Origin of the sequence: Stieleria neptunia (assembly GCF_007754155.1) — a bacterium.
Taxonomy (GTDB): domain Bacteria; phylum Planctomycetota; class Planctomycetia; order Pirellulales; family Pirellulaceae; genus Stieleria; species Stieleria neptunia.
The window spans coordinates 2,652,298-3,113,670 of the sequence record NZ_CP037423.1 but is presented as its reverse complement, the minus strand read 5'-3'; the positions used below and the strand labels follow the sequence as shown (position 1 = coordinate 3,113,670).

Here is a 461,373-nt window from a genome sequence, read left to right as displayed (position 1 = left end):
GTCGATTCCGTGCGCGATGCAGTGGCTGTAGGCGAGCAGCAGTGACGGGCCATCGTAGGATTCCGCTTCTTGGACGGCACGAAGCGTTTGGGCGGGGTTGGCGCCCATCGCGATCTGAGCCACATAGACGCTGCCGTAGGCGACGGCCATCGCGCCCAAGTCTTTGCGGTGCACGTTACGGCCCTCGGCGGCAAATTTGGCCGTCGCGGCCCGCGGCGTCGCCTTGGACGCCTGGCCGCCGGTGTTGGAATAGACACCGGTATCGAGCACGATGATGTTGACGTTGCGCCCGGTGGCGAGCACGTGGTCCAGCCCGCCATAGCCGATGTCGTAGGCCCAACCATCCCCCCCGACGATCCACACACTTCGCTCGACCAGGGAATCGGCGATCGCCGACAATTCCAACGCGGGTGCAGAACCGAGTGATTCCAGACGCTGTTTCAGTTGCTCGATGCGATCGCGTTGATCCTGGATCTCCGCTTCGCCGCGTTGTTTGGACTCCAGGATGGCGTTGGCCAGCCCGCCATCGACTTGGTCACTCAGTTGGCTGAGCAGGGCGCGGGCGCGTTCACGTTTACCGTCCAGCCCCAACCGCATCCCCAATCCGAATTCGGCGTTGTCTTCGAAGAGAGAATTGGACCATGCGGGGCCGCGTCCCTGGGCATTGGTCGACCAAGGCGTGGTGGGCAGGTTGCCGCCGTAAATGGACGAGCACCCGGTCGCGTTGGCGACGACCATCCGGTCGCCGAACAGCTGCGACAACAATTTCAAGTACGGGGTCTCGCCGCATCCACCGCAGGCACCGGAGTACTCGAACAGGGGCAACATCAGCTGAGCGTCCTTGACCTTGGTCGTATTCAATGTCGTCCGATCGGGATCGGGAAGCTGGTCAAAGAACCCGAATCGCTCGCGTTCTCGATCCAGATGTTCGCTCTTGGGCAGCATGTCGATCGCCTTGTGTTTGACGACCTCCTTGCTCTTGGCCGGGCAGACATCGACGCAGACGCCGCAACCGGTGCAGTCCTCGGGAGCCACCTGGATCGTCAGCGCCGCCAAACCGTTGCCGCCGGCCGCGATCCGCACGGGAAACGCATCCGGTGCCTGGTCGAGCAGGGCTTCGTCGAAACGTTTGGTGCGAATCGCAGCGTGTGGGCAAACCATCGCGCAGAGGCCGCATTCGATGCACAGATCGGCATCCCAAATCGGGATCTGGTCGGCAATGTTTCGCTTTTCGTACTGTGCGGTTCCGGTCGGGAAGGTGCCGTCGACGGGCAGGGCGCTGACCGGCAACAGATCTCCCTTGCCGGCGATCATCATGCCGGTAACACGCTGGACGAAATCGGGCGAGTCGAGCGGAACCGGCGGTAGCAAGTGCACCGTGCTGGACGACGTGTCGGGCACCGTGACTTTTTGGATCGATGCGGTCGAGGCGGCGATCGCGGCGAGGTTTCGATCGACGACGACCGGACCACGTTTGCCGTACGTCTTGCGCACCGCTTCTTGCATGTGTTTCATCGCCTCGTCCATCGGCAGCACGCCCGAGAGGGCAAAGAAGCACGTCTGCATGACGGTGTTGATCCGACCGCCCAGCTCGTTTTCTCGGGCGATCGTGCCGGCATCGATGACGTAAAACTGCAGGTTCTTGGCGATGATCTGGCGTTGGATTTCGTCCGGCAGATGATCCCACACAGCGTCGGCATCGTAGGGACAATTCAACAGGAACGTCGCGCCGGGTGCCGCGATTTCTAACAGGTCGCGTTGCTGCAAGAAATTGAATTGATGGCAGGCGACAAAGTTGGCTTGACGAATCAAGTACGTCGACTCGATCGGCTCGGGGCTGAAACGCAAATGCGAAACCGTCACCGCACCGGCCTTTTTGGAATCGTAGACGAAGTAGCCTTGCGTGTGCAGCGGTGTGTTTTCGCCGAGGATCTTGACGGTGTTTTTATTCGCGCCCACGGTGCCGTCGCTGCCGAGTCCGTAGAACACGGCGCGGGTGACGTGATCGGGTTCGTCGTAATCCGCTTCGTCCCACGCCAGACTTTGTAACGTCACATCGTCGTGAATTCCGATCGTGAAGTGTTGCTTCGGCGCGTCGGCGTTCAATTCTCTCACGACCGCCATGGCCATCGCGGGAGTGAACTCTTTGCTGGACAGCCCGTAGCGTCCGCCGATGACTCGGGGGATCGGCACCGACCGACTCCACCACGTCTGGGTGACCGCCGTGACGACATCTTGATAAAGGGGTTCGCCGACGGCCCCGGGTTCCTTGGTGCGATCGAGCACCGCGATCTGCTTGACCGAATCCGGCAACGCGTCGATGAACCGATTCACATCGAAGGGCCGGAACGCTCGGACTTTCAGCAGACCGACTTTTTCGCCGTCGCGGTTGAGCGCGTTGACCGCTTCTTCGGCCGCACCGCATCCCGAACCCATCATCACCAAAACCCGCTCGGCGTCGGAAGCACCGACATAGTCGAACAGCTTGTAGTGTCGGCCGGTCAGCTCGGCGAATCGGTCCATTTCCTCCTGCAGGATGCCCGGCATGGCGTCATAGAACGAATTGACGGCTTCGCGAGCCTGGAAAAAGACGTCGGGGTTTTGTGCCGTTCCGCGGAGCACGGGCCGGTCGGGATCCAGGCTCCGCTCGCGGTGCTGCAGCACCAGATCGATATCGATCATTTGCTCGATCGTGGCCGGATCGATCAACTGGATCTTGTTGATTTCGTGCGAGGTTCGAAAACCGTCAAAGAAGTGCAGTAGCGGAACGCGGGCGCGCAGCGTGGCCGCTTGGGCGACCAGCGCCAGGTCGTGTGCTTCCTGGACCGAAGAGGAGGCCAACAATCCGTATCCGGTGGTGCGTGCGGCCATCACGTCGCTGTGATCGCCAAAGATCGACAAGGCGTGGGTGGCAAGACTGCGGGCGGCGACATGGATCACCGATGGTGTCAACTCGCCGGCGATCTTGAACATGTTGGGCAGCATCAACAACAGACCTTGCGATGCCGTGAAGGTGGTCGTCAGCGCGCCGGCTTGGAGTGAACCGTGCAGGGCACCGGCGGCACCGCCCTCGCTTTGCATTTCAACGACTTGTGGGATCGTGGACCACGCATTGGGGAGACCGGCTGCCGACCAGCCGTCGGCGAATTCTCCCATCGGCGTCGCCGGCGTGATGGGATAGATGGCGATGACTTCGTTGGTTGCGTAGGCGACTCTTGCAACCGCTTCGTTACCGTCCAGGGTGGCGAACTTGTCTTGCACGTCGGAAGCTCCTGCTGATGCTTAAAAATGGACAAGAGCCCAAAGAGCAAATGTTGGGCCGCGAGAAAGGCGCGCGGCTGGGCACACTTGTGACGGACCCGATCAATCGTCCAACCTGGAGAACAATGGGGTCCCCCCGCATCGACGCGACGCAAGGGTTTCTGAAGGAGTGGGCCTTGGTGGCACACATGAGGGCATGACGGCACGGAACTGACGACCAAACCGTACGCCCGGACGCTGGCGGGAACCGGCTGATGGCGACGGGTGATCGCTGGCCTGACCCCGTCACGGGGGCGATGGAATTTTGGGGACGTGCGCCCCGGAGGTGGCGCTACGCTGACCTCCGGAGACTCGCTGAAATCCCTCCGGGAGACTCGGTCGCTGACGCTCTCCGTTGACACCTACGTCTCAGACCGTCGAGGACGTGGGGCCTTCCTGGCGAACCAATTCGCCGATCTCTTCGAATTCCTCGCTGAGCAGACTGAGCACGTCGTCCAGCGTGACCAACCCGATCAACTGGCCGGCGTCGTCGACCACGGGAAGCCGACGGTGGGCGCCGCGACGCATGATCCCGATCGCCGCCTCGATCGGCGTGTTTTCGGTGACGCTCTCGGGCAACTTGCTCATCACCATCTCCAACTCCGTCATCGTCGGATCGAGTCCCTTGGCGACGACGCACATCGTCAAGTCGCGATCGGTCACGATTCCGATCGGACATTGATTTTGGTCGAGAACGATCAGCGTTCCGACGTTGCGTGTTTTCATCCGAATCGCGGCGGCTTGTGCGCTTTCATCCGGCGCCGCAACATCCACCGTGCGTGTGCAAATACGTCCCACTGACATAGCGATTCCCCTGTGCGTGGCAGCTTCAGCCGAATCGAACTTCAAGTGCGTTCCGCTTGCGAGACAAGTCGAACAGGGCCGGCGACGAAGTGGCCGAATCGACTCCGCGCCGGCGTGACCGGTGGGTGCAAGTTGGGTGCCAATCGATGTGGGGTGGTCATCGTGATTGCCGAAGGGCAATCGGGGGGAGCGCAAGCTGGAAGCTTACGCCACCTACTCGTTTCCAGGCTCATGCCTGGGAACGCACTTCTCGCGAGGCTCCCGCCTCGCATGCTCGGAGGCGAAGCCTCCGGGCCATCCCGTTGACGAGCCTGCGGCTCGGGGAGCGCAAGCTGGAAGCTTACGCCACTTGGGGGCTGATGCCACTTGTTAGTCGACGAAGCCGATGAGTTCCAGGTTGGACTGGCCTTCGCTCAGTTTCTTCAGCGCACGACTCTCGATTTGACGGACCCGTTCTCGCGAGACGTTGAACACTTGGGAGACTTCGGTGAGCGTGTATTCGTGCCCATCGCCCAGACCGAACCGCATCTTCAGGATCTCGCGTTCTCGCCAACTGAGGCGTTCCTCCAAAATCCGATGCAGCCGTTGGTGCAGCATCCGCAGGTCCGTGTTCCGATCCGGCCGATCCACGCTACTGGCTTCGACCAGATCACCGAGTTCGCCGTTTTCATCCGAACCGATCGGTTGCTGCAGACTGGCCAGATTCTGGCTGGCCCGCAGGATCGCTTCGGCCTGCTCGGACGAGGTTTCGGCCGCGGCGGCGATTTCGTCCCCCGACGGCACCCGGCCGAGTTCATGACGCAAATCGTTGTCGATCCGTTTCATGCGTGTGATTTCGGGGTTCACGTGGGCGGGCACCCGAATCGTTCGCCCCTGGTCACAGATCGCGCGGGTGATCGCCTGACGAATCCACCAGGTCGCGTAGGTGCAAAACTTGAACCCGCGCTGATGCTCAAATTTTTCGACCGCGCGAATCAACCCCGCATTGCCTTCTTGGATCAAATCCAGGAACGCCAGACCGCGATTGCGATACTTTTTGGCGATCGAAACGACGAGCCGCAGATTCGATTCGCACAATTCGTTTTTGGCGGCATTGAATTGACTCTGGGCGCTGCGAACCCTGGCCACCTGGCGCGACAATCCCTCCGGCGTCTGTTGGACACTTGCAAGGATCTCCGCCAACTCCGCCCGCGACTGGCCATCACCACGATCGGCCAATTGCTTCACGCGACGCTCCAAGGCGAACAGTTTTCCGGTCTGGCTGCTCAGAAACTCGATCCGCAACCCCAGCTCTTCGACCAGTTGGATCGCGCGTCGACGACGGTTGCCGATCTTGCCCCACAACGCATCGCGGCGGCGGCGACTGGACGTGCGGATCGCCTGTTCGTAGTCGTGCCGATTGAGTCGCAGCAGGGCTTCGAGCGTGCGCAGATTGTGGGGCATCCGACCTTCGATTTGATCTTTCTCCAGGCGAGTGCTGACTGCGACCTGGATGAAACGATCGAACCGAAGCTCGCCCCGGTGGACTTGGCCCAACACGTCGATGGCATCGCGGAGTACGAAGTCCGCCTCGAGCAACTGGCTGCGCAGCCGTTTACGGTGGTGATCGATTTTGATCGCCACCTCGGCCTCCTGCTCCCTGGACAGCAATCCGACCCGTTGAATTCGCGCCAGATACGACTCCACCGCATCGTCCAGTGATTTCGCGGAGTCGTCCCCCTTGGCGGCCCCCCGCGACCGCTCGGTCGGTGCGGGGCTTCCCCGACGAGTCGTCCCAGCGGCATGCGACGGTGACGAATCTTGGCGAAAAACGGCGGTGGTTTGCGGACGTGCAAACGCATCAGACGGCGTTTCGGAAAACGCACCGAACGTTGCACGACGGTTGTCCATTGACATCGTGCGGATAGCTGCCGACGGGGAAATCGGATGGGTGGGCATTGCCGCAACACGGTCGCATTGCGGCGATGGATCAGAAGAGAACCACCGGGACCCCGAAGCGGGGCGTGGCCGAATGAATAGTAGCGCCCGACCCTGGTCGGGCAAGTCTGCCCCGATCGCAAACTCCGCGCGCCAGCACTTGATCTCGGCTCACAGGCTTGCGCCCCATGCCACCGGAGGGCTCGCGCCCTGTTGCTAAATCGAAAAGCGACTTACCTCAAAATGGCTCCCCTCTCCCCCGAACAAGCCACTTCGTTGATTCTGATTGATCGTGGGCGTCACATGATTTTAAAATGCCAATACGTTGCGACGACGAGAGGCTTGTTTGGGGGTGAGGGGGAATCCGCATGACGAAACGACGATGCAATCCCAAGATCACCGGGTTTGTTCGTGATCAGCGCGGCGGATCGAATGAATTCGAAAACTCGGTTTAGCAGATGATGCGCAAATCGTGGTTGCACCGGAGAAAAGTTTCGACGTGAGTGTCCGATGGGGCGATACACCGTTGATTTCTGCTCTGTCTCCAGATCCAACCGGGGTTCGAGAGTGTGTCGTTGCCACAATCCAGCAACGGCGCACAGTATAAATCCCCCTCACCCCCAGCCCCTCTCCCCCGATTCCTGACTCGCTTAGGCTCGCCAGGAATCGGGGGAGAGGGGAGCCAGGGTGATTCATGTTCCCTTCTCGATTTAGCGGTATTGGGCTCGCGCCCTGTTGCTAACAAAAAACACCCCGTTTGGTGTCGATTTCGCTGACAACGGGCTAGAAATTTTCGCCACCGGAGAGGGCTTCGAAACCGCTGACGACGTCCAGCAATTCTTCGGTGATCGCCGTCTGTCGAATCTGGTTGAACGCGCGGGTCAAATCGTCCAGCCGATCCTGGATACTCCTTTCCGCCACTTGCATGGCCGCGATGCGACTGGCATTCTCGCTGGAGAGGGATTCGGCACACGACCGGTAGAGCGAAACGAACAGGTACTGGCGGACGATGCAGGAAAGCAACCGGCGGCGATCGATCGTAAAGGTCGGCAAGGAGGACGATTGCCAACGCTGCTGACTCCAGCGCCGATATCGCTCGGCACCGATCGGCAACAACACCAACTGGTTCGGCAGACTCGCCGCCCCCACCGACCGGCGGTTGTAGAAGACCAGCAGACGAGAGATCTCCGATTGCTCGCGCCAATGCTGGACCGCCAACAGAAGGTCTTGGACCAGCGGCGTGATCTCGGAAACGGACGCCGGAATGCTGAGGGTTCGCTCTGGAGCAAGCCCGATCTCCTTCAAATGCCCTTCCACCCGCGTGCCGACCGCCAACACTTTCCACGCCCCGGAACCTTGTCCGGAATGCGACCGCGACCGATTTTCATCGGCGACGGATCGTTCGTGGGCGGCCAACACGGTTGTCGCAATGCGTTCATTGAATTGACCGCACATGCCCTGATCGGTTCCAAACACAATCGCGCCGGTTCGAGTCGCTCGGTGGGCATCGGCGGCGAATAACAGATCGCCGTGCCCGGTGTCTCGCAAGACGATCTGAAACCCCATTTCGACGGTTTGGTTGTATTGCGCCAGCGCGTCGGCGGCTCGCTCGTATTGACGAATACTGACGGCCGCCAGCGTCTTCATCGTCTTGACCACCGATTGCATGTCGGTTGCCGTTTCGATCTTCGCGCGCAAATGCTCCAGCGTGTTCATGGGCCAACCTGGACGGCTTCAGCAATCGCCCGATGCACGAACCGTTTGAGCCGCTGGAAATCTTGATCATCCAGCTTGTTCCCGGCCAGGATTCGCTCGCACACCGCGGGGCATTCCTGTTGCAGGGTGCTGTGGATCCACTGTTCCGCTTGGCGGATCTGATCGACCGGCAACGAATCAAACGCACCGGATGTCAGTGCCACCATCGATCCGATTTGCTGGGGAACGGACAGCAATTCGTGTCGTGCTTGCTTGAGGACTTCGCGGACACGCAATCCACGGTCCAGTGTGGCGCGGGTGTCTTCATCAAGTTGGCTGCTAAAGCGGGCGAATTTCTCCAACTCCTCGAATTGCGAATAGGCCAGTCGCAGGTCGCCGGCCACGCGCCGATAGGCCGGAAATTGTGTCTTTCCGCCGACTCGCGAGACCGATCGTCCCACATCGACCGCGGGCAGGACGCCGAGGTGAAACAGTTTCGGAGACAGATAAAGTTGTCCGTCGGTGATCGAAATCAGATTGGTCGGGATGTACCCGGACACGTTCTGCGCCTCGGTCTCGATGATCGGCAACGCCGTCAACGATCCGCCGCCGAATTTTTCTCGCAGGTGTGTCGATCGTTCCAGCAGCCGCGAGTGCACAAAAAAGATGTCACCGGGAAACGCCTCACGCCCCGGGGGACGACGCAGCAGCAACGAGACATGACGATAGGCCCTGGCGTGCGAAGTCAGATCATCATAAACGATCAGCACATCTCGGCCCTGGTGCATGAAGAATTCGCCGATCGTCGTGGCGGCATACGGGGCGATAAACTGAACACCCGGCGGCGCGTCATCGGCACCGATCACCACAATCGAATGTTCCATCGCGTCATGGGCGCGCAGGGTCGCGATGACCCGCGCGACGTTCGTGCTGCGTTGCCCGATGCTGCAATAGACACAGATCACGCCGCTGTTGCGTTGGTTGATGATGGTGTCGACCGCAATCGACGTCTTTCCCGTCTGACGGTCGCCCAAAACGAGTTGGCGTTGGCCACGACCGATCGGGATCAATCCGTCGACGACTTTCATTCCCGTCTGCAAGGGCACCGAAACGCCCGCACGACGCATGATTCCCGGGGCCGGGCGTTCGCACGGCATCCGCTTCAGCCCGGCCAGACGATGGCCGCCATCCAACGGTCTGCCGAGCGGATCGATCACTCGCCCGAGCAGCTCCGCGCCCACCGGCGTGTCCAGCACGCGGCCGGTCCGCTGGACCGTGGTCCCCGACTGCAACGACTCGCCTTCATCCAACAACACACATCCGACACGATGACGGTCCAGATTGAATGCGAAACCGTATCGATTGTCGGCAAACCGCAGCAATTCGTCGGATTGGACATTCGGCAATCCGTCCACGGTTGCGATCCCACGGCTGACTTCGACCACGGTTCCCGTTTCACACGCATCGACTCGCGCGTCACGCTCGGTGACCACTTGCTTGAACAACGTCGCCGTCTCGTGAATCAGATCACGAAACCCGGTCGTCGCGGCATCGGTGGGGGCGTGGTCGTTCATGGGTTACTCAGGTGTGTTGATCAATGTCTGGTTCTTAGGCGAGATTCACCGTTCGACCTCCCCTCGCTTCGCTCGACCCTCCTGCCAGGAGGGTGACTGCTGCGCAATCACGCATCATCTAGCCGTGCCTCCCCAAACGCGTGGCGAAATCTGCGTTGATGCCCCGTACGAAGTCGTCCACGTTCCACCGGATGCTGTAGCCTCCGGCGTCCAGTTGAATGCCACAAATCAAGTCAGCCGATCGCTGAAACGCAATCTCGCCTGGATAGCCGAGCGTCTCGCGGACGACCGCGCACAACCGATCGCGGACGTCGTCCGGCAATTCAAACGCGCTGCGGATGCGAACCTGCGTCGCATCGTCGGCCAGCAGCGTCGTGATCTCGTCGCGACGTGCGTCGTCCATCTGCTTGATCCGCTGGATAAACTTTTCGACGACGCGTGTCTCCAAGTCTGCATCGGCCAATTCCATCAACGTGTGACGCGCCGAATGCATCGCCATCTCCCCGAATGACTCACGCACCTCATCGGCCGACTCGGCTTGCTCGCGCGTCAATCCATCCAACCACTGGCTGCGTTTCTGTTCAACGTCGTCACGCGCTTCCCTGGTCAATCGCTCGCGGTGTTCGTTCGATTCCCGCCGCGCGTCTTGAAGCATGGCTTCGCGTTGCTGTTCGAACTCGGCCATCTGTTGCTGGTACGAGGCGACGGTCTCGTTCGCTTCGGCCAGTTTCTCATTGGCGTCATTCCAGCGCCGGGAAATCTTCGTTTCGCGCTGATTCATCGCCGCGATGATCGGCCCGTACAACAACCACCGCAACAACCCGACCAGAATCAGGAAGTTGATGATCTGTGCGATAAAGGTAAACCAATCGATGGTCATGACCGGCTACTGGGTGAAATGGTTCCAAAACGGGTTGGCGAACAACAGAATCATGGCGACGACAAAGCAATAGATCGCGGTGGATTCGATCATGGCCAAACCGACGAACAGGGTACGGGTGATCGTGTTGGACGAATCGGGTTGTTGAGCGATCGCGCTGAGGGCTTGGGCGACCGCTCGGCCTTCGCCGAACGCCGGTCCGATGGAACCGATGGCGATCGTCAGACCCGCGATGACGATCGACCCCAAGGCGATCAGCCCCAGGTTGTCGATGCCGCCCTGGCCTGTGCCGGCAGCGGCGGATTGGGCGGGTGACGCTGCATCACCAGCGAGTCCGATCGCTTGCTCGCCGCCGGCGTCGTCTTGCGCCCGGGCGGCGGGCTGGCTGACACCGGCGACCCCAACGATCAGGATCGCCGCCAACAAGAAAACGGGGACGCGATGACTATTCATGATGCTCTCCGGCAATTCGGTAACCTGGGGAATGTTCGTTCATTTCAGCGTCTGTCGCTTTCGACGTCGGCTCACGCTGGCGATAAACGGTCGTGGCCGAAGCGATGTAGACCATCGCCAAGACCGCAAAGATGTACGCTTGGATCAATCCCGTCAGCAGCCCCAGCACTTGCATCAAAATCGGGACAAACAACGGAACAAACCCGATCAAGATCGCGGCGATCACGGTCCCGCTCATCATGTTGCCGTACAGTCGAACGGCCAACGCGAGCGTTCGGGAAAATTCGCCGATGATGTTGAAGGGCAACATCAACGGGGTCGGGCGAAGGTAGTGTTGCAAGTAGGCGCGTGGTCCCTGAACCGCGATCCCATAGATCGGCACGGCGATGAACACACACGTCGCCAGCGCCGCGGTCGTCGACAACGATGCCGTCGGCGGTTGATACCCGGGCACGATACTGAGCAGATTGGCGACGCAGATGAACAGAAACAGCGTGCCGACAAAGGCCAGGTACTGGCCCGGATCGCGACCGCTGACCTCGCGAATCTGGTCTCGCATCCCACCGACGACCACTTCCAACACGTTTTGGAACTTGGGAACTGTCGTGTCGGTGGACAATCGACGCGTCACCCACCACGATCCGATCGCCAACAAAGCCATCACGCCCCACGTGAACGTGATCGTGGCGTTGATCTTGACCATCGGCCAGGCTTCGGATTGCCAAAGCACCCATTGGTCGACCGAAATCTGCACTCCGCTCATGGTCCGCTCCGTTGGGCCGCGGTCGCCAAGCTGGGTTCCCGCCCCAAAAATCGCAGCAGCGCGATCCGCGTGATCAGGAATCCTAAGAAACACGCCGCAAACGTCTGCCAAACGCCGTAGGCGGCAAAGCCGGTGAACACCAGCAGCGCGATCACCATCCGGGTCGTCAGGCTGGCAAAGTAGATCGCCAGCGGTCGCTGCGATGTCGACAGGCAACGGAGCGTCCACCAAAGGCCGCCGAAATAAAAGACCGCAAGCATGGCGCCCAAGCCGGCGGCCAAGATGATTTCGATGGATTCAAACATGATTGCCTCTCCCCCAATCCCTTGCTTTATTGCCTTGATTTATTGCCTTGATTCGTTTTGACTCTCGCGGGAAACCCAACGCCACGCGTTGAAACAACCCAACGCGACGCCCAACACCAGCAGCATCAACGTCCACGAGAACCGACTCGGAAACCGATGATCGATCCAAATCCCGGTCGCGATCCCGGCGAGCGCGGGCAGCGTGACCGACCAGCCGACCAAGCCGAACGTCCCCAAGCCGAACCAGATCGTTCGGTGGACCTCCTCCCGCGCCCTTAACTTTCGTTGTTCCCGCGTCGAAACGTCGCGTTCCAGATCACTGTGAAACTCTTCCGCTGTGTCGCTCGGCCGGTCGTGATCGGAATCGCTCATCGCACTTCTCCGCTCAGTTCCAAATAGCCGCGCAAGAAACTCGCTTCCAACTTGGCCACCGCCGCGTGTGTGGCCCGCTCGCGTTCATCGATCGATTCGAATTGTTCGCGAACGGTGCGTTGCAGTTTCCCCAAGTCCCCGCCTCGGACCGCTTGGCGAACGGAAACCATCACGGTTTGGCCTTTCTTGACCAACAACCCTTCGCCGACGGCGACAAAGTGCTCGTTGCCATCGCTGTCTTCGAACGCCAACAATCCGGGCACGAGCGCCGAAAAGAAATCGACGTGGCGGGGCAGCAAACAAAAACTTCCGTTCTCCGCCTCGGCGATGACCTTGACCACGGGCTCGTCCGTCAAGACTTCGTTGGGCGTTTGGATTTTCAGCTGCATCATGGTTCCGTGCCCCGGACTTGATCGATCGTCCCGATCATGTAGAGCGAACGCTCGGGGACGTCATGAAATTCATCATCCAAGATTCGCGTGCATCCTTCCAGCGTGTCTTGAATCGGAACCGTCTTGCCTTTGGCGCCGGTGAACTGCTCGGTGGTGATGAACGGCTGGGTCAGAAACCGTTCGATCCGCCGGGCGCGATTGACGGTGCGTCGGTCGTCTCGCGAAAGTTCCTCCATGCCCAGCATGGCGATGATGTCTTTCAGTTCCTCGTAGTTGGCCAGGGTTCGGCGGACATCGCTGGCGACTTGGTAGTGGTTCTCGCCGACGATTTGCGGCAGCAGCATTTCCGAGGTCGACTGCAGCGGATCGATCGCCGGATACAGCCCCTCGGAGGCGCGTTTACGGCTCAACACGACCGTCGCCGAAAGGTGCGAGAACGCGTGCACGGCCGACGGATCGGTAAAATCATCGGCCGGCACATACACCGCTTGCACCGACGTGATCGCCCCCGACGCGGTCGAACAAATCCGTTCCTCCAACTCCGCCAGATCGGTCGCCAGCGAGGGCTGGTACCCGACACGCGACGGCAGTTGGCCCATCAACCCAGAGACTTCCATGCCGGCTTGGATGAACCGGAAAATGTTGTCGATCAGCAGCAAGACGTCCTGCCGCGCGTCGTCGCGAAAATATTCCGCCAACGTCAAAGCGGCGTGACCGACGCGAAAGCGTGCCCCCGGTGGTTCGTTCATTTGACCGAACACCATGATCGTGTTGTCACGCACCCCGGCCTGGCCCATTTCCCGGTACAGTTCCTCGGCTTCGCGACAGCGTTCGCCGATGCCACAAAACAGACTGACGCCCGAATGCTTGGAGACCACGTTGTGGATCAACTCGGTGATCAACACGGTTTTGCCGACACCGGCACCGCCGAACAGCCCCGCCTTGCCGCCGCGTTCCAGCGGCGAGAGCAGGTCGATCGCCTTGATCCCGGTTTCGAAAACTTCGGATTGCGTCGCGCGTTGGGCGATCGCCGGCGGCGTCTGGTGAATGCTGCGACGCGGCAGCTCGTCCAACCGCTCGTCGTCATCGATGGGCTGACCAAACACATTGAGTGCCCGACCGAGCAACTTCTTTCCCACCGGCACGCCGAGTGGTCGTCCCAGATCACGGATGGCGGTGCCGCGCGCCAGCCCTTGCGTGGAATTGAGCGCGATGCCACGGACGGTGTGCGGATCAAGTTGCCCGGCGACTTCCACCACGACCTCGCCATCGGGCCCCGTCCGCAACTCATGATTGATCGCCGGCAGCACATCGTCAAAGTGTGCGTCTATGACACTGCCTCGCACAGAAACCACACGGCCCAGGTTGACCGGGCGATTCACTTTTCTGTCGTTCGATGCAGCCGTAAACATGATTCACCGCGAATGGGACAGCGCTTGCGGCCGTGGCGTTCTGGACGCAACGTCACCGCAACGTTGCTGGTGGCAAATACTGTGCCGCAGTGATCCACCGCAGTGAAACATCGCCGCGGCAGCTGTGCGTCATCGCGCGATCAACCGGTGACAATGAACCGGTGGTTCATGATCTTGTGGACGTCGACGGGGAACCGTTCTCGGTCACTGGAGCGATTCCATTTGTGGTAGAAATCGTCGAGTGCGTGAAGGATATCGCGGCGGCTGATGATCCCCAGCAGATGTTGATCCCCGTCGACCACGGGCAGATGGCGAAATTGGTGACTCATAAAAATCGACGTCAACGCAAACACGTCGGTGTCGGGGCCGACGCAGGTCGGATGTTTTTTCATGATCGTGGTGGCGGTCTGCGTCGGGCTGGGATTGCCGTAAAACATTTCGTTGGCGAGGAATTCCAGGCAATCGCCTTCGGAGATGAAGCCCAGCAGGTGCTTCACATTGCCGTCGTGTTTGACCACGGGGGCGTTCGAGATCTTGTGTTTCAACAAGAACGAAACAATCTCCCCCAACATCATCTCGGGCGGAACGCATTGGACGTGCGTGTTCATGATATCGCGGGCCGTCGGCGTCTTTTCGGTGTGCATCGGAGCTCTCACGGTGGATGAGTCGGTTGGGAAGACAGCGAGACAGTGGGGCAATCGCTGTGCCAAATCGGCCGTTGTGCGGTTGGAACAGACGCGGGGCGTCCGAACGCCGGCGTGAATCCAATGCCACCTCCTTTGACACTAGGAGGGGTGAATTTTGTTAGCGGCAGGGCGCGAGCCCTCCGGTCTTTCAATGCATTTTCAAGACGACACCGGACGGCTCGCGGGCTGTCGTTTTTGTGAGCCGCGCGCCGCGTAAGCGGCCGGGCACTGCGACGCTGCCCGAGGCCTTACGGCCAGCGGCTCACCATTGACTCAGCAGGTCCCGACTAAATCGACAGCCCGCTCGCGCCGTTCCGCTAACATCATCCGCTTTCGGTTAGCGGCAGGGCGCGAACAACCTGATCGTGTTGGCGCGCTGTTTGCTCAAGCTAAATATGCCGACCGACGAGCCAATTTGGCATCCTGTTTCCACTTGAACACGATTGATGAGCGAAGCAACGAAATCGAAACGTCCGTGGTTGGTCGCCGTGTGGCCCGGAATGGGGCACGTTGCAATCAGCGCGGGATATTATCTGATGGCCAAATTGGGCATGCAGTATTTGGGCGAATTCACGCCGAACGGTTTGTTTGATGTCGACTATGCGATCATCAAATCGGGGATCGTGCAAAAAACGCAGCGGCCGCGGAGCCGATTTTTCATCTGGAAAGCCCCGGACGACAAACGCGACATCATCGTCTTCATCGGCGAAGCCCAGCCGCCGCTCGGCAAATTTGAGTTCTGTGAAAAACTGATCGACTTTGCCCGCGACCAGGGTGTCGAACGCGTGTTTACGTTCGCCGCGATGGCGACCGACATGCATCCCGAACACGAATCACGCCTGTTCGGGGCGGCCACGGATCAAAAGACGCTGAAGGAACTCGATCGCCCCGAAGTGCGTTATTTGGAAGAAGGCCACGTCAGCGGGCTCAACGGCGTGCTGCTTGCCGCCGCCGTCGACAAGGGCATGGAAGGCGTTTGCCTGCTCGGCGAGATGCCACACCTGTTTGCCCAACTGCCGTTCCCCAAGGCTTCGCTTGCGGTGCTGGAAGTGTTTGCCGAGATGGCCGAAATTCCACTCGACTTCACCGAGTTAAAAGAACAAGCCCAGGCAATCGAACAGCAGCTCGGTGAGTTGCTGGCGAAGTTCAAGGAAAAGATGAAAAGCAACGAGTCCGGCGCGACCGAATCATTTGAGCACCCAAACGACAATGAGGAAGAACTTGCCGAAGCGGACCAGGCGAGAATCGAAACCCTGTTCGCCCAAGCCGCCGATGACCGCTCGAAGGCTTACGAACTGAAGAATGAACTCGATCGGCTGGGCGTGTTTGAGGAGTTCGAAGATCGGTTCCTGGACCTGTTTCAGCGTCCGGAGTAAGTGGAGTATCCAACTCGTTCCAAGGCTCCTGCCTTGGAACGCAATGTCGGTGTGGCTCCCGCCACACGCGGTTCACGGCCAGGAGGCGGGAGCCTCCATTACAGTGTGTTCCCAGGCGGGAGCCGAGGAACAAGAGGGGGGTATTGGCCTCGCTGCGTGGGAATGGCTTCCCACGCAGGCACACGATCGATCGGCTTAAGACGGTGGTGTGAACTTGGGCGCCGCCGGCTCGGAAGGTTCCTCATCATCGTCGGGTTCGACCTTCGACGATTCGTAAGGATTGAGCGCCTTGGTCGCTTCATACTCGGCGGCGCGGAACTCTCGCTGGACCTCGTTGAGGCGACTGCGGAATTCACGATAGATGCCGCCCGCTTTGCGAGCCACGTCGGGAAGATTGCCGCCGAACAAGACGACTGCGATCACCCCGATCACCATCATTTCAAAGGGACTGAGCCCGAACATTTCTATTCGTCCGATTTGTTGTCGGACAGTTCATCGTCGTCGGACGACTCGTTCATGCCACGCTTGAACTCGTTGGCGCTTTTGCCCAGGTTACGCATCAAACCGGGCAGTTTCGCTCCGCCGAACAACAACAGGGCCAAGAACAACACGATCAACATTTCCGGCATGCCGGGAAATCCGATCGCGAACAGTCCCATCGCGTACAGACCGCTTGCAACTCCACATACAGACATCGTTTCGCTCCAAAAGAGGCTTGAGAATCAAAAACCCTCACGCACAAGTGCGGCGAAAGCGGGTCGGTCGGTTGGGCTTGTCCGGGTCACAAAGCGGACTTTGCGAGGATTCCGGGGCCATCAACCACCTCCAGGACCGTCGTGTCGGGGGCGGGCGTGGGATTCACGGGGTCGAATCTCCACCGCCGCATTTTATTAAATCTCCGCCGCGAGTCAAAGCCCGGAACGGCCGGTCGCGGCAATTCCTGGACGGATAGTGTCGTCAGGCCCCCCGCAAAACGTGGATGATCGTTGGCGTCGCCGGCGTTCGAGCCGACGCGGCGATGCCGCAACACCGCAATTCACCGTTTGAGATCCCGCAACGGCGATCAGAAACCGCTCAGTCGGTACAATGCTTCCGTTGACGACATCTCCCCCTCTCTGCGGTACCCCCCATGCGATTTCAACTCCCGTTGCTCGTTCTGTTTTGCGTCGCTGCCCTGATCTCCAGTCCTGACGCAGGAGCTGCGGACAAGGGGCTGGAAGCACTGCAGGGAAATTGGACGGCCGAAGTCGAAACGGAGAACGGCAAGAAAAAGGCGACGCTGCGTGTCGACGGAAAGAAGATCCGGTTCGATGGTCCGGAGGGCAAAGAATGGTACGAGGGAACCTTTGAAATCGATGCCAACGCCAAACCGAAACGCATTTCGGTTCGCATCGAAGATTGCCCGATCGAGCAATTCAAAAAGCAGATTGCCGAAGGCATCTACACGCTCGACGAAGACACCTGGACGGTCTGCGCGACCGCACCCGGCGCCCCCGAAGGCCCATCGGGGTTCGACGACGAAAAGGCCAGGACGATCGAGTTTAAGAAGGAAAAGTAGAAAGTGTTCGTGCATGGCGCTGGTGTCTAGCCTTCAGAGACCGTCCAGCTTAAGGCTAGCGTGAAACGCGACAAATCGGAATGATCTGACCGAATGGGTGAGAGGTGGTCGGCGGAGGGGTGTACGACGTCCTTTCTAGGTCTTCGCGCAGAGCCCCACGGGCGACGGCCCGGAAGGGCCATCGTACATCCGAAAAGCGACCGTCCTAAGCTGGACGGTCCCTTCAGCCAATTCCCTGTTGCTGCTTCGCAGCGACACGTGGCGGCTAACGCCCAATACCAACGTGCGATTTTCGACCCCGCGTCGGTGTTGTTGCACCGATCGGGACAACGATCTTATTCCTGACGACTTTGGCGAAACCAATCCTGGAGCCTGGGGATATCGGGTCCGCTGGCGCGAAGCGGGTGGTGTCAGTCAACGATCAACGATTGTAATGCGATCCGTTCCCGCACCATCTGCTGGGCCGTTTCCACCACCGTTCGCAGTTTTTCGCTGGCCGGTCCCTGAGAATCCAAAGAGGACTCGAAGAATTGCAACGCCTTTGCTGCGTCCTCGACCGGATTAAATTCGTCAGCATAGAACGGGATCACCATGACATACCAATCAGACCTCGTCGACAAGTATCCCGGATGGTTGAGTGTTCGATGGATCTCATTGAGCAGTGATTTTGGGGCAGCTTTCTTGAAACGATCGAACGCATCGCGATAGCGGTCGGACATTGTCCAGTAAATCTTTTCGCGAACATCGGCCGGCATTGAAAAGTGAGTGGCCAGGAAATCCCAACACTCTGAAGTGCCGAAATCCTTGTCGTGTTGGGCTACCTGAATCGCCGCGACCAGCATCTGTTCCTTCAGTTTGGATTGGCCGAAGGTCGCCAAGGACTGACCTTCCAAGGTTGTCTTGTTCTCCATGGCAGAAGCAACCTGCACCACGACATACCGTCGCAATCGTTCGTTTTCGGCGATCGGGTCGTCCATCTCCATGCTCAGGTGCAAGGCGGAGTCCATTGCCAACTGGCGCACGTGCTGCTGCGTCGAAAAGGAAAGGTTTGCCGTGGGAGTGATCGGCGCGAGCGAATCGACAAAATTGAGAAGTTCGTCGGAAATCACGCGAACATACTCGCGCCCCTGCTCGGTGCTCGCTTGATCTTTGATCCACGTGTCCGACCGTTCGCCTGCGACCAGGGTACCGAAGCCTGCATCGGTCGACTGAAGATAGTTGTACAAGACCCACACTGCGGCCGTTTGGCTGTTGGTGTTCCCACCGGAGAGTTCACTGCGTATCGCATCAATTCCGGGATTGGGGCAATATCTCGGAAACGTCTCGAGAAAGGATGACATAAACGAATGCGATGGATTGGGATCACCTTTGCCACCGGCCACGATTCCGCCGAGCCGTCGAGCCACCGACAACGTCTTGTTTGCCGCTGCCAAACGGGTCTGTGTATCTGCTTCCCGCGACAACGTTTCGACCGCCCGCATGGCTTCCCCGAGTGATGCGACATCACGTTCTCGCTCCAAAGCCTCCATCCAACTGGCCAAGTCGCGGCCTTGAAAGAGCGTCTCGGGGGCAGAATCGGCCGATTCATCCTGCGCAGCACCGAGACTCTGCATCCCGTATCCTTCCATGGCGGCACCATCACTGTCAGTGGGATCACCCGCGTCGTTTGGAACAAACCCCTTTTCCCAATCGCTGCGTTCACTTTCCGGAATCGAGAGGATCACACGGGTCAATTCATCGTTGGCCTCCTGGGAGAGTCCCATTCCCAGACTTCCGGGCATAACGATCAAGACTTCACGCGTCCTCGTGGCCGCGCCCTTTTGTTGATCAACCGGCATTCCGGACCAGGCATCCGCCGTCGCCAGGCTGAGACAACATCGAATGAGCTTGTTGGTGGTAAACTTGGAAATCGTACCGTCCATTGCCGCGCCGGGATATCCGCCGCCGAATCCGCCCATGCCGCCACCGCCCATGCCGCCACCGTACATGCCACCTCCACCAGCTGAACGGACGCGGCGGTGCAAGCAGGTGATCACGGCGGCGCGACTGTTCACATTGCCTTCGATCAATTCTTGCACCGAGCTTTCATACCAAACGTCGAACGAAGGCTCGGCAAACACTTCGGTCAAGCACCACATGAAATGTTCCGACGGCGTGATGGCTTGATCGTTCATGCCGGGCAGCGGGGGCAATTTACGATTCAGCCCGCCGAACTCACGAGCGCGTTCCAGCAATGCTTTGACAACCACCTCGCTTTCCGACGCGTTCGACATGCTACGGCGCGACAAATCCTGCAACCCACCGATCGCCGCATAAATGGCTTCACCGAGTGGCTCCATCTCAGTTTCGGTTCGAATCTGTTCGATCCAATGCGAAAGCGATTTGCCGCCGAACGAGGCGAAGTCCATCGCCGAGCCGGCGGGTATTTCGACGGATCCGTTTGGTGCCGGGGAAACGCCAGGCCCTCGTACAGCATGCAGTGGAATGCCCGGGTCCAAATCTTCGGCTCGCACCGAATCGAGACTCGGCGTTGGGGCCTCCACCAGAGACTGGCCTCTCGGTTCGATTCGCTTGACGACATCAATCGACTGCCCTGTCCCGCGACCGATCGTGACGACGTCGTCGCTGAGCGCGAGCGCGTCACCGCCGCCGACGATCTCCACCTGATACGTGCCCTTGTGCAGCGTCTTTCGATTGTCCTTTCCCGATTCGATCGTCAGTTGATCGACGACCTCGTCCCCTTGCTTGACCAAAACGGTCAAATCGTCGTGCTCGGAGTGGATGACCAAATCTCCACGATCGGTCTGGATCTTGATCACGATCGTGGCGGCGATCAGACACAGCGCCGCCGCAGCCCCCATCAACCAACGTTTGATTCCCACGCGATCTTTGGAACCGCCGGAATTGACAATCGACGGCAGCAAGGTGCTGCGTGGCAGATCGTCGGCGGAGTGTTTCCGAACCGCGTCACGCAACAGACGTTTCAAATGACTGGGTTTCGTCATCGACTCCAATTGCCGAGCCACCTCCATCGCCGATGCCGGTCGCTTGGCCGGATCACGTGACAACATGCTGGCAACAAAACTGACGACATCACGATCGACGTCGTTGCGGATGGCGTCGAGCGGCTTGGCATCGCTGCTGGTGATCGCCAACACCTGCGCCGCCAACCCGCGCTCGGAGCGGTGCGGCGGATGGCCGGCGATCAAACGGTACAGGGTCGCGCCGAGCGAATACATGTCGGACTGGGGACGCACGTCACGACTGTCGGCCAATTGTTCTGGCGCCATGTACGGCATCGTCCCCATCACGTGTCCGACGGTGGTCAGGCGATCGTCTTTAGCGAGCGGGTCATCGCCGTCGAGCACCAGACCGAGATCCAATAGTTTGATGGTCCCAGATTGAGTCAGCATCAAATTGGACGGTTTGATATCGCGATGCACCAATCCGCTGTCGTGGATGTGGGCCAAGCCGAGCGCCGCTTGACGGACGATTTCGCAGGCGTCGGCAACGTCCAGCTGGCCAATGCGCCCCGCCACGCGACCGATGTCCAGCCCGTCCAGATACTCCATCACCAAGTAGTGCCAGCCCGCTTCGTGTCCGGCATCGGTGGCGCACACGATGTGGGGGTGTTCCAGCGACGCGATCGTCGTCATCTCGCGATCAAACCGGTCCAACCAGCCGGCTTGGGTGACGCGTTCGGGCGGCAACAACTTAATCGCGCAGCGCCGTTTCAGCCGTTGATGTTCGGCCAAGTAGACGGCCCCCATCCCGCCACTGCCGATCAATTCCAACAGCCGGTAAGGCCCGAGCATTTCAAACGGGGGCGGCGGAGCGGCGGTCGCGGGCAAGATCGCCGACGATTGCTGCAAGAGTTGCTGAAGCGCGACCTGGCACGCGGTTTCGTTCTGCACTCCGGCCCGAGCATCGTCCTCAGAGGACTTTGATTCGCCGACCGCTTGCAACCCGCCGTCGAACCGTTCCGCGGCCGTGCGACAGGTTTCACAGGTGTCCAGATGCGAGATCGCCGAATCAAACTGCTCCGGGGGCAATTCCCCTTCGAGCACTCGTCGCAATTCATCTGGTTCCAAACAGTTACGTCTCATGGCGATCATCGATGGGCTCCCGTCGTGTGTGCAATTCTCGGCGAGACTCACCCGCCGCTACACCCAGACAACGGAGCGATTGGACAGTGTTTTTCAAAATATTTTGTAGGAGGAGCGTTTGGGAAGAAATGGTCAAAATCTTCCTACCCACCTCATTCCAACCCCTTCATCTCCAGCTGCAGCCGCTGCAACACCCTGGCCCGAGCCTTATAAACCGCCCATTTCGAAACGCCCATCTCCTCAGCGACATCCAGCGGCGGACGTCCGATCACAGTGGTCTCCCAAAACATCTGCCACGTCCGCTGGTCAAAGCACTGGCGCAGCAGCTCGATCATCCGGCGACGGGCGTCGAGCGAATCGGCTTGAACCGTCGTCGGAGGATCATCGGCATCGATCGCCTGGGCGTCGGCAATCTGCAGCAAGGCCAGATTGGCCGCCGTGCCGCCGGCGGCCCGTTCATCGGCAGCGATCCGCGCCCGGTCGCGGATTTTGTTCCGTGAGATGGTCCACAGCCAGCCGCGAAAGGTTGCGCCGTCGCGTTCGCCGTCAAACCGAGACAGCGCCTTGGCGACCGACGCAAACGTGTCTTGCATCACATCGGCGGCGTCGGCCGCCTGGCAACCACATCGCCTGGCCCAACCGTAGACGATCGGGCCGTAGACCTGGGCGAGTTGTTTCCAACTTTCCGCATCACCCTCGCGTGCACGCGCGAGCATGGAAGCGGAGGTGGACGGTTCATCGCGAAAGTGGGTCGAATGCATACGCGCATTGTAGCTTGCGCGCACAGGCAGATGCGAAGGATCGAGGTCGCCCTTCGTTCACGCAACAAAAAAACCCTCCCAGGAAAACGTCGTGCAGTTTTCAAGTCGTTGATAGTTAGCGGGTTTCGTCACTCTCCCCCTGGGAGAGTCGAGCGCAGAGAGGAGAGGGTTTGCGTTGTTCTTTGGGGTCGCCCATCAAGAGTGAAGTGAACACCGCGATTCACCGATCGACCTCCCCTCGCTTCGCTCGACCCTCCTGCCAGGAGGGTGACTTTCAAACTGCACGACGTCCTCGAGTAAATGTTCGACGAAGTCGGCTCCAAACCGGCTACGGCAGCTCGATCGTTTGCAGTGCCAACGTCCCTTTGACGTCGACGATCGCAACGGCGTGGCTGGCGTCGAACTTGTCCATCTGCTTGACGCCGGAGAGCGACTCGATCGTTTCAAATTCCTGGCCTGCGGTTCCACCACCACGAACGGGTTCGGACAGACCTTGATTTTCCCCGATGCCTTCGGTGCTGATCTTCATCATCCCGCGAGCGGAGTTGTTCATCAGGATCGAAGTCTTGCCGCCCTTTTCGTAGACGACCATGTCCAAGGGTTGGTTTCGATTGCCGAGTTCCGCGACGGTGGTGCCGCGAACCTTGTCCGAACCGTCAAGTGCTTTGACGGGAAAGCGGACCAACGGGGTGCAGGTAAAACCGGCCAACAGACTCGGTTCACCGTCGACGACCATCGGCAAGAAGGTCTGGATCGTCGCATCTTCAACACGACCATGGGCGGCGTGGAAGATGTCGACGCTGGTCGTCACCGTGTTGTCCGCGAACGGGAACGGGAACTCGATCACCCGCGAAGGCGAATCGCCGGCCGACAAGCCCGTCACCATGACTTTTCCTTCAAAGAACGCGACGTCGGTGATCGACGAATTGCGGGCGTTACGGGTGCGTCCGCGCCGCGTCACGTCTTTGTCTTCCGGCGGATTGGGCAACGCCTTGGATGCGTGATGGATCTTGTCCAAGTTGACTTTCGTGATCTCGCTTTGATCGTCCACCTTTAACAAGTGAACCTGACCACCGGCGACGATGCTCAAGAACACGTTGCCCGTGTCCGGGTTCACCGCCAGCTCACCGATTTCCACATCGCCTTCCAATCCCAACGACGATTTGATTGCGGCTTGCAGATTCGCGATCGATGGGCCGCTGCTGCGGGTGCCGGCGTCTTCGGTGTCAAGCGCGTAGACCGTCGCGGCTTTGGGATCGCCGACCAACAATACGCCGGACGTGGCGAACGTCATCGGACCGACCGACTGCAACTCGACGGGCCCGAGTGTCATGCCGGTTGGGGCTGCGATGACAGCCGACGCGGCCAACAAAACCGCAAAACAGCAAGCGGACAACGCTCGTCCAAATGGTAGAACGGTGGGCATGTTAGAATCCTTGGTTGAAAAAAGGGGAGGGAGACTACACCGGTAGCACTCTTACCATAACGGATCCACCGAGACGAATACACAAAGAGGAATGACCAGATGGCAAAGACAGATCAAAATCGTTGCGTCCCCTTGGGACAGAACCGTACGGTCAGCCGCCGAGATGCCATCGCCGCCGGGCTGGCGACCACCGGAATCGCCTTCGCCACGTCGACAAATGCACAGGAGGCCGCGTCCCCACCGGCCGCTTCGGTCAAAGACGATCGAAAATCTTCGCCGAAACGCTATCGAGCCAAAAAATCGATCAACCAATGGGCGTTCCCCTATCCCGATCGGATGTCGCTTCGCGAATGCATGCAACTTGCCAAAGACGCCGGATTCGACGGGATCGAACTGAACTACGATCTCGACAATGACCTTTCCCCCAAAGCGTCGACCAAGGACCTGGTTGGGATTCGCAACCTGGCCGATGAAATTGGAATCGAAATCAGCGGTCTGTGTTCGTTTTTGTTTTGGCCCTATCCGTTGTCTAGCCTGGATGCCGCCAAGCGAAACCGCGGCATCGAGCTGGCCGGGCTGATGGCCGATGCGGCGGCAACGATGAAGGTCGAGAACTTGCTGGTCGTCCCCGGCGCCGTTCACATCCCTTGGCGCGACGACCACACGCCCGTGCCCAATGACAAATGTGAAACCCTGGCGCGGGAAGCCGTCGGTTCACTGGTCAAGGGAGCCGAAAAGAAAGGCGTGTCGCTGAACATGGAAAACATCTTTTTCAACGGCTTTTTGATGACGCCGATGGAGATGAATGACTTCGTCGATGGGTTCGGCAGCGAGAACGTGCAAGTCCATTTCGACACCGGCAACATCTCCATGTTCCAGCACGCCGAGCACTGGGTGCCGATCCTGGGCCGGCGGACCAAGAACATTCACTTCAAAGAGTTTACCAAGAAAGGAACCGACTACTCGTTGGAAACCTTCCGCCCGCTGCTGGACGGCACCACCAACTGGCCTGCGGTGATGGAAGAGCTGGAGAAGATTGATTATGAAGGTTACGTGACGTTTGAGTACTTTCATCCCTATCCGCACTACCCCGAAGCCCTGATCTACCAAACGTCTGATTCGCTCGATCGGATCTTGGGACGAATCTAGACGCGAACGCGACGAAGACCAGTGATCTGGTCGATTGAAGGTGATGCGGTCAGCGGAATGTTGTACGACGTCCTTTCTAGGTCGTCGGGGCGAGCCCGACCGACGACAGCCCGGAAGGGCCGTCGTACTCGAAAAACCGGTCGCCCTAAGCTGGACGGTCCCTGAAGCCTGCACACCAGCGTGCTAAAAGACCCCTTGGATCAACTCCCCTCCATCGGTCGCGGACGTCGGGCTTCCAAAGGTGGTCGTGTACTCTTGGTCCGCATCGACACCCATCAAATTCATCAACGTGTACATCAAGTCGGCCACACTGCTGGGCTGTTCACTGTGATCCAGCCCGTCGCTTCCCGTCGAACCGATCACGCGTCCGCCGATGCCTCGCCCGGCCAACGTCACCGGAATGGACCTCGGGTAGTGATCGCGTCCGTTCTGCCCATTGATGATCGGCGTGCGTCCGAATTCGCCCATCCATAGGATCAAGGTGTCGTCCCAAAGCCCATTGGACTTCAAATCGTCGATCAGCGCGATCCAAGCCGGCTCGAGTTGCTGACACAAACGCTTGACGGCGGGAACGTTGCCGACATGCGTGTCCCAACCCGGCATTTGGACTTCGACGTATCGCACTCCGGCCTCCAGCATCCGCCGCGCCGCTAGAACATTGCGTCCGAAATCGCTTTCGCCGTAGCGGCTGCGCGTTGCCGCATCTTCTGCCGAGACATCGAGCGCGTCGGCGAACGAAGACTTCAACAATCGGCGCACCGAATCAATTTGCTCCGTCCGTTGCCGAATCCGTGCAGTCGGTCTGCTCGTGTCAGACCGCTGATTCAACTCGGCAAGCAAGTCCAAACGATCGCTACGGCGATGAACACGTCGAATCGTCTCAATCGTTCGCCCCAGATCGCTCACGACAAAGGGCCCATGGCTGGTCCCCAGAAACGCGGGACCATAAACCTGACCGCCGAGGGTGACGAACCCGGGCACCTCTGTCGTCGGACGACTCGAGGACACAAATGATCCCAATGCCGGTCGCGGAAACGAATCGATGCGCTCATATCCGGTGTGCAACAGATGGGACGCGCGTTCGTGTTCGCCTTGTGCCGAACCGACCGATCGAATCACACACAGGTCATCGGCATACCGGGCAAGTCCCGAGAGTGTTTCACTGATCTGCATCCCGGGAACGTTGGTCGAGACAGCCCGCAACGGGCCGCCCGTCTCGGTTCCGGGTTTCGGGTCAAACGTCTCCATCTGGCTCGGTCCGCCTTGCATCCACAGCGTGATACAACGTTGAAACGGAGCAGGCTTTCCCGAATCCGTCTTGGCGTTGGCGGACCGTGCGACCCGATGCCCCAGCCACGTCGAAATCCCGGCGGCGGATCCGGCCCGCAGCCACTGACGACGATCGAAACGATTGGAATCCGACATGCTTCACCTTAAAATGGAGATTATCACCCTCGTTCCCAGGCTCCCGCCTGGGAACGCACTTCTCGCGAGGCTCCCGCCTCGTATGCTCGGAGGCGGAGCCTCCGGACCCTCCCGTTCCAAGGCGGAGCCTTGGGACGAGCCTGCGGCTCGGGGAACGCAAGCTGGAAGCTTACGCCCCTTTTATCAATGACTAAATACAAATTCGTTCCCGTGTAACAAGACATACAGGAGATCGCTGCCGGGCACGTCGGCCAGGCGTTGACGTTCCCATTCATCGGGGCGTCGCGACAGTGTCGCGCGAAAGATGGAATCCAGGTCACCGCTCGGCGTAGACGTCTCGGCGGCGAGTTCTTGAAGCAATCCTTGACTGGTTCGTTGTAACGCAAGCGGGTCGGTCGCTCCCGTCTCGACTTCCGATCGCCCCATGAACTCCACCGCCATCGTGTTCAGGCGTTCGGGCGACGGCAGATCACGATGCATCACCGTCGCATACGACGCGATCAACTGCTCGGGCAGCAATGGCCGGGGAATTCTCGCGGCAAACAACTCGACCGCCTCGTCCCGAACCGTTGCTTCGGCGCGCGGTGCGGTGCGGGCATAGGCGTCACTGGCGGCGATGGTGCGGATCAATCCACGCAAGTCAAACCCGTTGCCCCGCAACTGGTCGGCCAAGGCTTGATGAAGCTCGGGGACGCTCGGCGGGTGAGCCTGGCTGAGGCCATCGACGGGGTCCACGATGCCGCGACCGATCAGCAATTGCCAAACCCGATTGCCCATCGCTCTGGCAAAGGGCTGGCAGCGGACGGTCATCAAGGCCAGCTCTCGTCGCCATGCGGCCGTGCGTGGTCGCGATCCGGTCAGAAACCGAGGTCCGGCCTCCGCGGCACCGGCTCCGGAATCAACGACACGAATGCCTCCGGAAACCTCGCGCAGGGAGATGGTTTGAAAGAATCGCCGCATCGCCGTGTAGTCGTCTTGCGTCCAACGATCAAATGGATGGTCGTGACAGCGGGCACAGTCCAGCTGGACGCCCAGAAAGATCCGCGACACGGGCGTCACAGGGTCTTCGCGATTCCCCACCAGAAAGTTGACGTGGCCATCCAGCGTGGTCACCCCTTCGGCTGAAATCAGATCGAATGCGATTTGGTCGAGTGGCTTTTCCTGCTCCAATTGTGTTTGGAACCAGCGCCGCAGCGCTTCGCGATCGACTTGCCGCGCGTCGCCGCGTCCGATCAGAATCGTCGTCCAAAGTTGTGACCAGTATCGCGAGAATTCGTCCGAATGCAGCATCCGGTCGAGCGTCTTGCCGCGGTCTGGCAAAGCGTCGAAACGGGCCAGTTCGTCGGCAGTCGGAACGCGCCCGAGTAGATCCAGGCTGATCCGGCGCAAGTACGTGTGGTCGTCACAACGTTCGGTCGGCGTGATCCCTGCTTCGCGGTGGACGGTGGCCAAGATCGCATCGATCGGAGCTTCGGTCGCCAGTGACGTTGCCGCGCCGTGACTGGTCATCACGGCGACGGCGAGCAGTGTGGTGTGGATCGCTCGATGGAGTTTCATGGTGAGTTTCTCTGCAATTAGGTCTGGAAACAGACGAGCACCGATCGCCACACAACACGACTCTCGCACCCTCGGAGGCGGAGCCTCCGGAGTATCTCGTTCCAAGGCGGAGCCTTGGGACGAGCCTGCGGCTCGGGGAGCGCAAGCTGGAAGCTTAGGCCACTTCCCTCGTTCCCAGGCTCACGCCTGGGAACGCACTTCACGCGAGGCTCCCGCCTCGCCACCCTCGGAGGCGGAGCCTCCGGAGTATCTCGTTCCAAGGCAGAGCCTTGGGACGAGCCTGCGGCTCGGGGAGCGCAAGCTGGAAGCTTACGCCACTTACTCGTTCCCAGGCTCACGCCTGGGAACGCACTTCTCGCGAGGCTCCCGCCTCGCCACCCTCGGAGACGGAGCCTCCGGGCTATCTCGTTCCAAGGCGGAGCCTTGGGACGAGCCTGCGGCTCGGGGAGCCCAAGCTGGAAGCTTACGCCACTTACTCGTTCCCAGGCTCATGCCTGGGAACGCACTTCACGCGAGGCTCCCGCCTCGCCACCCTCGGAGGCGGAGCCTCCGGGCTATCTCGTTCCAAGGCGGAGCTTTGGGACGAGCCTGCGGCTCGGGGAGCCCAAGCTGGAAGCTTACGCCACTTCCCTCGTTCCCAGGCTCATGCCTGGGAACGCACTTCACGCGAGGCTCCCGCCTCGCCACCCTCGGAGGCGGAGCCTCCGGAGTATCTCGTTCCAAGGCGGAGCCTTGGAACGAGGTGGGGATCAGAAGTCGTCCTTCTTCAGCTCTTGTTCCAATTCCATCGCCCGGCCGGCCAATTGATCGACCACTTCGGCCCGCTCGGGATGCACGGTCAATTGATTCGTCGTTTCATCGAGCACGAAGAACTCTTTGGCCAGCAGCTCCATCGCGTCGAGTTGCGATTGTTCGGCCGAGCGACGGATCTCTGTCAGTAGCAACATCCGCCCCGGCCCATCGAGCGACTCGGCCAACTCGCGGTCGGCCATCCGATCGCGGACGTCATCGATCCTGCGCAAGTAACGCCGAATCGTGCGACAGGCGGCCAGCAACTCACCGGCGCGCTGATTGACCTGATCCGCCGCATCGTCACGAACACGCAATCGGTCCGCGCCGGCAGGCTCCATCACTTGCGAAACCATGCCTTCCACTTGCTTGCCCAAATCAAATTCCGCATACGGGACATCGACGGCGACCTGATAAGCGATCACGCCGGTTTTCATTTGTGCGGCGAAACGCTGGGTCATCGGATCGGAGGTATCCAGATCGGCGGCAGTCCTGACCAACCGGTCACGCACCGCGTCGATTCGCTTCCCCGCGCGGTCGGCAAACTCCAACAGTTCCTCCAAAGTCCCCCACGCTTCTTCATCGTCGATCACCAACCCCTTGGCGGTGTCCCGCGAGACGGTTTCCAACTTGGCAAACAAATCGTCCACCGCCGCCGTCGGTGAGGACATCGACTCTTTGCTGACGTGCAAGGCGACGATGGCTGCCATCGCAGGGTCCTTCAGCTTAGCGACGAAACGCTTGTGACGGTCGTCCGGCGTGTCGAACTCGGCGGCGAAGATTGGCAGTTCAACCTTCAGTTTGTCAAACACGTCGGTGGCCAATTCAAACCGTTCGATTTGTCGGCGTGCATCACCGGACAGGGTCGGAATGACGACCAACTTATCGCCACGACGGACCAAGATCTTTTCGAGTGCTTTGCCAAGAAACAACTCGATCGGGTCGCTGCGCCCATCAAACTCGTCCAACATGATCGCATAGCCCACGTGCTGGTCGGTCAGCATGCGGCGAGCCATCTGATTGACGTCGCCGGAATCCTCCAGACGATCGGCGACACCCTTCATCCGCCGATTCATCGAATCGAGTACCTCACCCAACTGCCGCGAGCGTTGCACCCAAGCATCCGCGGCCAGTCGACTGCTACCACGCAGGGCCAGTGTTCCATCGGGGGCGGCTTCAAAGTGTTTTTCAACAAACCGAGGGATCGCCTCGGCCCGAGCCGATTCGCGATACTTGCCTTTCAACAAATCGATCACGCCGGCAAACGCAACCTGGCCCGATTCGCTGGCGAGCAACTGTTTTAAATCCGACGACGCTTTGTCATCCGGGTTCAAACGCTGCCGCAACGTCTCGATCAGATCCTTGGAATCCGATGACACCACTTGCAACGTCGCCGACGCATCGGCGGAAATCGATTCGCCCTGACCACCGGCATCTGCTGCGACCAAGCGGAATTGCACCGCAGAAAGGGTCAACAGCCCGGCGGCGAGCAACATCAACACAAGACGTTTCATAGCAGACTCTCTAGAGGAGGAGGAAGAATGGAGAAGACGTGTGACGCGTTCGGTCAGCGGCGGCGCAGCCATCGACTGGACGCCTAAACCACTCGCGATCGGTGCCGGATTCGACGTGCCGCTTTCGAGGAATTCGACCAGTTGCACCAAACTGGCGGCCAGGCCCCGGGCGGCCGCCGGATCCGTGCGTGTCATGGTCTCGTCGCAAGCCCATTCGGCGGATTCTTCATAGCGACGCACGCACCACCACGCCGCCGGATTCCACCAATGCAACACCACGGCAATCCGGGCTACGGCTTGTCGCCAGACATCACGACGACACAAGTGAGCAAGCTCGTGCAACAGCACCCCACGCCGCTGGTCACCGGAAAGCGACCGCCAAAACCGGTCGGGAACCACCAGGGCGTAACCGCGGGGGCGACGCACCAGCATCGGGCCCGCCGAACCGGAAACCAACATCTCCGGTGCGCGAGAACCGCGGCGCGCACAAATCGTTTGCCACTCGGCTTGCCATGGCTCCGGCGCTCGATCGAGTTCATCGACCAAGCGACACAGCTTGGCATAGCGGAATAGACTGCGGGTCACGATGCAGACGATCCCCAGCATCCAAATCAGACACGCAGCCGACAGGGCAAGCTCCGTCCAAGACGTTGCCGCGGGATCGTGCTCCGTCCCCCCGATCGACTCCCATGCCGAAGACGAAACGGTGCTTTGCGACCGAGTGGATTCAGGCGACGTGGCGTCTCCGACGAACGCAGCACCGCCCGATGGAAGCGTGTCCGCAACGTCGCCGACGGCCCATTGCGCCGACCCGGCGGGCGAGCTTTCCAACCACGGCAGCTCGACGGGCACCCGAAACAGCATCAGCCCCTGCAGCAGCACGCAGAACAACAGACACTGCCGCAAACGCGGCGTCACGATCTGCAACCGACGCAGCAAGAACGCTGCCACACCGCATGCGATCGTTAACATGACCGATGCAGTCACCAGACAATGCACGAGCGTGATCATCACCGTTTACCTCCCGACCGCCCCTGGGATCCGCGTTTCGTCTCGGCCTTGCCGGAACCGGGATTCTGTTCGGCGTCGCGAATCAGACGTTTCAGTGCCTGCAATTCGTCGCGGCTGATTTGACGGTCCTGCATCAACTGGGCGACCAGGGGCACGACACTGCCGCCGGAGAGCTTTGAAATCAGCTGATCCAGATGACCGGCCTGGGCCTGCTCGCGCTCGATCGCCGCCGCATACTCCGCCGGCCGCCCCGACTTGGACGCCAAGCCCTTGTCCACCAAACGGTTCAACCGCGTTTGCATGGTCGTGTAACCGACGGTCTCGACGCCGAAACGCTCGTGGGCCTGGGCCAACGTGAGCGGCCCTTCGCGCCACAATAAATCCATCAAGTCCAGCTCGCCGCTGGACAGCCGCGTGGTCGATTTCATCCGCAGAACACCGAGCGAAAGAGAAAAGTCAGAATCGCGTTTACGACAACGGTCATATTGTTTATGACAGGCGTCGTAAAGTCAAGCTCGGTTTGAGAATTTCTCTAAGTGGGTAAGCATCCTGCTTGCCATGGGGTGCTGGGGATCGCAAGCTGGAAGCTCACCTCTCACCTCTCGTTCCCAGGCTCCCGCCTGGGAACGCATTTTCCGCGAGGCTCCCGCCTCGCAATCTCCGGAGGCGGAGCCTCCTTCCCATCCCGTTCCCAGGCGGGAGCCTGGGAACGAGGACTGGCAATCAGGCTCCGGTTTGCACGACCGGCTGGGTGTGTCGGTCGCTGCAGAGGACGACCAGCAGATTGGAAACCAATGCCGCCCGTTGGTCCGCATCGAGTTCGACGATGTTGTCTCGCTTGAGATGCTCCAGCGCCATCTCGACCATCCCGACAGCACCGTCGACGATTTTGGTTCGGGCGGCGACGACGGCCGATGCCTGTTGACGCTGCAACATTGCCGCGGCAATTTCCGGCGCGTAGGCCAGGTGACTGATGCGGGCTTCTAAAACCTGGACGCCGGCCTTGTCCAGTCGATCCTGGATGTCGTCGCGCAACCGATCACAGATCTCATCGGTACTGCCCCGCAACGACTGCTCCTCGTCGCGGCTGTCGTAGGGATAACGTGTCGCCAAACTGCGCAGCGCCGCTTCACTTTGGACTTCGACAAAGTTTTCGAAGTCATCCACTTCGAACAGAGCTTCCGCCGTATCGACGACTTTCCAAACGACGACCGCGGAAATCTCGATCGGATTTCCGTCCCGATCATTGACCTTGGACGGCTTTCCCGCTGACCGCGTCTTGGGCTGTGTGACGACGCCTTCTTTGTTCTTCGTTTCCGGCTTCGTCGACGAACCGGTTTCGAAGTTGCGAATCCGCAAACTGACTTTCTTCTTTGAATAAAACGGATTGACCCAAACGAACCCTGATCGTTTAACCGTGCCCTTGTATTGACCGAACAACAACAAGACCCGCGAGTTGTTCGGCGCGATCGCCATCAGCCCGAACATCGCGCCAATGCCAACGACCAGCATCAACACGCCGATTGCGATCAAGGTCGGCCCATTGGCACCGCTGCCCGCTCCGGTAACGATGCACAGCGGAGCCGACAACGTCAATAGAATGCAGATCCCCAGCGGCCCCCAGCCGGGAATCGCGTTGACGACTTTTTCATGGTGATGAACGCCGCCGGGCGATGTCGTCAGGGTCATACTCAATGCTCTTTTGTGTGTCGATCGGTTGGACGCATGGTTCCGTTGTAGCCCAGTACCATATCGCGCGGTGTGGGGGCGCAAAGAAATCCCGAAGCGGAGTTTTCGATGCAGATCGCCATTTCCAACCGCGCGAATCCATCTGCATTATGATGATGCACAGATCTGGCGCGAGTCATCTGGCCCGCCGGTCCACCCAACTTTTCTCCTCCAGCGGAAATCCGGAATGAGCCAATCGGCTGACGAGCCCCCCACCCCCAAAACACCGGCACCGGCAAATCCGGTTCCCGCCAATCCCACCCAGCCGAATCAAGTGTCCTCCGGTGCACAGCGGAAGGACACGATCGCACAATTCGTCACGACGATTCGCAATCCCGAAGCACAAGTCGGTCAGCACATCATCCAGGCGTTGCAGCACGATGACACGGTCGCCGTGCTGACCACCGTCGCGCTCGGAGCCGACGGCCAGCAACGGGTGATTTCGGTGGCGCTGAATCCGGAGCGGATGGCGGAGGTCCAGGAGATCCTGACGGCCGCCGAAAAGGAACGCGAAGACGAAGAGCCCTGCTTCGGATTTCATTGTCTGGTCAAGCCGAAGCGTTGACGCGGATCTCGTTCCCAGGATCTGGCCTACGCCGTGAACGATTTTTAGCGGCAGGGCGCGAGCCCTCCGGTCTGTTGGCAAAAATGCGCAAGCCGGAGAGTTCGCGGGCTGTCGATTGAGTGGGATTGGTCGAGGCAATGGTGAGCCGCTGGCCGTAAGGCCTCGGGCGGGCGCCTGGATGCCCGGCCGCTTACGCGTCGCGGCTCACTCACTCAACCGACAGCCCGCTTGCGCCCGCCTCGCATGCTCGGAGGCGGAGCCTCCGGCCCATCCCGTTCCAAGGCAGAGCCTTGGAACGAGCCTGCGGCTCGGGGAGCGCAAGCTGGAAGCTTACGCCACTTTGGGTCGGGGTCAGCGGCCTGGCCAGTTTTCCCACCAGGCTTGGAACAGACTCAATTGATCGAGGGCGTACCGTTCTTGGGACGGACTCAATCGATCCGACTCCAACGCCGGTCGGCGGTAGATCGGGTCAATCGTCTCCGCGGCGATCAGTCGGTAATAGAGCGTCAGATCGGGGCCTTCGTCATATCTTGATAACACCGCCAAGGCTTCGTCCAACTCTTTGGCGTACCGACGTGCTTCGCAATCGCCGGCCGCGGCGCGGCGGCACAGATCGACCAGATGAAGCACTTCGCTGGGCAAACAGTTCCCGATGCCGGTGATCGCCCCCTGGGCACCACATCGCAAGAAACCGAAATACACCTGCGTGTCGACGCCGACCAACAGCAAGCCGCCGTCATCGGACGACGTGATGTGCTCGGCCGCATAGCTGAGCGATTCGGCGCCACCAAATTCCTTGAACCCGACCAGGTTCGGGTACGACTGGCGCAGCTGGCCGTAGAGCCCCGCTTTGGTCTGATATCCGTAGTAGGGACTGTTGTAGATGACCGCCGGCAATTGGGGTGCGGCGGACAGGACGCGTCCGAAGTGGTCCGCCTGTGCGGCTTCGGAGATGCCGCGGGAGAGCAATCGCGGAATCACCATCAAACCGGCCGCGCCGACTTCGGCAGCGTGTGCGGCGTGCTCGGCGGCGATGATCGGACTCTGCGCCCCAGTCCCCACGACGACCTTCAATCCCGCAGCGACCAATCGGGCGACACCTTCGCGGCGTTGCTCGTCCGTCATCAGCGGCCAATCCCCCATCGATCCGCAATACACGACGCCGGTCATTCCGGCCGCGACCAGGTTTGTCGCGTGCAGCACCATGGCATCGAAATCGGGCCGACCGTCGTCGCCGATGGGCGTCATGATTGCCGGCAGACAACCGCGAAACACACTGTCGTCAATGGTGGCGGCCGCTGGAGTTTCTGTCGTCATTGATCTGCCTGGGTCCTTGAAAGGTCGTTGAGTGATCGAAATCGAAAGGGAAGACATTGGAGTGGGCAATTGGAACAGTATGCCCACGAAAGTGCGTTCTAGAAACGCCCCAGCCGATACGGGGTCGGATCAAGATGCGGCTCATTCCCGAGTACCAACTCGGCGGCCAACTGCCCCGTCGCGGGTCCGCTCGCCATGCCGATCATGCCGTTTCCGGCGGCGACAAACGCGTTGGCCGCGCGCGGTGATCGACCGATGCAGGGCAATCCGTCGGGCATCATCGGACGCCAACCCGCCCAAGCCAGCTCGGACGCCTTGGGCAATTCGACCCGCAGATGCTGTCTCGCCGAACGTTTGAGCAACTCGATGCGGGACGGAGGGATCGAACGATCCAATCCGGTCAACTGCATCGTCGAACCGATCCGAAAGGAATCGCCCAGCGGGGTGACGGCGACGTGATCGTCCTCGAAAATCAGCGGCGTTTTCGGCATGCCGGTCGCATCGGCGAAGGTGACCGAGTAGCCCTTGCCGGGAATCACGGGAATTCGACAACCGAGCGTGCGTCCCCACTTCGACGCTTCGGCACCGGTCGCCAACACAAACGCATCGGCCGACAAACGCTCTCCACCCGTCGTCTGAACCGACGTCAACGCCGCCCCGTCGACGTGCAACGATTCGATCGCCGTCTGCTCCCGAATCACACCACCGGACTCACCTATTTCGTGACGCAACTGCGCCAACAAGGCACTGGGGTCAAGATGCGCGTCGTCGGGGAAATGCCAACCACCGGCCAACGAATCACGCAGCGTCGGTTCCAGCTGCAAGACGGCGTCGCCGTCATAGCGATCAAGACGCAATCCGAACTCGCCTCGCAACTGCGATGCCGTTTGCTCGTAGGTTTCGAAATCACGGACCGATCGATAGACCATCAACAAACCGCGTTCTTGCCATTGCAGTTGCGACGCGTGGCGGGCGGCAAACGTTTGGTATTGCGATCGAGAGGATTTCAACAGCGCGTGACGGGCGCTCGATGCGTTTCGAAAATCAGCGGCGTTGCAATGTTTGGCGAACCGCAGCAACCACCCCCACAGCACCGGATCCCAGCGCGGCGTGATCGACAACGCCCCGCCGAACTTCGCCATCATCCGCAAACCATTGGTGACCGCTCCGGGAGCACACAGCGGGTGGACGTGACTGGGACAGATGAAACCGCAATTGCCCGAGGAAGCCCCGCTACCGATTTGATCCCGATCCAGCACCGTTACAGCGCAGCCCGCGCGTGCCAGATGCCAAGCCGTCCAGCAACCGATGACACCGCCGCCGATGACGATCACGTCCGATCGAGCACTCATCGGCCGGCGCCCCCGATCCCCAGACGCAACGCGTCCTCGGGATCAAAGATCTGACGTGTTTCCGCGATCACGTGGGCCCGCCCCCGGATCGTCACTTCAACGGCGTCACCTTGGTCTTGATAGGACGCGACGAAGCGGCTTCCCGTGACCGACTCCTGGATCCATTCGGCTCCGGGTTGCAACCAACCGCGCGCCGCCAGGCATGCCAGTTTTGCGGACGTCCCCGTGCCACAAGGCGAACGATCGTAGTGTCCGCCGGGGCACAAGACAAAGGTTCGACAACCGACTTCTTCGGCCGCCAACGGAATGTTGTCTGCGGTGGATTGGTCCGCGGTGGAAAGAGGGCCATAGAGTTCTACATGATCGATCAACGCGCCGTTTTCGCCGCGGACGCCTTGTCGGTCCAACGCGTCGCGAATCCGCTGACTTCGATCCATCAACTCGGAAATCGTCGCCGAGCGGACGGCTTCATCCGGCGTCAAAAAAAACCAATTCCCGCCGTACGCGATTTCTCCCTCGACTTGGTGTCCGTCCCGACACGTCACCGCGACATCCTGGCGGTAACATCGACTGGGGACTCCGGTAAAACAGACGCGTCGGTCTGCTTCGAGGGTGGCCTGGACCGTTCCCGCGGGCGTGGCAAACCGTGCCGTCCCCGGCCGCATCGATTCGCGATAGCGGAGTGCTTCGATGACTCCGATCAACCCGTGCCCGCACATCCCCAGGTAGCCGACGTTGTTGAAAAACACGATGCATCCGGGTCGCTTGAGATCCTCTTCCGGCGGCGTCACGACGGCACCGACGGCATACTCCGTCCCGCGCGGCTCGCTGGTCAACGTTTTGCGGATCCAATCCATCGGCCCCCGCAGTTGATCCAGCTGTTGATCCACCGATTGCCCCGCCAGCCCGATGTCGGCGGCGAACAGCACCCGCGTGATCTCACCGCCTGTGTGGGTGTCTAGAACAGAAAAGGAATCGGGCATAGGCTGAGTTTCTGCGGGACCAACGCGGCGGCTACTGAGGCTGAAAAACCATCTCCCGTCACAGGGGCGTTTCGATGGCGACCACTATAGCCCGTCGTCGGACCGTTAGATTGACATCACCAGTCTGCGAGAATGAAAATTGCGCACACCTGATCCAACACCGTCCAGCCTCATTCGTCTGGAACTGGCCGGCCGGCTCGCCGATCCGTTCTTGAGCGAGGCGCTTTTCGACCACTTAACGGACATCGTATACTTCGTCAAAGACCGCCGGGGACGTTATGTGGTCGTCAACGAAACGCTGGTTCAACGCAGTGGTGCGAAACAAAAAAGCGACCTGATCGGAAAAACGTCCGAAGAAATTTTTCGCGATCCGATCGGCAACCGCTTCTTGGCTCAAGACCTGTCCGTCGTCGAAACGGAACAACCGTTGGTGGACGAACTGGAACGTCACGCCTATCCGTCGGGCAACACGGGCTGGTGCCTGACCACCAAATTGGCGCTCAAGGGAATCGATGGAACCGTTGTCGGATTGGTCGGGATCTCACGCGACCTCCAGTCACCCGGCGAAGACGCGAGTGACCTGAGTCGGCTGGCGCGAATCGTGGAACAAATCAGGGGCAATTTGGGCACACCGTTGCGGACCTCGGAGCTGGCCGACCGGGAGAACATGTCGGCCTACCAGCTCGATCGACGATGCCGTCAGGTCTACGGAATCCCACCGTCTCAGCTGATCTTGCAGTTGCGAATGAGCGCCGCAGCGACCAAGCTACGGCAGACGGAAGACTCGATTGTTGCCATCGCGCTGACCGTCGGTTATTCCGACCAAAGCGCCTTCACACGACAATTCCGCCGCACCTTCGGTGTCTCGCCCGGCAAGTTTCGCGTCCAACAAGCAAACTGATGAAGTACTTAGTCATCGCCCTCACCGCCGCAGTGCTGCTGGCAGTTGATGCGCCATCCCTTCACGCGCAAGCCGACGACGCGGTTTCGCGTCCGTCAAATGAGACGCTTCGCGCGTTGATGGATCAGGTCTGGGAATTTGAACTCGACGAATACCCGCTGCTGGCCACCGACGTCGGCGACCCGCGCGGGCAAGACCGACTGGCCAGCAACACGCCCGCCGACTTTCAACGCCGTCAACTGGCACGGGCCGGGTTCCTCCAGACCCTCGACGCCATCGACCTCTCGTCGCTCGACGCCGAAGACCAAGTCGACGTGGACTTGTTGCGTCGCAAACTGGAAACCGAACAAACGGATTACCGGTTGGGACTGCACTTGATGCCGATCAACAACCGCGAAGGTTTCCACATCGGTTTGCCCGAGTTGCCGCGACAAATGAATCCCGATTCGCGGCAAGACATCGAAAACTACATCGCACGACTGAACCAGTTCCCACGCTACGTTGCCGAACAAATCGCGCTGTTGCGTCAAGGCATCGATGCCGGTTTGACCCAACCGGCCATCATCATGCGCGACAGCGTCCGGCAGGCCCAAGCCCATGTGGTGGACACCCCCGAAGAATCATTGTTCCTGACCAACCTGGCCGAAGAATCCATCGCCAAGCTCTCCGAGCAAGATTGGGACGAGCTGCGTCCCAAAGTGCTCGATGCGATCCGGCACAGTGTCATCCCCGCCTACCGTGACTTTGCGGATTTCCTGAAGACCACCTACGTCCCGGCGTGTCGAGGAAGCATCGCCGCTCGTTCGCTGCCCGGCGGCCAAGCGCTCTACCAGGCCCAGATTCGCAAGTTCACGACGTTGGAAATGACACCCGACGAGTTGCATCAAACCGGGACCCGTGAAAACGCCCGGATCCGATCGCAGATGGAAGCGGTCAAGGACCGGGTCAAATTCGACGGTGACCTGCAAGCGTTTCTAAAACATCTCCGCACCGATCCCAAGTTCTATCCCAAGACGAAAGAAGAACTGCTCAAGGAAGTCGCTTACATTTTAAAACAAGCCGACGGACGCCTTCCCAATCTGTTCGGCAAGCTTCCCCGCACACCCTACGGGATTCGCGAAGTCCCCGACTATGTCGCGCCACAGACGACGTCGGCGTACTATTGGCCGCCCGCGACCGACGGAACCCGTGGCGGATTTTATTACGTCAACACGTACAACCTGTCGGCGCGCCCGCTGTATCAACTCGAGGCCCTTTCGTTTCACGAAGCGGTCCCCGGTCACCATCTGCAACTGGCCCTTCAAGCGGAACTGGAGGGGCTGCATCCGATCCGCAAGCAGAGCAATTTCACCGCGTTTATCGAAGGCTGGGCGCTTTACAGCGAAAAGCTGGGCAGTGAACTCGGATTCTATAAAGACCCCTATCAGGAATTCGGCCGGCTGAGCATGGAAGCCTGGCGGGCGAGTCGATTGGTCGTCGACACCGGCATCCACGCCAAAGGCTGGACGCGGCAGCAGGCGATCGCGTACATGCAAGAAAACACGGCGCTGTCGGAGCACAACATCGTTGCCGAAGTCGATCGCTACATCGGCTGGCCGGGACAAGCGTTGGGCTATAAGGTCGGCGAACTGTTCATCACGGAGCTACGAGAACGTGCCGAAAAGCAGCTCGGCAATGCGTTCGACGTCCGCAAGTTCCACGATGAAGTCCTCCGTTCCGGATCGATCCCCTTGCCAGTCCTGGAACGCAAGATCGAGCGATTTATCGAACAGAGTTCCGAGTAGGATTTCCCGGGGCAATGCCCAGTGCCAGCTCCCTTGGCAATGACGAAGTTAGCGGAACGGCGCGAGCGGGCTGTCGATTGAGTCGGGATCTGCTGAGTCAATGGTGAGCCGCTGGCCGTAAGGCCTCGGGCAGCGTCGCAGTGCCCGGCCGCTTACGCGTCGCGGCTCACAAAAACGACAGCCCGCGAGCCGTCCGGTGAAGGTGAGACCGGAGGGCTCGCGCCCTGCCGCTAACAACCAGAAGGGAAACTGAATCACCCCTCAAAATGATCGGTGAATTAGCACGTCAATCGATGTGATGCGTCTCAATGCTGAGCCCCTCACCCCCAGCCCCTCTCCCCAAAACAGATCGCGGTCAACGTCTCTCTGCGAACAAAATGTCTTTCGCGCGATCTGTTTTGGGGAGAGGGGAGCCATTTTGGGGTGAGGGGCTTCTCGATTTAGTGGTATTGGGCTGGCGCCCTGCCGCTAACATCCACGGCGATGTTGAGCGTTCGCCCGAACTCGGTCGCCCACAATTCGATCGTGTCCTGCAAATAACCCACTGTCACTCGGCCCCACTGATTTTTCTCGCCATCGCTTTCCCCGCCGCGATCACCGGGGCGATCCCGACACCCCGCAGCGCGTTGCTGACCAGGTGCAGGTGCGGGATCTGGTCGACGGCCCGCCCGATTGATTCCACACGTTTGAGATGGCCGACATGATACTGGGGCATCGCGTTGTTCCAACGCACGACGCGGGCGAGCGTTTCCTTTCCCGTCATGCCGATCAACTCGGCCAGCTCACCGCGAACCATTTCCACCATCTCGTCGTCGGATTGCTCCAACAACTCCGACTGCAGCGCGCCGCCGACAAACACGCGAATGATCGTGTGATCGTCGGGGCAACGGATCGGATACTTGTGGCTGGCAAAGCTGACCGCCAAGATGTTTCGGTTTTCGATTTTGGGCACCACGAAACCGAACTGGTTGGGCAGTCGAGCGATCTGGGACGTCGGCACGCACAGGACGACGATCGCGGTCGATGCCGACTCGATCGTTGACAGCGCCTCGGCGGCGGTCTCGCAGGCCGTCTGAACGGCTTGCCCGGTCACCGTGCTCAGCAACCGCGCCGAGACAGCAGCGGGCGTGGCCAACACGACTTCGTCAAAGGAATCCGCGCCCTGATCGGAATGAATCTCCCAGGGACGCTCCTGATCGTCGCTCAAGTGCAAGGCGTTGATCGGCGCATCGGTCTGTATCGACTCCTCCCCAATCGCCACCGCAAGTGTGTCGATCAACTGCTTCATTCCGTCGGGAAAGCCACGGAATTTTTCGTACCGCGCACCGGCGCTGTTCCGTTCGGTCCGGTCCTGGTTTTCACGCCGCCGGGCGAGCGTCGCCTGGGCCAGTGAACCGTGTTGTTGGACCATCGCGACCATCGGCGCCATCGTCGCATTCATGCTCAATTTTTCGATGTCGGCGGTGTAGATCCCAGCGACCAGCGGCCCGACCAGCCGGTCGAGTACCTCCTCGCCCATCCGGTGGCGGACGAATTCCGCGACACTGATGTCGTCCGTCGCCTCGTTCGCGTGCGGCTGACGGTTGACGAACCGTTCGGCCAAAAAACGCAGCTTGCCGGGGACCGACAACAGTGGCGTGGTGACCATTTGCCAAAGCTTCGTCGCCCGCATCAAAACAAATCCATCGGGGATCGGCACCAGTTTGCCGCGGTGCACAATCATCGCGCCGGCACGCGTGGTGTCGGGAACGATCAACTGGTCCTCCACTCCCAGATCGCGACACAGCTCGATGGCGGCCGGCGGTTCGGTGGCAAACATGTCGGCCCCGTGATCGATGACGAAGCAGCCGTGCTCGGCCGTTTCGATCCGCTCGGTGTCGATCACCCCGCCGAGTCGCGACGACGACTCGTAAAGTTTGATGCTCGCGTCGGGCGAGAACCGCTTCAAATAGAACGCGGTCGCGAGTCCGGAGAGGCCACCGCCGACCACCGCAATCCGTTTAGAAATCGAGGGCGACGGCGGCTGAGACTTATCTTCCATCAACGTCTTGTTCCGTCATCGATGACTTAAAAACCTTCGCCCGGCATGTCCATCTCCATGTCCATGTCCATCTCCATTTCCATGTCCATTTCCATCTCCATGTCCATTTCCATCTCCATGTCCATGTCCATGTCCATGTCCATTTCCATGTCCATTTCCATGTCGTAATCGTTGTAGCCGCCTCCATAGGGGTTCATCCCGCGACGATTTCCGACGCCGAAGGATTGCATCTGAGCGACCAGGGGAGCGGCCATGGCGAACCAGCCATCCATCGCCGAATGGAACTCTCGCGCCGACTCGGCCGCCAGGGCCGGTTGCAGGATCGGGTCCAGGAACATCGGCACCATCTGCGCCGCCCCGCCGGCCAGCAGCGATCCGTCGGCGGTCCCCGCCAACGCGTCTTCCCACTTCTTCATCGCTTCGGCCCATTTCTCGGCTTCGGAATCGGCGGGCAGCCACATCCCATCGACGGTGATGAAGTTCACCGTCTGCTTGAGCTCACCGTTGGTGATCTCCACCGTTGCTTTCCCGTCCTTCTCCTCTTTGACCTCATACGAGGACGGCTCGATCCCCAACGTCTGCATCTGCTCGTTCATCGCGGCGATGTGCGGCGCCAGCCGCGTATCCAAGCCGATCAGCCAGGTCCGCAGGGGCGTGGTGGCGAGTTCGTCGAGCTTCAATTCGTCGGGATCCAGGCCGTCACGGATCAGCCCGCCGATCGACAACAACACCGATTTCAGCGTGTCCCGCGCATCGGCATCGATCGCCTGCAGTCGCGGGTGAGAGAAGAACCAGCGTTGGCGGGTGACCACCAAATCACCGACCGAGTGAACCGAACCGAGGATTTGACGCATGCCCTGCATGTCCAGCTTGGCCACGCTGGCGCGCATCAACCGCTCCACGTCGTTTTGATAATTCAGCGGCAGGGAGTCGAACGCGGCGATCAGCCCATGGCCGTTTTTATTCTGTTGGTCCAGCCACTCGAGTTGGGCGAGTAGGCCGCCGGAGGAATTGAGTCGCTGGTAGGGCGGCGGGGTCGGGGGGACGGGCAAAGGCGTCGGCGCCGGCGCGGCAGCCTCTTTGGCGTCGGCCAGAATTTGTTGGCGCAACTCCGCCCGACGGCGGCTCTGCTCTTCACCCATTCGACGCGCCTGGATGCGGCTATTGGCGATCAGGTTGTCGACGCTGACGGAAACACGCCGCGGGCCGGGCAATTCCAAGACGACGTTGTTGCCCCACAATCCGATGAATTCCGCCTCGACCGTGCTGGAACCGTCCAAGCTGGTCCAACGCTCGGCTGCCATGCCGGGACTGGTGGAGCCGAGCAATCCGCCGGTGATGGTGAAAAGGGCTGCGATTCCGGGCCCAACGATCACGCGTCGGAGCGCAACTTTGGCGTGGCGGCGAAAATCGATGCAGAGTGGCATTTTGAAAAGTCTCACGACTTTGGGGAGGCGAAACAAGAACGCTGGACGATGGGCGACGCACCGCCCAAGAGTTCAGTATATTGCGAGAGCGGTTTGAATACTGCCGCATTTTTTCAGGGTTTGCGAATTTGCAGCCCCTGCATCGTACCCCCGGAGAAACACGTGCCGGACTCGGGAAACCCATCAGAAACGGACTTCGACACTCTGCGAACGCGGCATTACAACGCCACCATCGTCGATCGAATCGATTGCCACGAAAATCTCGCTCGGTTTCGGATCCGCCCCGATGACGGCGTCCCGCGTTTTCAAGCCGGGCAATACGTCACGCTCGGGCTGGGCAACTGGGAACCGCGTCTGGAAGGCACGCAAGACGAAAACCTGCCGGAAAAAAAACTCACCCGTGTCGTCAAGCGCGCCTATTCCATCTCCTGCCCGCTGCTCGACGACGAAGCACAACTGGCACCGAACCATTCGGTCGACTACATGGAATTTTACGTCGTCCTGGTCCGGGCGGCGGACCGCCCCGACAAGGCCCCCCCGGCACTCACGCCGCGACTTTTCTGCCTGGGCAAGGGGGACCGGATCGCGATCGGAAAAAAGATCGTCGGCACGTACACACTCGGTGAGATTCAGCCCGATGCCACCGTGTTGATGCTGTCGACCGGAACGGGAGAGGCCCCGCACAACGCCATGACCGCGACGCTGCTGGATGCCGGACACCGCGGCCGCATCATCAATGCGTGCTGTGTCCGCTACCTGCGCGACTTGGCGTATCACCCACAACACCGCTCGCTGATGGAACAATTCCCGAATTATCGCTACCTGCCCTGCACCACGCGCGAAGACATCAACCTGGATCCCAGTTTGCCCGGCTATGTCGGCAAGCAATACATCCAAGATTTTTTCACCAGCGGTCAGCTCGCCGAAGCCGCCGACGACCCCATTTCGCCAACCAACACCCACGTCTTTTTGTGTGGCAACCCGGACATGATCGGTTACGTTCCGCCGGGAGCCCCCGCACCGGAAAAGCCGGGCATGTTGCCGTTGCTCGAAGCGGCGGGTTTTCGACACGAAATCCACGGCGAAGGTCCCGGCAGGATTCATTTCGAAAAATATTGGTAGCCGCTGGAACCTTTCCCGCGTCCGTCGCGTGCGTTAGAACGGTGGAACATTGATCTGCAGTCGAACCCCATCCCCCTTCCTATTCCCCAATCGTCATGACTTCTCACTCCGACTACCCGATGGACCTTTCCAAAAATACAATCGCACTGATTCTCGGCGGCGGTCGCGGAACGCGACTGTTCCCGCTGACCAAGATTCGTGCCAAACCCGCGGTCCCGCTGGCGGGTAAGTACCGGCTGATTGACATCCCGATTTCGAACTGCATCAACAGCGGATTGCGTCGTGTTTTCGTGTTGACGCAATTCCTTTCGGTCAGCCTGCACCGCCACCTCCGCCAAACCTATCGCTTCGATCAATTCACCGGCGGTTTTGTCGAGTTGCTCGCCGCACAGCAAACGGTCGATGCCGGGACCGACTGGTACCAGGGAACCGCCGACGCCGTCCGCAAAAATCTGCGCTACATCGACCAGCCCGAGATCGAACACATCCTGATCCTGTCCGGCGACCAACTGTATCGGATGGATTTTCGCGACATGATGAAGTCGCACATCGAATCCGGAGCCGATGCGACCATCGCCGGAATCCCGGTCGACCGCAAAGACGCCGCCGCACTGGGAATCATGCAGCTCGACGACGACGGCCGTGTGACCGGGTTCGTCGAGAAACCCCAAACCGAAGAAGAACTGGCGAAGGTTCGCATGGATCCGGCTTGGATCGACGCCCGTGGCATCCCGAGCAAAGGACGCGATTGCCTGGCCAGCATGGGCCTGTATATCTTCAAAAAAGATGTCATGGTGGACCTACTTCACGGCAACGACCACTCGGACTTTGGCAAAGAAGTCTTCCCCGCAGCGATCGACAACCGCAAAGTCCAAGTGCACCTGTTTGACGGCTACTGGGAAGACATCGGAACCATCCGCGCGTTCTACGAAGCCAACCTTTCACTGGCCAGCAAGTCTCCGCCGTTCCAACTCGGCAGCGTCACCGCCCCGATCTACAGCCGGCCGCGTTTTCTGCCGCCCACGGTCGTCGGTGACAACGTCACCATCCGCGGCAGCCTGATCGCCGACGGTTGCCACATCGGACACAACGTCACCATCGAGCACAGTGTGATCGGACTCCGCACCACCATCGGCGACAACGTCACGATCAAAAACAGCGTCGTCATGGGAGCCGATTACATCGAAGACCCCAAAACCTTGCCCCCGGGCCAAATCCCGGTCGGTATCGGCGACAACAGTGTCATCAGCGGCGCGATCCTGGACAAGAACTCGCGCGTCGGAACCGACGTCTCCATCACCAATGCCGAAAACGTCGATACACTCGGCGAGGACGAGCCCCTGCAAGTCCGCGATGGAATCTCGATCGTCATCAAGAACGGATCCGTTCTCAACGGAACCAAGTTCTAAACGGATCACAGCACCCTGACGGACTTTCCCTGCGATGCGGCTTGCAGTTCAAGCGAGCCGCGACGCGTCAGCGAAGCCCGCGTTTCGATGTCACCCTCCCTGGCAGGGAGGGTCGAGCGCAGCGAGGGGAGGGTCGATTGTTTGTGACGGAGTGATGTCGAGCCACAACGAACTCTCCCCGGCCGCTCGTCTATCGCGTCCGACCCTCCCTGAGGGACGTCAATCGTATAGGTGACGGATTTGATCGTAGCGGAAAACGCTAAGACTTTCGCAAGCCGCCGGCCCTCTCTGGCGTTTGCTTGCTGCGCAAACGCCGTCTCTCCCAGAGGGGGTTCTTCGTGGATTTTAGTGGCTAATCGCTCAGGACCCAGGTTTTTCGAGGCATTGCTGCGATGTCCGAATGGGGAGAGCGAGGACAAACGCTCGGTTCAAACGACCCTCCGCCGACACGGGGGCCGGCGGAGCGCTCGAAGCACCTTCGGCGCATCGCAGACCCGGTGATTCCTTGGCGGGTTGCTCCTCAGCCGCCGCAGGCCACAAGTGACCAAATGATTCCGAGGAACTGGGTGTGAGGATTATCATGTCGGATACGCGGCGGGTCGTGGAGGCCGTTCTCTACGTGGTGCTTCGTGCCCGCTTCTCAGCCTGGTCCCGGGAGTTTGCTTGAAAATGACATTGGTGGCTCGCCTCACGGCGTTGACCCCGTTTGAGAGAATAACAGAGCCCTACTCCCGCGCCTGCCGCGTTTTTCCGTTGAAGTCACCTTTCGGAGTTCCGCCATGGCCAAGAAGAAATCCTCTGGGAAACCTAAGCGTCGATCACGTGGTGGGTTTCCGATTGACAACGCACCCGTTCCACAATCACTTGACACAATCAACTTGAACGCTGCCGGCATCGATATTGGTTCGACCCAGCACTATGTTGCCGTGCCCTCCGATCGCGACTCATCACACGTTCGCTGCTTCGGCACCTTTACATCCGATCTGGCGTCGCTCGCAGATTGGTTGGAAGAGTTCGGCAATTTGTGTTCTGCGTTCTTACATGCGGCAACGAGCCATGCTCGTCGCCAACGCGAGCGAGCATATCCAACGGATGCAGAAGGCGATGATGGAAATGAATGTCCAGCTCCATCACGTCATTTCGGACATCACCGGCACCACTGGCCTTGCCATTTTGGATGCCATTGTTGCGGGCAGTCGAGACCCTCACCTACTCGCAAAACTTCGCGATCCAAGGTGCAAAAATGACGAGTCGACGATCGCGAAAGCTCTGGAAGGCAATTGGCGTGAAGAACATGTATTTGCGTTAAAACAGGCTCTGGAACTGTACCGTTTTTACGGTTCCAAACTGTCGGAAGTCGATTCCAAGCTTGAAGAACATTTGGGTACATTTTCCGACCGAAGTGACGGTGAGATTCTGCCGAAGCTGAAGGCTCCTAAAGCTGGAAGCAATAGCCCCCGGTTCGATATGCGCAATCAGCTCTACCGGGTGCTGGGCGTCGACATGACGACCATTGATGGGATTAGCGGTCAATCCGCAATCACACTGATTTCTGAAATCGGTACCGACATGAGTAGGTGGGCAACAGAGAAGCATTTCACTTCTTGGCTTTGCCTATGTCCGGGCAGTAAGAAGACAGGTGGGAAATTGCTCAGTGGTAAAACACGTACAAGTGCGAACCGAGCCGCCGCCGCACTTCGAACAGCCGCCGCGTCCCTGGCACGATCAAACTGCGCCTTAGGAGCGTTCTTTCGCAGGATCCGTTCCCGTCTTGGTTCACCCAAAGCGATCACGGCGACGGCCCACAAGCTCGCGAAAATAGTTTATGGGATGCTGAAGTACGGGAGGGAATATGTCGATGTCGGCAACGACTATTACGAACAGCAATACAAGAAGCGAGCAATGGAAAACCTGGCGAAACGGGCAGCTGCACTCAACCTGCGAGTGGTCCCCAATGAACTAGCTGGGTAGGAAGTTCCTTGAGAGCAGAGCCCGCCTCCGCTTCACGTGGCTTCGCCATCCTACCGAACGGAACCATCGGACATCGCTGTCATCCCTCAAAAAACCTTCCCCGAGTATTCGAGAGCACCCACTAAAATCCGCGAAGAACCCCCTCTGGGAGAGAGACTCAATCGGTTGCCAAAAACTGCAGCAAAAGAATCGACGTCCCCTACCGCACGCGACGCGGACCCCATCATTCCGACAGCCCTTACCTGATTTCCGCCACGGCAATCCACTGGTGCGTCTGCTCGTAGATCGTTTCGTAGAAAAACGGAACGATCCCCAGCACCACCATCAGCACGGTGGAAATGGCGAGCGCCGTGACGATCGACGCCGACGCACGAATCGGTGGATCGTCATCAAACCCCGGTTCGATGTACATCTGCCGCACGATCCGCAAGTAATAGTACAGCGAAACGGTCGAATTGACCGCGGCCACGGCGACCAACCAATGGAACCCCGCCTTGGATGCCACGCTGAATAAAAAGAACTTGCCGACAAACCCCGACAGCGGCGGGATCCCGGCCAAGCTGAACAGCCCCAGCATCATCACCAACGCGATCCAGGGATTCGTTCGCGCCAGCCCGCGATAGTCCTCGATTTCCTCGCGGCCGGTTTCGTTCAAATAAAACACCAACACACCAAACACGACCATGTTGGTGACCACGTAGACCAACATGTAATACACCATGCTCGGGGCGCCGCTGCGGGCCAGGAACCCCATGATCAGATAACCGGCCTGGGAAATCGCACTGAACGCCATAAAACGTTTGACGTTGGACTGCACCACGGCGACCAGATTCCCCAACGTCATCGTCACAGCCGCCAACACCGCGAGTGCCATCGAGACGTCTAACAGAACATTCCCCAACACGCGGTAAAACAACTGGAACATGAATGCCAGGCCGGCCGCCTTGGATGCCACCGACAAGTACGCCGCGACCGGAAGCGGCGCGCCGCGATACACATCGGCCGCCCACATGTGAAACGGCACCAGCGTCAGCTTGAATCCGACCCCGACCACCACCATCGCAATCGCCAACTTCGTTGCCGGCCCAAAACTCAGGTTGTCACCCATGGTCAGCAGGTCAACCGACCCGGAAAGCCCGTATAGCAGACCGAGTCCGAACAGCACCACGGCCGACGACGTCGCACCCAAAATGATGTACTTCAATCCCGCTTCGCACGACAGCGGATCGCTGCGTCGCCAGGCCACCAACGCGAACAGCGGAATCGTCGCCAGTTCCAAACAGACATACAGATTGATCAGATTCGTCGCCGAAATCAGAAACATCGATCCGACGAGGTTGAACAACACCACCGTGTAGAATTCGCCCCGGTGGATCAGCACACGGTCTTGCCCCTCCATGACCTTGAATCGACCGTTGAGCAGGTCGGCCGATAGCAACACCGTCAACAACCCCGCCAACAAGAACGAGACCTTGAACCATCCGGCCACACCGTCAAAGAGAAACTGGCCGTCCAGGAATTTGCCTTCGCCTTGAATCATCAGATAAACCACAGCGGCCAGCGCCGTGGCCAACCCCAACAAGCTCACCGGGGTTTGCAGGACTCGATGCCGCAGCGGTAGAAACATTTCCATGCCGAGCACCGCGAACGCTGTGACGACGACAATGATTTCCGGTTGGATATACATGGGATCAATTGGGGTTATGAGCGGAAAAGGGGTCAGGCACCAAAAACCAAATGGCCCAAAGGGTGCTTCGCATTTTTGGTGCCTGACCCCTTTTCCGCGGGACGCTAAGTTAAAAAGTCCACCAAGCACTAAAAACGATTCGCGATCGGAAGGATCGCATGCTCAATCAGATCGATCAGCACGGGCGGGTACATCCCAACGACAGCTAACGTCGCGACCAGAATTCCGGTGCACAGTTTTTCGGGGATCGTGGCGTCCCTCAACTGCTTAAACTCTGGCTTCGTCAACGGTCCTTGAAACACACGGCTCAGTCCGCGCAACACATAAACGGCCGTGACGACAATCGAAGACGTGGCGAGCAACGTGCAGACCCGCATCGTTGTCGCATCGACCCAACGGTTGCCAAAAAACCCTCCCAGGAAAACGGTCGACTCGGCGACAAAACCGGACAACCCCGGCAGCCCCAGCGAGGCCAACCCGGCGATGTAAAAACTGGTCGCCAACCAGGGGATTCGTTTGGAAAGCCCTCCCATCTTCGTCAAATCACGCGTCTTGGAACGGCCATAGACCATTCCGATCAGCCCGAAAAACAACCCCGTCATGATGCCGTGGCTAAACATCTGAATCACGGCGCCCTTGAATCCCATCAGATTCAACGAACACAGACCGAACAAGACGAAGCCGCAATGGCTGACCGACGAATAGGCCGTGAAATACTTCAAATCGGTTTGCCGGATCGCCGCGTACGCCCCATACACAATGTTGATCGTCGTCAGCACCAGAAAGAAGAGCGCCCACTGTTTCGCACCCTCGGGCATCAGGTACACGGCGACTCGCAACACGCCGTAACCGCCCAACTTCATCAGCACGCCGGCGTGTAACATCGAAACGGCGGTCGGCGCCGATGCGTGACCGTCTGGCGACCAGGTGTGAAACGGGAACAGGGCGCCCAACACGCCGAACCCCACAAACACACATGGAAACACCCACCGCTGCAAGTCACGCGGATAATCCACCATCGCCAACTTGTTCAAATCAAACGTCTGCGATCCGGCCGCGTGGTACAACGCCAGCATGCCTACCAAAACCAACGCCGAACCGACCATCAGCATCAACGTCAACTTCATCGCGGAATACTCTTTCCGCCCCGTCCCCCACACGCCGATCAACAGATACATCGGCAACACGGCGACTTCGTAAAACAGAAAGAACAGGAACAGATCGACGCTGATGAACACGCCAAAGACGCCCGTGACCAACACCAACAGAAACGCGTAAAACTCACGTGACCGATCCTTGACCTCCCAGCTCGCCAGCACCCCGGTGAAAATAATGATCGCTGTCAACACGATCATCGCCATCGCGATCCCGTCCACGCCGACGTGGTACTCGATCCCCATGCTCTTGAACCAGGGAATCGATTGCTCGAATTCCAGCTGGGAAATCGTCAACACCGATGGATCGCCGCCGCGATCCAGCACCGCCTGCATGTAGCTCACGCTCATCACCAGCGACAGCGCAAGGACCACGCCCGTTCCAAACAGCGCGATCCATCGCCGCGCATACCATTTGGTATCGGGCGTCGCCACGACGGCCAATGCCGTCGCAAACGGAATCAAGATCAGCAGACTTAACCAACTCATCCGAGCCTTCTTCCTTGCTCAACAGCGCTACCGTTGAACGAGCCACAAAAACAACACGACCAAAATCGTCCCGTTGATCATCCAAATCCCGTAGGTCTGAACTTGCCCGGTCTGCAGAACATTCAACCGAGCACCGCACCAGCGCACCACCGTCGCCGAAAAATTCATCGCGGCATCGACCACATGGCGATCGAACCAAGCCGCCGGCGCCGCGATGAATCGAAAAATCAACTTCGTCAAAAACAGATAGACTTCATCGATGTAGAACTTGTTTTGCACCAGCCGATAAATGCCCCCCATCGACTCAGCCATCCTCTTTGCCCGATTCGTCTGTCCGCCGTACAGCCAGAATGCGGCCCCGATCCCGACCACCGCGGCCGCCACCGATAACCCCATCACCAACAGATGGGCGTGGAGCTCCACACCGGGCAACACGAACTGCGAAACGGCAATCCAGCCGCCGCAAACCGACATCACACCGAGCACCACCAGCGGAATCGTCATGACCGGCGGGGATTCATGGGCCTTCGCCGCGCCGTCGGATTGGTGCCCCCCCAGGAACGTCAAAATGTACAGACGAAACATGTAAAACGCGGTCAACGCAGCCACGAACAGCCCGACTCCAAAAACCAGATGGTGCTCCCCATCCAACGCGGCACCCAAGATCTCGTCCTTGGAAAAGAACCCGGCCAGCGGCGGCACGCCGGCGATCGCGATCGTGGCAATCAAGAACGTCGCATGGGTCAACGGCATCTTCTTTCGCAGCCCGCCCATGTCCGCCACATCATTGCTGTGGACTGCGTGGATCACCGAACCGGCACCCAAAAACAACAGCGCCTTGAAGAACGCGTGCGTGAACAAGTGAAACATCGCGGCACCCAGCCCGGCCGGGTGCTCCGCCGACGCGACGCCCAACGCCAGCATCATGTACCCGATCTGGCTGAGGGTCGAAAACGCGAGCACCCGTTTGATATCCGTCTGCGTGCACGCGATCAAAGCGGCAAACAGGCACGTGAAGCAACCGACGGCGGCGACGACGTCCAACGCATCGCCCGAAGCCGCAAATCCGGGAAACAGCCTGGCCACCAGATAGACGCCGGCGACCACCATCGTCGCCGCATGAATCAGCGCCGAAACGGGCGTCGGTCCCGCCATCGCATCGGGCAACCAAACATGCAGCGGAAACATCGCGCTTTTCCCCGCCGCACCGATAAACACCAACAACATCGCGACGGTCAACAGATCCAGCCCGAAAACGCCCTCCTGATCCTTTAGATTTGCCAACACCGGCTGCGAATTGATCGTCGCGAAATCCAACGCCTGCGTCGCGGCAGTCGATTGGCCCGCGGTCCCCGTGACGCCGCCCCATGCCGGATCGACGACCAACTGATGGACGAAAAAACCGAGCACCAAAATTCCGGCCAGAAAAAACAGATCCGCAAACCGGGTGACGATAAACGCCTTCTTCGACGCCGCGATCGCTTCGGGCAACGTGTAATAAAACCCGATCAGCAAAAAGGAACTCACACCGACCAGTTCCCAGAACACATACATCTGCAACAGATTCGGCGCCAGCACCAAACCCAACATGCTGAACGTGAACAGACTGAGGAACACGAAGTACCGCGAATAACCTTCGTCGCCCGCCATGTAACCGATCGAATAAACGTGGACCAGCAAGCTGACGCTCGTCACGACGAACAGCAACAACAGCGAGATCGGATCGATCAGCGTCCCCATTGAGACGACCAAATGATCCTGGTACCGCAGCCACTCGATGCTCCACGTCACCGCCGTTGCGCCCGATTCGGCCGAACTCAGGTACGAGAGCCCCAGCCCGCACGTCAACAGGAACGCCGTGCCGATCGCGACCGATCCGATGATCCCGGCGGCACGAGCGTTTGAACCGGTGGCAAACAAACCGATCAACAGGATGGAAATCAACGGCAAGGCCGGGATCATCCACGCGTTTTCGAATAGAAATCCGGTCACGACGTACGGTTCCCCTGATCATAGATGTGGTTAGCCTGCGTCACGTCCAACGTATGCCGGTGTCGGTAGAACGACACAAAGATCGCTAACGCGACCACCGCCTCGGCCGCCGCGGCGGCAATGATGAACAACACCAACACCTGACCATCGACATCGTCCGAAGCGACAAATCGATTAAAAATCAGGATGTTCAGGATCGCCGAATTCAACGTCAATTCGATCGACAGCAACACACCGACGGCATTCCGCCGCGTGAAAATGCCATACAGACCGATCGAAAACAGCAGCGCCGAAAGCGTCAGCCAATGCGTGATCGTTGGTGTGGGAATCATGTTGAAAGTCCGACGACGGAGTGTTTCGGGCGGCAATCGCAGTTAGATGTCTTCCGGATCATGTTTACGAGCGATCACGATGCCGCCGATCAGTGCGGCCAACAGCAGCAACGAGATCACTTCAAACGGCACGATGTATCCGTCGCGTTCATTGCTCAATAACTTGCGACCGATGGCGTGGACATCTTCATGGGACACGGCCAGCCCCTCCTTCGAAACAAGCGGAAAGTCCGTGTTCCAATAGACCGACAGCGTGACCGCAAAAAAAGCCGTCGCCGCGATTCCGCCCACCACCCGTCGGGCGGCGCTCGGTCGTTGTTCAAACGTATGCCCTTCGCTGGTCATCATGATCGCAAACAACAGCAGCACGACGATGCCGCCGATAAAGACCAGCACTTGAATCCCGGCGATAAACTCAAACCCCAACACCAGGATCAACCCGGCGCTCGATCCCAGCACACCGATCAGGCAAACCGCCGATCGCAGCAGGCGCCGCCCGAGCACCACACCCAGCGCCAACGCAATCGACGATGCCGCAAAGAGGTAAAAGAAAAGGGTCGCGACTGTCCCGTCATACATCAGTTGATTTCTCTACGTCCAACTTGGGAATTCCGTCCATTTCGCCGCCGCACATCGGAATCGGCCCCTGATACTTTTTCATCGGCTTCATCTGCTCCTTGGCCAGTTCTTCGTCGTCAAGCTTATCAAGCTGACCGGCGGTCGGGCCGGCGTATTCGTTCAAGTTGAACACCAGCAGACGCCGATCGTACACCGATGACTCAAAGTCGCCGGTCATTTCCAGCGTGTCGAACGGACAAACGAGAACACAAATGTTGCAGAACGTGCACGTGTCCTGTCGCCAGATGAATTGATCCAGCGCCGGCTTGCCGGTCGCCTCGTTCTTCTTGTCCTTGGTGATGATGATCGACGCGTTCGGGCAAAGCCGTTCACAGATCTGGCACGCGGTGCAACCGTGCTCGCCTTCCTCGTTGTGGATCAACGACAGTCGACCACGATACCGCTCGAACATTTCCAGTGTCTCTCGGTTCTCGGGGTACTGTTGCGTGACCACCGTTGACGGTCGACGGAAATAGCTGAGCGTGGTCAGCAAGCCCCGCAAGATGCCTTTGAACGACAGCCACAAAATCGAGCGCAGACTGCGTTTCTGCCCCATGATCGACGGGCGCGGTGCGACACACTCTGATTTCAAATCGCCGAAATCCATCGGTGGGCATTCGGTTTCCGTCGGGACCGGTGTCGTCGTCGCCATGGCTATACGTCATTCATGTCGCGGAGGGGAAAAAATACAGTCCGGTCAGCACCACCGTTGCCGCCAAGATCAGATTGACAAAGCCGATCGGCAACAGCACCTTCCACTCCAAACGCATCAATTGATCCATTCGAAGTCGCGGAAAGGTCCAGCGAAACCACATCAAGACAAAAATCAGCAACGCGCATTTGCTGCCGAACCAGAACATCGGCGAGATCACCGGAGGCAACAGATCCATCACGGCGTTGAATCCTTCGTAGTTGCCGACATGGAACGGCAACCAACCGCCAAAGAAAAAGGTCACCGCCAGCGCCGAGAAAACGAACAGGTTGGCGAATTCGGCGAGAAAGAAAAACGAGAATCGCAATCCGCTGTACTCGGTGTGGTAGCCGCCGGTCAATTCGCTCTCGCCTTCGGGCAAATCGAAGGGCGTCCGATTGAGTTCCGCGGTGGACGCGATCACGTACAGGCAAAACGCGACGATCGCGACACCATGGCCCCTCCAAATCCACCATCCTTGTTGTTGGCTTTCAATGATTTCTGAAACCTTCAAGGTGCCCGAAAACAGGACCACCACCAACAGCGCAATGGTCAGCGAGACCTCGTAGGAAATCATCTGCGCGCCGGCTCGCATCGCCCCCAACAGCGACCACTTGTTGTTGCTGCTCCAGCCGCCCATCAAAATCCCCATCACGCCCAAACCGCTGACCGCCGCGATGTAGACCACCCCGACATTCATGTCGACGACCTGGATTCCGGGTGCCAGCGGAACGATCGCCAACAACAAGATCGTCGCCGTGATGCTGAAGATCGGTGCGCCGATGAAGATCACCTTGTCGCCCTGCCCCGGCTCAATGCCCTCCTTGAACAACAACTTGATGCCATCGGCCAACGACTGCAGCACGCCGTGCGGACCGACCCGCATCGGCCCCAATCGACACTGAAAGTGACCGGCGACCTTGCGTTCGATGTAGCTCATCACCAACCCCAACACCGAGACGCCGGTGAGCACGGCGACCAACCCGATCACGATGTACATCACCGCACCCCAAACGCCGGACTCTAGCGCCCGACTGGCACGGTCGGCCAACGACATCGCCGGCGCGGCAAACGCCTGGCTCGATGGAACCGACAGCGTCAGCGAAAGCTGATTCAACAAAGCGTCTGCCACGGCGATGGGATTCTCCTTATCGATCGATGTCCGGGATGACCAGATCCAGAGACGACATGGCCCCGATCAACGAGGCGATGTAGTCGCCCTTGATCATGGGTTCCAGGCACCACAGGTTATTGAAGTTCGGAGAACGATAGTGCATCCGATACGGTTCGTCCTTCTTGTCCGACGCGATGAACACGCCCAAAATCCCGCGTGCCGTTTCCAGTTGGCTATAGTAGCGTCCTTCCGGAATCTTGATCTTGGAATTCAGTTTCTTGACCAGAAAATCGCCCGGCGGAATGTTGTCGAGCAGCTGCTCGACGATGTTCAGCGACTGGCGCATCTCCTCGACCCGCACCCAGTACCGGTCCCAACTGTCGCCGACCGTGCCGACGGGGACCTCAAAGTCCGCCTGGTCGTAGACGCCGTAGGGGTGATCTTTTCGAAGGTCGAACGCGACGCCCGACCCGCGCAACACCGGCCCGGTGGCCCCGTACTGGACCGCCGTCTGCGCCGACAGGACACCGACGTTACGAAGGCGTTCTTGGATGATGACGTTGTTGGTCAACAGGTCATCGTATTCATCCAGCTTGGGACGAAAGTACTTGATAAATTCCTTGACGCGGTGGACAAAATTCGGATGGATGTCGGCCATCAACCCGCCGGGCAGCACATAGTTCATCGTCAGCCGGGCACCGACCGTCTCTTCCATCACGTCGTTGAGGACCTCACGATCGCGGATCCCGTACAGGAACGGCGTGAACGCCCCCAGATCCATCCCCAACACGCCCCACCACAATTGATGGCTCTGAATCCGTTCCAGCTCGGCGAAGATCGTGCGGATGTACTGGATGCGTGAATTGACCTCGATCCCCGCCGCTTCTTCCACCGCCTTGGACACCGCCCAGTTGTTCATGATCGACGACAGGTAATCCATCCGGTCGGTCAAATGGACACAATTCATGTAGTTCATGTGCTCGGAGATCTTCTCGATGCTGCGGTGGATGTAACCGAGCACGGGAATACATCGAAGCACCCTTTCGCCGTCCAACTTCAGCACCAGCCGCAACACGCCGTGGGTCGACGGGTGCTGGGGGCCCATGTTGACGAAATACTCTTGGGTATCCGGCGAACGGTCGTCGCCGCTGGCCTGCTCCACGAGTTCCTTCAGTGACGAAACTTCTATGGTCATCTTGGCCTATCGAGCATGAAGTCGTCTTGGTAGTCCTTGCGCAACGGAAATCCGATCCAATCGTCTTCCAGGAACAGCCTTCTGAGATCCGGATGATCCTCGTACAACACGCCGAACAGGTCGTAGACTTCCCGTTCCTGCCACTCCGCGACCGGGTGCACGCGACAGAGCGTCGGCACGCGGGGATCCTCTCGTGGGACCAACACGCTGACCGAAAGAAAATGTTTGTGCTTGAACGAGTACAACTGGTAAATCAGCTCGAACTGTCCGCGGTCGATCCAATCGACCGCCACGTGATCGAGTAATTGGGCGAAGGCAAATTCGGGCTCGTCACGGAGCCGGCGGATGATCGCGGGCAACGCACTCGCTTCGACGATGACCGCCGCACGGTCGGCGTTTTCATCCAACGGGCGGACGGCCGAGTCGAGTTCACAAACCGCCGCTTGCAGGGCCTCACGTTCCATCACCCGCCCCGCTTTCGTTCGCGTCGCTCTTGCCGGAACTGCGTTCGTTCAACCCGCTCGGCCACTTGAGTTTGTCGACGGCATGCTGAACGTCGACCACGTTCTCCTTGACGAGCAACTCCTTCATCTGACCCTGAATGTCTTCCAACGTGACCCCTTCGGGCAGCGCGCTGATGACCGGTTTGCGACGCACACCGGGCTCGCGAATCGTCTCGCCCTCTTTGATCATTTTCTGCAACGTCAACAAGCCATGGAACAATTGTTCGGGGCGCGGGGGACAACCTGGAACGTAAACATCGACGGGAATGATCTCGTCGGCGCCCCGCACGGTCGTGTAGGAATGATAGATGAACGGGCCACCGGAAATCGTGCAGGCTCCCGTCGCGATCACGTACCTCGGCTCCGCCATCTGTTCGTACAACGTCCGCAACCGCGGAGCCATTCGTTTGACGATGGTGCCCGCCAGAATCAACAAATCAGCTTGACGCGGCGACGGCCGCGCGACCTCGGCTCCGAATCGGGCCAAGTCGTGTCGCGGTCCCCCCGTGGCCATCAACATCTCGATCGCGCAGCAACTGGTGCCAAACGTCAACGGCCACAGGCTGTTGGCACGCGCCCAGTTGATGATCTCGTCAAACCGGGTCACCAAGACGTTGCCGCCGGGTACCTTCTCCAGTGCACCGGGCAGCTTGTCCGTTACGACTCCCATTCCAGAACCCCCTTCTTCCAGGCATACGCGAGACCGACGATCAGCACCAGCACAAACATCACGACCTCGAGCAGCCCGATCAGTCCGAGTTCGCGAAGCACCACGGCCCAGGGAAATAAAAACGCCGCTTCAACATCAAACACCAAAAACAGAATCGCAAACAAATAATACGCGACGTTGAAATTGATCGACGAGGACCCGATGGTTTCCTCGCCACATTCATACGGTGACTGTTTGACCTTCGTCGGGTTCCGCGGCGCCAACAAGTAGGACGCAAAGATACCGCCAAGTACCATCGCGATCCCCAACACCACGAACAGAAAGACAAATAGATAGTCCATGTTTGGTTAGTGCACTCGGCATCCGATCGTGGAACGACAACAAGACCGACAAAGTCCGCATCCAAGCCGCTGGACGGTTCTCAGTGAAGTGACGCCCGCCTTTATCTTACCCGTTCCCAACGAGACAATCTACAGACGTACCGGCATCGACGTGTGGCAGAGCCACACCGACCTTGCGTTCCCAGGCGGAGCCTTGGAACGAGTTGATGTTGTACGACGTCCTTTCCAGGTCGTCGTCGGGAATCCAACGGACAACGGCCCGGAAGGGCCATCGCACTCGAAAGACCGGTCTTATTCCCTTGTTCCCGGGCTCCGCCTGGGAACACAATGCTTACGGAGGCTCCCGCCTCCTACCGGCCATCGACGTGTGGCAGAGCCACACCGACCTTGCGTTCCAAGGCGGAGCCTTGGAACGAGTTGATGTTGCACGACGTCCTTTCCAGGTCGCCGCGAGTCCAACGGACAACGGCCCGGAAGGGCCATCGTACTCGCGGCGTGCCAAACGACTACCACTGTCCCGTTTCCAGGTACTCGTGCATCGACCGCGCCGCGACGCGACCGGCGCCCATGGCCAAAATGACCGTGGCGGCGCCGCTGACGATATCGCCGCCGGCAAACACGCCGCGTTTGTTGGTCCGCGACGTCTCCTCATCGGCAACGATGTAGCCCCATTTGTTGGTCGCCATGTCCGGTGTGGTCGATTGCACCAACGGATTGGCCCCGGTGCCGATGGCGACGACCGCCATGTCGATCGGCATCACAAATTCAGAACCTTCGATCGGCACCGGTCGCCGACGCCCCGATTCGTCCGCTTCGCCGAGCTCCATCTTGACCAGCTTGACGCCGGTCAAGTTGCCTTCCTCGTTGCCGACAAACTCCAGCGGGTTGTGCAGATTCATGAACTGCACGCCTTCGTCCTTGGCATGATGCACCTCCTCGCCGCGGGCCGGCATTTCTTCTTCGCTGCGGCGATAGATGATGTAGGCGTTCTTTGCGCCCAGCCGCAGCGCCGACCGAACGGAATCCATCGCGGTATTCCCGCCGCCGACGATCGCCACGTTGCGGCCGCGGCAATCGTAAATCGGTGAATCGTATTGATCGGGATCGTACGCCTTCATCAGGTTCACACGCGTCAGAAACTCATTCGCCGAGTAGACGCCGGCCAACTGCTCACCGGGGATGTTCATGAACTTTGGCAGCCCCGCCCCGGTGGCGATGAACACCGCATCGTAGCCTTCTTCGTTGAACAGTTCGTCGATGGTGACCGTTTTGCCGATCACGACGTTGGTTTGAAAATCGATGCCCATCGCCCGCATGTTCTCGACTTCCTGCCGAACGATTTCTTTGGGCAAGCGAAACTCCGGAATGCCATAAATCAACACGCCGCCGATTTCGTGAAGCGCCTCAAACACGGTCACCTCATGGCCCTTCAAGGACAGGTCGCCGGCGCAGCTCAAACCCGCCGGCCCGCTGCCGACGATCGCCACTTTCTTGCCCGTCAGCGGGGCCCGCTCGGGAAGCCCCACCTGTCCGGTCTTGCGTTCATAATCGGCGACGAATCGTTCGATGTGCCCGATCGCCAGCGAATTGAAACGCCGGGCCAACACGCATGCCCCTTCGCATTGGTTCTCCTGCGGACAAACGCGGCCCGTGACCGCCGGCAACACGTTGTCCTCACGCAGCTTGGCGGCTGCGGACAGGTACTCGCCCTCGCGAACCAAATCAACGACCTCACGGATCTGCACGCCCACCGGGCAACCATGCGTGCATTTGGGATCGGCACAGGTCAGACAGCGCTGCGACTCTCGCTGCGCGATCGCTTCGGTCAAACCCAAGTTGACTTCGTCAAAGTTATGGGCACGCTGGCAAGCCTCCTGTTCGGGCATTGCCTGACGAGGAATTTTGGTGCGTTGCTTGGGAGGAAGTTTATCAACCATGGATCAGAATCTGTATGGTGCGTGGATGAGGTCTGACGTGTGACCCTTGACTTTCAAACCGTCCGTGGACCGACTTCCGGAAACCGTTGCTCCATCTGACAATGGTGAGCTTCCTCCAGATCGTGCGTCGGATCGGCCTCGAATGCTTCCAACGACTCCTGTTCGCGATCGCGATACATTTTGTTGCGTTGGATCAGATTGGTGAAATCGACTTGATGCGCGTCGAATTCTGGACCGTCGACACACGCGAATTTGCACTCCTTGCCGACGTACACCCGACAGCCGCCGCACATGCCGGTGCCGTCGACCATGATCGGATTCAGACTGACGATGGTCGAAATCTGATGCGGGCGAGTGACTTCGGCGACCGCCCGCATCATCGGGATCGGACCGATTGCCAACACGTGATCGATCGTTCGCCCCTGGTCGATCAACGCTTGCAGCTTCTGTGTGACGAAGCCGTGTTCACCGTAGCTGCCGTCGTCGGTCATCAGGTAAAGTTCGTCGCTGGTCGCGCGAACCTCGTCCTCCAAAATCAACAACGACTGATTGCGGGCACCGACGATCGTGATCACGTGGTTGCCGGCTTGTTTCATCGCGACCGCCGTCGGGTAGGCGATGGCCGTTCCCACACCGCCGCCGATGACGACGACCGTGCCGAAATTTTTGATCTCCGACGGCTCGCCCAAGGGACCGACGACGTCCAAGATCGCGTCGCCGGCTTCGAGCTGATTGAGCAGCCGTGTCGTCTTGCCGACACCCTGCACGATGATCGTGATCGTCCCCTGCTCCACGTCCGAATCGGCAATCGTCAACGGGATGCGCTCGCCGTGCTCGTGGATGCGAACGATCACAAACTGCCCCGCCTGCCGCTTGCGGGCGATCCGCGGCGCTTCGACACGGAACAGTTTGACGTCACCAGAGAGAAAGCGAGATTCTTTGATGGGAAACATAGTGCAAACGATTTGAAAGACCTGGTCCGGCTATGGTGGAATCGACCGCGCTGCTTCCACCGCAAATCCCGTGCCCCCAACCGACGAAGCGTTTCGACGCATTCCGCATCGTCGCAATCACGCACCCGTTGAACTGAAACGCTTGATCGTCACCACACTCTCCAAAACGTGCCCGGCCCGCCGCACGACGGCAGCAATGGCGCCGCAATTAAAGCAGCCCCGACCGCTTCGGCCCCGGAAACCCAGCCAGACACCCTATGCCCCGACGCTGTGAAGCATTTTTTGAGCGGTAGGGCGCGAGCCCTCCGGTGTTTTGGCCATGAGGAAGAACCGGAGGGCTCGCGCCCTGCCGCTAAAACCTAAACAAACACAGGGAAAAAATGCTTCACAGCGTTACCTGTGCCCCCGCGGAACCGGCCTCGCCGTCAAACGTGCCTTTCCGCACACAGCTGACCGATCTGTGCGAACTGTGCGAACCTTGAAAAAGGCGGTCCCTGAGACCTCGGACCGAATGTGTCACCCGGTCGGCGATGAAGTGTTTAGCCGGGGGAGACGGATTCTTCGGCCGATTTTCAACACCGCCGACCGGGAGACACCACCATGGCCAAGTACTTCGTCCAATCAGGAACGCTTCGCACCACCGTCCAAGCCGAATCGTCTCGTAAAGCGGCACTGTGGGCGGTCCATCAAGCCATGCAGCAGGTCTTACCGGTCGACGACACCGACGGCAAATCGGCGGAATCAAAAACCGAGTCGGCGGCAACCGGCGGGATTCGCGTGATGGACGAGATCGTCCGCGTCAGCGAACTCGGTTTTGACCGCGAGGACGCGCCGGTGCTTTCCACGATGGACGTCGTCCGACAATGGAACGAGATGTTCGCGGCACTGGACCGCTTGCAACGGATGCTCCAGGAAGGTGCCGTGGCGGCGTGACCATGCCGTCAGTCATCCGCTGGGCACGCAGGGTGTTAGCGGAACGGCGCGAGCCGTCCGGTTCCACCGTGAAAGACCGGAGGGCTCGCGCCCTGCCGCTAACCAAAAACCACGCCGTCGGGCGTCAGCCGACTCGTTCGGCGATCACCCGCAGTTTTGCCGAAGCGTCCGCAAACGTTTCGTCTTGAGAGGTTCCTTCAAACGAGTCGTCGGCGTCGATCTCATCGAACTCAATGTAGACCTCGTCCTCGTCCTCGAAAACGTCTTGAATCGGGGCGCGTGCTGACGACGGCCAATGCGCGTCATCGCGGCGCATTTCGCCTCGCCCAAAGGTAGCCGCCGGGACGTACTGCGACTCCAGCGCCGCGCAGGCCAAAGACTCGCGTGTCTGGCGTCTCACGCGGTCGCGCCGCTCGGCGAGCGAGGCGTCGGGAAACAAGCCACGGCACGGTCGATTCACCAACGTTGCCACCAGCAGAGTCAGCGCAGCGACGATCCCAAGCAGCGGGAGTTCATAGGTCGCTCCGATGACCACCGTGATGGCCAACGCGAACGCGATAAGACCCTTGAGCAAATAGTCCGATGCCGATGCCGCCAGTGCGACACTCCAATGCGATCCCCTTCCCCGACTCGACGGGCCGCCGGTGTCAATGAATCGATGCAGCAGCTTGGCAACGAACCGGAGCAAGGCAAAGGCGACCACCAACATCGGCAGCGGAAATGTGGACGCGCCCGAGTGGTCCGGAAAATAGAGAAACAAGAACACCGCAGCGACACACAACACCGCGATCGTCCCGCGAATGACAAGCCGCAACTGATGCGATGCTTCGAACGCCGCGACCGCCACCGACATCTTGCGAGAACCCGACACCGCCAGCGGCGCGCCGTGAACCTCCGCAGAAACATCTCCCCTGACCGGTTGCCGGCCGGCTTCAGCGCCACGAGACCTGCCAAGGTCACTCGCTTGCTCGGTTTGACTATTCATGTCCATGATAGCCAAGCTCCAGTTTGTCGTAGTCTAAGCCTGGGCGGTTGATCACCTCGTCATGAAACTCCTTGCCATGGCAACCATTGGTCGCGGGCTGCTCCATGCACATCAACTTACAAGTGATCATCCGCTCATCGATTCGATCTGTTCTCCCTGCTGACGATGTCTGCACTTCCGTTATAGCCAGCTCGCACAGCCTGTCGAGCCAATTCAGCGGGGAACATCGATCAAATCATTGCCGCCATCGAATAAGCCATCAATCTGATGATGACAACCACACCATGGTGGTGGGGGTATGTAATGAAGCTGATGGCGCGCGGGCGATCGCTTACTCCTGATCCGCGGTCACCGCCGTCTTGCCGCCGGCCCGCCAACGCAAAAAGGCGTCCAAGAAGCCTTGCAGCTCGCTACCGTCGATGACGCTGTTGAAGTTGCCGACGTAGTGCCCGGTCCGGGCATCTTTGACACGCTGGTCGGGGTGCAGGAAGTAGTTGCGGATCTGGCTGCCAAATCCCGTCCGGGCCTGGGTGCCATACTTGGCCGCCGTTTCCGCTTCGCGACGCTCCTCTTCCAAGCGGGCCATTTTGGCGCGGAGCATCTTCCAGGCGTTGGCCTTGTTCTGATGCTGGCTGCGTTCGCTTTGGCACTGCACCACCGTGTTGGTGGGGACGTGGGTCAGGCGAATGGCGCTGTCGGTTTTGTTGACGTGCTGGCCGCCGGCACCGCTGGCGCGAAAAGTGTCGGTCCGAACATCCTTCTCTTCGATTTCTACCTCAATGGAATCATCGATTTCGGGCGCGACGCTGACGGCGGCAAAACTGGTTTGCCGCTTGCCTTCACTATTGAAGGGGCTGATGCGAACCAAACGGTGCATGCCCTCCTCGCCTTTCAGGTAGCCATAGGCCATCGGCCCACGGATGGCGATCGAGGCGCTGTTGATCCCCGCTTCTTCGTTTTCGTGTCGGTCCAGCAGTTGGATTTTGTAGTCTTGGTTGACCGCCCAAGCCGAGTACATCCGCAGCATGATGTCCGCCCAGTCATTGGCGTCGGTCCCGCCATCGCGCGCGTTGATGGTCAGAATCGCTCCGGCGCTGTCGTTGGGACCGCTGAGCAGGGCTTTCAGCTCCAAATCGTCCAGGATATTTTCCAGTCGCGAGAGCTCCTCGCCGACCTCGGCAGCGACCGATTCGTCCTCGTCGGCCATCTCCATCAAGACACTCAAGTCTTCGACGCTGCTGGACAATTCGTTCATCGGGCCGACAATGGCTTTCAGGGCCTTGAGTTCGCCGACCGTTTTTTGAGCCGATTCGTTGTCGTCCCAAAAGTCCGGTTGGCCCATCTTGGCTTCGATTTTTTTGATCTGCTCCGCCTTGCCGCGATGGTTCAAGGACTCGGCGAGCAGTTTCAGGCGTTTTTCGATTTTTTCACTGCGCTGAACCAATTCCGCGTCCATCAGTGATCACATCCTTTTCGCCGATCACGACGAATACTTGACATTGAAAAGACTTTCCAGAGAGGTTGAAAACTATACATGGCACGCGTGGTCCTGGCGATGAGTGGGGGAGTCGATTCGAGTGTGGCGGCACATCTGTTGCTCGAGGCCGGACACGAGGTGATCGGCGTCTTCATGCGGCACGGCGAGGAGTCCAGCGAAGTCTGCAAGGTGGAACCCGGCGCGGATCCGACCGCCCCGGCAGGCCACACTTCAGCCCCGTCGCTGCCCGTCCTGGGGGGCCTGGCGGCCGAGCGCGCCGACCACAAACAGGGCTGCTGCACCGCCACCGATGCCGCCGACGCCAAACGCGTCGCCGCTAAGTTCGGCATCCCCTTTTACGCCCTGGATCTGCAAGCCGACTTTCGACGCATCGTCGATTACTTTGTCGATGACTACCTGAATGGACGCACTCCGAATCCTTGCGTGAAATGCAATCATTGGATCAAGTTCGGCCGCCTGTTTGACTACGCCGCAGGTGTCGAAGCGGACTTTCTCGCCACCGGCCACTACGCCAGGATGATCGACGGCCAGCTGCACCGCGGATTGGACGGCCACAAAGATCAGTCTTACGCACTGTTCGGAATTGGCAAGAGCCGTTTACCGCGAATGTTGTTGCCGGTCGGCGATTACGAAAAAACCGAAATCCGCAAGATCGCCGAAAGCCTCCAGTTGGGCGTCGCCGGGAAACGCGACAGCCAAGAGATCTGCTTTGTAACCCAAGGCCATCACAGCGATTTTGTCAAAGCGCGTCGCCCTGAACTGGTCGGCACCACGGCCGGCGATTTTGTCACCACCGACGGCCGCGTCGTCGGCACGCACGACGGCTATGAAGCGTTTACCGTCGGCCAACGAAAAGGCCTCGGAATCGCCCTGGGCACCCCCCACTTTGTGATTCGGATCGACCCCAATACCAATCAAGTCGTGCTCGGCAAAAAGGAATCGCTGGCGTGCGAGCAACTTTCGGCCGCCGATGCCAACTGGTTGGTCTCGCCAGAATCACTCAGCCGCCTGGCCGCGTCCGAACCCGAAACCGGCGGGCTGTCGGTTCAAATCCGCTACAACGGATCCCCCGAACCGGCATCGGTCGCGTTCGACCCGGCGACGCCCGAACGATTCACCGTTCACTTTGACCACCCTGTCGATGCCGTCGCGCCCGGCCAAGCCGCCGTCGTCTACCACGGCCCCCGTGTCCTCGGAGGCGGCTGGATCGAGTGACCCCCAAAACGCGACGCATTGACGTCCCGGTTGCTGATTGAAACCTGAAGAACACGCTTTCTAAAGGTCACCCTCCCTGGCAGGGAGGGTCGAGCGAAGCGAGGGGAGGGTCCAGCGGTCAATCGTGGCGTCCATTTTGCATTGGGCCGCCCGCCCCACAGCTAATGAAATCAACACCTCGGCTAGCCGGCGGCTCATCCAGAGCGCGCCAGCGATCTACACAACTCGACAAACGCCGCCACATCGCGAGAATTGGCAAGACAGGCGGCACTCCACCGCCCCTCTCTCAACGACATCAGCACGGCGATCGGCGCAATCATGGCGAAAAAGAAATCGAGTGAATCGACCTCCTCCCAAAGCGAATCCGCACCCCAAGTGGATTTCGAATCGGCGCTGGCGGAAGTCGAAAACGTCGTCGAAATGCTCGAAGGCGGCGAGCTCGGACTGTCCGAATCGCTGGTCCAGTACGAACGGGGCATCGAAAAAATCAAGCTTTGCCACCAAGTCCTCCAGCAAGCGGAAAAACGCATCGCGGTGCTGACCCGCGTCGATGAAGACGGGACGGCGTCGGTCGAACCGGTGGACACCGGAGAGGGCACCACAACCCCCGCTAGCAGCGGGCGTTCCGCCTCCGGCCGAAAGTCGGCCAGAAAGACGCGTGGGCCGGTCAACGACGTGGACGAAAACGAGGGGCTTTTTTAAGCTGTACAGTGTGGGGATAATTACTGTTCACCCCTTTCCGCCCTAGTGTCAGCCTTGCCCGCCTCTCCGATCGAATCAACCAACGCAGAACAAACCGAGCCTGGAATCCAGCAAGCACTCGGTGACCTTCTGCCCTCCATCGAACAAGCACTTCAGGCGGCGTGCCAATTCGGCAGCGGTTGCCCGGATCGGCTGGCCGATGCAATCCGCTATGCCGTGCTGGCCCCCGGCAAACGACTCCGCCCGGCACTGGTCCTGATGGCCGCCGAAGCCTGTGGCGGGGCGATTGACGAGGCGATGCCCGGCGCGGTCGCCGTGGAAATGATCCACGCCTACTCGCTGATCCACGATGATTTGCCCGCGATGGACGACGACGACCTCCGCCGCGGACGGCCGACTGTCCACATCGCCTTTGACGAAGCCACCGCAATTTTGGCCGGCGACGCGTTGCAGCCCCTGGCGATCGCACACCTGTGCCGCAATGTGGCCGATCTGCAGCGGCGTGCCCTGGCCGTCGCGCTGCTGGCGAACGCCGCCGGCCCCGAACAACTCGTCGGTGGCCAAGCCGACGACCTGGCCGCCGAATCGGGCCAGCTGCCCGCCGACGTCGCCGCCGAACTGGAATCGGCCGGCCGACAGCCAGCTGCCGAGCAGCCCAATGAACCGAGCGGTATGCCCCCCCGTAGTCCAGACCAATGCCCCGGACTCGCGTTCCTGGAATCGATTCACCGCCGCAAAACGGGTGCCCTGTTTACCGCATCGCTTCAATTGGGAGCCGTCCTGTGCGGCGCCGGCGATCGACAATCCCAGGCCCTGACCGACTTTGCGGCCGATCTCGGATTAGCATTTCAGGTGGTCGACGACCTGCTGGACCACACCGCCGACGAATCAAGCCTGGGAAAACGCGTCGGAAAAGACAGCGATCGCGGAAAACTGACGTACCCCGGACTCATGGGGCTCCCCAACGCACAATCCTTCGCCGGCGACTTGATCCGATCCGCAAAATCGCACCTGACCGTTTTGGGCCCGCCGGCTTGGCGGTTAGAGTGTCTGGCGGATTACGTCCTCGCCCGCACCCACTGATCTCTCGCACCCACTGATTTCAAGCAATCACCTTGATGTGGTCAGCACGGATTGACCCGCTCGACCGACATCTCAAAAGGAAGCCAAATTGAACGACCCAAAACACCCCCTGCTGGCAAGCTTGAAAGACGCGACGGGACTGCGTGATTTTTCGCCCCAGCAATTGGAGTCGGCCGCCGACGAAATCCGGGACGTGCTCTGCAATCTGCTGGCAACCCGGACGGCGCATTTCGCGTCCAACCTGGGCGTCGTCGAACTCTGTCTGGCGCTGCACTGCGAATTCGACTTCCGCACCGATCGCCTGATCTGGGACACCGGCCACCAAATCTACCCGCACAAACTGGTCACCGGCCGCTACCACAGCTTCCCCTCGATTCGCACACAGGGCGGACTGATGGGATACCCGAACCCGCACGAAAGCGAGTACGACTTGTTCATGACCGGCCATGCCGGCTGCAGCGTCAGCACCGCGGTCGGATTACGCAGCGGTGATATAATGGTCGACCAACCCGACCGCCGCACGGTCGCGGTGATCGGCGACGGGGCCTTCCCCAGCGGCATCGTCTTCGAAGCCCTCAACAACGCCGGCCACCTGGAAGACGACCTGACGATCGTGCTCAACGACAACAAAATGTCGATTTGCCACCGCGTCGGTGCCGTCGCCGGGTACCTGGATCGTCTGCGAAGCAATCCGTACTACACCGGCCTGAAAAGCGAAGTCGGCAAACTGCTGGAACAGATCCCGATGTTCGGCGATCCGGCCGAGCGGTTTCTGGCCCAGTTGAAGGAAGGCGTCAAAGCCGGCTTGGTCGGCGGCATGCTGTTCGAAGAATTAAACATTCGCTACGTCGGGCCGATCGACGGACATGACATCGCGCTGGTCCGCAAGTACTTGGCGATGGCCCGCGAAATGAAAGGCCCGGTGCTGCTGCACGTGGTCACCGAAAAAGGCCATGGCTACAAACCCGCCGCCGCCGATCCGGTGTTCTTCCACACCCCGCCCGCGTTCGAAGACCGAGACGGCAAACCGGTGCCCCGGCACAGCGATGGCCTGCCCCCGTTCACCGTGCACGCCCGCGATGCGATCAGCCAAGCGATGGCCGCCGACGAAAAGGTCTCCGTGATCACCGCGGCGATGTGCCAGGGCAACAAACTGGAACCCGTTCGCGAAAAATTCCCCAAGCAATTCTTCGACGTCGGCATCTGTGAATCGCACGCGGTCGCCTTCGCCGCCGGTCAGTGCAAAGCCGGCGCGCGGCCGATCGTCGACATCTACAGCACATTTCTGCAACGCAGCTACGACCAGATTTTCCAAGAGGTCTCGCTGCAAGACCTGCCGGTCGTGTTCATGCTCGATCGAGCCGGATTGACCGGACCGGACGGACCGACCCACCACGGCGTCTATGACGTCGGCTACATGCGGCTGTTCCCCAACATCGTCGTGATGGCCCCCGGATACGCCGAAGAACTGGGCATGATGCTTCGCTTCGCGCTCGATCACAACCACCCCTGCAGCATCCGCTACCCCAAAGCATCGGCACTGCAACGCGACCAACCGGTCCCCGAAATCGAACTCGGCAAAAGCGAAATCATTCGCCCCGGCGAAGACGGAACGATCGTCGCCTTCGGCGCGATGCTGGAAAATGCACTCGCCGCGGCCGAGATGCTCGAAGGCGAGTTGGATATCTGCGTCGTCAACGCGCGGTTCGCCAAACCGATCGACGAAGAGATGGTCAGACAGTCGATCGAGACGGGAAAATTCGTCCTGACCGTCGAAGAAAACGCGGTCATGGGGGGATTCGGATCCGCATTCCTGGAATCCGCCGTCGCCCAACGACTGGACACACGCGGCGTCCAGACCCTGGGCCTCCCCGATTCGTTCGTCGAACACGGGGATCGAAACGAATTGCTGCACCAGTGCGGACTCAGCCCCGAAGCGATCGCCGAGCGATGCCGGCAAGCCACACCGGCGACGTCAACCTTCGCCTGAGCAAGCCGGTTGAAAGTGGCAGAGGCTTCCAGCCTGTCGATTCCGGGGCGCCAGTCTGAAAGCCTACGCCACCGGGACTCCGACCACTGCTATGCTAGGCAACCTATGACGCTCAACCCCGCAGAATCTCGCTCCAATCATCGAACTTGGCCCAGCGGCGCCCGGGCCGTCCCGCGCGTTGCGATGATCGGCGCGCCGGACCGCGAGCGAGTCCGCAGCGAAGCAATCCGCTTGCGTCCGCTGATCGCCCAACACGCCGAGATCGTTGCCGAAGACTTTCATTTCGAATACGGATTCGATGACCCCGACATCGATTTGGTGATCGTCCTCGGCGGCGATGGCTCCATCCTGCAAACCGCCCGTCAGCTCGCCGGAAAGAAGATCCCGGTGCTAGGGATCAACTGCGGAAACCTCGGCTTCCTCGCCGCGCTTTCGCCCGACGATTTCCTAGAGGTCTGGCCCCGCGTTTGTTGTGGCGCGTTCAAAGTCATCGACCACCTGATGCTCGAGGTCAGCCTGATTCGAGACGGCGAAACCATCTGCCAGCAACTCGTCTTGAACGAGGTCGCCGTACTCGGCGGACCGCCGTATCAGATTCTGGGAATCGATCTGTTCGCCGACGGAAACCTGGCGACACGCTACCGCTGCGATGGACTGATCCTGGCGACACCGGTCGGTTCGACCGCACACAACCTGTCCGCCGGCGGTCCGATCTTGCGCCGCAACTTGCAAGCCGTCGTGATTTCGCCGATCAGCCCCCACACACTGACGTACCGCCCGCTGGTCGATTCGGCAGACACCGTGTTCGAATTGACGGTCAGTGAGCCCAACGCATCGACCAGCGTCGTCGTCGACGGCCGCATCCTCAGCCAACTGCTGCCGGGCGACCGTGTCCAGGTCCAGCGTTCCGACAGCACCTTCGAAATGCTCTCCGTCCCCGGCCAAAACGACTACCGCACGCTCAGAGAAAAACTCGGCTGGGGCGGGTCACTGTAAAGCGGCCCGCGCGAGTCCCCGGTTCTGCCGCGCCGGCCGCCGCCAGCAAGATGCACGCCGGCCCAGAAGGACCGGCGTACGGTTGTTGTACGCCGGCCAGAAAGGACCGGCGTACGGTTGGTGTACGCCGGCCCTTCCGGGCGGGCGCCGCCCGGTTTACCGGGCGCGCGAGAGGGACGCTGGCCAGGGTGAATAGGACCCATGGGCCGCATACGACCAATGAGTCCTATCGGTCCCAGAGGTCCTATTGCAGCGCCGCCATCCCGGGGCACCGCCTGCACCGCTGGCGCCGGCCCAGAAGGGCCGGCGTACGGTTGTTGTACGCCGGCCCTTCCGGGCGGGCGCCGCCCGGTTTACCGGGCGCGCGCGAGGGACGCTGGCCACGGGAATAGGACCCATGGGACGCATACGACCTATGAGTCCTATCGGTCCCATCGGTCCTATTTCAGCACCGCCATCCCGGGGCACCGCCTGTGGCGGTGGCGCCGGCCCAGAAGGGCCGGCGTACGGTTGTTGTACGCCGGCCCTTCCGGGCGGGCGCCGCCCGGTTTACCGGGCGCGCGTAGGGCGCTGGCCACGGAAATAGGACCAATAGGACGCATACGACCTATGAGTCCTATCGGTCCCATGGGTCCTATTGCCAGCACCGCCATCCCGGGGCACCGCCTGCGGCGGTGGCGCCGGCCCAGAAGGACCGGCGTACGGTTGTTGTACGCCGGCCAGAAAGGACCGGCGTACGGTTGGTGTACGCCGGCCCTTCCGGGCGGGCGCCGCCCGGTTTACCGGGCGCGCGCGAGGGACGCTGGCCACGGGAATAGGACCCATGGGACGCATACGACCTATGAGTCCTATCGGTCCCATCGGTCCTATTTCAGCACCGCCATCCCGGGGCACCGCCTGTGGCGGTGGCGCCGGCCCAGAAGGGCCGGCGTACGGTCGGTGTACGCCGGCCCTTCCGGGCGGGCGCCGCCCGGTTTACCGGGCGCGCGCGAGGGACGCTGGCCACGGGAAAAGGACCAATAGGACGCATACGACCTATGAGTCCTATCGGTCCCATGGGTCCTATCGCCAGCACTGCCATCCCGGGGCACCGCCTGCGGCGGTGGCGCCGGCCCAGAAGGGCCGGCGTACGGTTGTTGTACGCCGGCCAGAAAGGACCGGCGTACGGTTGGTGTACGCCGGCCCTTCCGGGCGGGCGCCGCCCGGTTTACCGGGCGCGCGTAGGGCGCCGGCCACGGGAATAGGACCTATGGGACGCATACGACCTATGAGTCCTATCGGTCCTATTGCAGCGCCGCCATCCCGGGGCACCGCCTGCGGCGGTGGCGCCGGCCCAGAAGGGCCGGCGTACAATCAGCGCACAAAACAATCGGCGCACAAAAAAACCCTTCGACGGAATCCGTCGAAGGGTTTTTAAAATGAAAAAATGGCGAGACCTACTTTCACGCTGGTGGGCACTATCATCGGCTCGGAAAGCTTAACTGCTGTGTTCGGGATGGGAACAGGTGGGACCTTTCCGATATGGTCGCCAAAAGACCGTGTGAGGGATATTTCGCCCAGCACACGGCCGGTTGTTTGGTAAATTGACAGTTCGTTCGGCCTAATGCGTTATCCGGAAGCGACGCATGACAGAATCATGAGTGCGGGATATCGATGGCCAACCCTTCGTCCGTTAGTACCGGTTAGCTGAACACCTTACGGCGCTTACACATCCGGCCTATCAACCTGGTCGTCTTCCAGGGGACTTTCGACAGTTGTCTACGAAACCTAATCTTAGAGCGGGCTTCACGCTTAGATGCTTTCAGCGTTTATCCTTTCCGAAGTTAGCTATCCAGCCGTGCCGCTAGCGCGACAACTGGTACACCAGAGCTTCGTCCAACTAAATCCTCTCGTACTAAAGTTGAATCTCTTCAAGTTTCGAACGCCCACGGCAGATAGGGACCGACCTGTCTCACGACGGTCTGAACCCAGCTCACGTACCACTTTCATTGGCGAACAGCCAAACCCTTGGGAGCTTCTACACCCCCAGGATGTGATGAGCCGACATCGAGGTGCCAAACCGCATCGCCGCTGTGGACGCTCGGATGCGATAAGCCTGTTATCCCCGGAGTACCTTTTATCTGATGAGCGATAACCCTTCCATTCGGGATTACCGGATCACTAAGGCCAACTTTCGTTCCTGCTCGAGTGATGGCTCTCGCAGTCAAGCACACTTCTACCTTTACGCTCTACGCCTGATTGCCGACCAGGCTGAGTGTACCTTTGCACTCCTCCGTTACTCTTTGGGAGGAGACCGCCCCAGTCAAACTGCCCGACTGACATTGTCCTTTGCTCGGATTCACGAGATCAAAGTTAGAATTAAAATATGACCAGGCTGGTATTTCAACAACGGCTCCTTCGACACTGGCGTGCCGAGCTCAAAGCCTCCCAGCTATCCTACACAAGACATATCTCAACCCAATATCAGCCTACAGTAAAGGTTCACGGGGTCTTTCCGTCTAACCGCGGGTACGTGGCATCTTCACCACGACTACAATTTCACCGGGTCGGTGGTTGAGACAGTGCTGAAATCGTTACGCCTTTCATGCAGGTCGGAACTTACCCGACAAGGAACTTCGCTACCTTAGGACCCTCATAGTTAGGGCCGCCGTTTACTGGGGCTTCGGTCGCCTGCTTCGCTTACGCTAACAGTCTTCCTTAACCTACCAGCACCGGGCAGGCGTCAGTCTCTATACATCCACTTGCGTGTTAGCAGAGACCTGTGTTTTTGATAAACAGTCGTTACAGCCGATTTTCTGTGGCCTCCAACAGCGTGAACCATCGGAGGCGCCCCTTATCGCGAACTTACGGGGCCATTTTGCAGAGTTCCTTAACCACCGTTCTCCCGAGCGCCTTAGAATACTCATCTCGCCTACCTGTGTCAGTTTTAGTACGGTCAGTTGCTTAACCTAGCAGCTTTTCTTGGACGTCCTTCCAATGACTTCGAGAACTTAAGTGCTCTCGAGCTATGCCTTGTATTATGCGGGTCATTTAACCCCCGCCAACTCGGCCTTCGCTACGGACATTTCTATTCGTACCGCTCACTTTCTGGACGCCGTCCCTGCATCGAATACACAACCGGCGAAGGAATGTTGACCTTCTATCCATCGTCTACGCCTTTCGGCCTCGACTAAGGTACCGGCTAACCCTGGGCGGAATTGCCTTCCCCAGGAAACCTTAGGCTTTCGGCGAACAGGATTCTCACCTGTTTTATCGTTACTCATTCCGGCATAATCACTCGATGACCCCGACACCACTCGTTACCGTATGGCTCGTATCTGATCATCGACGCTCTCCTACCGCTCTAGTAAACTAGAGCCCGCTGCTTCGGTGTAATACTTACTCCCGTTCATTATCGGCGCAGAAATGCTCGACTGGTAAGCTGTTACGCACTTTTTAAATGGTGGCTGCTTCTAAGCCAACATCCCAGCTGTCACAGCACTTCAACTTCCTTAGTGACTAAGTATTACTTAGGGACCTTAGCAGGCGATCTGGGTTGTTTCCCTCTCGACCCTGGAGCTTATCCCCCAGGGACTGACTGCCGAGATAATTTTACCGGTATTCGGAGTTTGGTTCGGTGGGGTACCCCGGGAAGGGCCCCCATCCGATTCAGTCTCTCTACCCCCGGTAAATAGTGGCTCGACGCTATCCCTCAAGATATTTCGGAGAGAACGAGCTATCTGCTGGTTTGATTACACTTTCAGTCCTCCCCACAGGTCATCCCCTCAGTTTTCAACCTAAGTGGGTTCGGTCCTCCACGCAGTTTAACCCACGCTTCAACCTGCCCATGGGTAGATCACACAGCTTTCGCGTCTGCAGCATACGACAATTTCGCCCTATTCAGACTCGGTTTCCCTTGGGCTTCGTTCCGGAGGAACTTAACCAAGCCGCATACCACAACTCGCCGGATCATTATGCAAAAGGCACGCCGTCACCCGTTCAAATCGGGCTCCGACCGCTTGTAGGCACATGGTTTCAGGTTCACTGTCCTCCCCTTGCAGGGGTTCTTCTCACCATTCACTCACGCTACTGGTTAGCTATCGGTCATTAAGGAGTATTTAGCCTTGCGGGATGGTCCCCGCGGGTTCAGTCCAGGTTTCACGTGACTGGACCTACTCAGGTGCTCCTACGATGTGTGTTTATTTTCGTGTACGGGACTGTCACCCTCTGTGGCGGAACTTTCCTGAACCTTCCACTAACAACACACAATTCGATATTGGAGTCCTACAACCCCCAGAGGGAAACCCTCTGAGTTTGGGCTATTCCGATTTCGCTCGCCGCTACTGACGGAATCGATTTTTCTTTCTCTTCCTCTGGTTACTTAGATGTTTCAGTTCACCAGGTTGGATTGGGTATCCCGGGATCATCGCTTGTTTGTCAACTCCCCCAGGCATTTCGCAGACTTCCACGCCCACACTCTTAATGCCAAGGCATCCCCCATGTGCCCTTGGTAGATTGGCCAACGAAATCCCGAACTCAACACTCAAGTCAACCCGGCCGAAGCCAAATCAACCCAACGCCAAGAATCGCAATTCGCCGTTGATGCTAATCACCATAACGATATCACATGACTGGAATGATCCGTCACAACACCGCAGTGCGATGCCACAACAAATCAATTCAGTATTCGCACAGAATCCTGTCAGATTCGCTTCTATCGGCCAGCACCATTTTCACCAGGCTTAAGGAACCCGATGGACGACACTGGCCACGCTTATTCCGAAGAACTTTGTAGTCGCCGACCAATTCAAGGAACTGATCGGCAGATTACTGATGCCAATTACCAAACAACCAAATTGTCAAAAATCAGTTCTCCGATCCGCACCCCATCAGGGTGAAATCGAAGGACGCTGTGTTAGCAGCCGCCCGCCGCAGAACTCTGCGGCGGGCGGTCACTCACAAGCGAGGCGGGAAGATAGAGCCGTCAGGCTCGACCGTCAACCGTTCTTCACAAGAAAAATTGCGAAACCTCAAAGAGCCTCTCCAACCACCGCTCAAATCAGCGGAAAACCCGGGAAAAACGGCATAAATTACCGGAAAACCGGCCTAGCCGGGGACTCGCAATGCTCCAAAAGAACTGATCCCGGGTGATCACGGGTGCCAACACGGATCGCAGGACCTGGAGTCACCCTCCCGTGTGCGGGAGGGTTGCTTTGACAACGACTCACCAGGCACGGATCTCCGGCGGCTGGGACGGATCGTCTGGCGGTTCCTGGGGGGTGACCATGCCGTCCACGACACCGTCCTCCGCATCGATTCGATCCATCACCTCCTGGAACTGCTCCGGTTCGACGAGACGATTCTCACGCAGAACGGTCAGCAGGCTGCGGCAGAGCAGTGCGAGTTCACCGACATTCTGTTCCAGCTGATCGATTCGCTTGGCTTGCTGATCGACTTGCTGAATCTCGTGGGAGCGTGCGGCGACACGTCGGCGTGCCGCGCGTTTTAGCTTCTCAATGTCGGCACGTCGCTTGTAATCGCTATCGAATAGATGGTCCCAAAAATCCATGTCGTGCGTCCAACTCCGCTGATCCGGAAAAGGAGAGGGGCGAGTCGTTTCAGAACACCCAAGAGCGTATTGTATGCCATCCGCTCACTTACCGGGGAAAGCTCTGTTCGGAGCGTATTGGCTGGATCGATCCAGGATTCAGCGATCACCCCAGTCCGTGCCGTCGGCCATCACGCTGGCGTTGATGTCCAAGAGTTTCTGTTTCATCCGGGCAACAATTTCGGGCCGATCTTGGGACAAGTCATGCTGCTGTCGTGGATCGTTCTTCAGGTCAAACAGCTGAAAATCGCGGTAGCCGCCCGAGCGGATGTCTGCAATCCATGCCTCCTGGAACATGTTGTTCGTCGACAATTCGTAATCCGGCGCCGCGACCAGCGAGTAGTCGCCGTCTCGCATCGCCACGATCGGACGCGATTTCTGTAGGTGCCAGAACAGCGGTTGATGACGGTTGAATTTCTCCGGTTGGCCCGTCAACACCGCCGACAGGTCCGAGCCGTCCAGGTGACGTCCCGCCGGAGGATCGATTTGCAGCAGCCCGCAGAGCGTCGGTAAGACGTCGACCAGACCGGCGGGCTCCTCTGCGACGGCCCCCTCGGGAATCGTTCCCGGCCAAGAAAAGATTCCCGGCACCCGGATTCCGCCTTCCCAGTTGACGCCCTTGCGGCCCCGCAGCCCGCCGGTTCGTTCATCCAGGTAGCTGCCGTTGTCCGAAGCATAAACGAACAGCGTGTTTTCAAACTGTTTCATCTTCTTGAGTTTTGCAAACAGCCGACCGATCGCGCGATCGGTGTTGTCGATCGTCCCCGAATAAATGGCTCCACGCTCATTCAGCGTTCCGTATTGGGAAACCAGTTCATCCGGTGCCGCGATCTTTTGATGCGGTTCGTGAAACCAGACGTTTAGGAAAAACGGAGTGTCCGGTCGGCGATGCCGATCCAGCCAGTCGATCGCTTCATCCACAACAATCTGGCACGAATAGCCTTCCATCACGCCTACCGGCTCACCATTGCGAATGAAATTCTCTGGGTTGCGGTGGCTGGGCAATGCGTTGTTGTCGGTGGCGAACCAGTAATCGAATCCGTGATCCCGCGGCGTCGGCTTCTCGCGATCGGCTGTCGGCAAACCGAGGTGCCATTTGCCGAAGTGCGCCGTCGCATACCCCGCGCCGTGCAACTGCTCGGCCAACGTGACCTCTCGCTCCAGCAGATGCGATTTCTGGCTGTCGTTGTGAATCCAGCTATAAACGCCGGTGCGAATGTGATGCCGTCCGGTCATCAAGGTCGCTCGCGAGGGCGAACAGACGGCGCACCCGGAATAGAAATTCGTGAATCGCATGCCCCGATCAGCCAAGCCATCCAGTACGGGAGTCTTGACGGGGCCGCCGTAACAGCCGATGTCCTGATACCCCAGGTCGTCCGCGAGAAGGATGACGACATTTGGACGATCGGCTGCACCGCAACGCGTCGTGACAAGGGACAAAAACAAAAAGGCAAGACAGACAAAACGCATTTCGGTGGGATCTCGATTTGATTGGAAAGTTGCTAGGCGCGGACATTGCATCAGCCGCCGGCCGCAACCACCAAGCGTCAGCGGCGTCCGGCAACAGTACTTTACCATGATTGCCGGACGAATCGCGCTACTTGCACGACGACAAAAGGCGGTCATTCTGACACTTCTCGCTGAACGCCACCACATTTGATTCAATACGCCCGCTGGACGACGGGGAGTTGCCCATCGCATCGCGACGAGCGACGCCGATCGGTTGCAGGGACGCCTCAGGATCTGTCGCGCGGAACTGAATTTCCGCAATCGGTGTGAGTGGCGATTAGCGAGAAGTGTCGTCATTTTCCAGTTTTTATTTTTTTCAGAAACAGATGTCGATTTCCGTCTAGGAAATTCGACTGACTTCAAAAGGTCGACGAACCGATCAAAAATTCGTTGCAACATCAACAAGGAGACAACTCACATGAAAGTGATGGTCATTGTCAAAGCAACCCCAAGTTCCGAAGCGGGCGAATTGCCCAGCGAGGAATTACTGGCCGCGATGGGACAATTCAACGAAGAATTGGTCAAAGCCGGCATCATGAAAGCCGGAGAAGGACTGAGGCCGAGTTCTGACGCCAAACGCGTTCACTTCCACGGCGCGGATCGAACCGTGACGGACGGCCCCTTCGCCGAAACGAAAGAGCTGATCGCCGGTTTCTGGCTGTGGGAAGTCGCTTCGATGGAAGAGGCGGTCGAGTGGGTCAAACGCTGCCCGAATCCGATGAGCGAAGAATCCGACATCGACATCCGACCGCTGTACGAGATGCAAGACTTCGCCGAGAACGATCCGCAAGGCGAGATGAGCGACCATGAAGACAAACTGCGTCATCAAATCGCTACCCGCGACGGCATCGTTCAACCCTATCTGTTTTTCGGCGGGCGATGCGAAGAGGCTCTGGAATTCTACAAGCACGCCATCGGCGCCACGGTTTCCATGATGATGCGGTTCAGCGAGAGCCCCGATCCCGTCCCCGACAAGATGATTCCGGGAGGCGACACGGACAAGATCATGCATGCGTCGTTTGAAGTGGGGAAGACGATGATGATGGCCTCCGACGGCTGCGGCGAACATTCGTCGTTCGAATCATTTCGTCTCGCCCTTTCCGTGCCGACTACATCGGACGCTGATCTCGTCTTCAATGCACTGGCCGATGGCGGTACCGTCGACATGCCGCTGATGAAAACGTTCTGGTCACCACGCTACGGCATGGTCACCGACAAGTTCGGCGTCGGATGGATGGTGATGGTTCCCGGTGAACCGCAAACGCCCGACGTTTAATCGCATCGCTCGACCCCTTAGGCACCAAGTTAAGAAGTAACCCTCCCGTGTGGAGGTCGTGCAGTTTTTAAGCGTTGAAAACAAAGGGTTTCGTCACTCTCCCCCTGGGAGAGTCGAGCGTAGCGAGGAGAGGGTTCTCTTTGCTGCGTCGGATGCGGATCTGGCAGCTGAAGTAAAACTCGCGCTTTACCGTTCGACCTCCCCTCGCTGCGCTCGACCCTCCTGCCAGGAGGGTGACGTCCATCATCAACCAAGCCCCAATGGAACACAATCAAATGAAATACATGCTGCTGATCTATGGCGACGAGAACTGCTGGACCGACGACGAACGTCGCGAGTGCATGTTAGAATCGATGACGATCGCCGACGAACTTCAGCAGCAGGGCAAGCTGATCTCAGCCGACCCGCTGCATTCGGTGACGACCGCAACCAGCCTACGCATCCGCAACGGGCAAAAACAGATCACCGATGGCCCGTTCGCCGAAACGACCGAACAACTCGGGGGCTATTACCTGATCGACGTCGACGATCTCGATGAAGCGATTGGGATCGCCGCTCGGCTGCCGCCGGCAAAACTCGGAACGGTTGAGATCCGACCGCTGTTCCCCAAACCCGATGCCACCGCGGACGCCACCGCAACAAACAATCGGTCCAACGAAACCACTCCCCAATCCTAATTCCAATGCCGAGGCACCCAATGAGTCGAAATCCTGTCGGCTGGTTCGAAATCTATGTCGAAGACATTCAACGAGCGAAAACTTTTTATGAAGCGGTGTTAAACGTTGAATTGACACGCCTCGACACGCCCACCCCTGAACTTCAGATGCTTGCGTTCCCCGCCGATCTGAAAGCCGCCGGCGCCGCAGGTGCGATCGTGAAAGCGGAAGGATGCACCCCAAGTGGAAACGGCACCCTCGTCTACTTTTCCTGTCAAGACTGTGCCGACGAAGCCTCTCGGGTCGAAGCGGCAGGCGGTAAAATCCACAAACCCAAATTCTCCATCGGCCCTTACGGTTTCATCGTCTTGGCGGTCGACACCGAAGGCAACGTGATCGGGCTCCATTCACTCACCTAGAATCCGAAGATGTAATTCAAAGTTGCCATCTCGTTTCACCCGTGAAACGCAAGCTGGAAGCTTACGCCACTTTCTTGCTGACTCTAAATCTTAGGAATGAAGGCATCTGAAGTTGAATCGATTTACCGAACGGAGTCGCGAAAGGTCTTTGCGACGCTGGTTCGGCTGCTGCGAGATTTCGACGCGGCCGAAGAAGCGATGCATGATGCCTTTGCCGCGGCGATGCAACAGTGGCCCGAGCAAGGCGTCCCCGACAACCCGACCGCATGGCTGATTTCCACGGGACGATTCAAGGCGGTCGATGTGATTCGTCGCCGTCAGCGGCTCAGTGATCTGCAACCGGAAGTCGCACGCCGTCTGGCCGAAATCGAATCGGCAAACGATTCACTGGCGAAACACGAGATCCAAGACGACCAACTGCGATTGATCTTCACCTGCTGCCACCCCGCAATTGCCCCCAAAGTGCAGGTGCCCCTGACGCTGCGGGAAGTGTGCGGCATGACGACCGAAGAAATCGCCCACGCGTTCCTGGTGCCATCGCCGACGATGGCTCAGCGAATCGTTCGCGGCAAGGCGAAAATTCGCGATGCCGGAATCCCGTATGTCGTTCCCTCGCTGTCGGACATTTCCCAACGATTGGATTCCGTTCTGTCGGTGATCTACCTGGTGTTCAACGAAGGCTATTCCGCATCCCGCGGTGAAAGCTTGACCCGGGCCGACCTGTCCGACGAAGCGATTCGCCTGGCGCGTTTGCTGTTGGATTTGCTGCCCGATCCGGAAGTGATGGGATTACTGGCGCTGATGCTGCTTCACGAATCGCGTCGTGCCGCGCGGCAGAGCGCCCAGGGCGACATCATCGTGCTCGAAGATCAGGATCGTCGTCTTTGGGATCAAGGGCTGATCAACGAGGGCATTCGTCTGGTCGAACGATCCTTGCGATCGAAGCGTTTCGGTGCATACACGATTCAAGCCGCGATCTCGGCCGTCCACTCCGAAGCCGAGACCCCCGCCGCCACCGACTGGGCCCAGATCGTCGCCTTGTACGACGTCCTGATGCGAGCCGATCCCTCGCCCGTGGTGGAACTCAATCGCGCCGTGGCGATCGCGATGCGCGACGACATCCCTACCGGACTTGCGATCATCGATGACATCCTGGATCGCGGAGAGCTGCAACACTACTACCTGGCCCATTCGGCCCGCGGTGAGTTTTTGCGCCGACTCGGCAAACACCAGGACGCAAGATTCGCCTTTGAGCAAGCTCTTGCACTGACGACGCAAGAATCCGAAAGACGATTTCTGCGCGCAAAGTTGGACACGATCGGTGGAGCTACGAGCGGTCAATGACGGTTTAATGTGCCTACCCGCCGTCGCCCGACGGCCGCCTCGGCAAAACAACGAAAAGGCAGCAGGGACTCCGCAGATCTTGTTCCGTGTCTCCCCCTCCTGCCCCGTATGATTCTGCCACTTTCAATCGTTCCGTCATTCCGCCATCCAGCCCCCCTTTCTCAACGATCCAATCGGCTGCTCAGACCGTCGCTGATCTGCTAGCCGAAGCTTCCACCTCTGACTCTGCCGACTCGGCGTTATTCCGTTCGCTTTCACTTTTGTCGAGCATCTCGGCGAGCGAGTCGTCGTCGGTCTCGTCCTCGTCATCTAGCCCGTCGAGTACCAGCAGCGGATCGACGAAGCTCCAAGCCGGCAGGTGCGCCAATAGGCTGGTGGCCAACAGACCACCGCGGACCGTCCACACGACGTAACCCACTGAAAGAGCACTTGAGACGCCCGCGAAGGAGCCGGCAAAGACGTAGGGCGTGTTATAGCCGTCATTGATTTCGTCTTGCATGTCTTCCATGTCGCTCCACAGCAGTTGGCTATCGAATCGCTCAATCCCAAGCGCCGAGCCGTTCGATCGTATCGGGTCCGATCGACGCATTCGACCTGAGTTACCATTTTGCGTCGCGTCCGAACCACGGCTTTCGTCGTTCCGCTGCGCGGATTCGGTCAGCTCTGCCGGCCGCTGCGGCATCACACTGATGACAAAAATCTCGTCGGTGTTGGTTTGCACCACGCCTCGCCCCATGACGACCAACGGCGCGTCCGGGTTTGAACCACTTGTGGTCACTTGAGTGTACGTTTCTTCCACCGGCTCTGTTTCCTCGTCGCTTTCTTCTTCGGCCCGCGGTTCTTCGGGGACTTTCTCGGGCTCCGGTTCAGCGTTCGCACTGGCAAGGTCGGCCGGATTGATCGGCAACAGAACCTTGATCACCACCGTCGCGGGTGCGCTCGTCGCGGCCCCATCGGTGACGGCATACGAAAAGGTGACGAATCCGGAGAATGAGGCGACCGGAGTGAATTGAAAGGATCCGTCAGCCCCCAATGTTAACGTTCCTGACGAAGGCCCGCTGACGGGAACGACGCTGATCGCGTTTCCGTCGACGTCAAAATCGTTCGCCAACAATCCGCCAGCCCCGACGGTCAACTTGCTGTCCGGATTCATCGTGAATTGATCTTTCACCGCAACCGGCGCGTCGTTGACGCTCAGGATGTTGATGTTGACCGTCTCGGTGGTCGAAACGATCAAATCGCTCGCGTTGAGTGAAAGCGTGTCGACGCCGTTAACATTCGGGTTGCCCAGATACGTCAGCCCATTGGCTGCGGCCAGCGTTGTGTTCAACTGGGCGAGTGTCGCGGTGACGGTTACCGACGAACTGCCGTTGCCGACAATATCCGACGCGGTGACACCACTGGCGACGGTAGTGTCCAACGCCAAGGTTCCACGAGCGACATTCATCGAGAATTGCATCATCCCCGCACCGATGTCGGGATCGCTAATGCTGATCCCATTGATCGACCAGGGCGTGTCTTCTGAGGGCGTCTGCGTTCCCGGCACGTTGATCGTTGGGGCAGAGTTGATCGAGGTGACGCTGATCGTCGCGGTCGCCACGTTGCTGGCGGAAATCCCATCGTTGGCGACGATGTCGATCACGCGTGCCGTCGTGTTGGGTGCGACCGATGTGTTGAGGTAGCGAATCGATCGTAACACTTGCTGATAATTGGCGACCGAATCGGTTCCCGACAGCGTCAGAGTTCCACCAGCGTAGGAGGCGGTGATACTGGTTCCTGAAGTGTCGGCGGACAAGGATTCACTGCTCCCGTCCGACGGGTTGGTCAGGGTCGCCGTCAATGAAGTCAAACTCGCCGAGTCGGCGTCATTGAGGTTGGCGTCTGAGAAATCACTGATTCGCACGGCGCCGCCACCTTCGACGAAGGATGCCTGGAATCCTGTGCCGCTTGTGCCGCTCGAATCGTTGGCATCCAGATCCAGGGTGGGGGCGTTGTTGGTCGCGGTGATCGACACGCTGGCCGTCGCGATGTTACTGTTGGCCGCGCCGTCATTGGCGACGAATTGAATCACCCGCGTCGTCGTGTTGGGAACCAACGAGGCGTTGTGATACCGCACCGTCCGCAACACCTGTTGATAGTTCGCAACCGAATCGACTCCCGTCAGCGTCAGCGTTCCGGTCAGATAGGTCGCTGAGATCGAGGTCCCGCTCGTGTCGGCACTCAGCGATTCGGCGACGCCGCCGAGCAAATTGGTGATGGTGACGGTCAATGACGAGAGGTTGCCGCTGTCCAAGTCGCTCAGGTCTGCATCCAGGGAGTCAGCGATCAGCACGGCGCCGCCGCCTTCGATGAATGTCACGTTAAAGTCGGCGCCGGTCGCACCGCTGGAATCGTTGCCATCCAGGTCCAGAACAGGGGCCGTGTTGGTTGCACTGACGCCTACGATTGCGGTCCCTGTATTGCTATTGGCGGATCCATCGTTGGCGACGAACTGAATGACACGCGTGGACGGGTTGGGCGCTGCGGATACGTTGTTGTACCGAATGGTCCGAAGAACTTGTTGGTAATTGGCAACGCTGTCGGAACCTGAAAGCGACAGGACGCCCCCGGAGAAACTGGCCCCGATGCTGGTTCCCGTCGTGTCGGCGGTCAAGGATTCTGCAACCCCGTCAAGCACGTTGGTGATCGTGACGACGAGCGAGGTCAGATTGGTGGAGTCGACGTCCGTCAGGACAGCGTCGGCCGCATCGGCGATCAGGACCGCTCCGCCACCTTCGACGAAGGTTGCCCCAAAGTCCGCACCGCCTTGGCCGCTGGAATCATTTGCGTCCAAGTCCAACGCAGGGGCGTCATTGGTCGCCGTGACGGTGAGATTGGAGACGATTCCGGTATTCGCCGTTCCGTCGCCGACGGAAATACTTAGCACGCGAGTCGTCGTATTGGGAGTTTGGGACAGATTTTCGTAGCGAATCGTTCGCAAGACTTGTTGGTAGTTGGCGACCGAGTCGGAGTTGGTCAGCGACAGCACGCCGGCGGCGTAACTGCCGAGGATGCTGGTTCCGGTGGTGTCAAACGTCAGCACTTCATCGGCACCGTCTTGGAGGTTGGTGATGGTGACGGTTAACGACATCAGATTGGCGTTGTCGACATCATCGATGACGGCGTCAGCCAGGTCGGCGATCCGCACCGCCCCAGCCCCTTCGATGAACGCGGCGTTGTAGCCCGACCCGACGGCCCCGCTCGAGTCGTCGGCATCCAAATCGATGTCGGGGGCATCGTTTTGGGCCGTGACGTTCAGCTGAATCAGTCCGTCGGCGGGCCCGGCTGCGACGGCGTCTTCGATGTGAACGGTGATCTGCGAGTTGACGTCGTTGTCGGTGGCCGGGGTGAAGGCCACGGCTGCCAGGGCGGCGTTGACGTCGGTGACCGTTCCGCTGACCTGCCAGACGCCCGTTCCCGTGACGTAGGTGCTGGTCGATGATCCGAATGTCCCCGTCGTCAGCGTCCCCGTGGCGGGCAAGTTCAACGTCAAGGTGGCCGTGATCGTTTCCCCGCCGTCGGGATCGGACACCACAATGTCATCAATCGCGACGGTCGAATCGTCTTCGGTGTAGCCGATCGTCTGGCTCATGTTTGTCGCCAGCGGAGCGACATTGCTGGTCACAACGGTGACTTGGTGCGCCGGCGTGAACGTCAGTTTGTCGGTCAGCGTCAGTCCGTCGCTGCTGGAAACAATTGTATCGATGTAGATTCCCGCGCTGTCGTATCGAATCAGTTCCGCTTGGTCACTGCTGACGACATACAGATTGCCATCGGCCCCCCAACGGATTCCGCCGGGACCGTCAAGACCTCCCAGTCCGCTGGTGACAAAGGTTCCCAAGGACGCGCCGCTCGCCCCGTCATACTTCAGCACCGCGTTGCTATTGGCCGAGCCGATATACAGATGTCCGTCGGGGCCGAAATCGAATCCCCGCGGGCCATTAAGCCCTCCGGCGCCGGCGGTCACAAACGCGTCCATGAACGCGCCAGTCGTTCCGTTGTAGCGAAGAATGTTATCGGAAAAGTCACTTGCCACATACAGATTTCCGTCCGGACCGAACATCAAATCGCTCGGCCGATCCATGCCTCCCAGCCCCGCAGTGACAAACACATCGATGAACGCGCCTGTCGTACCGTCGTAGCGAAGGACCTGGTCGGTCGATCGGCTGGCGACATAGAGATTGCCGTCGGGACCAAAGGCTAGTCCCGTGGGATGGTTGAGCCCGCCGCTGCCCGAGGCGACGAATTCACTGACAAACGCCCCCGAGTCGGGATCATAGCGTCGGACGTTGTCGGAGAATTTCCCGACCACGTAGAGAAGCCCGTCGGGACCGATCTCAACCCCGCCGCCGCCCTGAAGCGCCGGCGAACTGCCGATCACGGTTTCGTATGCGCCGGTCGAAGCATCGTAGCGATAGACCGGGTTCGAATTGTTGGTCGTCAGAAACAGATCGCCGGACATCCAAGTCCCATCCTCGTCGGTCGCCGAGACCAGAATATTGTGCGTCAGCCCGGCAACGGTGAAGGTGTGCGTCACGCTGGTCGTCGAACCTGCATACACAATATTCGTACCATCACCCCAATCGACGCGCCATTGAGTCAGCGTGTCATCGCCGGGATCCGTCGCCGCCAGATTCAACGTGTACGTGGCGTTTTGAAGGACACTCGCATTGCCCGTCGCCGACAAGACCGGCGCGGTGTTTTGCACGGTGACGGTTGTGGTCTGGGTCACGATTCCGCCGCGGCCGTCATCGACACGTAGACCGATCGTGTGTGTACCATTGTCGTCGATTCCGAATCCGGCGAGCGTTGCCCAATTGACCACCGCAGTCGCGGTCAAGGGCTCGTTGGTTTCGCCAAAGACTCCGTCGTTGTCCAAATCCCAAGCGTAGGACAACGTGTCGCCGTCAGCGTCCGAGGAGTTGGAACCATCCAGTGAAAGCGAGTCGCCTTCGTTGATCGTGTACGGTGCACCGGCGGTCAAGTCAGCCACGGGAGGCGTGTTGGCTCCGGTCGTCCCGTATTGGCGAAGAAAAATGCCGGAGCCGTCTTCGTGCCCGACTTGGTCACCTTTGCCACTCCACGCAACCACGAAATTGTTAAGGTCGTGCATCGCCACCGATGCGTTTTCCTGCGTCTGGCCTCCCGTCACACTGGCCTGCAGCTCGCCAGAGATCGAGACATTGGAAGAATTGTAGGTTCTGTAAAAAACCCCCACGCCATTCTGGTCCGCCGCCGTGTAGCTAATGATGTAATTCCCGGCCTCATCCATACTGATCGAGGGCTCTACACTTTGAGTCGTCCAACTCACATCATCGGGGGTGGACATGACGTCGTCGTCTTGAATCAGACGCTGCCAAATCCCTTCGTCCCCCGCCTTGTTTTCGCGATACGCGATGACGTAGTTGTCACTGGGCATCACAGCGACCGCAACCTGGCTCCCGTTCGAGCCGGCAACATTCAGATCCAGTTTGCTCGCCACCGCAGTCCCCGAACCATATTCATACTTGCGACCGTAAAGGTCGGCGCCGTCCTTCCAAACAACCACAAATCGGCCACCATCATTGATGTCGATTGCGGCGTCCGTCGCGGTGGCAACCGTATCAACGGTCAGTAAGGTCGTTGCCAGTTGATCGCCGACCGGTGTGGATGTGAAATCAAAGTTCCGGGCGTAGATGCCTTCTGATGCTCCGTCACTTTCCCATGAGATCACAATCTGGTTCGAACGGTTGCTCGCAATCGAGGCGTTGGTTTGATTCCCCGATTCCTGTCCCGCGTTGACCAAGATGTCCGCGCTGTCGATCGCCGTTCCGGATGCATCAAACCGCCGGACATAAATGCCCGTTCCATCCGCGTCGGAGGAAACGAAGGCGATGGCAAAACGTCCGGTGCCATCGGCCGCGACAACCGGAAGTGTCTGATCACCGGGGGTATTGACGTTGACTTGAAACTCGACGCCCAGTTTTGTACCCGAGGGGTCGAATCGCTGGGCCATCACCACCGTACCGCTTCCGTCATAGGCGGCATCGACCCAGGCGACGATCGTATTGCCCAGACCATCGACTGCAACGGCTTGATGGGAGTTGTAAAGCGTTTGAACGCCCGTCGTTGTTGAGTTAACGAGCAGTTCGCTGGTTGGTGAAATCTCCGGCGTCGTCAATAATCCCATCCAACTGGATTCAGCAAAGTCACTCAGCAACACACTCGATTCGATGTTGCCTGCACGAAATTCCAGATCCCAGTCTCCGCCCAGCGATGCATGTCCGGTGTCGTCGGTGGACGCTGCCACATCCGCACCGGTTAATGCGGCGAGAGCTTCCAGCATCGCCACGCCCGAGTCCGTTTCTGCCAGCTCGCATCCGTACAACAGCAAATCCGCTTCGCCGCTCAGCGACGCCTGCCAATGGGCAAAGTCGCCGGCGTACCCGGCCAGATTTCCGCCGTCCAGCGTCGCGTTGCCCAGGCGCAGCTTGGCGTCGTTCCCGTGTGACAACAGATGCAGGGCGTCCACGTTCTCGTAGCCGCTCAAAATCTCGCTGATCTGATCGACGCCGTCGCGGGATCCGTCGAGTAAGTAGATTTCCAGATTTGCAAAATCATTGCTCGCGCGAAGGTCATCGATCAGCTGTTGGTGATCCCCGACCCCCGCGTCAACGAAGACCAACTCCAATCGAGATGTCCGTTGTCCGTCATTTGATTCTGATCCGCCGGATGTGGAGGCCGAAGTCGAGGGATTGACTTCGACCACCAACGGTTCCGCCTGCCCTGAGTCCACCTCCACCTCGTCGACAACCGGGGGCGCGATCGGAGTGGCACTAAACAGCAGCCGTTTCTCAAGAACCGCTGCATCGAGTAGGCATTTCCCTGCCCGTTGCGATGAGCGATCGGAATGCGAGGCGCGATGGAGCCAATTTGAAATCGACCAGGGCATGAATCTCGGCTCGACAGGATACGGAAATGCGGTGACCACGCTCTTGAAACGTAGGTCCGATTCACTCTGTCGCGGCGAAAAACAGGGGCCGTGGCTTCGTCAACCATACCGGTCAATCCGCTTGTCTTGGTTTTGGTTCATTTACCAAGGGGCAACCCACCCGCCCAAGGAGTGCGAGTGCCAAGTGGCAAACGAAAGAGGGTCAGGGGAAGATTTCGCGGGAGATGGCAGCATGATTCAGCCTCCGAAAGGATGTCGAATCGTTTTAGCCCGCATCGTATTGCCCCACGCGCCACCTGTTTTCATCGTTCAGCCCCGTATCATTCTGCCACCTTTTTCCTCCATCCGCTCACACGAGGCCGTAGGCCAGCGTCGCGTCGGTGACCTTTTGAAAGCCGGCGAGATTGGCGCCGCGGACATAGCAGGTGTAGCCGTCGACATCTTCATCGGAGGCGCACTTGTCGTGGATTTCAGGCATGATCGTTTTCGACCGACGATCAACCTCTTTGCGCCCCCACGACATTCGCACCGCGTTTTACTTTGCTCCAAACCGGAAACCGCGACGCCGCCGGCATTGGCAGCCTTGGCCGGGCCGAATAAAACGTGGGCATCGAAAGAGACGTGGACACCGGCCAACTCGGCCGGCATGTTCGCGCCTTCGGCAACGGCCTTCACCCCATCCACGATCCATGTCTTTGCTTCGTCGACATTCAATTCGTTCTGCGTCGCGCAAGGCAACGCCACGTCACAGCGAACACCCAAGTAGCGGATGATTGATTTCGAACAGATCACGGGTCCCTCTGGAGTGCCCATCTATTATCAGCGACTTCCGGTCAACACCGTCTCGTTGTCCTGGCTGGTGTTTGTCGGCAGCGCCGATGACGAACCTGCCGGAGGGCACGGGATCTATCATTGGTTCGAACACTTGCCCTCAAGAGGCACGAAGCAGTTTCCCGGCGGCTACCTCGATACCGAAGCGCGACTGGTGCGGCATGGCGGTGACAGCGATGCGGAAACCGGGTCGACCCACACGTGCTTTAGCGCCAACGTCCCGAAACGCGTTTGGCCCCAGGCGATGGAGATTCTCGCCGAGATGGTCGGCCGTCCTTTGCTACGGATCGAAGACGTCGAAGCCGAACGCGAAATCATCCTGCAGGAAATCAGCGAGTGGCACTCCGACCCGTACCACCATTCCCTCTGCCAACTGCCATCGGTGCTGTGGCCCGGTCATCCTCTCGGGCATGACCAGTTGGGCACGGCCGAGCAAATCAAATCGATGGATGCCGGCTTGCTGCAGCGGGCGCACACCGCGGGATACTCGCGCAATCGATCGGCACTGTTTATCGCCGGCGATATTGAACGGTCGCAGCTGATGGATGTGGCGGCACGCTGCCTGGAGCGGATGCCCGCGACGCCGTTGAGCCCCCGACAACGCCCGGCAGAATACGGCACGCTTCCCGTCTGGCAGGCCGGGACCACGACCACGATCGAAACGTCGCACGCCGACTCGGTGGTCTATCTGTTGTTTCCCATCCCGCCGCTGCGTGCCGGCATCGACAACTACCTGCAGTGGGATTTCCTGGACGAGATTTTTTCGGCGGGAGAACTCGGTTCACCGCTCAGCCGTCTGGTCCGCGAAGAAGAGCATCTCGCCTACTCGCCGGAGTTCATCAGCACCACCTACCCGGACGGGGGTTATGCAGGCTTGGTGACCCAAACCGGCGTCGATCCGGCACGCGTGTTGAAGGCGTTTTGGCGGCTGATCCGCAGCCCAGAAATTCGCTCCGATCAATGGCTCGATTATGTCCGCGACACGATTCGCGGGCGGATCGAAATGCACGACCCGAATGCAACCGAGTACACCGAAGAAGGGGCCGCGTCGCTGATTCACTACGGCCGCTGTCTGCCCGATGCCGAGTACTCGGCGAAAATGCTCAGCTACACCGATCGCCAGGTCAAACAGTGGCTCGAACAGCTTGTCCCGGAGGCCGCCCATGCGATCGTGTTTCAGGGCCAGGGCGACGACTGACCGGTAAAAAAACAGCCGGGACCGAAGCCCCGGCTGCGTCATTCCAGCCCGAATCATTGCCGTCCGTGTTGATCGGGGCGCGGAGGAATGGCTACTTCTTACCTTTCTTTCCCTTGCCTTTCTTGCCTTTACCCTTCTTGCCCTTTTTACCCTTCGACTTTTTGCCTTTGGACTTCTTACCCTTGGCTTTCTTGTCCTTCTTTCCTTTGCCCTTTTTACCTTTTCCGGCCACGGTACGATCTCCCAAAACGAGTTTGCCGCGAGCTCCTGCTCACGGACCTTGCCGTGCCGACGAGAACGTCCCGCCGACACCTCCATCCCACTGACCGATCAAATATCAACGCGTCACGTCTTTTTCGAGAGCTGCCGCTTGGCTTCGTGAACGAGCACCCGCCGCGCCCAATTGCTGAGCGAGCGATCGTCGTTTTCGCTCGCCAATTCGAGCAGCTCTAACTCCTTTTCCGTCACGCGCAGATTGATCCTCTCGGTGAGTTTCTTGGTCGGTTTCTGTTTGCTTTTTTGTTTCGCCATGCGGTTGCTCTGAGTTTCACTTCTAAACATACCCTGTATGACAACCGCAGTCAACGTCAGACGGCCGGTCGGCGTGTCGAACCATCAACGGCGATGCCGAATGGCTCGATCTTTTGCTAAGATTTTTCAACCGATGCCCGAGGCGCGGGCATGACCAACGATCCTCCCCACGATTCATCATGAAACACGTCACCATCCTCTGCCTGCTCGCCGTCGCAGGGCCGTGCGGAACATCACCCGCCGAAGTGCCTGCGATCTCTTTCCAGGACTCCGACGCCACCCAATCCTCTCCCGAAGCGCTCGCCGAAGTGCAGGGCAAGTGGGTCCGAACCGTCGAGGCCAAGGGGGGCACATACACGATTACCAAGGCACACAGCGGTCACGAGACGACGCTCACGATCACGGACGCCGATGACCGGGTCGTCGAGTCGAAGACATCGGAATTTCGTTTGGAAACCACCGGCAAGGTGCGAATCTTCACGTTCTTCAACAACACGTTCACTGCCGGGGCGAATCGGGGCCGCACGGTAAAGGCGCCGCAGTCCTACATCTATCGTGTGACCGACGACAGATTTATCGAAGTCCGGGGCATGCTGATCGCCGACGAGAGCAAGCCCGCGGTCGTCACGTGGAAACGCGTGAAGGAATGAGGTCTCAAACGGGTGCGTCCATGCGTCACGCTGGGGGTTTTCCTTACCGGTCGTCCGATTGACCGTTCAACGCGACGAGCTAGTGTTGCTTGCCGAGCATCGGTTTGGGTGCCCGGGTTTTCCCCCAGCCGCACCAACACGACAGCCATGAATCACCCGACGCCGACCGACTGCGATCCGACTCCCTACGCCACTCCCATGGCAGTCGACGTGGCGGCCAAACCGCGACGCAACTGGGTCCTGATCACCTTGACGGTCCTCTTTGTGGGCCCGATCGCACTGATGGTCGCAATCGTCTTCTTGCTGGCGTTCGTTGCGGCCCTCGGCGGACCGGTGGATCATGAGCAAGCGTCGATCCCGGCGGAAGCCACGCTGATGTCGTCGCAATCAACAGTTGTGGCTGCCGACGGTCTCGGGCATTCGGACATCCCGCCGAATGCGATTCGATTTAATGGACAGATTTTTACTCTGAAATTTGCGAACGCAGACGAATCAACGCAAACGCTGCATGAATACGTTCCCGAAGGTGAAACGCTGGATCGCTGGAGCAAGATGATCGCCTTTCTCGACCAACCGATCGATGCCGAGCCGATTGCGATGGCACGGGCCATGGCCGATTCACTGTTGGAGAACAACCCGCAGGCACCTTACTCGATCTGGGACTACGGGGATGGCTTGCGGTGCGGCATCGACTTCGCGACGTGGCAAGGCGACATCGCCGAATTCAATGTCTTCGTTCTCGCCCGATCGCCCAACGGCAAGCGGATCGTCAGCTCTCAGTACGCCGAGCGAGCCTACGGGGACCAGATGAAACCGTTTCTGGACGGTTTGCCCGAGCGTCGTCTCGACCTGATCCTGCAAGCTTCAACGATCCGGATTCCTGGATTTGCCGGGAACCGGTGAGGGCGGCAGCGAAAGTAGAGCCATCGTTTTGACGGCTTGATCCGTCAGATCGATCAGGGAAAGATTGGCAAAACGATGGTGGCAAAACGATCTCAGCCAGCCATCGTCTTGCCCCCATCGTCTTGCCCCCATCGTGCATCTGACACTCCAATCAAAGGCGTTCGGAGTCGTCGCCTTTTCATCGGACTAAGACAGCGGTTGAAAGGGACGTTTTCCAAGCCTCGTTGCTAACGGTTCGCTACTCCGCCCGGACGTCGTAGCAGAGCAACAGTCCTTGGTCGCGGATGTAGAGCTTGCCATTGGCGACAATCGGGTGCGCCCAGGCCTTCGCGCTGCTGCGGTCGGGTTGATCGAAGCGGCCACGTTCAACGAGTCCGTCGCGCGATGGCTCGATCAGCAGCATCTCTCCATCGTCTTCGCCGCGCAGGTAAAGCCGTCCGTCGGCCAGCAGCAAGGAACCCTTGGGGCCTTTGCGATCTCGCCATAGCAAGTCGCCGGTTTGAAAGTCCAGGCAGGACATGACCCCGCCCCCGTTTCCTCCGTTCGCTCCGTACAGACATCCATCCACCACGATCATTCCGCCATGGTGGTTTTGCATTCTGGTCGTGAAGTAGACTTCCTCGGCGGTGATCTCTCCGCCGGCGCCTTTCACCAACTTCACGGCACCGCCACCGGCCCCGTAGGCGGACGCCGCGAACAGCAAACCGTCATGATAGATCGGTGTGGAACAGTTGATGCCCATCGCGTTGGCTGGTGCATCGTATTGCCAAAGCACCGTACCATCGCTGGCCGAGACGCCGATGAGTGACTTGGCGGTCAGTTGAACGTATTGTCGTTGGCCTTCGAAATCGATGGCGATCGCCGACGAGTATGCCGCTCCCGAGCGAGCACCGCCGAAACCACCGAATCCGCCACGTCCACCGCGTCCACCGAAACCACCGCGTCCGCCACCCCCAGCCGGACGACCGCCTCCGAAACTGAATGATCCCGGGTTGGTTTGGCCATCGGCGAACCCTTGATCGGCCAACCAGGTTTGTCCCTTTGCATCCGTCCAGGGCGTCGACCGGCCGGCGTTGATCCGAATGGTCTCGATCGACTTCGCCCCGATACCCTGCGGAACGATCTCAATCGCCTTGATCGCAGGATTCTCGACCTGTCGCGTGAACGTGATGTTCAACTCACCGTCAGTCACCTCGACAGGAACCGACTCGATGTACGCCTTGCGAGGACCGCCGGCTTTCTCCCAGATGTCAAAGTCTTTGAACGCCTTTTCCTCGACATTGAAGGTGAAGACGCGTTGGCCGGCATCGGTGATGCCGTTGTACGTCTCGGCGAAGTAGAGCTTGGCGAGATAGTTTCCGCTGGGAACCTTGTAAGCAAAACCGGTCATCCCCCAATGCTCGCTCTGGAACAACTCCGCATGCTCCGATCCGGTGATTTCCGGAGCGGATCCGCGTTGGGGGGATGCCTCACGACTTGGGGGATCACTCTGTGCGTCTGCCTGTACGTCTGCGGATTCACCGGGCATCTGGCTCTTCCAAATCGTCTCTCCCGTCGTTTTGTTCAGTGCGACGATCATCGCATCGGAGGCACCCGGCGTGCAGATCACTTGGTCGCCGTCGACGAGTGGTGATTCGCGGTAACTCCACATCGGCAAGACACCGCCGAAATCGTCGACGAGACTTCGTTGCCAAAGGACACTTCCGTCTCGCGTCTTCACGCAAGCGACACGTCCGCTCATGCCGATCACGTACAACCGATCGCCGTCCACCGACGGAGTGCATCCCGGACCTTCTTTCGACTGGGGCACGCGCTGTTCAATCGCGTCACCCAACGACGTGAACCAGAGTTCCTGGCCGTCTTTTTCGGAGCGTGCCCAGACGATTTCTTTGCCGTCCCGATTGCTCATCCCGAAAAGTCGGCCGCCTGCGACCGCTGGCGCACTGTCACCGCCGCCGAGCCCGTCGACTCGCCAAGCCAACGCCGGCCCGCCGTCGGGCCATTGCTGCAACAATGCCTCTTCGTTCGAGATCGAATTTCGATCCGGCCCTTGCCACTGGGGCCAATCGGCGGCGAAACCGATGACACCGGAGCAAAGAAGGAGCAGACCGGCAAGGTACAGTTTGATCATGGTTTCAGTTTCCAGGGGAGGAGGTTTGGAGAAAGTCTCGTTCGGACCGAGCGGTTTGATCCGAGCACCGCGGAATCCAAGGCGATCCAGCGAAACCATTTGCAAGAATTCATCTTTCGTTTCATTTCTGGCATCCACCGACAGGTCTGCCGGCCGAGCCTCGCTGGGCGTGGTGTCTCCAATGGGGTGAAAGATCCAGTGCGGCTTCCGTTTCCGACTTCGTCGAAAGGTTCACAATGGATCAGGCTTCAAGCCTCTATCTAATGAATGCGTAAACCACGCTCACCCGGGGCCAGACAAAACGTTGCAGAAGTGTCGACGGCCGGGCGACGGCTTCAACCTGAAACGCGTTCATCGGCAAATCGCTCCATCTGCCGGAGTCGTGGGTCATTCGCCGGTGTATGCCCCTTCACGACGATACTCGCCTCGCGGTGATGGAGCAGAAACTCGATCCAATCAATCCATGGGATGGAGGGTACGCCCTTGGCTTGGCTGACACTTTCATCCAGCAGTCGGTCCAGCAGTGCCTGCGATTGCTCGAACGAGCGGACGGCCCCCTCGGCGTTGCCCGTTCGGTGGTGAGCAATCGCAAGCAGGGGATCGGCGATTCCACGTCCAAGCCAATTTGCCTGATTCGATTCCTCCAACCGCTGCAGAGCACGCTGATGATTTCCGGCTCGCAGATGCGCCCAGCCGGCGACGTATAGATTCACCCCGTAGAACATCTCGGCGTATTTGCGTCGCCTCCGATCCGATTCATGAGTTACATCGGAGTCGTCGGGTCTACGGATGGCCGCGAGCATCCGTTCGACACGATCAGCCAACTCAGCGGCCGCGGGTGCGGTCGTTTCACCGGCCAGCTGCCCGCGGACCATCACCGCCATCGGATCGTTCTTGCCAAAGCGTCGAAGTTCTTCGCACAATTTCTCGTAGGCAGCCGTTTCACCGGCGAAGAACAAGAGTTGTGGAACGCCCGACAGTTCAGCCTGTTCGATCGGGCAGCCGATTTCGACGGCTTGGGCGTAATCAGCCGCGGCAGCATTCCAGCGTCCCAGTTTCGCGTTCAATCCGCCTCGCTCCAGCCAGACCAGAAAGTACTTTGGCAAAACGTCCGTCGCTTTGGTGTACGCCTGATAGGCCTCGGGCCAACGTTGGGCGTCGGCGTTGGCTCGCCCCGACGCCAGCAGGACGGTGGTTGAATTGAGCCGATCGTTGAACCGTTCCAATTCAAGCCGAGCAGCGTTGGCCACTTGTTCGGCCGCACGTGCTTCTTCCAATGCAACTTCTTTCTCGTCGCGTTCCTGGATCGCCGCGTGCGCTTGCCAGACGCTGACCGCAGTTCCAAGCATCAAGGCGCAGGCGACGAGCGAAGCGGTCGAAATGACGACCTTGTTTCGCCGTGCAAATTTGGAAAACCGGTACAACGTCGACGGCGGACGAGCGTCGACAGGCTGGTCGCTGAGAAATCGCGAAACGTCCTCCGCCATCGCGCCGGCGGTCGAATAACGCCGGTTTCGATCCTTGTCCATCGCCTTCATCACGATCCAATCGAGATCGCGTTTCATCGCAGACGAAAGCGTCGCCGGGTCCAGCCGACGATTGACGGCGATGGTACTGGCCAATTCGTTGTTCAGTGTACTCAGACGCGTGCTGGGACGTGGCGGATCCTCTTCGCGAATGATCCGACGCAACTCATCAAACCCCGCACTTTGCAAACGGTCGGGGGCAAACGGCGTGGCCCCGGTCAGCACCTCATAGAGCAACACGCCGAGCGAATAAATGTCACTCCGCGTGTCAATGTCGTCGGTACTCATCGCCGCCTGCTCGGGACTCATGTACGCCGGCGTACCAACCATCGACGCAAACCGGGTGTAAATCGTTTTGACGGTCAAACTCTGGCCGATCGCTTTGGCAACGCCAAAATCGATGACCTTTGCCAACGGCCGTCCGTCCTGCAGCGTCACGAGAATGTTGGAAGGCTTCAAATCCCGGTGAATGATTCCTTTCTGGTGGGCATGCTGCACGGCATGGCAGATCGTCACGAACAGCTCCAGCCGCTCCGACATGTTCAGCTGGTGGTGGTCGCAAAACTCGATCAACGGGACGCCGCGCACCAGTTCCATGACGAAATAAGGTTGGGCCGTCTCGGTGACACCGGCCTCAAACACCCGGGCGATATTGGGATGATCCATCAATGCAATGGCCTGCCGCTCGGCTTCAAAGCGGGCGAGGACTTCACGGGACTCCATCCCCGGCTTGATGATCTTCAACGCAACGCGCCGCCGGACGGGTGCCTGCTGTTGAGCGACAAAGACCAACCCAAATCCGCCTTCGCCGATTCGCTCCATCAGCTTGTAAGGCCCCACCAGTGTTCCGGGGGCAAACCGTGTCGCGCCGGCGCGTCCGTCCCCAGCGGGCAACGCCGTCGGCATCATCGCCGCACCGACCGGGTTGTCGACGGGGTTCTCCTCGCGATCGTTCTCGCGAAGCAACGCGCGAACGGCCGTCAACAGTTGCACGTCGCCGCCACAGGCATGCTCGACGTACGCGGCCCGCTTAGCGGTTGATTCAAACTCCAGGGCATCAAAGAAGATCGATTTTTCGGATGCGACAGCCATGACGTTTCGATCAACGGTGGTGAATTCGGCGGAGGTAGTTGTGTGAAAGCCGACTCGCTGCCCCCCCGGTGAGATCGTGCAGTTTTCAAAGTCACTCTCCCTCTGGGGGTTCTTCGTGGATTTTAATGGCTAATCACTCAGGACCCAGGTTTTTTGAGGCATTGCTGCGATGTCCGAATGGGTGTTGGACGACAACCGCTCGGTTCAAACGCCCCTCCGGCGACGCGGGCCGGTGGAGGGCACGAAGCACCTTCGCCGCATCGCAGACCAGGCGATTCCTAGGCGGGTTGCTCCTCCGCAGAGCCCGTCTCCGCTACAGCTGGCTTCGCCATCAGACCGAACAGAACCATCGGACATCGCAGTCATCCCTCAAAAAACCTTCCCCGAGTATCCGAGAGCAGCCACCAAAATCCGTGAAGCGCCCCCTCTGGGAGGGTCGCGGAGGAGTGTGCGACGACGCGGGGAGGGTTGTTGCGACGCCAAAGTTGAAGGCAACGATGACGCATCAACGTCGGAAGCAATCCCCCTCGCTGCGCTCGTCCCTCCCGCACACGGGAGGGTGACTTTTTAAACGGTCACAACCTCATGCGCAGAGGGTCGGAACCCGACTCGCCCCGTAATGCAATGCGGATTCCGGCATCGTCAGGGGCCACACATTTCACGTTTCCGCGTCCAGATTCAATTCACGACCGAGCCAAGCCCTGGCAAATGCCCAATTTCGTTTGACCGTTCGCGGGGACATGCCGAGGGCATGCGCCGATTCTTCCACCGTCAGCCCGGCGAAGTATCGCAACTGCACCAGTTTGGCCAACTCCGGTTCACATTCGGCCAGCTTTGTCAGGGCTGCATCGAGATCGAGCAACTCGTCGACGTCGGCTGAATCGATGATCGCATCGACTTCCGCGATCTCCAACCGCTCGCGGTCGCCGCCCCGTTTGTGGCTTTGACGTCGGCGAGCGTTATCGATCAGAATTCGACGCATGGCCTCGGCGGCCGCCGCAAAGAAGTGGCCACGATTGTCCCACTGCCGAACATCCTCGTCCCCCACCAGACGCACGTACGCTTCATGGACGAGCGCCGTCGGCTGCAGTGTCTGACCCGCCGGCTCCTTCTCCATCTTGTGGCCCGCCAGCCTGCGCAGTTCGGCATACACCAGCGGCAACAATTCACCTGTCGCTGCGGCGTCTCCTGCTTCGATCTGATTGAGGATTCGGGTAACGTCTGACACGGGAGAAGTTCTTGAGTGGGGCATCTCGGTCGCTCGTCAACCTTTGACGTCCGCGATTGTACCGCCGGGCGATGACCCTGTCCTGCAAATCACCGAGAACCAGGCGAACGGTCCGCCCTCGCTGAACGGGGATTGCTGCGGATCGCGGCGGGTCTCGAATCGGACCTGCCGGATCGACTCGACATGCCAATCTGTGGCGAAGGCGGCGTGGATTTCGTCCCGCGTGATTCGCCGCGGCCCGTCGCCGGGTGGTTCCAGGTCGCTGAAACACATCAGGAACAGTCGGCCGCCCGGCTTCACGACGCTCTCCAGTGCGTCGACGTAGCGCGCGCGGTCCGGGTCGGAGAAGACGTGGAACAAGCCGCAGTCGATCGCCGAGTCAAAGTCTTCGCCCAACTCGTCCAACCGCAGCGCGTCCATCACCATGAAAGTCGCCGGCAGTCCACGCTCCCGTGCCTTTCGATTCGCTTCGGCAATGGGATGCTCGAGAAAGTCGATTCCGGTGGTCGGGTGCCCCCGAGCGGCAAAGAAGAGCGAGTTTTCTCCGGTTCCGCAGCCGACATCGAGTAGTCGGCCGGTGACCTGCTCGGCGGCCTCGACAAAGACCGGTTGCGGTTTGCCAATGTCCCACGGAGCCCTGCCATCGTAGGCTTGTTGAAAGTGCTCTCGTTGGGGAACGTTCTGTGACATCGGTCCTTTCATTCGAGTACGGTTCAGTCGAGTACGGTCCTTGCGTTGAGTCAGCCGTGACGCGTCAACGGCCGGGCATGCTGGCGTTGCCCATGGCCCGCGACCCCGCGGCTCACGGTTGCCCCCACAGATCCGGCTCCACTCGACAGACCGTCGGCGGCTTCCGAGACCACCCTAAGATTTATTTTGGACAAACAATTAGAATCACCTCCCAGTTACTATCGTAACGTCTCTCACACGTACAGCGTCTCGCCCGGGTCGAATGTGAACGAATCGAACCAACACCGCCTACCGATCGTCTGCCTCCGCTTGGGTGCGTTTCTGTGTTTTGCCGGCTGGACTTGGGTGCACTTTTATTGGGAAGGCCCGTATGGCGTGCTGCTCTGGCAGGACGCCACCTACGACCTCGCCACGCGACTGGGACTCTCTTGGGACGAATTTGTCGGCACGGGGGCCGACGACGGTTTCGTGCAGAAATGGATCGCCCGGATCTGGTGGCTGTACTTGGCATGCACGCTGTTGACGATCACGGTTCGCAAAACGTCCTGGGTGCAATTGTCCGGACTGGTACTCGGTAGCGGGCTACTGACCTTGCTCAGTTACGCCAGCTACGTCGCCGCGCAACGGCAACTGCCAATGTTCATCGAACACGGGGGCCAGATGTTGATTCCGACGGTGCTGGTGATGGCACTCGCCCTCGGGGCCAGCCACCGGGTCACGGTCATCACGGCGGTCATTGCATTGATCATGACCTTTGCCGGTCACGGCTGTTACGCGATCGGATTTTGGCCGACGCCGGGGAACTTTTATGCCATGACGACGTTGATCCTAGGCGCCGAATATTCCACCGCCCAGATGCTGTTGCGAACCGCCGGCGTGCTCGATTTTCTGGTCTGCATCGGAATCTGCATTCCCTACGTGCGTCGCGCCAGTGCCTTGTACGCATCGGTTTGGGGATTCCTGACCGCCATCGCACGCCCCGTCGCAGGCATGTCCTGGGGGCTCAACTATTGGGGGGCCGATCAATTCCTGCACGAAACCGCTCTCCGGGCGCCGCACTTCGCCATCCCCCTGTTTCTGTTTTTCTTGTGGCGAAAACCGGGCGAGAAGAATGTCTCCCCAAGGTCGGCAGAGGGTGACCGCTGAGTTACACTAGGCTCTCTCCCTAAAGTCCTGCGAGCGAAAGGGGGTCAGGAGTCAATAGTGCGAAGCACCCGTAGGGCCGCTTGCGGCTATTGACTCCTGACCCCGTTTTCGCGGTTCCCGATTGATAGGCAATTGAATGAATCGACAACGATACACACGAGCCGGGCTCTGTTGCCTGGCGTTGCTGCTGGCCGTGACTCCGGCACTCGCTCAACAGAACAACCAGCGCCGGCCACGCCGCGCGATCCTGGAGATCCCCGAAGTCGAACGCAGCGAGGTGATTTGTTTTGCGCTCTACACGGTTCACGACAACACGCTCAAGCTGACCGCCCAGCTCTATCCGCTCCAGTCGGGCGAGAGCCGAACCGTTCGGCTAGAAATCGAAAAAGACGGCGACTGGGTCGAAGTCGATCGAACCAACGTGATTGAACCCGGCTGGACGGCGCCCTTTCGAGTCGAAAACTGGGACGACACGCAAGCGTTCAAGTACCGGGTTTTGCATGGGCCCGCAGCGAACTACGAAGGCGTCATCCGCAAAAACCCCGTGGACAAGGACGAAATCGTCGTCGTCGGCTTTACCGGCAACTCGATTCAACCGGCCCATGGCGGCGACATCTCACGCCAAGACCTGATCGACAACGTTCAAAAAGTCGACGCCGACGTGCTGTTCTTCTCCGGCGACCAGGTTTACGACCACAACAAACATTTGGCCGCCTGGTTGAAGTTCGGACGTGACTTCGGGGCAATCATCAAGGATCGTCCGACGCTCTGCCTGCCCGATGACCATGACGTCGGCCAGCCCAACCTGTGGGGCGAAAGCGGAAAGATCTCCACGATCAGCGGCAACGCCGACGGCGGTTACCGCCAGCCCGGGATCTATGTCCAAGAAGTCGAACGCGCCCAAACCAGCCATTTCCCCGATCCGGTGGACCCGCTCAAAATCGGCCAGGGCATCGGCGTCTACTTCACCAATTTGAACTGGGGCAAGATCGACTTTGCCATTCTGGAAGACCGCAAATTCAAAACCGGTCCGGCCGGCCGAGTGCCCAAGCAGGGACCGCGTCCCGACCACATCCGCAATCCCGAGTACGATCCCGCCAGCGTCGACGTCGACGGTGCGATCCTGTTGGGTCAGCGACAATTGGATTTCCTGGATGACTGGGCCCAGGACTGGCAAGACGCGAACATGAAAGTCGCCCTGTCGCAAACCATCTTCTGCGGCGGTGCACACATCCACGGCAGCGCCAACGGTCGATTGCATGCCGACATGGATTCCAACGGCTGGCCGCAAACCGGACGAAACCGCGCCTTGAAATCACTTCGCAAAGCGTTCGCGTTCCACTACGCCGGCGATCAACACCTGGCCACGATCTTTCATCACGGCATCGACGAACATCGAGACGCCATCTGGTCGTTCTGTGTTCCCTCGATCGCCAATCTTTATCTGCGCTGGTGGGAACCGCTGGTACCGGGTCAGAACCGCGAACCGGGCAGCCCGGAATACACCGGAGACCATCTCGATGGCTTTGCCAACAAGGTCACCAACTACGCGGCGGCTAATCCTGAAAAAATGCCGGCAGGCAACGTGCTCAACACACGATCGGCCGGATTCGGCATCGTACGTCTGAACACGAAAACGCGTCAGATCACGATGGAATGTTGGCCGCGCAATGTCGACGTGACCGATCCGTCGGCGAAACAGTACCCCGGCTGGCCGCGGACGATCTCGCAATTCGACAACTACAATCCGCCGTCCTGGGGAACGCTCGGAGAATTGACCTTTGATGTCGATTCACCCGTCGTCCAGCTTGTCGATTCAGACAGCGACGAGATCCTGTATACGGTTCGCATTGCCGGAAAGACCTTTGTCCCGGCCGCTCCCCAGGGCAAATCGTTCATCATCAAGGCCGGCAAAGACGCACCTGAAACGATCGTCGCCAAAGACGCGAAAGTGGGCGGCGCCGCGCAGTCGGTCAGCTTGAAGTAGTCACGTGACCGTACGGAAGGAAAGCGCTGTGAAGCATTCTTTCCCCTGTGTTTGACGAGGTTTTAGCTTAAAAGGTGTTAGCGGAACGGCGGAAGCCCAATACCGCTAAATCGAGAAGCGAACATGAATCACCCTGGCTCCCCTCTCCCCCGATTCCTGACGAGCCTAAGCGAGTCAGGAATTGGGGGAGAGGGGTTGGGGGTGAGGGGGATTCTTCTGTGCGCCGTTGCCGGATTGCGGCAACGAGACGCTCTCGAACCCCGGTTGGATCTGGCGACACAGCAAAAATCAACGGTGTATCGCCCTATCGGATACTCATGTCGAAACTTTTCTGCGGCGCAACCACGATTTCGCATCTTCTGCTAGACCGAGTTTTCAGATTCATTCGACCGGCCGCGCTGTTCACGAACAAACTCGGTTGCCTTGTGATTGCTTCGTCGTTTCGTCATGCGGATTCCCCCTCACCCCCAGCCCCTCTCCCCCAAACAAGCCTCTCGTCGTCGCAACGTATTGGCATACAAAAATCACTTGACGCCCATGATCTATCTGAATCAACGAAGAGGCTTGTTCGGGGGAGAGGGGGGCCCTTTTGGAGTAAGTCACTTCTCGATTTAGCGGTATTGGGCTCGCGCCCTACCGCTAACGAAAAACTCCGCGTTTGGCGTCAAAGTAGGAGGCATTGAGCAGGCGCGCCGGACGCCCCAAGCTCCGCTTCATTTCTCACTCAGCGGCACGTCACGGAACTGCCGGTGACAGGCCTTGCAGTTGGCAGAGATCGCTGCCGCGTGGCGTTGCACGGACTCCGGCGGCGGCGCGTCGGCCGCAGGAGAAGTCGCCGCCCAGGCCCGCAAGGCAACTTCCAGTGCCTCGGCGGCTTGCTCGGAATCACGCAACGATTGCCGAAACGCGTCCGGTTCCCCCAGCACCTCCTCGCTGCGAAGCAATTCGGTGAAGTGCTCGCGCATCAACAACGCCTGATGAGCCGGATGTAGATCAGGATGATCCGGCGGCGACCGCCACCCCGCCTCCGCGATCAGTTTCAAATGGTCATGCGTGTGGCCCATCGCCACCATGGCTTCCGCCATCGGCGGGACCTCGACCGACTCGGGAAAGTCCACGCTCAGCTCGTCCAGCAAGGCGGATTCAAGTGGTGTCACGACGCTTGCCGATTCGTACAGTCCGCGATAATGATGACTGGTTCCGGCGAGTTTCAGAATCGCCACGCTCTCGGATGGCGGAATCAACCCCGCCGCCACACAGGCGACACTCGCCGCCGCGGGACTGCGATGCTTTCCGTGATGACAGTGGATGTAGATCGTTCCCTCGAACTCCCGGACGGCCTTTGCCAATTCCTTCACGCGCCCGTCCGGGACGCCATCGTACCCATGCGGCAGATGGACATAGCGCAAGCCGTACTTTTTAGCGGTCTCGACGTCGGGCTTCATGCCATCGACGCTGATCACGGTCTTCACCCCGAGCGACTGCAACTCTTTAAAGGCCTTCTCTCCATCGGGCAACCCGCCGGAAATCACCTTCGGATGCACCTGGATCGGATTCGGCAGATGCCGGGCATCGATTCTTCGTGGTGGAGTTTTCCGTTGGGCGTCCGGCGATGCGGTCGCGGTCCTACCCGGATCGTTGCCGCCAAACTCAACGCCCCGCTGCGAACAGCCTGGAAACAGGAACAGGCAAACCGAACACCAGCCAACTGCACAAAAGCTCACTGCGATCGAATACCGGGCAAACAAACCCGATGCAATGGTCCGGTGCATACTCAAACGTCTCGATTCAAGTTGATTGGGGCGGTACAGCACCGATTGTATCCGGGGATCCCACCTCGCGTCAGCCGGACAGGCATCTCATTTGCAGTTCCCACCTCTCGTCGCAAGGAACGGAAGAGGAGTGGGAGAGGCTTCCAGCCTGTCGACGCGAAGAGGAGTGTTTTTGTTAGCGGCAGGGCGCGAGCCCTCCGGTCGTTCACGGTGTCACGGCCCAACGACCTGCTGATCGACCATCCTGGTAGAAAAGAGTGCAACGATGACCGCTTCCAACATCACGCAGCAACTGATCAAGAGCCATTTGGTTTCCGGTTCGCTCGATCCGGGATCGGAGATCGGCTTGCGGATCGATCAAACACTGACACAGGACGCGACCGGGACGTTGGTGATGCTGGAACTTGAGGCGATGGAATTGGACCACGCCAAGACGGATTGCTCGGTTCAGTATGTCGATCACAACCTGCTGCAAGAAGACCACAAGAATCCCGACGACCATCTGTTTTTGGAAAGTGCCGCCAAGCGATTCGGATTGTGGTTCAGTCGTCCCGGCAACGGCGTCTCTCATCCGCTGCATCAAGAGCGTTTCGGCAAACCCGGTGCGACGCTATTGGGATCCGATTCGCATACCTGTGCGGCCGGCGCGATCGGCATGTTGGCCATGGGCGCAGGCGGATTAGAGGTCGCCATGGCGATCGCGGGTGAACCGTTCTACGTCAAGATGCCGCGAATCTGGAACGTGCGACTGGAAGGCGAGTTGCCAGACTGGGTGAGCGCCAAAGACGTCATTCTGGAAATGTTACGACGCCACGATGTCAAAGGAGGCGTGGGGTGGATCCTCGAGTACAGCGGCGACGGGCTGGGCGGGTTGTCGGCGATGGATCGACATGTGATCGCCAACATGGGAGCGGAGTTGGGCGCGACCGCAAGTGTCTTTCCGTCGGATCAGGTGACGCGAGAGTTTTTAAAATCACAAGGACGCCAGCAGGATTGGCAAGAATTGCGGGCTGACTCGGGCGCCAGCTACGACCGCGAGGAGACCATTGACCTGTCCAAGCTCGAGCCCTTGATCGCGCTACCGACCAGTCCCGGAAATGTGGTTCCGGTTTGCGAAGTCGCCGGCGAACCGATTTATCAGGCGTACGTTGGTTCCAGTGCCAACCCTGGCTACCGCGACTTCGCCGTCGTGGCCGAGATCGTCAAGGGACAACGGGTTGCCCAGGGCGTTTCACTGGACGTCAACCCGACCTCTCGTCAGATCCTTCAAAACTTGGCGCGCGATGGCCATGTCCTGACGTTGCTGCAGTCGGGGGCACGGCTGCACCAAGCCGGGTGCAACGGTTGCATCGGGATGGGCCAAGCACCGGCGACGGGACGCATCAGCTTGCGGACCGTCCCGCGCAACTTCGCCGGCCGCAGCGGCACACGAGAAGACGCGGTGCACCTGTGTAGCCCCGAAACCGCCGCCGTCTCGGCATTGGCGGGCAAGATCACCGACCCACGCGATGCGCATCGTCCCTATCCGAAGATCAAAGAACCCTCCGCGCCGATCATCGACACCGATCAAATCGCTCCGCCCCCATCACGTTCCAGCGCGACAAAGCCCGGCTTGGTCAAAGGCCCCAACATCAAATCGCTGCCAAACTCCCAACCGCTTCCCGACCGCCTGGCCGTGAAAGTGCTGCTCGCGGTCGGCGACAATATTTCGACTGACGAAATCATGCCCGCCGGTGCCCGCGTGTTGCCGTTCCGCAGCAACATCCCTCGCATCGCCGAATTTGTCTACATCGACGTTGATCCCACGTACGTCGGCCGAGCGAAAGAACACGACGGCCCACACGCAATCATCGGCGGTGCCAATTACGGGCAAGGTTCCAGCCGTGAACACGCCGCGATCGCTCCCCAGTTCCTTGGGCTGCGATTGGTGATCGCGGAAAGTTTCGCGCGGATTCACTGGCAAAACCTTGTCAATTTCGGCATCCTGCCGCTGACCGTTGAAAACACGCGTGAACACATTGCGGCCGACGACGATCTTGTCATCGAATCCCCCGCCGAACAACTTCGTTCGGGGCAGCAGATCACGATCGAAAACACGACTCGATCCACCCGCCTGATCGGCGACCACAGCCTGTCGTCGCGCCAATTGGAAGTCCTGATCGCCGGCGGTCTGATCCCCTGGATGCGATCACGTTGAATCATCGACGGACGGTTTGCCAACGGCTGGGCACACGATTTGCGGTCCAACCAGATGGAAACGACCGACGCACCGACGGGTAACGCTGTGAAAGACCGGAGGGCTCGCGCCCTCCCGCCCAACGGGGCTTCCTCGTCTGTGTCGCGGCCTCCTTGAATTGCCGATCGTCCTTGGAGACGAAACGTTTGTCGTCGGCAGCGCCGCAATGGCCGATTCCCTTGCAACTTGGTTCCAATTCAGCCAGCCACCATGACCTGCTTACTGATCGGCGACATTTCGCAATCGACGCTCGATCCGGCGGGGGTCGGGGCCGAGCGTATCGCCGAACTGTTCCATTGGATGGTCGGCGGCGGGGTGTTGATCTGGTTGATCGTCGTCGGCGTGGCGGTTTATTCGCTGATCGTGCCTGGAGGACACCGGCCACGATTGACCAAAACCCTGGTCATCGGCGGCGGTGCGGTTTTCCCCACGTTGGTGCTGACCTGCCTGTTGTGTTACGCGCTGGCGATGTTGCCCGAACTCCATCAACCGGCTCCGAAAGCGAGTTTGACGATCGACGTCAGCGGGGTGCGTTGGTGGTGGCGAATCGGCTACCGAACCGGCGAGAACGGGCGTGTCGAGACGGCCAACGAGATTCGCTTACCGGTCGATCAACCGGTCGAGTTTAAGTTGCGCAGCGAGGATGTGATTCATTCGTTCTGGATTCCGGCACTGGGGGGAAAAGTCGACATGATTCCCGGCCGAGAAACTCGCTTGAAACTGCACCCCAATCGCGTCGGCAGATTTCGGGGCGCGTGCGCCGAATACTGCGGCACCGCCCACGCGCAAATGGCATTCGATGTGATCGTGATGCCGCAGGCCGATTTCGATCAATGGCTGCGGGACCAACAACAAGACGCCCGTGAACCGGTGGGCGCGGCGGCCGTTCGGGGACGCCAACTGTTCCGCCGCAAGGGATGTGGTGCGTGCCACACCATCCGGGGCACCGAGGCGAGCGGTAGAGTCGGTCCCGATCTGACCCATTTCGCCGGTCGGGTCAGTCTAGGTGCGGGGATCAACCGCAATGACACCGACAACCTTCGCCGCTGGATTCGTCAGCCCCATGCTGTCAAACCAGGCGTGCAAATGCCCGCGTTCCAAGCGCTCAGCACATCCGAAGTGGATTCGATCGTCGCTTACTTGGAGCAATTGAATTGAACGCGGACGAATTCAGCGACGCATCCGGTGACGACCGACTCGATGCCAGTGCGAAACGCTTGCTGGACGCATGGCGTACGCCGACGCGTTGGCGGTATTGGTCGGCGGTCAACAACTCGGAAGTCGGCCTGTGGTACGTCGTCGCCTCGTTCACGTTCTTTCTGTTCGGCGGCATCCTGGCGCTGTTGATGCGGATCCAGTTGGCGATCCCCGACAACGATTTTTTGACCGCCGATCAGTACAACCAGATCTTCACGATGCACGGCAGCGTGATGATGTTTCTGTTCGCGGTGCCGATCCTGGAAGCGATTTCCATCTTGCTGTTACCCGAGATGCTGGGTGCACGCGATCTGCCCTTCCCTCGACTCTCCGCTTATGGTTTTTGGTGTTTCGTGATCGGTGGCGTCTTCGTCTGCGGCTCGATCTTCTTCGGCGTGGCGCCGGAGGGTGGCTGGTTCATGTACCCGCCGATGACCACCGAATACCAGACCGGTGTCGGCGTCGACATTTGGCTGCTGGGACTGTCGTTTATTGAAGTGGCGTCGATCGCGGCGGCTGTCGAGTTGATTGTCGGCGTTTTGAAATGTCGTCCACCGGGCATGCAGTTGAACCTGATTCCACTTTATGCGTGGTACATCCTGGTCGTCGCCGTGATGATCCTGTTTGCGTTTCCGCCGTTGATCGCGGGCGACTTGCTGATGGAACTGCAGCGGTCGCTCGATTGGCCGTTCTTCGACGCATCGCGTGGCGGCGACCCGATGTTGTGGCAACACCTGTTTTGGATTTTTGGTCACCCCGAAGTCTACATCGTATTTCTGCCGTCGATCGCGTTGATCGCCATGATCGTCCCCACGTTCGCTCGCACGCCGATGGTCGGCTACGGTTGGATCGTTTTGGCAGCGGTCGGAACGGGTTTTCTGTCCTTCGGCTTGTGGGTACACCACATGTTCACGACGGGATTGCCGGCGATTTCGATCGGCATTTTTTCGGCCGCCTCACAAGCGGTCGCGATTCCGACCGGGATTCAGCTGTTCTGTTTCATCGCCACACTGTTGATCGGGCGCGTCACCAAATCGGTCTGCTTGCTGTTCACGCTGGGCGGATTGGCGACCTTTATCATCGGCGGTTTGACAGGCGTGATGGTTGCGGTGGCTCCCTTCGATTACCAGGCACATGACACGTACTTCATCGTCGGACATCTGCACTACGTGCTGATCGGCGGCACGATCTTTCCGATCGTCGCCGGCGTCTATTACTACTATCCGGCGGTCACCGGCAAACAACTTTCCGAACGACTGGGGCGGTACGCATTCTGGTCGATGCTGATCGGATTCAACGTCAGCTTTTTCCCCATGCACCTGAGCGGTTTGCTGGGGATGCCGCGCCGCGTCTACACCTATCCGGCTGAACTGGAGGTGATGACGTTAAATTTAATTTCCACCGTTGGTGCCTTCGTGCTGGCGATCGGGTTTGTGATTTTCCTCTTTGATGTGCTGCGGTCCAAAAAGAACCAACCTCTCGCGCCGAGAAACGTCTGGAATGCGGGCACGCTGGAATGGTTGGCGGAAGTGCCCGACAAGCCTTGGGGGGTGCGGAGCATTCCGATCGTCACCAGCCGCTATCCGCTCTGGGATCAAGAGGGGTTTGTCGAAGATGTCGACGCGGGCCATTTTTACCTGCCCGATGCAGAAGAGGGACTGCGGGAGACGCTGGTGACATCGGTGGTCGATGCCGAGCCGATCCAATGTTTGCGGGTTCCGGGACCGACGTTCCTGACGCACTTCGCAGCAATCTTCACCGGCGGAGTGTTCATCCTGTCCACGTACCACTGGTATTCCGCCGCAGCGATCAGCGGTTTGTTTGCATTCATCACGATTCTCACTTGGCTGTGGACCGGCACGGCATGGATTCCGGAAAAGCAAGACAAGGACGTCGGGCGTGGTGTGACATTGCCGATCTACGTGTCGGGATCCAAGGCGGTCGGCTGGTGGGCGATGTTCATCACGATGCTGGGTGACATGACCGCGTTCATTTCGCTGGTGTTTGGATACTTTTTCTATTGGACGACCCACGATGATTTTCCGCCGGACGGATCAACCGGGCCGGGGTGGATCTGGCCCGCCGTCGCGTTGCTGATGATCGCCATTGGATACGTCGCCACATTGGCCGCGCGGAAATGGAATCGACAAAACCACGCCGCAGGGTTCTATGCCGCGATCGTTTGCGGCGTGGTGTGCAGTCTCGGCGGCGCCGCGGCCGTGTTGTACGGTCCGTTTACACACCACATGGATCCAACCGCCCACGTCTATCCGGCCATCGTGTGGGTCTTGACCGGCTGGACGGCGCTGCATGTTGTCCTGGGCGTCGTGATGCACGTCTACTGTGCCGCCAGACGAGCGGCCGGTCGGATGACGGCACGCTGCGACGCGGACATCGTCAACGTCACCCTGTATTGGCATTTCCTGTTGTTGACCACCGCGATCACCTGCCTGGTGATCGCCGGATTTCCAATGGTGGCGAGGTGAAGGTCATGACCGAGACGAGTGAACGCAGCGGCGTCTACAGCGGCGTCAATGGCAACGATCACGGCAGCGCGATCTGGTGGATCGTCGCGGCGCCCTCGGTCTGGGCCGCTCATTTCTTGGCGAGCTATCTGACCGCCGCGATCTTTTGCGCCAAGTTCGCGGACTCGGATCGCTCGGCCGGCGAGGTTCAGATGGCGGTGATGGCTTATACCGTGCTGGCGATGGTCATCCTTGCCGGCGTCGGTTGGGTCGGTTATCGCCGCCATCAAAGTGGCCATGATGGCGGCCCACACGACGGTGACACCCGTGCCGATCAACGTCGTCTCGTCGGACTGTCGACGTTTCTGTTGTCATGCTTGAGTGCGGTTGCGACCGTTTTCACCGCCCTGGTGCTGTACTTCGTGGGGACCTGTCACTGATGCGTTTGCTGATTTGGAATCTCGGGTGGGTCATTTTAACAGCAGCATGGATGGGTCCACTTCCCGACATGGCCCGCCACTCGTTTGCCGCACACATGACCTTGCACATGTTGGTCGTTGCGATCGTGGCTCCGATGCTTTCGCTCGCCGCCGCCGGACGTCGCTTTGATCCGGTCCGAGTGTGGCCGGCATTTTTTGCACCGGTTCCCGCATCGGTCGGGGAGTTGATCATCGTGTGGGCCTGGCACGGACCGGGGCTACACCATTGGGCCAGACACGACACGCTCGGATTCGTCGTGGAACAGTCGATGTTTTTGGCCGCCGGCACGTGGGTTTGGCTGTCGGCATTCGGGGGCACGCAACCACGTACCCACCAGCGCAGTGCCGCCGGAGTGGTCGGATTGCTGCTCACCTCGATGCACATGACCTTACTCGGCGCGCTGCTGGCCTTGTCGCCGCGTTTGCTGTTTCATCATCCACACGGCATGAGCGGTTTGACACCGTTGGAAGATCAACATCTCGGCGGCGCAGTGATGTTGGTCGTCGGCGGCATTGTTTACCTGGCGGGCGGTCTGGTGCTGACGGCAGATCTCTTGCGGAATCGTTCGGCGGCACTGACGTCCCGGCAGAATGAATCAACCACGCGCCCCTCGACGGTGGAGGCATCAGCATGAAGGACTTTTTGAAAAAGATTGCGCTGCTCGGCTTGGTTTTGGCAGTGATCGGTCTACTCGTGTTGGTTTCCGGCATCATGCCCGTCAAGGCCAGCAGCGGGCATTGGCCGATCACCCGTTGGATTCTCGGTTTTGCCAGCGATCGCTCCGTCGCCTTTCACAGCAACGGAACGGAGGTTCCTCCGCTGGACGAGCCCGGTATGCTGACGTTGGGCGCGGGCATCTACCAGTCCAATTGCAAATGGTGCCACGGTCGCCCCGGCTTGCCGTCGCCCCCGGTCCCAGCGGCGATGACTCCCGCGCCGCCGTACTTGCCCGACGTGCTGCACGAGTTGGAACCGTCCGAGATGTTTTACATCGTGAAACACGGAATCAAGTTTACCGGGATGCCCGCGTGGCCGACCCGCCAACGCGACGACGAGATCTGGCCATTGGTGGCGTTTCTGAAACAGTTCAGCAAGATGAGCGTCGCGGAATACCAGGACCTGGTCCACGTCACCGAGAACTCCGACGCGCCTGCAATCGTGACGGAAGCCTGCGCGGTTTGTCATGCAGCCGATGGGATGGGCCGCGACAATGCCCGCGTGCCGATCCTCGCCGGCCAAAACGAGGTCTACTTGCGGGAGTCACTGCAAGCGTTTGCCAAGGGTGATCGACATAGCGGAGTGATGGAGCCGATCGCCGCGCGGCTGAGTCAGCCGGAAATCGTCGCGGCGGCGAAGTGGTACGCCGGGCAACAGCCGACGATGCCGGATCGATCCGATTTGGACGCCGAAGAAATCCGAGCAGGACGTAAACTGATTTCGCAGCAAGACGACTCGCTGAAAGTCGCCGCCTGTTCGGAGTGCCACGGTGTGTGGAATGATCCGTCCTACCCGGTTTTGGCTGGGCAACCCGCCGAATTCTTGAGTCGTCAGCTGACGTTATTCCGGAAGCGATCACGAGGAGGCGCTGGCAGCGGCAATCTGATGCACAAAATCGCCGATGCCATCGATGAAGAACAATCACAACAGATCGCCAGCTATTTCGCGTCACTGACCCGCGACCCGACGGGAGAAGACGAATGATGTTCGTTCAACGCATGTCATCATGCGATTCGCTGTGTCAAACCATGCTCACCATGATTCGCACGATGACGAGTCGTGTGGGGGACGTCATCGCATTGCCATGCTGAATCTTTCGCTTTCCGTCGGCGGCAGCGTCACGATGTTTCTGGTCGCGGCGGTTGTCATTGGGTTCGCGGGCACGAAGATGCACGAGGCTCGTTCGACTGACATCACAAATGTACAGATCAACAAAACAACGGCCCGGGTCCAGAATCTGCCAGCTTGCTTAGCACCGCACGGAAAATAAGTGTCGGATCGGACAAGTGGGATAGGCTTCCAGCCTGTCATTCCAGAGCCGACAGGCTGGAAGCCTATCCCACTTATTTTCCGTTCGATCCTTAGCGTATCAGCCACCGTGTGACCGCATCGGCGATCATGGCCGCTGAGATCCCTTCGGCGTCGAGCAGCTCGTCCGGCGATCCGCTGAGCGGACGTTTGCGGACTGCGATGCAGTTCACCGGGGTGGAGTGATCGGACAAACTGGTCAACACCGCCTCGCCGAGTCCGCCCTCGGGAAAATGGTCTTCGACAGTGAAAACAACCTCGCTCTGGTCTGCGGCCTGCCGCACCGTCGCATGATCGAGCGGTTTGATCGAATAGAGATCGATCACGCGTGCCACAATCCCGCGGTCTTGCAACATTGCCTGTGCCGACAAACATTCATGCAATGTGATGCCCGCGGCAATCAATGTCACTTGGTCTGCGTCGCTCGTCCGCAGCACCTTGCTGCCTCCGATCTGGAATGTTTCCTCCGCATCGTAAATGACCGGAAGCTTGCCTCGCGTCGTTCTCAGGTAGGCGATCCCATCGTAATCGGCCATCAAATCGACGAGTGCTTCGGTCGACGTAGCATCGCTGGGGTACAGCACCAAACCGTTTTGGATCGTACGAAACATCGCGATGTCTTCGAGACCCATTTGCGACGGTCCGTCCTGGCCGATCGAGACGCCGCAGTGCGATCCGACAAATTTGATCGAAGCGTCTGAATACGGCGCCATACGAATCTGATCAAACGCACGGGTCAAGAACGCTGCAAACGTGGAAACGAATGGAGTTTTGCCACGCAGTGCCATCCCCGTCGCGGCGCCGACCATATTCTGTTCGGCAACAAACATCTCAAAAAAGCGATCCGGATACTGATCACGAAAGCGTTTGGATCGAGTCGAGTTGCAGACCTCGCCATCGAGCGACACCAATCGCGGGTACTTGTCAGCCAATCGAACCAAAGCGTTACCGAACGCATCGCGAGTCGCCACTTGGTCACCCAGCGAATAATCGACAGATGCGACTTCGCGGGAAGCTGCGGGATCCGGTTGATACACAACCGGCGGAGCGATTTCGCCACGGATTGACCGGTTCGGGTCGCCTAACTGCGACAGGACCTGATCAAGTGATTCCTGGTCAACCGGTTTGCCGTGATGCCCGTTTTCGTCTTCCAACGACGGAATCCCTTTCCCCTTGATCGTTCGGGCGATCAACATGGTCGGCTTGCCAGACCGCTCGCCCGCCTCGCCGAGCGCCGCATAGGCTCGTCGCACCTGATCGTAGTCATGTCCGTCTTCGATCAGCACGCATCGCCAACCGAACGACTCGATGCGATCACGGTAGGCGGTCAAATCGTGACCGTACATCGTCTCGCCACGTTGGCCCAAACGATTCACATCCAAGATCCCGATCAAATTGTCCAGTTGATAGTGAGCTGCCAACTGGATCGCTTCCCACTGTGAACCCTCCGCCATTTCGCTGTCGCCCAACAGGACGAACGTCCGACTGGGCGATCGGTCGAGAGACTTCGCTGTTAAAGCCATGCCCACCCCGATCGAAAGCCCTTGACCGAGCGATCCAGTTGCCGCTTCGGTCAAACGAAATCGTGACGTGGGGTGACCTTCCAGTCGGCTACCAAACGTTCGATAGCCCATCAAATCCTCGGGTTCAATCTCCCCCGCTGCGGCCCAAAGTGAATAGAACAGCGGCGAGGCGTGGCCTTTGGAAAAGATCAATCGGTCATTGGCGGGGTGATCGGGTTGCTGCAGATTGAACCGAAAGCAATCTCCGAATAACAGGCCCACCATCAATTCGACAGACGACAGGGAGGAGGTCGGATGCCCTGAGTCGGCCTGAGAGGTGCAGCGAATGATCCAGCGACGGATTTGTCGCGACAGTTCGTGCAGGTGTTCGGTTTGCGTTGCGGATGCAGTCGACATGTTGTTCTCCGTGCGTGTTCGAGATTCCTCTGACGAAGCCGGCGACGCCAGCCTTTGAAGCGGTTGCAAATCATGCGCCGACTGCCAACACGAATCCCCGTCGTCCAAGATCCATCTGCAATGGAACGGGACTTGCGGCCAATCCAATTTGCCTGATCGCCGCAGACGTGATGGATGTGAACCGCTCCATCTCGCGGCGATGGGATCGTCACCAGACTCGACATCCTTCAACCAAAGGACGGACCGATGAAGACCGTCACCATGTTTTTAAAAGAGCGCCAATCCGAGGACCTGATCCGGGTCAGCCGAATCGATCAACTCGCCAGTCCGCTGGAATCGGAAGTCGTCGCCAGACGGCAGGCGGGTGAAGAGGAGCAGGACGAAAGTGTGTTCGCCAAATCGGCCCTGGTGTTCCCCTCCGGCGAACCGCTGCCGCGATGCTGGACCGACCAGAAGTATCAGCTCCATTGACGGCCAAACGGGCAATCAACGACCGACGATTCCGGTCATGGGACTGAAACCTTTCCCCCGTCCACCGAGGTCGTGCAGTTTTAGAGTCACCCTCCTGGCAGGAGGGTCGAGCGAAGCGAGGGGACGTCGATCGGTGAATCGGCACGCTCACTTCACTCTCGATGGGTGCCCCAAGCAATAACTTAAAAACGGCACGACCTCCACAAGAGAGGGACTCCGGAACACAGGCTGCCCCGGAGTCTTGCTCGTGTCCTGAATCGATCTGTGGAGACGAGCGTCTGTGAATCCAGGATGCCTGGTTGGGGTGGTTGTTTGATCAGTCCCTGGCAAGTGCTGGACGAAACGCCTCCGGCGAGGGAAACGCAGTGTTTCTGGCGGAGTTTCTGGCGGACGATCGCCGCGAACGAAGCCGTTGGGGCTCGCGCCAAAGCGGCCCATCCCCTCAACCGGACGGTTGCGAGCCCCCAGGGGTACGGTAGGCTAGAGGAGCTACCCTTGGCGGTCGCCATGCCACCGTCCATAATCGGGGGTCACGTCTCTCTGCGCCGACTCAAGCGTTTCGGAATCTCACGTCCCGCGCCATCGGGCGTCCATCACGCGTCCAGACAGCCACCTTCTGCGAATCGAACGGCAGCCGGTCGAATGATCAACGAAGAATCGAAAGCTCCCCGATCCGCGTATCCCCGATCGCTGATCCTTTCGTTTGCGGCGCTGCTGCTGTTGGCGTCCACCTATTGTGTGTACTTGTTCGTGCGCGTCGACGCGGTGACCCGAACAAACAATCGTCGAGCGCCCTCGGTCGGTCGTTTGTTTGACCTTCGCAGCAGAACCAATGACGCCGTCCAAGAATGCTTTGCGTTCGTGATCTCGGGCGATGAGGCTGAAAAACGAGACTTCGAAACCTGGGCCGCGAACTACGAACAGTTCTCACGATCGTTCCTCCAGCAGGCGGCGTTGGACGCAGTCTCTCGCGAGCAATTCGATCGCGTGCTGGAGCAACAGCATCAGATCGCCGGCAGCGGCAGACAGATGATCACGACGTATGCCCAAACCGGGGTCGTCGATCGCGCAGACTTTGATGCCTTTGAACACGACGTGGACCAGTTCAGCCGGGCCATGGCTGTTTTGCAACGACAACTGGAAAGCGAATGGGCGACATCACAACAAAACACCGCGCTGGTGTGGCATCAAACCAGGACAGAGAGCCTCGTGCTGGGGGCGGTGTTCGCCGTCCTGTCTGCGACCCTGCTTTTTCTACTGCTACGCCGATTTCACGCCTACGATCAACTGCGTGAAAAGGCGATGACCAGCATCATGGAAAGCAACCGACGCTTCCGCTTGATCTTTGAGTCGGAGCCCCAGTGCGTCAAACTGGTCGACCGCGAAGGGCGTCTGGTCGACATCAACTCTGCCGGACTTCAGCTGCTCGAAGCCGAGCGGGAAGACGTCTTGGGGAAATGCATCTTCGATGTCATCGTCGAGGAAGATCGCGAGCGTTTCATCAAGGCGTCACAAGCGGTTCTGCGTGGGGAATCCAACCGTCTGGAATTCGAAATCGTCGGATTGAAGGGCCAGCATCGCACCATGACGACCCGCCAGGTTCCCATCCGATACGGAAGCGACGAGACGGCGCATGTGCTGAGTATTACCGAGGACATCACCGAGAAACGTCGCATCGAGCAACAACTCAAAGATCATCGCGATAAACTGGCACACGCCAGCCGCGTCAATCTGCTGGGCGAACTGGTTTCGTCGATCGCCCACGAACTGAATCAACCTCTTTCGGCGGCGACCAACTACGCCTTTGTCCTCGAGAAACTTGCTTCGGAGTCCCCCGTCCAGACCGCAGCCATCCGCGAACATGCCGGACGGGTTCGCGACCAGGCGCATCGCGCCGCCGAGATCGTCCGCGGCATCCGACGCCTCCTCAAGCCCAACCCGGCTGACAACCAGCCAACGGATATCCATCAGCTGATCGAAAGTTCGTTGGGCATCATGGGACCTGACCTTCGCGCCCGTGGCGTTGATCTCATCACTCAATTGCACGCCGAATCCCTGACGGTTGATGGCCATCAAGTGCAGCTCCAACAAGTGCTCATGAACCTGTTCCAAAACGCGATCCAGGCGATGGACCAGGTGGAACGCTCCCGGCGAACCCTGACCATTCACACCGTGTCGACAACCGAGCATATCGAGATCCGCGTCAAAGACACCGGAAACGGAATCGAGTCAGAAGACAAGCGAGATGTTTTTCGTACATTCTTCACGACGAAACCGGAAGGCATGGGCATGGGGCTGGCCGTTGCACGTTCCATCATTGAAGCCCACCAGGGATCACTCGTCGTTGAAGAATCCACCCCTCGCGGAACGGTCTTTCTCGTGGTGCTGCCACTCAGCGGAGAATTCGCCGATGAATGTTGCGAAAGCAAAAGTATGCATTGTTGATGATGACCCCGCGGTCCAAGACTCCGTCCGGGCGCTGCTCGCAGCCTTCGGATTTGACCCCCATTGCGTCTCAAGTGCCGAAGAATTCTTGCTCGGAGACTTGAACGGCTCCATCGACGGCATGGTGCTGGACCTGCGATTGCCCGAAATGAGCGGAATCGATCTGCTGACGCAACTCACCGACGAAGGCACCGCAGTTCCGACCGTTGTGATCAGCGGACATCGTGACGAAGACGTGCTGGCCCAACTGGCGAGCTTCCAGGCGGTGATCTTCCTGATGAAACCCTTTGCACCGGACCGGCTGGTCGATTTTCTCAGCGAGCACTGCACGGGCAAGCGAAACGGCCGCCCCGATGGTTCCAACCGCTGCTAGGCCAATGCCCGGAAAAAAAGTGGGATAGGCTTCCAGCCTGTCGACGCTGGAATGACAGGCTGGAAGCCTATCCCACTCGCTCGATCCGACACTTCGTTTCCGTTCGGTTCAAAGTCGAGGCCCGGCCTGCCCCCAAACGATGCCGTCGCGATGTGCGCGAATCACCGATGGGCGCGTGCGTTGGAACAAGAAGACGCGCCGCCGAGGGACTACGATGACGACTCAAGGCAGCCGGGAGACGAGCGAAACGCATCGAGGACGATGTTTCACGCGCTCGCCGAGGCCCCGCGTCACTTCACCGAATGGCCCCAACAGCGAGCGATTTTCCATGATGCCGAGACAAGGATTCCCGGTCACGCTTTTCTTCCTGATTGCAAACGCTGCGATCGGACTCGGCCCACTCCCCGCACAAACAGCCGAGGATTCGACGTGGGTCTCGCAAGCCGAACCACGGCTGAAAGCGATTTACGAACACGGCCAATTTCGGGCGAAGGACTTTCAGGGCAAATGGTTACCCGACAGCTCCGGATACACCGTTCGTCAACAGGATCCGAATTCCGACCAACCGCGGTTGCTGACGTATGACGTCCGGACGGGCGAACAGGTGGAAGTCGAATCGCCCGACACGTCGCAACCGGTCCGCCGAAAACTGATGTCGCCCGACGGCACGCACCGCCTGGAATTTCGCGACCAAGATCTGTTCGTCCGTCATCTGGAATCCGGCCGGCGAACCCGATTGACGCGGCGCCCGCCCGACCGAGACGTTTCCTATCGTGAGCCTCAATGGAGCCCCGACGGGACACGCGTGGTGTTCATTGAGTCGGATGCGACCGACGTCAGAATGCGCCCCATGCTGGTGCCAGACGATCCCTCGTATCCGAGCGTTCGACACCAGCGATTCGCTCGCGTCGGTGAAAAAATCAATGCCCTCCGCGTCGGCGTTGTCGAAATCGAAGGGGGCGAACTGCAATGGTTGCCGATGGAGTTCAGCCCGGACGGCGTCTATCTCGGGCAGGTCGAGTGGGCAGGAAACTCGGAGGAAGTGCTGGTCGAAAAGCTGAGTCGTTTTCGTGACGAACGCGTCTTCTCGCTCGTGAATGTCGACGGCGAAGTCAACGAGATCTTTCGCGAAACCAATTCCGCATGGGCGGTGGGCAGCCAGGGAAAGAACTCGGGGCTGACATGGGTTCGAGACGGCCAGGCGTTCATCGTGATCAGCGAAAAAGACGGCTGGCGTCACGCGTTCCTCTATTCGCGCGACGGCAAAGCAATGGCCCTGCTGACACCGGGCGACTACGACCTCATTGATCGGGCCGTCGTCGATGAACCGGGCGGTTGGTATTACTTCTACGCCGCGCCGGACGATGGACCGAGAAAGTACTTGTACCGAGTCCCCCTCGATGGATCGGGAACGCTCCAGCGGATCACGCCCAGCGATCAACCGGGGACGCACGACTACGATTTTTCGCCCGATGCCAAGTGGGCGTTTCACACCTATTCCACCATCGACCAGCCGCCGGTCGTCGACTTGGTCGAACTGGATGGACACAAGGTCGTACGCGTGCTGGAGGACAACCGCGAACTGCGCGATCGGGCCGCGACGCTCATGACCCCTCCGACTGAATTCATCCGGCTGGAAATCGATGGCGGTGTCTCGATGGATGCCTGGATGATCAAGCCGAAGGACTTTGATCCCTCCAAAAAGTATCCCGTCTTCATCTACGTTTACGGCGAGCCCTACGCACAGACGGTGCTGGACCAATGGGGAGCCGCCCAAAACCACTTTCATCGAGTCATCGCCGACCTCGGTTACCTCGTCGTCTCGATCGACAATCGCGGCACCCCCGCACCGAAAGGCGCCGCATGGCGGCGATCGATCTTCGGCAGCCTGGGACCACTTTCAACGGAAGATCAAGCCGCGGGGCTGAAAGAACTCGGCCGCACGCGACCGTATGTGGACCTGTCACGCGTCGGAATTTGGGGCTGGAGCGGCGGGGGATCCAACACCTTGAACGCCATGTTCCGCAAACCGGACGATTACCACGTCGGAATCGCCGTCGTCCCCAAACCGCAGCCCCATTTGTACAACGCGTGGTTCCAAGAAATCTACATGCGAACCCGAGAAGTCAACCCGGAGGGCTACGAACGATCGGCCCCCCTGAATTTTGCCGAAGGGCTCAAGGGCAACCTGCTGATCGTCACCGGGTCCGGCGAGACGAACACGCATATTCAGATCATCGAAGGCCTGGTGGATCGGTTGATCGAACTCGGCAAACGGTTCGACTACATGGTCTACCCCAATCGTGACCACGGCCTGCGCGAAGGCAAACGATCCGAACTGCACGTGAGAATGCTGATCGCCCGATACCTGGTCGAACACCTTCCGCGCGGCCCGCGGTAACGGTTTGACCAACGCAGAGCGAAAGAAACGCTGAGCGAAATACTGGCACTTAGCGTCTCAACCCACTCTCCAACCCAAGCTTCCCTTTCGAACGATGGAATTTGGGTGCTTCGCGAACCTGTCAGGCCGTTTGACAAATCGGATCCCGATTCAAGGGCAACTCTTGCAACCGATCCCGCCCACCGGTGTATACTCCGGGTGGGCATGCACCAACCATGCAGAGGCATACAAAACGGCGGCAAGAGAAGCAGAGACTAGCAGTGACCGAGAAGACGAATTCTGCTCGTATCGAGCAGACCAGCGCTGAGACCAGCGCTGAGACCGGCGGCGACGATCAGAGCACAACCGCGTCCCCCAGCACCGGCACACCTACCGCTTTGAAGCGTAGCGGCGGCGCCCGGCGGAACCCCCAAGCTCGATGGATCGCATCGGCAATCGTGATTTCGCTGCTGGTTACCGCCAACTGGCCGTTCCAGTATTCCGTCAGTTCTTCGACCACAGCGACCTGGTCCGAGTCGCCATTCGACTTCGGCTTTCGAACCGAAGGCGCGCTGCAACCGATTGACCCGGTCGAAGCAGGATGGCCGTTTCGCTACTACATTCGTCATCCATTTCCAAATGGCGTCGATCAAGCTCGATGGTACGGGCGCGCCGTGGTCTGGAATCTGGCGACCGCCATCGCGTTTGTGGCCATCATTTTTTTCTACTTGCGGCCAACAGTGAGGAAGTCCAATCGAGTTTCGCTCGCCGATTTGTTGTTTGTCGTCACACTGATCGCCTCGGCGATGGGCTATTGGAGATGGCAGATCCGTCAGTCCGAAGCCGACAAAGTCATTGCCGATCAACTCGCAGCGAGCGGGCAGGTCGTGCGGCAGTCGTACATGCCGGCGATTTTGACCGAATGGGTCCCCAAGTCGGCGCGACCGATGTGGCTGAGGACAACCGCTGTTGATCTCCAAGAGCCGTCAGACGAACAACTGCAATTAATGTGCAAGTTGCCTTACCTGAGAGCGCTGCGGATCGGTGGTGGCCAGTACGACCAGAAACCGTTGAGCCGCCTGCCCTCGATGCGTTATCTGCAAGACCTTCGTATCGCCGGTGCCGAACTGGATGCGGAAACCGTTTTGGCATTGTCTGAATGTTCGCTGCTTCGACAACTCAACATTTCGCACACCAATATTGCGGAGGATGCGCTTCCGCGTTTCGCGAAACTTCCGCGACTCTCACGGCTGATGGCCATGGAAACGATGATCCCGTTCCAGGCCTGGCAGGATTGTGAACTGAAGAACCAACTGGAAAGTCTGGTTCTCTCTCGGCCGAATACAGGAACCGGTGGTGAAATCCAGCTTGAATCTTGGCCACAATTGCGACGCCTCGCGTTTCAATCACTCGACGAACCGCTCAACCCGAACCTCTTTGGGATCTCATTGCACGACATGCCCGAGCTGGAGCAATTCGGATTCGATTCACTTCAATTGGTCGACCTCGATCTACAGCGTCTGCCAAAACTTACGAACGTCAAAGTGCAATACAACGACGCGCAGATGCGATTGGCTGCCAACGACCAGATGCCGTATGACGCGTGGGTTCGCAACTGTACGTTGAATGAGATCCCTCTGCTCGAGTCCTTCTCGTTTTACGTTGGCGACTTTGAATCCATCCAAATCGAAGGCTGCGACGCGATGGAGAAGTTGGCCGGAACCAGCACGATGATTCCTGGGGTCGGCGACCCACAGTATGTCTCAACGAGCAGCCCAGAGTGCGGCCAACGAGTGATCGACCAGTTTGGAAAGTTAAACGGGCCGCCGCTTTTAGCACTGCGAGGATGTGACCTTCGCAAGGTCGACCTTTCACCCCTGAAACAAAACTCCGCGATCGCAACACTGGACTTTCAATATTGCGCGCTGACGAAACAATCGGCCGACCAGATCGCAACGCTTTCGGCAACGGCCATCGACGTGCGAAACGCCGAGGTAGGCGCCGGGTTTGTTAACTCACTTTCTGCCCAACTCGCAGACCTTAAATCGCTGCTGATCAATTCGAACATCAACGCGATCAGGGTTGAAAATCAACCCAAACTTGAAACGATCGTTTTTGATCAGCACAAGAAATCACAGATCACGGCATTGCGGCTGATCAATGTACCGGAACTTCGATCTCCCCTGGTCCTCAGTCCGGTCGGAAATTACCTGCACGTGGAGGCCGCGCCTCAGCTTCCCGGTTTGGCGGTTTTGAGCCCGCTTTCGAAAATCCGAATCAGTGGTGTCGCCGGATTGCAGTGGTTTATCGGAGGGGGCGAGGGGATGAATGACGAAAACGTCTCGGAGGTGTTAAAAGCCCACGCGTTGACGGAGTTAACGATCGCTTATCCATCCGCTTCGTCGAAAGCGTTTAATGGCGTCATCAATCTTCGATCGCTCCAGCAGCTTGCCCTTCCAGGGGCGGATCTCGACAACGACTTGTTTCAACAGTGGGACATCCCCACGACACTTACCCAATTGGACCTCAGAGATTGTGGACTTTCGGCCGCAACGACATCTCGGATCATCGGCCGTGGACGCTGGACGCAACTGCTGCTTGGCGGAAACGAAATCGATGTGAGTTCATTGCCCGAACTCAGGAAGAGCCCGGGTCTCACTGCCGTCAGCCTCGGCGGCATCAACCTCAATCAATCGCTAGTTGATGCAATGGGACCGCTCGACTATCTGAGCCAAGTGGGGCTTGCCGGTGCGAACATTGAATCAGGCGGACTGACGGCAATCGTTGACAAATCCGATTACCTGAACGAAATCGATCTCACCGGCGCAACCGCAGACTGGTCGGAAATCATACCGGCGCTGCAAACCCACAAGTCGCTCATGTTTCGACTCTCGCCGGTCGACGCGACGGTTGCACTGATTACGAAACTGACCGCCGCGAAACGGCTGGTGATGGAACGTGATGCCTACGAAACATGGTTCCAGCCGCCACAACGGAGACTCCTGGGCTACGACCCGAGAGGGTTTCCGGTCTACGAAGATCCGGATCGCCAGGAGGGACCAAGCGAATTCGAGCGTCCCGACTGGTCTGCCGATTTTTTCCGTCCCGCCCCCGATCTAAATTCCCCAGCCGGGACCGTCGTTGCCCCCAACGCACCGGTCGGGCCGGGCGCCCGTTCCGTCATCGGTCAATTGCTCCGCTCCATCAACTCAGCGGGCGCATCCGTTGACAACATCGACAATTTAGAAGAGGTGGAAAAAGAATGAAGTGTCCATCGAAACTCTGCCTGTTGGCCATCACCTTGGTCTCATTGACAGGCTGCGATCCAGTGCCAACGGAGCAACACTTTTCAGTTCCGACGGGCGAAACGCTTGTCGCCGCGCCCGCTGCTGCGAACCACTACCGCTGGCCGGTGATTGAAGACGACTGGCAAGCCACGAAACCGACCGATTGCGCGTTCCTTCGCCAACTCGAGCCGGGAGCGATTGGCGAAATCGCCGATCAGATCTTCAAGAATAATCAGAAGCGGATTGAAGAAGCAAAGTCGAGTCAACAGCCGCCGCCGTGGATGGTCGCATCGAGTGGGCTCACCGGTGAAGCGTTGACAATGGCAAGACTTGCCCTCGATGAAGTTGACGGACAGCCGATGCTGCGCGAGAGCGTTGCAATGCCGCCCGACGCTTCCAACCCAACGGTCTGGCTGGACAAGACGGGACGGCACTTAGTCATCGGTGGCGACAACGGACTTTGGATTTCAAGATTGCCGTGGCGACCGTGGTGGGCGTTGCCCGGCACCCCGCCGACGGACCTCGACGAACCCGGTGATGCGAGCAAGTTTCAACATCTTTCGTTGCCAATGTCAGGTGAAAATGCAATCCACGTCGAATTTTTCGCAACGCAAGCGGACGGTTCGGACTCTCGAATGATCGTTGCTGCCGGACAACAACTTCATCTGGTCGATTGCACGACAGCCTCGGTTGCCGCAACACGATCATTGAACGAGAACATTCAACATCTCAGCGTGGCAGCGGAAACGGGGCATGCCGCGGTCGTTGACCAATCGGGCAATCTGTACCTGACCGACCCGAAATTAGCCACGGCGACAAAAATCGGCGAGGTCGACGTGAGCCTTCCGATGCCAGCCATTTCACCTGAAGCGGCCCGAATCGCGGCTTGGCACGACCAAAATACCGGCCGCGTGTTCAAACTCGACCGAGGGGCGTTGGACGACGATTTCGACGTCCCGCTCACTGATCCTGGCGAACCATTGATGGTCCGCTGTTCTCGTGCCTATGACCTGTGGATCGAGAAGAATGCGTGCCATAAACGCCCCAACTATCCGAACACTCCCGGTAATGACCGCCAGACTTGGCGGACATCGATCTACTGGGATATCGTGGACGTGCTCGACCTTCACAATGCCCCCACACCGTGCACACAACTCTGTCTCGCTGACCGCCCGCTGCCCGACGGCGGCACCGAGCGCGTGATGTACGACGCCATCCTTGGCGATCGAGGGTTTGGGCGACCGACCCCGACGAAACGTTTCGGCGATCGAAAACCTGTCGTCGCCGCTTCCGGTACCGTGGTCGCGCTGCATGACGGTCAGACCATTGACCTCTACACCCGCATCGCAAACATCCATCAAGGCGTGAACTACCTTGGCGGGCTCGTGGGATCTTGGGCATGGCAGAATCGTTTCGATGATTTAGAAGCATTACATTCCGTGATTCGAGCTCTCCCTGAACGACGATTCAATCGGACCAAAGAGCAGATCTACCAGGTGCTCGTTGAGGCGACTGCCATGCAGTGGATCTACCGCGAACAGTCACTCCAAAACGATCAAGCCACCGAAGCAGACCTCGAAGTGACAAAAGAACGTTTGGCGGGCTTCGCAGAGTGGGCCGATCGGCAGTCGCCACTCGCACTGACGACAAAAATCAAATACTGCATCATGAAAGCCTGGAATGCCAGGGGCAACGGCTGGTCCAGTTCCGTGTCTGAGAAAGATTGGCGGACGTTTGAATCGCAAAACAAGAAGGCGATGGAATCGTGGAAGAAGTTGCAACAGATCGACGATGTCCCCGCAGTCGCTTACGAATACTTCGCCAGCTTGGCTCGTGACACGTCACTCAGCTACGACGATTCCTATGACCAGATTCGTGAATTTCTTGAACGATTCCCGCACGACGACATGATGCATTTCCAAGTGATGATTTGGCGACTGGAACGCTGGGGTGGGACACGCGGATCCGCGGCCGCGTATGCTGCCGCCGTCGCCCGGGCCCTCGGACCACCGATGGGAGATTTCATTTATTCAAGATGTATCGAACGGATTGCGAACGTTTTTCCGCGCGCTTTCTTTGGGTATGCGCTTGTCGATGGAAATCGCGTGCTCGCCGGCGTCCGGCAAGGTCTGGACATGCGGTATTATCGAGAGCAGAGCACCCCAAATGCAATCATCTTGGTGGCAGGTTCACACAGCCTACCCGACACGCCGGGCCCCAACTCGACGTACACCAAGAATGCACTTCGACTTTGTGAGGACTTGGCCGAGTATTATCGCGCGAGGTACCCGATGCTGCCCAACGAGATCGTGAACCGTACGGGAAATCAAGGACTCGATCGCATGAAGACTTATCTTCCGGAGTGAAGCATTCGATACCGACCTCGGGATCGCGTTGTGCGCAATTCAGCGACCGGCGCGCGTACACGGACAAGAAACCGAATCGCCGGCGGTCTACGATGATGTCCATAGGCGGCCGAGACGGGCATTAAGTAGGGGAAAAACTCTGCTTCGCTCCCTCGCGGAAATTTGCTTCACACGAGAAGGTCCCAAACCGCGAGCGATATCACATGAAGCCGAGACAGGGATTCCCGGTCCCGCTTTTTTCACCGATTGCATCGACTGCAATCGGCGTCCGGATGATCATCCATGATGCATCCGATGTTCATCGGTGGCGACACCCACGGGTGAGGCAACCTGATCCCCCGTCGCCGTGTCGATCCACCTGAATCGGGTTGAGGATCATTGAGAGCCCCCCCGATTCATCATTCATGTTTATGAAGACGGATCGGTTCAGATCCACGACCGTCGTCCATGAATAGCCGGTTAATTCCACTGAGATTAATAACCCTATGGTTATCTAGCTCCACGCTAATTGCAACGTTAGGGTCGCACACGGTGAGCAACCTATCTCGCGGGATAGATTTAAAAGAATTGACCCTTGACGATGTGATCCCATTAGAAACTATTGATAAGTAATGATGCCGTCGTTTAAGCAACCGCTGACCGCTCCAGAAGTACTCTGAACACACCTACTGGTGCAGACCGCCTGCTGAGACTTGCCGCTCATCTTTTCAATTTCCCAGTCAGATCCTCGATACTTATTAACCAAGATCAAGGATTGTTCTGTTAAGTCTTGAAGTCACTTTCGCATTTCCAACTGAGATACTCTAAATGAAACGCCCCGCCCGGACGAACCACGGTTTCACGCTTGTGGAACTATTGGTTGTCATCGCCATCATCGGAATCCTTGTCGGTCTTTTGCTGCCTGCCGTGCAGGCAGCACGCGAGGCCGCTCGCCGGATGAGTTGCAGCAATAACTTCAAACAGCTGGGGCTCGCGATCCACAACTACCACAGTGCCTATCGACAACTCCCGATGCACGGGGTCGGCACGGCCAGCCCCGACGGGGGAGCCGCACCGTATGGTGTCACCTCGGCCACCACCGACTGGTGGACGAACTACGGCGACTCGAATGCTTGGCGCCTGAGCGCCCTGGTCGGGCTGACACCGTTTATGGAGCAGCAAGCGCTGTGGGACGAAATTTCAAACCCGAGCGTCATCGATGCCGTCAACCCGGGCACCCAGTTGACGGTGGCCTGGCCTCCGATGGGGCCGACCGTGGAGTTCATCCAGTACCGCCCTTGGGTCACCGAACTCCCGATGCTGCGATGCCCCAGCGATCCCGGTGTCGGCTTGCCGGCCCAAGGTCGGACCAACTACGCCGCCTGCCTGGGCGATTCGATCGATTGGTCGATCCGCGGCTCAAAACAGCATCACACCACCCGGGGTGAAATGGTCTCGACCAACACGTGGGTGCAACGCTCACTCGCTGCCAACCGGGGGACGTTCGTGCCACATAAAGAGTCCAAATTCCGTGACATCCTTGACGGACTGTCCAACACCGTCGCGTTTGCGGAAATCCTGACCGACCTCAGTGATCGCGATACTCGCGGCATTCAAAGTCTGAACGGCAATCCTCCCGACGAGATCCGATTGAATCCGAGCTATTGCATCGACAACAATCAAATCGATCCTGATAATCCGCGATTCTGGGCCCCGACAACGCCGATCGAAAACTCCAACAACGGGCGAGGCTTCAAGTGGGCCGACTTTCGCCCGAACTTCAGCGGTTGCCACACGATCCTTCCCCCCAACGCTCCGATCGGCGGGGGAAGCAGCGTCGGCGAAACCGGGATGTTCCCACCATCGAGTCGACACCAAGGCGGCGCCCATATCTTAATGGGCGATGGTGCGGTGGTCTTTATCACCGACTCGATCGAAGCCGGTGACTCGCACCACGAAATGGTTTGGCTGGCGCCGGCCGATATCACGTCGTCACCCGGTACGAAGAGCCCGTACGGACTGTGGGGCGCTCTCGGAACCCGGGCCTCACGCGAAACGATTCAGGAACAACTGAATCAATAACCCGAAACCGATCCGCAGCCGATTTCGGCATACCGGACGATCAATCAAAACTCTCGGCCCCGAAAAATGGCCGGGAGTTTTTTTTTGAAGAGCGCTCAACACGGACGCTCCGAATCCGCCCGCGTGCCGCGTGCCGGAGACAAGGAGACAAGGAGACAAGGAGACAAGGAGACAAGGAGACAAGGAGACAAGGAGACAAGGAGACAAGGAGACAAGGAGACAAGGAGACAAGGAGACAAGGAGACAAGGAGATTATGAGACGGGGAGGCAGGAGCACAGCGATAGATCAGAACAAAACCTGCGGAATCCCTTTTCCACCCCATCATTCTGCCACCCCATCATTCTGCCACCCCATCATTCTGCCACCCCATCATTCTGCCACCCCATCGTCTTGCCCCCATCGTCTTGCCCCCATCGTCTTGCCCCCATCGTCTTGCCCCCATCGTCTTGCCCCCATCGTCTTGCCCCCATCGTCTTGCCCCCATCGTCTTGCCCCCATCGTCTTGCCCCCATCGTCTTGCCTCCATCATCTTGCCCCTTCGCTGACTTGAACGGCGCAAGCGTGATCGTTCTATTATCCAAGTCGAATCCTCATCAATCGGTCGATTCGCCGAATCTTCCCGATGCGGAATCACTCCCTGAGAACCTGAATCGTCGACTGCCGACCATGGCGCATTGGGCGGATGGTGGTTCTTCACGGCGTACGACAAGCTCCCGATGGACGACCACCCCGCTGCCCACCACCCAACGATCAACACGTGCCCGACAACATCCTACCACTCAGCCACGCAGAGCTTCTGGAACTGAAACGCTGGAACACACCCACCATTTACAACGGCTGGGAACAGATCACGTCACGCGATGCCGGTCGAGACTGTTTCAACCTTGAAGAAACTCATGACTTCATGCCACAGATGGGCCCGATGGTTGGCTACGCCGTGACGGTCGTGATCGAACCGGGAAACCCCGTGCACAAGACAGCCAATGCCAACGCGTGGAGCGAATACCGACGGTACGTTGCGTCGGTGCCGGGCCCCAAGGTCGTCGTCGTACAGGATCTGGACAAACCCGCGACATTCGGCGCCTTCTGGGGTGAAGTGAATAGCAACATCCATCGAGCCCTGGGCTGTGTCGGCGCAATCGTCGATGGTTCCATTCGTGACGTCGATGAAATGACCAACGCAGGCTTCAAAGCGTTGGCCCGCAGATTGAGCGTCGGCCATGCCTACAGCACCCCGATCCGATGGGCCTGCGAGGTCGAGGCGTTCGGCACGCCGATCACACCAGGAACATTGATTCACGCGGACAAGCATGGGTTTCTTGCCGTGCCGGCGGAGGATACGCCTGGACTGCTGAACGCCGCCCGCAGGATGGATTCCTTCGAATGCCAAACCATGATCCAGACCGCTCGAAACGCAGCCGGCAAGTCAACCGAAGCACTCCTCAATGAAATCGATGATGCCTGCGCCCGCTTTGGCGATTTGGCTAAGAATGAGTTCTCTGGCAAGGCAGGTGAATGGGCATGAACCGAACACGCTTCCTATTGGTTGTCGCCTCGGCATTGGCTTCAATCGTTTCATCGTCCCAGGTCCGTGGCCAAGAAGACCGGTCGTCGGCGTTTGATGTTCATCGTGGCGGTGTCGTCATGACGTTCGACGATCGAAATTTCGACGATTGGGTCAACACGATTCCCCTGTTTGACGAATTCGGTGTCAAGGCAACGTTTTTCATCAGCGGCAAGATTGATGATCACGCGGTTGACGCAATCCGCCGGCTGAGAAAGCATGGTCACGCGATCGGTTCGCACAGCGTGCATCATTTGAAAGCCGTCGAATACTGCCAGGATCATTCACCCGAAGTCTTTCTTCGCAACGAAATCCGCCCGCAACTGGAAGCGTTTCAAGCTGCGGGAGTCGCCCCCACATCGTTCGCCTACCCGATGAGCCGCAACGACGCCGTCACGGACGAAACACTGCTCAAGGTCTTTCGACATCTGCGAACGGGAAAGAATGTGGCCGACGGCGAACGCATCTGCGATGCCGATGCCTTCTTTGTTCCTGCCGGCCGAATCAACCAGCAAGGTTGCCTGATTGCAAAGGGCATCGACTACGCCCCTGCTCGCCCCGATCGCACCTTCGAGCAGATCGACGCAGCGTTGACCCGGGCGGCAGAGAATCACGAAATCATCGTGTTCTATGCGCACCGCATCTGCGCGACGAAGCCGGATCGAGGCCACTTCGTGACCCCCGAAGCACTGGCTCAGATCTTCGGCAAAGCGAAGCAACTCAACCTGCCGTTCTACACGTTCGACCAACTGCCGTAACCGATCGACCATCGACGGTACCCATCGGTGCTGGTGTGCAGGCTTTAGCCCGGATATTGCATCCGCTGAGTGGTTGACTGTGATTTTGGACTGAGTTACGGCGGCGTTGCCTATTATGGCCGATTTTCGCTGCAATTGATTGGCTTTGGGCAGAGGCCCCCCACCCCCAGAGGACAAAATTGTCGCTGGGTGATGAATCGCGATGCGATGGGGGTAGCTAGTCGCTACGACAAAGACGCGTCAGCACCTGATTGAACAGCGGTTCCCAGGGGCAGTGGCTGCAGAGATGAAAGATCACACGACGGCAAGTCACACGCACGCGTGCTGCAATTTTCAATAGACGCAATCGAATTGTGTCCACGCGTAGACGACTATGTTTCGTTCCACTCAGGCCCAGGCGACGCACCCCATCGAGTAGAACGTAAGCAAATGATGAAAGCATCACGCGGAACTGATTGGCAATAAAACGGGTGCAACTGGTGCGATCAGCGAACAGGCAAAGCTGTTGTTCTTTGATCCGATTCTCCATCTCGCCACGCATGCAGTAGTGCTCTCGATAAAACTTCTCCGGGTCAAAGGCGACAGAACACCATGTTCCTGGAGTCTTAACTTGCAACGGTTGCCTTTTGCCGTTGACCATCGGTCGATGGTAGGTCGTGTCGACAATGCCATCACTTGAGAAACGGTTTGTTACGACGAAGCGAGGATTGGGGCCTTTGCCAGTGTACTCTGCTTTGCCGACCACCCAGCGATGGCGGTCCCAAGTCCTGCCGGTGCGATAGCGAAACCATTTGAAGCAGGCTTGTTTCCCACCCCGGTGTGATCGAAGGATTCTTGCCCGTGTCATTTCGCAAGCAATTTCCTTGACTAAAACCTTATTCTTGGGCAAACCAAAGATGTAGTGGACATCGTTTTTGTCGCACCAACGCATCAGGCGTTCGATCGCAAAGCCTCCGTCACCACGAAGGGTAATTTTGACCTGAGGCCATCGTTTGCGGATCCTTGCGACGAGTAATTTTGTGATCCCGCGTGCGTGGTGTGCATCACCGAGATTGGCCGCACGAAGATAAGAGACGAGAAGTTGGTCGCCGCAAAATACGTACAGCGGTTGGAAGCAGTAACTGTCGTAGTAGGCATTGAAAGCCCTTCTTTCTTGCTCGCCGTGTACCTTGTCGTCCGTTGCGTCTAGATCGAGCGTGATTTCACCAGGCGGGGTGTCGAAGCTGTCAAGGAAAATATCAACGAGGATCTTGCTGAGCTCGAAGAGTTCTTTTTTGCCGATTCGATTTTCAAATCGCGAATGCGTCGAGGGACTTGCCAGAGTGGGATCTTCATCGTCGTCCGCCCCGGCATTGATTCGAGGGGTCCGTCCGGCGGCGACTTGAAAGGCGGCATCGTTGCGAAGATGCTGTTGATCGTTTGCATCTTCGTATCCTGCAGCGATCGCAAAGATTCGACTGATGAGGATTTCCGCTTGCGAATGCTTGGTGTGAAACGGATCACGTGGGTCGTCGATGGCTTGGTCAATCCGCTCGATCAAATTGAGCTTTTTGTCGACTTCACGAAGCAGGACGAGGCCTCCGTCGGAGGTGAGCGATCCGCCGTTGAAATCCACCTCAACGGCCTGCCTGCGGAGGCGTTTCAATGCGGGACGTTTTCGATTACGCTTTGTCATTGCCGAAAGCCTTGGTTTCGTGTTCTGTGAAGTGTCGTAACTCCAATAGATACACGAACTAAGGCTTTCGCGCTATAGGGGGAATCGTATCAGCGGATGCAATATCCGGGTTAGAGACCGTCCAGCTTAGGGCTAGCGCGAAACGCGACAAATCTGAATGATCTGACCAAATGGGTGAGAGGTGGTCGTCGGAGGGGTGTACGACGTCCTTTCTAGGTCGTCGCGCAGAGCCCCACGGGCGACGGCCCGGAAGGGCCATCGTACATCAGAAAAGCGATCGCCTTAAGTCGGACGACTATTCGATGACGTCCACCGTACCGGTGTGCATGTTGTAGACTGCGCCAACAATGCGGACCTGTCCCATCCCGATGCTTTGGCGGACGTCGGCAATGCTGGAAAGTTTCTGGACGGCGTGGATGACGTTGGTCCGCACGGCGCCACTCATTCGCTCGGCGCCCTGGGCGTCCTCCGGGACGTTCTTCAACGCAGGTTCGATCCGCTTGATCAGTGCAACGACCTCCCTCGGCTGCTCACTCGGGTTGTCAAAGTGGTCCACGGTTGCCTTGACGGCCCCACAGCCGGTATGCCCCAGAATCAGCACCAGCGGTGTCTCCAGGTAGTGCACGGCATACTCGATGCTGGCCGTGACATCGGTGTCGACCACGTTGCCCGCGACCCGGATCACAAACAAATCTCCAAAACCTTGATCGAACAGCAATTCGGGAGGGACACGGGAATCGCTACAGCCGAGTACGACCGCGAACGGATGCTGCCCCTCTTCCAATTGGGATCGCCAGTTCCGTGTTTCATGCGGATGGATGGATTGACCGGAAACGAATCGCGCATTGCCTTCCTTCAAACGCTTGAGTGCCTCCGCGGCCGCCGCCAGCGTGTTGACGTCAGGTGTCCGCATGCCCAGCGCCACGTCACTGACGGCGGACACCGCTCGCAGTCGCTGACAATCCGAAGCGTCCGCTCGCATCTGTCTTGCCAGTCGAAGACGCAATTCGGCGTACTCCGGATCAGCCGACCGATTCCTTGTTTCGTGCGGGTCGATCTTGTAATCATACAATTCCCTGGCGGCGATCTTGTTGTACTTGTTGACCCATTCGGTGTAGCGGTATTGATCGGTGCGATAGGAGTACGCGATGGATCCGCGGTTCTTGAAAACCGTGATGGCACCGTCACGTACTTGATCGGCGGTACCATTGACCAGAGGCACCAGGCTTCGACCGCTGATGGTTTCTGGGCATTGAATCCCGGACAGTTCGCAAAGCGTCGGAAAGAGGTCGATGGATTCAACCGGCTCGGTCGTCGATGCGATGGCCGTGCCCGATGCAGGCCGAATGATCAGCGGCACGCGCGACGCTTGTTCGAGCGGACTGTTCACGCCCCACATCCCGTGATCACCAAGATGAAAGCCGTTGTCACCGCAAAGTACGATCGTGGTGTTGTCAGCCAGCCCCAGGGTTTCGAGTTCATCCACCAGCAATCCGATCTGCGCGTCAACATACGAGGCGCAGGCATAGTAGCCGTGAATGATTTCGCGTTGCAGCGGTTCGGAGAATTCTCCATCAGCAGGCACGCCTTCATAGCCGCGCATCATGCTGGTGCCGTGAACCGAAAATCCGCTCGCGTACTCGATCGGTCCGCGATGGGGCGACAACGAAAACTGATCTCGCTGATACAACTCCCAATACTTTTGGGGGGCAATCAACGGAGGATGCGGTTTCATGAAACCGACGGCCAAGAAAAACGGTGCATCAGACCGGCTCAACGTGCGCAACAACTCGATGCCGCTCGCGGCGATCTGGCCGTCGGGCAACTCATCGTCCCGGACATCGGCCATCAACGCAAATCGACTCGCATTCTTGAACTTCGTTTTGGCATACGCAAACTTTCTAAACGGCACCGACCAAGAAGGCTCGTCATGCGTTTCCCTGTCATCAACGCAGCGTGGGTCGTAGATCTTTCCGGTACCAGCGGTGGCGTAGCCGTTGTTTTTAAAATGCTGTGGCAGCGTCTGAAGTTTGGGGTCCTTGGCTCGCATGCTGGTCGCGACGTCCATCACACCGTGTGCTTCCGGGCGAAGCGACATCATCACGCTGGCACGCGCCGGCCCGGAATTTGGCCAGGGGCAGTGCGCGTTGAGGAACACCGTGCCGCCTGAGGAAATGCGATCCATCGCCGGCGTGATGGCCGTCGGGTCACCATAACAACCGAGGACGGGCTTCAAGTCGTCAACCACGATGAACAGCACATTGGGCCGAGGCTCGGCGGCAGAAGAGATGGCACAGAGGCAGACCGACACGACGAATGCAGAAAGTCTGGACATGGTGATTGTTCCGATCGAGAAAAGAAGCGGCACCGCCTTCAACGACGATTCTAACCCTGGCCAGCCGCGTTCGGGTGGACGCCATTCCAGGTTTCGCCATCGGGATCGATAGCGGATCGTTCTCATCCCTTGACCGGAAACCTGGGCGGCATGTCCGTTTTCAGAGGGCGCTGCCGTCGCCTTACCCCGAACCAGAAATGCGGCATCACCCCATCATTCTGCCACCCCATCATTCTGCCACCCCATCATTCTGCCACCCCATCATTCTGCCACCCCATCATTCTGCCACCCCATCATTCTGCCACCCCATCATTCTGCCACCCCATCATTCTGCCACCCCATCATTCTGCCACCTCATCGTTTTGCCCCCATCGTTTTGCCCCCATCATTCTGCCCCCATCATTCTGCCCCCATCATTCTGCCCCCATCATTCTGCCCCCATCATTCTGCCCCCATCATTCTGCCCCCATCATTCTGCCCCCATCATTCTGCCCCCATCATTCTGCCCCCATCATTCTGCCCCCATCATTCTGCCCCCATCATTCTGCCCCCATCATTCTGCCCCCATCGTTTTGCCAACTCACGACAAAAACGACAAAGGAGCAAATGTCACGGGCGAGCGTCCCCCGACCGCTGCGGTCAGTGTTTCTTCGAAAAACCGGCAAATTCTTTTGGGCGGCTACCAGACGGAATTCGCAGGTCGTTTTGGACACCCTTAACCCAAACCCAACTCGCTCACCATTCAAACATGACAATGATCCGCATAAAAACGCTCTCCCAATCACTCTCCGCACTCGCGTTCCTGGCACTGCTCGCCGTCGCAGTCCCGCTCTCAGCCAGCCCGCCAACCCCCGTCTCCTCGTCCATCGAAACGTCAGGTTCCCCGAGCCTCGCTGGCACTCAAGTCGACGCCCACGATTCGCTGTACCGACAGCTGTGTGACCTAAACGAGAATTGGGCGAATCGCACACCCGACTTCGAAATCCTCAACGAAGCAATCTCCATGGACAGTGACGTTTCGCTGATCCAAACCCATCTCCAATTGGTGATCAGCCAATTGCAATCTGCAGACGTTTCGCACCTCAGCGACTCGCAACTTGAACAACGCTCGGCACATCTCCGAACGTTGCAGACATACATGCAGGACGGAAGATTCCCACTGAACGTCCTCGCATCGGATCGCCGCCCGGTTTTCATCGATCCGTGGGGCACGCACTGCGCCGTCGGGCATCTGATCGCGACATCCGGCAACACGCCTCTGGCGGACACCATCAACCGCGAACACCAACTCGATTTCCTGCGTGACATCAAGACAGAGGGTCTCTCGCAATGGCAGCACGCATCCGGCTTGAGCCTGGATGAACTGGCTTTGATCCAACCCACCTATCGCAGCACCACCTTGAAGTACCCCAAAGAGATTGAAGCATTGATTCTTGGCGATTCCGCTGCGATCGTCTCCGGCATCGAAAGCGGAGAACTGAAGGTGGACGCACGCTGTGGTGGCAAAACGCTGTTGCATTTCGCAGCCGCCGCGGGCGATCTGGCACTGGTCAAGCTACTCGTCGACCGGGGCGCCGATCTTCACGCCGTCTCGAACCTCGGATGCGACACGACGGAACTCGCCAAAGGAGGACGTCAAACGGTCGTGACGGTGCGCTGGAATCAATCGACGGCGGTCACCAATCGAGGCGGGATGGGCATTGGAATCTACGGCACAGTCTATAGGACCGAACGAGGAAAATTGATCGCGTCCCTGTTCAACGACGTTCGTGGCGGCCGCGCCGGACTCGATGCACTCGACTATGCGACAGAAACTCCGAGCCACAACGGTTACAACCGCGTCCGATACATCCATCCGATTCGGCCCGGCTATGGATCCAAGGCCAAGGTAACGAGCTCAAGCTTCGACGGGTTACAGAAAGACCGCGCCGCGGTTGCGGCATGGCTTGAAGAACAAGGACTAAAAGCGGAGTAGAATGGTGGTTGCCAACGAGACCACGTGACTCGCGTCAGTCACGCTCGCCACCGCCCCCCCCCACCCGACCACTGATTGGGATCGATCACGAATGCTTGGGATTCACTTACCACGCTTCACGATTCCGCTCAGTGGTCATGCATGCAGAGTTGCTGGAGGATATCCTGGTGTGTTCACCAAAGTTCCTAATCACCCCAAAAGCTCCATGAGAACGCCGATTACTTGCCTACTCGCCGTCTTGCCGTTGGCAGCGAACGCCGCCAAACCGTGGCAGACCGTCAATGACGGTGAGACGTTCAAGGTCGATTGCGAAGGAACGTACCAACATCACCTTCAAGGCGTTTGCACGGACGAAACGTCGATCTACTGGTCGTTCACGACGACTCTGGTGAAAACGGACACAACGGGGAAGGTGCTGAAGAAGATCCCTGTCGCCAATCACCACGGCGACCTCTGCATTCACGACGGCAAACTCTTCGTCGCGGTGAACCTTGGCAAATTCAATGATCCGAAGGGGAATGCCGATTCATGGGTCTACGTCTACGACGCCGATTCGCTCCAGCAGCTTGCCCGGCACGAAACACAGGAAGTCTTCCACGGGGCAGGCGGGATCGGCGTTCGGGACGGACGCTTCTTCGTCGTCGGCGGCCTGCCGGGTGGAGTCGAGGAGAACTACGTCTACGAGTATGACGACGAGTTCAAGTTCCTGAAAAAACACGTCATCAAAAGCGGACACACGCTGTTGGGAATTCAGACAGCGACGTTCGCTCACGACCGCTGGTGGTTTGGCTGCTACGGCAATCCCAGAATCCTACTCGTCACCGACGCCGATTTCGAGATGACGGGTCGCTACGAGATCGACTGCTCACTCGGGATCGAGGGGATGACAGGCGGCCGCCTTCTGGTCGGCAGCGGTCGTTGCGAGAAAGACGAAGGCTGCAACGGCACCGCGATGATCGCTTTCCCTGACCCGAAGACCGGGTTCCGTTTCCAGAACGCTGCAGTGCAGTGACTTCGCCCCCCGCGATATTGCCCCCATCCTGTGTTCATTTCGTCACAAGTTGCCGACCGCCGGTTGGACAGGGCCGTCTGCAGAGAGGTCCGCCGCCTACCGTGATAGATGCCTTCCCCCGTTACTCGCATTAGCCCCCAACGTTTTGCCCGCCATGAGAACCTACCTTCGAAAGTCAATGCCTCGCCGCCAGTTCCTCGGCGCGCTCGCGGGAACGTCCGCATTGGCAATGTCCCGTCCAACGATCAGTGCTCAAGACTCTCTCACGCGTGATCCGGTTTCCGATTTGACCGCGCGACTCAATACGAAAATCCATGAATCGCGCGACGTTGCCCTTGGGATCTTGAAACCATCAACGGCGGAAATCGATCGGGGCATGAAATTGCACGCCGAGTCGATTGTGTTTGACGCCTATGGTTTCGGACCGCGAGCAGCGATCGATGGTGATGCACTCGCAGCTGCAATCGAATCCGGTGCTTCGGAGATCGAAATCAAGGATATGCGTGAAGACATGACGATGACGCGATTCGTTACCGATCCCGTCCAGGAACAAGAATTTCGCGATGCTTGGCGTGCGTCCGGCGTGACCTGTGTGTTTAACAACGCGGGTGAAGAAGGCCAAGACCCGCTACGGCTAATCAAGCGATTGGCTAGGCACACCTACACGACCGATCTGATGAGAGGATTCGTGTTCAAGGCTGCGGTCCCCAATGACGTTCGGACGGCCAAGAAACAGCATCGCCACTGTTACTATTTGACCGGAAACGGCGTTCCACTTGTCCAGCAATGGCTTTCGGTCGAAGACGAGCTCAGGTACGTGCGTGTTTTTGCGCAGCTCGGTATTCGGATGATGCACTTGACGTACCAGCGACGCAATATGATCGGGGATGGGTGCGGTGAAAAGAGTGACGCCGGCTTGAGCGATTTTGGTCGCAAGGCGATCGCCGAAATGAACCGGGTCGGAGTGATTCCAGACTGCGCGCACAGCGGATGGCAAACGAGCCTGGAAGCCGCGCAAGTTTCATCGCGCCCGGTCGTGGCCAGCCATTCGACCTGTGGTGCGATCTATCCACATTTCCGCAGCAAACCCGACAACGTGATCAAAGCGATCGTCGACTCAGGAGGCTACATCGGTATCTGCTGTATTCCGCGGTACTTACGCGGGGCAGGAGACATCAGCGAGCTTTTGAATCACATCGACTATGCGATCAAAAAGTTCGGCCCCGATGCGGTCGCGATCGGCACAGACGTTGCCTACACCTCGCAAGACTCAGCCAAAGAGCGAGCCAAGGTTCCCAAGCGAGCGAGACAACGTGAAGAGTTCCGGATGCTGTGGCCCGATGATGACTTCAAAACAACCTCGCAGATGAACCAAAGTCTGGCTTGGACGAATTGGCCGCTGTTCACCGTCGGGCTTGTGCAACGCGGCCACAGCGACGAGGTGATTCGCAAGGTCATCGGCGGGAATGTGATGCGAGTCATCGACGCGTCGCTGTCGTAGCCGAAACTCAGCAACGAGCGGAACTTCGTTCTGCCAGCTGTGGGAATTGTTAATCAGATTCGCTGCCCCCGCACTTCTCGGATCGATTGTCGTACGATGCTCGCGACAATCAACAATGTCGCAATCGCCAGCACGACGGCGATGGGGCGATTGAGTAACCCCAGTGGGTTGCCGCCGGATGCGGTCAGTGTTTGAATCAGTCGTTCCTCTAGTGGCCCGCCGAGCACCAATCCCAGCACCACCGGTCCGAGCGGAAATCCCCGGCGATTCATGACAAAACCGATCAGTCCCATCGCCAACATGATGGCGACGTCGAACAGGCTGGCGTTGAGTGAATACGAGCCGGTGACGCAAAACAACACGATGATCGGTAGCAGAATCTGCTTGGGAATCCGCACGAGACGAAGTCCCAAGCGGATGGCCAAGAAACCGACCGGCAACATCACGAGATTCGCAATCAGAAACACAAGGTAAATGCCGTAAACCAGTGACGGTTGACTCTCAAAGATTGCCGGCCCCGGCGTGACGTTCTTCATCAACAACACCCCGATCACGATCGCCGTGATCGAATCACCGGGGATGCCGAACACCAACGTCGGTATCCAGCCTCCCGCCAACGCAGCACTGTTGGCCGTCGTGGCGTCTCCGATCGCATCGACCAACTCGCCGTCCGCGTTCGATCCGCGACCGCGTTTGGCCGCGGCGAATGTGACCCACGAGGCAATATCGGCGCCGGCACCGGGCAACATGCCGATCAAGACGCCTATCAGACTCGACCGGACCGTGCCCGATCGGCGTTTAACCAACCGCGTCACCAATGCCGACCTGGCAGACTGAATGATCGTGCCGAAAGAAACGGACGTCGCAGCGGGACTCGCGATACTGTCGCCTCGCTTGGTCTGCGAAAGATTCGCAAACACCTCCGACAATCCGAACAGACCGATCATTGCCGGAATGAACGAGATCCCATGATACAACGCGACGGAGTGAAAGGTGAACCGCGGTTCGAGATGCACCGCGCTCAGGCCGACCGTTGACAACAGAATCCCCAGGATCAGACTCAACAGAGCCTTCCAGCGAGCTCCCGCCGGTGCCACCAACACACAACAATGGAGTCCGATCAGGTACAGCCAAAAATACTCGGTGACCGAAAACCAGCTCGCGATCGCTGCGAATTGGCTGCCCAGCACCATCAGCAGGACTGCCCCAATGATGCCGCCGATCACGCTACAGGTTAGCGAGACCGACAAGACGTGCTGTGCCAGCCCCTTTTCCGACAACCGATACGCTTCATCGGCATACGCAGCCGACGCCGGCGTCCCCGGTATTCGCAACAGCACCGTCGGAATGTCTCCGGCAAAGATCGCACAGGCGACCATGGTCACGATCGCACCGATCGCGGCCACCGGATCCAACCAATAGGCCACCGGGACAAACAATGCCACGGCCATCGTCGCCGTCAATCCCGGAATCGCCCCGACAAAGATTCCATAACACGCCGCGGCGACGATGATCAGCCAAACATCAACGCGGCCGAAAACTTCGCCGGCCGCTTGCAACAGTGCAGGATCCATGTCACCAACCCAACCAGCCCCAGGGTAGGGGCACGCCAAGGACGACCGCAAAAACGTGATACAAGCTCGGAATGGTTACCGCCGTCACAGTCACCGCAATGAGCAATCGGACTCGCAACATCAACAACATCGCGAGCGTCATCGTGCCGGCGGAAATCACGTAGCCGAGCGTTTCACACAGCACCATGAACAGACAAATAAACGCGGCGCAACCCAACAACGAGCGATATTCGATCGCATTGCATTGCGTCTGCGTCGATCTGGAAACGCCCCACCCAAACGCACCGATGGCGACTCCTAACGTGGCGAGGATGGATGGAAGAAAGTAGGCCCCGATCACGGACGTGTGCTGTTTCATCTGGGGCTGATTCAAGATCTCGCCAAAGTCCGCGTCCGTCTGTGCGAGAAACGCGTCAAATTGATCGCCGTCGGCCACCGCGAGCTGGAATCCGGACGTCGCCATGAACTGACGAAACTCGTTGCTGTTGGCGACGTTCAACACCGCCCGCCGCATCTGGCGGGCGCGATCCGCCGGAACGCCTTGGGGAAACAGCAACCCCCGCCAGGCCCCGATCGACCAATCGATGCCCTGCTCGGCAAACGTCGCAACCTCGGGCGCCGCCGGGCTTCGCTCCTTGCTCATCACCCCCAAGCATCGGATCTCTCCGGCATCGATCAACGCGCGAGCTTCGGGTATCGAACAGCACACGATCTCCAAACCGCCGGCCATCAGCTCCTGCAGCGAAGGCGCCGCTCCGTTGATCGAAACCCAGGTCACCGATTCGTTTGGTAGATCGCTGCGGTCCAACCAACCCAACAACGCGAGGTGCCAAATGCCACCGGCTGCCGTTCCCGACGCCCGCAGGGACTCGGTCGATTGACGCAGTTCAACCTCCAGATCCCGCACCGATTGCCAAGCGGAATCGGCGGACACGAAAATCGCCGCGGGATCTTGGTTGATCATCGCCAACGGCTCAAAGCTATCGGGCGTGATCGGACACAGGCTGCGCCAGTGCAACATGTTCAACTCGACCGTGGCCATGGTCAGTGTGTATCCGTCGGCCGTTGCGGTCGCGCCGCGCGTGTGTCCCGTCACGCCCCCGCCGCCGGTGGCGTTGACCACATTCACTGGCACACCGAGTTCGCTTTCAAGCTGCACCGCAAATTGCCGCGACACCCGATCCGTCCCTCCCCCGGCCGACCAGGGACAGATCAACGTGACCGGCCTGAAGGGCCATTGTTCGCGGCGGTTGCAGCCGACGGTCGCCAGGCATGCGACCAACCAAACGATTGGAAAAAATGTTTTCATTCCGTTCCCAGCGGACCCGATGCATCGCTGACGATCTGCCGTCGTTTGGCCGAATCGCTGACGATCTCTCCCGCCGCGACATCCTCTTCGCGAAACGTTGCCATCAGAATGTGACGTTCACCCGTACGACTGAAATCATAGATGATGCGGATCGTCCCGTCGGCGGCTTGTTGTCCGTCGGGATACGAGACCTGATTGCGTTCATCCAGCAACAATCCGCCGCTCCAGCTTTGACCATCATCGTCCGACAGGAATGCGGTCAGGTGGGATCGCCCGATCCGTTTGTCGACCGGGCCGTGTTTGACCAACAGCAGCTTGCCGGAATTCAATCGGCGGATGAAGAACCTGGCACTGGGGTGGGCGATGTCGGAAGGAACCAATTCTGGCCAGGTGCGTCCACCGTCGGTCGAAACACTTTCGCCGATTCCGTAGCGCGTGCGAGCCAACATCCACAACGTTCCGTCACGCCGCTCGATCATCATGTGTTCGTCAAAGGCACGGTCTTTTTCCGGGACGTTGCAACCGCCCCGCAACGTCCAGGTCGCCCCTTCGTCCGCGGACACGATCGCTCGGGCGCTGTGATCGGTCTTTCGCCACGTCGAAGCCGGAAGCACCCATTCGCCCGATGACAGGACAAGCGGTTTGCACATCATGACGCCGTCGGTGATCCGCTGGGGCGGCTCATAGGTTGGCCGGGCGTCATTTGGATTCGTGATGGCCAGAAACCAGACCCCCGCGATGGAGCCTTCGTGCCCGATGGCCTGAGCCCACGCCAGACGAAGCTTGCCGTCCGGGGCCATCCACAGTTCCGGGTCATAGGCGCGAACCGGACCGGCTTGGTCAGGATCGACAATCAATACTTCAGTCCACGTTTTCCCGTCGTCGCCACTTGTGCTTAGCACGACATAATTGTTCTGGTCTTCGCCGGGCGTGACGCCTGCGTACCAGGTCGCCCACAGCCGGCCGTTGGGCGCAACGGCTAGACTCGGAATCCCTTGAAACGCACGATTGTTCGTCGCGTGAAGGGCTTTGTCCGGTCGCAACACTGCCGGAGGTTTCAAGAACAGTGCGCCATCGTCGGCGACAACCGAGATCGTCGGCAAAACAAAAAACAAACTCATCGCGGCAACGCGAATCAAACGGCTCTGCATTGGGTGTCCTGTCGCAAATCAATGAAGTCCTACTCGTCTGTGCCCCATGGCACCATTTCGCAAACGCAACAGTCTAGCCAGATCCCCCGCCCACTGCACGCTCGCAATCCGGTCAGCAAACCAGCGAGAAAGCCTGGAGCGACAACCGACCATCTGGGAAACGATTGGAGGGCCAAGAAATCGCATGATCGAGGAGCCGAGTTCCAGCGAATGCAGCCCCCAGGAACCGTGAAAGGCAACGCTGTGAAGCATTTCTTAGCGGTTGGGCGCGAGCGGGCTGTCGTTTTTGTGAGCCGCGACGCGTAAGCGGCCGGGCACTGCGACGCTGCCCGAGGCCTTACGGCCAGCGGCTCACCATTGACTCAGCAGATCCAGACTAAATCGACAGCCCGCGAGCCCTCCGGTGTTGTGTCAGAGATGAAGAACCGGAGGGCTCGCGCCCCGCCGCTGACGAACCGCCCCCCCGCTCGGCGCCACGGGAGATGACGTTGGGCGCAAGCCCCCCCTTTCCTTGTCGTTGTCGCGACCGCTGCGGAGTCAAGTCGCAGGCAAGCGAAGTGGAGGCAAGCAGATCGCCCAAGAGTTCACAGCAACAAGCACGGAGTCGGCGTCTTAGGCGACTAAACACCCCCTTCCCCTGTTGGTCCGGGTAGCCTCTGATTTTCGCCCCATGACGTGTGAAGTAGACTCGTTGAAGCCTGTTTTCTTGGACAAGTCCTTCACCGAAAACTGAAAATGCGCACCGAACGGAAGCCCCACCCTGTGGCAGGAGCATGCGATCGTGACGTGACATCGATCGACGTGAAGGTGCTCTCGAAACTATTCGATTCGGCGCCCGACGCCGCGTTCTTTGTCAAAGACGCCGATGGCCGATACGTTGCCGTCAACGAATCGCTGGTCAAGCGACATGGATTTAGATCCAAATCGGATGTGATCGGTAAACAGCCCCGCGACATTTGCCAGGGGGAATTTGGCCAGGTTCCTTCGAAACAAGACGAGAAAGTGTTGCGGACCGGACGTCCACTCATTGAACATCTCGAGATGCAATGGGATCGACCATTGAACCCGGTCTGGTGTCTGACCACGAAGCTGCCGATTCACGATTCGGACGGCAACGTGGTCGGGCTGATCGGTTTCTCGCGTGATGTCCGCGTTTCCATTCCCACCGAGGAAATCCCAACGGCGTTCGCCATCGCCCTGGAAGAGTTTGAACGGACACTTGACGCCGCAGTCACGCCGGCATGGCTGGCCCAGCGATCCAGGCTGACCACCCAGAAACTTGCCCGATTCACACGCCGCATTTTCGACCTGACGCCCACGCAATTGATCGCCAAAATTCGCATCGCAGCCGCATCACGACTGTTGCGCAGTACAAATAAGCCAATCGTTGAAATCGCGTTGGCCTGTGGTTTTTGTGATCACAGCGCGTTCACCCGAGCCTTTCGGCGGGCGACCGGTGTCACCCCTTCGGTGTTCAGGAAACAACGCTGATTTCGGACGGCACCCCGATAAAGGTGCCATGCCTGCCTGTCACGTCCACGAGTGTTGGTGTGCAGGCTTTAGCCGCCCACTGTTGCTGCGTCGCAGCGACCGGGAATCGCCGAAAGGCTAAACACCAACGGTTGCTGAATCTCTTTTTACCGATGCCCGTGACCTGACTGTCTGACATGCATCCTTGTAACGTGCTGCAATCCCTTTCCAGGCGTCTACGGTAGCTTACGCGCCATTGAACGTTGAGTCACAATAAGTTACCGTGACGTCACGCCGCTTGATGAACGCGTGCATCAAGTCGAAGGGAGCGTATCAACGTTCCGCCATGACAGCCCTCTTCTCACCCGGCTGCAACTCAGGCAACCGCCAGCCGCGACCGCGTTCCTCGTCGCCAGGCTGATCGAAAACACCCGCACTGTGCGCAGAAACATCGCTGCATGGCGATCGAAGCATATTCTTAAGAGCGGGCACGGCTAACATTAATTTTCAGTGACTGCATCCTCATCACCTTGCACGCTGAGACGCTTCGAAAGCTTCGGCGCCGGTTATCCGAGTATGCATTTGTTTTGTTTTAGGACTGATCTTTTGGTTAGGGAACCTTGCTATGCGTAGCTGTTATCGGCGTCGGGGATTCACGCTTGTTGAACTTCTTGTCGTCATCGCGATCATCGGAATCTTGGTGGGATTGTTATTACCGGCCGTTCAGGCGGCCCGAGAAGCGGCTCGCCGAATGAGCTGCAGCAATAACTTCAAACAGATCGGCTTGGCGATTCACAATTACGAATCGGCCTATCGGCAACTGCCCACCCAAGGCGGCGGAACTGCCACCCAGAGATCTCGTCGGGAATTCGCTCCCGGCAGCAACAGTCTCGAATTGTCCGCATTGGTCGGGCTGGCGCCGTTCATTGAACAACAGGCACTTTGGGATCAAATCTCCAACCCCTACCAGGTCCCAGACGGGCTGCCAGGGGCAGGGAACATTTACGCCGCCATGGGCCCTTATCCAGGCCGCGTGTTCGGCCGTCTCGTTGCGGCAGCTGCTGGACCTTACGATCCCTTCGAATCAGACATTCCAACCTACCGATGCCCCAGCGACCCCGGTATCGGGCTTCCAGCGATGGGGCGCACCAACTATGGCGTCTGCATGGGCGACTCGATCGATGCGACCAACCTTGGTCAGGTTTATAACATTGATGGGACGGCGAGATCGACGGACGTCTTCCAGATGGCAAATGCCAGCAACCGAGGCTTTTTCAAGAGCCAGTTGAAAACCACCTTTCGTGATGTGCTCGATGGCTTGTCGAACACGATTGCGATGGGTGAGTTCATCACCGACCTTGGCGATAATGACAAACGTTCGAGGCACTTGAACGGTACGACCGGGGCAACGGGGCCGTTGAAGTCGACCGGCGGCGCAATCGCCTGCCTGACATTCATCGATCCGGAACGACCTCTGTTCTGGGATCCGACTGCTCCCTTCGCCTCCAATCCCCACATCGACAATCGCCGCGGTTTTCGCTGGGCCTGGGGATTGCACATTCACTCCGGGGTCTACACGATCCTGCCTCCTAACCGAGAGTTGTGTTTCACCCAACTCTGGTACCAGTCCGAGGGAGTGTGCCCACCGAGTAGCCGACACCAGGGCGGGGCTCACGTCTTGATGGGCGATGGAGCCGTCAAGTTCATCACGGACTCCATTGAGGCGGGAGATCCAGCTGGCCGAGCCATGGTTTCGCTCGACGCCCAGAACGACGACCCGTTGTCGATCCCCGGTTCACCCAGCCCCTACGGCCTCTGGGGCGCGCTTGGCACTCGCGCATCCAGGGAAGTGATCGGCGAAGAGCTCTGATCTCTCAATGCACCATGCAGGCACCATGCAGGCAGCGTGCCCGGTCACCGGGCACGCTGGTTAGCTGGTCACCGCCTCGTCCGTTTCCTCGTGCGTGAAGGCATCGAAACAAATCGCGATGCTTCATGGAATGACCTGTCCTATTGTTTCTCCTGGAATCTGAGTCCGCTATGAAAATTCTTGTGTATTGGTTTGCCTTGCTGTTGGCTGTCAGCTCCGTGGGTTGTGCGGAGAAGAAATCCGAAAAGACCTATGAACTTTCCGAAGTCGAGCAACTCCTGAAGGATCATCCGGAACTGAATGATCCACCGCCACCGGAATATCGCGTCGAATGAGTTTCGATTGGGGCCCACGACGGATCGCCATCCGCCATGACGCGGAGTTGACACTTCGCCCCGAACCAGGATGGGATCTGTCGCCTCCACTCTTTTTCTTGCGGTGTAAACGTCGCGCTGACGGGCGAGTTCACGGCAGGATCATTCGCCAACCGTACGTTTATCGACTCAAACCCAACATGGAATTTGACGATCGTCATGCATGCCCCCACAACAGCAAACGCCGAAACTGAGATGCAGGCTGAGGATGCCCCAGCGGGCGCCCCCAGCCCCGTCACAGCTGAGTGCCAATTCGAAACAATCGATTGTCGTGGTCTCCCCGGATTTGACGGGCACGAACTTGTGGTTTCTTGTACCGACGCGCGGGTCGGCCTGCGTGCCTTCATCGCGATTCACAACACGTCGCTTGGGCCAGCGTTGGGCGGCTGCCGGATGTGGCGGTACGCAAGCGACGAAGAAGCATTGACCGACGCGCTGCGTTTGAGCCAGGGGATGAGCTACAAGCACGCGGTGGCGGATACCCAGCAAGGGGGAGGCAAAGCGGTCATCATGGGTGACCCACGCCGCGACAAATCCGATGCCTTGTTCCAAGCCTTCGGACGCTTCGTCGATCGTCTGGGCGGTCAATACGTCACGGCCGAGGATGTCGGCGTGTCGGTCGATGACATGGTCTCGGTGCGCACGCAAACCAACCACGTCGCTGGCTTGCCGACCTCAATGGGCAGCAGTGGCGATCCGTCCCCCGTCACGGCGTATGGCGTCTACTGTGGAATCCAGGCCGCCGTCGCCTTCAAGCGAGGCCGCCCCTACAATCCTCGGGCCCGACTCGACGACATCACGGTCGCCGTCCAAGGTGTAGGAAACGTGGGGTATTCGTTGTGTCGCCATCTACACGACGCCGGCGCCAACCTTGTCGTCTCGGACGTTCATCAATCCAATGTCACGCGAGCATGTACCGAGCTTTCAGCGACATCGGTTGCCCCCGAAGCGATCGATGACGTTCACGCAGACGTCTTCGCCCCTTGCGCACTCGGAGGCAGCCTCAATCACCAATCCGCTGAAAGATTAAAATCAGCGATCGTCGCTGGTGCCGCAAACAATCAACTCGCCGAGCCTGCGGTGGCCAAGACGTTGACGGACCGCAAGATCATCTACGCCCCCGACTACGTGATCAACGCGGGAGGAATCATCAATATTTCCTACGAGAAACGCGACTACGATTTGAATCAAGCAATGCACCATACCGAGCGGATTGGCGAAACGCTGACGGAAATCTTTCATTGTGCAAACACGGAAGACATTCCAACTGCCGAAGTCGCCGACCGCATTGCGCAACAACGCCTCGCCGCGACCACGGCATGAGCGAACCAAAGATGAGACCATTCGAAAAAGATTCGGCAGCCGTTGGTGTATAGCCTTCAGGCAACTCCCAGTCGCTGCGACGCAGCGACCGTGGGTAGGACGATCGGTTTTTCGAGTACGATGGCCCTTCCGGGCCGTCGTCCGCTGGACTCCCGACGACGACCTAGAAAGGACGTCGTACATCGGTCCGCTGACCACATCACACTCAATCGACGAAATCATGAGGATTCGTCGCGTTTCGCATCGTTCCGATGCTGGACGATCCGTAGAGGCCTGCACGCCTACGCTCACGACCGTGCCGTTCCCTGATCAGTCAACCCACCCAGCCAACACGACGAACAACATGAACCGTCTTCTTCGCCTGCTCCCGATACTCCTGTGGGTCGCAGGCGCGACAACTGCCAATAGCAAGCCACCGAACGTCGTTTTGATCCTCTCCGATGACCAGGGTTACACCGACTATGGATTCATGGGGCATGGGAAAATCGAAACGCCAAACCTCGACAAGCTCGCCCGAGAGAGCGCGTTGTTTCGCCGGGGCTATGTTCCAACCGCATTGTGCCGCCCCTCGTTGATGACGTTGGTATCGGGACTCTATTCGCATCAGAACAAGACGACCGGAAACGACCCCGCCCGCACCCCGCAGAACAAAGCTCACGCCGAAAACACCGGCAAAGACGCTCGCGCTCTGCTGCTCGAACACATTGACCGCACCGGTGCCTTGCCTCAGTGGCTGGCCGAGAAGGGGTATGTCAGTTTCCAAAGTGGAAAATGGTGGGAAGGTTCTTTCCGGCGCGGCGGTTTCACCGAAGGAATGACCAAGGGGTATCCCAATCCAGGCGGACGACATGGTGATGCAGGACTGAAGATCGGACGCGAAACCATGGCACCTGTCACGGACTTTATCGATCGCAGCGTGGAAGCGGACAAGCCATTTTTTGTCTGGTACGCACCCGTCATGCCCCATACGCCACACAATCCACCGGCTCGACTTCTGGACAAATACATCAAAAAGGGAGTGCAGGAACGGATCGCCAAGTACTACGCGATGTGTGAATGGTTCGATGAAACCTGCGGCTCGTTGTTGGATCACATCGACAGCTCGGGAATTGCCGAAGAGACACTTGTCATCTATGTCACGGACAACGGCTGGATCCAAACGGAAGCCGGTCGCTACGGACCGCGATCCAAACGCAGTCCCTACGAGCTCGGGACACGGACGCCGATCATGTTCCGCTGGCCCGGAAAAATCCGTCCGGCGGATCGTCCCGAACTCTGCTCATCGATCGATTTCGTGCCCACCGTTCTGGCGGCTGCCGGCGCGACAGGCCCCCACGACTTCCCCGGACTCAATTTGCTGCCGCAGTTGACGTCCGGCCAAGCCATCGAGCGCGACACCCTCTATGGCGAAGCCTTTGCCCACGACATCGCCGACATCGAGAATCCCCAAGCATCGCTGCTGTATCGCTGGGTGATCAAGGGCCATGACAAGCTCCTGCTGACGTACGATGGGGCGCCAGGGTACATGAGGTATCCGCCCCAAGACGCTGCACCCCAGCTGTACGATCTGAAGGATGATCCCGGCGAAAACAAGAATCTCGCCAAGACGAATCCCAAAAAGGTCAGGGAACTCAGCGCCCTGTTGGACGCTTGGTATATTCCCACCCAGCGTCAATCCGGCAAGCTTGCCCCCGGCACTCCCTAACCACGCGGTTCCCCCGTAGCGGAACTCGCCAAGAGTTTCGACGAGACAGCGATGATAAAGAAGACAGCGATCAATTGTTTCATGGCTTCGTTGGTTGCCCTGAGCGTCCTTTCGGCGACTGCATCGGGCCAGGACTCTAAAAAGAAAGGCAAACCGCCAAACATCGTGTTGATCATGGCCGATGACCTCGGCTGGAAAGACCTTCATTGCTACGGAAACGAGAAACTTGATACGCCCAACCTGGATCGGCTGGCAGAGCAGGGTCTGCTGTTCACCGATGCCTACTCGGCCGCACCGGTTTGCACGCCGACACGTGCGGCGCTGATGACGGGAGAATCACCGGCTCGTCTGAACATCACCAATCACGCCGGAGGTCATCCACCGAATTTTCAGAAGCCCGGTACGGATTTGATCACACCGATTTGGTTGCGACACCTACCGCTGGAACGGGTGACCCTGGCCGAGCAACTCAAACAGGCGGGGTATGCGACAGGCTTTGTCGGAAAGTGGCACCTCTCCCACCGCAGTCGATCAAAGTCCAACCCCGACCAGGATCAACCGACCGAGCCGGAGTTGCGTCCTGAACATCAGGGATTCGACATCAATATTGGCGGTTGTCGATTCGGAGGACCACCGAGCTATTTCAGCCCCTACAAAATCCCCAACCTGACCGGGAAAACCGAGGGCGAATACTTGCCGGACCGATGTGCCGATGAATGCGTCCGCTTTATCAAGTCCGCCCAAGAGGATGGGAATCGCCCGTTCTTTCTATGCTGGTGGAATTACTCCGTCCACTACCCCTTTGAAGCCCCGGCCGATTTGATCGCCAAATACGAACAACGGAAAGGACCGGGCGTCGAGAATCCGACGTACGCTGCGATGATTGAGGGCATGGACCGGTCGATCGGCAAAGTCATCACGGCGATCGACCAGCAGGGTCTGGGCGAACAGACGCTGGTGATCTTTACGTCGGACAACGGCCCTTTCGCAGCCAACGTTCAACCGCTACGAGCGGAGAAAGGTTTCCTGTACGAAGGCGGCATTCGGGTCCCGATGATTGTACGCTGGACCGGCCGCGTCAGCCCATCGACGCAAACGTCGACGCCGGCCATCACCATGGACATTCATGCGACGATTCTTGACGCGGCGAACCTGAATGCCGATCCCTCCAACACACCTGACGGAATCTCTTTGGTGCCGCTGATCGAAAATGGCACCGAGCCCACACGCGACTCGATCTTCTTTCACTATCCCAACTACGCGTTTCACAAGCAGAATCGATTGGGAAGCGCCGTTCGCTCGGGCGACTACAAACTGATCCTGTACTACGACGATGACTCGATCGAACTCTACAACCTCAAAGATGACATCAGCGAATCTAACAATCTGGCTGACAAGCTGCCCGAAAAGGCTCAGCAGCTTCGATCCGAGTTGGAGGCGTGGCTGAAAGAGACCAACGCCAGCCGGCCACGGCGTGCAAATTGACATCGCCAGCGATCGCGACGACGACGTGTTGAACACAGAATGATGCAGTACGCATTGATGAGAACCAGACTCGTGAAGTACAGACTCCGATTGATAATGGCGTGCATCTTGGTGTTGCCCACGCTTGCGTCGGCATTCGGCCAGGAGCATCGCCCCAACGTGCTCTTCGTTTCCATCGATGACTTGAACGATTGGATTGAACCGCTCGGCGGGCATCCGCAGGCGATCACTCCCAACTTCACTCGATTTGCAAAGCGGTCGGTCTGCTTCACAAACGCCAATTGCCCGAGCCCCGGATGCAACCCATCCCGCACGGCAATCATGACCGGGCTGGCCCCCTACACGTCCGGCGTTTACTCCAACTACCAAGACTGGCGCGAAGCGATTCCAAACCGCCGAACGATCGGAGCCTATTTCCGACAGCACGGCTATTTCAGTTGCGGCGCGGGAAAGATCTTTCACTACCACATGGTCGATCCCGATTGTTGGGACGAGTACTGGCCGTCACAGCAGCAAAACATGCCCGACGAGGCATTCCCTGATTTCAGCAAGTCCGCGCTTACGACCGCGGACAACCCAACACCCAAAACGATGAACATGCCGGCATTCCATCAGATGTATGGCATGTTCGACTGGTCGGCTCTGGATGTCCCTGATGAACAGATGGGCGACTTCAAGAGCGTCGACTACGTGCTCAGCCAACTCAAAAAGCCACGCGACAAGCCGCTCTTTCTGGCTTGCGGCATCTATCGACCGCACCTGCCGTGGTATGTGCCGCGCAAGTATTTCGACCTGTTCCCACTCGATGACATCATCCTGCCCAAGCGATTGGAGAACGACCTTGATGATGTCGGTCCACGGGCAAAGGATATCGCCTTTCGCGGCGGGGGCTACCATCAGCACGTCATCGCAGCGGATCAGTGGAAACGAGGCGTCCAGGGGTATCTGGCGTCCATCGCGTTTGCCGATGCGATGTTCGGCCGCTTGCTCAACGGCCTGGACGAAAGTGGCCAACGGGAGAACACGGTCGTGGTGTTGTGGTCCGACCATGGCTGGCAACTTGGCGAGAAACAGCACTGGCGCAAATTCGCCCTCTGGGACAACGTCGTGCGTTCGGTGTTGATGATCCATGTTCCAAACGGTACGCCCGGACTGCGCGACGGTTCCGCAGATGGACAGCTGTGCCATCGCCCCGTTTCGTTGCAAGACATCTACCCGACACTCGTCGACGTTTGCGGACTGCCCGCCAACAACGCGATCGATGGCCATAGCCTGACCCCGCTTCTCAAGCAGCCTGATGCAGCATGGGACCATGTCGCCTTGACAACCTACGACTACGGCGAGTTCTCCGTCCGCAGCGAGCGGTATCGGTACATACGTTACATCGATGGCAGCGAAGAGCTCTACGACCACCACTCCGATCCCGAGGAATGGCACAACCTTGCGCAGGATCCGATGTATTCTCAGATCAAAAACAAGCTGGCCGCAAAGATTCCGGCATCACCCGCCCCGCTGGTGAAAACGTCCGAGAAATTGGAACCGCACCACATCCCACCGTTCCGCTCGCAAGCCGAATACGACGATTGGCTACAGCACGGCAAAGACAATCAATACCTGCTGAGAAAGTACTGGCAGCATTAAAGGGGACGGGGGTATTTTACGGGCACGCACTGCCCGTAACAGTTTAGTCCCTAAGTAACTGCTCTTGGTCGGAACTGTGGCAGGTGGGCAAATTGGCGGTTGGCTGACATCAACGATTGGGAGCGCCAGCATACCGCCCCGTCGGCGACAAACTTCATGCGCTGTTGCTATACCTAGATCACCAAAATGACCAGCTTTCCGCCAGGCTCTTCAATCGCACCGACGCGGACGATAGCCACCCAATCGATGGAACAAACGACCATCGCGATGACGGAGAACAAGTCAGCGTTCACTCAAGCACCGCCGGTTGTAAGTCGATCCCGTGCTGCGAAAGGTAGCGCGGACTATTTTCGCCGCGCGTGTGCCGCCAAACCTCACGATCTTGGTGACGGAGAACGAGAGTGGTGTAACTGTGACGCCCGGCCAGAAAAAACCACTTCAACCCAGAATCGGTTTCGCGGCTTTCAAGCAGCAGAATAATCTCCGGATCGGTCCCCATCACAAACGCAAACAGGGCTCCGTCCTTTTCCGCCTCATCGTGCAAGCCATAGCGGTAAAGTGGAGCGGCCATCAACCGCAACATCCGTTGCTCCTCTCCATCGGTGCCCCCGAGCTGTGCGGTAAATTGCCGCGCGAGAGAACGCATTTGAAAGAGACGTCGCGATGCCGAACTGGCAACATCGGGCGATCCCGGAACCATCTGCCACTCCTCCTTTTCCACCGCCGCGGCTTGCCAAAACGGTTGTTGATCTTCGCCGGCCACCAGGGGCGAATCGGCAAAAGAGTTGAACGCTCGCGCGACCCTCCGCTGATCATTTTCAATCGGATAAGAAAAAATCGACGCGACGGCGAGGGCTCTGCCATCGAGCGTCCACACAAAGCACTCCCCGTGGGTCGTCGATCGCAACGGATTTTGCCAACGCAACACCGGGGTGGGCACCAAGGTCAACGCTTCGTCGCCCGGATAAGCCAATCGCAGTTCATAGCTCTTGGCTTGCTGCAGATAGTAACTCGACCATTTGTCAATTTGTTCTTTTTCCAGTGCATCGTCTCCGTCCACCGACACGGGCATCAGCACGCACCCTAACACGATCAAAAACACACGGTAAAAACCAATCATTTCAACTCCTCTTCGGACACAAACTAGACGTGGTGTCGAATTCTATCAGAACGCGAATCTCCGCGTGCGTTTTTCCCCGGCCGCATCAAAGCGTTTCGGCCCGAATGCCCCGTGGTTGGCCTAAGTGGTTCATGCCGCTGACCTTCGGACGGAGCGGTCATTAGGTTGGGTGGCACCATTTAGGTAGGGGCGGGTGGCGGGTACGGTCACGCCTAGTATTCCGTGTCACCTTGGTTTTCAGGTAGATCATGCTGTGCATGACGTTCTTAGTGTCACGCACAGCGCGACCTACGCCAGTTTGCGCTACCGGAACCCTGAGCTGACACGGAATACTCTTGCGGGCGAATCGCTATGGTGGGAGGCGTCATTCGATCGCGGCCTGCATGAGCGCGAATAGACGATCGACTTCGGATCGGGTTTCTTCGTCAAGGGTCCACGCGACAGGTTGAATCTGATGCGCATTGCGGAATAGCCCCCGTTTACGCATCAAGTACTTTTCGATTGCCAAGAAACCGTCCAGGCCGGCTTGAATCTGCAACGCAACGATCGCGCCGATGGGTAGAGACAATGCGTACGTGCGTCTCTCGTCACCTGATTGAAGTGCGTCCCAAAGCGCGACGATTCCGTCAAGCAAATCGGTACCCGGCATGGTCCCGACAATGCCGCGGCGATGACAATCGACCAGGTTGATCCCGCCGGAACCTTCAAAGATCTTGGCTTGACCATCGGTTGCATCGCGAAGTTTCGAGAGATTGGGACCGAGCGGGCTGGCTTCGGGTTTGAAAAAGATCCGCTGATTGCCGAATCGGTTGAGCAGTTCGAGATACACGCCCAAGTCGATCGCAGCCCCCACGTATCCCGATGCATCCTGAACCACCAGCGGAATGGAAACACTGCTGGCAATCGCAGTAAAATACTCGCCTGTGGCCGTCGCTCCCAGCGTCGTTGCAACCGGTGGGATCGCCATCACGGCCGAAGCGCCCAAATTCTCCGCATGTCGGGCGAAATCAACCGCTCCGGCCGTGCTCTCGGCACCGACGCTGATGACGGTGAATCCGCGACCACCAACCGCTTGGCACACTTGCTCGACAAGCTCACGTCGACCGCGGTCACCGAGCCGGAGGATCTCGCTGACCATCGCAACAACGACCCCATCGGCGCCCGTCTCAAACGCCCAGTCGATTTCGCGCTGAAGCGATTCGTGATCCACCCCGCCTTGATCGGTCAGGGGCGTGTGCAGAACGGGTAGAACTCCATGCAAGGGCTCGCTCGTCGCTGGGGACGTCATGAATCGCTCCTGTCATTGCGTTAAGTGTCGTTTCCAAAAACTCCGCCAGCATAGGATGCTTGCCAAACGGATTCGACATCGGTGTCTTCTTTGAGAAGTCGTTCGCCGATAAAATTTCATTCAGGATCCATGGGAAACATCGGACGGCGACGATGCTTGTATGACAATCGGTGGAGGTCCGCGCAGGTGGCCCCCCGCGTGTTGACTCGGATGAAGGACGCACACACTTCGCGATAGGCTGCAATCGGCGCGTTGACGCCTTTGGCGACCAAAATTCGAAACCGCATCGGATCGACTCCACAACCCTTAAGCTGCTGGAGGCTGAACGGGACCATCCGCCGGGAAGTGAGCATGAGCGTCAATCCATGATCGGTTTCACAAACTGCCGTTCGCCCCTGATCAAAATCCGTGATGCCACCGTGTCGAGGCTTTGATTCACAAAACTTGCCCTCACAGAGTGAGATCACTGTGACGGTCACGTCGATCGGGTCGCCGTGTTGAGCGTCCGTTCTCCCGCCAACACGGAGCCGAATGGTCGATCCGACACCTGCTCGTTCACAGCAAGCGACTGAATCTGGATCATACAGACAACCAAAGGACGGTCCGATTTTCTGAGCATGAATCGCCCCCAGCAATTCCGTCCCATCAGCCGCTGATCCACCGCCAACGTTGTCTCCCATGTCCAGCAGACACACCCTGCTTTTTGATTGTTCGCATTGACGGAGCGCTTCGTCGACCGATGTGAATTCACTACGAAACTGCGTTCTCAACCGCCAAATCGACGAAGCCAGTTCGTCCGCCAGCTGACTGGCGAGCCGTCGGCGTCCGTCGGTCACGGCAATCGTGGCGGCCCCCATTTCTTTCACGTCGGCGTAGGGAAAGCCAAGCAAAAGACTGTTGGAAAGCACGCCCTCGATTTTCAATTGCTCGTTCGCGGTACGATACAGAGCATCCAGGGGTGGTTCTTCTGTGCATTGTTTTTCAATGCTGATCGCCAGCGGTGGATAGCAAGCCGACATGACCGGTGTTATCTCACCGCGCAGCGTTCGCAGGATCATGTTGGCGGCTTCCAGACCCCGTTCCCGTTGGTCCAAATGAGGATTCGTGCGGTAAGCGATCAATGCGGTGCAGCTCTCCACCATCAGCGGCGACAAATTTGCATGCGCGTCCAGCGTTCCGATGATCGGTATCTCTGGGCCAACCAGTTGACGCAACTCACTGAGCCAATGGCCGTCGGCGTCCGGATAGTTTTCGCTAACCGTTGCGCCGTGGGGAGCCACCAGGATTCCATCGAGCGGTTCGCTTTCGCGGACACAATCGAGCAGTTGGCTGACCCGCGAGTCAAACGCCTCAGCGCAGATCGTTCCCGATGGCAACGCTCGCGCGGCAAACAGCGGAACGGCTTCTGCTTCCCCCGTATTGGCACTCGCGTCGATACCGGCAAAGAAACCACCAACCTCGTGATGGGCATCGGCAAGAGCCGTGCGAATCGATTCGCCTGTCAGTAGCAGGTTTTGTTGAAACGATTCCAAGGTGGTTGGTTGAAACGAAAACGTGTTCGATTCGTGCAGTAGCGCGATAATGCCAATTCGCATCGGAAATCATAGATCAGGCAAGCCAAAGGTCGTCTCGGGTCGTTGGTTACGTTACCATCGACCGATTCTTCCCCTGCTCGTTGCCCAGACAAAAAACGCAAGAATGGCCACAGCACCCCATGAAATCTCGCTCTCGGACGTTCGCCAGCAAATGTTTTCTGCCGTCATTTGTGATGCGTTGGACTCGATAGGGTACACCAATCAGTCGCCACGCACGCCACTGCGTCAACTTACATCCGGCGAAATGATTGTGGGCCGATGTCGCACCACCCTTTGGGCAGACATGTTCCATGAAGATCCTCAGCCTTACGAATTGGAATTGAAAGCCGTTGACAGCTGCGGGCTCGATGATGTGTTGATTGCTGCTGCCGGAGGATCGATGCGATCAGGAATTTGGGGCGAGCTGCTAACCACCGCGGTGCTCAAGGGCGGCTGTGTGGGTGCCATCGTTGACGGCGCGATTCGTGACGTCGAAAAGATCCGACAGCTGGGTTTTCCTGTCATCGCTCGTGGCACGTGCTTGTACGACAGCAAGAATCGGCAACGCGTGGTTGATGTCGATGTTCCCGTGGAAATTGACTCCGTCGTGTTTTCTCCGGGCGACTTGGTGGTTGCTGATGAAGATGGAACGGTCGTCGTGCCGCGGAAAGTCGAAGCGAAAGTGCTGTCGCTCGCTTGGAACAAAGTGCACGATGAGAACAAAGTCAGGGCAGCGATGGCTGGCGGCATGAAGGCAACCGATGCCTTTCACAAGTACGGCGTGCTGTAAAGAAAGTGAACGAGGCTGCTTTTGATCACAACTGCGTCGACGTCTTGGTCAATTGCCGAACACCGTTGGAAGTGACGACGTAGTTTTCTTCGATCCGAATCCCCGCCCGCAACGATGCGTTGTAAAGTCCCGGCTCGACGGTGAACACATCGCCTTCGGCAAATCGATCGTCCCAACTGGGATTCAAGTGCGGGGCTTCGTGCGGGTACAAACCGACGCCATGTCCCAAGTGATGAAAGAATGCGTCGGGTTCGTATTCGTCCAGCAACGCTTTCGCCTGAACGAACAATTCTTGACAGGACTGCCCCGGCTGCACAAACGCTTTGACCAAATCAAATACGGTCATGATGACGTCTCTCGCCCGGAGTTGTTCCTCGGTTGGCCGGCCGTTGACGGCAAAGGTGCGGCAGTTGTCGGCATGGTAACCTCGATAGGCCGGCCCGAGGTCCAAAATCATTAACTCGCCTGAGCCGGCGGGACGAATCCGAGGCGGTCCGCCGGGTGAATTGCTCTGGTAATCGTTGCCAAGGGCTGTCAACGGTTCGCCGGCGGTTTGCACGGCGACGCTCTGAAGTTGACAAAAGACTTCCAGCTCGGTGATCCCCGGCCGAATGATCTCTCGAGCCTTTTGATACATTGCGTCCGTGCAGTCAATCGCATGCTGCATCATCCCAAGCTCATCGGGTTCCTTTTTTCGTCGCAGGTTCCAGAGAGTCGAGTCCAGATCGACTGGAACGGAGCCCAGACTCTGCCTGACGTGCTCCCCGCAGGATGAGAATTCGAGCGCCGTTCTCTTGTTTGATTTCTCTACCCGTTGCATCGCAGCATTCAATTGATCTTGCCGCAACGTGCATCGCCATTGCGCATCAAAAACTCGAATTTCGTCTGCCGCATGATGCGAAGGCTCTTTGCCGGGTGCAATCAGCATGCAACCTTCGTCAACATCGAGCACCGCCACCGCCCGCAACAACGGGTGGGGACGAAAACCCGTCAGCCATTGGACATTCTCGGGTGCAACGAGAATCGCCCGATCCGCTTTCAGGTCGGACAGCGATTGGCAAAGTCTCTGTTGGCGAACACGACAGGATTCGATCGACAATTGCGGCAATTCTTGCATTTCAGATTTCTCACCACGCGGTCCAGCCGCCATCGACGGTTAAATTCAGGCCGGTGATGTAGCTTCCCGCATCGCTGGCCAACAGCAGCAGGGCACCCTTGAGTTCGTGCGGTAACCCCATTCGCCCCATCGGCGATTTCGCTTTCAGTCGCTCGATTAATGCCTGCGAGACACCGGGTCCTGGGAACGGCCCCGGGCTCAAGCAGTTGACGCGAACCTTGTCTTTTGCCCAATAGACGGCGAGGTGTCGGGTCATGTGAATGACCCCGCCTTTGAGCGTGTGATACGAAACCGGACTTGCCGCGCAAATGCCCTCGTAGGCATCGGGATAGGAACCGACTTGACCGTACATCGAGCCAATGTTCACGATGCAGCCCGACGCATTGCGATGCACGACATGGCCATGGAACTGCCGCGACAGTAGAAACCAACCGGTCGCGTTGGCGAGAACTTGTTGAAATTGGTCGGCGGTCACATCGGTCAAATCATGGCCGTCCGCCGCGTGGCCGTTGTTGATCAGGATGTCGACCCTGCCCGCTTTCGTGACGGCATCCTCGAAACCACGACGGACGGACGCTTCGTCGAGCTGATCAAGTACAACGGCATGGTGTCGGCTGCCTTTGTAGGTGGGAAGCGTGGCCCGTGCCTCGTCTGCCTTGCGCTCGTCTCGACTGGCGACCACCACGTTGGCCCCCGCTTCCGCCAGCGCCGTCGCCATCGCGTTTCCGAGCCAACCAGAAGCTCCCGTGATCAGAGCCACCCGACCGGACAGATCAAACAGTTGTTGAATCGGTGTATCATCCATACGATTATTCCGGTGAGCGTTGGAGTGCAGGCTTTAGCCGTTCAGCATAGGAACGATCACATTTCCGGGTACGATGGCCCTTCCGGGCCGTCGTCCGTGGGACTCTGTGCGACGACCTAGAAAGGACGTCGTACAACGCGCCACGGACCGCATCCCACCCGTATCGCGAGATCGCAAGAATTCGTTGCGTTTCATGTGTTTCCCAAGCTGGACGGTCGCCTAAAGGCTAAACACCAACGGTAGCCAAAGCACTAGAAAACAGTCTCCCAAGCGTCTGACTGTCTCGATTTCAGGATCGCCAGCGTTGAGCGCAGCGTGGTGAATCCTTCATCGAAGGAGCATAACGGTTCTGCCTTTCCTTCAAGAAGTTCCATAAACGCATTGGCCTGGAGAATGTAGAAATCATCACGTTGATGGTCAAACGATTGCTGCAGCGTCCAATCGCCTCCGACTTCATCGGCTAAGAACCATCGATGTCCGTTGAGTTCCCATCGAGCAGCGCCGTGCTGGCACAAGACGGTCATGACGGATTCGTTCACAGGCTGATGTTGATTCGTCGTAAAGCTCGCCATGACATCTCCGTGCCGAGAAAGAACATTGACGGTGTCTTCCACTTCGACCCCGGAGAGGACCTGGTGTGCCGCATCGACGACAACCTTTGTGGCCGGTCCGGCAATCCACTCCACCGCGTTCAAAAAATGCGGCAACATGTCCTGGATCAGTCCGCCACCTTGCGCAGCCTCGGCGTAGTAGATATCGCGATAGGCTGGACGGTAAAACGGAAAGTGTTGTCCGGATTGAACTTGAATTTGCACGATCCGCCCCATCTTTCCAGAACGGACCAACGCACGCATCTGCTGCAGCGCCGGTAGCGAACGATAAACGAACCCGACCGAGACGCGAGTTTCATGACGCTTGATGGAATCCGACAACTGGGAGACGCCATCGGTGTTCAGGCTCAGGGGTTTCTCGATCAGCAGGTGAACTCCGCGATCGGTGAGGGCTTGGGCTGTCGGGATGTGCCAGGGCGCCGGAGACGCGATGACGGCCGCGGAAAAACGCTCCGCCGCCAACGCCTGCTCCCAAGACTCATATCCGTTGACAGCGTATCGCTCGGCCACTTCGTTGCGTCGCTCGCTCAACGGCTCGCAAAACGCCACGTGGCAGCGCCCGGTTGACTGGAAGCAACGCAAGTGCCGCTCGCCGATGGATCCGACGCCGATGATCAGAAGACGTGGTTGGTCTGTCATGACTGCAGATGTGTATCCTTTCTGTTCTTCACGCTAGGCAAGAACCACCGCGTGGCCGCCTTTTCCTATAGTGTACGATAATCCGACCACACCTGCGTCAAGACCTAACATGATCACAGACATTCACAGCCATGCCTGGCCGTTTCCCGATGCGTTCAGCGACGACTTCATTCACCAAGCGTCCGCTGCGAAGGCCGGGGAGACCGTCGACCTGACGATTCGATTGGACGACTACCGCAATGCTGCGCCCCCGGGGACTCGCACCGTCGTCTTTGGTGGGAAGGCGCGATTGAGTGGTTTGTGGGTCGATGACAAGTATATCGCGGACTACGTCGCACAAGATCCGGAGCGTCTTACCGGATACCTTTCCATCGATCCGACGCAAGCGGGATGGGAAGACGAAATGCGGCACGGTCACGAGCAACTGGGGCTTTGTGGTGTCAAGCTTCTGCCGATGTACGCGGGCTTCGGTGTCGACGATGATCGGCTGGAACCGCTCTGGAAATACGTCGAAGAAAAGCGGCTGCCGGTGTTGCTGCACACCGGAACCACGTTCGTCCGCCAAGCACCGTTGAAATACACGTTACCTCGATTGATCGATCCGGTTGCGACGCGACACCCCGAGATCCGGTTCGTCCTGGCGCACCTCAGTCATCCGTACGAGGGTGAGTGCGTGGCGACCATTCGAAAGCACCCCAATGTGTTTGCCGACATCAGTGCGTTGCATTACCGACCGTGGCAACTGTACAACAGCCTGATGCTGGTCCAGGAGTATGGCGTTTGGAACAAATTGTTGTTTGGCTCTGACTACCCGTTCACGACGGTCAATGAATCGATCACGGGATTGAGACAACTGAACGAGATGGTGGCGGGAACGAATCTGCCGCGATTGAATGAACAGGAAATTGAGAAGTTGATTTTCCGTGATGGATTCGAAATCCTCGGGATTTCCTAATTCGATTCTCAATCTTGAAAAAGAGATGACGGATCTCAAAATCAGCGCCGATGCTCCTGGAACGAATGCAAGGCGTCTGCCCTTCACCGAGCGAGAGGCAGTTCTCATCGGGAATCAAAGGGGAATGCCGATCCGCCCATCGCCGCACACTCATGATCGCTCTCCAGTTTCCACGACGACGGCCAACGAGTCGCCCTCATTGATTCTGGGGTACTCGCGCAGCACGACCACGATTCCGTCCTGTTCGGCGACGACCGTGTGCTTTTCACCTCCGAGCAGCGACTCGATCTCGGCAAGCAACTCGCCGCACGAGACTCTCTGGCCGAGCTTTACATGAAGCGTCAAGAAACCGCCGGTGGGCGCCGGATGACTGACTTGCATGTGCCCCGACCCGGAGCGCCAGTCTTCGGCCACTTGCTGGCCTTCGCATGCCTGGATCGCTCCCGGCAGCATCTCTAAGTGCCGCATCACGTTGAGACATCCAACGAGAAGCGGGTGATCGTGGTCCGTTGAAGGGAACGCACCGTTTGACAGTTCGGAAAGCTCGCGGTGAGCACCGAGATACTCGACGTAAATGGCGGGAATTCCGGCATCACGCGCCACCGAAAGGGAACGTCCTTGCAACTCCGCCGACGTGCCCCAGACGACTGGCAGGCCGAAGACGCACGCCATCTTTCGCTGCTGCTGCAGAATCGCTGCATTCGCGTGGAGCATGTAACCGGCCAGCGGCAAAACGCACAATTCCGTTCCTCCCGAATGCAAATCGATATAAAAATCCGCTTCGGCGATCTGACGACTTAACGCATCAGCGACTCGCTCGGTGACGGTTCCGTCTTGCCGTCCGGGACACGTGCGTGCAAGGTCGCGACCGTCATCGCCGACGCGGCGTCCGGCCCGGTACGCAGAGCGATTGACAACCGGAATCAATGTCAACGTGCCGCGCAACTCGCGCTTCAGTCTGTCATCGGAATCGAAGCTGCGAATCAGTTCGCCCACGGCAAGCATCGGCAAATACTCATCGCCGTGAACACCCGCAGTGATCAACAGATTTGGCCCGACACGATGCCCGCCAAAGCGACGAGATTCCAGCTGGATTGGTTCGTTCCTGCTCACAACGGATCCGCTTCCTGTGGCTCATCGTCGGCTCGCATGTCCTTGAACCGGAAACCGCCGTCGACCGGCAGCACGACTCCCGTGATGTAATCAGCGGCTTCGGAAACCAAAAATGCAGCGGCGCGACCGATGTCCGACGGCGTGCCGATGCGTCCCCAAGGCAGGGTGGGGCCTCGTGCTTCGATGACCTCCTTGGTGAATGTCATTCGCTCGGTAGGCGTGTCGATCCAGCCGGGCGCAATCGCATTGACGTTGATGCGATGCGGGAACAACTCCACCGCGATACTCCGAGTCAGCTGATTCAGAGCAGCCTTGGCCGATTCGTAGGGGCCATTGCGTTCAAACGGCATCTCGCCAACGACGCTGCTGATAAACAGAATCTTTCCCGAGATCTCACATTCCACCATGTGGCGTGCGACCGCTTGGCTAATGCGAAAGCCCGATTTGAACGTCGCATCGATCACCTTGTCGAATTCATCAGCGGGAAAATCCAGAAAGCCGCATCGTTTTCCGTAGGCGGGATTGCTGACCAGGATATCGATCGTGCCGGCAAGTTCGATCGCCTGACGAACCAGCGATTCACAACCGGCTGCGGAGAAAACATCGGCTTCAACAGTCCAACAATTCCTTCCCAACGCACGAATTTCTGCGGCGGTCTTCGCGAGTTCTTCGCTGCCAGGTCGGTCGTTGAGGATCAGGTCGGCACCGGCGTGAGCCAGTTCAAGTGCGCAGCCTTTTCCGATGCCGCAGCCTGCCCCGGTGACGAGCGCGCGATTTCCGTCCAGACGAATCAGATCAAGCAAGCTCATCGTATTTCCGAACTGGACTTTAGTTGACGGTCAAGGACAAGGAGGGCACCCGCTGCACGAATCCTCGCATCGAGGTTTTTGTCGTCAAGCTGGCGGATCAGAAATGGGGCGGCGCCTGTCATCCCCGACTCGCCCGCGAAGACGGCTGCATAGGTTCGAATCGCGGAATCGGTTGACTGTAGGTTTCGCATCAGGACTTTTTGACCTTGCAGATCCCCCTGTGCAGCCAGCGCGTGCTCCAGGAATGCATGGGTCAAAGCGTCGTTTTTCGCATCTTCGAGTCGGGAGCGGATCAGAACGCAGTCTTTCGGTTCGCCAATCCGGCCCAGAATCCACGCGGTGAGTCGAAAGAGGGCAGGGTCCTTTTCATCGCGAAGTGTTTGCCGCAGAAACCCGAACGACTCGTTGCGAACAGGCCCATGATCGTATTTTGCCAGAGCGGCCGCGGCCATGATGCGCACTCGAATGTCACTGCTGTTGGCAAACGCCTGTTGCAATTCAGTGCCATCGCCCGGCCAGCCGACTTTATACAGACTTTCGGCAGCGTGCACGTGACCGTGGGGATCATTCTTTCGCAGGATTTCCAACAGCAGCGTGCTTTTCTCTCGGTCTCCAGCGCGGGCCAATTCCCTGGCCAATCCACATCGCCGTTGATCGTCCGTTTCGGTCTCAAGTTTTGGCAAGAGGTCGCTGCGAACTTCCTGCGTCTGTCCGGCGAACGTCAACGATTCGGCTGCATGCATCGCGGGCCAAAACGCTTCGCCGGTCAAACCTTGGCGAAGCACCGCAACGCACTTTTGCCGTAACGTCGGGGCCAATTCCCATGCCTGATCGGCGCGCGCGGTCGCCGATGCAGCGACAGCCAGAAGGATGACGAGTAGTTTTCTTCGATTCATGCGGTCGTCTTGTTTGTGAACAACTTACTTCTCTGCGAACAACTTACAAGCGACAAGTCCGACCGTCACACCCACGACCAACGCGGCGGGCGAAATCCATTGAAAACTGACGGGGTCGGGGGCCGCCTCGGAAACCTTTCCGAAAATCACACCCGAGAACGCGATCAGAACTGCCACGCTGACGCTTGCGATGGTCGCAATCCAAACCCCTTTTGCGTTGGCAAAGGGAACAAACAAGGCAAAGAAAAACAGCAACGCAATCGGGACGGTCAGCAAGTTCACCGTTTTGTTTGTCACCGCCATGAAATTTCCGGGGATGTAACCAATGAACGAACTGAGCGAGACGACGACGCCACCGATGACGATCGCCAACACGCGAGCCATCCTCAATTGTTTTGCCTGCGTCTCGGGTTTGCGTCCAAATCGTTCTAGAAAATCAGTCATCACCACGGCCGTGATGGAGTTCACACCGGAGTCGATACTCGACATCGCAGCCGCAAAAAGTCCTGACACGACAAGACCGGTGACGACGGGCGGAAGGTGAGCGGCAATGAAATGTGGAAAAATGGTGTCCGCTTGTGCCTTCAACGTGCCTTCTTCGGGCAGCATCCCTGTGTTGGCGTGAAAGAAACCGAGCAACGCGATGCCGACCAGCCCCAGTGTTGCCCCGACGACAACGGAGACGATCAACTGCATCCCCATTGCAAAGCGAGCGGACTTTGCATCCTCGGTCGCCATAAAACGCTGCACGGAAACCTGGTCTCCCATCGAAGTGCAGACCATCCAGAGAAAGACGGAGACAATCGATCCGACCACCGTCACCCGAGTCGCCGGATCAAAACTGAAGATCGGTTGTTGATCCCAAATGTCGCTGGGCCATTGGGTAGGAAACCAGCTGAAACCGTCCATCTGCCAACTGACCGTTCCGATCGTCAACAACGCCCCCCCGTAAAGCAAAACGGTCTGCATCAGGTCCGTGATCACGACCGCACGCAACCCTCCCAATGAGGTGTAGGTGACCGCAAAGATGCCCGTCACCAAAACAATCCACGGCACCATTTCATCGCCAACACCGATCATGACCGCGATCGCCTTGGCCGTCAGAAACACCAGCAATGACATCCAAACCAATCGCAACGCCAGAAACAGGATTCCACCAAGTAGTCGAACGCTCAACCCAAGCCGGTCTTCCAATAACGCATACGCACTGGTGACGCGTTGCCGCATGTAGACCGGCAAGACGACGAATCCCAAGACCAGATAGACAAACGGGTAGGCGATGTAGTTGCTCAGGTAGATCGGCCCCTTGCCAAGGACCTCACCGGGAATCGCAAGGTAGCTGATCGTGCTCAACAACGTCGCAAACAACGACACGCCGATCAGAACGGGATTCATTTTTCCCGATCCGACGAAGTACTCGCTCGTGTCTTGCTGATTTCTGCTGAAGTACCATCCCAATCCGATCGTGGAAACGGCGTACAGAAACAGAATGATCCAGTCGATCAGGGTCATGGTGCAAAGGGCTGGTGCCTAGAAGTGCGCGCGGTGGGACCTTGGTGGGAAAGCACATCATAGGCCGTTCGCGAAGCGTCTGTGACCTTTCACGCGATCCGGACGCGGCTAAACTTCTCTTTTTCGCATCACCAACCATTGGAGCTGAGTCAACGAGGAGCGCACAAGAAAGAGCCGTCAAACTGGGAGTCTCTTTAGAACCCCAAGAGTCTGGCTATCTGAATCTCCGCGTCATCAAGCTACTTGGAATGGTCTATTCGGCGCCTGATTTCACCGACCAGCACCTGGTCAACAATCTCGGCATTTTTGAAGCGGTTGACTTTTTCGATCTGACCGATGAAGCATACGACTCTGCCGAAAAACGATTCATGGCAGACAATCGACCAACCAACTCACACGCGACACCATCGCCTCTCGTTGCCAGCGGTGTCCGCCACCGCGGCGCGCGAGGGATTCCGATAAAATGCGGCGGTTGGTCCAACCGAAGCGGTGAACGAACGTTCGAAACTGGCTTCGGGATCTGTTGGAGTACGAAATTGCGGTCTCCACTCCGTGGCCTGCCTACTATTCAGGCTCCCTTCTCCCCCTGCGATGAAAGCGAGTCGTGCTCGCTTTCATCGCAGGGGGAGAAGGGCTGGGGATGAGCGACGGTCTTAAATTGTGGCAAGAGGTCAGATCGAAAATCTTGGATTTTTCGATTCCGAGATCCAGTGTGGTCAGGGGCCAGCCCCCGAACCCCCGAGATTTTCTTAGGCATTGCGCCGGTGTTCAATGATTTTTGGAAATTTGGGTGACGCGATTGTTGCGCAGCAGTAAACTTGAGCCGCTGGGTGAAACGCAACAGGGCTCTGCAGAGATGCAACCGTGCCAGGGATAACTCAGTCGCCGGTGTGTCAATGACGCATCGAGCACGTATGGCGACTACGGTCCTAGTTTAGCGACGGTGCCGTAGTCGCCTTTTGCTCCTTCTTCGCATTGACCTGAGGGTTCTTCCATGATTCGCCACAGTGAATCATGTTGTTGAGAATCGTCAGGAGTTTGCGCATGCTCGCTACCAAAGCTAACTTTTTGATTTTACCTTTGGCGATAAGCCGATCGTAGAAACGTTTGATGACTGGGTTGTGTTTCGTTGCAACCAGTGTCGCCATGTAGAGCACGCTTCGGACTTGTGAACGTCCACCTCGGACCTTTCGTTTCTTGTCGCTCTTGCCTGTTTGGTTGGCCAACGGAGCAACACCGACAAGTTTGGCAATTTGACCTCGGTTGAGTTGTCCCAGTTCTGGCAGCTCGGCCAGGAGTGTCGCAGCGGTGACTGGACCAACTCCACTGACGCTGAACAAGATTTCTACTTTGGGATCGACTTTACTGAGGTCCTTGAGCATCTTTTCGATGCGTTTGTCGAGGCTTTTTAGCTGCTTTTTCAGGTGCGAAATCGTTTCCTTGATTTGTTGAGCGGCAAACTTGTCACGGGTTTGACTGAGTCGGTTTTGCTCCTGGGAGAGCAAATCTTTCACTTGGGTTCGACGCCGCACTGTTGAAAGAAATTCTTTCTCTTGCGCCGTGCGAGGAGGTGTCAGATGGATTTCCACATCTTCGCCAAAACGGCGGATCATGAATGCATCGATCACATCGGTCTTCTCCAAATAGCCATGCCCTTTGGCAAAGTCACGGACCTGCCTCGGGTTGGCCACGCAAATCGGTACACCAGCGTCGTGAGCAGCCTCCACAATCAGATATTCGTAGCCGCCAGTTGCTTCACAGACAACCAATGTATTTTCAGTGTCTTGGATTCTCTTGAACAGCTTTTTGCTGATCGCTGAAATCGTGTTGGGCAATTGTTTGGCAATCTTTCCTGCGGAGTCATTGACATCAATTTTGTCTGACGCGACGTCAATACCAATGACACGGTTGTACTTCTGTTTCATAGTTAAGTCCCATCCTAGTGAATACGATCTGACCACATGCGATAACGCGATTGGGTCGATCAAGCGACGGTTCGGGTTCAAAACGAACTGCTGTGCGACTCAAGCTCATCCACGGCGTTGAATACCACCTAGGGGAAATTACGATCTACACAGCAGTGTTGGGAAACCGCTGCAGGCAGCCACCCAACATCGACAGCCCAAACGATGATCAAATCGCCTGGAATTGCCAGTCAGGCGAGATACTAGGGGGCACGCAGACGGCACCAACGAATCTTAGGAGCATCATGAACCGAAGGTCTCGACGAGACAGAGAGGCGATTTCATTCGCCCGAGATCAACGGGCTCGCGCGAACGAGTTTGCTCAGGATGTTTGGCAGATGTTGCGCAATCGCCGTTGTCGAAATCAGAAGTTTTGGCGCGAATACCCGATTAAACCGTACACCGTTGACTTTCGTTGTGTGGACTTGAAGTTGATCATTGAGGTCGATGGTAGGCAACATCAGACGGATGAGGGCCGTCAGTATGATCAGCGCCGCGACCAGTATTTGGCCGAGCAAGGGTACCAAGTCGTGCGGATCCCGGGTTACGAGGCCTTGCGAAATCCAGTTGCGGTGCTGCACCAGATCGAACATGCAATTGATGCATCGACCAACAGGGTTTTCGCAATTCTCTCCCCCGCAGCGGTCAGATTCACCTCAGCGCCGAAAAGCCAAATTCAAATCTGCCTCGAGCTGGCGTGGGTGGCGAAGGTGTAGTTGTTTCTGATCGCTGCTGCCGGTTTGCGTCTGGGAAGGCGAGGCAGTCGACAACCGGAGGCTGAGTGGCGACCTGAGACACAGGGAAACCGGAAAGCGACGGTCAATTCGCAGTGTGCCCCGCCCCGATTCCGCGACGCTCTTCCGGAGACGTGCTGACCATGCGGTAGTAAGAGGCATCGGTTCGGTCTTGGGCTTGATCGTGCTCATCCGTACGTTTCTAAGCATGGCCCTGCAAGTCGAGCTGGAGGGACGTTGGCCTTGGCAGGGACCGGCAGCGAAAAACACAAGCAACACGGGACAGCAAACGCACTCGCCGTGACGTTGACCAACAGGACGACGTTAAAACCTGTATCGCTGTCCACGGCAGACCGCATCAACGAAAACTTTGTCGAAAGCGCATTAAGCTGATGGCGAAGACAGAGCCTCCGAGGATGGCGACGTAGAGAATCGAGTCCCAGACCATCGAAACGTCGGCGCCTTTGATCAGGATTGCAAAAACTGCGTTGAGGTAGTGGTGCAGCGGGGAAAGGTACATGATCGGCAACAGCGTGTCGGGCATCATCTCCGGCGGTGTGTCGCTGCCAGATAGCATGAACAGAATCGGCATCAGAGTGATGCTTACGATGCCGACTTGCCCCATGTTTCGAGTCACGCTGGCGATCAAGATCCCCAAGCCGGCTGCCGATCCTGAAAACAGCGCGGTCACCCCCAGGAACAATCCAATGCTGCCGCGTACGTTCAAGGCCAACGCGCCCTCGATGATGAAGAACAACGTCACGACGCTGGCCAACAGGATGATGCCGACCATCGGCAAGACCTTTCCCAACATGATTTGCAATGGGCTCAGCGGCGACACCAACAGCTGCTCCACCGTGCCACGTTCCTTTTCCCTTGCCAACGCGGAAGCCGGCAACAAGATCGAAAACAGAAAAATGTTTTGGGCCAAATCTTGGATCGCCATGAACAACGTCTGTTCATGGTTGGGGCTAAACCAAACACGTTCGTCGTTTTCGACGATCGGCAGCGGTTGATCCGCGAATTGTTTTCGCCCGACGTCGGCGGAAAATTGCCGCACAATGTTTTCGGCATAGTTTGCCGCCAAATAGGCTCGCATGGAATCGGCTCCGTCGATCTGCAACTGCAGACGCGTCGGTCGCCCCCTCAAGAGGTCCCGGTCAAAATTGTGAGGAATGTCCAAAACCATCGACGCATCGCCGTCGTCCAATCGCTTGACTCCGTCGCGACTGTTTTCCAGCAGTTCAACGAATTGAAATTGAGGCTCGTGGAAACGATAGACCAGTTCGCGAGACGCTTTGCTTCGATCATGATCGATGACGACCAGTCCCGCGTTCTTGAGTTCTTGACTGATCGCGGTCGCATTGTGATAGGCCATCATTGTGAATGCATAGACCATGAACAGGGCGAGAATCCAGTTGCGACGGAACTGCACAACTTCTTTGCGGCAAACCACCACCAGCCGCCAACACCAGACAATCGTCGGTGAATCGTGTTCCGCCTGTGTCATGATTTTGGTCTCTTGCTAAACTTCAAACAGCACAGCGTGTAAAGCACGAGCGAGTAAACCAGCAGCGCTGCGATCGACCCTTGCACTCCCGCGAAATCGGTCCCCTTCAAAAATGACGCTTGGATCGCTTCGAAAAAGTAGCTGGCCGGTAACAGGCGTGCTTGGATTTGCCCCGTTTCAGATAGCGAAGAAAGCGGAACGATCATCCCGGAATATTGAAGCGTCGGAATCAGCGTCACCAGGACGGCCAAAATGACAGCGGCGATCTGCGAACGAACAAAGAACGAAATGATCATGCCCATCATCGTTGTACAGGTGACATACAAAATCCCCGTCACCGAAAACGCGATCGGAGATCCGCGAAACGGAACTTGAAAGACCAGTAGCGAAGTCGCGAACAAGACAAAAAAGCTGATCGAAGAGATCAAGACATACGGGATCAACTTGCCCAGAACAAACTCCGGCCGCGTCAGAGTCGATGAATAGACGTTGTCGATCGAACCGTTTTCCTTTTCACGCACCACGCCGACCGAAGCAAGGATCGGTGGAATGAATGCCAGCACGGTCATGATGCAACCGGGACCGATTGCCCAGAGACTGGTCATTTCTTCGTTGTACAGAAAACGAGTGTGCAGCAAGATCGGGTTGACCAAGGCGGATGCGGCCGACGGTGTGATCCCATGAGTCTGCGCAACATGCGCGGTCACTCGTTGGCTGCTGAACGACGCGATCACCGACGAAACATAGCCACCGACCGTTTCGGCCCGGGTTGGGATCGCGCCATCGATGATCGTTTGGACTTTGGCAGGCTGACCGGACCGCAAACGCTCGTCGAAGCGTTGCGGAATCACAATCGCCGCGCGAGCTTTGTTATCGGTAATCAATCGCTGGATCTCGCGTTCGTGATCGACGTAACCTTTGAAATCGAAATACTGCGAGTCCATGAACTTGTGCGAGAGATCGCGACTGGATTGCGTTCGGTCAAAGTCCAAAATGACGATCGGGATATCACGAACGTCGGTGTTCACACCGAACCCGATCACCACCATCATCAACGGAGGCAACAGAAAGGCGAGCGAAAACAGCAATCGGTCACGCGTGATCTCGCGGATTTCTTTGACGGCCAAGGCGGCGACGCGGCGCAGATTCATCGCATTTCCTGCTCTTGGGAAAGAATCGAATCGACGAAAACGTCTTCCATCGTCACCTCGTCTCGCTGCCAATCGGAAACGTCAATGTTCTCGGCTTGGAACAATCCGCTCAGTCGTCGTTTGTCACGCTCGATGTCACCGCTCAGCATGCGAAGGTTTCGCCCAAACGTCGCGGCACGCTGAAATCCATTCTCACGTGCCACTCGCAGTGCATGGGTTGGCGACGATGTCGCGAAGCTCAGCGGCGTGCCGGCGTTTTGCTGCAAATTGATGCGCAAGGTTTCCGGCGTTCCCGCTGCGACAACCTGACCGGCGTACATCAATGCCAAGTCGTCGCAATGTTCGGCTTCGACCATGTAGTGTGTCGTCACCAAAATCGCAACGCCTTCGTCACGCGCCAAACGCACCAGGATTTCCCAAAACTGACGGCGTCCCAGAACATCAACGCCCGATGTCGGTTCGTCCAAGAAGATCACGCGCGGGCGATGGACCAATGCGCAGCCGAGCGCGAGTCGTTGCCTGATCCCCATCGGCAAATCGGCCGTCAGACGACGCTCGTATCCATGCAAACCAACCTTTTGAATCAACTCCGGAATGCGTTTGCGGCGTTGTTTGGGAAACAAACCATACACGCCCGCATAAAATTCCAAGTTTTCCAACGCCGTCAGATCCAAGTACAGCGAAAAGGATTGCGACATGTAACCAATCCGTTCGCGAATCGCTTGGCTGGCTTTGCCGATTGGGGCTCCCGCGACACTGCCCGCGCCCGACGTGGGAGGCAACAGGCCGGTCAGCATCTTGATGACCGTGGTTTTGCCGGCTCCATTGGACCCCAGCAGACCGAAGATTCTACCCGCGGCGACCTCAAGACACACGTGATCGACCGCGCGAAACTTGCCGAAGTCGCGGACGAGTTGTTCGGCGTGGATCAGCGCGGGTCGATCCGGGTGGAGGGGCGATCGGCGGGCTGCATCGGTCTCATCGAGCTGATTCGATTCAGTCGCCGAGGACGATTCGGCGGCCTCGTCGGTCAAAAGACTGGCGACCACGTCGTCTAGTTCGGGCGGCGTCGCGGTGAAGGCACCGTGATTTGGCGACGCAATCTGAGAAATGCTTTGGCACGCCGCCTCAGGTTCTTCGTCACGTACGAAGACACGCACCATGTCGCCCAATGCCTGAACCTGTGGATATTTTGCCTGGACGCGTTGGGTCTCGAGATGTGCGGTTTCGCTTTTGTAGGAAACGATGGTTCCCGGCGCGAGTGCCAGGAGTGAGTCTTCGCTACCTTGCGAAATGATTTTTCCGTCCATGAAAAGCGCCAACCGATCCATGTAGGCGGCTTCATCCATGTAGGCGGTCGAAATGATTGCCGTCATACCAGATTCGTGGACCAGATCCGTCAGAATAGACCAGAAATCACGACGCGAAACGGGATCGACGCCCGTCGTCGGCTCGTCCAGCAGAACAAGCTCGGGCTGATGAATCAGCGTGCAAACTAAACCCAGTTTCTGTTTCATGCCGCCGGAGAGCTGTTTCATCGGTCGACGACGAAACGGTTTCAGTCGCGTCATCTCAAGCAACCGATCCTTGCGCTCGCCCTGAGTCTCTTTTGCGACCAGACGCAAGCCGGCGAAGTAGTCGATGTTCTCCTCGATCGACAATTCGGGATACAGATGATTGCCCAGCCCTTGCGGCATCAAACCGATTCGGCTTTTGACACGTTCGGCTGAGCGCTCCGAATCGACCCGAGATCCAAAAACGGTGATGATGCCTGCGTCGTATTGCTGCACGCCCGCGATGGCTCGAATCAAACTACTCTTTCCTGAACCGTCCGGACCGATCAATCCGAACACTTCGCCGTGTTGCACATTCAGATGAATGTCACGCAGCGCGGCGGTGCGTTTGTAATTCTTGTTAACTCCACGGACATCAATGACGCTGTGTGTTTCGTCTTTTGCGAGGGGAGAAACTGGAATTCGATCTACCAGCGCGGCGGTGTCCATGGCGTCTCCTCGATCCAGCGAATGATGGCGTCAGCGGGCAACCCGGGAGTGAGCCGATGTTCGGGGTTTTCGTTGAAATAGAGTCGCACGGCGTAGACCAGTTTGACGCGTTCGTCCTTCGTTTGGACTTGTTTGGGCGTGAACTCGGCCTCCGATGCGATGTACCGCACCGTCGCGTTGAAGGGCTGATCGGGGTAGGCGTCGGTGTAAACTTTCGCCGACAGTCCGAGTCGAATGCGCCCGATCAGTGGCTCGGGCACGTAGACCTGTAAGTACAGTCGGTCAAGATCGACCAGATCCAAGAGAGGCGTTCCGGCGTTGACGACTTCGCCTTGATCAACGAAACGCGACAGAATGGTTCCGGTTGCGGGCGCCGTGATCGTCAAGTCATCGAGATTGCTTTGTGCTTCGGCGACTCCGGCTTCGGCTTCGGCTTGCCGCGCCTCGCACTCTTTGATCTGAGCGAGCGATTTGGCATGCATCGCCTCAAGTGCAGCCACGGCATCTTCGCGTTCTTTGATTCGGTCGGCCCCCAGTTTTGATTCAGCAAGCCGTTTTTCGGCCGTGATTCTGGCAGCCGTTGCGGTTGTGAGTTCGTTTTGAGCCAGCGTCCAAGCCAGTTCTTTTCGGTCCGCTTCTTCCACAGAAATGGCCTTCGAATTCAAAAGTTTTTGGGCGCGTTGGGACTCGCTACGTTTGTATCCTTCGTTGGAGTCGGCCGTCGCGCCGGCCGCGAGAGCTTGCTGCAATTCCGCTTCAGCGGTTTCGATGGCCAAGGGAACTTGTTTCTTGAGCAAAGCCAGTGATGTCTTTGCCGCACGCACTTCCGCGGCCACGGCGTTGGCGTTGGCTCTCGCGCCCTGCAAAATGGCGTCCGCGACTGCCACCCCGTGCGTCGCTTGATTCAGCTTGGCTTGCAGTTGTTGATCATCGATTTGAATGAGCGTCGCGGCGGCGGCGACGTTGTCACCTTCGCGAGCAAGAACCTCTGACACACGTCCGGCAAACTTGCTGGCAATCGCGATGTGATCACCCTCCGTTCGACCGTTGGCCTGAATCAGTCCCGCCGGGAGTTGCTGCTTCTGCAGCCAAGCTTGCCGACTCGCCAATCCGATCGCCACCGTTGCACTCAGAACCAGCGCTGCAATTAACGTTCGCATTGCGTTGTGCTCCCCCGACTAAGCCTATTTGACCGGAAGAAGCTGAACGCAATAAGCATGCCAACTCGCACGCTAACAAGCGAAAACGTCTGTCAAGCGAGACGCCCGGTTGGCATCGAATCGATCCGTGGATCGTCGCGGGCTCGATTCAAGACCTGTGAACCGTCGGGGGTTGTGCGGTACGATCCAGTGAAGACGACCTGAGGATTCACAACCCTTTCCGCCGGCAGGCATTCGGCCCCCGCAACTGGGCTTATTCGCACAGGTCTAGCCTCGCACGTTGGTCATTCTGTCACACAGAGAGTTGACGCAGAAATGATGCGATCGAAGCCGCCGAGCGAATCGGTTTCGTGCCGGTTGCTGGTCGTCGATTTCGTTGAGGGGTGAAAGCGAATTGCGGAGGTCAGTCCGCCGATCGGCAAATTACGGCTGAAAGGTGTGCCGTTTGACGATCTGCTCGCCACAGTACATACAGCTCATGTGTCGCTTGCTGAGCGTGCGTCCGCACTTGCGGCACGACTCCGTACCGCGTCCCATCTTTCCGTCGGCCACTCCATCGCCCAAGTCGATCTCACTGTCTATCAGGTGGTCAGGGTTGGGAGTTGATCCGTACGGGCTTCGATCTCGGCCGTCTCCCTAGTCACTGCTACGCGATTCATCATGCAGAACTTCATCATGCAGAACTTGGTCGATCACAATGCGAGCACGAAGTACCGCAGCTAGGGGCGTCATTTCACTGATATTTCGAGCCAAGTAAACGGACCGATCAGGGCGCTAAAACGAGCAGATTTCCGCTCAGCACACACCTGTGGAATAATGACGTCGCACCCAAGTGCTTTTCGGCGTCGCGACCGGTATTTGACCGAGCGAGGAGATCATGTCGTGCGGATGCTTGGTTACGTGGTCTTGAGGAATGCCGTGGCCGTGCGGCGCCGGATCGAACAGGTAATTGATGCACTTCTGTAGCACATTGCCCCCTCATCCCCAGCCCTTCTCCCCCGCGGCAAGAGCGAGCACCACTCGCTCTCGCCGCGGGGGAGAAGGGAGCCAGAATGAATGAGTGCGATCGCACCGAACAGAGAAAACGCGATTTCTTCGCGCAGTCGGTTGCATCGACCGAACGCTGTTTGGTGGAACGCTTCGCAGCAGCTTCCCTAATTTTCGGTCCATTTTTTGGCGAAGTATGCATCGAAGAGGAGATCTGCTTCGGTGGTCGAGACCGAGGCGACTTGGCGGACTGGCTCCGCCGCCGAAGGTGGTCCAACTTCGGCGCTGAAACCGGCCCAATCTCGAATTGCCGAATGGTGTGGATTCTGGCATTGAGGTGTCTGGATGTTTTAACGCGATAGATCCTGAGGGAGCCACCTCGACGAGGTGTGAAGTGATCTGCCGGTGCGGGTTCGTTACATACTCTTCAGGAAATTCAGCCCAAAGCGACCATAGTCTTGACCGTCGATATCGCCATCACCATCCGAATCAAGGGGGGCATCGTAGCCGGGATCGTCGAATGACTTCAAGAAACCCAGGCCGAACCGTCCGTAGTCCTGGCCATCAACGTCCCGATCGCCGTCGGTGTCTCCGAAGAAACGAAACAGTAGATCGGTCGCGTTGTCGCCGAATTGTTCATCGCGAAATAATTGCTGACCGTTACTCGATTGAACCTGCTGGGCAAAGATGTCTAATCGATAGTTTCCGTCTGCGAGAGAGTTTCCGAGTGATCCGGTGCCTTGACGAGCAATCGTGGAGACCCCATCAAACGTCAGTGTCGCGATCGTCTGCGTGCCTTGGTCGACCGCGGCAACTTGGATCGCGCCGACCGCCAAGCCGGAATCAAGATTGGTCAAACGGAAAGCAGTGGCGAGATCCGTGTGATCGACCAGGGCGTCAAACGTGACCACCAGCGACGTGATCTGAGATCGCGTCGACGATCCGTCATTGATCATCACGACAGGGTCAATCGCGCGAGCAAGGATTGCGTTCGCACCGACGAAGACATCAAGAATCGGTTCCGCGTCCGGATCGATCAGTTGCAGACTACTGGCGAGCGTTCCGCTGGTGATGATCTTTGCCACCTCCGCCGCCGCACCGATCCCCGCGCTCGGATCAACCGCCACGTCGATCGAAAACAGGACGACTCGCTCCCCTTCTGCGAGTTGCAAGACGTCGCCGAGCGATGCCGCCACTCCGTAGGCATTCGGCAACGCGAGCGAGGTCACATACTCATTCCCATTTTGAAAGGACGCGTTAGGATGGAAAGCCGACGTATCGCCCGCAAACGTCACACCGGGAACATCAACCATCAACGGTGCATTGAAACCGGCAATCGAGACCGGTCCCCCCACCGCTTCGGCGATGAAATCCAGCGTATACGTCCCCGCGCCATTGAGCTCCTGAACCACGCCGGTCAATTGGATCCCCGGCCCGGGCGGAGCCAGCACGGCGCCGCGAACAAAATTCGGCGGGTCGATCACCTCGATGCCCGTCCCGATGAATTGAATTCCCTGCGCATCGGCCCCCTCGGTGATCGGGATGGCGATTTCCAGCTCCGACGCGACGTCGACCGATGCTGAAACATCGACCACGATGCTGAACAGAACTGCCGTCTGTCCTTGGGCCAATGCAAGGCCGCTTGAACCTGATGCCGCGACGCCGAAGTGGTTGGCTTGGCTGAGCGGCGCAACATATTCATAGCTGAACGCTGGGTTGCGAACGAAATCGTCGATCGTTCCGCCAAACGTCACTCCGGGGACGTCGAAACGCAACGGCAGATTGAATCCGGCGATGGTCTGGTCCCCACCGATTGCCGTGATCGTAAAATCGAACGTGTAGGTCCCTGGCCCCGAATAGGTTTGACGACCACCGACCAGGTCCAGGATCACGGTCGGTGCATCCGACAATGACTCAGTCGGCGCCTCGGCCGCCGCAACAGTGGTGCTCGATCGCAACGCAATCGACTCGGTGGATGACGCTTCACCGGGATTCAGATCGGATAAAGACGCTCGTGCGATCGCGTTGATGACGAACAACGCATCGCGGGGCGTGATCTCGGCGTCTCGATTGACATCGTATTGCCAATCGGTGGTGCCGACGAACTCTGTTGCGATTCGGTTGATCACATGCAAGGCGTCCAAGGGCGAGACCGTTGAGCTGCCGTTGACATCCGTCCGCTCGATGATCGTCGCTTTCGCACGCTCAAACGCTTCGGCATCGATCCAATCCGGATCAATTGATTCGGTCATTCCCGGCACATCAAGCTTGATTGCATAGTTGGCTTCAAATCCGGCCAGGTCATCGATCGTGATGCCCCCGATGCCATCGTCATTGACATAACCGGGGGCGCCGCCCGGGATGCCGGACCAGTACGCAAACGTCGCGAGGTCTCTCAGGTCAACACTGCTGTTCCCGTCCCAATCGCCGCTCAAGACAAAGAATCGGTTTTGATCATCGGCGGTGAAGGCGAATGCCGACCCGCTCGTGACCTCCGGCGACAACTCCAACCTATAAGGCCCGTCGGGCAATTGCTTCGCATCGAGCAAGATCGTGATCACGGTTCCGGCCGCATCGAGCGAAACTTGGTCGACTCGCAACTCGATGACCGTTTCCGGATCACCGTCGTTGACGCCCCGGTTCGTCAGCGAGATTCCACCGTCGGGCAGTGCCGCGATCGGCGTTTGCAGTTCAATCACGATGTCACGGATTTGGTCGCGCTGTGTGTCCCAAGACGATGGCTGGGCGCCGCTCGGCAAGTCTGCGGGCTCCGTCGCAAGTGAATTCAGCAAAACGACCGGCGGGACAGGCACGACGATCCGCGCCGCCGACTCGATGGTGACATCTTGAATCGTCGCCAAATCCGCATCGGTAAACTGCAAGGCGGATGCGAACGGACCGTCGGTGATGATGCTGACGACATCCGCGGGAGTATCGAAGTTTGAATCGACCACCAGATCAATCGAGAACAGAATTTCACTTTGGCCCGCATCAAGTTGCAATCCCGGCCCCAAAGAACCGGCCACGCCGTAGACGCCGGGCGTCCCCAGTCCCGTCACGAATTCCAGATCGAACGAAGCGTTGGGCGCAAACGCCGTCTCGTCACCGGCAAAGCTGACGCCGGTCCCATCGACCAACAGCGGCGCGTTAAAGCCCGCGATCGAAACCGGCCCGCCGACCGCCTCGACAAACATGTCCAACGTGTAAGTTCCCGGCCCGTTGAACGTCTCGATTTCGCCAAACAATTTCACTCCGGCCGCGCCAGCGTCTTCGCCTTCGGCATCCACCATCAGCAACACCGGGGCTTCCCCTTCGGCGGGCGGACTCGGCTCTGGCGGCAAGAACGTGAACTGCCGGCTATTCGTCAGCAACACATCATTGGCAAAAACCGCTCCGGAACCATCGATATCTCGGAAGGCATCGTAGCCCACAGCACCGGCGAACGTGAATTGACTGGCGTTGACCGTCAGCACATCGGTGGCCAAGACACCGCCACTGCCATCGACATCACCCGGCAGCACGTTGAACCCAAAGATTGAATTGCCGCCGAGTGGATTGCCGGCCAGATCGACGATCGAATCCCCGATGCCCAACACGATGCGATCCGCCCCAAAGTCAGCGGCTCCGGCCAACTGAATCGTCAACAGGAACGGACCATCGCCTCCGCCGTTGGTATAGCTGGTCGTGACGCCAAACTCCGATGCGGTCTCATAGTTCGGCACATTGACACCGACCAGCGTCAGGTCGGCCGCATCAATGATGCCGTCTGATGCTTTTTGAATGTCTTCACTGAATTCGACAAAGAGCGTGTCCAGGCCGTTCCACGAGAGCGGCCGCAACGCAGTCGGTCCGGGAACTTCGGCGCCGCGCAGATTTTGCGGATCGACGGCCGACTTGAAACTCGTCGCCCAGCCAGATCCGGCGACGCGGACGTCCGTGACCAACGGAGCCACAACATCACCGGTCGGCGTGATGATGAAGTCCAGGTTGCCGATCGTATTTAATCCATCCAACGCAACGCGGTGCCCGCCGTCGACAAGCGTGTTCAGCAACACGTTAACCGTCGCCGTCGATTTTGGAATCGCGATGATATCGATGGTACCTTCGCCATTCGGCCCCGACGTATCATTATCAAAGTTCGCCAGCACGATCGGCGCCCGTTCAAAGACAGACGCTTGTGCGACGCCAAAACTTTCCAGCGGTTCAAACTGGACGACCAGCGGATCCGCTGTCGTGTCGGTGATGTTTCGAAAGACCGCCACGCCGCCGTCGGACAATCTTGTCGCAACGATGTCTAGGTCTCCATCGTTATCAATGTCGGCGACATCCATGCTGTCGATGCCCTTTTCGCCGGTCCCGATCGGATGGGCCGTTTCACGGATGACTGCACCGTCGGCGCGCCCTGCCAGGATCGACATCGTATTCTGGCTAACGTTCGCGACAGCCAGATCCGCGATGCCATCACCGTTGAAATCCCCGCTGACCATCTCCAGCGGTCCGCCCTCGACGGGTTCGCGATGTGATTCAGCAAACGCGTTTGCCCCGTTACCGGTGAACAACGTCGCATCACCGAAGGGAGAGTTGGGAAAGGTCGGCCCGTTGTGCAGCACGGCGATGTCGGCGTGTGTGTCTCCATTGAAATCATCGGAGACGATCGCCACGGGATCATCGCCGGGAACAGGAACGGGGGCGTGTGCGGTAAATGTTCCAACGCCATCATTGGTCAGGATCTGGAAAGACTCATTGATCTTGGCATAGATCGCCGGTGAAGCCTGCACCAGCTGCGAAGTTCCGAAGTTCACGACGGCGAGGTCAAGCGTATCGCCGGCATCAAAGTACCCGGAAGTGATGCTGATCGGATTTTCGCCAACGTCGACGGTCTGCCGCGAAGCGAATTGACCGGTGTCTTTGTCAAAGTCCAGCAGGATCAACACATTTCCCGTCGACTGTCCGACGATCGCGACATCCGTGCGGTCTGCCGCATCAGCGTTGAACTGGCCGACCACCATTTCCAGCGGCAACGAGGTTCCGGGCTGCGTGTCGGTCGGCCCCAGTGAGATGTTGATGTCGCTGGCCGGGAACGCTCCGTTTTGATCGTTCAATCGAATGGCAAGCTGGTTGCCGTCGCTGAGCAGCACCGCAAGGTCTTCAAAGCCATCCTGGTCAAAATCTGCATGCGTGGCGTCACTCGCCTTGCTGAACGCACTGACGCCGGTAAACAGACTCGATGTTTGAAGATCAAACGAATTACCGAGCGGAGTCACATGCTTCAGGTCCTCGCCCAACTTCGTCCGCACGGTCACGATCCGCGACCCCAAGTCGCTAATCTCAAAAGTCCCATCAGCCTCCGTGCGAACAATCGGCTCGTTCGCTCCGGTGGTATGCTTTCGGTCGCTATTGCCGTCCAGATAGATTGGAATATTCGAATGGACCGTGTCGACTGCCGCGTCAAAGAAACCATTGCCGTCCTTGTCTTCAAAAACACGTCCTGTAACAACCGAAGCACTCGACTGCCCGGTGGCCTGAGCCCGTCGGAACCCAAAGTCACGGTTGGTGATTGTGCCCCCGGCCGGAAGGAAAATGTCCCAAACGAAATCATCGCTGGCACCGGGAGCAACTTGCTCGTATCCGATGGGCGAAAGAGCGGCGATGGCGTAGGAGAGATGAGCGTCGGTGTTGGTAAATTCGTACCGTCCTTCCGCATCTGGATTCGCAAACGGCTCACCCTCATCCAGTTGCCGATTCAAGTTGAGATCGAGGAATACAGTGGTGTCGACGTCTAACGGCTCACCCTCGTCGTAAACACCGTTGGCGACCACATCCTCAAACACCCGACCGCTGATTACCCCCGGATCCGGAACCAGGCCAAATTTGAGTTCGGTAAAGAATTCACCAGCCTGAAGGTCGCGCGTGAGACCGGGTTCAGCGAGCGGGTTAAATACAATGAACAAATCAGTGATGTTGTTTGAATCTCCGGCCACTAGGTTGCTAGCGTACGAAGTAAAGGTCAGGTACCGTCCATCGGCGCTTATCACCGGATGCCGACTTGCGCCATTTCCTTCGACTCCCAGATCGCTGATGCTGACTCGTACAACCTTGCTTGTGCTTCGGTCATAAATGAAAATATCATCCTGACCATTTGAGATTCCCGGGACAAGGATGGATGAATCCGAATAGTAGGCCACATATCGGCCATCAGCGCTTATCGTGGGAGCATAGCTGCGATTTGCTTGGACTCCCACATCGTTGATGCTCACCGGTTCGATCGTCCTTGTGTTGCGATCGTAAACAAGAATGTGAGGGTTGCCGCTCGTGTCCTCCGGGATCAAGTTGCGCGAGTATGAGCGAAACGTCACGAACTGGCCGTTGGCGCTAATCGCCGGCGTATAGTTATTGCCATCCCCTTGGACTCCCGCATCGTTGACACTGATCCGTTCGATCGTATTGGTGCTGCGATCGTAAAGGAAAACGTCTTGCTTGCCGTTCGTGTCCTCTGGAACCAGATTGGTGGCGCGCGAAATGAACGTAACATACAGGCCATCGGCGCTTATTTTTGGGGAGAGGCTACTGTCATCTCCCTCGACTCCCGCATCGCTGATGCTGACTCGTTCGACCGTACCCGTGATTCGATCGTGGACGAAGATATCCGTTTGGCCGTTCGTATCCCCTGGAACTAGGTTGCTTGCCCTGGATTGAAATGCCACATACCGGCAATCGGCACTTATCGAGGGCGATCCGCTATAGTCATCCCCTTCGACTCCCGTGTCATTGAAACTGACCCGTTCGATCGTGCCCGTGCTGCGATCGTAGACGAAGATGTCAGTCGTGTTGTTCAAATCCCCAGCGACTAAATTGGTAGAATTCGAATCGAATGCGACATAGCGACCGTCGGCGCTTATCGTGGGAGCCGAGCTACTTGAATCCCCTTGGACTCCCGCAGCGTTGATGCTGACTCGTTCTATTGTGTTCGAGTTTCGGTCGTAAACGAAGACGTCTCCACTATTGTTCGTGTCTCCCGTAACGAGGTTCGTTGCGTTCGAAGAAAACGCTACGTACCGACCATCGGCGCTCATCGCACCTGAATTAATGCTGCTGTTCGCAAGTAACGGACCGTTGCGAATTAATTCGATCGGTGGAATGAAGACTGACCAGTGCGTTCCGGACTCAAGCGCGACGTTAAAGTTGAGCCGCTCTGGTTTCACTTCATGAAGGTTTAGGTTGCCTTCCGCATCCGAACGAACAACGCTTGACGATGTCGTACTTGTCACATTGACGTCGACGTTCGCGATCCCAGGTTCACCCGTGTCCAGGCGACCGTTTTGGTTGCGATCGAAATAAACAACTCCGCTTACCGACGCGTCCGTGGCCTCCACAGCCCCGATATCAGCCGGATCACGGCGCACTTGCCCCAATTGATCCGGAACGATGTTCCCCGACGAAACCGCGGCGTCGATCGCTGGATTGCCCTCGGACAAGCGGTGGACAGGTGGCAGGTCGTTAAAGCGAACAAGTGGAGCGATAAAATCGGTTTGAGTTGCTTCAGAAAAAACGTTGTTGAAAGATACAGGGGAAGAGTACACATCAAGATCCTGGGCAACCTGATTAGCAAAGAACAACGAGTTCTGCACTTGAACATTGCCGCGAACCGTGCTGCCCGAACTTAAATCGCCCGAAAACGCGATCGTTGTGTGTGAGACGTCGGTCACTGTCCCTTTCGCAGCAAAAGTATCAGACTGGATAGATTTCAAACTGCGATCGTAAACGAAGATGTCGTCTTCGCTGTTCGTGTCCCACGCAACCATGTTGGTCGCCCGCGAGGAAAAAGCCACATACCGGCCATCGGCGCTTATCGCGGGCGAAGAGCTAGAGTTTCCCCCTTGGACTCCCGCATTGCTGATGCTGACCCGTTCGATCGATCCCGTACTGCGATCGTAGGCGAAGACGTCGCTCGCGTTGTTGGTATCACCTGGAACCAAGTTGTCAGCATACGACTCAAACGTCACATGGCGACCATCGGCGCTTATCGCGGGCCCTCTGCTAGAGCCATAATTTCCTTGAACTCCCTCATCGCTGATGCTGACGAGTTCGATCTTGCCCGTCGTGCGCTCGTAAACAAAGATGTCCGGTTGCCCATTCGTGTCCTGTGGAACCAGGTTGTCAGCATACGACATGAACGTGACATACTGGCCATCACGGCTTATCGCGGGCCAACGGCTCGAGCCGTTGGCTTGGATTCCCGCATCGCTCATGCTGACCCGTTCGATCGTGCCCGTACTGCGATCGTGGACAAAGATGTCGGATTGGCCGTTCGTGTCACCTGGAACCAAGTTGTCAGCAGACGATTCAAACGCCACATATTGGCCATTGGCGCTTATTACGGGCGAATAAGAAATACTATTTGCTTGGATCCCCACGTCGCTGATGTTGATCATTTCGATCGTGCCGGTGCCGCGTTGGTAAACGAAGATGTCCGGCCTGTCGTTCGTGTCACCTGGAACCAGGTTGTCAGCATACGAATAGAAGGTGACGTACTGGCCATCGGCGCTTATCGAAGGATGATGGCTACTGTCATTCGCCTGGACTCCCGCATCGCTTAAATTGACCCGTTCAGTCGTGCCGGTACTGCGACTGTAAACGAAGATGTCCGATTGGCCGTTCGTGTCTCCCGGGACGAGGTTGCTTGCTTCCGATTCAAACGCCACAAACAGGCCATCGGGACTGATCGCGGGCCGAGTACTCAACCCATCCGCTTCGACTCCTGCATCACTGATACTGACTCGCTCGACCGTATCCGTACTACGATCGCGAACGAATATGTCAGCTTGATCGTTCGTGTCACCAGGGACCAAGTTGCTCGCGTCTGACTCAAACGCCACATACCCGCCGTCGTCGCTTATCGCGGGCCAATCACTGGGGCCGTTGGAAACTGTACCTACAGCAGCAAGGGTTTCAGGCTGGATATTGTCCAGACTGCGATCGTAAACAAAGATGTCTGACTTGCCGTTCAGGTCGCCCGGAGCAAGATTGCTTTTGTCTGAGTCAAACACTACATAGCGGCCATCGGCGCTTATCGCGGGCCGAGGATCACTGAGATATCCAAGGAGTCCCCCATCGCCAACGCTGACTTGTTCGAGGGTGCCGACGTTGCGATCGTATAGGAAGATGTCATTTGTTTCGTCCGTGTTGTCTGGGTCTAGGTAGCTTGCTTTTGAGTAAAACACTACAAGCTGACCATCACCGCTGATCGAAGGGGCATAACTTCTGGCATTCCCTTCGACTCCCGCATTGCTAATGCTAACCCGTTCGACCTTATCGGTGCTGCGATCGTAAACGAAGATGTCGTATTCGCCGTTCGTATCTCCCGCGACCAGGTTGCTCGCATTCGACGCAAACGCCACATACTGGCCATCGGCGCTGATCGCGGCCGAATTGCTAGTGTTATCTCCTTGGGCACCCGCATCGTTGGTGCTGATCCTTTCGATCGTGCTCGTGCTGCGATCGAAAACGAAGACGTCATGACGGTTATTCGTGTCTCCCGGGACAAAGTTTGTTGCGGACGAGGAAAATGCTACGTAGCGGCCATCGGCGCTTATAGAAGGCTTACTGCTATGGCCATTCCCGGTGCCTCCTGAATCCGTGACGCTGACCCGTTCGATCGTATCCGAGGTGCGATCGTAAACGAAAACGTCAGTTGTGAAGCTGCTATCAGCTGGGACCAAGTTTCCAGCTTGTGAATGAAACGCCACATACCGGCCATCGGCGCTTATCACGGGCGAACCGCTAAAGCTAGCCGCTTGGACTCCCGTTTCGCTGACATTGATCCGTTTTATCGTGCCGGTGTTGCGATCGTAGAGGAAGATGTCGCGCTCGTTATTCGTGTCCCCTGGGACGAGGTTGCTTGCGTCCGATTCAAACGCAACATACTGGCCGTCGGCGCTAATCACAGGTCGAGTGCTATTGCCATTCGGTTGGACTCCCGCGTCGCTGATACTGACTCGTTCGATCGTGCCCGTGACGCGATCCTGAACGAAAATATCCGTAAGGAAGACATTTACAAGATTGTTCGTGTCCCCCGGGACGAGGTTGTTTGCTTCCGACTCAAACGCCACATACCGGCCATCGGCGCTTATCGAAGGCGAAGTACTGGCGCCGTTAGCCCTCAAAAAACCGCTCGGGGGAAATTTTGCGATTGCACCGTGACCACCAATATTTGCAGAGAAGGTGGAGTTCTCGACGGAAACATCTACCGAGGTTCGCAAATAGAGGCCACCGCCGCGGTTTTGATCAAAGGTGCTGCGTTGCACGCTCCCTGTTGCCTCACCACTATAATAGACACCACCTCCGAAGTCGGCTTCGTTCTCCGTGATCCAAGACTGATGCAGATTAGCACTGCCACCCCAGACGGCGATTGCTCCGCCATAAGCTGGCTGAGAATCATTAGGTCCCAGGGCGACGTTTCCCCGGACAGTCACGCGTTGGAGTTCTAATTCGCCTACAGACAAAATTCCACCGCCTCCTTGTGTCGAAGGTGATTTCCCCCCTTGAATGGCCAATCTAGAAAGGCTGAGAGACCCCGCCCGATGAACCTTGAAACCGCGATCGATCAGCTGGGAGTCGACGATTGTCTCGTCGTTTGTATCACCGATGATTGAGACGTTTCCAGTGATATCGAAGTCTCCAGAATTCTCGTTGGACCAACCGCCGGGATTGTCGATGCCAAGCGACTCGAGAGCCGATCCAAAGATCGATGACGAATCAACGACCGGCGCGAGGTTGATGGTGTAGGTTCCCGATTTCAAAATGATCGTCCGCTCGGCGGGCGCCGCGGCATTGGCGGCGATGATCGTGCTACGAAGCGACCCTGGGCTCAACGAATCGAAAGAGGCCTCGACGTAAAGAATCGACGGATCATCCTCGATTTTGACGTTGAAGGCCCCAATCGGTCGGGACTCAACAAAACTGTCGCTCGTATCCGCTTTGACATTCCCTTCCACTGTCGAAATCAAGTACTCGCCATAGTCCATTGCATCCCAACGCGGTGCAAAATTAAGTGACCAGTCTTGAAGCGTTCCGCCCTCCGCGGCGGCAATGTCTTCGATCTCCAGTGTCCAGGAACCGGAAATCCCATCGGCGATCAGCGGCAGGATACTCTCTTCAGGACGAAACGTTCCGGTGAACGGGGCTGTTCCATCTGCGATCGAGGTCGCCGTGCCGTCATCGAATGTCGTATTCGTGAAGTTGTCTGCCGTACCACCTTTGCCGGACACCAAGACGGATCGCATTCCGTCAGGGGCGATTAGCGTGATGTTCAGATCCTGGTCTCGCGTGTGATCAATGTTCAACGAAACCGTGATGTCCGCGGGAACGCCCCAAATGTCGTCGATGTAGATTTGGGACGTGATTGTGTTCGCTATCGCACCGTCGATCACCACCGGAGTCGAGTTGGTGAATGTTCCTCCGCCGGGAGCTTCCATGATGTAGGTCGCGATCGCGCCCGTCGGCGTTGCGGCTTTGGTGCCCGGCTTGAGCGTCACCGGGATCTCATCGGCCGGTCCCCACTGACGCGTCACGATCACATCGTTGTCGTCGATCGAATCAAGGTCGATCCCGTCACGATGGCTGTACTCGACCGTGAACTCGGTCGTCCTTCCGCCTGTCGTCGTGATGTTCTCTTTGGCAATCACCACCGCCGATGGCGCAAACACATCGGCGCCGATCGCTTTCGCGACACTCAGGCGACCGCCGGTTGTGACGAGTGCGGATCCATTTGCGATTGGATCAACCGATGTCTCACTGAGTATCGCGGCATGAATTTCATCAACCGTCGCTTGCGGATACGCCGACCAGACCAACGCGGCAGCACCGGCGACATGGGGCGATGCCATGCTGGTTCCGTTGGCGGTTCCGTAACCTCCGCCCTTGAGCGTGCTGCGGATGCCTGTCCCGGGTGCTGCGATGTCGACCGATGTGCCGCCGTAGTTGCTGAAGGTGGCCAGGTGATCGTCCGGCGTGGCGGCCGCAACCGCGATCACGTTGTCGGCTTCGTAGCTGGCCGGATAAAACGGCGTTTGGTCGTTGTCGACGCCGTTGCCGAAGATGTCACCGTTGCCCGCCGCCGCGACGAACAAGATGCCGGCATCGCCCAACTCACCGATCGCCGCCTCGAACGCCGGCTCATATCCGCCCGGCTGGCCCCAACTGTTGTTCAAGACGCGAACGTTTGCGCCTTCGGTCGTACGATTGTTGTCGTCGACTTCGAGACGACCACGCATCATTTTGGCGTAGTTCACCGCGCGCAACCCCGCGCCCGCGTCGCTGCGGTTGTCGTTGTCCAGAATCCGCAGCGGCATCAACGAGGTCTGCCAATTGACGCCAACCACGCCGATGTGGTTATTGCCCACCGCGCCAATCGTGCCCGCCACATGCGTTCCGTGACCGAGAACATCATCGGGCTCGTTCGGCGGAAACGGATCGTCTTCTCCGCTGCGGAAATTGACGCCAAACAGATCGTCAAAGAACCCGTTCCCGTCCGTGTCGCGTCCGTCCGACCAATCCGTGTCGGCGAGCAAGTCCAACGCATCGATCCGACCGTTCACACTATCGCGCTTCCCCGCGAGGTCCTGCACGTAATCCGCGTTCAGGCCGGTGGCGTAGGGCGTCGCCGTCGTGAGCTGTTCCTCGGTGGCCAAGTCCCCCGACACGAAGTTGCCGCCGCCATCGGTGACCACTGTCGAAGCGACATAGATCGAACCGTCGATCACCTGCAAGTTGTTCAGGTCATAAAACGTGATCAGCCCGTCGCCGTCGATGTCTTGCAATGCACTCAGCGTGGCCGGGATCTCCCCCTGGTTGATCCAGATGTTCAGATACAGATCGGGGTGATCCAGATCGATCCCCGAGTCGATCACCCCAACAACGGTCTGCATGCTGCCAGTTGATTCGTCCCAGGCCGCTTCGGCGCCGATGGTTGTCAGGCCTGTGAGTAGTCCCGGCGTGTAGTCTGAGTCGTTCGGCGTCGTCGCTTGGCCGGTGATGATGGAATTCAGACTGAGCGATTCGACGGCATCGTTACGCTCCAAGCTCGCTTCGATGTCCGATGCCGTGACGCCCTCGCCACGCACCAAGACCAGTCCTTCGGCGCCGAGCCCCGCGATGATCGTGAACTCGATCGTGCCGTCGTCCAATTGTTGATCAGCGGTCTGCAGCACGTGGATGCGACTGGCCGCCGAGCCGGTCAGTTGCAGGATCCATTCGCCGGCGGCCAGTTCTCGCGGACCTTGGAAGCCATCCGGATAAACGGCATCGACCGCGGCGAGCGATTCGAACTCGATCCGTGGGACCTCGTCGAAGGACTCGAACCACGTGATCGGGGCCGGCGATTCAAGCGGCGGCTGATCCGCGGTGCCGCCGAAATCGCCGGCCAGCAGGTAACGCGATTCGAGCTGCTCGAGATGCAATCGCAACTGCTGGCGTTTGCCGATTTTTGCGTGCCTAGAAGTGCGAAGAGATCGACAACGCTTCTCGAAAGCGTGCGAAGTGGGGTAATCATTGCCCATCGATGGCGTACCTACCAAAAAACCAATCACTAGTCAGATGCGACTCCGCACATCACCAACGACAGGCTTGGGTGCCGACCGAACCCCTCAGCGGAAGCGGAAGATGGGATCATAAAACAAATGGCTCACCGATGCGAGAATCGATGCCGTGATTTGCGTTGTTTTTGTGGAAAACTGAAACGGACTTGGCTCCCGCCGTTCTTCATCTCCCTTCCTCCATTTTCCTACCAACTTCTCTGCTACTGGTCCGGTTGAAACGAAGACTTCTGTCAAGCGTTTGGTTCGCTGTTGCAAAACAACTTGATACCGGTCTCTGCGGCAAGCTCGCCCTCACCGTCTGAAGTAATCGATTCGAAAAACTCGTCGACCGAGCCTGGGTCCAACGTCGGCGGTGCCGCGGGCGATTCTGGCGGCAAAAACGTGAACTGGCGACCGTTGGCCAGCAAGACATCGTTGGCAAAGACCGCTCCCGAGCCATCGATATCTCGGAAGGCGTCGTAGCCCACCGCGCCGGCGAACGTGAATTGACTGGCGTTGACCATTAGCACATCGTTGGCCAAGACACCGCCACTGCCATCGACATCACCCGGCAACACGTTGAACCCAAAGATTGAATTGCCGCCGAGTGGATTGCCGGCCAGATCGACGATCGAATCGCTCAATCCCAACACGATGCGATCCGCTTCAAAATTTGCAGACCCCGCCAACTGAATCGTCAACAGGAACGGACCATCGCCTCCTCCATCGGTATAGCTGGTCGTGATACCAATGCCCGACGCGGACTTGTAGTCCGGGACATTGGCACCAACCAACGTCAAGTCGGCCGCGTCAATGATGCCGTCGGTGGCTTTTTGAATGTCTTCACTGAACTCGACAAAGAGCGTGTCCAGGCCGTGCCACGAGAGCGGCCGTAAGGGAGACGGTCCGGGAACGATGGCGCCGCGCAAATTTTGCGGATCGACGGCCGACTTGAAACTCGTCGCCCATCCGGACGCGGCGATCCGCACGTCTGTCACGGACGGTGGCACCACATCACCGGTCGGTGTAATGATGAAGTCCAAGTCGCTGATCGTGTTCAAACCATCCAGTGCAACCCGGTGGCCACCGTCGACCAGGGAATTCATCATGACGTTGACCGTCGCGGTCGATTTTGGAATCGCGACGATGTCGACCGTGCCTTCGCCGCCCGGCCCCGATACATCGTTGTCAAAGTTTGCCAGCACGATTGGCGCCCGTTCAAAGACAGACGCCTGGGCGACGCCGAAGCTCTCCAGTGGCTCAAATTGAATGTGAACCGGATCCGCTGTCGTGTCGGTGATGTTTCGGAAGATGGACACGCCGCCATCGGACAGTCTTGTGGCGACGATGTCCAAGTCCCCGTCGTTGTCGATGTCGGCCACGTCCATGCTGTCGATGCCTTTTTCACCGGTGCCGATCGGGTGTGCCGTTTCGCGAATGATCACCCCGTCGGCGCGACCAGCCAAGATCGACAGCGTATTCTGGCTGACGTTGGCGACAGCCAAATCCGCGATGCCATCCAAATTAAAATCGCTGGGCGTCGCTGCACTGGCGGTATCAAACGCAACCACACCCGAGAACAGGCGAGACGTTTCCAGATCAAACGAATTCCCTAGCGGCGTTGTATGCACGAAACGGTCGTTTAAGCTGGTTCGCAGTGTGACGATCTGAGAACTCAAACCGTCGATTGCAAACGTTCCATCCGCATTTGTGAGAGTGATTGGTTCATCTGACCCGATGTTGTGCCGACGGTTGTTGTTGGCATCGAGGTAGATGGGGACATTTCCATGCGAAACCTCAATTCCTTGCTCAAACAGACCGCTACCGTTCGTGTCCTCAAACAGGCGTCCACTCACTATTGACGACGTCGACTGCCCCGTCGCCTGCACCCGCCGAAACCCGAAATTGCGATTGGTGACGTCGCCTCCGGCGGGCAAGAAGATTTCCCATTCGAAATTGCCGTCTGCATCGGGAGCGACTTGCTGAAATCCGGTCGGGAGCGTCGCTAAGATTGAATACGAGACGTGGGCATCCATTTCAACAAACTCATACAACCCCTCGGCATTTAGGGTCGCGGTGGGCTCGCCCACATCAATTTGTTGATTGAAGTTCAGGTCCAGGAAAACGATTGTGTTCATTCCCACCGGTTCTCCAGGGTCATAGACCCCATTTGCCACAACATCTTGGTAGATCCTTCCGCTGATTCTGCCAGGATCGGGCACGACTCCAAGATCGAGATCGGCACCGTGACCGTCAACGCCGACGGAAGGCCCGATAGGTCGTCCACCCAAATCTGTGACGAGACCGTATTGGGGTCATCGCTTTGAATCACCATATTGGTCGAGTTGGTGAACGAGCCGCCGCCGGGAGCCTCGATGACGTAGGTTGCGACCGCACCGTCTGCGGTCGCCGACTTTGACCCCGGTTTGTAGGTTACGGGAATCGCGTCGGCCGGTCCCCACTGTCGCGTGACGATGACGTCGTTGTCATCAATCGAATCCAAATCGATTCCGTCCCGGTGGCGGTATCTGACCGTGAATTCGGTCGACTTCCCGCCGCTGGTCGCAATGCTCTACTTTTGTGTGACCCGGGCGGAAGGAGCAAAGACATCGGCGGCGATCGCACCGGAAGCACTCAGGCGTCCACCGCTGGAGACCAACTGATCACCGTTTTCGAGTGGTTCGACAGATGCGGCGTCTAGCAGGGCCGCGCGGATTTCGCCGACCGCCCCTTGAGGTTGTGAGGACCAAATCAACGCAGCGGCGCCGGCGACGTGCGGCGTGGCCATGCTGGTTCCGTTTGCCGTCCCGTAGCCGCCGCCTTTGAGTGTGCTGCGTATGCCAGTGCCCGGTGCGGCGATGTCAACAGTCGTGCGGCCGTAGTTGGAAAAGGTTGCGAGCCCGCCGACGAGAGTGGATGCCGCGACCGCGATGACGTTGTCGACGTCGTCGCTGGACGGGTAGGGCGTCTCGTTCGTCAATTGCTCCGCGGTGGCAAGATCGCCCGCAAGCAGATTGCCATCACCATCAAGGGTAACGGTCGAGGCGACATAGATCACACCATCGATCACACGCAGGTTATTGAGGTCATAAAAGGTGATCAGCCCATCGCCGTCAATATCCTGCGCGCCAAGGTCGGCCGGGATCTCGCCCTGGTTGATCCAGATGTTCAGAAACAGATCACGATGATCGAGATCGATGCCGGAATCGACCACACCGACAACTGTTTGCATGCTCCCGATGGACTGGTCCCAGGCCGCTTCGGCGCCGATTTGCGTCAATCCTTCTAGCAGCCCCGGTACATACTCGGAATCATTCGGCTGTGTTGCCTGTCCGGTAATCATCGAGTTCAAGCTGTACGACCCGACGGATTCGTTTCGGCTCAGGCTCGATTCAACGTCCGCCGAACTCACTCCCTGTCCACGGACCAACATCAATCCTTCTGAGCCCAAGCCCGCGATGACGGTGAAGTCATTGAAGCCGTCGTCGAGGTATGAGTCCACGGCTTGCAGATTGCAACACGCCGTGAAGTGGATTCCTCAAGCTGGATATTCCACTCGCCGGCCGCGAGTTCATGCGGACCCTGGAAGCCCGCCGGGTAAATCGGATCCTCGTCGGCCAGGGACTCTTAGCTGACTCGCGGAACGTCGTCGTAGGATTCGAACCAGGTGATCGGCGCGGGGGAGGGGATGTCAGCGGCGAGTAGGTAGCGGGATTCGAGTTGCTCGAGCCGCAGTCGTAGCTGGTGCCGCTTGGCCAATCGGTTTCGGAACGCTCGGGTCCAGCGGGAGCTGTGGGAGTGATTCATTGGGTCGCAATGGGGCGGGTTGATCGTGGAGTATGAATCGTTTGCGGAGGATGGACGGTGATGGTGGTGGGGGAGGCGATGGGAGGTGGCAGAATGATGGGTGGAGCGTGTGAATTCCCCCTCACCCCAGCAGAACACTGTGCGTGTTTGTGCGGTTGAAAGTCATGACCTGTCTTTGTTTGATGCGACTAGGGTTGCGGTGGTGGGCCGTTGAGGACGATGTAGCCGGTTTGAAAGATGGCGGCGAGGATGCGGGTTCCGTCGGGCGAGAATCTCAATTCGCTGATCCAGGGAGCTTCCGGGGCAATGTCCAGGTCTCGCCATCGGTCGAGCAGGTCGACCCGGCACAGCAGTCGGCCCGTCTCGACATGGCTGAATGCGAGTTGGCTTTCTTTGTCACCGCTGACGATGGTTTTCCCGTCAGGCGAAAAGGCGATCGATTCGATCTTGCTCTGGTGGGCGTAGATCACGTGTCGCAAGCTACCGTCGGCGACATTCCAAACTCGAATGGTTCGGTCATCGCTGGCGCTAGCCAACACCCGGCCGTCGGGGCTGAAGGCGAAACTGTCGACCGAGTTTTGATGACCGGGAATCCGCATCGGTTCGGTTTCGCGCTTCCCCGAGTCAGATGAACTGCCCAGGTCAAACAGGTAGATGTCGTTTTGGACCGCCGCGGCGATCAACAGCTCGGTCGGTGAAACGGCAACCGATTTGCATAGGTCTTCGAAGTGATGCAAGACGACGGGCTCAAGACTTTCGGGCGCCCAGCGGATCACTTGGCCGTCTTGGCCGCACGAAATCAGCGAGCCATCGTGGGGCAAGTAGGTCAACGCGTGCACAGGTCCTTCGTGCTCGTGGAACTCGCTTTCGATCTGCCGTGATTCGGCATCCCAGATTCGTATCGTGCCCTATTCGTGCCCGGTCGCGATTTTGGAGCCGTCTTGTGAAAGGGCGATCGACTGGATCCAATCGGGAAGCACTTCGCTTTCCTGCTTGCGACCCGTTTCCAGGTCCCAAAACACCAACTGCTTTTCCCCGGTGACGACCAGACGGTGGTCATCGATCCAGACGGCTTGCGGTTCCAGACGATTCGACCCCGTGGGATAGCGATGGATGGATTGTGCCGTCCAGGTCCGCAACGTGCCGTCGCGACAACCGGTCACCAAGGTTTCGCCATCGGGAGAAAAGTCCAACGACCAGATCCGATCGTCATGGGCAGCAAACGCGTCGGGCCAATTCGAAATTCGCGTGTTGTCGGATTCCGTTTTGTCAACGTTTTCCTTCGGCGGACCGTCACGTCGAATCCTCCAAGTCCGCACGACGCCCGATTTGTCCGAGGATGCGATCAGGTTCCCGTCGGGATGAAACGCGATGTCCTGGACGTCATCCAAATGGCCTCGAAAGCGCTCAAGCACTTCACCCGTTTCCGCATCCCACAACGTGATTTGGTGGTCACTCCTTCCGCCTGCGATCCATCGGCCGTCGGGTGAGAATTGCAAACAGCGGATGAACCCGCTCGGCCCGATCTCCAGCGAGCAAATCACCTCGCGAGTCTTCAGGTCATACACCCGCGCCGTCTTGTACTGGTCGGCAGCGACGCAGCGAGTTCGGTCGGGCGAGCAAGCCAGTCGACTTTTGATGCCGTGGTGGGGGAATGTCGCATAGCCGCGGAGGCGATCGATGATTTCCAAGCTGGACGGATCCCAAAGTTTGACGTCCGGTTCTTCGCCCGACGAGAGGATCAACTGGCCATCGAGGGCATACCAAACGCGATTGACGTGTCCTTCGTCGGCCTTGACGTGGCGAATTTTTTCCCCCGATTCAATCTCCCAAAACCGCAGGAAATGATCATCACCGGCCGAGGCCAGGATTTTGCCGTTCGGGGAAAGGTCGATGTCGTTGGTGAAAGAGCCATGGCCCTTGAGGGTGCGGACGGGCTGAAAAGATTGGGCATCGTAAATCCCGATCTTGCCGTTGTAGTGGCCGCTGACCAAGTAACCGTCGTCACTCGTGAACCGAGTCAAACAGACTCCGCTTCCCGCTGTCTTCAGGGATTGATAGTCGACGACACCCAAGCCGCGCAGGAACCACCATTCGAACCCTCTCAGATCGACAGCTTCCGTTGCAGGACGATGACGATCCAATTGGTCGACGAAGCTGCGAAGATCACCATCTTGCAGCGACTGTCCTGCCAAGCGGATGTCGGAGGCATAAACCAGTTGTCTTGAAAATCGCTCTCGCTGCTCGGCCAATCCGCGCAGACGCCGTTGTTCGGCTTCCGCCGCCTCGGCGAGACGTAAAGCTGTTTGTGTTCGCTGCTGTTCTTGCGCCACCGCTTCCAGTCGATCTTCGGCAAGTTGCTCTGCGAGCGTCGCGCGAACCGCTTGCCAAGTTGCCAGCGCGGCACCACCGGCCAAGGAAGCGATCAACACCATTGAGAAAGCGAGCGCGGCACGGTGGCGACTGGCAAATTTGGAAACTCGGTAAAGCTGTGTCGGTGGTCCGGCGGAGACCGGTTCACGTGCCAGGTAGCGTTTGACATCGTCGGCCAAGGCGTCCACCGTCGGATAACGGCGATCCGGATCCTTTTCGATCGCCTTCATCGCGATCCAATCCAAATCGCCCTTGAGTGGATTCGCACCCAAGCATTTCGATTCGGCGTGAGTGCTCGGTTTGCGAGCTTCTTCCTCGCTCAGGATACGCCTCAACTCTGCCAAGTCGACGCGAAACGCTCTCAAGCGATGAAACGGCGTCTGACCACAAAGCAACTCATAGAGAACGACTCCCAGGGAATAGACGTCCGTCCTGGTATCGATGTCCGCAGGACACTCGGCCTGCTCGGGGCTGATGTAAAGGGGGGTGCCGATCAGTTGATCGAGCCGAGTCACCGCGGTTTGGTTCTCGTCCTCTGTTTCGAGGGCCTTGGCGACACCGAAGTCGATCACCTTCGCAGTCGGTTTTCCGTCGACCTCAGTGACAAGGATGTTCGATGGTTTTAGATCTCGATGAAGGATGCCTTTTTGATGCGCGTGCTGAACGGCGTAGCAGGCATCGCAGAACAGTTTTAGACGCTGCTCAAGGCTTAATTGGGCATGATCGCAATGATCCGTAATCGGCAACCCTTCGACGCGTTCCATCACAAAATAGGGTCGACCGGCGTCCGTGCTGCCGACGTCAAAAAACTTTGCGATGTTGGGGTGATTCATCAACGCCAAGGTCTGACGCTCGGTATCGAATCGACGCAGCACTTCGCGGGTGTCCATCCCAGGTTTGATGACCTTGATGGCGACACGACGCCGGACGGGGACGAATTGATCGGCGTCATAGACGACGCCATAACCGCCTTCTCCTAGGATCGAACCGATCGTGAATTGGCCAATCGTGGATCCCGGTGTCAGTCGCGAATGGATGTCCAAGAAAAAGTCCGGATCGTCACCACTGGTGAGGCCGTTGGCATGATCGATGAAAAAACTGCCCGCCATCTGATGGGCCCGAAGCAATTCACCAATTTCCCGACGGAGGTCTGCTTCATTGCCGCATTCTTGATTGATAAAGCGTTTTCGCTTCGCAGCGGAATCGATCTCGATCGCCATCGAGAAGATTTCTTGGATCCTTCTGTCTGGCATGCTTTGGGCGGATCGCTCGCGGGTCATGGATTCTTCGGCAGGATCAATTTTTGGTAGGAGATCGACGTGCAGAAGACGCCTTCAGTGGTTCAATGCTCCGTTTGATGTACCGGGGTGCCACGAAAACAGAAAAATCAGTCCGATTCGAGTCGCGTTTCCGGCGTAGCGATCGCGCGATACAGCCATGCGCGTGCAAATGCCCAGTATCGTTTCGCGGTTCGGGGGGAGATGTCCATCAATAACGCGGCCTCCGCGTACGTTTGGCCAGCGAAACATCGCAACTTGACCAATTCGGCCGCCGGCGGGGAGACTTCCGCCAGACCGTCCAACGCCTCATGTAAATCCAGGATATCGCCGTACTCTGGCTGCCAGTGCAGATCGATCAATTCCAGCGGAACGGATTTTGCGGTACCGCCACGTTTCTGGCGACGTGCGTTACGCGCATGATCGACAAGAATCCGCCTCATCGCCTCCGCCGCGGCCGCAAAGAAGTGGCCGCGACCGTCCCATCGTGGGCTCCGGTGCGATCCGACAAGACGCGTATAAGCCTCATGAACAAGAGCCGTCGTTTGAAGGCTATGTCCGGGGCCTTCCAGAGCCAAACGGGCCGCAGCCAACTTCTTCAGCTCGTCGTAAACCAGAGGGAGCAGATCCGTTGTCGAAAGCTGCTGTGAAGCTTCGTCCGGCTCCAATTTTTGCGTGATGTCGTTCATCTACTAACACTTAGATTCAAGGTATTTATCACGCCTCTCGAAAAGTCCGAATTTGCACCTAAACAAGCAATGATAGTCGGCTCAGCCTCGACGGTGTGCTCCACAGCCTGAACGTCTGGCGATTTTTTGAGCGACCATTCGGCGGTGCCGGCAATCATTTACACCGCCAACAAACGATCCATGCAAGGTCAGGCGAATCAGACGACACGAATTCCTACAACAGCGACGGACACCGACTGAGTTTGCTTTCCCTGTCCGATTCCAAACCGTCCAGTCTGTTCCAAAGTAGGCATTTACGCTGGGTCGAAAGACGAAGATGCCGTTAAGCGAGCGGAAGTCCAAATGCTCTCGGTAGGTTTTGTCGGTGAAGTTCGCCGGCCCGAAAAACCGTCAAGATATTGCGAGAGCTCGGTGTCTAGGTCGACCGTGCCTGCCTCAACCAGTTGCATGACGGCCAGCGCCGTGAAGCTCTTGGAGATCGAGCCGGCCACGACAGAGTCTGCCGGATTCACCGCACCAGTGCCCCAAGCTCTTCGTTCATTTCTCTGTGGTGAAACGGTAGCCGTGGCGTTTGGCACTAAGAATCCTCAGAAACGAATGAATTGGATGCCTTGAGGAATTCGAGAAATTCGGATTTTTCGAGTCCCCCTTCTCGCCATCGCAGAACGTTCCCTTCCTGATCGGTAACGATCGTGAAGGGAGAGCCGACGATGTTGTAGCGAGCTAACACAGCAGCGTCGTCAGGGTCGTCCACGTCAATTTCCACAGGGATGAATTCCGCATTGACCGATGCCGCCACCTGTTCGTCGGCCCATACGTTGCGTTTCATAATCCGACACGGAACGCACCACTCGCCGGTAAAATAGAGCAGTATGGGTTTCCCAGTCTGAATGGCTTTCGTTTGAGCAGAAGCGTAGCTTTCAGCCCAAGCGACGCGATTGGAGGGGACGTAATAGCAGTACCAAGCGTAGGCGAGTGAGATAACGAGAAAGGAAAGCCAGAAGCATCGCCAAAAATGGAAAAACGATTTGCCATTAGGTCGTGATTCGTGGTCGCCGGTGATTGGGAATTTGGATTGCATGTCGTTCCTATTGGATCGCTAGGTTACAGGGGCCGGATTTACACCTCTACCATGGCAACCGCCAAATCTCTCAATTGCCCGACAACAAAGTGAGAAGAGATCCTGATGGCAGGGCAGACGATGAGCCTGATTGCAACGGAGCAAAGGAACTGATTAGCAGAAATCACGTGATTCTGCGTTCAGAAGGGTACGAGTACGGAACGACTGGCTGAGTCGCCACAAGGGCTTGTTGATCAAGGTGGCTCGATCCTTCGCGCAGTCAATACACGATCGCGACGACCTGCTTCAATAAATCGCATTCCAAGTGTGGAAGTCGATCCCGGGGTACAAGACGCAAGTTGCTGAGTCCACATGGCTCTATCGCCAGCCTATTGGCCGCAATGTTTGTCTGGACTGGCCGAAACGCGCGCAAGAAACGGGAGATGCGCTTCGATGCTTCCCTGCTTGGGATCGTCCAGCAATCCATCGACGCGGTAATCTACCAAATGGGGCGAATACGGAACTTCCTCTGGTGGTTTGCGGGCCCAACAAGCTTGGGGCTGGCGATCGGCTTGTTCATCGTTGAGGATTCGAAGCGTTACTCGTTCTACACCATCTTCATTCCAGCTTTCGTCGTATTCATGGGGCTCGCATATTGGCAGATCAGACGTGAGATTCGGACCAACCTGAGACCCGAGAAATCACGTCTTGAGGAGCTACGCAACAGGCTGATCAATGTCGAATCGTGAGCAGTCCGTTCGACAATTGGATCCATGCCAAGCCACAAAGGTGACGCACTCACCTCACAGCAGCGGCAGGCCGACATCGCAATCGCAAGGGCGTGAACCAATCCATTAGCGATCTAGTCATATGGTTCCGTAACTGCGGGAGGTTGCATCGACCGCCGCAAAATGGCTGAATTCCTTCGGCGCACCATTCGTGAGAATTCGACTGGATTTAGGACAACGGTGCACCCAAGCGGCCAGACTGCAGAGGCTTGACCGTGCTGGAACTTCGTGCATCCTCAACGCGCGATCATGGAAACGATCGGGCCGAATCCGTAACGACGATTGCCTTGACCTACTTCTAGTCCCTAAACCAGCAGATGACGGCTGATTGGCACGGGATTTGCGCATGAAAAACTCGAAGTATCCCCGCAGATTGTTGGTCTTTTTGCCGAGGCCCAACATTCTGCTCGTTCACCGCGATGGAGATTTCGAGTGAAAATAATGAAACCCGATCTGATCCGCAGACGCAAACGACAAATTCGCCGAAGACTGGATCAATCCGCCTCTCATGATCGCGGTCGGCCAATGATCCAAGGTGCTAACACCGCCTACGAGTTGTCGCAGAAAACTCATGGTACTGCCTACGGCGGCGTGGCTGCCACTCATGCATTCGCGACCAAGCTAGGACTGCCAGAACGGATTGATCAATCGCTGCATCTGTTCAAGAAACAAAGGCGATTCGTTCTTTGATCAAGCGACCATCGAGATGGATGGTACGCTTGTGGAGACCACAGGCCAGTGTAAAGAGGGAATGGACATCAGCTACAAGGGTGTGTGGGCTATCATCCTCTGGTGATGACATTGGCCGAGACGGGTGAAGTGTTGCGATTGCTCAATCGCAGTGGCAAACGCAGTGGCAATCGCGTTAGTCAAGAAGGCGCCGCCGCGGAAGCCGATCGTGCGATCGAGCTATGTCGCCGAGCGGGATTTCGTCGCATCGCCTTACGAGGCGACACGGCATTCACCCAAATGGTCCAACTGGATCGGTGGGACGCGGCGGGCGTGAAAGTTCTCTTTGGCATGAAGGCCTATCCTGGACTGGTAAATCTCGCCGAAGACGTGCCAAATGATCATTGGAAACCACTACCTCGATCCCCCAAGTACGATCCGAAAACGCCTAATCGTGCCCGACCAGAAAACATCACAGTACAGATCGTGGCAAAACGCTGTTGCGACAACAAGCGTCTCTCCGCTGAATGGGTAACCGAGGTCGCGTCAGTCCAACCGATTGCAAAGAAACCTATCGCCTAGTGATTCTTTGCTAGGAACTGGAAGTGGCCAAGCAAGGTCGGCGGATCGATGCTCGCAACGGTTCGACAATCTTGAGATCGCCGTGGTTGAGGATTTGATTCGAGAATGCTTGCCACCTTCGACCCTCGTTCGGGGCGCTACGACCACTGCACACCCACCAAGGTCAACACTCCTGCTCGCAAAGCAGCAAGCCGGTAGCCCCGATGTCACGTGGTCGGTGGCACCATTCATCTCTTTTCGACTGTCGTCATCGTGGTCTACATCGCCGCCAACCCGCACCGCTTGGCAAACCACCGTCCCGGTTGATCGGCAGGTGCTCGGCCGTCGCAATGTCATTCCCGGCAAAGTGTGGCACCCGACTCTTGTACCATCGAGGCCAAATTCGCCGCGCAGCGCGGCGTCTGCTCAGCTGAAAACGCGTTTCGGGCATGGTTCCCCTTCTTCATTGCGCAAAATCTGGCCGAGCAAGTGGAAAACCCTCGCCATCTCTGGCAAAATCAGCAGGACAAATAGGATCAAAATCGCTACCAGTCGCTGGAGGCGGTCAAAGTCGGCACCAAAACGGCGTTGTTCCGGATATCGGCGGCACGCTCTCGATTTACCTGGCTGCTGCAAACGAAAGTCTCATTAGGATCTTCGTCGGAAGACTCCACTTGATATTTCTCTCAAGGTTTTTAAACCCAGAGGCTCCATGACCTGCTCATTCCTACGCGTCGTCTCAGCGGTTTTCATTGTTGGGTCGCTCATCGGTGTCGCCAATGCTGACGATATCCAACCGACGCTTTTACAAAAACTCAAAGACGCATCTGTCATGGTCACGGTGGAGTCCAGCAGGAGTTCGTCGTCCGGTAGTGGGTTTCTTGTTGCTGACGATGACACGGGTGCATTTGTGCTGACCAATCATCATGTCATCGATGGGCACAAACGCGCGAAAGTCAAGGTTGTGTTTCAAAGCGGGACGAGCGCGGCGAGGATCCATTCTGCGGATGTCATCGCATCGAGAGTGAGACAGGATCTTGCGTTGCTTTACGTCAAGGCCGACGACTTGCCGTCACCGCTGACGTTCGCCGATTCTGCCGAGGTCAGCCAAACGATGGAAACATTTGTACTTGGATTTCCATTCGGCGCAGAACTGAAGGGCAATCGAAAGACACCCGCCATCACGATTTCCAAGGCGTCTGTGTCAAGCTTGCGTCGTGACGAAGATGATCAGCTCGAGCTGATTCAACTCGATGGAAACCTGAACCCCGGCAACTCAGGCGGTCCGGTCGTCAATTCTGCCGGGCAACTGATTGGTGTCGCAGCCGCAACGGTTCAGAACGCTGGAATCGGTTTCGCGATCCCGGTGAATAAAGTTCAATCGTTTCTCGCAGGCGACATCGTTGCCGTCGACATCGAATCTGACGGCACTGCAAAACTGAAGATCGCAATCACATTGTGTGACCCATATGAGAACATTCGTGAGTTGACCGCCATCGTTTCCAGCGATGGCAACACGACGGAGGTTCCGTTTACACGTCATGGACGTGAAGCGACTGTCTCGGCCGATATCCTGTTGAAGTCCAAGCATGTTTCGCTGGTGACGCGAGCGGTCCTTGAGGATGGAACGGTCAAGGAAAAGCCGGCGTTAAGTATCCCGGTGCGGGATGGTAGAATTTCCGGATCGATCACTCCGGTGCAAGCTCAGAGTGATTCGAAGGGCGAATCAGAGGACCGTGTGATCCCCGTCGATTTTGTTGGACGGGTGATCGCTTGGACGGCTTCACCAAACGGAGACGGCGCGTACATCGTGCGGGAAGGAAACACGAGCAAAGAATTGGTGTTTTGGAATCCCAATGATCAGCGCGTGGGTGATCGAATTCAAGTTCCTCGCTCGCCGGCCGATGTCGTGGTCTTCGGGAAAAACATTGCAGTGCTCTGCCCAGAGTCGAAGGTCGTTGCCATTGTTGATCCCGAGAGTCATCGCATCGTTAACGCAGCACCGATCAAAGTGAATCGCGGTGTTCCCGTCGCGTTGAGCTTGGCGGTGATGTCCGAAAACCTTTACGTACTGTGCAGTCCGAATGGAGCAGCCCCGGATCGGAATACGGTGCTCTTGGAATTGGATGTCGAATCGCGGACAACGAAGACGGTCAGCACACAAGATTCTGAACGCATGGTCGTCATGGGCGATTACGTGGCGTCCCAACGGAATTTTGGGGGCAGCCCGAGTGGGATCCCCACAATTTCTCAAATGCAAGGCGGCCGGAGCATCGCCAAATTTGAACACGAAACAGTCGGCCCAATCTATCCGACGCCTAAAAAGCACTTTGTTGCGGCGAAGGTAGAAAACAAGACCGCCGCGTTCACACCAGCTAATGATGAAACGCTGTGGACGATCGATGGAACGATCATCGCCGCGTGGCACGATGGCACAAAATTCCTGATGACTCGGGGCAACGACCTGAGCAATCCAGAGGCCTTACCATTGATTGCCGTTGACCAGAATGGACAGGTACTGTGGAAGAAAGAGGTTCCGCTTGGACAGCCGGTCAGCATGTTCCTGACCAAGAACATCCACCTGCATGATCGCCCCGCGAAACTGCTCGTTGGCACGGCAAATCATGGCTCCGTGCTAACGGTGGCTGGTCGCATTGCGGGTGCCGCGGTGAGTCGCGCGTGTGTCATTGGAGACGGCTCAAACGACTATCTGCTGTATTGCATCTCGACGTACGGTGCAAATATCCGCGGGCGATTTGCATTGATGGTGGATGAAGTCGAATCCGACTGGTACTGCGTCCCGTTACCGAAGTCTGCGCCGAACAAGATTGCAAAGGATGGATCAACGACCAAGCCGCTTTCTCCACCCGAGAAGATCAAGCAGGGTGAAACGCTGGCTTTTGACCCGAAGCTGCCGAAGGCCGAAGGCAAGTATGAATTGAAAAACGGTCCCCAGGGAATGAAGGTCGATCCGAAGACCGGTAAGATTCAATGGAAGACAGACGTATCGAGTCTCGGTCAGTGGGATGTCGAAATCGCCCATCAGCACGATGGCAAGACGGCGTCAGTCCTCAAGTTCGTGATCACGGTCGAGTTCTAAACAATGCGCGCATAAGGTGAGCGGCAAATCGCTGGCGGTCTGTCGATTCAATCCCGCACGCCTGAGCAAGGGGCTACGCTCGCATCGGTGCTTGCCCGCCGGACACACCGACGCATTGCAGCGGAATGCTGATGCCGTGCGGCGCCGGATCGAACAGGTAATTGATGAGCGGAGGTTGCAGCGACCGCGGCTCGTTACGCAATCCGCCCAGGATTTGTCTGCTCGGTCAAGCCCCGACGCCGCACAAGCGAGACGGTCGTTTCTCGATTCTCCTGCCGCCACCACGCCCCTGTCGCGTCGTTGGGATTGCTGAAATCCAAGTGGTGCGACTTCTTCCAGAGGGTAAACAGCAGGGTAAACGGGGCCACCTAAAAACCTCTGCGCGGGGAGCGGCTGTCAGGACACTCACATTCCATTTTCTAGCTCAATCCATCGAGACGCCGACGATCATTGAATGATTTCCCGTCGGCAGCGCAGCAGCCACCAGCGACTTGACTTATCGACCGTGGCGAAGTGGCGGCTTTAATCAACCGGCCGGTTACAGTGGGTTCCCAGGGGCACAGAGCCAACCATGGCCGCCACGTGTGGTTTCAGCCGCGAGATTGCCTGCCGTCCCCGCGACACGCTTGAAGATCTTGTCGAACTTCTGCACCAGTTCGCACCAGCCGTGATGGTCCAGACCGATCCGACTCGGGATCCACCACTTCCGAGCGAGGTTTCCGAGCCAAAGCAATCTCCCCACGGTGTACTGAGCAAGATGAAAGTGGACCCGAATACCGAAATCGAGCCAAGAAAAGTGGGTGGCCAATTCTATTACCTTCTATTAAAAAACCTGCCCCCACGAGAAACGACCCGCTATCGGACGGTGCACTGTTGTATCCTTCAACGCCGATGTCATTGATGTGATTCCCCAATCGCACGCCGATCTCGCCGCGATCCGCCTGCTCGAAGAAGGCTGCCACCTCAGCGTGCTGGCGGAATGTTAGACTGTCATCTGCGGGCGCTGCAAAATGAATCGCTCGCTACTGGCGTTGGGCGATTTGCAATCCCGAGGGAGGATGTGATGGCAAAGTCTTTTCATGTGACGGCTGTATTGAGAACGATCGGTTTTACGACTCTTTTCGCCTTGGCGGCTGCAACCAGCTTGGAAGCCCAGCTGAATGTCGCGACAGAGTCTCCAGCAGCAGATCAGAATGAGCCGGCGACGTTCGAGGTGCTAATCAATGGACTTAGCAGCAACAAATTCAATACGCGGCGAACCTCGTATGACCAACTGGTCGCGGCGGGAAGCCGCGCGGTAGGCGCACTCGAGAAGGGCGCGAAGTCAGACCAATTGGAAGTCGCGACACGGTGCGTTGAGGCATTGGCGCAAATCTCGCGCGACCCGAAAGGAGTCGAAATCGCGTTGCCCGCGCTCGAGCGTCTCAGCGAGGAGCCCGCCAACCAGATCGCCGCGATTGCTGCCGCACGGGTCAAGGAACTGAAAACCACGGACGAGGAGCGGGCCATTGCCAAGCTCACGTCATTGGGAGTCAGGGTAAGTCTTTCCAAAGAGGGGAACGCGACGAGCGTCTCGATCACCACCAACCGCCAAGCTCACTACCTACAATTTCTGCCGAAGTTGACTTCGGTGTTCATGCGAAGCAACGAGATCACCGATGCCGCGATTGCGCCGATCTTGGACCTCCCATCAATCTCGACTCTGTCGTTCTTAGACGTTTCCATGACAGACGATGGTCTGGGCAAGCTGAAAAACCTCAGCAAACTTAGATTTTTGTTTCTTAACGACACCCAGTTCTCGGCGGATGGCATTCGACATCTGACCGACTTTCCCAGTCTGCGAGTCCTGTCTTTTCAGCCCGACTCACTTGATCAGTTAAAGATCATCGAAGGGATCACGAAGCTCGACACACTCATGATTTCTAAGTTTGAATTCGATCGGGAAGCGGTTGACGTACTCAATCGGTTGAGAGCGATTCGAAGTGTCGAGATTGTGGTATCTGCCGTCGATAACACACAATGGGAATGGATGTCACGGATCGAAATTCCTCTCCGGATCAGGATCAGCCGAGTCGAAGGCGTCAGTGACGCCGGCTGGGAAAATCTTTCGCGTGCGAGTCTCGTCTATCTAAGCGTCTACAGCACAGCGATCGACGACCATTCCCTTCGCCACCTGCGTAACGCAAAGGAACTCGAATCGCTCTCGATCACGAACGCGGAGATCACGGATGCCGGCATTGCTCATCTGCACGGTCACGCAAAGCTAACCACCATCCGGCTCAGTGGAACCAAGGTTACTAAGGAGGGAATCGCGAAACTGGAGCAAGCAACGTCCTCGCTTCGCCGCGTCACTTTGAACGAGGGGCGGCGGCCATTTAACCTCCGCGCGCCTTCGGTCGGCTTCACTGACAACCGCACCACCGGTGGAAGAAACGCACATCTACGCGGTGCCATCACGCCCGAGATCGCCGCAAAACTAAAGAAGACGCCCAATCTTGCCACCGTCTTCCTCACCAGATCCGAGTCATACGACGAGCAGCAACTCAAGTTGCTGGCCGACGTGCCGATTAAGAGGATGTACCTAAGCTCCGTCAAGATTACTGACGGCGGATGGAGCGCCATTGGAGAATACCCCGTTCTCGAATCAATCTCGATGAGCCGTCTGTCGGTTTCTCCGATCGGGGCACAGGCGATTGGAAAGATTCGATCGCTGAAGTCGCTTACGATTTCGCAGATCGATTTTTCCGACGATGCGGTGCAAGCGCTGATCGCTGCGCTTGCCGAGTCGGGAACGATTGAAAAAATGAGCATTTACCGCTGCGAGAGGATCACGAACACTGCCTTTACCGATATCAGAAAAATGGTGTCACTGAGTCAATTTCGCTGCAGCAACGCCCCCCGCGTCACCAGCGCGATCCTGAGTGAATTTGGCAAGCTCCCCCATTTGAAATCGCTGTCGCTAAGCGATGTCCAATTTGATGAAGCAAATCTTGCACACCTGACTGTCGCCAAACAGCTTTCGGACCTCCAGATCACGCCGCACCAGCAAACGCCCATCAGCGAAATAGGCCTCGGCGCCCTCTGTCAACTGCCGTCGCTTGAATCGTTAGCCCTCAACAAAATAAGCATTTCGCCCGAACGAATGGGCTTGCTGGGAGGGATCCAGACGCTTCGCAAACTATCGCTAAATAACTCAGACATAAACGACGAATCCATTGCAGCGATGCGGGGCATGAGCCATCTGGAGGAACTTTCGCTTCAAAAAACGAACGTTAGTGATGCCGGAGTCGCGGCGATTTCCAAGTGGTTTCCCAAGCTGACGAGATTGTCGATGGCCAGCACCCCGATCACGGATGACGCACTGGACCACATCAACAAGATGGAAACCCTGGAGCGGCTTTCTGTGCAGTGGACGAATATCTTTGGCGGAGAGCTGCAACGTCTGGGCGATCTTGAAAAGTTAAAATGGATCACCATCGGCAAAACGCAAATCAGCGAGGGCGAAGAGTCGCAATTCAAAGAGAACCACCCCGATATCAAGCTGCTTGTCTTTCCGCAATCGCCTATCCCGTGAGCAAGTGTCGCCCGCTGCAACTTCCACTCCAAACTTCACCAGCCGAAGCACCCAACGAACGAAGGTTCATAACAACTCCTTGACGAATGGATGAGAATGCGGGGCTGGCCACCATTGACCAGAATCCGACAGAGGTTTCAAAGACCCAACACTGGCCTCAGTTTAAACCAATCCCCTCCGCTGTTCGGCCCCAACCGAAACGGGTCGCCCCCAAGCCGGCGATTTGCCATCCGAATCGCTGCCCAATCTGTCTTTGTCGTACGGCGAGCCCCTCCGTTTGTCGCGTGTTCCTGCCGGGTGGGGATTTCTATGCGGCTATTGCTGCTCCGTTTGGATCGCCGCCTTCTTGTCTTTCCAGTACTTGAGAAACTTAGCCGTGACTTCCCCGGACGGCTTGGCACCTGCGGCATGCTCCTCGATGGAGTTGCCGAAGTAGTGGCTGATCCAGCCATCGACTCGAACGTTGCCCCCTTCGACAAACTCGTCGAACTCCTCCAGTGAGCAGCTCAAAGGGAACGTTTCTTCGACAACCAATGGCTTACCGATGTCATAAACGGACAGAGCAGCAAGCGCTTTTTCGACTTCGCCCGCCTTGGGGTAAAAGTGGACGCTCACGAAATCGAGGTGCCGCGCCACATCCGGAGAATAGAACAAAGGCTTGGCGGTGGGCCAGACGTGTGCCCACGGAATCACGCCCACGGTGATCAGCCCATCGCGATCATGTTTCCTGATCGCCCGCACCATCTTTTTGACCCAGGCTTCAACAATCGTCTGACGATCACGCTGCATGGGATCACTGGAAATCCTTTGCACGAAATAGAAGCCCTCCAGCTCGCCCAGCAACCACGGATGTTCGCCGTCTTTGGCCCTCCCAAGGACCGGCTCGTTCATCAGGTCATAGCAGAACACGGCGGGATGGCCGGCACAGGTTTCTGCGACCGCTTCCCAAAAACGTGCCTGGGTCTCCCAACGTTCCGCTTCGGACAGGTCATCCAACCAGTCTGGCACGGCATCGAGGTGATAACATCCCAGCCCGGTCAGATCCAAATAAAGACCACATCGTTGCGCCAGATCGAGGGTTCGCCGAAGCAGGGCCAAAGCTTGCGGGTCGACCTCTTCGGCGGTCTCCATGTAGGTGCCGATCTGAAGGTGCAGGCGCACCACGTTCGCGCCGAGCGCGGCCATGCGGTGAAAATCTTCTTCGACGCCGGGCCAATCCTCCTCCCAATACTCCTCAACGATCCGGCCGAACTCGCCGACGAAATTGAACCCCCATGGAGCGAATGTCGCGCCGGAATCGGCCAAGACAAACTTTGTTCCGTCCTTTGACAACCGCACGCGTTCCATGGGAGATGCGTTTGTCGCCGGCTGTTCCTGTGCATGGACCTGGCCGAGTTGGCATGCCAATAGCAGCACGACAACAGCTCCGGCGTTCCACAAGATTCGAAAACATGCAAACAAGCTCATTGAACTACCTTTCGTGATCGCCTGCGATCGCTCCAGTAAATCGTAGTGTGAAGTCGAGAGAAATGGATCAGCCGAGCTCCGTTGGCAGTCGTGGGTTCGGTCGTGTTCGATCACCGCCCAGAGCGAGCCGATGCTCCTTGCCCGATCCGGTTCCCAGAACGACGACGGATGCAATTGATCGACTGTTCTCATTCGAGTAATCTGAATTGGTATTGACGGCAGGGTTGATTCTCGCACTGAAAGCATGTTCGATGCGACCACAAAAATCATACAAGAATCTGATGCGGCCAGCTGGTGATACGAGCTACCTCACGGTTTTAAACCGTCTTCAGGACATCGCCAAACGTAGATCATTGAGGCAAAAGCGGCGACGCAGGCAGTTTAAGCTGAAGACTCTCATCGTCGTTGTCGCGTTCTTTGCGGCGATCTTCGCAGCATCACCGTTCGTCTTCGAAACCGTGTACGCAAAATATCGCGTCATCACCGATGCTGATTTCAAAGAAAAGACGATAGCTGATTTTCGGAAACGCCGACCATTCGCCACACAGTATAGACATGAACGCCTCGTGTGGAGCGATTGGTTCGGCTATGTCTTACACGGTGAGTACTTCGCAAAAGGAAAGTGGAAAGTGTATACCGTGCGTGGGAATCCAGCCACTTGGCCGAGGAAGCCCTAGGACCGCCGGAACAATTTCTGGCGTAGCGAAATTCGTCAAGAATTTCGTCCGCCCCGGGAGAACCGGAGGGCCGAACGACAAGAATGTCGCTGCCCCTTCTCCTTGCTTTGGCCGCAGCGTGTGGCTTCTGCCGCTAGATTGTTTTCATTTCTGCTGAAAGGCTTTCGATTGAACCAACGCGTGAAGATAGGTGTTTAAGGTTCGGCCGTTCTGTTCACCGTGGGTGAGGATGGCATCAGAAAGATCCTGGTCGGTGAATCCATAGGGACGGCCAAGAGCGTACTCAATCAGGTTCTCGACGAAGCCGCGGGCAAACATCGCTTCACGCTCGGCGATGCGATCACGCAGTTCAAAAAAGCCTTGGAATTCTGTCCCGTCGGGCAACGTTCCGGCGTCATCGATGGGATACTCCTTGGCTTTTCGACGCACCATGACCTGTTCCGTTTTTCGCCACAGCCCGACCGCATTGAAATGTTCCAGCCCATAACCGATGGGGTCAATTTTGCGATGGCACTGGGCGCACTGCGATTCTTCCATGTGGGCTTCCAACAGTTGACGAGCGGGTAAGGATTCGCCGGCGAGGCGACTGAGTTGGGGCACGTTGGCCGGCGCTGGGGGCGGTGGATCATGCAGCAGCTTTCGCATCACCCAGGCACCTCGTTCTACCGGAGAGGAGCGTTCTCCGTCGCTGCCCATGGCGAGGATCGCGGCCATTCCCAACAGACCGCCACGCGGCATGCCGTCGGGAACCGTGACCTCGCGAAACGCCGGGCCGTGAACGTCGCTGATGCCGTAGTAGTCGGCCAACAGGTCGTTGATCAGGATCGTGTCGGATTTTAAAAGCTCGCCAATCGGCCCGTGGCTGCGGATCAGATTACCAATCGTCGCATAGACTTCTTGTCGAGTGGCTAATTTCACGGAGGCATCAAACTCGGGGTAGAGTTTGGGGTTAAATTGAAAAAAATCGAGACGCTCCATCTGCAACCACTGATGGGTGAATCCGGAGACAAATTCCATGGCACGTTCATCGTCGAGCAGACGACTGGTCTGGCGAGCCAATCCGGCCGCGGTCGTCAGCTCGCCCGCTCGGGCGGCGGCGAGAAGTTCGTCATCGGGCGGCGAACTCCACAGGAAGTAAGACAACCGAACCGCAAGTTCTTCACCGCTCAGGTCTCGGGGTACCGGATCGCTCGCAGGCTCCCGCAGATACAGAAAACCGGGCGACGCAAGCACCAGTGACAACGGCAGCTTGATCGCTTCTTCAAAACGCTTGCCACTGTCCATCTCGCTGGAGCACATTCCCGTCAAGCGATCAACAAACTCCGGGTCCGCCTCTTTGATACGGAACGCGCGTTTTGCGAATCGCTCGATGATGGCTCGTGCGTAATCTGCGTCTTTGGCACGATCCACATCGTCAAAGAAGATCGCTTGGGTGGATGCGGGCGGCCATTGTTGAATCATCGGGCCTTCCCATTCCACCCAGTCGATCCACAACGCGGGTTCAATGTTAGCCCCCGTTTTTGCGATTGAATCGCGTCGCAGGGCGAAGCCCGTTTTGAACACGTTGGGCATCCGTTGGCGCAGCGCGATGACACGTTCTCCAATGTCGACCCGTTTCCCCGTGTTGACACCAACATCAACGGTCAGAGGTTTCTTCAGGATCGGGATATCGACCAAAACCTCGACAATCTCCGGATCGCTGATCGGTGCATTCACCTTTCGACATGCGATCAAGTCGATCGACGAATCAATTCGTTCGCCACGAAACCCGATCTCAATGAATGTTCGCGAGGGATCGGGATCGCCCAGCACACCGATCCGTGCGCGAATCCGGTATTGGCCGGGCGGCGCTTCATCGGGAATCACGAGTCCGACTTGCGGATTCGGCTCGTTCACGGTCAGTAGAGCACCGTGCTGTGTTTCCTCTCGGGCCAAGTAATGGGCAAAGTCCGCTCCGTTCCGATCCCATCCCAGTTTGCGAAACGCGGCCTCATTGTCATCAGCAAACCCGAACTCGGTTGGGGATTTCCCACCGCTGGCTTGCCATTCTTCCCACCTTTCAAAGCCCTTTTCATGATATCGATACAGTCTTTGGACTCGCCTGTTCGATTCATTTTCAACTTCGATTCGCCGGGTTTGAATTTTGGGTTTCGGGCTCGTCACGATTGCTTGGTCGAGAGCAGTGCGCGCGAGCTTTAAATATTGCTCGAATTGATCACTGGAGAAAAAGAGCGATCCACCTGCCGTATCGAATCCACCGGGGTTTGCATCGTCGGGCAGATCGCCTGCATCGACCTTGATCCCCAGCAGAACTTCGATCGAGTTTTCATATTCACGTCGATTCAGACGCCGCATGGTGATCTGGCCGCCGGTGTCGGCCAGAAGTCGTCGCGCGGCGACAAGTTGCTTTGACAGCGTCTCCAGAAACGCGGTTTTGTCTTCGTCGGTGGCTTGCCGTTCATCCTCCGGTGGCATCTCCCCTGAATTGAGCGCATTGAGAATCTTTTGCCACTGCTCGGCCGACTGAAGGGTGCCAAGATCAAAGGACAGTGTTTCCAAATCGACGTTGCCCTCGGCTGATTGAGCATCATGGCAGTCCAGGCAATACTTTTGAAAAAACGCACCATGATGATTCGGCATGACAACACGCGGTGAATCTTCTGCGCCGGCAATCCCGTCCAACGATGGCTGGGAAAACACCGCAAGCAGAAACGCAACGAGCAAACCATTTATGTTCGATCGCGGGACGATGACTCCCTGCGGTTTTGTCGTGTTGTCCACAACGCGCTGTGGCTCACGCATTGACCAACTCCTTGATCACGCCCTGGCTGTCGCCGTGCGACGGAACATCCAATCCGATTCCCTGCAGCAACGTCAGCCACAGATTGCACAGTGGCGTTCCGTCCGCTTTGACAAGATGCTGTCCGAGTTTGATTCCGGCCCCGCCACCGGCGACCAGAGTGGGACAATTGGTCAGGTAGTGAATGCTGTTGATATTGCTTCCGTAACTGAGTGACACATGGTCAAACAACGATGTTCCGTCGGCTTCTTTGGTTGCTTTCAATTTATCGATCAGTCCGGCGAGCAATTCGGATTGTTTGCGGTCGCGCAACTCGGAGACTTCCTGCCTCATTCCGGGCGCATAATGACTCATGTTGTGGCCGCTAAGCGTTGCCCCCAGACTTTGCAGAAACGTGGTTCCGCCGGGCTGGCGATAGGTGATCACGCGGGTCGCATCGACTTGTAGGGCGGCGACCAACAGGTCGTACATCACTTTGACCTCCTGGTACCCTTCGATTTCTCCACGTGGTTCATCGATCGGATGGGCAGCCTGTTTCTTGGGCACATCGAGCCACTGCTCCTCTTTGGCGATCCGAGTTTCGATATCGCGGATCGATTGGAAATATTCACTCAACTTCTCGGTGTCCGTCTTGCTCAGTCCACGTCGGACCGATCTCGCCTCGATCAGCACCGCGTCGAGAACACTGCGTCGCTGTTTCAGCATCGCTTGGCGTTGCTCCAGGGGAGTGCTGTCGTCGGAGAACAATCGATGGAACGCCACCACCGGATTGTTCCATCCCGCCACCGGTTTGCCCTGCCGATTCCACGCCAGAGACTGGCCTGGTCCGTGGCCGTCGTTATCGGCACCGCACAACTGCACCGAGGTGTACCGTGTGTCCGTTCCCAGTTGCTCGGCCGCTACTTGGTCCGCCGAAATGCTGTTGCTAAAACTTTGTCCCGGGACGGCATAGCGATTGGCTCCGGTCAGATAGAACGTACTGCCCCAGTGAGCTTCGTTTGAAAATTGATTCTCCAACCCCTGGATGATGGAAAAATCTTTCTTGTGTCGCTGCAACGGAGCAAGCCCTTTGGGCAGATCGTAGTCCGCTCCCGTTGTCGCGACATCGGGAAACCAGCTCTCTCGTGTCACTCCCCAACCGAAGCCCAGGAAAATCATTCGCTTCGGTGGCGCAACAACAGGGGCGGCCGACGCGAAACGTTGGAATCCCAACGATTCCAGGAAAGGCAGCGTGATCAGGGCGCTGCTGCTGCGAAGAAAATGACGTCGTCTCATGGGATGGCTCAGGGCGTGGAAACTCTCGATCGCTTGGTCAGCTCACGGTGACCGTGGCATCACAGCATTCTAACCGGCCTCTGACGCCAAACAAACAGGATTGCCAACGATGCCGATCAGGGGCGGTGAACGAAGCTAAGGATCAACGATCAAACCTGAAGCGACACTTCCGTGTCGACTGCGGGTTAAAATGGGGTACGTCATTTTTCTGAGACTGATCGGCGTACATTTCTCCGCTTTGGACATTCACTCCAAAGACGAAACTCCTCCCTTCACGTAGAGACGATCCATGAAGAACCGTTGCGCCACCTTCGGACTACTGCTGCTTTTCACAACCATCGCCTTTTCGTCAACCGCTCAGGCACAGCGGCGTCGTCAAGTAACCCCAGGCAAAGAGCCACCGCATCCACCGAAGGTCGGTGAACTTGCCCCGGATTTTGAGCTGATGGATCTGAAAGGTGAAAAGGTCACGCTGACGAAACTGACAGAGGAGTCGCCCGTCGTGATCCTCGTTCTGCGGGGTTGGTACGGAAAACAGTGCCCAATTTGCAACCGCCAAGTGGGGGAATTTTTGAGTAAGAAGTCGGCGCTGTCGGAGGTCCAAGTGGTCATGGTTTATCCAGGCGAGGCGAATCAGCTTGATGAACATGCAAAGCAATTCATCGGAAGCAAGTCATTTCCGGACAACTACCATTTCGTCTTGGATCCAGGTTTCAAATTCACAAATGCTTGGGGGCTTCGCTGGGACGCTCCGCGTGAGACAGCTTATCCGTCAACCTTCGTGGTCGATCAAGATCAGAAGCTCGTTTTTGGCAAGACCGTGGTCTCGCACGGAGACCGTGCTGACGTGGCCACCGTGGTCGCCAACCTGCCATAGACAACCTTGCTCGCCCTGCGGCCACTCGATTCCACGACCAGACCCGCTGCGTCATGCTGCTCGTCAATCTCGACCGGACTCATCCATCCGATTCGCTTGCGACCCCGAATTCGCTCCTATTGGTGAGTCCGATGCCGACCCAAAATTGACAACCATGTCAATCTCAGGCTTGGTCGGCATCGCGGAAGGGCCGCCGTTGTTCGTGCGTCGGGGGAACAAACGCAACCAGCGCCGAGCAATCTCTTCGTCACTCCAGGTCGTTGGCACTACTCGGAATAGTGTTTCAGCGCCGCACGAAATTCGTTGTTGGTTTCGTGTGCGGGTCCGGGCAATTCAGATGCATTTTCAACGGCAATCGTAATCATTGAGTCACCAGACTGCCGCAACGGCATGTCGGTGGTTGAAACATCTTCGACAGATTGATCAGTTGTCGTCGGATAGGCTGCGACGCATCCCGTTGGGAGACAATTGCATGAGAGGCAATTGCAGGTATGGCATCGAGCCATCATGACGGGGCCGAATGAGTCCAACGAGTTCCAGGACGTCAGCTCGTACCCGTGGAAGTGTTTGGGATAACAAATCTTGCCGTGAGTTGGATTGGTGAACGCTCCCGGTTTCGGAAGGATTCGCTCAGGTGTCAAGACACAGCCTGAGCAGATCAGCATCACAGAGAGCCCCATTGTAGAGCAGGATCGAACGATGAAGGTAGTCTTCATAGGTATTTCGGCGTGAACGAATGGATCGGTGGAAAGGAGTTCGCTGTGATTGAACGTCGGGCGGCAGGTTAGAACTGTGTTCTTGGGTTTCCGCCGCCAGAGAGAACTTTGCCGGACAAGCGAGTCGCGGTTTCGGCGCTAAGGATGCTAATCCCGAACACACGCTCGATCGGGCTGATGAATTTCGCCAATCGTGTATCGAAGGTGACGAAGGGATCGCGTTGGATGTACAACCGGTCGCCGGGCATGAGTTGATAATTCGTATTGGTTTCGGCAAGGGCGGTCAATTCTTCCCATTCGATCGGCAACAGCTGATGCTTTCCAGGTTGCCCCGTGGGACGCGCGATCCACATCTCGTTGCTCGACCCCTGAGGGACGCCCTGGATCAATGACAGTGCATCCAGCACGGTTTCGTTTCCGGTAATCGGATAACGATAAACGGCATCGCCGATACCTGGCCCTTGGGTAATGACGTAGAAGATCTTGCTGTTGTATGACAGCACGGACAACGCGACCTCTGGTTTGTCCAAAACGGTTGACAAACTTGCCTCAATTGCCGCGCTGGCTTGTTCAAGGGTATATCCGGAGACGTTGACGGACCCGTAGATCCCCAGTGTAATGCGGCCGTCTGGCCCGACGAGGTGCTCACCGACGACCTGCTGCAGCGAACTCGCTTGGATCAAATTGATGCCGACGGACGGGTTAGCAAAGTGGTTGGCAAATTTCTGCGTCAACCTTTGTTTTGCTTCAGCCAGCGTCAGACCATCGAGTTGGACCTGTCCGTAGGGGCTTCCAAAGTCGATCGCGCCGTCAATCTCGATGCTGTACTCTTGGTCGATCGGCGTCGCCGCTTGCGCCAGTCCGATGAACGTTTTCGGAGCGACGAGGTGCGTCGAGAGGGCCTGCTCGATCTTATGCCCTGCCTCTTCCAAGCTGACTCCACTGACAACAACGGAGCCGTACGGCGTTCCCAGACTTACCGAGCCGTCAGGCTGGATGAGAAAATTTCCATCGACCGGCGACAGGGCTGGAGCTCCCGGAACACGAATCGATAACAGGTCACCGATGACGAGCCTGTCGATGGAATCGCGAGAAACGCGAACACGCAAGACATCGGTGGTCTTCAATCGATACGTCGACTTGGGGACCGTCCGCACCACCTCAATCCCCAAAATGTCCGGCGGTTCAATTCGGTACTCCGGTAGGTTCGCCTTGCATAACTCTCGCGGTGCATCGACTGGTTTCAGTGCGGCGATCGCATCGTGACGTGTGTGGAACGTCGTACAGCCGCAGCAAAACAGGCAGAGCAGAAGGCTTGCGTAACGGATGTGATTGGTGCAAGGGGAATCCATTCTAGGTTCCGTGGAAGAACTGCGCAATTCGGATCGGGTGGTTCATGCGGACCTATCGGAACAAACCATACAGATCAAACAATCCGATGGAATTCGCTGTCACAGACGACGCTATGCTGGCAGGCTGCTTATTCGATACAGATTGTCACGGTTGATAACAGTTTCTTAACACAGGTCGTGCTCTGTCCGGTTTCCAATGCCCAACGAAGCAGCGAGCGCCAACTTGTAAATCGCCGAGTGAGCAGTTGGCCTGAAAACGATGAAACTTCGATGACAAGGCGACAACATTGTCGGTGCTCCCTCGTCGAAACTGCCCGATCCATCCATACTTTTCATTTTCCAACGATTTGCGGTCAAAGGTCGGGCAATGAATACGGATCGAATTTTCCTTTCGCCACCACATATGGCCCCGGAGGCGCGGGACTTTCTTGTCCGCGCCTACGAGTCAAACTGGATCGCTCCGGTCGGCCCGGACCTGTCGGCGTTTGAAAACGAATTTGCTGATTACGTCGGAGCAAAACATGCCGTTGCTGTGAGCTCCGGAACCGCCGCGCTACACCTTGCACTGAAACTGACCGGCGTCGGCCCAGGCGACGTGGTGCCCGTTTCAACAATGACGTTCGTCGCGCCCGCCAATGCCGTCTGCTACACCGGGGCGGAACCACTGTTTGTTGACAGCGAGTTGACCAGCTGGAACATGAACCCCGATTTGTTGAGAATCGCGTTGGAGCGACTTCGAAACCAAGGACGGAGCCCGAAAGCAATTGTGGTCGTGGACGTCTTTGGTCAGTGCGCTCACTATGACCCCATCCGTGAACTTTGCCACGAATTCAAAGTGACACTGATCGAAGACGCTGCTGAATCACTGGGGGCAACCTACCGGGGTTGCAATGCCGGAACGCTGGGCGATATCGGCTGTTTCTCGTTCAACGGCAACAAGATGATGACCATCAGCAGCGGCGGCATGCTGGTGACAGACAATCCCTACTGGGCTGAAAAAGCTCGCCACTGGGCAACACAGGCACGCGACGACGCACCGCACTATGAACATTCCGAGATCGGTTTCAATTATCGAATGAGCAATTTGCTTGCCGCAATCGGGCGTGGACAATTACTTTCATTGGATGCACGCATCGCCCGTCGACGAGAGATTTATCAATGGTACAACCGCCGATTTGCGAGCGCTCCGGGGATTGAGTTGATTCCAGAATCGGAAGAGGGAGTTTCAAGTTGTTGGCTGACCTGCATCCTTGTCGATCGAGCACGACTCGGGGTTTCCCGCGACGAGATCCGAATCGCCTTGGACGCCGAACAAATCGAGTCACGCCCTTGCTGGAAGCCAATGCACCTACAGCCCGTTTTTGCGGGGATGGAGGTTGAGGGAGGATCCGTTGCCGATCTCATCTTCGAACGCGGGCTTTGTTTACCGAGCGGTTCAAGCCTAATGGATTCCCAACTTGAACGCATTGCCGGCGTCATCGAACGCCTCGTCGTTTCCGGGACAGTTCGTTAACCCATCCAGATCGGTGCGAACAAGGTTGGAAAATTGCCGTCCATTCGTTTTGCGAAATCTTGGCGTTGTGGCGAAAAGCTGAGCAATCGCCCCCAACTACCTGCAGGACGATTGCCCCAATCGTCCTGCAGGCTGATTTCCCTCACGATTTATCAGGGTGTTGCACTAGTGCTTTGTCAGCTTTCAATTTTCGAGCCTGCGTTTGTCGAGCGGAAAAGGGGTCAGGTACCAAAAACCAAATGGCCCGCAGGGTGCTTCGCATTTTTGGTACCTGACCCCTTTTCCGCGGTACCCTAAGAATAAAAGTTGACGAAGCACTAGCTGAACTCTCTCAGCTTTGCATACCAGCTCTGCTCTTGTTTCCCCAGTCTTGTGGTGTCGAGTTGATCTTGCAAGGCCTTCTTGAAGCATCGGATTGCTGCTTCGGTGTTGCCAGCTTTGAGGTAGGCGACGGCTTGGTGAAAGGAGAAGATTGCCGGGGGATCGTGATGCTGCTGCAATGCTTCGGCCAACAGGTCAATCGCTTTGGCGCCTTCGCCTGAGGCGATCGCAATCACTGCTCGTGTATCGAGCAGTGCCGGATTGCGGCCCGCAATTTCAATCGTCTTGTCAGACAACTCCGCGGCCTCGTCGAGCGTTCTTGATTCTTCACTCAGCAAAACGGCCAAATTGTTCAATGCGACCACGTTGCCTTCATCTTGCCGGATGATGCTGCGATAAATCGTCTCTGCCTTTTGCATCTCACCTTTCGCCTTTTCAAGCGATGCGGATAAACCCAGCGTATGGAGACTCTCTCCGAATTGCTGTTCCATGTCTTGCACAACCGTGCCGAGCCTATCGATTTGTTCGGTAGACAACTTCCCAGAGTTGAGGAGGTGGTCAATGACCGGAATGGCGAATGCAAGGTCTTCTTTCAAAAAATCGTCGCGGAGCACCAGTTCGATTGCCTCGTCCGTCTTGTCGTGGCTCGCCATCGCTTGGACGAGCAAAAACCGATAGCGAGAATCCCTATCCGATGCTTGCTGCAACAACTCGACTTCAAGTTTTTGATATTGGGGTAGATCAGAGGGATCAACAAGACGCGACAGTGATTGAGCCAAACTGGCAGCGTTTCTCAGGCGATCGATGCCGCGTTCGGCGTCACCGCCGACAAAGTGGTTCACAAGTTTCAACGCTTGTGGATGTTTGCCTTGCCGAGTGAACAACTGCGCTTTTAGCGGCAGAGTCATCTCTTGAGATTGTCCGGTCTCTTCTAGCCGAGAGAGCCATTGATCCGCCGATGCCAACTCATCGCGTTCCATCAGCCAGGTGACATATTCAGCGATGTACCTGCTTGCGTCCTCCTGCCCGGCCATGCCAGCGATCGCTTGACGGAGTTGATCCGAAGCTTTCTCCCATTGGCTTGTACGTCGGTAAAGTCGTGCAAGCTGGTAGTGATCATCGGGCCGGGCGTCGGGGTGTCGCGAAATGGACTCCCAAATCTCGATCGCTTTCCCGATGGAGTCCGCTCCAGAAAGCATGGCGGTTGCCGCAGCTTTGACACGAAGGTCCGCGACACTGTTCGGCGAATCGGTGAGGTTTTTGTTCGCCAAGGCCAATGCTTGGAGAACATCCCCCTGCGTTGCTCGAAGGATCGACAACATTGCGAGATGTCGATTGCACCACGACTGTGCGTCTGCCGATAGCGGATCGATCGACATCAACTGTTCGAGGCGTTTTTGCGCGAGTGCGGACGCCTGGTGACGAAAGTAGAATGCAATTGCGGTTCGAAGTTTTTCCTCGTCGATGGGCCCTCGGTCAAGCGCCCGTTCGAAGGTCAGAGCGGCCTCTTTCGTCTTCCCAAGAATCGCCAAAATTTGAGCTTTCGCAAACTCATTCTCTTCCGGACGGATCGAACTCGTCGCATCGGACACGATCTGGATGAGATCTTGTTCTTGTTTCTGGTCGACGAGGAAGCGAATCCGCTGTATCCAGGTGCCTGGGGATTGTGGGGAAATCTCCGTCGCACGCTCGAAGGCAGACTTGGCTTCGTCCAGAAATAAGGCCGCTTGATCGTTCTGTCCGTTCTGACGCGACTGGCTGTAGAGTTTGGACGCCAGTTGACCGTGCCAAAGGTGGTCTTCGAATTGGTCGGATGACTTCGCTGCAATCCGCGCCAGTTCGATACCTCGAACAAGATCGTTCTGACCGGCCGAAATGTAGGACGCGGTTCGTCCGAGTCCCTGGATTGTTGAGAACTCATTTAGATCGAGTAAGCGGAGCAACTCGTCCGCTTTCGCGAACTGTTTCTTTTCAAACAGTAACGATGTCGCGTTTCGGATGATCTTGGGAGACCGCTCACCTAGTTCAATTGCCTTCAACAATGCCTCGAGGGCGTTGTCATCATCGCCGGCTGCGGCAAAGAATTGGGATTCCAGCAGGTAGGGAGGCGACCAATTCGGCCGTAGCCTCTTTGCCTGATTCAGATGTGCAATTGCTTTGTCGCGATTTTCGGTGCCCTCGTTATCCGATCGAAGCCAAGCCAAATTTGCTTGGCCGAAATGCCAGTAGGCGGATTCGCCTGTGATTGCCTTGAGCCGGTCCAGTTCGTCGGCAAGGCTCGATTCTTCGTGTGTCAAAAGCGAGAGTGCAATGGACAACGACCAAGTGCGCGCGTCCTGGGGGTGGGATGCTTGTAGGTGATCTGCCACCTCTTTGGCAAAGTCGGACAGACCGTTGGATGCAGCAAGTTGACCGATCGAGTGCCGTATCGCAAACTGGTCTTCATCGGAAAAGTCTGTCGACTCCTTGATCAGCTGCCGAACCAACGGAATCGCATTTTCCCCATCTCGCAGTATAAAGAGCGATGCCTGGGCCACGGTAATGTCCGGCAGTTTGCCAAGCCGTTGTGACGCTTCGTCCAATAGCTGTTGGGCACGGTTGAAATCATTCTCTCCCAGTGCGAGGTTCAAACGCGCAAAATAGATTGGGCGTTGATCTTCGCTCGCCTCGCTTCCTCCATCGTCTATCGATCGGCTCAGCAATTCAGCTGCTTTTCCCGTTTCGCCGCGTGCCCCTAGTACTTCGGCACGAAGGATCGCAACTTCCGGTCTGTCGGGAAACCGTTGCTCAGCTTGATCGATAATTTCTGCCGTTACTGACCAATCGCGTTCATGCGGGGGTAAACGCAGATTGCGTTGCACCGACCGCTGAGCAAGTGCGAGCAACCCTTCATCCGGTGCGTTGTTTGATTTCACCAGTTTCTGTAGCTGCTGGAAGGCTTCGTCGTACTTGCCGGTATACTCGAGGACGCCAACGAGTGCCAATTGTGGAGGTGCCCAGGTGGGGTCAAGGGTGATCGAACTTTGATACGCCGTGATGGCTTGGCCGAAGGAACCCTTGTTTCGATACGCTTCGCCCAGAAAGAAATCGACAGCTCGCATCATTTCGGGGCGTTCGACAAATGCCAATCGCACGGATTCAAGCTGATTGATTGCTTGATCCCATTTCTCTTGACGAAGATCCAATCGTCCCCTCAGGTATTTCGCCATCGCCGGGTCCAATTGACTCGACTCCAAAATTGCTATGGTTTGTTCCGCGTCGTCATCACGTTCCGACTCCAAGTAGATTGTGGCGAGACCGGCAATCAAGTTTGCTCGTCGCGGGTTGTCGGGCGAGACTGCTTCGATCCCCCGGGAAAGCTCTTCGATCGCGAGATCGATTCGGTCTTGACGTGAAGCGATTTCGGCGAGCAGGAGGAAAGGCGTTGGAGCGGAAGGATTAATCTGAATCGCGGATTCCGCGTGCTTGCGTGCAAGGTCATGGTCGTCCAGAGTGGAGGCGGCCCGCACGATCAACAAGTGAGCCTCGAGATTGTCCGGGGAAATCTGAATTGCCCGTGTTGCATGATCGATCGATTCGGAGAACAGTTGTTTGGCCGATTCAGCGTCCCCCGACTTTCCGGCTCGAACCGCGTCGGAAAAAACGAATTGGGATCGGGCGAAAAATGCTTCAGTGCTGTTCGGATTGGCGTCGGTCATTTCCAGGACGGTCGCACTGGCAGCCTCCGGGGCGTCAAAAGCTTCACGATGCAGGATTGCCAGGCGAGTGTAAGATTCGATGCGGTCAGGGGACTGTTCAATCGCTTGCCGCAAGGAATCCTTGGCCTCGGAAAACTCTCGGGCAAAGACTTGGCATTGTGCCATCCAGTCATGCAATTCCGCGTCGGACTGGTCGGCTAGCAAGTGTTCAAGGTGGTCTCTTGCATCTGAGAATCGCCCCACGCGAATCGAGCACTCCGCGGCCATTCGACGAGAAACATTGTCTTCCGCGTCCAACCGGAGCAGATGTTCAAACTCACTCAGTGCCCCAGAAAACTCCCCGATTTTGTATAGCAGATCACCGAATTCGGATCTGCCATCAATGGAATCCGCGTCCAGCTTCAGATGCGAGCGGTAGCTTCGCAATGCGCGTTCGTAGTCCTCCTCTTCAAAGGCACTTCGTCCCTCTTCGAGAAAAAGTCTTGCGGTGCGTCCCGATTGGAGAGCATTGATGCCATACAGTGCTCCAATGCAAACCACGGAGATAGATGACAAAATCAGTAAGAGCTTTCCGTTGATCGTTCGGTTCATCGTACGGCTGCCTAAACCTTTCGAAGCCCAACGTGATATCTGACGAAGACATCATCGTAGGGCTGCACGAGTGCCAATGAGAAATACACTGGGCACGCTAACGTGACGGAAATGAACCGTCAAGAATCGAAAGGGTTGCGTAGAACTACGCCATCACCGAACACGCGATCGGCCTTAAGAATTACGACGTCGCGCGGACATTGAAGTTCTCGACAAGATTGCCGGAAGACTACTCCGCTGTTATCGCTGCAGCGTCGGATAGAACCTTGAGTAGTTGAGAAACGTGCCTGCACGCTTTGTGATTCCGCTTGGTGAAGCGAGCGTCTGGCTGCGTCGGCCGAGTGAACGTATCGCCCGTTCCTGCTGTTGCAGAGCTCTGTTCTGCAATTGAAGCGTCTGACGCAACTGGAGCTGGGGCCGAACAAATTGCTGGTAGTTCGGCAACGGGCTGGAGCTGCTGCGGAACAGGTCCAAATAGGGGCTCAGCGTGGGTGTTGTGGAATAGGTTCCGGCAGGTCCAATGGGAATCCCATTCTGAGCCGCCGCAGAACTGCAAAGGGCCACGCATACGATGATCGAAAACAGAAATGTATAGCGCTTCATGTTGATATCACGTCTCCCGGTACAGTCTCTGTTCGTAGATCGGCCATTCAAAGCACGCAGATGAGTCTGGATTTCTGGTTTCTGAAATTGGCGCCAGACAAATTCACGGACAGTTGATCCGATTCATCGAATTTTTGCGAGTTGCACGCATTGTAGCTGACACAACCTCTGTCGCTCCCTCGCAATAGGTAGATCGATCAGAAGCCAAATGAAGAGCCGATGTCAAAGGCGTTAATAGTTTCACGGATGGGTTTCACGATGAAATCGGGATGTCTATCGTACGCCGCGAAACACGGAAACGGGATCTCTCACCTCACTGCGGATCGAATGATCGATGCGTTCTCCGTCTGGATTGTCGGTAGCCAACCGTCGGGACAAGACCTGTCACCGACGCTAGCGAAGCTATGTCGACGCCTCCACTTCATGTTGCTCTCTTGCACATAAAACATCATGTCACAAACTCTTGACCGCCCGTCAGGCACCAATGCCTCGTCATCCAATCAGTCATATGTCCCCTGGCTGTGCATGGCCGTTGTTGGTTCCGCATTGTTGTGGACATACGGCAACGATCTTGGTCGACTCGCGGGACGTTGGTGGGGGAATCAAGATTATATCCATGGATTTTTGGTGATCCCGTTTTCGTTGTTTCTCGCCTGGCGCCGACGTGCAATGGTCGCGGGCGGTCCTTTGAAAGGGAATGCAGTCGTTGGAACGGCACTGATGGTTGTTGCTGTGATGATGCGGTGTTTGTCGGCATACATGACGGACCCACTGTTGGGGCCACTGTCGATCCCCGTTTGTATCTCCGGGATTGTCTTTCTGGTCGGTGGTAAGTCGTTGTTCGCGTGGTTGTGGCCTTCGATTGCGATCTTGCCGTTCATGATCCCGATCCCCGATTTCATGGCCAGTTGGGGGAATCTGGCGTTGCAGCGTGTGGCCACGATCGCAAGCACTTTCTTGCTTCAGACGCTTGGGGTTCCCGCCGCTGCATTCGGCAATGTCATCGTGTTGACGAATACCGAACTCGGCGTTGAAGAAGCGTGTTCGGGGTTGCGTTCAACGGTACTGTTCCTGGCCGTCAGCGTGGGGGCGGCGATGTTGCTTGATGAAGTCCCAGAACGAGTCGCGGCCATCCTGATTGCGATTCCCGCGGCAGTCCTGTCGAACATCATTCGAATTGTCGCAACCGGATTGCTGTATCAATACTCGTCACACGAGCTTGCCGAAGCGGTTTTCCACGACTTTTTCGGGTTGCTCATGCTTCCGCTTGCCGCCGGGATGACACTGATCGCGATTCGCGCCACCGCAGCCGTTTTCCCCGCGGCGGTCGAAGACCGTCCACTTGCGTTGGGTTCGGTTTAGCAAGTGAATCGTGAGCAGGAATTTTCCGTGGTGACGCGCCGGAATGAACCAACCGGCCCTAACGCTACCGGGATGCGGCAGTTCGTTTGCATCGAGTCCGAATCAATCGGTCGCTGACTGAACAGAGAGAGACATGATTGCTATCGCACCAAAAAGTGGGTCGCTCGAAACCGATCATTTGCCCAGCGAAAACCAAGGGCAAGCATCGGCTGGCGGAGCAGATCTCGACCCGATGGATCTTCTGCACGGGTTGCGGCGGAGAGGATTGGCGGGGGCAATCGTCGGGGCCCCCTTGGCGATCGTTGTGGCGGTGGCCGTTTTCATGTCTCAGGTGCCAACCTATCGGGCATCCTCCCTGCTGCGATTGTCGTCACAAGAAAACAGCTTGGTATTCGGCGAAAGCGAAGGCACCGAATTCGAAATCTTCCAGGGGACCCAAAAGGAACTCGTGCGGACGAGGCTGGTGATGACGGCCGCACTCCGGAACATGCAAGACTCCTCTGTTCTGCGAATGGAACGCCCGATCGACTGGATGGCAAGAAACGTACGCGTCGACACTCCGGCCAACACAGAAATCATGACCATTTCAACGGTCGCAAGCAAAGACGCGAACCCGGTTGAAATTGTCAACGCGACCGTCGACGCCTATCTGGTCGAAGTCGTCAACCGTGAACGTGACACGCGCCAACGTCGACTCGCCGGGATCGAAGCCGTCTTCAATGAAAAACAAGCGGAATCTCGCCGCAAACGCAACGAGCTAAAACGCTTGGCAGATCAACTCGGTACCGGCGACGAAAAGACACTGTCGATGAGACAGCAACTGCTTGTTCAGGAACTCAGCTTTGTCCGCACTCAGCAAATCGAACTGCAAGCGAATCGCTGGACCATCGACGCCGAATTGCGGTCATTAGAAGTCGCGTCGAAAGGAAACGACATCGACTTGGAACAAGAAAACATCATGCCGACCGAGGCGGAAATTGATGCGGCGATTGCTCGAGACAGCATTTACAACTCACTCGTCCGAGACAAAGTGACCACCTTTCGCCTGCAGGCGGACGCGGATTCGGCATTTAAATCAGAGGTCGGATCGCCATTTGAAAGAGTTCAATCACAGATTGCCACCGAAATGAAGGAGCGACGTGGGCAGATCGAACAAGAGCTACTCGCCTTTGCGCCGCTTCGATACAAGGCTCGTGAGACGATTCGAAAACAACAGATTGCCGACCGCATCAACCAAATCAATGCCGAGATCCGAGTGCTCGATCAGCTGAAGGAAACATTGGCAGCGGACGAAGCACGTCTGATGAGTGAATTCAAGAGCGTCGGGAATCAGTCGATCGATGTGGAGATGATGCGAGGCGAGATCGAGCAAGTCGACGCGGTACTGCAGAGCATCGCCAAGCAACGTGAAGAACTGAAAGTCGAACTGCAGTCGCGACCGCGGGTCGAAGTCCTGCGAAAGGCTGAGGAAATGGATCCGGCCGACGTGACGAAGCGCGCGGTGCTCGCCGGCGCGTCGGGTGTCATGAGCCTATTCGTCCCCCTGACCGTGTTGCTTCTGGTCGACTTGTTGGGAGGCAAGGTCAACTCATCGACGAGTCTATCTAGCAAAACAGGGCTCGACGTCTTGGGGACGGTCCCGATCATTCCCAACGGTGTGTTACGTCGGATAAACGATACCAAAGACAAGCGATCCCGAATCTGGCAGCTCCGTCTGAATGAATCCGTCAAACGCATTTCCTCGCGTCTGTCGCATCCCACCCTTCCCGAGTCCACTGATGGGACCCAGATTTATATGGTGACCAGTGCGGTTCGAGGCGAAGGCAAAACAACACTGGCAAGCCAACTGGCCACCCATTTGGCACATCGCACGCGGAGAGTCATTCTTTGTGACTTCGATCTTCGGCGACCGGGCCTGCACCGGATTTACCAGGCGGATTCGTCGGTCGGCATCTGCGAAGTTCTCCGCGGAGACCTTGCGTTGGCGGATGCGATTCGGGAGACAAAGACCGAAGGCCTCAGCGTTCTCACCTCCGGAGATTGCTGCCCGAGTGCGATCAAGGCATTGGTGGAGGATAAAGCCGAACCGTTGCTGAAAGAACTCCGGTCTCTCGCGGATGTGATTGTAATCGACACCAGCCCTGTGCTCTCGTCGGCTGACATCGGATACCTCTGTCCCCATGTCGACCAAATCATCTTCGCCGTCCGCCGCGACTTTAGCCGGACGGCAAACATGAAAAAAGCGCTGCAGGTGCTTCCGGCGTTGAGCCACCAGGTTTCGGGTGCGGTGGTCACGGAAAAATGCAGCAATCCCGTTGATGACGCGATTTTCACCTCCAAACCATAGCCGTATTCGTCCCCAAGAATGATGATCCACAAATCAGTTTTTGCCGTCTTCTTGCTGATCGCAGGAAACTTTGCGGTCAGTTACATCCGTGACGGCTATGAAAAGGGAAGTGTTGTTCCTCCCGATCGAAGTCTTGACGAAACCGCGTTGCAACTCGGTCAATGGACCGGCGAGGACCTGCCTGCTGATCCTCGGATCCGAGAGATTCTTCGAGCGAAAGCAGGCGTTGACCGCGTGTATCGAGACGAGGCGGGCCGGGAGGTGCTTGTGCACGCTGTTTGGACCGACGAGTACTTGCGACTTCACTTTCCCCAGCAATGCTACCGCGAAGCCGGTTGGGAGCAAATTGATGAAGAGATTGTCGAAGTCACTCGACGCGATGGCGAGAGCTTTCAGGGAAAGCTGCTGCATTTTGTACAGGCCGGACGCCGGATCCAAGTCTTGTATTGGTTTCAACTCGGTGAGCACGTGTTTCTAGATCGCATCGAGCATCGATTGCTGCGTCGAAAGGTCTGTTGGGGGCAAAAGGAGTGGCCGCCGCTGTTGAAGTTCATGCTCGAGACCCGCGACACCGGACTCCACCAAAGCGAAGAACTATTGACGCAGTTCGCCGGCGAACTGTCCAACGAGGTTTCGCCATCTGAATCCGGCAACAGCTGAACGCATCGCGGTGGTGGCTTTCGATCACAAACTCGACGGAATAGAGATGGTCAAAGAGAAACAAGGATTGTATCGCTCGGCAGACACCGGGCATGGGAGTCGGTCGAGCGTGAAGGATCATCCTATCGTTCGCTATCGGCTTCCGCTGCTGGTCGTCGCACACACGCTGCTTTTTGCGGGAACTTACGCTTTGGCGTTTTTGCTGCGTTTTGACCTGTCGATTCCTGACCACTACTACATCGCATTTTGCGTGACGATGCCCGTGATCGTTACTTTGAAGACGGTCATCTTTCTTGCAACGGGGCAGCTACATGGGTGGTGGCGAATCGTCAGCTTTCGCGATCTGATCGGAATCGTCCACGCCTGTGTAATCTCGTTCCTTGCGATTGCGTCGGCAGGTTACTTCAGCAATAGCATCAGCATCCCCCGATCGGTGTTGCTGTTTGATGCAATCTTTACGCTCCTGTTCGTCGGCGGACTGCGGTCGGCATGGCGACTGTTCTTTGAGTTCATTCGCCCGCGATTGGTCGCAGATCGCTACCGACCGGCAGCCCTCGTCGGACTCGATGACGAAACCGTGTTTCTCGCCAGCCAAATCCAATCGCACGGCAGACTTCCGTTGCGGATCGTGGGCTTGATCTCCATCGACAACACCAACGTGACGCGAAAGTCGATCGGAGGATTCAACGTGCTAGGACATCTGTCGGCACTGGAATCAGTCGTTCGGAATCACGATTTGCGGAAGATCTTAGTACACACGGAGCTTCTGCCCGGCAAAGTGATGCGTGAGTTGATGGAGTCATGCAAGCACTTGGGGGTCGACCTTCGCATTGTGCCACAGTTCGAGCATCGCATGAGCGGCGCGAGCAGGATTCCGACTCGAGAAATCGACATCGAAGACCTGTTGCGACGGGAGCCCGCGAGACTGGATCTTGAGAATATTCGCGATCTGATCCAGGGAAATACGATCCTGGTTACCGGAGCGGGCGGAAGCATTGGCTCGGAAATCTGTCGCCAGCTGATCGCATTTCGTCCCGGGCGTTTGGTCTTGCTCGGGCGAGGCGAAAACCGAATTTACCACATCGAAAAGGAATTGCAGGCCATCGCACCCGCCACAGAGCTTGCCACGATGATCGCCGATATTCGCGATCGTGAGAGAATGGAAGAAGTGTTCGGGCACTACAAACCTGATGTGGTGTTTCACGCGGCGGCTCATAAACACGTTCCGTTGATGGAACGCAACATCGGTGAAGCGATCGTCAACAATGTCATTGGGACTTGCAACGTCGTCGACGCGTCACATCGATACAACGTCGCAAAGTTCGTCATGATCTCGAGTGATAAAGCGGTACGTCCCACCAGTGTCATGGGAGCCACCAAGCGTGTCGCAGAAATGTACGTGTCGATCATCAGCAGCCAATCCTCGACCCAATTCATGAGCGTGCGGTTCGGCAATGTGCTGGGATCGGCCGGCAGCGTCGTTCCCCTGTTCAAAAAGCAAATTGAACAAGGCGGGCCCATCACGGTGACCGACGAACGAATGACCCGTTTCTTCATGACGATACCGGAAGCGTCACAACTGGTTTTACAAGCCGCGTCGATGGGCAAAGGCGGGGAGTTGTTTGTTCTCGACATGGGCAAGCCGATCAAAATCGTTGATCTTGCGCGTGACATGGTCCGGCTTTCGGGTTTGCCGGAAGACGCCATTGAAATCGTCTTTTCCGGCATCCGCCCGGGTGAAAAACTTTACGAAGAGCTCGCCGATGCCCACGGCGACATTCGCAGAACGGCTCACGAGAAGATCATGTCGGTCGACCGGAGCGAGCAGGATGAATCGAGTGTTCGAGGGCTGATCGATTTCTTGTCTTCTCCGGCGACATCGGAGCAGGACGCGAGGGAGGCATTGTTGTCCCTCGATGGAACGTCGAACCAGTCGATTGAATCGAGCTTCGCAAGACCCAAATAGGTGCTCGAGTTGACCAACCCCACGGCAGTTGCCGATCCGTTTTGCACCCGAGACCTGGAACGCAACCTCAACCGTCGATCGGCGCGAGGCGCGTTCACCACGCTTTTCGCTCAGGGTTGTGGCGTACTGGTTCGAGTCGCTTCGCTCGCGGTACTGTCCAGGCTCCTGGAACCGAATGACTTTGGGCTGGTTGCCATGGCGCTGGTGATCACAGGTTTTGCATCGATGTTTAGTGATGCCGGACTATCGATGGCAACCATTCAACGCAAATCGCTGAACCATCAGCAGGCGAGTACTCTGTTTTGGATCGTGATCGCCATTAGCCTGGTGTTGTCATTTTCGGTCGCCCTCTCGGCTCCCGTTGTTGCCTGGATGTACGATGACGAACGGCTGATTTGGCTGACGATCGCTCTCGGTACAACGTTTTTATTTAGCGGTTTGTCCTTGCAGCAAATGGCGATACTGAAGCGGCAAATGCGACTGCGGGTGGTCGGATCGATCAATGTCGGTGCGCAACTGACCGCATTCTTATGTGCATGGTGGGCGGCGGCAAACGGATGGGGCTATTGGGCACTGGTCGTCCAACTGATTGCCATGGAAGCATCGCGTGCAGCCTACGTTTGGTTCGCCTGCCCCTGGCGTCCGGGGCTCCCAGTGCGCGGCAGCGGTGTGCGGTCGATGCTCAATTTCGGTGGAAACCTGACCGCGTCAAATTTCCTGAGCTATCTCACCACCAAAGTCGATTCGTTGCTGATCGGGATGATGTGGGGGGCAGCCCCATTGGGGTTTTACTCCCGTGCGATGAATTTGTTGCAGCTTCCGCGTACGCTGCTTTTGCGACCGCTGAACGATGTCGCGATCCCGGCGTTGAGCAGACTTCAAGACGATGTCATCGCCTATCGGTCCTACTATCGCAGGGCCTTATTACTGACGCTCACCTGCACCATGCCGATCATGGCGTATGCCGCCATTTCCTCGAAACAACTGATTCTCGTTGTCCTGGGCGACCAGTGGATCGACGCCGTCCCTATCTACCGGGCCCTCAGTATCGCCGCGTTTTGCCAAACACTCGACGGCGCGACGAGTTGGGTCAACGTCTCGATGGGGCGAACCGATCGCCGGCTTTATTGGCGGCTCATTTCGGGCCCCATCACAACCCTAGCGGTCGCAATCGGTGTCCAGTGGGGGGCACTCGGTGCGGCGATCGGGTTTTCATCCGCAGCACTCGTATTGCGGGTTCCCGGCATCAAATTTTGTCTTCGGGGTATGCCGGTGCACGAACGAGACGTCTACGGATCGGCCTGGCGACCTGCGTGCTCGGTTTTGGCCGCTGCATTGCTGACGATCTCTCTGAACAAGACGGTTCAACTTGATCCAATACCTTCCCTATTGTTGTCTTTCCTAGTTTTTGTGGTTTCGTACTTGGTCGGTCTTGTCGTTGTCTCAGGAGGATGGAGACGATTCGCCGACCTCTACAGGTTGCAGTCCCTCTATTCTTCTTTTCCACGCAGCCGAAAACTCGGCGTGGAGGCCTGATTATGATTCAATCCAATCCAACCGTGGATCTTCAACGCGAACAGGAAATTCAGGAGCAACAGTACGTTTTTCCGTATCACTACCTGCCGAACTACGATCGTGGCAGGTACAAACAAATGAAATCGCTGCGGTGGGGGTATCAATACCTGTCCTATCTCCAGTTCGTAAGGGACGAGGTCCTGAAGATCGATTTCCAATCGATGATCGACTTTGGTTGCGGAGACGGCCGGTTGCTTCGCGACCTAAACCGTGCCGCTCCAGGCAAGGATCTGGTCGGAATCGATTATTCCGAGCGTGCCGTCGGACTCGCCCGCGCACTGTCGCCGGACGTCGAGTACCGGTGTTGTGACATCTACGACGACACACAGATGGCAAGACGGTTTGACGTCGGTACCGCAATCGAGACCCTTGAGCATATCCCTCCAGACGATTTGCCACGATTCGTTCGCGGCATGCGGAACCGAATCGGTGACGATGGGCATTTGATCGTCACGGTCCCCAGCAAGAACGTGCCGGTTAGCAAAAAACACTACCAGCATTTCGACGCGGCGAGTATCACATCTGCGTTGAGTCCCTATTTTCAGATTGAAACCGTTGAGTTCCTGAATAAGCGTTCGTTCATTGGTGACACGCTGATCAAGAAACTGTTCCACAACCGCTTGTTCATCTTGAACCAGGGTGCCACGCTCGGCGCCTTGTTCCGGATCTACTGTCGCCGCTATCTGAACGCCGCCGAACACAATGGCGCACGAGTCTTCGTGCATGCCAGGCCATCCACGGAATCGATTCACTAGTGCTTCGTCAACTTTTTTACTTGGGGTACCGCGGAAAAGGGGTCAGGTACCAAAAATGCGAAGCACCCTGCGGGCCATTTGGTTTTTGGTACCTGACCCTTTTCCGCTCGTAAGAACGTCATGCACAGCATGACCTACTTGAAAACCAAGGTGACACGGAATACTAGGGCAACTGTTGCATGAGAATCTGCTACCTTTCCAACTCGATGATTCCGTCGCGGACGGCGAATAGCGTGCACGTCATGAAGATGTGCCAGGCGTACGCACAATTGGGCCATGACGTCACGCTGGTCGTTCCGGATCGGCCGCAGCGTTGCGAATCCGGTGTTGCTGATTTCCATGCATTCTACGATGTTCAACCCGTTTTTGACATCTCGCATGTTCGGCCCCGACGACCTGGCAAACTGTGGTACGCCGGCGGCATGACGCGACACGCCCTCGCCGTGGCGAGGCCCGAATTCATTCACACAAGAAACGAGTGGGTGGGGTGGGGAGCCGGCTATCTCGCTCGACGTCCCTTCGTATTAGAACTTCACGAAAGCCCAACGCACAGCTATGTCAAGACGAAGGCCGTCCGGCACGCGGTGCGGGGGAAGTACAGTCGCGGGGTCATCGCGATCACGCACGCCCTAGCGAAGCATTTTTCGGAAGCGATTGCATCCGACGTCAATGTGATGGTGGAGCCTGATGCGGTCGATCAAGCCTGGTTGGATCGTGCTTTCGATCAGACCGCGATCCGCAACGATTTGGGGCTCGGGCAGGAAACGCGGACGGTCATCACCTACGTCGGAAGTTTGCATGCCGGCCGAGGGATTGAACTGATCATTCGTTTGGCCGAACGGCTCTCCAACTGTTGCTTTTTGATCGTTGGCGGCAACGACGACCAGATCGAACGTCTTCGCGGCCAAACCAATGGCCTCAATAATCTTCGCTTGCTCGGCTTCGCACCGCAAAAACGTGTTCCGGAATACCTTGCGGCCGCAGACATCCTATTGATGCCCTATCAAGACGGCGTCAAGAGTTCCAGCGGCAAAGACACATCGGCATACCTCTCGCCGATGAAGATGTTCGAATACATGTCGGCAGGCAGACCCATTGTTTCGTCGACTTTGCCCGTGCTTGAAGAAATCTTGGAACACGAAACCAACGCGTTATGCATCGCCGCGGACTGTGTGGATTCCTGGCAATCATCGATTCAAAAGCTGATCGCCGAACCGGGATACGCGCAAGCACTTGGGAATCGAGCGCGACTTGACGTTCAGCGATATACATGGCAAGAACGGGCGAAACGGATCCTCGGTCAAGCGATCTGAGCTGAAAACCGAAGTGGCCAGGTAGCAAATCATGCACACGACGACCACACGAACGTCGCAACACCGTTCTGAAGGCGAGCCATCGATTGGCAGCGTCCCGGTGGTGGCCTTTTGCATTTACCACGGGCCACACCAGGCAAACGGGGGACTGGAGAGTATCACACAAATCCTGACGCGGTTTCGACGGATTCGGCCTGTGGTCCTCACCGATCGAGAAAGCGACTTTAGCGCTCGCTGGAGAAAGGCCGGCATTGAAGTGATCCGCTTTGGCGGCCGACAGCGACAAGCAAAGGGGATTTGGCGGGCCGGCGGACTGGTTGCAGAGACTCGAGACTTTTTCCGTTGGATCAAGCGGTGTGACGCCGATGTCGTCCACTGCAACGACATTCAATCGCTTCGACAAGTTGCATTTGCAACTCGGTTGGCCGGAAAGAAATTGGTGTTCAATCTCCGCAATCTGAAACCACCGGGTCAACGATATGGTTGGAAATGGCGAGTCGTCGACCTCGTCGACGAGATCATCGTCCTATCCGACGAAATGGGCGACGGTGTCAAAGCCCGTCTGCTGCGCGGCCACGAGCGACGTAAACCGCTAGTCCGGTCGATCTACAGCATCGTGCCCTCTTCGCCCGGCGGCGTCGCACCATCTCGCGAACTTCGTCATGAACTGGGAATTCGCGAAGACGAGTTTGCGATCGGATACGTTGGTGCGTTCAATCAACGAAAACAACAATTGCCGTTTCTCGAAACTGGTGCACCGGCAATCTTGGGACGCGTTCCACACGCCAAGTTCTACTTTCTCGGAGACTTTGCGCCGTCGGCCGACGATTATGCCGCAAGTTGTCTTCACGCCGCCGAAAGGATTGGCGGAAACGCCGTACGATTTGTCGGTTTCGCCAGTGACGTTGCGACGTGGTACAACGCATTTGACCTGGTGATTGTCGGCTCGGCAAACGAAGGATTGGCCCGATGCATGATCGAAAGTCTTTCGACGGGGACGCCGGTCGTTTCCTTCGACGTTTGTTCGGCGCGGGAGATTTTGGAGACGCATCGCTGTGGTCGGGTCGTCGCCCAATCGGACTATGATGCGATGGCGGACGCCGTCGCGGAATTGAGTGACGAAACACATCGCCGCGAAGTTGCGGAACGGGCCATTGATACGGCACGAGACCTGTTTGAAGCGACAACGATCATTCGGCAGTACGAAGACGTTTATCTGGGTTTATTGTCAAAACGATGAACGCGCTGTCACACCCGTACGTTCGCGTGGCGGACGAGCGTCGATCACCGTTTATTCCGATCCCGATGGTTCTGCGCGTCCTGTTGGTGCTGATCGTCTTGATCTACTGGGGCGTTCAAACGCTGGCGACGTTGCAGTTGGCCGTTCCAAATGCCTTGCTGCTGATTGCCGGGAACGCACTGGTGTTACTCGGCTATGTTCTCCCCCTCTGGGCGCCCCGAATGAACGGGTACTTTCATCCGGTCGTCTACATCTCTCTGTTCACACTCTTGATGCACGCGATCAAGAAGACTGGAATTCAAATCCACGGACTGAGTACACACATCGCGTTGCCAGAACTGGGGCCGTACGAATTGAATGAAGTGCACTTTTTTGTCTGCGTGCTCTTTTTCGTTTCCCAGATCGCGACGATCGGTGGCTACTATTTGGGAGGACTTTTGCCCGCGTCTTCGTTGATCAAATTCCGTCAACGCGCCAATTCCCTGCTCGTACCCGGCGTCTTCCTTTGGTTGACGATTGGTGCCTGCTCGCTCGTGCTCCTTGTACTACTGACCGGTGGCATCAAAGAGCACATTCTGAATCTTGCTCGGGGAAGGTCTCAGGAAGTTTACGAAGGAGATTCATCATTCGTCGGGACGTTGCAGGTATTTACAACGTTCGCCCTCGGTGCCGCATGCGTATTGGCGGCGACCCCGCCGAAGATAGGCAGGAGCCTGTTTTTGCCATTCGTCGTGATTTCGGCAATTGTTTTGGAATACATGGTGTCGGGAAAACGCTCGGATCCGATGATGGCGATCTTGATCATCGGTTCGGTTTGGATCGTTCGGCGCCAGCAGTTTTCTTTCACCCTCGTGCTCGTCATCGTGTTGACCGGATTCTTGATGCTGTCGGTCGGTCGGTTGTTTCGAAAGGCAAATTTTCGCGGCCAAGGGAGCGTTTCAACGGATTTTTTGCAGGGCGAATCCGCATCCTCGCTGATGAATAACGCGATGACGGAATTGAGCAGTCGCTCCGGGGAAGGTGGAGCGATTTATCCGATCGTCTACCGAGTACCGGGCGAAGTCTCAATGCTGTTCGGGCAGTCGTATGCGGAGTTTTTGTTTCGGTTTATCCCAAGAGCAATCTGGAAATCCAAACCCAACGGGATCGGCCGACAATGTGCCTGGGTGTTCTTCGGCGATCTCAAGGGCATTCCCCCCGGATCGATCGGAGAGGCATACTGGAACCTTCACGTGCCGGGCGTGATCGGCGTCTTCACATGCTGGGGAGTTTTTTTAAGGGTGCTGGCCGAGACATTCCTGCGGTATCAGACTGCTCCCGGAATGATCGCGATCTATGTTGTCACGCTGGTCCTGCTCAGACCTGATCACAACGGGTATCGCGAGTGGCTGCACTTGATCGCCCCCATTGTACTTTTGACATTTCTGGTGGGGCTGTCGTCGTTGGGCGGGGCCACCGCAAGGCAGTATGCCAAGGTGTCCGGTGATGCAACCTAACGTGAGAGAACACCATGGAACCTGATCCGCTGCGTCAGAATTCCGACATCGAAAACAGCCAGCTTTCAACGGCGCGACGCGCCGTTGCCCTGCCGTCACTGTTGATCGGCGGGGCACCGAAGTGTGCGACCAGCACGCTGTTTTCTCTGTTGTCGCAGCATCCCCAGATCGCGGCATCGACACCCAAAGAGACGTTTTTCTTCGTGGATCGTGATTACCCTCTGCAACCGTCGGGGGCAACCCCGTTTCGCGATGGCCTCGAATCCTACGGACGTTTCTTCGAGGAAGGGGCGGTCGAGGCGGGGAAGAAACTGATGGACGGCACGACGCACTACCTGTACCAAGAATCCGCACGTCGGGTCCTGGCGTCAGACGCTCAAGACTGTATCGCATGTTTCATGGTGAGGGATCCTGCACAACGGATGCACTCTTCATTCATCTTTGCTCAGCAGAACAAGACGCATATCAAGCGGAAACTGCGATTCCCGAACTACGTCGATTGCCTGCTCGACGACAACATGGAATCCATTCGACAGCATTTTGTTTCCGACGCCATCTATCAGATTTTCTGCCGCGAGCTTTCGAACAGTCGGTACATCGAACATCTGCAACGCTGGTCGGAGTCGATCGGCAGATCCAGACTTCTGGTTTGCAAGTTCGAAGACTTTGTTCGTCGTCCAGAGTCCGCGGTCGCCCCCGTGTGCGAGAAACTAGGTGTGGATGCGTTTGCGGACTTTCGTCAATACCTCCGCAAAGAGAAACCTACCGTCGTCAATCGGTCATGGTATGTGCATCGATTGGCAACCGCGACGGCACGGGCCCTGGAAAACCACAAGGCGATCAGGTCACGATTGAAGTGGATCTACCGGGGGCTACAGGGCGACCGGCGCCGCAGCGTCGACACCGAATCGATGAACGCCATCGGTCGGTTGAGAGAATACTTCCGAGAAGACAATGAACGTCTCGCGGAATCCTTTGGGATCGACTATTTGCACTCCAATGGTTGTTAGAACGGTGTCTCGCAAAAACATTCTCTTTTTTACGTCGCGGCTCGGTGGGGGCGGTGCAGAGATGCATTTGCTGCGGATCGTCAACTCGTTGGATCGCGAACGATTTGACGTGTCTCTGGTTGTCGCCCGCGGAGGCGGATCTTACGAATCCATGCTGCGGCCCGACGTAACGCTGCACCAAATTTTTCCGCCCGGAAAAAAGAGTTCGACCTTGGCGATGTTGCAGTCAACTAAAGCCTTGAAGGAGATGATTCGGGAGACGAGGCCTTGCGCCGTCCTTCCCGTCATGGGGCATGCCTGTGCATCGATGGCGAAAGCGGTCGATTGTTTTACCGGGCGTGATCGTCCGAAACTGATTTGTGTGATCCAAAACAACTTGTCGGCACAGATCAAGCAACTTCCCTTGCCGTTGAAAATGGCTCAATTCGGGATCAAGCGGGCGTACCGACAGTCGGATCAGATTATCGCTTTGTCGACGGGGGTCGCAGAAGATCTATGCGAGTCGATTCCAGCCTGTCGGGGGAAGGTCGCGGTGATTCATAATGCCGCGTTTGATGAAGCAATGATCGAACGCAGCCATCAGGTTGTCGAGGGGCCGGAGGTCGAAGGTCCATTGTTGGTCGCTTGCGGCCGATTGACAAAACAGAAGGGGTTTCCCGTTCTGCTTGATGCGTTCAAGATGGTCCGACAAGAATCAAACGCGACGCTATGGATCCTCGGAAAAGGACAGGACGAAGCGACATTGAAAGCCCAGGCGTCGAAACTTGGTATTGGCTCCGCTGTCAAGTTTCTCGGCTTTCAGGAAAACCCATTTTGTTTCTTCCGTCGGGCCGACATTTTCGTGCTGTCGTCACTTTGGGAAGGCTTTGGAAACGTTCTGGTCGAGGCGATGGCGTGCGGGACCGCGATCGTGTCAACGGATTGTCCGTTTGGTCCCGCGGAGATTCTCGACAACGGCCGGTACGGAAAGTTGGTTCCCGCCCGAGATGCCTCCGCTCTCGCTGGTGCGCTGATCGAGTTGTTGCTCGATTCGGATCAAAGAAACCGTTTGGCGACGTTGGGGATGGAGCGAGCACATCAGTTCAGTAGCCCCCTGATCGCGGAGGAATACGGCCGTCTGATTGACGAAACGATTGATGGTTCGATTCGCTCGTTGTCAAAAGGGCCGCTGCTGACAACAAGCGAGTGCTCTGGCAGCGTTTAGGATCGGATTTGGTTTGTCGTACGGAAAAGAAGTCAGGCACGAAAATTCAAAGAGCGTGACGGGGGCTTCGCAATGTTGTCACCTGTCTCCTTTTTCGCGGCACCCCATGTATGTGTCTCAACAAGATGATGCGTGAACGACCGGCACGGGTCGGATTCTATATTGGGTTCAATCGGTCATTCACGGGTGGGCCCCGTACGGCATATAACCTGATTCGGCATCTCGATCGAAAGCGGTTCGATCCGGTGGTCATTACGAACCGAGAAAGCGAGTTTAGTGATGCCGTCTTAAAACTCGACATCCAACCGATCATCCTCGGGCAATCGCATCGCATCGGCGAGCAGGATGGAAAATCTCTATCGGGAGGTGTGCTCAGGAAGATTGCGGCCGGGAAGGATCTCCTTGATCACAACCGTTCCATCAACAAGATTCTGAGGCATCACGCGGTCAAGTTGTTGTGGACGCGCAATGTGAAGGGCGTCTTGTTGACCGGCCTTGCGACCAAACAACTCGGTATTCCACTGATTTGGGACATCGGGATGGAAAAGCACTCGCAAGGAATTTTGCGGCACCTCCACAACCTTGCGTTTCGCGTTGCCGCCCGCGTGGTCACTCAAGGGGACCACGTTCAATTGTCGACGTTCAGCGCGAACCAATTGCATCGAAATCGTGCCAAGCTTCAAACGATCGCGACTGGAGTCGATGACGATCGGATCAGGGACGACGCGAATCCAAGGAATCGGTCCGATCCTCCGTGGGATCCGTTCCGAATGATTTGTGTAGGTTCAGTGAACCAACGCAAAAATCAAATGCTTCTACTGAGAGCATTCGGACGAATCACCCGGCAATTCCCCTTCGCCCAGTTGAGACTCGTTGGGCCGTGCCATGATCGAGATTATCTTTCGCAGGTCCGGTCGTTTATTGCGGAGAACGGCCTGGAATCGAAGGTGGATCTGCTGGGCTGGCGAGATGACGTCGCACGTCTGCTGAGCGAGTGTCACCTATTCGTGCTCACCTCAAATATCGAGGGGGTCCCACAGGCCGTGCTGGAGGCGATGAAGTCGAAGTTGCCAGTTCTGGCGACCGCCGCCGGCGGAATTCCGGATGTCATCACCGATGGCAAGACCGGCTGGATCAGCCCCGTCGGAGATGAAGTTGCCTTCGCCGAAAAGCTTTCGCATTGCTTGTCAAATCAACATCTGCTTCCCGAGGTGGCTTCGGCCGGTGCTGACTTTGTCGCAAATCAGCGATCGATCCGGAATTGGGCGACGGAGTATCAAGCGTTGTTCGACGAACTACTTGTACCCACAGTGGTCTGACATGTCTCTGTTCTATTGTGACAATTATTGAAATGAATGGTTTCGTACGTCGACTTGAATTCGTGGCTGTCGGACCGCAGCGCACCGGGACGTCGTGGTTGCACCATCACCTTCGGCACCATCGGGAGTTGTCATTTCCGCTGCACGTTAAAGAGACAAAGTTCTTTGACGCGCGTTATGAAAAAGGAATGGATTGGTACTGGGGACATTTTGCCGATCACTCGGAACATCGACTGGCGGGCGAGATCTGCCCGACGTACTTCCATTCTGATCAGGCGCTCGTCAGACTACGCCAATTCGACGGGCTTCGAGTGATCATCCATTTGCGTGATCCGGTTGATCGGACATGGTCGCTATTCAGGCATCATCGCAACAAAGGCCGGGTCCCGAACAACTATTTTGAAGCGGTGAAGTTAATGCCCGAGATCGAGAGTTCGGGTCGCTATGCGGACTACTGTCCGAGGTGGGAATCGGAATTCGGCGAAGATCATTGCTTCTACATTCGTCAGGACACCCTCGAATGCGAGGCGAGCAAAATTGTCGATGATGTTTGTGATTTTATCGGCGTGGAACGAATCCGTCTTCCGGAGAACGCATCCGAACGCTTTGGTCAAATTCGACAACCTCGATCGATGAGCATTGCCAAACTGTCGGCGGCCTGTGCACTTCGACTGCGAACCGGCGGCATGCATCGGGTGGTCGAATTGCTCAAACACGCAGGGCTTAAGCGTGTTCTGCTAGGCCCACCGAGCAAGCCTGACCCAATGCCAGCCGAAGTGCGTGACTACCTTCAAGAATTGCATCACGAGGACACTGCGTACTTCAATAACAAGACACGTGCCTGGAACACGAATCGACGGGTGCGTACTGACGGAGAGCCGGTGGGTTCGGCGGGAAAGGATAGATGAAAAACGAAGAAATACGACTGCTCTATATACTGACGAAGCCCGAAACGCTGCGTTTTCTTCGTGGTCAGGTTGCTTACATGAAGGAACGTGGGTTTCAGATTCAGGTGATCACGTCGCCGGGACAGGAACTGACGGAGTTCGGGGAAAGCCAAGGAGTCTCGACTGCCTCCGTTGAAATGACGCGAAAGATCAGCCCGTTCCGAGATCTACGTTCATTCTTCCGCGTTCTGTCACGAATCCGCGAATTCAAGCCCCATCTGATTCACGCCAGTACGCCCAAAGCGGCGTTATTGGGAACGATCGCCGCGCGTTGCGTTGGAGTTCCGATCAAGGTCTTCCTGCTACGCAATCTTCAGCTTTCGACAGCAAGCCGACTCAAACGGCCGCTTGTTTGGGGATCCTACAAATTGACGGTCGCGCTTGCCGATCAAGTTTTGGCCGTGAGCCCATCGCTTCGAGAACTGACCGCGAAAGAGCGACTTTGCCCGATCTCGCAGATCAAGGTGTTGGCTGGCGGCAGCAGCAACGGCGTGGATGCGATTCTTCGATTCAATCCGGAACTCGTCAGCCAAGAGCGGCGTGATCGGCTGCGTCAGCAATTCGGCCTTTCCGACGCGGAACAGGTGGTCGGGTTCATCGGACGCATCGCAACGATCAAAGGTGTTGCGGAGCTTGTCGACGCTTGGCGAAGTATTTCAACACGTCATCCGAGTGCCAGACTGCTGATGCTTGGTCGATTTGACGACAACCATCCACTCGACCAACGCGTCAAGGAATCTCTCCAGTCGGATCCCAGGGTATTGCTTGCAGGGCAGGTTCCGGATCCGGCACCGTATTACAGCATCATGGATCTCGTTGTGCTTCCCAGCTATCGCGAAGGGTTGCCAAACGCCTTGCTCGAAGCTGCTGCGATGGAGCGTCCGATCGTCACGACCAACGCCTTGGGTTGCGTCGATGCGATTGAAGACGGCGTGACGGGAAAGCTCGTGCCGCTTGGGAATTCGGCAGAATTAGCGTCGGCGATCGAATGCTACCTGGACAACGGCTCGATGAGGCTACGGCACGGGCTTGCCGGCCGAAGACGCGTTCTCGAAAGGTTTCAGCAACAGCCCGTTTGGGAAGCCAACTACCAAGAGTTTCTTCGACTGTTGCGTTCCAAGGGCATTGAGCCGCCGCCTCCATTGAGCCGCACACCCGATTGCTCCACCGTGTCGGCAACCGGTAATCGAGCGGAGTCCCCAGAGTCTGATCCGTCTGGGGTGCTCCGATGACCCGTTCGGCAGTCACCCGTATCGAATCTCCTTCGAGTCCTAAACACGCACTGACGATTGATGTCGAGTGCTACTATCAAATTTTCCAACGAAACTATTTTGCAACCGATGTTCAAGCAACACGGGAGGTTGTGACCTGTACCGAAAAGCTGCTCGATCTCCTCGCGTCGACCGGCGTCTGTGGAACGTTTTTCATTGTGGGGCGAGTTGCCGAGACGTTTCCCAGCCTGGTCAGGCGAATTGTGAACGAGAACCACGAATTGGGCTCTCACGGTTTTTCTCACATCTACGTGAACAAGGTCACCGAATCAGAGTTTCGCGACGATCTGAGGCGTTCACGAGAAACGCTGGAAGACATCGGAGGCACGGCGGTCTGTGGATTTCGCGCGCCGCAGTTCTCCCTGGACCGGTCAACCCCGTGGGCCTATGACGTGCTGTGCGATCTGGGCTTCCAATACGATTCGAGTGTATTTCCATTTTCTGGGAGGCACTACGGTGACCCCCAAGCCCCGCTGGTGCCGTGGACGGTTCAGCGGGGAAACAAAAGCATCTTGGAAATCCCGATGACCGTTGTCAAACGACTGGGACGTCGTTGGCCGGCCGCCGGTGGCGGCTATCTCAGGTATTTGCCTTACGATTGGAATGCGTCCGCGATTCGGCAAGTCGAACGAGAGCACCGCCACGCCGTGGTCTATTTGCACCCGTATGAACTTGCCGACAACACGAGCAATCCCGACTTTGACGTGGCCGTTCGTGCAGCGCCGTGGAAAACTCGATTCGCACATCGAATGCAGTTGATCAATCGGGGAAAGACCGTCAACAAGCTGTCAAAGCTGATCCGACAGTTCGACTTTGGAACTATACGCGACGTCTTTCAGTTGCAGCACCGCTCGAATTCTGGACCGGTTGAACGTTTGCGAACGCCGCAACGGAACATGTTAGAGCGGTAGTCGCTCGAATGGAGGTATAAGAACACCATCGTGAAAGAATACCGCTACACCCCCGTGATTCTGGTTGGCGCGTTGCGGTCGGGGACGAAGCTTGTTCGCGACAGCATCGGGGCCCACCCAGACGTCGACTTGATCCCGCACGAAGTTGACCACATTTGGCAAACCAATCAGACCGCGATCGCCAGTGACGAACTTTCCGCCACGGCGCTCACGCAGCGAACGCGGCAAGCGATTCACAAAAAATTTGATCGCTATCATCGGGGCGCCCCCGTCTTAATCGAAAAAACGGTTTCCAATTGTCTACGCCTGCCGTTTGTCGACTCTGTGTTTCCGAACGCCAAGTACATTCACCTGACTCGCGACGGGATCGACACCATTGAGTCGATTTATCGCCAATGGACGATGCCTCCCGACTGGCGGCACTTTGCGAAGAAGCTACTTTCCTACCCGTGGTGGAAAGACCCGCAAGCGTTATCCTTGAGCAAACAGGTGGCGTCTCGCGTGGTCAGCCGATTGCTCGGATTCAACGAGCGCCGGGCCGGTACCTGGGGAGTTCGCTATGCGGGAATCGACCACGACGTTCAAACACGAGAGATTCTCGAAGTCTGTGCGGCACAGTGGTCTCGCTCGACAACCATGGCGACGCAGGCATTGCAGGCGATTCCCAATGAGCGTCAAATTGCCATCGAATACGAAAGTTTCGTTGAAAAACCTCTCGATGAACTTGAGCGTTTTGCCTGCTTCCTGGACATCGACCGGGATTGGTATCGTCAACACTTCGCGACCAACCGAATCTCTCGGTCCAACGTCGGCATTGGACGACAACGGCTGACGACGCAGCAACTGCAAATGATCGAACCCTATTTGCAGGGATGTCCAAATGAATGTCCCAAACTTGTTCAACCTGCATGACGGCCTCCAGCAATCTGGGACACGACAAACTGGGACACGACGGCGATGTTGAAAAGAGCGTTTGATCTGGCCAGCGCATGTCTACTGTTGCTGTTGATGTCGCCCTTGTTGGCGGTGATAGGCAGTCTGGTGTGGTGGAAACTTGGTACCCCTGTCTTGTTTCGGCAAGTTCGACCCGGGAGAAACGGAAAGCCGTTTGAATTGCTAAAGTTCCGATCAATGAAAGATCGCCGAGACGAAAATGGGCAACTGCTATCGGATGAACAACGTTTAACGCGATTTGGAATTTGGTTGCGGTCAACAAGCTTGGATGAATTGCCCGAATTGATCAACGTCTTACGCGGCGAAATGAGCCTGGTGGGGCCGAGGCCGTTGCTAATGGAATATTTGCAGGAGTACGATTCAGAACAGGCGCGGCGTCATGAGGTGCGTCCAGGGATCACCGGTTGGGCCCAGGTCAATGGTCGCAATGACCTTGATTGGGACGAGAGATTTCGGATGGACGTTTGGTACGTCGACCATCAATGTTTTTCGTTGGACATCAAAATCCTCGTTCGCACCTTCATGACCGTCCTATCAAGGAGAGGCGTGACCGCGAAAGGCCACGCGACCATGCCGCCGTTTCGTCGTGTCGAAACGGTAGAGCACTAGTGGTAGCGTCGAACACGGCGTGACCCTTTTCGACAGACTTTTTCTTCAAAACAATCACTTCTTGTTTTATACGATACAGATGAAAATCAATCTCGACTATCGATCCAAGATCCTGGAAACATTAAATGCCGTTGCGGACGAAGGTGGCAAAGAACTCACCACCGGTTTCAACGAAAACACCGCGTTGTTGGAGAGCGGGCTCGACTCCCTGGACTTCGCGATTGTCGTCGCACGCCTGGAGCGGGAACTCGGGTTCGATCCGTTTTCTCAATCCGATCAACCGATCTATCCGCATACGTTTCAAGATTTGATTGATGTCTATACGAACCATCAACCGGCGTGAGACGCTCGTGAGACTCTCTGATTTGCTTGACCGAGTTCAGCCCGACCATCCCGTTTGGGTGTCGCTCAGCGGTCAACGAATTCGTGCAGCCGATCTTCAAGACTGGTTGCGATCGGCCCGTGCCATCGCCTTGTCGTTTCGTCGGAAGAAAGTGGCGATCCTGGCCGCAAATGACCTTGAACTCGGCACGCTCCTATTGCTGTTTGACGGGGTCGCAAGCGAAATGGCAATCTTGCCCACCGGACAGGATGAACGCACACTGCAGGCAATTGTCATTGAGTCGAAGATCGATTCGGTGGTCACGATTGGCGGCGAAATCACCGTTCCCGGTTGCGACGTGGTGACGCTTGACATTCCGCCGGTCGGTACGTTTCTGCGATCGGACCGTTGCATTCCGATGGACGTCCGTCCGCAAAGCCGCTCCACGGCGTCGGCGTTTCAGACGCACGGAGTCGGAGGCACAACCACACGATCTGTTTGCGTGGAGGATCGTGCACCTGCGGGAGGCGGATCTGTCGATGGACAAATGAATGAAGTCCTGCCCACACGATGGATTCTACCTACCTCGGGCACGACCGGCCGTCCGAAGCTTGTTTCGCACACGCTGGCATCGCTTTCGCGGTCAGTGAAAAGTGATCTGGAACGTGGCAAGGAGTTTGTCTGGGGATCACTCTATTCGCTCGGCAGCTTTGCCGGACTTCAAGTGTTTTTGCAAAGCCTGTTCGGAGGTTCCACGATCATCCTATCGAACGATTCGACGACGCTGACGGACCGCATCGCCGCGTTCTGCGATCTGAAGTGTAACGCGTTGTCGGCGACGCCAACGATGTGGCGAATGATCTTGATGACAGGAGCCGCAAACTCATTAGATCTAAAACGCATCACGCTGGGTGGTGAAATTTGTGACCAACCGATCTTGGATCAATTGCGCAAGCTCTTTCCCACCGCGAGGGTCACTCACATCTATGCATCGACCGAAGCGGGCGTAGGGTTTGCCGTGCGGGATGGAATGGAAGGGTTTCCAGCGCATTTCTTGAGCGAACCGCCCGATGGAATCCAATTGCGAAGGTCGGAAGCGGGAACATTGTTGGTGAAGCCGGCGAAGCTGGAGCAGTCATATTCCGATCCCCAACGCGAACTGGCGGGCAGCGACGGCTTCATTGATACCGAGGACATGATCGAACGACGGGGAGATCGATTCCATTTCGCTGGTCGCGCATCTGGGATGATCAACGTTGGGGGGCGTAAGGTTCATCCACATGATGTCGAACGAGCCTTGCTGAAGCATCCTGCGGTTTCGATGGCGCGGGTCTCAGCGAAACGCAATCCTTTTACCGGATCCATTGTTGAATCCGAGGTCGTCTTGGCAGAAGGTGCCGAACTTGATCCCGTTGACGCGCCGAGCATTCTGGTCCGGTTTTGCCGGGAAAGTTTGGAGCCCTACAAAGTGCCTGCTATTGTCAGCTTAGTCGATTCGATCGAAATTTCAGCGACAGGAAAAATCAAACGATGAAAACGATTCTCGTGACCGGAGGGACCCGGGGACTGGGGCTGGCGACCGTTCGGCTGTTGCTGGAAAACGGAAACCGCGTGGTAGCCACAGGGCGAAGCCTCAGCCCCGCGTTGGAAGCACTGATTGCGGACCATCAGCCGTCAAATCGACTCCACTTCCAGCGATTGGATCTCTCGGATCTCGCGTCCATCAAAGACGTCATCGCGGGGATCGTCAAGCGGCACGGCGAAATCTACGGCCTGGTCAACAACGCTGCTTTGGGGCACGATGGTGTCCTCGCAACGATGCACGAGAGCCAGATCAAAGAGTTGATCGAAGTCAACGTTACCGGGACCATCATGGTCACCAAGTATGTCAGTCGTTCGATGTTGATGCAGCGTGAAGGACGGATCGTCAATGTCGCATCGATCATCGGCCATACCGGATTCAACGGACTTTCAGTGTATGCGGCGACCAAGGGCGCGCTGCTCGCATTCACTCGTTCACTGGCCAGAGAGCTTGGCAAGGCCAACGTCATGGTCAACAGCGTCTCTCCGGGGTTTCTGGAAACAGACATGACCGCCTCGATCGGCGAAGAAAAGCTGAATACGATTCGCAGACGAAGCCCGACAAAGAGTTTACCGTCGGTTCAGGACGTTGCGGCCGCCATCGCGTTCCTGATCGGTGAGTCCTCTGGTTCGATGACCGGTTCCGACCTCATTGTGGATGCAGGAAACACTGCTTGATCACCCTCCGCTCTCTGCCTTTGACGCCCAAGACTTGAAAGATGACGAATAGGAATGCTCCGATGACGTGCCTCGTCACCGGCGCGGCCGGGTTCATTGCGTCCCGTGTCGCCAAACGATTGCTAGATGACGGGCATCGCGTCGTTGGAATCGACAATCTAAATGACTACTACGCAACTGAATTGAAGCGGCATCGTCTTGACTCATTGCGACATGAGCAGTTCCGTTTCCACGAAACCGATATCGAGAACCGGCAGGCGCTGACGCAAATTTTTGATGAAAATCGGTTTGACGTTGTCTTCAATCTCGCCGCACGAGCGGGGGGATGGTACGAAGACAACAAGCCTTGGTCACAGCAAATCAAATTGCCGTAGTCCGCTACCGGTTCATTTAGTCGCCCGCTTTCCGCGGGAAAAACGGCCGCCTTAACGGGCGGCCATTTTTGTTTCTACAGCTGATCAACAGGCCGTCACCGATGTCTTGGTGGACGTAGGTCATCGCATCGACGATCACGTCATCCCCGATCCGACGGTTCTGGTGGACAAAAGAATTGGCACCGATCAGCGATCGTTTGCCGACGGCCGACCGGCCTCCGATCTTGGCTCCCGGATTGAGAACGGCATCTTGTCCGATCTCGCTGTGATGACCAACCACACAGTGATAGTTGATTAACACGTGATCGTGAACGACGGCGTGAGCGGAGACAACGGCCTGGGCCGCGACATAGACGCCGTTGCCAATCGTAGCTGTCCGAGAAACCGTAGCAGACGGGTGGATGACCGACATGGGGCAAAGCCCCAGACCCTCTGCGGTCTGACGACACGAATCACGCACCGCCGGATTTGCCGTTGAAAGGATGTAACCCCCCAGGCGACCTTCGGCGTGCGTATCAAGTCGTTCAATATTGATTCGGCGTTCGCCATCCGGACCTTCGTTTGCCGGCACGACATGGTAAATCTCGATTGATGAGCTTTCAAAACTTCGTTCCGCAGTTTCGAAAATCTCCAAGGCGGTACTGTCGCCACCGAAGATGTAAAGCGTTTCGCACACTTCGGTATGACTCATCGTGGAGAACGACGATTGTTTCGCTGAATTGAGCATTTTCGATACACTTTGGCCGCTACTCGATGTTGGGTTCACGTTCGCGCGGTTGCTGTCCTCGTCTTTGTTGCACGGTGACATCCTTCAGCTTTCGCTGTGTGATTCCCGTACGATTCGCCGTTCTTTCGAAAGGAAAAGCCGGCTGGGTTTGCAATTCTTGCATCATGACACCTTGTGCGTGCCATCGCTGTGGAATCTCGAACTTCTCTCCCTTCATTTCGCTGAGTTTCTTGGTTTGCTCCTCATCGAGTACGTTCAGGACGGTCGCGTTCATCTCGTCACGCAGTGTTTTCATCGCGAGCTGATCCGCCTTTTTCAGATCGGTTTCTGAAAGTCGGCGAAGGAATGAGATCTGACGGTTGACGATCTCGTGTCGTTGATCGGCCGTGATTTTCAGTTCTTTCATGACATCGCGGTCCTGCAACACACTCAGGCCCCGGAGCTGCAACGAGATTTCGTAGAGTCGTTCGAGTTGTTCCGGATGAAGGATTTCCTCAAGGTGTTCACGAGCGGTTTTCGCCCATTGCGCTCGGCGTTCTCGGGTTGTGTCTGCCCCCGTCGCTGTTTGATCATCGTGATCATTGACGGTTGGTGAGTCTTTCGGCTCAGCATTTTGTCTCGCGGAATCGCGCAAGGCCTTTTCTTGTTTCGGGGTCAGCTCGATCGCCTCTCGGACCTCCTTGAGCCGCAGCAGGGGAATCGCTCGGTTAATTCCACTTGGAATATACCGACGAATCGGACGCTCGTTTTCGGTTTTCTCGCCTTGTTCGACGGCGGAGCGACTTTCCCGAGCCACTTCATCGGCATTGCAATGTACTCGCGGAAAATTACAAAACACCGTGGCCAACGCGATTGTCATTGGAAACGCGAAACGTGTGTGAGAAGTCATTGTTTTGATCTGGAAAGGGGAATGGACAGTTCGGTTGTGCGTCGGGAATGACGTTCAACGAACCGACGGGATTTGGACACGAATGCGTTGTTTGGCGGCCATGGACCTGGCGGTCCCGAATTCGCGTTTTGCGCTCGACTGATCTCCGCTACGCAGAAACACCTTGCCGCGTGCGATGTGGTATTCGACGTCGCTTTCCAAGCCCTGCCGACATTCTTCCAGCAGCGCGAATGCGTCGTCCGTGTTGCCCAGTGCCCCCAAACATTCGGCGCGTGCGACCATGGCGGGAGCGACCATGTCGGGTGGCAGTTGGCCGGAGAGAGCTTCGGCATAGAGCCTTTCTGCAGACTCGAATTGCTCTTCGTTGAACAGTGCCGTCGCTTGGTCATACGCCGACTGTGAACTTCGCCGTTCATCGGCCAGGCGGACTGCTTCGCGGCTTCCGCAACCACAGAAGAACATCATTCCGCAGAGAGCAAGGTGAATCACGAAGCGAGAGGATGTCCGGTATTCGTGGAGTCTTTTCATGGGTTGATCAACTCGTCCGCAAAGCCGTCGATGTCGAAGTTATCCAATTCACCATTCCCGTTAAAATCGCCAATCACATCGGGGTCGATCATCGGGAACGAGGCGGCGTATGCGGCGGGGTCCAAAAGCGCGTCTGCGAATGGAGAAATATCAAAATTGTCGACGACGAAATCTCCGTTCATATCGCCGAGAACGGTGACGAAAAAGCTGTAGTTCTCGACAAACGTGGCGCCGGCCGCTTGCTGGCTGAATGTCATCACGGTAAGCGCTGCGGTTCGAGAGCCGAGGGATGTCGTGTCGAGCGAAACTGATTTGGATTGAGCCCCCGCAAGTGCGTCGGCCGTCCCAACGCCCGAACCGGTGAGATCGCCTGTCGTTCCAAAGTCATAGTCGAGCTCATCGGCAGCAATGGCAGCCGTCACGGGGGCCGTGTTTTCAACGGAAAATGAGATCGGTACGAGAGACCCTTGCACGGCAGAGATGGGAGACGGATCGGCGATCACTTGCATTCGAGCGGGAAACTGGTAGTCGGCGATCACCGGCAAGTGGTCTGAAAAATCATGAAGCGCATCAAGGACGACCGCCGGCTGCTCACGACCGTTGTAAAACCCGTTGATGGCGCCGTTATAGACGAGCCCGTCGTTTCCGAAGGCATGGTAGGAGTGAGCTCCCACAAATCCCGTCGACGTCGGACCGAGGTAGCTGATCCCCTCGCCATCGAGCATTGCATCGGAAATCAGTTGTAAATCGAACCGATCGTCGATGCCCCCAAATGCACCGCCATCGGGCAGCGCATTCAGGCGGGTCGACTGTGATAGGTAGTGACGCGAGGTAAGGTTCGGCCAAGTCGGAAGTGCGACCGGGTCGTAGGCTTGAGCGTTCCCGGCGGAATACATCGTCAGCACTGAATCTTCATCGTGGCCGGCGAAATTGAAGTCGCCCATGTAGATCACATGAGCACCTGGGCCCAGTGCATCCGCGTCGGCACGCAAATTCGTTGCTTCGCTGTTGCGGAGATAGAGGTCTCCCACCGAATCGCCGGCTTTAAAGTGGACACAGTACGTATAGAACGTCGATCCGGCATCGTATCCGACCAGCTGCCATTGGGTACGCAACGCGACTCGGATGCCGATAAAGAACTCGGACGAAGAAATCGGCGTCACCACCGACGAATCGTACACATAGGCTTGGCGGAAGGAACCTGAAGAAAGCATGATCGACTGATAGAAATTGATGCCGAATTCAGAGTTTAAATCAGCTGCGGCGGAATTCGTCGTATCCAGAACCGAGTCCTGCTCTTGCAGCGCAATGATGTCTGGACGCTTCGCAATCCCGTTGACGGACCGGCCGGCGATCGCCGAAACGATCGTCCGCAGTTGAGCGTCATCGGTGGCATTTGCCGGCTTTGACAATGTATTGAAGGTGCAAATCCGCAGCTGACCGACGGCCGGCGTGTCCGGCACCCAAATCGACACGACCAACGCGACGATGAAATACCATCCGGTCGCACACCGATGAGAAATGATCCGTGAAGAAAACATACAAGCTTCCTGTGAAACGCACCGAATGCGCGAACGAAAAACGGCCCCAACAAAGACACGGGAGTTCGGTCTGAACCGAACCCGCCTCGTTAGCGACGGCGATTGCGACGAACCAGCACCGTCCCGCCGATCGCCAGCAACGCGATCGCACTGCTCGGTTCGGGGATCGCGCTGACCACGTTGACCGTTGCGGATCCGAAGCTGAGCGGGACACGCTGGCCGCCAACGGCGATCCCGGACGCGCCCTCTGCGGCGCTGACCAGTGTCGTGCCGGTTCCGATCGCGTCAAGTTGAAGCTCGCTGTGAAGAAGCGGGCCGCCGATGGGGAATCCGCCGAAGAAATTGAACGCGTTCGAGTTTTCAACCAGAGGGTTTTCTCCCAGTGCGCCGGGAGTGCTTGCGAACCAGCGACCAGCGGGGTTTTCGATCAAGTGAGCCGACGCCGTGAGGATGCCTGGCGTTTCGCTTTGGAAGTCGAGTGCCAGCCCCTCGATGGTCGTGGCTGAGGTGTTTTCGACGAACACGAACAGACTGCCTGCGACTTCACCCGCGTTGAGCGTCAGTTCGGTTCCCGCGTTGGGGTCCGTCCTTGATGTGCTGAAAGTAACGATGACGTCGGCGCTTGACAGACTGGCAAAGCTGAGAGTGGCCAGAACCGTGAGGAAAAATCGTTTCATTTGAGTTGTAGAGATGGGTGAACAGCGAGATGGTTAAGAAAGGACCAATGGTAGGCGGCTCGCATGAAGTCTTCGTGCGTGTTACTTCAATTGGCCGAGAAGATATGTCACGTGCAGAGTTGGTTCGGTGATGGATGGAGCGAGGGGCGGAACGACAATGCATTCCGCCCCAGTAGACGCCGGGACGATTTTGTCCTGGAATCGATTGTTAATTAGCTCAGTTGTGAACTAGCTGCGGCGGCGGCGTGCAACCAGACCGCATCCGACCATTGCGATCGAAGCGAGTCCCGCCATCGTGCCGGGTTCCGGAACGGGAGCAACGGTGATGGTCCCGGTTCCAAAGTTTTCCGTTTGAGGCGGGATACCACCGACCGCGATTCCGCTGTTACCGGTGGCGAATCCGACCGTGGTAACACCGGCTGCGATCGGATCAACTTGAACTTCGCTGTGCAGAGCCAACCCTTGCGGGAAGCCACCGAAGAAGTTGAAGGCGTTCGAATCGTCGACCAGGGGAGCGTCACCCAGAACGCCAGGCGTGCTGGCGAACCAACGTCCGCCCGGGTCATTGATCAGGTGCGCGGTTGCACCCGCAACACCGGGGGTATCACTGGTGATGTCCAGCGAAAGGCCTTCGATCGTGGTCGGTTCGTCGTTATTCACCCAAACGAACAGTGACCCACCGGGACCGCCTTCGACAAGGTTCAGGTTGGTGCCGGCGTTGGGGTCGACGGCAGACGTGCTGAGGAAAATTTCCAAAGCTTGTGCCGAACTGGAAAAGCAAAGCATTGCAGCGACAGCTGCGAAGATCAGTTTCTTCATCATAGTCTCCAAAAAGAAAATCAAACACGAAAGGGAAAGGATCACACGAAACGTAAAACGGTAGAACTAGTTGCCCAGCAACTTGTTCGACATCGGAGTGATGTCGAAGTTGTCCAGCTGACCGTTGCAGTCGAAATCCAGAACGAAGTTGGGATCGGCGTTCGGGAAATTGGCTGCATAGCCGACCGGATCGAGCAAGGCTTCGCCGAAGGGAATGATGTCGAAGTTGTCGAGAACTCCGTCGCCGTTGGCATCACCCAGAACTGCAGATTCGACCAGGATGTTGTCGAACGCGATAACTTCCAGGGTGCTGTTCTGGGTCGCGAGCATTTCCAGCGTCAAAACGTCGCCGGTTTCTTTGATGACAAACGTGAAGGTTTGCTTTTCGTTGTCCAATTGGGCCAAGTTGCCTTGCAATTGCTCGATCAACGGATCTTTGTAAGCTTCACGTTCAAGCTCGTCGAAGTTGCCGTTTACGTTGGTCACGTTGTAGGCGCGTTCGACGTTGTTCGGATCACCGGCGATCGGCTCCAGGATGAAGCCGTTAAATGCAACGCCATCGTCACCTGCGCCACCGTTGTCCAACGGATGGAAGAACACGGTGCCGCCCGTTTGAGGGCAGACCGATCCAGCGCCATTGGCCAGCAAGCAGTTCCATTCGTCGACTTCGAAGAATGGTGTGAAGAACTTGCCGTAGGTCGATCCCCCGTCCATCGTGACTTCGTAGAGGATGTCCGCGGAATCTTGACCGGCGGTCAGACCGAATTCCAGGAACGTGCTCAGCGAGGGAACCGCCGGAGGAGTCGCTGCGCCGGCACTCCAGATCAGATTGTCGTCAGACTCGAAGTCTCCATATCCGATCATGTCGATCGAGATGCGGTGAACGTCATAAGGGTGCGACGGATTCACCGGGGCGCTGGTGTCGAACTCCCAGGTAGCCTGGCCAAGACCGCTTGGATTGGCGGGGTTGGTCAGATCCGACATCACGAAGAAGTTCAAACAATCTTCGGGGGTGCCGCTGTCGCCGGCGAAACCCAAGCTGTCCGGCGGGAATGACGACGCGGAATCATCTGCGACGTCGAAGTTGATTCGACGATCACTGATTCCGAAGTAGTCGAAAAAGCTGGTCGGGAAAACACCCGGAGCCCCGCTGAAGCCGAAGTTGCCCTGGTTGTTAGGGCTGACGGCGCGAGAGGAGAACACTTGGTTTCCGCCTGTTGGCGTACCGCCACTGAATCCGCTTCCGAAATCATCTTGCCCGGTGACGTCTTGTGCCGTCACGTGGGCCGGTGCAGAGAGTGCAGCTGCAGCAGCAAGTGCAAGCAATCGCAGTTTGTAACGTGCCATTCTTAATGGCTCCCTTTTCTTGGTCGAGAGGATGTTTGTCGTCCTTCGAGCATCTTGAGCAACGAAGCTGACAAGGCTGATCAAAGCGACGAGACGTTTCCGGAAACGCAAGGGTCCGCAATGATCATGCGGACTCGGTCCCGGCGGGCGGAATGATAGAGGGGACCGCAGGTTGCTCAATCCAAATTCCGACGCATTAACGGATCATTCATTCGAGCGATGAAGCCGTGATGAACGTCGGGCGCGAACGCAAGAAAAGCGAGTCAATCGCGTGGTCTTCTGAGTTTCGAAACGTCGAATTCATGAAATCTCAACACGAATTGACCGTCCGAATTGCCGGGAAATCCATATCCTAACCGAGGCTATTGACGAACAAAATCAACACACAAACGGGGCGGTGATCGCCGTTCTATTTAGGGCCGGTCGAAGCCGTTCACTAACAAAGGGATTTTTGATGGGAATACAATCAAACAGCGGTCTGGGGTACGATCGTGCGCGAAAATCGAAGCCGAACGGTTTTACGCTAATCGAGTTGCTCGTGGTCGTCGCGGTCATCGGTGTGATGGTCGGTTTACTTCTACCCGCGGTGCAAAGCGCCAGGGAAGCCGCTCGACGGATGCAGTGCAGTAACAAACTGAAGCAAATCGGCCTGGCGTTGCACAACTACCATTCCGCCTTCAAGACGTTTCCGCACGGTCGCTTGAGACCAGATCGGATCACCAATGGGGAGGTGTTTCCCTGGACATACACAAACTACATGTCCGTTTGGGGATCAATGTGGTATGGAAATCGATCCGTGCACTTGGCGATTTTGCCATATATCGAGCAGGGGAATGTTTATGATCTGGTCGATTTCAGTGCACTGAACTCGCCGCGTCTGACGGTCGATGGCACACCGGCCCACCCGAACTATGAAGCCTTTAGCAAGAACGTCGGGCTTTACGTTTGCCCCTCGGACGCAAATTCATTTGACCGCCCCACCGAGAACAATTACCGCTACAACTTTGGAGGTTCCACTCCGTACCAGGGGGCGGATGACTGGACGGATAACAATTGTTTACAAGGGTGCAGGACTCCGCTGGTCGAAGGGAATGGTGCGTTCACGATCGGGCGACCGCTCAGTGCTGCGGCATTCTTGGACGGGCTAAGCCATACCGTTGGTTTCGCCGAACGCACGAAGGGAAGTGGCTTGAGTGGATTTCCGTCGAAATCGGACACGATTACCAAACCTCGTCGCATCATTTCTTTCGTCAGCGATACCGAAGAAATGTTTCAGGACTGTCTGAATTACACCCCCGTTTCCAGCTCGTTTAACTTTTTTTCAATGGGATTGTGGCTTCCCGGAAGCGACTATTCCAACGGTTGGGCCACGGCAGCCTATTCGTCAACGATGTACAACCATATGGCACCACCGAATTGGCAAGGTCAGGATTGTGGAGCCGCCAGTGCCATTGCGGACGTTCCCGGTGAAGCGGCAATCATTTCCGCAAGGAGCATGCACAATGGTGGCGTGAACGTGATGCTGATGGACGGCTCCGTTCGATATGTCGCTGATCAGATCGATTTGACGCTGTGGCGCGCGATCGGCACTCGAGATGGAAGCGAAACTTTGCAGAATTTGGAATTTTGACGCTTGGCCGGACTTGGAGGGTCACGAAAGTGCAGCGGCTTCCGTCTCTGAGCGCGTCATTTCGTATCGCGTCCCGATGAAACACCGGCTTTGCCTCCGATCACAACTCTCAGTCGACGGCGACGACGCGGCTAAAACCATCGATGTCGCTGTTCGTCAGGACTCCGTCGCCGTTGAAGTCGCCCGTCACGTCTGGATCGACCTCGGGATACGCTTGGGCGAATGTCATTCGGTCCAGCAGGGCGATCGCAAACGGGCCGACGTCAAGGTTGTCGACCACACCGTCCGCGTTCATGTCACCCGCCAGAACGGTTAGATTCACGAGGCTGAGCGATTCACCATTCATCGCCGCGTTGAGCGCAGCGATTTGCGAAACGTCGGCAACGATCGAGTCCGCCGATCCGATTCCCCCGTTGCCATCGTCGTACGTGAACCAGTGAATTCCCACCAGAACGGGTTTTCCGTTGACGATGGTAAAGGTCGGCCCGCCCGAGTCGCCGCCCGATAACATCGAGTCGTCTTGACCCAGCCCACCGACCGGACGATCAAGCTGGCCCAACCAGAGATCGCTTTGCCCGATCTGCTGGGCCCCGATCACGGTGCGAAGGACCACGCCGTCGCTAGGGTCATTGGTCGGATAAAACTCGATCGTTGAACCGATCGAAGGTGCCGAATGGGCAGCTCCCAACACATAGGAATCGCTGACCAGTACCGCCCACCGATTCCCACGGCCGACGCCCGACCAGTTGAACTCACTTCCGAGAAAGAGCGAATCATTCTGAAAGCGATCATGCCTCGCAGGGTCGTAACCGAACACCAGCATCGCTGCGTTGCACGCCGGTTGCGACAAGAACGTTGAGGTTGTCGAGAAAAGCACGAGACAGACAGCGCATCGGATAAAATCACAATACACGGACAGACTCCACTATCGAACACATCGGGGCGTTGGAGATAGCGCGACTGCGCTCGAAGAAGCCGTTCCGAAATAGCTAAAAGAAACGCGTGCCGTCAGTACGACACGCGTTTTTCAATTGCAAGTTCAACGAGATCGCTTAGCGACGACGGCGACGACCGACGGCGGCGCCGACCAGTCCGAGGCTGAAAATTCCAGCCAGCGCGCCCGGCTCGGGGACAGCGCTGACGGTACCGGTCAATTGGGTATCGACGAAGTTTGATCCGTCGTAATAGTCGACGACGCGGAACGTCCCGCCGTTGGAAGTGGTTCCACTTCCGTCGGCTTGCGTGTTGCCGATTTCGATCAGTCGCAGTTCGAGCGTGCCGGTGACGCCCGTCAAGCTCGAGAGGTCGATGATGCTATTCGCGAAGTCCGACCCCTGCTGAACGATCGTCGCCAGCGCCGTGGTGAAACCGTCTTGGTTACTGTAAACGCCGATGGTTCCTGGACCGGTGTTCGAAGATCGGGTGCCGATGATCAACTCGTCCAGATCGACCTGAAAACCGGTGTCAACGTTGAAGCCGAACGAGAAATACTCAGTATCAACGGCGGGGGAAGCAGCGGTGCTTCCCCAACTGCTGGAACTCATCGCATTTCCTGCACCCGAGGTGCTGAGTCCAGCGCCACGGGTCATGTCGGTGCCGGTGATGTTGGCAGCCGAAGACGACGTAGGAGTCGTCGCTTGGGTTCCAGGTTGGCCGAACATGTCCCACGCGGACAGCTGGACAGCCGAGGCGTCGGTTGCGGTGGTGACGCAAGCCGCGATCGCCACCAGTGCTGCGAACAGCGAAGTCTTCAATTTCATAGCAGTCTCCAAAGTAGTGATAAAGATCGACGACCGAGTTGATGCCCGTGAAAATCAATTTCCGGTGTCGGCGGCAACTCGCCCAGTCGAATTCAGGCTCTATGCTGAACGCCTGCCCAATCTATTGAATCGCAGGAAATGTCAATCCAAATAGCTGGGACAAACGGAAAGGCTTCATCAACTACCCAAGAATTTCATCAAATGCCGAATCGGACTTAGAGTGCGCTTTAGCATTGCATCTGAAAACCGCAGCAAACGAACGTCTTATGCATCGATTGTCACCGTGCGTTGACAAATTCTTGATAACGCCCTGTCATGGTGTCTTGTAGGTTGGAACGCGGGTCGGACTTCACGAAGTTTTCTAAATGTATCTGGTTTCTATCTTGACCCTGCGACACGCGACGACAGCCCTTCAATGTCAGCTTTAGGGATTCGTTGCCGCTAAAATGAGTTGCCGGACCGATATCCAGCGCAGTCATCAATCCGACGGTCAATATCGTTGATCAGGCGCCGGTAGCCTCCGCCCCCAACGCCTCCGTAGCGATCCATCAAGTCATCATCGGTGAGTCCCTCGGGAAGGTCCGACGGGTCGGGGACGAAGTCGCTGATCGTGACCCGAGTTGACAGGCGCCGTTGCATGGCCCTCGCCTCGACTTCGGAATCCGTCGCATGCTCTGCGAACACGACACCGGCTCGGTCGGCAAGCAAGTCCGCAAACGAGAATCCACTGCCATCGCCGGACGCGTCGATCTCCTCTTTCAATAAACCCACATCGTGACTTGCCAGACGACTGGACAAGACCCGCATCGATGCGCTCACCATGAAATGGTGTAGCCAGTCCCGGCGGTCGTGGAGCGTCAAACGGCGAAATGTCGATCGGACCTCCGGCGACGGCTGAGGCGTCTTGGGGCCAAGGAACGCACGCAACGAATGATGCCCCGTGAGGTACCCCAGCGCGAGAATCGCGCCGCGGTTTTCGCGAACCGCGCTGCCCCGCCGCGACCTGGATTGCGCTTCGCAAAATGCGGCCGAGAGGCAATCCTCGATCGTCAGCCGACGCGACTTCCGTTCGGCCAGCCGGATCAGCACTTGGATTTGGGCGTTGGTCGAAGACTCTAAGTCGTCTAAGAGGCCGAAGTCGATCAACAGCTCGCGAATCAGACGGTGGTGCCTCTCCAGACGCCGATATCGGATGACCGCACACCGATCTTCGATACGGACGGACGTCAAACAATCGACCAGTGGATTTTGGTTCTCTGATACATCGCGCAACGTCACATGCAGCGGGCCGACCAACCGCAACAATCTTTTCGGTATTCGAATCTTGCCAATGCTCAATTCGGAGGCCGAGGCGGACAACACGCCTCCGTCGAGCTTGAATTGCCCTCGACACGCGACGTGCAAGAGTCGCCGCCCAAACCGCTCGTCCCCTGGCATCCTAAGACTTGCCGATGCCCAGATTCGTTCATCTCGTAGGGAAACTCGGATGCGATGGTCGCCGGGCAACAGACTGAGCCCCCAAACGGCCAATCGATTGAGATCCGGTTCCTGCAAACGCAACTCTCCGGTCTCATGCTCGTCCAAGTCACGCGGGTCGTGTGACCTCAATAAAGCGACCAAGCGTCGGCGTTCCTCGCTTGAAATTCGATCGCCTCCCATGCCATCGTCTTCGCACAACAACAGGAAAAAGGCCGCTGAGGAGACGAAGAGCACGGTGCCGAGTGTAAGTCCCACTTGTTGCAAGAGCCAACGTGGGCGGGAGTCGGCAATGAACCACGTCGCACCGAGCCAGCTGCCCCAGCCACCGAACACCAATGCAAGTGCGATCCCGATCGGGTAAAGGTTGATTACATCCGACCGCAACGGAACGAAAAGAATCGCCCCGAGCACGAGCGAAGCGATCCAGCCCTCAGCGACAGCAGTCAGGTGACGCCGCAAGACGCCTCGCCTGCCGATCAAGCCCGACGCGGTCGTCAGAAATCCGATGGCGAGCACGGTGATTGCTTGCTGAGCGAACCAAGACGCAGAGGACGCGACGCAATCTCCGAATGCAACCGACTGCCATCGCGCAAGTTGCTGAGGCTCGCGAAGTTCCGCCCATACTTGCACGATCAAAACCGCGACAAGGAACGTTGCGGACCATCGCCGGATTTGCCGCCGCGATCGTTCTGTCGAATCAATCTGTGCCGTGCAATTGGCACGTCGAATTGCAACGAGCCGGTTTTGTTGCCGCACGCAATTAGCCGCGTCGATGGCGACGAAGTGAGACCGCACCACCGAACAGACCAAGGGCATACAGCGAACTGAGCACCGTTGGCGAGGGAGCCTGATGGATCTCACCCAGGTTACCTACCAGACCTTGCGCGGGACCGTCGAAGTTCGACCTGAACGATCCGATGAAGCTTGAATTCTGCGATTCCAAAGTGACCCCGATGTCGTCCGCGAACAACGGTGCGAGCTCTCCTCCCGTGATCTGGAAACGGAGGTCAAATCGGCCACCCCGAGCAGGGCGGCATGGGACGTTGCAGTGCAAGCCAATAGAACCGCGATCGAAAGTGCTGATCTCATTTCGAGTTCCTGTCCGTGATAGTTGTAGCTGCGGGCGATAAACTGCAATGGTGCGACGTCAAGCTGTACGCGAGTTTGCCTGAGACTCCTGGTCCGTCAAGCCTTTTTCCGCGGACCGCCCCCAGACTTCACATCCATGTGAGCTTGAAATCGAATAGATGAAGCAATGCGTACGCGGTGAAGATCAAGTTTGTCGCGAGGAATTTGTGTTTTCATCTTTCGGTCTCTCCGTATTCTTAGCGGCATCACCCGATGCGCATCCCTCGTCCCGATCTCGGAGAGCGAAAGGGTGCATTCCCATTTAGTTGACGCAAAAATCACGTTAATCGTCGGCCGAAAGGAGTTGTTGGTCAGTGGCTTCAACTTTGCAGCTCATTGGACGAGGCTCCCAGTGCCAACTGTCGCTTGCCTGGGTGCGACGGAATTCGGCCAGCTCGCCGATTGATTCATCCCAACGATTAGGAATCAGATGAGCGCGAACTTGAAGCATCTGCTCCGCGTTTTCGCTTTTCCAAAACATTGCATTGCTCTTTAGACGCAAATTGATCACGCGGCGAATGCTGCTTTCGATCGCCCCGCTACCACAAGGGATTCCGCTGCGACGATAGGCAGGGTAACTCAACCGACCCGCTTCACCATGTCGGCAAAGGTAATGGATTTCTGTTTCCAGTTCTGTGGCCGATTTTCCGACGCGTTCTAGGCCGGCGAGCTCATCAACCACTCGCCGCCATTGACCGTTTCGCAGCAGCGTTCGGTACTGACGATAAAGCCCCTGGCGGACGTCTGCGTCGAGCCCAAGCGAAGCAAGCGCTTTGGAAACGTGATGCACCGCATGGCAGCAGTCCAAGACCTGATGCGTGACGACGCTCGTGAGTCCCGCATATTGAATGATGCGATCAATACGATCCCAAATCCAGGGGGCGCCATCGGCGACGAACGTCACGCTATGTGCCTCCGCGGCTCCGAGCCGATGCAGATGCATCGCAACCAATTCGGCGATCGCGTCGGGCCCAGTCAGGGTGCCATCGATCGTCGCTTCATGCTCCTTCACCATCCGCCCCTGCTCGTCGTGAACAAAAATCGTCATCAGTTTAGGCTCCCGCCAGTCCGCTTCAAACGAGCGTGCAGGTTTCTTTGCCGAGCGTCCGGGCGAGTCAGCTTGCCCCTGAGCGACATCATCGCTTGACGCATTGGAAGTCGATGCAGGTAGCATTTTGCCGCGTATTTTCATTCTTCCGCCATCAATTTGCACCGACACTCGTTTCCCGGCCAATTCACCGGTGCTCGCCAACTTGCCCTGCCGAAACAGTTTGAGCCGATGCCGTCGTAGGCGCAATAAGCCGTCGCCAGATTGATAGGCGATCCGTTTGACCGCCTTGATATCAAGTGTGATACCATCGCGAACCAGTTCTCGGTGAGCCACTTCGATCGAAGGACACAATGCCACTTGGCGTGCCACGCGACTCTCCAGCGCGGGCGAGACGCCTTTGCCGAACCCGAATTGAGCAAGCGAAACATGCAAGCCGACGCGGGGCGAATCGTCTCGACCAAGCAACTTTTTCTTAGGGGCACAGTAGAGCGCTGTGGCCCAGAACAGCATGCCGCCGAGCAATCGAACGGCGACCCTAGTCTCGCGCCCTTTCTGAAGCGGTCTTGAGAAGTTGACCCGACTCGATTGGCATGCTTTTTCAAAACCTTTTTCGATCATGGTCGCGGAGATCAGCCCGGCGACGACCATGTCCGCACCGCGGGCAAAGGCATCATGGATGGTTCTTTCCAGCGTTGCGAGTTGCTCGGGATGATCTGAGATCCGTTGTTTCCAGAGCGTAACTTTGGGAACCAACTGAGCGTAAAAGAGCGCGAGCATTTCTTCAGCCGACTCAATCCGCTCACCATTCTCTTGCCCCATGTCTAGTCCTTGCATTGTCGTCGGCATCCTTGCTAGGCGAGTGGAAAATCATCCTTGAATCGCCCAAGATACCGTCAACACCGGATCCAGAAACAGCAGCCAAGCCCCCGACGGGTTGCTAGCAAAAACGTCAACTAAATGGGAATGCACCCGAGCGAAATGAGAAGTTTTGGACTGTGTTTGGTTTTGGCTGTACTATGCGTGCAAGCATCGGCCGACACCATCAACTTCAATGACATCGTGGGGCCGTCGACGGCACCGCAGGTGGATATTTTGTTTGCCGGCGTTGTCGTCAATTACGACGCAACATCGGATGCGTTCGGCAGAAACGCTTGAATCACTGACCTGCGTTCGGGATGCCTCATCGCGTCGACAGATACGCCAGCTCCGGTAAAGCGGTTCGTAGGACGGGCTGCCTTTTCTTTTTCGCCCGCGTGTGGATCGACGCACGATTGGATGACTTGCGTTTATGAACATAGGATGAATTGCAGTCGACGAAACGATGATTCTGCCAACCATTCTTCAAAAATTGTCGCTTTATCGTCGTCTACACACATCCTACAAAACCGCAACGTATTCACTTCGTCACAACTTCACCCAACAAGGGTTCCCTCTTTCGCCTGATGCACAACACTTTACATCCACTCGAATCCGTTCAAAAAACAGCATGCAGGTGGAAGTATTTTCGTGGATCTCGAATCGATTCGACAGAAGTCAACTGAAGCAGAAGCGTTTCAGCGTCTGCATGGCATGTCGCTCTACGACGCGTGCGAGCTGGTGTGCCTGCCGCCAAAACTTTATCGTGGGGCGGACGTCCCGCTTGATTGGCTACCCTCACCAGTGGAGATCGAGGTGATGCTGCGTCCCCTAAGACGAGGAAAAGAGAAGTTGAAGAGAATTGAACGTGAAACCCTCACGCCACCACTGCTGCGAGGCGAAAAGGCATAGAGGCACGCGACGAAGTCTGACGATCTCGTACGACGGCGTGTACCTGTCCGACGACGTGGGACAAAACGTCGCCAAAGTGTTTGACCTGAACGGATCGTCGAGCACAAACAACGCCTGGCAGAAGATCACGCTGGACCTGGACCTACTCGCTTCTGCCAACGGGATGTCACTGAACAATGAAGCTGAACAATGAATTCGTCATGCGATTTCAGCAGGACGACAATCACGAGTTGGGTACGGACGGATTCGCCATCGATGACGTTTCGGTGTCGGCGTGCTGAGCGACCATGCGGTCGCTCGATGTGATTTCCCAATGGGCATTACGACGGTCACCGGTACACGCCGGGACCGTCGCGGAAAAACTCGCGAGATCGACCACATCGCAACAGGGTGCCGACAAGTTGCGGATGCGCGAGTGCCTACGAAAGCAACGCCGCGAACCCCGCAATGTCGAGGTTGGTCAAATAACCGTCGTCGTCGAAGTCGCCCAGGATTTCGGGGTCCAACCCGGGATAGGCTTGGGCATAGGCGACAGGATCCGACAACGCCATCGCAAACGCTGCGATGTCGAGATTGTCCACTTGACCGTCACCGTTCATGTCACCAAGAACATTGTTGTCGGTGATTTGCACGTCGACCGGGGTGGTGGAGAGGGCATTGAAAGTGGGGTCGCTGCTGGATATCGTGAAGCTGACCAGCGACCAGTGGACTCCCTCGATCTCGCTATCATTGTCGGCGGAAATCGTAACGGACTGCACCGTTGCCGCATTCGCCGGGGTAAACGTCAAAACGCGCGGCACGCCGGCTCCCCATCCGAGATCGATCTCGCCGTTGGAAGGTGTCAACGTCACGGTCACGTTTGCGGTTGGCGTTCCGGCCAACACGACGTCCAGCGAATCAGCGCCGCCGCCCTCGGTAACGCCTGTGGAACCTCCACTTTGCGTCACCACCAATGAAGCCGGCGTGGGGAGCGGTGGAAAGTCTCCGGGCGATCCGACGTCGGCAAAGGAAAAGGGCGAACTGGCGTTCCGTGCATCGACGATTCCGCTCGTCGACCGGCCCCAATTCGACCCGACGTTGTTGTCGGCGGCCAGATCGGTCAAGTAGATGCTGGGGCCGTCGGGACTGTCCGACGGCCAGGCACCAGAGTCGTCGTAATTGACGAGATCCATTTCGACCTGGTTGTCATCGTATAGACGCAAGACCTCGTTCGTCGATGAAGGGCTGTTCGCAAGCGAAGCCCAGTTGATCCCGATCACCAGGGCTGATGCGGGCACGTCCCAGGCCGATCGAAAGGTCGCTTCGGAGGTGAATGTTTGATCGTAGAAGACGGCGGCTTCGTTGGGAGGCAGGAAGGTGCCGGCGGGTATCGCGCCCCAGTTCGTGTCTTCGTCTTCGAAGTACCAACCGCCCAGGTCTGCGATCTCCGTCCCGGTGTTGACGACCTCCAGCCATTCCGGAAGCGCCCCTGTTTCGCTGGTGTCGGGGTTGTACATGATCTCAGAAATGACGATCGACGGAACGCTCGGTATCTCGTTGTCCGTGATTTCAGCGACGAGCTGGCTGATCGCGATGTCATTGTAGAGCGGATCGGCGCTGGAGGCCGAATGTTGAATGACTCCGGTGTGCAGACTCTCGACCAGTGCGTCGTCGAATGCTGCGACGGGCACGGTTTGGGGTGTCTGCGCGTTGGCCGGGGTGAAGGTCAGGACGATCGGCGTCGCCGCACCCGCGCCGAGGTCCAATTGGCTATCGGGCGTCAACGTGATCGTGACGTTGTCGGCCGGTACGGTATCGAGCGAGACGGCATAACTATCGGTCAAGCCGCCTTCGGCGACATCCAGACCGCCCCCGCTGTGCGCGAAGCTCACACCGGGTGCGTTATCGTTGTCAGTGATACTCGCCACAACACTCGGGACCGATAGGCCGTTGTAGTTGGGGTCACTGCTCGAAGAGCTGTGAGTGATCACGCCTTGGTGACTGCCTTCGATCACCAAGTCGTTATACGCCGAAACAATGACGGTCTGCGGTGTTAGTGCGTTGACGGGCGTGAACGTCAGGACTTGGGAGATTCCAGGTCCCGAACCGATGTCGAGTTGGCCGTCGGGCGTGATCGTCACCGACACGTTCGACGTCGGCGATTGCGAAAGGCTGACGTTGTAACTGTCCAACGCACCGCCCTCGGTCACATGAGTTCCAGAGGTTTCGACGATGACGACCTCGGCGGTTGTTGAAAACTGATAGTCGGCAACGATCGGCAGGTGATCACTCGCCGCTGCGAGCGCGTTGAGTACGGTCGTGCTGGCCCCCGTTCCTGTCAGGATGCTGCCGTTCAACGTGTGTGTACCGTTGTTTCCGAAGACGTGGTACGAGCCGTCGACATATTCCAGCCCGCTGCCATCGAAGAACTCGCCGGTTGCGAATTGGATGTCGAAGCGGTCGTCCATCCCGGCCCCACTTGTGCTCGGGTCCTGCGAGTGAAGGTGTCTGAACGAGAAGTTGTCGTTCCAGTTTCCGGCGCCTCCCGGCCCGTAAACATCAAGCAACTGACCGGCACCGGCTGACGTCAAGTTGCCCCACGCATACTCGGAACTCGTTTTCATATTGAAATCACCAGCGACGATCACGCTGGTGCCCTGGCCGAGCGCATCGATGTCATTGCGAAGCAGATTTGCCTCGCTGGCGCGTTTGCTCTTGTCCGACGAACTGGTACCCGCTTTTAGGTGAACCGAATACGCATAGAAGTCTTCTGTGCCGGACGTTCCGACGGGGCGGAACTTTGCCCGCATGGTCGAATGCGTGAAGGCCCCCGCCAACTGAACCGATTCCTGCAATTGCACGGTCGCGGTGTCATACACAAACCCGGTCGCATCTCCGCCGCCATCCGGTGCGGTCACGATCCGGGCATAGTCCGTTGAGGGGTAAAGCGAGTCGAGGATACTTTCGACCCGCGCAATCGACGACGCATCGGTTTCGCTCAACCCGAGAACATCAATACGCTTCGTGATCGAGCCGATCGTTTCGTTGCCGATCGCGCTGAGGACGGTACTGAAATTCGCATCCTCCGTCGCATTGTCGGGGTTGTTCAACGTGTTCCAGCCAACGATCCGCATCGCGGTGAGCAATCGACGATGCTCAAGTGCTTCGATCGCAAACGGACGTCGTTTGTTTCTTCCAAATAATCGCATGAGAGTCCTTGCGACGAGGGTTTCAAATAATTGAGTCGGCACACCATGAATCGCCTCAATGCACCGGCATAAAACTACACGCAGCGGATTCTCAAGATTCCCGGCCCACGAACAAGCTTCATTCCTGTTCGGTTTTCCAATTAGCCCCACGCCTATGACGATCGCATGAACGAAACATGAACAGAACCGAATCGTCGCCGGCGCCGCCGCGAAATCACAGCCGGCCCCCCATCTTCATCGTTTTCTCACAGACTAGAAGGCCTACGCTTCGTGAATGTCAGCGAGGTCTTCCAATGTGTCCCGGCCACTCACCGGCAACTCGAACCGGTCGGCAAGTTCCTTTTGGAGTTCCCTCTTTTCGCATCCAAATCGAGCTGACATTACGCTGTACAGTCCAGCCACTCTTGTAACCAGCGTTAACTCCCTAAGATCGAGTTTCGAATGGGACCAGACGGTTGCAAACACCCCCGATCTCCCTTCGCGAGCGGTTCCACTCCAAGTTCCACAAATGATTCCCGCTTTGTAGTCGCAATAGTGAAACCGGGACATAAACTCCTTCATGCGTTTTTTGCCGCGACTGATGGGTTTGACCCGTGCGACGAATAACGATTCACGAAACTGCGCGGACGTGACTTCAAATTTCAAATGAAACTCATTGACGATGTGACCGCGGAGCGAACGATTCGGCTGGTCGTCCGCGGTTAGCCGGATACTCTCCCAACACCATTGCAAGGGGGCATCGGGTTTGCTTATATCGGTGCCGATGTAGTAACCGTATCGAAGTTTCTGGTAAAACTCTGTCGATCGCGGAAATCGATCCGTTGGCGTTTTCCGATGCTTCCACACCGCCAACGAGTTGTCACGGCTCAAATCTTTTAGCAAGTCGTCATAGGCGATTCTCACCACCGGTTCGAGGTATTTCGATTTCCTGGAAATGACGATAAATGGAATGCGTGAAATCGGTTCGGAAAAGACCAACGCTCCCGTTTGTTGTTCTCGGCTCAATTTGTCATAGAACGCGGGGACAATCGCGAAATCCGCGACGCGGCACCGCACCATCCCTAAAGCGCCTTCAATGGTGTCGACCTCCAAGTAGCCCTTTCCGCTTTTCCAATCGGTGTTTGAAAGCAGGTCGAACGCTGGTTGGCTGTCCGGCGGGAGAAACGCTCCTCGATAATCGCACAACTCGGACATCGCCTTCGCGATGATCGACCTGCGACCCTCGCCATTTAATTCTTCATCCGGATTGAACCAGTGGGCGACCGGGTTGACCAAGTCGATAATCGCCTGGTCGTGTGAGACGACCACGATATCTATGTTCGAGACGACTTCTTCAGTCCGTAGCGAGTGGTGAGTGTTTTTGATTCGTTGCTCCACCCCCCAAAGGATCGCAAGGTCAATGTTGCCCTCGTTGATCCCCTCCAATGTCTCCTCGAATCGAAGTTGCGTGCGAAGACAGATCTTGATTGCAGGGTCTAAGTTGCGGAGTGAACCCAGCATGCCATCGACCAAGCCCGAGGAGATCATTGAGGGTGACACCACCAGCGTAAACTCCTTTGTTTCGTCGCCGGTTCCGATGGGCCGATTGCACTCAATCAACCGCTCATATAACAGACGTCCCATCGGTGAAACGCGTAACCTCGATGTGTTACTATCAGGATCGATCTTTATCAATTGCGTTTCGACATCGCTCGAAAGCCGAGAGAGTGACGCACGCAGCGTCGATTCACTGATATTCAGCGAAGTTGCCATCGATGCGTAGGTTGACGCACCAGTTTTGTTGATGATTTCGACAATTTCGCAGAAACGTTCCGCATCGCGAGATAGTACGGACATTGAATTGTCTGATGGGAGTCGGAAAGGGAACCGGGAGCTTCGCTTTTGTTTGCCGCTGATGACAACACGAATCAATCACGCGATAACAAAAAGCAGTCGCAGCTTTCGCGAACACACTTCGCAACAAATTGCCCGACAATTCGAGTGTTCGCGAGATATGCCGGTCAGACAACTGCTGCGCACGCCGTCGCAGGTGCCTTAATCGTGCGATCGCAATTACATCTGAAACAATTAAATAAGCTTCACGTCCCCATGCAACTGAACGCAAGGCAGCTAGGGAGGGGGTGTCATCGAAAACGGAAAAACTCATCGGGAGGTTCATTGAACAACCGCGCGTTCTGAACAATAACGCTCTTGCGGGTGGAAGCCACTCACCCCGGGGCAGCTAAGTGAGTTAGCGCCCGATGGCAGCGTCGGTAGGATACTCGATCGGTCCCAGGCGATCTGTGGCCAGCGCGCGACATTGGCGGAGACGATGTTTGATTTCATCGAGGATGCGATTGGTCGGTTCTCCGCCGAGTCCGCCATAAACCAACTGCAATTCGTCCCGCGGACGAGAAAATGGGTAAAAAGCTTTTGTTTGCCTAGAAGGCTTGGCAAGTAGCCTGCGGATTACCCAAGACTTCATCAATTCGGTTTGTCGGTTTAATCGCAACCGAAACAATAGTGATCCGATGGCGCTAGCCACGGGCCTCCGCTGCGTCGAAGCGTCCCGCGATCGATAGGGGTCAATCGGGACAGATGCGCCCGATACGTCCTATCTGTCCTATTGGTCCCCTTGCACGGTTTTTATCCCGGCGAGCAACGTACGATCGAAACCGATGACGTGTAGGTTGCATCGACCTGTGAAGCCGAGCCGTTCGGCCGGCACCAGAGTATTGAGCCACTCGAGCGTTACGCTGCGTAGACACCCAAGAAAGGGGAAGCGCCGGTCGATAAAATGTGGGATTGAAGCTCGGTGCAGAGATCGCAGGCTAACACCTCAATCAATCGGTCCATTGACCATCCTTCACGCGAGTTCGTTTGCCCATCATTCCCCGAACCTTCCCTAGAATGCCTGGTTGGTGGGGAAACGGCAAAGCGAACAAGTTCGCATCGCCGGTCCGTGGCACCCCGATGATTCCGCCCGGAACCAAGTTCATTTCGAGAAGAGACAATGAATAATTCCAGATCTGAACGACTTCCCCTGCTTCCGTATCGAATCGCAAAAGTCCGCCGACGTCACACAGCAGAGATTCGTCGTTCACCCAGCCAATGAATTTTCCGAGTGACGTATTCAGGGTCGACGACGCCGCTAATTTTGCTTCGGTCACGTCCCAAACAACGAACTGCTTGCCGAAGGCGAACGCCAGATACCGACCGCTGGGGGAAAAGTGCAGTTCAGCCGAAGGCAAGCGAGGAATGTCAATCTGCCCAACAGGCTCCGCCATGTGCACGTCAATCAAAAAACAACCGCGTGAGGAAGCGATCGCAAGATAACGACCGTTGGGGCTCACCGCAAAATCGGTGACCACCTCGGTATCAATTTTGAAGTGAAGCTTGCCTGTCGCAAGCGACCAGCAATAAACCCGATGATGCTGTTGCACGACAACATATTCGCCACTCACCCACTTGGCGTTCTCCACGCTGGTCGCTGCACTGCTGCGCGTCCAGTTTGGCAAATGCCAGCGCGCCACGACGTCCGGTTTTCGCGATGCAAGATTGCTCAGCACGACTAAGTCGGGGCCGTAGGTTCCCAAGGTATTGCCGCTGGCGCGGTGATGGTCCATCAACACCAACGGCGCTTTGACATCAAGGACTGGTGGATCCTCTGTCGCGTCAGGTGACGCCACGTAGACGCGACCGAAAGACTCGCCTTGCCCGATGGGATATTGATAAACCGATACGGCATGAATCGAACGATCGGCGTCGATCCACAGCGGCGCCGTGGTCTCGACTCGCGCGCCGCGCGGCCTCTCCTCCAACTTGGCCTGATAGGAACGAAATGACGCGGCATCGGATGACTCGTCAGAGGAGATTGAATCAGCGGGAACTGCCGCTGCCATTTCATTCGGTGCGAACAGAATCTGTCGACCTTGAGTCGAAAGCGGTTTGACCGAATCATGCGTTTCTAGCAACGCCAGCCCCGTCGCCTGACTTGAAATCCCCGCTCCCGACAACGACGCTTGATTGCTGACCGAAGATGTCGGTGGATTGTTTGGCATCGCCACAGCCGGTGCCCCTGCTGTGCCCAGGTGCGGCGCTCCACCGTCGCTATCGACCCATTTGCCCTCCCGCAACTGACTCTCTCCCAGTTCAGCAAACTCACGATGTGGCAACGGTAGACACAGCAATGAAGCGACAGGAATCTCTTGTGTGAAAAGCACGGCCCCATTGATCGGTACCACGTTGGTGACCGACGGAAACCGATACTGCCAGACCTTTCGAGCGGTGTTTGCCTGGATCAGCCCGCCACGTGTCAAGATGTAGTCATTGCCCACCCACCCGAATAGATTGGTGAAGGGCGCATCGAGCTGCTGTTCACTTAGAACTTCAGCTCTTGTTAGATCCCAGACGCGACAATGTCTGCTGGCCAACGTCGCAAGCTTCGTACCATCGGGCGAAAAGGCCACATGCGGGCTCAGTTGGACCGGGAATTCGAATGTGGCCACCAGCTTGCGTTGCGCCAAATCGATGACCTGCGCAGCGCCCATCACGCCCACGGCCAGGAACCGTCCCGAACCACTGACGCTAAAGTTCGTTTTTACATCAACGAGGTGCGCGAGTAGTCGGCCGTCTGCCAGCGACCATACATAGACCTGGTCGTCAACTTGCACGATCGCCTTGTCGGCTTCAATCAATCGCCCTTTTACGATCTCAGGGACACTGAGTTGCCCGACCTTCTTAGGAACCTTTGCCCGCCCCACCGCGGCCGGCTTTCCTTCCGCCAGCCCTGACAACAGCAATAGTTCTCCGCCCTGATTTCCCGACCCCTCCGACCCGATCACAGCAAGTGTTCGTCCCGATGGTCGATGATGGTCCAGAAAACGCAAGGCCTGCTTTAATTGCAAAATGACTTCCGGCGACCTGTTCTGAGCTTGCACCCGGTAGAGACGTGCAGCCCCACCTGTCGGGATGTGACGTTTGAACATCGTGACTGCGAAAGTGTCCGCCGAAACCGCGATCGGCTTACAAAGATCCGTTGAGCTGTCGATCGATTGCAGCGGACGGACGAAAGGTACAGAACTCACGCTCTCCGGCTGTGGATCCGCCGGAATCGACACCGGAGCAACACGCTGCGTCAGCAAGATGGTTGGCCCCGTGGCCGATAAAGTTGGTACTTGTGCCTGCGGATCAAGTAGATCGATGCTGCTTGCTTCGTCTGCTCTCTTTGGCGGGCTATCCGACAATGCTGCCAGATAGTCCTGGTCCGCCTGACTTAATCGCGCGATCGGTACGGTGAGCATCCGGCCATCCGATTTCTCCAGCACGACTTGTGTTTGTGTCCGTTCAGCCAAGCGGGCATCAACCGAAAACTTCCCCGAAGCATCACTCCAGCGCCGGACACCCTCTTCCGCGAACGCTGCATTGAATTCAATGAGAAGGATCAAGGCGAGTATGAAACCACGCAAGTTAAGTTCCCTGGTCGAGTATCGATTAAAAATCAGGTCAGACGAAAGAGGACACATACCGCTCAACGGTCGCAAGAATAAAGAACTGACGAGCAACAAGGGTCAGTGTCTCAATCGGTCTGCGCTGCGTCAAATGATTTTCATGGCCGCAGGCTGGGAAATCGCCGCCGAACGGTGGGAAGGCTGGCCAAGAACGCTGCGAAGATGGATGCACGCCTGGAGAATCAGAGCCCCAAATCGCCCCAGCTTCTTCGTGAGGCGAAACAAATGCGGCTGCCTTTTGAAGTTCGGCTTCGGAATTCGCCGGGCATCCGAACCACGAAACACGCTCGGCAATAAACCGATCACCCGTTGTATCCCCGATACAAGGAATCAACGTGTTTTGGATGAGCCCACCGAGACACTCGGCAAAATCAATCGGTCTGCCCCTGCAAAGCGTGACGACAGGCCGATCGCGATTTTGAATTGCACGACAGCAGTGGTCGGCGATCTTCGACAGTCCCGAAATGTTGATTGGGGCATGTGACTCAGGAGACGAGCAGCCGTCCGCATGGCAGGGGGCAAGCTCGATATGACAAGCCGTTGCTCAATTTTGGGCAATGCCACACCGCGCGCCGAACTTGGCTGTTTACCGCAACGGTCACGGGGCTAAAGTGACACAGGTTTGGAATCGTCTGTAGATGAGTGAAGGAGACAAAAAGCCTAGTGGCGGCGAGATGCTTCCATCTCGCTTGAACTGATCTCTCCGTCGCGATCGCCATCCATCTTGGCGAACATTCGCTCTGCGTTACCGACGGCTTCGGTTCGTGTCAGGATGCCGTCTCCATCACGGTCAATCTCCTTTGAGTGGCCTTTTAAAAAGCCGCCCATTGCACTGCGCGATCCTCCGCGTCCGCTCAGTTCACTTTGGCTGATTTCTCCGTCGTTGTTCGTGTCATACCCTGCAAAAGCCTTCGTTGCTTCGCCGACAATTTCGTCTCGGCTGATGATTTTGTTCTTATCGAGATCGATCTCATCGGCATGAACCAGAATCCACGGTTGCCGGGGACCATCACCCGCCGCGGGTCCGCGTGGACCACCGGCTTGCCCCGCAGGACCGCCACCATCGCGAGGCCTCTCGCGCGGGCCGCCTCGCCGCCCGTCGCCCGGGCCACGAATCTCTTCAGACGTGATTTGGCCATCCTTGTTCTTATCGAGCTTGCGTAACGCCTCAGCGGCTCCGCGAAGTTCGGTCTTGTCAATCCGACCGTCGCCGTTTGTATCCAACGCCGCCACAATGGGATCGCCGCCGGCCCTTTCGTCCTCAGGACGCCCGCCGCCTTCGCCGCCACGACCTTCATTGCCAGAGGGTCGCTGTGCTCCTGGTCGCTGGGCATTTCGACGCCCGTCGCCACCACCGCCTTGACGCGGCGTGTAGTGTTCGGTCTTCGTTCCCTGTGCTGAAACGAAATTGAACGTCGCCGATCCATTGTCGGCGACGGTGTACTGGACGGAGCGGGGGTCGCCGAAAACTTCGTAACGCACGATGAAGCTGCCCGGTGTCGGATTCTCAAAGCCGACGATCTTCGCACCTTTCAGACCGGGAAGCGACGGCCGGACACCTTGGGCCCGCGGTTGCGGATCAACCTGTCCGTTGCGTTCGGTGACTTGGCCATAGAAACCGCCGTTCAAGTAGGGAAAGGCTTTCGTGGCGTGGTAGTGGTATTCTCCGTCAGGCCCCTTGTGGCCGCCGAGCCAATCCAGATCGGTCGGCGGCTTTCCGTCCGGGTCGTTGTAGCCATGGATCGGATAGCCATCGAGAGCCACGGCGACCGGGTTTCCGACACCAACGATCTTTTCCAGATGCACGGGAGCAATGTGATAGTGGTAATCGTCAGCTCGACCGCAATGGCCGCCCCATTGATCGAGTTCGCCGGCGAGCAACGTATCGGTTCTGCCATCGTTTTTGATCGGGTTGAAGATCGGCACGCCGTTGACCGCCAAGGCGATCGCCCCGCGAAAGAAGTGTTCCTTCGTCGACATCGGATTCGTTGCTGGAACCGGATGCAGCGGAATCCTCCATGCATTGTTACCGGTGTACGATTGAGGCAGCGGGACCTGTTGCTGCCAAGCTGTGATGCCGGTCATCATCGAATGATCGGGCATTCCGTTAGACTCAACGAACAGGAAATCGCGATCAAATCGGACGCTGACCTTATCTTTGAACGGATCGAACAGCTTTGCAAGATCGGGGCGTACCGTCTCTGCAGTTCGCCGCTGAACCACAAAGTGAACCTTCGGAGCCTCGGTGTTCAGCCGTATGATCGTCTGCTGGGTCTGAGGCGAAGGAGCATGCGAGTGGCCTTCGTGAGCGGTCAACATTGTCGGAGACACGATTGCCGCCAGTAGTACAAATGTTGAAATTCGGCGTGAGTTGTTCATGGTCGTCTTTCGCTGTGAGATGGGATTGTATTTTTAAAGGTCGCTTCTTAATTCGACCGGTTTGGTCCGCGTTGTCCTCGGTTTCCATCTCCGCCTCGGCGACCACCGCCTCCCGCGCCGCGCTGCGGAACGACGTCGGTCAATCCACGGAAGTCGGGACGCTCGATTCCGTCCGGTGGCGACTTCACAACGGTGCGAAACAGCACAAGGTTGTCGAGTTTGACATCGTCGGACCAGATGAATGTGGCGCCTTTGAAGTCGTGTTGATAGAACGGTTCCTTCGGTCCGACTTCTTCCTCAGTGAACTCTTTGGCGTCCGGCCACCCGCTGTCGTCAAAGTCGACCGCGTACCAGTTCTTCGGCAGTGGGAGGTTTTCGACGCGAGGATTCTTAACGTCGCCGTCGATCGGTCCCCAGGAGAACTTCTTTGCCTTCCATGTTGCGTTGGTAACGGTGCCATCACCCAATTTGAGGATGATGCCGCCATCGCCGATACTTGTGTTGGCATATTCCATGCCCGTCTTCGGATCGGCGTTGTCGATTCCCATGACCGCGATCGTCATCGGATAGGCAGGCAAGATGTCGACAGAGACGACGTTGTGCGGTACGAAAGGAATCGAGTCGACGGCTACCAGCTCACCGTTGATGTAAAGCTTGAACGAGTTGTCTGCGTACACATTCGCCTTGATCGTGTCGTCAATGCGTGGTTTGCGCGGAGGTTGTTGACCTTGCTGAGCGAACGCAGGGTCCGCAACTGTCAGCAACGCGATCGCTGCTGCAAGCGTCATGAGCCGTTTCATGTTTCGTTTCCTTTGGAGGTTTCAGGTTTGCATGCGTTTGTAAGTCGTTCGTCGACTTTGCATTGTGTCAACGCGGCCACGATCATCAGCGTACGAACGGAGACCGATTTTCATCGACCGCTCCTTCCGCCGCTTTCACTCGACAACATGTAGGAATAGCTGACATCGCCATTTTTTCGTCCTCCGCCTTCGGCGACTGGCAAATAGGCTCGGACATAGTCCACGCGAGCCGAATCTCCGCGAACGCGTACGCGTACGTGTCCGCTGCTGCCTTGGACTTCCCCGCTAAGGTATCCGTATTCCTTCGCGCTCTTGGTCCCGCTGCGCGGATGACCGGGCTGCGGAACAAGCTGATAGACGATGCCGTCAAGGTCCTGCTTGATGAACATGTGATCGTGACCGTGGAAGACGACGTCGACCCCATGATCGACCAGCATTTGATGAATGGGCTTTTCCCAACCGGGACGATGCTGGGCAAACTCATCTTTGCCAGACGCACCTTGGCCCCCCCATTCCCACAACCGAGCCGCTTCGGCACCGCCGCGTTGATTGCGGTCGCTGCCACCAACAAGGTGATGCAGAAACACAAACCGCAACTCTGCATCACTTTCGTCCAAAGATCGCCCTAGCCATTCGTATTGCTGCTCGCCGAGCGTCCAGTACCAGTTATCGCTGTTTCCGCCACCCGTGTTTCCCTTGCCTCTGGGGCGCGTGGTCGTGTGACGAAATGGATCAAGTACGATGAATTGCGCGTTGCCCCACTCAAACTCGTAATAATTCTCCGGCAGGCCAACGTCGCGTTCGCGCCTGTCGTTGCCGGTATAGAAGCGATTGGGAAACGGATTCGGCAGATATCGCTTGCGAGTTGTTGTCGCCCAGACGTTTGATCCGCGATTGCCTGATTCCCCGTCATGGTTCCCTAACGCGAAATACAACGCCGCGGAATGGCAGAGCCTGCCAAGATAATAACGCTGGGCAAGATACTGAGGCTGCGACAGTTCCGGTTTGACATACTTTCCCGTCATGAACGTGTCGCCGAGCGCAACGTGGAAGTCAGGTTGATCAGCCAGCGCGTTGTCGAGCGTTCGCAAATAGACGTCACCGCTTGTGTTTTCGTCCAGATGCGAATCCGCCTGGACGGTGAAGACGAATGAGCTGTCCTTGTCACGCTGGGTATGAAACGTGAACTCATCGCTCTGCCGCGTGCGTCCATCTGATTGGTAGACGACCCGGTAGAAGTACCGCGTGTTCTTCGCAAGCGAATCAATAACGAAGTCAAACGGCTCACCCGCGCGCAGGTCTTCAGCATCCGTTTTGCTCGGCAACTCGCCGGACCGATCGCCATAGGTTACAGAGGCTTTGACGTCACTGTGAAACAGAACGCGAATGGTCGCGCTGTCGTCGGTCAGCCGACCCACGATGATGTTAAAGGGATGATCCGGAACTTCGTTCGCAGGCGGTGGAGTCGTGTATCCACCCAATCTGCTTCCACTGGATCTACTGCCGCCACCACGTCCCTGGCTCGAATTGGTTCTGCCGGTGACTTCATCGAGCGAAACTGTTCCATCCCCATTCGCGTCGAGTTTGCGAATCGACGCCGCGGCAGATTTCAATTCCGCTGAATCGAGTGAGCCGTCGCCATTCGTATCGATCGCCCGGGCGACCGGGTCGACGCCGCCCTGCTGAGCAAGCACCGATGGCAAGCTCCAACATGCGGCCAACGCCACGGCGACTTTCATCCAATGATGCCTCATCTCTGTCCACCCTCCTCTCGAATGCGTTTTCCGGGTTCGTGATGTGCCTCGTGGGAGAAAAAATTGGGAGCCAAATCAGACTGGTCTTCCAATTCGAGCATCACGCTCTTCGGTCCGCCTCGCCCACGAGGAAGTCCATCCAACACCATCTTGTGAACGGTCCCGCTGACAGCATCGAACCAAATCTCGATTTGCTTTGGGCCACGCACATCACGCGATTGCCGCTCACCGACAAGCTGCGAAAGGACCGTCCCGTCGTTCGCGGCGTCCTGCTCCTCGGTCAGTTCTACTTCATAGCCATTGAGCAACTGAGACAAATGCGCGTGCATGTTCATGAATGGCAGGTCTTGCTGCCCGCCTGGCATTCCGCTACGAAAGCGACTTAGATCCGTACTCACGTGGACCGGTCCGTTTTCGCGAAAAGCCCAACTCACTTCGCCATCGCAGCCCGAAGTTCTCATCACCCCAGACCGGAGCATCACGGTGAGCACAAACTGATTCGCTCCGCGCACAAAAAGCTCCGCACCATCGATTTGTTCTTCCGCCTCTCGCTCCCATGCTTGCTGCGATAGATTTCGCGGCTTTTTGCCACGCGGATATTCTTCGATCACGCTTACGCGATAGCTTCGATCAAACGGCTTCGCCGCTGCTTCAATCACTTTTTCAAGGGAAGCCATCGCCGCAGAAACGTTTTGCTGTGGCCCCAGCACCACAAACATCACGAGTACGGCAGCAGCAATCGTCAGACCGGAAGTCAGAATCGCGAACCGACGGCGCCCGCTCGGCAGACGTGCTTTCGCAAGTGACACTGATTCAGCATCGCCCTCCGAATCGATTCGCTCCATCACGTTGCGAAGACGCAGAGCCTCCTGTTCATCGTCGCGTCGACCCTGGTCAGCCAGCAAACCATGGACGACCAAAGTGTCGGCGACGGCCTCACTTGATCCCTCCACAATCTCATCTTTTGAGCTTTTCGATTCCGGATTTTCATCGTCCAGCCAGTCCGAAAGCAGATCGTTGACGTTCTCACTCATGACGTGACCTCCGCTGCACTCAGGGCACCCTTCTTCCTGAGACATTCCGCAAGCAACGCGCGACCACGCTGCAGGCGTTTCTTGCACGCTTCCAGCGTAAGATCCAGCTGTTCAGCGAGAATCTGCGTTTGCAGGCCGTCAAAATACCGACCGCTGATGACGTTCCGATGATGATCCGGCAGCGCTTCAACGCACTCCCGTAACGCCGTCACTTTCTCGTCCCACGTATCGCCCGCCAGTAGACCGATGTTCTCAAAATGACGATCGACAACGGACAGCACGGCTTCGTGCAGGGCCACCGGAACCTGCTTCTGCTTGCGGTAGTGAGCCATCACCAGTTTTGAAGCGATCCCGCGAAGCCACGGACCAAACGGGCGTTCCGGATCACATTCATCGAGCCGCCGCCAGGCAACAATCATTGACTCCTGAAACAAGTCATCAATCGCGGCCTCATCGCGAACCAAGCTGCGCAGATAAACCATCAGCATTCGTGAATTTTCACGGGCCAAAATCTCGAATGCTCTACGGCCTTTTTCATTCACAATTGCGCGACCAGGAAAGGAATCTTCAGTTGTCGAATACCCTTACTGTTGCAAATTGCGCATTTGGGGACAAAGAATCCGGAAGAATTGCCAACATTTTTTGACCTGGTTCGGATAGCGGTGCGACAGGCCAGGAGTTGGGGCGTGCACTGAACAATCGTGCCTGCAGCCCGCCAAAGTCCAGAACGTTTGAGAGGCGAACCGTGAATGCGGATTGTCACTTAACCAACGCCCGAAAAAGATCCGCTGCAGTGTTTGTCACGGTCTTTGCCGGTTGGTTTCAGTTGCAACACCGGTCCGTGGGGAGCTCCGCCGCGTAGTTCCGATTTGAAGAGCGAGGCGAACTGTTTCACCACGGCTTCATTCCGTGGCGGCATGTCGCTGGGCCCGGCAAAGTAAAACCTCTGATGGATGTCCATCACCAGAGTCGGACAGTGCAGGTCGAGCAGAACGCGAAGATTGTTCTCGGCGTCGAAAACCTTGATCGCCTGCACGCTGCGATAGATAGACGCTTCGCCATCGTCTCGATTGTGATCATGCGGAGGGCGGTTCTTGCCCTGATCGCCCACCTGGACGCCATCGATGTCGCCCCGTGATAAAACATGTCGCAATCAGTCCGCCAATGAACAGTTGCACGGAGAGGACTCCGCCAAAAGGGATTCGCGCGTCGAAGACGGCGAAGACGAGTCTTTAGAGAATCGACGCCCAGCGATGAGCAATCGTTGTCAAGTCGGGGGCGGCTTTCCCATTGGACCCGGCGAAATAATGCGACTCGATCGCGGAGATGTCGCTGGCCAGTTGACTGCGACGATCTTCGGAAATCGCGTCGTGTTGCTCGGCGTTTCGCAACTGCGTTAAGAGCCCGAACGGGGTGACCGCCTGCTCGTTCGTTGCCGCAACCTCGGCCGGCCGACCGCGAGACGAGCGGATGGCGACGATCAAGCTGGCCAATAGAATCAGCCCCGCCGCGACGCACAAACCGATGATCGTCCACGCCCGCTTGTTGGAGCCATAGTCTTGAATCAGCGAGACCGTGGATTCAACATCCTCCAGATCCGCATCGACGTACCGTTGATAGGTCACTTCATTGATCTCAGCGACCGGGTTCGGGAAAGTGAATTGATCAGGCGCCGGCGCGGCCGGGTCCGCCGCGGCGTACTTCAACGTCCAAGTCCGTTCGGAGAGCACGATCGGTTCGACTGATTCCTTGTCGAATTCGATCACGCTGACGTCGGAATCTTCGACGTCGACCAGTTCGAATCCGGGGACGGTCGTCTGGACGATCTGGTCGATGGCCGGAACCAGTCCCCGGCCCGTCACCCGGGTCTCGACAATCAGTTTGCCCTCGGCCGACTGCCGCTCGTCCAGCAATTGAACCATTTCGAGTTTGCCGCCCGTCTTCGAAGGTACCGATTCGTCGGCGTCGATCGGGATCGGACTCGACTCGATTGGCAACGCGACATAGCCGGACGTGTCCAAGAAATCGAGATCGATCTTGAGAGCGGGCAGCCGATCGACTTCCGGTCCGCGAGCTTTCAACAACAAATAAGCGTACGGCGTGACCCGCCAGCCGTTGCCGGCGTCACGGCTTTTTGTTTCCGGATGATTGAACGTGACCGAAAGGATTTCGAATTGATCTTCCAGCGACGCGATCGAAGCGTCTTCAAACTTGTCGCGATAATTTTCCGTGGGGCGGCCGTAGTTGTACGAATAATAGGAGCCGCTTTTTTGGTTTTGAAGATACTTTGAGAACCCGCCAGACTCTCGTTCAAGCTCCTTGGTGTGTCGAAGATCGACGTACACGCCGAAGGGCTCGGTGTGACCGACTCGGGCATCTCCGTCGATTCGAGACACCAATTCCAATTCGGTGACCAAGTCTTTGTAATAGTCATAGACTTTCCTCGCCTCGACCGCTTTGGGATCGTTCTCGTCGACCAATTGGAAACCGGCTTCGAGATAGCGGAACTTGCATGCCGGACTGACCGCACTCATGCGAGTGAACAGTGAATTGGCCAGTTTCTCGCGATGCTCTTTGCCGACGTCGCCTTCGAATGAATCGAGCGTTGCTTTGATCCTCTGAATCTGACGCCCATCCGGGCGATTATTTTCACTGACGCCGCCAAGATCCGTCGCACCGAGCGAGGCATAAAACCAGCGATCGAACGCCTCGTTGGACTGCTCTCGTTCCGGCAACTCCGGGGCCACATCGACGTAGGCATTCGCCGCCTCGGCGAACACATCAAACGCCGCCTGGCGTCGTTTGCTAAAGTCAGACGAGGGATCCACTTCCTGAATAAAATCGTTTTCGTCATGCAAAATGCATGCTTTGGAGAGCAAGAGTTGCCAATTGCCGGGGTGCTGCTTCAAGGCGCGATCGAGGACGCTTTCGGCGACGTCGTAACCGCGCACCACTTCGGCTTGGATGTCCTTCTTCTTGCGGTTCGTCTTGTTGTCCCGCTGGACGTTGGGGTCGCGCCAAATCCCGGCCAGATTTTTCCGCATCTGATCGATCAATCGAGCCATGGTGCCGGCTTCGATCGAACCCCACGCACCAAACACCTTTTCGATGTCTTGGACGTCATAAACCTCGGCGACGCTGTGGCAGGTCATGAACGCGCCGACCAACAGGTTTTCGTCCAGATCTTCGTCGAGCGGCAGGGCGGAAAGTCGCTCGATCCAACTCGACAACTCCGCCAGATTCCGTTCCTGTTTGGAACGCGTCAGTGGAATCTTGTCCGCTTTCTGTTCATAACCGTAGATGAACATGTAGTAGTTGGTTCGCTGCCGTTCCTGGTTGGGGTTGTGATCCTTTGTCCAAACCCTCAGAAACTCCTCCGCCAGTTCGCGCGCCGTTCCCGGGTTGGTCTTCGCCAGCGTCTCGATGTACGGAAACGCTTTTTCGGGCTCGTTGACCTTCAACCAAAGGCGGCACATCATGGTCGTGTAATTCGATTGCAAACCGGGATCGATCGTGTCAAACCAGTCGCCGGTGGGAGCGGTGTCCAGAATGGTTTCGACTTTGACCGGATTGATCCTTCGCAGCGCCATTTGTTGGGCCTGGTCGACGCCGGCGGATTCTTCGACGTAATACAAATTCCCGTAGCGGTCACGGCGCATCGAGGATCCGTATCGGCTGCTGGCGGAGTGTTGCTGGGTGACGCCGGCTTCCTTGAGCCAGTTGGAAGCGAGCAGATTCAAGATCTCGGTCCACTGTCGATCGATTTCCGCGTCCGTGTCGAGAAACGCTTGGACGGCGGCCGACTGGAGTTTCAGATTTTCGCCGCGCGTGTTCGCGTCCTGGGGGATTTGGGCGAGTCGTTGAGCCGTGGAGGTCCCGAGTTTCGCCACCAATTCCTGTCCCCGTTCGGCGTGTTTTGTGAAGCTTTCTCGCAACCACTGCTGGCCCAAGTCGTCGGCCAGTTTGGGCGCGAGCATCACCGCTCGCGTCAGTGCTTCGGTGCGGGCGGCTTTTTTCTTGGGATCGTCGTCCGCGATTTCGAGGGCAGCCAACGTGTTTTCCCAGGCTTTCACCCGAAGAGATTCTTGGGGATCGTCTTTGTAGAGCGCCAGGTAATGTTTGGCCAACAAGTTCAACGCATCGATATTCGCCGCCGCGATCGCATCCTTCGGGGAAGGCAGAAAATCTGCCGTCTCGTCGTCACACGAGGAAAAACTGAGCAGCATGGCGATGTTCTGTTTGGGAAGCAGTTCACCGCTTGCCTCCTTCATCGCATCGATAAACTCTTCGACCGGACTGCCAGCGGCGATGCACATCCGCACCAAACCCGCCAGCTTTCTCAATTGCTCGGCCTTTAGTCCGGCCGGCGCGTCGTCTTTGGGCTCAGCGCCGGAGGCATTCTCTGGTTTCTCGCTTTTTCTATCGGCTTGTTTTTCATCCGACGCCTTCTCATCGGCACCTTCGCGAATCTCGGCTGGGGCCGACGCGATGATTTCCACGATGTCCTGCACATGGATGATGTTTTGTTCGGCGTACTCGATCGCCGGATTGTTCTTGCGGTTTCCGAGGATGGATTTCATGAAGCTCTTCATGTCGGCCGAAAGCCCCACGACCTCGTCAAAGTTCATGGTCGCCCGAGCGGCGAGTTGGTCGAGCAGGCGATCGTATGCGGCCACCGCTTCGTCACCGCTGAGTCGCTCACGGTTCTTGAGCGTTTGTGCGAACTGATCCCAATCACCTCGCGTGACCGACTCGGTCAGTGTCTTCGTCGTTTCGGCAAACTGCTCTTTCTCAATTCTTTCCTTCTCCTTGCGCTCTTGCTCCTCCTTTTCTTTGGCTAGTTTTTCGGCCTGTTCCTTCGCCTTCTGCGCTTTCTCTTCCTCGGTGAGGGTTTCTTCCGACTCGGCTGGTTGCTCTTCCGTCGGTTGCTTCTGCTCGACCTTCTTTTCTTCGACCTTCTTTTCTTCGACCTCGGCGTCTGCCTCGGTTTCGTCTTGCTCGGTTTCGTCTTGCTCGGGGGCCGACCACAGTTTCAGGATCGCGGACGGGCGGCGATCAAAGACCAGCTTCTTGATGGCGGCCAAACGCTCCGCCTTGCGTTTGTCGGCGGCCTTCTGCTCGGCGTCGTCACTCGTTGCCGCGGCGGTCTCGGGCTGTTCGGACGTTTCCGCGGCGCCGGCCATTGCCGCTTCGTACTCGACGATCACGTCCGCCGAGTTAAACGGATTGGCACCGAACGGATCGAACTGCAGCGTTTGAGCTTGCGACTTAAACGCGAAGGTTGCCAAGCAAAGAAACAGGCAGCAGGAGAGAAGGTGTCGATACATGGTCATCTTGGAAACGATCGATTTGCTTGAATGTTCAACGGCCTAAGAACCACTTCCATCGAGCGGAAAAGGGGTCAGGTACCAAAAACCAAATGGCCCGAAGGGTGCTTCGCATTTTTGGTACCTGACCCCTTTTCCGCGGCACCTCAAGTTGAAGAGTTGACGATGCCCTAAGAACCACTTCCATCGGGAAGCGGACCGAGGTTCGAACCGGCGCCTTTCTTTTTGCCGGGCTTCTTCGATTGTTTTTTGCCCGGCTTGTCACACTGGCCCGAACAACAACCCTTGCATTGCGTCGGAATCTTCAATGCTTGCAACTCCGAGAGATCCATGCGGGCCAGTCGAATCGCCGACTCCAGATCCTGCTGGTAGGCGGCGAACTGCTCGGCGTCCTGTTCTCCCTCTTGCCGGCGAGTCGTTTCGGCCAGCATTCGATAGTGCTGTCGTGAAGCTTCGATCTCGGGCTCCCACTCTTCGGCGGGCAGTCCTTCCAAACGCATCAGCCACGTCATGTAGTACTGCGAGCTGGCAAGTGTGTTGCGGGTCTCGACGATCAGAGACGGGTCACAATCCTCGGCCGCCTCCATCGCATCGAGCAGGCCTTCAAGGGCGACGCGGGCCTCGGGAAGCTTTCCGGAATTCATCTGCGTCTTCGCCATCGCGAGCTGAATCGCGAACCTGTCATTCGCATCGCCCTCGGGGAGTTTGGCGAGTGCGTCGGCGTAGTGATCGGTCGCCGCCGCGTAGTCACCGTCGGTCTCAGACACCGCCGCAAGACGGATCATCGCGTTTGCATCATCGATCGCCAATTGGTCCTGACCGGGACCGACGTGATAGGCCCACGCGAGCAGTGGCAAGGATAGCCAGCAAAGAATCAGAAACAGTCGCATCGTCCTTCTCCATCAAATGAATGGTGTGATTCAACATACTATCGTACGCCAGGTCGGTACGTTGTGCCAAAGTGTTCAAGTAGCCAGGGCAGCACCGCGAGCAAAAAACTGCCGATTGCGGTCGCCATCAGGGCATATTCGCGTCGCGTCCAGGGTTCTTTCTGGTTCTGGACACCTCGCAGGGCGATTCCGGCGACCAGCTCCGACGGCAAATGTCGCTTGTTTCCGTCGTGGTAGGCGCCGCGTAATCGAGTCGCGATCTGACGCAGCATGAACGTGTCTTGTTTGGATTGCCGGCCGTCGATGAACGAGCCTTGGGACGGATCGCCGACACCGACGACCAGTACGCTGGCGACCGAGGCCGGCATCGACGGCATGCCTTGAGGCGGAACCGTATCGCCGTCGGACAGCAGGATCACCGTGGCGCTGCCCGGATTCCATGGCTTGGCGATTTCGGCCGCTTCCCGCAGCCCATCCAATAAACGAGTCTTGCCGGATTCGAACGCTTGGAACAGTGGCAAATCGCCGAGCACGCCGTCGATGACGTTCAAGTCCTTGGAATCGACCACCACCGGTTTGGCACCGTTGTAGACCGCGATCGCAGAAACACGGTACTGCTCGGTGGTCAATCGTTCGAACAGCGACCGCATCAAGTCACGTCCGCGCTCTTTTCGCGATTGTTTCCCGGTCGGCCCGGCATCCTCCAGCCGCATGCTGGGCGAAACGTCCAACACGATCAACAAGTGCTGCTCCTTGCCCGGTTGCACTTCACCCTCGGGGCGGAACGATTTCGGCTGCACGACCAACAGCGTACTGACCCCCCATGCGACCGCGACCGCCGAAAGCAGTCGTATCCCGGGTGCCAGCTTCGCCCATGGACGGGGCGACGCGGACGGGCCGAACGCCAGGGGTGCCAATCGAGCGCAGCGTCGAAAATGCACGACTTCGGCGATCAACATCATCGCAAACGTGAACAGCGTGATCCCTTCGACTACCACGGCGTGTACCTTAAGCCGTAGGATCCGATGATCAAGCAACCCAACAAGGACAACCCCGCGATGGCGGGCGGCAAGAACTGATCGTGGGTTTCCGCCGCCACGCGCTCAAGTTTCGTTTTCTGCATCGAGTCGATTCGCTGGAAGACCGCCGCAAGTGCTTCGTCGTCACCCGGCGAAAAGACTTCTCCACCGGTGATGTAGGCGATGTTCACGATCTGCTCCGGCACATCACCCGGGGCGACATGCACGTCGTACACGATGATCCCGTCGCTCTTAAGTGTCTTGGCGATTTCGGCATCGCGGCCTCCGTAGAGGTCCGCACTCGAACCGTCGGAGATCAAGATGATCATTCGGTCACCCTGCTCACGCTCGAGCAGTGTCTTCCGGCAAGCCTCCAGCCCTTTGCCGATTCGCGTTCCGCCCCCCAAACCTTGCGGCAACCGACGCCTGGGATCCATGAACGGCAGTGCGTATTCGAACGCGGACGTGTCGGTGGTCAATGGCACCCACTGCAACGTTTCGTCGCTGAAAAACGTCAACCCGAACGCGTCACCTTCGCGGTAGCTGACGAATTCATTGATCGCCTGCATCGAAGCTTCGTATCGAGTTTGATCACCGAACGAGGCCGTCATGCTGCCCGAGATGTCGACGCAGAACTCGATGTTCGAAAGTGCCCGCCTGGTTCGCGGCGCTCCGGACGTTTGCGGTCCGGCCAACAAGAAAATCGCCACCCCGAGCAATAGCGGTGGCATTGATTCGAAGACGTTGATCAAGCGTCGAAGCCCCCGCCCCTCAGGTTGAACCCCGTGATCGATCGGCAACGCAACTTCACGCCCCGAGCGGCGCCACATCCATGCCAGCAGCGTGATCGGCAAGATCAGCAACAGAAGTATCAACGGTTGAGTGAATCCGACGATCATGTTCGGAGGTCGTCTCTGGGTGACTGGCTGGCGGCGGTTGGTTGCGGTTGGGCGTCCAAACGATCTTCGATCGGTCGCAAAAGTTCATCCAAGTCGACCGACGGATCACTGCCCGGAGCGTGCAACCACATTTCCAAACCGCGGAGCATCGGACCGGCATCCGGGTGGGTCTTCAGTTGCTGTGACAGTTCGGCCGGCGGCAGGTTGCCGAGGTCTAATTCGTCGCGCCAAAACGCCATCACGGCGCGCTCCAGCGAGGCGCGTTCCTCGGCAGGCAGCGTACGCCTGCGGGCCGCCCGAATCAGGGGCCGTAAGCGATCCGCCGGTGACAGTGTTTCCTGTTTCGCCTCTCGTTTTTCGAGCTTCGGTTTCCGCCCGACAAACATCAACGCGAACAAGCCGGCGACCCAAACGATCGTGGCGATCGCGGCCCACATTCGGTATCCGCCGAAGCGACGGATCTTTGTCGGACCAAGCGATGTCGGGAAAACCTGTCCCTCCGGCAAGATCGATTGGTACTCGACGATGATCTCGGGAAGATCGTCTGGAGTGGTTCCGTCGGTGCGTTGCAAGTAGTCGGACAGGTTGTACTCGCCCGGTTCGAGCGCGTAGTACTCAAAATCGTAGCGGTGGTCGGTGCCATGCGGATAAACCGCGACGATCCGCAACACGAAGGGCGCATGCCGGTCTTCCAGAGGTCGCACCTGGAGTTCCGGTCCTGGCAAGACGACCTGTTCGATTCGCTCGGGCATGCCGACCGTCGGCGGTGGCGTTTCGGCATCCACGTGCGATGCACAAGAACCCATGATCGCGCACACAAGAATCAGACTGATCCGTGACATTTCATCGAGCTCCCTTCCCGAGTAGTCCGCGTGCGGCAAAGAATTGCCGTAACCGGATCGCGATCGGCTGATCCGTCTCCAACAACAGATGGTCGACGCCGGCGCGGCGAAGCGCCTCTTTTGCGGCCGTCGGATCGAGCAACCGGGAGCGGCCGTGGCCGATAAAGACGCGACCGCTCTCCGCTTCGCGTCCGCGATAGAAGCCGGTCCGACGCAGCTGTTCTTCGGCCGGATCACGCATTTGCAAGACACAGCAATCGTGTCGTTGACCGAGCCGTTTGATGATCGGCAGCGACGACGGATCGTGCAGGTCACTGATCACGATCAACATCACACGATTGGGCAAACTCGGCCCGAGTTCGACCAGACGCTTTCCCAGCTCCGTCGACTCGTCGTGACGATACGTTCTGAGCATGTGGAGCCATTGCATCACACGATCCTTCGAGAGCGACGGCGGGACATGCAACGCCTTGCTCCCTGCGCCCAAGATCCCGACGGGGCTGATTCGGTCCAGACATGCCAGCGCCAGCGCCCCGGCGACCTGAACGGCAATTTCGTATTTGCTCTTGCGATAACTGGAGATGACCATCGAGGCCGACGTGTCGACCACCAGATACACCGGCATCCGCTTGGGCGTCTCGTACTCTTTGACGAATAACTTGCCCGTTCGCGCGGTGACCCGCCAATCGATCAGCTTGACCGGATCGCCGGGTTCGTAAATGCGCGACTGGGCGAACTCCAATCCCGAGCCCAAAAACGGCGAACGGTCTGTGCCGTAGCTCAAAGAGTCGGCCAACCGCTTGACGGCAATCATGAACTTCCGCGCGTCCAACGGCTCGACCGCGCCGAGCGTGCCGGTGTTGTTCGATTGGGGGTGACTCGCTGGAGTCATTCGGATTTGCCTCTCGAAACCTGTGATGGGCGGCGGGTCTCACCGCGGCGGATTGGGCAGCACTTCAGCCCGATCGGGCGCTCAGCCGGATCGCAGCTAGACGGTTTGGCCGTTGCGACCGGCCACCTTGCGGCCGACACCGGCCATGATTTGCTGCAGCACGTCAGTTCCGGTCAGCCCGTCCGCCAACGCTTCGTAATTCAAACGGATCCGGTGCAACATCACGTCTTCGGCGAGCGCGAACAAGTCATCCGGCACAACGTAATGTCGACCTTGAATCAACGCGCGGGCGCGGGCCGACTTGATCAAAGCGATTCCCGCCCGCGGGCTGCAACCGAAATCCAACCGATCATCCTGCCGGGTTTGATTGACGATCTCGACCACGTGATCGGCGAACGTTTCGCTGACATGGATATCCTGAACGGCTTCCATCGCGGCGATCAAGTCACCACCGGTTCCGACCGGGCTGTGTTCCAAAACATCGAATTCCGTTCGCGCGACCGCACCGGATCCTTCACGCCGAATCCCCAGCCGCGCGTTCCTCATCAACACTTCGCGCTCCTCTTCCGGCGTCGGGTACGTCAATCGATGGCACAGCATGAATCGGTCCAACTGTGCTTCGGGCAATTCAAACGTTCCGGATTGTTCCACCGGGTTTTGAGTCGCGATGACCAGAAACGGAGCCGGCAGGGCGAACGTTTCGTTACCGATCGTCACCTTGTGTTCCTGCATCGCTTCCAACAAGGCGCTTTGAACCTTCGGTGCGGCACGGTTGATTTCATCGGCGAGCAACAGGTTCGTGAAGATCGGACCTTGGTGAACCCGAAAGTCATTGGACTTTTGGTCTAGAATTTCACTTCCGACGATATCCGACGGCAACAAGTCGACGGTGAACTGAATCCGGCTAAACTCCAGGTGGACACTTTTCGCCATCGCGGACACGAGCAGCGTCTTGGCCAAGCCCGGCACACCCTGCAACAACACATGCCCACCGGTAAACAACGCGATCAAAAGCCGTTCCACCACGACCTCTTGGCCGACCACCACCTCGGCGATCCGGCTGCGAATGCGATCGATGAAGGCGTGCGTTTCATCAAAATTCATCTCATTTCGGCGTTTGGACGTCTCATGCGTCGCTGAATCGGTCATTCGTTCTTCCAACCTTGTCACCATCGAGCCGTTCTCGGAAAACCGAAACGATGTTAATACATTCCGGCTGATCGAGGGGGCCCAAAATTCGCGAGTTCTCCAATTTCGTCCGTGTCTTCACCCTTCCCGTCCCCGCACGAGTACACCATGTCTTCATTGCGAAAGAAATAGGAATCGCCCGTCTCCGACGTATTCTCCAATGACCTTCCTTTCATTCGTTCCTTCATACCATTCCGTGCTTTTTGCGCAAATCACCGCAGGTGTGTCAGAAACAAGTTCAGCCGCAAACCGCACATGCCAAGTTTCGTTGTCGTTTTTGCCAATTCGATCCCAGTGACCCAAACTCACTGAAGCAGAGGGACGATCGGAACGGTCGTCATCCATCAACGCATTGGGAAATCGCATCTCTGTGCCACCGTTGGTCCAGCTAACGTCGGATTCTGCAAAGTCAAGGAGTGGAAGATCGTGCGAGACGGCTTCAAATGTTTCGTTGTTTGATGTCAGACGCCAACCAATTGTGCCTGGATCGTCGTCGCTCAACCAGTGGCAATAATAGCCGCTATCGCCCTGCAACTTGATGGTCCACGTTTGATTGGGCGCTTCGGGATACTCCGTATGCAAAACGTCAATGGCTCTCGTGCCCTTCTCTCGTTTCTGCCAATTGGCCCTCACCAACAGCTTGTGATTTCCCTGCGGCACATAAAACAGCGAACCATCCCTCCCCTTTTTCTGAACAACGATGCGGGAACATGCGAATCGAGGAATATCGTTCGCATCACGACAAGACCGCATGACAGAGAAGATATATCGCTGGTCGTAATACGAGTTCATGTATGCTTGCGACAGTTGGATGTCCCTGGGATCAAGTTCATTGACGCGCCCAGTTAACTTTTCAATTTCAACTTGCAGTGGGCGATCGCGAATGAGTGCCCAAGCCGTCACCGCTGCAAGGACGGAAAACGAAATGACGAGTCCAACAGGCACACGTTTTCTCACAAGCGAAGTCGACGACACTGACTCAATCTTTTTGGTTTGCAAGGTTAACGCGGAAATGAAGGGACGTCGATTCTATCTTCACTGAGCCAGATGGAGCACGCATGCGGTGCAGGCTCGAAAGACTTTTCTGAAGTCGTCTGTGGATACATCTCGCACGAAAATAGCCACGGTAATCTTTGTCCGACTTCTCTGTCTCCTTGCTCATGCTGATGTGCCTGGTCACGACCGAAATACGTGTAGAATCCGCTCTCGTAACACGTTGACAAAATGCGTCGATCGTCAAGCGAAACTTCGATCGGGACGTTCACTCCGATTTCGCATCGAATCGAGATGAGGTGTGGGCCTTTTGGTAGTCGGTACTGAAAAATCCCTTCATGTCGAAACGCAGTTCCGGTGGGTAATCCCACTGTTGATCGGAACGCGTGTGGGTTTTTAACGCTGTCCTTGTCGCTGGGGAAAACGCCGTAACGGAGCCACACGGCACGGTCATCTGGCACGATGACACGAAAGATGATCGGTGGTGATTCTTCTTCGATTTGGATGCTTGGAACACTGCGAAACGAAACGACCGAACCGCCTCGATCAACCAACCCTCCGTATTTGAGTTGCAGGTCCGCGAACTTCTCCTGTGCTTTTTCGCGGATCCGTCCAATGGACTGATACTGATCCCGGAGAGCAGCGTTGGTTCGTTTTTGAATCGAATCCTGCCGTTCCAGGTCGACAAGTCGCAGGCGAAGTCGCTGGACCTGCGCATACGCTAGGCCTAGACGCGACAAGCTCACGACAGCAGAGATTGCAATCGCGACAAGGATCACATTCGCAAGACGAGAGTTACTCTTCAACGGCATTCGATTCAACAGAGCTTCCACCGGATACCACTGAGGATTCTAAGACGACGGATCCATTTTCAATCTGCGGCCATGACTCTTGGAGGAGCCTTGCAAGCAGGTCGCGCTTCCGAATGAGGGTTAAGTCAGCGATACGATCAATATCCATGCTTGCCAGATCGATCACGTCGCTGTTCTCTAGTCATTAAACGTCACGTTCACACCGAATTTGATTTCAGCCAAATCGCCGCGGGAGCAACTGCTTGGTCGATGATCGAGAAATGGCCCTCCCCAAGCACCGTTGTTGCCCGACTGTCGGGAATGTTCCGCTGCAGAAAACGCAGCGTCTCGGGCAGAGCGGAGTAGTCGCAGCTTCCGATCCACAGCCCTACGGGAATGCCGATGCGAGCGAGACAGATTCGCCATGGCCAACGTATCAACGCCATATCGTGGACGATGCCTTGCGTACCACAGCGAGATGCTTCGGCGACCGCCTGACGAAGCACGGTCCCGTTGCGCCGGATATAATTGCGATCCACCGCGGAAAATTTCTTGAATTGCGACGGCATCACATTCGGATTTCGTCGGCTTCGTCGTAACTGGCGTCGCAAGACACCTTCTGCCAACCGCGGATACGTCGCCGCCTGCTGCAGTGCATTGTCCAGCACGCCCTTGGGCACCCCCGGCGCACCGGGCGTGCGTGGCGAAACAATTGCGGTCGCAGAAATCCGCTCCGGCAACATTGCGGCACAGGCGAGCGCGAACGATGTCCCGCCAGACATCGCCAGAATGCCGAATCGATCGAAAGATGTCGATTGCTCAAGCTGGTCGATCAACCGAACAACATCGCTGGGCCAACTCGTATGGCTATGCCCGTGCGAAAAAGTGGACCTTCCCATCCCCGGGCGGTCGACAGCGATGAGGCAGACTCCGTTGGCATGACAAAACGGAGCAAGCAGCGTCGCCTCCAAACGTGAGCCCGGTGTTCCGTGGAAATAGAGAACCGGAAAATCCGTTAATGAACCATAGATTCGGTACCCGAGGCTTCGGCCATCGGCAAGCCGACATGTCGTATCATGCGGATTTTGTCCAAAAGCATCGTCTGACCCTATCGTCGACGCGGCAGCCGCCATGGCGATCAAACCACGTCGCGTGACCGATGGATTGAATGACCTGCTCGTGTCGTTGATCATCTGCAACTTCGTCTGTGTACAAAACCAATCCACGATCCGTGCCCGGTCCCACAACTTATTCCGTCAGTCGCGATCGTAGCATAATCTCGAAACCAGTCCTATTTTTTTCGGGCTGAATGCGGGATGGCCAGTCGAAGGCGAATTTCAGTATTTGCCTGGGACTTTGATCTCGTCGAAATGGTCAACACAACCGTTGTCCTCAAGATCGCGGGACGCCCAGCGCCGATCTCGGTACCGCTCTACCGCTTAACACCTCAATCACAATATCAGCATCTGAGTTGTGGTTCAATCGACAACACGCCAAGCAGTTTCGCATGATCCGTCAACACCTCCAGGGCATCTATGAGCGTCCGGGAGCTGTCAGTCGGCTGCTCCTTGAAATCCACAAAGTGGTTCCAGAAAGCCCGTATGCAGGGATTTGGGCGGCGGCCGGAATCTCGGAAGGCGAAAATGACAACTCGTTTGCACAGCGTCTCCTGCAACAGTCGATCGAACGGATCAAACAACAACAACAATCGCTTCCCAACCGCCACCGAATCACACTCGCGTCCGCCTACAACAATCTGGGAGTCGTGTCGCTGAAAGAACGCGGCGCGAATCAGGCTGCAGCCTCGCTCGTCAATGCGATTAAGACTTCGTCTGTTGTACCGGCGGCACCCAAAGCTACAAGAGCCGTGAAGTTGTCGCCCGGACCAAACTGGCGGGAGACATTTACGGCACCGTCACGAAGCAAAAGAAATGCACGACGTGCAATGGGGCAGGCAAGTTGAAGTGCAAACGCTGCCGGAATGGCCGCATCGACTAGGGGAAGGCAAAAGGGGGCACCCGGGAGCCTTAGCGCGAAGAGTGGAAAACTCACACAAGCGATTGCTGGCTGCATTGCGAAGGAGTATTATCTGGAAGATAGCCATCAATTCGCTCGGACAAACCGGGGCAAAACAAATGTTAGACGTTGACGATTTGGTCAGACTCTGGGCTATCCGTCGGGAGATGCTACAGGCGATTGCGGATTATAACCTGAAAATGGCCCAAACTCGCACCGAGATTTGGAGGTCGTTCCAAGCGCAACACGTAGCCGGCGCTCTGTTGCTTTACAAAAGGCAAATACTTCAATCTCAGAAGGAACACAAGAAACATATGGCCGCATTGCGAAAGCAAGTGCGGACACTAAATCGCCATCGGAACATTCATTACTCCTCCGCTGCCTCGCTTTCGGTTTACCCCAGTGCTGCTCAATTAAGCCCACCGAGTATTACGCGGCTTTGGTCATCGCTAATTTACATCGGCTCACGATCACCTCTGGTTCCACCGGACGCAAGACTCTATACGGAGATTCCCGAATCGCTCAGAAGTCCCGAGAACTACTTCTCACCGTCCCGAAATCAGTCTCCCACTGAACAGCCGCCCGACCATATTCGTCGCGTAGCCGAACTCGCTGGATGGCTAAGAACGTGGAACATGGTTCCGCTCGGGGGCACGCCGGCTGATCAACTATTCGAAGACTTAATCCAGACCTACATTCGGTCCGCGCGCGAGTCAGGTGCTCGCGTTCAGACACAGGCTGAATCCATACGATCAAGAACGAACGAGCTGAATACCGAGTTCTTCAAGCAAAACCTTGAGATCCCTCGTTCACTTGGTATTGGAACTGCAAAGAAATAGCACGTGCTGACCGATCCTTACGTGCAGCTCACAGGCGCTTTCGCCGAATTGCAGTTTACGTAGACTGGACCATTGAAACTGCTGCTTCGAAAGATATTGGAAACATAGACTGGACTACCACTATGTTTCTCTCGAAGTTCATTAAACGCGTTTTGCCCGGCATGCTTTCGCGTCGTCGGCTCGCTGGCTTGTCCCGAACGCATGAAATGGGGATCCGAAGAATCCGCTCATGCCTACGTTGACATCAACAAAGGCCCTCGCAGAATAGCGAGCTATGTCAGGCTTATGCAGCGCACCACAGTGAACTACCGTTGTTATGTCATTGTCTGTGAAAATCCTATCGATCAACGAACGGTCGAAGACGCTGCCCACCACTGTCGTGTCTTTCCCATCCACTACATCGAGCCCTACGACCTCGTGCCCATCGCGTCGCAACCTTGGCGCCAAGAACCGGCCGAGCCAGCCTGACGACCCGGTAAGGACCGCCGGAACAATTAGTGTCGGTTAATTGGCGAGAATCGATAGTTCCATCTCGGTATTTGTTCGTCAAAAACTGTACGCAGAGCTGCTTTCATTGTTGCGGTCGCGTTCTCACCCGTCTCGTACAACCCTCGCAAGACGTTGACCGTAGTGCGAAGGCCGGTCCGAGTCGATGTGTTCCGCATCAACTTGACAACTGTTTCCAACTTATCGAAAAGCATCCCGGAGCAAGCACGTCCAAGATGCGGAAAAAAACGGCGTTCAATCGGATTGTATTTTGAACAGTAGCTTGGATAGTGGGCTACCCGAATTTCGATGCCGATCGTGTCGACCAACTTTTGAAGGTAGTGCTTGAAGATGTATTTTGAAGCTGAGTTGCTACCGCCGCAATCGCACAATAGCAAAATGGAATTGGTATCCGGATAACAACGTTTCCCTATCCGGTTCCAGTACCATTTGAGGCTATCGGTCGCGAAGCGACTCGTCTCGTGAGAGAGTCCAATGTTGACGTGCCCAGCATTTCGTCCGATGTCGTAGATTCCGTGAGGAATCACAACGCCATCAGCCCAACTCGGAAAGTCGTGGTCGAACGCTTCAATGGGCTCTGTGGTGCGAATGCGACCGGCCCGGTAAAGACGGCCCAGGAATTCTTTGCTTTTTGTGTCGATCGAAAAGACCGGATTGCCGGCAGCCTGATAGCTCTCCACATGTCCTGCGATGAGATCAAACTGCTGCTCGCGATCCGCTGACAAGCCACCGGAAATAGTTTTGATCATTTTTCGAAAACCGATCTTCAAGCTATTCAGCCAAGCGGAGACCGTCTTGTCGCTCACAGGGGTGCCGGCCTCGGCCGCCTTCTCAGCCATTTCAGTGGAGGCCAGGTTTGTGTAAACCACGTCGGGCTCATCAGGATCGCCTCCAACACGAACGCTCAATAGTTCGTTCAGATTGTCTTCGAGGTCGGGATCGGTTTCGATCTTTTTTTTCGTCCAGCACCTGGCCGCCGTATCCTACCTTTCGCCGGATCATTGGAGAGTTGATCGAGCTCAGCGATACCTCGTTCGATGGTGCGAGTCGAGCAGCCCAGTAATTGACTGATGTACGGTACACCTCCTCGCCCGAGACGCTGTGCCTCGACAGCCGCGAACCGACGGCGATCCTTTTCGGACAAGGTTGAATAAAAATCGACTGCTCGCTTGGCAGCCAGATCGTCAAGCTGATTTTCGAATACAAACGCCATCCTTGGCACCCTCGCTGGTGGATTGAGACGCGGAAAGTCTACCCCATCCAGCGAAAACCCGCGACACTAATTGTTCCGGCGGTCCTAAGCAAAATTTTGGTGTGCATCGCTTGAGATGTTTTTTAGCAGTTTTTTCGAGGTCTGATCAACGAAGGGCATCGTGCGCGATAATGGTGGCGAAGTGAAACTTTGCATCTTCACCAGACATGACCAAGACCATTACTTTGAGAACCGTAGGCTGCGGCACCGAGATCGAGATTCTGCACGAAGGACTTCCTGCGGCGATCCCGGCGGAGATGTGTTATCTCGGCTGGCAGGAGTCGTTGTTGCAGCTTGCCAGGTTGGTCGATGCGGATATCCCCGATGGCGGCTGATTTCCCGATGCCCCTGGAGCTAGCCTAAACAATGCCCAAACGCAAAAAAGCGCTCGACGAAAGCCTCTGCCCGATTACCAGCGACCCAAAAAAGCGCCTGGCGAGCGATACACAAACCGACGCCATCAAAGCGAACTTTCCGGCGGGCATTGCTCGCCCTGCGCTGCGCGCTTTGGTAGCGGCCGGTTTCACAACTTTGGAACAACTGACCACGGTCACGAAAGACGAATTGTCCGAACTGCATGGGATGGGACCGAAAGCTGTGAATACGCTTCATGCTGGATTACTGGCAAATGGCCTCGATTTTCGCAACCCATCGGAACGGAACTGAAGCATTCAACAAGAAACACTCACAGAGAAGCAAAATGTCAAAGATGATTTTCGTGAACTTGCCGGTTGCAGACCTCAAAGCATCGATGACGTTTTATGAGGCACTCGCCTTCCTTAAGAAACGATTTATTCACCATGATCGCTGCCACCGAGCCGTCTGAGACGGCGGTTGCGACTTGGGGTGCGCCGAGAGATGCGCCACCGATGACGTACTGACGGCAGCCATCAACTCTCGTCGCCCCATCTCTCGTTCCTCTTCATCACGCATAGGACACCCACCCTCGAAAAGCCAACCCGGCATAGAACAAACTCACGTCGGAAAACCCCGCTTCTCGCAACAGCACCTCGTCTTGCTGTGGATCGAGAATCGTGAGATGCGAGGCGATTGCCTCACTTGCCTGCGATGCGTTTTGCGGATCGACACCGGAACTCACCACATAAGCTGCGTAGCGAGCAAGCCACTGTTCTCGAGCGCCGTCTGCTTGGGAAAAACTCAATTGGAGTGTGATAAACGGGGCGTTTGGTTTAAGTCGCCCACGAATGGCAGCCAGCATTTGTTTGCGCTCATCAAGGTCGGCAAAGTGCATGGTCAAAAGGCAAGTCGCTGCGTCAAACGGCCCTTCCGGTGCGACGTCGACTTTGCCCTCGTGAAGTGCGACTCGCGAGACATGCGGACCAAGGATTTGCCTGGCAAGTTCCAACATGGCTGGAGAAGGATCGACGCCATCAAACGTCCAGCTCGGTTTGGCGCCTGCAAAGACTTTTAGCTCCAGTCCGCCGCCAGCTCCGACAACGAGAATACGGCCGTTACTGCCGACACGTTCGGTGAGCAATAGCGTTGCCATTCGCTGCATGTCCGCGAATCCAGGCACTGCACGGCGCGGCGAGTCGCAGTACTGGGCGACCGCTTTGGGATCGTGAAACGCCGCGTTCTGCAATTCTTGACTAGATGCCATGTGCATTCCGTTTCGCCTCAAATGAGATCCCTTTGGCTTTAAGTCGTTTGTGACAATCGGCGCTCAGCGAAGCGAGTGTCACTTCGCCCAGTCGCCGCAGCAGTCGTTGCTCGGCTTCATCAAATGCCCTGCCCAGTGCCGCGTTCACGGATTGCTCCACCAGGCAACCAGGCGATTCGGTGCGATTGCCGATCGCCAACAGTGACGGACTCCCGACTGCTTTGTAGATGTCCAGTAGAGTGACTTTGGCAAGGTTGCAAGCCACAGTCCAACCGCCACCATGCCCCTTCTCGCTACGCACGTAGCCCTGCTCGCGCAGCCCTGCCATCAACCGACGCACCACAACTGGACTGGTGTCCATCATTTTCGACAGATCCTCGGAAGTGACCGGCGCTTCCAACTCCGCCATGTGCAGCAAGATGTGCAGCACACCGGAAAGCTTGCTATCTCGTTTCATGTAACCTATGTTGTTGCGTAACATATTCTTTGTCAAGCCCAACCGGGTAGAACTGGGTTGCGTCCAAGTGGGATGTACGAGCTGCCTTCACGTAGAATAACCCTATCCAGCTTCAGATGCGGACCTCCATGCACAATCCTTTCACAGAAGCTTCTGCCGATGATTCGGAAGACGCCGAGTTGGTTTGCCGAGCCAACAACGGTGATCGTTCGGCGCTGGAAAAACTGATTTTGCGGCATCAGGCATGGATCTACAACATCGCCGTCCGCATTGTCTTTGAGCCTCAGGACGCGGAGGAGGTCACGCAGGAAGTGCTGATCAAAGTCGTCACTCGACTCAGCACGTTTCGTGGCGACAGCCAATTTCGCACATGGCTCTACCGCATCACAGTGAACCACGTTCTCAGCATGAAACGCCGCGGCGGCGAGAAGGCGACTTTGACGTTCTCAACGTACGCGGACGCCATCAACGGCACTGCGGACCTAGATCCACCCGATCCCCAAAGTGTGCCGGTGGAAGTGCCGCTGTTGGTCGAAGAAACCAAAGTCGCCTGCACGACAGGAATGCTGCTTTGCCTTGACCGACGACAGCGATTGATCTTCACGCTGGGCGAAATCATCGGCGTGAGCGACACCGTCGGCAGCGAAGTCATGGAAATGACGACCGCCAACTTCCGGCAGTGTCTCTCCCGCGCACGCCGTGACCTGCACCAGTTCATGAATCAGCAATGCGGTCTGGTCAACGCAAGCAATCCCTGTCGGTGTGTCAAAAAGACCAAAGGCTTCATCGACGCGGGACACGTGGACCCCAACAACCTGCTTTTTGCGACGAGCCACCTTCAGCGGATTGGCGACATCGCGCAGGGGATGGCTCGCGAGATCGACGATGTCGCCGATCGATCCTTCGCCGCGATCTACCGCGATCACCCGTTTCTGGAGCCTGCAGAGCAAGCCCGATGGCTGCGGCGAATTCTCGATCTGCCTGAAGTTCGCAAGACGCTGGACTTGGGTTGAAAACTTTTTCGAGGGACTGTCACAGTCGTTAACGCGGCGCGTCTATGCCATTGAGAGACAACTTCTTTCTGGTTTTGAGGACGCAAATCATGCTGAAACTGCAGAACCGGGTCGCTGTGGTGACCGGTGGTTCGAAAGGGATCGGGGCCGCCATCGCCAAAGAACTGGCCGCCGCAGGCGCGGTCGTCGCCGTCAACTTTCACCGGGACAAAACCGGCGCGGATGCTGTTACTCGGGAGATCAACGAATCCGGAGGGCAAGCAATTTCGATACAGGGTGACGTGTCGAATTCCGACGACATATGTCGAATGCTGGCAGAAGTCACCGACGCCTGCGGGCCGCTCGATATCGTGGTGAACAACGCCGGCGTCTATCTGCCAATGAACCTTGAGGAGGTCACCGAAAGCGAATTCCAGCGTGAGTTCAACACAAACGTCCTCGGCCCGTTGATGGTGATTCAGAAATCGCTCCATCGCTTCGGACCAGACGGCGGCAGCGTCATCAACATCGGTTCCGGTGCATCGAAAATGTGCCCGCCCGGCTATTCGATCTACGCCGCGAGCAAAAGTGCACTCGATGCGATCACCAGAGTGCTCGCGAAAGAACTGGCCCCTCGTGGCATCCGAGTCAACTCGGTCAATCCTGGTGCGACGCTAAGCGAAGGGACGAAATCGGCCGGGTTATATGGCACGGGCAGTGACTTCGAACAGCAACTGGTAGCCATGACCCCGCTCGGTCGCATCGGAACACCACCGGACATCGCCAAAGTCGTTGCCTTCCTCGCGTCCGATGATGCAGGCTGGCTAACAGGCGAAGCGATCCTGGCATCCGGCGGTCTGCGATAAACGGCAGCGAAAACCTATCCCCCATCAATTTCAATCAGCAAAGGAGAGTCCATGTCCGCCTACATCGTGTTCATCCGCGAAAAGACGCTCGACACGTCAGAGTTGGAGACTTATTGGCAGAAAGCACCTGCCGCAATGGAGGGGCATCCGGTGAAGCCTCTGGCCGCGTATGGTACCCATGTAACGTTGGAGGGACCAGACGTTGAAGGCGTCGTCATCGCAGAGTTTCCGACTGTGGAGGAGGCTCGCAAATGGTACGACAGCCCTGCCTACCAAGAAGCCGCTCAGCATCGTTTCCGTGGCGCAGTCTACCGCGGCCTCATCGTGGAAGGAGTTCGCCCCGTTTAGACAAAAGCCCTACAGAGATTTGAGGCGACTCCGCCTTGTCCACACCGTCGATGATGCCGCGTGTCAGAGGGGCGATCCTGCTAGCCGACCGATTCGGCCTGATCCTTCAGTGCTTCAACGATCCGCTCGATCGTCTGATCCGCTTGGGACAGGGTTTGTGCAAACCGTGTCGAGTCTGCGGCAAGCCGACGGTTCAGGGTGTCGATCTGGTCTTTCCAAAGTTCACAGCGGTTGACGAGCCATTGCCATTGCAGATCGGTCAGATTGTCGTGCTCCATGTCGATGACGCGTTGACAACCGCTACTGAACTCGGCCAAACGGGCCATGAGTTCCTCTGCAGTTTGTGGCCGCTCATCGAACCACTCGTTTGCCGCGCCGGCGAGCGACCGAAAGTAGTCGTCCGGAGAGCCGGCGACAAAAACACTGTCATCGTGAAACCCCCACTCGGCATCTTGAGCCGAAGGACGCAGGAACAGCATCACCGCAACGAACAGCACCGCAGCCAGCGAAAGCAGTACCAAGGCGGTACGAGAAATCCGGGTCCTCCGATTCGGTTCGGTTGATTCGTCACCGGTCGCTACGGTGGCAGACCCGGGCTGAACCGCATCCGATCCCGTCTCGTCAAATTCAAACTCTAAGTCTTCGTGGGCGGCCTGGCAGCGGTCGATCCAGTATTGGCTGCCACCGACGAGCGCTTCTTCTTGAAGGACGAGAAGCAACCGGGGGCGTTCGATCAGAATCTGAATCTGATCCGGCGACGCCTGTGATAGACCGTCGCGTAAGACATCTTCGTAGGCCGGCCCGAACACGTCTGCCAATGAGGCGGGGACCGGTGCAACAGCTTCCTTCGCCGCGCCGAACACACTCAACTCGTGAATCAAATCGGATAGATCGGTACCGACGATTTGCCGTTCGAGCCAATCCGGCCAGTCATCCGTCTGTTCGGGAAGTGATTGTAGACGCAGTGGCATAAGGCTTACTCGGAATTCAGGCGACGCATAATACAGTCAAACAATTCCGCTTTGAGAGTGTGCTTACGCTTGTAGATTTGTTGATTCGTCAATCCAAGTTTGATGGCGATCGCGTCGGCTTTCATGCCGGCGAGCAGCAGTTTGACGAACTGAACCTTGCCGGCATCCAAGCTGTTGACGCAAGATTCGAGTGCGTCCAGTGCCGCACCATCGCTGTGCTTCGGCAGATCGACGCGGAGGTAGTGTTCAAAGAGAGTATCGTCACTGACCTGGACCGGACGACGCTTCTTCTGGGCATCCAAGAACGTCCTCCATGCGACGGTGTACAGCCAAGCCATGAACGATCCGTGAGTGAACGCGTTGAGGTTGTTCAGGACCTTGATCCACGTTTCCTGCATGACATCATCGATGTCGACCGACCCGCGAGCCCCCGACTTTTTCTCAAGGTACCTTCTGAGCTGGGCGTCACTGACTTGCTGAAGACGATCGAACGCACGTCGATCACCCTTCCTGCATCGGGAGACTAGAGTTTCCGGCGATTCCTTTCCACTCAACTGCTCAATCACATTTGGTTGCGGGGCGAGTTGCTCTAACGACGTTTGCTGGACCACAAACCAGTCTTCACTATGGTAAAACCGATTGGCGTTGACCACAACCGCTAGGAATAGCATCGCTGTGTGAACCTTGCCACGGCCCAAAGCGCGCCACACACGGTGATAAATGAGCCCGTCAACATCGCCGACATTGCGCCGAGGTTGATCGCCCCGAGATACGCTAAGGCGACCGGCACGATCAACGAGAATGCGGCGGACCGAAGCACGTTATGACGAATGGTCCGCCTCGCATACAAACGATTCGCCAGTCGAGTGTAGGCAACACGATCGCTCGAAACCGCTACGGTTTCCGAATGCCGATCGCTTTTCGCCCCTGCGACCGGCGGAGATCGACGACCGACCCTCAGCCCCAGTCCCTCTCCCTCGTTACGGTTGCAATCAGGCGTCTTCTTACTTCGTTCGGTCGGATCGCAGCGCATCGTGTGTGCCTCGTTCAGAGTGTGTTTGTGAGATTGAGCGACCGATTGCCACTCAATCCCCACAACGAGACACCTGGCGAATCCTTCCAATAATCGGCGCGCAAAAAAGGATTTTCAGATCGCCGGCCATCGCCAACCACGTCGTTCAACATCGGCCAGGAATCTTGGAAGAGAATCCATCCCCATTCGTTAAACGAATTGGCGGCCGGCACCACTCAAACTCGGAAGTGAACAAAAACACCCCCCCCAGCCTCGCGAGCGCAGAAAACCCCGCCATCTGGTGGACCCACCAGCACCTCTTCACTAGAATGCCCGGACCCTCCCCCCCCTTGCATCGTTCTAGCTTCAACGGGAATCAAGTGCAGATCGTCTCAATGACCTATCTCCTGATCGCCGTGGCGGCCTCCATGGTTCTCGCATCGGCCGCCTCCGCCCAAGGACGCAAGGTGGCCGTGCTGGTCGGCGTGAATGAGTACCAAAAACCCGCATTCACGAGCCTCCGATTCGCCCGCGCGGACGTCGAGGCGGTGGATGCTGAATTGAAGAAACTCGGCTTTACGACAACCTTGCTTCGGGGGCCTGAAGCAACCCGCACCAGAATCGAAGACACCATTGATCGCGTGGTCGCGCCGCTTGGCAAAGACGATCTGATGTTGGTGATGTTGGCCGGCCACGGCCAGCAAATCGAAGTGACGGGGATCGACGGTTTGCCGTCCGAAGACGCATTTTTCTGTCCCTATGACGGAATAAATCGTGACGCCGAGTCACTCTATTCGCTCAGCCATTTGATCGATCGTCAGTTGATACCGAACGTCGGCCGACGCATCGTCATGGTCGACGCGTGCCGCAACGTGGCCGACGACGTCGGCCGCGGGATCCAAGGAAATGCGACCATTGCATTGCCCGAAGACACCGCCATCCTCTTTAGTTGCCGCTCCGGCCAGCGATCATTCGAAAACGACACTCTTCGTCACGGATTGTTCACGTACGCGGTTCTGGAAGGCCTAAGAGGCGGAGCGGCGCGGGACGGAAAAATCGTGTGGTCGCAACTGGTCTCGTATGTCGATTGGGTGATGGCGACCGAACAGCTCCGTCGGCACATGCCTGACGGTACGCCGCAAGTTCCGATCAGCGCTGGTGGCATTCCGTTTGCCGTCTTGGGAGAAGGCAATTGGAGCGAAGTGCCGACAGAGATTCAACGTCCTAAGCAAGAAGAGTTGGATCACTCCTTTGTGAATTCGATCGGGATGAAGTTCCAAAAGATCCATCCGGGTTCCTTCATCATGGGTTCACCGATCGATCAGCCGGGTCGCCGCCCGGAGGAACGTCCTCACCGCGTGGATGTCTCGCGTGAGTTTCATCTTTCCGTGTTTGAGGTCTCACAATGCGATTACGAATTTGTGATGGAGACCAACCCCAGTTACTTCAGCGATTGGGGCGACGGGGCCGAGCGGTTGGCGGGACAACTATCGGACCAACGACCGGTCGAACAGGTGAGTTGGCAAGACGCAAACGAGTTTTGTCGTCGTCTTTCAAAGCTTCCTGTAGAGGTGCGTGCCGGCAGACGGTACCGCTTGCCGACTGAAGCTGAATGGGAATACGCCTGCCGGGCAGGCAGCACTGCGGCGTATGGGTTCGGAGACGTCTATCGAGACGGTCAGGCGAACGCGGACGGACGATTTGCTTCTGCGAGTGGTGGCGGCATCTTTCTAAAACAAACCGCCGACATCGCAAGTTATCGCCCCAACGCGTTCGGGATCTACAACATGTCGGGGAATGTCTCTGAATGGTGCCAAGACTGGTTCGGCGCTGCTTATTACGACGTTTCCCCGACCGCCGATCCGGTCGGTCCGACGAGTGGAACGAAGCGGGTCGTTCGTGGCGGATCATGGTTCGACCATCCTTACCTTCTGCGTTGTGGCAGCCGACAGTCAGCCGATCCCGGCTCAAGAGAGCCCTTCGTGGGCATACGCGTGGTGTGTGATGTTCGATGAGTGATGAAACGCAGCCTACCGAAACGAAGGAAAAACGATATCCGATCGTCCTGGTGGCGTCCGGAATCGCAATGGTCGCGATCGGCGTGGGCGTGGGTGTCCTGATTACCGCGTTGTCAAGTCGCACCGAAACGACCGCCGCAGATTCCTCCGAACGTAGCGATGTCGTGGCGGGCACGACACCGAGCGGCTCGGAATCCCGAGGTGCCGCGGCCCAGCCGGCGTCGCACGAGATGACCGCGCACGATTCCGTCGTCGGCGCGACCATCGCTTCTGCTGAGGACGCGGTGGACGATTTGCCCGGCGAACTGCTCTCGACTGTTCAACAGCAGCAAGCATTTCAAGAATCCTTTCAAGCCAGACTCGCCGCCATTGATGTCAGCCGTCGAACCGATTTTGCAAATCTATCCACATCGATCAAAGACATCGATGGATTTGCCGAGCAACTCGGCCAGCTCGCCAAATCGTACCCCCAACTGAGTTCGGCTCCCCAATACCGTCGAGCGGCGATCGAGGCGCCGATCTGGCGTGGAACGCTGCAGTGGGTGTCAATCTTTGAAAAAATCGATCGGGGACTTCGCGAGGGGCTACGCCCTGGGCAGGCGCGCGAGTTGATTCGAGAAGGCGATCGGATTGCCGAGAGGTGGCGGATCGCTCCCTACGAACCGAGCTACAGAAAGCTGCGACCGCATTTGTTTTGTGTCTCGTCACGGCTCGATCACGCCGACAAGCGACTTGATCAACGCGTCACCGCTTTGCTCGACGAGGATGCGTACGCGCACCTCAATCTGGTTATCCTGAAAAGCGGACAGCGTTACTACGTCCGGGCGGGTTCGGTGAAGAACGACCCTCAGAAACGAGAAGCCGAACTGGATTACGTCGTGGATTTGGTCGGGCTGAAGACGAAAAAGAAGCGGATAAAATGGGCGGAGATCAAACCGGGAGTGACATTGGCCCCGCACTGTGCCCTGGCGCGGAAGGTTCGAGAGCGTCTGCAACTCGCCGAGGACCTCGCCGGCCGTCAGTGGGAAAGTGTTTTTTGCAACGCGATCGTCGACGTCACCCAGGCCGCCGATGCGGATCCGCTCGTGCGGCTAACGTTTTTTGAGAATCTGCTTCGTGTCGCCTGCCTCGGAAGCGAACCGATGACGCGTGCGTTTGATCGGCATCTGCGGGCATTGGAGGAATCCGCGAAGATCGATCGGACGGCCAATTGGATCGCCCCGCAAACCGCCGAAGATCGGACCGCAATCGCACAAGCGACTGAGTTCTTTCGGAGATTGCCTGCTGTCCCGAAAGCCTGCGAACACGCGCTTCGGCTGGCGGTCAATCCCGCGGGCCAGGACGTGCCGACGCTTGAATGGGTCGGCTGTCTAGGCGGGGCGTCCGCGACCGGTTGGGAGTTTTTCGGCTCCCCGCCCGCGCAGGCCGGAAAGCTACGGACCGTTTATCGCGACCGAAATTTATCCGTCAAGATCTCAACCGTCGCGGAAGTTTTTGATGGTGTGATTCGTTGGCAGGAGGGAGAGGACGAAGCATTCGTCGAGGGTCGTCCACTTTTTTTTCAACCCGTTCGCTGAGGCAACTGTGATGCCGAACTCAAATGTGTCCGCGCTTGTGCAAAAATGCTATGTGGAATGGCTGGGCATACCGGCCGACGAATGTCCACCGGACTATTACCGGCTATTAGGTCTCGCAAGATTCGAATCGAACCCCGACTTGATTCGCGCCGCGGCCATTGCCAGACAACGGCAAATCAAGAACGTTGCGACTCCGGACGAAACCAAGGAGGCGCAAGCAGTCCTCCGACAACTCAAAGCGGTACATGATGAACTGCTGGACGAAACGTCCAAAGGTATTTACGACACCAACTTGCGATTCGTGCAGCAACGATCGGTTGGGGCTGGCACACGAGCGGCTCACAAGGAGGGCGAAACGAGTTCCAATGCCGCTCTGCAGTCGGCCACAAAAATGCGGGCCTCGGGACCGCCGCGTGCACGACGAGCCGCCGCAACCGAGTCCCCTCAGCCGACGCACGTCGAAGATGCGGACCATCCCGATCGGCGAATCGATCAAACGCACGCCCAAGGAAAGTCGGTGGCCGGTCATGCTTGGGGCCGACCACAGTGGCCGCTGATCGGATCACTCGCGCTCAACGGAATGTTGTTGTCTTTGTTGATCATGAGTTTGATGACGCGCGGTCGATCGGACCGCGATGTCACCGCGGCCGTCGGCGGATCAGGCACGGCCCCAGAATCGTCAATCCCCGCCGCTGCTGCGGTCGCTCCATCGCAAGATCCACCGACGTCAGCAAACAACGTCGCCTCCGATGACACCGATACCGATGCGTTCGATTCGTCGACGCTGGGCAACGCGACGGAGGAACCGTCTCTTCCCGGTCAGTCGCCGTCCGATTTGGCGGCCGCAGGCGTACCAGGTGCCGCCGGGCCACCCATGTCTTCGGAGATTGACGAGGAACCTACTCCGAAACCAATCGGCGCGGCTTTCGACGACCTGAGCACTGAATTTCCACTACCGGAGATGCCTCGAAGCGCGACGGAGATCTCAAAGTCTTCAACGGCCGGAAAAGTATCGCTCAGCGACTTTAGCCTTCTAACGCTCTCGCTCGACAGCTCCGCGGCCGATCTGTCGGGAAGGTATCAACTCGCGATCGAAGATGCGGATTCCAACGAACGCGAATCCAAACGCTGGCGGGTTGTGATCAAGCCGACTGGTAATCAAACCGGCGCGACCGACCAGGTCGGTCACTTTTTGGTCGACGAGTTGAACCAGTTCCGTTTCCTTTGGGAAATGTCCCGACCGGTCCCGAGGGCGGAGCAACTGGCGAACTGTTTGCTCACCATGACGTTCAAGGACGAGAAGAAAGTGTTGCAGCTACGGTCGGTGTCCCACCAGAGTCGCCAACCGACCGAATTGTCGGGCCGCGATGTGAAGATTCCACTTCAGGTGTTTGCACCACCGTCCGCGTCGACGCTCGGCTTGCGGGTAATGATGCACCGCGACGGCCTCAAGCCCGACGTACCCCAATCGCAGTCGCCAACCGTTAAAGACGGGACGCTGAAATCCGTTCATTCCACTCTTCCGATCTTGGCGCAATTCGATGGTTCGGGCGGCGCTCCGCTACCACTGAACACGCCGCACATGTTTCCGGTGGATTCACAAGAGATGGTCAAGGTGGCGCTGCGGTTGGACCAGGCCGAATCAAGTTCGGACACGTTTCAGTTGGGGATGGCAACGCGGGTCCGCATTTCCGAGGACCGGGGCGGTACGTATGTGACCAAAAGCATCGACGATCTGAACGATGACCTGAATCAGCTTGTTAGAAGGATCCGTGAGGACGTCGCCGCATACGGAAACGCGATCAATCAAATCCTGATCGCCACTCCACAGCTAAACAAGTTGCAGGGCGACTTGAGTCGTTTAAGGGGGATGGCCAATCAAAACCCACAACAGGCCGGTCGACTTGCGAATCAAATGGGGGCTCTAAGCGGTCAAATTCAAAAGCTGCAATTCGGAATCAATAAGGCGAACGGCACCGTCGCACGTCGGCGAAAAACGATTCCCAAGTCCTACGAGACGCTCGCTGGAAAAATTGCAATCCTGCGAGCGGTCGGAGCAATCCATAACAAAGGTGAATTGGAATACCACATGGTGGCCACGGCCGGGTCGGGCGAAATCAGACTGATGAGCGGGGACGGACTTCCCGACGCAATACGTCAGGCGTTCGTGGTCCCTCCCTTCCGCCTGACCGGCGACTGGTTCCGGCTGGACGGCATGACCTACACACTCGGCGGAACGAATGAGAGTGGAACCGCACGGATCAGTAAAACATTCGACAAGAGGGTTCCACCGGTGTCCGGCACCTGGTCGCGAGTCGGTCAGGACGTCATTGTCGATGCCGGAACGATTAAAGAAAGTTATCGCCTTCACGAGGACATCGTGATGCGTAGCACAACAGCCACTCTGTTTCGATTGCCTTAGATGATTCATGGTCCTTGCCAAGCGTATTTCAATGCGAACGTTTGTTCTCGCCTTCCTCGCCCTGTCGCCGCTGTACTACGTCTCCGCCGCTGACGACCAACCGTTGGCCGCCAAGGCACGCCAGGTGCTTCGGCGTCACTGTGTCGAGTGCCATAGCGGCCAAGACGACGACGACGGTTTCAATGTGCTCAACGCTGCGGCGATGCGGTCCAGTGATGAAGGCTATGTCATCGCGCAAGATCCAGAGGAATCGCTCGTTTATCTCCGAATCATTGACGAGGACATGCCACCGGCGGCGAACCGGGAACTTCAACCGGTGACCGAAGAAGAACGAGAAATCCTTCGACAATGGATCGCCGGAGGTGCGACCGACTTTCCCCAGGCGGACCGAAGTGATTTTGTCTCTATCGAGTCGATCTATTCAGCAGCCCTCGGCTATCTGAGAAACGCAGCCCGAGAAGACCGGCCGCAACTCAGGTTTTTTACGCTTCACAATGTTTACAACCGGAGGTCGACGGACCCGTCCGATCTGCGGTTCTACCGCGCCGGTTTATCCAAAGTGCTCAACAGCTTGACCTGGGAACGACGCATCACCCTACCCGACGCCGTCGAAGTTGACGGTGTAAACGACGATATCCTGTACGTGATCGATCTGAAAGAATTCGGTTGGGATCGGCAACGAAATGCGAATTGGAATGAACTGCAGAAAGCCTATCCATATGGACTTAGTTTCGAGTTTTCGCAACACCACGGGGAAGCCCACGAGAACGATCTAGCCGTTCAAGGTCTGACGCAAACGCAGATTCCAGTTCTCCGGGCGGACTGGTTTGTCGCCACCGCGACCCGCCCACCGCTGTATCACAAGTTGTTGCAGATCCCGACGGACGCTCGATCACTGGAAGCCCGCCTGGAGGTTTCGATCGCAAGTGATTTTCTCAACCCCAAACCGAGACGCATCGCCCGAGCTGGATTCGCCCGCAGCGGCATTTCGGGTCAAAACCGGCTGGTGCAGAGGAGCGACGCGCTTCACGGTTTCTATTGGAAGAGCTACGACTTTAAACCCGACACGGGGCGTGCCAAACTGACGCGGTTTCCGCTCGGGCCGGCGAATCTTTTCGAGGACCGTCGCCATCCGTTCGAACGGTTCGCCTTCGAGCACGACGGAGGTGAAGTCATTTTTTCATTGCCCAACGGAATGCAGGCCTACATGCTCGTCGACGGAGAGGATCAGCGGATCGATGTCGGGCCGATCACGGTTGTAAGCGACGCCCGGCGCACCAGCGGGACCCCCGAAATCGTCAACGGACTCTCCTGCATTGCCTGCCACCGTCACGGCATGATCAAGTTTAAGGATTCGATCCGGCTAGGCAACGCGACCTTTGGTGAAGTCGAGCAACACGTCGAGAGACTTTATCCCGAACGTGAAGCGATGGACGAACTTTTGCAGGAAGACCAACAACGCTTCATGCAAGCGTTGCGACGGTGCATTTCGACATACTTCAACGATGAAGATGATCTCCAATCCTTCGACGAACCCGTCCGCAAAGTCGCGGTTTGGCATCGCTCGGTCTACCTCGACCTCAACACCGTGCTGACGGAACTTGACTTGAAAGAGGAAACTCAGTTGCTGCGGGTCGGAGACAATACGTTGAAGCGTCTGGGCTTGGAGTCTTTGATGAAGGGCGGGGTCATCAGCCGTCCCGAATGGGAGGCTTTAGACAGCAAGTTCGGCCCCTCTCTGATGCAACAGATTGCAACCGAGTTGGGCGCAACGCCCGTTCTACCGCTGTAAATTTTCACGTGTACCGTCAACCAGGAGTCTACGAAATGAACATGGATCGGATAGGCATCGGCTTTTTCCTCGCGCTCACGTTCAGCGTCTCGCCGACTCAGGTGGCGGCATCCCAGCTCGACGACAAGATGGTCGAACTGGCCCGTCGAGTCTTGGCCTTGACCCGAGGACAGCAGGTCGCGGTGGGTGTCTTTTCCCCGACCGGGCTTCCCGACACGAATTTCGGCCCCGGATGTTCCGAAGCACTCGCTGCCGCTCTCGAGGACCAGAAACCGGGCTCGGTCAACAAACGGGCAGATTTCGAAGTCAAGGGCGACTACATGTTCGTCAAGAGCCAATCCGAGGCCAACAAATCCTTGGCGCGGGTCGTGAGTATTGACGCGCGGGTGATCGACCTAGCCGCAGGCGGAAAACAGTTGGGAAAATTTCCGATTCGTCTTGAATTGGACCATACCAAGACGATTGCCAAGGTGATTCAAGAAACCGTTGCCCTTCCGGCCAACGGGACGAAAGAAGAACGAAATCAAATTCTTGCCAGTGCGGTCAAAAATCCCTCCGTCTTTCTCCACGGCCCACAACGTTCGTTGGTGTCCAGCTCTCGGGAAAGCAAACTCGCCGTCGAAGTCCTGGTGCGCCCCAGCCCGCATGCGCCTGCCCGACCTCGATCGGCGAAGGATCTCGATGGATTGGCCTTTGTTGACATTGCCGTCGACGAGATCTACGAGATCAAGCTCTACAACCGATACCCGCGGGAAATCGCTGCGAATGTCTCGGTGGACGGAATCGACATGTTTCATTTCAGCCAGGATCGTGGCGACGACGGACGTCCGCTGTATTCTCACATGATCGTGCCCCCTCTGTCCGAGGCCGTCATCGTGGGCTGGCACCATTCCGTCGGAGGCAACGAAAACTACAAGTCATTCCTGGTCACGTCCTACGGCCAGGGCGCCTCGGCCAAATCGGGCATTGATGCGAAGGGAAAAATTGGCGTGATCCACGTGCAATTTGGATTCACCAAAGTGATCCCGATGGGAGGCCGTTCGGCACCGGGCAAAGAAACCGGGTTCGGCCCCCCGAGAAAAGTTTTTCAGAAACCGGTCCAGCGGGAATTCGATCCGCCGCACGATTTCGTGTCCATCCGCTATGCCCGCTAATACTGGTCGATAAGTTTTTCAATCTCTTTTTCAATCGGTTGTTCGGAAGATTTCGACTTCCGGCTCGTTGCAAAGGTAGGACGCGGCGATGAGCCCGCAACAAAGTTGAAACCGTTTTTGCGAGAGAAAGAAATGAGAAAGCTAATGTCATTGGTCGGATGCCTGAGTTTGGTGCTTCTGTTCACGGGATGGTCGTGGGAAGAGCTGAGCGAATACTACCAGGCGACCCGCGAAGAGATTCGTGAGGCCTCTTCGGAGTCTATTCCGACCGAGATTGAACTGAATCGGTTGCAGTTGCTGATCCAAAAACTAGACACGCAAGCGAAGGAGCACAAACGGGTTGTCGCACGTGCCAAGGTTGACCTCGAAGACGCGGAGACACTCTTCGCGGATTCACAGTGCAAGTGTCGCACGCTGAAGCAGACGATCGTCCACATGCGAGACCAATTGCCGATGTTCGTTTCGACGGGTTCCGGTTGCGGCGGAACGGTCGACCCTGCGTTCAAGAGTCGACTGGAACACTTGATTTCGGCGTACAAGACTCACAGCGGAACCATGGAGGCTCGTGAGAAAGCGGTGACGGCTCATCGAGAGGCTGTGACCGACCTTGTGAACCGATTCGATCGCTGGTCGCTTCAACGTGACACGCTGAAACAGCAGTTAGATTCGCTGCGGGCTCGTCAGGCGGCGACTCAAATTGCGGTGGTCGACAAAGCGTCTTTCGATGAAGACGACTTGAGCCGAGCCGTCGAACTCGAGTCAAAGTTAGACCGGAGAATCCGAATCGAAGAACAGGTTGACGCCGAATTCGAAACCTGGTCGAACGATGTCATCGCCGAAGGACCGGACCTGGCATCGATCGAAATCCAGATCCAATCGATCCTGGTCGATTAAGCCTTGGATCAACGCTCAGCCAGCGCTGGCGAACCCGCCAAACCGCGAAAAGAAGGGATTGTTTTTCGCGGTTTATTCCATGCGCCTCCGCATTGACATCATCTTGCGTTTGCTATGCCGACGATGAAACCACGTGGTCACACCCGCTTTGGTGTCTACAACCCTGGGACACCACCTCACCGTGACCGCATGTCGAACATTGACGGAAATCCATTCGATTAAACGAACGTTCGAAATGATTTCGTACTACTTTCAAGGCTTGGCGAGCGACGAAGAACTGCTCGCCCATATTGAAAAGCAGAAGCGAGCCGCGGAAGCGAAAGCTGCCAAGTCGGAGTCGCCAAAAAATCTCTAACAACCTCGACGGAGGTGGGTAGTTTTGCAAAATGATGAGTGCTGACCTGACAGATTGTCCTTTTAACCCTCGCCGCTGACACAGGATGTCGATGGCGGACAGGAAGTGGGCCAGTTTGGCGGGGTGGCTTGGGGTAGATCCTGCAACTGCTTCGTCTAGGTCGTGAATCAGACCTGCAGTCGGGTGAGATGCTGGTTGCGCTGTGGGCGATTCCGATTTAGCATTTGGACATGCAGCAGATCTCTCGGGGCAACTTTGGATTGGTGATTGCTTACCTGCTCCCGGGGTTTCTGGGGCTGGTTGGGGTCAGCTTCCATTCTTCGGTCGTGCGGTCTTGGCTGAGCGGGAGCCCTGAATCGCAGGCGGTTTCGTTTGGGGGGATTTCTGTTTTCGACGCTGACCGCTCTCGCTCATGGACTGATCTGCAGCACGGTTCGATGGCTGCTGCTGGATACTCCCGCCAGCCACCGGGCGGCACAACCTGCGACGTGACGACGATTGCTATACTGAGCCGTCTCGCCGAGAACGCCGCTTGGCCAAAAGGACGGACAAAAGTAAACGCCCAAGCAAATTGCGTTTCCGGACACCGGAGCGTGCAAGCGATTCTGTGAAACTTGCGTCAGCCTGAGGAAGCGGATCCAGTTTCTAGACGCTTGGAGAGTTGCGCTATATCGAAACGCATGTGATCGCCTGCTTTTGAGTCCTGGAACCTTTTCCTTCGCTTTCATCGACCGGCGCATCGCATGATAGCTCGAACTATGATGGGGAATCTTTTCTGCCTGAGATTCGGACGTCGAGCAGGAGCATTCAGTCCCGTCGCACGTCGAGCGGAGCCTAGCGGAAGTAGTCGACGGCAACGTCGGAGCACCTCCAGATATCGACAGATTTTCCATCCGCAGCAAGACATTATTGCATAGCCAAGAAGCACTCAAAGGGCACAAGCGATGAATACAAAGCTACTGTCAGAAAGTGGATCAGTTGGGGCCAAGACGTCCAGCTAGAGCAGCTATCTCGATCCACAATCCGAGACTTCCTGGATTGGGTGTACGAGCATGCAATTGAACTGCTGGCGGTCGATCCAACTTCATTCAGTTGGTCGCTGGCGCAACTCGCGTCGTGTCGTAGGGGGGCGGCGTTTTGCACCATGATCTGACCTACTCAATTCGCAGCATCATCGCGTCAGTCTAAGTCGTAAAGCAATGATTCCCGCGAGAGTAGAACTGATTGATTCGTTTCCACGATGACGAAAGGCCAAGCCAGAGCATCTCACGCAAGTGTTGTATCAGGCGCCCTGCCATATCGGATCCGCGAAACGCGGCTCTTGAAGCTGTGCGAACAGCAAATTTATAGAATCCAATGAAAATCCCCACAGTTCTCAATTTATTGCTTGATCAACAGACGACATCTCGCTCAACTGTCTTACTCGCCAAGGAGGGGCACTCGATCCGCTCGATGTGATATTCGAGTGGATCATCCAGTGACGATACCGATGCAACCCGAAAGCAGTGTTCGGCGCGTCGCAGATGATTTGTCGGTATGACTCTCATCGGATATTCGGCGAAACCTTGGAACAGGCGAGAAAAGTGGCTTTCAAAAAGGAGCTACTGCTAACCTGCATCGACTTCTGCTTCTTCCACAAGATGGCCGAACACATCACCGCCGCCGGCCTGTCGGGCAAGTTCGATCACGTCATCCTCGCCGGAGCGGAGCCGGGCGCGGTCGTCGACTTCCCGCCAGAGCCGAAGTTGCACTGGCAGCAGCTCTTTCTTGAGCACCTCCACCCTGTCCAAGAGATTGCACAACATCAAGCGGGTGGTTGTCCTCGGCCACCGGGACTGCGGGGTGTACAAGGAGTTCAAGGTTCTGCCGGACAACCCCACTCCCGACGAGGAACGGGTAGCACACAAGCGGCACGCCGACCGGCTGGAGGAGTTGGTCAAGCGGTTTCACTCGGAATTGGTGGTCGAGAAGTTCCTGCTGAGCCTGGGATCCGCTCCGGCCGCCTCGCTCAAGATGCAGCGACTGGTGTGAGAAACAAAGGCGCACAGTACCAGACGCCGTACCTGACCGGGGCCGCCTCAACGCTTTCCGTAATGCGTAGCCTTCTGGGGCGCCCCCGGCAGGCGAGCTTGGGTCGTTCGGCGGCATCAATCCTCGACTGATGTAATGAAAATCAACTGGAGCACACATGCCCTTTCAAAACGAATATGCAAACCTGGTGTCACAGAAGAGTGAAGCGCATACCCGACTGATCAGGGATTACGACGGCCCGAATCCGGACTTTGATTACATCGTGATTGGCTCCGGCATCGGTGGCGGCACCGTGGCGGACGACCTAGCCGACCGCAAGCCGGACAAACGCATCCTCGTGGTGGACGTCGGCTCGTTTGTCTACCCTACGCACGTCTACAATATCAGCCGCATTCCGAACGATAAGGTAGCCAACCACTTCGGCGCCGACAACTTCCAGCAGACGGGGACGGGCACCCACTTCATCGGCGGCAAGCCGCAACTGGTGTTCGGCGGCCGATCGGTCTTCTGGTCCGGTCTCATCCCGCAGCCACAAGATTGGGAACTGGAGTTCTTCCCCGCCGCCATCCGCGCCGCCCTGAAGAACGAATTCCTGAAGTTGGCCGGCGAAAGGATGAACGCTTCTCTGACCCTTGGCAGCAAGGCGCAGGAGTTGGTCGCACATTTTCACAACAGCTCGATCGGAAACGATTTCGATATCTACGAAACACCGAGGGCACTGCATCAGCCGTACTTGCTTGCGGACGGTACGCCAGCGAATAAGTTCTTCCTCGAGCCAACCGGCGTGTTCAACACGGCCGAACTGCTCATCAACCAATCCGGGCTGACCCCTGGGCACGACCTCAATGGCTCCGGGCTGTTCATCCGATTAAACAGCTTCGTCGAGGCCGTCAACAGCGTGCCGCACGATTGGTACGAAGTGAAGACGACCAATACGGTGACAGGAGAACAGCGGAGCTTCTACTCGCCGAAGGTGGTCGTCGCGGCCGGCTCGACGGAAAGTCCGAAGCTGATCAACCGATCTTCCGTGTTCCACACGCTTCCCGCTGACATCAAGAGCTTGGTGGGTTTCGGCCTGACTGATCATCCCGTGTCGAGCGAGTCCCAAGCATACGTCACGTCCGTGGGCAACCCACGAATCGACATCTCACCACAGGATCATGCAAAGATCATCTTCTACTCGAAGGGGAATCTCGATGCCACCGGCCACGTCCAGTACCCGTTCAACATTGAGATGAACGTCAACCACGAGTATTGGCACCTGCGGAACAATGACCCGTCTGCGGGTCTCACCCCCAACGACCCGACCCGCACGCGGGTGGACATCAAGTTCAGCTTTGCCAACTGCCTCGACGACCAGAACGGCATCCATTCGCACGCCAACGACGGATACACGCCGTACATCAGTTTCAAGCGGTTCGCTGATCTCAACGACTTACTCAACTCGCGGTTCCCAGCCGTAGCCGGCTGGCATAAGAATGCCGGCGATTTCTTGACGTTGCTGAACAATACGCGGGACCGCATCTTCGCCGAGTTCAACGACGTTGAGTTCCAGACGGCGCCTTACGGTGAACTCGGCAATGACCAGAAGCCGTTCGGATGGGGCACCGTCCACCACGCCTGCGGCACCCTGCGAATGCCGTGGAAGGCGAACCGCGACGCGGCCTTCAACACTCGGTCGGTCGTAGATGAGGACCTGAGGGTCCACGGCACGGCCGGCCTGTACGTCTGCGATATGTCCGTACTCCCCGTCAGCACTGCGGCAAATCCCGTGCGAGCGTTGGCTGGTCTGTCACTGCGTCTTTCGCGTCATCTCGGCTAGATGCCGAACCGGGCGCCGCAGTAAGCGTCGGGGGCATGTAGGCTTTTCTGAAACCTGTAAGATCACTTGGCTCGGGCCGCAGTTGAGCTTGGTCGTTAGGCTCCGTGGATCCGTTGGTCGAAGATTGAGAGCCATTGCTCGGCGGCCCGGCCGTAGACGCCGGATGACCGTAACTCGAAGGCCCCTACTTTTCGCATCGCCTGGACCGCTCGCGTGTGGCTGGCTCGGTGACCCTGAGCGTCGGTGATCACTGGGACCACCTTTTTGCCGGCCGGTCGCAGCAAAGACAACGCATCCTGATAGGTCGCGATGTCGGATCGATCCGGCTTCGTCGGCATGATCACGATGGGGGCCGGTGGGACCTTCCAGTCGCGTGCACCATGATCGATTACAAGCAAATCTGCATCGGGTTTGCTGGACGGAATGGAGTCGATCACTTCGAAAGGTAACTGACCTCCTCGGTGGAACAGCGTTGCGGTGCCCTGTGGGTCGTCACAGACAACCAGGGGCTTCAGTCCAAAACTCACTGCGGCGGCAGCGAGGTTGATCGCGATCAAGCTCTTGCCCTGCCCTCCTTTCGGGTTCCAAATTGATACAAGCTGCACGGTGTGACTCCTTTCCTTGAATCCTCGTTTCATCGTGAACGCAGAAACGAGAAAACGCAAGTTCCCGGTTCCTAGGTTGGGAGGTTGTCCACAACTAAGTTTCCTAGCTTCCCTGGAAACGCGGTTTCGAGGTTCCTCGATTCCGCGAATACTCGATTACGGGGAACCGCGTTTTTCATACCACTTGCGGCAGAACCCGACGAATGCCGCCTCGGGGATTCGTGGCGGCTCAGTCATCCATTCTCGCCACTGGCGTTCCAGATAATAGACATCCCATCCCGGTGCCGCGCGCCGTGCTTTCTGAAACGCTTCTTCGGGCAGGGGCTTCACTGCGAAGTGGTTTAATGGTACTGAATTTTCGGACGGCATCGTATTGCGATTGCAGAATGTGACGCTGTCGAACTCAGAATCGTAGGAGAGACGGTAGTCGGGAAGATGGTCGGTTTTGACGATCGCCTTGACGAGTTGTCGGAATCTCTTGGCATCGCTCTTTGCGCCGGACTTCTTTTGCAACACTTCGACGGAACATTTCCACGAAGCCTGCCGCCCGCAGTGTTTCCTCGCCAGCTCGTAGATCCGCCGCTCCAAAGGCTTGCGAAGGCGGAAGTAGTCTCGATGAAGCGTCAAGACTTCTTGCTGACGAATGGCGTTGAATAGCCATTGCGATAGCTCTAATTCAACCCATAGCAGGCGTCCGTCCAAACCTCGCTTTCGCCTTGTCGCGGCTGACGAGATCAGCGAAAACGAATCAAACTGCTCGTCATCACCGGTAACGATGTTGGTTTGAATCATAGTTCCGTTGAGCCGCGACAGGGCATCGACCAGTGCGGCGTAATCTTTGCCTCCGGTTCCACGATTGGTGAACCTGAGAAAGTCGTGGCTGTTCAAGCGAATTCGCCGGCCGATTGGTTCGCCCCGTGCTTGTTTGCCCATCAGCTGCGAAATCGCGTAGATCAAGATATCCTTGTCGTAAATCGTGGCTTGCCCCAACGCACTGGGAACGATTCGAATCCATTGTTCGCCGTGCCGGTATTCTCGGACGTTGCGTTCGGGCTTCTTGGAGAGCGAATAGAACGGGTGCTCCATTTGCGGCATGATGTCTTTCAACACGGCATCGGCGATGTCGCAAACGAACAGCTCGTTGGTGTCGTACCGCTCGGGAATGAGCGAGGTTTGTGTCAGCGGCTGATCAAACGAAGTCGACATCCTTCTACTGTTCGGGGTTTCGGGTACCGCGTCAAGTTCGGGGTTTCAGATACCGGCCACAGCCTGTGGAAAAGTCTTTCAATCCATGCCAAATCCATTCGGGGTTTCAGGTACGACGTTTCGGGGGAACAGGTACCGATTTTCAGGGTTTCAGGTACCAGGCGATTGAGAAAGTGCAGCCAAATCAGACCGCTGTCGGTCATCGTCCACAGCTTAACACTTCAATAACACAACTATTAACACACACTGGGCAACGGGAAAACGAAACCTGCGTGAAGGGCAGGGCGATTGAATGCTTGGCATCTCACAACGAGTCTGGTATCGGTTGTTCATGGAATCGCGCCACGACGAACTCAATCGCTTCAAACGAATGGATCTCGTTCAGTACGCGGTCAGCCGAGGCTACCAAATCGACCGCAAGTCAAGCAGCCCGAAGAGCACGGTTGTCCGGCACACCAACGGCGACAAATTGATCGTCGGAAAATCACCCGATGGCACGTTTTTCTATTTCAACGCCAAAGGAAACGACAGCGGAACAATCATTGACCTCGTCCAGACGCTCGATGGCGGCTCGCTTGGAGATGTTCGGAAGACACTGCGAAGGTATTCGCCCCAGCAGAATGATTCGGCCTCCGATTGGGTCACCACCAGCAGTTCGAATCAAACGATCGACCGAAAATCGGTGCAAGCCAAGTGGGAAAGTGCGCAGCCCATCACGAACCGGAACCCATATCTATCGGATTGTCGGCTGATCCCAACTCAGACGTACCTCGATCCGATTTTCGCGGGGCGCTTCCGCATTGATCACCGCGGTAACGTTTTGGCAGCCCACTATGACACCGACGGACTGTGCGGCTTCGAGATCAAGAACGGAACGAGGGACCGCACAACATTCACGGGCTTTTGCCCCGGAGGCATCAAGGGCCTGTTTGCGTCCCGGCCCAGGCCCGGTGACCGACTGATGATCATCGCCGAAACATTCATCGACATGCTGTCAGTCGCGGCGCTCATCGGTACCCGAGACGCACGATTCTTCAGCACCGCCGGCCGGCCAAGCCCAAAGCAGCTCGACCTCATCGCGAACGCATCAAATCGCATGCCAGCCGGATCAGAAATCCAGCTTCGATTCGACAACGACGCCGGTGGCCGCGAAATCGCCCAAATAATCGAAGCCAAGTTAGCTGATCTTGCCCTAGCAATCCGGAGAGTCGTGCCGCCGACACCAGGCATGGACTGGAACGACTGCGTTCGAAGCAACGATTCCCTTCGTTTCCAGCCCGAATGATTTGTCGCCGACTTTCCGACCGGCCCGCCTTTGCATCAGGGGCATTCTGTTACCACTACGTCCTACTCATATCTGAGCAGCGAAAGGAAGCACACGAGCAATGCCGGCGCCGTCAAATGCAATCCTATCAATCGGTTGCCTCGGAATCGGAAGGTGCTCGATTTCCATCGTCGTCACGGCCCCGATGAAAATACCCGCGGAACGTCCACCCCCATCCCTGGACATGTCCGGTGAGAAGAAAAAGAATCGCGAGGATTCCAAATAGCACGAAAAAAGGCCAGAATCGCGTTTCTGCGAGTTCGATCATCGTCTCGGCCACGAGCATCTCCAGATTCCGGGTAGTGGATTTTTCCTGCAGTATTTTCGCCGCGACCACTAAGTTCGTCATCGCAATCGAAGCTCATTGTTGTCCCGATTAGATCCCAATGAGAGATTTCAGTCGCTCTCATCCCAAAACCATCCCAACGAACCCAAACTTTGTTGCTCACATACTGAATACCACTAGAATTGGGGTCGCCCTAAATGAACGGAGACACTGATGAAACAACGGTCGAACGTATTAACGAATGGCGTTGTGTTTCGCCAGGCACGAGAAAAAAGGCTTCTAACCATCGAAGAAGTCCCTAACGCGATTGACGAAAATGGAATTGATCCGATTTCGAAGAACAGCGTTTGGAAAGTAGAAGCGGGTGGTCCCGTAAGCTTCAAAACTGCCAAGATTCTATGCGAGTTCTACGAACTGGAGCCGAGAGTCGTCAGACTTGAGAACGGCAAGCTGCTTCTTGAGCCCGAAGAGATCCCGAACGAGCTTTCCGATGTCGTTCGACACGTTAAGAAGATGGTGATGAAGGACGTTTCGATTGATACGGATGGCTCAGAGCTGATTAAGCGTCTGGAGGCACTCAAAGATTTGCTTGGCGAAGAGGTTGTAAGGTTGTCCAATTTTAGAGCTGGTTCTATCCACTTCGACATGGAGGTCTCCGACGAAGCAGTGGATCGCATCGAGTCGCTCTTTGCAACTAACGAACAAGGCGAATACGAGGTACCCGACCTCTTGGATGAGGACGTCTATATGAACCTCAAAAACTTGCTTAGCGTTCCGCACTCGGCAAAAGGTTTGCTCGCTCAAGCAACAGAAATGGTTGAGACCGGAACGGACTACGAAACATTCAAAGAGGCATTCTTTGGTGCCGACGGTCTTGTCAGGGAGGCATTCCCCACCGATGCCGAACTCGAACGATATCACGAAACCGCAGAAAGTCGAATCATTGAGGAGATGGTGCACTCACTTCGCGAAGAAAAGGTGGCGACTTCAGAATTGGCAAAAGAAGTCGCCCCACAGAGTTACGAAGAGCGATGCCGGCTGACGCTCTTGCTGGCTGAAGAAGCATTTGCCAAGACCGGTAGCTGGGTGGTTTTCTTTCGCCAGATACTTGGTGTGGATGGAGTTGTTCGACAACTGTTTGGCACACGAGATGAACTGGCCCGTTTTGTCGCGGGACCGGAATTTACGACTCTGCATGAAATGCTCGCGGCGATCCGCAGCCAAGATCAGACTAAATCAGATGCGGCAGAGCCTGAGCGAATGATCACAATCCGGATCCCTCGTTCGCTGCATGACGTGCTTCAGCAGGAATCCAAGGATTGGGGGCTGAGCATCAACAAGCTGTGTATTAGCAAATTGCTGCAGGCGATCGATTCGCGGTTTATTCCTGAGCCGCAGGAAAGCCGGCGCCGCACAAATTCATACGCCTCAGGCAACGAGAACGAGTGCGACGAATGCACGAAATCAGAGGACATCGGACGCGATCGTACGATCAGTCTAAGAATTCTCGGTGCCACGGAGTGATATTGAGGTGGGACGAGCTTATGCGGCCAATGAGCATTGGCGACTCAGTAGCGGGCATTTGATGTGGTCGTAGACAGGCGTCGAACTTCGATTTACGAACATCAGCGGACTGTGGCAACGTCTGATACGTCTAGTCATACCGAATGATGTACGCCGGGCTGCGGTCTAAATCCTCGTGTCCCCGAATGTACCGAAGCGTTTTCCGGGGATCCTTGTGTCCCAACCACTTTTGAATGGCGATCAGCGGAACACCGCCCTCGTCGGCTTCGGTGGCCGCCGTCACGCGGAGCGAATGCGTGCAGACCGCCTTGTCGAGGTCGATGTGGGCAACAATTGCTTTGGCTTCCGGCTCTGGCGTGGTATGATTTATCGGTAATCAGGAGCATCAGATCATGGAAATCCCACTCTCGAATCAGACCGAAGAAAATATCTTGAAATCGGCTCAGGCTGGTGACTACGTGAGCGTGGCGAAGCAGCTTGCCGATGCGATATTGAACGAACGGCCGGCGATCAAACCTTCCGCACGAGACGATGCTGTAGACCGCCTTCGCGGAGATGCGTATCGCCAGCAGAGCTGGCAAAAATTCCATGCAAGCAAATCCGCCGAGGAAATTGCTTTGGAGCAGGGCATTCGTCCTATTGAAAGTTCAGATGATCTTCGCTTTCCCCATTGGCCTGACGAGGAAAACGTTGACGACTTCATTGCGGCCGCGAAAGGGCTGAATGAGCCGACTGCCGAGCGATGAAGTTCGCGGTCATTGATACGGATGTCGTTTCGTTTGCGTTCCGGGGAGACGACCGCTACTCGTTCTATCGTCCGGTCGTCGAATCCACTGTCCCGATGATTTCATTCATGACCTATGCCGAGATGCGGCATGGTGCTTTAAACCGCAATTGGGGTGAGCGACGAACCAACGAGCTTCTGACATTCATCGAGAATCATTTCGCGATCATCCAAAGTGACAAATCAATGGCAGATGCATGGGCGATGCTTCGTGATGCCGCAACGCGAGCTGGGCGTGTTCTGCGCACTGCGGACGGCTGGGTCGCCGCAGCGGCGGTATCGCGTGACATTCCGTTGGTCAGCAACAATGAGAAGGACTTTGGATACCTCCCCAATCTCACGTTGATCACTGATCCTGCGAAACGGCCCTAACGGTCTCTCCTCGCTCATTTTTGCGAGAATCTACTCCGCCTCCGCGCCCAAACCTTCCGAGATCTCTAGAAGATGCCTCCAATGAGTCACCACTGCCGAGTGAGTTTGGAATTCTTCTTGGTACGGTGCAATCAATTCTCGAAAACGTTCCGGGTGCTTCTCCAGACAACTGACGAGCATGGTTTCAAATGTCATCGCAGCGCGGCACAACGCGGATGCGGCGTCCGTCCAGTTTTCGTCGGTCATCGGCTCAATGTCCGCGGGATTCATTCCAATTCTCCAATTGCCAATGCCTGAGATGGCGTGATCAGGTCGTCAAGGGAAACGAAATCGCTTTGATTGCTGAAGAAGTGGGATCAGCCATACCTGATTGTGTAGGCCGGGCTGCGGTCTAGATCCTCATGTCCCCGGATGTACCGCAGTGTTGTCCTCGGATCCTTGTGTCCTAACCATTTCTGAATAGCAATCAGCGGCACTCCAGCTTTGTCGGCTTCGGTGGCGGCCGTCACGCGGAGCGAATGGACGCTGACCGCCTCGTCGATCCCGACTTGGCGGCAATATTTCTTAATCAGCTCTTGTATCGACCGCACTGATAGTCGTGCGCGCTTAAACCCATCGCGGCCGGCACCACGGGCCGAGTTGCCGGGGCGGAAGAGGGGACCGGAACGATCGTTTTGGATGTCAGCCGACGCAATCCAGGCGTTGACCGGGGTTGCGGCAATCGGAGGCAATACGCCCTTTCTTGTTTCGTTTCCTTTTCCCTTGATCCGAATGACGGTGTGCTCGCCGTCGCGTGCGATGTTGCCGACATTGATGTGATGAAGCTCATCGACGCGAAGCGCCATGTAGGCGAAGACCGCCAAAATGGCCCTGTCACGAATGCCTGCGAGCGCGTCTTCATCCGGACAAGAAAGCAATTGCCCAACAGCTTCGGGTGAATGGACGGCGTCACACCTTCGTCAGGCACCGAAGGAGCTTTCACAAAGTTGGGATGTGCCGGGTTGCCACCGCGATAGCCGCCGACTTGCAGAAACGAGAAGAACGATCGCAGCGAAGTAATCTTGCGGGCGACAGTCGCATTCGATGCAGGCGTCGGGTCGCCATATTCATCGGGCCGGCCGCCGGCCGCTAAAAGATGATCCCGCCAACTGGTAACGTCCCCAGGGACAATCCGTGTCATTTCTTCGATATGGTCCGGATCAATGCCGCAGAAGGTCAGGAATTGCGTGACGTCATTGCGATAGGCGGTTCGGGTAGCCCGGCTCTCAGTTTTGTTGAACCAGGATTCAAAAGCGTTTTCGATGACTGGCCGTAGCTCGACCAGATCCGTCGTCAGTGCTCCGCCGAATGCCGGGGGCAACCTGCTAAACCACCCTGGAGTGATGTCTCGGAGGATTAAAGAGCCGTCCACTATAGCGGTCGCACAACCGGGACAGATCGTGCTTCTCGATTTCCAAAAGGAAGAGATCACTAGTGAGTTCAGTCTGCCGACCAAGGAATCGACAACGGCAGTCGACTTTTCACCGGATCTAGAGTCCGTTGTAATCGGCTGCGAGAATGGGAGCGTTTACGAGCTTGATCTGGCCTCTGGTGAAGTTCGAATGTATTCCAGTGTTGGAAAAGGTCAGGTCCGGAAACTCGATTTCCTTGAAGATAACACCCTGGTCACAGCGCATCACGACGAAGACGTGTGTGTTTGGGACGACGGTGAAATCACGAGAACGCACGGTCCATACACTTCCTGGGTTAGCTCGCTTTGTTGCTATAAGCAAATGGTTGCATTTGGCCTGTTCAACCGACATCGCGGCTATCAGGTTTTTTACGGCGATATCCGGCAGTCGCTTCACAAGCTTTACGGAAACAATTCCAATTCGAAAGGTGTGGCCTTCATCGAAGAGGGCAGAACACTCGTAACGATCGGCTCAGATCAGCAACTGAAGATCTGGGATCTAGAATTAGGTGAATCGCGATTCACCATCTCGGATTCGGAGATCTTTTGCGCGATGGCGGTCTTACATGACGAACGACTCATTGCGGCAGGGACCAGGGAAGGTTCGGTCATTCTTTATCGTTCTGATTTGCCATAGGATGTGACCTCAGCGACATATGCAGTTACATCCTGCGACGCGTTCTTGGCGGCCGTCAATTCGCAGAGGTCGTGAACTTCTCCATAGGTTACGCGGACCACCGTTTGGCGTCGGGGCGATCATTGCGTTGACCGGCTACAATACGGCGATGACTGATGTAACGAAAATTCTCTCGGCCATCGAACAAGCTGACCCCGCGGCGTCGGCTGAGTTGTTGCCGTTGGTCTACAACGAACTGCGGCATTTGGCCGCCCGCGAGTTGAGTGGCGACCCCAGTGGCCATTCGATCCAGCCAACGGCGCTGGTCCATCAGGCCTACGTCCGGTTGGTCGACCAAACCGATCAACCACTCTGGAGTCACCGGGGGCATTTCTATGCCGCCGCAGCCGAGGCGATGCGGAGAATTCTGGTCGAACACGCGCGCCGCAAACAGACGCTCAAGCGAGGCGGAGATCGCATGCGAGTGCCGCTCGATGCGAACCGTGTTGCGTCGTCCCCACAAGACCCGGACCTACTGGAACTCGACGAGGCGCTGACGCGACTCGCGGTGGAGCGTCCCAAATTGGCGAAACTCGTCCACCTTCGCTATTTCGCGGGTTTGACCATGGAGCAGACCGCGAACGCCCTCCAGGTCTCTCGCCGAACGGCCGAGCGAGACTGGACTTACGCCAAGGTCTGGCTGCTCGATGCGATGCGAGGCGAGTGTTGATCCTTCCCCCGCCATCAATGGCAATCGAGAGATTTTCAGAGAAAGTGGTCAAATCGGTGGCGGAATTCTCGCTCGATCTCGCACCTTAGTTAACGCCCTGAATCGAATCCTGCCAAAGAGACCTCGCCGTGGACGAACAAGACCTCTTTCTTCAGGCCCTGGAAAAGACTTCTGGAGACGAGCGAGCCGCCTGGTTGCAGCAAGCATGCGGCTCCGACGCGATGCTTCACGAACGCATTGAAAGACTGCTTCGCCAGCACGACGAAGCGAGCGGCTTTCTCGAAACGCCTGTCCTGGGCCTCGATCCGACCCTCCTGCCCGACGCGTCCGGGGATCGTGCGGCTTCACTGGATGCAGGATTGGCAACGGCGTTTTCGGTGAACGATGCGGTTTTGATGGGCGATGCGAATCACAGCGTGCTGAAAATGCTGGGCAACACACTGGATGAAGTTCCACGGGTTTCGCTGCGGGAATCGGAGGCTGTGGTCGAAGATCCAATCGCACGGACAAAGTCGCCGGAGATGCCGGATCGCGACTCTGGCAGCCGATATCGATTGGATGGTGAGATCGCTCGGGGCGGAATGGGGGCCATTTTGAAGGGGCGCGATACCGATTTGGGGCGTGATCTGGCGATCAAAGTGCTGCTAGATTCGCACAAACACAAGCCGGAGGTGATTCAGCGGTTTGTCGAGGAAGCTCAAATCGGTGGACAGCTTCAGCATCCGGGAATCGCTCCGGTCTACGAGCTGGGGCAGTTTGCGGACGAGCGGCCGTTCTTTGCCATGAAGCTGGTCAAGGGTCAAACGCTGGCCAAGCTGCTGGCCAAGCGCGTAGCGGCCGACGACGAACGCGGGAAGTTCATTGGCATCTTCGAGCAGATCTGTCAGACGGTGGCGTACGCGCACAGCCGCGGGGTAATCCATCGCGATTTGAAACCGGCCAATATCATGGTCGGCGCGTTTGGCGAAGTACAGGTGATGGACTGGGGACTGGCCAAGGTACTTGCTAGCGGCGGGGTCGCCGATGAGAAGGAATCGCGCGACAAGCAGCAGGGGCAGAGCATCATTCAAACAAAGCGCAGTGCCGGTCGCGATAATCCCGGCTCGTTCGCATCAACGGGGTCCGATACAGCCATGGGCAGTGTGATGGGGACGCCCGCTTACATGCCACCGGAACAGGCACTCGGTGAGATCGACAATATGGACGAGCGAGCCGACGTCTTCGCGTTGGGTGCGATCCTGTGCGAGATCCTGACTGGCAGCCCACCTTATGTCGGCGATGATGGCAATCAGGTTTATCGACTTGCCAGTCGCGGAAAACTGGATGAGTGTTTCATACGGCTTGATGTTAGTGCGTCGGATACGGAATTGATCGAACTCGCAAAACGCTGTTTGGAACTCGAGCCTGCGGACCGGCCGCGCGATGCGGGTGTATTGGCTGGCGGGATCACGGACTATTTGGAATCGGTCGAAACAAAACTCCGTGAATCGGAATTGGAACGAGTGGCCGACTCGACCCGCCAAGAAGAAGAGCGTAAGCGGCGACGCGTAACGTTGGCTTTTGCAACATCCGTCTTGCTGATGCTCAGTCTGGCTGTGGGAGGATGGCTCGATTCGGAGCGTCGCGAAGCACGTCGCCAGGCCTTGATCGCCCATGAAAATGCGGAACATGCCCGGGCGATGGAACAGATTGCCGAGCAACGGCGCCGGCTGCTGTACAACTCGGACATCGGTGCGGCTCATTTGGCTTGGCGCGACGGTCATGTGGGGCGAGTGCTTGAGTTGCTCACGTCCCACGCAAACGATGAAGATCTGCATAGTTTCGAGTGGTACTATTTGTGGAATCTGTGCAATCGCAGTCAAACCGCCCACTCAAAGTGGTTTCCAGGTCGACCACGACGCACCGCACTGATTCCGAGGGCAGAGTCTCGAAACGCAATGATCGTGCTTGGCTGTGGCGATGGTTTCGTCCGTGTGGTCGACTTGAAAACGCTAGAGGAAATCAAAGTGTTTCGCGGGCCCGGAAGTTACTGGGAGACGCTTGAGTCAGGCGGTCCCGGCTGGGAACACGTTTCCGTGGCCTTTTCAACCGCAACCAACGTTTTGGCTTATGCCAACCGTGACCAGACCCAAGTTGTTCTTCAAGAATGGCCCGATGGCAATCCGCGGCCACTTCAGGGAGATAACGCACATTTTCTTGACATGGCGTTCTCGCCGGACGGAAGTGAGTTGGCTGTTGTCTACGAAGACGAAGTGCGAATGTATCACGTTTCGACTGAAAGCTGGCGGACGCTCAGCGGCCCCATCGACGGGTTCACGTCCGTGGCAATTTCGCCGAATGGTCAGCGGGTCGCAGCCGGTAATGAAGACGGCCTCGTCGCGATATGGAACATCGACGGATCCGATCGGATTGAATTAGGTCGCCACGACGAGGCCGTTATTTCGTTAGCATTCTCGCCGAATGGCAGGCGATTGGCGTCTGGTAGTCGAGACGACATCGCACGCGTCTGGAATCTGCAGGACGGAACGTCGCAGCGGCTCGTCGGACATCGCGACGAGATTCGATCGGTCGCATTTTCACCCGACGGTAGGATTCTGGCCACCGGAAGTCGGGACAATACGGCGAGACTGTGGGACGCCCAGGGAATGCCAATCGACGTCTTCAAAGGGCACTCGCACAATGTGGAGTCCGTTGAATTCTTGGCCGACGGAGACTCGCTTAAGCTGATTACGGCCAGTTCCGACCGCACGATAAAGGTCTGGGATTTGGCGTCGACGGCACAGAACCTCCTTCGAGTGGGAGCCCCCGTCCAGGATGTGCTCATTCTGCCCGATGGCGGGACGGTGGTTTCGCGAGAGAGACACTCGGGAATCGTAAAGCGTTGGGATCTGTCCGCTAGTGGAAGCGAAACAATTTCAAGGGGAAGCTCCGTGGCCGCGAACGATGAGATCGTTGCCATAGGAAAAGCTGGCAGCATCGAACTGTGGCCTTCAGCTTGGGAGAAAAATCCAGACGTCGTTCGCACCGCCAATGGTGGGCAGATAACAGCGTTGACCTTTTCAAAGCACGGTCAATTGGCCGCCGGTTACGAAGACGGGAGCATACTGGTGTGGGATTCCTGGCGTGATAAGACGGCCACGCGAATAATGGGTTTGAAGCACTCGAGCGTTGTCACCGCATTGAGTTTTTCCCGCGATGGTAAGGCACTCGCGTCCACCGGCTGGGATGGTGTTTGCCTGTTACATCGGACCGATGACGGCATGGGGAGACAATTGGGCAACAAGGCGAACGACGGAACCATGACGGTCAGTTTCTCGCCCAAAGGATCGTTTCTCGCCTTTGGTGGATTCGACAACAAAGTTCAACTCTGGCGTTGTGCCTCCGATATCCGGAGATTTGTCCACATCGGTGAACTCAGCGGCCACTCTGATGGCATCAACAAACTCGTATTCTCACCGGAAGAGCGCACAATTATCACGGCCTGCGATAACAACACTCTGCGAGTCTGGGATATCCGCGAGCGTCAGGAAAGAATCAGCCTTGTGGGACACACCAGTTCCGTAGAAGGGCTGGCAATGAGAGAAAGCGGCGACCTGTTAATTTCCGGTAGCAGAGACGGAACGATTCGACTTTGGCAGGCAGCCACGAATGGACGAGTGCGAAGTTCAGGATGGTGGCAGGATCACCTCAAGCATGAGGAGGTAAAAAGGTAGCAGTCCATTTGAGTAAGTTTTTGGGTGACAGGAGACATGCGTCTATGGCACCGACCGGGGTGCCAGTCTTCAGCGATTTAGCCGAGAAGGCGAGGCGCAGTGCAGGCGAGACCACTGCGAATTCGCTGCGAGCAGGTCGACAAGTGCTTCGCAGTACGGGACATAAGCACCTCCACCGACGGCCAAGTACCGCAGCACTGTTGTTCGTTTGCCCCATCTCTAACTTCATTCAATCGGTTTCCTCTTCTTCGCGATTGCGAGATTCCAGGGCGCCATCAAAGCTCGCAGCATGGGTACACCATAGCTATTGATTGCTGAGTATGGAAAGCAACGCATTTGCATCGCAGTAGTGATAAACCACTGTTTGTTTGAGATCAGGAGGTAGCTCTGGTGCCATTTTAAGGGCTCATGACGAATCAGATGTAAAGAATCCCGCTAGCGTCCAATTCCGAGCGAAGCAATTCGCCGTATCAAGTCGCAACTTTAATGATCGAGAGCCAGCTTGTGGTGCATAACGAGATGATCGTTTTCCTCGAACGCGGGCAAGAACTCGAAGCCGTAACGCTGGTAGAGCCTTTGAGCAGGGATGTTGTTGCGATGAACTCGTAGGGTTAACAGCTCGACGTGCTTCTTGGGCGACTTGTCTCCTCGGATTTGTTTGGCCGCGTTCTTTGCTTGGCCAATTAAGTGCTCGATGATTTGGTTGGAATAGCGGTATTCTGGCGAGGAGGGCTTGCCGCGGTACTTGTGATCAAGGCCGAGTTGCGGGATGTAGAGCAATCGAGACCGCTTGCCGTTGGGCGGTGGCCATTTCATCCAGCCAGTCGCCGATAAAGAAGCGAAGCCGACGATCGAGTCGTCGGCTTCGCTGTGTCGATAGATCCAGACCTTGGTCTCGTGATTTTCAATCGAGTCGATAACTTCCGAGCCGCGAATCCACTCGGTCGCTGCACGCGCCCACGCTTCATCACCGCAATGCAGACCCGCCAAGAAAGGCAAATCGGCTGGAGTGAATGGATCTGCATAGAGCAGCTTTTCCTCTGACTGCGACAATGCTTATTGCCCTGCTCTCGAAGGCAACTCGCGAGTCTTCACCTGAGCGGGTGGTCGCGAAATGGCAGCGTCCAACGCTTCGGCTTGAGCGGCGGTGAGTTCTCGATCATTGAAGAACTCTGCAGTCGAGTCGAGGCTCGCGGCGACTTCGAGGTCTGGCCACAAATCGGTGGGGGAAACGTTGAGTGCAGTTGCCATTTTGAGGATCGTCTTTCGTTGCGGTCGCGATTTGCGTGAAAGCATTTTTGAAATCGCCGATTGAGTGCAGTCGATTCGCTTTGCAAGCTCTTCCTGGGTGATGTTCTTTTGTTGTAGAAGCGTTTTTACACGATCGGCAAACGTGGCTTCCTGAGAATCCATTTGTTTCTGACGATCGGCAATGATTGGTCGCCAAGCAGGATCGGGGTGTTTCGTCGCGATCTCGGTCTGCGATTTTCGGAAATCGAGACCGTAGCTGCCGTGCCCGTTTTCTGGCTTCAGATGCAAAGCGTCCGCGATGGTCGCAAAAGCACGATGCCGATCGTCGTCCGTCGTGTCCTCACTTTCAATGACCGCGAACATCGAACGAACAACCGATTGCACCTCGTCACTGCATTCCATGTACTTGTGAATGAAGTCGCGTTGCTCCGGAGTGATGCGCAGCACCGCGCGAAAAGCGTCGTTTGGTAGTTCGCTAAAGTTGGTTATCGACATCTCGTCACCTCAGTCGGCTCGCTCTCGGAGGATTGCCCTGCGACCTGAATAAATCGTGTGTTGTGGACTGTCAAACGCCTCGTCAGCCCGCATCCCGCCAAGAATCCACAGCGTGGGAACAGACGGGTTGGGCGAATGCTCGCAGAACAGCACGCGAACAGTGCCGACGAAACCGTCATCGAGCTGCACCAGCAGTTCTGCCAAGCCGTTGGGCTGTTCCAGCCATTTCCACTGCAAATCAATGACCAAAGGCTCATCGGGATTCCACCAGCGGAGTTTGGGAAGCTGTCGGTTCAGTTCGGAGCGAACCGAATAGCGGGGCAAGAGGCGTTGGAAGTCCTGAAAGGCGGGGCGACTGATTCGAAGCCGCCACTCCAGGTCCTCACTTTCAGTTATCGACTCATTCATGACAATAGTATGACCTAAATGTGGCATGTCAAGTTCAGCTTTTCGTGTTTGCTGATCATGCTAATCGTAAGTGCTTACTCCGGAAGGGTTTGCGGCCATCCGGGAGTGGGGGCGAAGAGGCTTCCTTGACCTTGGCTTTCCGTGACAGAAACCCCGGTTCGCCCTTAAAACCGCACCCCGAGAAGCATGTTCGCGTTGGTGATGCGGTCGAGGGTGAGGTGGAGGCAGGGATTTTGGGCGAGGGTTCTGTCGGGTCGAGTCGTGATTGTGACGATGTATTGAAAAGCCGGCTCATCTTTGCCGGAAAGCAGTTCCAGGTCGGCGATGGATTGCTGCAGTTGTTGGTGCATGGGTGGCTCCAAGTCGCCGTCGCAGAGGCTGTCGCGGAGTAAGAAGTGTGGGAGATTTCCTAGTCGCCCAGGCTGGTCAACATGCACGTCAGGATCGTGGAAGTGTCGACCGCTTCGGACTCGGATTACGAGCCGATTTCGAGACGAGGCAAACTCTTGCCAACGATCTATTTAAATTTGTTCGACATGCCGCTTTACAACGCGTATTGAAACTCTTTCTGTGGAAGTTCGCGAATCGTTCCTGGGCAGCCATGAGCTAGGATCATTGCAGGGAGCATAGCGATCGTTTCAAGCAGATGATGGAGAAGTTCCTGTCGGGGACAAACTGAAACGTTATTTTTGTGAGCGCAAGAAATCGGGACAATGGGACTTAATTTTAGCTACGCACCATGGGGGCATGCTCACGGCGATGCGTCTGAAAAAACGTCACGGAACGGGCCCAAGAACCGCCGTTCCGGGGACCAGTCTGTGATCGCAAAAACGACCGTTGAAAAGTGGCCCGCGAAATCCGACTCGAGTGCATCTCGGAAATCCTGTGCGGTTCGTTTGGGATCATTCTCAAAGGCGCCGCAGCCCCATGCTCCGAGTACTAGGCTGCGGTAACCGTAGGCGGCGGCGATGGCGAACACTTAATGCATCGTGCTGACTCATCGTCCAGATCGAATGCCCGCCGGCAGAGACCGGAGTGCACGCCTGCACCTGAAACCCCGGCTGCCGGTTTTTGCAACCGGGATGGAAAAACAATTTGCAGCTTTTGTCGGGCAAGCTGCCACGGCATGGAGCAATTGTTCCGCTACGACGTGCTGATCGCCTGCCCAAGCGTCTCAACGAAAACATCGGTCGGTTGCGCACCGGACAACGCGATCTTTTGGTCGATGATAAAAAACGGGACTCCGTCAACTCCATAACGCTGCGACATTTCTCTTGCAGTTGCGATTGCATCCATCCCATCATCGCTGCCCAACATGGCCTCGACAACTGGCAGGGCCAAGCCGGCTTCGACAACTACGTCGATCAGCGTCTGGCGATTGCCGATGTCCAAGGCATCGCTGAAGTAGGCCCGGAACAGCGCCTCGACGACGGCATCCTGACAGCCATGATGATCCGCCAGCCAAATCAACCGGTGGGCATCAAGGGTGTTCGGCGTTCGTTCAATTTGATCAAAGGCAAAACGAATTCCCTCGGATTCTCCGACAGCGATGACATTAGCATCCAACTCGAGTGACCGCTCCCAACTGCCAAATTTGCGGGTCCGATACTCCTTACGGCTGATGCCTTCTTTTGGCATCGTCGGATTGAGCTGAAAGGGATGCCATCGGACCTGGACGTCATGCTGTCCATCGAGGGTGTCGACAGCGATTGCCTTCTCCAGTCGTCGTTTGCCAATGTAGCACCAAGGGCAAATCACATCAGAGATCACATCAACGGCGAGGTTCATGGCAACTCAATCTTGAGGAATCGGAGTGTCTGCGCTGTCAGACCAAAAGCTGTTCCGTCGACAAACTTACCCCCAAGCAGGATCAACGAATACTACGGACCTCTGGTCTCGATCGTCTCCGAAATCGCGGCATCCTTCAAAGACTCTGGCAAAGTGAACAACAGTGCAAGCGTCGCCCACGCCGTGGCGGTTGTGGAAATGAATTGATCCGCGGCATGCGGGAACCCCGTCTCAAAGTATTTTTGAAAAGGCTTGCTGCGGGTTTTCACATGCCACGATCCGTCTTCCTGCTGGGAGTCGAGCAGATAGCCAATGCCACGAACCCAACAACCATCGTCTCGACTCAGGCCGGATCGATGGAGGGCATAGAGTACGGTGCTGGTGGCATAGGGATCACTCTTCATGTCCGGTTTCTGCGCCCAACCGCCGTCGCCTCGTTGGTTCGTCATCAGATTCTCAACCAGCGAGTCTCGATACTCGGGAGTCACGTCCGCGTATTCGGCCGACAGCAAACCAAAAACGAGGTCTTCGGTATCGCGGGGTTCCGCCTCAAGCAACCAGACAGATGCCTGCGCCACAGCCGCGGCGACACGCTCTGATTCCAAATCGTTGGAAAACGTCAACAACCCGCGAAGTGCAAGATAGGTCGTGGTGAAGTCACTGGTCTCCGACGGCGGTCGATCACTGGAGCATTTCCATAAGCCGTCGGGGGTTTGATTCTGCAGCAAGTATTCCGTCACCGCGCCGGTCACATCGTCCGCCTCGTGTCCACCATCGGCAAGCGTCCACAACGCATAACCAGCGGTGTCGCCGCCACCGCCCTGTCCCTTTCCCTTGGTGTATGACTTTTTGCCGCGTTTCAGATGGGCGTGGGTGTGCCGGACCTGACGCTGGAGATTCTCTTGATCGACTGCAAAGCCGTGCCTCTGAGCCTCGACCAGGGCCAAGACGGGCATCGCTTGCCCATGACAGGTAAAACACACGCGTTTCTCGGCCGTTCCCGCGGCAGCCTTTTCTAACAGCAGAGTGCTGCGCGAGACCGACTGTCTGATTTCGTCAACTTGAATGCTGATCGGGTCTTCGGCGGCGATTTGGGAGGAGGAGCATGTCAGTACCAGACCCACCATCGCCATCCGAGCAATGGCCGCGGCTGGGGCAATGATGTTTCGCCGTGTTACGCCTTGATTCTTCATACTCGATTCTCGCGAGAGTGACTCATGAAGCCGCTATTGTAGAGCTTTGCCACGCGACGCACCGGCGTTTGCCGAAGTCGTCTGGGATAGACGCCTTGAACTTGCGCCAGGACGACGCAAGCGATCGCGATCATGAGCCGCTGGTTCGTTCGGACCGTATATCCAGAGTGATACAGGACAGGGAGATAGTGAAAAGAGCCAAGCCTTGACTTCCCGTCCACGCGACGTAGTGCGTCAAAGAAAAATACCAGTTGGTCAGTGTCGATCGTGCAGTCTCGAATTAGAGCGAATCCCTTGTTGAGATCATCGGTGGTAGCGGAAGTGATTGCAGGAGCAGATTCGAGTTTGAGCCGTTGAAGAAGCCTTTCGGTTGCCTGCAATCGGTATTGTCGACTCCGTTCCACCTCCAACAGTTCGAACTCGTGAGGTAATCCCACTTCTCCAATAATCTTCAGGAAAGATTTGTACTTGCATGCGAGGTTGTCTTGGATGATGCGGTTGTTGATTTTCATTTGGAACTCCAGTGCTTCCGAGTGTGAAGTCTCAAGCTTTATCGGTGCAACCGAACGCGCGAAGAGAACACGGGGGTTGAAGTCGATGAAACATGACCGGTTTGCCAAAGCCGAAACGTTTCGAGTCAGCGGTACTGCAATCGGAGCAGGATCGGTTCGATTGCACCTTGGCCGTCGGTGGATCGGTTGTGACATCGTACAAATGCCACGAAAGGGCCAATCTAAACTTGCAGGTCCCATATGTCCGATGGTTCCCATCGATCGTAGGGCCCTTCGTTGCGGCGGCTGAACCAGCCAACGCATGTTCAGTTGTCAGTTCCGGTGCGGCGGTGAATCTGACCTCCGCGGGTTAGCCGAACCGCTTCAGCGCGTCGGTCGATGCAACTGTTGACGCGCAGCTCGCCGTGATGCCGCGTTGTTATTGGCTACTTACGCACCTCTGATTCAGCACCAGATTTAGCAACAAGATACGCTTTGGCAAGGTTCAAGAATCCCTCAGAACAGGGCCCGCCGAATCGAAGGAATGCTTCGCAATCGTTCAATGTGCTGAACGGATCGCCGCCCCGTTGTAGTTGTTCAGCGATGTCTTTGGCAACCAAGTTGGCCTCTTCAAAACGCGGATGTCCGTCAGAGAGCCGTTGAAACCACGGTAGCAAGATCTGGTTAAGATGACCAAGCAGATTCCGTGCTTCGCAATCTTCCGGACTTAATCGAATTGCCTTTGGCAGGATCACATAACATGTTTGGATATCCAGATCGACCCAGAGTTCAACTTCCCACTCTTCGCCGAACAAGGCAAAGTACTCAGCTACGTTGTGAACAAAACACGACCATCCGATCCCGTTGTAGTGATGTCTAGCGGCGATTGGTTTTCCCGGCTGGCGACAATTAGAAATCCCGGTTTGAGGCCGGCTTTGGCAACGATGCCGGTGCGGTCAGCGACAATTACAATTCCCGGATTTTGCGATTCGGGTCATCATCGTAACTCCTTGTTTTCACGGAGATTGCGATGGTCACGGACGGAAAGGTTAAAGAACTGCGGCGTTTGCTAGCATCTGGCAAGTCACTGGCCGCATCGTCAAGGATGACTGAGATGGATGAGAAAACGGCAAGACATTATCGAAACGACAATCGGCTCCCCTCTCAGCGGAAGAAGCCGCGAGATTACCGGACTCGCATCGATCCATTCGCCGATGTCTGGAACGAGGTGCAGATCAGGCTTGAGGCCGAACCGCGACTGCAGGCCAAGACCCTTTTCCAGTGGCTGCAAGACCGCTATCCAGGCGTCTACCCAGACTCCACTCGACGAACCTTCGAACGTCGAGTCCGATTGTGGCGCAGTACAGAAGGTCCAGACAAAGCAGTGATCTTCCCGCAGGTCCATCATCCGGCTCGGGTTGCTGCGAGTGACTTCACCGTCATGAACACACTGAACGTGACCATCGCGGGCGTTTCGTTTGAACACATGCTCTTTCATTGTGTCCTGACGTATTCCAACGTCGAGTCGGTCTCTCTGTGTTTCTCCGAATCTTTCGAAGCGCTCAGCGAGGGGATTCAAAATGCGTTTTGGGAATTCGGCGGAGTGCCCGAGCGTCACCGCACTGATAGCCTTAGCGCTGCGATCAACAATCACTCTTCAAAGAAAGAACTCACTGCTCGCTATGGAGCGTTGATGGATCACTATGGCACCAAGTCAGAGCGAATCAACGTTCGCTGTGCGAACGAAAACGGCGACGTTGAGTCATCCAACGGTCATCTCAAGAATCGAGTCGACCAAGCATTGCTACTTCGCGGTAGTCGCGACTTCGCCAGTCGTGAAGACTACATGCATTTCGTTCGATCCCTGATCGTTCGCGCTAATGATGCGCGCTTAAATCGATTTGAAATTGAACGCTCGCATTTGCGACCACTTCCCGATAGTAAGCTTGATACCGATGACAACCAACAAGGCATCATCGTCGGCAGTAGCAGCACGATTAATGTCAAGAAAAACATCTATTCGGTTCCTAGCCGATTGATCGGTCAAAAAGTCGATGTGCGGATCGGTGCCGAGTGGATCGATGTGACGCATCACGGCATCCACGTGCAACGGATGCCACGACTTACTGGCGTCGGCGGATCGGCCATCAACTACCGGCACGTGATCGATTCATTGGTTCGCAAACCGGGAGCATTCGAAAACTACAAATACCGTCAGGACATGTTCCCGACGAGTCACTTCCGAATCGCCTATGACATGCTATGCGACGCTCACAGCGAGAAGGTGGCGGTGAGGAAGTATCTTGAGATCCTGCAATTAGCGGCTCGAGAAAGCCAAGATGCGGTGCAGAATGCACTGCGTCTTCAAATCCAATCGGGACAATCCATCGATGTCGATCAGGTTCGGCTGATGGTGAGTGAAGCGATCGAGATCAAGCCGGTGACCGACATCGATGTCAAAGCACCGAACTTGAAAGACTATGACGAATTATTTGACACGTTTGACAAGGAGAGTCCAAACGATGAATCAATCAACCACACGAAAGCCCCAATCGAAAAAGACCGAATCGTCGATACGGCAGCCTCCCAAGACCCCGCCCACGAGGACGAGCAACGAACGGACCGAGGAGCGGCTGAAGGAGCAGTTTCGCAGCTTGCGTCTGCCGATGTTTCGCGACCAGTTTCAAGCGACGGCCGACCGAGCAGCCGCGGAGGATCTCAGCCATGTTCAATACTTATCGGAACTGGCGGAACTGGAATGCCAGGCCCGCAACGAGAGTCGGATCAAGCGTCTAATGACCAACTCACGTCTTCCGCTGGGCAAGACATGGGAGACGTTCAACTTCGATCGCTTGCCATTGTCAGTGACACGACAACTGGAGAGTCTTCGGGAGGGATCGTTCTTGGATCGTCGGGAGAACGTACTGATTTTCGGTCAGCCCGGTGCGGGGAAGAGTCACGCGCTTTGTGCCTTGGCGAATCAACTCGTCCAGCAAGGCCGGAGCATGCTTCTGACAACGTGCAGCTTGCTGGTGCAACAGTTGCTGATCGCAAAGCGGGATCTTCGCCTGCAGAAGTACATCAAGCAACTGTCTCGTTTCGAGGGCCTGATGATCGACGACCTGGGTTACGTGCAGCAGAATCGAGAAGAGATGGAGGTGCTGTTCACGCTGCTGGCGGAACGTTACGAGAGAGGGAGTGTTCTGTTGACGAGCAACTTGGCGTTCAGCAAGTGGGACCAGATCTTCAAAGATGCGATGACGACGGCGGCGGCGATCGATCGCTTGGTTCACCACAGCGTGATCATCGAGTTGAACGTGCCAAGCTATCGCGTGGAAACAGCCAAGAAAACGAAGTCAGCTGGACGGTCAGCAAAGGCCTCTCAATAAAAATCGGATTCGTAATCGGGAATACTAGTTGTCGCTAAAGCGGAGAACCAATTGTCGCCGAACAAGTGATCTTCCAGGAAGTTGATTTCATCAGCAATCACGTCAGTTGAAAAGCTCCCCGATCGAAATCTGTTGACAATCTGTCGCGAGAGACGGAACTCTGGCTCAAACATCGCATTTGCGTACTGAGAGACAATCAATTCGAAGTACGCTATTTGCTCTTCCATCTCGCTGAGAAGCTGTGCGGCGTGAGCATCGTTCATACGCAACTCCTGAGTTCAATGGCCCGCCAAACGTCTGTGCGATTGAGTACCATCGTCAACCTTCGAATACATCAAGAAACGGCCCGAGTGTTTTTCTTTCTGGCGACCAGTCGGTGATTGCAAACACAACATCTGAGAAGGCACCGCAAAATTCATTCTCCAGGGCTTCACGGAAATTGCCGGCGGTACGACGCGTGTCATTCCCAAACGCACCGCAGCCCCAAGCACCGAGAACGAGCGAGCGATAGCGAAAGGCCCTAGCGATCGCCAAGACTCGAATGATCCGTTTTTGTAACAGTTCAGCGGATCTTGGCTGACCGACATCCGGCGCGTAGGGCGCCGCACAGGTCAGAAAATCGACGAGCCAGAAGTCGCTGAGTTCCGTGCCGTCGTCATCACGAAACACGGGCACCCCTGGGGAGTGGATTGCCCAGTCGGTGGAATCGGGACGCTCTCTGTCCCAATGATGCTCGTACATCGGGTCGTCCACAAGCGTTTCAAACAGAGCACTGGACCTGCAAAGCACCTCTTCTTGAGCACGCGCCCCGTAAAGAAATCCGCCTCCAGGCTGGACACCGTTCGCAAAGTTCAATACCAATGGCTCTAGCCCACTCTCGACGAATCGACGCGCGGCCATTAGCGTCGTCTCGTTTGTGACTTGAACTTCGGTAACCCCAAACGTGACTTCATCTGGCGTCGGCAGGGGATCGTCCGGCGTGATACTCGTCTTCGCGATCCGCGCAGTTTCCACGGCTCCTCGCCAGTCGATTTGCTCACCAGCTTGATTCACGTAGAATCCGATGCGGGCAGCTTCCACAGCAGACCATCCGAGTCGTGCCGCAGCTTCTGGAGCAATATCCAATGCTTGCTTACGCGCTGCGGCCATCTCCGCGGAGTCCCAACAAGGGAGACAATTCAATCTTGCGTTTCTTCCGTTCATCGCTTCGCTAACGATGGTTTGAGTTTCGAGGGAGCCGCGGTGAGGCTGTACGCCCTGGCATCAGCTCGTAGGTTTCCGTGTCCAGAACGGCGTAATGTCCGGCAAACAACGCGTTCACCACCACAAAGTGGCGTCCATCGCCGAGCTGAATGGACGATTCTCCATTCCAATCAGAGATTGTCGTGGGCGAGGCGAGCATCCACCGGTGGTAGTGACCGGCAAAGATCAGCCGATTGCGGACTGCGCCGAAAATGCGGTCCAAACGCTCACCCTCTGTCGGCAGGCCGCCGAAGAACCAAAGGTCTTCCAGTACGTGGGGATCGAGCCAAGGTTCGATATGGGAGAAAAGACAGTCGCCAATCTCCAGTCGCGGCTTTAGTGACCCCATGTACTGAAGGACGTCGTGACTGAACGTCTCGCGAGTTTCTACGCTGACGTCGCAGCAAAGTCCGAAGTCGTGATTGCCCCAGACACCGATCACACCCGCATCGGAAAGCAACTGGCACGTTTCTTCGATTCGCTCGCCTGTCTCAACGACGTCGCCCACCATCACTACTTGGTCAACCTGTCCGGCCAACTCGTCCAATACGGCTCGCAAGCATTCGACGTGTTCATGAATGTCAGTGATAATGCCAAGTTTCATAACACAAGGTTCCTACCGCACTCGTTCGCGGGTCCAAGAAGCGATTTCGGATCTATATCGTAGGCGATCCCGCGAGACTGAAAGCAGGCCGCCCGCTGCAGGAATCCTCTGGAGATTCATTTCTTCGCTGCAGTTTTCCCGAATCTGGACGGAGTTCTTGAGAAGTGTGCGTCGAACCGAATTCGCGAACTCCGAGAGGTCGATGCAACCGACTGCGCGAAGAAATCGCGTTTTCTCTGTTCGGTGCGATCGCACTCTTTCATTCTGGCTCCCTTCTCCCCCGCGGCGAGAGCGAGTGGTGCTCGCTCTCGTCGTGGGGGAGAAGGGCTGGGGATGAGGGGGCAATGTACTACAGAAGTGCATCAATTGCATGTTCGATCTGGTGCCGCACCGCAACTGGATTTTGCAAGGCCTCGCAACCCGGGATCTGCACGACTTGGTACCCTCGCTCGGCAAATACTGGTCGCGGCGCTGATCATACTGACGGCCCTCATCCGTCTGATGTTGCTTGCCATCGACCTCAATGATCAACTTCAAGTCCACACAACAGAAATCAACGGTGTACGGTTTAATCGGGTATTCGCGCCGAAACTTCTGATTTCGACAACGGCGATTGCGCAACATCTGCCAGACATCTCGGGCGAACTCATTTGCGCCGGCACGTTGATCGCGGGCGAATGAAATCGCCTCTGGATCCCGTCGAGGTCGTCTGTTCATGATGCCCCTAAGATTTGTTGGTGCCGTCTGCGTGCCCCCTCATCCCCAGCCCTTCTCCCCCTGCGATGAAAGCGAGCACGACTCGCTTTCATCGCAGGGGGAGAAGGGAGCCAGTATAAAGTAGGCAGTCCATAGAATGGAGACCGCAATTTCGTACTCTATCAGACACCGAAGCCAGTTTCGAACGTTCCTTCAACCCTTCGGTTGGACCAACCGCTGTCTCGAAGCCGTTTTCCTTAGCCGGGTCGGTGGCGGACACCGCGTGCAGTTCACTGTCTTCGTCCCGCATAGCGATTCGCCGCAGATCCGACAGATAAGCACTCGCGCCAAGAGAGACATCACCCTGATGCCTCAAGGGCAACTCCCCGTAGTACGGGTGACAAAGGCCCGTCGATTGAACTGGGATCTATTTTCCTGCCTGGGTGGGTGTCCCGAGGATCTTCGTCAAGCGTTCAAGCCTCCGCGTTGCTCGATCGGCGAGGCCCTGTAGGTAGCGTTCATCTCGGTTGCTGTGGGACGCTTTCAGAACCATAAGTTGACACCGCAGGCAATCGATCCAGGCTAGCGAGACTGCTTCGGCGGCCATTTTGTCGACGGGGCCAGAACCGTTTGAACCGGCGAGTGCGGACTCCGCTTCAGCGAGTTTCTGGCCCATGGCTTCTCTCATGGCATAGGAGTCACCCGACATGGCGTCCAACACGATGGTTTTCGCGATGGTGAGCGTGTTCGAGACTTCGCCCATGAGGTCTTCGCAGTCAAACATGAGTTCCCGCAGCAGACCGCGGGACGTGTTACAGCCGGCATCAGCCTTTCGCATCAACCTGGAAAGGGCCTGTTTCCGGGGGAGCTTGCTCAGCTCGCACTTCAGTTCGATGGGCGACATTCGAGGTACCGTCGTTGAGCTGGGATCGGAATAGTCATGGGGAATGAGTTTGGCCAGCGCCGAGCGAACTGTGATCGCAGCGTCGATCGCGTTCAGGTAGACCTCGATCTGCCGGCAGCGGGCCAATTCTGCACGAAACTCCGTGATGGCTGCTGCGTTCTCAGCACGCTCGTAGCGGTCGCGACGATACAGCATCGCGTTTAGCGGCTTACAGAGGCTTCCTAGGTGCCTGTGACGGACCTGATCGCCGTCACGGAAGGCTTCATGCAGGTATCGACGACCACCTACGTTTTACCGTCGCCGCGGGCCCGATCGGCAGACCAAACCGAGGCCGACGCCCGCTCGCGCACTTTCGACTGAAGAACGAAAGGCGGTGCTTGATCAGCTTAACAGCGATCGTTTCGGTGATCAGTCACCGCGGCATGTCTACTCGAAATTGCTTGACGAAGGTGATTACCTGTGCAGCGTGCGGACGATGTATCGCGTGCTTGCCGAAAATCAAAGCTCTCGTGAACGGCGAAACCAGCTGCAACACCCCAATTACCAAAAGCCTGAATTACTTGCGACCGGCCCCAATGAAGTCTGGTCGTGGGACGTCACCAAGCTGAAGGGTCCGCAGACATGGACCTATTTTTACCTGTACGTCATCTTGGATATCTACAGTCGCTATGTGGTCGGTTGGATGCTCGCGCATTGCGAAAGCTCCGATCTTGCGAAACAACTCATTGAAACAACCATTGAAAAGCAGGAAGTCCAGCCGGAACAATTGATCCTGCACAGCGACCGTGGCCCATCGATGACATCTCATTCGGTGGCCCAACTGCTTGGCTCGCTCGGTGTCACCAAGTCACACAGTCGACCGCATGTTTCCAACGACAATCCGTTTTCGGAAAGCCAATTCAAAACGATGAAGTACCGTCCTGAATTCCCGAAGCGATTTGGAAGCCACGAAGATGCGATTGGGTTCTGTCCAGATTTCTTTGGCTGGTACAACGACGAGCACCATCACAGCGGCATCGGCCTGCTGACACCATCATCGTTGCACTACGGCCAAGGCGAAAAAGTGATCGCGTCGCGACAGCAGACCCTTCACGACGCATGGCAGAAGAATCCCGAGCGTTTTGTCGGTGGCGTTCCAAAACCTGCAAATCTTCCCCAAGCAGTCTGGATCAACGCTCCCAAACCCGAACGCGAAATGAAAAACGAAGCTCCTGAAGCGAATTGCCCAGGAGCTCCTGAAGAAACGCCTTTGACGCACCCTCGATCCGACTATCCCTTGGATGGTTGCGTCCCCGCAGAGCCACCTTCCGTTTCGCCGGACATCGGAAGCATATCACCACCCCAACCTCTGGACACCCGAGCCATGCCTCAGAAAATCCCGGGGGTTCGGGGGCTGGCCCCCGAGCAGTCTGGGATCAGCATTTAGTTCACATCAGAAAGTTGTCTCACTGTCGTTGACACATTCCGTCCGGCCTGCTGAGCCGCTTTCTTTGCTTCCCGGTCGGACTTCCCGGTACCACCCTCGAACCGATGGACCTTTCCCTTGTAGCGAATGCGCCATTTGCCACGATCGGTTTCCCAATTGAGTTTCGGTTCGCGTGCCATCTTCCAGATTCCCTGGGCCACTAAACTGCGACCTACCCTGTTTTAGTGGCCCAGCGGGTGATTTGGCAAGAAGTGCCGAAGAAGCGAAAACACTGCAATTTACGGTGTTTTCAAGTCGGGGCGACTAGATTCGAACTAGCGACCTCTACGTCCCGAACGTAGCGCTCTACCAGGCTGAGCCACGCCCCGATGGTGGGAAGGTGATGGGGTGCTTCGAAAAAACATCCGTCACCGTGCTGTTCGCTTGGCTTGCGGTCCGGTCACTTGACCGTCGCCATCCGAGCGAACGCGTAATATAACCTCGCCCCCGCCCGCTGCAAATACCCACCTGCTGACTCCTTGACCCGCTTTTTTGCCGATTCCTCAATCTCCCGCCGGCGGAATCGTCGTTTTTGGGTCTTGGTGCGGGGTTCCAACGGAAAGGTGCTGGGCCTCAACCTTGCGTCGCAGGTCGCCTGGCTCCAGAATCACTCTCCTTGCCAGGGACGAGCGGCCGGGGAGGGTTCGTTGTGGCTGAGAATCAATCCGCGACGACCGATCAACCCTCCCCTCGCTTCGCTCGACCCTCCCTGCCAGGGAGGGTGACGCAAGATGTGTCGACACCAATGCCTGCCAGGAGGGTGACGCGCGAGGTGGAGACATCAATGGCTCTGGGCGAGCCGTGCGCGGCGAGGAGTGGGTTTGCTTTGGTGCGCAGACAGGGGGCGAGGTCACTGAAGTGAACGCGGAGATTCACCGTTCAACCCTCCCCTCGCTTCGCTCGACCCTCCTGCCAGGGAGGGTGACTATGGGGTGAGGAGTCCGGTGTGGGCGAATCGTTTCAGCTTCTGCTCGACGACGGCTCGGAGTTGCTCTTGGGTGGGGGTGACCGGCTGGAGTTCGGTTTCCGGATCGGGGGATTCTGCGTCCGGCGACTCCACCTGGATCGCGACCCCGAATTCGAGCAGTCCGGCGGCGATCTGATCGATTGTCGCGACGCCGTCCAAACGTTTGATGATCTCGCGTTCGAAGTCATCCAGGTGGACCGATTCGTGCCGCAGATTGGTCACCCGACCGCCCTGTTCGGCTTGATGGCGGATCAGATCGGACGTGCCCGGCGTCGCGCTGATTTCGACGCTGCAACCGGACGGCGCGGCGTAGAGCGCGACGAGGCCGGACGAATACAATTCCAAAAACGTCTCGTACAACTCATCACGACACTCTTCGACACCGGGACGTTGCTCGGCCGGCACGGCGTCGCGAGCGATGTCGGCCAGGGCATCGATCGAAACGTCGGATGGCCAGATCGATGCGAGATGGCGGAAGGCTTCGATTTGGACCGGATTGCCGACGGTCAATGTGCGGCCCGAGGCGTGTTCGAAGACGCGTGTGTTGGCTGATGCGTCCGCGTCTTCGGACTCTTGTTCGGCTAAGGGCGAATTGACATACAAGTGCTTTAACCGCGCCGGTCCGATCGCTCGGTTGGGCTGGGCTTCGCGATGGCAAAGCAGCGTCTGCCGAAACTTTCGGTTGCGAAGAAAGTCCAAATACTGCTCCATCTGAACCAAACCCGGCGCAATCTTCGACAACGTCCCACGCGTCTCGTCTCCGTACTCGTTGGGAATCATGCTGGCGAATTGGGCTTCGCACATGAAACGCAAATCATTCTCCTCGGCGCGGGAAACGAATTGGTGAAAGAAGAGCGGTTCGTTGTAGTCTTCGAGATGCTCATGGTAGATGTAGCTGTCTTCGCTGGCCCGCACGATGCTCAGTTCTTCGTGCAACAGTTTTTCATAAGCGTCGTGATTCGACTGGACGGCGGAGACGAGAAAATCGACCAAGGCGCGCGACTGATCGATCTTGGTTTGCGTGTCGTCGAACCCCGACGCGTGATAGCTCATCATTTCACGCACGCCACGCCGCAGGTACCAGCCCGGGTAGGTGTTGTAGCTGATGTACGCCACTCCGTTTTCGGCGAGATGGTGGCGGCAGACGGACAAGATCTTTGCTTGAACTTCCGGCGGTACCCACGAATAGACTCCGTGACAGATAATGAAATCAAATTTGCCTTCGGAGGAATCAAATTCGAGAATGTCTTGATGACGGAGCGTGATGTTGGTCAGCGACAAAGCCTCAATGACCGGTCGGCCTTCGTCGATCTGACGCTTCGACGCGTCCAAGCCGAGAAACTGTGACTCGGGAAACCGGGCCGCCATCGGGATCAAGTTGCCTCCGGCGGCACATCCGATCTCCAAGACGCGACACCGCGAAACGTCTGCCGGCTGCAGCGCGAACAGCTGTGCCAAAGCGGCCAGGTTGCGCGGGTGACTGCTGGCGTACGGATAGCTGGCGTAGGGAAACTCGTCGTAGCTGAAGGGTTGCGTGGATTCGGAGGACATGGAGTGCACAAACGTTGGGGTTTGCGGGGCGAGAGGGCGGATGGGAGCGATGGGCAGGCGTCTTGAAGGCGGTCGAGCGTCTGGTGTGGGCGGGAAACAACGGGGAAGGAGATCCCGGGTCGTCGATGCTGGATTGACAGGCTGGATTGACAGGCTGGAAGCCTATCCCACTGGTTGGCTGGTGCTTGGTGACGCGCGATCGGCGATCGCTTCGTGGGACCCTCCCCTCGCTTCGCTCGACCCTCCCTGCGAGGGAGGGTGACTTTCATTACTGGCCTCCCTGCGAGGGAGGGTGACTTTCATTCCTTGCTTTCGGAGCAGCACGGTGCAATCGTTACGTTCGGCAACCTTTCACTGTCATCGGGACGGCGCAAACCGTTCATCCCCTAAAAGCATACCGGCGTGATGCTTGCGAAGGGACGACGTGCGGAATCGTCGAAGAGAGTATAGCGCTGTGCGTTCGCCTCGCAACGGGCACAGCGCAGTAGGCCTTCCACGCCGAAACGCTACCCACACTGTTCCGCGGCACGATGCCTGACGGGACGCCTCTCTTGATTTGAGCAGAACGGATCATCATGCAACCGAATCAGCAACCGTCGTGGCAGGCAGCGGCAAAGAAGCGGAGTCGCGCGAAACTTGCGCGAGACCTGCGGCGTGCGGCGATCGTGATCGGACTAATCGCTTTGGCGGCCGTGTTGGTGTTCCTGTTGTTTCCACCGTTCTTTGCTCCTCAAACCCATCTGGTGTTGCTGGGATCACACGGCAACGACGCGTTCAACACGCCGCCGATCGCGTTTGTGGCGGAGGATCTGGAGGCGATCGCGTCGATCGAAGAAGCGAAGGTGCGCGATCAGAGCGACGTGTTGCGTTCGGCACAAACGGCCAAGCATTTGTCGAACCGGTTGGCGGAAGCGGGGATCTCGTCACGCGACAACCTGATCGTCTACATCAATGCGCATGGGGTCACCGACAACGCGTCCGCCTACTTGCTGTGTGATAACTTTGACTTGCGGCAGCCGGATTTGGGGCGAGTGTCGGTGGATACGCTGATCGACCAGGTTCGCCAATCGCCCGCCGCCACAAAATTAATTCTGATCAACGCGGGAAGCATCGACTATGACCCCGGATTGGGCATCATGGGCAACGAATTCCCACGACGGTTGGAACAGGCGGTGCATCAATCCAAGGACCCTTCCCTGTGGGTCTACTGTTCACATTCCTCCCTGCAGTACTCGCATGTTTCACGCGCCGCCCGGCGGAGTGTTTTTGGGATGTTTGTCGGCGAAGGGCTGAAGGGTGCCGCGGACTTGGATCACGATCAAGCGATCCGATTGAGTGAATTGGTCGCGTTCACGTCGGCCAACGTGTCCAAGTGGGTAGCTCAAAGCACCGACCGTGGAGCGCAGCAGGTTCCACAACTGATTTGGGGCGGTGGCAAAACGCGACAATCGGATCCCAAACTGCTGACGTTGTTTGAACAGGATCCGGGTAAGGAGTTGACGGCTGCGTCGTTGATCCTTCCTCCCGACGAGCTGAACGGAGGCGGCGGATCGTCGGCACGCTCGGGCAGGGTTCGCGGGTTGCTGCGGCGGCAACAGGTCACGTTGGCTTCGAATCGGATCGCCGGCGGGGATGCGCAGTCGACCGAGGGGGCGGACGCGACGGGGGGTGACAACGCGAAAGCCGGCGGTGACGACGGCAGTGACGGCCAGCCCGCTGACGGAGGCGACGGCAGCGTTTCGGCCACCGATGGTTCAGCCGATCCCGCCGCGGGAGACTCTGCAGGCGGAGCTGAAAACGCTGACAAGCCTGGCGCGGCGGGCGATGCGAAATCAAACCCATCGGACGCGGACGAGACGGTCAAGGCCAAGCAACTGCTCACCAAGGCGTGGCGACTGCGCGATGCAGCATCCTTGGCTTGGTCGGCGGCCGATCCGAGTTTGAGTCCGGTGGAGAATCAACCGCACTTGTGGCGCGAACTGCAAGCCGAATTGTTGGCTTTTGAACAGCAGCTTCATGGCGGCAAGGGATACGACCCGGCGAAGATTGAAACCACACTCGCAGACTCCTTTCCCACCAAGGCAGCGGCCGATCCGGCGGCCGCCCCGAAAGCAGCCGCAGCGAAGGCAGCGCCGCCGCTGGCATCGCTGTTTGGTCGCGCATCCCGCGACACCGTTTCCCTCTTGGCGGTCCTTGAACCGGATCAGACGCATAGCCTGGCCCTGGCACAATCGGCAGCACTGCTTCGCGGCCAACCGTTGGACATCGATGTAACGGGATTACAGGCGGCACTGGATCAGAACACGCGAGACGCTTTTGACGAGTGGTTGAAAACCGGTTTGCGTCCTGAGTTTTCTGGCACCGTTGAGATGACGTTTATCAAACGCTTGGCCGACGCGCCGGATCTGGATTGGGATTTGGTTCGAATCGCAGCATTGACGTGTTTGGCGGGAGAGCGAGTCGCGGCACTGGATCTGTTGTCACCGGGCTGGATGCGCGTGGACGTCGAGCGGGCCGACCAGTTCCGTTTTTTTGCCGAACAGCTGGTGTTTGACCAAGTCGGTTTGCAGTGGCAACAGCGTTGCCGGACATTGTTCGAAGATGCCGGAACAATCTACGCGGCGGCGGAGCTTGCATTTGTGGACGTCCGTCGGGCCGAACGCGCGTTGGAAGTCCTGCTTGCCAAGCTGCCCTCCTTCATGCATTGGCAACGCCTGTCTCGGTTTGTGCCCGAACAACGATCGGTGATCTACGACGACCTTTCGACGCTGCTGGAACTGTCCAACGAGCTTTCCCGACTGTTGGATCAACCGGGACGGTCGAATGTGGCAACGATGTCGAAGGTGCGTGAGCAATTGGAATCGGTTCAGTCGCGCATTGAAGCGGCCTGTGGTGATGTTTCGGCAGAGCGACTGCTGGCCCAGACGCCGACGCCGGGCGACTCCTATCAGGCGGATTTGTTGCTGCAGACGCCTCTGTTGAGTTCAGGGCTGCGGAATGATTTGTTGGCCGCCATGGATCAGCGAGACCGCCAATTGGCATCCAACTACGACTTGGCCAACGTCACGATGGACGACGTGTCGGCCATGCCACTGGGCGATGCAAGTCGAGTGCCCTCGGCGGAAGACTGGCGGTTTCTGTTCGAACAGGCTCAATTGGAATCGCAATACGTGGGCCTGTCTCACGTCGAGGGTGTGAAAGCGGACGAGTTTGCCGCAATCACGGCGGCGCGGGAAGTCGACGCGGCATTTGAAGCGTTGGAACGCGTCTACCGGGCGATGGCCGTGGACGAAGCAACGGACGTCTCGGAACTTTGGGACCGTCAATTAAAATTCGGTGCCGCGCTGCAATCGTTTTTCCGCTCGGCGGCGGACGTCGACAGCGCCATGTCACCCTGCGCCACGTCGCCGGCGGCATCACGCATGGCGATCCGATTGTTGCGGATGCTCGATCCGCGTGACGCGTGGCAGTTGGACAACGTGGACGTGAACTCGCTGTCCTTGACGACAAAACTGCGCTCGACCATCCGGTGGCAAGCCGAACGTCTGGAACAGATGTCGACCTACCGCGATGGAAACCGATCGGCAACGTTCGCCGGCTGGGCGGATCATTATCGAACCCAATCCGAACGGCTCTGCCGCGTCTCAGCCCCGACCACCCATCCGACGCGAATCAAGATCACCGCGCCGACGACGGTCGACCTGCAATACGGCGACTGGCAGCAGGTGGTCCTCGGTCTTGAGAACCCCAGTGACCGTGAGGTTTCGGTCACCGTCTCATTGGAATACGAACGTCAATTGGTCGACGTGATCAACGTTGTCTCCGCTGAATCGAACGGTTCGACGGCGAACGGCGAATCGATTCGGCCAGAATTTTTTGACACTCCGTCACAATTCGGCACGTGGAGATCGAAGCCGATCACCATCGCGGCAACGGGTTCGGTGACATTGCCGATGAAGATCGTCCGGCGTGACGAAGCGTCGGAGACGACCAAGCTGGTGGTGGACGTGTACGAGCCTTCCCAGTTGACGCGTGCGGAATCGAAGCCGCCCGTCTTGCTGACCCGGCGGACGCTGGACGTGATGTTGCCCGTCGCCGAAGTCTACGTCCGGCGCGGGGCGGCGTCGTTTGTTTCCGACGTCGGGGGAGTGGAACTGTTGCCGCACCCCAATCGGCTGGAAAAATTTCGGTTCGGCGTGGTCAATCATGCGTCGCGAACCAAACAGATTTCGATGCGTTGTTATGCCTTGGGTCAACCGTTGATCGGCCCGCTGCCATCGGACCCAAGCAAGTTGTTGGTCGGTGCGTTGCCGCTGGCAAGTTTTGACGTGAGCGTTCCCGGCGACGGCCGACCGACGTTCCCCAGCCCCGGGGAAGCGGAACCGGCCGATGACCAAGAAGCCGATGGGAAAGACGCCCCACCGAAGCAGGACGAAGCGGCCAAGGAAGAGGAAGCCAAACCGATCGAGTCGACCGACATGCCCCACGGGATGCTGGTCGAGCTGAGTGATCGCGACAGTGGACAATCGACGTTCCGTCACGTCCGCTTTGCGATCCAGCGGCCTCGTCGATTCGTCTCCCCGCGCGTCGGCTTTGACACCAAGAAGCAGCAGATCACGGTGGAAGTCAGCGCGGTTGATCCGACTCGGTTGCCCGAAGGCGCTCCGGTCCGCGTCGAGTGCCGGTTGGCCGACGACCGCAGCGGCCGCACGAGGGGAAAGCTGCAAGGGATGATCAGCCGTGCGAGCCCGACGACAAATCTGTTCATTGCGACGACGACACCGCCGCCGAATGTCGCGCGGGTCTACATCGACGTCGACGGTTATCCGCGGTCGTTTATCTTTGATGTCCCGTGTGGCAAGCACCTGACGAATGTCCCCGAGGTCACCGATTCGGTCGATCTGCGAATGACGACGTCGTCAAAAGGCGGGATTCTGGGGGCGACGAAATCGATCCCCGTCGCGGTCCAAATCGACGCGCCCGTTGGATCGTTTGAAAACGGGCAAGATCACCTGAATTTGGGAATCGATCTGGACGGGTCGGGCGTGCCCCATCCCGAGGACAGTGTTCGGCTGGCGACCGACCGCGGCGTGATGATCGGTTTTGTCAAATCGACGCCCGACGGGACGGTGGAACTGACCAATGTTGTGTCGGACCACTTGATCGATCTGCCGTCGGAGCGACTGGAGAACCTGCTGATCGATGTCGCGGCCAGTTTGACCATCAATGACAACCTCCAATCGTTCCGCAAGATTGAGTTGCTGATCGACACCGCTCCGCCGGTGGTCGGTCCGGTCACGCGAACCGACGGTTTGAGTTTTGCGGCGGTCAATAGCCAAGTCGACCTGGAGGTTTGGGCTTGGGACGAGGGGTCGGACGTGACGAAGGTGCAGGCAGCGTTTGACGTCGATGGAAGCGGCGAGTTTCCCGCCGCGGGAAACATCTTTACCGCTTCACGGACCTCCGATCGTCAGTGGATTTTGACCGTCGACGCGGGAGCCGACGCCGGCAAGCAATCGTTGCTGGTGCGGGGCGTGGATCGTGTCGGGAACGAAAGTGATCCGGTGACGGTCGAAATGGAGGTCGTTTCGCCGACCGAGAGCAGCAAACGGGTCAAACAGCAAACGGTGACTCTGTTGGGGACGGTTCAGTTCCGAGAGAACAACGTGGCGGACGCGGAAGTGGTTTTGACAGCCGTTCCGGAAGACCCTGCAGTGGCCCCGGATGCAGTGGCCCCGGATGCCGCCCCGGCGTCGCCGTCGGGGGTCTCGGTCCGATCGACCGAGAGTGGTGCGTACGTGATTGCCGGGGTTTCGCCGGGCAGTTATCGGTTGGCCGCACGCGCGGTGATCCGCAATCGCGTCCATCGTATTGAGCAAGACGTCGAAGTCACGGTCGGCCCGGAGCGGACGATGCGGGTGGATGTGACGCTGCCGTAGCGCGATCCCGACTCTCCCGCATCGCCGCCAATTGCGGCGGGCTCTGCGTGACCTTCGTGGTTGATTGTCCTAAGCTGGACGGGGCCGTCCAACTCAAGGCGACCGCTTTTCGCACGTACGACGGCCCTTCCGGGCCGTCGTCCGGAGGACTCTCCTCGACGACCTAGAAAGGGCGTCGTACCAAGATCTGCTGACCACACCTCTCCATCGAGCGGGTAACGCTGTGAAGCATTTTTTCGATGTGTTTCTTTAAGTTTTAGCGGCAGGGCGCGAGCCCTCCGGTTCTTCACCGTTGCCAAAACACCGGAAGGTTCGCGGGCTGTCGGTTTTGTGAGCCGCGACGCGTAAGCGGCCGGGCACTGCGACGTTGCCCGAGGGCCTTACGGACAGCGGCTCACCATTAACACAGCAGATCCCGACTAAATCGACAGCCCGCTCGCGCCCTACCGCTAAAAAATGCTTCACAGCGTAGACCAGCGGGGTGGCGACGCCTGCCGGCAAACTTTCTGTGGTTCGCTTAAACGTCATCACCGGAATGACCGATACAGAGGGGTGTGCGTGGCTGTCGATGCGCCCGGCGATCGCCGGAGGCGCGAGTACGACCGACGCAGCGCGGAGCCCGACAGGGACTCGTTGAACGTTGAGGCCCATACCGACAAGCGTGTTATCAAGGCGCGATTCGTTTTCCGTTGAAGAGACAAATGACCTACAGTCGCAACCACTTTTCGATAGGGATCTGCTTTATCGCAATGGTTTCATGCGCGGGTTGTGCGACGGTTCCGTCGGCGGCCCCCGCCCCTGCCCCCCCGACATCGGCTCAAGCCGGGGCGACGACGATCGTCGCGGTTGCCCCGCCGGCCGCGGCGCCGGGCATGACGCTGCCGCAGTTCTTGGGGTTGGATGTTGTGTTCGGGGGAATCCGCACCGTCGGGCAACGGGTTCGCAATCGATTGGGAACCCGGTTTCCCGGTCTGGAGGCGAAACCGCCGATCAAGTCGATCACGGACCCGTCCAATTTGGGACCGGATGCGAGCCCGGCGGAAAAAGCGGCCGCGGAGGCCAAGATGGAAGACGACAAGGCACCTCAGAAAGCCAAAGCGATCAACTATCTGGCAAGTCGTGGATGCGGGGAATGCTATCCGGATACCGAAATGGCGATGCTTGCAGCGATGGAAGACTGCAGCGAGGACATCCGTTATGCAGCGGTTCGGGGTCTGCGTAGTGTCAGTGGCGATGCGTGCAAGTGCTGTCGCGAGAACAGTTGCTGTTCGCCCAAATTGTTGAAGAAGCTGTATGAGATCGCCTATGAGCGAGACGATTCGGGATGTTTTTTGGAATCGTCGGCAAGGGTTCGCCGCAACGCCCGTCTGGTGATCTGTGATTGCGGAGGGGTGCCACCGATGGACGATGATGGCCTGCCGATGGAAGGACCGACGTCGCCGGGCGCCGCTCCCACGCCGGCCGGCGAGATCACTCCGGCGGTCGCGGCGACGACCACGTCAGCCGATTCCGACGCGGACGAAACGGCAGTCGAAAACGCCGTGGCAGTGGTCGGCCACACGACCGAGTCGGATTCCGAATCGGTTCCCTCGACCACGACAGCCGGATTTTTGTTGCCTGAAAGTTTTGACCCGACGCTGGAATCCGACGACGATTCGGTTCGACGCGAGTAACGTTCCCTTCGGACGACGAGCCCCACGGACGACGAATCCATGTCGACATCACCGATCCAGCCCGCTGGCAACATCAAGCAATCGACTCGCAAAATTTGGCAGGGTGACCGATCCAGCGGCTTCGACGTGTTCGGTTTTCTGTGGCTGCGGTCGCGGCAGATTCTCTGGGGCGTGCTGTTGCTCGCTGCGCTGCTGTTGTTCGTCTGGCTGATCTGGCTGTTTCTGCTGTCGCCCAAACGGACGCCGATGGTCGTGTTGTCGGCCGCACCCTACACCTGGCCGTTGCCGCCCAACGCGTGGGCCAAGGAAGATTTTGAGAAACTGGCCGCGATCGACGGCGAGACGATCACCCTGCGCGGCAGCGATGATCCCGTGTTTAAAGCGACGGATTTCTACCAGCGGCTGGAACGCGAAATCAAACGGGCCGAAGGGCAAAGTCACCGTGTTCCGTTGATCGTCTGGGTCAGTCTGCACGGTGTCGCCGAGAGCAGCGGTGGTTCGATTCACTTGATTCCCCCCAAGGCCGCGATGACCGATCCCGAAACTTGGATCGATTTGGACGCGCTGCTGGATCGCTTTGAACCGCTCGGCGCGAAACGCAAGGCGTTGTTGATTCTCGATTGCAATCGGATGCAGGTGAATTGGAACATCGCCCTGGCGGCCAACCAGTTTGCCGACAAGGTGCAAACCGCTTTTCAGAACCGAGTGGCCGAGAAAAAGACGACGGTCGATCTGGCCGTCTTGTTGTCCGCGGGGCCGGAACAGACGTCGCATGTTTCAGCCGACCTGGCCGGATCGGTGTTCGGCCACTACGTGCAACGCGGCTTGGCCGGCGCCGCCGATCAGATTGCCAACCGCGGCAACGGTGACGGCTGGGTGGATCTAAGCGAGCTGGATCGTTACGTCCGATCCCAGGTGCAATGGTGGGTCCGGCAAAGCCGCGGCGAATCACAGCAACCGACCCTGTTGACGTCCACTTCGAAATCAGACTTTCGACTCGCGCGGAGCTTGAACCCGGAACGGCTGAAACAACTGACCGGTCGACCGGTCGCACGTCGCCCCGGACCGACGATTTCGGATCCACAACTGGATGCCCTGTGGCGATCGCTGGACCAGATTCGCGAGCAACAGCTTTATCGTCGCGAGCCGATCGCGTTTCGAGACTTGGAACACAGCCTGCTGTGGTTGGAACAACTCTCCGGCGCGGGCAAGGGGTACCAAACGCTGGCCAAACGAACGTTCAATCGTGTTGTCGGCGAGATCACCGCGACCGAGCAACGGATGGCGCAGCTGCCACAGAACCCAACCTACGCGGCTGCCTATTCACTGCTGTCCGGTGATCCACCGCCGCTGCCGCGTTCGCTGACCGTCCACTCACTGCCGCTGGCGGAGTTTTTTGGCACCCAAGATGTGATCTCCAGCGCGCAGCTGCGGGATCACTGGAAAGAATTGTCCGATCAGCCCGACGCCGAACTGCTTGTCGACGTGCGTACCGAGTATGAAACGCAGGCGACGTCGGACTATCGCGACGCGCACTTCATCCGAATGCTCGATCGCTACCAGACGCCACGCCTTTGGCAGCACCCCGATTTGCTCGGCAAGCTGCTGGCGTTGCAAGGGTCCATCGACGATTTTTCGGTCCCCCGCGATGCCAGCGGGATCCCCTCGGGTCTTCGCGTCCATCGCTGGAATCGCGTCTTGTTGGGCCCGATCGATGCGTCACGTCGACGTGCCGAAGACCGCGTGTTCCTGCGTTTGCAGAATGGGCTAGAGGACGGCGTCCGAGAAACGGAGTCGAAGTACGCGGCGTCACGGGAAGCGGCGAACTTGGCTGCGACGACGATGCAGATCTGCGATCAATCGATGGCCGTCGCGCCGTACTACGCACAGTGGATGACGCATCCCGGCCGCGTGATGGCGGCCGAAAAGACTCAAGAGGCGATCGACACCCTGGTATTGCCGTTGATCGTCGACACCCAACAGCTGGCAGCCCAACTGGACGCGGTGCCAAACGCGGCGACGGATCAACAGGCGGTGATCGAGTCCATCAATGCCGCCGGCGCCGTTGCGGAGGAAAAGGTCCAGCCGGTGTTGGGGTCGCTTGCTGAATCGCTGACCCTGCGGACACGGCAACTGGTCCGCCAAAGTCTGACGAATGAGTTGACGACGATCGGTGAAATCCAAGCCGTCCTGTCGGTGCCGTTGATTGATTGGGAATCCAGACGTCGACTGCGAACGGCACTGAACGAAATGATCGCTCGCGTCCACCAAAATCTGGACCCGTCGAGTGTTGAAGACGCGGAATCGCCCGCTGCACCGGCGCAGACCTATTCCGACCGCATCGCCAGTTGGAAACAGCATCCGCTTGAATTATTGCTCGGAGAGGAAACGGCCGGCTCGGATGGTACCGCCAACCATCGGATCGCAAACTTTGTGGAATTGATCGATCGAGAGATGGAGCGTTTTGACGCCGAGACGACTCTGGCGGGAGAGTTTCAAATCTGCAGCAACGAAGCGCGTCGGATGCGTGCGGCCGCGGCGATCTGGTTTCCCCGCCCCGAATCCAACCCGATCGCCAAGCTGCGCACCGTCGGCATCAAGTCGCTGTTGATGTGGCATGTCGATCGAGCCATCGTCGATTTTTGGGGACCGGCTGGAGGCGAACGGTCGTTCTATGACCTTGCCGCGGGCGACTACTTGGAATCGGTCGCCGAATTGGATCGCCGGGGAAAGGATTCTGCCGACGGTGGTGATCAACGGGTTGAGATTCAGGGCGCGAAATCACGCCTCGACGCGAGCCGTTCATTCCTGCCGAACTGGTTGACGACATCCGCGCCGCGAACAATTCAACTGGATCCCGTTGATGCCGTCCGTTCATCGTTTGTCGTCAGTACGGAGCCGGGCAATGCGGCAGCCGATGGGTTCACGCCGCCATCGGGAACGGCCGCCGTTGCGGTGCGGAGTGAAACGCGTCGGATTGATTTTCAAACGATCGAGCCGTCCGACGCGTTCGCCCTGCCCTCGGGCAACACCAGCTATGAGGTCGTCATGCCGGCCGAAGTGGCAGAGTCGGATTTGGCGTTGAAAGCACAAACGGTCTTTCGCGGCCACGAGTACGGCGGCCCACTGGACGTCGACCAACTCGGCGGGATAAGGGTTGATCTTCAACCGTATCACTATCGGAAAAGCGAAGTGACGTTGAACGGTCCCTGGGACGAACTGTCCGTCGTGTTCGTGCTGGATTGTTCGGCCAGCATGAGCGAGCCGCTCGGCGGGGAAGCCGAGGGCGATACATCGCGGATCGAAATCGCCAAGGCGGCGTTGCAAGAAATGCTGTTCGACCTGGGGCTGCGTCGCAATGTTCGCGTCGGCGTGCAGGCGTTCGGACATCGATTGGGATGGAGCGTCGACGAGCCGATCAAGCTGTTGACCCGGCCCGATTTCACCGGTCTGATCGACCCGACGTTGACGCCCGGACAAGATGTCGAATCCATGTTGACGCTCAGCGACTTTGATCTGGCGACGGCGCAGTCACTGGTCCCGGAGATCAGCGATTTGAAACCGTGGGGGCAATCTCCACTGTACCTGTCGGTGCTGCGGTCGATTCAAGAATTTTCCGCCGCGGATGCGAAGGCCGATCGTCACGTGATTGCGATCACCGACGGGGCCAATTATCAATACATTCCGTCTTCGGTGACCAACGTTTCGGCGACCAGCGACGACGACGTTCGACAGGCGTGGACGCACAGCCAAGTCCCCGTGCACATCCTCGGCTTGGGGATGGATCGGACGCAGCAACGTGACGCCGTGCAGGCGTTCGAAAGTCTGAGCCGCGATACCGGTGGGCGTTTCCAGGCACTGGGCAGTTCCACGGATTTGAAACAAGCCCTCCGCAATCTGCTGGCCCCCGGCATGTATCGGCTGCGATCGTATCAAAACGCCGAACGCCCGGAGATGCCGACGACGCTGGCCACACCGACGCAAGTGATCCCCGTCCCGGCGACCCCCGAGTTGTTCGCATTGCATTACGAAGGCCGACTGTGGGTTGATCCCGACGCGGCCGAGGCGGATCAGTCACCATTGGCGGTCGAGCCGGTGGTCTTGGAAGGCGGCGAAGCGTACCAGTTGTACGTCAATGAAGCGGGCACGGAAATCTACGACTATGCGTACGACGACAACGTCGAAGCGATGGCGGATCTGGTCACCGGCGAAGGGATTGCGACCGAGCAAGTGGTGCGTGTGCATCGTCCAAATCGTCGCGCGCCGGGTCAAGTCGTCTTTCCCGTGTCGTGGCAACGGAGAGATTCAGCCGGCACGACGGATCATCCGCTGTGGCGCGCGACACGACGCCCATCGGATGTTTGGATTCAAGTTCACCCCGTGGCGGTCGATGGCCGCGAGATCGGCCAAGCATACGCGTTCTTTGACGCAACGTTCCAGCCCGGGGAACCGGTCCCGGTGATGAATCTTGTGGCAAACGATTGGCCCGCGACCGCCGTCCGGGCGCGACTGCGAATCTGGTCGCGGCCGGCCGAGGAAGCAACCGCGATCGAACTGCTACCGCCTGCGGTTGCGATCGGCGGCAGCTTGGACGATCCGAGACAGCGGTCCAGCCGTTTGAACACGACGATCGCCGTCGATGAAACGTCCGCCGAACCGGTCGAAGCCGCCCCCGGAATCCAGGTGCGAATCGATCCGCTGGGAACCCAGTTTGTCGACGGTGTCGCACGTCGCAGGTACGTCGTGGAATTTGCCGATCCGGACGTGCCGGTGACGAGCATCAAAATCGATCCGACCGAGTCGATCGATGAAAAACCGATTCGGATTGTCCGTCAGTTCGATTTCGAACGCCGCGTGTCGGTGCACACCTTTTATTATCGATCCAGACGCAACGAGCCGATCGGCCAGATCCGTGTGACCAACCGCGATCAAGAAATCGACGGTGCGTGGCAACTGGATCGTGACGGGATCGAGGTCGCGATTCCGGACTCGGGCGGCTTGTTGCCGGTGGGGCGGTAGTGCATGGTCAATGATTCAATCGTGGGGTAAGCCTCTTGCTTGCCTTCTGGGGACGTCGATTTTATTACTACAAGATTCATTGCTCCCTTCTCCCCCACAAATCGTATCAAGCTTGATTGTCGATTTGTGGGGGAGAAGGGCTGGGGATGAGCGACGGTCTTAAATTGTGGCAAGAGGTCAGATCGAAAATCTTGGATTTTTCGATTCCGAGATCCAGTGTGGTCAGGGGCCAGCCCCCGAACCCCCGAGATTTTCTTAGGCATTGCGCCGGTGTTCAATGATTTTTGGAAATTTGGGTGACGCGATTGTTGCGCAGCAGTAAACTTGAGCCGCTGGGTGAAACGCAACAGGGCTCTGCAGAGATGCAACCGTGCCAGGGATAACTCAGTCGCCGGTGTGTCAATGACGCATCGAGCACGTATGGCGACTACGGTCCTAGTTTAGCGACGGTGCCGTAGTCGCCTTTTGCTCCTTCTTCGCATTGACCTGAGGGTTCTTCCATGATTCGCCACAGTGAATCATGTTGTTGAGAATCGTCAGGAGTTTGCGCATGCTCGCTACCAAAGCTAACTTTTTGATTTTACCTTTGGCGATAAGCCGATCGTAGAAACGTTTGATGACTGGGTTGTGTTTCGTTGCAACCAGTGTCGCCATGTAGAGCACGCTTCGGACTTGTGAACGTCCACCTCGGACCTTTCGTTTCTTGTCGCTCTTGCCTGTTTGGTTGGCCAACGGAGCAACACCGACAAGTTTGGCAATTTGACCTCGGTTGAGTTGTCCCAGTTCTGGCAGCTCGGCCAGGAGTGTCGCAGCGGTGACTGGACCAACTCCACTGACGCTGAACAAGATTTCTACTTTGGGATCGACTTTACTGAGGTCCTTGAGCATCTTTTCGATGCGTTTGTCGAGGCTTTTTAGCTGCTTTTTCAGGTGCGAAATCGTTTCCTTGATTTGTTGAGCGGCAAACTTGTCACGGGTTTGACTGAGTCGGTTTTGCTCCTGGGAGAGCAAATCTTTCACTTGGGTTCGACGCCGCACTGTTGAAAGAAATTCTTTCTCTTGCGCCGTGCGAGGAGGTGTCAGATGGATTTCCACATCTTCGCCAAAACGGCGGATCATGAATGCATCGATCACATCGGTCTTCTCCAAATAGCCATGCCCTTTGGCAAAGTCACGGACCTGCCTCGGGTTGGCCACGCAAATCGGTACACCAGCGTCGTGAGCAGCCTCCACAATCAGATATTCGTAGCCGCCAGTTGCTTCACAGACAACCAATGTATTTTCAGTGTCTTGGATTCTCTTGAACAGCTTTTTGCTGATCGCTGAAATCGTGTTGGGCAATTGTTTGGCAATCTTTCCTGCGGAGTCATTGACATCAATTTTGTCTGACGCGACGTCAATACCAATGACACGGTTGTACTTCTGTTTCATAGTTAAGTCCCATCCTAGTGAATACGATCTGACCACATGCGATAACGCGATTGGGTCGATCAAGCGACGGTTCGGGTTCAAAACGAACTGCTGTGCGACTCAAGCTCATCCACGGCGTTGAATACCACCTAGGGGAAATTACGATCTACACAGCAGTGTTGGGAAACCGCTGCAGGCAGCCACCCAACATCGACAGCCCAAACGATGATCAAATCGCCTGGAATTGCCAGTCAGGCGAGATACTAGGGGGCTGGTGATCGGTTTTGCAGCCCACATCGATCGTCGCGGAAGTGCTAAGCCTTGCGCAACACCGGCCCTCTCTGGCGTTTGCTTGCTGCGCAAACGCCGTCTCTCCCAGAGGGAGAGAATCTAAATCGGTTGCCAAATCCTGCAGTAAAAGAATCGACGTCCCGCGAAGGCCGGGTAGTCGCAAGCTGGAAGCTTGTGCCTCGGATCGCAAGCTGGAAGCTTACGCCACTTTTAGCTGCACTTTTGGGCAACGACCAGATGGCTGTCGTAGGACACGACATTGCGGTCGTGCATGCGGACGTGCCAGGGGCCATTGTCTTCCACCACCAGACGCAACGTCGTCAACGATTGCGGGTGATCGGGGCTGAGCAACTGTCGCAAGACGGGTTCGCTGGCGCCCGCGCCCGGGCCGCGTTGGGAATGCCCGCCCAACCAGCCTTCCATCGACGTGGCCGAGGACGACCAATCGTAAGGACAGGCCAGGACCGCCGAGCCGCCGGGTTTCAACACCGATCCGAGCGCCGCAAGAAACTCCATCGGCGAGTGGACACAATCGAGCAGGTTCATGCTGAAGGCTGCGTCGACCGATTGTTCGACAAACGGCAACGCGGTCGCGTCGCAGGCCCAGAAGTCGACCAGATGAGCGCTGGGAAATGTCACCGGAAATTCACGGCGATCATAAACGACGCCGACGCGGCGTCTGGGGTAGCGGACCACGCCATCACGCAACGCCCCCGCGGCGATGCGCAACATCGGAAAATTCAAATCGACACCGAGGATCGGGCGATCCAGTTCTTCGGCCAACGCGAACGTGCCTCTGCCGACGGAACATCCGACGTCTAAGACGGTTTGCAGATCCGCCGATTTCAACTCGGACAATTCCAAGCCGTGCTGTAGGACACGGAGCATCGAACCCGGTTTCGGATCGACCGGCGACTCCTCCGGATCGAGATCACCGTAATGGTCCCAGCCGTAGCAGCTGATGTGCTGTCGGATCGCGTCCAGCGTTGACCCGTGCCCGCAGCAATCGCCCAACACGCTTTCGATGGTTTCGCTCAGATCGGTTCGTTGGCAGACCTGGAACACATTCTCCGAGAGATAACTGCGGATGTCTCGGATGATCAACGGCACGCCATCGATGATGGGGTATTCGCGTTGGCACTGGATGTTGCTGCAATGCAGCAAGCCTTCGACGATGTGATCGTCGACTTCTTTGATGACCGTCGCCAATTCGAGAAAATGAATCTGGCCGGTCGCGGCGCGACAAACCGGGCAGACCGGTTGAAAGGTTTCCAGATGCTGTCGTCGCACGAGGCGTCAGCCCCCGATGATGACAGTCGGACAGCCGGGCGGCAGGACTTTGCCGACCGGGCTGGGGATCGGCGCGACACAACTGGTGTGGGCGGTCAGATCGTTGATCCTGGCAGCGGGCAGGCCACCGATCATCACCTTCCCTGATCCCTTGGCGATCATGCCGGGGCCGGCGGGAATACAACTGGGCAACATGCAAGGCAGCGTCGTGTCGGTCACGCGTGCGGCGGGCATTTTTCCGATCAGCACGTTGGCTTGGCCCTTGATTATCATCAACGGAAGCGGCGGATGGGCAACCGGTGTCGGGACCGGGGCTGGCGGATGGATCGGTGCGTGGCAATGTGGAGCGTCTTGTTTGACAAGATCGGTCATGCGAGCAGCAGGAGGAGCCATGGAATCAAACTTGTGGCAGTGCCGGATAAACGAGAGACGCGGAAGTGAAGTTTAGCTCGAGAAGGGAGATCGTGCCATCGCAGTCGAAGGCTCTACTCATAGTCGGTCCGCTCGAGCACCTCGACGAGGTGGTAGCCGTTGGCAGTGGCCACCGGTCCATAAACGTCGCCGACGTCGCCTTGGAGAAAAACGGGTTCTAATTCGGGAGCCATGTGCCCGGGACCGAATTCGCCCAGCGAGCCGCCTTGGCGTGCGGTGGGACATTCTGAATAGGCGCGAGCCAGTTCTTCAAAATTCGCCCCCTGTTGCCATTTCACCATCACCTCGTTGGCCAGCTCGGGGCTGGAGACCTGGATGTGGCGAGCTTTGATGCGTAGCACGTTGCGAGACTCCGTGGTGGGTGAAAGTAAATCGGTCGATTGTGGAGTGACAGGCTGGAAGCCTATCCCACTGGGTTTGCACTCCAGCCGTCAACGTCCGGCGACGCAAAAGATGTTGGGACAGGGAGCACCGGAAACCATCGGCGTTTCCATCGCGGCCTCGAAGGACGCGGCCATGGAAGCGGCGGTCGACATGTCGCCCATGCTGGGCAATCCGCCCGGCTCCATCGCAGCCAACGCGGGCGCCGCGGGCATCGGTGCTTCGGCGGCGGCAGCCATCGCGGCGGCCAATTCGGCGGCGGCGGCCCCTTCCGCACCGCCGGTTAACTCGGCGGCCATTTCGCCGGAGGCCGCGACGGCGGCTTCCATGTTGGCCGCCATCTCTGCGGCGCCGGCTTCCATCGCCGGCAGGGCCATTTCCATCGGCATCCCGCCCATCTCGGCGCTGACGAGCCCGAAGTCGGAGAGCCCGGCGCTGACGTCGCCCATTTCACCGGCCGACATCGCCAGCGGAGGGACTTCCAGGCCGGCCGCCATTTCCAGCGCCGCGGCAAATTCGCCGGGGGCGGCCGGGTCGAATCCCAATGCGACGGCTGCGTTGAGTGCCCGGGCGGCCAACGCCAGCTCCATCGCCCACGACCCGCCGGCGGAGGCGGAGGCGGAAAGTCCGAGCGTGCCGGCCATCGCCAGTGATGTTTCCAGCGCCGCGGCCAGGCTGGCTTCGAGAGCCGCCGCCGCACCGGGAGCGGCCATGTCGATTCCCAGGGAGGATTCAATCGCGGCGTTGATCCCCAACGCCATCGGCAGTCCGCCCAGCGGCTCCATCGCCGCACCGAGCGTCCCGCCCAATTCACCCAAAGCGGGGGCGGCGATGTTCAAGGCACCTGCGGCAAGCGACAGTTCCATCGCGGCGCCCGGCGCGGTCATCTCAATCCCCATCGCAGCACCGACTTGCGCCATCGCTTCCATCGCCAGAACCGCTTCCATCGAGAACGCGGGCAGCTCAGCGCCGAGCATCGCCTCGAGGGCTCCGGAGGCGGCCAGTTCTGCCGTCGCGTTGACCGCGGCGGCGGCTCCCGCGGCGGCGGCCAGCCCGGCCGCACCGGCGGGCAGGGGCGGCACCTCGATCGCGGCCGGCGGGATCTCGATGCCGGCGGCCATTTCGGCGACTTTCGGCATGCAAATACAAAACATGAATCACACCTTCACAAAGACACGTTTGACTTCGACCCCGGCGATCTTGTCGCTCCAAGTCGCGACAACGCTTCGCAATGCTGGTAGATTATGAACGAGAAACCGTCGCGTAGGGCCATGATGTGAATGTCGGAGAGATCTTTTGTCCGAAGAGAGTCAGCTTTTCCATGTCGCCGAAGAATCGGGGAAATTTGAGGTGCTGGATCCGACCGGCCGTTCCATCTTGACCTGCCGCGATGCCGGCAGTGCCAATCATTATGCCGTGCTGCTCAATCAAGCGTACAAACATGGCTACAAAGACGGCTATCGTGCCGCAAAGTCGGCGGACGATACGTAGTGTGTCGCACTGTCATTTGCAGGTTAGCTCGTAGCGGAAGTCGTCACAACTTTCGGCGACCGCTTTTCCGGGTACGATGGCCCTTCCGGGCCGTCGTCCGTAGGACTTTCCGCGACGACCTGAAAAGGACGTCGTACCACGAACCGCTGACCACATGCCCGGTTTTTTGACCAACGAAACCGTTCTGAGTCACCTTCCCGTCCACCGCCGCATGAACCGGAGCCCCTACGTTGTCCAACTCATTTGAATCCAGCTTTCAATTCGGCAATGTCGGTTCGGCACGCCCGCTCGATCCGCAACAGCCGATGCGGATCGTGGTGATGGGAAACTTTTCTGGCCGCGCAGGCGTCGCCGGATCGCCGGCGGAGAAAAAATTTCAACGCGTCGACATCGACAACTTCGAAGACGTGCTGGAAAAAATTGCTCCGACCGCAGCGGTCCGGTTGAGCGACCACCGCGACGGGGTGATCGAGATCGGAATCGGTGAACTGGACGACTTCCACCCCGATTCACTGTATCGCAACGTGCCGATCTTTCACGAACTGCGGCAGTTGCGAAAGCGGCTGATGGATCCCAAGTCGTTCTCCGATGCGGTCGCGGAATTGAGCGAAGCGTTGTCGCTAAGAACGGCAAAAGAATCCGAAGCGGCGGAGCAGGAAGCGTCCGCGGCGACGGATCCGAAACCGGTCGCCGATGACGAAAGCGATTCGGACACCCTGGATCGTGTGCTGGGTCAATCGGCCAAGAGTGTGGACACGACGAACCCCCGATCCCCACAGTTGGACATCCAAGGTTTGATCAACCAGATCGTCGCGCCCTACATCGAACCCAAGCCGGACCCGCGGCAGGACGAATACATCGCCCACGCCGACGCGGCGATCGCCGGACAGATGCGAACGATTCTGCACGACCGATCGTTCCAGGCATTGGAATCCGCCTGGCTGGGATTGAATTTCCTGGTCTCGCAAGTGGCACAGTCCGAAGAGGTCCAGGTCTTCCTCTGGGATGTGACCAAATCGGAACTGTTGGAAGCAGGCGAGTCGTCGTCGGAGCAATTGGAAGATTCGGTGCTGTTTCGACGGCTGGTCACCGACCGAGAACAGGTCCCGTTTTCGCTGTTGGTCTGCAATGAAACCTTCAGCCATGAACTGAACGATTTGATCTTGCTGACGCGTCTGGGAGCCATCGGCGCCAACTCCGGCGGCCCGGTGCTGGCGGGTGCCTCGCCGGAATTGGTCGGTTGCCAAGCGTGGACCGATGAAATCCCCAAACCCACGGCCGAGCCGAGTCGACAAGAAGCGGATTGGCAAAGCATTCGCAAGAGCGCGGCGGCGCGTTGGATCGGATTGTCCGGCCCGCGATTCTTGTTGCGATTGCCCTACGGTGCGTCGACCAGCTCGGTCGACGCGTTTGATTTCGAGGAGATCGACGACCCGATCAGCGATCACGAGTCGTTGCTGTGGGGAACATCGTCGCTGTTTGTCGCGACGTTGCTGGCGACGTCCTTCCTGGAATCCGGATGGGAGATGACGCCGGGGGATCTGCAGGAGATCGGTGATTTACCGGCGCTGACGTACAAGGACGAAGACGGCGAGGTGCACTTGAAGGCCTGTGCGGAAGTGTTTCTTTCCGAGCGCGTGGCCGAGCAGGTGTTGGATCAGGGGGTGATGCCGCTGATGAGTTTCAAGAACCGCAACGCCGCGCGAGTGCTGCGAGTCCAATCGGTCTCGTCACCGGCGTCGGCGCTGGCGGGACCTTGGTCGTAGGATCACGTGGTCAACCAGGAACCTCGTAGGCCACCGATGGATTTAATCGACGTTGACATTCCGGTGTGCTGGGACACACCGCCGGCGGAGATCCTCCGCACGATTGAGATCGCCGAGCGTCTGCACGGGAAAATGCAATCGGACGAGCCTCAAAAGCGGATTCCGTTGTTGGTCAACAGCAACTACTACATCGCCTACCACGCGCTCCAGCATGCTCGCGCCCTCTGCGTCGACCGTGGCCTTGGCAGCGAGCTGTCGTTTTGCGAATGGGGCAGCGGGCTGGGAGTGGTGACCTGCATCGCGTCACAGTTGGGATACCAGGCCAGCGGAATTGAGATCGAGCCATCGCTTTGCCGATTCGCCAGAACCCTGGCAAGCGAAGCGAACGTCACGGCGGAATTCATCCAATCCAGTTATCGCGAGCTGCCCGAACGATGCGATGAAGAGACATTGAACCAGCCCTATCCGATGGGTCCGCGCACCAGTGACGTGGTCTACGCCTACCCCTGGCCGGCGGAAGAGGCCTACATCACAACACTTTTTGCGCAATCGCCGATGTCGCAGGCGTTACTGGTCACCTATCACGGCGGAACAACCTTAAGAGTCCGCGAGAGAGTTCTCCAATAACGGCGCGGAGGAAGGGAATGGGAAAACCGCTTGAGTCCTTCCTTCACGAATGGCTCGCTGGTTCAGACAGCCCCAAAACCAGATGCCCTCAGCAGCGCTGATGCACTCAACGCGACGCCAATTCCTGCCGATACGAGTGGAAAGAATGTCAAGGCTTTCGTCTCGAAAGCAGCGATCTTCGCAATAAGCTACGCTATGACCGCGACAACGCCCCTGCAGCAGGTCAAAGTGCGTAGGGTGCGAAACTCGCGTTCACCGTGAATGGGATTGAACCTAATAACACCTGAGAAATCATATGGCAACCAGTCGCACGCTGTTCATCCCGTGGGATCGAGCGCAATCGGGGACGTTTGCATCGGAGCATTCTGATGCAGCCCATTCGGACAAAGGCAGCGCACACCGAAAACGCAAAGTAACGGTGATCTGTCGCGATACACCCGGCAAGCCACTTGCAAAGGTTGGTGCAGGAATCGGCACTCGTATCCATGTGGTCGGGCACGGCGCAATCGGCGATCCCGAACTGGGTGCTGACCACGGGACGGGTGCAGCGGACGTCGGCATCGAGGAACTGGTCGACATGATGTTCGAAAAGGGGCTCAAGAAATACTATCTCGGTACGGTGGCCTGCGACGTCTGCTACAGTGCCATCGGGTCGCCGTCATACGCCAAGATGCTTGCCCGTGAGTTGTTCAAGCGTGGGCTGAAGGCGAGTTGTGTGCTCGGCTACAAGGGGCCGCTGATTTCGACCTATCACCCTGCCTCGCAGCAAATGCTCGGCGGCTCCAAGTACACTCACCGCATGGTGTATGAGATGGACGAAAACGACAATCGCGTCGCGGTCCACAAGTCGAGCAAGATGCAAGAGCGGTTCTTCGGATTCAACTGAGCCGCACCGCGATGCTGCACCAGCGAGGCGGCAGACGTAGAGGCTTGGCATCGATCCCGAATCGTTTTCTGAGTTGGCCGACCGTTCCGACGGGCAAATTCGACGTCGGTTCGGACCTCCCATCCGGAGTCGCAAAACGCGTGGGCGTCGATACGGATTGCCCCAGGGCTGACAATGGTGGAGACAAAATGATTGACAGGACCTTTGCCGGTTTTGTAGAGTAAGGCCACCCCGTTAATGGCAGCTTCGTCTGGAGATGAAAGATGGCACAAAACCGCGTTGCATTTATCCCTTGGAACGAGAACCAAGCTGGTAATTTCAAGACGGAGTACGAGCAAAACAACACTCAGCGTCACAACAGCCATCACAAACGAAAATGGAAAATGGTGTACCTGGACAGTCCGGGCTCACCACTTGCGGAGATGGGGTTTGGATTCGGCACTCGGTTGCACATCGCCGGCCACGGTGCGATCGGAGATCCGGAGATCGCGGCAGATCATGGAACAGGCGGCGCCGACCGCAGTTACACAGAGGTCGTCGACATGCTTTTCCAGAAAGGCCTGAAAAAACGATATCTGGGCACCATTGCGTGTGACGTCTGCTACAGCGCCCTGGGGTCGCCCGCGTTCGCACAACTCTTGGCGCGCGAGCTGTGGAGTCGCGGTTTAAAAGCCAGTTGCGTCCTTGGCTACAAAGGTAGTCTTTATGCAACCTACGACACGTTCTTCGCCGACGGCAGCGATATGGGTGGCAAATACAGTCACCGCATGGTCGAACTGACCGACGGAAGCGAAGTCAAATCCAGCAAAGCGCAGACACGGTTCTTCGGCTGGAAGTGAAAGCGACCTTTCGGCTTCACATCAGCGTTTCTGACCCTACACCACCAAGACGCAGCCCGAGCGAAACGCTGCATTTCTAATCGCTGGGCCTGCCAGCCTAGGCCTCAATCAAGCGAACACTGGATGATGAAAATCTGAAAAAACTCGAAACCCTCGGCGTTTTGCGGGTGTATTGGAGGTAACTACAACTTCAACGCACTCACTCAGCAGAGGATTTCGAGTGAACGACAATTTACGCCGTCGATTTCAGCGCCGCAAGCGAGTTCTTTTGCAACGTATCGATAAGAAGAAGGGCAAGACGCATACGCCCATGATTCGCCCTTTGCGGGCGAAGTACGAACTGGCCAATAAAGTTGAGGCGATCTCCTGCGGTGGAATCGGCATGATCATGCAGCTTGTCCAGCAACTCGGATTGCGAAAGCACATCAACCAGTCCGCGCCAGTGTTTAAGCTTCACGCGCCGTACGACGAAGCCGACCACGTGCTCAATATTGCCCTGAATCTATTGGCCGGGGGGACCTGCCTCGAACATTTAGAGCATCGCCGCACCGACCAGGCGTACCTGGATGCACTCGGCGCAGAACGGATTCCCGATCCGACAACCGCTGGTGACTTCTGCCGCCGTTTTGATGGTTTCAAGCTACTGCTCTTGATGCAGGGAATTAACGCGGCACGCAAGAAGGTTTGGAAGCAACAATCCGATGCGTTCTTCGAGCAGGCCACGATTGAAGCCGATGGTACGATGGTTGAGACTTGCGGTGAAAAGAAGGAGGGCGTCGGAATCAACTACAAAGGTCAGTGGGGATACCATCCACTGGTTGTAACGCTCGCGGAAACCAAAGAGTTGCTGTATCTGGCCAACCGCAGCGGCAATCGTCCCAGCGGTGAAGGCTCATCGTTCTACTTCGACAGGGCGATCGAATTGTGTCGCAGTGCCGGGTTTCGAAAGATCCTGTTGCGTGGTGACACAGACTTTTCGTCAACTCAACATCTCGATCGATGGGACGCGCAGGGCGTCCGTTTTGTGTTTGGTTATGACGCCAACAAAACACTGACTGCAATTGCCGATTCCCTCGACGAATCGGCATGGAAACCGCTCCGGCGGCAAAGATCGACTTCGAAAAATCCGCGTGCAAAACGTCCGAATTACAAAGAGCAAATCGTCGTAGAAAATGGCTACGAGAACAAAAAACTGCGTGCTGAAAGCTACGCTGAGTTTCCGTATCAGCCCGGCAACTGCAAGCGTCCCTACCGGATGGTTGCTGTTCGCAAAAACATCGACGTCACGACCGGACAGCAATTCCTGTTCAGCACCGAAAAGTACTTCTTCTACATCAGCAATGAACCAAAGCAAGAAAAGCAGTCGCGTGAATTGATCGGAGACGGCAATCATCGCTGCGATCAGGAAAACACGATTAGCCAGCTCAAGGCGAGTCACGCATTGACCGCGCCACTGGATTCACTGGAAAGCAATTGGGCGTACATGTTGTTCGCTTCTCTTGCCTGGACGCTGAAGCTTTGGAGTGGACTGATGGTCCGCGTCAAAGGGAATCCGGGTCAGAAGAAGGCGAGGAAGCGGCTCCGTGACCGCGTGATCAAAATGGAGTTTTCGACGTTCCTGACATCGTTGATCCAGATCCCGGCCCAAGTCATCCGCTCATCGCGTCAGTTGAAGTTGCGGATTCTGACATACCGTCTCGGCGTCGAAAATTTGTTCACGCTCAGTGACCATATTGCGATGCCGCTTCGAACGTGACACGTCGCAACCAACGAAGCCGAAGTCCGGACGCTCCGGTACCGCCGCTAACGCCTAACCCGAGAAACGAAACATTGAGCACCATACATTGCGAAATTTTTGATAAGGAGCAGTGCTCCCGCGTGCCCCGCTGCGCCTCGGAAATCTACAGCCGTCATCCAAAATCAACGCCCGCGTTCGCTTGATTGAGGCCTAGGGGCAGGCAGGGATTCCCAAACTGCGATTCCCAAACTGCGATTCCCAAACTGCCCGCCCGATAATATCGGCTCACGTCCACCCAAAGAATCGTTCTTGCATCTTGCTCGATTTGACGGTGTCAATGACATTGCCTTGATCATCTTCGACATCAACGACGCGGTGATTGTATTTACGGCCACCCAGTTCGTCGGTGTATGCGGCCCCCATGCTTCCTTTGTATCCCAAAACGCAACTGGCCTTTAGCCCACGCTGATAGAGTTCGCGTGCGAGTAGCTTGGCGAAGGGCGGATCGCCCAACGCGCTGTAGCACACGTCGCATGCGATCGTCCCGATGTAGCGTTTTTTCAATCCCTTTGCGAACATGGCATCCACGACTTCAGAATAGCTCTTGTCGGCACCACCGGTGCCGTGGTCGGCGGCTAGTTCGGGATCACCGATCGCGCCGTGTCCCGCAATATGAATCCGGGTCCCAAATCCACATCCGACATCCGCCAATGGCTGACCGGGGCTGTCTAAATACACAATTGTCCACTTTCGCTTATGATGAGTCAGTGCACGGTTCGCGTGACTCTCTTCATACTCAGTCTTAAAGTTCCCGGCTTGGTTTTCGTTCCAGGGAATAAACGCGACGCGATTCTGGGCCATTCAATCTCTCCAAAGTATGGTGTTATTTAGGTGACAATGCTGTCGGCATTCATTGGGGTTCCCACCAAACACAACCGGCGGGCAAAAACTCAGTCATGGCGTACACCGACGGTTGCGCAGCGATGGCATCAACATGAACCAAAACGATCATAATTTCTGCAGCGCATCGGGGTCGCCCTGCCAGACCATGTAGTCGCTGATCATGTACATGAAACCCGCCGCGCCTTTTTTGATCCGCACCAGGTTGTAGCGGATCGGTACACCGTGAACGAGCACGCCGGTTCCCGGCGACGCGATCCCCGTGACCTTCGGAATTGCATTGGCCTCGATCCGGCGAATCGCATCGTCCATGATCGCTTTCTCGACCGATTTGTCCGGACCGCTGAAACGTGGATTCGTCGCCGGTCCCGTCGCATGGTCGCGATAGGCGTGGCCTCTGCTGACTTGAAACGTATAGCCTCGGTAATCCACCTGACGCCGTTCCTCGGCACCGCCTTTTGAAACCTTGACGGATTTGTCGGCTAACAATGTTTCAGACAACTTCAATGCAATCACTTCTTCAAGATTTGGCATTTCAGATTCCTGGTTTGATGACGATTACGCAAACTTGCACAACACTTCCACTAACGCAACGCTACTCGCCGGAGTGTGGAAAATCCGGCGATCGGACGAACACAGAATCCATGGACTCTTGGGGATGCCGTCCGACTCATGGGGAGCCTTTTGAATTCTTGTCGCACTGGAGAATCAACCACGTTCCATTCCGCTCGCGCACCTTATTGGTGCGCAATCCCGCCGGTCGTCGTGAGACGGATCTAGCCTCCGACCCTAGCGTGACCATTTCGCCTGCATCTTCTTGACCCATTGATCACCATCTTGGCCTTCGGGCGGGTCGAAGCGAAAGCAAGCTTTGAACGTAGCAAACCCTTTGACCTGGACCATGACGTTGTAATGGGGGCCTTTGTCGGCATCCCAATCGATTCTCAGACTATGAAAAACCGGGCTTCCGGGCGCACTGCGAACCCCGATCACCTTGCCTTCGTTGTGTGCCATCGTTCCTCTTTGACGTTCCACGGGGATCGAGGCGGGGATCCCTCTGGCATTCATCGACTTCAACAACGCCGTTATCCTGCTCGACTTGAACTTCATCGCTGCATAGAGATGTTGATCCATCCAATCCAAGGCCTGATTACGGGCTCGTTCGCGGTAGACCCACGACCCCGTCGACGCAAGGACGGTTTCCATGTTGTCGGGATCCCACTCCATCTCGCCCTTCGGGCCGACGACGATTTCGCTCATGCCATTTCCTGCGATTCAAAACAGTTGCACGAATCTCGTGTTTGCCCGCGATGCAACAACATTGCATTCCGTTCGCTTTCTGCTGGGGCAGGAAAGCGATTGAAAGACAACACTTCAACGAGCGCTGACGGCACTCCTGGTGCACAAGTTAATGATAACCAATTCGAGTGATATAGATCACTCAAACGAATAGTCAAATTCTCCGTCCTTGACTTGGACGTGGACACGTTTGGCGGGGTTACCTTCCATCATGCGGGTCAGGAATTCGCCGCTGATTTGTGGCAGGACCGTGTTGGTCAAGATCGCGTCGATCATGCGGCCGCCGCTTTCCAGCTCCGTGCAGCGACTGGCGATCAATTTGATCACTTCGTCATCATACGTGAACGGGATGTCGTGGTTGGCTTGCATGCGTTTCTGAATTCGACCGAGTTGCAGTTTCGCGATCGCGCCGACCATCTCGTCGCTGAGCGGGTAGTAGGGAATCGTCACGATTCGGCCCAAGAGTGCCGGCGGAAAGACTTTCAACAGCGGTGCACGCAAGGCCTTGGACAAGCCTTCGGGATCGGGCATCAATTCCGGATCCTTGCACATGTTCATGGTCAGATCGGTTCCGGCATTGGTGGTCAACAGGATCAGTGTGTTTTTGAAGTCGATCACGCGGCCTTCGCCGTCTTCCATCCAGCCCTTGTCGAAGACTTGGAAGAAGATTTCGTGAACATCGTGGTGCGCTTTTTCGACTTCGTCCAACAGCACGACGCTGTAGGGACGGCGCCGTACCGCTTCGGTCAACACGCCCCCTTCGCCATAGCCGACGTATCCGGGAGGCGCCCCTTTGAGCGTGCTGACGGTGTGCGCCTCTTGAAACTCGCTCATGTTGATCGTGATCACGTTTTGCTCGCCGCCGTAGAGTGCTTCGGCCAACGCGAGTGCGGTTTCCGTTTTTCCGACGCCCGAGGGGCCGGCCAGCATGAACACGCCGATCGGTTTGCCGGGGTTATCCAAGCTTGCCCGCGAGGTCTGGATTCGCTTGGCGATCATCTCCAGCGCATGCCGCTGGCCGATGATGCGGTCGTTGAGGATGTCGGCGAGTTTCAAAACGGTTGCCAATTCATCCTTGACCATCCGTCCGACGGGAATACCGGTCCAATCCTGGACGACCGATCCGACGGCTTGCTCGTCGACGGTAGGCAGAATCAGCGGGTGCTCGCCTTGCAGCTCGTGGAGTTTCGATTGCAGCTCTTTGAGTTCATCGAGCAGCTTTTGACGGTCGGCGTCGGACAATTTGACTTCAGTTTTCTCTTCGGCCGGTTCGGCGGTCTGAACCTTGACGGTTTTGGCTTCCGCATCGGCGGCTTTTTCCAGCGGGCTGTCGGTGCCTTCGACCTTGCCGTGATGACCGCGGAGCTGGCTGCGAACATCGAGGATCTTTTCGACCAGTTCTTTTTCGTTGTTCCAACGTTCTTCTAAACCACTGAGTCGTTCCTGTTCATAGGCGAGCGCCTCGGTGGCTCGTTTTTGCCGTTCGGTCGTCTCGACGCCGACCAGGTTTTCGTCGGCAATGATCCGCAATTCGGTATTGAGCGCATCGATTCGTTTTCGCGAATCATCGACTTCGGCCGGGACGGCGTGCTGGCTGATCGCGACGCGTGCGGCGGCCGTATCGAGCAGGCTGACCGATTTGTCGGGCAATTGACGCGCGGGGATGTAGCGGTGGGACAGCCGGACGGCGGCTTCCAGGGCTTCGTCGAGGACTTTCACCTTGTGGTGTTTTTCGAGCGTCGACGCCATGCCGCGCATCATCAGGATGGCGCGTTCTTCGCTGGGTTCTTCGACCTGGACGACCTGAAAACGCCGCGTCAGCGCGGGGTCTTTCTCGATGTGTTTCTTGTATTCGGCCCAAGTCGTCGCGGCGACGGTGCGGAGGGTCCCGCGGGCGAGGGCCGGTTTGAGCAAGTTGGCCGCGTCGCCGGTGCCGGCGGCGCCGCCGGCACCGACCAAGGTGTGGGCTTCGTCGATGAACATGATGATCGGTTTTTCCGACGATTGGACTTCTTCGATCACCTGTTTGAGTCGGTTTTCAAATTCCCCTTTCATGCTCGCACCGGCTTGCAGCAGCCCGACGTCGAGGGACCGCAACGAAACGTCTTTCAGCGGCGGCGGCACATCGCCGGATGCGATCTTGAGCGCAAAGCCTTCGACGACGGCGGTTTTGCCGACGCCGGCTTCGCCGGTCAGGATCGGGTTGTTTTGCCGGCGTCGCATCAGGATATCGATGATTTGACGAATCTCTTCGTCGCGTCCGACGATCGGATCGATCTTGCCTTGGCGGGCATTTTCGGTCAGATCGACGGTGAATTGTTTGAGCGCTTCCTGTTTGCCCATCGCCGCGGGAGACATGGCGCCGCTGGCTTCGCCGGGGACGGCGCCGCCGCCGACCTGGAACCCATCGCTGGCATGCATGGATTCTTCCGGGGACCCGCTGACGACTTCATCGAATCGGTCGGTCAGCGTGTCCAGTTTGACCTTTTCGAACTCCGGGGAGATGTCATACAGGGCGTGGGTCAAACTGCGTGTCTTGAGCATCCCGACGACCAAGTGCCCGGTGCGGACCTGTGATTCGCCGAACATCAACGTGCCGTAGACCCAGCCCCGCTCGACGGCTTCTTCGATGTGGGACGACAGGTCGGAGATGGAAGTGGATCCACGGGGCAGCTTGTCCAACGACTCGGTCATGTCCTTGACCAATTTCGAGGGATTGACGTTGAACTGCTTGACGATGTGATGGAGGTCCGAGTCCTCCAGTTGCAGGATTTGGTTGAACCAGTGGACGAGTTCCACGTACGGATTGCCGCGCATCTTGCAGAACACAGTGGCGCTTTCGATCGACTTGTAACCGACGCTGTTGAGTTTCCCAAACAGTGCGGTGCGGCTGATATCGGACAAGGTCTTGCTCCCGTGGTGGTGTAAACGTCTTGGATGGTGATGGATGGTAGGGTGGTCGGATCTAGCAAGTGGGGCAGGCTTCCAGCCTGTCGATGGCTGGAATGACAGGCTGGAAGCCTATCCCACTTGATTTCAGCTCGTTGTCTAGCAATGCAATAGCAGGTCTTTCGGATCTTCGGTGACGCCGTCGCTGTCCAGCCACATGGTTTGCCCGAGTTTTGCCTCGCCCAATTGCCACGACGGCGTTTCTTCTTTCTTGAGGACGAGGTTCAGGTCCCAGAGCAATTCTTCGCCGAGGTAGTTTTTGACCATCGCGGTCAATCGCTGCAGGCTTTCGCCGCCGGGAAGCATGCGGGCGAAATCATCCCAACCGACGGGACCGACGGTGATGCGAAAATTTTGTTGGCACTCCCAGACATGCGAACCGAGCGTGCACGCGACGCCGACGCTGGAACTGTCGGGATCGTCACCGAGATTGAAACGGCAGTTGTCCGGGATTTCGGTCCAGCGGCCGACAAACTCATCGATCTCACAGGGCACTTTGAAATAGTCTGAAATCATCGCCTGCAAGCCTTCGGGGTTGCGGGCTTGGCAGGCGAAGCGACCGGCATAAAACAGCTTTGCCAAATCGGGCAACTCGTCACGATCTTGCAGCGACGGCATTCCGATCCCCATCAGGGAACCGACATAGACCGAGAACCGATCCGAATCGGGGCGATCAAAATGCGCGACCGGCTGGGCGTCGGCCCACGCCCGATAGAACAGCGAGAGCATGCGGTGGTGAAAGACGTCCAGGAAGGCGGCGAACGTGGTGTCGTCGTAGTGCCGGATTCGATCCTGAATGTATTCGGTCAAGTGCAACGGCAAGGCGCCGTTGGGACCGCACAGCCCGAAAAACCGGACGCTCATTTTGTGGTAATCGTTGCCGTCGGCCCCGTCGGCGAGATCAAACCCCGACAACGACGAGGGGGCGAAACTGAGCGACGGTTGCTGAGCCAATCGGACGTGATCATCGGACAGACGAACGGTGTGACCGAACCGGGGGGAATCGGGAAACATGCATTCGAGCAACCGCATCGCTTGATAAAAATCAAACTTGTACGGTTCGTCGTTAAGCCGTTGCAGCGTCACGTCTAAAGAGCGTGTCGCCGTCCCATCTTCGCGGGCCATCGCGTTACCTCGCCTCGTTCGGTCGTTCGAAACACCGTTTCGGTGAATGAGTTGATTGACACATACTTTGCAAAGAATTCGTTGAGCACCGCCGCCATCAAGAATGCGCCGGTTCCCTCGAACCCCGATTCGTCCAGCGTGAGCGTGAGTTCGAGGCCACGGCCGAAACTGAGCGGACCGGATGACGAAATCGGCCGGGTGACCGGCTCGGATGCGATCGACCGAACCGCGTCGATCTGTTTGTTCGTCATCACGTTGTTGGTGTCGGAGTAGAGCGACAGCAGCTCGCGGAGCGCGGTCGCGCCGCCGGTTTTGCTGTTCACCAACGAGAGATAATTGAGAGACAGGTGATTGATCAAACGCCAAGTGGTCTGGCCATTTTCATAGCTCTTGGAAGGCTGTGGTTTGGTCGGACCGACCAGACACCGAACCGCCTGGACAGGGGCGCTGACTTCCAAGGTAAAGTCGGAGTCGCTGATCCCCACCGGCATTTGGAGCGGCAGATCGCGATTGGTGCAGAGTGTTTCCACCGAGAGCTGGCGCAGCTCGTGCGAATACGGCGCCTCATTCGCGTCGACCAATGTCAGGAAGGTCTCGCTGCCGATGTAGCTCGATCGCGGCCCGTATTGCCGGTGCTTGCCCGACAACATGCGTGGGCGTCGCGTGATGGTGAAGTAAGCCCGGTTGCGATGATCCGACGTGAAGTCGTTGATCGAATAAAACGGTTTGAATTCTTGTTCCCGGTCGTTGCTGGTCCCGTAGCCTCGCACCTCGTCAACATCGTAAACTTCGAAATCCAATGCGCGCGTGCGATCCGGCATGACCTGGTATTCCGACGAACGGTCACCCAGATGGATGCGATCGGCGCGTTTGGGGAACAGATTGATCGCCGGACAACTGAACAAGGAAAAATGGTTCGCGTCGACGCGGTTGGACAACTGGGGATCGCCGCGGCCAAGCAGGATCGCAATTTCGATCGACTCGCTGTCGCACTGTTTGACCAGTGATTGAAGTTCGTTCAATTGGGCAAACATGTAGCGATGCGGAAACGCAAAGTATTCCTGCAGCAATCGGTATCCCTGAAAGGACCGCGGCCCGTAGGGAAGCATCGCTTGGTGATCGCCAAAGCCCATCGGGCTGACTTTGGACTTTCCCAGTTGGACCTTCCAGCGCGCCTGATTCCCGCCGGCCCGCACGGCGATTCCGACCCCACCGGTCATCAATTGTTCGTAGATCCGCATCGGCACGTCGGTGGCACCGCGGATAAACAGGGGCAGCTGATCGAGCGAAAGCTGATTGAATTTAAGCCCCGCGGTGGATTCCAGCTTCAAAACCATGGCGGCCTTGACCGACGGATGATCGGGCAGCCCGAGCGCGGCGACGTCTCGCAGGAAGTAGTCGGCCTTGGCCAACTTGATCGGCCACAGCGTGACGTCGTCGGCCGTGCGAAAGGTACAGCGGGTCTGTTCGCCTTTGCCCAGCAGACTTTGCAGCAACGTGTGGCGTGGCAGCTTGAAACCTTCCGCGAGCGCCCCTTCGGTCAAATCGGGTTGGAACTGAACGACGGCCATCGAGGGCTGGGGCGACAGATAATGGGGACACACCATCTGCAGCAAGTGCTGTGTCAGCCGGGGGAATTCGGCATCCAGTTTCAGCTGGATGCGCGCCGCCAGCAAGGCAAACCCTTCGAACAATCGCTCCACATACGGATCGGCACATTCAAAGACATCGATCCCCAACCGGCTGGCGATCTTGGGGTATTCCTCGGCGAACTCGGCACCCGATTCGCGGACGAATTGGAGCTCTTGGTTGTAATAATTCAGCAGACGCGGATCCATGCAGACGTGCCTCGTTATGCTTCGTGAATATTGACGGTGCCCGTCTCAAGATCGAGCTCCGAACGCAGGTACAGTCGTTCGGGAAACGGCCTGGACCAGAGTTCGCCTTCGATCTCAAACTCCAGCGAGTTTGACAGTGGCGAATCGGGGTCTTTGTCACCGCGCACTTCCAGCGTGTCGGCAAGGATTCGGGGTTCGAAATCCAAAATCGCTTGACGCAGCGCCTGCTGGACTTCGAACACCTGCAATCCGGAAACGGTTTTACCGGTCAGATCCGGGATGCCATAGTTGATGACCGATTTGCCCACCTCGGGGTAGTCCGTCAGGTCCTGGTGGGCGGCCAGATGGCAGGTGTTCATCAGCCACGCCAAGTCACGCAACACGGCGGCGCGCAACTTGTGGATCGAGAACACACGTTGGTCGCGTGATTCGACTCTGGTTCCCGCTTGGTCGTCGGTCAGACGATCCAACAGCGAAGGAAACAGGCGTTCTTGAGAACTCAGGTCTGCCATGGTGCTCAGTCATCACCACTTGGAACGTCGCTTGATTGGTCCTCGTCAGATTCAGCCTGCTCGTCGGATTCCAGTTCCACGTTCAAGGTGATTTTCCGCACGTCCAGCAACGCGTACTCATCGGCATCGGTGGCGAGCATGCGTTGCCCGATCCCGATCGCAAGCTCACTGTCGGCGTCCGCGACGGGCTGCCAGTCGGTTTTACGGGAGAGTCGGACCAGGGGATCGTCGATCGATTCGGACCCGCAATAGCGGGTCGGAATCATGCCAAAGGATTCTCCGCCGTTGGCCCAGGTGAAATGCACGGGGGTCCAAACAAAATCGCGCAGGTCCGAGGGTGCTTCGATTTCGATGTGTGCGATGCGGTGGAACGGGATCCAGTAATACTGTCCGTTGAGCAGGCCTTCGAGCACGGGGCCCAGCCTCGGATCGGCGTCGGCGATCCAATCGAACTGGTGGCGATGATCGCCGGTCAGTTCGAGGGTCCCGGCGGTGGTGGGGGCGGATTCAAACGCCTCGGCGCGGAGCGACTCGGCTTTGGCGTGTTGCCCGTTGGCGGCCAGTTTGAGCGCTTCGATCATCAAGGCCAACCAGCGATCGGGTTCGCCGAAGATCATCGGCGAGGTCTGGCCGGCGAAGACGCGGGCGCGTGTTTTTTCGCACTTGATGGCTTCGCGGTAGGCTTGCACCATCGCCAGGTTTCCGGCGTCCAATTCGCCCGCGATCTCGAGTTGGCTGAGCGCACTGTCCCACTTGCCGAGCACGGTCAGCATTTGGAACAAAAAGACCCGGTATTTTTCGTTGGCCGGGTCTTGTTGGACGGCCTTTTTGAGTTCGGCGAAGGCTTCATCCAATTTGCCATCGCGGAGGTATCCTTCGGCGAGCATTTGAGGCGATCCAATAGGAGAGACGCCGACGTCAAACGGTCCAACGGCGACGGCAATCGAGTGTAGGAAAAACGGCGCCGAGAGACTCAGCGCTCGAAATGTCAGGAGGCCTGCCCCGGAGGCGCGATCGGAAACCGCGACCGGGCAAGAAACCTCATGGCTGGAGGATCGACCCTTCGGGCGAGCGTGCAAGAGACAGGCTCACCCGTTTGGATCAATCCAACGCAATCAGCCGATCAGGAGGCGGCGTTTTCGGCGATATTCCATTTGAACTCTTTCGCCGCGTCTGCCGATCCGTCAGCCTTCTGAGCTTTGTACTCGACCTTCACTTCGCGAAAGTTCAACGAGACGTTTTCGGTCAGTCGGTCTTCACCGCCGGAACCACCGGTCTGGACCGAGGTCACCAGAACATCCTTCATGTGAACGATCAAGTATTCCAGCGGCGTCTTGCCGGCTTTCCGAACGGTCAACTTGGCGTTGGTGAAGTGATCACCGTTTGCACAGTACACCATCAAAATCGGCGACGACGAGTCGAGCCACTTGGTCACGCTGATGTCTTGGAAGCTCGCTTTACCGGAACCGCCACCACCACCGGCGTGAAACGAGCCGGATTGCGACATCCCCCAACTCCAGGCGAGAACGTCGATCTCGTCCTTGTGGGTTTTGTCTTGAGATTCTCCTTGAATCTCACCGGTGATGTCCAGAAACATGTCTACAGCCATAGTGATTCCCTTTTGCAGTCGAGTGCCAGTCAATGAATAAAACGTCGCAAAGTCTACCGCTTCGCGACGTGCGAAAGTCTACACGCCACGGAGCTATCGATCAGCCACCCTTGGCCGAAGGAAGTTTCGAGACGAGACGCAGTGAAACCGAAAGCCCCTCCAATTGGTAATGTGGACGCAAGAAGAATTTGGACGTGTAATACCCGGGATTCCCTTCGACCTCTTCGATCACCACTTCGGCGGCTGCCAAAGGTTTACGAGCTTTGGTGTCTTCGCTGGATGTCCCCGGGTTTCCGTCGACATACTGGTTGATCCAATCTTGCAACCAACGCTGCATGTCCTTGCGTTCTTTGAAGCTGCCGATCTTGTCACGCACGATGCACTTCAGGTAGTGCGCGAACCGACAGGTCGCAAACAGGTAGGGCAGTCGGGCGCCCAGGTTGGCATTGGCGGTCGCATCGGGATCGTCGTATTCGGCCGGTTGATTCAACGACTGGGCACCGATGAAGGCGGCGAAGTCGGAATTCTTTTTGTGAATCAAGGGCATGAAGCCGTTCTTCGCCAGTTCCGCTTCACGGCGATCGCTGATGGCGATTTCGGTCGGACATTTCATGTCGACGCCACCGTCATCGGTCGGGAAGGTGTGGCAGGGCAGCCCTTCGACCGCACCGCCGGATTCGATCCCACGAATCCGCGAACACCAACCGTACATCTTGAAGGAACGGGTGATGTTGGTGGCCATCGCATAGGCGGCATTGGCCCAGCAATAGTTTTCGCTGTTGGCCGCATCGGTGTCTTCTTCGAAGGCGAATTCATCGACGGGGTCCGAAGCCGCGCCGTAGGGCAACCGCGACAGGAAGCGTGGCATCGCCAACCCGATGTACTTGGAATCGTCCGATTCACGCAAGGAACGCCAAGCAGCGTATTCCGGCGTCTGGAAGATTTTGGTCAAGTCACGGGGATTGGTCAGTTCTTGCCAACTGTCCATTTGCATCACGGTCGGCGAGACGCCGGCGATGAAGGGCGAGTGACAAGCGGCCGAGATTTGAGCCATTTCGCCGAGCAATTCGACATCCGGCGGGCTGTGGTCGAAGTGGTAGTCACCGACCAGGCAGCCGTAGGGCTCGCCGCCGAACTGACCGTACTCTTCTTCGTACATCTTCTTGAAGATCGGACTTTGGTCCCAGGCGGTGCCTTTGAACTTCTTGACCGTCTTGTGCAGCTCTTTCTTCGAGATGTTCATCACTCGAATCTTGAGCATCTCGTCGGTCTCGGTGTTATTGACCAAGTGATGCAATCCACGCCACGCACCTTCCAGCTTTTGGAAGTCGTCGTTGTGGAGGATCAGGTTGATCTGCTCGCTGAGCTTGGAATCGATCTGGGCGATGATCGCTTCGACCGATGCCAGCACGTCGTCGGAGATCAGAGATGTCTGCGAGAGAGCCTGTTCGGCGAGCGTTTGGACGGCGGTTTCGACCGCTTCTTTGGCTTGGTCGGATTTGGGACGGAATTCCTTCTGCAACAGCGAAGAGAACTCACTTGCTTCGAGGGTTGCGCCCTCGGCCTGTCCAGCGGATGCGGCTTCGTCGGTACTCATTATGAATTACTCCTCGTTGGCGGGTGTTTCAGCGTCGTCGCCGTCCGCTTTCGGAGCGGCGGAGAGTGATTGCAGCAATGCGGGATCTTTCAGGGCCTTGGCGAGCAAGGCTTCGGCACCGTCTTTGCCGTCCATGTAGGTCAGCAGGTTGGAGAGCTGCTCGCGGGCTTGCAACAGTTTGCTGAGCGAATCGACTTTGCGGGCGATGGCCGCGGGCGAAAAGTCATCCATGCTTTCGAACGTCAGGTCGACGGCCATGTTGCCTTCGCCGGTCAACGTGTTGGGCACCTGGAATGCGGCGCGAGGTTTCATGGACTTCATTCGTTCATCGAAGTTATCCACGTCGATCTCAAGCGCCTTGCGGTCAGCGACCGGTGCGAGCGGTTCTTCAGGCTTTCCCGACAGATCGGCCAGCACACCCATCACGAAGGGAAGCTGAACCTTCTTTTCGGCACCGTAGACTTCCACGTCGTATTCGATTTGCACGCGAGGAGCTCGATTCCTCGCAATAAATTTTTGAGCGCTAGCTTTAGCCATCTGTTACTCCTGCGGAAAAATTCGGGCGATCACTTGCCGCCGCTGTTGAAATTGTGGGGTCACCAAGTTGATGAATTGTCTGCGGCCGGTTCTTCGGGTTCGCCGCTCGTCTGGGAAAGATCCGGTTTGTTTCCGCCGAGCGCCTCGGCCTGCGAGACGGCGTCGGGGGCCAGGTCGCGTAGGATGTCCAAGAAACTCTTGGAGGCGAGTCGTTGGGCGCGGCGAATCAAAAGCGGCAACGGACTGGAGGGCTCGTTTTCTTCATAGAAATCACAAACGTCATCCAACGCCTTGATGGCGTCTTTGCGTGACGTGATTTTGCCGTTGACGCGATACCCCTGTGCCGCGGCCGCTGCGGACAGATCGCCCGAGGCAGCCGCTTCGCCGCTGCCGTCACCGTCCGCTTCGCCTTCACCGTCCCCTGCGGGTTGGTCGGCAAAGACACCCCGTCGCTCGAGTTGCGAGACCACAAACTTGTGCATCTCTTCGAGTAACAACCGAGGCGGAGCGAGACTGACGGCGGAAGTGACGCCGACCTGCTCGGTGACAAATTTTTCAATGGCGTCGATGTGCTCGACCGAAAGACGGAGCGCTTCTTCGGTCGCCTGGATCGATTCCACGTCGACATCACTGAACGCCGCATCGATCACGCCGAGCGAGGGACGGCTGGAGCCGGATTCGTCGTCCGAGGCCGGTTTATCTTCTGCGTCGCGGGCATGTTCGACGTCGCGAAGCGAGAAGCGGCCAACCGTACGCGATGCGACCAGCGGCGCGTCACGCAGGTCCTTCATGATGCCCTGTTCGTCGCAGAACGTGATCAACGTGTTCGTGCGGTACGTCGGGTCGTCGTTGTCTTCGTGGTCCAATTCGGGATGGACGGTGTCCCAAAACGTTTCCAGATAGCTGCGTAGCAGCTGCAACGCGTGGGAAAAACCGATCACGCCGTCCTGGTTGAGCGTGGCACGTGCCAGGAACGCAACGACCCGCATGTCCTTGGTGCGTGACAGCAGCGCTTCGGCCCGCTTCTTGACATCTTTCCAGTCGGGCGGCTCGGCGGCGACGACGGTGTCGCCGTACTGCTGTTCGGCCGTGCTCTGTGCCGCCCTGTCCATCTCGCCGAACTCGGCATCATATTCCAAGTCCGGACCACAGGGTTCGTCGTCGGAGATCGGCGCAAGTAATGTTTCGAGATCCGTTAGATCCATCTGGCTTACAACTTCCCGGAGAGCGACTTGGATGAAGGTAGGATGGCACCGGGGTGGGTGCGAAACGACGCCGCCACGTCGCTAGAGTGTCTCAATCGCTTAATGCGTCGAGCGTCGGACTTGGGAAACCTAAGACATCGATAACGATGTGGTGGTCGACCTGGAAGATTGGCAGTCACGATTTACCCCATCTCGGTTGGATGGAAGGAAAACTCCGGTGATACCGTTCAAGATACAATTCCTACAGTCGTCAGTGTGCGGCGTGGTGAAAAAAATATTGCAAGGCCGTGCTCATCGTGATCAAACCGACAGCCTGCGAAGCTCTTGTTTCGGCGAACTTGTGCCACGGGCTTGAGTCGCACCCGGACAATCATCCCGGGAAGCCTCTCCTATATCGCAAGATCCGACACGTGTTTTCCGTGCGGTGCTTAGAACGTCCAGCGCAGATCCAGCCGCAAGACGCTGCGATACCAATGGCGCTCGGTCACGCTGAACCCGCCGTTGATTCCCAGTTCAAACAGTCGTCCGTTGTCACGCACGATCCGCAATCCGGGATAAAGATTAATAATATTTTCGCCGTCGATGCTTTGGGGATTGGGCAGGCCGACCGATTTCTGCCCCGTCAAAATGGACCATCCGACAAGCTCAAACGTGGGAAGAATTGCAAACGTGTCGCTATCATAGAGAACGTTCGCAAAACCCATGCCGTATCTCAACACCGGCCCCGAAAACCCCGGTTCCCCGCCGATCGGAAACCATAATTTCAGTTCGTTATGAATCAGCGTTCGATCACTCCACTTATAACTTGCGACAAACCCCGGCTCCATCGAGACGTGTCCGTTGCCCAGCCCACGCTTGGCCGACCCCGTCGACAGCTGGTTCCGCAAGACCTGGGTCAGCTGCAGTGAATCCCCGTCGATCATCACCGTTTTGGTCGTGATTGCCATATCCCCCATCCCACCTGTATTGCTCAGATTAGTGGGGTCGATGAAACGCAACGGCAATTCGGTGGTGGCGGAAAACTTGCTGCCGCCGACTTCGAAGGACAAGCGAATGTCCTGGTAATCGACCGAGGGTTCAAACGCCAGCGGGTTGGCAAACTCGGGCCCTTTCTTGCCGATTCGCGACCAAAAGTATTCCACGCGATCGGCGAATTCCCAGTCGCGTGCCGACTCGAAGCGAAGGCGAAAGTTGTTGGACGGTTGCGAGGCATCGATTTCGAACAAGGCAAACGGCAACCGCTCGACGCCGACACCGACATCACGTCCGGCTTGGCTGCGCATCGCCCTGGCGGCGCGTTCAAACATCTTTGCCAAAGGTTTTCGCCGTCGATTGCGGAACGTTTCGAAACGGTCACCGGCCGCGGAAGGGACCCAAACGGGGTCGGGCTGGAGATCTTCGGCGATCGCGATTCGGTCGCCTTGCCCCGAAAGTGTCGACGGAACCAACTCCGTTGCGATCGCATTGGGCGTCGGCAGGATTTCGGCGGCGGGATCATCGGCCAGATGAACGGTCGGTCTCAAGATCGTGCCGGCGGCAGGATCCCAACTGGGGACGGCCGGCTGAAACAAGATCCGGGGCCGCGCCGCGTCGGGGCTGGGGAGCGGATTTCGCTGGGGGACGTCCTGGGCGATTGCGCCACGATCGGGCGGCGGCAGCGCCGTGTCCGATTGTGCCAGCACGACCGCGGGTTGGCCCTCGACCGCCGGCAGATCGCTGAGGGGATCGGACGAGGCCATTCGAACGTGCGGCGATGGCACCGTTGCGGCCGGCGAGGGAGCGAGCGAATGCGGTGCGTGACCATGCGACTGCGGCGTGGCGTTGAGCGTCGCAGGCATCGTGCCCACGGTGACCGGAACCGACAACAGCTCCGGCAGCAGCAGGCCTTCGATCGGCTCCGGCTCGTCGATGCTCCACGAAAACGGGGCGTCGGGGTCGGTTGAAGACAGCGCAGTGGAGCTCCGGCCGGCCTCCGGTGACGGGTACTGAGCGTCCGCTGGTCGGACTGCCCCGAGGGCGCATCCGAGCAGCAGCCAGATCAGCAGTCGTAGTGGGACTTGCAGAGGATTCGTCACTGAAATGGTGAGTGTCTCTGGAGGAATCGTGGGCAATCAACCTCAGCCTGGCCGACGTGGTGCGAATGCGTCGCCACGACGGTCGTAGTCGGTCGGTCTCTGTCGATTTATCGGACGTTCGGATCTTTACGGTCATGAGAATTGGGTAAGATTTGTCGGTTATTACTGAACGGCCGCTTGATTTCCTGCCCGATTGGACGGTGGGAACGGACGTCGGGCACGGAGGATGCCGATGACGGGCCGGTCGGGAACACGCAATCACTTGCGTGATGGGCACGTCCGTGACGGGAATTCTGCAGTTTCACGGCGGAAACGCTGAATGCCGGGTCCGGTTTGCCAGGTGTTGTTGGACGGAATGACTTTGCGACGACTGCTGTAGGCGATCCATCAGCGGAGGCGCATAATGGGCCTGAGTCTCACACGAGGGGTCGACTTGATGAATTACAGAGGCGTTACCGACGTATGAAGAATCCACGCGTGCACTGGTATCAAGGGCTGTTTGTACGGCCCCACCATCTACAGGCAGCCGACCGACACTGGTTGGAACTGTCGCACACGTCCGAAAGCTGGGATCATCCGTATGGCTATGGTCTGCACGCGTTTCAGTACAGCAAAGACGCACTGGCCAGCGGTCATTTTCGCGTCGAAGAGCTGGACGCCCGCTTGCGGGACGGCACGTTGATCCGATTGGACAGCGGCCAAGAACTCGAGGTGGATCTGAAGGCGGCGTTCGAAGCCCAATCGGCGACCGAGTCCGAAACGTCGTTGATGATCTACATCGGCGTCCCCAAGCTGAACCTGGGCGGCGAGAACGTCAGCGGCGATTCCACCAACGGATTCGCGCGTTTCACGCGGACCCAATCCACCGTCCCGGACGAAAACGGTCAAGACAGCGGCCAACCGATTGAGTTTCGCCGGCTGAATTTGCGATTGATCGTCGGCAGCGACACGGCGGGTTACGAAGTGCTGCCGATCGCGCGGGTCCGCAGCGCCAGCGAACGTGAAGTCCAGCCGGTGATTGACGACAACTACATCCCGCCGATCCTGGCAACGCACTCCTGGCCCTACCTGCGTCGCCATTACGTGCAGGGGATCCGCGACGTGTTGAGCGGCAACATGGACACGCTCAGCGAACCGGTTCGCCAATTGAGTGTCGGGCGTCACAGCCTGGAACCGGCCGATTCGGGTCGCGTGTCGATGCTGGATCGTTTGAATGAAGCGTACAGCACGCTGGACGTGATGGGCCCGGCCCTGGGCGTGCACCCGTTCGACGCCTACATGGAATTGGCCCGGATCCTGGGTCGGTTGTCGATCTTCGGCCCCGAGCGACGCGCCATCGAAGTGGAGCCGTACGATCACGACAACCTGGGTTTCATCTTTGCCGACATCCGCGAAAAGATCCTGGGCATTTTGTACGCCACGCAGTTCGACGAATACCTGCGTGCCAACTTCGAGGGCTATGGATCGACGATGCAGGCCCAACTGGGCCCGGAATGGTTCGACCCCGATTGGGAATGGTACCTGGGCGTCGAACGCGGGGGCGCGAGCGAGTCGAACTTGCGCGAGCTGCTGGAGCGTTCACCGGAATGGTATTGGGTGTTCGCCAGCGCCGACCAGGTCGAGGATTTCTTTCATGTCCGTCAAAACGGACTGGGCCGCGAGATCGTCTCGACGACGATTCCGGATCTACCCTCGCGACAGTACTGGACGTATTACAAGGTTTCCCAAGACGAGTACGAATCACCGGCCTGGCCTGAGATTCGCCGCACCCAATCGGTTGCGATGCGGGTGCGGAACTATGACGAACTGACCGGTGCGCGACACTTGGATGTCGTGACCCCCGACGGCAATCGTGCCCGACTTCGATTCGCCCTTTTCGCCATCCGCACGTAAGTCATGACGCCAAGATTTGCCGACGCCGTCGATCCGATCCTGATTCACGCGTTTTCTCTGATGGAGCGAATCGATGGAGGGGTGGAGATCGCTCCGGCGGAGGAAAAGCGGACGTTAGAAGGGCTGCTGCAACAGGCCGACAGTCGGCTTTCCGGCCACACCGAAGATTGGGAACTGGCCAAGTACGCGCTGGTGACGTGGATCGACGAAATGCTGGTCGACGCCCACATCTGGTCGGGCCAAAGCTGGTGGCGCGACAACGTGCTGGAATGGAGTTTGTTCAATACCCGTCGCTGCAACGATTTGTACTACGTCAACGCGACGACGGCGCTCAATGCCGGATCCGATGACGCGTTGCAGCTGATTTATGTCTGCGTGATGTTGGGGTTTCGTGGTCTGTATCGAGACCCCAAATTGAATCGGATGTTGATCGACAAACACGGCCTGGCGGTCGATCTGCCGTCATGGGCCGGCGAATATGGCAACGCCGTCGGCCAGGCACGACAACGTTGGAATGACGCGACCGCGGGTCAAGAGTGCGAGCGGAACCTGGTCCCGGCGGTTCCGCACTGGACCCGCGCCCGGCTGGTCTGGCCGTGGCTGTTGGCGACCATTCTCGCCGGGTTGCTGGCCCTTTCTTTTTTCCGAACCTGATGACAGACGTCACGGTAACCGCTAACGATAGTGACCATGTCCAACGAACCGCCGCCAGAAAAAAAGCTTCCGCTGCATCGTCGTTTTCTGCCCACGACGCTGGCCGGAAAATCGGCTGCCGTGACGGCATTGGCGCTGGTGATCCTGTTGATCGTCGTTTGGACCTTTCGCCTGTTCGGTTCGCAAAGCGTTCGTTTGATTCACGCGGTGTCGCTGACCCACATCGTGATCGAAATCATGCTGGTGATTCTGATTCCGGTCGTGCTCTACTGGGGCATGCGGCGCTGGAACCAGGTGATCGAGGGTGAATTCCCCGACATCGATCGGGCCTGGGAAGCCGGGATCGCGGCGCTGGAAGCGAAGGGCGTTTCTCCATCGGACTACCCGATCTTCTTGATCCTGGGATCGTCCGACGTCCAGGCCGAACAGGGTTTGATGGAAGCATTGGAGACCAAGCTGCCGGTGCACGGCGTGCCGGACGCGTCAGGCGTCAGCCACGCCTTGCAGTGGTACATGAGCAGCGACGCGATCTATCTGTTTTGTCCCGGCGCCAGTTCGCTGAGCGCGTTGATGGGGCGCTGGTCACCCGCGTCGATGAACGTCGCATCGCGGCGGATTGCACGCAGCAGTGGCGGCGGGGAAGCCGCTTCGGCCGCTCCAAATTCCACCGCGCCGGGCGCTTCACCCAGCCCCCTCGGCATCCAAAAGATTCAGCGTGCCGCCCCCGGCAAACCTCCCGCACCGGCCGCGGCCAAGTCGCAACCGGCAAAGCTGCAAAAGGAATCGGCGATGCGGCCGGCACCGCAAACGGCACCACCCGATCGCCAGTCGGCCGCACCGCAAACCTACCTGGGCACCATCGGGAACCAAGCGATGGACTCCTCTCCGTTGGCCGGGTCACCCCGCGAAACGGCGGCGCTGCCGCCTCGTGGTTCCGCGTTTGATGTCCCGACACCGCCCCGCCCTCAAGTGCCCAACCCCCAAGTCCCCAGCCCCCAGCTGCAGCGACCGCAAATGCCCAAGCCGCAGGTACCCCAGGTGCCGCGTCCCCAAGCGTCTGCCGCTGCGATGGGTGAAGCGCTGCGACCGGCACCGCGGTACGAAGGGACGATCTCGTTTGACCAATACCCACCCAGCCAACCCGCTGCTGCGTCCACGCCCGATCCGGCGGAGACGCCCCCGACTGCGGCGTCCGTTCCCCAGCGCGCACCGGCTGCTGCCGAAGCGCCGCCACAGAGTCACGTCACCACGACGACTTCGCCGGGGGCTCCGCTGGCGATGCCACGCGGCAGCGGCAATAAGAAAGTCGCCTTGCCGGCATCGCTGGACACGTCCGACCAGGTTCCTCGCTTGCGTTATGTCTGCAAGTTACTCAAGCGTGCACGGCGGCCGAGGTGTGGCATCAACGGCGCAGTGACCTTGATTCCGTTTGAACTGTCGCGGGTCGGTCCGTTGCAGCTTTCGGCGATCGCCCAATCGGCCCGCAGCGACATCGAAACGATCCAACAAACGATGGGTGTGCGGTCGCCGGTCACCGCCGTGATCGTCGGGCTGGAACAAGACAAGGGATTCATCGAGTTGGTTCGTCGCTTGCAATCGGGTCTGTTGTCGCGACGGCTGGGCGGCCGTTTTGATCTCCGCAGCCGCCCCACGCCCGACGAATTGAACACCCATAGCGATCGCCTCTGCGATGCCTTCGAAGACTGGGTTTACCGGCTGTTCAGCCGCGACGACGGACTGGCCCAGCAGCGGGGAAACCGAAAGCTGTACGCGCTGACTTGCAAGATCCGACACGAGTTGAAACCTCGATTGCGAATGGTGCTGGGCCAAGCGTTCGGCTGTGAGTCGAGTGAACAAGGCGTCGCAGCGGACAGCGACGACTCGTTCTTTTTCAGCGGCTGCTACTTTGCCGCCAGCGGAGCGATGACGGGGCAAGCCGCATTCGTCAAAGGCGTGTTGAAGGACAAACTGGTCGACGAGCAATCCAAGGTCGAGTGGACGCCCGAGTCCCGTCGAAAGCAACGATTGCTGACCACGTTCACCGTGATTGGCTGGATCATCGCGCTGTTGCTGACCGCCCTGCTGGTGCTCCAGCGTTTTGTCTGGAACTAATCAGAATGGAGTAGCCGAGCAACCCATAGATTCCAGCCACAATCGTCACGCCGGGATCGCGCCACACATCGTCTGCCAAGCTGGCGCACAACACACAGGTCAGCGAGAGGAGTGACATCATTGCAGTGAACACGGCGAACGGTGCGAATGCCCCATATTCCCGCAGATCGGTGATGGTGAGACCAAAGCACATCGCCGAGGCAGCAACAAACAGCATCATTGTTCGCAGCGAGACGGTTGCGAAAAACGAAGTGGCTTCGATCGTTGGCTTCTCGTTCATCTCCATACCGATTCGGATCGAACTCGGCGCTCGAGGCATGTTGGTTGCCTATGGAGCGTCTGGGTTGTTAGCCGAATCCGCTTTCAGTTGATCCGGAAAGAGCTCCTGTAACTTCTTCAGTTTCGGAATGATATACGCTTGGCAGTATTGCTTGTCTGGGTTGCGGTTGAAGTAGTCTTTGTGATCCGAGCCTGCGGGATAAAACGCACTCGCCCGTTCAATGGACGTCACAACCGGTGACCGGAATGCCTTTTGCCGATTCAATAATCGCTTGTACTGTTCCGCAACGTCACGCTGTTGGTCCGTGTGAGCGAACACCACACTTCGGTATTGCGGTCCGACGTCTGGACCTTGACGGTTCTTCGTGGTCGGGTCGTGGGTGCGCCAAAACACCTGCAACAACGTCTCATAGGTGACCACATCGGGGTTGAATTCCAATTGAATCACTTCGACGTGGCCGGTCCGTCCCGTGAGCACTTGGCGATACGTCGGATTTTCGGTTCGGCCCCCCATGAATCCGGGCCGGACATTGCTGACACCCTCAATCCGTTGAAACACGGCCTCCACGCACCAATAACACCCACCGCCGAACGTTGCCGTTTCACGTTTGGCCTCCTCTGCAACGGCCCCCGAGGGCACACAACACCATGCGGCCAACAGGATCGCCACAATCAGCTCGCATCGATTGAAATTCATAACGGGTCGTTCATGAGGGGGAGAGAACTGTCCTCACCGCTGCGGCCAGATCGCGCGGCGGATCTATTCTCACCGCAACCCTACGGTCCGTCAACTTTTCGATTGACGGTGCCGCGGAAAAGGTCAGGCTGCAACGTGCGGAACAATACAACGATTCCTGGCCCACGGATGGCAACCGATTTCGTTTCTCGCCCTCTGGGAGAGACGGCTTACGCTGCAAAAGTCTTGACGCCTACCGCTACGATCAAATCCGTCACTTAACCAATTGACGTCCCGGAGGGATTGCAGCGACCGACCGAAATATCGGGAGCGATCACTGGGCGCAAGTCGTTTTCCCAATCAGCCGGATACAGAAAGAAGGTAGGAAAATTACGGGTAGGAAAACGGGTGCCTGAAAGACGAGACAACCGGCAAACACCGGGCTCTCTTTTCCTACCCATAATTTCCCTACCTCCATCTCCAACCGATGCATCACCCGCGGATCATCAGTCCCCCGCCCCTCGTCGCGTTGAGGACGTTGGCAAGGATGCCAACGTAATTTCTCACAAGAACGCACCCACGACGCCCGGCCACGTCGAACGCCCGGCCACGTCGAACGCCCTGCCCCACTGAACACCGTCCGCTTCACCAATCTCTTGCACCCAGTTCATCAGCGTCGCGGTGCCTGCCGCGTCTTGATCTCTTGGGTGCACTTCAAACATCCCAAGGCGCTCGACTCCCAAGGATCGCCGCGGTGTGTGTTCGGTCGGATTCGTCTTTAAGTAAGAGAAAACACCCTGGACCACACGACGCGAGTGACGGGGGAGTCATGCGCCGCTGGATCACTCGAAGGGCCACAAGAGATCAAAACGCTTGTCGCACCCAAACGCTGACGACCTACGGCCAGTGGATTCAAGAAGCTGGCGTCAGCCTCATGGATGTGGGGCCCACCCAACCACAGCCCGCCGTCATCGCACATCAACCGTCGAAGCGGTAGGCAATTCGATGAAATTCAACGGCACGCATCACCGTGGACGCGCGTACAACGTTCCATCCTCAAAAACCTCAACTCGCGTGTTTCGGCGCATGCGATTGTTCCGCGTTGAGTTGTGGTCCGCTGGCGTCGCAACATTCCCCACCAATCGGAACGTTATTCTAGGCCGATCAGGTATGTCAGTAAGAAGTTCATAATGCACCTCGATTCTCGCACCGGGTTCTTGCCCGCTACGCACAGACAACGCTGCATCGAAGTAGGAGATTTCACCTTGCATCAAACGGTCATCTGTCAGTTCACATCTGTCCGGACATCCACACCCACCAAGTGCCAATCGAAGTGGTCGCCCTGTTCTGTTCTGCACCTCAAAAGTGTGGACGATTTGCGACCCGACGGAGACTGTTCCGATGTTAAATTCCATTGGACCATCCTGGCCTGCCGGCCATAAATGGATGGCTAACGCTGCGGCCAGCGGCGCGACGAGAAGCAATCGAAGTGAGAAGCGAAGACGTGGCACGTTTTTCCTTTGTTCGTGGAACGGTAGCGTCCGCGAGATTCGCCGCCACTCATCGAGCGTGAATGCCAGTGCATCATCATCCGACGCGGTCGGATTGTCGTGTCTAAAACGCGAAAAGAATCCCGCGGGAGCATGGTGCTCGCGCAGGGTTTCGCTATGAATGTCTCGCAACTGCTTCTCCAGGTTGTGGACGATGGCCCAAGCCCAATGAAAATCCCAGAGGGACCGTTCGACGTCGTGCTTTCGTGCAAACATGAGAGGGCGTTTGTAGACCTGTCGAATCGTCTCGGCAAGCTTCTCATCGATTTCCTGGGGCGTTCGCATCGTTCGTGCCGTTTACAGTGAGTCGTCCGTCGGTCTTGCATTCTCGACCAAGTGTACAAGCTCGAGTGCCCGTTCGATACTAATCCCGCCATGCTGTTCTTTTGCCAACAGGTGATCCGTCTCATCCAATTCGATTTGAGGACGTATGCCATCGTCCCGCAGGTAGACGTGCGTCTTGAGGTGAAGCGTGGAGCGATAGATAGCCATAGAAAACATGCATCAGGCACGAACGAATAGCGATCGATCCTCGCATACGGCGGAACGGGAATCCACTGGGCCCCAGAACTTTGTCCTCCTCAGGTGGGCCGGTCACAGGACTGGATTAGAACGGATCCTGCCAAACGGTGCCAGTTTCTCAGGCCCACGTAAACTCAAACTAGCCGGTCCAGTGCGGACTCGGGCTCCGTTGCACTTTCTTGGTCACTTTTCGCACGACCAGTCGTACCAAGTGCGAAAGACCTTCACCCAGTGTGACGTCCACGGTATCCCGGAGGGATTTCAGCGAGTAGCCGCCAACAACCTGACCCCAGAAAAAGCTCAACTCGGCGGCTCCGGCGCAATCGATTGCTCTGCTTCTTCGGCACGGCTCTCCTCCAGCGACTCGCCCGATTTCTCTTGGTTGACTCGATACCCTCTGGATCGGTACTTGAAGGAGTAATCGGACAAAAAGTAGGCGTAGAGAAAGCCACCGCGGATCTCACGCTTCGTTTGGATGGCGTGCAGAAGAGGCGTCATGATCCTGCTACTCTTGAGCCCGAAGCGAAAATCACCTTCGCCAATGGACCCACTCCACTCCAGCCGATGATCTCGAAGGACTGCAAACGTGTACCGACAGGTATGATCTTCGTCATGAAAAGGCATCAATCTGTCCGGATCAAGATCGAGCTTCAATTGAGCAACATACTTCTCCAACCGGCGAGACTCCAATTGAAGAGTTCCGGACGATCTTTCAGGTAGGTTTCCGTCACCCCGGATCTCCCAGAACACAGAGTTGTCCTCGCAGTTCAGAAAAAGAGTTTGTGTGACGAGGTGTTTTCCCCGTTGTCCCGTACCGGTGATGATCACTTGAACTTTCTCATTCGCTTGTGGCGATTGAGCGCAGCACACATCGGCTGAAAACAAAAGCAGGGCAAACCATACGATTGATCGTCCGTGCATAAGATGGCTCCCCCGAGATGGTTGAAAACTGGAGATAACGAATTGCGTCGGCGTGGAATGGAGTCTTGGTGTGCAGCGTCAGGTCGGAACGAACTTGTGTCGGCGAGCGGCCGCGATAACCGAGTCACGGTGATTGATTTCCCATTGTCAAAAACGACGCCCCCGCGACTTCGGTTACTCGCATGGTCCGCCGCTTTCGGCATGCGTTCGGAGTAGTTGAAGCGGTGGTGACGTCAACCCGATCAATGCAAGTAAACGCCAACAAAGGTAAGCACTCCCGACAAAGGCGACACCGCCAAACAGGAGCATTCCAAATTCCCCCGCGCCTTTGTCATTGAAGATGCCGTTAAACCATTCAAATTTGAACATCGCAAAATAGCAAACTTGAGCAGCAGCGGCGCAAAGCGATCCGACGGCGATCACGATTGAACCAGCGAAACAGTCCCGCGTTTTGGAGTCGTACAGTGCCCATGGGATTGCGCTCAGCGAACCGGCCAAATACGCTGATGCCTCAAGCCATTGTCTTCCACGCATCGATACGAGAAACATGTACCCCAGCGATAGAAACGCGACGGTAGCGAGTGCTGCGATGGCGTATCGCCAGTATGACGGGCGAGTGTTCCCAACTTGTGGCGAATCTGAAACGCGCAATGGCTCTTCGTTGTGAGATTCGATAGCAGGAGCGTCGTATGGATTTGTTGCCATTCCAATTGTCGGCGAACGAATTGCGATCGATCCGCGCATGCGGAGGAACGGGGATAGATCGAGCGTTGAACTCTGTCGGCCTTTAGGTGGGCCGGTCACAGGACCTGATTAGAACGGATCCTGCCAGACGGTGCCAGTTTCTCAGGCCCACGTGACCTCGAGCTGGGTGGCGAGAGGACGGTCCGGTTCGGACTCCGCTCCTTTGCACTTTCTTGGTCACTTTTCGCACGACCAGTCGTACCAAGTGCGAAAGACCTTCACCCAGTGTGACGTCCACGGCATCCCTGGGAACGTCGATTGTATAAGCGTCGGAGTTGATCGTAGCGAAAGTCGTCCAGACTTTCGCAAGCCGCCGGCCCTCTCTGGCGTTTGCTTGCTGCGCAAACGCCGTCTCTCCCAGAGGGAGAGAATCTAAATCGGTTGCCAAATCCTGCAGCAATACAATCGGCATCCCGAAGGGATCACAGCCAGTAGCCGGAGGTCAGCGCAGCGCCACCTCCGGGCCACTCACCAAATCCCCCCATCGACCCCGGACGGGGTCGCAGCCAATCTCGACACGCCGCCGAACGAAGCCTCCGGCTACTTGGGCCCCGAGACCGACCGAAAACCGGAGCGGTCGCTGCGGCAAGTCGTTTTCCCAGCCATCCGGATACAGCAAGAAGGTAGGAAAATTTCGGGTAGGAAAACGGGTGCCCGAAAGACGAGACAACCGGCAAACACCGTGCAATCTTTTCCTACCCAAAATTTTCCTACCTCCATCTCCAACCGACATCACCCGCGGATCATCATCAGAACTCCCGCTCCACTTCGCGCTGAGAATGTTGGAGAGGAAGCCAACGCAATCTCTCGTACGGACGCGTCTCTCGGCGCCCGGCCACGTCGAACGACCTACCCCACCGAACACAATCCTCTTCTGAAGTCGCTTGCACGCCCCTGATCCGCGTCGCGGTGCAAGCCGCGTTTTGATCTCATGGGTGTACTTCAATTACACGAAGACGCTCGACTCCCAAGGATCGCCGCCTCGTGCGCAGAGTCGGATTCCGCTTTCAGTCAAAGAAAAACACTCTCGGACCACACGACGCGAGTGACGGGGGAGTCATGCGCCGCCGGATCACTCGATGGGCCACACGAGACCAAAACGCTTGTCGCACCCAAACGCTGACGACCTACGGCCAATGGACTCAAGAAGCTGGCGTCAGCCTTTCGGATGTGAGTCACACGCAACCTCAGCCCACCGCGACCGCACGTCAACCGTCGAAACGGATAGTAATTCGAAGAAGTTCAACGTTTGGATTCACCACGTTCCGGCAGCCAGCGCAATTCAGCGTGTAACATCTCAAGTCGACCCTCGCAGTGTTGTCCCGTGGCGGGGATCAGATTCTCCATCAGTCGCCGTAGTTCGAGCCAAGTCATCCGAAAGAAGATGTAATCGTTTGGCTGGCGAGACAGCACCTGAAATCGTTGCCCCGTTCCCAAAGGAACAATCCCATGGTGCTCCGCAACGCACTCCCCAGATGCCTCGAACAATTCATGACATGCATCAAGCTTAAATGCCTTCTCACCCTTCCGAACAATAAAGCTGCTGCATTCAGAACTGGGCACACCAAAATTGACGAGTGGAAGCTCGGAAAACAAACCGTCACTTTCCAGGCCAGCCAGAGTATCCAACAACCGATCGCGTCCTATCTCTGCCGTAGAGTACGGGGCACCACCCTGAGTCCTGTCCCCGGACCAGACAATCGTCCCATCGTCAAACGCTGTGAACATCAAGCGGGCAAACGGAGGCGTGATGCTTCCATACGCAACGAGCGCAAACAGGTTTCCAGCCCTGCTAAGATTCCGTCCGGCAATCTTCAAAACGTGCTCCCAATCGCAGTACGAAACGGATCGCGTGGCCGCCGCGATCGACTGACCACGTCAAAAATCTCAACTCGGCGGATCACGTGCATCCGCTGGTTCGCGGATTCCTGGCACACGCTTAACGAACCGCAACGCCAGCAATCCATCGTACATCACTTCGCCATCCGACTGCATCCCGACCTTTTCGAGCACACGAATGGATGCGACGTTCATTGGAAGCACAAACCCAAATATCTCGCGAAGGCGAAGCGTATCGAAACCGAAGTCGAGGCACGCTGCGCAAGCCTCTGTTGCGAATCCATGGCCCCAATATTCGGGATGAAAGCGATACCCAACATCAACCACGTCCAATTCGGGCAGGTATTTCAGCCCGCAGAATCCAATGACTGCCCGTGTCTGTTTGAGAACGCACGCCCAGCGACCATAGCCCACTTCGAGAAAATCGGGATATTTTGCGATCGCCTCTCTCGCCGCGTCGAGCGAAGTGAGTAGCGGTTCGCCAGTCCAATGCATCACATCCGGGTTGCCGTTGAGGGCAAAGAACTCAGAGGCGTCGTCAAGAGTAAATACGCGGTGCTCGAGACGTGTTGTTTCGGGGCCGGTTAAGTAGGGCTTCCTCACAGATCTGGTCTTCCTCGATCGCGAACCGATCCCTGAACAAAGCCCCCAGCATCATCGGAGTAGGGAATTGGGGTCGGCTGCTCATTGACCATCATTGCGATCCAACCACAGGTGCACATTATTGCGGCCCTTCATTCGCAGAACGAATTGCGATCGATCCGCGCATGCAGAGCAGCGGGGATCCACCGAGCGCCAGAACTTTGTCGCTCCTCGGGTGGGCCAGTCACAGAACCTGATTAGAACGGATCCTGCCACACGGTGCCAGTTTCTCAGGCCCACGAGAACTCGAACTGGGTGGCGGGAGCACGGTCCGGTTTGGTCTCCAGCTCCTTTGCACTTTCTTGCTCTCTGTCAGGCACCAGTCGTACCAGGTGCGAAAAACCTTCACCCATCGCCGCCTCCACCGTATCCCGAAGGGATCATAGCGAGTAGCCGGAGGTCAGCGCAGCGCCACCTCCGGACCACGCCCCCAATCCTCCACTCGACCCCGGACGGGGTCGCAGCGAATTCCGGCACCACGCCGAGCGCAGCCTCCGGCTAAGGACCGTCGGAAGGATAAGTGGCGGGGATTGATTGTGGGATAGGCTTCCAGCCTGTCGTTTTCGCCATGACAGGCTGGAAGCCTATCCCACCTATTCTTCCGACGGTCCTAAAGTGAAACCTCGGAGACCGACCGAAAACCGGAGCGGTCGCTGCGGCAAGTCGTTTTCCCAGCCATCCGGATACAGCAAGAAGGTAGGAAAATTTCGGGTAGGAAAACGGGTGCCCGAAAGACGAGACAACCGGCAAACACCGTGCAATCTTTTCCCACCCAAAATTTTCCTACCTCCATCTCCAACCGACATCACCCGCGGGTCATCATCAGCACTCCCGCTCTTCTTCGCATCGAGGACGTTGGCAAGGTGTCCAACGTAATCTCTGCCAAGGAGGCACCTCCCGCCGCCAGGTCACGCCGAACGATCTGCCATTCTGAACACCGTCCGCTTCACAAGTCTCTTGCACACCCTTCATCAGCGCCGCGGTGCAAGCCGCGTTTTGATCTCATGGGTGCACTTCAAACATCCCAAGGCGCTCGACTGCCAACGATCGCCGCGTCGTGCGCAGTGTCGGATTCATCTTCAAGTAAGAGAAAAACACCCTGGACCACACGACGCGAGCAACGAGGGAGTCGCGCGCCGGTGGATCACTCGAAGGGCCACACGAGATCAAGACGCTTATCGCACCCAAACGCTGACGACCTACGGCCGGTGGATTCAAGAAGCTGGCGTCAGCCCCACGGATATGAGTCCCACGCAACCACAGCCCGCCGTGACCGCACGTCAACCGCCCAAGCGGCAGGCAATTCGAATACGTTTATCTGTACGAATCACATGACCACAGCGATAGCACCTGTTCATAGTTTGGGCCAGCTTGAGCCTAAACAGGCAGGTCACCGCCATTCGATCGTCATTTCGTCAAAATCGGGAATCGGTGGGCAAATATCCGTCCGTGAGCCGTCACTGCGTTCGAGCGTCCAGTCCTCGAAATAGTGCTCTGGGAATGGAGCGAGTGTTAGATCGGGGTCGTCATTCTTGTTCTCTTCGTGGAACCAGCGCAACAGGTCACGAACTTCGCATTCGGTTTCGGTCGGCTCAAAGACGCCATACCACCATGGTATGTCATGAGCTTCAGGAGTGAAGACGAATCCGATGAGGGCATCGCGCCAATAGATCTTAAGAGGCTCGGATTGCATGTCGCATCACGGTTGTGTTCTAGTCGGTAAATCGGGGAACGGAGTTCGCCAGCGGGCGGCGACGATTGAGTGTCCAGCGGCAATCCGCCCGACTTTGCCGCTCCGGTTCACGGCGTTGCTCTGCCTTGGTTGGCCATGCAGGTGGATTTTCATCTGCATTGACGCCAAACAGTTCCAGAATCGCGGAAGGGTACAGACGCGAATTGATTTTGACCAATTCACGAACCGTATTCCCGGAGTTGCCCACCTGTCGATCAGGGTCGGCACCTCGCTCAAGCATGATGCGAATCAGGTCGTCGCGGGGGACGAGTTCACCATATCCGTGCAGTGATGGCCACAGCCCTTCGTTCGGATCGATGCCAGCGTCGAGAAGACGTATCGTGAAGGCAATCCATTCATCATGAGTGCTCTTGTTGCAGAACGCGCGCGCAATGCACATTTGAATCACAGAATGTCGTGGACCATCGGGCATCACGGCGGACGGATTTGCGCCGCGATCCAGCAGATGACCGGCAAGCTTCAGATTGAAACACTGCAGTGCATACATCAGCGGAGTCTTGTCACGAACCAGCCGATTGTGGAAACCGTGCGATTCAATCGCGTCATCATTCGTGTTGAGAAGCGAGTCCAGTGTTTGCTGGTCGTCGTCCTCAATTGCCTTAAACATGCGTTTGATGTCTGCTTTTTTCATGCGCTTCATCGACCGGCAGAACGGTACGCGTAACCGGGCACGCGCGAAAGATTTTCCAATGCCAAAAGGCTAGCTCGCGTGCTCCGGTTCACGCGCTGGTTACCCGTCGCCGCTATGGTCTGCACCGACCGGCAGTACGCGTTTCCTTGTATTCCGGCCAACCGAAACGGCCTTCGTGTTCCTCCACAAAGAAAGCGCAGTTACGAGCTAAAAAGTTGAATGCAAATCCATTTTGATCACGAATGTGAACGAGCGCATCACGAATTGTATTGCCAAATAGTTCGGCTGCGGACTCATCATCAAAGCCATTCTTGGGTGGCTTCCATTTTGGATCGTAGTGCTTCACATCGAGTTCGTAGTCGTCATCAAGATTCCAGTGCGGCATCGGCAGATAGTTGTGGCCAATCAATGATTGCCATTGACCATCCGACTGAGCGCGCGGCCGGCGGTCGAGAACCATAGAAAACCATCCGTTTTGCTCAAAAGAGAAGCCAGTCGCAATGAGGGACACCTTTCGGTCCGCATCACCCAACGCCCAATCCCAATCCGGTTCATAGTTGTCCAGCCGATTCCAGACGTACTCTTGGATCTGGCACTGGTCACGCAAAAGGTCGAGGGTTTTCATGTTGCGTTCGATGCAAATAGACTTTACCGGGGAACGGCGGTGGTCACCGCGTCGGCGCGAGGGACCTGAACTCGAAAACAAACTCAACTCGCCGACTGCAGTGCACCAAATGGTTCACGCGGTCGGCCATGGCGACGGCACGTGCCAGCGTCGCTGTTTTCCAATGTACTCGATCAGAATCGTCGTGGGAAATCGAGTCTCACAATCAGCAGTCGGCACTTCAGGCGTCGGTTTGTCTTGGATCGTACTCGTACTCAGCAACGCGGTACTCGTACTCCTACTCGAATCGACAGGCGTCGGTTTGTCTTGGTCGACCGCGCATCTATCGAACCGTGACATCAAATGCGAATCTTAGGAAACGGAGGTCCGATGAAATCCGGTGGGCGACCTTCGGGTCACGATCCAACGACGGCGAATCAATTGCCACAAAAGAACGCGAGAAGACGCAAAAGAAGAAGTGGGCGCTGTCGTCAGGCGCCGGTCGGCAGCGTGAACGTTAACGATCACGTGTCCGCCGCGAACGACTCACCACTTCAATAAACTCAACTCGGCGGCTCACGTGCATCGTCTGGTTCGCCGATTTTCGCGTGGGATGCCAAGCGTTTCCCCATGCTGATGCGTTGCTCGGTATCGTATCCCAATGAACCGTAAAAGGCCACGACCTCGTCGTTTTGTGAACGGACCTGAAGGTTAATTTTGGGACAGTCAAGGTTGCTAAGTGCTTGTTCCGCGTGCCGAATCAGCGTCGAGCCGATACCGCGTCGCTGTTGCGTCGGAGTCACCGCAAGTGAGTAGATCCACCCCCGATGTCCGTCGTAGCCCGCCATGACCGTTCCAATTACGGTCGCGTCCAACTCGGCTACAAAGAAGAGGCCATCATCCGCGTCGTATTTGCGTTGGATCGATGTCGCAGGCTCATTGTGTCCGGTTGAATCCGGGAAAACGTCATCCCATAGCGATATTACGGCATCGCGATCGCTGGGCTCGTAATGTCGTACAAGAATGGACAACGTGAATGGCTCTCTATCAACTGAGGGAAGTCGTTCGGCGAACGAAGAATTATTGGCAGTTCGACTGCCGTGATTGACGCATCTTATCAGCAGTCGGACTGCCGATAATGGGAGCCCCCCGAATTGACTCGTGGTTGATAAGAAGGGCGATCGCCCTTTTGAGTCTGAGGCATCTTTTTCCGCGTGACCGGGTGTCGGGAGACGGGGATTGAGGCGTGGAAGCCACGCCCGCGGACCGCTGGGGGCGGTTGGGGATGCCGACACGCGTGCGTGCGGCAAGTGGCGAGCAAATCCGTGCGGATCTCGCGAGTGGGAGAGGCTCCCCAGGGCGTCATTCCAGCGTCGACAGGCTGGAAGCCTATCCCACTTTTTTCCGTGCGTTGCTTAGCCGAACAGGTTCGTCACGGCGATCGAGGCCGTCGTCTGAAATTGTCGCTCGGTCGGCTGCTCGTCTTTGATCAGGCCGCTGGGGCCCATGATGAAACGGGTGTCGGCGTAGTAGTCGAAAAAGTAGATTTCCTGCTCGCCGCGAAACACGATGCCCGACGGCTGGCCGTCCCCGTGCCGACTGGCGACGAAGTACGTGTTCTTGCCGAGCTTTTTGTGGGTGTTGGATCGCTTGAATCCGTGGTCATGCAAGAACTGCGCCGCCAGCGCAGCGTTCGGGAAGTCATCGGCCAACTGTTCTTCGATCGCGCCGGCGCGTTCCTTGACCGGACTTCCCTTGACCGGGTACCAATCGGCGAATCGAAAATCAGACTCCGGCCGGTGCGGGATGCAGGATTTGCCTCGCAACAGGGTTCGGTTGAAAGGCTGGTACAGATACAGATCGCCGCCGATTTTGAATTTGACAAAGCAAACACGCAGTGACTTCTCGGTGGCTTCGCCGGTGGGCGTGCTGATCGCGTATTCGCCATCGCCGATCTCGACGGCGGTGCTGCGTTGATAGCCGAGCGATTCCAGCAGCTCGATCGTCGGCTCATAACGCTCTTCCGCGGGAAAGCCGTCGATCACCATCACGAAGGCTCCGAGCTCGTCGAAACCATCGGCAACGTATCGGTCGTATTGTATTTTCAGCATGATCAGATCCGTGGAAGAGGAGAGCGGGATGATGAGGGGATCGTTGGAGAAACACGGCGTCTGTCTTGCGACAGCCCGGAACGACCATCATACACGCAAGGGCTGCTGATCCTGCATGGGTTGTTTTTGTTAACCGGGGGACATTTTTTAGCCGCCTGCAAAAAATCAGGTCCGAAGAGAGGGCAGATTGATTCTGCGACAGAATGATCGACTGCCCTCGGTGGACGCTGGGCTAGAACGTGTGATCGGAGGGCGATCCGATCGGGGCGTCGAGGTCGTTGCCGCGGGTGATGGATGCTTCGTGGGCCAGCTCGCGTTCGATGATCGCGTTGATCTCACTCTCACCCAAAATCGACTCTTCGACCGCGATCACTTCGCCGGACTGCGGATTCGCCGGAGTGGGTTCGCTGTGTTGCTTGTCGCCGCTGAAGGGAGCCTTGGCCAAGTCAACGACGGAGCGAACGATTTGTCGGCCGGGCGTGGGCGATGTCATGCGTGCGGCGGCCGACTGCGTTTCGGTCAAGTGAATGTTGAAGTATTCCAACAACGTCCCCATTTCGAAGTTCAGGTTTTTCGTCGCCAAGGCGTATTGGACTCGGGCGCGGTTGGCATCGCCGGCCGCTTCGGCATAACGCTGCTCGGAATCCAGTAAGGCATTGAAATCGAATTGACGCACCGGCGCCTGGGCTTCCCCGGCCAGGATCTCGTATTGCTCCTTCGCCGCGTTTTCGCGATTGAGCGCCGTCCGCAGAATCTCATACGCGCGATCGCTTTCGGCCATCGCGTTGCTCAAACCATACACGACCTGACGCTCCAGTTCGGTCAGCAGGGCGCGTTCACGGGCCAACCGCAATTGGGCGTTGCGGACCGCCGAATGGGCTTGCCGAAAACCGACCGGATAGGAAAGGCTAAGCCCCATCAACCATTCGTGCGTGCCCGTGCCGGTCGCGGTCCCGGCGGGCGAGATATTGTGATCAAACAGGCTTTCGCCCAGGGCGCGATACCGGTAGCGACCGACGGCATCCAGGCGCGGCAGCAAGAAGTTACGACTGGCGGTCAATTCGTAGCGTCGTCGATCGACGTTCAATCGCTGGCGTCGCAGTTCGGTGCGGCGTGCCAAGGCGTTGGAAACAAGGTCGTTCCAATGATAGGTGACCGGCGCGTCGGTCGGCGGGCTGGACGGATGGATCAGTCGGCCGTCGTTGATCGGCAAGCCCATGATCAACCGCAGTCGTCGTTCATTGACGTAGACGCCACCGGTGCCTTGAAAGGTGCCGCCGCCGCTGCCGTTGAACGTTCGGGTGCCGACGACCAGACGACCGGCCAGCGAGTTTTGAACGTCTTGCTCGAATCGAAAGTATTGTTCTTTGGCCTGAGCCAGTTTGTCGTCTTCGGCCCCGGGAAGCCCTTGCCGCGCCTTGAGTAACAGGTAGGTATTGAGACTGCGGTCACGGGCCTGTTGCTTGACTTTCAGATCCGCGTAGGCGAAGTGCAAGTCCCAGTAGGCGTTTTCAACGTCACTCAAGTAGTCCCGCAACGCGATCTCAAGCTGGGCCACCGTCACATCGGCACTCAGCCGGGCGATGACGACGCCGTTGTAGACGCCCGGCGTGGCATTGGGGCCGGCGATTCGATTGAAGTTGACGCCCCGTCCTTGCAGCAACGGGTGTCGGACCTCGCCTTCGAAGTTCCAATTCCACGCCCTGCCATCTAGCAGATTGCGATCGGAGTTATTCAGGTCGGCGTCAAAGTTATGTCGCAGGGTAAACAGGGCCCCCGAGGCCGTCTGTTTACTCAGGCTCGATTCCAGCCGCGTGAGTTCCTGTTGGTAGAAATTTTCACCACCTCCGGCGAACTCGTTGTTGAGCACCCGGTCGTTGTCTTCGTGGAACAGGTCGCCGTTGATCTGCGCATCAAATTCGCTGAGCGCCGCTTCGACACCGCTGGTCGGATCCGTTGCCTGAATCGCCGGGCCATAAATGGTCGGCGTTAATCCCGGTGTTTGAATCACGCGGGCACCCAGGTCACGCAGCACCGTGGAGTTTGCCAGCGCGATCTGAACCGCCTGATCGATCGTCAGATCCCAGGGTTCGGGCGTGGACGCGTCGGGCGACGCACTCTCGCGAATCGAAAATGGCGTGTTGGCACCCAACTGGGCGTCGCCCTGCACCACTTCGTTCAAATCCGGCTGCGCGATGGTGACCTCGGCCAAGATACTCGACACCGCCGACGGCGGCACCGAAACGCGGCTCGCACACCCGACGAATGCCAAGAGGGCAATCGCGCAGAGGCTGTGTTTCGTGATGCTCCTGGACGTCATCAGAGGTCTAATTCTTTCCGTAGCGTTTGCGAATCGTTCCGTGGTACGATGGTAGCCCCGTGTCGTAGATCGGCACGATGAGCGTCGAAATAGATTCTGTTTTCGACAAAGGCACTCTTTTTGATACATTCGCAACAGGCGGCCTAGACCGCCTAGTTTATCGCAAAGGTCGATTTCAATTGGCAGACAGCGTGACGTCCTCCCCGGAACAATGCGGCGAAGAGTGGGGCGAGATCGAGCAGTTTGTTGCCGAGATTTCCGAGCTTTCCCAGACTTCCGATTCACTTCACGCCTTCGCCGCCGAAGCACTCGACCGAACCATCGAGCTGCTCGGTGCCGCCGGCGGCGGCGTATGGATGATGGACGAGCAGGCAGGGTTGCAGTCGCTGTGCCAGGCGACGGTTGACGCGGGCCTGCCGGATGCGGCGTTGACCGCGAGTGAGAGCCATACGCGATTCTTGCGATCGGTACTCGACAGCGGCCGGCAACAATCGGCCGCGATCCCCCCCGCCATGGCGACGGGCGACCGGCCCCAGAGACCTCGGCAACGACCGGACGGCCTTCACGAGGCATACGATTGGACCGGTTCGCCGCTGCGAATCGACCGTGACGTGATCGGTGTCATCGAAGTGGTTCAGTCCAACTCGGTCAGCCCCGCCGCTCGAACGGGAAGTGAACGATTGCTGGCGATCGTCGCCGATTTAGCGGGCGACTGTTTGCGGCGTCAGCGGTTGAAGGAGCTTCAAGTGGCGGTCGATCGATGGCGTCAATATGAAGCGTTGTGCCAGCGTGCCCATGCGAGCTTGGACCTGCAGGACACGGCGTATCAATTGGTCAACGACGGGCGTTGGTTCATCGACTGTGACCGGGCCAGTTTGCTGGTTCCCGTTCGTGGTCGTTTGACCGCGATTGCGACCAGCGGTGTCGACACCCTCGATCGCCGCTCGGACCTGGTGCGTTCGATGGAAGACCTGGCCAAAGCGGTCGAACCGTCGCGACAGTGGTTGCGATACCGGGGGACGACCGATCAGTTCCCGCCCCAATTGGAACAACCGCTGTGTGCGTTTGCCGACGATTCACACTCGCAATCGATCGACGTGGTGCCGTTGTTGGCGCCGTCGGACGCCGCCGGCGATGCCGCGGAGTCGCTGGTCGGCATGTTGGTGTTGGAAAAGTTCGACGCGTCGATCGACCCGGCTTCGGAAGCGCGAATCGTCCGCATCGCCAACCTTTGCAGTTCCGCGCTCCGCAACGCGATCGACTACCAATCGCTGCCCTTGCTGTCGCTGGCCCGTTGGCTGCGTCGGACGGTCCGTTATGGAAATTTACAACGGCGAAAACTGGTGATCGCCGCGGCGGCCGTGGTGCTGGCGATCGTGGCCTTGCGGGTGATTCCGGCGACCCATTACGTGGCAGCCCAAGGGGAAGCGCAACCGCTGATCCGGCGCAACATTTATGCGCCCGTGGATGGTGAAGTGGTCGAGGTGCGTGGCGGCCATGATGAATCGGTCGCCGCCGATCAGGTCCTGGTGGTGCTTCGCAGCCGAGATCTGGAACTTGAATTGGAACGGTTGCAGGGCGAGTACCAGACGACGGAGAAACGATTGTTGGCGATCGCGTCGGCGCGTGTTCAAACCGGGTTTGACAAGCCATCGGCGCGAATCCCGGGTCAGTTGGCTGCCGAAGAGCAAGAATTGAAGCAGCAATTGGCGAGTCTGCAGACCCAGATCGCGTTGGTCCGCAAGCAGCGCGACAGCCTGGAGGTGCGGAGTCCGATCGGCGGGCGGATTCTGACCTGGGATCCCGAGGATTTATTGGCCGACCGTCCGGTCCAACGAGGGCAATTATTGGTCAGCGTGGCCGACCTGTCCGGTCCCTGGGTGCTAGAGTTGTTGATCCCCGATCGCAGCGTCGGCCACGTGATCTCGGCCCAGCGAATCGAGCGCGACGTCCTGGACGTCTCGTTCACGCTGGCGACCGGCAGCTCGCCGACGTATCGTGGCACCGTGAAACAGATCGCCGGACGCACCGAAGTGTTGGACCAACAGCAGGCTTCGACACGAGTCCTGGTCTCGGTTCCGAACGAGGCGACCGAGTTGCTGCGGCCGGGAACGACGATCAAAGCGAAATTCGATTGCGGCCGTCGGTCCCTGGGTTTCGTCTGGCTGCATGAACTCTATGAGACGGTCCGAGGATGGATTTTATTTTGAACCTGCCGAAGAACGAACCGGAAGAACGGATGAAGAACGGAAACCTGATCCGCATGTTTCACCTGGCCCTGTGGTCGATCGCGATCGCATCAACGGCCGTCGTCGCCTCGGCCGAAACGATCGAGGTGGATTCGGTGCTGATCCGGTTGATCGATCAAGTCGACGTGCCCGCCCGCGCGATCGGCTCGCTGGTCGAGGTCCAGACATCGGAAGGCAAGCGGGTCGAAAAGGGAGATCTGCTTGCGCAAATCGATGACACCGAAGCCCAGTTGGACTACAAGCGTGCGACGTTTGAATTGGACATCGCGATGCGTGACGCGGAAAACGACGTCGCGATTCGATCGGCCCTGAAGAAACGGGTCTATTCAAAGGCCCATTTTGATCGGCTGGTCCGAGCCGAAGCCGCTCAGCCGCGAAGTGTGTCTCAATCAGAATTGGAAAAAGCCCGACTGGAAGCCGAGCAGGCGGAATTTGAAATTGAAAAAGCGCGCAGCGATCTTCAAAACGCCAAAACGAAAAAGGACTTGACGGCCAACGCCTTGGCGCTGGCCAAGCGAAACATCGAGGTGCGGCGGATTTTGGCGCCGCAGAGCGGAGAGGTGGTCGAAGTGTTGCGTCACGTGGGCGAGTGGGTGACGCCCGGCGAAAAGATCTTTCGGATCGTCAGCATCAAACGATTGCGCGCCGAGGGATTTGTCCAAGCGAGCCAGGTCACCGAAGCATTGAAAGGGTTGCCGGTCAAGGTCGTCAGGCACGACCAACATGATCCCGCGCAGACCTACTCCGGAACGATCGTGTTCGTCAGCCGCGAGATCGACCCGGTCAACGGCCAGGTTCGGATCTGGGCCGAGATCGACAACCACGACGGACGATTGCAACCCGGACATCGAGCCCACATGTCGATCACCGCGGATTGATCCTGGTGCCTCATCAACGTTTTGATTGAAGGTGCCGCGGAAAAGGGGTCAGGTACCAAAAATGCGAAGCACCCGTCGGGCCATTTGGTTTTTGGTACCTGCCCCCTTTTCCGCTCGACAAACGCGACCCTAACTTCAAATCTGGACAGAGCACCAAGGGAGTCGAGCGCAGTGTCGACCGACAGCGAATCATCGGCAGGGGCGGGGCGTCTAAAGCTCCGCAAACGGCCGGACCTGGAAGTCTACCCACAGCGTCGACGCGGACATCACGTGTGGGTGATCAAGGACCCGCTCTCGCTGCGTTATTTTCAGTTCCGTGACGAGGAGTTCGCGATCCTGGAGTGGCTGGACGGTCGTTCAAGTTTGGAGCAAATCAAGCAGAGATTTGAACAACGTTTCGCCCCGCGTCGGATGACCAACCAGCGGCTGCACTGGTTTGTGGCCAATTTGCATCGCAGCGGCTTGGTGCTGTCCGATGCCCCGGGTCAGGGCGACCCGTTGCGGACACGCCATGACCAGCAGCGCCGAGCGTCGCGGATGAATGCGTTTGCCAATCCGCTGGCGATCCGATTCCGCGGGTTTGATCCCGAGCGGTTGCTGAACCGGTTGTATCCGAAACTGCGTTGGGTTTTCTCGCCTTGGTGTGGTGCGGCGTGTGGCTTGTTGGTTGCCACGGCGTTGGCATTGTTGGTGACGCACGAGGGTTCTCTGACGCAGCGTTTACCGGAAATGAATGCGTTGTTGAGCCCGCGCAATCTGCTGGCCTTGGCCGTTGCGATGGCGTTGGTCAAGTTGATTCATGAAATCGGTCACGCTTTGACGTGCAAGCACTACGCCGCCCGCTGCCATGAACTGGGTGTCATGTTGCTCGTGTTCACGCCTTGTTTGTATTGCAATGTGACCGACGCATGGAAGCTGTCCAGTCGACTGCAGCGGGTTGCAATCAGTGCGGCGGGGATCATCGTCGAGGTGGTCTTGGCGTCACTTTGTACGATCCTTTGGTTGTCCAGCCAACCGGGGTTGTTCAACACCCTTTGTCTCAACGTGATGATTGTCTGTTCGATCGGAACGGTGTTACTGAACGGAAATCCGCTGCTGCGTTATGACGGCTACTACATCTTGTCCGATGTGCTGGATTTGCCGAATCTTTGGCAGGATTCAAGGCGCGTGGTGCAGCGTCTCGCCTGGCGTGGCTTGCTCGGCATTGATCCCGGGAAACCGGTGTCCGTGCAGGGGCGCCAGGGCGTGTTGGTGGTCTATGCCATCGCTTCGATGCTTTACCGAATGGTGGTGATGGTTTCGATCGTTTATATAGTGTACCGGGTTTGCAAACCGGCCGGATTGATTTTGATCGCCCAGATCTTGGCCGTCGTTTTGGTTGCCGGTCTGCTTTCCACTCCCTTGACCGCGGTCTCACGAATCATGACCAACCCTTCGATACGTCGCAAAGTCAAACCGGGCCGATTGTTGATCTCGGGCGGTGTGTTGACCTTGCTGGTCGCCGCCTGCGTTTGGGTTCCGCTTCCGTGCCGGATTGTCGCGCCGACGATGATCGAGCCCCTGGATGCGCGCCGCGTTTATGTCTCGGTGCCGGGCCGGTTGACGCAATCGATTGAAGCCGGCACGAGAGTGTCGGCGGGAGAGCCGCTGGCACAGCTGGAAAACATCGAGGTCAGGCGAGAGCTGGAAAGCGTGCAAGGTCAGCTGCGCCATCAGCAGCTGCGGGTCAAGCATTTGGAATCGCTGCGTGGCGACGACGAGACGTTGGCCTCGCAATTGCCGGCCGCCCGCGAGATCCTGGGCGACTTGCAACGCAGGTTGACGCAGTTGCGCAAGGACGAAGAAGCGTTGGTCTTGACCGCTCCGGTCGAGGGCACGGTGCTGGCTCCGCCGACGCTGCAGCCGACGACGCCGGGTGAGTTGGAACTGGAGCGTTGGAGTGGCACGCCGATGGACCCGAGCAATTTGGGCATGACGCTGGAGCGAAAGACGTTGTATTGCCTGATCGGCCAGGAAGACGCGTTCGAAGCGGCGGTCTACATCGACCAATCGGACTTGCAATTTGTTCGCCGGGATCAGCGGGTGAAGCTGTTGCTGGACATCGCCGGCGGTGAAGTCATCGGCGGCACGGTGACAGAGATTTCACGAGTGAACGTCAAAAGTGTCCCGTCGGAATTGGCGGTGGATCAACAACTTTCCAGCCGTGTCGACCAGGCCGGTGTGCTGCGACCGGAGACGACGTCGTACAAGGCACACGTCAAACTGGATCCGACCGAGGTGCCGTTGCTGATCGGCGCCCGCGGTCGCGCAAAGATTTCGGTTCCATCGCAACCGCTCAGCCGACGTGTGTTCCGTGTCCTTTCACGCACCTTCAAACCGGTCATCTGATCAACCGTTTTAGCGGTGGCGTGTGGTAGCCGCTGCGAACGGAACTGCAGGGCGGATCGATGGCCGCGGACAACGGCAAGACACCGGCTTTCCATGCGAAGTGAATCCCCGAGTGGACCGCCGGCACACGCTTGAGCGGACCGCGGATCGCGCCGTAGCGTTCCAATCGGTTGTCCTCAAAGTACAACGGCTGGTGGCAAAACGAAGCCCCCGCCCAAAAGTCTCGCATGGTCAAATCAGACCGATGCAGCATGGTCAGATGCGGAACGGGATCGTGTCGGGCCAGGCCACTGGTATCGCCGGGAAGATCACCGTCGGCGACGAGTTGCTGCGACGACGCGCCGAGGCCTCGGGGACGAATGTCCAGCCAAGCCCCCGTCGATGGTGTCGGACCGGCTACAGGTTCCCGCCGGATGACGTCGCCACCGAACTGACGGTCCCCCAACTCCAACACGTCGCTTTCGATCAATTCTGGCTGTGGGGCGTCAAACGAGTCGAATGTGTCGTTGCGCTGGCCGTCACGCTGCTCGCCGGCCTCGGCGGCCGATTCACGGCGCATCGGCAACAGTCCCGGCGGTTGGGACAAGGGCACGGGCTGGACCAATGCCGGCACCTCGACTTCCACCTCGACCGTGTTGCCGGCGGGCGGTTGGGGCAGCGATTCAAAGGGCAGCGATTCAAAGGGCAGCGATTCCAGAGGTTGCTGCGTCGAGGGATCGGACCGCCCCGGTGTTTGGCCGGTCTGGTGGAGCGGAGAAAAGGTCACTTGGGAAACGGTCAGCGGCTGGACCGATGGACGTTGAGATTGATTCGTGGCAGCGTCCCGCGGAGAAGCGTCGCTCCCGGCGGGCAACGCTGTGAAGCACTTTCCCCAAGTGTTTCTCGAGGTGTTAGCGGCAGGGCGCGAGCCCTCCGGTTCTTCATCATTACCACAACACCGGAGGGCTTGCGCCCTGCCGCTAAAGACTGCGTCACGGGGTTGCCCGGCGGGGTTGCTGATCAAGATCCTGGGCGCGAGTCGGACGAGGGTGGCGGTCGGATCGCTGGTGATCGGTACCGCGCCGTCGACGCCCGGGACGTCGACGCCGGCGTCCCCGGCGGCCAGATGCGTGGCGGTCATCATCGACGCGGCACAGGCGAGTTTGGCCAGCGTGGACACGCCGCTGCGACACATCGTTTGAAGGGCGTTTCGACGTTGAATGCGGAGCGCTCGCGTCGAGCGGTTTGCCGAATCGGTCATGCCAGTCACTTCCCAACGGGTTGATGCACAGTTCGAGACACAGTGTGTTCAATCAGCCGCTCAGATCTCACGGCCGCCGAGGGCGGTCGCTGTGAGTGGGAGGACAGAGTACCTGAGGCAAGAGATGGCTTCGTCGCCGACGGACATCGGACTGCAGTTTCTGACGTTGCGCGAACGAACACGCAGGACCGCTACATCCCGACCAAGTCCATCAGTTGACCAGAAATGTGACGCAAGCGGATCGAGATTCCGCAAAGCCTGGGAATATGATCCGTTTGTTCCGAAATTACACCGGGATGGTTGCGGATCTTTCGGCGTTTCGGAGGATGATCCAGGGGCGTTGTGATAAAATTTGAAGGTTGCGTCAATCGTCGGTAAGAAAACGCTTCTTTCGGCTGTTCGTTTCGTACCATTTGCTGGTCTGTCGGGGTCACGCCGGGTCCCGACCGACCAGCAGGCGGTCCTTGGCCGGGAAGAATGCAGGGAACTCCTTCCCCGGCAGATAGGTCAAACGCCCAGGTCGCCTTGTTGATTCCGAGCTCGTCATCATGAAACTCCCCAATTGGATTCGAAAACTCATCGGTGGACGCCCACCGGTGCGTCAACGACGGATCGATCGGCGGAGAGAAGAATTGTTCGCGGAGTTGAACGTCACGCGATTGGAGACCCGACGCGTGCTCAATGGCGATGGTTTGGCCAGCGAACTGGTCGTCGACGCCGGCAGAGACGCCAACGACGGCCACGCCGATGCGTTTCATTTGCAAGTCGACCAGGACCAGGTCCACGTCAGCGTCAACGGAGAACGCGTCAACAGCGTTTCGGTGGATCAAGTCGATTCGATCACAATCCACGGTTCGGGCGATGATGATTCCCTGGTCATCGATCTCGGCGATGGATCGCTGGCCGAACAGCAGATTCGATTTGATGGCGGACAAGGCCAGGATTCGGTTCGGATCATCACCGCCGGGCACATCGAGTCGCTGATCCATGCCATTGATTCTCCCGGTGTGGTGGACTCGGAAATCCGATCCGCCGCCGGCGGCTCAACCTTTCAGTTCGAGGGCATCGAGGACCTGAGCCAAGACCTGAGCGTGGACAGGTTGACCGTCCAGCTGGGCAGCGATGCCGATCGGGTCACGCTGGATCAATCGGACGTCGCGGGAGTCAGCCAGTTGCAGGTCTGGCAATCGATTGATCCGAACATCGATTCGGATTCGCAGTTCACGATGTCGTTCGACGATCCGAACGAATCCTTGCGAATCGTTTCCGACATCGACGGTGAAACCGACGCGGACCACGTCGACGTCAAAGGGCTCTCTGATTCCTTTGCGGCGAGTTTCGTTTTTCAAGGTGACGACAACGATTCGATCGTGTTTTCGGGCGAAACCGATTGGGGCGGCGGTGACCTGAGCGTGACCGCCGGCGACGTGCAACTCTCCTCGGCGGTTCGCACCGATCAGGCCGAGGTCAATATCGTCGCGACTGAGGAATTGACGCTCAGCTCCACCGGCAGCATCGTCAATCACGGCGGCAGCGTGGCGTTATCCGGACCGTCGATCGAGCTGGACGGCTCGATCAACGCCTCGGCCGGTTTCGTCTCCCTCGATGCCGGCGAACACGGCGTCGCGATCGTCCGCGGACTGATCGACGTTTCGTCCGATGAAACGGCAGGGCAAGGCGGTGTCGTACACGTGTTGGGATTCAACGTCGGCTTGTTCGATGCGGCACACATCGATGCATCGGGATCGGCCGGCGGCGGAACGGTTCTGATCGGAGGCGATTACTTGGGCCGGGGGCAAGTGAGAAACGCTTACGTCACCTATGTCTCCCAAGACTCGATCGTTCGCGCCGACGCGATCGACAACGGACATGGCGGCAAGGTGATCGTCTGGGCGGACCACACGACACGGATGCATGGCACCCTCTCCGCACGCGGCGGCGGTCAGGGCGGGGACGGGGGCCTGATCGAAACCTCGGGAAAGGTGTCGCTCGATGTGGCCGCCAGCGCGGTCAATGCGAGTTCCGCCAGGGGCGTCGCGGGAACGTGGTTGTTGGACCCCTTGAACGTCACGATCATCGACGGATCCACCATTGCAATCCCCACAGGCACGTTCAGCCCCAGTGCCGGCAACACAACGATCGGCGACACAAATATCAACACGGTGCTGAACCTCGGCACCAACGTCTCGATCACCACGGACTCTGGCGACGCGGGTGACAACACCGAAAACGGAGATGTGCTGCTCAACGCCGACGCGGAGATCGTGCTGAACACCGGCGTCACTGTCACGTTCGCGATCACGGCCGCAGGCACCATCGATTTACAGGGGAAGATCACCTCGTCGACGGGGACATTGAATGTCGACTTAACCGCGAATGACAACAGCGGCGATCAAACCGATCCCAATACCGCGGCCGGTGATGTGCTGGTCAAGAATACGGTAACAACCAACGGAGGAACCTTCACCGCCTCAGGCGTCAACTTCGATAACACCGGTGGAACGATTACCACCAGTGACGGTCTGGTGACCCTCAACCACACCGGCAACATCACGATTGACGCAGCGATCGATGCCGGAGTCGGCGATGTGGGAATGACCACGACCGGCGGCAACATCAATGGCGGGGGCACGGTGACGGCCGCGACACTGACCCTCGACGCCAGCGGCGGAATCGGTGGCGGAACCACCTTCCATACAGATGTCGATACCCTCGACCTGACGACCGGTGGTGCCGGCAGCGCCGGCGACATCACGCTTGTCGAAGCCGATGGGGCCAGCCTTTCCGTTGCAACCGCCGCCACGGCGCAGGCAGTCCAGGTCACCGCGACGATAGGGAACCTGACCATCGGAGCTGCGATGGGCGATAGCAACGACAACATCACGTTGACCGCGTCGGCGGGAGACGTTGACGGAGGCGCGACGGTCACTGCCAATGCCCTGGTCCTCAGCGCCGGAGGCGGCATCGGTATCGGTACCGCCTTCTCTGCCGATGCGGTGACCTACAGTTTGACAACGTCCGGAGCTGACGCCGCGGGTGATATCCACTTCAGTGATACGGACACGCTCAATACAAATCAAATCACAACGCTCGCGACATCGGGGACGGCCCAAACAGTCAGCCTGACCGCGGTCACGGGGCATCTGACCGTCGGCAATGCGATCGGAAACACGACCGACCACCTGACATTGGCGGCCACCGCCGGGAATGTCATCGGTGGAGCGACCGCGACCGCTGCGACACTGACCGTCAACGCCGGACTGGGAATCGGAATCGGCACCACGCTCCACACCGACAGCGCGACCCTCGATCTGACCAGCGGGGGCGCTGCTGGTGCCGGAAACATCACGGTCATCGAAGCCGACGCCGTGAATCTGGCCGTCTCCACCGCCGCCATGGAGCAAACGGTCAGTGTCACAGTTTCCAGCGGCGATTTGACGGTCGGAGGAGCGATCGGCGATGCCGACGACAACATCTCCCTGATCGCTTCATCAGGCGACATCGTCGGCGGCGCTGCAATCGTGACCGCCAATACACTGACCCTGAACGCCAGCGGCGGGATCGGGATCGGAACGGCGGTGGAAGCCGACGCGACCAGCTACAACTTGGCGACGACCGGTGTGGGCAGCGACGGCGACATCGCCCTAGTCGATGCTGGACCCTTCAACACCAGCCAAATCACCACGCTTTCCACCGCCGTGTCGGTGCAAACGGTCAGCCTGACCGCGACCACCGGCAATCTGACCCTCGGCACCGACATCGGCAACGCGATCGATAATTTGACGCTCGTCGCCACCGCCGGCGACATCGTCGGTGATGTGGCCACCACCGCGACCGCCGCCACGTTGACGATGAATGCCGACGGCGGCATCGGTGTCGGAACCGCCGTGACCGCCGACGCGACCAGTTACAGCTTGACGACCAACGGAACCGACGCCGCGGGGGATATCACGCTGATTGACATTGGCCCACTGAATACCAATCAAGTCACCGCCCTGGCGACCAACGGTTCGTCGGAACAAACGGTCAGCCTGACCGCCACCACGGGGAACCTGACCGTCGGTGGCGCGATCGGCAACTCGGCCGACAACTTGACGTTGATTTCAGCCGCCGGGAACGTCGACGGCGGGGCGACCGCGACCGCAGCGACGTTGACGATCGATGCCAACGCGGGCATCGGCATCAATGCGACCTTCAATTCCGACGCCGACACGCTCAACCTGACCAGCGGCGGGAATGCCTCGGCGGGCAACATCACCATCATCCAAGCCGACGCCGCCGATCTGTCGGTCACGACCGACGCGTCGAAGCAGACCGTTGACGTGACGATCACCACCGGAAACCTGACCATCGACACAGCGGTCGGTGATGCCAACGACGACATCAACCTGACCGCCTCCGGCGGTGATGTGGTCGGCGGAGCGATGGTGACGGCCGACACGTTGACCGTCGATGCCAGCGGCGGCATCGGAATCGGAACCGCGCTGGTTACCGATGCCAACACGCTGGACCTGACCACCCACGGAATCGATGCCGACGGCGACATCACCGTGGTGCAGGCCGATGCCGCCAACGTGATGATCTCTACCGTTGTCTCGGCACAGACAATCAGCATCACACTTTCCACCGGTGACTTCACCGTCGGCGGTGCGATCGGCGACGGGGCCGACAATTTGACCTTCATCGCATCAGGCGGCGACATCGTCGGCGGCGGAACCGTCACCGCCGACGAATTGACGCTCAACGCCAGCGGGGGAATCGGTATCGGAACCGCGGTCACCGCCAACGCCAACGTGTACAGTCTGACCACCAGCGGGGCCGGCGCCGCGGGCAACATCACGCTGATCGATACCGGCGCGCTCCACACCAGTCAAATCACCACGCTCACCGCTGCCGGTTCGACGCAAACGATCGACCTGACCGCGACCACCGGTGACTTGATCGTCGGCGGAGCGATCGGGCACGCCAACGATCACTTGAACCTGACCGCGCTAGCCGGTGACATCGTCGGCGGCGGGGCAACGGCGACGGCCAATACACTGACCCTGGACGCCAGCGGCGGGATCGGCATCGGCACGGCGGTACAGGCCAACGCGACCAGTTACAGTCTGACGACCGCCGGTGCCGGCAACACCGGCGACATCGCACTGGTCGATACCGGCGCCTTCAACACCAATCAAATCACCCTGCTGTCCACCACCGCATCGGCACAAACGGTCAGCCTGACCGCGGCGACCGGCGATCTGACGATCGGTGCCGACATCGGCAATTTAGTCGATCATCTAACGCTCGTCGCCACCGCCGGCGACATCATCGGCGATGTGGCCACGACCGCGACCGCTGCCACGTTGACGATGAACGCCGGCGGCGGGATCGGCATCGGCGTCGGCAACGCTGTGAACGTCGACGCGACCAGCTACAGCCTGACGACCGCCGGAACAAATTTCGCGGGCGACATCACGTTGATTGACGTCGGCCCACTGAACACCAATCAAATCACCACCCTGGCGACCAACGGTTCGTCGGAACAAACGGTCAGCCTGACCGCAACCACGGGGAACCTGACCGTCGGTGGCGCGATCGGCAACGCGGCCGACGACCTGACGTTGATTTCAGCCGCCGGGAACGTCGACGGCGGGGCGACCGCGACCGCAGCAACGTTGACGATCGATGCCGACTTGGGCATCGGCATCAATGCGACCTTCAATTCCGACGCCGACACGCTCAACCTGACCAGCGGCGGGAATGCATCGGCGGGCGATATCACCATCATCGAAGCCGACACCGCCGATCTGTCGGTCACGACCGACGCGTCGAAGCAGGTCATTGACGTGACGATCACTACCGGAAACCTGACCATCGACGCAGCGGTCGGTGATGCCAACGACGACATCAACCTGACCACTTCCGCCGGCGACGTGGTCGGCGGAGCGACGGTGACCGCCGACACGTTGACCATCGATGCCAGCGGCGGCATCGGAATCGGAACCGCGCTCGATACCGATGTCAACACGCTGAACCTGACCACCCACGGAACCGATGCCGCCGGCGACATCACCGTAGTGCAGGCCAATGCCGCTAACCTGATGATCGCCACCGACACGTCGGGACAGACCATCAGCATCACACTGTCCACCGGTGATTTCACTGTCGGCGGTGCGATCGGCGACGGCAACGACAATTTGACCTTCATCGCCTCCAGCGGCGACATCGTCGGCGGCGGAACCGTCACCGCCAATGCTCTGACGCTCAACGCCAGCGGAGGAATCGGCATCGGAACCGCGGTCACCGCCAACGCCAACACCTACGACCTGACCACCAACGGCGCCGGCGCCTTGGGCAACATCACGCTGGTCGACACCGGCGCACTCAACACCAGTCAAATCACCACGCTCACCGCTGCCGGTTCGACGCAAACGATCGACCTGACCGCGACCACCGGTGACTTGACCGTCGGCGGAGCGATCGGGCACGCCAACGATCACTTGAACCTGACCGCAGTGGCCGGCGACATCGTCGGCGGTGGGGCGACGGCGACGGCCAATATTCTGACCCTGGACGCCAACGGCGGGATCGGCATCGGCACGGCGGTACAGGCCAACGCGACCAGTTACAGTCTGACGACCGCCGGTGCCGGCAACACCGGCGACATCGCACTGGTCGATACCGGCGCCTTCAACACCAATCAAATCACCCTGCTGTCCACCGCCGTATCAGCGCAAACAGTCAGCCTGACCGCCGCGACCGGCAATCTGACGATCGGTGCCGACATCGGCAACGCCATCGACGACCTGACGCTCGTCGCCAGCGCCGGCGACATCATCGGCGATGTCGCCACGACCGCGACCGCTGCCACGTTGACGATGAACGCCGGCGGCGGGATCGGCATCGGTGTCGGCAACGCTGTGACCGTCGACGCGACCAGCTACAGTTTGACGACCGCCGGAACCAACGCCGCGGGGAATATCACGCTGGTCGATGTCGGAGCCCTGGACACCAGCCAAATCACCACCCTGGCGACCGACGGTCCGACGGCACAGACGGTCAGTCTGACCGCGACCATCGATGATCTGACAGTCGACGCCGCGATCGGCGACGCGACCGACCACCTGACACTGATTGCAACCGCCGGTGACGTCGAAGGGGGCGCGACCGCGACAGCGGCAACCCTGACGATCAACGCGGCCGGCGGGATCGGCATCGTCACAACCTTCAATTCTGACGCCGACACGCTGGCCTTGACCAGCGCCGGTGTTGGCGTTGCCGGGGACATCACGATCATCGAAGCCGACACCGCCAACCTTTCAGTCGCCACCGATGCGTCGAAGCAGACCATTGACGTGACGATCACCACCGGAGACCTGACCATCGACGCAGCGGTCGGTGATGCCAACGACGACATCAACCTGACCACTTCCGGCGGCGACGTGGTCGGCGGAGCGTTGGTGACCGCCGACACGTTGACGATCGATGCCAGCGGCGGCATCGGAATCGGAACCGCGCTCGATACCGATGTCAACACGCTGGACCTGACCACCCACGGAACCGATGCCGCCGGCGACATTACCGTGGTGCAGGCCGATGCCGCCAACCTGATGATCGCCACCGACACGTCGGGACAGACGATCAGCATCACGCTGACCACCGGTGACTTCACCGTCGGCGGTGCGATCGGCGACGGCAACGACAGTTTGACCTTCATCGCATCAGGCGGCGACATCGTCGGCGGCGGAACCGTCACCGCCGACGAATTGACGCTCAACGCCAGCGGGGGAATCGGCATCGGAACCGCGGTCACCGCCAACGCCAACACCTACGATCTGACCACCAACGGCACCGGCGCCCTGGGCGACATCAGGCTGGTCGACACCGGTGCGCTCAACACCAGTCAAATCACCACGCTCACCGCTGCCGGTTCGACGCAAACGATCGACCTGACCGCGACCACCGGTGACTTGACCGTCGGCGGAGCGATCGGGCACGCCAACGATCACTTGAACCTGACCGCAGTGGCCGGCGACATCGTCGGCGGCGGGGCAACGGCGACGGCCAATATTCTGACCCTGGACGCCAACGGCGGGATCGGCATCGGCACGGCGGTACAGGCCAACGCGACCAGTTACAGTCTGACGACCGCCGGTGCCGGCAACACCGGCGACATCGCACTGGTCGATACCGGCGCCTTCAACACCAATCAAATCACCCTGCTTTCCACCGCCGTATCGGCGCAAACAGTCAGCCTGACCGCCGCGACCGGCAATCTGACGATCGGCTCCGACATCGGCAACGCCATCGACGACCTGACGCTCGTCGCCACCACCGGCAACATCATCGGCGATGTGGCCACGACCGCGACCGCTGCCACGTTGACGATGAACGCCGGTGGCGGGATCGGTGTCGGTGTCGGCAACGCTGTGACCGTCGACGCGACCAGCTACAGCCTGACGACCGCCGGCACCGACGCCGCGGGCGACATCACGTTGATTGACGTCGGCCCACTAAACACCAATCAAATCACCACCCTGGCGACCGACGGTTCGTCGGTACAAACGGTCAGCCTGACCGCCGCGATGGGGAACCTGACCGTCGGTGACGCGATCGGCAACGCGGCCGACAACCTGACGTTGATTTCATCCGCCGGGAACGTCGTCGGAGGAGCCACGGTGACCGCGGAGACGTTGACCGTCAATGCGAACGGAGGGATTGGGATCGGCCCCGTGTTGGAAACCGACGCGAACACGCTAAACCTAACAACATTCGGTGTGGACGCTGCGGGCAACATCACGGTCACCCAGGCCGACGCGGCGAACCTTTCGGTCACAACGGCCGCCTCGGCGCAGACGATTGCCGTCACGCTTTCGACCGGTGATTTCACCCTGGGCGGAACGATCGGCGACGCAAACGACAGCTTGATCTTCCAGGCCACCACCGGCGACATCATCGGGGGCGGCACGGTGACGGCCAATGACCTGACGTTGAGCGCCGGCGGGGGAATCGGAATCGGAACTGCCGTGACGGCGAACGCGGCGACCTATAGCTTGACGACATTGGGAGCCGACGCCGCGGGCGACATCACATTGGTCGACACCGGCGCCGTCAACACCGACCAAATCACGACGCTGTCGACGGCCGGCACGGCGCAGACGATCAGCCTGACCGCGACGACAGGTGACCTGACCGTTGGCGCTGCGATCGGCAACACGATCGACCATCTGACGTTGATCGCATTGGACGGCGACGTCGTCGGGGGTGCGACCGCGACCGCCGCGACACTGACGGTGAACGCCGACGACGGGATCGGGATCGGGGTCGCGCTGGACACGAACGCCGCGGCACTGAACCTGACCAGTGGGGGCACCGCGGGCAACGGAAACATCACGGTGATCAACGCCACCGCGTTGAGCACCTCTGGGGTCACGTTGGCGACGCACTCCAGCCCCCAAACCATCGATCTGACCGCGTCGACAGGGGATTTCACGATCGACGGCGATCTCGGAGATTCAAACGACCATTTGACGTTGCGGGCCGACGCCGGAGACATCGTTGGCGGCGCGGTGGTGACGGCCGACCAGCTTTCCTTGATCGCCGGCGGCGGGATTGGAATCGGCATCGCCGTGTCGGCCGACGCGACGAGTTACGACTTGACCACGACCGGCAACGGAGCGTCCGGTAACATTCGTCTGATCGACACGAATTCGCTCAGCACCAGTCAGGTCACTCTGACGACGGACGTGTTGTCGGCCCAGACGGTCGAGTTGACGGCTTCGACGGGTAACCTGCTGATCAATCAGGCGATCGGAAATTCAATCGACAGTCTGACGCTCAACGCATCGGTCGGCGATGTGGTCGGTGGCGCCCTGGCGACGGCCGACCAACTGCGGCTCAGTGCGGGCGGCGGCATCGGAATCGGCACCGCAGTGACGGCCGATGCCAACACCTATCATCTGACCAGTTTTGGAGATGCGGCGGACGGCAACATCACGCTGTTTGACAACAATGCGTTGAACACCAACCAAGTGACCTTGGTGACCGACACTTCGGCACAGGTCGTTCGTCTCGATGCCCTGGCCGGTGACCTGACCGTCGGCGGGGCGATCGGCAATGCGACGGACAGCCTGACGCTCCGCACCTCGGCCGGAAGCGTCAACGGCGGCGCGACCGTGACGGCGGCCACGTTGACGGTCAACTCGAGCGAAGGCATCGGAACGGGAGTGGTCTTGAACACCAATGTCGACACGCTGGACCTGACGTCTGGTGGCAGCGGGGCGGCGGGGGACATTCGGGTGCAGGAACTTGACGCGACAACGTATGTGGTTAATACCGACGCGTCGGGTCAGTTGATCCAACTGACCCAAACCACCGGCGACATCACCATCGGTGGTGCGATCGGCGACGGCGCTGACAGCCTGACGTTCATTGCAACGGCCGGAAATATCGAAGGCGGCGGAACGGTGACGGCGAACGCCCTGATGTTACAAGCCGGGGGCGGTATCGGTATCGGCACCGAAATCACCGCCAACGCGGCAAGCTACGCGTTGACCACACTCGGCGTGGGCGCTGCGGGCAATATCACGCTGGTTGACACCAACTCGCTGACCACCAGCCAGATCACCACTCTGTCAACCGGCACGACGCCCCAGACGATCAGTCTCACCGCCTCCTTAGGCGACCTGACCGTCGATGCCGCAATCGGTGACGCCGGCGACAACCTGATCTTGAACGCCCTGGTCGGCAATGTCGAGGGCGGCGCGACGGCGACCGCAGCCAATCTGACGGTCGACGCCGGCGGTGGGATCGGAATCGGCACGCAACTCAGCACGAATGCCGATTCGTTGAATCTGATCACCAACGGACTCAATGGTCTGGGCGATATCAGCGTGGTCGAAGCCGATGCGGTCGATCTGTCGATCACGACGGCGGGATCCGCCCAAACGGCCAGCGTGCAGGTGCTCAACGGAAACCTGACCATCAGCAATCCGATCGGGGATACCAACGACGACTTGACCTTGATCACATCCGGCGGCGACGTGGTCGGTGGCGGAATCGTGACCGCCGACACATTGACGGTCAATTCCAGCGGCGGCATCGGCAACGGCATCCCACTGCAAACGGACGCCAACACGCTCGACCTGACGTCCGCGGGAATCGACGCGGCAGGAAACATCAGCGTGGTGCAAGCCGACGCGGCTAATCTGTCGATCGCGACCGATACCTCGGGGCAGATGATCTCCGTGACGCTGACGACCGGCGACTTCACCGTCGGCGGCGCGATTGGTGACGGAAACGATAGCCTGATGTTCGCCGCGAGCGATGGGAACATCAACGGCGGCGTCGGTACCGTGACCGCCAACGACTTGACGCTCCGGGCCGGCGGCGGGATCGGGATCACCACGGCTGTGACGGCCAATGCGGCGACGTACAACTTGGAAACCCAAGGTGTCGGTGCGAACGGCAACATCGAGTTGATCAGTACGAACAGCTTGAACACCGCCCAGGTCACGCTGACGACCGACGCGTCGACACAAACGGTTGACTTGTCCGTGGCGTCAGGCGATCTGATCGTCGGCGGGGCGATCGGCGATTCGATGGACCATCTCAATTTGAACACCACCGCGGGGGACATTGTCGGGGGCGGTGCGACCGTGTCGGCGGCGACATTGACGATCGTTTCCTCCGACGGCATCGGCGTCGGGACGGCGCTGAACACCGACGCGGACTCGTTGATTCTGACCACTCACGGAGCGGATGGGGCGGGTGATATCACGGTCATCGAGAACGACGCTGTCGACTTGTCGATCAACACGGCGGCTTCGGCGCAGACGGCCAGCGTCACCGTTTCCAATGGTGATCTAACCATCGGCGGACCGATCGGTGATTCCGTTGACGACCTGATCTTGATCACCAGCAACGGCGATGTGGTCGGTGGGGGCAGCATCACGGCCGATACCTTGACCGTCAATTCGAGCGGCGGGATCGGCATCGGATCCATCCTGCTGACCAACGCCAACACCATCCTGTTAACCTCCGCCGGCGTCAACTCGGCGGGCAACATCACCGTCCAGGACGTCGGCTCGGCCGACTTCATGGTCGCAACGGACATCTCGTCACAAACGATCGACCTGACGACTCGGACGGGAGATTTCAACATCGGCGGTGCGGTCGGCGACGCCAATGACAATCTGCGTTTCACCGCCACGATGGGAAATATCAACGGCGGCGGCACGGTGACGTCCAACAGTTTGACCCTGCGGGCCGGCGGCGGCATCGGGGTCGGTACCCCTGTCAGGGCCAACGCGGCGACCTACAGTTTGACGACGTCCGCGGCAGGCGTCGCCGGCAACATCTCACTGGTCGATACCGGCCCCCTGAATACCAGCCAAATCACAGTGTTGTCGACCGATGGTTCCAGCCAAACGGTCACGCTCACGTCCGAGAATTCGAACTTGACGGTCGACAGCACAATCGGAGATTCCAACGATGACTTGACGCTGATCGCGACGAGCGGTGACCTGGTCGGCGGCGGCGTCGCGACCGCCGACACCTTGCGTCTGGTCGCCGCCGGAGGCATCGGGATTGGCACCGCGCTGGTCGCCGATGCGACGACCTATGAACTGTCCACGACAGGATTCGGCGCCGCCGGCAACATCGCGTTGGTCGACCAGGGCGCGTTCAACACCAGCCAACTCGCGAGCCTGTCGACCGATGCCTCGACCCAGACGATCAGTCTGACCGCATCGGCGAGCAATCTGACCGTGGATGCCGCACTCACCCACGCCAACGACAACATTGAATTGATCGCCTCGGGCGGCGGCGTGCAAAACACCGGGGCGTCGGTCACCGCCAATGCATTGTCGGTCGACGCGATGACGGGGATCGGGCTCGACACAACGGTCACGTCGCTTGAAGCCATCAACCGCGGCAGCGGAGACATCCAAGTCATCGAATCCGACGGCATCACCCTCTTGACGGTCCAGCAACAATCCTCCGGCGACGTCTCGATTTCCGCCGGCGGCACCATCGCCGTCTCCAGCGGCGGACGCATCCCAAGTAGCATCACATCGGGCAGTGGTTCGATCACGCTGGAAGCGGTCGGTGCGTCGTCCGACCTAAACGTGAACGGCTGGATCACCTCAGGGAGCGGGCAGATCGCCTTGCGTGCCGACGACGACCTGGCACTGGACAGGGTGGCCCGAGTCACGACCGGTAGCAACGACGCGGTGTCGGTCACCATCTCGGCCAACGACGATGGTGCCGGGGCGGGCGTGTTGACGCTCGCTGATTCCGCCGTCGTGGCAACGAGCAAGGGCCAGATTAGCGGCGTGCTGATCAATGCGTCCAATCCGATCAGCGGAACGCAAGTCGGCGAATTACTGGGCGGCACCCAGCGAAACGCCCAAATCGATGTGACGGTCAACGATCCGTTGGGGATCGGGTTCGCAGCCGAAGTGGACTGGTTGGAAGGCAATCCGGGTGATAGTGATCCGCTCCGCCGCAACCCTCTGGAACAAAACATCAGCACCGGTGGGGTCGGGGTGAACTTCCAACACTCCTACGACGTTGCCCCGAATCAGGGCGACATCAATGTCACCGTGGCACTGACGTCGATCGCGGACGGCTCGATCGTGCTGACACAACACACCACCGACTTGCTCGATCGCCCGGAGTTTACCACCACGGTCACGCTGCGGGTCGAAGGCGCGCTGCTGCCGTTTTCGGCGCCGTTGCCGGAGGCGGACAGCGTCGATTTTGTGCGCACCTTCGAGCAGATCGTCGTCACCACACCCGCGACCCAACGCATCGTTTTTGTCACGCCGCCACTGCAATTCAACAATTCTGTCGGTTCCGCCGTGGTGACCAGCCAGCGCTACTATGTGCTGCGGATCGTTTCGTTTGGTGCCGAGTCGGAGGGCGAAGTCAAGCTTTGGGATTCGCAGCCGGGACGTGAAGAGTACAGCCTGCCGGACCTGGAAGACCCCGATTCGGGCGAGGGATTTGAACTGAGCCAATTGCCCGAACTGTTCAAGCGATTGCCCGACGATCGGTATCGAATCTATTTGATCGAAGGGCAAACGGAACGTCTGGTGTTGGACTTTATCATCCGCGACGGACAACCGATTGAATCTCAAAGCGACGATCAACCCGGTCAGCCAATGGACGCGACCGAGTCCGACGCGGACGCAGACGCGGACGCCGAGCCGCCGGAGAACCCTCCGGCGGCGTCGGTCGACCGCCCGGCCGCCGGGCCCACTGCGGTGCCGGCTGCGGGATCGATCGGGCGTTCCAACCTGAGCAGCGTCGAACGCCTGGGCAGCGTTCCGGTGGTCTCAACGGGCGGCATTGTGTTGGCCGCGGGGATGGGCCGACGGGATACGCGACGGGATACGCGACGGCGGCGCGTGGCGTCATCGCAGCCCGAGCGTGATCGAAATCATTTGTCAGCGAGGAGACCAGCGTCATGGCGCTAATCTGTTCTTATTGCGGTTCCGAATGCAGCCAGCGCGACCAGGCCAATGGGCGTTGTGGAAGCTGCGCGTGCTTCTTCACCGGTCACGAAGAAGTCATCCCCGACGCGCCGGCCGAACAGCCCGTGGCGGCGGTCGATTATGCCGCCTCGTCTCCCTTCGCCGCCCCGCAACCGACCGCCGAGGATGCGGCGACCGATCCGGAGGAGCCGCGCGGGGCCCCCGACGCCCCGGCCCCCAATGCCCCCGCCCCGCCGCCGAGTCAGTTTGATCCGACGGCCGTTGAGCCCGACAGCCCGCTGCAGGAGGTCGCCAGCAGCGAAGGGTTGATTCAACCCCGGCGTCTGTCGCCCCAATTTCGGCGACGCGTCGAACGCACTTGGGAGTCCACCTTCGGCGGCGGAGGAGCCGGCTTCACCGCAGAGAGCACGCTCAGCTCCCATCAACCGTCGACCGAAACGAAGGTCGAGAGCCCGACGTTGAGTATCGCGACGCGAAAAATCACGAAGGGAAAGGGCGGTGCCAAAGGTGCCAGCGAAGGCGATTACGAACTGACCGATGTGATCGGCGAAGGCAGCATGGGCCGTGTCTGGTCGGCCCGCCAAACCTCGCTGGACCGCAACGTGGCGGTCAAGGTTCCGATGGCCGAACTGGCCGGTGCCGGAAGCGTGGGGGAGAGCCAGTTCATTTCCGAAGTCGTCGTCACGGGCCAACTGGAACACCCCAACATCGTTCCGATTTACGAGTTGGGGCGCGATGCGACCGGGATCCCGTTCTACTCGATGAAGCACGTCCAAGGGCGACCGTGGAACGAATTCATTCAGGAGAACACGATTCCGGAGAATCTGGAAATCCTGATGAAGGTCTGTGACGCGATCGCCTTTGCCCACGACCGAAACTTTCTGCACCGAGACATCAAGCCACACAACGTCATGGTGGGCGAGTTCGGTGAAGTCTCGGTGATGGACTGGGGGATTGCGGTTTCGATCACCAAAGATCCCAACCAACCCTGGGCATCGGTCGCGACCGGGCCGGCCGGCACACCGGCCTACATGGCGCCCGAGATGGCGGCCCACAATCCGTCCGAGCTGGGTGTGGTCAGTGACATTTATCTGTTGGGCGCGGTGCTGTATGAGATCGTCACCGGGACTCCGCCCCACCCGCGGACCGGCGATACCGGCGAAGCCCTGCTGGCCGCGGCCGCCAACGAAATCATCCCGACGACGCGCTCGGGCGAATTGGTGGACATCGCCCGCCGCGCGATGGCGACCAATCTGGAAGACCGCTACCAGTCCGTCCAAGAGTTGCAAGATGCGATTCGTGAATACCAATCGCATCGTGAGAGCATCAAGCTGTCCGAAAGTGCCGATGAACACTTCGCCCGAGCGAAGCGGCAACAAAGCAGCGATGAATTTGCCCGTGCCCGGTTTGCCTATGAAGAGGCGCTGAAACTTTGGGACGGCAACACCGCCGCCGCGGTCGGAATGCGTTTGTCGACGCTGGAACACGCCAAAAACGCCCTGGCACAGGAGAACTACGAACTGGGGATTTCCGTTCTGGATTCGAACAACCCCGAGCATCGCGATCTGCTTTCCAAGCTGGAAAACAAACGGGCGGCGCGGCGACGTCTGGCATGGGTTTCAAAGATTGCCGCGGGAACGGCGATCGCGGCGATCCTGGCCGTCGTGGTCGTGACGCTTTACTTCTACAAGGAGTCGTTGGAAAACGCGGACCGACTTAAAAACCAACGCGACGTGGCGAATACTCAGAAAGGCGAAGCGACCGAAGCGAAGCTCAAGGCGGAAGAAGAAAGAGAAAACGCGGAGCTGGCTCGAAACGAAGCTGTCCGGGCCCAGCGGGAAGCTCGGCGGTTGGAGGCCGAAGCCCGGTTGGAAAAACGTCGCGCCGAAGAAGCACCGTACTCCTCGAATATCGGATTAGCGGCCGAGTCCATCCGACGCAAGTTGCGCGACAAGGCCGAACGCATTCTGGACAAACTGGACCCGACCAAGCCCGATGCCGATCCGGTGATGTCCCAAATGCGGCACATCGAGTGGGGCATCTTGAAACACAGTTGGAGTCCCGCTTCGGTGGCAACGCTGACGGGCCAGGATCGTATCGAAGCGGTCGCCAGTTCCGCCGACGGCGAGGTGCTGGCGGCGGGAACCGATAACGGGGACGTCTTGCTGTGGAAGGGTGTCACGGCCTTGGACAGCGATGCGGAGCCGATCACGATCCCGTTCGGAAACAAGCTGAGCGCCGTGGCGGTCTCCGCCGACGGACGCTACTTGGCCGCGGCGGGGATTCGCCGACAAGATCCGGAGGGTGATTCGCGGCAAAGCGATTTCGACGTCTGTGTCTGGGAAATCACGTCCGATGGAGTCGCGGCAACCCCTTCGTTGCTGCAGGGACACAGAGGGGAAGTGTTGAGCGTGGCCTTTTCCGGCGACGCGACGAAGGTCGTCACCAGCGCCGCCGACCGGACCGCCGTGGTTTGGGACCGGAACACCGCTGCACGTCTCTCCGTGATGGCGGACCACTTGGATCCCAAGGTTTGGAGCGCCAGGCTTTCGCCAATCAACGATGACTTGGTCGTGACCGCCTGTGAAGACGGCCGGGTCCGCGTCTGGCTGGCCACGCCGAAGCCCACGGGCGTCAGCGAAGCGAAAAAGCTGTACGATTTTCGCGGCCACGATGGCCCGGTCTACGCAGCCGTGTTCAGCCCCGACGGCCGGTCCGTGCTCTCGGGCGGATACGACCGAAGCCTGCTGCGTTGGAAGCTCAGTTCGGCGCAAGCCGATGTCGTGGCCGCGGGCACCGACCTGTTGAAAAAACGTTTGCAAGGACAGGTCGATCGGAATCAGGGAGACGCCAACCGACGCGACGAGATCGGCGCCACCGGCGATCGTCATACCGCCAGTATTCGCAGCATCGCGGTGGGCCGTCTCGGCGATCAGCAGATCATCGTCACCGGCGGAAACGACAACACCGTGCGGGTGTGGCGGCCGACTGAGGACAGCTGGAAACTGGACAAAGTGCTCAGCGGTCACGGGCGTTGGGTCCGGTCGTGCGTGTTTTCCAACAACGGCCAATACGTGTTGTCGGGGGCCGACGACGGTTTGAAACTCTGGGCGTGGCAAGCGTATTCGATGCCCCGTGATCTGATTCCGGACCCGGAGGTTCGCTTGAGCCGCCAACCGAGTGAACGCGGACTGTCCAGTGCGCTCCAATCCATCTATTCCCGCGACGGACGCTGGATCGCGACGGTCTATGCCAACGGCACGGTCGAAGTCTGGGACCTACAAAACCCCGGCCGCGCGACCGGAGAGATGTTGGTCCAGGGGCACGCCATGTTGGCGGCCACCGGTGTGATCGATCCGCAGGGCGAACGGTTGATGACGTCGGCCGGCGATAACACGACGCGGCTGTGGAACGTCACCCGCGGGACACACACGTTAAAGCTTGATGGGACCGGATATCGTGGCGCCGCGGACGTGGCGTGGCAGCACGACCGGGGCAACGCGTTGGTCGTCACCGGCAGCGATGAACACATGACGCCGGCATGGTTTTGGCGTGTCGACGCGCAAGGCGACGTGGTCAAAACGGCCTTGCTGGGCGACTATGCCCGTTCGCAGTTGGCCCGGCAAGCCGAAGCGGTCACCCAACGCCGCGGCGCGACGTATTCGCCCGTCTCGGTCCGCACGACGTCCGACGGCATCGACGCGATGAATCGTCTGCAACGGCGAATTCCCGATGTGACGACGATCAAGTTCTCACCCGATGGGGGGCGTTTCATGGTCGGGGATTCCTCGGGGCACTGTTTCGTCTACCAGGTCGAGACCGCAACGAACAGCCCTCGCCAACTGGTCCGTTTTCGGGCACACCGTTCTGCCATCCGCAGCGCCGCGTTTTTGCCGTCGGGCCGGTCGTTGATCACCGCCGGTGTGGATGGTGAAGTGATCCGATGGAATGCAACCGACGGAACCCAAGAAACCAAACTGCCCTGGTCGGGCCCGGTGACGGCATTGGACGTTTCCGCCGCCGGCGACCGTTTGCTGGTCGGACACGCCCCGCTGGAAGGCACCGATTTTCCCGTCGCCGAACTGTTCCGTTTGGAGGGCGACGCGATTCGAGCGGAAGCCAGCTTCTTGCTCACCGATGATGCCGGCCGCCGTGATTGGACCGACAACCGGCCGACGATTCGTTCCGCACGCTTTGTCCCGGGAACCGACCGGGCCTTGCTGAGTCTGTTTTTCCCGGCCAAGTCCGGTTCGGATCGCGGCGGCCCGTTGGGCACCAGCCGCCCGTCACGTTATCGGATCGGCTATTGGGATTGGAACCATCCAGACGCTGATTTTGCCGAGATGAATTCATCGCAAATCGGTGAAGTTTCGACCGCGTTCATCGTGGGCAATGACGCGCCGGAAACGCAACTCTTGGTGGTCGGCGGCAAGGGTGCTCGACTGTGGGCCGCCGACCGGCAGCGGCCGCTGAGTTTTACGACGCTCAAGAAGAGTTTCCGCCCCGCATCAAAAATTGTTGCCGCCGATTTCTCGTACGATCCCGCCAGCGGCCGAAGCGATCGTCTGGTGGTCGGCGATAGCGAGGGAAACGTCCGTGTTTGGGAATTGGACGCGGACCGTTGGAGTGAAAACACCAGCGCCGCAGTCCACTTGGCCGGCCAGCATGACGGACCGATCGTGTCCACCTTTTTTGACCCCACCGATCCGAATCGGATGATCACGGCGGAGCGAAACGGGACCTGGAAACTATGGCGGTTCGATGCCCAGCAGTGGCACAGTCCACTTGAATCGCGCGGGGACGATGATCGTCGCGAGCTGAATTTTGCCATGTTTTCACCCGACGGGACCCGCATCTTGGCCGGCACCGACAGCGGTGCGGCGGTTTGGCAACTCGCAGCCGACGGAACCTTGCAGCGTGTGCTGGAGACCTGGCAACCGGGTAAAGTGCAGACGGCCGTGTATGCCGACGACGGCAGCTGGATCGTGACCTGTGACGGAGATCGCGTCGTCGCGTTCTGGGATCGGCGTGGCAATCTGCTGGCACAAATGGATCGGGAAGACGCCAGTGGAACCACCGCGATCGCCCTTTCCTATGACCGCCGACGACTGATCACCGGCCAGGGCAAAGGCATCGGCATCTGGGACACCAGCCGCATCTTAGAGGCAATCGTTGCGAACGACCCGTCGCAAGAGGCCCCCCAGGTCAAACCGGAAACGATCGCGTCGAGCGGCTTGATCAAAGAGTTGTTCACCCTGAACAAAAAGCTGTTCCGACTGGATGCCGAAAGTGAAGTCAACTCGGAAAGTGATATCACCTCCATTTCGATTTCGCCCGACGGCCAGAACCTGTTGTCATCCGGGATGAACGGGCAAACGACGATCTGGGAGGGCGCGCCCCTGTACCCGATCACGTTTGCGTTTTCGAATGATCAGTTCACGGTTCGACGAAACGCATCGTTCAAGCAGATCGGCACGTCTGTTTTGCTGAGCGATCCCAGCCGGCTGGCCCGATTCGGCGGCGCGGAATTGACCGTGTCGATTCTGGGCGAGCGGCTTGCCGGTGAGACGCTGGCGATTCGACCGATGACCGACTTGCTGGGCGCCACGATCGTGACCGACACCCGGCAAGGACGCACCATGCTTTCTCACCGCGCTCATCACCAAGCGGAGCCGAAAGTGATCGGTGAACTCGTTTCGAACGAGGGGCCGGCGGATCGATTGCGTGTCCGATTCAGCGATGCGGTCGACGTCAGGTCGGTGCAAGCGTTGATCGCCGCACTGGCTTATCGAGTCGAATCGTCCAGCGATGACGCAGCGAGCGACAGCCAGAAGGTGCCGAGCGGCAGCGACGAGGTGCCGAACGGCAGCGACGTGGCGACGGATCTGGAGCAGGACGCCGAAGTCGCTGAGATGGCCGTGATCTCGCGGACCGTCGAAGTCACGCTGTCCGGTTTTCAGTACACCGACCATGACGCGGACGGCGCAACGGACGGGCGACCCGAAGCATCACTCGAAAAGCAAACCGTCAGCCAGACGATCAAGATTGAAGTGGAACCGGATGACAACCAAGATTCCGGGGAAGAGCTGCCGCATTCGGAAAGTTTGGCGGCAGGGGGTTGGTGATTCAGATCGTGGGAGCGGATGGCAGAATGATACGGGGCAGAATGATGAACCCGCGGTGATGGGGGCAAGACAATCAGTGGGATAGGCTTCGTTTCCGTGCGTTGCTAAGCGGGCAGCTCGACGTCACCGGCCAGGAACTGTTTTCCGATTTCGGTAATCTTTCCGAAGCGATCGTTGATTGATTTCACCTCGCCGCTGGTGGCGGTCATCGTCATCGCCGCGGCGGCCATTTGGGCGGTCAGATTCGGATCGGGGGGGACCTCGTCGAACTCCGCCGGCGCCATACTGCCTTCGCTCCAACAGGCGGCCGCGGCGACCAAACTGGGTGCATTGGCGAACTCCAGTTTTTCGGCGATCGCCATGGCAGCTCGGCGGTTTTCTTCGCTGGGATCCTTCAACCAGGCCATCGTCACGTCGAGCGCGGTTCGCTCGTCGCCGATCAGGTCTCGTGGAAAGACATCGTCGACGGCCCGATACGCCCAATAAATGGCTTGTCGTTTGGGCAGGTACAGCGAGAGGATTCGGATGGCGTCGGCAAACAGTTGGTTGTCCGTCAGAACCTGGAAAAACTCTTCCGGCGTATGGCTGGGGCGAAACAGCTGCAACGACTCTTCCTCCAGATCGGTCATTTGGCAAAGCTCGACGGCGGAGAGTTTCGGTTCGACGGGCTGGTCTGTCTGGGACTCGTCGGGCTTGCCCTTTGGATCGCCGGGGCGTCCCTTGACGACGGTACGAAGCTGCGTTTGCCCGGCAACGATCTGATCGCCATCCTCGATCGACGCTTCTTCGACGGGTTCGTCGTTGACGAAGGTCCCGGCGGTGCCCGACAGATCGCGGACCAGGCACTGTTCGGACTGGCATTCCAGTTCGAAGTGCACTTCGGCCATCTGCACGTCTTCTGGAAAGCAGACATCGGCACTGTCACTGCTTCCGAATCGTGCCCGTTCGCCGGATTGGAGCGGGATTTGGCGACCCAGTGCCGGTCCTGCGGTGACCTGAAGAATGACTCTCATGACTAGAGATCCGGAAAGAAAGAAGGTGGATCGATGACTGGGAAGCGGATGAACGGGGAGACCAAACTGCAGGACGGATCAGTTAATATTCACCAGGCTACCTTTCACCGTCACCATACTGCCGGAGACGGTGGCCATCGGCGCTTTGAGGGCCGCCGAGGCTTGACCTTGGACGACGATCTGGGTGCCCTTGATCGTGATGCCGGAATTATCAATTTTGATGCTGCTTCCTCCGACTTTCAGCACGATCGACTTGGCCGCCTGGGTCGTATGGGCACCGGCGTTGATTTTCAGGGAGTCATCGCCTTTGCTGATGACGGAGGTGCGGTTTCCCGTTGTGATCGTCAGGGCTTCGTCGCCGTAGACCGTCGTGGAACGTTTGCCTTTCTCAATCGCGATCTTTGCGTCACCCTTGCTGACGGTGTGGGTGAAATCCTTCAAGATCGTGATGGTCTGACTGCCGTCTTTGGCGCTGGCATCACCGATCAGGACTTTTTGGTTGTTGAAAATTTCGATCACCTGATCGCCGGTGTCTTTCTTTTCGAAACCGACTTTCAGGGTATCGTTGTTTTCGACGATTCGTTCGAAGTCCTTTTCGGCGTGAAAGTAAACCTGTTCTTCACCCTTTTTGTCTTCGAAACGCAACTCGTTGAAGTTTTGGTCGGTCCCTTTGGCCGTACTGTGAGTCTTGATGCCGCTTTGGGTTGCGTTGTCGGGCAACTTATAAGGCGGCATTTCGAGGGCGTTGTAAACCCGTCCGGTGATGATCGGGTGGTCGGGATCGCCTTCGAGAAACTCGACAATCACTTCCTGGCCGACTCGCGGAATGTGAATCGCTCCCCAGCGTTTGCCGGCCCAGGACTGGGCAACGCGGACCCAGCAGGAACTGTTCTCGTCCAATTTCCCTTCGCGATCCCAATGGAATTGAACCTTGACGCGTCCGTATTGGTCGGTGTAGATCTCATCGCCCTTTTTCCCCACCACCACCGCCGTCTGCGGCCCGCGAATCCTGGGCAAGGGGGTTTGGCGTTCGGAGCGATAAACCTGACTGCTCTTGATCGCCTCAAACGAACATTCGGGCAACAGTTTGGGTCCGGAGGGTCCCGTCTCGTACTCGCTGGTGCTCAATTCCAAATTGCTCGAAACGATCAAGTACTTTTCGTTCTGATCGCGGCGAAAATGGCCGGCGAGCGTGAATACCGAACCGGCTTCCAAACCGAGTACGTTGGAATTGCCTCTGACGCGCTCGAATCGGGCCTCTTGTTCTTCAATGCGACGTTGAGAATAGGTCGTCCCCTCCGCCATTTTGGTGTATTCCCCCGGATAGTCAAACATCTCAAACTTCGACATGTCATGTTTGAGAATCGTCTTTGACGAAGCCAACAGATTCGCGTTGGGAGTTTCAAAATTAAAGTCGTTGAGGGCATACGCACCGGTTTGGACTTCTTTGCTGGCGGACCAATGGTAGACATGCTCCATTTCTCGCAACCGCCCTTCATCCGGTGGAAAAAAGGGGACGGTCGCGTAGCCGTCTGCAGGCGAATGCGCCGTCATGCCATCGGCCAAAACCATTTGGTGTTTTGATTCGTCGTGCTTGAAGTAATAGTAGATCCCTTCCTGTTCCATCAAACGATTGACGAAATCGAAATCGGATTCGCGGTACTGAACGCAATATTCCCAACGACGGTGGCTTTCCCGTGACGAATCGACAAAGTCGGTGAACCCATGATCGCGAAACACCGTGGTGATGATCTCGGGGACCGTCTTTTCCTGAAAGATCCGGCAGTTGGTGTTGCGGGTTAAAAACCACAGCCAAGGCACCAGGGTGGCGCGGTACACCGAGAGTTCACCGTGGCTTCCCGCCCACGAGAAGCGGTTGATCAGGCCGTGGAAATACCGAGTCGAACCGTTCGGACGCAGCACCGAGACACAAGCCGGTGTGCCCAGCAAATCGTCCAGGACGATGTTGTGATCAAACGACAGCAGATCCAACGAAAATTCGAAAGGGCTTCCCAGTCGCTCGAAGGCAGACATGCGGTGGAACAGCAGTTTGTCCGGTCCGGCCTGTGTGGTGACTGCGATCCCGCGGTTGATCTGGGACGAACTCATAATTCAGCTAATCTCAATGCGCCAGAGCAGGGACAATCTGTAGTGGTCGGATTGTACAGTATCCGATGACTCCAGCACCAGACTGTGACGTGCACCGCGGCGCTTGCACGAGGGCGCTTGCACGAGGGCGTCTGGCGATGGATTCAACAGGCCGAGCAAGAAGCGGATGCACTGCGGAGGCAACGATTGCGGCGGCAAAAATTGCGGCGGGTTCAGTTTTCTTTGACCGCCGTGACCACCAATCCGTGGACGGGCTGCTTCAGTTCCAGACGGAGGGTCACCGGCTCAATCGCATGAACGCGGAGCGAGGCTGCCTGGATACAATCGGTAAGATAATCGTGCCGATGACTGTATCTGCCGTGGGGATGGAGCTGGTAGGGCGGCACGTCGTCGGCATCCGGTTGACTTTCGACGGTGAACAACAGCATCCCTCCCGGTCGCAACGCATTGGCCGCCGCCCCGATCGCCTCGTCAAGCGCCCCAAAATAGATCAACGTGTCGGCCGAGACGATCAGATCGTACCGGTCGGCGTGATCGGACAGGTACGCCACCAGATCGGCTTCCGTCAATTCATCGTACAGGCCGCGGGCCGCCGCCTTGACCATCATCTTGGGGGACAGATCGATTCCGATCAGCCGCTCCGCATAGGCCCGCAAATCCTCGCCGCACAATCCGGTGCCGCAACCGGCATCGAGCACCTGCATGGTTCCCTGCGGCGTCGCGACATTCGAGAGGGCGTCGGCAATCTGGGCCGGAGCACGATAATTCAGCCGTTCCAGCACTTCGTCGAAACTGGACGCAAACACATCAAAGGACTCTCGGATGAAGGCTTCGGAACAACGGTCCGGCACCTCATTTCCCTCACAGGCGGCCAGCATGTGTTTCGCGATCGGATTCTCGGGGGCAACCGCCAGCCACTGACGATAGACGCTGATGGCTTCATCGATTCTGCCGCACGCGTACAGCGCCCGTCCCAAACTTAGACGAGCCGTCGTGCGGTGCGGATCGATTTCAACCGCCGTTCGGAACGCCACCAATGCCTGCTCCAGTCGCCCGCTGGACTTCAACGCGTTGCCGAGATTTTGGTGGGCGTCGGAATGCCGAGGCTGCAACCGGATGGCTTGCTCAAACGACGCGATCGCCTCCTCGGTCCGCTTGAGCACGCGAAGCACGGCGCCAAGATTGTTCAACGCGTCGGCATGCCCGGGATCCGCCTCGATCACCTTTCGGTACTCGGTTTCCGCCTCGGCAAAACGTTCGGACTCTTTCAGCACGTTTCCCAGGTTGTTGCGGGCCCCGTGATACCGGGGATTGCCGCGAAGCGAGCGACGGATCAACCGCACCGCCTCGTCGGAGTTCCCCTGTTGATGCCGCAGCACGCCCAAAAAGTGCAGCGCATCCACGTTTTCGGGCGCCCGTTCCAATGCACGTTGGTAAAGTCCTTCCGCTTCGGTCAAATGCCCGCCTTGGTGAAGCGAGACGGCCAAGGAGACGACGTCCGCGATGGGCGGAAGCTGGGGTCGAGATGCCATGCGGCGGTGTTGGGTGGGGGAAGTGAAGTTCGAGACAGTCAACCGTTTCGCAGCTCAACCGACGGTCGAAACGCGCCAAAACCCCGACGAAACAAGGTAGGGACGGATCCGTGGCGTCCAGACGTGGTCCACGAAGGCACGCTGGACGTCGGTCAGCTCACCGCCCGGCAAGTTCTCTTGGGGCGTCCGTTTCGGGTCGTAGTAGTTTTCCAGCGTTGCGATTTTCGCCTGCTCCGAAACGGCCAGGTTCGCCGCGATCGAATCAAACAGATAGCGGGGCGGAAGCGGAACGGCGGGACGAACCGGCGGAGTCGATCCGGCCGGCGTGTCGTCCTGGCCAGCGTCCCGGCGCTCGTCATCGTCATCGTCATCCTCGACGGCTTTCGGCTGGGGCGGATCGCAGGTCGCCGCTTGGAATGCCTGGCGCAGGTCAGCGATCGTTTGCCCGACCCGCATGTCCTTGGGCGGAATCTGAGACGGGTCACTGATACGAGCCGGAGCCGCCGGGGCGCAGAACACGTCGTAGATCGCCAGCGCGCTGACCGCTTGGGGGCGAAGCTGGTATTCGCCGACACAATAGAGAAACAGCACGTCGGTGTTGAACGAAAACACACAATGGGTGAGCAATTCGATCAACTCCCGTCCACCGCGCTCGATGATGGTTTTGGTGCAAACCGGCACGTCGCTCAAGCCTCCGATGATGTGATGTTGTCGTCGCCGCCGCCCTCGGCGGGATCGATGAACGGATAGCGTGTCACCTGCTGTGCGTCAATGACGGCCACCCGGGTCGACGGGCCGGATGGATCGCCGCAGTCCTCCCGATCGTAGTCGCTGACGGAAATCACAAACACCTCCGGTGACGAATCCTGCAACCGATCGAGGATCTCGTCGAGGCCTTTGCAGAGATAGCCGTTACAGACCTTGGAGCGCATGTCGCGCGGCAACGTGCATCCGTTCTCGGCATGGTAGACACAGGAATCTTCGTAGGCCTTGGGACCGATCCGCGACACGTAAGCCTGCAAGACGTCGCGTGGTCGCTGGTCGGGATGACGCTCCATGTATCCGAGCACGGTGTCAACGTGTATGAAGGCATGGCCGCGGCCTTGGAAACAACAGTGGCCGCGACAGACCGCACAACCGTTGCCCAGGATGGCGAGTTCCGATGGCGCCAAGTCGACGGGTGTTTTGTAGCCGACACCGTCGTCTTCCAGGGTCGCATTGCCGAAGCGGATTGCGGCCGCTTGGCTGATGATGCCCATCAAACGATCGATGAACGGGCGCAGCTGCCGTTTGGAAATCCCGACTAGTCGACGCCGGTTGGAGGGCAGAACACCCAGCACACGATCGGTCTGGGCGGGAATCGATTTCGATTCGACCAGCGCCTGCTCGGCCATCGCGACACGATCGCGCAGCGCTTGTTGGCGACGACTCTCCGCCTGGGCTTGCTGCCGCACCCGACGCGTTTTGCATTCGCTGCGTGAGCAGGTTTTCCCGACCGCCTGTTCGGAAACGGTTAAACCAACTCCACAGACCACACACTGGGGCGCCCCGAACGAACGAAACGGTCCCTGTTGGGACGGGGCCCCGCCCGCTTGTCGCACGTCGGCAGCGTTCGACGGTCTGTCGATCGAATGATCAGAGCGCGACATGGTGCGGATCAAAAAAGAAAGTACGTTGCAGTCGGGACGGTCAACAGCGTCCGTCGGTCATGGTAAGGTTTTGCCGCGCGACTGCCTACAGTGCTGCTGGCGGACAGTGCTGCTGGCGGGCAGTGCTGCTGGCGGGCAGTGCTGCCGCCGGGCAGTGCTGCTGGCGGGCCGACGGCGTTGCAGCACGAGACGATCACTGCGTCCACCACCGCATCCATACCGTTCGGTCAGCCGATCTGCCGCTGGGCCAGAATGCCGTCGTCGGCTAAACTCGCACTTCAGGCGACGGTCCGCGACAGACGGGCGTTGTGGTTCCTCTTGCATTATCCAAATCCATCCGTCGGAAGACCAACATCATGGCGAGTGAGGCATCGACCGAGTCAAAAGAATTGCTGAAACAGGCAATCGCTATGCATCGCGATGGGAATTTGACCCACTCGGAATCGCTTTACAACAAAGTCTTGGAACTCGATCCGAAACAGACCGATGCGTTGCAATTGTTGGGCGTCATCGCGGCCCAATTGGGGAATACTTCGCTGGCGATTGAACGGGTCAACCAATCGATCGCCATCAATCCCAATCAGCCCGGCGCGCTGAACAATCTCGGCAACATGCTGGTCCGAGAAGAGCGGTACGAAGAGGCCTTGGACGCGTTCGAGCGGGCGATCCATTTCGATCCCGACAACGCCCAGTCTCACTTTCATGCGGGGCACGTGTTCGGTTACCTGAACCGCCATCTGGATGCCTTTACAGCCTACACCCGAGCCACCGAATTGGATCCGCAGAACGCGACGGCGTGGAACGCGCTCGGTGCCTCACTGGAGAAACTGGGCCGACTCGATGACGCCGTGCAAGCCTACCAGAAGTCGATCGCGATCTCCCCCGAGTACATCGGGCCCCGAGACGGGCTCGGAAGAGCGTTGCGGCTTGCCGGACGCCTGGACGAAGCCATGGACGTCTATCAACAATGGTTGTCGATCGATCCGGGAAACCCCATTGCGGAACACTTCATCCTGGTCTGCGGCGCTCCCGAGAACGCTCCGGAGCGGGCTTCGCAAGACTATGTCAAACGCACGTTTGATGGCTTCGCCGACACGTTTGACTCACTGCTTTCCCGACTCGACTACCGCGTCCCCGAACAATTGGGAAAGATCGCAAACGAGCTTGTCGCCGATCAAGACCGCGGCACGTTGCGGATCGTCGACCTGGGCTGTGGAACAGGACTCTGCGGCCGCTACCTCAACGATCTGGCAAGCCATCTCGTCGGCGTGGACCTGTCACCGATGATGCTGGCCAAGGCGAGACAACGAGAACTGTACGACGAATTGGTCGAGGCAGAACTCACGCAATACCTGATCGACTGCTCCGAGCAGTATGATTTAATGGTCTCGGCCGACACCCTGATCTACATCGGTGACCTGCGGCTGACCTTTGACGCCGCGGCGGCCGCACTCCGGCCCGGCGGAGCGTTTGTGTTTAGCATCGAAAAGTTGGAATCGGAAGCACGGCAAGCCAATGCCAATGCCAATGGATTTCAGCTGGGAACCAGCGGCCGCTACCAACACACCGAGGCTTGCATTCGAGATTGGCTGCAAGCACGCGGATTCTCCGTCAACGAGTGCATCGAAACGGAAGTCCGTAAAGAAGGGCTTGAGGGCGTGACGGGATACCTGTTCACGGCCACACGAAACCCGACCGATTGACACCGATTCGCCATCACCCCTGCAGGACCCTGATTCAGTGATTTCCGATAAAACGCCGACTCCCCTGGGAGCGGAGGAAGCGAAACTCTTTCGTGACGTTTGCCAAGCCGCCGGCTACACCTCGCCCCGACTGGAGGAACGTTTCGGATTGCTGGTGCCGCCGCCGGGCGACCGATTGCCGGCCGAACTGAGCGCCGGGCTGGACCAGAACGCAACTCCCTTCGATGTTCTGGCCAAAGCGTTCTTCCTGGGAACAGCGGTCGATGCCGAGACGGCAAACGCACTGCTGCCAACGGGCCTGATTGACGCCTGTCGACAGTGCGGCTTATGGATCGAAGACGGAACCGACTACCGCCCGACCGCCCTCGTCGTCCCCGTCGGCACGGCACTGTTGGCATCGGATCTGCAGCGGATCGAATACCAGGACGACGAGCGGTTTGTTCCGGCGCTTTGCGACGCGGCACTGCACCTCCATGCCGTGGCGATACGCCAACGCGTTGGCAAAACGCTCGACCTGTGCAGCGGGTTCGCGCTACACGGCGTCCTCTCGTGCCCACATAGCGAAACCGTGGTGGCGTCCGATTTGAATCCGAGGGCCGAAGCATTCGCTCGCTTCAACGCCGCTTTGAACGGTTTCACGAACCTCCGCGCCGTGACGGGAAAACTGTTCGACGCGGTGAAGGGTGAACGCTTTGACCTGATCCTCGCCAATCCCCCGTTCGTCATTTCGCCCGATGCGGTGACGACGTTTCGATTCAACCCCATCGAGCTGGACGGCTTTGTCCGGCAGATGCTTTCGCAAGCCGTCGATCACTTGGAAGAAGGCGGCATCCTGCAAACCATCTGCGAGTGGGTCGAAATGGAGGGCCAGGATTGGAAAGATCGCCTCCGCGGCTGGCTGGCGGATTCCGGTTGCGACGTTTGGATCCTACCGGCCAATCGACAGTTCCCCGCCAGCTATGCCCGAAACGCGTTGGCGCAAACGATTTCCGATGAAGCTGAACTGGCCGCGGAACAGAACAAGTGGGAAAACTACTTTCGAGAACAGGGCGTCGAAGCCATTCAAGGCGGCTTTCTGTTCATCCGCCGTCGGGCCGGGGAGAATTGGTTCGACGTGACGCAACTGACCAAACCAATCCGTCAACCGATCGGCGACGCAATCGCCCGAGGGTTTTCCGATCGAGACCTGGCGTTGAACGACGACGGCGACGCGCTGCTGGCCAGCCGATTGGCCGTTGCCAATGGGTTGCGCCAGGTCGAGACGTCGCACTGGAAAGAGTTTCGCTGGCAACGCGATTCGATCGTGCTCCACCTCGACGATGGACTGCCCGTCTCGATCGGCGTCGATGAATACGTGCGGACCTTGCTCGAAACGTTTGACGGCAGCCGGCCCGTCTCGGAGTGCCTGGACCTGTTCTCACAAAACGTCGGGCTGGCCATCGAGACCGGACGGAAACAGGGCACCGCGATGGTGCGCTCGCTGCTGAAAAACGGCATCCTGGTCGCGACGGGCCGCTGACGCATCGGTCGCCACACTCGATCCCTAGCGATCGGCTTGAAACCGCTGGATCAATTCACGGAGCGTCATTTCGTTGGCGTAATACTCTCGCTCCACTTCGTTTTGCCCGTGCCAACGCAAAAATTCCAGCAACTCGGATTGGTTCAGCTCCTGGATCAACGTCGGATTGATCGGATACTGGTAACCGTGCTCCTGAATCTTCTCGCACACCTGAACCAACTCCGACGGATCCAGCAAGTTCGCGGCCCCCGCATCGACCAGCGCATGAACGCCGAAGGGTGTCGGTGCCGGATTCTGAGTCAGGAAACGATCGACGACCTGCCAGACGGTGGCGACTTGCAGCGTCTGCCGCAGATCGTCCGCCGGCGGAACGCGCGTGCCCTGGATCGGTGCGGCGGTGGGACGGGAACGGGTGACGATTTTTTTTAGCCATGCGAACATGAAACAAGCATAGCAATACCGTCGGCGTGGGGGGCGCAAAACAAACGCGACCCTGTCTAGACAGACTTGGGTCGCGTTGATGAATTCGTTGAGCGTGAGCCGGAAACGACCCACAGGGCTTAAGCACGATGGCTCAAGGTGACTTACCAGCCGCCGCGGCCTCCACCGCCGCCGCCGCCGTAACCTCCGCCACCGCCGCCGCCGCCGCGGTTTCCACCGCCGCCGCCACCGCCACGGTAACCGCCACCACCACCACCGCCGCCGCCACGCGGCGCTCGCTCTTGGGCTTCGTTGACCCGCAGCGGTCGGCCTTCGAAGTCTTGTCCGTCGAGAGCATCAATTGCTTCCTTGGCAGCCTCGTCGGGCATCGTCACAAAGCCGAAGCCGCGGCTTCGACCAGTCTCGCGATCGGTCAAAACAATCGCATCATCGACCTGACCGTACTGGCCAAAAATCTCTTCCAGCTTTTCCGTCGTAACGGCCCAAGCCAGATTTCCCACATACATCTTCATCGCTACTACAGCTCCAAATTCCGGAAGGCCTCATCACTCGGAGCTGTCCGCGACGCACAATAGGCGTCCATTTCGTTCTGAGAGTCTCGGTCTTCGATCTAGCCGGACAACGACAACCGTCGTCCGCACACGCGGTAAGTGTAACACGATTTCCGGGTCGCCTGGGAGTGATTCTTTCGGGGATTACAAGTGGATACCCAAAAATATGGGTGATATTTTGTCCATCAACGAGGCATCGGGAAGCGAAAGGTGGGGGCAAAGTAGCCGTTCGGGCCGTCATAGAGCGGTTTTTGTTGGTTTGCTCTGCTGGGCTTCGGGCCGCAATGGGCATAGATTGCAGGCCGCAAGACGAAGACAAGCAAGGAAAAAAGTTCATGAAATTCTTCCAAATTGGCCTTTTGATGGTCACCGGATTGAGCGTCGGATGCGGTTCTGGCAAACCGAACGCCGCGCCGGGCGGGGGCGGAGCCGCGTCGGGTGAGAAGCTGCAAGTGGTGGTGACGGTCGGGATGGTCGGCGATTTGGTCCGCAACGTGGGCGGCGATCTGATCGACGTCACACAGATCTGCGGCGCCGGGGTCGACCCCCATCTCTACATGCCGACGCGCGATGACGTCCAAGACATCATGGAGTCCGACGCCGTCTTTTATTGCGGTTTGATGCTGGAGGGAAAGATGGCCGACACGCTTGAAAAAGTGGGACGTCGCAAACCCGTGTTTGCCGTGACCGACGCGATCGACCGCGGCCTGTTGATGTCCGGTGACGCCAGCCAATCGACAACAGAAAACGGGGCGCACGGTGATCCCCATGTCTGGAACGACGTCTCGATGTGGAGCCAATGCGTGGACCTGATCCGCGATCAACTGACCGTCTTGGCGCCCGATCACGGAGACCGGTTTGCGGAGAACGCCGCGGCCTATCGAGCCGAGTTGCAGGAGTTGCACACGTACGGGCTTCGGGTCATCGCCACCATTCCCGAAGACAGCCGTTTGCTGATCACATCCCATGATGCGTTCAACTACTTCGGACGCGCCTACGGATTGGACGTGCGGGGGATCCAGGGAATCTCGACGGAATCCGAAGCCGGCCTGCAACAGATCAACGCGTTGGTTGATTTGCTGATCCGTCGCAACGTCAAAGCCGTCTTTGTCGAAAGCAGCGTGTCGCCGAAGAATGTCGAGGCCTTGATCGAAGGCGCCGCCAGCCAAGGGCACACGGTGGTCAAGGGCGGCACGTTGTTTAGCGATGCGATGGGACGCGAGGGCACGTACGAGGGAACCTACATCGGCATGTTGGATCACAACCTGACGACCACCGCACGCGCCCTCGGCGGCCAGGCAGATCCCGGCGGGTTCCAAAGTAAGCTGAGCGGTCAAACGGAGCATTGACGGCGTGACGCCGACGGCGACCGGATCCAATCATGCAGAACCCACCAGAAAGAACGGATGATGCGAACCTTCCCACGGCAGCGCGGGACGACGGGGCGGGCGTGAACGTGCCGTTGTCGGTCTACGATTTGACCGTGGCCTATCACCGCAAGCCGGTGATCTGGGACGTCGGCTTCGATCTTCCCGCCGGTCAATTGATCGGAATCGTCGGTCCCAACGGCGCCGGCAAAAGCACCTTGCTCAAAGCCGTGATGGATCTGATCCCGCGTGCATCCGGTCGCGTGCGTGTGTTCGGCGATACCTATCGAGAAAACAGGCACCGGGTCGGTTACGTGCCGCAGCGTGAAAGCGTCGATTGGCAATTCCCCGTCAGCGCCCTGGATGTCGTCGCGATGGGGTTGTACGACCAAATCGGTTGGTGCCGACCGGTTCGCAAGAAACATCGCGACCAGGCCCGCGACGCGCTCGGCCGTGTCGGGATCGGCGACCTGGCCGATCGTCAAATCAGCCAGCTTTCCGGCGGCCAACAGCAACGCACGTTTTTGGCCCGAGCCCTGGTGCAAGACGCCGACTTGTACCTGATGGACGAACCCTTCGCCGCGGTCGACGCCGCCACCGAGCGGGCGATCGTCGAAATCTTGCGCGACTTGAAGGGCCGTGGCAAAACCGCGGCGGTCATCCATCACGACTTGCAGACCGTTCCCGAATACTTCGACCATGTGGTGCTGTTGAACATGCGCGTCGTCGCACACGGCCCCGTCTCCAAAACCTTTACGCAAGACAACCTGCAAAAGACCTACGGCGGACGATTGACGCTGCTGGACGAAGTCACCGAAGCGATGCGGCGACGGGAGAGTTCGCTGTGAGATTTGAGATTTGAGATTTGGGTAACCCAACGATGTGGCGTGCAATGACCAGCCGGTTGAACGCGTCGACCGAGATCGCTTCGAGCGTTTCGGGCGTGCGGCTGTCTCGTGGCCTGTTGCTGCTGGCGGTGCTGGCGGTTTCGGCGACCGTCTGTCACGCGCGGGGCCGACGGTCGGCCGACGCCCGATCGCAAACGTCCGCGTTTGAGTGGACCGACACGCAATGGGGCCGCGTGTTGCTGATGAAGGATTACAACACGCGGATCGTGATCTTCGGCGTCGCGGTGCTCGGCGGGGCCTCGGGATTGGTCGGCAGTTTCACGCTGTTGCGCAAGCGCGCCTTGATGGGCGATGCGCTCAGCCACGCCAGTTTGCCGGGGATCGCGATCGCATTCATCGCCGCCAATTGGTTCGGAGGGGACGAAAAATCCCTGCCTTGGTTGCTGGTCGGTGCGACCGCCAGCGGGTTGCTGGGCGTGGCGGTGATTCTGGTGATCCGCAACCAGACGCGGTTGAAGGAGGACGCGGCGCTGGGCATTGTGCTGAGTGTCTTCTTTGGCGCCGGCGTCGCGCTGCTGGGTGTGATCCAGCAGATGGACACCGGACACGCGGCGGGTTTGGAGGGTTTTATCTATGGCAAAACCGCTTCGATGCGGGCGGCCGATGCGCGATTGATCGCCGTCACGTCGCTGATCGTGATCGCCGGCTGTCTGGTGCTGTTCAAAGAACTGAAACTGTTGTGTTTTGACGAAGGGTTTGCGGGGGCGCAGGGATTTCCCGTGATCGCGCTCGATGTCGGCTTGATGACGATGGTGGTGCTGGTGACGATCGTCGGTTTGCAGGCGGTGGGGTTGGTGTTGATGATCGCGTTGCTGGTGATCCCGGCGGCGGCGGCGCGGTTCTGGACCGAAACGATGTGGCGGATGATGCTCTGGGCGGCGCTGCTGGGGACCGGCGGCAGCATCGTGGGCGGATTGGTCAGCGCGTTGTTCCCGGGGCTGCCTTCGGGTGCGATGATCGTCTTGGTGTGTTCGCTGTTTTTCTTCGTCAGCATGATGTTGGGGACGCGACGCGGGGTCATCATCCGGTTCGTGCGCCGGATGCGGCTGAACCGTCGAATCGATCGCCAGCATTTGCTGCGGGCGATGTATGAACAGCTCGAAAAAACATCCGGCGGGCAAGACCACTCGGGTTTGGCCGAGCGTGCCAACCGACGCCTTGCCGTCAGCCTTGGCAAGTTGCTTTCGATGCGAAGCTGGTCGCGGCGACGTTTGAGCCGTGCGATCGAGCGTGCGGTCGAAGACGAGTTGCTGCGGATCCAGAACGGCGCCTGTAAATTGACGCAAGCCGGATTCGCCGAAGCGGCGCGGTTGACCCGCCAGCACCGTCTGTGGGAGATGTACTTGATCGCCTACGCGGACGTCGCGACGGCCAACGTGGACCGCGACGCAGACAAAATCGAGCACGTCTTGGCACCCGAGGTGATCGACCAGCTGGAAGATCTGTTGGATGAACAAGGCATGACGATCCCGGTGCCGCAAAGCCCCCACGGCCCCCTGAACGCTGACCAAGCACTGAACGCTGACCAAGCACTGAACGCTGACCAAGCACTGAGCGCCGACGCGGGGCAGACGGTTGAACAGATCGAGGCCGGAGGTCAATCCGGCACGCAGCAACAACCGGACGCCCCGGGGGGACCCCAGTGATGACCGGCGAACCGTTTGGTGCCTGGATCGGACAGATGCTTTCGCTGGGATTTTCCTGGAGCTGGGGTCTGGACGGCTGGATCGTGGTGATCGGCGGCTTGGCGGCCGTCGCGTCGTCGCTGCTGGGGAATTTCTTGGTGCTCCGCAAGATGAGCATGCTGGGGGACGCGATCACGCACGCCGTGCTGCCTGGGATCGCGGTGGCCTTTCTCTTGACCCAGACCCGCAGCAGTCCGGCGATGTTCGTCGGCGCCGTGGTCGTCGGCCTGATGACGGCCGTGTTCACCGAATGGATCCGCGGGGCCGGCGGCGTCGACGAAGGGGCTTCGATGGGCGTCGTGTTCACGTCGCTGTTTGCGCTCGGATTGGTGATCTTGGTCCAGACCGCCGATGCGGTCGACTTGGATCCCAACTGCGTGCTGTACGGATCGATCGAGTTGACTCCGCTCGATACGGTCGCGATCGGCGGTCGCGACGTGCCCCGAGCGGCGGTGGTCCTGGCACTGGTGACCGTGGTCAATGCGTTGTTCGTGTTGTTCTTTTTCAAGGAATTGCGTTTGACCTCGTTCGATCCGGCGCTGGCGACGACGATGGGTTTTTCGTCCAAGTGGATGCACTACGGGTTGATGGTTCTGGTCTCGGTGACGGCGGTCGCCTGTTTCGAAAGTGTGGGCAGCATTTTGGTGGTCGCGATGTTCATCGTGCCCGCCGCGGCGGCCTACATGTTGACCGATCGGTTGGGCGTGATGATTGCGATCAGCGTCGCCTTGGCGATCGTGTCGGCGGTGCTGGGCCATGTTTTGGCGCTCAGCGTTCCGGCCTGGATCGGATACCGCAGCACGACGACGTCGGGCATGATCGCGGTGGCCGCCGGAGGCCTGTTTTTTGCCGCCGCGACGCTCAGCCCCCGACACGGCGTGTTGGTGAAACTGGTCCGACGCCAACTGTTGTCGCTTCGCATCCTCTGTGACGACATCGTCGCGTCACTGTTTCGGGGCGAAGAACTGGATCAACGGCCGCCCACGGCGACCTGGTTGGCCGGGGAATTGTTCGCGTCGAACTGGTCCATGAAGGCCGCCCTGGCGATGCTGCGCCGCCGCGGTGAAGTCGCCGATCAGGACGATCGATTGCAATTGACCCACGTCGGACGCGAACGGGGACAACGGTTGGTCCGATCGCACCGATTGTGGGAACAATACCTGGTCGACCGGGCCGGCAGCGGCGCCGAGCGGATCCATGACCAGGCGGAGCGATTTGAGCACTTCACCGACCGCAATCTGCGCGACGAGTTGGCCAAAGAGACCGATACACCGGTCGAAGATCCACACGGCCGGCCGATTCCCGACGAGAGTTAAAAAGTCACGGCTGATTTTGTAATTCGTGGCCTACGGTTTCCCTAGTGCTTTGTCAGCTTTCAATTTTCGAGCCTGCGTTTGTCGAGCGGAAAAGGGGTCACGAGCGGAAAAGGGGTCAGGTACCAAAAACCAAATGGCCCGCAGGGTGCTTCGCATTTTTGGTACCTGACCCCTTTTCCGCGGTACCCTAAGTATAAAAGTTGACGAAGCACTAGGGCGTACCCGCGAGAGTCCGCGGGTCACCGGTCAACCACGAATCAATCAGATAGGACGATGGCTACAATTCCCGCTAAACGCAGCAGAACGCTTGTCGATTCGGAGGTCCAGGGCAGTCTGGTCCGCCGCGTGGCGTTGCACTGGATTGTGTTCTTTGTTTGCAACACGATCGCATTGACGTTCTGGATCCGACTGTTCGAGCAACCCGATGCCGATTGGGGACAGACGTTCGGCGACACCGTTCGTCGGTTCTTGCCGTTCTTTGTGATCACGGCCGCCCTGATCCCGGCCTTCGTCTGGGACACGTTGAAACTGAGCCATCGCTTTGCCGGCCCGATCCTGCGATTGCGGAACACGCTCAAGGACATCAAGGCGGGCCGCGCGGTCGCCCCGCTGAAATTCCGCGACAACGATTTTTGGCAAGAGATGGCGAGCCACTTCAATGACGTCATGCGGCTTCGAGATGCCGACGGCCCGACGGGTCCGGGCGGGTCCGAGATCGAACCCGCCGGGAGGGAAGTGTCCGATGGCTAACCCCTTCAAACGCAGTTCGATTCTCGGCGCGCGAAGTGGTCGCCGGAAACGAGACGGGGTGGCTGCGGTTGAATTCGCGGTCTGCATGCCCGTGATCGTGCTGCTGGTGTTCGGATCGATCGAGGCGTCCAGCTTCATCTTTCTCAAACAGTCCCTCAATGTCGCCTGTTACGAGGCCGTCCGTGAGGCCTCTCAATCGGGCAGCACCGAAGCGGACGCCGACGCGCGTGCGGTGGCGATCCTGGAATCCCGGCGCGTCAATGACTTCGAGATCCAATTTCCGACCGGTGTCGACGACCTGCAACGTGGCGAACAAGTCGTCTGTGAAGTCTCGGCCCCGACGCGAACCAACAGTCCGATCGCGGGGGAATTTGTCACCAACCGAACGCTGGTCGCCCGCGTCGTGATGTTAAAGGAATAGATCAACCGTGCCCCACCCCATTGATAATCCAAGTCGTTTGAACCCCATGGTCAAGTACCGTCTGATGCGTCGCCGGCAACGCCGCGGTGCGATGCTGATTCTGATCCTCGTGATGCTGGTCGGTTTTCTCGCCACGGTCGCCTTTTCGGTCGACATCGCACACATGCACCTGTCGCGAACGGAATTGCGGTCGGCCACCGACGCCGCTTCCCAAGCGGCATCACAAGAATTGTCCAAGTCCTTTGACACGTCGCTGGCGATTCGCAAGGGCCAGGAGATCGCGTTGCTCAATCGAGTCAACGGGCAACCGCTGCAGCTGGAATCCGGTGATTTCGAATTCGGCCGCAGCGATCTCGATGCCGACGGACGCTTCGTCTTTCGCCGCGGTGAGACACCACTGAACACCGTCCGCGTGACCGGGCGCCGCACCAGCGACTCCGCCTCCGGAGCGATCCCGTTGTTGTTCGGAAACATTCTGGGGTTCAGCACGTTTGAACCCGAAATGACGGCGGCGGCCACGTACATCGAACGTGACGTCATCCTGGTGGTCGACCGCAGCGGGTCCATGAGAGGATCCAAGTTCGCGGATCTGCAAACCGCGATCGGCGTGTTCGTCGCCACGCTCAACACCACCCCGGTCAACGAGCAAGTCGGCTTGGCATCCTACAGCCAGTTTGCCACCGAGGATGTCGCCCTGACCGCCAACCTGGTCGAAGTGACCGACGGCTTGTCCGCGCTGGTCACCAGCGGTCGCACCAGCATCAGCCGCGGCATGAGAGCCGGTGAGGCAATCATGCTGGACGGACGCGACCAGGAATTCGTGGAACGGACGATGATCGTGATGACCGATGGACTGCACAACGAAGGCCCCGAGCCGAGCACCGTGGCCACGGACTTGGCTGCCAGCCAGATCCAAATTCACACGATCACGTTCGGCAGCGGCGCCGACCAAGACCGGATGCGAACGGTCGCGCAAATCGGTGGCGGCAAACATTTCCACGCGCTCAGTGCCGCCGAACTGACCGAGGCCTATCGTGAAATCGCTCTCACCCTGGGAACGGTGATCACAGAATGACAGCCACACACAATTCAGCGATCGCGACAAACGGGAGTGACAACCACGTGAATGCCCCAACCGCGGATTTTCAAACCGACACAGGCTTCCAATCCGAGATCCGACCACCTGACCGCGCGCGAACCGGCAACCGAGTCGGTCGGCGGCGGCGACGCGGGTCGGCCATGGTCGAATTCGCGATCGTCGCTCCATTGCTGTTCTTCTTTTTCTTCGCCGCCTTTGAATTCTGTCGCGTCGCGATGATTCGGCACACCGTCGATAACGCGGTCTACGAAGGCTGTCGCAAAGCGATCGTCCCCGGGGGCACCGCGGCCGACGCGCGGTCGACGGCCAACACCGTCCTGGGAACCCTGGGGCTGCATGGCGCCACGGTCAACGTCTCCCCCGCTCAGATCAACAACCAGACCCCCGAATTGACCGTGACCATCGAAGTCTCCTTGGATGCCAACACGTTCGTGCCGCCACAGTTCACCGGCGGCAAGAAAATTGTCCGGACGCTGACGATGAAGCGTGAAACCGCCAATCTGTAGCGGGCAATGGGCTACACTGGTCGCTTCTCCCGCTTCGCCGTCACAGGACGGCCAGCCGGGATCTCCGCTCCAGTCTTTTCGATGCAGTCCGATGGGAATCCGCTTTTCGTGTCACGGTTGTGGGAAACCGCTGAATATCAAAACCGAGTTGGCGGGCCGTCGTGGACTCTGCCCCGAATGCGGCACCAAGTTTCGTATCCCACTGGCCGACACCGAATTCTCAACTCCGATCGCCCCGTCCGGTGCGGGGGCGGGGGCGGGGGCGGGAAACACGGGCACCCCGAGCGAGCGATCCGCCGCCATCGCCACACCGCAAGCAGCAACCTCGCAAGCAGCAACCTCGCAAGCAGCAACCTCGCAAGCAGCAACCTCGCAAGCAGCAACCTCGCAAGCAGCAACCTCGCAAGCAGCAACCTCGCAAGCAGCAACCTCGCAAGCAGCAACCTCGCAAGCAGCGATCCCGCGCAACGAGGAACCCCGGCCATCCCCGGCGGCAACCTCCGCCAGAGAGGACGCACCACAAACCGAGAGCCATCCGAGCGGCCCACAACCGGCAGCGAGCCAACCGGCGAGCACCGCCACGGCGCATGCGGCAGCGGCGAACCCCGCGGTTTCCTCGGCGGGGGCGGAACCGGAATTGCTCTCCGGCGAATCGGCCTCCACCTGGTACGTCCGTCCACCCAGCGGGGGACAATACGGGCCGGCCACCTCGGCGATGTTAAAGGTCTGGATCGACGAGGGACGTGTGGCGAAGACGGCGTTGTTGTGGAAAGACGGCTGGCCGCAGTGGCGTGAGGCTTCCGACGCGTTGCCCGAGATCGCCGATTCGCTACCGGGCTCGCAGTCACTGGACACCGCCGATCCGTTCGCCGACGGCCCGAGCGGGTCAAAATTGACCACGCCGATCGCCCGCGAAAAGACCAGCCGGATCCATTCCGAGTTCGCCGGCGACGCAAAAATCGGTGCGGTTCGACGAAAACGCTCCTCACGGCGGATCACCCTGGTCGCCGTTCTGGCGGCCCTCGTCGTCGGGTTGATCGTCACCCTGTTCTTGGTGGCGTCGACCCGTGGTTAACGCGAGATTTGGTTTCCGACCGGTCTGGACGACTTTCGTACTCTTTGCCTGATCGACTAAAGTGTTCCAAGATTGAACACTGTCTTCCCGTATTCACTGTCTTCCCGTCTTCACTTGACCATCGCGGAGTCCCCTAGATGCGAAACCGATACCCAGCCCTTCGACCTGTCGCTCTGATCGCAGCGTTCCTTTCGTCGGCCGTCCTCGTCGCGGCGAGTCCGGCCACTGCCGAACAGGCGGAGAAAGCCCCCGAGTCGGTCAGTGTGTTTGACAAAGCCGAGCTGAAGGTTCCCGCGGAATTCAAACGGACCCAACCGGCTTCCCGGATCGTGCAGCATGAGTTCAAGGTCGGCGAAGGCGAAACGACGGCGCGGTTGACGATGATGGCTGCCGGCGGTAGCGTCGACGCCAACATCAAACGCTGGAAAGGCCAGTTTTCGGGCGGCGACGAAGCGGCCCAGAAAAGTGAAAAGATGGACATCGGCAAATGGACGGTTCACATCGTCGACGTCAGCGGCGCCTATGCCGAACGCATGGGCGGTGGCCCGTTCGCCGGAGGCAAAGTCGTCCAGCGCGAGAACTACGCGATGGCCGGCGCGATCTTGATCGAGCCGGAAGGACGCCAGTTTTTCATCAAGATGATCGGGCCGGCCGATGTGGTGAAGACCAACCGTGAAAAGTTTGTGACGATGGTCAAATCGATCGGTCAGTGAGACCGCGACGTCGCTGAATGGGTTTCAAGCACCGCTCTTGAGTTTCTGAGCACGAGGCAATGATTCGACTATGAATATCCAGAGTTTGCTTGAGCACCACGGGATCGTCCGCAATCCGTTTGCCGAAGAAGACGCCCAGACGGATCAGGTGTTCAAGGAACACTGCATTGCCAACGCCTACCATCCCGTCTGGGACAAGGTTTACGGCGATCCCAAAGAACCGTCGACCGCGATCGTGTTCGGCCCCAAAGGATCCGGCAAGACCGCGATGCGGTTACAGATCCGGCGGCACCTGCAAAAGTTCAACCAAGAACATCCCGCCGAGCGGATCTACACGATCGCCTACGACGACTTCAATCCGTTCCTGGATCACTTCAGTGAACGATTGAGCCGACGCACCAATCGCAAACCGGAACGTGTGCTCAAAGAATGGAAGCTTTGGGACCACATGGATTCCATTCTGTGCCTGGGCGTCACCAAGCTGGTCGATCAAATTTTGAAAGCCGACCACGTCGACGACGGGATCGACCGCCAGGCACTCTCGAAGCTGGACCGCACCGCCTCGCGTGACCTACTGCTGTTGGCCGCCTGTTACGACCAATCCAGCGACGGCTCCTTCATCGATCGTTGGAACGACCTGCGGCGCCACCTCGGGTACAACAACGTGGTGGCAAAGATCAGCTGCTGGTTCGCATGCGCGTGGAGCGTGATCGTCGCCTGTGGATTCGTCTACCTGATGTTCACCGGGTCCGGTGGCGGGGATGCCGCCGCGGCCGAGGGCGGCGAAGCGGTGGCGGCCAAGACGGTTTGGGATTACCTCTGGCTGGCGCCCGTTTTGATGTTGATCGGGTCGGCGCCGTACTTGGTGCGTCTGCTGAAAACGTGGTGGGCGGCGTTTCGGATTCGTCGACACATGCGCGTCGGGAAACGGGAAATCGGAACCACGCGCAAGCTGCTGCATTGGATTCCGATCAAAGAGCTGGCCAGCCAGCCCTTGCCGCGTTACGACCGGACCGACGACCGCTACGAATTGCTCAACAAGTTCCAGTCGGTGATCGACCGTCTCGGTTACTGTGGCATGATCGTGTTGATGGACCGTGTCGACGAACCCCACATGACCGGGGGCAAGACCGAACTGATGCGTCTGTTCGTCTGGCCGCTGCTGGACAACAAACTGCTCAAACATCCGGGGATCGGATTCAAATTGATGCTGCCCCAGGATTTGCACCGGGACATGGAACGCGAGTCGCGCGACTTTCACGAACGCGCCCGATTGGACAAGCAAAACGTGATCCCGTCGTTCCAGTGGACCGGCGAATCACTCTACGATCTGGCCCGCGCCCGCATGATGGCCTGTGCCCAACCCGGGCAATCCCCCGAGCCGAAGGATCTGTTTGCGGATTTGGATTACGCGCGAATCATCTCCGCATTTAACTCGCTGCGTGTGCCCAGGCATCTGTTCCGATTCCTGTATCGTGTCTTGGTCGATCATTGCAATCGGTACACCGATTCCAACCCCGAATACAAGATTCGCTCGGAAACCTTTGAAACCGTGCTGGCCGTTTACAGTCGCGAAGTCGATTCGAATACGTTGTGAGCGATCCAGTGCAGCGTCCCGTCCAGGATCCAGCACAGAGCTCGGGCGGACAGGGCTCGGGCGGACAGGGCTCGGGCGGACAGGGCTCGGGCGGACAGAGCTCGGGCGGACAGAGCTCGGGCGGACAGGCGGCGGCGACGTGGCAAAGCAAAGCGGCCATGATCGTGCCGCTGCTGGTGTTCTTTGTGCTGGCCGCGGCGATCGACACCAGCCCGGTCCGCGACGGCGAGACCATCAATGCCCAAGCGTACTTGATTTCCGTCCTCGCTCGGGTCGTGGCGATGTCGGCGCTGATGCTTTGGTTCGGCAAAGAGGTCGTCCGTCAGTTTCCGTTGACGATCGATCGCTGGGGATGGATCGTCGGCATCGGCGGCGCGGTGCTTTGGATCGCAGTCTGCTCGCTCGATTTGGAACGCCAGCTGATCGAGACGATTGGACTGTCGGACGATTGGTTACCGCAACGCGAAGGGGTCAATCCGTTTGCGACCTATCAGCCGGGTTTCGAATTGGTTGGTTTTTTGATGGTGCGTTTCACCTTGCTGGCGGTTTGCGTCCCGATAGCAGAAGAACTGTTTTTGCGTGGGTTTGTGATGCGGGCCTTTGAAGCCGAAAACTGGCCCGCGCTGCCGCTGCGTGAAATCGGCCGCACCGGTCTGATCATCGGAACGGTGTACGGAATCGCGACCCACCCGGCAGAGTTCATTGCTGCGGCGCTTTGGTTTTCGTTGGTGAGTTGGCTGATGGTGAAAACGGGAAAGTTTTGGAATTGTGTGATCGCGCACGGCGTCACAAACTTGATTTTGGGCATTTACGTCTGTCTGACCGGCACCTGGCATCTCTGGTAGCGATCATCGCCATGCAATTAACGACCCGCGACCGCCAAGACGAATGGATGGACGAACCGGACATCGATTCGGACTTGCACGCCGATGCCTTGCGAGGGCTCTCTCGCGTCAATCGGCTCAGCGGTGCGGCGCGTTCGATCTGGAAACCGATTGCCGAGGTGGCACGGGGGCGGTCGGAGGGGCCGATTCGCGTACTCGATGTCGCATCGGGTGGCGGTGATGTCGCCATCGGGATCAAGCAACTGGCCGATCGCGAGGGTTTGGCGATCGACGTCGTCGGCTGCGACATCAGCCAGACCGCGGTGGAATTTGCCGGGGAGAACGCGAAACGCCGGGGCGTGGACGTTACGTTTGTCCAGCAAGACGTACTCGGCCATGATTTACCCTCGGACTTTGACGTCGTCTATAGTTCACTGTTCCTCCATCACCTCGAATCGGCCGATGTCGTTCGGCTGCTGCGTTCGATGCGGACCGCGGCACGACACCGAGTGGTGATCAGTGACCTGCTGCGTTCGCAGCTGGGCTACGTCTTGGCCAAGTGGGGCATTCGGCTGCTGACGACCAGTCGGGTCTGTCACGTCGATGGTCCGTTGAGCGTGCGTGCGGCGTTGACGATGGCCGAAGCGATCGAATTGGCGTCGCAAGCCGGGCTGACGCCGATCCGCATCAGGCGGAAATGGCCGGAGCGATTTTTGATGGTTTACGACACGCAAACCAGCACGCGATGATCCCAGCCTTGGCAGCGACGACGACCCGACATCAAGCGTCTCAGGAACGCTGGGACGCGGTGATCGTGGGCGCCGGGATCGCCGGTTCGTTGTCCGCGTTGGGGCTGGCGCGGCGGGGCCGCAACGTCTTGCTGATCGAACGAGCGACATTCCCGCGTCACAAGGTTTGCGGCGCCTGTCTCAACGGCGACGCCATCGCCGGACTGCGCAGCGCCGGGGTCTGGGACAAAATCGAAGCACTCGGCGGGCACTGGCTGAATCAGTACAGCATTCGAAGCGGATTGAACCGGGCGAACTTAGAACTGCCCGGCGGCCATGCGGTTTCGCGTTTCGCGATGGACCACGCCTTGGCCGAGTCCGCGATTGCGGCCGGGGCACAGTTTTTGAGCGACACGGCGGTCACGATCGGCAACGACTCGCCCGACAGTCCGACGCGTTCGCTGCAGGACAACGACGGCCACCGCTATCAGGCTTCGGTCTTGATCGCCGCCAACGGACTGGCCAGCAAACCGGCCTCGGGTGATCCCGACGACCGGCTGGTCGTGCCGGCGGACTCGCGGATCGGTTTGGGCGCCCATTGGACGCAATTGGACGACCCGCGAGAACCGATGCATTTGTCCAGCGGCGTGATTTACATGGCGATCGCGGAAACCGGATACGTCGGCTTGGTGGTCACGGAGAACCAGGTCATCAATCTGGCCGCCGCGGTGGATCGGGCCGCCGTCCAGACGTCCGGCCCGGCCCAGGTCTGTCATCAAATCCTGCATTCGTGCGGCTGGGATCTGGCCAAGCAGCTGCAATCGACACATTTCCGAGGAACACCGAACCTGACGCGTCGCCGCAAGATCGCGGGGGGGCACCGCCTGTTCTATGTCGGTGATTCGTCCGGTTACGTCGAACCGTTTACCGGGGAAGGCATGGCGTGGGCGATCCGCGCGGGGTTGGCCGTCGTGCCCCGGGTGGATGCCGCAATCGACCGCTGGAGACCGGATTTTCCGCAGCGCTGGACCGACGATTTGAAACAGACCTTGGGAAAGCAGCAGCGACGGTGCCGGATGATCTCCCGGTTGCTCCGCCACCCGGTGCTGGTGCGTCACAGCGTCGGCGCCCTGTCTCGATTCCCCCGATTGGGCCAATTTGCCGTCCAGCAGATCCATCGCGAGCGGCCTGTCGACGGAAGCCCGCCGATCGGGGGCGAGTGATGATGCCGCAGGAGGCCTGAGACGCGCGGTTTGGCCGGATTGCCGGCTGTTTTGGCCGGCCCCGGGTCCGACGGCCCATTTTCGGCTTGCCCGCGATCGTGAATTTGCTAGGCTTTGGGGCTCGCAGTTGGCCGCGCCAAAGCGCCGGCCCCAGACATCCATTCACAATTGACTCAAGGCCGATCAAGTCGGCGCAAACTTTTGGAGAACCGACTAGGTGGGTACCAAGAAGACCGGGAAAGGGCGACGAAAAGTAGGACGAAAGAAACGACGCATGCGCAGCAAAATTCGGCATCGCAAGAAATAGACGCCTGCGGTGATGACAAGTGAACAAACGGCTTCGATCGGTATCGGAGCCGTTTTTTCGTGCGCGGCCGGGTAGTTTCAGGTTTCAGGTTTCAGGTTTCAGGTTTCAGGTTTCAGGTTTCAGAACGCTCCCACTGGGAGGGTTCAGCGTAGCGAGGAGAGGATTTTCATTGCTGCGAGGGAGGCGACTCTGACCAGCGACGTGAACACCGCGATTGACCGTTCGACCTCCCCTCGCTTCGCTCGACCGTCCTGCCGGAAGGGTGGCTTCACATTTTGCCACACATGTAGACCCCCACGGGCTTGGTTGTGGTCGGCCCGCCTGGCCCTTCCCAGCTGTGATCGGTTTGACACCAGTCGGGCGCTGGACGTCGCAGCCCTGCATCGTTCTTGACGGATTCCTGGCCCAACCTCGTCTCGACCGGGTGATTGGCGATCTTGTAGGATGCGGCCTGTCGGTGTCGCGATTGCTCCAATTGCGACGCGCCCTGTTGTTCCCTTGCTACAAGAGACTGGTTCTACCCGGATGGGATTGTACGAACGTGATTACGGCCGCGAGGATGAATCGCCCTGGGATCGGCACCTGCGGTCACAATCCCAGTTGCCCAAGAGCATGACGGTCATCTTGGTGATCATCACCGTGGCGGTGTTTCTGGTCGACGTTTTCACGGCCAAAGCGGTCGGGCAAGGCGTCACGGTCAGCCGCTTGATGCCCTGGTTCGGATGCTGGAAAGAAACGCTGCTGCAACCCTGGATGTGGCACCAGTTCCTGTCCTACGGGTTTCTGCACTCACTCGAGACGCCGTTCCACGTCGGATTCAACATGTTTGGTCTGTTCATCTTCGGCCGGTCGGTCGAAGATCGGATGGGCCGCTACGAATTTCTGCGGGTTTACCTGGTTTCGATGTTTCTGGGCGGTGTCGCGGGCTGCCTGACGTACTGGGTGATGGGCGTGCCATCGGGCGTTGTCATCGGTGCCAGCGGCGCGGTCAGTGCCGTGACGATCCTGTTCGCCTGCTATTACCCCGACGCGAACATCCTGTTGATGTTTGTTTTTCCGGTCAAAGCTTGGGTGGTCGCCGTTTTCTTTGTGATCAGCAACCTGTTCGGGTCTTTGTCGATGCTGTCCGGACCGGTGGGCCAAGACAGTGGCGGGACCGCATTCACCGTCCACTTGGCCGGAATCGCATTTGCCTTGGCGTACCACTACCAACGCTGGAATCTGAGCTGGCTTGATCTGTCCAAGTACCGAAATCGCGTCGGCCGATCGGTCAAACGGACCAAGCTGAAACTGCACGACCCCGACGCCAAACTGCGTCAGGAAGAAGACGACGTGGACCGCATCCTGGCCAAAATCCATGCTTCCGGTGAAGCCAGCCTGACGCGGGCCGAACGACGCACCCTGGAACGACACAGTCGCCGGAAACGCGAAAACCGCAGCTGACCGCTGCCGTGGCCCGTTGGCTTCCCCATCGGCCGGGATGGGTCCTGGCCGGTCGGATCATGTCAGGCCTCGTCTTGGCCTACACACCCAAACCATCACCCAGAGGGTTCCCAATGAGTTCACCACCCGTTTCATTCAGGCTTCCAAATTCCACTCGCACGCTCTCCGGCCTACCGCTCGTCGCACTTCTCAGTGGGCTACTCAGCGGGCTACTCAGTGGCCTGCTGGTTGCCCCACCGGCGTTGGCGGCAGACCGTGACCAACCACTTGCCGTCGGCGACAAGGCGCCTGATTTCGAATTGCCGATTCAGGGACAGAACGCCTACGTGACGCTCTCGCAGTTGAACGAGCAGGGTCCGGTGGTGGTCGTCGTCCTGCGGGGCTATCCGGGATACCAGTGTACGATTTGCAAACGACAAGTCGGCAGCATCATCAATCGAGCCAAGGCACTCTCCGCGGCATTGGGTGGCAAACCGAATCGTGTGGTGCTGGTCTATCCCGGCAATGAATCCAATGCGGAACTGGATCGACTTGCCAAGCAATTCATCGGTGGGCGGAGGATCCCCGATCCGCTGGTGATGGTCCGCGACCCGGGAATGGAGATGGTCCAATCCTGGGGACTTCGTTGGGACGTACCTCGCGAGACCGCCTATCCGGCGGCTTACGTGATCGGTGCGGGACGGCGCGTCGAATGGGCCAAAGTCAGCGATTCACACGCCGGTCGCGCCTCGGTCGAAGACATCTTGAAGGCGGTCAAGAATCTTTAGGATCAAGTCGCTAGTGCTTTGTCAGCTTTCAATTTTCGAGCCTGCGTTTGTCCAGCGGAAAAGGGGTCAGGTACCAAAAACCAAATGGCCCGCAGGGTGCTTCGCATTTTTGGTACCTGACCCCTTTTCCGCGGTACCCTAAGAATAAAAGTTGACGAAGCACTAGCCAATGCATCCCCTCGGACCCTACACGTCAACAGCGCGCGAGTTGCTGAAGTCAACGGCAGTCAGGGCTTTGGACCTGGCCTGATCTCCTGTTCCATTCCTGTTTCATTTCTTTCTTTCCCATTTTCCGGCGCCCGCCATGCAGGTTCGAAAAGCAGTCATCACCGCTGCGGCCCCCAATCAGAATCGTATCCCGACCCAGCAACTGGTCGATTGCCAGGGGAAAGACAAATCCGCGTTGCAGCTGATCCTTGAAGAGGTCCTCTCCTGCGGCGTCGAAGAGATCTGTTTGGTGATCCGCCCGGGCGATCAACGGTCCTTCGAACAGGCCGCCGGCGATCTGGTCGGCAGCCTGCAATTTGTCGAACAATCCGAACCGGTCGGATACGCCGACGCGCTCTTGCGTGCCAAGGGGTTTGTCGCCAAGGAGCCGTTTCTGCATCTGGTCGGCGATCACTTGTATTTGAGCGCGTCGAACCTCTCGTGTGCGATGCAGTTGGTCAACGTGGCCTCGGAGTTTTCTTGTTCGGTCTCGGCCGTCCAATCGACGCGTGAAAACAACCTGCCCTACTTCGGAATCGTCTCGGGCACGCGTGTGCCGCGAAAGGACGGTGTGTTTGAAGTCCAACGGGTGGTGGAAAAACCGACCCCGACACGGGCGGAGCAAGAATTGGTCACGCCGGGGCTTCGATCCGGTCACTACCTGGGCTTCTTCGGTATGCATGTGCTGACCAACGACATCATCGCCGCGTTGGAACACGTCGTCGCGGATCCATCGATCAGCAAGCCGACGTTGTCCGATGGGTTGGACGTGCTTCGTTCGCGACACAAGTACATGGCGTTCGAAGTTCGCGGGACGCGTTACAACTTGGGAATCCCTTATGGGTTGCTGATTTCGCAACTGGCGATTGCACTCTCGGGACGCGATCGCGACCGCATCTTGACCGAGTTGGTGGACTTGTTGGCACAACGCAATGCCGTTGCCGTCGACGGGGGCCGTGACGCATGAGCAATCGATTGATTGACATCATTCGGTCGGAAGACGATTCGCTTCGGCACCGTTCCCTGGAATCGGTCGTCGCCGACGCGGACACGCCACAACTGCTCGAGCATTGCCGACAGTTGGACGCCTACCGACGGACCGAAGACAACCTTTACTGTCGCGTCCGCGCCCTGTTCTTTCTCTCGTCGATCCACCGATACCATCTGCCGGATCGACTCGAAGGGTGCCTTGCCGATTCGGCCGCACGACGCGCCGACGGCCTGATTCCCTTTAGCGGTTACGAGCATCTGCTGTCGCGTCGCTTCGGCGAGGCGATCGATGAGTTTCTTCAGACCCAAGAAACATCCGGGCCCAGCGATGCGATCTCCAGCGCGTTGGCCCAAGCATATCACCAGCTGGGTTTTCAAACGCTGGCCGACCAAGTCCGCAAGAGCGTCCGCACGGTCCGCGGCAATCAGTGGATGTTTCGACTGGGGCACCCCATCGACCATCCGCTGCGGCTGCGGCGTGAATTGCTCGACGGCGATGAACAACACGGTGTGATGCCGTTGCTGTGTGAAACGACCGCAGTCCGCATGGACCTTTCCCACAGCGCCTGGAGCGACATTTTCTTTTTGGGGATGGATTACCCCGAAGGCGCGCGGGTGTTGAACATTTCGGTCGACCTGGGTGTGCGTGGTCGCGACGATCATCCCAGCCCGCCGATTGAAACCTACCTGCGGGTGATCGACGAGCCGGTGTTTCGATTGGCCAGCGTCGACTTGGCGGCAACCGCCGACGTCACGACGATCGGCGAGATGTTTGATTTTGCCCGCGATTATTTAGGCTTGTTGAAAGCGGCTGTGATCGCTGCCGGCATCGTCCCGCCGGGGCTGGAAGGCTGCGGTCGACCGATCAGCGAATTGTTGACCCAACTGGTCGGCCCCGGCAAAGGTCTGGAATTGGTCTCCAAGATCAACGACATCCCCAAGGGCTCGCGGCTGGCCGTGTCGACTAACCTGCTCGGTTCGCTGATCTCGATTCTGATGCGCGCGACCGGACAGATCGAATCCCTGACCGGCGGATTGACCGAACCGGAGCGGCGATTGGTGGCCGCCCGGGCGATCCTGGGTGAATGGATCGGCGGCAGCGGAGGCGGCTGGCAGGATTCCGGAGGGGTCTGGCCGGGCATCAAACTGATTTGTGGAACCGATGCCGCCGAGGGTGACCCCGAGCACGGCGTCAGCCGCGGGCGATTGATGCCGGTCCATGAGGTCTTTGATCGCAAACGGGCGAGCGAGCGAACCCGCCAGAAATTGCAGGACTCGCTCGTCTTGGTGCACGGCGGCATGGCGCAAAACGTCGGACCGATCTTGGAAATGGTGACCGAGCGTTACCTGCTCCGCAGTGAAGCGGAATGGATCGCCCGCGGAGAAGCGATGTCGATTCTCGATGAGGTCGTCGCGGCGATCGAGTCCGGGGACATTCGCAAGATCGGCCAAGCCACGACTCGTAATTTCCAAGGCCCGCTGCAAACCATCATTCCCTGGGCCACCAATCGATTCACCGATCGACTGATCGACGCCTGTCGTGACCAATACGGCGACCAGTTCTGGGGCTTTGTGATGTTGGGCGGGATGTCCGGCGGTGGCATGGGGTTCCTGTTCGATCCGTCGATCAAAGCGGAGGCGAGCGATTGGCTGCAATCCAAAATGATCGAGGTCAAGACCGAGCTGCAGACCGCGTTGCCGTTCGCCATGGACCCGGTCGTTTATGATTTTTCGATCAACGACCACGGCACCTGGGCGGAACTGCGAACCGGCGGCGATGCGATCATGCCCGATCGCTACTACCAATTGGTCTTGCCCGGTTTGCTGCGAACCGCGCCCCGGGATTTGTCCCCCAACCGGCGCTCGGAACTGCAGTCGATCGCGCGGCGCTGCGCCGAGGGACAGATCGCGACGACCGCCTCGTCGAAACTGTTGCAAAGCGTCCTCCCCCACGACGAATCCAAGCAGCGTTCCGGCGCCTCCTTGCATGATCTGTTGCACTCCATCGGGTTCGACGCCGAACAACACGAACAAATCCGTGCCGACCTAAAGAACGGTCGAATCGGATTGTCGCAAAACCGGCTTTCACCGAGCACGACGATTCGCGATGTCGCCCCGGAACATGTCACCGACGTCCGCCAAGGCTGCTCGGCGAAAGACATTCAGGCAGGAAAGCAGGCGATCGCCGACGGACAAGTCGCGGTCGTGACACTGGCTGCGGGCGTGGGAAGCCGCTGGACCGAAGGCGCCGGCGTTTGCAAGGCGCTGCACCCCTTCAACCGGTTTGCCGGCCGTCACCGAAGTTTTCTGGAGGTCCACCTGGCAAAGACGCGTGCGACCACACGCGCGCTCGGCGGACGGATTCCACACGTGTTCACGACCAGCTACTTGACCGACGCCCCGATTCGACAACACCTGCAACAGAACGATGATTTCGGATTCGATTGGGGTGTCGAAGTTTCCACCGGCAAGAGTGTCGGATTGCGAATGGTACCGACCGTCCGCGATTTGCATTTTCTGTGGCAGGAAACGGCCAGCCAGGTCTTGGATCAGCAACAGCAAAAGGTGCGCGAGAGTGTTCGCGCGGCGCTGATGAATTGGGCCAAAGCGACTGGCGAAGCGAGTGACTATACCGACAACGTCCCCAACCAGTGCCTGCATCCGGTCGGTCATTGGTACGAAGTACCCAACCTGCTGCGCAACGGAATGCTGCATCAATTGCTGCAAGACCAACCGTCGCTTCGCTACCTGTTGCTTCACAACATCGACACGCTGGGTGCGAACGTCGACCCCGGCCTGTTGGGGATGCATATGCGGAGCGGCGCGGAACTGAGTTTCGAAGTCATCCCCCGTCGCTTGGAAGATCGTGGCGGCGGACTGGCGCTGGTCGGCGGCCGGCCCCGATTGGTCGAAGGACTCGCGATGCCGGACGAACGCGTCGAATTCGATCTCTCGTATTACAATTCGATGACCACCTGGATCGATCTGGACAAGCTGCTGCACACGTTCGGACTGACGCGGGCGGATCTGGTCAATCAATCCAAGGTCGATGCGGCGGTTCGTCAGTTGGCAAAACGATTGCCCACCTACGTCACGCTGAAGGACGTCAAAAAACGCTGGGGCCATGCTCAAGAAGACATCTACCCGGTGGCCCAGTTCGAAAAACTGTGGGGCGACATGACGGCGCTGCCGGAAGTGGAGTGTCGCTTCCTGGTCGTCCCCAAGCGTCGCGGACAACAGCTCAAGGAGCAGGCTCAATTGGATCCCTGGAAACGCGATGGTTCGGCCG

340 protein-coding genes, 1 tRNA gene, 2 rRNA genes and 7 pseudogenes (2 of these 350 cut by a window edge) are annotated in these 461,373 nt (G+C 57.9%); 149 read left to right on the top strand and 201 right to left on the bottom strand.

All coding sequences use genetic code 11. The annotated features are described in order from the left end of the window. The 13 genes from nifJ to Enr13x_RS10915 all read right to left on the bottom strand — a co-directional run. On the bottom strand, positions 1–3,261 hold the 5' portion of the coding sequence (gene nifJ, locus Enr13x_RS10975) for a pyruvate:ferredoxin (flavodoxin) oxidoreductase (RefSeq protein ID WP_145386093.1). It extends 309 nt beyond the left edge of the window; only the first 3,261 of its 3,570 coding nucleotides appear in the window; the start codon lies at positions 3,259–3,261; its stop codon lies beyond the left edge, outside the window. A gap of 408 nt (positions 3,262–3,669) precedes the next feature. Continuing rightward, a complete protein-coding gene (locus Enr13x_RS10970; RefSeq protein ID WP_145386092.1) occupies positions 3,670–4,104 on the bottom strand; it encodes a CBS domain-containing protein in 435 nt (144 codons plus the stop codon). Positions 4,105–4,473: 369 nt separating this feature from the next. Continuing rightward, positions 4,474–5,994 (bottom strand): RNA polymerase sigma factor RpoD/SigA, encoded by a 1,521-nt coding sequence (locus tag Enr13x_RS10965; RefSeq protein ID WP_197455942.1) that lies wholly within the window; start codon positions 5,992–5,994, stop codon positions 4,474–4,476. 810 nt (positions 5,995–6,804) lie between these two features. Continuing rightward, the gene (locus Enr13x_RS10960) at positions 6,805–7,737 is read right to left on the bottom strand and encodes a F0F1 ATP synthase subunit gamma (RefSeq protein ID WP_145386090.1); all 933 of its coding nucleotides are present in this window, start codon (positions 7,735–7,737) and stop codon (positions 6,805–6,807) included. After that, entirely contained in the window at positions 7,734–9,290 is a 1,557-nt protein-coding gene (locus tag Enr13x_RS10955; RefSeq protein WP_145386089.1) for an alternate F1F0 ATPase, F1 subunit alpha, read from the bottom strand. Before Enr13x_RS10955 ends, Enr13x_RS10960 begins: the two co-directional genes overlap by 4 nt. A 118-nt stretch (positions 9,291–9,408) precedes the next feature. Further along, positions 9,409–10,170 carry a F0F1 ATP synthase subunit B family protein gene (locus Enr13x_RS10950; protein ID WP_145386088.1) on the bottom strand — a complete coding sequence of 254 codons (762 nt, stop codon included), beginning with the start codon at positions 10,168–10,170 and terminating at the stop codon, positions 9,409–9,411. Between the two features lie 6 nt (positions 10,171–10,176). Continuing rightward, positions 10,177–10,623 carry a F0F1 ATP synthase subunit C gene (locus Enr13x_RS39540; protein WP_315857030.1) on the bottom strand — a complete coding sequence of 149 codons (447 nt, stop codon included), beginning with the start codon at positions 10,621–10,623 and terminating at the stop codon, positions 10,177–10,179. Continuing rightward, entirely contained in the window at positions 10,616–11,386 is a 771-nt protein-coding gene (locus tag Enr13x_RS10940) for a F0F1 ATP synthase subunit A (protein ID WP_145386087.1), read from the bottom strand. Before Enr13x_RS10940 ends, Enr13x_RS39540 begins: the two co-directional genes overlap by 8 nt. Continuing rightward, a complete protein-coding gene (locus tag Enr13x_RS10935) occupies positions 11,383–11,691 on the bottom strand; it encodes an ATP synthase subunit I (RefSeq protein WP_145386086.1) in 309 nt (102 codons plus the stop codon). The genes Enr13x_RS10940 and Enr13x_RS10935 overlap by 4 nt, the downstream gene beginning before the upstream one ends. A 39-nt stretch (positions 11,692–11,730) precedes the next feature. Beyond that, positions 11,731–12,063: an AtpZ/AtpI family protein gene (locus Enr13x_RS10930; protein ID WP_145386085.1), complete on the bottom strand. Its 333-nt coding sequence runs from the start codon at positions 12,061–12,063 to the stop codon at positions 11,731–11,733. Then, positions 12,060–12,455 (bottom strand): F0F1 ATP synthase subunit epsilon, encoded by a 396-nt coding sequence (locus Enr13x_RS10925; RefSeq protein ID WP_231744207.1) that lies wholly within the window; start codon positions 12,453–12,455, stop codon positions 12,060–12,062. Before Enr13x_RS10925 ends, Enr13x_RS10930 begins: the two co-directional genes overlap by 4 nt. Then, a complete protein-coding gene (gene atpD / locus Enr13x_RS10920; protein WP_231744206.1) occupies positions 12,452–13,837 on the bottom strand; it encodes a F0F1 ATP synthase subunit beta in 1,386 nt (461 codons plus the stop codon). Before atpD ends, Enr13x_RS10925 begins: the two co-directional genes overlap by 4 nt. 170 nt (positions 13,838–14,007) lie before the next feature. Then, entirely contained in the window at positions 14,008–14,511 is a 504-nt protein-coding gene (locus tag Enr13x_RS10915) for a CBS domain-containing protein (RefSeq protein ID WP_145386083.1), read from the bottom strand. A gap of 488 nt (positions 14,512–14,999) precedes the next feature. On the opposite strand from Enr13x_RS10915, the gene Enr13x_RS10910 reads away from it, so the two are divergent. After that, positions 15,000–15,929 (top strand): PAC2 family protein, encoded by a 930-nt coding sequence (locus tag Enr13x_RS10910; RefSeq protein WP_145386082.1) that lies wholly within the window; start codon positions 15,000–15,002, stop codon positions 15,927–15,929. A 195-nt stretch (positions 15,930–16,124) separates the two neighbouring features. Here Enr13x_RS10910 and Enr13x_RS10905 read toward each other — a convergent pair whose 3' ends face one another. Together Enr13x_RS10905 and tatA are read right to left on the bottom strand one after the other, a co-directional pair. Continuing rightward, on the bottom strand, positions 16,125–16,391 hold the full coding sequence (locus Enr13x_RS10905) for a Sec-independent protein translocase subunit TatA/TatB (protein ID WP_145210059.1): 267 nt from the start codon (positions 16,389–16,391) through the stop codon (positions 16,125–16,127). A 2-nt stretch (positions 16,392–16,393) separates the two neighbouring features. Further along, a complete protein-coding gene (tatA, locus tag Enr13x_RS10900) occupies positions 16,394–16,624 on the bottom strand; it encodes a twin-arginine translocase TatA/TatE family subunit (protein WP_145386081.1) in 231 nt (76 codons plus the stop codon). A gap of 434 nt (positions 16,625–17,058) precedes the next feature. Here tatA and Enr13x_RS10895 point away from each other — a divergent pair, with 434 nt between their 5' ends. Beyond that, positions 17,059–17,487 (top strand): TIGR03067 domain-containing protein, encoded by a 429-nt coding sequence (locus tag Enr13x_RS10895; protein WP_145386080.1) that lies wholly within the window; start codon positions 17,059–17,061, stop codon positions 17,485–17,487. 410 nt (positions 17,488–17,897) lie between these two features. Here Enr13x_RS10895 and Enr13x_RS10890 read toward each other — a convergent pair whose 3' ends face one another. The 3 genes from Enr13x_RS10890 to Enr13x_RS10880 form a co-directional block, all read right to left on the bottom strand. Further along, a complete protein-coding gene (locus Enr13x_RS10890; RefSeq protein ID WP_197455941.1) occupies positions 17,898–21,593 on the bottom strand; it encodes a serine/threonine protein kinase in 3,696 nt (1,231 codons plus the stop codon). Between the two features lie 152 nt (positions 21,594–21,745). Beyond that, a complete protein-coding gene (locus tag Enr13x_RS10885; RefSeq protein WP_145386078.1) occupies positions 21,746–22,354 on the bottom strand; it encodes an RNA polymerase sigma factor in 609 nt (202 codons plus the stop codon). 328 nt (positions 22,355–22,682) lie between these two features. Continuing rightward, on the bottom strand, positions 22,683–23,780 hold the full coding sequence (locus Enr13x_RS10880; protein ID WP_145386077.1) for a hypothetical protein: 1,098 nt from the start codon (positions 23,778–23,780) through the stop codon (positions 22,683–22,685). 99 nt (positions 23,781–23,879) lie between these two features. Here Enr13x_RS10880 and Enr13x_RS10875 point away from each other — a divergent pair, with 99 nt between their 5' ends. Next, positions 23,880–24,929: a sugar phosphate isomerase/epimerase family protein gene (locus Enr13x_RS10875; protein ID WP_145386076.1), complete on the top strand. Its 1,050-nt coding sequence runs from the start codon at positions 23,880–23,882 to the stop codon at positions 24,927–24,929. 183 nt (positions 24,930–25,112) lie between these two features. Here the strand turns inward: Enr13x_RS10875 and Enr13x_RS10870 are convergent, their stop codons facing one another. The 5 genes from Enr13x_RS10870 to Enr13x_RS10850 all read right to left on the bottom strand — a co-directional run bounded on the left by Enr13x_RS10870 (position 25,113) and on the right by Enr13x_RS10850 (position 32,914). Then, positions 25,113–26,354 (bottom strand): DUF1501 domain-containing protein, encoded by a 1,242-nt coding sequence (locus tag Enr13x_RS10870; RefSeq protein ID WP_145386075.1) that lies wholly within the window; start codon positions 26,352–26,354, stop codon positions 25,113–25,115. Between the two features lie 183 nt (positions 26,355–26,537). Next, positions 26,538–27,911, bottom strand: coding sequence for a DUF1549 domain-containing protein (locus tag Enr13x_RS10865; protein ID WP_145386074.1), 1,374 nt, complete (start codon positions 27,909–27,911; stop codon positions 26,538–26,540). Between the two features lie 749 nt (positions 27,912–28,660). Continuing rightward, positions 28,661–31,225 carry a M56 family metallopeptidase gene (locus Enr13x_RS10860; RefSeq protein ID WP_231744404.1) on the bottom strand — a complete coding sequence of 855 codons (2,565 nt, stop codon included), beginning with the start codon at positions 31,223–31,225 and terminating at the stop codon, positions 28,661–28,663. After that, positions 31,225–31,653: a BlaI/MecI/CopY family transcriptional regulator gene (locus Enr13x_RS10855; RefSeq protein WP_145386072.1), complete on the bottom strand. Its 429-nt coding sequence runs from the start codon at positions 31,651–31,653 to the stop codon at positions 31,225–31,227. The genes Enr13x_RS10860 and Enr13x_RS10855 overlap by 1 nt, the downstream gene beginning before the upstream one ends. A gap of 295 nt (positions 31,654–31,948) precedes the next feature. After that, on the bottom strand, positions 31,949–32,914 hold the full coding sequence (locus tag Enr13x_RS10850) for an SPFH domain-containing protein (RefSeq protein WP_145386071.1): 966 nt from the start codon (positions 32,912–32,914) through the stop codon (positions 31,949–31,951). A gap of 226 nt (positions 32,915–33,140) precedes the next feature. Between Enr13x_RS10850 and Enr13x_RS10845 the strand changes: the two genes are divergently transcribed. Beyond that, the gene (locus Enr13x_RS10845; RefSeq protein ID WP_231744205.1) at positions 33,141–33,518 is read left to right on the top strand and encodes a hypothetical protein; all 378 of its coding nucleotides are present in this window, start codon (positions 33,141–33,143) and stop codon (positions 33,516–33,518) included. Positions 33,519–33,869: 351 nt separating this feature from the next. Here Enr13x_RS10845 and Enr13x_RS10840 read toward each other — a convergent pair whose 3' ends face one another. The 3 genes from Enr13x_RS10840 to Enr13x_RS10830 all read right to left on the bottom strand — a co-directional run bounded on the left by Enr13x_RS10840 (position 33,870) and on the right by Enr13x_RS10830 (position 37,170). Beyond that, complete coding sequence (locus Enr13x_RS10840; protein WP_145386070.1) at positions 33,870–34,835, bottom strand: dihydrodipicolinate synthase family protein; 966 nt, start codon at positions 34,833–34,835, stop codon at positions 33,870–33,872. 98 nt (positions 34,836–34,933) lie between these two features. Beyond that, positions 34,934–36,187, bottom strand: coding sequence for an NAD(P)/FAD-dependent oxidoreductase (locus Enr13x_RS10835; protein ID WP_145386069.1), 1,254 nt, complete (start codon positions 36,185–36,187; stop codon positions 34,934–34,936). Then, a complete protein-coding gene (locus Enr13x_RS10830; RefSeq protein WP_145386068.1) occupies positions 36,184–37,170 on the bottom strand; it encodes a proline racemase family protein in 987 nt (328 codons plus the stop codon). Before Enr13x_RS10830 ends, Enr13x_RS10835 begins: the two co-directional genes overlap by 4 nt. Before the next feature lie 139 nt (positions 37,171–37,309). Here Enr13x_RS10830 and Enr13x_RS10825 point away from each other — a divergent pair, with 139 nt between their 5' ends. Together Enr13x_RS10825 and Enr13x_RS10820 are read left to right on the top strand one after the other, a co-directional pair. After that, positions 37,310–38,071, top strand: coding sequence for an AraC family transcriptional regulator (locus Enr13x_RS10825; protein WP_231744204.1), 762 nt, complete (start codon positions 37,310–37,312; stop codon positions 38,069–38,071). Further along, positions 38,071–39,855, top strand: a complete 1,785-nt coding sequence (locus Enr13x_RS10820; protein WP_145386067.1) for a DUF885 domain-containing protein — start codon at positions 38,071–38,073, stop codon at positions 39,853–39,855. Before Enr13x_RS10825 ends, Enr13x_RS10820 begins: the two co-directional genes overlap by 1 nt. 547 nt (positions 39,856–40,402) lie before the next feature. On the opposite strand, the gene hemG is transcribed toward Enr13x_RS10820, so the two are convergent. Both hemG and Enr13x_RS10810 read right to left on the bottom strand, forming a co-directional pair. Continuing rightward, positions 40,403–41,896: a protoporphyrinogen oxidase gene (gene hemG, locus Enr13x_RS10815; RefSeq protein ID WP_145386066.1), complete on the bottom strand. Its 1,494-nt coding sequence runs from the start codon at positions 41,894–41,896 to the stop codon at positions 40,403–40,405. A gap of 26 nt (positions 41,897–41,922) precedes the next feature. Further along, positions 41,923–43,338 (bottom strand): hypothetical protein, encoded by a 1,416-nt coding sequence (locus Enr13x_RS10810; RefSeq protein WP_145386065.1) that lies wholly within the window; start codon positions 43,336–43,338, stop codon positions 41,923–41,925. Positions 43,339–43,485: 147 nt separating this feature from the next. On the opposite strand from Enr13x_RS10810, the gene Enr13x_RS10805 reads away from it, so the two are divergent. The 3 genes and pseudogenes from Enr13x_RS10805 (at position 43,486) to Enr13x_RS10795 (ending at position 47,825) form a co-directional block, all read left to right on the top strand. After that, positions 43,486–44,445, top strand: a complete 960-nt coding sequence (locus Enr13x_RS10805; protein WP_231744203.1) for a ferredoxin--NADP reductase — start codon at positions 43,486–43,488, stop codon at positions 44,443–44,445. Between the two features lie 95 nt (positions 44,446–44,540). Then, positions 44,541–45,854 (top strand): glucose-1-phosphate adenylyltransferase, encoded by a 1,314-nt coding sequence (locus Enr13x_RS10800; RefSeq protein WP_231744202.1) that lies wholly within the window; start codon positions 44,541–44,543, stop codon positions 45,852–45,854. Between the two features lie 836 nt (positions 45,855–46,690). Continuing rightward, a pseudogene (locus Enr13x_RS10795) lies at positions 46,691–47,825 on the top strand (transposase). 238 nt (positions 47,826–48,063) lie between these two features. Here the strand turns inward: Enr13x_RS10795 and Enr13x_RS10790 are convergent. From Enr13x_RS10790 to Enr13x_RS10730, 13 genes are all read right to left on the bottom strand, one after another. Beyond that, positions 48,064–49,512: an NADH-quinone oxidoreductase subunit N gene (locus Enr13x_RS10790; protein WP_145386063.1), complete on the bottom strand. Its 1,449-nt coding sequence runs from the start codon at positions 49,510–49,512 to the stop codon at positions 48,064–48,066. 128 nt (positions 49,513–49,640) lie between these two features. Then, positions 49,641–51,155, bottom strand: coding sequence for a complex I subunit 4 family protein (locus Enr13x_RS10785; RefSeq protein ID WP_145386062.1), 1,515 nt, complete (start codon positions 51,153–51,155; stop codon positions 49,641–49,643). A gap of 27 nt (positions 51,156–51,182) precedes the next feature. Then, positions 51,183–53,147, bottom strand: a complete 1,965-nt coding sequence (nuoL, locus tag Enr13x_RS10780; RefSeq protein WP_197455940.1) for an NADH-quinone oxidoreductase subunit L — start codon at positions 53,145–53,147, stop codon at positions 51,183–51,185. Continuing rightward, entirely contained in the window at positions 53,144–53,479 is a 336-nt protein-coding gene (gene nuoK, locus Enr13x_RS10775) for an NADH-quinone oxidoreductase subunit NuoK (protein WP_145386061.1), read from the bottom strand. The genes nuoL and nuoK overlap by 4 nt, the downstream gene beginning before the upstream one ends. 42 nt (positions 53,480–53,521) lie before the next feature. Further along, positions 53,522–54,058 (bottom strand): NADH-quinone oxidoreductase subunit J family protein, encoded by a 537-nt coding sequence (locus Enr13x_RS10770; protein ID WP_145386060.1) that lies wholly within the window; start codon positions 54,056–54,058, stop codon positions 53,522–53,524. Continuing rightward, positions 54,051–54,749, bottom strand: coding sequence for a 4Fe-4S binding protein (locus Enr13x_RS10765; protein WP_145386059.1), 699 nt, complete (start codon positions 54,747–54,749; stop codon positions 54,051–54,053). Before Enr13x_RS10765 ends, Enr13x_RS10770 begins: the two co-directional genes overlap by 8 nt. Positions 54,750–54,762: 13 nt before the next feature. After that, a complete protein-coding gene (nuoH, locus tag Enr13x_RS10760; protein WP_197455939.1) occupies positions 54,763–55,920 on the bottom strand; it encodes an NADH-quinone oxidoreductase subunit NuoH in 1,158 nt (385 codons plus the stop codon). Positions 55,921–55,936: 16 nt separating this feature from the next. Continuing rightward, positions 55,937–57,097 carry an NADH-quinone oxidoreductase subunit D gene (locus tag Enr13x_RS10755; protein WP_145386058.1) on the bottom strand — a complete coding sequence of 387 codons (1,161 nt, stop codon included), beginning with the start codon at positions 57,095–57,097 and terminating at the stop codon, positions 55,937–55,939. Beyond that, positions 57,094–57,561 (bottom strand): NADH-quinone oxidoreductase subunit C, encoded by a 468-nt coding sequence (locus Enr13x_RS10750; protein ID WP_145386057.1) that lies wholly within the window; start codon positions 57,559–57,561, stop codon positions 57,094–57,096. The genes Enr13x_RS10755 and Enr13x_RS10750 overlap by 4 nt, the downstream gene beginning before the upstream one ends. Continuing rightward, entirely contained in the window at positions 57,551–58,270 is a 720-nt protein-coding gene (gene nuoB, locus Enr13x_RS10745) for an NADH-quinone oxidoreductase subunit B (RefSeq protein ID WP_145386056.1), read from the bottom strand. Before nuoB ends, Enr13x_RS10750 begins: the two co-directional genes overlap by 11 nt. Further along, positions 58,258–58,611: an NADH-quinone oxidoreductase subunit A gene (locus Enr13x_RS10740; RefSeq protein ID WP_145386055.1), complete on the bottom strand. Its 354-nt coding sequence runs from the start codon at positions 58,609–58,611 to the stop codon at positions 58,258–58,260. Before Enr13x_RS10740 ends, nuoB begins: the two co-directional genes overlap by 13 nt. A 506-nt stretch (positions 58,612–59,117) precedes the next feature. Then, positions 59,118–60,548 (bottom strand): NADPH-dependent glutamate synthase, encoded by a 1,431-nt coding sequence (gltA, locus tag Enr13x_RS10735; protein WP_145386054.1) that lies wholly within the window; start codon positions 60,546–60,548, stop codon positions 59,118–59,120. A gap of 53 nt (positions 60,549–60,601) precedes the next feature. After that, positions 60,602–61,501: a sulfide/dihydroorotate dehydrogenase-like FAD/NAD-binding protein gene (locus Enr13x_RS10730; protein WP_145386053.1), complete on the bottom strand. Its 900-nt coding sequence runs from the start codon at positions 61,499–61,501 to the stop codon at positions 60,602–60,604. A 600-nt stretch (positions 61,502–62,101) separates the two neighbouring features. Here Enr13x_RS10730 and Enr13x_RS10725 point away from each other — a divergent pair. Beyond that, positions 62,102–62,434, top strand: coding sequence for a hypothetical protein (locus Enr13x_RS10725; RefSeq protein ID WP_145386052.1), 333 nt, complete (start codon positions 62,102–62,104; stop codon positions 62,432–62,434). A gap of 124 nt (positions 62,435–62,558) precedes the next feature. On the opposite strand, the gene Enr13x_RS10720 is transcribed toward Enr13x_RS10725, so the two are convergent. Both Enr13x_RS10720 and prfB read right to left on the bottom strand, forming a co-directional pair. Continuing rightward, positions 62,559–63,425: a hypothetical protein gene (locus tag Enr13x_RS10720; protein ID WP_145386051.1), complete on the bottom strand. Its 867-nt coding sequence runs from the start codon at positions 63,423–63,425 to the stop codon at positions 62,559–62,561. 325 nt (positions 63,426–63,750) lie between these two features. Further along, complete coding sequence (gene prfB / locus Enr13x_RS10715) at positions 63,751–64,875, bottom strand: peptide chain release factor 2 (protein WP_145386050.1); 1,125 nt, start codon at positions 64,873–64,875, stop codon at positions 63,751–63,753. Positions 64,876–64,953: 78 nt separating this feature from the next. Between prfB and mnmA the strand changes: the two genes are divergently transcribed. The 5 genes from mnmA (at position 64,954) to Enr13x_RS10690 (ending at position 70,903) form a co-directional block, all read left to right on the top strand. Next, a complete protein-coding gene (gene mnmA, locus Enr13x_RS10710) occupies positions 64,954–66,132 on the top strand; it encodes a tRNA 2-thiouridine(34) synthase MnmA (protein WP_145386049.1) in 1,179 nt (392 codons plus the stop codon). A gap of 318 nt (positions 66,133–66,450) precedes the next feature. Then, entirely contained in the window at positions 66,451–66,834 is a 384-nt protein-coding gene (gene xseB / locus Enr13x_RS10705; protein ID WP_145386048.1) for an exodeoxyribonuclease VII small subunit, read from the top strand. Positions 66,835–66,888: 54 nt separating this feature from the next. Then, positions 66,889–67,917, top strand: coding sequence for a polyprenyl synthetase family protein (locus Enr13x_RS10700; RefSeq protein WP_390621073.1), 1,029 nt, complete (start codon positions 66,889–66,891; stop codon positions 67,915–67,917). A gap of 88 nt (positions 67,918–68,005) precedes the next feature. Next, a complete protein-coding gene (gene dxs, locus Enr13x_RS10695) occupies positions 68,006–69,907 on the top strand; it encodes a 1-deoxy-D-xylulose-5-phosphate synthase (RefSeq protein ID WP_145386047.1) in 1,902 nt (633 codons plus the stop codon). Positions 69,908–70,090: 183 nt separating this feature from the next. Next, positions 70,091–70,903, top strand: a complete 813-nt coding sequence (locus Enr13x_RS10690; protein ID WP_231744402.1) for an NAD(+)/NADH kinase — start codon at positions 70,091–70,093, stop codon at positions 70,901–70,903. Between the two features lie 1,424 nt (positions 70,904–72,327). Here the strand turns inward: Enr13x_RS10690 and rrf are convergent. The 4 genes from rrf to Enr13x_RS10670 all read right to left on the bottom strand — a co-directional run bounded on the left by rrf (position 72,328) and on the right by Enr13x_RS10670 (position 77,960). Continuing rightward, positions 72,328–72,436, bottom strand: a 5S ribosomal RNA gene (gene rrf, locus Enr13x_RS10685). Between the two features lie 120 nt (positions 72,437–72,556). Next, positions 72,557–75,403: ribosomal RNA gene (locus tag Enr13x_RS10680) — 23S ribosomal RNA — on the bottom strand. 703 nt (positions 75,404–76,106) lie between these two features. Continuing rightward, positions 76,107–76,451 carry a hypothetical protein gene (locus tag Enr13x_RS10675; RefSeq protein ID WP_145386045.1) on the bottom strand — a complete coding sequence of 115 codons (345 nt, stop codon included), beginning with the start codon at positions 76,449–76,451 and terminating at the stop codon, positions 76,107–76,109. A 138-nt stretch (positions 76,452–76,589) separates the two neighbouring features. Further along, positions 76,590–77,960, bottom strand: a complete 1,371-nt coding sequence (locus Enr13x_RS10670; RefSeq protein WP_231744201.1) for a sulfatase family protein — start codon at positions 77,958–77,960, stop codon at positions 76,590–76,592. 457 nt (positions 77,961–78,417) lie between these two features. Between Enr13x_RS10670 and Enr13x_RS10665 the strand changes: the two genes are divergently transcribed. The 4 genes from Enr13x_RS10665 to Enr13x_RS10650 all read left to right on the top strand — a co-directional run bounded on the left by Enr13x_RS10665 (position 78,418) and on the right by Enr13x_RS10650 (position 81,694). Further along, a complete protein-coding gene (locus tag Enr13x_RS10665) occupies positions 78,418–79,275 on the top strand; it encodes a YciI family protein (protein WP_145386044.1) in 858 nt (285 codons plus the stop codon). 275 nt (positions 79,276–79,550) lie between these two features. After that, a complete protein-coding gene (locus Enr13x_RS10660; protein WP_145386043.1) occupies positions 79,551–79,952 on the top strand; it encodes a YciI family protein in 402 nt (133 codons plus the stop codon). A 20-nt stretch (positions 79,953–79,972) separates the two neighbouring features. Beyond that, a complete protein-coding gene (locus tag Enr13x_RS10655) occupies positions 79,973–80,350 on the top strand; it encodes a VOC family protein (protein WP_145386042.1) in 378 nt (125 codons plus the stop codon). Between the two features lie 96 nt (positions 80,351–80,446). Continuing rightward, complete coding sequence (locus Enr13x_RS10650; RefSeq protein ID WP_145386041.1) at positions 80,447–81,694, top strand: RNA polymerase sigma factor; 1,248 nt, start codon at positions 80,447–80,449, stop codon at positions 81,692–81,694. Between the two features lie 181 nt (positions 81,695–81,875). On the opposite strand, the gene Enr13x_RS10645 is transcribed toward Enr13x_RS10650, so the two are convergent. Next, a complete protein-coding gene (locus tag Enr13x_RS10645) occupies positions 81,876–88,664 on the bottom strand; it encodes a DUF4347 domain-containing protein (protein ID WP_145386040.1) in 6,789 nt (2,262 codons plus the stop codon). A 349-nt stretch (positions 88,665–89,013) separates the two neighbouring features. Further along, positions 89,014–89,477 (bottom strand): annotated as a pseudogene (locus Enr13x_RS39535) (hypothetical protein). Here Enr13x_RS39535 and Enr13x_RS10635 point away from each other — a divergent pair. Next, complete coding sequence (locus tag Enr13x_RS10635; protein ID WP_145386039.1) at positions 89,434–90,693, top strand: M16 family metallopeptidase; 1,260 nt, start codon at positions 89,434–89,436, stop codon at positions 90,691–90,693. The pseudogene Enr13x_RS39535 and the gene Enr13x_RS10635 sit on opposite strands and share 44 nt — an antisense overlap. Before the next feature lie 91 nt (positions 90,694–90,784). Here the strand turns inward: Enr13x_RS10635 and Enr13x_RS37855 are convergent, their stop codons facing one another. Together Enr13x_RS37855 and Enr13x_RS10630 are read right to left on the bottom strand one after the other, a co-directional pair. Further along, the gene (locus tag Enr13x_RS37855; RefSeq protein WP_197455937.1) at positions 90,785–90,925 is read right to left on the bottom strand and encodes a hypothetical protein; all 141 of its coding nucleotides are present in this window, start codon (positions 90,923–90,925) and stop codon (positions 90,785–90,787) included. Between the two features lie 113 nt (positions 90,926–91,038). Next, on the bottom strand, positions 91,039–91,224 hold the full coding sequence (locus Enr13x_RS10630) for a hypothetical protein (RefSeq protein ID WP_145386038.1): 186 nt from the start codon (positions 91,222–91,224) through the stop codon (positions 91,039–91,041). Between the two features lie 179 nt (positions 91,225–91,403). On the opposite strand from Enr13x_RS10630, the gene Enr13x_RS10625 reads away from it, so the two are divergent. Beyond that, positions 91,404–91,874: a hypothetical protein gene (locus Enr13x_RS10625; protein WP_145386037.1), complete on the top strand. Its 471-nt coding sequence runs from the start codon at positions 91,404–91,406 to the stop codon at positions 91,872–91,874. A gap of 147 nt (positions 91,875–92,021) precedes the next feature. After that, a complete protein-coding gene (locus Enr13x_RS10620) occupies positions 92,022–92,777 on the top strand; it encodes a hypothetical protein (RefSeq protein WP_145386036.1) in 756 nt (251 codons plus the stop codon). A gap of 238 nt (positions 92,778–93,015) precedes the next feature. On the opposite strand, the gene Enr13x_RS10615 is transcribed toward Enr13x_RS10620, so the two are convergent. The 4 genes from Enr13x_RS10615 to Enr13x_RS10600 form a co-directional block, all read right to left on the bottom strand. Then, positions 93,016–94,908 (bottom strand): outer membrane protein assembly factor BamB family protein, encoded by a 1,893-nt coding sequence (locus Enr13x_RS10615; protein WP_145386035.1) that lies wholly within the window; start codon positions 94,906–94,908, stop codon positions 93,016–93,018. 335 nt (positions 94,909–95,243) lie between these two features. Further along, positions 95,244–97,526: a serine/threonine-protein kinase gene (locus Enr13x_RS10610; protein WP_145386034.1), complete on the bottom strand. Its 2,283-nt coding sequence runs from the start codon at positions 97,524–97,526 to the stop codon at positions 95,244–95,246. A 658-nt stretch (positions 97,527–98,184) separates the two neighbouring features. After that, positions 98,185–98,754 carry an ECF-type sigma factor gene (locus tag Enr13x_RS10605; protein ID WP_231744200.1) on the bottom strand — a complete coding sequence of 190 codons (570 nt, stop codon included), beginning with the start codon at positions 98,752–98,754 and terminating at the stop codon, positions 98,185–98,187. Positions 98,755–98,790: 36 nt separating this feature from the next. Beyond that, entirely contained in the window at positions 98,791–99,444 is a 654-nt protein-coding gene (locus Enr13x_RS10600; RefSeq protein WP_145386032.1) for a class I SAM-dependent methyltransferase, read from the bottom strand. Positions 99,445–99,630: 186 nt separating this feature from the next. Here Enr13x_RS10600 and Enr13x_RS10595 point away from each other — a divergent pair, with 186 nt between their 5' ends. Together Enr13x_RS10595 and Enr13x_RS10590 are read left to right on the top strand one after the other, a co-directional pair. Beyond that, on the top strand, positions 99,631–100,590 hold the full coding sequence (locus Enr13x_RS10595) for a hypothetical protein (RefSeq protein WP_197455936.1): 960 nt from the start codon (positions 99,631–99,633) through the stop codon (positions 100,588–100,590). Positions 100,591–100,726: 136 nt separating this feature from the next. After that, complete coding sequence (locus Enr13x_RS10590; protein WP_231744199.1) at positions 100,727–102,577, top strand: hypothetical protein; 1,851 nt, start codon at positions 100,727–100,729, stop codon at positions 102,575–102,577. A gap of 713 nt (positions 102,578–103,290) precedes the next feature. Here the strand turns inward: Enr13x_RS10590 and Enr13x_RS10585 are convergent. Continuing rightward, the gene (locus Enr13x_RS10585) at positions 103,291–104,301 is read right to left on the bottom strand and encodes a protein-tyrosine phosphatase family protein (protein WP_197455935.1); all 1,011 of its coding nucleotides are present in this window, start codon (positions 104,299–104,301) and stop codon (positions 103,291–103,293) included. 313 nt (positions 104,302–104,614) lie between these two features. Between Enr13x_RS10585 and Enr13x_RS10580 the strand changes: the two genes are divergently transcribed. The 6 genes from Enr13x_RS10580 to Enr13x_RS10555 all read left to right on the top strand — a co-directional run bounded on the left by Enr13x_RS10580 (position 104,615) and on the right by Enr13x_RS10555 (position 112,428). Continuing rightward, a complete protein-coding gene (locus Enr13x_RS10580) occupies positions 104,615–106,546 on the top strand; it encodes an aconitate hydratase (protein ID WP_145386030.1) in 1,932 nt (643 codons plus the stop codon). Positions 106,547–106,795: 249 nt separating this feature from the next. Continuing rightward, positions 106,796–107,743: a cytochrome c oxidase subunit II gene (gene coxB, locus Enr13x_RS10575; protein WP_145386029.1), complete on the top strand. Its 948-nt coding sequence runs from the start codon at positions 106,796–106,798 to the stop codon at positions 107,741–107,743. Continuing rightward, positions 107,740–110,268 carry a cytochrome c oxidase subunit I gene (gene ctaD, locus Enr13x_RS10570; RefSeq protein WP_145386028.1) on the top strand — a complete coding sequence of 843 codons (2,529 nt, stop codon included), beginning with the start codon at positions 107,740–107,742 and terminating at the stop codon, positions 110,266–110,268. Before coxB ends, ctaD begins: the two co-directional genes overlap by 4 nt. 5 nt (positions 110,269–110,273) lie before the next feature. Continuing rightward, complete coding sequence (locus Enr13x_RS10565; RefSeq protein WP_231744198.1) at positions 110,274–110,687, top strand: transmembrane prediction; 414 nt, start codon at positions 110,274–110,276, stop codon at positions 110,685–110,687. Then, positions 110,687–111,361 carry a cytochrome c oxidase assembly protein gene (locus Enr13x_RS10560; RefSeq protein ID WP_145386027.1) on the top strand — a complete coding sequence of 225 codons (675 nt, stop codon included), beginning with the start codon at positions 110,687–110,689 and terminating at the stop codon, positions 111,359–111,361. The genes Enr13x_RS10565 and Enr13x_RS10560 overlap by 1 nt, the downstream gene beginning before the upstream one ends. After that, on the top strand, positions 111,358–112,428 hold the full coding sequence (locus tag Enr13x_RS10555; RefSeq protein ID WP_145386026.1) for a c-type cytochrome: 1,071 nt from the start codon (positions 111,358–111,360) through the stop codon (positions 112,426–112,428). Before Enr13x_RS10560 ends, Enr13x_RS10555 begins: the two co-directional genes overlap by 4 nt. 37 nt (positions 112,429–112,465) lie before the next feature. Here the strand turns inward: Enr13x_RS10555 and Enr13x_RS37850 are convergent, their stop codons facing one another. After that, the gene (locus Enr13x_RS37850; protein WP_197455934.1) at positions 112,466–112,618 is read right to left on the bottom strand and encodes a hypothetical protein; all 153 of its coding nucleotides are present in this window, start codon (positions 112,616–112,618) and stop codon (positions 112,466–112,468) included. A 187-nt stretch (positions 112,619–112,805) separates the two neighbouring features. Beyond that, entirely contained in the window at positions 112,806–114,671 is a 1,866-nt protein-coding gene (locus Enr13x_RS10550; RefSeq protein WP_145386025.1) for a transketolase, read from the bottom strand. Between the two features lie 246 nt (positions 114,672–114,917). Between Enr13x_RS10550 and Enr13x_RS10545 the strand changes: the two genes are divergently transcribed. The 7 genes from Enr13x_RS10545 (at position 114,918) to Enr13x_RS10515 (ending at position 128,054) form a co-directional block, all read left to right on the top strand. Further along, positions 114,918–115,142 (top strand): acetyltransferase, encoded by a 225-nt coding sequence (locus tag Enr13x_RS10545; protein ID WP_231744197.1) that lies wholly within the window; start codon positions 114,918–114,920, stop codon positions 115,140–115,142. A 642-nt stretch (positions 115,143–115,784) separates the two neighbouring features. After that, positions 115,785–117,587 carry a sensor histidine kinase gene (locus tag Enr13x_RS10540; RefSeq protein WP_197455933.1) on the top strand — a complete coding sequence of 601 codons (1,803 nt, stop codon included), beginning with the start codon at positions 115,785–115,787 and terminating at the stop codon, positions 117,585–117,587. Further along, positions 117,553–117,960 (top strand): response regulator transcription factor, encoded by a 408-nt coding sequence (locus Enr13x_RS10535; protein ID WP_145386023.1) that lies wholly within the window; start codon positions 117,553–117,555, stop codon positions 117,958–117,960. The genes Enr13x_RS10540 and Enr13x_RS10535 overlap by 35 nt, the downstream gene beginning before the upstream one ends. A gap of 331 nt (positions 117,961–118,291) precedes the next feature. After that, on the top strand, positions 118,292–120,361 hold the full coding sequence (locus tag Enr13x_RS10530) for a S9 family peptidase (RefSeq protein WP_197456174.1): 2,070 nt from the start codon (positions 118,292–118,294) through the stop codon (positions 120,359–120,361). Positions 120,362–120,621: 260 nt separating this feature from the next. Next, positions 120,622–123,606 (top strand): leucine-rich repeat domain-containing protein, encoded by a 2,985-nt coding sequence (locus Enr13x_RS10525; RefSeq protein WP_145386021.1) that lies wholly within the window; start codon positions 120,622–120,624, stop codon positions 123,604–123,606. Next, entirely contained in the window at positions 123,603–125,993 is a 2,391-nt protein-coding gene (locus Enr13x_RS10520; RefSeq protein ID WP_145386020.1) for a hypothetical protein, read from the top strand. The genes Enr13x_RS10525 and Enr13x_RS10520 overlap by 4 nt, the downstream gene beginning before the upstream one ends. An 807-nt stretch (positions 125,994–126,800) precedes the next feature. Next, on the top strand, positions 126,801–128,054 hold the full coding sequence (locus Enr13x_RS10515) for a DUF1559 domain-containing protein (protein WP_145386019.1): 1,254 nt from the start codon (positions 126,801–126,803) through the stop codon (positions 128,052–128,054). A 354-nt stretch (positions 128,055–128,408) separates the two neighbouring features. On the opposite strand, the gene Enr13x_RS37845 is transcribed toward Enr13x_RS10515, so the two are convergent. After that, positions 128,409–128,636 carry a hypothetical protein gene (locus Enr13x_RS37845; protein ID WP_197455932.1) on the bottom strand — a complete coding sequence of 76 codons (228 nt, stop codon included), beginning with the start codon at positions 128,634–128,636 and terminating at the stop codon, positions 128,409–128,411. A 176-nt stretch (positions 128,637–128,812) separates the two neighbouring features. On the opposite strand from Enr13x_RS37845, the gene Enr13x_RS10505 reads away from it, so the two are divergent. Together Enr13x_RS10505 and Enr13x_RS10500 are read left to right on the top strand one after the other, a co-directional pair. After that, positions 128,813–129,580 carry an RraA family protein gene (locus Enr13x_RS10505; protein ID WP_197455931.1) on the top strand — a complete coding sequence of 256 codons (768 nt, stop codon included), beginning with the start codon at positions 128,813–128,815 and terminating at the stop codon, positions 129,578–129,580. After that, positions 129,577–130,377 (top strand): polysaccharide deacetylase family protein, encoded by an 801-nt coding sequence (locus Enr13x_RS10500; protein WP_145386016.1) that lies wholly within the window; start codon positions 129,577–129,579, stop codon positions 130,375–130,377. The genes Enr13x_RS10505 and Enr13x_RS10500 overlap by 4 nt, the downstream gene beginning before the upstream one ends. 217 nt (positions 130,378–130,594) lie before the next feature. On the opposite strand, the gene Enr13x_RS10495 is transcribed toward Enr13x_RS10500, so the two are convergent. Both Enr13x_RS10495 and Enr13x_RS10490 read right to left on the bottom strand, forming a co-directional pair. Next, complete coding sequence (locus tag Enr13x_RS10495) at positions 130,595–132,052, bottom strand: IS1380 family transposase (protein ID WP_145384429.1); 1,458 nt, start codon at positions 132,050–132,052, stop codon at positions 130,595–130,597. 295 nt (positions 132,053–132,347) lie between these two features. Beyond that, positions 132,348–134,387: a carbonic anhydrase gene (locus tag Enr13x_RS10490; RefSeq protein WP_197455930.1), complete on the bottom strand. Its 2,040-nt coding sequence runs from the start codon at positions 134,385–134,387 to the stop codon at positions 132,348–132,350. A 754-nt stretch (positions 134,388–135,141) separates the two neighbouring features. Between Enr13x_RS10490 and Enr13x_RS10485 the strand changes: the two genes are divergently transcribed. The 3 genes from Enr13x_RS10485 (at position 135,142) to Enr13x_RS10475 (ending at position 138,875) form a co-directional block, all read left to right on the top strand. Beyond that, complete coding sequence (locus Enr13x_RS10485) at positions 135,142–136,362, top strand: ankyrin repeat domain-containing protein (protein ID WP_145386014.1); 1,221 nt, start codon at positions 135,142–135,144, stop codon at positions 136,360–136,362. A 412-nt stretch (positions 136,363–136,774) separates the two neighbouring features. Next, on the top strand, positions 136,775–137,374 hold the full coding sequence (locus tag Enr13x_RS10480; protein ID WP_231744196.1) for a Kelch repeat-containing protein: 600 nt from the start codon (positions 136,775–136,777) through the stop codon (positions 137,372–137,374). Between the two features lie 154 nt (positions 137,375–137,528). Further along, the gene (locus Enr13x_RS10475; RefSeq protein ID WP_231744195.1) at positions 137,529–138,875 is read left to right on the top strand and encodes a dipeptidase; all 1,347 of its coding nucleotides are present in this window, start codon (positions 137,529–137,531) and stop codon (positions 138,873–138,875) included. Between the two features lie 53 nt (positions 138,876–138,928). Here Enr13x_RS10475 and Enr13x_RS10470 read toward each other — a convergent pair whose 3' ends face one another. The 3 genes from Enr13x_RS10470 to Enr13x_RS10460 are packed head-to-tail and all read right to left on the bottom strand — an operon-like array spanning position 138,929 to position 142,909. Next, positions 138,929–140,449, bottom strand: coding sequence for a tripartite tricarboxylate transporter permease (locus Enr13x_RS10470; RefSeq protein WP_145386012.1), 1,521 nt, complete (start codon positions 140,447–140,449; stop codon positions 138,929–138,931). Position 140,450: 1 nt separating this feature from the next. Next, on the bottom strand, positions 140,451–141,758 hold the full coding sequence (locus Enr13x_RS10465) for a tripartite tricarboxylate transporter substrate-binding protein (protein WP_145386011.1): 1,308 nt from the start codon (positions 141,756–141,758) through the stop codon (positions 140,451–140,453). Next, positions 141,755–142,909, bottom strand: a complete 1,155-nt coding sequence (locus Enr13x_RS10460; protein ID WP_145386010.1) for a sialidase family protein — start codon at positions 142,907–142,909, stop codon at positions 141,755–141,757. The genes Enr13x_RS10465 and Enr13x_RS10460 overlap by 4 nt, the downstream gene beginning before the upstream one ends. A gap of 786 nt (positions 142,910–143,695) precedes the next feature. On the opposite strand from Enr13x_RS10460, the gene Enr13x_RS10455 reads away from it, so the two are divergent. From Enr13x_RS10455 to Enr13x_RS10430, 7 genes are all read left to right on the top strand, one after another. Then, complete coding sequence (locus tag Enr13x_RS10455; protein WP_231744194.1) at positions 143,696–144,400, top strand: AraC family transcriptional regulator; 705 nt, start codon at positions 143,696–143,698, stop codon at positions 144,398–144,400. A 604-nt stretch (positions 144,401–145,004) separates the two neighbouring features. Beyond that, positions 145,005–146,249: a DUF1559 domain-containing protein gene (locus Enr13x_RS10450; protein WP_145386008.1), complete on the top strand. Its 1,245-nt coding sequence runs from the start codon at positions 145,005–145,007 to the stop codon at positions 146,247–146,249. 170 nt (positions 146,250–146,419) lie between these two features. Then, positions 146,420–146,584 (top strand): hypothetical protein, encoded by a 165-nt coding sequence (locus Enr13x_RS37840; RefSeq protein WP_197455929.1) that lies wholly within the window; start codon positions 146,420–146,422, stop codon positions 146,582–146,584. 342 nt (positions 146,585–146,926) lie between these two features. Continuing rightward, positions 146,927–147,946, top strand: a complete 1,020-nt coding sequence (locus Enr13x_RS10445) for a Leu/Phe/Val dehydrogenase (protein WP_197455928.1) — start codon at positions 146,927–146,929, stop codon at positions 147,944–147,946. Between the two features lie 343 nt (positions 147,947–148,289). Beyond that, positions 148,290–149,651, top strand: coding sequence for a sulfatase family protein (locus tag Enr13x_RS10440; RefSeq protein ID WP_145386007.1), 1,362 nt, complete (start codon positions 148,290–148,292; stop codon positions 149,649–149,651). Between the two features lie 51 nt (positions 149,652–149,702). Beyond that, the gene (locus tag Enr13x_RS10435; protein WP_145386006.1) at positions 149,703–151,136 is read left to right on the top strand and encodes a sulfatase; all 1,434 of its coding nucleotides are present in this window, start codon (positions 149,703–149,705) and stop codon (positions 151,134–151,136) included. Positions 151,137–151,232: 96 nt separating this feature from the next. Next, positions 151,233–152,777, top strand: a complete 1,545-nt coding sequence (locus Enr13x_RS10430; RefSeq protein ID WP_145392218.1) for a sulfatase — start codon at positions 151,233–151,235, stop codon at positions 152,775–152,777. 289 nt (positions 152,778–153,066) lie between these two features. On the opposite strand, the gene Enr13x_RS10425 is transcribed toward Enr13x_RS10430, so the two are convergent. From Enr13x_RS10425 to Enr13x_RS10415, 3 genes are all read right to left on the bottom strand, one after another. Continuing rightward, positions 153,067–153,897, bottom strand: coding sequence for a hypothetical protein (locus tag Enr13x_RS10425; RefSeq protein ID WP_145386005.1), 831 nt, complete (start codon positions 153,895–153,897; stop codon positions 153,067–153,069). A gap of 364 nt (positions 153,898–154,261) precedes the next feature. Beyond that, positions 154,262–155,185 carry a dihydrodipicolinate synthase family protein gene (locus Enr13x_RS10420; RefSeq protein ID WP_145386004.1) on the bottom strand — a complete coding sequence of 308 codons (924 nt, stop codon included), beginning with the start codon at positions 155,183–155,185 and terminating at the stop codon, positions 154,262–154,264. Between the two features lie 116 nt (positions 155,186–155,301). Next, on the bottom strand, positions 155,302–156,780 hold the full coding sequence (locus tag Enr13x_RS10415; protein WP_145386003.1) for a M81 family metallopeptidase: 1,479 nt from the start codon (positions 156,778–156,780) through the stop codon (positions 155,302–155,304). On the opposite strand from Enr13x_RS10415, the gene Enr13x_RS10410 reads away from it, so the two are divergent. Further along, entirely contained in the window at positions 156,767–157,549 is a 783-nt protein-coding gene (locus Enr13x_RS10410; protein WP_315857029.1) for an RraA family protein, read from the top strand. The two genes, Enr13x_RS10415 and Enr13x_RS10410, sit on opposite strands and share 14 nt — an antisense overlap. 25 nt (positions 157,550–157,574) lie before the next feature. Here Enr13x_RS10410 and Enr13x_RS10405 read toward each other — a convergent pair whose 3' ends face one another. The 3 genes from Enr13x_RS10405 to Enr13x_RS10395 form a co-directional block, all read right to left on the bottom strand. Then, positions 157,575–158,666 (bottom strand): M24 family metallopeptidase, encoded by a 1,092-nt coding sequence (locus Enr13x_RS10405; protein ID WP_145386001.1) that lies wholly within the window; start codon positions 158,664–158,666, stop codon positions 157,575–157,577. A 10-nt stretch (positions 158,667–158,676) separates the two neighbouring features. Further along, entirely contained in the window at positions 158,677–159,471 is a 795-nt protein-coding gene (locus tag Enr13x_RS10400; protein ID WP_145386000.1) for an SDR family NAD(P)-dependent oxidoreductase, read from the bottom strand. A gap of 251 nt (positions 159,472–159,722) precedes the next feature. Next, entirely contained in the window at positions 159,723–160,721 is a 999-nt protein-coding gene (locus tag Enr13x_RS10395; protein WP_145385999.1) for a Gfo/Idh/MocA family protein, read from the bottom strand. A gap of 109 nt (positions 160,722–160,830) precedes the next feature. Between Enr13x_RS10395 and Enr13x_RS10390 the strand changes: the two genes are divergently transcribed. Further along, complete coding sequence (locus Enr13x_RS10390; RefSeq protein ID WP_145385998.1) at positions 160,831–161,676, top strand: amidohydrolase family protein; 846 nt, start codon at positions 160,831–160,833, stop codon at positions 161,674–161,676. A gap of 150 nt (positions 161,677–161,826) precedes the next feature. On the opposite strand, the gene Enr13x_RS10385 is transcribed toward Enr13x_RS10390, so the two are convergent. The 5 genes from Enr13x_RS10385 to Enr13x_RS10360 form a co-directional block, all read right to left on the bottom strand. Next, positions 161,827–162,789, bottom strand: a complete 963-nt coding sequence (locus tag Enr13x_RS10385) for a succinylglutamate desuccinylase/aspartoacylase family protein (RefSeq protein ID WP_145385997.1) — start codon at positions 162,787–162,789, stop codon at positions 161,827–161,829. Next, complete coding sequence (locus Enr13x_RS10380) at positions 162,786–163,598, bottom strand: SDR family NAD(P)-dependent oxidoreductase (RefSeq protein WP_197455927.1); 813 nt, start codon at positions 163,596–163,598, stop codon at positions 162,786–162,788. The genes Enr13x_RS10385 and Enr13x_RS10380 overlap by 4 nt, the downstream gene beginning before the upstream one ends. Beyond that, entirely contained in the window at positions 163,595–164,494 is a 900-nt protein-coding gene (locus Enr13x_RS10375; RefSeq protein ID WP_145385996.1) for a HEAT repeat domain-containing protein, read from the bottom strand. The genes Enr13x_RS10380 and Enr13x_RS10375 overlap by 4 nt, the downstream gene beginning before the upstream one ends. Positions 164,495–164,518: 24 nt before the next feature. Further along, positions 164,519–166,006: a sodium:solute symporter family transporter gene (locus Enr13x_RS10370; RefSeq protein WP_145385995.1), complete on the bottom strand. Its 1,488-nt coding sequence runs from the start codon at positions 166,004–166,006 to the stop codon at positions 164,519–164,521. Positions 166,007–166,935: 929 nt separating this feature from the next. Next, complete coding sequence (locus tag Enr13x_RS10360; RefSeq protein WP_145385181.1) at positions 166,936–167,931, bottom strand: IS110 family RNA-guided transposase; 996 nt, start codon at positions 167,929–167,931, stop codon at positions 166,936–166,938. Positions 167,932–168,215: 284 nt separating this feature from the next. Here Enr13x_RS10360 and Enr13x_RS39730 point away from each other — a divergent pair, with 284 nt between their 5' ends. Then, positions 168,216–168,686: an endonuclease domain-containing protein gene (locus tag Enr13x_RS39730; RefSeq protein WP_390621104.1), complete on the top strand. Its 471-nt coding sequence runs from the start codon at positions 168,216–168,218 to the stop codon at positions 168,684–168,686. A gap of 376 nt (positions 168,687–169,062) precedes the next feature. Here the strand turns inward: Enr13x_RS39730 and Enr13x_RS10345 are convergent, their stop codons facing one another. The 14 genes from Enr13x_RS10345 to Enr13x_RS10280 form a co-directional block, all read right to left on the bottom strand. After that, complete coding sequence (locus Enr13x_RS10345; RefSeq protein WP_145385993.1) at positions 169,063–170,214, bottom strand: ABC transporter permease; 1,152 nt, start codon at positions 170,212–170,214, stop codon at positions 169,063–169,065. Further along, on the bottom strand, positions 170,211–171,365 hold the full coding sequence (locus tag Enr13x_RS10340; protein WP_145385992.1) for an ABC transporter permease: 1,155 nt from the start codon (positions 171,363–171,365) through the stop codon (positions 170,211–170,213). Before Enr13x_RS10340 ends, Enr13x_RS10345 begins: the two co-directional genes overlap by 4 nt. Beyond that, the gene (locus Enr13x_RS10335) at positions 171,362–173,368 is read right to left on the bottom strand and encodes an ATP-binding cassette domain-containing protein (protein WP_145385991.1); all 2,007 of its coding nucleotides are present in this window, start codon (positions 173,366–173,368) and stop codon (positions 171,362–171,364) included. Before Enr13x_RS10335 ends, Enr13x_RS10340 begins: the two co-directional genes overlap by 4 nt. Further along, a complete protein-coding gene (locus tag Enr13x_RS10330; RefSeq protein WP_145385990.1) occupies positions 173,347–174,528 on the bottom strand; it encodes an HlyD family secretion protein in 1,182 nt (393 codons plus the stop codon). The genes Enr13x_RS10335 and Enr13x_RS10330 overlap by 22 nt, the downstream gene beginning before the upstream one ends. A 1,403-nt stretch (positions 174,529–175,931) precedes the next feature. After that, a complete protein-coding gene (locus Enr13x_RS10325; protein ID WP_197455925.1) occupies positions 175,932–188,978 on the bottom strand; it encodes a S8 family serine peptidase in 13,047 nt (4,348 codons plus the stop codon). A 362-nt stretch (positions 188,979–189,340) separates the two neighbouring features. Next, complete coding sequence (locus Enr13x_RS10320; protein WP_145385988.1) at positions 189,341–191,227, bottom strand: FG-GAP repeat domain-containing protein; 1,887 nt, start codon at positions 191,225–191,227, stop codon at positions 189,341–189,343. After that, positions 191,224–191,592, bottom strand: coding sequence for a hypothetical protein (locus Enr13x_RS10315; RefSeq protein WP_145385987.1), 369 nt, complete (start codon positions 191,590–191,592; stop codon positions 191,224–191,226). Before Enr13x_RS10315 ends, Enr13x_RS10320 begins: the two co-directional genes overlap by 4 nt. A gap of 69 nt (positions 191,593–191,661) precedes the next feature. Next, a complete protein-coding gene (locus Enr13x_RS10310; RefSeq protein ID WP_315857028.1) occupies positions 191,662–192,591 on the bottom strand; it encodes a S8 family serine peptidase in 930 nt (309 codons plus the stop codon). Positions 192,592–192,716: 125 nt separating this feature from the next. Beyond that, positions 192,717–192,896 carry an LEPR-XLL domain-containing protein gene (locus tag Enr13x_RS10305; protein ID WP_145385986.1) on the bottom strand — a complete coding sequence of 60 codons (180 nt, stop codon included), beginning with the start codon at positions 192,894–192,896 and terminating at the stop codon, positions 192,717–192,719. Positions 192,897–193,084: 188 nt separating this feature from the next. Next, positions 193,085–193,768: a WD40 repeat domain-containing protein gene (locus Enr13x_RS10300; protein ID WP_390621103.1), complete on the bottom strand. Its 684-nt coding sequence runs from the start codon at positions 193,766–193,768 to the stop codon at positions 193,085–193,087. A 36-nt stretch (positions 193,769–193,804) separates the two neighbouring features. Beyond that, positions 193,805–196,489: a protein kinase domain-containing protein gene (locus Enr13x_RS10295; protein WP_197455924.1), complete on the bottom strand. Its 2,685-nt coding sequence runs from the start codon at positions 196,487–196,489 to the stop codon at positions 193,805–193,807. A 167-nt stretch (positions 196,490–196,656) separates the two neighbouring features. Next, positions 196,657–197,235, bottom strand: coding sequence for an ECF-type sigma factor (locus Enr13x_RS10290; RefSeq protein WP_145385983.1), 579 nt, complete (start codon positions 197,233–197,235; stop codon positions 196,657–196,659). Positions 197,236–197,528: 293 nt separating this feature from the next. Beyond that, on the bottom strand, positions 197,529–197,747 hold the full coding sequence (locus tag Enr13x_RS39725) for a serine hydrolase (RefSeq protein ID WP_390621102.1): 219 nt from the start codon (positions 197,745–197,747) through the stop codon (positions 197,529–197,531). A gap of 65 nt (positions 197,748–197,812) precedes the next feature. Further along, complete coding sequence (locus Enr13x_RS10280) at positions 197,813–198,316, bottom strand: thioredoxin family protein (RefSeq protein WP_145385981.1); 504 nt, start codon at positions 198,314–198,316, stop codon at positions 197,813–197,815. Between the two features lie 380 nt (positions 198,317–198,696). Here Enr13x_RS10280 and Enr13x_RS10275 point away from each other — a divergent pair, with 380 nt between their 5' ends. The 5 genes and pseudogenes from Enr13x_RS10275 (at position 198,697) to Enr13x_RS38870 (ending at position 203,413) form a co-directional block, all read left to right on the top strand. Continuing rightward, positions 198,697–199,044, top strand: coding sequence for a hypothetical protein (locus Enr13x_RS10275; protein WP_197455923.1), 348 nt, complete (start codon positions 198,697–198,699; stop codon positions 199,042–199,044). Between the two features lie 480 nt (positions 199,045–199,524). After that, on the top strand, positions 199,525–199,773 hold the full coding sequence (locus Enr13x_RS10270; RefSeq protein ID WP_145385979.1) for a hypothetical protein: 249 nt from the start codon (positions 199,525–199,527) through the stop codon (positions 199,771–199,773). Positions 199,774–199,936: 163 nt separating this feature from the next. Next, positions 199,937–200,089 carry a hypothetical protein gene (locus tag Enr13x_RS38875; RefSeq protein WP_231744192.1) on the top strand — a complete coding sequence of 51 codons (153 nt, stop codon included), beginning with the start codon at positions 199,937–199,939 and terminating at the stop codon, positions 200,087–200,089. A 936-nt stretch (positions 200,090–201,025) separates the two neighbouring features. Next, positions 201,026–201,688: pseudogene (locus Enr13x_RS39720) on the top strand (S1C family serine protease); the annotation flags it as partial. A gap of 201 nt (positions 201,689–201,889) precedes the next feature. Continuing rightward, positions 201,890–203,413, top strand: a complete 1,524-nt coding sequence (locus Enr13x_RS38870) for a YncE family protein (RefSeq protein ID WP_231744191.1) — start codon at positions 201,890–201,892, stop codon at positions 203,411–203,413. Positions 203,414–203,486: 73 nt separating this feature from the next. Here Enr13x_RS38870 and Enr13x_RS39355 read toward each other — a convergent pair whose 3' ends face one another. After that, positions 203,487–203,615, bottom strand: a complete 129-nt coding sequence (locus Enr13x_RS39355; RefSeq protein ID WP_261344174.1) for a hypothetical protein — start codon at positions 203,613–203,615, stop codon at positions 203,487–203,489. An 861-nt stretch (positions 203,616–204,476) separates the two neighbouring features. Between Enr13x_RS39355 and Enr13x_RS10255 the strand changes: the two genes are divergently transcribed. Beyond that, entirely contained in the window at positions 204,477–206,987 is a 2,511-nt protein-coding gene (locus tag Enr13x_RS10255; protein WP_197455921.1) for a hypothetical protein, read from the top strand. 315 nt (positions 206,988–207,302) lie between these two features. Here the strand turns inward: Enr13x_RS10255 and Enr13x_RS10250 are convergent, their stop codons facing one another. Further along, on the bottom strand, positions 207,303–208,292 hold the full coding sequence (locus tag Enr13x_RS10250) for a cellulase family glycosylhydrolase (RefSeq protein ID WP_231744190.1): 990 nt from the start codon (positions 208,290–208,292) through the stop codon (positions 207,303–207,305). A gap of 368 nt (positions 208,293–208,660) precedes the next feature. On the opposite strand from Enr13x_RS10250, the gene Enr13x_RS10245 reads away from it, so the two are divergent. After that, positions 208,661–209,131, top strand: a complete 471-nt coding sequence (locus tag Enr13x_RS10245; protein WP_145385974.1) for a hypothetical protein — start codon at positions 208,661–208,663, stop codon at positions 209,129–209,131. Between the two features lie 144 nt (positions 209,132–209,275). Here the strand turns inward: Enr13x_RS10245 and Enr13x_RS10240 are convergent, their stop codons facing one another. Together Enr13x_RS10240 and Enr13x_RS10235 are read right to left on the bottom strand one after the other, a co-directional pair. Then, positions 209,276–211,933, bottom strand: a complete 2,658-nt coding sequence (locus tag Enr13x_RS10240) for a DUF1592 domain-containing protein (protein WP_145385973.1) — start codon at positions 211,931–211,933, stop codon at positions 209,276–209,278. Continuing rightward, positions 211,926–213,206 carry a DUF1552 domain-containing protein gene (locus Enr13x_RS10235; protein ID WP_145385972.1) on the bottom strand — a complete coding sequence of 427 codons (1,281 nt, stop codon included), beginning with the start codon at positions 213,204–213,206 and terminating at the stop codon, positions 211,926–211,928. The genes Enr13x_RS10240 and Enr13x_RS10235 overlap by 8 nt, the downstream gene beginning before the upstream one ends. 289 nt (positions 213,207–213,495) lie before the next feature. Here Enr13x_RS10235 and Enr13x_RS10230 point away from each other — a divergent pair, with 289 nt between their 5' ends. Further along, positions 213,496–214,083, top strand: a complete 588-nt coding sequence (locus Enr13x_RS10230; RefSeq protein ID WP_145385971.1) for a peroxiredoxin-like family protein — start codon at positions 213,496–213,498, stop codon at positions 214,081–214,083. Positions 214,084–214,867: 784 nt separating this feature from the next. Here Enr13x_RS10230 and Enr13x_RS10225 read toward each other — a convergent pair. Then, positions 214,868–216,151, bottom strand: coding sequence for a polysaccharide biosynthesis/export family protein (locus Enr13x_RS10225; protein WP_145385970.1), 1,284 nt, complete (start codon positions 216,149–216,151; stop codon positions 214,868–214,870). A gap of 367 nt (positions 216,152–216,518) precedes the next feature. On the opposite strand from Enr13x_RS10225, the gene Enr13x_RS10220 reads away from it, so the two are divergent. Continuing rightward, entirely contained in the window at positions 216,519–217,664 is a 1,146-nt protein-coding gene (locus tag Enr13x_RS10220; protein ID WP_145385969.1) for a DegT/DnrJ/EryC1/StrS family aminotransferase, read from the top strand. Positions 217,665–217,981: 317 nt separating this feature from the next. Here the strand turns inward: Enr13x_RS10220 and Enr13x_RS10215 are convergent, their stop codons facing one another. Together Enr13x_RS10215 and Enr13x_RS10210 are read right to left on the bottom strand one after the other, a co-directional pair. Continuing rightward, positions 217,982–222,274 carry a tetratricopeptide repeat protein gene (locus tag Enr13x_RS10215; RefSeq protein ID WP_145385968.1) on the bottom strand — a complete coding sequence of 1,431 codons (4,293 nt, stop codon included), beginning with the start codon at positions 222,272–222,274 and terminating at the stop codon, positions 217,982–217,984. 240 nt (positions 222,275–222,514) lie between these two features. Next, entirely contained in the window at positions 222,515–222,877 is a 363-nt protein-coding gene (locus tag Enr13x_RS10210; protein ID WP_145385967.1) for a hypothetical protein, read from the bottom strand. A 450-nt stretch (positions 222,878–223,327) separates the two neighbouring features. On the opposite strand from Enr13x_RS10210, the gene Enr13x_RS10205 reads away from it, so the two are divergent. The 11 genes from Enr13x_RS10205 to Enr13x_RS10155 all read left to right on the top strand — a co-directional run bounded on the left by Enr13x_RS10205 (position 223,328) and on the right by Enr13x_RS10155 (position 237,805). Next, the gene (locus Enr13x_RS10205) at positions 223,328–224,239 is read left to right on the top strand and encodes an exosortase/archaeosortase family protein (protein ID WP_145385966.1); all 912 of its coding nucleotides are present in this window, start codon (positions 223,328–223,330) and stop codon (positions 224,237–224,239) included. Between the two features lie 133 nt (positions 224,240–224,372). After that, positions 224,373–226,586, top strand: coding sequence for a polysaccharide biosynthesis tyrosine autokinase (locus Enr13x_RS10200; protein WP_145385965.1), 2,214 nt, complete (start codon positions 224,373–224,375; stop codon positions 226,584–226,586). Between the two features lie 18 nt (positions 226,587–226,604). After that, complete coding sequence (locus tag Enr13x_RS10195; protein ID WP_145385964.1) at positions 226,605–227,246, top strand: exosortase C-terminal domain/associated protein EpsI; 642 nt, start codon at positions 226,605–226,607, stop codon at positions 227,244–227,246. A gap of 109 nt (positions 227,247–227,355) precedes the next feature. Next, positions 227,356–229,212, top strand: a complete 1,857-nt coding sequence (locus Enr13x_RS10190) for a polysaccharide biosynthesis protein (RefSeq protein ID WP_197455920.1) — start codon at positions 227,356–227,358, stop codon at positions 229,210–229,212. Beyond that, complete coding sequence (locus Enr13x_RS10185; protein WP_145385962.1) at positions 229,213–230,748, top strand: lipopolysaccharide biosynthesis protein; 1,536 nt, start codon at positions 229,213–229,215, stop codon at positions 230,746–230,748. 2 nt (positions 230,749–230,750) lie between these two features. Beyond that, positions 230,751–231,542 carry a class I SAM-dependent methyltransferase gene (locus Enr13x_RS10180; RefSeq protein WP_197455919.1) on the top strand — a complete coding sequence of 264 codons (792 nt, stop codon included), beginning with the start codon at positions 230,751–230,753 and terminating at the stop codon, positions 231,540–231,542. Between the two features lie 179 nt (positions 231,543–231,721). After that, positions 231,722–232,855, top strand: a complete 1,134-nt coding sequence (locus tag Enr13x_RS10175; protein WP_145385960.1) for a glycosyltransferase family 4 protein — start codon at positions 231,722–231,724, stop codon at positions 232,853–232,855. Positions 232,856–232,886: 31 nt separating this feature from the next. Next, the gene (locus Enr13x_RS10170; protein ID WP_145385959.1) at positions 232,887–234,095 is read left to right on the top strand and encodes a glycosyltransferase family 4 protein; all 1,209 of its coding nucleotides are present in this window, start codon (positions 232,887–232,889) and stop codon (positions 234,093–234,095) included. Continuing rightward, the gene (locus Enr13x_RS10165) at positions 234,092–235,591 is read left to right on the top strand and encodes a hypothetical protein (protein ID WP_145385958.1); all 1,500 of its coding nucleotides are present in this window, start codon (positions 234,092–234,094) and stop codon (positions 235,589–235,591) included. Before Enr13x_RS10170 ends, Enr13x_RS10165 begins: the two co-directional genes overlap by 4 nt. Positions 235,592–235,605: 14 nt before the next feature. Beyond that, positions 235,606–236,601 carry a sulfotransferase domain-containing protein gene (locus Enr13x_RS10160; protein ID WP_145385957.1) on the top strand — a complete coding sequence of 332 codons (996 nt, stop codon included), beginning with the start codon at positions 235,606–235,608 and terminating at the stop codon, positions 236,599–236,601. Between the two features lie 4 nt (positions 236,602–236,605). Next, the gene (locus Enr13x_RS10155) at positions 236,606–237,805 is read left to right on the top strand and encodes a glycosyltransferase (RefSeq protein ID WP_197455918.1); all 1,200 of its coding nucleotides are present in this window, start codon (positions 236,606–236,608) and stop codon (positions 237,803–237,805) included. A gap of 356 nt (positions 237,806–238,161) precedes the next feature. Here Enr13x_RS10155 and Enr13x_RS38865 read toward each other — a convergent pair whose 3' ends face one another. Next, a complete protein-coding gene (locus Enr13x_RS38865) occupies positions 238,162–238,467 on the bottom strand; it encodes a hypothetical protein (protein ID WP_231744189.1) in 306 nt (101 codons plus the stop codon). On the opposite strand from Enr13x_RS38865, the gene Enr13x_RS38860 reads away from it, so the two are divergent. The 10 genes from Enr13x_RS38860 (at position 238,411) to Enr13x_RS10105 (ending at position 246,771) form a co-directional block, all read left to right on the top strand. Further along, entirely contained in the window at positions 238,411–239,124 is a 714-nt protein-coding gene (locus Enr13x_RS38860) for a glycosyltransferase family 4 protein (RefSeq protein ID WP_261344199.1), read from the top strand. The two genes, Enr13x_RS38865 and Enr13x_RS38860, sit on opposite strands and share 57 nt — an antisense overlap. Next, complete coding sequence (locus Enr13x_RS10145) at positions 239,067–240,032, top strand: sulfotransferase domain-containing protein (protein ID WP_145385954.1); 966 nt, start codon at positions 239,067–239,069, stop codon at positions 240,030–240,032. Before Enr13x_RS38860 ends, Enr13x_RS10145 begins: the two co-directional genes overlap by 58 nt. Further along, positions 240,029–241,303: a glycosyltransferase family 4 protein gene (locus tag Enr13x_RS10140; protein ID WP_145385953.1), complete on the top strand. Its 1,275-nt coding sequence runs from the start codon at positions 240,029–240,031 to the stop codon at positions 241,301–241,303. The genes Enr13x_RS10145 and Enr13x_RS10140 overlap by 4 nt, the downstream gene beginning before the upstream one ends. Then, entirely contained in the window at positions 241,300–242,253 is a 954-nt protein-coding gene (locus Enr13x_RS10135) for a polysaccharide deacetylase family protein (protein ID WP_145385952.1), read from the top strand. The genes Enr13x_RS10140 and Enr13x_RS10135 overlap by 4 nt, the downstream gene beginning before the upstream one ends. Positions 242,254–242,283: 30 nt before the next feature. Further along, complete coding sequence (locus Enr13x_RS10130) at positions 242,284–243,165, top strand: sulfotransferase family protein (protein WP_197455916.1); 882 nt, start codon at positions 242,284–242,286, stop codon at positions 243,163–243,165. Between the two features lie 45 nt (positions 243,166–243,210). Then, a complete protein-coding gene (locus tag Enr13x_RS10125; RefSeq protein WP_145385950.1) occupies positions 243,211–243,816 on the top strand; it encodes a sugar transferase in 606 nt (201 codons plus the stop codon). 79 nt (positions 243,817–243,895) lie between these two features. Next, a complete protein-coding gene (locus Enr13x_RS10120) occupies positions 243,896–244,159 on the top strand; it encodes an acyl carrier protein (RefSeq protein ID WP_145385949.1) in 264 nt (87 codons plus the stop codon). Beyond that, positions 244,131–245,672: an ANL family adenylate-forming protein gene (locus Enr13x_RS10115; RefSeq protein WP_145385948.1), complete on the top strand. Its 1,542-nt coding sequence runs from the start codon at positions 244,131–244,133 to the stop codon at positions 245,670–245,672. The genes Enr13x_RS10120 and Enr13x_RS10115 overlap by 29 nt, the downstream gene beginning before the upstream one ends. Next, positions 245,669–246,397, top strand: a complete 729-nt coding sequence (locus tag Enr13x_RS10110) for an SDR family NAD(P)-dependent oxidoreductase (protein WP_145385947.1) — start codon at positions 245,669–245,671, stop codon at positions 246,395–246,397. The genes Enr13x_RS10115 and Enr13x_RS10110 overlap by 4 nt, the downstream gene beginning before the upstream one ends. A 62-nt stretch (positions 246,398–246,459) precedes the next feature. Then, positions 246,460–246,771: an NAD-dependent epimerase/dehydratase family protein gene (locus Enr13x_RS10105; protein ID WP_145385946.1), complete on the top strand. Its 312-nt coding sequence runs from the start codon at positions 246,460–246,462 to the stop codon at positions 246,769–246,771. Positions 246,772–246,787: 16 nt separating this feature from the next. Here Enr13x_RS10105 and Enr13x_RS10100 read toward each other — a convergent pair whose 3' ends face one another. The 7 genes from Enr13x_RS10100 to Enr13x_RS10070 form a co-directional block, all read right to left on the bottom strand. Further along, a complete protein-coding gene (locus tag Enr13x_RS10100) occupies positions 246,788–247,498 on the bottom strand; it encodes an LbetaH domain-containing protein (protein WP_231744187.1) in 711 nt (236 codons plus the stop codon). A 19-nt stretch (positions 247,499–247,517) separates the two neighbouring features. Then, positions 247,518–248,387, bottom strand: coding sequence for a hypothetical protein (locus Enr13x_RS10095; RefSeq protein WP_145385944.1), 870 nt, complete (start codon positions 248,385–248,387; stop codon positions 247,518–247,520). A gap of 54 nt (positions 248,388–248,441) precedes the next feature. Continuing rightward, a complete protein-coding gene (locus tag Enr13x_RS10090; RefSeq protein WP_145385943.1) occupies positions 248,442–248,915 on the bottom strand; it encodes a tetratricopeptide repeat protein in 474 nt (157 codons plus the stop codon). Continuing rightward, a complete protein-coding gene (locus Enr13x_RS10085) occupies positions 248,912–250,456 on the bottom strand; it encodes an endonuclease/exonuclease/phosphatase family protein (protein ID WP_145385942.1) in 1,545 nt (514 codons plus the stop codon). Before Enr13x_RS10085 ends, Enr13x_RS10090 begins: the two co-directional genes overlap by 4 nt. An 89-nt stretch (positions 250,457–250,545) precedes the next feature. Then, complete coding sequence (locus Enr13x_RS10080) at positions 250,546–251,133, bottom strand: PEP-CTERM sorting domain-containing protein (RefSeq protein ID WP_145385941.1); 588 nt, start codon at positions 251,131–251,133, stop codon at positions 250,546–250,548. 228 nt (positions 251,134–251,361) lie between these two features. Then, the gene (locus Enr13x_RS10075; protein WP_145385940.1) at positions 251,362–251,955 is read right to left on the bottom strand and encodes a PEP-CTERM sorting domain-containing protein; all 594 of its coding nucleotides are present in this window, start codon (positions 251,953–251,955) and stop codon (positions 251,362–251,364) included. A gap of 63 nt (positions 251,956–252,018) precedes the next feature. Next, the gene (locus Enr13x_RS10070) at positions 252,019–253,299 is read right to left on the bottom strand and encodes a hypothetical protein (RefSeq protein ID WP_145385939.1); all 1,281 of its coding nucleotides are present in this window, start codon (positions 253,297–253,299) and stop codon (positions 252,019–252,021) included. Positions 253,300–253,753: 454 nt separating this feature from the next. On the opposite strand from Enr13x_RS10070, the gene Enr13x_RS10065 reads away from it, so the two are divergent. Continuing rightward, on the top strand, positions 253,754–254,929 hold the full coding sequence (locus Enr13x_RS10065) for a DUF1559 domain-containing protein (RefSeq protein WP_145385938.1): 1,176 nt from the start codon (positions 253,754–253,756) through the stop codon (positions 254,927–254,929). Positions 254,930–255,038: 109 nt separating this feature from the next. Here Enr13x_RS10065 and Enr13x_RS10060 read toward each other — a convergent pair whose 3' ends face one another. From Enr13x_RS10060 to Enr13x_RS10045, 4 genes are all read right to left on the bottom strand, one after another. Beyond that, complete coding sequence (locus Enr13x_RS10060; RefSeq protein WP_145385937.1) at positions 255,039–255,779, bottom strand: trypsin-like serine peptidase; 741 nt, start codon at positions 255,777–255,779, stop codon at positions 255,039–255,041. A 202-nt stretch (positions 255,780–255,981) separates the two neighbouring features. Then, the gene (locus tag Enr13x_RS10055) at positions 255,982–256,689 is read right to left on the bottom strand and encodes a PEP-CTERM sorting domain-containing protein (protein ID WP_145385936.1); all 708 of its coding nucleotides are present in this window, start codon (positions 256,687–256,689) and stop codon (positions 255,982–255,984) included. Between the two features lie 441 nt (positions 256,690–257,130). Continuing rightward, positions 257,131–258,684, bottom strand: a complete 1,554-nt coding sequence (locus Enr13x_RS10050; protein ID WP_145385935.1) for a hypothetical protein — start codon at positions 258,682–258,684, stop codon at positions 257,131–257,133. A gap of 895 nt (positions 258,685–259,579) precedes the next feature. Then, positions 259,580–261,166: a hypothetical protein gene (locus tag Enr13x_RS10045; protein WP_145385934.1), complete on the bottom strand. Its 1,587-nt coding sequence runs from the start codon at positions 261,164–261,166 to the stop codon at positions 259,580–259,582. 159 nt (positions 261,167–261,325) lie between these two features. Between Enr13x_RS10045 and Enr13x_RS37835 the strand changes: the two genes are divergently transcribed. From Enr13x_RS37835 to Enr13x_RS37830, 3 genes are all read left to right on the top strand, one after another. After that, positions 261,326–261,502, top strand: a complete 177-nt coding sequence (locus Enr13x_RS37835; RefSeq protein WP_197455914.1) for a hypothetical protein — start codon at positions 261,326–261,328, stop codon at positions 261,500–261,502. Between the two features lie 351 nt (positions 261,503–261,853). After that, positions 261,854–262,114, top strand: a complete 261-nt coding sequence (locus tag Enr13x_RS10040; RefSeq protein WP_145385933.1) for a hypothetical protein — start codon at positions 261,854–261,856, stop codon at positions 262,112–262,114. Positions 262,115–262,151: 37 nt separating this feature from the next. After that, the gene (locus Enr13x_RS37830; protein WP_197455913.1) at positions 262,152–262,307 is read left to right on the top strand and encodes a hypothetical protein; all 156 of its coding nucleotides are present in this window, start codon (positions 262,152–262,154) and stop codon (positions 262,305–262,307) included. Between the two features lie 226 nt (positions 262,308–262,533). On the opposite strand, the gene Enr13x_RS10035 is transcribed toward Enr13x_RS37830, so the two are convergent. The 20 genes from Enr13x_RS10035 to Enr13x_RS09940 form a co-directional block, all read right to left on the bottom strand. After that, entirely contained in the window at positions 262,534–265,302 is a 2,769-nt protein-coding gene (locus tag Enr13x_RS10035) for a lamin tail domain-containing protein (protein WP_145385932.1), read from the bottom strand. A gap of 261 nt (positions 265,303–265,563) precedes the next feature. Beyond that, on the bottom strand, positions 265,564–267,138 hold the full coding sequence (locus Enr13x_RS10030) for a LysR family transcriptional regulator (RefSeq protein ID WP_145385931.1): 1,575 nt from the start codon (positions 267,136–267,138) through the stop codon (positions 265,564–265,566). Positions 267,139–268,124: 986 nt separating this feature from the next. After that, positions 268,125–270,848: an SHD1 domain-containing protein gene (locus tag Enr13x_RS10025; RefSeq protein ID WP_145385930.1), complete on the bottom strand. Its 2,724-nt coding sequence runs from the start codon at positions 270,846–270,848 to the stop codon at positions 268,125–268,127. 30 nt (positions 270,849–270,878) lie between these two features. Next, complete coding sequence (locus Enr13x_RS10020; RefSeq protein WP_145385929.1) at positions 270,879–271,097, bottom strand: hypothetical protein; 219 nt, start codon at positions 271,095–271,097, stop codon at positions 270,879–270,881. Between the two features lie 354 nt (positions 271,098–271,451). After that, entirely contained in the window at positions 271,452–273,110 is a 1,659-nt protein-coding gene (locus Enr13x_RS10015; protein WP_231744398.1) for a YHYH protein, read from the bottom strand. A 107-nt stretch (positions 273,111–273,217) separates the two neighbouring features. Further along, a complete protein-coding gene (locus Enr13x_RS10010) occupies positions 273,218–273,970 on the bottom strand; it encodes a hypothetical protein (protein ID WP_145385927.1) in 753 nt (250 codons plus the stop codon). A gap of 110 nt (positions 273,971–274,080) precedes the next feature. Further along, complete coding sequence (locus Enr13x_RS10005) at positions 274,081–275,724, bottom strand: metallophosphoesterase (RefSeq protein ID WP_145385926.1); 1,644 nt, start codon at positions 275,722–275,724, stop codon at positions 274,081–274,083. Continuing rightward, positions 275,721–276,758 carry a hypothetical protein gene (locus Enr13x_RS10000; RefSeq protein WP_145385925.1) on the bottom strand — a complete coding sequence of 346 codons (1,038 nt, stop codon included), beginning with the start codon at positions 276,756–276,758 and terminating at the stop codon, positions 275,721–275,723. The genes Enr13x_RS10005 and Enr13x_RS10000 overlap by 4 nt, the downstream gene beginning before the upstream one ends. Then, the gene (locus Enr13x_RS09995; protein ID WP_261344173.1) at positions 276,755–277,300 is read right to left on the bottom strand and encodes a sigma-70 family RNA polymerase sigma factor; all 546 of its coding nucleotides are present in this window, start codon (positions 277,298–277,300) and stop codon (positions 276,755–276,757) included. Before Enr13x_RS09995 ends, Enr13x_RS10000 begins: the two co-directional genes overlap by 4 nt. Positions 277,301–277,521: 221 nt before the next feature. After that, positions 277,522–277,911: a hypothetical protein gene (locus Enr13x_RS09990; RefSeq protein WP_145385923.1), complete on the bottom strand. Its 390-nt coding sequence runs from the start codon at positions 277,909–277,911 to the stop codon at positions 277,522–277,524. 79 nt (positions 277,912–277,990) lie between these two features. Beyond that, on the bottom strand, positions 277,991–282,085 hold the full coding sequence (locus Enr13x_RS09985; protein WP_145385922.1) for a hypothetical protein: 4,095 nt from the start codon (positions 282,083–282,085) through the stop codon (positions 277,991–277,993). Between the two features lie 170 nt (positions 282,086–282,255). Continuing rightward, entirely contained in the window at positions 282,256–282,975 is a 720-nt protein-coding gene (locus tag Enr13x_RS09980; RefSeq protein ID WP_145385921.1) for a hypothetical protein, read from the bottom strand. A 38-nt stretch (positions 282,976–283,013) separates the two neighbouring features. Beyond that, positions 283,014–283,973, bottom strand: coding sequence for a vWA domain-containing protein (locus Enr13x_RS09975; RefSeq protein WP_145385920.1), 960 nt, complete (start codon positions 283,971–283,973; stop codon positions 283,014–283,016). After that, positions 283,967–284,893, bottom strand: a complete 927-nt coding sequence (locus Enr13x_RS09970; RefSeq protein WP_145385919.1) for a vWA domain-containing protein — start codon at positions 284,891–284,893, stop codon at positions 283,967–283,969. Before Enr13x_RS09970 ends, Enr13x_RS09975 begins: the two co-directional genes overlap by 7 nt. Next, positions 284,890–285,735, bottom strand: a complete 846-nt coding sequence (locus Enr13x_RS09965; protein WP_145385918.1) for a hypothetical protein — start codon at positions 285,733–285,735, stop codon at positions 284,890–284,892. Before Enr13x_RS09965 ends, Enr13x_RS09970 begins: the two co-directional genes overlap by 4 nt. Position 285,736: 1 nt before the next feature. After that, a complete protein-coding gene (locus Enr13x_RS09960) occupies positions 285,737–286,627 on the bottom strand; it encodes a DUF58 domain-containing protein (RefSeq protein WP_145385917.1) in 891 nt (296 codons plus the stop codon). 96 nt (positions 286,628–286,723) lie between these two features. Continuing rightward, entirely contained in the window at positions 286,724–287,776 is a 1,053-nt protein-coding gene (locus tag Enr13x_RS09955) for an AAA family ATPase (RefSeq protein WP_197455911.1), read from the bottom strand. Positions 287,777–287,929: 153 nt separating this feature from the next. After that, a complete protein-coding gene (locus Enr13x_RS09950) occupies positions 287,930–288,814 on the bottom strand; it encodes a hypothetical protein (protein ID WP_145385916.1) in 885 nt (294 codons plus the stop codon). Positions 288,815–288,816: 2 nt separating this feature from the next. Continuing rightward, positions 288,817–289,620, bottom strand: coding sequence for a hypothetical protein (locus tag Enr13x_RS09945; RefSeq protein ID WP_145385915.1), 804 nt, complete (start codon positions 289,618–289,620; stop codon positions 288,817–288,819). A gap of 197 nt (positions 289,621–289,817) precedes the next feature. After that, positions 289,818–290,732 carry an alpha/beta fold hydrolase gene (locus Enr13x_RS09940; protein WP_231744397.1) on the bottom strand — a complete coding sequence of 305 codons (915 nt, stop codon included), beginning with the start codon at positions 290,730–290,732 and terminating at the stop codon, positions 289,818–289,820. Positions 290,733–291,106: 374 nt separating this feature from the next. Here Enr13x_RS09940 and Enr13x_RS09935 point away from each other — a divergent pair, with 374 nt between their 5' ends. Beyond that, positions 291,107–291,562, top strand: a complete 456-nt coding sequence (locus Enr13x_RS09935; RefSeq protein ID WP_145385913.1) for a hypothetical protein — start codon at positions 291,107–291,109, stop codon at positions 291,560–291,562. 1,033 nt (positions 291,563–292,595) lie between these two features. On the opposite strand, the gene Enr13x_RS39715 is transcribed toward Enr13x_RS09935, so the two are convergent. Further along, entirely contained in the window at positions 292,596–292,949 is a 354-nt protein-coding gene (locus Enr13x_RS39715; RefSeq protein ID WP_390621101.1) for an NAD-dependent epimerase/dehydratase family protein, read from the bottom strand. Next, complete coding sequence (locus tag Enr13x_RS09925; RefSeq protein WP_231743739.1) at positions 292,949–293,869, bottom strand: ISAzo13 family transposase; 921 nt, start codon at positions 293,867–293,869, stop codon at positions 292,949–292,951. The genes Enr13x_RS39715 and Enr13x_RS09925 overlap by 1 nt, the downstream gene beginning before the upstream one ends. Before the next feature lie 511 nt (positions 293,870–294,380). Here Enr13x_RS09925 and Enr13x_RS09915 point away from each other — a divergent pair. The 3 genes from Enr13x_RS09915 to Enr13x_RS39350 are packed head-to-tail and all read left to right on the top strand — an operon-like array spanning position 294,381 to position 295,039. Continuing rightward, entirely contained in the window at positions 294,381–294,548 is a 168-nt protein-coding gene (locus tag Enr13x_RS09915; RefSeq protein WP_145385912.1) for an SRPBCC domain-containing protein, read from the top strand. Positions 294,549–294,579: 31 nt separating this feature from the next. Then, positions 294,580–294,879: a helix-hairpin-helix domain-containing protein gene (locus Enr13x_RS09910; protein WP_197455909.1), complete on the top strand. Its 300-nt coding sequence runs from the start codon at positions 294,580–294,582 to the stop codon at positions 294,877–294,879. A gap of 34 nt (positions 294,880–294,913) precedes the next feature. Further along, on the top strand, positions 294,914–295,039 hold the full coding sequence (locus Enr13x_RS39350) for a hypothetical protein (protein ID WP_261344172.1): 126 nt from the start codon (positions 294,914–294,916) through the stop codon (positions 295,037–295,039). A gap of 99 nt (positions 295,040–295,138) precedes the next feature. Here the strand turns inward: Enr13x_RS39350 and Enr13x_RS09900 are convergent, their stop codons facing one another. Together Enr13x_RS09900 and Enr13x_RS09895 are read right to left on the bottom strand one after the other, a co-directional pair. Then, positions 295,139–295,723 carry a class I SAM-dependent methyltransferase gene (locus tag Enr13x_RS09900; protein WP_231744185.1) on the bottom strand — a complete coding sequence of 195 codons (585 nt, stop codon included), beginning with the start codon at positions 295,721–295,723 and terminating at the stop codon, positions 295,139–295,141. A gap of 100 nt (positions 295,724–295,823) precedes the next feature. Further along, positions 295,824–296,291: an Rrf2 family transcriptional regulator gene (locus tag Enr13x_RS09895; RefSeq protein ID WP_145385910.1), complete on the bottom strand. Its 468-nt coding sequence runs from the start codon at positions 296,289–296,291 to the stop codon at positions 295,824–295,826. A 128-nt stretch (positions 296,292–296,419) separates the two neighbouring features. Here Enr13x_RS09895 and Enr13x_RS09890 point away from each other — a divergent pair, with 128 nt between their 5' ends. The 3 genes from Enr13x_RS09890 to Enr13x_RS09880 all read left to right on the top strand — a co-directional run bounded on the left by Enr13x_RS09890 (position 296,420) and on the right by Enr13x_RS09880 (position 298,497). After that, complete coding sequence (locus Enr13x_RS09890) at positions 296,420–297,304, top strand: RNA polymerase sigma factor (protein WP_145385909.1); 885 nt, start codon at positions 296,420–296,422, stop codon at positions 297,302–297,304. 89 nt (positions 297,305–297,393) lie between these two features. After that, positions 297,394–298,149: an SDR family NAD(P)-dependent oxidoreductase gene (locus Enr13x_RS09885; protein WP_145385908.1), complete on the top strand. Its 756-nt coding sequence runs from the start codon at positions 297,394–297,396 to the stop codon at positions 298,147–298,149. A 51-nt stretch (positions 298,150–298,200) separates the two neighbouring features. Continuing rightward, on the top strand, positions 298,201–298,497 hold the full coding sequence (locus Enr13x_RS09880; protein ID WP_145385907.1) for a DUF1330 domain-containing protein: 297 nt from the start codon (positions 298,201–298,203) through the stop codon (positions 298,495–298,497). Between the two features lie 80 nt (positions 298,498–298,577). Here the strand turns inward: Enr13x_RS09880 and Enr13x_RS09875 are convergent, their stop codons facing one another. Continuing rightward, positions 298,578–299,468 (bottom strand): hypothetical protein, encoded by an 891-nt coding sequence (locus tag Enr13x_RS09875; protein ID WP_145385906.1) that lies wholly within the window; start codon positions 299,466–299,468, stop codon positions 298,578–298,580. Positions 299,469–299,473: 5 nt separating this feature from the next. After that, positions 299,474–300,139: an RNA polymerase sigma factor gene (locus Enr13x_RS09870; protein ID WP_145385905.1), complete on the bottom strand. Its 666-nt coding sequence runs from the start codon at positions 300,137–300,139 to the stop codon at positions 299,474–299,476. Between the two features lie 736 nt (positions 300,140–300,875). On the opposite strand from Enr13x_RS09870, the gene Enr13x_RS09865 reads away from it, so the two are divergent. The 7 genes from Enr13x_RS09865 (at position 300,876) to Enr13x_RS39710 (ending at position 311,845) form a co-directional block, all read left to right on the top strand. Continuing rightward, positions 300,876–302,495: an SUMF1/EgtB/PvdO family nonheme iron enzyme gene (locus tag Enr13x_RS09865; protein ID WP_197455908.1), complete on the top strand. Its 1,620-nt coding sequence runs from the start codon at positions 300,876–300,878 to the stop codon at positions 302,493–302,495. Beyond that, positions 302,492–304,075, top strand: a complete 1,584-nt coding sequence (locus Enr13x_RS09860) for a hypothetical protein (protein ID WP_145385903.1) — start codon at positions 302,492–302,494, stop codon at positions 304,073–304,075. Before Enr13x_RS09865 ends, Enr13x_RS09860 begins: the two co-directional genes overlap by 4 nt. 10 nt (positions 304,076–304,085) lie before the next feature. Further along, on the top strand, positions 304,086–306,497 hold the full coding sequence (locus tag Enr13x_RS09855; protein WP_145385902.1) for a hypothetical protein: 2,412 nt from the start codon (positions 304,086–304,088) through the stop codon (positions 306,495–306,497). 31 nt (positions 306,498–306,528) lie between these two features. Continuing rightward, positions 306,529–308,289, top strand: a complete 1,761-nt coding sequence (locus Enr13x_RS09850) for a c-type cytochrome domain-containing protein (protein WP_197455907.1) — start codon at positions 306,529–306,531, stop codon at positions 308,287–308,289. Between the two features lie 35 nt (positions 308,290–308,324). After that, positions 308,325–309,443 carry a hypothetical protein gene (locus Enr13x_RS09845; RefSeq protein ID WP_145385900.1) on the top strand — a complete coding sequence of 373 codons (1,119 nt, stop codon included), beginning with the start codon at positions 308,325–308,327 and terminating at the stop codon, positions 309,441–309,443. A 132-nt stretch (positions 309,444–309,575) separates the two neighbouring features. After that, positions 309,576–310,337, top strand: coding sequence for a hypothetical protein (locus Enr13x_RS09840; protein WP_145385899.1), 762 nt, complete (start codon positions 309,576–309,578; stop codon positions 310,335–310,337). 1,229 nt (positions 310,338–311,566) lie between these two features. After that, the gene (locus Enr13x_RS39710; RefSeq protein ID WP_145392213.1) at positions 311,567–311,845 is read left to right on the top strand and encodes a site-specific integrase; all 279 of its coding nucleotides are present in this window, start codon (positions 311,567–311,569) and stop codon (positions 311,843–311,845) included. Positions 311,846–312,299: 454 nt separating this feature from the next. Here the strand turns inward: Enr13x_RS39710 and Enr13x_RS37825 are convergent, their stop codons facing one another. After that, a complete protein-coding gene (locus Enr13x_RS37825; protein ID WP_197455906.1) occupies positions 312,300–312,467 on the bottom strand; it encodes a hypothetical protein in 168 nt (55 codons plus the stop codon). Here Enr13x_RS37825 and Enr13x_RS09830 point away from each other — a divergent pair. Both Enr13x_RS09830 and Enr13x_RS09825 read left to right on the top strand, forming a co-directional pair. Beyond that, entirely contained in the window at positions 312,460–312,723 is a 264-nt protein-coding gene (locus Enr13x_RS09830) for a hypothetical protein (RefSeq protein WP_145385898.1), read from the top strand. The two genes, Enr13x_RS37825 and Enr13x_RS09830, sit on opposite strands and share 8 nt — an antisense overlap. 157 nt (positions 312,724–312,880) lie before the next feature. Beyond that, the gene (locus tag Enr13x_RS09825; RefSeq protein ID WP_145385897.1) at positions 312,881–314,545 is read left to right on the top strand and encodes a GMC oxidoreductase; all 1,665 of its coding nucleotides are present in this window, start codon (positions 312,881–312,883) and stop codon (positions 314,543–314,545) included. A 95-nt stretch (positions 314,546–314,640) separates the two neighbouring features. Here Enr13x_RS09825 and Enr13x_RS09820 read toward each other — a convergent pair whose 3' ends face one another. Both Enr13x_RS09820 and Enr13x_RS09815 read right to left on the bottom strand, forming a co-directional pair. After that, complete coding sequence (locus Enr13x_RS09820) at positions 314,641–315,150, bottom strand: AAA family ATPase (protein WP_197455905.1); 510 nt, start codon at positions 315,148–315,150, stop codon at positions 314,641–314,643. 156 nt (positions 315,151–315,306) lie between these two features. Next, positions 315,307–316,356, bottom strand: coding sequence for a replication initiator protein A (locus tag Enr13x_RS09815; RefSeq protein ID WP_145385895.1), 1,050 nt, complete (start codon positions 316,354–316,356; stop codon positions 315,307–315,309). A gap of 469 nt (positions 316,357–316,825) precedes the next feature. Here Enr13x_RS09815 and Enr13x_RS09810 point away from each other — a divergent pair, with 469 nt between their 5' ends. Continuing rightward, positions 316,826–317,641, top strand: a complete 816-nt coding sequence (locus Enr13x_RS09810; RefSeq protein ID WP_197455904.1) for a toprim domain-containing protein — start codon at positions 316,826–316,828, stop codon at positions 317,639–317,641. A gap of 127 nt (positions 317,642–317,768) precedes the next feature. Here the strand turns inward: Enr13x_RS09810 and Enr13x_RS09805 are convergent, their stop codons facing one another. Then, positions 317,769–318,029 (bottom strand): hypothetical protein, encoded by a 261-nt coding sequence (locus tag Enr13x_RS09805; RefSeq protein WP_145385893.1) that lies wholly within the window; start codon positions 318,027–318,029, stop codon positions 317,769–317,771. Positions 318,030–318,179: 150 nt separating this feature from the next. Between Enr13x_RS09805 and Enr13x_RS09800 the strand changes: the two genes are divergently transcribed. After that, complete coding sequence (locus tag Enr13x_RS09800) at positions 318,180–319,490, top strand: hypothetical protein (RefSeq protein ID WP_145385892.1); 1,311 nt, start codon at positions 318,180–318,182, stop codon at positions 319,488–319,490. A 130-nt stretch (positions 319,491–319,620) separates the two neighbouring features. On the opposite strand, the gene Enr13x_RS09795 is transcribed toward Enr13x_RS09800, so the two are convergent. Further along, entirely contained in the window at positions 319,621–319,860 is a 240-nt protein-coding gene (locus Enr13x_RS09795; RefSeq protein WP_145385891.1) for a tyrosine-type recombinase/integrase, read from the bottom strand. A gap of 22 nt (positions 319,861–319,882) precedes the next feature. Here Enr13x_RS09795 and Enr13x_RS09790 point away from each other — a divergent pair, with 22 nt between their 5' ends. Beyond that, a complete protein-coding gene (locus tag Enr13x_RS09790; RefSeq protein ID WP_145385890.1) occupies positions 319,883–320,236 on the top strand; it encodes a hypothetical protein in 354 nt (117 codons plus the stop codon). Next, positions 320,233–320,646, top strand: a complete 414-nt coding sequence (locus tag Enr13x_RS09785; protein ID WP_145385889.1) for a PIN domain-containing protein — start codon at positions 320,233–320,235, stop codon at positions 320,644–320,646. The genes Enr13x_RS09790 and Enr13x_RS09785 overlap by 4 nt, the downstream gene beginning before the upstream one ends. 30 nt (positions 320,647–320,676) lie before the next feature. On the opposite strand, the gene Enr13x_RS09780 is transcribed toward Enr13x_RS09785, so the two are convergent. The 3 genes and pseudogenes from Enr13x_RS09780 to Enr13x_RS39705 all read right to left on the bottom strand — a co-directional run. Next, a complete protein-coding gene (locus tag Enr13x_RS09780; RefSeq protein ID WP_145385888.1) occupies positions 320,677–320,892 on the bottom strand; it encodes a hypothetical protein in 216 nt (71 codons plus the stop codon). A 110-nt stretch (positions 320,893–321,002) separates the two neighbouring features. Beyond that, positions 321,003–321,566: pseudogene (locus Enr13x_RS09775) on the bottom strand (tyrosine-type recombinase/integrase); the annotation flags it as partial. Positions 321,567–321,685: 119 nt separating this feature from the next. Continuing rightward, positions 321,686–322,057, bottom strand: a pseudogene (locus Enr13x_RS39705) (site-specific integrase); the annotation flags it as partial. 28 nt (positions 322,058–322,085) lie between these two features. Here Enr13x_RS39705 and Enr13x_RS09765 point away from each other — a divergent pair. The 3 genes from Enr13x_RS09765 to Enr13x_RS09755 all read left to right on the top strand — a co-directional run bounded on the left by Enr13x_RS09765 (position 322,086) and on the right by Enr13x_RS09755 (position 327,155). Next, the gene (locus Enr13x_RS09765; protein WP_197455903.1) at positions 322,086–322,733 is read left to right on the top strand and encodes a WD40 repeat domain-containing protein; all 648 of its coding nucleotides are present in this window, start codon (positions 322,086–322,088) and stop codon (positions 322,731–322,733) included. Between the two features lie 148 nt (positions 322,734–322,881). Continuing rightward, a complete protein-coding gene (locus tag Enr13x_RS09760; RefSeq protein WP_145385885.1) occupies positions 322,882–323,442 on the top strand; it encodes a sigma-70 family RNA polymerase sigma factor in 561 nt (186 codons plus the stop codon). 221 nt (positions 323,443–323,663) lie between these two features. Then, complete coding sequence (locus tag Enr13x_RS09755) at positions 323,664–327,155, top strand: WD40 repeat domain-containing serine/threonine protein kinase (RefSeq protein ID WP_315857105.1); 3,492 nt, start codon at positions 323,664–323,666, stop codon at positions 327,153–327,155. Positions 327,156–327,638: 483 nt separating this feature from the next. Here the strand turns inward: Enr13x_RS09755 and Enr13x_RS09750 are convergent, their stop codons facing one another. From Enr13x_RS09750 to Enr13x_RS09710, 9 genes are all read right to left on the bottom strand, one after another. Next, on the bottom strand, positions 327,639–328,208 hold the full coding sequence (locus tag Enr13x_RS09750; protein ID WP_145385883.1) for a GNAT family N-acetyltransferase: 570 nt from the start codon (positions 328,206–328,208) through the stop codon (positions 327,639–327,641). 3 nt (positions 328,209–328,211) lie between these two features. Then, positions 328,212–328,901 (bottom strand): helix-turn-helix domain-containing protein, encoded by a 690-nt coding sequence (locus Enr13x_RS09745; RefSeq protein WP_145385882.1) that lies wholly within the window; start codon positions 328,899–328,901, stop codon positions 328,212–328,214. A gap of 9 nt (positions 328,902–328,910) precedes the next feature. Next, the gene (locus tag Enr13x_RS09740; RefSeq protein WP_145385881.1) at positions 328,911–329,309 is read right to left on the bottom strand and encodes a hypothetical protein; all 399 of its coding nucleotides are present in this window, start codon (positions 329,307–329,309) and stop codon (positions 328,911–328,913) included. A 164-nt stretch (positions 329,310–329,473) separates the two neighbouring features. Then, complete coding sequence (locus Enr13x_RS09735) at positions 329,474–329,659, bottom strand: hypothetical protein (RefSeq protein ID WP_145385880.1); 186 nt, start codon at positions 329,657–329,659, stop codon at positions 329,474–329,476. Positions 329,660–330,060: 401 nt separating this feature from the next. After that, positions 330,061–330,288, bottom strand: a complete 228-nt coding sequence (locus Enr13x_RS39700) for a TIGR02452 family protein (RefSeq protein WP_145385879.1) — start codon at positions 330,286–330,288, stop codon at positions 330,061–330,063. Between the two features lie 164 nt (positions 330,289–330,452). After that, positions 330,453–331,097, bottom strand: coding sequence for a DsbA family oxidoreductase (locus tag Enr13x_RS09725; protein WP_145385878.1), 645 nt, complete (start codon positions 331,095–331,097; stop codon positions 330,453–330,455). 92 nt (positions 331,098–331,189) lie between these two features. Beyond that, positions 331,190–332,290: a prenyltransferase/squalene oxidase repeat-containing protein gene (locus Enr13x_RS09720; RefSeq protein ID WP_145385877.1), complete on the bottom strand. Its 1,101-nt coding sequence runs from the start codon at positions 332,288–332,290 to the stop codon at positions 331,190–331,192. After that, positions 332,287–332,802 (bottom strand): hypothetical protein, encoded by a 516-nt coding sequence (locus tag Enr13x_RS09715; protein WP_145385876.1) that lies wholly within the window; start codon positions 332,800–332,802, stop codon positions 332,287–332,289. Before Enr13x_RS09715 ends, Enr13x_RS09720 begins: the two co-directional genes overlap by 4 nt. Positions 332,803–333,227: 425 nt before the next feature. Next, a complete protein-coding gene (locus Enr13x_RS09710; protein ID WP_145385875.1) occupies positions 333,228–333,596 on the bottom strand; it encodes a hypothetical protein in 369 nt (122 codons plus the stop codon). 215 nt (positions 333,597–333,811) lie between these two features. Between Enr13x_RS09710 and istA the strand changes: the two are divergent. Next, a pseudogene (gene istA, locus Enr13x_RS39695) lies at positions 333,812–334,906 on the top strand (IS21 family transposase); the annotation flags it as partial. A gap of 355 nt (positions 334,907–335,261) precedes the next feature. Further along, positions 335,262–336,170: an IS21-like element helper ATPase IstB gene (gene istB, locus Enr13x_RS39690; protein ID WP_390621100.1), complete on the top strand. Its 909-nt coding sequence runs from the start codon at positions 335,262–335,264 to the stop codon at positions 336,168–336,170. Here istB and Enr13x_RS09700 read toward each other — a convergent pair. The 5 genes from Enr13x_RS09700 to Enr13x_RS09680 all read right to left on the bottom strand — a co-directional run bounded on the left by Enr13x_RS09700 (position 336,164) and on the right by Enr13x_RS09680 (position 339,811). Continuing rightward, positions 336,164–336,433 carry a hypothetical protein gene (locus Enr13x_RS09700; protein WP_145385874.1) on the bottom strand — a complete coding sequence of 90 codons (270 nt, stop codon included), beginning with the start codon at positions 336,431–336,433 and terminating at the stop codon, positions 336,164–336,166. The genes istB and Enr13x_RS09700 overlap by 7 nt on opposite strands. A 55-nt stretch (positions 336,434–336,488) precedes the next feature. Then, complete coding sequence (locus Enr13x_RS09695; protein ID WP_197455902.1) at positions 336,489–337,319, bottom strand: TIGR02452 family protein; 831 nt, start codon at positions 337,317–337,319, stop codon at positions 336,489–336,491. A 61-nt stretch (positions 337,320–337,380) separates the two neighbouring features. Continuing rightward, positions 337,381–338,016: a metallophosphoesterase family protein gene (locus Enr13x_RS09690; protein ID WP_145385872.1), complete on the bottom strand. Its 636-nt coding sequence runs from the start codon at positions 338,014–338,016 to the stop codon at positions 337,381–337,383. A 12-nt stretch (positions 338,017–338,028) separates the two neighbouring features. Further along, positions 338,029–338,640 (bottom strand): endonuclease domain-containing protein, encoded by a 612-nt coding sequence (locus tag Enr13x_RS39685; RefSeq protein ID WP_390621071.1) that lies wholly within the window; start codon positions 338,638–338,640, stop codon positions 338,029–338,031. Between the two features lie 499 nt (positions 338,641–339,139). Then, positions 339,140–339,811 (bottom strand): hypothetical protein, encoded by a 672-nt coding sequence (locus Enr13x_RS09680; protein WP_145385870.1) that lies wholly within the window; start codon positions 339,809–339,811, stop codon positions 339,140–339,142. A 100-nt stretch (positions 339,812–339,911) separates the two neighbouring features. Here Enr13x_RS09680 and Enr13x_RS09675 point away from each other — a divergent pair. Continuing rightward, a pseudogene (locus Enr13x_RS09675) lies at positions 339,912–340,802 on the top strand (IS3 family transposase); the annotation flags it as partial. A 534-nt stretch (positions 340,803–341,336) separates the two neighbouring features. Here the strand turns inward: Enr13x_RS09675 and Enr13x_RS09670 are convergent. Together Enr13x_RS09670 and Enr13x_RS09665 are read right to left on the bottom strand one after the other, a co-directional pair. Beyond that, a tRNA-Pro gene (locus tag Enr13x_RS09670) sits at positions 341,337–341,410 on the bottom strand. A 596-nt stretch (positions 341,411–342,006) separates the two neighbouring features. Continuing rightward, the gene (locus Enr13x_RS09665; protein WP_145385868.1) at positions 342,007–343,599 is read right to left on the bottom strand and encodes a methyltransferase regulatory domain-containing protein; all 1,593 of its coding nucleotides are present in this window, start codon (positions 343,597–343,599) and stop codon (positions 342,007–342,009) included. 575 nt (positions 343,600–344,174) lie between these two features. On the opposite strand from Enr13x_RS09665, the gene Enr13x_RS09660 reads away from it, so the two are divergent. The 3 genes from Enr13x_RS09660 to Enr13x_RS09650 all read left to right on the top strand — a co-directional run bounded on the left by Enr13x_RS09660 (position 344,175) and on the right by Enr13x_RS09650 (position 356,230). Next, a complete protein-coding gene (locus tag Enr13x_RS09660; RefSeq protein ID WP_145385867.1) occupies positions 344,175–349,538 on the top strand; it encodes a carboxypeptidase-like regulatory domain-containing protein in 5,364 nt (1,787 codons plus the stop codon). Positions 349,539–350,239: 701 nt separating this feature from the next. Next, on the top strand, positions 350,240–351,211 hold the full coding sequence (locus Enr13x_RS09655; protein WP_145385866.1) for a hypothetical protein: 972 nt from the start codon (positions 350,240–350,242) through the stop codon (positions 351,209–351,211). 39 nt (positions 351,212–351,250) lie between these two features. Next, a complete protein-coding gene (locus Enr13x_RS09650; protein ID WP_145385865.1) occupies positions 351,251–356,230 on the top strand; it encodes a vWA domain-containing protein in 4,980 nt (1,659 codons plus the stop codon). Between the two features lie 435 nt (positions 356,231–356,665). Here the strand turns inward: Enr13x_RS09650 and Enr13x_RS09645 are convergent, their stop codons facing one another. From Enr13x_RS09645 to Enr13x_RS09625, 5 genes are all read right to left on the bottom strand, one after another. Beyond that, entirely contained in the window at positions 356,666–357,661 is a 996-nt protein-coding gene (locus Enr13x_RS09645; protein ID WP_145385181.1) for an IS110 family RNA-guided transposase, read from the bottom strand. Positions 357,662–358,141: 480 nt separating this feature from the next. Then, complete coding sequence (locus Enr13x_RS09640; protein ID WP_145385864.1) at positions 358,142–359,221, bottom strand: methyltransferase domain-containing protein; 1,080 nt, start codon at positions 359,219–359,221, stop codon at positions 358,142–358,144. Between the two features lie 6 nt (positions 359,222–359,227). Then, the gene (locus tag Enr13x_RS09635) at positions 359,228–359,614 is read right to left on the bottom strand and encodes a PAAR domain-containing protein (protein WP_145385863.1); all 387 of its coding nucleotides are present in this window, start codon (positions 359,612–359,614) and stop codon (positions 359,228–359,230) included. Positions 359,615–359,706: 92 nt separating this feature from the next. Continuing rightward, the gene (locus tag Enr13x_RS09630; protein WP_145385862.1) at positions 359,707–359,994 is read right to left on the bottom strand and encodes a peptidylprolyl isomerase; all 288 of its coding nucleotides are present in this window, start codon (positions 359,992–359,994) and stop codon (positions 359,707–359,709) included. A 90-nt stretch (positions 359,995–360,084) separates the two neighbouring features. Next, positions 360,085–361,188, bottom strand: coding sequence for a hypothetical protein (locus Enr13x_RS09625; protein ID WP_145385861.1), 1,104 nt, complete (start codon positions 361,186–361,188; stop codon positions 360,085–360,087). Positions 361,189–361,330: 142 nt separating this feature from the next. Here Enr13x_RS09625 and Enr13x_RS09620 point away from each other — a divergent pair, with 142 nt between their 5' ends. The 6 genes from Enr13x_RS09620 to Enr13x_RS09595 all read left to right on the top strand — a co-directional run bounded on the left by Enr13x_RS09620 (position 361,331) and on the right by Enr13x_RS09595 (position 367,399). Beyond that, on the top strand, positions 361,331–361,525 hold the full coding sequence (locus Enr13x_RS09620; protein ID WP_145385860.1) for a hypothetical protein: 195 nt from the start codon (positions 361,331–361,333) through the stop codon (positions 361,523–361,525). Between the two features lie 230 nt (positions 361,526–361,755). Continuing rightward, the gene (locus Enr13x_RS09615; protein WP_145385859.1) at positions 361,756–363,291 is read left to right on the top strand and encodes a type VI secretion system contractile sheath domain-containing protein; all 1,536 of its coding nucleotides are present in this window, start codon (positions 361,756–361,758) and stop codon (positions 363,289–363,291) included. A 36-nt stretch (positions 363,292–363,327) separates the two neighbouring features. After that, positions 363,328–363,918 carry a methyltransferase domain-containing protein gene (locus Enr13x_RS09610; RefSeq protein WP_145385858.1) on the top strand — a complete coding sequence of 197 codons (591 nt, stop codon included), beginning with the start codon at positions 363,328–363,330 and terminating at the stop codon, positions 363,916–363,918. A gap of 295 nt (positions 363,919–364,213) precedes the next feature. Continuing rightward, positions 364,214–364,804, top strand: coding sequence for a hypothetical protein (locus Enr13x_RS09605; RefSeq protein WP_145385857.1), 591 nt, complete (start codon positions 364,214–364,216; stop codon positions 364,802–364,804). 263 nt (positions 364,805–365,067) lie between these two features. After that, positions 365,068–365,643: a hypothetical protein gene (locus tag Enr13x_RS09600; protein WP_145385856.1), complete on the top strand. Its 576-nt coding sequence runs from the start codon at positions 365,068–365,070 to the stop codon at positions 365,641–365,643. Positions 365,644–365,953: 310 nt separating this feature from the next. Next, a complete protein-coding gene (locus Enr13x_RS09595) occupies positions 365,954–367,399 on the top strand; it encodes an IS1380 family transposase (RefSeq protein WP_145385855.1) in 1,446 nt (481 codons plus the stop codon). A gap of 267 nt (positions 367,400–367,666) precedes the next feature. Here the strand turns inward: Enr13x_RS09595 and Enr13x_RS09590 are convergent, their stop codons facing one another. From Enr13x_RS09590 to Enr13x_RS09530, 13 genes are all read right to left on the bottom strand, one after another. Continuing rightward, the gene (locus tag Enr13x_RS09590) at positions 367,667–368,242 is read right to left on the bottom strand and encodes a hypothetical protein (RefSeq protein WP_145385854.1); all 576 of its coding nucleotides are present in this window, start codon (positions 368,240–368,242) and stop codon (positions 367,667–367,669) included. Positions 368,243–368,389: 147 nt separating this feature from the next. Continuing rightward, complete coding sequence (locus Enr13x_RS09585; RefSeq protein ID WP_145385853.1) at positions 368,390–368,815, bottom strand: hypothetical protein; 426 nt, start codon at positions 368,813–368,815, stop codon at positions 368,390–368,392. Positions 368,816–369,070: 255 nt separating this feature from the next. Further along, positions 369,071–369,541 carry a hypothetical protein gene (locus Enr13x_RS09580; RefSeq protein WP_145385852.1) on the bottom strand — a complete coding sequence of 157 codons (471 nt, stop codon included), beginning with the start codon at positions 369,539–369,541 and terminating at the stop codon, positions 369,071–369,073. A gap of 177 nt (positions 369,542–369,718) precedes the next feature. Then, positions 369,719–372,484, bottom strand: a complete 2,766-nt coding sequence (gene tssH / locus Enr13x_RS09575) for a type VI secretion system ATPase TssH (RefSeq protein ID WP_145385851.1) — start codon at positions 372,482–372,484, stop codon at positions 369,719–369,721. 144 nt (positions 372,485–372,628) lie between these two features. Next, positions 372,629–373,654: a type VI secretion system baseplate subunit TssG gene (tssG, locus tag Enr13x_RS09570; protein WP_145385850.1), complete on the bottom strand. Its 1,026-nt coding sequence runs from the start codon at positions 373,652–373,654 to the stop codon at positions 372,629–372,631. Continuing rightward, a complete protein-coding gene (gene tssF, locus Enr13x_RS09565) occupies positions 373,618–375,492 on the bottom strand; it encodes a type VI secretion system baseplate subunit TssF (protein WP_145385849.1) in 1,875 nt (624 codons plus the stop codon). The genes tssG and tssF overlap by 37 nt, the downstream gene beginning before the upstream one ends. A gap of 14 nt (positions 375,493–375,506) precedes the next feature. Further along, a complete protein-coding gene (gene tssE / locus Enr13x_RS09560; RefSeq protein ID WP_145385848.1) occupies positions 375,507–376,004 on the bottom strand; it encodes a type VI secretion system baseplate subunit TssE in 498 nt (165 codons plus the stop codon). A gap of 5 nt (positions 376,005–376,009) precedes the next feature. Beyond that, on the bottom strand, positions 376,010–376,891 hold the full coding sequence (locus Enr13x_RS09555; RefSeq protein WP_145385847.1) for a type VI secretion system accessory protein TagJ: 882 nt from the start codon (positions 376,889–376,891) through the stop codon (positions 376,010–376,012). 236 nt (positions 376,892–377,127) lie between these two features. Next, on the bottom strand, positions 377,128–377,613 hold the full coding sequence (locus Enr13x_RS09550; protein WP_145385846.1) for an Hcp family type VI secretion system effector: 486 nt from the start codon (positions 377,611–377,613) through the stop codon (positions 377,128–377,130). Positions 377,614–377,713: 100 nt separating this feature from the next. Then, positions 377,714–379,210, bottom strand: a complete 1,497-nt coding sequence (gene tssC / locus Enr13x_RS09545) for a type VI secretion system contractile sheath large subunit (RefSeq protein ID WP_145385845.1) — start codon at positions 379,208–379,210, stop codon at positions 377,714–377,716. Between the two features lie 6 nt (positions 379,211–379,216). Continuing rightward, positions 379,217–379,747, bottom strand: a complete 531-nt coding sequence (tssB, locus tag Enr13x_RS09540; RefSeq protein WP_145385844.1) for a type VI secretion system contractile sheath small subunit — start codon at positions 379,745–379,747, stop codon at positions 379,217–379,219. 59 nt (positions 379,748–379,806) lie between these two features. Then, entirely contained in the window at positions 379,807–380,952 is a 1,146-nt protein-coding gene (gene tssA, locus Enr13x_RS09535) for a type VI secretion system protein TssA (protein ID WP_145385843.1), read from the bottom strand. 428 nt (positions 380,953–381,380) lie between these two features. Continuing rightward, on the bottom strand, positions 381,381–383,027 hold the full coding sequence (locus Enr13x_RS09530) for a hypothetical protein (protein WP_145385842.1): 1,647 nt from the start codon (positions 383,025–383,027) through the stop codon (positions 381,381–381,383). Between the two features lie 462 nt (positions 383,028–383,489). On the opposite strand from Enr13x_RS09530, the gene tssK reads away from it, so the two are divergent. The 3 genes from tssK to Enr13x_RS09515 are packed head-to-tail and all read left to right on the top strand — an operon-like array spanning position 383,490 to position 387,686. Then, positions 383,490–384,920, top strand: a complete 1,431-nt coding sequence (tssK, locus tag Enr13x_RS09525; protein WP_145385841.1) for a type VI secretion system baseplate subunit TssK — start codon at positions 383,490–383,492, stop codon at positions 384,918–384,920. Positions 384,921–384,923: 3 nt separating this feature from the next. Further along, positions 384,924–385,574: a DotU family type IV/VI secretion system protein gene (locus Enr13x_RS09520; RefSeq protein WP_145385840.1), complete on the top strand. Its 651-nt coding sequence runs from the start codon at positions 384,924–384,926 to the stop codon at positions 385,572–385,574. Between the two features lie 36 nt (positions 385,575–385,610). Next, complete coding sequence (locus Enr13x_RS09515; protein ID WP_145385839.1) at positions 385,611–387,686, top strand: type VI secretion protein IcmF/TssM N-terminal domain-containing protein; 2,076 nt, start codon at positions 385,611–385,613, stop codon at positions 387,684–387,686. Here Enr13x_RS09515 and Enr13x_RS40035 read toward each other — a convergent pair. The 16 genes from Enr13x_RS40035 to Enr13x_RS09440 all read right to left on the bottom strand — a co-directional run bounded on the left by Enr13x_RS40035 (position 387,631) and on the right by Enr13x_RS09440 (position 402,278). Further along, on the bottom strand, positions 387,631–387,966 hold the full coding sequence (locus tag Enr13x_RS40035) for a hypothetical protein (protein WP_145385838.1): 336 nt from the start codon (positions 387,964–387,966) through the stop codon (positions 387,631–387,633). The genes Enr13x_RS09515 and Enr13x_RS40035 overlap by 56 nt on opposite strands. 48 nt (positions 387,967–388,014) lie before the next feature. Further along, positions 388,015–388,662 carry a peptide-methionine (S)-S-oxide reductase MsrA gene (gene msrA / locus Enr13x_RS09505; RefSeq protein ID WP_145385837.1) on the bottom strand — a complete coding sequence of 216 codons (648 nt, stop codon included), beginning with the start codon at positions 388,660–388,662 and terminating at the stop codon, positions 388,015–388,017. Between the two features lie 542 nt (positions 388,663–389,204). Continuing rightward, positions 389,205–389,363, bottom strand: coding sequence for a hypothetical protein (locus Enr13x_RS37820; protein WP_197455900.1), 159 nt, complete (start codon positions 389,361–389,363; stop codon positions 389,205–389,207). A gap of 303 nt (positions 389,364–389,666) precedes the next feature. Then, a complete protein-coding gene (locus Enr13x_RS09500; protein ID WP_145385836.1) occupies positions 389,667–390,476 on the bottom strand; it encodes a hypothetical protein in 810 nt (269 codons plus the stop codon). Positions 390,477–390,488: 12 nt separating this feature from the next. After that, on the bottom strand, positions 390,489–390,683 hold the full coding sequence (locus Enr13x_RS39675) for a DUF2199 domain-containing protein (protein WP_197455899.1): 195 nt from the start codon (positions 390,681–390,683) through the stop codon (positions 390,489–390,491). Positions 390,684–391,013: 330 nt separating this feature from the next. Beyond that, positions 391,014–391,634: a hypothetical protein gene (locus Enr13x_RS09490; protein WP_145385834.1), complete on the bottom strand. Its 621-nt coding sequence runs from the start codon at positions 391,632–391,634 to the stop codon at positions 391,014–391,016. Positions 391,635–391,808: 174 nt separating this feature from the next. Next, positions 391,809–392,339 (bottom strand): hypothetical protein, encoded by a 531-nt coding sequence (locus Enr13x_RS37815; protein WP_197455898.1) that lies wholly within the window; start codon positions 392,337–392,339, stop codon positions 391,809–391,811. A 1,281-nt stretch (positions 392,340–393,620) separates the two neighbouring features. After that, positions 393,621–394,007, bottom strand: a complete 387-nt coding sequence (locus Enr13x_RS09480; protein WP_145385830.1) for a hypothetical protein — start codon at positions 394,005–394,007, stop codon at positions 393,621–393,623. A 258-nt stretch (positions 394,008–394,265) separates the two neighbouring features. After that, on the bottom strand, positions 394,266–394,820 hold the full coding sequence (locus tag Enr13x_RS09475; protein WP_145385828.1) for a GNAT family N-acetyltransferase: 555 nt from the start codon (positions 394,818–394,820) through the stop codon (positions 394,266–394,268). A gap of 1,429 nt (positions 394,821–396,249) precedes the next feature. Then, entirely contained in the window at positions 396,250–396,552 is a 303-nt protein-coding gene (locus Enr13x_RS09470) for a hypothetical protein (RefSeq protein WP_145385826.1), read from the bottom strand. 19 nt (positions 396,553–396,571) lie between these two features. Then, positions 396,572–397,243: a hypothetical protein gene (locus Enr13x_RS09465; protein WP_145385824.1), complete on the bottom strand. Its 672-nt coding sequence runs from the start codon at positions 397,241–397,243 to the stop codon at positions 396,572–396,574. 112 nt (positions 397,244–397,355) lie between these two features. Continuing rightward, entirely contained in the window at positions 397,356–397,868 is a 513-nt protein-coding gene (locus tag Enr13x_RS09460; RefSeq protein WP_047816153.1) for a hypothetical protein, read from the bottom strand. Between the two features lie 114 nt (positions 397,869–397,982). Then, positions 397,983–398,207, bottom strand: coding sequence for a hypothetical protein (locus Enr13x_RS09455; protein WP_145385823.1), 225 nt, complete (start codon positions 398,205–398,207; stop codon positions 397,983–397,985). A gap of 203 nt (positions 398,208–398,410) precedes the next feature. Next, a complete protein-coding gene (locus tag Enr13x_RS09450; protein ID WP_231744182.1) occupies positions 398,411–398,878 on the bottom strand; it encodes a GNAT family acetyltransferase in 468 nt (155 codons plus the stop codon). Positions 398,879–399,262: 384 nt separating this feature from the next. After that, positions 399,263–399,958, bottom strand: coding sequence for a hypothetical protein (locus Enr13x_RS09445; protein ID WP_145385821.1), 696 nt, complete (start codon positions 399,956–399,958; stop codon positions 399,263–399,265). Positions 399,959–400,190: 232 nt separating this feature from the next. Continuing rightward, positions 400,191–402,278, bottom strand: a complete 2,088-nt coding sequence (locus Enr13x_RS09440; RefSeq protein WP_197455897.1) for a TolC family protein — start codon at positions 402,276–402,278, stop codon at positions 400,191–400,193. A gap of 191 nt (positions 402,279–402,469) precedes the next feature. Between Enr13x_RS09440 and Enr13x_RS09435 the strand changes: the two genes are divergently transcribed. From Enr13x_RS09435 to Enr13x_RS09425, 3 genes are all read left to right on the top strand, one after another. Further along, positions 402,470–404,488, top strand: coding sequence for an HlyD family secretion protein (locus tag Enr13x_RS09435; RefSeq protein ID WP_197455896.1), 2,019 nt, complete (start codon positions 402,470–402,472; stop codon positions 404,486–404,488). Next, positions 404,473–405,405: an efflux RND transporter periplasmic adaptor subunit gene (locus Enr13x_RS09430; protein WP_145385815.1), complete on the top strand. Its 933-nt coding sequence runs from the start codon at positions 404,473–404,475 to the stop codon at positions 405,403–405,405. The genes Enr13x_RS09435 and Enr13x_RS09430 overlap by 16 nt, the downstream gene beginning before the upstream one ends. A 171-nt stretch (positions 405,406–405,576) precedes the next feature. Next, entirely contained in the window at positions 405,577–407,793 is a 2,217-nt protein-coding gene (locus tag Enr13x_RS09425; RefSeq protein WP_145385813.1) for a site-2 protease family protein, read from the top strand. Here the strand turns inward: Enr13x_RS09425 and Enr13x_RS09420 are convergent. Then, positions 407,786–409,033, bottom strand: coding sequence for a hypothetical protein (locus Enr13x_RS09420; RefSeq protein WP_145385811.1), 1,248 nt, complete (start codon positions 409,031–409,033; stop codon positions 407,786–407,788). The genes Enr13x_RS09425 and Enr13x_RS09420 overlap by 8 nt on opposite strands. Before the next feature lie 548 nt (positions 409,034–409,581). On the opposite strand from Enr13x_RS09420, the gene Enr13x_RS09415 reads away from it, so the two are divergent. Together Enr13x_RS09415 and Enr13x_RS09410 are read left to right on the top strand one after the other, a co-directional pair. Beyond that, on the top strand, positions 409,582–423,498 hold the full coding sequence (locus tag Enr13x_RS09415; RefSeq protein WP_145385809.1) for a beta strand repeat-containing protein: 13,917 nt from the start codon (positions 409,582–409,584) through the stop codon (positions 423,496–423,498). Continuing rightward, on the top strand, positions 423,489–429,641 hold the full coding sequence (locus tag Enr13x_RS09410; protein ID WP_145385807.1) for a WD40 repeat domain-containing serine/threonine protein kinase: 6,153 nt from the start codon (positions 423,489–423,491) through the stop codon (positions 429,639–429,641). The genes Enr13x_RS09415 and Enr13x_RS09410 overlap by 10 nt, the downstream gene beginning before the upstream one ends. Before the next feature lie 104 nt (positions 429,642–429,745). On the opposite strand, the gene Enr13x_RS09405 is transcribed toward Enr13x_RS09410, so the two are convergent. From Enr13x_RS09405 to Enr13x_RS09385, 5 genes are all read right to left on the bottom strand, one after another. Continuing rightward, complete coding sequence (locus Enr13x_RS09405) at positions 429,746–430,654, bottom strand: FHA domain-containing protein (protein ID WP_145385805.1); 909 nt, start codon at positions 430,652–430,654, stop codon at positions 429,746–429,748. A gap of 78 nt (positions 430,655–430,732) precedes the next feature. Further along, positions 430,733–432,763 carry a type VI secretion system Vgr family protein gene (locus Enr13x_RS09400; protein ID WP_145385803.1) on the bottom strand — a complete coding sequence of 677 codons (2,031 nt, stop codon included), beginning with the start codon at positions 432,761–432,763 and terminating at the stop codon, positions 430,733–430,735. A 212-nt stretch (positions 432,764–432,975) separates the two neighbouring features. After that, positions 432,976–434,295: a tetratricopeptide repeat protein gene (locus Enr13x_RS09395; protein ID WP_145385801.1), complete on the bottom strand. Its 1,320-nt coding sequence runs from the start codon at positions 434,293–434,295 to the stop codon at positions 432,976–432,978. Between the two features lie 54 nt (positions 434,296–434,349). After that, positions 434,350–434,976 carry a hypothetical protein gene (locus Enr13x_RS09390; RefSeq protein WP_145385799.1) on the bottom strand — a complete coding sequence of 209 codons (627 nt, stop codon included), beginning with the start codon at positions 434,974–434,976 and terminating at the stop codon, positions 434,350–434,352. 5 nt (positions 434,977–434,981) lie between these two features. Continuing rightward, entirely contained in the window at positions 434,982–435,944 is a 963-nt protein-coding gene (locus Enr13x_RS09385) for a hypothetical protein (protein WP_145385797.1), read from the bottom strand. Positions 435,945–436,300: 356 nt separating this feature from the next. Between Enr13x_RS09385 and Enr13x_RS09380 the strand changes: the two genes are divergently transcribed. Then, on the top strand, positions 436,301–437,647 hold the full coding sequence (locus tag Enr13x_RS09380) for a tetratricopeptide repeat protein (RefSeq protein ID WP_145385795.1): 1,347 nt from the start codon (positions 436,301–436,303) through the stop codon (positions 437,645–437,647). Between the two features lie 37 nt (positions 437,648–437,684). After that, positions 437,685–439,166 carry a methyltransferase gene (locus Enr13x_RS09375; protein WP_197455895.1) on the top strand — a complete coding sequence of 494 codons (1,482 nt, stop codon included), beginning with the start codon at positions 437,685–437,687 and terminating at the stop codon, positions 439,164–439,166. 24 nt (positions 439,167–439,190) lie between these two features. Here the strand turns inward: Enr13x_RS09375 and Enr13x_RS09370 are convergent, their stop codons facing one another. Together Enr13x_RS09370 and Enr13x_RS39345 are read right to left on the bottom strand one after the other, a co-directional pair. After that, on the bottom strand, positions 439,191–439,607 hold the full coding sequence (locus tag Enr13x_RS09370; protein WP_145385791.1) for a hypothetical protein: 417 nt from the start codon (positions 439,605–439,607) through the stop codon (positions 439,191–439,193). A 143-nt stretch (positions 439,608–439,750) separates the two neighbouring features. Next, complete coding sequence (locus tag Enr13x_RS39345) at positions 439,751–440,119, bottom strand: RNA recognition motif domain-containing protein (protein ID WP_145385789.1); 369 nt, start codon at positions 440,117–440,119, stop codon at positions 439,751–439,753. Between the two features lie 374 nt (positions 440,120–440,493). On the opposite strand from Enr13x_RS39345, the gene Enr13x_RS09360 reads away from it, so the two are divergent. The 8 genes from Enr13x_RS09360 to Enr13x_RS09325 all read left to right on the top strand — a co-directional run bounded on the left by Enr13x_RS09360 (position 440,494) and on the right by Enr13x_RS09325 (position 448,210). After that, on the top strand, positions 440,494–441,507 hold the full coding sequence (locus tag Enr13x_RS09360; RefSeq protein ID WP_145385787.1) for a metal ABC transporter solute-binding protein, Zn/Mn family: 1,014 nt from the start codon (positions 440,494–440,496) through the stop codon (positions 441,505–441,507). Between the two features lie 32 nt (positions 441,508–441,539). Next, positions 441,540–442,373 carry a metal ABC transporter ATP-binding protein gene (locus tag Enr13x_RS09355; protein ID WP_145385785.1) on the top strand — a complete coding sequence of 278 codons (834 nt, stop codon included), beginning with the start codon at positions 441,540–441,542 and terminating at the stop codon, positions 442,371–442,373. Between the two features lie 32 nt (positions 442,374–442,405). Next, on the top strand, positions 442,406–444,079 hold the full coding sequence (locus tag Enr13x_RS09350; protein ID WP_231744181.1) for a metal ABC transporter permease: 1,674 nt from the start codon (positions 442,406–442,408) through the stop codon (positions 444,077–444,079). Then, positions 444,079–445,434 carry a metal ABC transporter permease gene (locus tag Enr13x_RS09345; protein WP_231744180.1) on the top strand — a complete coding sequence of 452 codons (1,356 nt, stop codon included), beginning with the start codon at positions 444,079–444,081 and terminating at the stop codon, positions 445,432–445,434. Before Enr13x_RS09350 ends, Enr13x_RS09345 begins: the two co-directional genes overlap by 1 nt. Positions 445,435–445,707: 273 nt before the next feature. After that, positions 445,708–446,184, top strand: a complete 477-nt coding sequence (locus Enr13x_RS09340) for a hypothetical protein (protein WP_197455894.1) — start codon at positions 445,708–445,710, stop codon at positions 446,182–446,184. Beyond that, positions 446,177–446,605: a TadE/TadG family type IV pilus assembly protein gene (locus tag Enr13x_RS09335; RefSeq protein ID WP_231744179.1), complete on the top strand. Its 429-nt coding sequence runs from the start codon at positions 446,177–446,179 to the stop codon at positions 446,603–446,605. Before Enr13x_RS09340 ends, Enr13x_RS09335 begins: the two co-directional genes overlap by 8 nt. Before the next feature lie 7 nt (positions 446,606–446,612). After that, positions 446,613–447,680, top strand: a complete 1,068-nt coding sequence (locus tag Enr13x_RS09330) for a VWA domain-containing protein (protein WP_231744178.1) — start codon at positions 446,613–446,615, stop codon at positions 447,678–447,680. Positions 447,681–447,727: 47 nt separating this feature from the next. Continuing rightward, entirely contained in the window at positions 447,728–448,210 is a 483-nt protein-coding gene (locus Enr13x_RS09325; RefSeq protein WP_231744177.1) for a TadE family protein, read from the top strand. A gap of 220 nt (positions 448,211–448,430) precedes the next feature. On the opposite strand, the gene Enr13x_RS39670 is transcribed toward Enr13x_RS09325, so the two are convergent. Continuing rightward, positions 448,431–448,745: a pentapeptide repeat-containing protein gene (locus tag Enr13x_RS39670; protein ID WP_390621070.1), complete on the bottom strand. Its 315-nt coding sequence runs from the start codon at positions 448,743–448,745 to the stop codon at positions 448,431–448,433. Between the two features lie 102 nt (positions 448,746–448,847). Here Enr13x_RS39670 and Enr13x_RS39665 point away from each other — a divergent pair, with 102 nt between their 5' ends. The 10 genes from Enr13x_RS39665 to Enr13x_RS09270 form a co-directional block, all read left to right on the top strand. Next, positions 448,848–449,285, top strand: coding sequence for a GYF domain-containing protein (locus tag Enr13x_RS39665; protein ID WP_390621069.1), 438 nt, complete (start codon positions 448,848–448,850; stop codon positions 449,283–449,285). 137 nt (positions 449,286–449,422) lie between these two features. Next, entirely contained in the window at positions 449,423–449,998 is a 576-nt protein-coding gene (locus Enr13x_RS09310) for a hypothetical protein (RefSeq protein WP_145385781.1), read from the top strand. Positions 449,999–450,068: 70 nt separating this feature from the next. Continuing rightward, complete coding sequence (locus Enr13x_RS09305; protein WP_145385779.1) at positions 450,069–451,595, top strand: hypothetical protein; 1,527 nt, start codon at positions 450,069–450,071, stop codon at positions 451,593–451,595. Continuing rightward, positions 451,592–452,440, top strand: a complete 849-nt coding sequence (locus Enr13x_RS09300; RefSeq protein ID WP_197455892.1) for a CPBP family glutamic-type intramembrane protease — start codon at positions 451,592–451,594, stop codon at positions 452,438–452,440. The genes Enr13x_RS09305 and Enr13x_RS09300 overlap by 4 nt, the downstream gene beginning before the upstream one ends. Before the next feature lie 11 nt (positions 452,441–452,451). After that, a complete protein-coding gene (locus Enr13x_RS09295; RefSeq protein WP_145385776.1) occupies positions 452,452–453,168 on the top strand; it encodes a methyltransferase domain-containing protein in 717 nt (238 codons plus the stop codon). Continuing rightward, the gene (locus Enr13x_RS09290) at positions 453,165–454,370 is read left to right on the top strand and encodes an NAD(P)/FAD-dependent oxidoreductase (protein ID WP_197455891.1); all 1,206 of its coding nucleotides are present in this window, start codon (positions 453,165–453,167) and stop codon (positions 454,368–454,370) included. Before Enr13x_RS09295 ends, Enr13x_RS09290 begins: the two co-directional genes overlap by 4 nt. Before the next feature lie 832 nt (positions 454,371–455,202). After that, positions 455,203–456,120 (top strand): rhomboid family intramembrane serine protease, encoded by a 918-nt coding sequence (locus Enr13x_RS09285; protein WP_145385772.1) that lies wholly within the window; start codon positions 455,203–455,205, stop codon positions 456,118–456,120. A 113-nt stretch (positions 456,121–456,233) separates the two neighbouring features. Then, complete coding sequence (locus tag Enr13x_RS09280; RefSeq protein WP_197455890.1) at positions 456,234–456,887, top strand: redoxin domain-containing protein; 654 nt, start codon at positions 456,234–456,236, stop codon at positions 456,885–456,887. Positions 456,888–457,191: 304 nt separating this feature from the next. Continuing rightward, on the top strand, positions 457,192–458,061 hold the full coding sequence (locus Enr13x_RS09275; RefSeq protein ID WP_145385768.1) for a sugar phosphate nucleotidyltransferase: 870 nt from the start codon (positions 457,192–457,194) through the stop codon (positions 458,059–458,061). Continuing rightward, positions 458,058–461,373: the 5' portion of a UTP--glucose-1-phosphate uridylyltransferase gene (locus Enr13x_RS09270; RefSeq protein WP_145385767.1), read on the top strand. The gene runs 35 nt beyond the window's last position; only the first 3,316 of its 3,351 coding nucleotides appear in the window; it begins with the start codon at positions 458,058–458,060; the stop codon falls past the right edge of the window. The genes Enr13x_RS09275 and Enr13x_RS09270 overlap by 4 nt, the downstream gene beginning before the upstream one ends.

What these genes read in the sequence shown, in the direction of transcription:
- Enr13x_RS10935 (WP_145386086.1), bottom strand. Translation starts at nt 11,691, where the DNA reads ATGTTTGAATCCATCGAAATCATCTTGGCCGCCGGCTTGGGCGCCATG.
- Enr13x_RS37815 (WP_197455898.1), bottom strand. Translation starts at nt 392,339, where the DNA reads ATGGCAACAAATCCATACGACGCTCCTGCTATCGAATCTCACAACGAA.
- Enr13x_RS10420 (WP_145386004.1), bottom strand. Translation starts at nt 155,185, where the DNA reads ATGACGTCCCCAGCGACGAGCGAGCCCTTGCATGGAGTTCTACCCGTT.
- Enr13x_RS10005 (WP_145385926.1), bottom strand. Translation starts at nt 275,724, where the DNA reads ATGAGGCATCATTGGATGAAAGTCGCCGTGGCGTTGGCCGCATGTTGG.
- Enr13x_RS10845 (WP_231744205.1), top strand. Translation starts at nt 33,141, where the DNA reads ATGAGCCAATCGGCTGACGAGCCCCCCACCCCCAAAACACCGGCACCG.
- Enr13x_RS10135 (WP_145385952.1), top strand. Translation starts at nt 241,300, where the DNA reads ATGACCCGTTCGGCAGTCACCCGTATCGAATCTCCTTCGAGTCCTAAA.
- Enr13x_RS10645 (WP_145386040.1), bottom strand. Translation starts at nt 88,664, where the DNA reads ATGCCCTGGTCGATTTCAAATTGGCTCCATCGCGCCTCGCATTCCGAT.
- Enr13x_RS10115 (WP_145385948.1), top strand. Translation starts at nt 244,131, where the DNA reads ATGTCTATACGAACCATCAACCGGCGTGAGACGCTCGTGAGACTCTCT.
- Enr13x_RS09355 (WP_145385785.1), top strand. Translation starts at nt 441,540, where the DNA reads ATGCAGAACCCACCAGAAAGAACGGATGATGCGAACCTTCCCACGGCA.
- Enr13x_RS10330 (WP_145385990.1), bottom strand. Translation starts at nt 174,528, where the DNA reads ATGCGAACGTTAATTGCAGCGCTGGTTCTGAGTGCAACGGTGGCGATC.
- Enr13x_RS09825 (WP_145385897.1), top strand. Translation starts at nt 312,881, where the DNA reads ATGCCCTTTCAAAACGAATATGCAAACCTGGTGTCACAGAAGAGTGAA.
- Enr13x_RS10460 (WP_145386010.1), bottom strand. Translation starts at nt 142,909, where the DNA reads ATGCAGAGCCGTTTGATTCGCGTTGCCGCGATGAGTTTGTTTTTTGTT.
- Enr13x_RS10905 (WP_145210059.1), bottom strand. Translation starts at nt 16,391, where the DNA reads ATGTTCGGGCTCAGTCCCTTTGAAATGATGGTGATCGGGGTGATCGCA.
- Enr13x_RS10075 (WP_145385940.1), bottom strand. Translation starts at nt 251,955, where the DNA reads ATGATGAAGAAACTGATCTTCGCAGCTGTCGCTGCAATGCTTTGCTTT.
- Enr13x_RS10220 (WP_145385969.1), top strand. Translation starts at nt 216,519, where the DNA reads ATGAATACGGATCGAATTTTCCTTTCGCCACCACATATGGCCCCGGAG.
- Enr13x_RS10720 (WP_145386051.1), bottom strand. Translation starts at nt 63,425, where the DNA reads ATGGACATGAATAGTCAAACCGAGCAAGCGAGTGACCTTGGCAGGTCT.
- Enr13x_RS09500 (WP_145385836.1), bottom strand. Translation starts at nt 390,476, where the DNA reads ATGCGAACGCCCCAGGAAATCGATGAGAAGCTTGCCGAGACGATTCGA.
- Enr13x_RS39670 (WP_390621070.1), bottom strand. Translation starts at nt 448,745, where the DNA reads ATGGCTCTCGGTTTGTGGTGCGTCCTCTCTGGCGGAGGTTGCCGCCGG.
- tssG (WP_145385850.1), bottom strand. Translation starts at nt 373,654, where the DNA reads ATGGCCCGCGAAGATGGGACGGCGACACGCTCTTTAGACGTGACGCTG.
- Enr13x_RS09650 (WP_145385865.1), top strand. Translation starts at nt 351,251, where the DNA reads ATGTCGACATCACCGATCCAGCCCGCTGGCAACATCAAGCAATCGACT.
- Enr13x_RS10820 (WP_145386067.1), top strand. Translation starts at nt 38,071, where the DNA reads ATGAAGTACTTAGTCATCGCCCTCACCGCCGCAGTGCTGCTGGCAGTT.
- Enr13x_RS09360 (WP_145385787.1), top strand. Translation starts at nt 440,494, where the DNA reads ATGAAATTCTTCCAAATTGGCCTTTTGATGGTCACCGGATTGAGCGTC.
- Enr13x_RS10000 (WP_145385925.1), bottom strand. Translation starts at nt 276,758, where the DNA reads ATGAGTGAGAACGTCAACGATCTGCTTTCGGACTGGCTGGACGATGAA.
- nuoK (WP_145386061.1), bottom strand. Translation starts at nt 53,479, where the DNA reads ATGATTCCCACACCAACGATCACGCATTGGCTGACGCTTTCGGCGCTG.
- Enr13x_RS09660 (WP_145385867.1), top strand. Translation starts at nt 344,175, where the DNA reads ATGCAACCGAATCAGCAACCGTCGTGGCAGGCAGCGGCAAAGAAGCGG.
- Enr13x_RS10730 (WP_145386053.1), bottom strand. Translation starts at nt 61,501, where the DNA reads ATGTTTCCCATCAAAGAATCTCGCTTTCTCTCTGGTGACGTCAAACTG.
- hemG (WP_145386066.1), bottom strand. Translation starts at nt 41,896, where the DNA reads ATGGAAGATAAGTCTCAGCCGCCGTCGCCCTCGATTTCTAAACGGATT.
- Enr13x_RS10655 (WP_145386042.1), top strand. Translation starts at nt 79,973, where the DNA reads ATGAGTCGAAATCCTGTCGGCTGGTTCGAAATCTATGTCGAAGACATT.
- Enr13x_RS39350 (WP_261344172.1), top strand. Translation starts at nt 294,914, where the DNA reads ATGTCAAAGATGATTTTCGTGAACTTGCCGGTTGCAGACCTCAAAGCA.
- Enr13x_RS09285 (WP_145385772.1), top strand. Translation starts at nt 455,203, where the DNA reads ATGGGATTGTACGAACGTGATTACGGCCGCGAGGATGAATCGCCCTGG.
- Enr13x_RS09645 (WP_145385181.1), bottom strand. Translation starts at nt 357,661, where the DNA reads ATGAAACAGAAGTACAACCGTGTCATTGGTATTGACGTCGCGTCAGAC.
- Enr13x_RS10675 (WP_145386045.1), bottom strand. Translation starts at nt 76,451, where the DNA reads ATGGATTTTTGGGACCATCTATTCGATAGCGATTACAAGCGACGTGCC.
- Enr13x_RS10305 (WP_145385986.1), bottom strand. Translation starts at nt 192,896, where the DNA reads ATGAATCACTCCCACAGCTCCCGCTGGACCCGAGCGTTCCGAAACCGA.
- Enr13x_RS10860 (WP_231744404.1), bottom strand. Translation starts at nt 31,225, where the DNA reads ATGATCACGCTCGTGCATTGTCTGGTGACTGCATCGGTCATGTTAACG.
- Enr13x_RS10660 (WP_145386043.1), top strand. Translation starts at nt 79,551, where the DNA reads ATGAAATACATGCTGCTGATCTATGGCGACGAGAACTGCTGGACCGAC.
- Enr13x_RS10960 (WP_145386090.1), bottom strand. Translation starts at nt 7,737, where the DNA reads ATGAACACGCTGGAGCATTTGCGCGCGAAGATCGAAACGGCAACCGAC.
- Enr13x_RS10430 (WP_145392218.1), top strand. Translation starts at nt 151,233, where the DNA reads ATGGCGTGCATCTTGGTGTTGCCCACGCTTGCGTCGGCATTCGGCCAG.
- Enr13x_RS10800 (WP_231744202.1), top strand. Translation starts at nt 44,541, where the DNA reads ATGACTTCTCACTCCGACTACCCGATGGACCTTTCCAAAAATACAATC.
- Enr13x_RS10955 (WP_145386089.1), bottom strand. Translation starts at nt 9,290, where the DNA reads ATGAACGACCACGCCCCCACCGATGCCGCGACGACCGGGTTTCGTGAT.
- Enr13x_RS10415 (WP_145386003.1), bottom strand. Translation starts at nt 156,780, where the DNA reads ATGCGAATTGGCATTATCGCGCTACTGCACGAATCGAACACGTTTTCG.
- Enr13x_RS10210 (WP_145385967.1), bottom strand. Translation starts at nt 222,877, where the DNA reads ATGAAGCGCTATACATTTCTGTTTTCGATCATCGTATGCGTGGCCCTT.
- Enr13x_RS09880 (WP_145385907.1), top strand. Translation starts at nt 298,201, where the DNA reads ATGTCCGCCTACATCGTGTTCATCCGCGAAAAGACGCTCGACACGTCA.
- Enr13x_RS09335 (WP_231744179.1), top strand. Translation starts at nt 446,177, where the DNA reads ATGGCTAACCCCTTCAAACGCAGTTCGATTCTCGGCGCGCGAAGTGGT.
- Enr13x_RS09915 (WP_145385912.1), top strand. Translation starts at nt 294,381, where the DNA reads ATGACCAAGACCATTACTTTGAGAACCGTAGGCTGCGGCACCGAGATC.
- Enr13x_RS09550 (WP_145385846.1), bottom strand. Translation starts at nt 377,613, where the DNA reads ATGGCTGTAGACATGTTTCTGGACATCACCGGTGAGATTCAAGGAGAA.
- Enr13x_RS09715 (WP_145385876.1), bottom strand. Translation starts at nt 332,802, where the DNA reads ATGAAAATCAACAACCGCATCATCCAAGACAACCTCGCATGCAAGTAC.
- Enr13x_RS10045 (WP_145385934.1), bottom strand. Translation starts at nt 261,166, where the DNA reads ATGGGGCAAGAGAATGGTGAGCGGATTGAGTCGGCTGAAGAAATGCTC.
- Enr13x_RS09350 (WP_231744181.1), top strand. Translation starts at nt 442,406, where the DNA reads ATGTGGCGTGCAATGACCAGCCGGTTGAACGCGTCGACCGAGATCGCT.
- Enr13x_RS10895 (WP_145386080.1), top strand. Translation starts at nt 17,059, where the DNA reads ATGCGATTTCAACTCCCGTTGCTCGTTCTGTTTTGCGTCGCTGCCCTG.
- Enr13x_RS09470 (WP_145385826.1), bottom strand. Translation starts at nt 396,552, where the DNA reads ATGCAATCCGAGCCTCTTAAGATCTATTGGCGCGATGCCCTCATCGGA.
- Enr13x_RS09600 (WP_145385856.1), top strand. Translation starts at nt 365,068, where the DNA reads ATGGCACAAAACCGCGTTGCATTTATCCCTTGGAACGAGAACCAAGCT.
- Enr13x_RS09980 (WP_145385921.1), bottom strand. Translation starts at nt 282,975, where the DNA reads ATGCGACTGTTTCTGATTCTTTGCTGGCTATCCTTGCCACTGCTCGCG.
- Enr13x_RS10080 (WP_145385941.1), bottom strand. Translation starts at nt 251,133, where the DNA reads ATGAAACGATTTTTCCTCACGGTTCTGGCCACTCTCAGCTTTGCCAGT.
- Enr13x_RS09800 (WP_145385892.1), top strand. Translation starts at nt 318,180, where the DNA reads ATGAAACAACGGTCGAACGTATTAACGAATGGCGTTGTGTTTCGCCAG.
- Enr13x_RS10870 (WP_145386075.1), bottom strand. Translation starts at nt 26,354, where the DNA reads ATGTCGGATTCCAATCGTTTCGATCGTCGTCAGTGGCTGCGGGCCGGA.
- Enr13x_RS10360 (WP_145385181.1), bottom strand. Translation starts at nt 167,931, where the DNA reads ATGAAACAGAAGTACAACCGTGTCATTGGTATTGACGTCGCGTCAGAC.
- Enr13x_RS10295 (WP_197455924.1), bottom strand. Translation starts at nt 196,489, where the DNA reads ATGGCGATCGAGATCGATTCCGCTGCGAAGCGAAAACGCTTTATCAAT.
- Enr13x_RS10530 (WP_197456174.1), top strand. Translation starts at nt 118,292, where the DNA reads ATGCCGAGACAAGGATTCCCGGTCACGCTTTTCTTCCTGATTGCAAAC.
- tssA (WP_145385843.1), bottom strand. Translation starts at nt 380,952, where the DNA reads ATGGATCTAACGGATCTCGAAACATTACTTGCGCCGATCTCCGACGAC.
- Enr13x_RS10830 (WP_145386068.1), bottom strand. Translation starts at nt 37,170, where the DNA reads ATGCCCGATTCCTTTTCTGTTCTAGACACCCACACAGGCGGTGAGATC.
- Enr13x_RS10240 (WP_145385973.1), bottom strand. Translation starts at nt 211,933, where the DNA reads ATGCGTGAGCCACAGCGCGTTGTGGACAACACGACAAAACCGCAGGGA.
- Enr13x_RS09625 (WP_145385861.1), bottom strand. Translation starts at nt 361,188, where the DNA reads ATGTTTTGTATTTGCATGCCGAAAGTCGCCGAAATGGCCGCCGGCATC.
- Enr13x_RS37835 (WP_197455914.1), top strand. Translation starts at nt 261,326, where the DNA reads ATGAGAAGTTTTGGACTGTGTTTGGTTTTGGCTGTACTATGCGTGCAA.
- Enr13x_RS10400 (WP_145386000.1), bottom strand. Translation starts at nt 159,471, where the DNA reads ATGGATGATACACCGATTCAACAACTGTTTGATCTGTCCGGTCGGGTG.
- Enr13x_RS10205 (WP_145385966.1), top strand. Translation starts at nt 223,328, where the DNA reads ATGTCACAAACTCTTGACCGCCCGTCAGGCACCAATGCCTCGTCATCC.
- Enr13x_RS09305 (WP_145385779.1), top strand. Translation starts at nt 450,069, where the DNA reads ATGAATATCCAGAGTTTGCTTGAGCACCACGGGATCGTCCGCAATCCG.
- Enr13x_RS09865 (WP_197455908.1), top strand. Translation starts at nt 300,876, where the DNA reads ATGACCTATCTCCTGATCGCCGTGGCGGCCTCCATGGTTCTCGCATCG.
- Enr13x_RS10880 (WP_145386077.1), bottom strand. Translation starts at nt 23,780, where the DNA reads ATGCCCACCGTTCTACCATTTGGACGAGCGTTGTCCGCTTGCTGTTTT.
- Enr13x_RS10770 (WP_145386060.1), bottom strand. Translation starts at nt 54,058, where the DNA reads ATGTATGACGGGACAGTCGCGACCCTTTTCTTTTACCTCTTTGCGGCA.
- Enr13x_RS09460 (WP_047816153.1), bottom strand. Translation starts at nt 397,868, where the DNA reads ATGAAAACCCTCGACCTTTTGCGTGACCAGTGCCAGATCCAAGAGTAC.
- Enr13x_RS09345 (WP_231744180.1), top strand. Translation starts at nt 444,079, where the DNA reads ATGACCGGCGAACCGTTTGGTGCCTGGATCGGACAGATGCTTTCGCTG.
- Enr13x_RS09555 (WP_145385847.1), bottom strand. Translation starts at nt 376,891, where the DNA reads ATGCTCGCCGAAGGATACCTCCGCGATGGCAAATTGGATGAAGCCTTC.
- Enr13x_RS09900 (WP_231744185.1), bottom strand. Translation starts at nt 295,723, where the DNA reads ATGGCAACGCTATTGCTCACCGAACGTGTCGGCAGTAACGGCCGTATT.
- Enr13x_RS09855 (WP_145385902.1), top strand. Translation starts at nt 304,086, where the DNA reads ATGCCGAACTCAAATGTGTCCGCGCTTGTGCAAAAATGCTATGTGGAA.
- Enr13x_RS10065 (WP_145385938.1), top strand. Translation starts at nt 253,754, where the DNA reads ATGGGAATACAATCAAACAGCGGTCTGGGGTACGATCGTGCGCGAAAA.
- Enr13x_RS10280 (WP_145385981.1), bottom strand. Translation starts at nt 198,316, where the DNA reads ATGCAATCCAAATTCCCAATCACCGGCGACCACGAATCACGACCTAAT.
- nuoB (WP_145386056.1), bottom strand. Translation starts at nt 58,270, where the DNA reads ATGGGAGTCGTAACGGACAAGCTGCCCGGTGCACTGGAGAAGGTACCC.
- Enr13x_RS39685 (WP_390621071.1), bottom strand. Translation starts at nt 338,640, where the DNA reads ATGTTGCGCAATCGCCGTTGTCGAAATCAGAAGTTTCGGCGCGAATAC.
- Enr13x_RS09605 (WP_145385857.1), top strand. Translation starts at nt 364,214, where the DNA reads ATGGCAACCAGTCGCACGCTGTTCATCCCGTGGGATCGAGCGCAATCG.
- Enr13x_RS09635 (WP_145385863.1), bottom strand. Translation starts at nt 359,614, where the DNA reads ATGGCTCCTCCTGCTGCTCGCATGACCGATCTTGTCAAACAAGACGCT.
- Enr13x_RS10375 (WP_145385996.1), bottom strand. Translation starts at nt 164,494, where the DNA reads ATGAATCGAAGAAAACTACTCGTCATCCTTCTGGCTGTCGCTGCATCG.
- Enr13x_RS10015 (WP_231744398.1), bottom strand. Translation starts at nt 273,110, where the DNA reads ATGTTGACCGCTCACGAAGGCCACTCGCATGCTCCTTCGCCTCAGACC.
- Enr13x_RS10885 (WP_145386078.1), bottom strand. Translation starts at nt 22,354, where the DNA reads ATGCATTCGACCCACTTTCGCGATGAACCGTCCACCTCCGCTTCCATG.
- Enr13x_RS10340 (WP_145385992.1), bottom strand. Translation starts at nt 171,365, where the DNA reads ATGAATCTGCGCCGCGTCGCCGCCTTGGCCGTCAAAGAAATCCGCGAG.
- Enr13x_RS09940 (WP_231744397.1), bottom strand. Translation starts at nt 290,732, where the DNA reads ATGGCGGCTGCCGCGTCGACGATAGGGTCAGACGATGCTTTTGGACAA.
- Enr13x_RS09850 (WP_197455907.1), top strand. Translation starts at nt 306,529, where the DNA reads ATGCGAACGTTTGTTCTCGCCTTCCTCGCCCTGTCGCCGCTGTACTAC.
- Enr13x_RS09385 (WP_145385797.1), bottom strand. Translation starts at nt 435,944, where the DNA reads ATGTCGCGCTCTGATCATTCGATCGACAGACCGTCGAACGCTGCCGAC.
- Enr13x_RS09695 (WP_197455902.1), bottom strand. Translation starts at nt 337,319, where the DNA reads ATGGCCGCAGCGCGTAAGCAAGCATTGGATATTGCTCCAGAAGCTGCG.
- Enr13x_RS10500 (WP_145386016.1), top strand. Translation starts at nt 129,577, where the DNA reads ATGAACCGAACACGCTTCCTATTGGTTGTCGCCTCGGCATTGGCTTCA.
- Enr13x_RS10835 (WP_145386069.1), bottom strand. Translation starts at nt 36,187, where the DNA reads ATGAGTGCTCGATCGGACGTGATCGTCATCGGCGGCGGTGTCATCGGT.
- Enr13x_RS09890 (WP_145385909.1), top strand. Translation starts at nt 296,420, where the DNA reads ATGCACAATCCTTTCACAGAAGCTTCTGCCGATGATTCGGAAGACGCC.
- Enr13x_RS37840 (WP_197455929.1), top strand. Translation starts at nt 146,420, where the DNA reads ATGAAAATTCTTGTGTATTGGTTTGCCTTGCTGTTGGCTGTCAGCTCC.
- Enr13x_RS09515 (WP_145385839.1), top strand. Translation starts at nt 385,611, where the DNA reads ATGTCCAACGAACCGCCGCCAGAAAAAAAGCTTCCGCTGCATCGTCGT.
- Enr13x_RS09985 (WP_145385922.1), bottom strand. Translation starts at nt 282,085, where the DNA reads ATGTATCGACACCTTCTCTCCTGCTGCCTGTTTCTTTGCTTGGCAACC.
- Enr13x_RS09465 (WP_145385824.1), bottom strand. Translation starts at nt 397,243, where the DNA reads ATGAAAAAAGCAGACATCAAACGCATGTTTAAGGCAATTGAGGACGAC.
- tssC (WP_145385845.1), bottom strand. Translation starts at nt 379,210, where the DNA reads ATGAGTACCGACGAAGCCGCATCCGCTGGACAGGCCGAGGGCGCAACC.
- Enr13x_RS09405 (WP_145385805.1), bottom strand. Translation starts at nt 430,654, where the DNA reads ATGAGAGTCATTCTTCAGGTCACCGCAGGACCGGCACTGGGTCGCCAA.
- Enr13x_RS09760 (WP_145385885.1), top strand. Translation starts at nt 322,882, where the DNA reads ATGACTGATGTAACGAAAATTCTCTCGGCCATCGAACAAGCTGACCCC.
- Enr13x_RS09815 (WP_145385895.1), bottom strand. Translation starts at nt 316,356, where the DNA reads ATGTCGACTTCGTTTGATCAGCCGCTGACACAAACCTCGCTCATTCCC.
- Enr13x_RS39345 (WP_145385789.1), bottom strand. Translation starts at nt 440,119, where the DNA reads ATGAAGATGTATGTGGGAAATCTGGCTTGGGCCGTTACGACGGAAAAG.
- Enr13x_RS39730 (WP_390621104.1), top strand. Translation starts at nt 168,216, where the DNA reads ATGAACCGAAGGTCTCGACGAGACAGAGAGGCGATTTCATTCGCCCGA.
- Enr13x_RS38865 (WP_231744189.1), bottom strand. Translation starts at nt 238,467, where the DNA reads ATGCAATTGGTTCGCGCTGAACGTCGACAATTGAACGTGGTCCCCTTG.
- Enr13x_RS10785 (WP_145386062.1), bottom strand. Translation starts at nt 51,155, where the DNA reads ATGAGTTGGTTAAGTCTGCTGATCTTGATTCCGTTTGCGACGGCATTG.
- Enr13x_RS39540 (WP_315857030.1), bottom strand. Translation starts at nt 10,623, where the DNA reads ATGAATAGTCATCGCGTCCCCGTTTTCTTGTTGGCGGCGATCCTGATC.
- Enr13x_RS10725 (WP_145386052.1), top strand. Translation starts at nt 62,102, where the DNA reads ATGGCCAAGTACTTCGTCCAATCAGGAACGCTTCGCACCACCGTCCAA.
- Enr13x_RS09700 (WP_145385874.1), bottom strand. Translation starts at nt 336,433, where the DNA reads ATGAACGATGCTCACGCCGCACAGCTTCTCAGCGAGATGGAAGAGCAA.
- Enr13x_RS09970 (WP_145385919.1), bottom strand. Translation starts at nt 284,893, where the DNA reads ATGATCGTCGGATTCACTCAACCGTTGATACTTCTGTTGCTGATCTTG.
- Enr13x_RS09520 (WP_145385840.1), top strand. Translation starts at nt 384,924, where the DNA reads ATGACGCCAAGATTTGCCGACGCCGTCGATCCGATCCTGATTCACGCG.
- Enr13x_RS09655 (WP_145385866.1), top strand. Translation starts at nt 350,240, where the DNA reads ATGACCTACAGTCGCAACCACTTTTCGATAGGGATCTGCTTTATCGCA.
- Enr13x_RS10395 (WP_145385999.1), bottom strand. Translation starts at nt 160,721, where the DNA reads ATGACAGACCAACCACGTCTTCTGATCATCGGCGTCGGATCCATCGGC.
- Enr13x_RS10320 (WP_145385988.1), bottom strand. Translation starts at nt 191,227, where the DNA reads ATGAACACAATCGTTTTCCTGGACCTGAACTTCAATCAACAAATTGAT.
- Enr13x_RS10440 (WP_145386007.1), top strand. Translation starts at nt 148,290, where the DNA reads ATGAACCGTCTTCTTCGCCTGCTCCCGATACTCCTGTGGGTCGCAGGC.
- Enr13x_RS10180 (WP_197455919.1), top strand. Translation starts at nt 230,751, where the DNA reads ATGATTCAATCCAATCCAACCGTGGATCTTCAACGCGAACAGGAAATT.
- Enr13x_RS09845 (WP_145385900.1), top strand. Translation starts at nt 308,325, where the DNA reads ATGAACATGGATCGGATAGGCATCGGCTTTTTCCTCGCGCTCACGTTC.
- Enr13x_RS10475 (WP_231744195.1), top strand. Translation starts at nt 137,529, where the DNA reads ATGAGAACCTACCTTCGAAAGTCAATGCCTCGCCGCCAGTTCCTCGGC.
- Enr13x_RS10620 (WP_145386036.1), top strand. Translation starts at nt 92,022, where the DNA reads ATGAATCACCCGACGCCGACCGACTGCGATCCGACTCCCTACGCCACT.
- Enr13x_RS10335 (WP_145385991.1), bottom strand. Translation starts at nt 173,368, where the DNA reads ATGGACACCGCCGCGCTGGTAGATCGAATTCCAGTTTCTCCCCTCGCA.
- tssB (WP_145385844.1), bottom strand. Translation starts at nt 379,747, where the DNA reads ATGGCTAAAGCTAGCGCTCAAAAATTTATTGCGAGGAATCGAGCTCCT.
- tatA (WP_145386081.1), bottom strand. Translation starts at nt 16,624, where the DNA reads ATGTCTGTATGTGGAGTTGCAAGCGGTCTGTACGCGATGGGACTGTTC.
- Enr13x_RS10850 (WP_145386071.1), bottom strand. Translation starts at nt 32,914, where the DNA reads ATGACCCTGACGACATCGCCCGGCGGCGTTCATCACCATGAAAAAGTC.
- Enr13x_RS09690 (WP_145385872.1), bottom strand. Translation starts at nt 338,016, where the DNA reads ATGAAACTTGGCATTATCACTGACATTCATGAACACGTCGAATGCTTG.
- Enr13x_RS10590 (WP_231744199.1), top strand. Translation starts at nt 100,727, where the DNA reads ATGAATCGACAACGATACACACGAGCCGGGCTCTGTTGCCTGGCGTTG.
- Enr13x_RS10450 (WP_145386008.1), top strand. Translation starts at nt 145,005, where the DNA reads ATGCGTAGCTGTTATCGGCGTCGGGGATTCACGCTTGTTGAACTTCTT.
- Enr13x_RS09310 (WP_145385781.1), top strand. Translation starts at nt 449,423, where the DNA reads ATGCGAAACCGATACCCAGCCCTTCGACCTGTCGCTCTGATCGCAGCG.
- tssE (WP_145385848.1), bottom strand. Translation starts at nt 376,004, where the DNA reads ATGGCAGACCTGAGTTCTCAAGAACGCCTGTTTCCTTCGCTGTTGGAT.
- Enr13x_RS10915 (WP_145386083.1), bottom strand. Translation starts at nt 14,511, where the DNA reads ATGCACACCGAAAAGACGCCGACGGCCCGCGATATCATGAACACGCAC.
- Enr13x_RS09945 (WP_145385915.1), bottom strand. Translation starts at nt 289,620, where the DNA reads ATGCCGTTGAAGAGTAACTCTCGTCTTGCGAATGTGATCCTTGTCGCG.
- Enr13x_RS10470 (WP_145386012.1), bottom strand. Translation starts at nt 140,449, where the DNA reads ATGGATCCTGCACTGTTGCAAGCGGCCGGCGAAGTTTTCGGCCGCGTT.
- Enr13x_RS10520 (WP_145386020.1), top strand. Translation starts at nt 123,603, where the DNA reads ATGAAGTGTCCATCGAAACTCTGCCTGTTGGCCATCACCTTGGTCTCA.
- Enr13x_RS10485 (WP_145386014.1), top strand. Translation starts at nt 135,142, where the DNA reads ATGATCCGCATAAAAACGCTCTCCCAATCACTCTCCGCACTCGCGTTC.
- Enr13x_RS09720 (WP_145385877.1), bottom strand. Translation starts at nt 332,290, where the DNA reads ATGAAGAATCAAGGCGTAACACGGCGAAACATCATTGCCCCAGCCGCG.
- Enr13x_RS10120 (WP_145385949.1), top strand. Translation starts at nt 243,896, where the DNA reads ATGAAAATCAATCTCGACTATCGATCCAAGATCCTGGAAACATTAAAT.
- Enr13x_RS09935 (WP_145385913.1), top strand. Translation starts at nt 291,107, where the DNA reads ATGATCCGTCAACACCTCCAGGGCATCTATGAGCGTCCGGGAGCTGTC.
- Enr13x_RS10650 (WP_145386041.1), top strand. Translation starts at nt 80,447, where the DNA reads ATGAAGGCATCTGAAGTTGAATCGATTTACCGAACGGAGTCGCGAAAG.
- Enr13x_RS10230 (WP_145385971.1), top strand. Translation starts at nt 213,496, where the DNA reads ATGAAGAACCGTTGCGCCACCTTCGGACTACTGCTGCTTTTCACAACC.
- Enr13x_RS09490 (WP_145385834.1), bottom strand. Translation starts at nt 391,634, where the DNA reads ATGCACGGACGATCAATCGTATGGTTTGCCCTGCTTTTGTTTTCAGCC.
- Enr13x_RS10275 (WP_197455923.1), top strand. Translation starts at nt 198,697, where the DNA reads ATGTTTGTCTGGACTGGCCGAAACGCGCGCAAGAAACGGGAGATGCGC.
- Enr13x_RS10925 (WP_231744207.1), bottom strand. Translation starts at nt 12,455, where the DNA reads ATGATGCAGCTGAAAATCCAAACGCCCAACGAAGTCTTGACGGACGAG.
- Enr13x_RS10610 (WP_145386034.1), bottom strand. Translation starts at nt 97,526, where the DNA reads ATGGCTGTCGCATCCGAAAAATCGATCTTCTTTGATGCCCTGGAGTTT.
- Enr13x_RS10290 (WP_145385983.1), bottom strand. Translation starts at nt 197,235, where the DNA reads ATGAACGACATCACGCAAAAATTGGAGCCGGACGAAGCTTCACAGCAG.
- Enr13x_RS09745 (WP_145385882.1), bottom strand. Translation starts at nt 328,901, where the DNA reads ATGTCGATAACCAACTTTAGCGAACTACCAAACGACGCTTTTCGCGCG.
- Enr13x_RS09735 (WP_145385880.1), bottom strand. Translation starts at nt 329,659, where the DNA reads ATGCACCAACAACTGCAGCAATCCATCGCCGACCTGGAACTGCTTTCC.
- Enr13x_RS09875 (WP_145385906.1), bottom strand. Translation starts at nt 299,468, where the DNA reads ATGCCACTGCGTCTACAATCACTTCCCGAACAGACGGATGACTGGCCG.
- Enr13x_RS09805 (WP_145385893.1), bottom strand. Translation starts at nt 318,029, where the DNA reads ATGACGAACTTAGTGGTCGCGGCGAAAATACTGCAGGAAAAATCCACT.
- msrA (WP_145385837.1), bottom strand. Translation starts at nt 388,662, where the DNA reads ATGAATTTCAATCGATGCGAGCTGATTGTGGCGATCCTGTTGGCCGCA.
- Enr13x_RS10545 (WP_231744197.1), top strand. Translation starts at nt 114,918, where the DNA reads ATGAAGACCGTCACCATGTTTTTAAAAGAGCGCCAATCCGAGGACCTG.
- Enr13x_RS10940 (WP_145386087.1), bottom strand. Translation starts at nt 11,386, where the DNA reads ATGAGCGGAGTGCAGATTTCGGTCGACCAATGGGTGCTTTGGCAATCC.
- Enr13x_RS09585 (WP_145385853.1), bottom strand. Translation starts at nt 368,815, where the DNA reads ATGCCAAATCTTGAAGAAGTGATTGCATTGAAGTTGTCTGAAACATTG.
- Enr13x_RS10235 (WP_145385972.1), bottom strand. Translation starts at nt 213,206, where the DNA reads ATGAGACGACGTCATTTTCTTCGCAGCAGCAGCGCCCTGATCACGCTG.
- coxB (WP_145386029.1), top strand. Translation starts at nt 106,796, where the DNA reads ATGACCTGCTTACTGATCGGCGACATTTCGCAATCGACGCTCGATCCG.
- Enr13x_RS10085 (WP_145385942.1), bottom strand. Translation starts at nt 250,456, where the DNA reads ATGTTTTCTTCACGGATCATTTCTCATCGGTGTGCGACCGGATGGTAT.
- tssF (WP_145385849.1), bottom strand. Translation starts at nt 375,492, where the DNA reads ATGGATCCGCGTCTGCTGAATTATTACAACCAAGAGCTCCAATTCGTC.
- Enr13x_RS09420 (WP_145385811.1), bottom strand. Translation starts at nt 409,033, where the DNA reads ATGACCGATTCGGCAAACCGCTCGACGCGAGCGCTCCGCATTCAACGT.
- Enr13x_RS10225 (WP_145385970.1), bottom strand. Translation starts at nt 216,151, where the DNA reads ATGGATTCCCCTTGCACCAATCACATCCGTTACGCAAGCCTTCTGCTC.
- Enr13x_RS10665 (WP_145386044.1), top strand. Translation starts at nt 78,418, where the DNA reads ATGAAAGTGATGGTCATTGTCAAAGCAACCCCAAGTTCCGAAGCGGGC.
- Enr13x_RS09415 (WP_145385809.1), top strand. Translation starts at nt 409,582, where the DNA reads ATGAAACTCCCCAATTGGATTCGAAAACTCATCGGTGGACGCCCACCG.
- Enr13x_RS10070 (WP_145385939.1), bottom strand. Translation starts at nt 253,299, where the DNA reads ATGGCACGTTACAAACTGCGATTGCTTGCACTTGCTGCTGCAGCTGCA.
- Enr13x_RS10555 (WP_145386026.1), top strand. Translation starts at nt 111,358, where the DNA reads ATGAAGGACTTTTTGAAAAAGATTGCGCTGCTCGGCTTGGTTTTGGCA.
- Enr13x_RS09785 (WP_145385889.1), top strand. Translation starts at nt 320,233, where the DNA reads ATGAAGTTCGCGGTCATTGATACGGATGTCGTTTCGTTTGCGTTCCGG.
- Enr13x_RS10615 (WP_145386035.1), bottom strand. Translation starts at nt 94,908, where the DNA reads ATGATCAAACTGTACCTTGCCGGTCTGCTCCTTCTTTGCTCCGGTGTC.
- Enr13x_RS10965 (WP_197455942.1), bottom strand. Translation starts at nt 5,994, where the DNA reads ATGGACAACCGTCGTGCAACGTTCGGTGCGTTTTCCGAAACGCCGTCT.
- Enr13x_RS10270 (WP_145385979.1), top strand. Translation starts at nt 199,525, where the DNA reads ATGAAACCCGATCTGATCCGCAGACGCAAACGACAAATTCGCCGAAGA.
- Enr13x_RS09395 (WP_145385801.1), bottom strand. Translation starts at nt 434,295, where the DNA reads ATGGCATCTCGACCCCAGCTTCCGCCCATCGCGGACGTCGTCTCCTTG.
- Enr13x_RS10255 (WP_197455921.1), top strand. Translation starts at nt 204,477, where the DNA reads ATGGCAAAGTCTTTTCATGTGACGGCTGTATTGAGAACGATCGGTTTT.
- Enr13x_RS09725 (WP_145385878.1), bottom strand. Translation starts at nt 331,097, where the DNA reads ATGAACCTCGCCGTTGATGTGATCTCTGATGTGATTTGCCCTTGGTGC.
- Enr13x_RS09885 (WP_145385908.1), top strand. Translation starts at nt 297,394, where the DNA reads ATGCTGAAACTGCAGAACCGGGTCGCTGTGGTGACCGGTGGTTCGAAA.
- Enr13x_RS09590 (WP_145385854.1), bottom strand. Translation starts at nt 368,242, where the DNA reads ATGGCCCAGAATCGCGTCGCGTTTATTCCCTGGAACGAAAACCAAGCC.
- Enr13x_RS10435 (WP_145386006.1), top strand. Translation starts at nt 149,703, where the DNA reads ATGATAAAGAAGACAGCGATCAATTGTTTCATGGCTTCGTTGGTTGCC.
- Enr13x_RS09370 (WP_145385791.1), bottom strand. Translation starts at nt 439,607, where the DNA reads ATGTTCGCATGGCTAAAAAAAATCGTCACCCGTTCCCGTCCCACCGCC.
- Enr13x_RS09910 (WP_197455909.1), top strand. Translation starts at nt 294,580, where the DNA reads ATGCCCAAACGCAAAAAAGCGCTCGACGAAAGCCTCTGCCCGATTACC.
- Enr13x_RS10030 (WP_145385931.1), bottom strand. Translation starts at nt 267,138, where the DNA reads ATGTCCGTACTATCTCGCGATGCGGAACGTTTCTGCGAAATTGTCGAA.
- Enr13x_RS09790 (WP_145385890.1), top strand. Translation starts at nt 319,883, where the DNA reads ATGGAAATCCCACTCTCGAATCAGACCGAAGAAAATATCTTGAAATCG.
- Enr13x_RS09895 (WP_145385910.1), bottom strand. Translation starts at nt 296,291, where the DNA reads ATGAAACGAGATAGCAAGCTTTCCGGTGTGCTGCACATCTTGCTGCAC.
- Enr13x_RS09455 (WP_145385823.1), bottom strand. Translation starts at nt 398,207, where the DNA reads ATGTCACGGTTCGATAGATGCGCGGTCGACCAAGACAAACCGACGCCT.
- Enr13x_RS10855 (WP_145386072.1), bottom strand. Translation starts at nt 31,653, where the DNA reads ATGAAATCGACCACGCGGCTGTCCAGCGGCGAGCTGGACTTGATGGAT.
- Enr13x_RS09965 (WP_145385918.1), bottom strand. Translation starts at nt 285,735, where the DNA reads ATGTCACGGATCAGTCTGATTCTTGTGTGCGCGATCATGGGTTCTTGT.
- Enr13x_RS10600 (WP_145386032.1), bottom strand. Translation starts at nt 99,444, where the DNA reads ATGTCACAGAACGTTCCCCAACGAGAGCACTTTCAACAAGCCTACGAT.
- Enr13x_RS10405 (WP_145386001.1), bottom strand. Translation starts at nt 158,666, where the DNA reads ATGCAAGAATTGCCGCAATTGTCGATCGAATCCTGTCGTGTTCGCCAA.
- Enr13x_RS10550 (WP_145386025.1), bottom strand. Translation starts at nt 114,671, where the DNA reads ATGTCGACTGCATCCGCAACGCAAACCGAACACCTGCACGAACTGTCG.
- Enr13x_RS10195 (WP_145385964.1), top strand. Translation starts at nt 226,605, where the DNA reads ATGATGATCCACAAATCAGTTTTTGCCGTCTTCTTGCTGATCGCAGGA.
- Enr13x_RS10170 (WP_145385959.1), top strand. Translation starts at nt 232,887, where the DNA reads ATGCACACGACGACCACACGAACGTCGCAACACCGTTCTGAAGGCGAG.
- Enr13x_RS10175 (WP_145385960.1), top strand. Translation starts at nt 231,722, where the DNA reads ATGAGAATCTGCTACCTTTCCAACTCGATGATTCCGTCGCGGACGGCG.
- Enr13x_RS10560 (WP_145386027.1), top strand. Translation starts at nt 110,687, where the DNA reads ATGCGTTTGCTGATTTGGAATCTCGGGTGGGTCATTTTAACAGCAGCA.
- Enr13x_RS09580 (WP_145385852.1), bottom strand. Translation starts at nt 369,541, where the DNA reads ATGAGCGAAATCGTCGTCGGCCCGAAGGGCGAGATGGAGTGGGATCCC.
- Enr13x_RS09665 (WP_145385868.1), bottom strand. Translation starts at nt 343,599, where the DNA reads ATGTCCTCCGAATCCACGCAACCCTTCAGCTACGACGAGTTTCCCTAC.
- Enr13x_RS10890 (WP_197455941.1), bottom strand. Translation starts at nt 21,593, where the DNA reads ATGAGACGTAACTGTTTGGAACCAGATGAATTGCGACGAGTGCTCGAA.
- Enr13x_RS10055 (WP_145385936.1), bottom strand. Translation starts at nt 256,689, where the DNA reads ATGAAATTGAAGACTTCGCTGTTCGCAGCACTGGTGGCGATCGCGGCT.
- Enr13x_RS10755 (WP_145386058.1), bottom strand. Translation starts at nt 57,097, where the DNA reads ATGACCATAGAAGTTTCGTCACTGAAGGAACTCGTGGAGCAGGCCAGC.
- Enr13x_RS40035 (WP_145385838.1), bottom strand. Translation starts at nt 387,966, where the DNA reads ATGAACGAGAAGCCAACGATCGAAGCCACTTCGTTTTTCGCAACCGTC.
- Enr13x_RS10910 (WP_145386082.1), top strand. Translation starts at nt 15,000, where the DNA reads ATGAGCGAAGCAACGAAATCGAAACGTCCGTGGTTGGTCGCCGTGTGG.
- Enr13x_RS09445 (WP_145385821.1), bottom strand. Translation starts at nt 399,958, where the DNA reads ATGCTGAAAATACAATACGACCGATACGTTGCCGATGGTTTCGACGAG.
- Enr13x_RS10630 (WP_145386038.1), bottom strand. Translation starts at nt 91,224, where the DNA reads ATGGCGAAACAAAAAAGCAAACAGAAACCGACCAAGAAACTCACCGAG.
- Enr13x_RS09960 (WP_145385917.1), bottom strand. Translation starts at nt 286,627, where the DNA reads ATGACTCCAGCGAGTCACCCCCAATCGAACAACACCGGCACGCTCGGC.
- Enr13x_RS10370 (WP_145385995.1), bottom strand. Translation starts at nt 166,006, where the DNA reads ATGACCCTGATCGACTGGATCATTCTGTTTCTGTACGCCGTTTCCACG.
- Enr13x_RS09840 (WP_145385899.1), top strand. Translation starts at nt 309,576, where the DNA reads ATGAGAAAGCTAATGTCATTGGTCGGATGCCTGAGTTTGGTGCTTCTG.
- Enr13x_RS10580 (WP_145386030.1), top strand. Translation starts at nt 104,615, where the DNA reads ATGACCGCTTCCAACATCACGCAGCAACTGATCAAGAGCCATTTGGTT.
- Enr13x_RS10840 (WP_145386070.1), bottom strand. Translation starts at nt 34,835, where the DNA reads ATGACGACAGAAACTCCAGCGGCCGCCACCATTGACGACAGTGTGTTT.
- Enr13x_RS10100 (WP_231744187.1), bottom strand. Translation starts at nt 247,498, where the DNA reads ATGCTCAATTCAGCGAAACAATCGTCGTTCTCCACGATGAGTCATACC.
- Enr13x_RS09955 (WP_197455911.1), bottom strand. Translation starts at nt 287,776, where the DNA reads ATGACCGATTCAGCGACGCATGAGACGTCCAAACGCCGAAATGAGATG.
- Enr13x_RS10690 (WP_231744402.1), top strand. Translation starts at nt 70,091, where the DNA reads ATGATCGGCGCGCCGGACCGCGAGCGAGTCCGCAGCGAAGCAATCCGC.
- Enr13x_RS10425 (WP_145386005.1), bottom strand. Translation starts at nt 153,897, where the DNA reads ATGATTGGTTTTTACCGTGTGTTTTTGATCGTGTTAGGGTGCGTGCTG.
- Enr13x_RS09295 (WP_145385776.1), top strand. Translation starts at nt 452,452, where the DNA reads ATGCAATTAACGACCCGCGACCGCCAAGACGAATGGATGGACGAACCG.
- Enr13x_RS10750 (WP_145386057.1), bottom strand. Translation starts at nt 57,561, where the DNA reads ATGGAACGTGAGGCCCTGCAAGCGGCGGTTTGTGAACTCGACTCGGCC.
- Enr13x_RS09740 (WP_145385881.1), bottom strand. Translation starts at nt 329,309, where the DNA reads ATGAATGAGTCGATAACTGAAAGTGAGGACCTGGAGTGGCGGCTTCGA.
- Enr13x_RS10625 (WP_145386037.1), top strand. Translation starts at nt 91,404, where the DNA reads ATGAAACACGTCACCATCCTCTGCCTGCTCGCCGTCGCAGGGCCGTGC.
- Enr13x_RS10165 (WP_145385958.1), top strand. Translation starts at nt 234,092, where the DNA reads ATGAACGCGCTGTCACACCCGTACGTTCGCGTGGCGGACGAGCGTCGA.
- Enr13x_RS10390 (WP_145385998.1), top strand. Translation starts at nt 160,831, where the DNA reads ATGATCACAGACATTCACAGCCATGCCTGGCCGTTTCCCGATGCGTTC.
- mnmA (WP_145386049.1), top strand. Translation starts at nt 64,954, where the DNA reads ATGGCACGCGTGGTCCTGGCGATGAGTGGGGGAGTCGATTCGAGTGTG.
- Enr13x_RS10125 (WP_145385950.1), top strand. Translation starts at nt 243,211, where the DNA reads ATGTTGAAAAGAGCGTTTGATCTGGCCAGCGCATGTCTACTGTTGCTG.
- Enr13x_RS10410 (WP_315857029.1), top strand. Translation starts at nt 156,767, where the DNA reads ATGCCAATTCGCATCGGAAATCATAGATCAGGCAAGCCAAAGGTCGTC.
- Enr13x_RS10010 (WP_145385927.1), bottom strand. Translation starts at nt 273,970, where the DNA reads ATGAAACGGCTCATGACGCTTGCAGCAGCGATCGCGTTGCTGACAGTT.
- gltA (WP_145386054.1), bottom strand. Translation starts at nt 60,548, where the DNA reads ATGGTTGATAAACTTCCTCCCAAGCAACGCACCAAAATTCCTCGTCAG.
- Enr13x_RS09280 (WP_197455890.1), top strand. Translation starts at nt 456,234, where the DNA reads ATGAGTTCACCACCCGTTTCATTCAGGCTTCCAAATTCCACTCGCACG.
- Enr13x_RS10635 (WP_145386039.1), top strand. Translation starts at nt 89,434, where the DNA reads ATGATTGATTTCGAACAGATCACGGGTCCCTCTGGAGTGCCCATCTAT.
- Enr13x_RS10490 (WP_197455930.1), bottom strand. Translation starts at nt 134,387, where the DNA reads ATGTCCAGACTTTCTGCATTCGTCGTGTCGGTCTGCCTCTGTGCCATC.
- Enr13x_RS09430 (WP_145385815.1), top strand. Translation starts at nt 404,473, where the DNA reads ATGGATTTTATTTTGAACCTGCCGAAGAACGAACCGGAAGAACGGATG.
- Enr13x_RS09755 (WP_315857105.1), top strand. Translation starts at nt 323,664, where the DNA reads ATGCTTCACGAACGCATTGAAAGACTGCTTCGCCAGCACGACGAAGCG.
- Enr13x_RS10950 (WP_145386088.1), bottom strand. Translation starts at nt 10,170, where the DNA reads ATGACCATCGATTGGTTTACCTTTATCGCACAGATCATCAACTTCCTG.
- Enr13x_RS10765 (WP_145386059.1), bottom strand. Translation starts at nt 54,749, where the DNA reads ATGGCGACGACGACACCGGTCCCGACGGAAACCGAATGCCCACCGATG.
- Enr13x_RS10200 (WP_145385965.1), top strand. Translation starts at nt 224,373, where the DNA reads ATGATTGCTATCGCACCAAAAAGTGGGTCGCTCGAAACCGATCATTTG.
- Enr13x_RS10380 (WP_197455927.1), bottom strand. Translation starts at nt 163,598, where the DNA reads ATGAGCTTGCTTGATCTGATTCGTCTGGACGGAAATCGCGCGCTCGTC.
- Enr13x_RS10565 (WP_231744198.1), top strand. Translation starts at nt 110,274, where the DNA reads ATGACCGAGACGAGTGAACGCAGCGGCGTCTACAGCGGCGTCAATGGC.
- Enr13x_RS09680 (WP_145385870.1), bottom strand. Translation starts at nt 339,811, where the DNA reads ATGCTGTATCGTCGCGACCGCTACGAGCGTGCTGAGAACGCAGCAGCC.
- Enr13x_RS10090 (WP_145385943.1), bottom strand. Translation starts at nt 248,915, where the DNA reads ATGAAAAGACTCCACGAATACCGGACATCCTCTCGCTTCGTGATTCAC.
- Enr13x_RS10035 (WP_145385932.1), bottom strand. Translation starts at nt 265,302, where the DNA reads ATGCGATTATTTGGAAGAAACAAACGACGTCCGTTTGCGATCGAAGCA.
- Enr13x_RS10345 (WP_145385993.1), bottom strand. Translation starts at nt 170,214, where the DNA reads ATGACACAGGCGGAACACGATTCACCGACGATTGTCTGGTGTTGGCGG.
- Enr13x_RS09595 (WP_145385855.1), top strand. Translation starts at nt 365,954, where the DNA reads ATGATTCGCCCTTTGCGGGCGAAGTACGAACTGGCCAATAAAGTTGAG.
- Enr13x_RS10540 (WP_197455933.1), top strand. Translation starts at nt 115,785, where the DNA reads ATGATCAACGAAGAATCGAAAGCTCCCCGATCCGCGTATCCCCGATCG.
- prfB (WP_145386050.1), bottom strand. Translation starts at nt 64,875, where the DNA reads ATGGACGCGGAATTGGTTCAGCGCAGTGAAAAAATCGAAAAACGCCTG.
- Enr13x_RS10140 (WP_145385953.1), top strand. Translation starts at nt 240,029, where the DNA reads ATGAAAAACGAAGAAATACGACTGCTCTATATACTGACGAAGCCCGAA.
- Enr13x_RS37820 (WP_197455900.1), bottom strand. Translation starts at nt 389,363, where the DNA reads ATGTTTGAAGTGCACCCAAGAGATCAAGACGCGGCAGGCACCGCGACG.
- Enr13x_RS10215 (WP_145385968.1), bottom strand. Translation starts at nt 222,274, where the DNA reads ATGAACCGAACGATCAACGGAAAGCTCTTACTGATTTTGTCATCTATC.
- Enr13x_RS10930 (WP_145386085.1), bottom strand. Translation starts at nt 12,063, where the DNA reads ATGAGCGATTCCGATCACGACCGGCCGAGCGACACAGCGGAAGAGTTT.
- Enr13x_RS10465 (WP_145386011.1), bottom strand. Translation starts at nt 141,758, where the DNA reads ATGAAAACATTTTTTCCAATCGTTTGGTTGGTCGCATGCCTGGCGACC.
- Enr13x_RS10105 (WP_145385946.1), top strand. Translation starts at nt 246,460, where the DNA reads ATGACGTGCCTCGTCACCGGCGCGGCCGGGTTCATTGCGTCCCGTGTC.
- Enr13x_RS10535 (WP_145386023.1), top strand. Translation starts at nt 117,553, where the DNA reads ATGAATGTTGCGAAAGCAAAAGTATGCATTGTTGATGATGACCCCGCG.
- Enr13x_RS10670 (WP_231744201.1), bottom strand. Translation starts at nt 77,960, where the DNA reads ATGCGTTTTGTCTGTCTTGCCTTTTTGTTTTTGTCCCTTGTCACGACG.
- Enr13x_RS10790 (WP_145386063.1), bottom strand. Translation starts at nt 49,512, where the DNA reads ATGTATATCCAACCGGAAATCATTGTCGTCGTCACAGCGTTCGCGGTG.
- Enr13x_RS09780 (WP_145385888.1), bottom strand. Translation starts at nt 320,892, where the DNA reads ATGACCGACGAAAACTGGACGGACGCCGCATCCGCGTTGTGCCGCGCT.
- tssK (WP_145385841.1), top strand. Translation starts at nt 383,490, where the DNA reads ATGAAGAATCCACGCGTGCACTGGTATCAAGGGCTGTTTGTACGGCCC.
- Enr13x_RS09275 (WP_145385768.1), top strand. Translation starts at nt 457,192, where the DNA reads ATGCAGGTTCGAAAAGCAGTCATCACCGCTGCGGCCCCCAATCAGAAT.
- Enr13x_RS09870 (WP_145385905.1), bottom strand. Translation starts at nt 300,139, where the DNA reads ATGCTATTCCTAGCGGTTGTGGTCAACGCCAATCGGTTTTACCATAGT.
- Enr13x_RS09340 (WP_197455894.1), top strand. Translation starts at nt 445,708, where the DNA reads ATGGCTACAATTCCCGCTAAACGCAGCAGAACGCTTGTCGATTCGGAG.
- Enr13x_RS10110 (WP_145385947.1), top strand. Translation starts at nt 245,669, where the DNA reads ATGAAAACGATTCTCGTGACCGGAGGGACCCGGGGACTGGGGCTGGCG.
- Enr13x_RS10095 (WP_145385944.1), bottom strand. Translation starts at nt 248,387, where the DNA reads ATGACTTCTCACACACGTTTCGCGTTTCCAATGACAATCGCGTTGGCC.
- Enr13x_RS09610 (WP_145385858.1), top strand. Translation starts at nt 363,328, where the DNA reads ATGGATTTAATCGACGTTGACATTCCGGTGTGCTGGGACACACCGCCG.
- Enr13x_RS09400 (WP_145385803.1), bottom strand. Translation starts at nt 432,763, where the DNA reads ATGAGTTCGTCCCAGATCAACCGCGGGATCGCAGTCACCACACAGGCC.
- Enr13x_RS10160 (WP_145385957.1), top strand. Translation starts at nt 235,606, where the DNA reads ATGGAACCTGATCCGCTGCGTCAGAATTCCGACATCGAAAACAGCCAG.
- Enr13x_RS09410 (WP_145385807.1), top strand. Translation starts at nt 423,489, where the DNA reads ATGGCGCTAATCTGTTCTTATTGCGGTTCCGAATGCAGCCAGCGCGAC.
- istB (WP_390621100.1), top strand. Translation starts at nt 335,262, where the DNA reads ATGACGAATTATTTGACACGTTTGACAAGGAGAGTCCAAACGATGAAT.
- Enr13x_RS10970 (WP_145386092.1), bottom strand. Translation starts at nt 4,104, where the DNA reads ATGTCAGTGGGACGTATTTGCACACGCACGGTGGATGTTGCGGCGCCG.
- Enr13x_RS39675 (WP_197455899.1), bottom strand. Translation starts at nt 390,683, where the DNA reads ATGGCTATCTATCGCTCCACGCTTCACCTCAAGACGCACGTCTACCTG.
- Enr13x_RS10740 (WP_145386055.1), bottom strand. Translation starts at nt 58,611, where the DNA reads ATGGACTATCTATTTGTCTTTCTGTTCGTGGTGTTGGGGATCGCGATG.
- xseB (WP_145386048.1), top strand. Translation starts at nt 66,451, where the DNA reads ATGGCGAAAAAGAAATCGAGTGAATCGACCTCCTCCCAAAGCGAATCC.
- Enr13x_RS09380 (WP_145385795.1), top strand. Translation starts at nt 436,301, where the DNA reads ATGGCGAGTGAGGCATCGACCGAGTCAAAAGAATTGCTGAAACAGGCA.
- Enr13x_RS10515 (WP_145386019.1), top strand. Translation starts at nt 126,801, where the DNA reads ATGAAACGCCCCGCCCGGACGAACCACGGTTTCACGCTTGTGGAACTA.
- Enr13x_RS10495 (WP_145384429.1), bottom strand. Translation starts at nt 132,052, where the DNA reads ATGACAAAGCGTAATCGAAAACGTCCCGCATTGAAACGCCTCCGCAGG.
- Enr13x_RS09860 (WP_145385903.1), top strand. Translation starts at nt 302,492, where the DNA reads ATGAGTGATGAAACGCAGCCTACCGAAACGAAGGAAAAACGATATCCG.
- Enr13x_RS10865 (WP_145386074.1), bottom strand. Translation starts at nt 27,911, where the DNA reads ATGAAACTCCATCGAGCGATCCACACCACACTGCTCGCCGTCGCCGTG.
- Enr13x_RS10875 (WP_145386076.1), top strand. Translation starts at nt 23,880, where the DNA reads ATGGCAAAGACAGATCAAAATCGTTGCGTCCCCTTGGGACAGAACCGT.
- Enr13x_RS09440 (WP_197455897.1), bottom strand. Translation starts at nt 402,278, where the DNA reads ATGACGTCCAGGAGCATCACGAAACACAGCCTCTGCGCGATTGCCCTC.
- Enr13x_RS09290 (WP_197455891.1), top strand. Translation starts at nt 453,165, where the DNA reads ATGATCCCAGCCTTGGCAGCGACGACGACCCGACATCAAGCGTCTCAG.